Consider the following 450063-nt stretch of genomic DNA (forward strand, 5'->3'; position numbering starts at 1 on the left):
ACCTGGACCTCGATGTGGATCGTGGCCGGGCAGGGCGTGCCGGCCGCGCAGCAGGGCGTGGCCTCGGGCATGGCCGCCACGGCGCAGCAGATCGGTGGCGCGCTGGGCCTGGCGCTGCTGGTGATGCTGGCCAATGCCGGGCGCGGCAGCGCCGGCGCAGGCAGTGAAGCGGCGCTGCAGGGCATGATCCATGCGCAGTACGGCGCGGCGTTGTTCGCGCTGGTAGGTGTGGGCGTGGCGCTGTGGCTGCGGCCGCAGCAGGAGGCCGTGCCTGCCCGACCGTGCCTCGAATGAACCCCGCCTCGATCGTCAGCCGGCTGGCGGCCGGCATCACCCAGGCGGCAATGCCTCCAGCTGCGGCTGCAGGGCGGTGAAGATGCGCGCCAGGCGCTGCGCCCAGGCCTGCTGGCCGGCGGCATCGGCAATCAGGTCCTGGCGGATCTCCAGCTCCACGTGCACCAGCCCGCGGCCTTCGCCATGCACCGGCACGGCGTAGTCGCTGGTGCTGCTGACGGCGTAGGGCTGGTTGTCGCCCACCACCAGGTCGCCTTCATCGCGCAGCGCCTCCAGCAGGCGATGCGCAAACCGCGTGTCGCGGTGGTACAGCACGCCGGCATGCCAAGGCCGCGCAGCGTCGTTCATCACCGGGGTGAAGCTGTGCATCATCACCAGCACCGTCGGCCGGGCCTGCGCCTGGCGGGTATCGAGCTCGGCATCGATGCGTGCATGGTAGGGCGCATGGATCGCGTCGATGCGCTGCTGACGCTGCAGCGCTGACAGGCGCTGATTGCCGGGTACGACGGTGAGGTCGCTGACCTCTGGCATCAACGTGGGCGAGGCCAACGGCCGGTTGCAGTCGATCACCAGCCGCGAATACGTCTGCGTGATCGCCCACGCATCCAGCAGGCGTGCCAGTTCAACGGTGACCCCGGCGATGCCGATGTCCCAGCCGATGTGGCGGTCCAGTTCGTGCTGCGGCAGGCCGAGGCCGGCCAGTGACGCCGGCACCTGCTGGCCGGCATGGTCGGCGATCAGCAGATAGGACGAGCGGCCCTGCGCCTGATGCACGGTGAACGGCGCCGGATCGGCCGGCCCCAGCAGCGATGTACCGGTGTGCGGATGGATCGACGCATCAGCCACGCGGGGTACCGTCCAGATGGTGTTCGATCATCCACAGCCCGGCCCACAACTTGGCGTCCAGTTCGTAGCCCTGGCCCATCTTCTCGACCAGCCACGCGGCGGCGCGGGCACGCGGAATCTCGTGCACGGTGATGTCTTCGCTGGCATCGCCACCGCCCTCACCGACCTTGCGCAGGCCGGTGGCGCGCACGAAGGCGATCTTCTCGCTGCTGGCGCCGGAGGAGGTGGGCCCGATCATCAGCACTTCGGCATGCGCGGCGGTCCAACCGGTTTCTTCTTCGAGTTCGCGCACCGCCGAGACCTCGATCGATTCACCGGCATCGATGTCGCCGACCAGGCCGGCCGGCATCTCGATGGTCTTGGCCTGCAGCGGGACGCGGAACTGCTCGACGAACAGCACCGTGTCGTCGGGCGTGACCGCGATGATGATCGCGGCCAGGCCACCGGCGTGGGTGCGCTCGCTGTACTCCCACGTGCCGCGCACGACCATGCGCTGGTACTTGCCTTCAAAAACGACCTTCGGGGCTTGCGTATTGGGGCTCATGCGAACTCGCTGGCAACGGAAGAGGAATCGGACAGGCCGGCGGCGGTGAACAGGCGGCGCCGGGTCAGCGGCCCGAACCGCAGTGCATCGCACAGGCCCTGCAGCATCTGTGCATCGGCGACGCCACGGCTGAAGTCGGCGGCGGCGCCGTCCAGCGGTGCATCCAGCGCAATGGTGGTCAGCTGGCGCCACAGCAGCGCATGCTCGCGCTGTTCGCGCAGGCGCACCGCCATCTGCGCCGCGCCACGCAGGCGCAGGAACGGCACTTCATCCAGGCGCTCGTAGAGCACATCCAGGCTGCCGAAGTGGGCCAGCAGCACTGCCGCGGATTTGGCCCCCACGCCGGTCACGCCGGGGATGTTGTCCACCGCATCGCCGCACAGCGCCAGGTAGTCGGCGATCTGGTGCGCATGCACGCCGTGGCGGGCTTTGACACCGGCCATGCCCCAGCGCTGGTTGCGGGCGTAATCCCATTGTTCGTCATGCTCGAACAGCAACTGCGACAGATCCTTGTCGGCGGAGATGATCACCCCGCGCATGCCGGCATCGCGGCGTGCATGCAGGGCGCTGCCGATCAGGTCGTCGGCCTCGTATTCGTGGTGGGCCAGCACGGCCAGGCCAAGCGCGGTACACAACGCCTTGCAGTGGGCGAACTGGCGGCGCAGCGCGTCGGGTGCGGGATCGCGGTTGGCCTTGTAGGCAGCGTAGATCCGGTGCCGGAAGCAGCTGTCCAGTGCTTCATCGAAGGCGATGGCGATGTTGGCCGGGCGCTCGCGCTCAAGCAGATCCAGCAGGAAACGCGCGAAGCCGTGCACGGCATTGGTCGGCCAGCCCTGCTGGTCCTGGAATTCGTCGGGCATCGAGTGCCACGCGCGGAACACGTACAGGCTGGCATCGACCAGATACAACGGCGCACGCAGCGGCGGCGGGGCCAGGCCCGGGCCAGCAGAAAGGGCGGACATCTCAGCCCTCCCAGTCCTGCAGCAGGGCGGCCGGGTCCGGGCGCTCGCGTTCGGGCACCTCGGTCTTCGGCGTGCCGATATGGATGAAGCCGGCGATCTGCTCGCCCTCGGCCAGGCCCAGGTGGGCATGCACGGCCGGGTCGAACGCCATCCAGGCGGTCAGCCACTGCGCCCCGAAGCCCAGCGCCTGGGCGGCCTGCAGCAGCGCGAAGCAGACGCAGCCGGCGGTCATCAGCTGCTCGGCCTCGGGCACTTTGGGGCTCGGGCGCGGGCTGGCGATGACAGTGATGATCAGCGGCGCATGGGAAAAGCGCTGGCGGTCCTTGTCCAGCTGGGCCGGCGACACCTGGGGATCACGCTGGAGGGCGCGTTCGGCCAGGAAGGCGCCCAGACTGTGACGCGCATCGCCGGCCAACCGCAGGAAGCGGTAGGGCACCAGCTTGCCGTGGTCCGGCACGCGCACCGCCGAGGTCAGCATCCGCATCAGGGTGGCTGCGTCAGGGCCGGGCTCGCCGAGTTGCTTGGCGGGGACCGAACGGCGGGCGTCCAGGGCGTGCAGAGCGGGGGGGACGGACATGGGCTCTCAATCTGGCTTCACGGTGCCCCGATTATAGTCGCCACCGTTCGTGACACGGCCGTGGGCTATCTCGGTGCAATTTGCGACAAAACGTGATGAACATCACCTAATCAGCGGACTTCCTTCACGTGGCTGTACTCGCTTCCACGGCCTGCTGCGCTTACGATACAAAGCCTGCCGGGTCACCGGTAACGAGGTTTAAAGTGTCGACTGTTTCACTGTCTCTGACCGGTCGGCCGGCCTACCATCCGAGCGTGGGCGCATGGGGTGCGCCGGCGTTCGTTGTATCCATGTTGTACTCAGTGCCTGCGAGGGTGGGGAGCCTTTTCGCATGATCGCCACGCCCAATGTAGGGGGGCACCCGGGCCGTGACCCGGCGTTGTTGAAGATGGCCCGTGAGGCCGTGCTGCCGGGGCTGGTCGAGTCGTTCTCGACGGTGCTGGCGCGCTTTGATGATGTGTTGTTCGACCGTGCCGGGACTGCCGGCGCGTCGCAGTTGCTGTTCCTGGATGGCATGCGCGAGCTGCGCCGCCGCCGGGACGACATCGTGGCCGGCTTCCGCACGCATCTGACCCAGGCCTGGGAGGCGCTGGAGCGGGGTGAACCGCTGTCGGCCGAGGCCACCCTGGCCGGCCAGATCGAGGATGGCCTGAGCCTGGTGCCCGAACACGTGCTGGAATCCCGGCTGGCGGTGCGCAACTTCGCCACCGTGCTGCTGCGTGATTTCAAGCCGGTGCTGTCGCGGCTGGATCGCCGCCTGGGCATGATCGCCGGTGGGCTGGACCTGCAGGCCGACACCAATCCGATCAGCCCCGAGCACCTCGGTGTGGCCATCCACGAGGCCTTCGCCGATTGTGAACTGGCCCCGGAAGTACGGCTGGTGCTGATCAAGCTGTGCGAGCGCGATCTGCAGCAGCCGATCGGCAAGCGCTATGAGTATCTGGATGAACAACTGGCCGCTGCGGGCGTGATGCCGCAGATGGCCGCGCGTCGGCCCCCGCCGCGCGCACCCTCGCCGCCGCCGCGCGAAGACCGCGACACCTTCGATGGGTTCGAGCCCGAGGCCGGCATGGGACCGGCGGGCGACGAGGGCCAGGCACCGGCTTGGGCCCGCCGTTTCGCCGACCGCTGGGCCGAGAGCCGTGGTCGCCTCCAGGGCGGATCGCATGCAGCACACGAAGGCCCGGGCGAGGGCGGTGACAGCCTTGGCGGCAACCAGGGCATGCTGCTCGATGCGCTGCATGAGCTGCTGCAGCAGACCCGCCACGTGCGTGAGGACGCCACCTCGGCGGCCAGCGTCGCGGTGGGCCAGCAGCGCCCCCTGAGCCAGCGCGAAATGATGTCGGTGCTGTCGCTGCTGCAGGCCACGCCGAGTGCGACCCTGCGCGCAGCGATCGGTGAAGACGGCGAATCGCTGGCGCAGCGGTTGAAGAGCGAGGTGCTGTCCGGCGCGACCCGGCTCGGGGTGGATCCCGCGCAGGCGCGGCTGGACCCGCAGGACGAGGACGCGATCGATCTGGTCGGCATGCTGTTCGATGTGATGCTCGATGAGCGCGACCTGGAGGGCCGCTCGCGCGAGCTGATCGGCCGGCTGGTGGTGCCCTTCGTCAAGGTCGCCATGCTTGACCGCCGCATGTTCGTGCAGAAGACCCACCCGGCGCGCAAGCTGCTCAACTCGCTGGCCGAAGCCTGCGAAGGCAACACCGGCGAGAGCCAGGCCGAGCGCGTGCTGATGGGCAAGGTCGAGGAAATCATCGAGCGGCTGGTCGCCGAGTTCAACGAGAACCTGGCGATCTTCCTCACCCTGGAAGAAGAATTCCGCGAGTTCCTGACCCAGCACCGGCGCCGGATCGAGATCGCCGAGCGCCGGGCCGCCGAGACCCAGCGCGGCCAGGAAAAGCTCGAGATGGCGCGCCAGCGCGCCAGTACCGAATTGGACCGCCGCATTGGCGATGCCACGCTGCCACAGGCGATCGGCGAGTTCCTGCGCCAGCCCTGGCAGCACCACCTGACCCTGACCGTGCTGCGCGAAGGCGAAGACGGGGCGTCGGTCGGGGAGGCGCTGAGCCTGGCCGATGGCCTGTTGGATGAAGTTGCCGAGGCGCGCCGGCATATCGTCGGCAAGCCGTGGCTGCAGGCCTGGCATCCCGCGCTGCGCAAGGTGTTCGCCAGCGTCGGTGTGCATGCCGATGCGGCCACCAGCGCCATCGATGCATTGCACGACACCCTGCAGGGCATCGCCGAATCGCGCCCCGAGCTCGAACGCGCGCTGCCCGAACTGCCGCAGGTCGCGCTGCCTTCGCCACCGGCCCAGGAATCGGCGTCGGTGGAGCTGGGCAGCAAGGTGGATGTCAGCGATTTCGACAACGCCGATGCCGACCGCTTCCGCGGTCTGGAGATCGGCAGCTGGCTGGATTTCGTCGACAAGGATGGCAAGGTCCAGGCCGGCAAGCTGTCCTGGGTGAGCCCGATTTCCCAGCGCCTGCTGTTCGTCAACCGGCGCGGGGTGCGCTTCTGCGTCGCCTCGCCGGAAGAACTGGCGGTGATGGTGCGCCTGGGGCGTCTGCGGGCGCATATCGACGATGGTGCCTTCGACAGCGCCATGCAGGGCGTGATTGATCGGCTGGATACCAAGAACGCCACCGTGCATTGACCCCCGGGGGCCACCTTGGCCTGACGATCAGGTTACGATCAGCCCACAATCCGCTGATCGTCGGGGACAGGCATGGCTGTCGAGGTGTTGGTGGTAAAGGAACACGCGCCGGGGGAACGGCGCGTGGCGATGACGCCGGAAACGGCGCGCAAGCTGATCGCGCTCGGCGCGGGCGTGTCATTCGAACCCGGCGCCGGGTTGGCTGCCGGTTTCCCGGATGCGTTGTATCAGGACGTCGGGGCCCAGCCAGCCGATGACACGCGCCTGGCCCAGGCCGACATCGTGCTGTGCGTGCAGCCACTGTCCAATGACCGCCTTGCCCGGTTGAAGTCCGGTGCCAGTCTGATCGGCATGCTGCACCCGCAGGCCGATGCCGAACGCGCGGGCCTGATCCAGTCACGTGGCCTGCAGGCGTTCCCGCTGGAACGCTTGCCGCGCACCACGCGCGCCCAATCGATGGATGTCCTCAGTTCGCAGGCCGGCATGGCCGGTTACAAGGCCACCCTGATCGCCGCCCAGCGCGCGCCGCGCTTCTTCCCGATGCTCACCACCGCCGCCGGCACGATCCGCCCCTCCAAGGTACTGGTGGTCGGCGCCGGCGTGGCCGGCCTGCAGGCCATCGCGACCGCGCGCCGTCTCGGCGCGCAGGTGGAAGGCTTCGATGTACGCCCGGAAACCCGCGAGCAGATCGAATCGCTGGGCGGCAAATTCCTGGATCTGGGGGTCAGCGCCGTGGGCGAGGGCGGTTACGCGCGGCCGTTGACCGATGAGGAACGCGCCGAGCAGCAGCGCCGCCTCGGCGAGCACCTGCGCACGGTGGACGTGGTGATCTGTACCGCCGCGGTGCCGGGTCGGCCAGCGCCTAAGATCGTCAGCACTGCGATGGCACGCGGCATGAAACCGGGCAGCGTGATCGTCGATCTGGCCGCGGAAACCGGCGGCAACTGCGAAGCCACCCAACCGGGCGAGGTGGTGGATCTGGACGGGGTGCTCATCGACGGTCCGCTCAACCTGGCCAGCCAGGGCGCGGTGCATGCCAGTGAGATGTACGCCCGCAACGTCTACAACTTCGTCGCGCTGTTCCTGAAAGACGGCGCCGTCACCTTCGACTGGGACGACGAACTGCTCGCCAAAACCCGCTGGGTCGCCGCCTGAGAAAACGGGGACGGGGGTAGTTAATAACTACCCCCGTCCCCGTTATTGGGGGTAGTTAATAACTACCCCCGTCCCCGTTATTGCGTCAGCGCTTCGGCGGTGGCGCCGTGGGGGCCGGGTTGGCCTTCAGCCACGCCTTGCGTTCGTCCGGGGTCATCCGCGCCCAGCGGTCGCGCAGGTCCTGGCGCTGCTCGGGGCTCATGCTGCGCATCTGACCGAACAGCGCGCGCGCCTGCTCGCGCTGCTCCGGCGTCATGTTCTCGAAACGGTGGCGGCCGCGGTGCGCCTGCGCACGCTGTTCCGGGGTCATGGTCAGCCAGCGCTGGCCGTGCTGCAGCATCCGCTCGCGCTGCGGGGCAGGCGCATCGTTCCAACGATCACGGACGGGCGCGATCAACGCCTCGCGCTGCTGCGGGCTGAGTGCGTCCCAGTCCGGCAGCGGGGCAGTCTGGGCCCAGCCGGTCGCACTCAACGTCAGCAACAGCAGCCCCAGGGACAGTCGCAGTTTCATCATTACTCCATTGCCAGGTCGGTACCGCCCAGCCACAAATACAGATCGGGATTCTCGTCAAGGACATCGCTGCCGTCGTCGGTGGCGCTCGCCGTCACCGGTGCCGGCGGGGCGTTCGATTCGCCGAGGAGGAAACTGTAGCCCAAGGCGAGCCCGACCACCGCCGAACAGGCGGTCGCCATCCACCAGGACGGAGCATGCCGCTTGGCCGGCGAGGCCGCATGGCGCGCGCTGCGCAGCCGCGCCAGCGTCGTCGGCGAGAGCGTATCCAGTGCCTGCGCATGCAGCTGCCGCAGGGCGGCATCGTCAGGCATCGAAGGGGACAGGGGGCGGTTCACAGGGCGATCTCCAGAGACTGCTGCAGCGCCTGGCGGGCGCGCGAAAGATGGGTTTTGACCGCGCCTTCGCTGCAGCCCATGGCCTTGGCCGTGGTGGCGCCGTTCAGGTCCTGCAGCACCCGCAGGGTGAAGGCCTCGCGCTGGCGCGCCGGCAGCTCCCGCAGCGCCTGTACCAGCTGCGCGTACTGATCGCGCTGCTCATGCGCCTGGGCCGGGCCGGGAGCGCTGTCGGCCCAGTCGATGTCATGCTCGCCACCGGCCTCGTCGCTGCTGCGCCAGAACTTCAGGCGGAAGCCGCGGCGGCGCTGCAGATCCACCACGCGGCGGCGCAGGATGCTCCAGAACAACGGCGCCCATTCGGCGGCAGGTTTGTCGCGGTAGCCGAGCATCTTCAACATGCTGTCCTGCACCGCATCCAGCGCGTCCTCGCGCTGACGCAGGCCGGCCTCGGCGAAGCGGAACGCGCGCGGGCCGATCCCGGCCAGGAAGGCATCCAGCGATACCGGCAACGCCGCCGCGGGCGTGGCGGGCAGGTCGGCATCCGTCGACGGTAGGGGAGAGCTCACCAGCACAGGGTAGCGTTCCGGCAGGGGGATACCGTGAGAACGCACCAGGGCAGGCGCGGTTGACCGGCCTGCCCGATTGGTTCAGCGCATGGTTATGATGCAGGGGACGGGATGACCGCCTGGGAGAGTGACTGCAATGAGCGACGGGTTCGTGGCGTTGTATATCTTCATGCTGGCCGCCATTGCCGGCCACGTGATCATTTCGCGGGTGCCGGTGATCCTGCATACCCCTTTGATGTCCGGCTCCAACTTCATCCACGGCATCGTGCTGATCGGCGCGATGGTGGTGCTGGGGCACGCGCAGACCCCGCTGGAGAAGATCATCGGGTTCATCGCGGTGGTCCTTGGCGCGGGCAACGCGGCCGGTGGCTACGTGGTGACCGAACGCATGCTCGACATGTTCAAGCCCAGCGCCAAGCGCGACGCCGGGGAGAAGGCACCTTGAACGTGACCACCGCGCAACTGCTGCAGTGGCTGGTCCAGGTGAGCTACCTGGTCGCCGCGACCCTGTTCCTGCTCGGCCTGCAGCGCATGGCCTCGCCGATGACCGCGCGCAGCGGCATCCGCTGGGCCGGGCTGGGCATGCTGATCGCCACGGTGGCGACGTTCTTCCTGCCCGAGCTGCACAACATTCCGCTGATCCTGGCGGCCGTGGTGATCGGCACGGGCGTGGCGTGGTGGTCGGCCAAGCGGGTGGCGATCACCGACATGCCGCAGATGGTGGCGCTGTACAACGGCATGGGCGGCGGCTCGGCCGCAGCGATCGGTGCGGTGGAACTGCTGCGCTTCTCGTTCCTGGCCAACCGCGATACCACGCACTGGAGCGAGCAGGCGCTGGCCGATCTGGCCGCGCGCCAGCCGTCGGCAACGGTGCTGGCGCTGGCCGTGATCGGCTCGGCGATCGGCGCGGTGTCGCTGTCCGGATCGATCGTCGCCTGGGCCAAGCTGGACGGGCGGCTGGACCGCCGGGTCACCTTCCCGGGGCAGCAGGTGTTCAACCTGCTGGTCGCGCTGGCGATGGTGGTGCTGGGCATCTGGGCCGCGGTCACGCTGAGCCCGGTGGCGATCATCAGCTTCTTCGTGGTGGCGCTCGCGCTGGGCGTGCTGATGACGCTGCCGATCGGCGGCGCCGACATGCCGGTGGTGATCTCGCTGTACAACGCGTTTACCGGCCTGGCCGTGGCCTTCGAAGGCTATGTGCTCGGCAACGAAGCACTGATCATCGCCGGCATGATGGTCGGCGCGGCCGGCATTCTGCTGACGCGGTTGATGGCCAAGGCGATGAACCGCCCGATCAGCGGCGTGCTGTTCTCCAACTTCGGGGGCAGCGGCGTGGCGCAGGAAATCACCGGTGCGCAGAAGCCGATCGAGGCCAGCGATGTCGCCGCGATGCTGGCCTTCGCCGAGCGCGTGGTGATCGTGCCCGGCTACGGCATGGCCGTGGCCCAGGCGCAGCACAAGGTGTGGGAGCTGGCGCAGCGCCTGATCGATCGCGGCATCAAGGTGAAGTTCGCGATCCACCCGGTGGCCGGGCGCATGCCCGGGCACATGAACGTGCTGCTGGCCGAAGCGGGCGTGCCCTACGACCTGATCGCCGACATGGACGACATCAACCTGGAGTTCCCCAACACCGACGTGGTGCTGGTGATCGGCGCCAACGACGTGGTCAACCCGGTCGCGCGCACGGATCCGGCCAGCCCGATCTACGGCATGCCGATCCTGGACGTGGTCAACGCCCGCAACGTGGTGGTGATCAAGCGCGGCAAGGGCACCGGTTTTGCCGGCATCGAGAATGCGCTGTTCTATGCCGACAACGCCCGCATGCTGTACGGCGATGGTGCCGGTGCGGCGAGCGCGCTGGTCAGCGAACTGAAGGCGCTAGACGGAGGACATTGAGGGGTGGATGCAACGGTCACGGCCCACGGTCGTGACCTGCGCAGACACCGGATCTGCGGCGAAACCGGATCTGCGATAGTGCCGGCCGCTGGCCGGCTCAATGCGATACGTGATTGCCAGCGCGTTGCCGTACCGACGTCATGAGGAGCCGGCCAGCGGGCCGCCACTACCGATGGCATTCGGCGGCAGCATGCAGAGACAGTTACTTCGCCACCCACCAACCCACGACCAGCGCCACGCCCATCCACAGCCATTCGACCGCGCCGTTGGCCAGGCCGCTTAGGGTCCAGGCCAGATAGGGCCCCATGCGCAACGCTGATTCCCACGGGGTGAGCCCCATGGAGCCGCCGAGGTACGCCGAGGCGATCCCCCAGTTGGCCGCCAGCGCAACCAGCACGGTGGCCAGCACCGTCAGCACCACCCGGGGGGCACCCGCGCGCAGGGTACCCAGGCGCAGCATGAACGCGATCTCCAGCGCGGCCACAACCGCCATCCAGCTGGCCTGGCGGCCGGTGAGCAGGGCGATGAACAACCAGGCCAGCGTGGCCGTGACGACACCAAGCAGAAACAGCGGGGGCCAGAGCCAGTGGCGGCTCCGGACAGGCACGGACGTGGGCGACATGCAATCTTCCTGTAAGTCCTCACAGGATACCGGCTTGCGGGGTGACCGGCGCGTGGGCGGCCACTGGGCTAAAATGGTCGCCTTGCGGGAATTGGCCGCGACCCCCATATCGATCCACATGTATTCCCGTAGCAGTGAACCTGTCCACTTCGAACGCGACTGCGAGGCCGTCATGGTCCCGCAGGGCGAAACGGTCACGCTGCCCGCTGGCAGCTATGGCTACATCACCCAGGCCCTGGGTGGCAGCTATACCGTCTTTGTCGAAGGCAATCTGTTCCGCATCGCCGGCAAGGATGGCGATGCCATCGGCAAGGAAGCGCCCCCGGCGCTGGAACTGCCCGCCGATGCCTCCGACGAGGAGGTCGAAAAACTGGTGTGGCAGCAGCTGCGCACCTGTTTCGATCCGGAAATCCCCTTCAACATCGTCGATCTGGGGCTGGTCTATGAAGTGGACCTCAAGCACCTGGACGATGGCCAGCGCGAGGTCGACATCAAGATGACCCTGACCGCGCCCGGCTGCGGCATGGGCGAGATCCTCGTCGATGACGTGCGCAGCAAGCTGGAAATGATCCCGACGGTGGCCGAGGCCGACGTCGAGCTGGTGTTCGACCCGCCGTGGGGCCGTCACATGATGTCCGAGGCCGCCCGGCTCGAAACCGGCATGCTGTAACCGCCCATCGCCAGCCGGCGTCACGGCGTTCCCCGTAACCAGAACAGGAAATATCCGGTGTCCCAGTCTTCCGTGAGCTTCAACACCACCCGTTCCGCCCAGCCGCGCAGCAGCGAGGAGCGTGAGCGCATCCTGGCCGCCCCCGGTTTTGGTCTGCACTTCACCGACCACATGGTGGAAGTGCGCTGGGACAAGGACACCGGCTGGCACGATGCCGTGGTACGCCCGTACGGCCCGCTGCAGCTGGACCCGGCCGCCGCGGTGCTGCATTACGGCCAGGAAATCTTCGAAGGCATCAAGGCCTACCGCCACGCCGACGGCTCGATCTGGACCTTCCGTCCGGACGCCAACGGCCGTCGCCTGCAGCGTTCGGCCCAGCGCCTGGCGCTGCCGGAATTGCCGGTGGAGATCTTCGTCGAATCGCTCAAGCAGCTGATCGCCGTGGACGCGTCGTGGGTTCCCTCGGCCGACGAATCCAGCCTGTACTTCCGTCCGTTCATGATCGGCGATGAAGCCTTCCTCGGCGTGCGCGGCGCGCACAAGGCCGGCTACTACGTGATCGCCAGCCCGGCGGGCCCGTATTTCGCCAAGGGCGTGGCGCCGGTGGCGATCTGGCTGTCCACCGAGTACGCGCGCGCAGGCAAGGGCGGTACCGGCGCGGCCAAGTGCGGTGGCAACTACGCCGCCTCGCTGCTGCCACAGCAGAAGGCGCAGGCGCAGGGTTGCTCGCAGGTGCTGTTCCTGGATCCGGTCGAAGGCAAGTACCTGGAAGAACTGGGTGGCATGAATGTGTTCCTGGTCTACAAGGACGGCACCCTGGTGACCCCGGCGCTGTCGGGCAGCATCCTGGAAGGCATCACCCGTGAGAGCATCCTGCAGCTCGCCCGCGACCGCGGCATGAAGGTCGAAGAGCGCAAGGTCACCCTCGAAGAGTGGAAGGACGGCGTGACCTCCGGCGAGATCGTGGAAGCGTTCGCCTGCGGTACCGCGGCGGTGGTCACCCCGATCGGCCAGCTCAAGGGCGAAGGCTTCTCGGTGGGCGACATCAACGCACCGGCCGGCGAAGTGACGATGTCGCTGCGCAAGGAACTGACCGACATCCAGTACGGCCGCCTGCCGGACCGTCATGGCTGGCTGGTCCGCCTCGACGCCTGATGCCCGCGGATCCGCGCTGAAGCATCGAAACCCGCCTGGCGACAGGCGGGTTTTTTGTTGCCTGTTCACTGCCTCCGTCGCCAGGGCCGGCCGCGGGGCACTTCGGCACGTCATGTCCCGCGGTGGCAATGCCGCAAGCCCTTGATGCGCAAGCGTTGTCCTGCTCTGGCGGACATTGACAGCCATTTCGGACATTCGCTGCCGCAAACAGGCCGTTCAAAACCTCCCGAGGGCCTTCACTTTCACAAACCCTCGACCCGCGAAGTCTCAGATCCGACATTTCATGTCATGGAAGCACGGCTGAAACATTGTTCATCCGCCAGCAAGCTATTAGCGTCGACTCACTCACCGGGCCGACCCGCGCCATCGCTTCTGCAGCCCCAGGATCGGACCCGGATTCTCAGCCGCAACGACGGCACTCACTGTCTGAAAGGGAAATCCGATGTCTCATGTCTCGCAACACCGTTTGCGTCAGCGTGCATTGGTGGTACTGGGCGCGTCCGTTCTGTCCACCTTGCTGCTGGCCACCCCGGCGTTCGCCGGTGATGTGCAGTTGAGCGGCCTGTCCTCGGCGCCGACCCACCAGCGCTTCATCGTGAAGTACAAGGATGGCAGCACCGAGGTCGCCACCCCGACCGCGCTGGCCAGCTCGCTCAAGGCCGCCGCGGCGGCGGTGCCGGCCGCCCAGGGCCGCGCGCTGGGGCTGCAGAAGCTGCGCCAGCTGGCGATCGGCCCGACCGTGGTCAAGGCCGACCGGCCGCTGGACCGCGCCGAAGCCGAGCTGCTGATGCGTCGCCTGGCCGCCGACCCCAGCGTGGAATACGTCGAAGTGGACCAGCTGATGCAGGCCACCCTGGTGCCCAACGACACCCGCTTCTCCGAACAGTGGGGCTTTGGCACCAGCAATGCCTCGATCAACGTACGCCCGGCCTGGGACAAGGCCACCGGCACCGGCGTGGTGGTGGCGGTGATCGACACCGGCATCACCAACCACCCCGATCTCAATGCCAATATCCTGCCCGGCTACGATTTCATCAGCGATGCGGCGATGGCGCGCGATGGCGGTGGCCGTGACAACAACCCCAACGACGAAGGCGACTGGTACGCCGCCAACGAGTGTGGCGCCGGCATTCCCGCGTCCAATTCCAGCTGGCACGGCACCCATGTGGCCGGCACCGTCGCGGCGGTCACCAACAACAGCACCGGCGTGGCCGGCACCGCGTTCAATGCCAAGGTCGTGCCGGTGCGCGTGCTGGGCAAGTGCGGCGGGTATACCTCCGATATCGCCGATGCGATCGTCTGGGCGTCCGGCGGTACCGTCAGCGGCGTCCCGGCCAACGCCAACCCGGCCGAAGTGATCAACATGTCGCTCGGTGGCGGTGGCAGCTGCTCCACCACCTACCAGACCGCGATCAACGGCGCCGTCTCGCGCGGGACCACCGTGGTGGTCGCGGCGGGCAACAGCAACACCAACGTGTCCTCATCGGTCCCGGCCAACTGCGCCAACGTGATCGCGGTGGCCGCGACCACCTCGGCCGGCGCCCGCGCCAGCTTCTCCAACTACGGCACCGGCATCGACATCTCCGCGCCGGGGCAGGGGATTCTCTCCACCCTCAACACCGGCACCACAGTCCCGGGCAGCGCCTCGTATGCGTCTTACAACGGTACCTCGATGGCGGCGCCGCATGTGGCCGGCGTGGTCGCGCTGATCCAGTCCGTCGCGCCCACGGCGCTGAGCCCGGCCGCCATCGAAAGCCTGCTCAAGAGCACCGCCCGTCCGTTGCCGGGCGCCTGCTCTGGCGGCTGCGGCGCGGGCATCGTCGATGCCGATGCCGCGGTGACCGCCGCGCTCAACGGCACCGGCCCGGGCCCGGGCACCGGCAACGTGCTGCAGAACAACGTGCCGGTCACCGGGCTTGGCGCCGCCAGTGGTGCTTCGCTGGCCTACACCGTGACCGTGCCATCCGGCCGCAGCCAGCTGAAGGTCAGCATCGCCGGCGGCAGCGGCGATGCCGACCTCTATGTCCGCAATGGCAGCGCGCCGACCGACACCGTCTACACCTGCCGCCCGTACCTCAGCGGCAACAACGAAACCTGCACCATCGCTTCGCCGGCGGCAGGCACCTGGCACGTGCGGGTAAAGGCCTACTCGACCTTCTCCGGGGTGACCCTGACCGCGCAGTACTGATCGCGTTCCAACGCCCCAACGAAGAACGCCCCGGCATGCCGGGGCGTTCGTTCAATCAACACGGCGTCTGCGCGGGAAGCACCCACGCATGGCGTGGACCTACACGCTGCGCCAATGATTACGCCGCTTCGAACCGGTTGGCTGCCACGTTCTTGCGCACCTGCTCCGGATTCCAGATCCGGCCGTTCATCGCGATGTACACACCGCTGGGCAAGGACTGCACCGCACCGATCGCACACCCGATATTGAACTCCGCATCCGAGCCACGGAAGCGTGCCGGGCTCAGCGCACCGGTCATCACGATGGTCTTGTCGGTGATCGACTTTAGCACCTGGCCCGTCTGCACCATCGAGTCGGTGCCGTGCGTGACCAGCACATGCCGGGTCGGCTGCGCGGCGATCGTTGCCCGGATCAACTCGCGATCCTCGTCGGTGATGTGCAGCGAATCCTTGCGCAGGATCGGAATCACGTTGAAACGGAAGGTCACGCCCAGCTCGCGCAGGATCATCCCGATCTGCGGATCACCGATCTGATAGTCCGACTTGTCGTCGAAGTAGATCTTGTCGATCGTGCCACCGGTGGTGATGATCAGTAGTTCTTCCATTGCAAGCATCCTGGGTACCAGACAGAAGGGCACGGAACCGCCGCGCCGACCGGTAGATGATACGGCCGCCGCCCGCTCGGTGCAGGCCCGCGGCACCGCACGGTCAGCCGGCTGTCGTCTTCCGCCCGAAGCGTCGTCGCAGGCCCGGCGTGCTGGCCACGCCGATCACCGCCAGCGCCAGCCCCAGCTCGAGCCAGGCCCACAGTGCCACCTCCGGATGGCTCCAGGCGCTCATCACCCCGTGGCTGAACCAGAACAGCGCCAGCACCCCGGCCCAGAACATCGCCTTGCCCCGCCGCACCAGTACGCCCAGCGCCAGCAGCAGCGGCGGCAGGGTAAAGACCAGCTGGGTGGCCAGCCAATGCTTGTCCTGCGCGAACCAGACCGCGAACAGCACCGCCAGCGCCACCAGCAGCAGGGCCAGCACGATCTCCTGCGCCCGGGTCCTCACGCCAGCCGCCGTGCGATATCGGCCACCCGCCGCCCCAGCGCCCGCGCCAGGATGCTTTCATCCTCGCTCGGCACCGGGTTGTCGTCCGCCCCGGCCACATGGCTGGCGCCATACGGCGTGCCACCGGTGGTGGTGTGGCTCAGCGCCGGCTCGGTGAACGGGATGCCCACGATCAGGCAGCCGTGGTGCAGCAGCGGTACCTGCATGGACAGCAGGGTCGACTCCTGCCCGCCGTGCAGCGAGGCGGTGGAGGTGAACACCCCGGCCGGCTTGCCGGCCAGGGTGCCGTTGACCCATTCCGCGCCCAGCCCATCCAGGAAGTGCTTCACCGGCGCGGCCATGTTGCCGAACCGGGTCGGGCTGCCCAGCAGCAGCCCCGTGCATTCGGCCAGATCGGCCACGCTCACATACGGCGCACCGTCTTCGGGCACCGGGGGCAGGGCCGTCTGTGTCACCGCGGCCACCGGCGGCACCGTGCGCAGCCGCGCGCTCATGCCCGGCACCTCGCCGATGCCGCGCGCAATCTGGCGGGCAAGCCGTGCTACTGAACCGCCACGGCTGTAATACAGCACCAGGATCTCCGCCATTTCGCTTTCATCTCGTTGCGTCCGATGCAGGCAGTATGGCAACGCAGCCCGCTCAGGGCGAGGTCCGTGCCGGGCCGGCCGCCGTGAGCAGGCGTGCATGCCCCATACCCGTCATCGGGTACCCTTGCGCCGATGGAACCTCTCGATACGATCAACCTGTGGATCGAACGCGTCCGGGACCGTGCGCGCACGATCAGCTTCGGCCGCTTCCTGTGGCGCCGTTTCCTCGATGACCGCCTGTTCCAGGCGGCCGCCTCGCTGGCCTACACCACGGTGTTCGCGCTGGTGCCGCTGGCGATCGTCGTGTTCGGGGTGCTCTCCGCGTTCCCGGTGTTCGACCGCTGGAGCGATACCCTCAGCGACTACGTGTTCTCCAACTTCGTGCCCAACGCCGCGCGCGCGGCCGAAGGCTACCTGCGTCAGTTCTCGGCCAGCGCCGGGCAGCTGACCGCCGCCGGCTTCATCGCCCTGGTGGTGTCGTTGCTGATCACCCTCAACAGCGTGGAGGAAACCTTCAACCAGATCTGGCGGGTGAGTTCGACTCGCCCGAAGCTGACCCGTTTCCTGGTCTATTGGACCGTGCTCACCCTCGGCGCGATGCTCGCGGCGGCCTCGCTGGCGGTCTCGGCACGCGTGTTCGCGCTGCCGCTGTTCGGCACCAGCGAAGGCCGCTGGCTGGCCAACGTGTCGCTGACCGTCGCTCCGATCCTGATCGAGTTCGTGTGCATCATGCTGGTCTACCGCGTGGTGCCGCACCACACGGTCAAATGGCGGCATGCCATCCCCGGGGCGATCCTGGCCGCGATCATGCTGGAGCTGGTGAAGTGGGGCATGGGCGCTTACCTGGGCAGCTTCCAGTCTTACCAGAAGCTTTACGGCACGGTGGCCTTCGTGCCGATCCTGCTGCTGTGGATCTACCTGTGCTGGGTGTCGGTGCTGCTGGGTGCCTCGCTCGCGTCCTCGATCGCTGCATTCCGCTACCAGCCGGCCGACCTGCGCCTGCCGGTCGGGTATGAGATCTACGGCCTGCTGCGCCTGATCGGCCGCTTCCACCAGGCGCGTGCCGATGGCCGCAGCCTGGACGACGACGAGATCCTGCGCCTGGAGCCGATGCTGACCGACTCGCTACTGCAGACCCTGCTCTGCGACCTGGAAGCGATCCGCGTGGTCCGCCGTGACGAGCAGGGCGAGTGGCTGCTGGCACGCGACCTGGACAAACTCACCCTGGCCGACCTGTACGAGACCACGCAGATGCGGATCCCGATCAAGGAAGCCTATCTGCCGTATCGCGACGACAGCCTGGGCACGGCCTCGGTGGCCGCGCTGGACACGCTGCGCCTGCCGCTGCGCGAGCTGCTCAAACGCCGCGTCAGCGATATCTATTCGACCCCCGGAGACAAACCATGACCGCCAAGCCCCTGCTGCTGGCCCTGGGCCTGCTGACGCTGGCCGCCTGCAACAAGCCCGTCGCACAAAGCGAGGCCACCGCGCCCGCCGCCCCGGCCCCGATCGATGAACCGGCCGTGCCGCCGACCGAAGCGCTGCCGGCCACCGAGCGCAAGACCGTCGAACAGCCCACGCTCAAGGCCAAGGCGCTGGATGGCACCGACTACGATCTGGCCGCGCACCGCGGCAAGTGGGTGGTGGTGAACTTCTGGGCGACCTGGTGCGCGCCGTGCCGCAAGGAAATGCCCGAGCTCTCGGCGCTGCACGCGATGCGCAATGAGATCGAAGTGGTCGGGCTGGCCTTCGAGGACATCGAGCCGGCCGAGATGAAGGCCTTCCTGGAAAAGCGTCCGGTCACCTACCCGATCGTGATCGTGGACACCTACAACCCGCCGGAAGACTTCGCGATTCCGCGCGGCCTGCCGATGACCTACCTGATCGCGCCGGATGGCAAGGTCGCTAAGGAATTCCTCGGCCCGGTCACCGCGCATGACATCGAGGCGCGGATCAAGGAAGGCTGAGCCTCACGTCGATCCAGGCGCTGCGTGGGCAGGCCATGCAGCACAGCACCCACGCATGGCCTGGACCTAGGGAACAGCGAAAGGTTCGATCGGCTTGAGCACCCCGAAGTGCTCCTTGTGCAGCTTGCCCTTCAACGGCGGCAGCGCCAGCACCGGTTCGTCCACGCGGGTATCGGGCAGGCGATCGAGCAGGTTGCGGATCAGGCCGAGGCGCCCGCGCTTCTGGTCATTGAAGTCCACCAGCGTCCACGGTGCATCGTCGTTGTGCGTCGCGCGCAGCATCGCTTCGCGGCTCTCGGTGTAAGCGCTGTACTTGCTGCGCGATTTCAGGTCCACCGGCGAGAGCTTCCAGCCCTTGAGCGGATCGAGGTGGCGTTCGGCGAAACGCTTTTCCTGCTGCGCCTGGTCCACGCTGAGCCAGTACTTGAACAGCACGATGCCGTCGTCGATCAGCAGCCTCTCGAACACCGGCGCCTGCGCCAGGAAGCTGCGGTACTGCGCTTCGGTGCAGTAGCCCATCACATGCTCGACCCCGGCACGGTTGTACCAGCTGCGGTCCATCAGCACGATCTCACCGGCTGCCGGCAGGTGCGAGACGTAGCGCTGGAAATACCATTGGGTGCTCTCGCGGTCGGTCGGTTTGGGCAGCGCGACCACCTTGCACTGGCGCGGGTTGAGATGCTCGGCGATGGCCTGGATCGCGCCGCCCTTGCCGGCGGTGTCGCGGCCTTCGAACAACACCAGCACGCGTTGACCGGTGTGCTGCACCCAGCGCGCCATCGCCGCCAGTTCCAGTTGCATCGGTTCCAGCAGGGCCTGGTAGTCCTTGCGCTTGAGCTTGCCCATCGGCGTGCCTCGGTCATCCACAGAGAGCCCGAGCCTAGCGCAGCCGATGCTCAGGCGATGTGTGGGCCCTGCCAACCGCGCTCACGTGCGAGCCCTTCGACCACTGCACTGACATCGCGCGCGAAGCCGGCCATGTCGAACAGCCCGCTGTCCTCACGACGCTGGGCCAGCGTGGCGCGCGCGGCCTGCAGCGCGGCCGGGTCGTTGCCCAGGCGCACTGCGGTGGCTACGAACGCGGCGTCATCGGCCACGTTGAAATCGTGCATGCCCAGGTGATGATTCAGGCTGCCGGCCACGCGCGAGGCGAACGTCGTGCCGGGGCAGGTCAGCACCGGGCAGCCGGCCCACAGCGCATCGGAGGCGGTGGTGTGGGCGTTGTAGGGATGCGTGTCCAGGAACAGGTCGGCGTGCTGGTAGCGCGCCAGGTATTGCGGGTGGGGCAGGCGCGGCATGAATACCAGCCGCGCCGGATCCAGCTGCGCCTGGCGTGCCGCGCTGCGCAGGCGCGCGTCGGCATTGCCCGGGCCGGAGAGCAGCCACAGCACGCTGCCGGGCACGCCCTGCAGCACCGCAAACAAGCGCTGCACGCTGCGCGGGTTGAGCTTGTAGCTGTTGTTGAAACAGCACAGCACCACGCCCTGCGCGGGCAGGCCGCAGTCCTCACGCGAGGGCACCGGTTCCAGAACGCGGGTGTTGTCCGAAGGCTGGAACGCACGCGGCAGGCGCCGCACGTTCTCACTGAACGCCGGTTCCAGCGCGCGGGGCAGCACGAAGGCATCGGCCAGCACATGGTCGATCCACGGCGCGCCGGAGGTCCCCGGGTAGGCCAGCCAGTTGACCTGTACCGGCGCCGGCCGCATCGCCAGCACCTGCGGGGTGCCGCCGCCGCCCCAGCCGCGCAGATCGAACAACACGTCGATGCCGGTCTCGCGGATGCGCCGGGCGATGTGCTGATGCGGTTGCGCGCTGACATCGTGCAGCGTGTTGGCCGCCTGCTGCAGGCGTTGGCGGATGGGGCTGCCGTCGTCGCCGGTGAGCGCGAACAGATGCAGCTCCAACGTGGCCTGTGCGCGCAGCTGTTCGAACAGCGCTACGGTCAGCAGGCCGGTCGGATGCGCACCGAAGCCATTGGAAAGGAAGCCGACCCGCAACCTGCCGTGCGGACGCACCGCGGAAGGCGGCAACCGGGGAATGCCTTCGGCCAGCGCCGCCGCGCGCTGACGGGCGCAGGCCAGCTGCTCGGCGGCGCTGCTGTCTTCGCTGAGGAAGGCGAACGGCTCGACCACGGCCTGGCCCTGGGCGACGGCCTGGCGGACCCGCGCCGACAGCCGCTCCAGATCGCGCCAGTCGCACAGGCGGCGTTGCCAGTTGAGCAGCTGCGCGGTGATATAGGGCTCGCTCGGCAGCAGGCGATGCGCGTGGCGATAGGCATCGGCCGCCGCTTCGGGCTGACCGGCGTCTTCCAGGGCGTGACCAAGCCACAGGGTGATGCCGGGATGCTGAGGCGCGCGATCGGCGGCCTGGCGCAGCAGCGTGGCCGCTTCGCCATGGCGACCCTGCATCCAGCGCGCGCGGCCGAGCCGCGCCAGTGCCTCGGGATGGTCGCCGCGCAGCTGCAGCGCGCGCGTTGCAGCCTGTTCGCCGGCAGGCACATCACCGGCCTCCAGCTCGGCATCGGCCAGCATCACCCAGGCAATGAAATCGGCCGGTTGCCGCTGCACGGCCTGGCGCAGCTGCAGGCGCTGCGGATCGGCACTCATCGCGGCCGCGCCGGGGCGGGCATGCTCAGTTGCCTTCCGCGAGCCGGGCCAGCTCGTCGGCCTGGTGTTCGTGGGTCAGGCGGCTGACCAGTGCATCCAGGTCGCCGGTCAGGATGTTGGGCAGGTCGTACAGGGTCAGCCCTTCCACGCGGTGGTCGGTGATCCGGCCCTGCGGGAAACTGTAGGTGCGGATGCGCTGGCTGCGGTCGCCACTGCCGACCTGCAGCCGGCGGCTTTCGGCCTGCGCGGCGGCCTGCTTGCTGCGCTCGGTATCGAGCAGCTGCGCTTTCAGGCGCTTCATCGCCTTGTCGCGGTTGGCGTGCTGGCTGCGCTCGGTCTGGCATTCCACCACCACGCCGGTCGGCAGGTGGGTGATGCGGATCGCCGATTCGGTCTTGTTGACGTGCTGGCCACCGGCGCCGGAGGAGCGGTAGGTGTCCACGCGCAGGTCGGCCGGGTTGATCACCACGTCTTCGACGTCGTCCGCCTCGGGGATGATCGCCACGGTCGCCGCAGAGGTGTGGATGCGCCCCTGCGACTCGGTCGCCGGCACGCGCTGCACGCGGTGCGTGCCCGATTCGAACTTCAGCCGCGAGAACGCGCCACGGCCGACCACGCGCGCCACGACTTCCTTGTAGCCGCCATGTTCGCCGGGGTTGTCCGATTCGATCTCGACCTTCCAGCCCTGACGCTCTGCATAGCGGGCGTACATGCGGAACAGATCGCCGGCGAAGATCGCCGCCTCGTCACCGCCGGTGCCGGCGCGTACTTCCAGGAACAGGTTGCCGTCGTCGCGCGGATCGCGCGGCACCAGCAGCAGGGCGAGTTCTTCGTCCAGCTGCTGCAGGCGCTGCTGCGCGGCCGTGATTTCCTCGTCGGCCAGTTCGCGCAGGTCGGGGTCTTCGCGCATGGCCTCGGCGGCCGCCAGATCGGCCTTGGCACGGGCTTCGTCGGCCAGCGCCGTGGCGACCGGCTCCAGCTGCGAGAACTCACGCGAGAGCGCGCGGAACCGGTCGTTGTCGCCCACCACGGTCGGGTCGGACAACAGGCGTTCAAGTTCTTCGCGGCGCTCGGCCAGCGCTTCCAGCTTACGGCGCAGGGTCGGCGTCATCGTTCCTCGCTACTTCGGTACGCACGGCAGGGTGCTGGTAACCCGGCTTGGCCGGGAACAGGCGCTCGGCGGCGCGGGTAAGTTCAGTATCGCCGCTGAGCGCGGCCGCGCGCAGGGCGGCGGTCGGCGGGTGCAGCAGGCGGTTGGTCAGGCCGTGCGCGAGCAGTTCGAGCACTTCCTCGGGGGATTTACCGTGGGCCAGCTGCTGGCGGGCCTTCTCCAGCATCTCCACGCGGGTCGCTTCGCCATAGGCGCGCAGCTGTCGCAGCGGGGCCTGGTGCACGCTGGCCTGCAGGGTTTCCACGAACCGGGCGACCTGCAGTTCGATGATCGCTTCCGCCTCGGCCGCGGCTTCACGGCGGCTGCGGCGGTTGTCTTCGACCGCCCGCTCCAGATCGTCCACGGTGTACAGGAAGGCATCGGACAGTTCGCCCACGCCAGCCTCGATATCGCGCGGCACGGCCAGATCGAACAGCAGCATCGGCTTGTGCTTGCGCGTCTTCAGCGCGGCAGCGACGTGCGCCCGGGTGATCACTGGCTCGCGCGCGGCGGTGGCCGAGAACACCACGTCGGCTTCGCCGAGATGACGGTCCAGTTCGCTCAGCGGCAGGGCCACGCCGCCATGCCGGCTGGCCAGCTCCTGCGCATGGGCGAGGGTGCGGTTGGCGATCAGCAGCCGGCGCACGCGCCCTTCGCTGAGATGGCGTGCGGCCAGTTCGATGGTCTCGCCGGCGCCGACCAGCAGCACGGTGGAATCTTCCAGCCGTGCGAACGAGTTCTGCGCCAGCCGCACCGCGGTGGAGGCCACCGACACCGGGTTGGCGCCCACGCGGGTATCGGTCCGCGCGCGCTTGGCCACCGAGAAGGTCTGCTGGAACAGCCGGTCCAGGCGCTGGCCGAGCAGGCCGTGGTCGCGGGCCAGAGCCCAGGCATCCTTCACCTGGCCCAGGATCTGCGGTTCGCCCAGCACCATCGAGTCCAGCCCGGTGGCGACCCGGAACAGGTGGCGGACCGCGTCGGCGTCGGCGTGCTGATAGAGGTACCCGTGCAGCGTGCCGGCATGCGACTCCAGCCACTGCGCCAGCGCATCACCGGATTCGGCGACGGCGTACAGCTCGGTGCGGTTGCAGGTGGAGAGCAGGACCGCCTCGGCCACCTGCGGGGTATCGCGCAGCGACGCCAATGCCTGGGGCAGGGCGTCGCCGCCAAAGGACGCGCGTTCGCGCAGTTCCACCGGCGCGGTCTGGTGATTCAGTCCGAGCACCCACAGGGTCATTGTTCAGTTGCTTGCGATAAGCTGCTGGCCATTCAAGTCGTCATTTTAAGGCTCAGATGCCCCCGATGCCCGCATTGATTCGCATCTCCAGCGTTCTGCTGCTGTCTTTGTTCACCGCCAACGCCCTGGCAGCCCCTCCGGCGGCCCCGGCGAAGGCCAAGGACAGCACGGCCGAGGCGATCCCCCTGGCCCCGGTCATGGCGGGCGAATTCGCCCTGCAGGCCGGCAAACTGGGCGATGCCGCACGCTGGTACCTGGAGGCGGCCGAAGCCAGTGAAGGCGACGCCGGCCTGGCCGAGCGCGCCGCCCGGATCGCCATGCTGGCCAACGATGACAAGCGTGCTGCCCGTGCGCTGGCGTTGTGGGAGCAGCGTGCGCCGCGCTCGCTGGCCATGCGCAGCAGCACCGCCGCGCTGGACATGCGCCAGAACAAGGTGAAGGCGGCCCGCACCGAGCTGCAGGCCCTGCTCAAGGATCCCGATCCCACCGCCTGGAAGTTCGCGATCGGTGCCCTGATCGGCGGCGGCAGCGATCCCAAGGTGCCCGCGCAGGTCCTGAACGAGCTGGTCGATGCCAATGCGATCCCCGACCGCCTGGAGGTCTGGCAGGAGTTCGGCCGCCTGGCGATGCGCATGGAACAGCCCGAGCTGGCCCGGCGCATGGTCGATGAAGTGGTCAAGCGCTTCCCCGATGAGCCGCGTGTGGCCCTGTTGCATGCCAGCCAGCTCAACCAGGCTGGCAAGACCGATGAGGCGCTGGCCCTGTTGAAGGGCGTGGAGCCCAGGACCACGCAGGATCCGGAGCTGCGCAACGCGGTGGCCATTTCCTACGACCTGATGGGGCAGCCCGCCGCGGCCGAGCGGGTGCTGGCGGTCGGCCCGCAGGATGTGCAGACCTACGGCATGCGCGCCTCGCTGCTGGCCAAGCAGAAGGACGACCCGGGCCTGCTGGCCCTGTATACCGAGCTCTCCGGCCAGGCGACCAAGCCGGATCCGGCCCAGCGCCTGTTGCTGGGCAAGATCGCCGAGTACCTCAAGCGCTATGACGAGGCGGTCGACTGGTACCACAGCGTGCCGGGCGGCCCGGAGCGCGATGAATCGCGCCTGCGTGCGGCCAATGCGCAGAACGAACTGGGCCGCACCGACAAGGCCCTGGCCGAAGTGCACGCGATCCAGTCCGATGCCACCGTCGACGACGATGCCCGCCGCGATGCCTATCTGCTGGAAGCCGAGCTGCGCCAGCGCGGCAACGACGATGCCGGCGAGCTCGATGCGCTGGCCCGTGGCCTGGCCGCGTATCCCGACGAGAACGCGCTGCTGTATGCCCGCGCCCTGGCCTGGGAGCGCCGCGACGACATTCCGCGTGCCGAGGCCGATCTGCGCAAGGTGCTGGTCACCGATCCGGAGAACATCGCCGCGCTCAACGCGCTGGGCTACACCCTGGCCGACCGCACCCAGCGTTACCAGGAGGCTCTGGAACTGATCGACCGCGCGCGCGTGGCCGAGCCGGACAACGCCGCCATCGTCGACAGCTACGGCTGGGTGCTGTATCGCCTGGGCCGCACGGAAGAAGCGCTGGTGCAGCTGCGCCGCGCCTGGACCCTGGCCAAGGACCCGGAGATCGCCGCGCATGTGGGCGAGGTGCTGTGGGTATTGAACAAGAAGGACGAGGCGCGCCACTTCTTTGAAGAGGCCCGCAAGCTCGACCCGGACAACCGCGCCCTGCAGCGCGTGATCGAGAAATACGGCGTATGAATCTGCTGTCCCTGAAGGCCGCGTTGGCCGTGGCCGTCGCGTTGTCACTCTCGGCCTGTGTCTCGCTGGATGAGCGCAAGGCGCCCTCCGCCCCGACCGTGGTCGCCACCGTCTCGCCCGCAGCGCAGCAGGCCGAGGCCGAGCGCGTCGCCGCCGTGCGTGCGTCGCCGGCCTGGTCGTTCCAGGGCCGGGTCGCGATCAGCAAGGGCAAGAACGGCGGCAACGGCCGCATCGACTGGCAGCAGCAGGCCCAGGGCTACGTGGTCGAGCTCAGTGCCCCGGTCACCCGGCAGAGCTGGAAGCTGACCGGCGACAGCCATCACCAGGGCGGGCGGCTGGAAGGCCTGGAAGGCGGCACGCGCGAAGGTGCCGATGCCCAGCAGGTCCTGCTGGAGGCCACCGGCTGGGATATCCCGGTCAACCAGCTGCCCGACTGGGTGCGCGGCCTGGTGGCCGACGCTGCCCCGGCCGAGCGGATCGAGCGCGACGGCGAAGGTCGTCCGCGCCGTGTGCAGCAGCTGGGCTGGGAGATCCAGTATCTGGACTGGTACCCCGCCGAAGCCGGCCGCCCGGTGCTGCCGCGCAGGATCGAAGCGGTCAACGGCGATGCCAAGGTCCGCCTGGTGGTCGACAGCTGGGTGTTGGCCGGCCCATGAGCATGCTGGAGACGGCCGACGGCTGGTCGACCTGGCCGGCCCCGGCCAAGCTGAACCTGTTCCTGCACATCACCGGGCGGCGCCCGGATGGCTACCACCAGCTCCAGACCGTGTTCCGCCTGCTCGACTGGGGTGACCGGATCGGCCTGCGCCTGCGTGAGGACGGCCGGATCCGTCGTGAAGGCACCTCCGTGGCCGGCGTCGCCGAGGACGATGACCTGGCGGTGCGTGCCGCCCGGTTGTTGAAGCGCGCAGCGAATATCGCTCAAGGTGCTGACATCAGCGTCGAAAAGGTCGTCCCTGCGGGCGGTGGGTTCGGTGGCGGGTCGTCCGATGCCGCCACCGTCCTGCTCGCGCTCAACCGCCTCTGGAACGCCGGCCTGGACGTCGACGCGCTGGCCGCGCTGGGCCTGCAGCTGGGCGCGGACGTGCCGGTATTCGTGCGGGGGCACAACGCCTGGGCCGAAGGCGTGGGGGAACTGCTCACCCCGATCGCGCTCCCGCCGGCCTGGTTCGTGCTGGTCCACCCGGGCGTTCACGTGCCCACGCCCGCACTTTTCGCATCACCGGATTTGACGCGGGATGCCCCAGTGGCGAAAATAGCGGACTTCGCTTCCGGGTCTTTGCTCGGGAATGCGTTCGAGCCGGTCCTGCGCCGCCGCGAACCTGCCGTAGAGGCAGCGCTCGCAGCGTTGAGCAGTATCGGCCGGGCACGACTCACCGGGTCGGGAAGCGGTTGTTTCGTCGAGTTCGCCACGCGCGCTGCTGCAGAGCAGGGCCTGGCGCAATTGCCGAAGGAACTGCGGGCATGGGTGGCTGCGGGCGTGGAGCGCTCGCCACTGCTTGATGTACTCGAGCGTTACTGATTTTGATGCAGGGGCGTCGCCAAGAGGCCCAAGGCACCAGGTTTTGATCCTGGCATTCGGAGGTTCGAATCCTCCCGCCCCTGCCACTAGCGGATATCTGCCGCGACTCCATGCGCATGTCTGCGCGGGCGCGGTGCATACGCCGCGGTGTTGTCACCGCAGACACCTCCGGGTGCCGGCGGCCCAGTTCTCCGCCAATCGCTCCCGCCCGAGACCGTCATGATGCAAGAACACCCCAACCTGCTGGTATTTTCCGGCAACGCCAACAAGCGCCTTGCGCAGAGCATCTGCAAGGAACTGGGGGTGCGGCCTGGCAAGGCATTGGTGTCGCGCTTCTCCGATGGTGAAGTGCAGGTCGAGATCGAGGAGAACGTCCGCAAGCAGGACGTGTTCGTGATCCAGCCGACCTGCGCGCCCAGCGCAGAGAACCTGATGGAACTGCTGGTCCTGATCGATGCGCTCAAGCGCGCTTCGGTCAACAGTGTCACCGCCGTGGTGCCGTATTTCGGCTACTCGCGCCAGGATCGCCGCATGCGCTCCTCGCGCGTGCCGATCACCGCCAAGGTGGCCGCAAAGATGTTCAGCGCTGTCGGGGCTGACCGGGTCCTGACGGTGGATCTGCATGCCGATCAGATCCAGGGCTTCTTCGACATGCCGGTGGACAACGTATACGCCTCGCCGCTGCTGCTCGCCGATATCTGGCGCGCCTACGGCACGGAAAACCTGATCGTGGTGTCCCCGGACGTGGGCGGTGTGGTGCGCGCGCGCGCCGTCGCCAAGCGCCTGGACGATGCCGATCTGGCGATCATCGACAAGCGCCGCCCGCGCGCCAACGTCTCCACCGTGATGAACATCATCGGTGACGTCGAAGGCAAGACCTGCGTGATGGTCGATGACATCGTCGATACCGCCGGCACCCTGTGTGCGGCGGCTGCGGCCCTGAAGGCGCGTGGCGCCCTCAAGGTTGCCGCGTACTGCACCCACGCCGTGCTCTCGGGCCCGGCGGTGGACAACATCAACAACTCCCAGCTCGATGAGCTGGTGGTGACCGACACCATCCCGCTGCGTGAAGAGGCGCGGGTGTGCAGCAAGATCCGTCAGCTCAGCGTGGCGGAAATGCTGGCCGAGACGATGCGCCGCATCGCCTTCGGTGAGTCGGTCAGCTCGCTGTACGTGGATTGATTTTTCCGCCCACCGGCAACGGTGGGTGGTTTCCCGGGGAGATCTGGTCGCGGATCTTCCCTCATCGCTTCGCCATCATGGCGCGGCAAACAACGAAGGTAGTAAATCAGCATGGCCAAGAATCATGAAATCAAGGTCGTCCAGCGCGAACTGCAAGGCAAGGGTGCGAGCCGCCGCCTGCGTGGCGCTGGCCAGATCCCGGCGATCATCTACGGCGGCGACGTCGAGCCGAGCGTCATCCAGCTCAACCACAACGAAATCTGGCTGGCCCAGCAGAACGAGTGGTTCTACTCGTCCATCCTGGACCTGAACCTGGACGGCCAGATCACCAAGGTGCTGCTGCGTGACATGCAGCGCCACCCGTTCAAGCAGCTGATCCTGCACCTGGATTTCCTGCGCGTGAACGAGAACGAAGCGCTGACCGCCAGCGTCCCGCTGCACTTCATCAATGAAGACACCTCGGCCGCCGGCAAGGCTGCCGACGTCGTGGTCACCCACGAACTGAAGGAAGTGACCATCACCTGCCTGCCGAAGGACCTGCCGGAATCGATCGACGTCGATCTGGCCGACCTGAAGGCCGGCGATGTGATCTACCTGTCGGACATCAAGCTGCCGAAGGGCGTCGAGATCCCGGCCCTGGCCCAGGGCAAGGACCATGACGACGCGATCGTCACCGCCAAGCTCGGCAAGGAAGATGCTGCCGACGAAGCGCCGGCCGCAGAGTAAGTGATTGCGGCGCCTGTCCTTCGGGGCAGGCGCCGTTTCTGTATGTACCGGCACAGCGCGGGTACCGACGAAGAAGAGTGATGACAGGATTGCGATTGATCGTCGGTCTGGGCAACCCCGGACCCGAGCACGCCCAGACCCGGCACAATGCCGGGTTTCGTTTCATTGACGCCCTGGTGGAACAGGCCGGCGCGCGCTGGAGCGTGGACAGTAAATTGTTCGGCGAGACCGCCAAGGTCGATATCGCTGGCCAGCCGGTGTGGCTGCTCAAGCCCGCCACCTTCATGAACCTCAGTGGCAAATCGGTCACCGCGGCGCAGCGTTTCTGGAAGATCGAACCGGAAGAAACCCTGCTGGCGCACGACGAGCTCGACCTGCCGCCCGGTGTGGCACGGCTCAAGTTCGACGGTGGCCACGGCGGCCAGAATGGCCTGCGCGACACCATCCGTCTGCTCGGCCATGGCGGGTTCCACCGCCTGCGCATCGGCATCGGCCATCCCGGCCACAAGGACCGCGTGGTCCCGTGGGTGCTGGGGCGCGCCAGCAAGGAGGATGATGTGCTGATCGGTCATGCCGTCAACGATGCGATCGACGTCCTGCCGCTGGCAGTGAAGGGCGATTTCAGCGAAGCGATGAAGCGGCTGCACACCCCCAAGTAGGTACCGACCGTTGGTCGGTACGGAGAATGATTGGTAAAACGGCGAACACACCGCGCCTTTTTTCCAATCACTTTCACCCCAGAGGTTGTCAAAGATGGGTATCAAATGCGGCATCGTCGGTCTGCCCAACGTCGGCAAATCGACCCTGTTCAATGCGCTGACCAAGGCGGGCATCGCGGCGGCCAACTTCCCGTTCTGCACGATCGAACCGAACGTCGGCATCGTGCCGGTGCCGGATCCGCGCCTGAACGAGCTGGCCGCGATCATCAACCCGCAGAAGGTCATCCCGACCGCGGTCGAGTTCGTCGACATCGCCGGCCTCGTTGCCGGCGCGGCCAGTGGTGAAGGCCTGGGCAACAAGTTCCTGGCCCACATCCGCGAAGTGGATGCGATCACCCACGTGGTGCGCTGCTTCGAGAACGCCGACGTCATCCACGTCAACAACAAGGTCGACCCGCTGTCGGATATCGATACCATCGATACCGAGCTGGCCCTGGCCGACCTGGACAGCGTCGAGAAGGCGCTGAACCGCGCCGAGCGCGCTGCCAAGGGCGGTGACAAGGAAGCCGCGGCCCGCAAACCGGTGCTGGCCAAGCTGCAGGCCGCGCTGGCCGACGGCAAGGCGGGGCGTACCGCCGGCCTGGACGAGGAAGAGAAGGCACTGGTCCGCGACCTGTTCCTGCTGACCCTCAAGCCGGTGATGTACATCGCCAACGTGCTGGAAGACGGCTTCGAGAACAACCCGCACCTGGATGCCGTGCGTGCCCGTGCCGCCGAGGAAGGCGCGCAGGTGGTGCCGGTCTCGGCGGCGATCGAGGAAGAGCTGTCCCAGCTCGACGACGAAGACCGCGATACGTTCCTGGCCGACCTCGGCCTGTCCGAGCCGGGCTTGAACCGCGTCATCTACGCCGCGTACCAGCTGCTGGGTCTGCAGACCTACTTCACTGCGGGTGTGAAGGAGGTCCGCGCATGGACCGTGCGCAAGGGCGCCACCGCCCCGCAGGCCGCCGCCGTGATCCACACCGACTTCGAGAAGGGCTTCATCCGCGCCGAAACCATCGCGTATGACGACTTCATCAAGTACAAGGGCGAAGCTGGTGCCAAGGAAGCGGGACGTCTGCGCCTGGAAGGCAAGGAATACCGTGTCCAGGAAGGCGACATCCTGCACTTCCGCTTCAACGTCTGAGTTCTTCGCACGTTGATGCCCGCAACGCCCCGCCTCGCGCGGGGCGTTTGCGTTTCTGGCGCGAGTGATCCGCGCCTTTGGACAGGCTGGACAAAAAATGACCAGGTCTCGAAACGCTTGCCTGGTATGCCTCCGCCTCACTTGTCCACAACAAACTCCCACGCCTCTCCACGCACCATGTGGAAAACCCGCGCACGGTAGTGCAGGCCGCTGGCCGGCACCCTGGCGCACCCGCCGCGCAGCGACGTGGACAATTTATGACCACCGCTGGAAACCGTTGCCGTGCATCGCTCACACAGGGTTGTCCACAGCAAACCCCCATCGCTTTCCACGGAGTGTGTGGAAAACCGCGGTTGCCGCATGGATAAAAAACAGCCATGCCATGAAGGCGTTGTGCTGCATGGCTTGCATGCACTTGTCCACAGAAAGCCCCCATGGCTTTCCACGTGCAGTGTGGAAAACAAGGAGGCACATCCGGAGCGTGTGTGAAGCGTGCCTGCGCCCGGCGCTACCCGTACCTGCGGTGGGTTTTCTGCCGCTGGCGATGAACCGTCAAGAGGTCAGCCGGCACCCTAAAAAAAAAGACGGAGGCACTGCCTCCGTCCTTGATCCCACCTGACCAGCGGAAGCGGCGCTTACAGCGCCGTACCGCCAAACTTGTGCGTGTACTGCAGATTGATCGTCCGGCCCACGGTGTCGAACCAGGACACGTCGTAGTACGGATACGGCGTATACGTCACATCCTTCGGCGGCAGCTTGTTGGCGATGTTGACCACCGACAGCGACAGGCGCGAATGATCGTCGAAGCGGTACTGCAGCGAAACGTTGTAGCGGTAGGTCGCGCCGATCCATGGGCTGTCGCCGCTGTCCGGATCAAAGCTCTGGTCGTAGCTGTCATAGGTCGGCAGCCTGCCCAGGCGCGAGCCATACAGCGTGGCCGACCACGCCGCGTTCTCCCAGGTCACGCTCGCACTGGTCTTGGTGCGGGGAATGTCGAAACCACTGTTGATGGCGAACTGGTCCTCGACCACATCGCCTTCAAACTGCTGGAAATCGTGCGTCTTCACCCAGGTGTGGTTGCCACTGAGGATGAAGTCACCGATCCCGGTGCTCAAGCGGTAGCGCAGGCCCACATCGATGCCGCGGGTGGTTTCGCGGGCGATGTTGATCGGGCTCACGTGCACGCCGTACAGGCGGCCATCGCTGGTGCGGGTCACCCGGCTGATGGCATCCACGCAGGTCGGCGACGCCGCGTCCGCGTCGCCCAAGCGGCACGCTGCCTCATCGCGCAGGATCGTGCTCACGTCCATGTCCTGCACCTGGTCGCGCATGTCGATGTCGAACCAGTCCACCGACAGGTCCAGCCCCACCGCCGGCGACCACACGAAGCCAGCGCTCCACGAGGTGCTGGTTTCCGGATCCAGCTTGCGGTTGCCCTCGCGCGTGCGGATCAGGTTCTCTTCGTAATCCGAGCAGTCATCGCCGCCGTCCACCGCGCAGGTGTAGTAGTCGTTGGCACTGGTTTCATCGTTGCCCGGGCCGGCATACACGTAGTGCAGGTCCGGCGCGCGGAACGCGGTGCCGTAGGAGCCGCGCACCAGCAGCGTGTCGATCGGGCGCCACTCCAGGCCGCCGCTCCAGGTCGCCTTGCCGATGGTGTTGCCGGAATAGCGGTACTGGTCGAAACGACCGGCTACGCTTACGTTGAATGTGTCATGCAGCGGCAGGCGCAGCTCGGCCGCGGTCGCCCAGCGGTTGCGGCTGCCGTGACCGTCCGAATCCTTCCAGCTGTAGTAGTAGTACTGCGTCGCCAGCGGGTCGGGATTGAGCGCGTAGGACTGATTGCCGAACTCGGCCGTCGCCGCGAAGCCGGCCTTGCCGCCCGGCAGCTCGAACAGCTCGCCGTTGGTCAGGGTCAGCGCGGCGGTATCGGTACGCGACTTCGGGGTGTAGGTGGTACGTGCGGCGATCGAATCGTACTCGCTGCGGCTCAGTGGCCGGTACAGGCGCGCCGGGTCGGCGTTGAACACCGGGAACACGTTGTCGTCGTCATCGGTGTACTCGCCCAGCTGCTCGCCCAGGAACAGGGCGTTGGCCTTGGCGGCGATGATCTGCGGCCAGCGGATGCTGGACTGGTACTGTGAATGGCTCAGCGAGGCCTCGTATTCCCAGTCTGCACCGAGGGCGCCCTTGAAGCCGGTGGTCACGCTGAAGGTCTTCTGCGTGCTGCGTACCATGCCGTTGTTCAGCCCGCCCATTTCCTCGGGCGAGAACTGGCGCTGCCAGAACTCCACCTGGTCGGTGGCCTGGTTGTAGAAGTAGCCGTCTTCGTTGCCGTCGGCGGCCATGCGGCCCCACTGGGTGACGTCGCGCATCAGCGCCAGGTCGTGGTAGCCCATCTGCACGTCAGCAAACCATTCCGCGCCATTGTCGAAGGCGTAGCGCAGCGAGGCATAGCCGTTGGCACCGCGGCGCTTGCTCAGGATCGTGCCGTAGCCGATCGAGCGGTCGCTGCCGCAATAGAAGCCATAGCGCGCCCGTTCGGCGTACTGGGTGCTGCCGTTGTTCTGGCCGGCCAGCGCATCGCAGGTGGCCTGGCCCGGATCGAGGTAGTCGTCGTTGTAGTCGGTGCGCAGGTAGGCGCGACGCGCGGCGCGGGCGCTCTCGGTCGGCGCGTCCAGGGTGGAATCCTGCTGGCTGCGCTCATATGCCCACAACGGCGTCTGCGACTGCAGTTCCAGGCTGTAGACCGCGCTGAAACGGCCGGCATCGAAACCGCTGGCGATGCTCATGTCGAAGGACTCACCGCCGCCTTCGCTGGTGGTGCCCATGCGCATGTCGACCGTGGTGCCATCCACCTGCTTCTTCAAGATGAAGTTGACCACGCCGGCGATCGCGTCAGAGCCGTAGATCGCCGAGGCGCTGCCGGTCAGCACTTCGATGCGCTCGATCATCCCGATCGGAATGTTGGAGACATCGGTGAAGTTGCTGCGGCCCTGGAAGGGCATCGGGAAATCGGCGATGCGGCGGCCATTGACCAGCACCAGGGTGTGGTTGGGGCCTAGGCCGCGCAGGTCGACCTGCTGCGCGCCGGGGGAAAAGTCGGCGCCGCTGGAGGACTGCTGGCTCTGGGTCTCACCGCCGTTCTGGGTCATCGAGCGCAGCACGTCCGGCACGCTGGTGAAGCCGCTGGCCTGGATCTGCTCGGCGGTGATGACGGTGACCGGGGCCGGGCCCTCCACCTGCGCGCGCGGAATCCGCGAGCCGGTGACCTGCACCGTATCCAGTTGCTGCACCCCGGGGGCGGGCGTCTGGGCGCCCGCGGCTGCGGCCACACCCATCAACGCCAGCTGGATCGACCACGCCATCGCCTGTTTACGCATGAGAATTCTCGAGAAGAAAGTGTCGGCCTCGAGGGAGGCCTGTCCCCCATTCACATTTCGCGAATGGACGGCGCGCATTTAACGCCTTTTTTACGGGGTTGACCACTGCCAATTTCTCTGGCAAAGAGTGAAAGCGCTTACACGCCCGTTTTATTCAGGGAGGTCAACGTGCACAAGGGTTTCCGGCCGGTCCCATGCCTGCTGTGGCTGCTGCTTGCGGCCCTCTCGCTCCCCCTCCATGCCCAGAATCCGCGCAGTCTGCAGGACCAGGGTTACCGCTATTACGAGGTTGGGGCCCTGGACGCGCCACGGGCCGCCCGCACCGAGCCGGCAATGATGCTGATGGGCGGCGGCGAGTGGGTGCCGGCCGCCTTCCAATGGTGGCTGGCGCGCGCCGGCCATGGCCGGGTGGTGATCCTGCGCGCCTCCGGTGCCGATGAGCTGCAGAACCGCCTGTATCGGGAGATCGGCGGGGCCGCGTCGGTACAGACCCTGGTGTTCAACAGCCGGCGCGCGGCCGACGACCCGGCGGTGCTGGGGGTGATCGCCGCAGCCGATGCCATCTTCATCGCCGGCGGCGACCAGTCACGCTACATCCGTTTCTGGAAGGGCACGGCGGTGAACGAAGCGCTCAATGCGCACGTCCGTGCCGGCCGGCCGATCGCTGGCACCAGTGCCGGGCTGGCCATCCTGGGGGGCTACAGCTATGGCGCCCTGGACGGCGGCAGCGTCACGTCCCGGCGCGCCCTGCGCGATCCGATGGGCAAGGCGGTCACTCTGGACAGCGATTTCCTGGCCATGCCGTACCTGGCCAACGTGGTCACCGATACCCATTTCGGCAAGCGCGACCGGCTCGGCCGCCTGATCGTATTCGTGGCCCGCGCGGCCCAGCGCAGCGGACAGCAGGACATGGTCGGCCTCGGCGTGGACGAAGACACCGCGCTGTGCGTGGAGGCCGACGGCACCGGCCAGGTGTTCAGCCGCGCTGGCGGCTATGCCTGGCTGGTGATGCCCCAGCGCACCGCCGATCGCCTGCGCGGCGGCCAGCCGCTGGATTTCCGCGCCATTCCGGTCACCGGGGTGGGCGAGGGCAGCCGCCTGCATCTGGATGGGTTCCAGGTGGACGACGCGGCGTTCGAGATGACAGCCGACATCCGTAAAGGACGCCTGCAGCTGCGGTAGCGCACGACCCTCTGCCGTGCGCGGCGGACTACCCACGGTGCGCCCGTGTCGCCATGATGGGGGCCTCGTCCGATCAGAGTGCGTTGCCCATGCCCCGTCCCCGCGCGTTGCTGCTGTCGCTGTGTCTGTCCTTCCCGCTGGCGGCATCCGCTGCCGAGCCGGTGCTGGTGATCCACGGCGGTGCCGGGGTGGAGCGCAAGGATCTGTCGCCCGCCGAGGAAAAGGCAGCGCGCGCGGCCCTGCAGCAGGCGCTGCTGAAAGGGCACGCGGCACTGGCCGCCGGCAGGCCGGCGCTGGAGGCGGTCACCGCTGCGATCACCGTGCTGGAAGACGATCCCACCTTCAATGCAGGCAAGGGCGCGGTATTCACCCACGATGGCCGCAACGAACTGGATGCCTCGCTGATGGATGGCGCCACGCTCAAGGCCGGCGCAGTGGCCGGGGTGCAGCGCGTGCGCAATCCGATCCTGCTCGCCGAAGCGGTGATGCAGCATTCCCCGCACGTGATGATGGTCGGGCAGGGCGCCGAAGCCTTCGCCACGAGCCAGGGGATCACTCTGGTGGATCCGTCCTACTTCCGTACCGACAAGCGCTGGCAGCAGCTGCAGAAAGCACTGAAGGAAGAAGCTGGCGGACAGGCCCATGCGGATCTGGAAACGGCGCGCCACTTCGGCACGGTCGGTGCGGTCGCGTTGGACAAGGAGGGCAAGCTCGCCGCGGGCACCTCCACCGGCGGCATGACCAACAAGCGCTATGGCCGCGTCGGCGATTCACCGATCATCGGCGCCGGCACCTATGCCGATGCAGGGTGCGCGGTGTCCGGCACCGGCTGGGGCGAGTACTACATCCGTACCGCGGCCGCGCACGATATCTGCGCGCGCATGCAGTACCTCAAGCAGGGGCCGGTGGAAGCGGGGCGCGCGGTGATCAACGAGCGCATTCCGGCGCTCGGCGGTGATGGCGGGGCGATCGTGCTCTCCGCCGACGGTCGCGCGGCAACGCCGTTCAACACCCAGGGCATGTATCGCGGCTGGATTGGTGCCGATGGCGTACCGCATGTGGCGATCTTCGCCAGCGAAACCCTGCCGCTGCCGGGTCAATAGCCCGTCCCGGCAAGGCAATTCGGGATTCGTGTGAAAAAATTCAAAAAGGTTGTTGACAGAACCCCCGTTTATCCCCAAAATTCACGGCTCTTCCACCCCACACCGAAAACGCTTCGGCGCCACGGGACAGGGTGGTAAGGAGGGATACCCAAGCGGCCAACGGGGGCAGACTGTAAATCTGCTGGCTTACGCCTTCGGTGGTTCGAATCCACCTCCCTCCACCAGTTTCATGTTGTGGCAAGAGCTTCCGATGCGGGAGTAGTTCAATGGTAGAACCTCAGCCTTCCAAGCTGATGGTGCGGGTTCGATCCCCGTCTCCCGCTCCATTGAATGAGTTTGAATATATTCAAATTCGTGCCATAATACAAAACTCGCTCACGTAGCTCAGTCGGTAGAGCACCTCCTTGGTAAGGAGGAGGTCGAAGGTTCGATTCCTTTCGTGAGCACCATCTAAGTGCTACCAATTCAGACGATTTCGAGATAAGCAGCCATGGCCAAGGGTAAGTTCGAGCGCACCAAGCCGCACGTCAATGTCGGCACCATCGGTCACGTTGACCACGGCAAGACCACGCTGACCGCCGCACTGACCAAGATCGGTGCCGAGCGCTTTGGCGGTGAGTTCAAGGACTACTCCGCGATCGACGCCGCGCCGGAAGAAAAGGCACGTGGCATCACGATCTCGACCGCGCACGTCGAATACGAATCCACCGTTCGTCACTACGCCCACGTCGATTGCCCGGGCCATGCTGACTACGTCAAGAACATGATCACCGGCGCTGCCCAGATGGACGGCGCGATCCTGGTCTGTTCGGCTGCTGACGGCCCGATGCCGCAGACCCGCGAGCACATCCTGCTCTCGCGTCAGGTCGGCGTGCCGTACATCGTCGTCTTCCTGAACAAGGCAGACATGGTCGATGACGCCGAGCTGCTGGAACTGGTCGAAATGGAAGTCCGCGAGCTGCTGAGCAAGTACGACTTCCCGGGCGACGACACCCCGATCATCTCGGGTTCGGCCCGCCTGGCGCTGGAAGGCGACCAGAGCGACATCGGCGTGCCGGCCGTGATCAAGCTGGTCGAAGCCCTCGACAGCTGGATCCCGACCCCGGAGCGTGACGTCGACAAGCCCTTCCTGATGCCGGTCGAAGACGTGTTCTCGATCTCGGGCCGCGGCACCGTCGTGACCGGTCGTATCGAGCGCGGCGTGATCAAGGTCGGCGAAGAAATCGAAATCGTCGGTATCCGTCCGGTCCAGAAGACCACCGTCACCGGCGTGGAAATGTTCCGCAAGCTGCTCGACCAGGGTCAGGCAGGCGACAACGCCGGTCTGCTGCTGCGCGGCACCAAGCGTGACGACGTCGAGCGTGGCCAGGTCCTGGCCAAGCCGGGTTCGATCAAGCCGCACACCAAGTTCGACGCCGAAGTGTACGTCCTGTCCAAGGATGAAGGCGGCCGCCACACCCCGTTCTTCAAGGGCTACCGTCCGCAGTTCTACTTCCGTACCACCGACATCACCGGCGCTTGCGAACTGCCGGAAGGTGTGGAAATGGTGATGCCGGGCGACAACGTGAAGATGGTTGTCACCCTGATCAACCCGGTCGCGATGGACGAAGGTCTGCGCTTCGCCATCCGTGAAGGCGGTCGTACCGTCGGCGCCGGCGTGGTCTCCAAGATCCTCGAGTAATAGAGCAATACCGGCGGTTGCATTGCGCTGCTGCCGGTCTCGCGAGTGGCGGGCCGGGAACCTCGGTCCGCCTTCGCCGTCTTAGGGAAGGCAAGTTTTTTCAGTACGCCAGTAGCTCAATTGGCAGAGCAGCGGTCTCCAAAACCGCAGGTTGGGGGTTCGAGTCCCTCCTGGCGTGCCACTTCTCCCTTCCAGCGGCTATGCCGCCACAGCAGCCAGAGCCGGATGAACAGCAAGATCGAGCATTCCAAAGACAACGCCTCCACTGGAGGTGACATCGTCAAGTACGCCGCCGCAGCGATCCTCGTGCTGGCGGGTCTTTTTGCTTGGTATTGGTTCGGTGCTCCTGAGCACGCCTCACAGAGTGCATGGGCCGGTCCGCTTCGCGGTCTGGCCGTTGTCGTTGGCCTGGTGGCCGGCCTCGGCGTGTTCCTGCTGACCGGCAAGGGTCGCGACACGCGGGAATTCCTTTCCGAATCGCGTTTCGAACTGCGCAAGGTGGTCTGGCCGACGCGCCAGGAAGCCATTCGCATGACCTGGGTGGTGATCGTTGTGGTGATCATCCTCAGCCTGCTGCTGGGCGGATTTGACTTCGTGATTCAGAAATTGACCCAGTGGTTCCTGGGTCGATAAGGAGAAACCAGTGAAGCGTTGGTACGTCGTTCACGCCTATTCGGGCTTCGAAAAGTCGGTTGCGCAGGCTCTGCGCGATCGCATCGTGCGTGACGAGATGCAGGAGCGCTTCGGTGACGTCCTGGTCCCGACCGAGGAAGTGGTTGAAATGCGCGCCGGCCAGAAGCGCCGTTCCGAGCGCAAGTTCTTCCCGGGTTACGTGCTGGTCCAGATCGAGACCCACGAAGAAAACGGTATCCCGCGCATCGACAACGAAAGCTGGCATCTGGTCAAGGACACCTCCAAGGTGATGGGCTTCATCGGCGGCACCGCCGATCGTCCGCTGCCGATCCGTGATGAAGAGGCTGCCGCCATCCTGGACCGCGTTCAGGAAGGTGTGGAGAAGCCCCGTCCGAAGGTGCTGTTCGAGCCGGGCCAGATGGTCCGCGTCACCGAAGGTCCGTTCAACGACTTCAACGGTGTGGTCGAGGAAGTCAACTACGAGAAGAGCCGTCTGCGCGTCTCGGTGCTGATCTTCGGTCGCGCCACCCCGGTCGAGCTCGAGTTCGGCCAGGTCGAAAAGGCCGTCTGAGCCTGAAGGCAGCGGGTTCCGGGCGGCCGCCCGGAACCTGAACAGCCTGCGCCCCTCAGCCTTGAGGCAAGGGCGGGAAAAACCTGATATAGTGCGCGGCTTCCTGCCAGGAAGCTGGCAAAAAGCAAGGGCCGCCGCGAGGTGGCCTTCTGCGTGAATTCAAAACGCGATGCCGGGACGCGTGATTCCCGGTCCGATGGGGAGCCTGTTGTCGCAAGGCGCTAGCACCCGGAGAGCATACTCATGGCAAAGAAAGTTGTCGGTTATATCAAGCTGCAGGTGAAGGCCGGTCAGGCCAACCCCTCGCCGCCGGTCGGTCCTGCGCTGGGTCAGCGTGGCCTGAACATCATGGAATTCTGCAAGGCCTTCAATGCCGCCACGCAGAAGCTGGAGCCGGGTCTGCCGGTGCCGGTCATCATCACGGCCTACTCGGACCGTACCTTCACCTTCATCACCAAGAGCACCCCGGCTGCCGTGCTGCTCAAGAAGGCTGCAGGCATCTCGTCGGGCTCCAAGCGCCCGAACACCGAGAAGGTGGGCAAGGTGACCCGCAAGCAGCTCGAAGAGATCGCCAAGACCAAGGAAGCAGACCTGACGGCTGCCGATCTGGATGCCGCGGTGCGCACCATCGCCGGTTCTGCCCGTTCCATGGGCCTCGTGGTAGAGGGTTAAGAAGATGGCACAGACCAAGCGTGAGAAGGCCATCAAGGCCGCCGTCGTCCCGGGCAAGGCATATGCCTTCGAGGACGCCATCAAGATCCTGAAGACCGCTACCAAGGCCAAGTTCGTCGAGTCTTTCGACGTTGCTGTGCGCTTGGGCGTGGACGCCAAGAAGTCCGACCAGCAGGTGCGCGGTTCCACCGTGCTGCCGGCCGGTACCGGCAAGAGCGTGCGCGTTGCCGTCTTCGCACCGGCCGGTGCCAAGGCTGACGAAGCTCTGGCCGCTGGCGCCGAAGCCGTCGGTATGGATGATCTGGCCGAGAAGATGCAGGCCGGCGATCTGAACTACGACGTCGTCATCGCGACCCCGGACGCCATGCGCGTCGTGGGTAAGCTGGGCACCGTGCTCGGCCCGCGCGGCCTGATGCCGAACCCGAAGGTCGGCACCGTCTCGGCCAACCCGGGCGAAGCCGTCAAGAATGCCAAGTCGGGTCAGGTGCGTTACCGCACCGACAAGGCCGGCATCATCCATTGCACCATCGGCAAGGCCGACTTCGCCGAAGACGCGCTGAAGTCGAACCTGCAGGCGCTGCTGATGGACCTGATCAAGGCCAAGCCGGCCACCTCGAAGGGCACCTACCTGCAGAAGGTTTCGGTCAGCTCGACGATGGGCCCGGGCGTCACCGTCGATCAGTCCTCGCTGTCGCTGAAGTAATCGTTTCAAGCGGGTGCCGCGCCTCGGTCCGGCACCCGCGATATTTGAAGGCAATCCGAGTGGGGTCCGCCCTGCAGAGATAGCCGTCAAAGACCGCAGGCGCGGTCAGTACATACCGGCGACGGGCAGGGATGCTCGCATTGGCAGGGAGTCGCCGCCGGCGCAGTACCGAACGCTTAATCGATTCTTTCGGGAATCACCCTGCGTAGATGGTGCCCTTCTGGAGTTTTTCTGGTTTACGCACGTCTGGGTTCTCCCAGGTTGGCCATCCAGGTCTAGAACGGCCCACCCTTGGAACATCACCTGATGTTCCCGGCGTCCAGGACGGATGCCGCCCAGGACCGCACACGGCAGGAGCCGTAAGCGGAGTTCAATTGGAGGAGTGCAATGGCTCTCAATCTGTCCCAGAAGCAAGAAGTAGTCGCCGAGCTGGCAGACGTCGCCGCCAAGGCTCACTCCTTGATCGCAGCCGAATACGCTGGCACCACGGTCTCCCAGATGACCGCGATGCGCAAGCAGGCACGCGAAACCGGCGTTTTCTTGAAAGTTGTCAAGAACACGCTGGCGGCACGTGCAGTGGAAGGTACCGAATACGAATGCGCCAAAGACGCACTCGTCGGTCCGCTGCTGTACGCGTTCTCGCTCGAGGAGCCCGGCGCAGCCGGTCGCCTGATCAAGGATTTTGCCAAGACCAACGACAAGCTGCAGGCAAAAGTCGTGGCCATCGGCGGGGAACTGTTCCCGGCCGGTCATGTCGACGTGCTGGCCTCGCTGCCGACCCGTGATCAGGCCCTGGCCATGCTGGCCCGCGTCCTGTCCGAGCCGGCTGCCATGTTCGCCCGCGCCGTCAAGGCCGTGGCCGACAAGCAGGGTGGCGGTGAAACCGCTGACGCTGCCGAGCCGGTCGCCGAAACCGCCTGAGTCGACGTTTCCGTGGTTCCGAACGGAACCTCAACCCAGAAAATTATCCAAAGGTAATCAAAATGTCCCTTACCAACGAACAGATCGTCGACGCCATCGCCGAGAAGTCCCTGATGGAAGTGATGGAGCTGGTCAAGGCCATCGAAGAGAAGTTCGGCGTCTCCGCCGCTGCTCCGGTCGCCGCAGCTGCTGCTGCTGGCCCGGCTGCCGCTGTTGAAGAGCAGACCGAATTCGACGTCATCCTGAAGTCGGCCGGCGACAAGAAGGTCGAAGTCATCAAGGCTGTCCGCGCCATCACCGGCCTGGGCCTGAAGGAAGCGAAGGATCTGGCAGAAGCCGGCGGCATGATCAAGGAAGCCGCTTCGAAGGACGACGCTGCCAAGTTCAAGAAGGACCTGGAAGCTGCTGGCGCGACTGTCGAAGTCAAGTAAGCAGTTCCTTGCCTCGCCATCGAAACACGGCGATGCAGCCAAGGCTGGGGGCGTAAGCCCCCGGCCTTTGGTCGTTTCACGCAACACCCGAAATACGAGCCCAACACGGGCTGCGGTCATCCTCTGCTACAGCGGCGCCCAGGCGCGCGGGCAGGGGAGTGGATGCAGACGAGTTGGCAGTTGGAAGTAGCGGGAGAAGGCGTGCTGGTGCCGGCAATACCAGCGACTTCCAACTGACAATTTCAGTTTCCCCTCGGGTCGTGGACGCACGATCCGCACAGCCAAGGTGATACCTCATGACGTCTTATTCGTTCACCGAAAAGAAGCGTATCCGCAAGGATTTCGGCAAGCAGCGCTCGATCCTCGAAGTGCCGTTCCTGCTTGCCATCCAGGTCGATTCCTACCGTGAATTCCTGCAGGAAAACGTCGATCCGGCCAAGCGCACGGACCACGGCCTGCATGCGGCCCTGAAGTCGGTGTTCCCGATTTCCAGCTACAGCGGCAATGCTGCCCTGGAATACGTCGGCTACAAGCTCGGCGATCCCGTGTTCGACGAGCGCGAATGCCGTCAGCGCGGCATGAGCTACGGCGCGCCGCTGCGCGTGACCGTGCGCCTGGTGATCTACGACCGTGAGTCGTCGACCAAGGCCATCAAGTACGTGAAGGAGCAGGAGGTCTACCTCGGCGAAATCCCGCTGATGACCGACAACGGCACCTTCATCGTGAACGGTACCGAGCGCGTGATCGTCTCGCAGCTGCACCGTTCGCCGGGTGTGTTCTTCGACCACGACCGTGGCAAGACCCACAGCTCGGGCAAGCTGCTGTACAGCGCCCGCATCATCCCGTACCGCGGCTCCTGGCTGGACTTCGAGTTCGACCCGAAGGACGCCCTGTTCACCCGTATCGATCGTCGCCGCAAGCTACCGGTGTCGATCCTGCTGCGTGCGCTGGGTTACAGCAACGAAGAGATGCTGGCCGAGTTCTTCGAGATCAATACGTTCCACATCAACCCCGATGAAGGCGTGCAGCTGGAGCTGGTCTCCGAGCGCCTGCGTGGCGAGACCCTGAACTTCGACCTGGCCGACGGTGACAAGGTCATCGTGGAAGCCGGCAAGCGCATCACCGCGCGCCACGTCAAGCAGCTGGAAGCCTCGGGCATCGCCGCCCTTGCCGTGCCGGACGAGTACATGGTCGGCCGCATCCTGTCGCACGACGTGGTCGATGCCAACACCGGTGAACTGCTGGCCCAGGCCAACGACGAAATCACCGACGAGCAGCTGCAGGCCTTCCGCAAGGCCGGTGTGGATGCCGTGGGCACCCTGTGGGTGAACGATCTGGATCGTGGCCCGTACCTGTCCAACACCCTGCGCATCGATCCGACCAAGACCCAGCTGGAAGCCCTGGTCGAAATCTACCGCATGATGCGTCCGGGCGAGCCGCCGACCAAGGATGCCGCGCAGAACCTGTTCCACAACCTGTTCTTCACCTTCGAGCGCTACGACCTGTCCACGGTCGGCCGCATGAAGTTCAACCGCCGTGTCGGCCGCAAGGCTGTCACCGGCGAAGCCGTGCTGTACGACCGCAAGTACTTCGGTGAGCGCAACGACGAAGAGTCCAAGCGCCTGGTCGCCGAGCACGCCGACACGTCCGACATCCTGGAAGTGATCAAGGTCCTGACCGAGATCCGCAACGGTCGTGGCGTGGTCGATGACATCGATCACCTGGGCAACCGTCGCGTGCGTTCGGTCGGTGAAATGGCCGAGAACGTGTTCCGCGTGGGCCTGGTCCGCGTCGAGCGCGCGGTCAAGGAACGCCTGTCGATGGCCGAATCCGAAGGCCTGACCCCGCAGGAGCTGATCAACGCCAAGCCGGTCGCCGCGGCCATCAAGGAGTTCTTCGGCTCCTCGCAGCTGTCCCAGTTCATGGATCAGAACAACCCGCTGTCGGAAGTGACGCACAAGCGTCGCGTCTCGGCCCTGGGCCCGGGCGGTCTGACCCGCGAACGCGCCGGCTTCGAAGTGCGCGACGTGCACCCGACCCATTACGGCCGCGTCTGCACCATCGAAACGCCGGAAGGCCCGAACATCGGCCTGATCAACTCGCTGGCCGTGTACGCCCGCACCAACCAGTACGGCTTCCTCGAGACCCCGTACCGCAAGGTTGCCGACGGCAAGGTCTCCGACGAGATCGAATTCCTGTCGGCCATCGAAGAAAACGAGTACGTCATCGCCCAGGCCAACGCCCTGACCGATGCCAAGAGCATGCTCACCGAGCAGTTCGTGCCGTGCCGCTTCCAGGGTGAGTCGCTGCTCAAGCCGCCGGCAGAAGTCCACTTCATGGACGTCTCGCCGATGCAGACCGTGTCGATCGCTGCCGCGCTCGTCCCGTTCCTGGAGCACGATGACGCCAACCGCGCACTGATGGGCGCCAACATGCAGCGCCAGGCCGTGCCGACCCTGCGTGCCCAGAAGCCGCTGGTGGGTACCGGTATCGAACGCGCCGTGGCCCGTGACTCGGGTGTGACCGTGAACGCCCGTCGTGGCGGCGAGATCGTGCAGATCGACGCCGGCCGCATCGTGGTCAAGGTCAACGAAGTGGAGATCACCGACGCGACCGACGCCGGCGTGGATATCTACAACCTGATCAAGTACACCCGCTCCAACCAGAACACCTGCATCAACCAGCGTCCGCTGGTGGAAGTGGGCAACGTGGTGGCGCGTGGCGACGTGCTGGCTGACGGTCCGTCCACCGACATCGGTGAACTGGCCCTGGGCCAGAACATGCTGATCGCCTTCATGCCGTGGAACGGCTACAACTTCGAAGACTCCATCCTGCTCTCCGAGCGTGTGGTGGAAGAGGATCGCTACACCACGATCCACATCGAAGAGCTGACCTGCGTTGCACGCGACACCAAGCTCGGGCCGGAGGAAATCTCCGCCGACATCCCGAACGTCTCCGAGCAGGCCCTGAATCGCCTGGACGAGAGCGGCGTGGTGTACATCGGTGCCGAAGTCCGCGCCGGCGACATCATGGTTGGCAAGGTCACCCCGAAGGGCGAAAGCCAGCTGACCCCGGAAGAGAAGCTGCTGCGCGCGATCTTCGGCGAAAAGGCTTCGGACGTGAAGGACAGCTCGCTGCGCGTGCCGCCGGGCATGGACGGCACCGTCATCGACGTGCAGGTCTTCACCCGCGACGGCATCGAGAAGGACAAGCGCGCCCGTCAGATCGAAGAGTCTGAAATCAAGCGCGTCAAGAAGGACTTCGACGACCAGTTCCGCATCCTGGAAGGCGCCATCTACGCCCGTCTGCGTTCGCAGATCGTGGGCAAGGTGGTCAACGGCGGTGCCAACCTGAAGAAGGGCGACACCGTTACCGACGCCTACCTGGACGGCCTGAAGAAGGCCGACTGGTTCGTGCTGCGCATGAAGGACGAGGACGCCTCCGAAGCCATCGAACGCGCCCAGAAGCAGATCCAGGCGCACGAGAAGGAATTCGAGCGTCGCTTCGCCGACAAGCGCGGCAAGATCACCGCGGGCGACGATCTGGCCCCGGGCGTGCTGAAGATGGTCAAGGTGTTCCTGGCCGTGAAGCGTCGCATCCAGCCGGGTGACAAGATGGCAGGCCGCCACGGCAACAAGGGTGTGGTCTCCAACGTGGTGCCGGTCGAAGACATGCCGTACATGGCCTCGGGCGAAACCGTGGACATCGTGCTGAACCCGCTGGGCGTGCCGTCGCGTATGAACATCGGCCAGATTCTGGAAGTGCATCTGGGCTGGGCCGCCAAGGGCCTGGGTCGCAAGATCCAGGGCATGCTGGAAGCCCAGGCTGCGATCAACGACCTGCGCAAGTTCCTGGACGAGGTGTACAACCACGACAAGACCCAGCACGCCAACCATGTCGACCTGACCCAGTTCAGCGACGAGGAGCTGCTGCGCCTGGCCGCCAACCTGACCGACGGCGTGCCGATGGCGACGCCGGTGTTCGACGGTGCCACCGAAGCCGAGATCAAGCACATGCTTGCCCTGGCCGACCTGCCGCTGAGCGGCCAGACCCAGCTGTATGACGGCCGCACCGGTGAGGCATTCGATCGCCACACCACCGTGGGCTACATGCACTACCTGAAGCTGAACCACCTGGTCGACGACAAGATGCACGCCCGTTCGACCGGCCCGTACTCGCTCGTTACCCAGCAGCCGCTGGGCGGCAAGGCGCAGTTCGGCGGCCAGCGCTTCGGTGAAATGGAAGTCTGGGCGCTGGAAGCCTACGGCGCGGCCTACACCCTGCAGGAAATGCTGACGGTGAAGTCCGATGACGTGCAGGGCCGCAACCAGATGTACAAGAACATCGTCGACGGTGAGCACGAGATGGTCGCGGGCATGCCGGAATCCTTCAACGTGCTCGTGAAGGAAATCCGCTCGCTGGCCATCAACATGGAACTGGACGGCAACTGATCGCGCAGGCGCGGCTGCCCCGGCAGCCGCGCCGCCACATCTGAACCGACAGCCCCATCGACAAGATTTCCTCCTTTCGGAGAAACACCATGAAAGACTTGCTCAACCTCTTCAACCAGCAGCGTCAGACGCTGGACTTCGACGCGATCAAGATCGCGCTGGCCTCGCCGGACCTGATCCGTTCGTGGTCCTTCGGCGAAGTGAAGAAGCCGGAAACCATCAACTACCGTACGTTCAAGCCGGAACGTGACGGCCTGTTCTGCGCCGCCATCTTCGGACCGGTCAAGGACTACGAGTGCCTGTGCGGCAAGTACAAGCGCATGAAGCACCGCGGCGTGGTCTGCGAAAAGTGCGGCACCGAAGTCACCCTGGCCAAGGTGCGCCGCGAGCGCATGGGTCACATCGACCTGGCCTCGCCGGTCGCGCACATCTGGTTCCTCAAGTCGCTGCCGTCGCGCATCGGCCTGATGCTGGACATGACCCTGCGTGACATCGAGCGCGTGCTGTACTTCGAAGCCTACGTGGTGACCGAGCCGGGCCTGACCGCCCTGGAACGCCGCCAGCTGCTGACCGAAGAACAGTACCTGCAGGCCCGCCAGGAACATGGCGACGACTTCGATGCCGCCATGGGCGCCGAGGCCGTTTACGAGCTGCTGCGCACCATCGACCTGCAGTCGGAAATGACCCGCCTGCGCGAAGAAATCGCCAGCACCGGTTCGGAAACCAAGCTCAAGCGACTGACCAAGCGCATCAAGCTGGTCGAGGCCTTCCTCGAGTCGGGCAACCGTCCGGAGTGGATGGTCATGACCGTGCTGCCGGTGCTGCCGCCGGACCTGCGTCCGCTGGTGCCGCTGGACGGTGGCCGCTTCGCGACCTCCGATCTGAACGACCTGTACCGCCGCGTCATCAACCGCAACAACCGCCTGCGCCGCCTGCTCGAGCTGAACGCGCCGGACATCATCGTGCGCAATGAAAAGCGCATGCTGCAGGAATCGGTCGATGCGCTGCTGGACAACGGCCGTCGTGGCCGTGCCATCACCGGTACCAACAAGCGCCCGCTCAAGTCGCTGGCCGACATGATCAAGGGCAAGCAGGGTCGCTTCCGTCAGAACCTGCTGGGCAAGCGCGTGGACTACTCGGGCCGTTCGGTCATCGTGGTCGGTCCGTACCTGCGCCTGCACCAGTGCGGCCTGCCGAAGAAGATGGCGCTGGAACTGTTCAAGCCGTTCGTGTTCGCCAAGCTGCAGCGTCGTGGCCTGGCCACCACCATCAAAGCCGCCAAGAAGCTGGTCGAGCGCGAAGAAGCCGAAGTCTGGGACATCCTGGAAGAGGTCATCCGCGAACATCCGGTGATGCTGAACCGTGCGCCGACCCTGCACCGTCTCGGCATCCAGGCCTTCGAGCCGGTCCTGATCGAAGGCAAGGCCATCCAGCTGCATCCGCTGGTCTGCACCGCGTTCAACGCCGACTTCGACGGTGACCAGATGGCCGTCCACGTGCCGCTCTCGCTGGAAGCCCAGCTGGAAGCGCGTGCGCTGATGATGTCCACCAACAACATCCTGTCGCCGGCCAACGGTGAGCCGATCATCGTGCCGTCGCAGGACGTCGTGCTGGGTCTGTACTACATGACCCGCTCGCTGGTGAACAAGAAGGGCGAGGGCATGGCCTTCGCCAACATCGCCGAAGTCAAGCGCGCCTACGACAACCGCGTGGTGGAACTGCACGCACGCGTCAAGGTCCGCATCACCGAAGTGGTGACCGACGAGGAAGGCAACAAGCGGAACAAGACCTCGATCGTGGACACCACGATCGGTCGCGCCCTGCTGGCTGAAATCCTGCCGGAAGGCCTGCCGTTCGCGCTGGCCAACACCGAGCTGACCAAGAAGAACATCAGCCGCCTGATCAACTCCAGCTACCGTCAGCTGGGCTTGAAGGACACGGTCGTGTTCGCCGACAAGCTGATGTACACCGGCTTCGCCTACGCAACCCGTGCAGGCGTGTCGATCGGCATCGACGACATGCTGATCCCGGACGAAAAGCGCGGCATCCTCACCGAGGCCGAAGCCGAAGTGCTGGAAATCCAGGAGCAGTACCAGTCGGGCCTGGTCACCGCCGGCGAGCGCTACAACAAGGTGGTCGACATCTGGTCGCGCACCAACGAACGCATCGCCAAGGCGATGATGGACACCATCGGTACCGAGAAGGTGGTCAATGCCGAAGGCGAGACCATCGACCAGAAGTCGATGAACTCGCTGTACATCATGGCCGACTCCGGTGCGCGTGGTTCCCAGGCGCAGATCCGTCAGCTGGCCGGTATGCGTGGCCTGATGGCGCGTCCGGATGGCTCGATCATCGAAACGCCCATCAAGGCGAACTTCCGTGAAGGCCTGAACGTGCAGGAGTACTTCAACTCCACCCACGGTGCCCGTAAGGGTCTGGCCGATACCGCGCTGAAGACGGCGAACTCGGGTTACCTGACCCGTCGTCTGGTCGACGTGGCGCAGGACGTGGTCATCACCGAGGTGGATTGCGGTACCACCGAAGGCCTGACCATGACCCCGATCGTGGAAGGTGGCGACGTCGTGGAGCCGTTGAAGGACCGCGTGCTGGGTCGTGTCGTGGCCGAGGACGTGTTCCTGCCGGGCAACGACGAAGATCCGATCGTGACCCGCAACACTCTGCTCGACGAGCAGTGGGTGGCCAAGCTGGAAGATGCGTCGGTGCAGTCGGTCAAGGTCCGTTCGACCATCAGCTGCGCCTCGCCGTTCGGCGTCTGCGCACACTGCTACGGTCGCGATCTGGCCCGTGGCCACATCGTCAACATCGGTGAAGCGGTCGGCGTCATCGCCGCACAGTCGATCGGTGAGCCGGGTACCCAGCTGACCATGCGTACGTTCCACATCGGTGGTGCGGCATCGCGAGCGGCTGCGGTGGACAACATCACCGTCAAGACCACCGGTTCGGTGAAGTTCAACAACCTGAAGTCGGTCGAGCACGCCAGCGGTTCGCTGGTGGCAGTCTCGCGTTCGGGTGAAATGTCGGTGCTCGATGCCCACGGCCGTGAGCGTGAGCGTTACAAGCTGCCGTACGGCGCGACCATCACGTCCAAGGACGGCGATGCGGTCAAGGCTGGCCAGACCGTGGCCAACTGGGACCCGCATAACCACCCGATCGTGTCGGAAGTGGCCGGTTTCATCCGCTTCATCGACTTCATCGACGGCGTCACCGTCATCGAGAAGACCGACGAACTGACCGGCCTGGCGTCGCGTGAAATCACCGATCCGAAGCGTCGTGGTTCGCAGGCGAAGGATCTGCGCCCGATCGTCCGCATCGTGGACAAGAACGGCAACGACCTGACCATTCCGAACACGGATCTGCCGGCACAGTACCTGCTGCCGCCGCGCTCGATCGTCAACCTGCAGGACGGCGCCGCCGTCGGCGTGGGTGACGTGGTCGCCAAGATCCCGCAGGAAGCGTCCAAGACCCGCGACATCACCGGTGGTCTGCCGCGCGTGGCCGATCTGTTCGAAGCACGCAAGCCGAAGGATCCGGCGATCCTGGCCGAGCGTTCGGGCATCATCAGCTTCGGCAAGGACACCAAGGGCAAGCAGCGCCTGATCATCAAGGACACTGATGGTTCCGAGCACGAAGAGCTGATCCCGAAGTACCGTCAGGTGATCGTGTTCGAAGGCGAGCACGTGACCAAGGGCGAAACCATCGTGGACGGCGAGCCGAGCCCGCAGGACATCCTGCGTCTGCTGGGTGTCGAACCGCTGGCGGCCTACCTGGTCAAGGAAATCCAGGACGTGTACCGCCTGCAGGGCGTGAAGATCAACGACAAGCACATCGAGGTGATCACCCGCCAGATGCTGCGCAAGGTCGAGATCACCGACCAGGGCACCAGCAAGTTCCTGAATGGCGAGCAGGCCGAGCGTCAGCGCGTCATCGAGGAAAATGCCCGCCTGGCCACCCGCAACGAGCTGCCGGCCCGTTTCGATCCGGTCCTGCTGGGTATCACCAAGGCATCGCTGGCGACCGAGTCGTTCATCTCGGCGGCATCGTTCCAGGAAACCACCCGCGTGCTGACCGAAGCGGCCGTTCGCGGCACCTCGGACAACCTGCGCGGCCTGAAGGAAAACGTCATCGTCGGCCGTCTGATCCCGGCCGGTACGGGCCTGGCTTACCACGCCAACCGTCGTCGCAACGCCTCCGGGCTGACCGACTCGGAAATGCAGACCCTGTCCGGCAGCGCGCCGGCCGTGGCTGAGGTGGCCCCGGTGGCCGCCGTGGCGGTGGAATCGACCGAAGCTGAACAGGCTCCGGGCAGCGACGAGTAATACGCGGGCCCGGCTCCGGCCGGGCCCGCGGCAGGGCAGGGTGCCGACTCCGGTCGGTGGCCCTCCCGGCAAATCAGCAGGCACCGGCCACTGGTCGTCTGCCTGCCGATGAGGTAGGATGCCCGCCGGTCTTTCAACGGACCGGCTTGACAACCTGAACGGGGGGCATGGAAAAGGCTCCCCTGTAACGGCCCGGGATCAGGGCTGGCTTGGCGCGTGCGCATTTGACTGCGTTTTCGCCGGGTTGCTACAATCGTCTGTCTCAGCAGGCCGGTCTTTCGCCTGCTCGCACATTTCCGCATTCATGGCCAGTCTTTTCATTGGCCTCTCTCAGAAGAACATACTGATGGCGACGATCAATCAGCTTGTCCGCAAGCCGCGGCAGGCAACCACTTATAAGAGTGCCTCCCCGGCGCTCGATAAGTGCCCCCAGCGCCGTGGTGTCTGCACGCGCGTGTACACCACCACTCCGAAGAAGCCGAACTCGGCGCTTCGCAAGGTTGCCAAGGTTCGCCTGACCAACCAGGAAGAAGTGATTAGCTACATCGGCGGCGAAGGCCACAACCTGCAGGAGCACTCCGTGGTCCTCATCCGTGGCGGTCGCGTCAAGGATCTGCCGGGTGTGCGTTACCACACCGTGCGTGGCTCGCTGGACGCCTCCGGCGTTGCCAAGCGTCGCCAGGGCCGTTCCAAGTACGGCGCCAAGCGTCCGAAGAGCTAAGGGAAAGTACACATGTCTCGTAAAGGTAATACGCCGCAGCGCTCTGTCCTGCCGGATCCGAAGCACGGAAGTGAAACCATCGCTCGTTTCATCAATATGGTGATGCTGAGCGGCAAGAAGTCGGTCGCTGAAAAGATCGTCTACGGCGCCATGGACGTGATCGGCGAAAAGAACCCGAATTCCGTCGAGCTGGTTCAGAAGGCTCTGGAAAACGTGGCTCCGTCGGTCGAAGTCAAGTCCCGCCGTGTCGGTGGTGCGACCTACCAGGTGCCGGTCGAAGTGCGTTCGTCGCGCAAGATGGCCCTGGCCATGCGTTGGCTGATCGACTCGGCGCGCAAGCGTGGTGAGAACACCATGCCGAAGAAGCTGGCTGCCGAACTGCTGGACGCCTCGGAAAATCGTGGTGGCGCCATCAAGAAGCGCGAAGAAACCCACCGCATGGCCGAAGCCAACAAGGCCTTCGCGCACTACCGCTGGTGAGTTTGACGGCCTTGCAAAACAGGCACGGCAGCACCATCTAGGTGCTGCCCCGCGGCACCTGGGGTGCCGCGCCAATCCGAAGGCCGCCGAAAGGCGGCGTTCGGCCATCCGAATTCCAAGAAATTGAGAGGCTCCCGTGGCCCGCACCACTCCCATCGAGCGTTACCGCAATTTCGGCATCATGGCCCACATCGATGCCGGCAAGACCACCACGTCCGAGCGCATCCTGTTCTACACCGGCAAGAGCCACAAGATCGGTGAAGTGCATGACGGCGCTGCCACCATGGACTGGATGGAGCAGGAGCAGGAGCGTGGCATCACGATCCAGTCCGCTGCCACCACCGCGTTCTGGAAGGGCATGGACAAGTCCCTGCCGGAGCACCGCTTCAACATCATCGACACCCCCGGACACGTCGACTTCACCATCGAAGTGGAGCGCTCGCTGCGCGTGCTCGACGGTGCCGTCTTCGTGTTGTGCGCCGTCGGTGGCGTGCAGCCGCAGTCGGAAACCGTGTGGCGCCAGGCCAACCGTTACAAGGTGCCGCGCATCGCGTTCGTCAACAAGATGGACCGCACCGGTGCCAACTTCACCAAGGTCGTCGGCCAGCTGAAGGCCAAGCTCGGCGCCACCGCCGTGCCGATGCAGCTGCCGATCGGCGCTGAAGACGGCTTCAAGGGCGTGGTCGACCTGATCAAGATGAAGGCCATCCATTGGGATGAAGCCTCGCAGGGCATGAAGTTCGAGTACCTGGACATCCCGGCGGACATGCAGGCGGAGGCCGAAGAGGCCCGCACCTACATGATCGAAGCCGCGGCTGAAGCCAGCGAAGAGCTGATGGAAAAGTACCTGGGCGGCGAAGAGCTGACCGAGGCCGAAATCGTCGAAGCCCTGCGCGTGCGCACCCTGGCCACCGACATCGTGCCGATGTACTGCGGCTCGGCGTTCAAGAACAAGGGCGTGCAGGCCATGCTGGACGGCGTGGTGCAGCTGCTGCCGTCGCCGATCGACGTGCCGGACGTGACCGGTACCGACGTCGATGACGAAACCATTCCGCTGAGCCGCAAGTCCGACGACAAGGCACCGTTCTCGGCGCTGGCGTTCAAGATCATCACCGATCCGTTCGTGGGCGCGCTGACCTTCTTCCGCGTCTACTCGGGCACCCTGAATGCCGGCGACCAGCTGCTGAACTCGGTCAAGGGCAAGAAGGAGCGCATCGGCCGCATCCTGCAGATGCATTCCAACGATCGCGAAGAGATCAAGGAAGTGCTGGCCGGTGACATCGCGGCGGCTGTGGGCCTGAAGGACACCACCACTGGTGACACCCTGTGCTCGCAGGACCACCCGATCATCCTGGAGCGCATGGTGTTCCCGGAGCCGGTCATCTCGATGGCCGTCGAACCGAAGACCAAGTCCGACCAGGAAAAGATGGGTCTGGCGCTGGGCCGTCTGGCCCAGGAAGATCCGTCGTTCCGCGTCAAGACCGACGAAGAATCCGGCCAGACCATCATCTCGGGCATGGGCGAGCTGCACCTGGACATCATCGTGGATCGCATGAAGCGCGAGTTCAACGTTGAAGCCAACGTGGGCAAGCCGCAGGTTGCGTACCGCGAAACGATCCAGATGGCGGACGTGAAGTCGGACTACAAGCACGCCAAGCAGTCCGGTGGTAAGGGTCAGTACGGTCACGTCGTGATCGAGCTGTCGCCGATCACCGAAGCAGACCGTGCCGACCCGAAGATCGCGCCGATGATCAAGGACGACTTCCTGTTCATCAACGACATCACCGGTGGCGTGATTCCGAAGGAATTCATTCCGTCGATCGAAAAGGGCCTGCGCGAAACCATCACCAGCGGTCCGCTGGCGGGCTTCCCGGTCGTGGACGTCAAGGTGAAGCTGGTCTTCGGCTCCTACCATGACGTCGACTCCTCGGAAATGGCGTTCAAGCTGGCGTCCTCGATGGCCTTCAAGCAGGGCTTCCAGAAGGCCAAGCCGGTTCTGCTGGAGCCGATCATGAAGGTCGAGATCGTGACCCCGGAGGATTACCAGGGTGACGTGATGGGCGACGTCAGCCGTCGTCGCGGCGTGCTGCAGGGTTCGAGCACCACCGGTGACGGTTCGGCCAGCATCATCAACGCGATGATCCCGCTGGGTGAAATGTTCGGTTACGCCACCTCGCTGCGTTCGCAGACCCAGGGTCGCGCAACGTTCACGATGGAGTTCGACCACTACGAGCCGGCGCCGAACAACATCGCCGAAACCGTGATCAAGAAGTCCTGAGCGTAAGCTCAGGACTCCACCTCATTCTTTTCTGATATCCAAGGTATACAACAATGGCAAAGGGTAAGTTCGAGCGCACCAAGCCGCACGTCAACGTCGGCACCATCGGTCACGTCGATCACGGCAAGACCACGCTGACCGCTGCACTGACCAAGATCGGTGCCGAGCGCTTCGGTGGCGAGTTCAAGGATTACTCCGCGATCGACGCCGCGCCGGAAGAAAAGGCACGTGGCATCACGATCTCGACCGCGCACGTCGAATACGAATCCACCGTTCGTCACTACGCCCACGTCGATTGCCCGGGCCATGCTGACTACGTCAAGAACATGATCACCGGTGCTGCCCAGATGGACGGCGCGATCCTGGTCTGTTCGGCTGCTGACGGCCCGATGCCGCAGACCCGTGAGCACATCCTGCTCTCGCGTCAGGTCGGCGTGCCGTACATCGTCGTCTTCCTGAACAAGGCAGACATGGTCGATGACGCCGAGCTGCTGGAACTGGTCGAAATGGAAGTCCGCGAGCTGCTGAGCAAGTACGACTTCCCGGGCGACGACACCCCGATCATCTCGGGTTCGGCCCGCCTGGCGCTGGAAGGCGACCAGAGCGACATCGGCGTGCCGGCCGTGATCAAGCTGGTCGAAGCTCTCGACAGCTGGATCCCGACCCCGGAGCGTGACGTCGACAAGCCCTTCCTGATGCCGGTCGAAGACGTGTTCTCGATCTCGGGCCGCGGCACCGTCGTGACCGGTCGTATCGAGCGCGGCGTGATCAAGGTCGGCGAAGAAATCGAAATCGTCGGTATCCGTCCGGTCCAGAAGACCACCGTCACCGGCGTGGAAATGTTCCGCAAGCTGCTCGACCAGGGTCAGGCAGGCGACAACGCCGGTCTGCTGCTGCGCGGCACCAAGCGTGACGACGTCGAGCGTGGCCAGGTCCTGGCCAAGCCGGGTTCGATCAAGCCGCACACCAAGTTCGACGCCGAAGTGTACGTCCTGTCCAAGGATGAAGGCGGCCGCCACACCCCGTTCTTCAAGGGCTACCGTCCGCAGTTCTACTTCCGTACCACCGACATCACCGGCGCTTGCGAACTGCCGGAAGGTGTGGAAATGGTGATGCCGGGCGACAACGTGAAGATGGTTGTCACCCTGATCAACCCGGTCGCGATGGACGAAGGTCTGCGCTTCGCCATCCGTGAAGGCGGTCGTACCGTCGGCGCCGGCGTGGTCTCCAAGATCCTCGAGTAATCTGCTAGAATCTGCGCCCCGATGTTGCCTGGGTAGGGCATCGGGGCGTAACCAAATGGGAAAAGAGGCGCAGGATGCTCCTCGTGTTCCCCAGACCAGGAAGGGTCGCGCCATTCAGGCTTTGTCAACAGTACCCCTGTTGACTGCCAACTTGTATGCGCGCTATACTTTTTGTCTGGGCAGATCGGGAAACCGGTCTGCCTCGATTTTTGAGGTCTACGGAAAGATCTTGTCGCCGCGCAGGAATGTGCGGCGTCTGCATTCAGGATATTCATGGGACAAGGCAACCCAGAGGCCTTGTCCGTCGCTCTTTTAACGAAGGAACCCACCGTCATGGCGGACCAAAAGATCCGGATTCGGCTGAAGGCGTTCGATCATCGTTTGATCGACCGTTCGGCCAGCGAGATCGTAGAAACGGCAAAGCGGACCGGCGCGCAAGTGCGTGGCCCGATCCCCCTGCCGACCAAGATCGAGCGTTACACCATTCTCGTCTCGCCGCACGTCGACAAAGACGCGCGTGACCAGTACGAGACCCGCACGCATAAGCGCGTGCTCGATATCGTTGACCCGAACGACAAGACCGTGGACGCGCTGATGAAGCTCGAACTGGCTGCCGGCGTCGACGTTCAGATCAAGCTGACCTGAGGACTACGACCATGACGAAGAAATATTCGTTGGGCTTCGTGGGCCGCAAGGCTGGCATGAGCCGCGTGTTCACCGAAGATGGCCAGGCCATCCCGGTAACCCTGATTGAAGCTACCCCGAACCGCATCGCGCAGATCAAGACCGTCGAAGCTGACGGCTACAGCGCCGTGCAGGTGACCGTCGGCGCGCGTCGCGCTGCCCTGGTCAACAAGCCGGAAGCCGGTCACTTCGCCAAGGCGAAGGTCGACGCGGGCCGTGGCCTGTGGGAATTCCGCGTTGAAGACGCGCAGCTCGGCGATTTCGCCGTCGGCGGCGAAGTCAAGGCGGACATCTTTGAAGTTGGCCAGAAGGTCGACGTCCAGGGTGTCACCAAGGGTAAGGGCTTCCAGGGCACCATCAAGCGCTACAACTTCCGTATGGGCGATGCAACCCACGGTAACTCGCTGTCGCATCGCGCGCCGGGTTCCTTGGGCCAGCGCCAGACCCCGGGTCGCGTTTTCCCGGGTAAGAAGATGTCCGGCCACATGGGTTCGGTGCAGCAGAGCACCCAGAACCTTGAAGTGGTGAAGGTCGATGTCGAGCGTGGTCTGATCGCGATCCGTGGTGCCGTTCCGGGCGCAGCGGGTGGTGACGTGATCGTTCGTCCGGCTAGCAAGGCATAAGGAGAGATGACGATGGAACTCGTTATCACGGGTAGCAACAACAAGGTCTCGGTCTCCGATGCCGTGTTCGGTCGCGATTTCAGCGAAGATCTGGTTCACCAGGTCGTCGTTGCTTACCGCAACGCCGGTCGCGCCGGCACCAAGGCACAGAAGACTCGCTCTGAAGTGGCTGGTACCACCAAGAAGTCGAAGAAGCAGAAGGGCGGCGGCGCGCGTCATGGCGCACTGACGGCTCCGATCTTCATCGGCGGCGGTGTCACCTTCGCGGCCAAGCCGCGCAGCTTCGAGCAGAAGGTCAACCGTAAGCAGTACCGTGCAGCCATGTGCGCGATCCTGTCCGAGCTGAACCGCCAGGGCCGTCTGACGATCGTGGAGTCCTTCGATGTCGAAGCGACCAACACCAAGTCGTTGATCGCCAAGCTGGCCGGCCTGGAAGTGGGCAAGCGTCCGCTGATCGTCACCGAAGATGCTTCCGAGCACCTGTACCTGTCGGCGCGCAACATTCCCTACGTGGAAGTGCGTGACGTGCAGGGCCTGGACCCGGTGTCGCTGGTCGGTGCCGACACGGTCGTCATCACCGCTGATGCGGTCAAGAAGGTCGAGGAGTGGCTGGCATGAGCAGCAACGAAAAAGTCTTCAGCGTGCTGCGCGCTCCGCGAGTCTCCGAAAAGACCGCGCGCCTGCAGGAACATTCCAACCAGTATGTCTTCGAAGTTTCGAACGAAGCCACCAAGGCCGATGTAAAGGCCGCGGTTGAGCAGCTGTTCGACGTCAAGGTCGAGTCGGTCAACGTGCTGAACGTGAAGGGCAAGAACAAGTCCTTCCGTAACCGCACCGGCCGCCGCGGCGATTGGCGCAAGGCGTACGTGCGTCTCGCCGATGGCCAGTCCATCGATGTAACGGCCAAGGCCTGAGGTACATCCCATGCCATTGATGAAATTCAAACCCACTTCTCCCGGCCGTCGTTCGGCCGTGCGCGTGGTCACGCCCGATCTGCACAAAGGCGCGCCGCATGCTGCGCTGCTGGAGCCGCAGAGCAAGTCCGGTGGTCGTAACCACCACGGCCGCATCACCACCCGTCACGTGGGTGGTGGTCACAAGCAGCACTACCGTGTCATCGACTTCAAGCGCAACAAGGAAGGCATTCCGGCGCGCGTGGAACGCATCGAATACGATCCGAACCGCACCGCCCATATCGCCCTGCTGTGCTACGTCGACGGCGAGCGCCGCTACATCATCGCACCGAAGGGCCTGAAGGCCGGTGACCAGGTGATCGCGGGTTCGGATGCGCCGATCAAGACCGGCAACACGCTGCCGCTGCGCAACATCCCGGTCGGTACCACTGTCCACGGCATCGAACTGAAGCCGGGCAAGGGTGCTCAGATCGCGCGTGCCGCCGGCGCTGCCGTGCAGCTCGTCGCTCGTGAAGGCATCTACGCCACCCTGCGCCTGCGCTCGGGTGAAATGCGCAAGGTGCCGGTCGAGTGCCGCGCCACCATCGGTGAAGTCGGTAACGACGAACACAACCTGGAAAAGCTGGGCAAGGCTGGCGCCAAGCGCTGGCGTGGTGTCCGCCCGACCGTTCGTGGTGCTGCCATGAACCCGGTTGACCATCCGCACGGTGGTGGTGAGGCGAAGGCCGGCCAGGGCAACCCGCATCCGGTCACCCCGTGGGGTGTCCCGACCAAGGGTTACAAGACGCGCCATAACAAGCGCACCCAGCAATTCATCGTCCGCGATCGTAGGGGCTAATCGACCATGGCACGTTCACTCAAGAAGGGCCCGTTTGTCGATCACCACCTCATCAAGAAGGTGGAAGCCGCTGCGGGTAGCAAGAAGCCGATCAAGACCTGGTCGCGCCGTTCGATGATCCTGCCGGAAATGGTAGGCGTCACCATCGCCGTTCATAACGGTAAGAACCACGTTCCGGTGCTCGTCAACGAGAACATGGTCGGCCACAAGCTCGGCGAATTTGCCATCACCCGGACCTTCAAGGGTCACGGTGGTGACAAGAAGTCGGGCAAGTAAGGAGAGATGACAATGGAAGCGAAAGCAATCCTGCGCTCCGCGCGCATCTCTGCGCAGAAAGCCCGCCTGGTCGCTGACCAGGTGCGTGGCCTGCCGGCCGAGCGTGCGGTCAACCTGCTGAAGTTCTCGGACAAGAAGGCTGCCCACCTGATCAAGAAGGTGGTGGAGTCGGCTATTGCAAACGCCGAGAACAACCAGGGCGCCGACGTCGACGAGCTGAAGGTACAGACCATCATGGTAGATGAAGGTCCGACCCTGAAGCGTTTCATGGCGCGGGCGAAAGGCCGCGGCACCCGCATCCTCAAGCGCACCAGCCACATCACTGTGGTTGTGGGCGCCGGCAAGTAAGCGGAAAGGAAAACACCATGGGTCATAAAGTTCATCCGATTGGTATCCGCCTCGGCATTTCCAAGGACTGGAACTCCAAGTGGTACGCCAACAAGGCCGAGTTCGCTGGTTATCTGGCAGCCGACCTGAAGGTGCGGGACATGCTGCGCAAGAAGCTTGCGCAGGCCGGCATCAGCAAGATCCTGATCGAGCGTCCGGCAAAGACCGCTCGCGTGACGATCCACACCGCCCGTCCGGGCGTGGTGATCGGCAAGCGCGGTGAGGACATCGAGAAGCTGCGCAAGGAAGTGAGCGAAATGATGGGCGTCCCGGCGCACATCAACGTCACCGAAGTGCGTAAACCCGAGCTGGACGCACAGCTGGTTGCCGAGTCGATCGCGCAGCAGCTGGAGCGTCGCATCATGTTCCGCCGCGCGATGAAGCGCTCGGTCGGCAACGCGATGCGCCTCGGTGCCCTGGGCATCAAGGTCAACGTCGGTGGCCGCTTGAACGGCGCAGAAATCGCCCGTTCGGAGTGGTACCGCGAAGGCCGCGTGCCGCTGCATACGCTGCGTGCCGACATCGACTATGGCTTCGCTGAAGCCAAGACGACCTACGGCATCATCGGCATCAAGGTCTGGATCTACAAGGGCGAAGTCTTCGATTTCTCCCAGGTTGGCCAGGAAAAGCAGGACGACTCCCCGCGCAACGATCGTAACGATCGCGGCGACCGCGGTGACCGTCCGTCGCGCCCGGCTCGTGAAGCGAGGTAACGACAATGTTGCAACCCAAGCGAACCAAATACCGCAAGGTACACAAGGGCCGTAACGATGGTCTGAGCTGGAGCGGCAACGCTGTCAGCTTCGGCGAATACGGCCTGAAGGCAACCGCTCATGGTCAGCTGACCGCGCGTCAGATCGAAGCGGCTCGCCGCTCGATCAGCCGCTACGTCAAGCGCGGCGGCAAGATGTGGATCCGAGTGTTCCCCGACAAGCCGATCACCAAGAAGCCCATCGAAGTCCGAATGGGTTCTGGTAAGGGCAACGTGGAGTACTGGGTAGCCCAGATCCAGCCCGGCCGCATGATCTATGAAATCGAAGGCGTCGCGGAAGACGTGGCACGTGAGGCGTTCCGCCTGGCTGCCGCCAAGCTCTCCGTGACCACCACTTTCGTGACCCGGACGGTGCTCTGATGGATATCAAACAACTTCGCGAAAAGTCGGCTGACGACCTGAAGAGCCACCTGATCGACCTGCGTAAGGAGCAGTTCTCGCTCCGTATGCAGCAGGTCACTGGCCAGCTGCCGAAGACCCACGAAACCCGCCGGGTTCGCCGCGAGATCGCTCGCGTCAAGACCCTGCTCGGCAGCACCAAGTAAGGATGGCCGCGATGAGCGATAACAACGACAGCAAGACGCTGCGCACGGTCGAAGGCCGTGTCGTCAGCAACAAGATGGACAAGACGGTCACCGTGTTGGTGGAGCGCCTGGTCAAGCACGCCCTGTACGGCAAGTACATCAAGCGTTCGACCAAGCTGCACGCACACGACGCCGACAACGCCTGCAACGAAGGTGATGTCGTCCGTGTGGCCGAGATTGCTCCGATGTCCAAGACCAAGAACTGGCGCGTGGTGGAAGTCATCACGCGTGCGGCTGAATAAGGAGATCTGAATCATGATCCAGATGCAGAGCTACCTCGACGCCGCGGACAACTCCGGTGCCAAGGAACTGATGTGCATCAAGGTGCTGGGTGGTTCCAAGCGCCGTTATGCCCACATCGGCGACATCATCAAGGTCACCGTGAAGGACGCAATTCCGCGCGGCAAAGTCAAGAAGGGTGAAGTGTATGACGCCGTCGTGGTGCGTACCCGCAAGGGTGTGCGTCGCGCCGATGGCTCGCTGATCCGTTTCGACGGCAACGCCGCGGTCCTGCTCAACAACAAGCAAGAGCCGATCGGCACCCGCATCTTCGGACCGGTGACCCGTGAACTTCGTTCCGAGAAGTTCATGAAGATCGTCTCGCTCGCTCCCGAAGTTCTGTGAGCGCCAGGAGATAATCATGGCTAACCGTATCAAGAAGGGCGACCAGGTCGTCGTCAACACCGGCAAGGACAAGGGCAAGCAGGGCGAAGTCGTCCGCGTCGACGGCGATCGTGTGATCGTCGCCAACGTGAACATCGTCAAGCGCCACACCAAGCCGAACCCGCAGGCAGGCGTTGCCGGCGGCGTGGTCGAGCGTGAAGCTTCGATCCATATCTCCAACGTGAATGTGCTGAACCCGGCTTCGGGCAAGGGCGAGCGCGTTGGCTTCAAGGTGCTGGAGGATGGACGCAAACTGCGTGTGTTCCGCTCCAGCGGTGAGGCGCTCGACGCCTGAGGAATGAGCAGATGAATTCCCGTCTCGAAAAGTTTTACAAGGAAGAAGTGGTGCCGGCGCTGATGAAGCAGTTCGGCTACACCAATCCGATGCAGGTTCCGAAGCTGGTCAAGGTCACCCTGAACATGGGTGTCGGCGAAGCAGCCACGAACAAGAAGATCCTGGAAAATGCCGTCGCCGATATGGCCAAGGTCTCCGGTCAGAAGCCGATCGTGACCAAGTCCCGCGTCTCGGTGGCATCGTTCAAGATCCGCGATGGTTGGCCGATCGGCTGCAAGACCACGCTGCGTCGTGAAAAGATGTACGAGTTCATGGACCGTCTGATCAACATCTCGTTGCCGCGCGTGCGCGACTTCCGTGGTGTCTCGGGTCGTTCCTTCGACGGTCGTGGCAACTTCAACATGGGTGTGAAGGAACAGATCATCTTCCCGGAAATCGACTTCGACGCTGTCGACGCGATCCGCGGCATGGATATCGCCATCACCACCACCGCCAAGACCGATGCGGAAGCGAAGGCGCTGCTCGCAGCGTTCAAGTTCCCGTTCCGTAACTGATACGTCGAGGAATCCGAAATGGCAAAGACCTCCATGGTCAACCGCGACCTCAAGCGTGCGAAGCTGGCCGTCAAGTACGCCGGCAAGCGTGAAGAGCTGAAGAAGATCATCTCCAGCACGACCGCGTCGTACGACGAAAAGGCCGAGGCCGTCATCAAGCTGCAGAAGCTGCCGCGCGATTCGTCGCCGAGCCGTCACCGCAACCGTTGCGAGCTCTCGGGCCGCCCGCGTGGCGTGTACAGCAAGTTCGGCCTGGGCCGTAACAAGCTGCGTGAAGCCACCATGCGTGGCGACGTGCCGGGCCTGCGCAAGGCCAGCTGGTAAGGGATTCGTCCCTTCAACTGCCCGGGGCCTTCACGGCGCGGGGCAGGGGAGAGGGGCCGGTTTTCCGGCTCTGATCCCGGATTAAGGGAGCCCGACGCAAGTCGGGCTCTTTTTGCCGTATACTCCCGCGTCTTGCTCGCCCGCAAGGCGTGAGCAGTGTGTGAAGACGGGCCCTGGCCCATCCCAGGTAGACACAAGATTTTCGCGAAAGCGGATATCGGTGCACTCAAAGGTATCGACTATGAGCATGACTGATCCCATCGCCGACCTGCTGGTACGCATCAAGAATGCGGCCGCGGTTGGCAAGCAGACGGTGAAAGCACCGTCGTCCAAGATCAAGGTGGCAATCGCAGAGGTGTTGAAGGCCGAAGGCTACATCACCGATCTGCGCGTGACCAAGATCGAGAACAACAAGGCCGAGCTTGAAATCGTCCTGAAGTATTTCGAGGGCAAGCCGGTCATCGAGACCCTGAAGCGCTTCTCGCGTTCGGGTCTGCGCCAGTACCGTGGCAAGTCCGAGCTGCCGAAGGTCCTCAACGGCCTGGGTATCTCCATCATCTCCACCTCCAAGGGCATCATGACTGATGCGCAGGCGCGCCAGTTGGGCGTCGGCGGCGAAGTCCTGTGCTTCGTGGCCTAAGGCGAGAAGGAAACAACTATGTCCCGCGTAGCCAAGAAGCCAGTCAACCTGCCCAAGGGCGTTGAACTGAACATCCAGCCGGAATCCGTCAGCGTGAAGGGCCCGAAGGGCACCCTGTCGCTTGCCAAGGTTGCTGGCGTTGAAATCACTGTCGACAACGGCGTTGCCACCCTGGCCGCCAACGATGCCTCGCTGGTCGCCCTCACCGGCACCGTGCGCGCCATCCTGGCCAACATGGTCCACGGCGTGACCGAAGGCTTCGAGCGCAAGCTTGAGCTGGTCGGCGTCGGTTACCGTGCCGCCATGCAGGGCAAGGATCTGAACCTGTCGCTCGGGTTCTCGCATCCGGTCCTGTTCGTGGCGCCGGAAGGCATCACCATCTCGACCCCGACCCAGACCGAAGTGCTGGTCCAGGGCACCGACAAGCAGCGCGTTGGCGAAGTTGCCGCCAAGATCCGTGGCTTCCGTCCGCCGGAGCCCTACAAGGGCAAGGGTGTGAAGTACGCCGGCGAAGTCATCATTCGTAAGGAAGCCAAGAAGGCGTAACTCACGCCCTCAGCTTTCAAGGAAAAAGATCATGAACAAGAACATCGCTCGTCTGCGTCGTGCCAAGTCGACCCGTGCCCACATTCGTGTGCTCGGCGTGCCGCGTCTGTCGGTGCTGCGCACCGGTCAGCACCTGTACGCCCAGGTCTTCACCGCCGACGGCTCCAAGGTGCTGGCGGCTGCCAACACCACCCAGGCCGACGTCAAGGAAGGCCTGAAGAACGGCAAGAACAGCGACGCCGCTGCCAAGGTTGGCAAGCTGGTCGCCGAGCGCGCCAAGGCTGCGGGCATCGAGAAGGTCGCTTTCGACCGCTCGGGCTACCGCTACCACGGCCGCATCAAGGCACTGGCTGATGCAGCCCGCGAAGGCGGCCTGCAGTTCTAAGGGATAAGGAAGCGGGGCTGGTCCCCGCTTCCGCCTGCCTGCCGGCGCGGGTTGCGCCGGGCGACGTCCTTCTTCTGCAGGGGCGCTCGAATCACCGCTTCATCTCACAGCTATAAGCGGCATTGAGCCGTACATACTCAATCAATCAAGGAATCAACATGGCAGAAGAACGTCAGCAGCGGGGTCGCGATCGCGATCGCCGCGAAGAGAAAGTCGACGACGGCATGATCGAAAAGCTGGTCGCGGTCAACCGCGTCAGCAAGACCGTCAAGGGCGGTCGCCAGTTCACCTTCACCGCACTGACCGTGGTCGGTGACGGCGCAGGCAAGGTCGGCTTCGGTTACGGCAAGGCGCGTGAAGTGCCGGTCGCCATCCAGAAGTCGATGGAACAGGCTCGCAAGAACCTGGCCACCGTGGATCTGAACAACGGCACGTTGTGGCACCCGGTGAAGTCCGGCCACGGCGCAGCCCGCGTGTTCATGATGCCGGCCTCCGAAGGTACCGGTGTGATCGCCGGTGGTGCCATGCGCGCCGTCCTGGAAGCCGTTGGCGTCAAGAACGTGCTGGCCAAGGCCGTCGGTTCGCGTAACCCGATCAACCTGGTTCGCGCCACGCTGAAGGGTCTGACCGAAATGCAGTCGCCGGTCCGCATCGCGGCCAAGCGCGGCAAGAAGGTGGAGGATCTCAACCATGGCTAATGAAACCGTCAAGACCGTCAAGGTCCGCCTGGTGGCTGGCCTGCGTGGCACCCAGTCGCGTCACCGCCTGTCGGTGCGTGCCCTGGGCCTGAACAAGCTCAACGATGTGCGTGAACTGAAGGACAGCCCGCAGGTTCGCGGCCTGATCAACAAGGTCCACTACCTCGTCAAGGTTGAGGAATAATCCAATGACCATGCATCTGAATGAATTGAGCCCGGCACCGGGCGCTCGTAAAGAGCGTACCCGCGTCGGTCGTGGTATCGGCTCCGGCCTGGGCAAGACCTGCGGCCGCGGCCACAAGGGTTCGTTCGCCCGTAAGGGTGGCGGCAAGATCAAGGCGGGCTTCGAAGGCGGCCAGACCCCCATGCAGCGTCGTCTGCCGAAGGTCGGTTTCCGTTCCAAGATCGCCAAGGACACTGCTGAAGTGCTGTCCTACCAGCTTGAGCGTCTGGAAGCTGGCGAGATCGACTTTGCCGCGCTGCGCGCTGCCAAGCTGGTCCCGAGCACCGCTAAGCGTGCCAAGATCGTCATGAAGGGTGACCTGACCAAGGCCTTCACCCTGAAGGGCGTCGCTGCAACGGCCAGTGCCAAGGCCGCGATCGAAGCTGCCGGCGGCAGCGTACAGGAGTAAGACATGGCGCAAGCTGGCATTGGTAACCTCGGCGGCGGGCTCGGCAAGTTCACGGAACTCCGCCAGCGACTGCTGTTCGTCATCGGGGCATTGATCGTCTACCGCATCGGCTGTTATGTGCCGGTGCCTGGCGTCAATCCCGATGCCATGCTTGCGCTCATGCAGGCGCAGGGCGGCGGCATCGTGGACATGTTCAACATGTTCTCGGGCGGCGCCCTGCACCGTTTCAGCATTTTCGCGCTGAACGTGATGCCGTACATCTCGGCATCCATCGTGATGCAGCTGGCGGTCCACATCTTCCCGGCATTGAAATCGATGCAGAAGGAAGGTGAATCGGGTCGTCGCAAGATCACTCAATATTCCCGCATCGGCGCCGTGTTGCTGGCGGTGGTGCAGGGCGGCAGCATCGCGCTGGCGCTGCAGAACCAGGTCTCCCCGGGCGGTGCTCCGGTCGTCTACGCACCCGGCATGGGCTTCGTGCTCACTGCCATCGTCGCGCTGACCGCCGGTACCATCTTCCTGATGTGGGTCGGTGAGCAGGTTACCGAGCGTGGCATCGGCAACGGTGTGTCGCTGATCATCTTCGCCGGCATCGTGGCCGGTCTGCCGGGCGCGGTCATCCACACCGTGGAAGCCTACCGCGACGGCAACATGAGCTTCATCGCCCTGCTGCTGATCGTGCTGGTGGTGCTGGCCTTCACCTACTTCGTGGTGTTCGTCGAGCGCGGCCAACGCCGCATCACGGTGAACTACGCACGTCGCCAGGGTGGCCGCAACGCGTACATGAACCAGACCTCGTTCCTGCCGCTGAAGCTGAACATGGCGGGCGTGATCCCGGCCATTTTCGCCTCGAGCATCCTGGCATTCCCGACGACGCTGGCCATGTGGTCCGGCCAGGCCAGTTCGGCCACGTGGCTGCAGAAGGTCGCCAACGCCCTCGGGCCGGGCGAGCCGCTGCACATGATCGTGTTCGCTGCGCTGATCAGTGGTTTCGCGTTCTTCTACACCGCGCTGGTGTTCAACTCGCAGGAAACCGCCGACAACCTGAAGAAGTCGGGCGCGCTGATTCCGGGCATCCGTCCGGGCAAGGCCACCGCCGACTACGTGGATGCCGTGCTGACCCGTCTGACCGCGGCCGGTTCGCTGTACCTGGTGATCGTCTGTCTGCTGCCGGAAATCCTGCGCACCCAGCTCGGCGCCTCGTTCTACTTCGGCGGCACCTCGCTGCTGATCGTGGTGGTGGTGGTGATGGACTTCATTGCCCAGATCCAGGCGCACCTGATGTCGCACCAGTATGAGAGCCTGTTGAAGAAGGCCAACCTGAAGGGCGGCAACCGCGGCGGTTTTGCCCGCGGCTGATTGACCTGTTACACTAGTCTTCTTGTTGCGAAGGCCCTCCGGTTCCCGGACTGGCCTTCCAAATCGAAGGGCGGCCCCTGCAGCGGTTTCGGGTGGGGGTGTGATGTGGTGGTCCCGCGCGGGAGTAGCGCGGGCGGCGGCGAGGGCAACCTCTGCAGTCAACGACATCCGGCGCCGGAGCATGGGCACACTCCCCACGCCGGGTCCATGGAACCTCAAGGTTCCACGGGCTTCCAAGTAAACCGAGACCTTGATAGAATCGCTAGTTCACTTTTTTGATCCATCCTGCCGGATTGGCGCGCCCATGGTGCGCTGTCGGCCATCACTCAGCTGGAGAACCGCGTCATGGCGCGTATTGCAGGCGTCAACCTGCCAGCCCAGAAGCACGTCTGGGTCGGGTTGCAAAGCATTTACGGCATCGGCCGTACCCGTTCGAAGAAGGTCTGCGACGCCGCAGGCGTGACCTCGACCACCAAGATCCGCGATCTGTCGGAGCCGGAAATCGAGCGTCTGCGTCTCGAAGTCGGCAAGTACATCGTGGAAGGCGATCTGCGCCGTGAAATCGGTATCGCGATCAAGCGCCTGATGGACCTGGGCTGCTACCGCGGTCTGCGTCACCGTCGCGGTCTGCCGCTTCGTGGCCAGCGCACCCGTACCAACGCCCGCACCCGCAAGGGCCCGCGCAAGGCGATCAGGAAGTAAGGGACCTAAGAAATGGCTAAGCCCGTCGCTAAGACCAAGAAGAAGATCAAGCGCGTCGTCACTGACGGCGTCGCCCACGTCCATGCTTCTTTCAACAACACCATCGTGACCATCACCGACCGTCAGGGCAACGCTCTGTCGTGGGCGACCTCCGGTGGCGCTGGCTTCCGCGGTTCGCGTAAGTCCACCCCGTTCGCTGCCCAGGTGGCTGCCGAGAAGGCCGGCCGTGCCGCGCTCGACTACGGCGTCAAGTCCCTGGAAGTCCGCATCAAGGGCCCGGGTCCGGGTCGTGAGTCGGCCGTGCGCTCGCTGAACAACGTGGGCTACAAGATCACCAACATCATCGACGTGACGCCAATCCCGCACAACGGGTGCCGTCCGCCGAAGAAGCGTCGCGTCTAAAGGAGCGATAAGAAATGGCTCGTTATATCGGTCCTACCTGTAAGCTCGCCCGCCGCGAAGGCGCCGACCTTTCCCTCAAGAGCCCGGCCCGTGCGCTGGACTCCAAGTGCAAGCTGGAGCAGAAGCCCGGCCAGCACGGCGCCACTGCCCGTAAGGGCAAGCTGTCCGACTACGCTACCCAGCTGCGTGAAAAGCAGAAGGTCAAGCGTATCTACGGTCTGCTGGAGCGTCAGTTCCGCAACTACTACAAGAAGGCCTCGACCAAGAAGGGCAACACCGGCGAGAACCTGCTGCAGTTGCTGGAAACCCGTCTTGACAACGTCGTTTACCGCATGGGCTTCGCAGTGACCCGTCCGGCTGCCCGTCAGCTGGTCTCGCACCGCGGTGTCACCGTGAACGGCAAGTCGGTCAACCTGGCTTCGTACCAGGTCAAGGCTGGCGACGCCGTCGCTCTGTCCGAGAAGGCTGCCAAGCAGCTGCGCGTTCAGGAAGCCCTGACCGTGTCCGCTACGCATGACCTGCGTCCGTCGTGGGTTGAAGTTGATTCCGGCAAGTTCGCCGGCATCTTCAAGGCCGTGCCGGATCGTTCGGACCTGCCTGCGGATATCAACGAAGCGCTGATCGTCGAGTTGTATTCGAAGTAATTCACATTGGAGAACCTCCGGGTCACACCGGAGGTTCGCAGGAGAACCCGCAACATGACGGTTACCGCCAACCAGGTTCTGCGTCCTCGCGGTCCGCAGATCGAACGCCTTACCGATACCCGCGCCAAGGTCGTCATCGAACCCTTGGAGCGTGGTTACGGGCATACGCTGGGCAACGCCCTGCGTCGCGTGCTGCTGTCGTCCATCCCGGGCTTCGCCATCACGGAAGTCGAAATCGATGGCGTACTGCACGAGTACACCACGCTCGAAGGCTTGCAGGAGGACGTGCTGGAAGTCCTGCTCAACCTGAAGGACGTGGCCATCCGCATGCATACCGGTGACAACGCTACGTTGTCGCTGTCCAAGCAGGGTCCGGGTGTCGTGACCGCTGCTGATATCAAGCTGGACCACAACGTCGAAGTCCTGAACAACGACCATATCATTTGCCACCTGACCAAGGACACGGCAATCAATATGCGTTTGAAGATCGAGCGTGGTTTCGGCTACCAGCCGGCCGCTGCTCGTCGTCGTCCGGATGAAGAAACCCGTGCCATCGGCCGTCTGGTTCTGGACGCGTCGTTCTCGCCGGTCCGTCGCGTCGCCTATTCGGTGGAAGCGGCCCGCGTTGAGCAGCGTACCGATCTGGACAAGCTGGTGCTGGACATCGAAACCAACGGCACGATCGATGCCGAGGAAGCCGTGCGCACTGCCGCCGACATCCTCAGCGATCAGCTGTCGGTCTTCGGTGACTTCACCCACCGCGACCGCGGTGCGGCCAAGCCGGCCAACAACGGCGTGGATCCGGTGCTGCTGCGCCCGATCGACGATCTGGAACTGACCGTGCGTTCGGCCAACTGCCTCAAGGCAGAGAGCATCTATTACATCGGCGATCTGATCCAGAAGACCGAAGTGGAGCTGCTCAAGACCCCGAACCTCGGCAAGAAGTCGCTGACCGAGATCAAGGAAGTCCTCGCACAGCGCGGCCTTTCGCTCGGCATGAAGCTGGAGAACTGGCCGCCGGCCGGTGTCGCCCAGCACGGCATGCTCGGCTGATCCAGCGCTACGCAAGATGCTTGACCCCGCACCTTCGGGTGCGGGGGCTTCACCGGCAACACCCCGCACCGACAGGTCGATAGCCTGCGGTGACGGCCAGCCAGGACGGCTGGCACCGGACCATCCGCAGTCCAAGCAGCAACGCCAGGATGGCGACAGCGATACCCAACCGATCCAACATTCACTTCAGGAATCACCGTCATGCGTCATATGAAGTCCGGTCGTAAGTTCAACCGCACCAGCGCCCATCGCGAAGCAATGTTCAAGAACATGGCCGCGTCGCTGTTCAAGCACGAGCTGATCAAGACCACCCTGCCGAAGGCCAAGGAACTGCGCCGCGTTGCCGAGCCGCTGATCACCCTGGCCAAGGTTGATTCGGTTGCCAACCGTCGTCTGGCGTTCGCTCGCCTGCGCGACAACGAAGCCGTCGGCAATCTGTTCACCACCCTGGGCCCGCGTTACGCGAACCGTCCGGGCGGCTACCTGCGTCTGCTGAAGTGCGGTTTCCGCGCTGGCGACAATGCGCCGATGGCCTATGTGGAGCTGGTCGATCGTCCGGCTGCCGTGGCTGAAGCCGTCGAAGAGTAATCTTCGAGCTGTACCTGTTATTCGGTGAAGAACCCGGCCTTGTGCCGGGTTTTTCCGTTTATGGGGGTTGAACGGCCAAGGCCAAGGGCAAGGCCAAGGCAAGAGCATGGCGCTGCGGGTGAGGGTGGGGCGTCGGCGCGGGTAGGTTGGCGGGACACGCCGTAAATCCGTCCACGGAGGCTCATGTCGCGCCATCCATGGCGCTCATGGTCCCGACAACCCACCCGCGCCAACACCTGCACACTGGGTCGGCGCGCTTGGAGGAGAGCGGAGCCTGTGCGCCGCACAGGTAGAGCCGGCCATTGCCCGGCTGCGTGGCGCGTGGTCGCTTCGCTCGGGTGGATTCCTGCGCCGACTGCACGGAACACGCTGTCCTGTCCGCTACGCCGATGGTCGGCAGGTGCGCATGGACGTTGGTGGTCACAGCCCTGTTAATCTTGGCGCCTGGACTTTCACGAGTGTTGGCAATGAATCCATTGCGTTGGAGTTTCCGCGCCCAGTTCCTGTTGGGGTTTCTGGTCTGCGCGGCACTGTTGGGGTACGCGATCTTCCTGCAGTTGAAGATGGGGCTGGAGCCTTGCCCGTTGTGCATCTTCCAGCGGATTGCGTTTGCGGCGCTGGGGCTGCTGTTCCTGATCGGGGCGCTGCATGGTCCGCGTGATCCGGCTGGGCGCAAGACGTATGGGGTGCTGGCCTTCATCGCGGCGGCGGTCGGTATCGGCATTGCCGGCCGGCACGTGTATGTGCAGTTGCTGCCGCAGGACATGGGCTCGAGCTGTGGGCCGCCGTTGAGCTTCCTCAGTGAGACGATGGGGCCGTTCGAGGTGTTCCGCACGGTGCTGACGGGTACCGGCAACTGCGGCAACATCGATTGGCAGTTCCTGGGCCTGACGATGCCGATGTGGAGCCTGGTGTGGTTCGCGGCACTGGCGGTGTGGGCGCTGGTGACGGCGTTCCGCGCGCGTCGGCGCCACTGAGGTCGCATCCGGCAGTCGCCGGCCTGGCACGCGTTGCGCGGCCAGGCCGGATGGTGCGGTCAGGTCTGGCTGTTGCCGGCCTGATCCGGGTCGCAAGGCTTCAGGGCGCCGCTCAGAAGTCCTGCTGCAGGCTCAGATAGGCGCCGCGGCGGGGACCCCATTGCGGGGCGAAGACGCCGATGCCGCCGCCGTCGCGCAGTTGGTAGCTGCGGTCCAGTGCGTTGACCAGGGCGAGCTGTGCATGCAGTGGGTGGCCGCTGTCGGCGTTGAAGTCGTGGGCTGCGCTGAGGTTGAGTTGCAGGTAGGCGGGGAGTTCGCCGCCGTTGGGAATGCCATCGGCGTCCGAGCGCAGGCCGCTGCCGAAGACGTAGTCGGCGCCCAGACGATTGTGGCCGGCGAAGGCGTAGCTGATGCCGCCGGAAGAGGTCAGTTTCTGGTCGTGGTCCAAGTGGATCCAGTGGGTCTGGACGTAGGCGAGTGCCTCGGGATCGAGGTTGTACTGGCCGGTGATGACCTGCTTGCCCATCGCCTTGTTGTAGGCAGCGTTGACGTAAGCGCTGAGCGGCCCGTTGCTGTAGTCGGCGCTGAATTCCACGCCGTGGATGTGGCCTTGGCGGTAGTTGAACGTGGAATAGATGTAGGCAGCGCCGAACTGGCCCTCGTCCTGCAGGCGGTCGACCTTGCGATCGTAGGCGTCCAGGCCGAGGGTGAGGTGGTCGCCCACTTGCTGGGAGACGCCGATGTCGTAATAGTCGCTGCGCTCGGACAGCGGGATGGTGCTGCCACCGGCCGGTTGCTGGTTGGTGGTGCCCTCGTACAGCGCGATGTCGCTGCTGGCCACCAGTTCGCTGGCCGGCGGGGTGAAGTAGCGCGAGTAGCCGGCGTGCACCGTGGTGCTGTCGCTGGCAGTCCAGACCACGCCCAGGCGAGGGCTCAGTTGCCCTTCGGTACCGCCGAAGGCCCTGTAGCGGTCACCGCGCAGGCCGTAATTGACCGTCCAGTCCTCGCCGAGGCGCCATTCGTCCTGCAGATAAACCGCGGTGGTGGTGGCGTTGAAGGCGCTCGCATCGGGAATGCGCAGCGGGGTGGTGCTGGCCTGCTGGCCGTCGCCGTTGACCGGGAACACCCAGGTGTCGCTGCCGGCGCGGGCGCGTTCGGCGTTGACGTACAGGCCATAGCGCAGTGTGTGGTTCTCACCCAGCGGCGTGGAGAAATCGGCCTGCACGCTGTTGGCGCGATTGCTGCGCTCCACCTGCGAGGCCACGCCGTTGAAGATGAGGTCGCCGGCCAGGTCCGGGTTGAAGGACAGGTCGCTGTACCGTTGCCCGGCCGAGACCTGGTAGGCGGTGCTGCCCAGAGAACCCTGCAGCACCAGCATGCCGAAGCGGGTGGTCTCGCGCTGGTTCTCGTCCAGCGCGGCCGAGTCGGCGTTGACCGTATCCAGATAGCCGAACTGCGGGGTCTGGCCGGGGTTGACCGGGATCTGGAAGCGGTTGTTGGAGAAGCCGGCGAACAGGCTCAGGCGGGTGTCTTCGTTGACCAGGTAGGTCAGGTCCGCGAACGCCTTGCCCTGGTGGGTGTCATCGTGGTCCGGCCGGCGCGAGGCGGTGGGGTTTTCCATGCCGACCTGGTTCTGGTCGTAGTTGCCGGTCAGGTACCAGCTCCAGCGGCCCTGGCTGCCCCACCACGAGGCGTTGGGGTTGATCTTGCCGTAGGAGCCGGCGGTGAGGCCGGCGCTGCCGCCATTGCCCAGCTCGGCGCCGCTGCGGGTGGTGATGTCGACCACGGCGGCGGTACGCTCGCCGAACTGTGCTGGCAGGGCGCCATCCATCAGGCGGATGCGCTTGATGGCACGGGCGTCCAGGGTCTGGCCGAAGCCGGAGATCGATTCGGGCAGCAGCACGCCGTTGAGGCGGTACTGGAGGTTGGCGTGGTCGCCCCGCACGTGCACGCCGCCGTAGGAGTCCTGGACCACGCCAGGCGCCTGCAGCAGCACCTGGTTCAACGGGGTGGAGGCGCCCAGTGGCAGGTTCTGGATGTCTTCGGCGGTAATCTGGTACTGGCTGCTGCCGATATCCGGCGACAGCGCGTTGCGCGCCTGGTCGAGCTGGGCGCTGACGGTGACCGCGTCCAGATCGGTGACGGCCGGAGCGCTGGAAGGGGCGGCGGCGAGGGCGGGCAGGCCGGTGACGGCCAGGGAAACAGCAATACCGGTAGCAAGCAGGGAGGGCTTCATGAGGATGGCTTGGCTGGGCAAAGGGGGAAGGGGCCGGCCTGGCGAGTGTTACTCCGTAACAAATCATGCGCCTGTCCACGGACGCTGGACCATGCGTGATCTGGCCGATCACCGCGTCCTTTGCTCGGCGTTCAGCCTGGTAAAGCGGCCCAGCCCTTTGCGCCGGCGGCGCGCTCTGCGACCATGACCGGCCCCACACCCCGGAAGTCCGTGATGAGCCTGTCCGCCCCGCCTGTAGCCGATCCCGCCGCGACCGCCGTCGCCGCTGCCTGGTCGCCGGAGAGCTGGCGTGGCAAGCCGGCGCTGCAGATGCCGACCTACCCGGACCCGCTGGCGCTGGATGCGGCGTTGCATGAGCTCAAGCGGCTGCCGCCGCTGGTGACCTCTTGGGAGATCCTGGCGCTCAAGCAGCAGCTGGCCGATGCCCAGGAAGGCAAGCGCTTCCTGCTGCAGGGCGGTGACTGCGCGGAGAACTTCAGCGACTGCGAATCCACCACCATCTCCAACCGGCTCAAGGTGCTGCTGCAGATGAGCCTGGTGCTGGTGCACGGCATGCGTAAACCGGTGATCCGGGTCGGGCGCTTCGCCGGGCAGTACGCCAAGCCGCGTTCGGCCGATACCGAAACCCGCGACGGCGTGACCCTGCCGAGCTACCGCGGCGACGTGATCAATGCGCCGGAGTTCACCGAAGCTGCCCGCCTGCCGGACCCGCGCCGGATGCTGCAGGCGCATGCGCACTCGGCGATGACGATGAACTTCGTGCGGGCGCTGATCGATGGCGGTTTCGCCGATCTGCACCACCCCGAATACTGGAACCTGGAGTGGGTGCGGCATTCGCCGCTGGCCACCGATTACCAGAAGATGGTGTCTTCGATCGGCGATGCGGTGCGTTTCATGGAAACGCTGTCCGGCACGCAGGTGTACAACCTCAACCGGATCGACTTCTACACCTCGCACGAAGCGCTGCTGCTGCCCTACGAGCAGGCGCTGACCCGCCAGGTGCCGCGCCAGCAGGGCTGGTTGAACCTGAGCACGCACTACCCGTGGATCGGCATGCGCACCGCCGCGCTGGATGGCGCGCATGTGGAGTACCTGCGCGGCGTGCGCAACCCGATCGCGATCAAGGTCGGCCCGTCAGTGCAGCCGGACCAGTTGCTGCGCCTGATCGATGTGCTCAACCCCGAAGACGAGCCGGGCCGGCTGAGCTTCATCCACCGCATGGGGGCTGCACAGATCGCCGAGAAGCTGCCGCCGCTGTTGAATGCGGTCAAGCGCGATGGCCGGCGTGTGCTGTGGGTGTGCGATGCGATGCATGGCAACACCGAGAGCACCAGCAACGGCTACAAGACGCGTCGTTTCGACAACGTACGTGGTGAGGTAGAGATGTCCTTCGATCTGCATGCCGCGGCCGGCACACGGTTGGGGGGCGTGCACCTGGAGCTGACCGGCGAGGACGTGACCGAATGCACCGGCGGTGCGCGCGAGTTGACCGAGCGCGACCTGGAACGCGCCTATCGCTCCTCGGTGGACCCGCGCCTGAACTACGAGCAGTCGCTGGAGATCGCGATGGCGATCGTGCGCAAGCAGGCGCACTACGCCGCCTGACCTGGTGCGTGTCCTCGACACGCACCTTACATCCGCCTGACACGATGGTCATGGCCGCACCGGCATCCTGTGGACTTCCTCGCGAAGAACACAGGAGCGTGCAGTGACCGTGGACTGGCAGCAGGCAGCGTTGTATCTATGGCCGATCTCGATCGCACTGGCGATCGGGATCAGCGGCTGGTGGTTGCTGATGGCGTTGACGCGACGGTTGAAAAACCGCGATTACCGCCGCGCCCGCATCGCCCGCGTGATCAGCCGGCCGCTGGCGTTCGCACTGCCGCTGCTGCTCTTGATTCCTGCGCTGGAAGCCACTCCGCTGCACGGGCGATGGCTGGATCAGTCACTGCGCCTGCTGCACATCGGCCTGACCGGCTGCTTCATCTGGCTGCTGGTGCGCGCGGTGGCCGCCGGCGAGCAGGCGATCCTGCGCGATCACCCGATGGAAGTGGCCGACAACCTCGAGGCGCGCCGGATCCAGACACAGACACGCGTGCTGAGCCGGGTATTGATGGGCGCGATCATCCTGGTCGGGGTTTCGCTGATCCTGCTGACCTTCCCGATGGTGCGCCAGATCGGCACCGCACTGCTGGCCTCGGCCGGCATCATCGGTCTGGTCGCCGGTATCGCGGCCAAGCCGGTATTCGGCAACCTGATCGCGGGCCTGCAGATAGCGCTGACCCAGCCGATCCGGCTGGACGATGTGGTGATCGTTGAAGGCGAGTGGGGCCGGGTGGAGGAGATCAACAGCAGCTACGTGGTGGTGCGGATCTGGGATGCGCGGCGGATGGTGGTGCCCCTGACGTGGTTCATCGAACACCCGTTCCAGAACTGGACGCGCCGCAGCGCCGATCTGCTCGGTACCGCGTTCCTGTGGCTGGACTACACCGCCCCGATCCCGGCGATCCGCGCCGAGCTGGAGCGCATCTGCAAAGGCGAGGCGCTGTGGGACGGCCAGGTCTGCGTGACCCAGGTGACCGAAACCACGGAGCACACCCTGCAGGTGCGCCTGCTGGTGAGTGCGCGCAACTCCGGTGATGCGTTCGATCTACGCTGCATCGTGCGCGAACGCATGCTCGATTTCCTCGCCCGCGAGCATCCGCAGGCATTGCCGCGCACCCGCGCCGAGCTCAATCAGGAAGTCACGCCAACGCGCCGGGCGCGGTCGCAGCCGGCCGAGGATGTGCGCTCGCCTGGTGCCGAGGATGGTGAGCCGGCGATCCTGCCGGACTCGGGTGACGTATCCCGGTAATGCCGCCCGGCGGCCGGCACTACCAACGCGGGGCGTACGTTCCCGGGTAGGTACCGACCGTTGGTCGGTACACGCCCTCAGGGCGCGACGCTGTGCGGCAGCAGACTGTCGGTCTGGAACCGCGGCGGGCGGCGTGCGCGGGTCCGTTGCTCGTAGGCGTAGCCCAGCTCGATCAGGCGCGGCTCGCTCCAGGCGGTGCCCATGAACAGCAGGCCGAGCGGCAGGCCGTCCACGTGCGCCATGGGTACGGTCAGGCTCGGATAGCCGGCCACCGCAGCGGCGCTGTAACTCTCGCCCGGAAAGTCATCGCCGCTGCCGGGTCGGATCGGCCAGGCCGTGCCGGTGGTCGGCGCCACCAGCGCGTCCAGTTTCTGCTCGCGCAGCACCGCATCGATACCTTCCGGACCGGCCAGACGCCGCGCATCACTGCGGGCGCGGATGTACGCCGGGCTGCCGAGGCCACCCATGGTGGCGGCGGTTTCCATCAGGTCCTGGTCGAACATCGCCAGTTCCTTGCCCGCATGTGAGCGATTCCAGGCGATGACGTCCTCCAGGCTGCGCACCGGGGCTTGGTAGGTAGTGAAGTACCGCTGCAGCCCGGCCTTGAACTCGTGCATCAGCACGATGCGCTCGGCCTCCTGCCACTGGCCCTGGGTGGGCAGCTGCACCGGCACTACGGTGGCACCGGCATCGCGCAGCACGGCCACGGCATGCTGCAGGGCCGGGGCGATGCCCGGCTTCTGCATCAGGTCGCCATACAGTACGCCGATCCGCGCGCCGCGCAGGGCATCGGCATTCAGGCGTGAGGTGTAGTCGTAGACCGCGCGCCCGGGCATGGTCGCGGTGGCCGGGTCGGACTCGTCTCGCCCGGCCATGGCGGTCAGCAGGGCAGCCGCGTCAGCCACGCTGCGCGTCATCGGGCCGGCGGTGTCCTGGCTGAACGAAATCGGGACGATGCCTTCGCGGCTGACCAGGCCGACCGTCGGCTTCAGCCCGACCACGCCGTTGACCGCGGCCGGGCAGACAATGCTGCCATCGGTTTCGGTGCCGATGGCTGCCACCGCCAGATTGGCCGAGACCGCCACCGCGCTGCCGCTGCTGGAGCCGCACGGGTTATGGCTGAGCCGGTAGGGATTACGCGTCTGCCCGCCACGCGCACTCCAGCCGGAGATCGATTGGCTGGAGCGGAAATTGGCCCATTCGCTGAGGTTGGTCTTGCCCAGGATCAGCGCACCGGCCGCGCGCAGCCGCTTGACCAGGAATGCATCGTCGGGGCGGAAGCCTTCCAGGGCCAGCGAGCCGGCGGTGGTACTCATGGGGCTGGCGCCGATGTTGTCCTTGAGCAGCAGCGGGATACCGTGCAGCGGACCCCGCAACTGGCCCTGACGGCGCTCGGTGTCCAGCTGGGCGGCCTCGCGCAGTGCATCGGGATTGAGCTCGATCACCGCGCGCAGGCGCGGGCCGGCCCGGTCGAGGCGGGCGATGCGGTCCAGGTAGGCGCGGGCCAGGGTGACGCTGTCCAGCTCGCCGCTGGCCATGCGCGACTGCAGATCGCTGATGTCCGCTTCGGCGTATGCGAAGGGCATGGGCGCGCTGGTGGGCGGGACCGGGGCAGGCGACTCGCGGGCATGCAGGGGCGCCGGGCCCGGGCTGCAGCCGGCCAGTGCGATGAGCATCAGTGATGTCAGTGTCAGGCGCATGCCTGTCCCCCCGAACCGGCCGACAGGCTAACCAGCCCAGGCGGCGCTTGGCAACTCAAGCCGTTCTGGCGGCCTTGCCATGGCGTTTGCGGATATCGCGGGCGAGCACGCCGACCACGATCAGATTGATCACCAGCACCGACCACGAGGCCCAGCCCGGGTGACGGAGGATGGCGTAGATATCGAACGGCAGGTAGATGCCGGCGGTGACGCAGCCCAGCCAGGAGGCCCAGGCCTTGGCGCGCCAGAGGCCCCAGGCCTCGAAAAGGTGCAGGACGCCGTAGGCGACCATCGCAGCAGCCGCCAGATGCACCGCATCGGGGCTGATCATGTTGAGCAGCGAGGGCAGAGTGCCGTGATCCGGGTCCAGGCTGAACCGGCGGATCAGGGCATTGACCGCATCGCGCAGGGGCTGCGGACCGAGCATTTCCAGCCCGGTCGCAGCCAACAGCGCCAGAACCGCCTTGCTGGCTTCCAGCAAGGCGATCAGGTGAAGCCCCGGATGCTTGTGAGGATCCGGGTTGTAGGGCTTGTCGATCACGACAATGAGTCCGATCAGCCGCCGCGCGAGGCCTTCTTGCGGTCGCTTTCGGTCAGGCCCTTCTTGCGCAGGCGGATTTCCTTCGGGGTGATCTCGACCAGCTCATCGTCTTCGATGAAGTCCAGGGCCTGCTCCAGCGAGTACTTGATCGCCGGGGTCAGCTGGATCGCATCGTCCTTGCCCGAAGCGCGCATGTTGGTCAGCGGCTTGGTCTTGATCGCGTTGACGGTCAGGTCGTTGTCCTTGGAGTGGATGCCGACCAGCTGGCCTTCATACACGTTGTCGCCTTCAGCAGCGAACAGCTTGCCGCGTTCCTGCAGCGGCCCCAGGGAGTACGCCGGGGTGGCACCCGGGGCATTGGCGATCATCACGCCGTTCTGGCGCTTGGCGATCGCGCCCTGTTCCTTCGGGCCGTAATGGTCGAACACGTGGAACAGCAGGCCCGAACCCTGGGTCAGGGTCTTGAACTCGTTCTGGAAGCCGATCAGGCCACGGGCCGGGATCTGGTATTCCAGGCGCACACGGCCCTTGCCGTCCGGCTCCATGTTCTTCAGCTGGCCCTTGCGGGTACCCAGCTTTTCCATCACGCCGCCCTGGTGCTGCTCTTCGATGTCCACCACCAGCTGCTCGATCGGCTCCATGGCCTGGCCGTCGATCTGCTTGATGATGACTTCCGGGCGCGACACGGCCAGCTCGTAGCCTTCACGACGCATGTTCTCGATCAGCACCGACAGGTGCAGTTCGCCACGGCCGGAGACCAGGAACTTGTCGGCGTCTTCCAGCTGTTCGACCTTCAGGGCCACGTTGTGGACCTGCTCGCGATCCAGGCGGTCCTTGATCTGGCGGCTGGTCAGGAACTTGCCACCGGACAGGTCCTTGTTGCCGGCGAACGGCGAGTTGTTGACCTGGAAGGTCATCGAGATCGTCGGTTCATCGACGGTCAGCGCCGGCAGCGCTTCCGGGGTATCCGGGTGGCACAGGGTGTCGGAGATGGTCAGTTCCGGAATGCCGGAAATGGCGATGATGTCGCCGGCCTCGGCGGTGTCCTGCTCGATGCGCTCCAGGCCCAGGAAGCCCAGCACCTGCGCGACCTTGCCGTTGCGCTTCTTGCCTTCACGGTCGATCACCGCGACCTGCATGTTCTTCTTCAGGGTGCCGCGCTGCACGCGACCGATGCCGATCACGCCCACGAAGTTGTTGTAGTCCAGCTGGCTGATGCGCATCTGGAACGGGCCGTCCGGGTCCACTTCCGGCTTCGGCGCGTGCTGCATGATCGCTTCGTACAGCGGGGTCATGTCGCCGTCGCGCACGGTGTCTTCCAGGCCGGCGTAGCCGTTCAGGGCCGAGGCGTAGACGATCGGGAAGTCGAGCTGCTCATTGGTGGCGCCGAGCTTGTCGAACAGGTCGAAGACCTGGTCGATCACCCAATCCGGACGCGAGCCCGGACGGTCGACCTTGTTGACCACGACGATCGGCTTGAAGCCCATCGCGAAGGCCTTCTGGGTCACGAAGCGGGTCTGCGGCATCGGGCCGTCCATCGCATCGACGAGGATCAGCACGGTGTCGACCATCGACAGCACGCGCTCCACTTCGCCGCCGAAATCGGCGTGTCCCGGGGTGTCGACGATGTTGATCCGGTTCTTGATACCGGTCTTCTTGTCTTCCCAGGTGATGGCCGTGTTCTTGGCCAGGATGGTGATGCCGCGTTCCTTTTCCTGGTCATTGCTGTCCATCACGCGCTCGGCGAGCACGGTGCGCTCGGAGAGGGTGCCGGACTGCTTGAGCAGCTGGTCGACGAGGGTGGTCTTACCGTGGTCGACGTGGGCGACGATGGCGATGTTGCGAAGATTTTCGATAGACATGCGAAAGGGGGCCAGTCGGCGCCGGATTTGGAAAAAGAAGTCCAACATTATACGGCCAAGATGACCAATCGCGAAAAGTGCCTCGCAAGCCTTGCCGGACAGGCATTCAGCTGTGTGAGGGGCGCCTGTCCGGGCGGCCTGGCGCGCGCTGGGGAGGGGGTGTTCGACCATCGTCAGGCAGGCCGACGCCGGACCACGGGTGTATCCTTATGGGCTGACGATAACCCCGTATATCAAGGATCCGCATGTCCCTCATCGCCACCTTCGACACCACCCAGGGCCCGATCAAGGTCGAGCTGTTCGCCGACAAGGCCCCGCTGACGGTTGCCAACTTCGTCAACCTGGTCAAGCACGGCTTCTATGACGGCCTGGTCTTCCACCGCGTGATCCCGGACTTCATGATCCAGGGCGGCTGCCCCAAGGGCCAGGGCACCGGCGGCCCGGGCTACAAGTTCGAAGATGAAAAGAACGGCGTGAAGCACCAGGTCGGTTCGCTGTCGATGGCCAATGCCGGCCCGAACACGAACGGCAGCCAGTTCTTCATCACCCACATCAAGACCGATTGGCTGGATGGCAAGCACACCGTGTTCGGCCAGGTCCTCGACGGCCAGGCCATCGTCGACTCGGTCAAGCAGGGCGACGTGATCCATTCGATCACCCTGGAAGGCGACACCGACGCCGTGCTGGCCGCCCAGGCCGAGCGCGTGGCGGAGTGGAACAAGCTCATCCCCACCGCCTGATCCGATCCCGACGGCCCCCTGTGAAGGGGGCCGTTTTTACGCTTCTTAGCAGAGGAAATCCCCATGAAAGCACCTGTTCGTGTTGCCGTGACCGGCGCCGCCGGCCAGATCGGCTACGCCCTGCTGTTCCGCATCGCCTCCGGCGACATGCTGGGCAAGGACCAGCCGGTCATCCTGCAGCTGCTCGAGCTGCCGGTCGACAAGGCCCAGGCCGCCCTGCGCGGCGTGATGATGGAACTGGAAGACTGCGCCTTCCCGCTGCTGGCCGGCATGGTCGGTACCGATGACGCCGAAGTGGCCTTCAAGGATGCCGATATCGCCCTGCTGGTCGGCGCGCGTCCGCGCGGCCCGGGCATGGAGCGCAAGGATCTGCTGCTGGAAAACGCCAAGATCTTCACCGCCCAGGGCGCGGCGCTGAACAAGGTCGCCAAGCGTGACGTCAAGGTGCTGGTGGTCGGCAACCCGGCCAACACCAATGCCTACATCGCCATGAAGTCGGCACCGGACCTGAACCCGCGCAACTTCACCGCCATGCTGCGCCTGGACCACAACCGTGCGCTGAGCCAGTTGTCGACCAAGCTCGGCAAGCCGGTCGGTGGCATGGAGAAGCTGATCGTGTGGGGCAACCACAGCCCGACCATGTACCCGGATTACCGTTTCGCCACCGCCGATGGTGCCTCCATCGCCGAGGCGATCAACGACCAGGAATGGAACGCATCGACCTTCATCCCGACCGTGGGCAAGCGCGGCGCGGCGATCATCGAAGCCCGTGGCTCGTCCTCGGCCGCCTCGGCCGCCAATGCCGCCGTCGACCACATCCGTGACTGGGTGCTGGGCAGCAACGGCAAGTGGGTGACCATGGGCGTGCCGTCCGACGGCTCCTACGGCATCCCGGAAGGCGTGATCTTCGGCTTTGCGGTCACCACCGAGAACGGCGAGTACACCCTGGTCAAGGATCTGCCGGTCGACGACTTCAGCCAGAAGTACATCGACAAGACCCTGGCCGAGCTGGAAGAAGAGCGCTCCGGCGTCGCCCACCTGCTGGGTTGATCGCACGCGCTGTCGGGTGCCGGCCGTTGGCCGGTCGCCGAACGAAGAAACGCCGGGCTTGCCCGGCGTTTTTTTTGGTGTCCCTACGACCAAGGTCGTGCGGCCGGCCAACGGCCATCGGACTATGCTCGACCCCATGGCTTTGTCTGGGAGGGCTGTCATGCATTACGAAGATGTCTATCGACGTTCGGTCGATGAACCCGAGGCGTTCTGGGGCGAAGAGGCCCAGCGCATCTACTGGCATACACCGCCGCAGCAGATCCTCGATTACAGCAACCCGCCGTTCCGGCGCTGGTTCGTCGGCGGTGAAACCAACCTCTGCTACAACGCGGTCGACCGCCACCTGGTCGATCGCCCGGACCAGCTCGCGCTGGTCGCCATCTCCAGCGAAACCGGCGTCACCCGCGAGATCACCTACCGCGAGCTGCACCGCGAAGTGAATGCCTTCGCCGCCGTGTTGCAGCGGCTGGACGTACACCGTGGCGACCGTGTGGTGATCTACATGCCGAACATGGCCGAGGCCGTGTTCGCGATGCTGGCCTGCGCGCGCATCGGGGCGATCCATTCGGTGGTGTTCGGCGGCTTCGCCGCGCACAACCTGGCCCTGCGCATCGATGACGCCGAACCGAAGCTGCTGATCGCCGCCGATGCCGGCAAGCGCGGCGGCAAAGTGATTCCGTACAAGGCGATGGTCGATGCCGCCTGCGCCGAAGCCGCTTCGCCGCCACCGCACGTGCTGATCGTCTCGCGCGGTCTGGACCCGGCCGAACCCAAGGTGCCCGGCCGCGACGTCGACTACGCCACGCTGCGTGCCGAAGTGGGCGACCAGGATGTACCGGTGGTGTGGCTGGAATCCAGCGAGCCGAGCTATCTGCTCTACACCTCCGGCACCACCGGCAAGCCCAAGGGCGTGCAGCGCGATGTCGGCGGCTACGCGGTCGCGATGGCGCAGTCGATGGAGACCGTATTCGACTGCAAGCCCGGCCAGGTGATGTTCTCCACCTCGGATGTGGGCTGGGCGGTCGGGCATTCCTACAACGTCTACGGCCCATTGATCGGCGGCTGCACCTCGCTGCTGTACGAAGGGCTGCCGACCAACCCGGACCCGGGCATCTGGTGGGCACTGTGCGAACAGTACGGCGTGCGCACGCTGTTCTCCTCGCCCACGGCGATCCGCGTGCTCAAGAAGCACGACGCGGACTTCATCCGCCGCCACGATCTGGCGTCGCTGAAGTACGTCTTCCTTGCCGGCGAACCGCTCGACGAACCGACTGCACACTGGATCAACGACGCACTCGGCAAGCCGATCATCGATAACTACTGGCAGACCGAAACCGGCTGGCCGGCACTGACCTTGTTGCCGGGCGTGGACATGAAACCGGTGCGCTTCGGCTCGCCCGGTTTCCCGAACCTCGGCTACCGGATGAAGGTCATCGACGAGAACACCGGCGAGACCGTCGCGCCGGGGCAGAAGGGCGTGCTGGTGATGATCCCGCCATTGCCGCCGGGGTGCATGACCACCGTCTGGAAAGACGATGCGCGCTTCATCCAGAGTTATTTCAGCCACTTCAAGGAGCTGCTGTACAGCTCGCTCGACTGGGCGATCCAGGACGAAGACGGCTACACCTTCATCCTGGGCCGCACCGACGATGTCATCAACGTGGCCGGGCACCGCCTGGGCACGCGCGAGATCGAAGAATGCATCGCCGGCCATCCGCTGGTGGCCGAGGCCGCCGTGATCGGGGTCAAGGATGAACTCAAGGGCCAGGTGCCGCTGGTGTTCGTCACCCTCAAGCAGGCCCTGCAGGGAGACGGCAGTGCCGTGGCGGCCGAGATGATGCAGCGGGTGACCAACACCCTCGGCGCGGTCGCGCGGCCGGCCCACATCCATATCGTCAACGCGCTGCCCAAGACGCGTTCGGGCAAGCTGCTGCGGCGCTCGCTGCAGGCGCTGGCCGAGGAGCGTGACCCGGGCGATCTGTCGACCCTGGATGACCCTGCGGCGTTGGACGAGATCCGCCGCGCGCTGGGCAGTTGAGGGAGTGCCAGCCGCCTTCCGGGCGGCTGGCCGACGTGGCCGTTGGTGATGCGTGCCGTCGTCGCGACGGCGTGACATACTCGGCCGGCCGGGAGACCGGTGGCGGATAGCGCACCTGGGAAGTGCGCGGGGATATCCGTAGATGCCGCAGTACGACTATTGAATGTTCTTGATCGCCTGCACCTGTGTAGTTGCGACGGGTCGTGGGTGTGTGTCCATAGGTTCTTGTCCGGTATAGGGAGAAGCGCTGCCTGACAAGGAAGTCCAGGTCTCGAAGGAGTGAGCATGCGCGGTTATCGGTTGATCCTTGTCGCCCTGTTGCTGCCGGGCGTCGTCCAGGCCCAGGGCATGCGTTATCCCTGGGAGGAGTACGACAAGCTGATCCAGCGCAAGACTGACATGACCGCGCTGGAAAGCGGTCTGCTCGGCGACAGCGTGGACATGTACAGCGGCAGCGTCGGTTTCTCGGCCACGGATCTGTCGCTGCCGGGAACCGGAATTCCGATCGACGTGAGCCGCTCGATGACACCGAGCAATCGTGCCGATTACTACTACGACGATCTGCCCATGGCCGACTGGAACCTGGAGCTGCCGCGATTGTCCGGCGTTTTCATGGGCGCGACCGGCTGGGCAAGCGCCTGCACGACCATCAATGGCCTTGGGGCGCCCCCGACGGTCAACGTCAACGGCAACAACTACCGCCCGACTGACTATTGGCAGGGGAACCGCCTGGTCATCCCGGGTCGCGGCAGTCAGGAAATGCTCGTGGCCGAAGCCAACGCTGTGCAACGGCCCACCACTGGCGGTCCGTATCCATGGCTGACGGCGGATTTCACCTGGTTCTCCTGCACGCCGTCGCGCCAGAATGCCGTGGGGGAGGGCTTCGTGGCCCACACACCCGACGGCATGCGCTACACCTTCGACTGGCAGGCTGGCTTCTACGAGCCCCGCGTGGCCGCGGGCAACCTCATCAACCCGGCCAACGCCAACCGCATAAGGTCCGAGCTTTATGCCACGCGCGTGGAGGACCGCTTCGGCAACTGGGTAAGCTACCGCTACAGCAATGCGGCCAACGCGCCGGTGCGGCTGGAGGCGATCACCTCCAGCGACGGCCGGCAGATCAGCTTCAGCTACAACGCCCGCGGCCATGTGCAGCAGATCAGCAACGGGTCGCAAACCTGGACCTATCGCTACACGTATCCCAATGATCTGACCGGCACGCTGGTAGGGGTGGATCTGCCCGATGGCAGCAGCTGGTCCATCGATGCTTACGCGCTGTCGCACATCTATTTCCAGTACGACCGTTCCACCGGTGCCGGCGACATCATCCGCACCTGCGGCTATCCGGGGCTGTTGAACAACGAGCCAGGCGGCGTGGGCCGCTTCGTGCATCCGTCCGGCGCCGTGGGCGAGTTCACCGTGGGCTACAGCATGCGCGGCCGCAGCAACGTGCCCATGGTGTGCAATGGTTACTCGCGCCCCAACAACGATCCCAACGACGACGTAGCCATGTATCCGCTCGCTTACGACGGCGTGGTGCTGCGCACGAAGCGTTTGTCGGGCCCGGGCGTGGATACCGCCGAATGGACCTACAGCTACGGCGCAAATATCTCCTTCGCACCCGGTACGGGCCCGGTCTGCACCAGTGGCGACTGCTCGCTGCCGCGATGCCTGGACGACAGCTGTGCGGGCGTTGCCGTGACCACGATTACGGGGCCGGAAGGCAGCTGGACGCGGCATACCTACGGCAACAGCTACCGCTACAACGAAGGGAAGCTGCTCAAGGTTGAACAGGGAAGCAGCGCGCAGGCGGTGTTGCAGACCACAGTGCAGCGCTATCAGTGGCCTTTGGCGGGCACGCAGTTCGCGGCGCGTCTGGGTAGCACCCAGCAGGTACGCACCGGAGGCTACACCGCCGAGTACCTTCGCCCCGGCATTCAAACAACGACCAGCCGTGATGGTGCAACGTTCAGCAGCACCGTCACCGCGCTGGATGGAATGGGACGCCCGCTATCGACGCTCTCCAACAGCAGCCTGGGCTTCGCGCGCACGGAGAGTCGCCAGTACCACGACAACACCGCGCGCTGGGTGCTGGGCCAGACCGCCCGCACGGTCAATGTTGAAACCGGTGCGGAGACAGCGCGTACGGTATTCGACGCCAACACCGCTTTGCCGATCGAGCAGTACGCCTTCGGCGAGCTGCAGATGCGCCTGTCCTACTACGCCGATGGTCAGGTGGAGAGCGTTACCGATGGAAAAGGCAACATCACCATCGCCTCCGACTGGCGTCGCGGCATTCCCCGGGTTGTCGGCTACGCCGATGGAAACGCTGAATCGGCGGCTGTGGACGATCTTGGCCGGGTGACCCGGACCACCGACGAGAACGGCTTCAGTTCCACCTTCGCCTATGACGCCATGGGTCGCCTTTCCCAGCGAACCTATCCCACTGCCGACACGGTGGCATGGAACGCGATAGGCCGGCAGTTCGAACGGGTGGCCGGTGCCGAACTTGGCTTGGCGGCCGGGCATTGGCGGCTGACGGAGACCGAGGGCAATCGCCAGCGGCGTCTCTACTTTGATGCCTTCTGGCGCCCGGTCGTGGAAGAAAGCCGGGACCTGTCCAACCCGCAGCAGACCTTGACCCAGGTGGTCAGCCGGTATGACAGGTTGGGCCGCAAGACCTTCCAGTCCTACCCGTCGCGCAGCGTGACCGATTTCCGCGCAGCGTTGCCCGGTACGTTCACCAGCTATGACGCACTGGATCGGATCAGCAGCGTGGGCGTGGATTCCGAGCATGGCCGCCTGACCACCACCACCAACTATCTCAACGGGCTGCGCCGGCAGGTGATCAATCCGCGTGGCTTCGCCACGGTGGAGAGCTTCCAGGCGTGGGATGTACCCGGCTACGACCTGCCAGTGCGCATCGACGCGCCGGAGGGTGTTTCCACCCAGATCACCCGCAACGTGTTTGGCAACCCGGTCGAAATCTCCCGTTCGGGTCCGGACCGATGAGCAGGCGCAGACAAGGAGTCGTTGGCATGCACAAGCATCTTCTGAAATACCTGCTGCTGTTCTGGGTCGTGCTGGCGTGGCCGGTCATGGCACAAAAGGCCAACCCGTATGTTTGGGTTCAGATTGACAGTCCGTCGCAGGGCGCGGTCTACACCGCGCCGGCCACTGTCCACGTCAACCTCGTCGCCTTCACCATCGACGACGGGGTCTACGTCAGCCAACTGAGCATCACGTATGCAGGTGCAGTGGTGGCAAGTGGGTCAGGCGAGTCGCTGAGCTATGTGTTCTCCAATTTGCCGGCAGGGTCATATACCGTTTTTGCCAACGCTCGATCCAATCTAGGAGGCACACGCAGCGCCAGCGCCACCTTCACCGTGGTGCCTGCGGGGGACAAACCCCCCACCATCAGCCTCAACGCGCCTACCGGCCAGCCGTTCATCGGGCCGGCAAGCATCGGCCTGAGTGCCAACGCCAGCGATCCTGACGGCCACGTCGTGCGTGTGGATTACTACGCCAACGGTGGGCACATCGGCAGCAGCACCGCGGCGCCCTTTGCCTTCACCTGGGGTGGGGCAGGACCGGGCAGCTACCAGATCACGGGCGTGGCCACCGACAACAACGGCAAGACTGCCACCTCCGGTGCCGTCTCTGCCGTTGTGGCGCAGTCCGTGATACGGGGCTCTGTGGACGGGATGGAGCAGGGGGCGGACGGTATTTACTACCTGCGCGGGTGGGCCTGTTCCAGTGGGCGAGTGGATCCGGTCGATGTCCACATCTATGCCGGGGGTGCGGCAGGTGTGGGCCAGGTGCTCGCGCCCCTGCGTGCGGACGTCCCCAGTGAGCCGGCTCATGCAGCGGCATGCCAGTCGACCGGGACGCGCTACCAGTTCCGCTTTGCGCTGACAGACGCCATCCGCCAGGCACATGCCAACGCACTGCTGTATGTGCACGGAATCTCCCCTGCAGGCGCAGGCAACGATCTGTTGAGCAACTCAGGCGTATTCCGCATCCCGCCGCCACTACAGCTCGCCCGCCGCTACGTCTACGATGCCCAGCAACGTCTGTGCAAAGTGATCGAGCCGGAAACCGGCGCCACCGTGATGGGCTACGACGCGGCAGGCAATCTCACCTGGAGTGCGTCGGGCCTGTCGCTGCCGAATACGCAGAGTTGCGATCGCGCGGCCGCCGAGGCCAGCGGCCGCGTCGTGCGCCGTACCTACGACGCACGCAACCGCCCCAGCACGCTCACCTTCCCGGACGGGCGCGGCAACCAGAGCTGGGCGTATACGCCCGACGGACTGCCAGCGCAGATCACCACCCAGAACGGCGACGGTACGCCGGCGGTGGTCAATACCTATGTCTACAACAAGCGCCGCTTGCTGACGGGCGAAACGCTCACCCAGCAGGGCGTGCTCGACCTGAGCCTGGGGCAGGGTTACAACAGCAATGGCCACCTTGCCGTGCAGACCTTCCCGCAAGGCCTGCAGGTAACGTATGCGCCCAATGCGCTCGGTCAACCGAGCCAGGCCGGCACCTTTGCGACCGGCGTGCAGTACTACCCCAACGGCGCAGTGAAGCAGTTCGTGTATGGCAACGGCATCGTTCACCAGATGCAGCAGAACGCCCGGCTGTTGCCGTCACGCAGTACCGATACCGGCACGTTGGATCTGCAGACCAGCTTCGATACCAACGGAAACGTCACCGCGATCAACGACCTGGTCCGCGGCAGTGGTCACAATCGACAGATGCAGTACGACGCGCAGGACCGTCTTACGGCGGCGTACTCACCGGCCTTCGGCGGTGACGGCTGGTACCGCTTCGGTTACGACGCGCTGGACAACCTGCGCACCTGGACCCAGCCGGGCGAGGGCCAGCGCCGCTATGACTACGACGGCAGCAACCGCCTCACCGTTGTGCGCAACGCCGGCGGTGCGGCCATCATCGGCTTGGGCTACGACGTGCAAGGCAACCTGTCGATCAAGAACGGGCAGGGCTACCAGTTCGACTTCGGCAACCGGCTGCGGCAGGCGACCAGCCTGGAGCGCTATCGATACGACGGCCACGGCCGGCGCAGTTCGGTGATCGATGCGGGCAGCGGCAAGAACCGGCATTACCTGTACAGCCAGGGTGGTGCACTGGCATATCTATGGGATCAGGGGACGGGCGAGCGTACCCAGTACATCCAGCTGGCGGGCAGCCTGGTGGCAGCGCGCAAGGTTGCTGGCAGTGGGGCAGTCAGTGTGCGCTACCAGCACACCGATGCGCTGGGCAGTCCGGTGGCGGAGACCAATGAGCAGGCGGCGGTGGTGCTGCGGACGGCGTACACGCCGTATGGCGCCAGCATTGGTGCCTCACAGGACGGGGTGGGGTATACCGGGCACGTGATGGATGGCAGTACCGGGCTGACGTATATGCAGCAGCGGTATATGGATCCGACGGTGGGGGTGTTCTTGTCGGTGGATCCGGTGACGGCCCATGAGCAGCCTTTGGGGCAATTCCATCGCTATCGCTACGCAACCAGCAATCCATACAAGTTCACCGATCCAGACGGTCGACAGGCAATGGGTAGCCCAAATGATATGGCGCATCCAGTCACCCTGGAGCAGTCAGTGCAGATCATCAGCTGGGTGGCTGATGGCTTAGACGCAGTTGATCAGTTGATGATGGCGGTGCCGCAGGGACAGATGGAACATGCGGTAGTTGGGCCAGTCGTCATCGGCCTGAAGAGCGTCGCTGCCGAAGCGAAGGCAGTGAGCGCGCTGACAAGGGCGAAGGAAATTCAATCAACCCTTAACTCGGTGACACAGACTAAAGTTACGACCGCAGTGACGGAAACCGCTGAAGGTATCCGTGTTGTAAGCTCAAGCGAGGGGGCTTTGCGACCAGCCCAACGAGCAGCTTTGCAGGCTGGAGAAATAGCTGCGAACGGAGCTCCACGCACGCACGCGGAAGTGAACGGCGTCACTGCGGCGAAGAAAATGGGATTGACCCCGACGAGTGTCTCTCCGAGTCGTCCTGCGTGCCCTTCGTGTCAAAAAACAATGAACCAGATGGAAATTCCCATCAAGGATAAGTGAGGTCGGTTAATGGAGGAATTCAACGCTGGCGGTCTTCTGTTGCGCGCTGCCAAGTTGCCAGCTTGGAAGCAGGTGATGTTCATGGTGTATTGCTGTGAGCGGATGATCCCGAACTATCGGTGCTTCTCCCTCGAGTCTCACTTCGGTGACGAACAGACGCTTCGGCAGGCCTTGGATGGAATTTGGGCATGGATAGAGACGGGAGACTTGCCCCCTGACATCGCAGATATAGTAGCTGCATGTGAGTATCAGGCTCCAGATACCGAGATGTTCAGTTCCGACTACACTTCCGCAGCACTTGATGCCGCGGCCGCAATAGCAATTACAGCAAGCGCGACAGCGATTTTTAGAAGTGAAAATCTTCTGGACGTGGCTTCCTTATCTCGAGATACAGTTGATGTCTTCGTCCAACTACGTTCCGGTCTGGATGCAAATGATCCATCTCTTGAAGAAACCATCTTGGGAAGTGGCCTGATGCAGAATGAGCTCTGTTTCCAGCGGGAGAGCCTCGAGCTGCTGAGTGCAGTCACCGGCGAGCGTGCATCGGTTGCGCTGGGATTGCGGCCGATGTGGTCGAATATTGCTATAGGCAGCACAGGATGCAGCACCCGATGATTGGGGTGGGTCAATCAGTACACTGATGGCCGTGGCGTGCATTTAGTTCTTAAGCAGAACAGAACGCAGAGATGCTTCCTTGCGCGAACGAGGCTGAGGAGGTTGAATGAAGTTGATTCGGGGGATGTTTCTGGTCTTCGTGTGCTTGATCATCTTGACTGGTTGTGAGAACTGGGGAGGCGACGCTGTGTCGCCCGCGCTGAAATGTGGGGCTGACCGTCAGTTGCCATGTCGGACTAGCGCTTGCTGAAAAGCCGATTCAGTTTGACGGTAAGCTGGTGCGCGTTGAGGGGTATCTCAGTCTTGCGCGCGAGCTTTTTTTGCTGAGTTCGAGTCGAGAACTTCTCGAGGCTGGAGTGACCGATGAAGTATCTGTTCGGATAAGAGGGCCCATCGACACTCAACGTGACATTTTTGAGAAGCACGCCTATACGTGGGTCTCCGTGGTGGGTACCTTCCGCGTGAAAGGGAAGGGCGGCACAACGGACGACTTGCTGATTGGTGAAATTCACGCTCCGCTTGACGTTCAGTCCTTGCGGCCCATCGGCCCTCTCAAACGGGCGAGCTTTAGTGAAGTGGCGGTTGACTTGGAAGATCTCAACTAGCTGCGCCAAAAGAGGAGTTGAGCAAGGGGTTGCGCTTGTTCATTGTCTTGGTTCCCAAGTGGTCGCGGTAATTTGACCACCCTGCGGTAACGGCGCTCAAGCAATCTGCGAGAAAACTGTGGAGTTACAGTGAATGCTAATGAAAAAATGATGTCGGAGCTGTCGGATTCTACCGGCGTCTACATTGCCCCGGGCACGGATGCGAAATTCTATTTGCAATGCCTGTCGGATGACATCATTAAAAATCAGTGCGAACCGTTCTTGGCTAAAGCTGTAGTTGTGGCGCCTGGTTTTCCTGATCTGGCAGAAGGGAGCTTTATCGAGGGGTGGTGTGTCGCGCGAAAAGATGGGTATTGGCTTGTGTATCACCCCGGGAATGACGTTTTTTACTGTTTCTGGGGAAGTGATGTTGATGATCTCGGTGCTCATGGTGTTTGCGGGGCGCCTTTATATTGCTGGTCTGCCTAGGCAGGAGTTCATATTTAATGATATGTCACTTGCCGTTGACCCGACGGATCTCTCAAGATTTTCAAGCATGCCCTGGCACGGGTGACGTGGTGAGTCCTCAAGGCGGGACAGTCGAAAACCTGGGAGATTAGGCTCTTGAGCGCCGAACGAATGACATGCGATTTGACGTTGTTCTTGAAGGGAGATGCGCTTGACCCCCGCCTTCTGACAGATCTATTGGGCGTGCAGCCAACGAAGGCGCACGCGAAGGGGCGCGTATGGACCACCTCTGCGGGCACTGAAGTAACGGATAGAAATGGTCTTTGGATGCTTTCTTTGACTGGAGGGCTATCAGATGTGTCATCACTCATCCTGCGGCTCCATGCAATCATCGAAAAGTCCTGTCGCCCTGTTCTACAGTTACCTGGAGTCAGTGAAGCTTTTATCGATTTTTTGGTGATGGTGCCGGCGCTGCCCAGTGGAGGGGCTGATTGCCATTTGGCTATCAATCACTCTTCTGTAGTTGCATTAGGGGAGTTGGGGCTCCCTGTTGAGATATCGTTTTCGGCGTTGGCTACAAGCGTCACCCAGCGGAACAAGACCTGAAGGATGCTGGGATAAAAGAGATGAACTCTCGAAGGTCTAGTCCGAATGCATGCATCTCAGCTGAAAGCTACTTCTTTGAGCTGAAGTGTTGAGGTCATACCGTTGTTCTTTGGCAATTTCCTCTGTTTTGCTTGCACTCGGCGGTTGCGGCGACTCTTCAGTTAGCCAGGGGAATGCGTCCATCCCCGCGGCATGCAAGATTCGCGGAAATAGCGCCGTTTCCCTGTCTGTATGACGTCGTTCTCAAGAATTCTGGCGGATCCTCGCCAGTATGAGGGCTGCAGCAAAGGGTGGCCCAAAGACGGCACCGCGAAGTACGCCTACACAGCCAATCGATGGCAGTTGAGGGGATTCTGTGAAAAATGATCAATCTGTGACCGGCGCGGCTGTGGTGAAAATTCTTGGAGGAGTTGCAGCCTCCAATTTCGACGTCTGGATTTTGCGCTCAATTGAGACGTTGTCCCACGCCCCTTCTTTGCCACTGGGTGACTTCTGGCGCAAGGTTGCTGAGGTACCGATTGAAGTTCAAACCGATGAGCTTTGTTCTGCGCTAAAACAGGCATTTCAGGTGGTGACATTGGATGCTGAACTAAAGGGGTGCCCAGAAAAGCGATTGGTTGTTGATGATGGTGAAATAACTGTTTGTCCAAGATAGGGTGTAATGACCTACTGATTTCCTGCTCAGGTGTTGTTTTCCTCCAGGGAGACACCGATGAGCGAAGTGATGGATGGCAGTACCGGGCTGACGTACATGCAGCAGCGGTATATGGATCCGACAGTGGGGGTGTTCTTGTCGGTGGATCCGGTGATGGCAACTGCCGGACACAACTTCAATAGATCTGGCTATGCGGCCCGCAATCCATACAAATTCATAGACCCGGACGGCAGGGACTGCGTCTCTAAGGATGGAATTACAACTTGCACTATCCCCGTAACCGGAAGCAAGATTCTAAGTCGAATTCAGTTCGAGACTCCGCCTGGACTCACTGGAACCTATAGGACGGGTAGTCCAACTAATCATGTTTATGATAGGCGCACTGCCCATCAGAAATCGGATGCTGCAGTACAGCGCTCGATTGTGAACGATCCCACCCCAGGGGAGGATGCTCCTGCGACTCCTGCGACTCCTGCGACTCCTGCGGGGACACTTAATGCGGCAACTCCAAAAGGCGGCCGGGGTCTTTTGGCCCGGGCATCGGCACTCTTGGGAAACGATCCGAAAAGTCCTGTAAAGAGCTATACGACAAATGATCGCATTGGGAATGTGTGGGTAATTAATGTTACTCAGCCGGGTCACGGATTGCATTTTGGCTACGTTCTGAGAGGCTCCGTGAATGGGGAGGTCATCTCAATTGGGGAGGGGTGGGCGGCTCCCCAGGCCGTCCCTGTGCTTTCTGGGTATATTAATGATGTTTGGGTTGGTCACAATCAAAGGAATATTGATGACGCGCACTAGGATCTTCTTGAGAGTGCTCATGGTAGTTGTCGGGGTCGCGCTTCTCCTCCTGCCAGGCGTTCTGATGGCAATTGCATGGAGGAGTTCGCTGAACGTCGAGGTTGCCGCGTTGGCCATATTGGCTGCCATCAGTGCTGCAGTATGGGCTCCCAAGATTAAGTGGATCGTCGCCATCGTCTCATCGCTTCTTATTTCAGTCCCGCCCGTACCTTACTGGATTAGTTTGGCTGGGGGCGTCAGGCACCTTCATTTCTTTCATGGATTCTCCTTTGATGTGTCGCTGCTTGTAAGATTGTTGGTGGTGTTGATTTTCGCACTTCTCCTGTTTAAGGCTATATTTGATTCGATCAATGGACAAACTTCTGAGGGGATGGTTGAAAAATAGTGCCTTCGTGAATGTCGCGCAAAACTTTCTATCAGGAGCCGGCATGGCTACCAGGCCGACTTCGGTAGTCGTCTGCGGGTGGCAACGTCGCTGGAGCGCTACCGGTATGACAGGCACGCCCGCCTAGTGCGGTGATCGATGCCGACAGCGGCAAGAACCAGCACTACCTCTACTGCCAGGGCGGTGCGCTGGCGTACCTGTGGGACCAGGGAACGGGTGAGCGCACCCAGTACATCCAGCTGGCGGGCAGCCTGGTGGCAGCGCGCAAGGTTGCTGGCAGTGGGCCGTCAGTGTGCGCTACCAGCACAACGATGCGCTGGACAGCTCGGTGGCGGAGACCAATGAGCAGGCGGCGGTGGTGCTGCGGATGGCGTACACGCCGTATGGTGTGAGCATGGGCGGGTTCAGTTCATCTGAGCGCGATTACATCAACTCTTGGCGAACGCGATGAGCTCGCTGTAGTGCTGGGAGGACTTCGCACGTGCAGATTCAAGCGAAATGCAACTGCGGATACCTTAATGTGCCCTTCTCGTGGCGAGTGGGGTAAAGATCTTGCCGACTTGGTAGCTCGTCCATCATCCCATCCAATGCCTGACAAATTGGGGGGGGGGCGGGGCAGCGAGGGCACATCCTCCCCGCCGGTTCCACTATTGAGTGCGAAGGCGGGAAGAAAAAGCAGAAGGTCTAAGTAATCAAGGCGGAAACTGCGCCAATTGCGGCAAGCCAACCGACTTGGCTAACTCTGATGCGCATCATGTACAGCGTCATGCCGATGGGGGGGGGGATACCAAGTCGGAGAACATGGCTGTGGTATGTAAGGATTGTCACAAGGAACTGCACGGGGCGGACAAATGAGCAATAGCAGTGAGGCCCTTGAGAAGATCAGGGAGAACATCGCAAGAGATGGTTGTCATGTCTACGTTGTGGCTGCGAACGATACACCGAGATTTGCGTACTCCGTAGGTGCCAGTCCATGTGCGGGCTATGAGGTGATCCTGGCGGGAGCGGCCTATTATTCGGATGCCGAGGCTGGGCGAATCATTGACGCCATGGTGGAGGCGTTACCTATCAAGAGTACGAGTAGCGAAGAGATCGTATTGGAGCGATTAGGCGAATTCCGGCTTGGACCAGTGGATAGCTCTTGGGTTCAGAAGTTGATGCTCGGCGCAGTTGATTTCTATGGCAATGTAAGCGCCAGACAGATATTGCCGGTTGGTGTCTGCTGGACTGCCGACATCCCCGATCTTTCGCGACCGTATGACGAGGAAAGATCTCCTGCCTGGGGTGGTAAGCAGGCAAGTTATACGATGGTGCCAATGACTGCTGTCGCGGTTACTAACTTGGATGCGCTACGCGGGCATCCAGTGACCGAGGCCGCTCGATGGGAAGAGGGATTGTGGGAGATGTTTGCAGGGGCTGGGCCCGATGTCTCTCCAGAAGATGTGCGGAAAGTCCCACTGCGGACATTGGTTGCGATTGACGGGTCGTTAGAGCCAGTTATGCAGCTTAGAGTGGGCGAGGCCCTTTGGCGCGATGCTGACGAGTTAGTATGGAATGAATGGAAACCAACATAAGAGCTCGAACTAGAGACGTCCAGCTAATGGGTGGGGCTCCGGAGTCGACACGACGTCTGCGACAAAAACGACACTGCCGGCGCGTAGCCCCGACACCGGCGCGCTGGACTGAAGACCAGCTGTGATACAAACGGGAACGTGGCCGCGGTCAGCGACCTGATCTGCGGTGGCGGGCACGACCCCCAGACGCGCTACGACGTGCAGGGCGCCCTGTCGATCAAGAACGGGCAGGGCTACCAGTTCGACTTCGGCAACCGGCTGCGCGTGGCAACCTCGCTGGAGCGCTACCGGTACGACGGCCACGGCCGCCGCAGTTCGGTGATCGATGCGGGCAGCGGCAAGAACCGGCACTACCTGTACAGCCAAGGTGGTGCATTGGCATATCTATGGGATCAGGGGACGGGCGAGCGCACCCAGTACATCCAGCTGGCGGGCAGCCCGGTGGCAGAGACCAATGAGCAGGCGGCGGTGGTGCTGCGGACGGCGTACACGCCGTATGGCGCGAGCATCGGTGCCGCACAGGACGGGGTGGGGTATACCGGGCACGTGATGGATGGCAGTACCGGGCTGACGTATATGCAGCAGCGGTATATGGACCCGACGGTGGGGATGTTCTTGTCGGTGGATCCGGTGACTGCAAGGGACGGGAAGCTGTCGCAGTTCAATCGTTACCGTTACGCCAAAAATAGTCCTTACGCCTACATAGACCCGGATGGACGAGTTCCAGTCGTGACTGAAATGAAAGATGGCTCCGTAAAAATCAGCTTTCCGACTAAATTCTCTGGTGATGGTGCAAGCCCGGAGAACATAAACACCTTTAAGGAACAAGTGGCATCGATGTCCGGGACTTACAACGTAGGGGGGAGGGAGACAAAGGTGACGGTTGAGGTCGTCGATGTAACCAGGGATACTCCCCGTGCCGCGAGGAACTCCGTAAAGTTAACAATTGGTCCAACATCACATGCCACTGGTCGGAGCTTTGCTGAACTGGGCGGAAAAAGAAGTGAGATCAACGTGCTAGATAGATTTGATAAAGGTGTCGTTCCTCATGAGGTTTCTCACCTTGGCGGGGTCGAGGATTTATACAATTCAGCAACTGGAATGCCTGTTCCGGAAATGGGGCGTGGAATAATGAATATGGTTCCGGGCATGGTCGACGATCATACTATCGATGGAATTATTGGTGCGAACTCAAGCATAAAGAGACAGGAGCGATAATATGATCATCACGGGTCGATTTATTTTTGCCTTACTTGCTCTGGTCCCGTTAAATGTGAATGCTCAAAGCTCTGAGTTATGGCGCTATGGGTGTGATTACTTCATGTACGGTGCATGTTTGCGCGTCCCAAATGGAATGTCAGTAAGTTATGAGAATCCAGCAGACTATTCTATTCATCGTGTTCGATCGGGTGCTGGTGATGTCCTGACGATTTACGAAGGTGACTCTCCGCAGCGGCCTTCACAAGGCTTGATTCCTAAGCTGGAGTTGACGCGTCTTGGTAGCTCAGTTTCTGTCTACGAGCGGGAATTGGATGGTCGAAATTACTACGATGTTTATATTAATTCGAAAAGTTCAGGGACGGGTTCAGTTCATCTAAGCGCGATTACATCAACTCTTGGAGAACGCGATGAGCTCGCTGTAGTGCTGGGAGGACTTCGCACGTGCAGATTCAAGCGAAATGCAACTGCGGATACCTTGATGTGCCCTTCTCGTGGCGAGTGGGGTAAAGATCTTGCCGACTTGGTAGCTCGTCCATCATCCCATCCAATGCCTGACAAATAGGGGGGCGGACAGCGAGGGCACATCCTCCCCGCCGGTTCCACTATTGAGTGCGAAGGCGGGCAGAAAAAGCAGAAGGTCTAAGTAATCAAGGCGGCAACTGCGCCAATTGCGGCAAGCCTACCGATTTGGCTAACTCTGATGCGCATCATGTACAGCGTCATGCCGATGGAGCGCTACCAAGTCGGAGAACATGGCTGTGGTATGTAAGGATTTTCACAAGGAAGTGCACGGGGCGGACAAATGAGCAGTAGAAGCGGGGCCCTTGAGAAGATCAGGGAGAACATCGAAAGAGATGGTTGCCATGTCTACGTTGTGGCTGCGAGTGATACACCGAGGTTTGCGTATTCCGTAGGTGCCAGTCCATGTGCGGGCTATGAGGTGATCCTGGCGGAAGCAGCCTATTACTCGGATGCCGAGGCTGGGCGAATCACTAGCGCCATAGTGGAGGTGCTACCCATCAAGAGTACGAGTAGCGAAGAGATCGTATTGGAGCGATTAGGCGTATTCCAGTTTGGACCAGTGGACAGCTCTTGGGTTCAGAAGTTGATGCTCGGCGCAGTTGATTTCTATGGCGATGTAAGCGCCAGACAGATATTGCCGGTTGGTGTCTTCTGGACTGCCGACATCCCCGATCTTTCGCGACCGTTTGACGAGGAAAGGTCTCCTGCCTGGGGTGATAGGCAGGCAAGTTACACGGCGGTGCCAATGGCTGCTGTCGCGGTTACAAACTTGGATGCGCTACGCGGGCATCCAGTGACCGGGACCTGTTCTGCAGTGGCGGGCACGACCCCCAGACGCGCTACGACGTGCAGGGCAACCTGTCGACCAAGAACGGGCAGGGCTACCAGTTCGACTTCGGCAACCGGCTGCGCGTGGCAACGTCGCTGGAGCGCTACCGGTACGACGGCCACGGCCGGCGCAGCTCGGTGATCGATGCGGGCAGCGGCAAGAACCGGCACTACCTGTACAGCCAGGGTGGTGCACTGGCATATCTATGGGATCAGGGGACGGGTGAGCGCACCCAGTACATCCAGCTGGCGGGCAGCCTGGTGGCAGCGCGCAAGGTTGCTGGCAGTGGGGGTGTGCGCTACCAGCACACCGATGCACTGGGCAGCCCGGTGGCGGAGACCAATGAGCAGGCGGCGGTGGTGCTGCGGACGGCGTACACGCCGTATGGCGCGAGCATCGGTGCCGCGCAGGACGGGGTGGGGTATACCGGGCACGTGATGGATGGCAGTACCGGGCTGACGTATATGCAGCAGCGGTATATGGACCCGACGGTGGGGATGTTCTTGTCGGTGGATCCGGTGACGGCATATAGCAACCCGATTGCAGCTTTTAATCGGTATTTGTATGCAAACAACAATCCGTACAGGTTCAACGATCCGGATGGGAGATGGGGTAAATTAATTGTTGAGGTAATTCGTCGGATTGTGCCTAAAATTATTCCTCGTGCTGCGCCAAAGGGTGGGCCAAAAGCGGCCCCGCGAAGTCAACCAAATTCTCAGCCGAGGCCTGAGCCGAAACAATCGACTTCGAAACAAGATCAAAATTCGAGCAGTTCTGAACAATCGCGCAGGCTTCCGGATAGAGATTTGCCACGTGACCGGCATGGAAATCCGAAGCCTGATGCTGATGCTAACGGGCCGCATACTCAACTGGGTCAGAAGGATGGGCGTAACGGGCGGTATGATCAAGCAAGGGAGTTTGATGGGGACGGCAAGCCGGTTCGGGATATTGACTTCACAGATCATGGACGCCCTGGTACCCAGCCGAATCCTCATCAACACCGCTATCAGCCGAACTCCACTGGAGGAACTCCCAGTAGAGGACCTACACAACCAATCGATGGCAGTTAAGGGGGTTTTGTGAACAATGATAAATCTGTGACCGGCGCGGCTGTGGTGAGAATTATTGGAGGAGTTGCAGCCTCCAATTGCGACGTCTGGATTTTGCGCTCAATTGAAACGTTGTCGCACGCCCCCTCTTTGCCACTGGGTGATTTCTGGCGCAAGGTTGCTGAGGCGCCGATTGAAGTTCAAACCAATGAGCTTTGTTTTGCGCTAAAACAGGCATTTCAGGTGGTGACATTGGATGCTGAACTAAAGGGGTGCCCAGAAAAGCGATTGGTTGTCGATGATGGTGAAATAATTGTTTGTCCAAGTTAGGGTGTAATGACCTACTGATTTCCTGCTCAGGTGTTGTTTTCCTCCAAGAAGACACCGATGAGCGAAGTGATGGAAGAAGAGATCAAGCGTTGGACGGCCCGGCGCAAGTCAGCCCTGGTCCTTGAGGTCATCCAAGGCAAGACGACGGTGGCCGCTGCGAGCCGCCCGTTCGACCTGACGCCGGCAGAGATCGAGAGCTGGGTGGACGATGGCAAGCGAGGCATGGAGAACGCCCTGCGGGCCAAGCCTGAGGACGTACGCGAGCAGTACGAGCGCCAGCTGAGGGATCTGCAGGAGGCCTACGGCGAGGCGATGCTGGAGATCCGCGCCCGAAAGAAACTGGCCTCCCTGCTGGGCAAGGACGAGCTGATGCTCTCGATCCAGCAGGGACTCAAGGACGAGGGTTTCGTAGTGTCGATGGCCAAGCCGTGCCAGTGGTCCGGCGTGGCCCGACGTAGCGTGTACTACAAGCCGACGAAGGCACCGGCGCGGGTGAACCCCGAGTTGGCCGAGCCGATCAAAACCATAATTGAAGCTGAGCCATCGTTCGGCTACAGGGCCGTGTCCGCCCTGCTGGGCATGAACAAGAACCCGGTGCAGCGGATCTTCCAGCTCAAGGGCTGGCAGGTGCGCAAGCGCCCGCTTGGGCAACGCCCGCGGTTCGAGGCCAAAGTATCCCGGGCAGAGTTGCCTGATCAACGCTAGGCGACGGATCTGTGCCGCGTATGGGGAGGCAAGGATGGCTGGCTGAGCTTGGCGCTGGTGATCGATTGCAGCACGCGTCAATTGCTGGGCTGGCACCTGTCGCGCACTGGCAGGGCGAGCACGGCATCGCGAAAAAGCAGAAGGTCGAAGTAATCAAGGCGGAAACTGCGCCAATTGCGGCAAGCCAACCGACTTGGCTAACTCTGACGCGCATCATGTACAGCGTCATACCGATGGAGGCGCTACCAAGCCGGAGAACATGGCTGTGGTATGTAAGGATTGTCACAAGGAACTGCACGGGGCGGACAAGTGAGCAATAGAAGTGAGGCCCTTGAGAAGATCAGGGAGAACATCGCAAGAGATGGTTGTCATGTCTACGTTGTGGCTGCGAGCGATACACCGAGATTTGCGTATTCCGTAGGTGCCAGTCCATGTGCGGGCTATGAGGTGATCCTGGCGGGAGCAGCCTATTATTCGGATGCCGAGGCTGGGCGAATCATTAACGCCATGGTGGAGGCGCTACCTATCAAGAGTACGAGTAGCGAAGAGATCGTATTGGAGCGATTAGGCGAATTCCGGCTTGGACTAGTGGATAGCTCTTGGGTTCAGAAGTTGATGCTCGGCGCAGTTGATTTCTATGGTGATGTAAGTGCCAGACAGATATTGCCGGTTGGTGTCTGCTGGACTGCCGACATCCCCGATCTTTCGCGGCCGTATGACGAGGAAAGGTCTCCTGCCTGGGGTGATAAGCAGGCAAGGCACGCGGCGGTGCCCATGGCTGCTGTCGCGGTTACCAACTTGGATGCGCTACGCGGGCATCCAGTGACCGAGGCCGCTCGATGGGAAGAGGGATTGTGGGAGATGTTTGCAGGGGCTGGGCCCGATGTCTCTCCAGAAGATGTGCGGAAAATCCCACTGCGGACATTGGTTGCGATTGATAGGTCGTTAGAGCCAGTGATGCAGCTTAGAGTGGGCGAGGCCCTTTGGCGCGATGCTGACGAGTTAGTATGGAATGAATGGAAACCAACATAAGAGCTCGAACTAGAGACGTCCAGCTAATGGGTGGGGCTCCGGAGTCGATGAGCCACAAGGCCCGCATCAGCGGGCTTTGCGTTTGTGAGGGTTGCAATCGCTTTGCTAGCGTCCAGTCTGTTCTAAAAAACGAGTCCAGCACCTCGCTTAACATCTTCTGCTTGGCGTTTCGATCAAGAACGGGCAGGGCTACCAGTTCGACTTCGGCAACCGGCTGCGGCAGGCGACCAGCCTGGAGCGCTATCGATACGACGGCCACGGCCGGCGCAGCTCGGTGATCGATGCGGGCAGCGGCAAGAACCGGCATTACCTGTACAGCCAGGGTGGTGCACTGGCATATCTATGGGATCAGGGGGCGGGCGAGCGCACCCAGTACATCCAGCTGGCGGGCAGTCTGGTGGCAGCGCGCAAGGTTGCTGGCAGTGGGGCAGTCAATGTGCGCTACCAGCACACCGATGCGCTGGGCAGCCCGGTGGCAGAGACCAATGAGCAGGCGGCGGTGGTGCTGCGGACGGCGTACACGCCGTATGGCGCGAGCATCGGTGCCGCACAGGACGGGGTGGGGTATACCGGGCACGTGATGGATGGCAGTACCGGGCTGACGTATATGCAGCAGCGGTACTACGATTCGGGTCTCGGTCAGTTCTTGTCGATTGACCCGGTATCAACACTCCAGAGCCCTATAGGTGCTTTCCATAGATATTGGTACGCGGATCGTAGTCCTCACGGTTATGTAGACCCTGATGGTCGCGAAGCGGTGGATTCAAATATGCCGAAACCAGCACCTCTCCCAAAAACCCTTCCGACGGTGACAGTAAGTGCGCCCAAGCCGGTGCTAGGGCCGCAGCCGAGTTTCTTCAAATTGACGACCGTGGAGGCGCTGCGCCGCGACACTTCAATTGACCAAGCAGTTCGAGCTGGTGAGTTGACCAGAACAGTAACTCTGCCTGCGGTAACAGTCACTGCAGCTCCCTCTGCTGCTGCCCTTTCCGCAAGTGCGACACCTGTCCTCTGGGAGACGGCATTAGGCACGGGGAGCGCGCTGCAGAAGTCCAAGGCGGCCAGGGAAACCCTGTATTATGCCTGCGTTGGCATCGGCCTATACAATGGCGAAAGACCAAGCATGCAGCGCATTCAGCAACAGGAGAGAATACAGCAAGTAAAGGATGGTGCGATGCGGGAAACTAAGGCGAAGATGCGGGAGATTCCGAATCCATGAAGAATGTGCATGCGGATTTTAAACAGGCAGTCCAGCTTTTGGAGCATGGGCAAGCGCACCAGGCGCTGCGCTTGGCTGACTCACTGACCAGTTCGATGGATGAGAGGCATCGATTGGACGGCTACATGTGCCGAGGGATGATATTTGAGGAGGGCGGACCGGATCTCTGCGTTGATCTTGATAAAGCTCTGGATAGCTATAGGCGCGCATCGTTGATCGCACCAAATTCCATCACTTTCACGAGTCTTGCGCGGGTATCTCTCAAGCGGCGCGCGTACGCAGAGTCACTTCGGTTTCTCCAGATCGCTGCGGATCATGAATTGACTCCTGAGGTTCTGTTGGGGTTTGCGCAGTACTTTGAGGAAAGCGTGCCAATGGACGCATCGAAGGCTAAGTCTTACTACCTCAGAGCGGCGCTGAAAGGACGTTTTTCCGGCTTCTTTGGCTATTCGAGGATGTCGCGGAAGATGGGGCAGCCTGTGCGAGCGGCGTTGGTGGATGCGTTGCGGATAATCGCTGGTCCACTGATAGCGCTGGCGATCGGTGCTCGTGCTCGCTACCAGTTCTAGCCTGCTGCCTCCCCATACGTGCTGTCCACTAATGCTGCGCCGCATCCTCATGCGCCGCCGCCCTAGAGTAAGCTCCCGACGTGATTGCCCGCAGAGGGGAAGGTGCCAGCCCGGGGTGTACGGCAGGGACTACCTGTGATGTCTTTCGAGTAATCGCAAGGGGGCGTCCGCGTGTCGGTACTTAGTCGAAGGCGGCACAGTGCGCGGAGCTACATGAAGCGGGGGCACCACAGATCATGGACGCCCTGGCACCCATCCGAATCCTCATCAACACCGCTATCAGCCGAACTCCACTGGAGGAACTCCCGGTAGAGGGCCTACACAACCAATCGATGGCAGTTAAGGGGGTTTTGTGAACAATGATCAATCTGTGACCGGCGCGGCTGTGGTGAAAATTATTGGAGGAGTTGCAGCCTCCAATTGCGACGTCTGGATTTTGCGCTCAATTGAAACGTTGTCGCACGCCCCCTCTTTGCCACTGGGTGATTTCTGGCGCAAGGTTGCTGAGGCACCGATTGAAGTTCAAACCAATGAGCTTTGTTTTGCGCTAAAACAGGCATTTCAGGTGGTGACACTGGATGCTGAACTAAAGGGGTGCCCAGAAAAGCGATTGGTTGTTCCAGTTCGACTTCGGCAACCGGCTGCGCGCGGCAACCTCGCTGGAGCGCTACCGGTACGACGGCCACGGCCGCCGCAGTTCGGTGATCGATGCGGGCAGCGGCAAGCACCGGCACTACCTGTACAGCCAGGGTGGTGCACTGGCATATCTATGGGATCAGGGGACGGGTGAGCGCACCCAGTACATCCAGCTGGCGGGCAGCCTGGTGGCAGCGCGCAAGGTTGCTGGCAGTGGGGCAGTCAGTGTGCGCTACCAGCACACCGATGCACTGGGTAGCCCGGTGGCAGAGACCAATGAGCAGGCGGCGGTGGTGCTGCGGACGGCGTACACGCCGTATGGCGCGAGCATCGGTGCCGCACAGGACGGGGTGGGGTATACCGGGCACGTGATGGATGGCAGTACCGGGCTGACGTACATGCAGCAGCGGTATATGGATCCGACGGTGGGGGTGTTCTTGTCGGTGGATCCGGTAGCCGTGGACTTAAAGGCTGGCGGAAAATTCAACCGATACTCTTATGTATTAGGTAACCCATATAAATTTACCGACCCTGACGGCCGTGATGAAGAGTGGTTCTCGAACGTTGATCAAATGGGGAATCCAGGATTCGGGAATGAGCTCGGAGATGATGCCTTTCACTACAATGGGACGGCTCTTGCAACTGTGGCTTTAGGTGGCTTCACTTTGCCAGGCATCATCAGATCAATCGCGGCGCCCTTCACGAGAGCGATGGGGTCGGAGATTGGAGGTCCTACCGTTGGAGGGGTAAGAGTCGGAAATAGTCCGGCCGACACCAGGTCAGCCCTGGAGGGCGCGGGATACAAGGGTGTGAAGATATCCAACGACTCAGGGACCGAGTCGGGTACTCTTCATAATGTTCCATCCATGAAGATGGATGTGCGAGTTATGGATGGTGGGCCCAAACATGAGCCAAGAGTGTCAGTAACGCGCGAAGGTCATCCCCATCAGCCTGTAAATCCAGAGAATGGTAGGAATTTTGGAAATATCCCAAGGGCTGAGCAGCGTACGGGTAGTCACATTTTCTATAGGAAGAAATAATAATGGGTGGATTGACTGAGGTGGCTTGGGCGGACCCGGATTCGGCAAGTGATGCGCTAAAGAAGATGTTGGCGGAAGCGCAGTTTGATTCGTTCTGGGTAAGTAGTATTGAAGTGGCGCTTAGGTTTATAAGGCGTGTGAATTCTCTGGAATCTTCAGTGTATGTGGATGTAGTCTTTTCGTGTGCCGCTGAGGTTCGCGCAGGCGATAGTTTGACTGGCATATCGGAGCAAGACTTCTTTTATGGTAGGTCGAAGTTTCTGGCGGATATATATTCTTTCATTGGGATGGATGTTGAAGGCGTCTATTTGGGTGCTGGGGGGGCGTTATTGATCTCTATCGGAAAATCAGTTGTTGAATTGCAACTCTCACAAGAAGATTTAGAGCAGGATAGCTCGGTGTGGGAAGTTAAGGTGGATGTTCGAAAACCCCATCCACTCCCGTTTCCAGCGTCTGTTGCCTGTGTGGCAACTGGCGGGGGGGAGTATGTACTCACGATCGCTAGCTAGCGGCGACAGTGATCCCGCAGCTCGATTCGGCTGGCGCCTATCGCATCATTGGCAGGGCAGCCCAGTCTGCGGGGTTCCGACTCTGATTGTCGCCGCCTTCTGCCCCACTCTATTCTGTACCGTATCCTGATTGACCGCTGCGCTGGCGGCTACAAGCATGACCAAGAGGAACAAGCCCTAAAGGATGCTGGGATAAAATGAACGAATTAGAAGTCTCGGTAAGAGCTTTCCTCAAGCTGCTCAACGCTGGTTGGACAGATGTGAGCAGCCTTCAGGTGGGAACAAACCAGCCCAGCCTTCTGGATGATTGGGCGCAGGCATCCTGGGAAGCGATTGTCGAGGGGACGATCCCGTTTTCGGGACAGCCGGTCAGACTTGTTGTCTATGGGAATGGCGCCGATCTGCATGGCGGAAGCAGCCGATTCTCTTTTCCGAGCGATAAGGCTACGCATCAAATAAGATGCCAACCGGTGGGGGACAACGTCGTCGACTGCTTGTCAGGTAAGCTGTTACCTTACCCAGGAGATGGACAGGGCTACGCCTTGGACAGGTTCGTATCCATGTCGGGAGCTTGGTACAAAGAGGGGCCGCCGTTCGATCACGCGCTTCTTGAGAGGCAGGATGGCGAGTATGTGATCGCATTGGACCAGTTGGACTGGCTACTGATTGAAGTGACCTCCGACTGACCGGCCTGCCGCTGGGCTCGGAAGAGACGCCGTCGCCGTTTTATCGCTATCTGCTCTCACGAGAATCCGAAGGGCGTGCGGTTTCTCGGGTTACCTTGATCCGGTCTACATCCGTGCGCGTGGCAAGCATCGTCATCCGACTAGAGACGATGGTCGGGATTCGTGCCTACGTCCGGTGGATCAGAATCCAGTTTCCACCGAAGCTTGGCGAAGAGGAAGGTGGGGTCGCACGACGCGCTGGACAACCTGCGCACTTGGACCCAGCCGGGCAAAGGTCAGCGCCGCTATGACTACGACGGCAGCAACCGCCTCACCGTCGTGCGCAACGCCGGCGGTGCGGCCATCATCGGCCTGGGCTACGACGTGCAGGGCAACCTGTCGCTCAAGAACGGGCAGGGCTACCAGTTTGACTTCGGTAACCGGCTGCGCGTGGCAACCTCGCTGGAGCGCTACCGGTACGACGGCGACGGCCGCCGCAGTTCGGTGATCGATGCGGGCAGCGGCAAGAATCGGCACTACCTGTACAGCCAGGGTGGTGCACTGGCGTATTTATGGGATCAGGGGACGGGCGGGCGCGCGCAGTGGATCCAGTTGACTGTCTGGTGGCGAGCTGCGTATACGCTGTACGGCGCTGGCATGGGGGCCGCAAAGGCCGGAGTGGGGTATACCAGTAAGGTGTGTCAGAAATACTCTGCAGACCATGGCTGGGAGATCAGTGCGGAGATAGTGCATCGTGACGGTGGCGCAATCCATATTTCCGATATCGCTGCATCCTCATCGTCTCGCGCAGATGACTAAGGGAGTACTTCTGCAGGGATCCCGTAGCTTGGAGGAATCGATGTTCATGGAAAAGTTCGTGGGTGTGGGACTCATGCTGTTTGCAGTCGTACTGCTGGGATGTCAGCAGCGAGCCGCCCCCATCGGGGAAAACCAGGATTGCGGTAGTACAGTCGAAACGCCATGTCGCGCGAGTTTTCGATCACTTGCGGCAAGTCCTTCGTCTTACGAAGAAAGGGTGGTTCGATTAGAGGGGTATCTGACGGTAGAGCGAGAGACGTTCGTTCTTTATTCGTCGAAGGAGTTGTTCGAGGCGGGAGTCCAGGAAGAGGTGGCTGTCAAGTTGCGAGGTCCCATTGAAGCTCAAGAGAGGATATTCAATCAGCATGCCTATTCCTGGGTCTCGCTGGTGGGAAAGTTCATGGCTAGGCAAACTGATGGAACAACAGAGGATCTTCTTTTGGGTGAGGTGCACGCGCCGCTGGTAGTTCGGCCCCTGCGATCTCTTGGTCCACCAGCAAAGCGCACGTTCGGAGACGTGATTCTTGACATGGAGGACCTTGGGAAATAATGGTGTTGCTGCTCAAGAGTGATGTCGCGTTGTTCTTGAGTTTTTAGTCTGAGGAGGCAGGCGGAGGTCCATGGCAGCCACCGATCGGCGTCTACGCCTGCCCGCAGAGGGGGGAAGGGCCGGCGCCGTGGGATACGGCCAGGGCGGCCCCCGGGATGTCCGTCGAGTAATCGCAAGGGGGCGTACGCGTATCGGCCGTGGGTCGAAGCGGCGCAGCACGGCACCACGTGAAAGGGGAGGCACATGGCGTACATCCATGCCAAGACGGCGGCTGGCCGTCAGGAAATCGAGGATCGTGCACGGCGCCTGCCGCCGGCGTTGCGGTCCATTCTGCTGATGGTCGATGGTCAGCGCGATGACACCGCGTTGACCGCGCTGTTGCCGGGCCTGCGTGCGCCGGACGATGCGCTGGCGCAGCTCTCGGCGATGGGCCTGATCGAGATCGTCGGCGGCAGTGCCGCACCGGTCGTCGCCGCGGCGCTGACCGCCGGGCGCGAGCAGGATCCGGAGCTCTACAAGCGTCTGTACGACTGGATGAGCGAATCGGTGCGCAGGCACCTCGGTCTCAAGGGCTATTTCATGCAGTTGAAAGTCGAGCGTTGCACCGATGCTGGCAGCCTGGAGAAACTGTGGCCGGACATGGCCGCCGCGATCAGCAAGGCGAAAAGCCCGGCGCTGGCGAATCGCTGGCTGGAAGAGACGCGCGCGCTGCTGCAGAGCGAGCCCGTGATCGCCTGAGACGGTACGTCGACGGCGGCCAGGCAGCACGCTGTTTAGAATGCGTGCTGTTTCGTGTGCGGGAGAGTAGCGATGGTGGATGAGATCGAGGACGACGGCGCACCCGGGTGGGATGCCATCGATGCCGCGTTGAAGGCGGTGTATCCCACGCAGGCGCCGCAGCATTACGGCCCGGTGCTGCGCTCGCTGCTCGGTGGCGAGGATCCGCTGGACGGCATCAGCGCGTACTGGAACGATGCGCCGCTGCCGCACTGGCACTTCGTCAGCTACGGCTTCTCCGAGCTGTATGAAAAGGAGAGCGATGACCCGGCCACCAGTGGCTACGGCTTCGAGCTGAGCTTCCGGGTTGCCGCTGCGGCGGGCAGCGAGCCGCCGGCGTGGGCGATGAACTTCCTGCAGAACCTGGCGCGCTACGTGTTCGCCAACGGCAAGGTGTTCCAGCAGGGTCACTACCTCAACGCAGGCGGGCCGATCGCCGCCGACACCGATACGCTGCTGCGGCACATCGCCTTCATGCGCGACCCGCAGCTGCCGCCGCGCGAGACGCCCAACGGGTCGCTGGAGTTCCTGCAGGTGATCGGGCTGACCGATGACGAGATGGATGCGGTGAAGCGCTGGTCGACCACCGGCGTGCTCGAGGCGCTGCTGCCGAAGATGCCGCTGTGGATCACCGATATCGCGCGTGGCTCGTTGCTGGACGACCCCGCGCTCGCTGCTGCGGTGGCCGAGGGCGCGGCACGCGAAGGCTCGCAGACGGCCTATCTGTTCCTGGAGAAGCTGGGCGGGGCGGTGCAGGGCGAGGGTGCCGACCAGCAGTTGACCCTGACGCTGGGCGCGCGCCAGGTGGAATCGCTGCTCGCGCTGCTGCCGGCGCGGTTGCTGTTCGGGCAGCCGTTGACGCTGGTCAGCAACGATCGGCAGATCACGCTGTCGCCGGCCGCGGTCAATGCGCTGGTGGTCGAGGCAGATGCGCTGGACTGCCAGCTGGCCCCGGCCACGGTGCAGGCGCTGGTCGCCACGGTCCTGCCACGCCGCGGGACATATACGATCCCGGGCTGGCCGGCGCTGCAGGTGGTGGTGGAGCCGAGCGAACTGCGCGATGCCGAGGGCAACGTAGTCGAGGTCGTTGGCTGATCGCCGCGCGCGCTGGAAACGAAAAAGCCCGGCACTGCCGGGCTTCTTCTTATACGTCCAGGTCAGCCGCGCCGGTCAGCTCAGGCCTTCGGCCCTCAGGACCGTCTGCACGCCGGTATCGGCTTCCATGCGCTGCTTGAAGGCGGCGAGGTTGTCCAGGCCGCTCAGGTCGATCTTCGCGCCCGCCGCCCAGCGCAGGGTGATGTAGAAGTACGGATCGGCGAAGCTGCGGAAGCCGGCCAGCCAGGGGCGGTCGGCCAACTGCGCATCGGCGCGCTCGAACAGGGCGCGCAGGCGCTTGCGGGCGGCGGCGCGGAGCGCGTCGTACTGGGTGTCGTCTTCGATGAAGGCACCCGGCGCGAACAGCGGCTTGAACGCCGGGTGCAGATCCGAGTTGACGAAGGACAGCCAACGGGTGGCTTCGGCGCGCTGCTTCGGGCTGCCGTCACCGGTCAGGCCGGCCTGCGGGTGGGTATCGGCGATGTAGCCCATGATGGCCGCGTTCTGGGTCAGCACGAAATCGCCATCGACCACCACCGGCACCGAGCCGGCCGGATTGAGGGCCAGAAACGGCGGCGCCTTCAGGGTGTCCTTGTCGAGCAGTTCCACCTCGAACGGCTGGCCGGTCCACTGCAGGGCGATGTGGTCGGCGGTGGAGCAGGCTCCGGGCTTGCTGTACAGCTTCATGGGAACTCCGTTGCGGATGGGTGGAAGGTGAGCCGCCCACTATTCCAGAGCCGGCCCTTCATCCTCAACGGTATGGCCGTAACAGATCGTTACGACGCGCGCGGCTTGAGTTTCTGCACGCGGTAGAAGGTGTGATCGCCGATCGTGGCCACCTGGTAGGCATTGCGCCAGCTCGGGTTGGCGATTGCCATGGCGGCGAAGTGGCTCGCGCCAGGCACGATCTCCTTGCGCTCACCGGCCGGCAGGGCCCAGTTTCGCTCGGCATCGAAGGCCACCGTCATCGCTTCCTGCCAGGCATCGGCGTTGCCGAGCTGGGTGCCGGGCGCGACGATGGTCGGGGCGAACTGCTTGCGCGCGGTCACCACCTGGCACATCGAGTCGCCCCAGAGGCCGCTGTCCAGGCGGCGCAGGGCCACTTCCGCGACGGCTTGCTGGCCGCGCAGGGTCTGGTCACGCGCTTCGAGGTAGACGGTCGTGCTCAGGCACAACGAATCGGCGGCAGGCTGCGGCAACAACTGTGACAGCCAGAGAATCCAGGCCAGTTTCATAAATCTCCTTGCTCCGTGTGGGCCGCACCTGGCTGTTCCATCCGATCGTGCGGACGGGGCGTGGGTACGACTTGGCGTCATGGGGAGGCGGCCATCGGGGCCGCCCGGGGGCGGACCCGAAGAAGACGTGGGGTCCGCGCGCTCACTCGAACTGGGTGGTGAGCGGGAAAGTTGGCGCACGATAGGGGGGGATTTCCCAATACATCCTGAACCCGAAAGCTTGACATTCAGGTTCGGAGGTGGGGCTGAATCGGCGGTTTAGCCCCGTATTCAGGTCGGTTTCGACCCGGATCAGAGCGCAGCGGCGACCCGGCTGCCCTGATCGATCGCGCGCTTGGCATCGAGTTCGGCGGCGACATCCGCGCCGCCGATCAGTTGTGCCTGGATGCCGGCGGCCTGCAGCGCGGCGTGTAGATCACGGCGCGGTTCCTGGCCAGCGCAGACCACCACATGGCTTACCGGCAGCAGCTGTTCCTGGCCGTCCACGCGGATGCGCAGGCCGGCGTCATCTACGCCCAGGTAGGTCACGCCACCGAGCATGCTCACGCCCTTGGCCTTGAGCGTGGCACGGTGGATCCAGCCGGTGGTCTTGCCCAGGCGGGCGCCGGGCTTGCCCGGGCTGCGCTGCAGCAGCCAGACCTTGCGGGCGGGCGCTTCAGGTGCCGGTTTGGCCAGCGCGCCCCGGCCCTCGAAGCTGGGGTCCACGCCCCACTCGGCCATCCAGCGCGCCGGGTCCAGCGCGCTGGAGGGCCCCTCGTGGACCAGGAACTCGCCGACATCGAAGCCGATGCCGCCGGCGCCGATGATCGCGACCTGCTCGCCCACCTGGACCTTGCCGAGCAGCACATCCAGGTAGGTGACGACCTTGGGGTGGTCGGCGCCGGGGAAATCGACCCGGCGCGGGGTGATGCCGGTGGCGATCACCACCTCGTCGAAACCTGCCAGGGTGGTCACGTCGGCCACGGTGCCCAGCTTCACCTCGACACCGGTCTCGTCCAGCTTGTGGCGGAAATAGCGCAGCGTCTCGTGGAATTCCTCCTTGCCCGGGATCCGCTTGGCGACGTTGAACTGGCCACCGATCTCGCTGCCGGCGTCGAACAGCGTCACCACGTGGCCACGCTCGGCAGCCACGGTCGCGCAGGCCAGTCCGGCCGGACCGGCGCCGACCACGGCGATGCGGCGCGGGGTGGTGATCGGGCGGTAGACCAGCTCGGTCTCGTGCACGGCGCGCGGGTTGACCAGGCAGCTGGCCGTCTTGTTCTCGAAGACGTGGTCCAGGCAGGCCTGGTTGCAGGCGATGCAGGTGTTGATCGCCTCCGGACGGCCGGCGCGCGACTTGTTGGCCCACTGCGGGTCGGCCAGCAGCGGCCGCGCCAGCGATACCATGTCGGCACCGCCCGCGGCGAGGATGCGCTCGGCCACGTCGGGCATGTTGATGCGGTTGGTAGCGATCACCGGCACGCCCACATGCGGCTTGAGCTTGGCGGTGACTCCCGCAAAAGCACCGCGTGGCACCGAGGTGGCGATGGTCGGGATGCGCGCCTCGTGCCAGCCGATGCCGGAGTTGATCAGGGTCGCGCCCGCTGCCTCGATGGCCTGGGCCTGCTGCACGATCTCGGCCCAGTTGCTGCCGTCGGGCACCAGGTCTACCAGGGAAAGCCGGTAGATGATGATGAAGTCCGGCCCACAGGCCTCGCGGATGCGGCGAACGATTTCCACCGCGAAGCGCATGCGCTGCGCCGCGTCGCCGCCCCAACGGTCGGTACGCTGGTTGGTACGTGGGGCGATGAACTCATTGATCAGATAGCCTTCCGAGCCCATCACCTCCACGCCGTCGTAGCCGGCCTCGCGCGCCAGCCGCGCGCTGCGCGCGTAATCGGCGATATGGCGGTCCACGCCGCGCGCCGACAGCGCCCGCGGGGTGAACGGGTTGATCGGCGCCTTCAGCTTGGAGGGCGCTACCGAGAGGGGGTGGTAGGCGTAGCGGCCGGCATGCAGCAGCTGCAGGCAGATCCTGCTGCCGTTGTCGTGCACGGCCCGGGTGACCTGGCGATGCGGGCGGACCTCCCACGGCCAGGACAGCTTGCCGCCGAACGGCTTGAGCCAGCCGACCACGTTGGGCGCGAAGCCGCCGGTGACGATCAGCCCGACGCCGCCGGCCGCCCGCTCGGCGAAATACGCCGCCAGCCGCGGGAAATCGCGCGCGCGGTCTTCCAGGCCGGTGTGCATGGACCCCATCAGGACCCGGTTGCGCAGCTGGGTGAAGCCCAGATCGAGCGGGGCGAACAGGTGCGGATAGGCGGTGGATTCGGCGGCTGGCGACATGTGGATACGCTTGCGTACGGAAGCCCGCAGGGTGCCGCGAAAGGCCCTGAAGAGCAAGCGCATGTGTCCCGCCAGATGCCGACCGCCGGTCGGCACGGACGCCCGTCAGGGTGTGGCGGCGGCCGGGGCGGGCTTGCGGATGCCGAACAGCGGCAGGGTGAGCCCACACAGCGGGCCGATCAGCAGCGCGAAAGCAAGGGTGCCCACCCCGACGTTGCCGCCCAGCCACCAGCCGATCAGCAACACCGTGCCTTCGATCGCGCTGCGCACGATCCAGATCGGCCAGCCGGTGCGAGCGTGCAGGCCGGTCATCAGGCCATCGCGCGGGCCGGGGCCGAAGCGCGCGCCGATATACAGGCCGGTGGCGAGCGCGACCAGCAGCAAACCGCAGGCAAACATCGGGATCTGCCAGGCCAGGCCATGCACCTCCGGCAGCAGCCACAGCCCGAATTGCGCGCTGGGGCCGATCAGCATCACGTTAAGTACCGTGCCCAGGCCCGGCTTCTGCCGGATCGGCCACCACAGCAGCAGCACCAGCGCGCCGATCACATTGGTGGCCACGCCGAAGGACAGCGGCGTCTGCAGCGCGATGCCCTGGGAAAGCACATCCCAGGGCGCCACGCCGATCGCCGCGCGGATCATCACCGCCGCGCCGAAGCCATACAGGAACAGACCGAGCAGAAGTTGCAGCAGGCGCAGGGGCAGGGAGGTGGGCATGACGGGTATCACCGGAAGGGCCACTGACTGTAGGCGGCACTGCGCACCGCCGACAGATACAGATGCGCGCGAAAGTGCGCTGACACGTTGCCGCGCGATTACTCCCAGCCGGACAGCACCAGTTTGCCGATCACGCCGCCGCCTTCCAGTCGCCGGTGTGCCTCGCGCAGATTCGCCGCATTGATGATGCCCAGGTGCGTGTGCGCGGTGGTGCGCAGTTCGCCGGCGTCGATCAGGCTGGCAGCGCGGCTCAGGATGCAGTGCTGCTCGATCATGTCGGCGGTCTGGAAGCGCGAGCGGGCGAACATGAATTCCCAATGGATGCCAATGCACTTGGCCTTGTACGGATCGCCGATGCGCAGCGGTCCGCGCGGCTCGACGATCAGCCCTACATGTCCCTGCGGGGCCAGCAGCTCGCCCAGCGCGTCCCAGTAGTGGTCGGTGTCGGCCAGATTCAGTGCGACCTGCACCTGCGCGACGCCCAATGCCTGCAGTTGCGCGGCCAGCGGTTGGCGATGATCGATCACGTGGTCGGCGCCCATCTGCAGGCACCACGCACGGGTTTGCTCACGCGAGGCGGTGGCGATCACGGTGAAGCCGGCATGCCGTGCCAGCTGGATGGCGATCGAACCGACACCGCCGGCGCCGCCGATGATCAGCAGGTGCTGGCCACGATGACGGCGGTCTTCAAAGTGCAGCGGCATGCGCTGGAACAGCAGTTCCCAAGCGGTCAGCGTGGTCAGCGGCAACGCCGCGGCCTCGGCGAAATCCAGCGTGGTGGGTTTGCGCCCGACCAGGCGCTCGTCCACCCACTGATACTGCGCATTGCAACCGGGGCGGGTCACGTCGCCCGCGTAATACACCTCATCGCCGGGTGCGAAGGCGGTGACTTCCGGGCCCACCGCTTCCACGACACCAGCGGCGTCGTAGCCCAGTATCCGCGGCGGATGCTCCTGCTGCGCGCGCGGCGCACGCTGTTTGGTATCCACGGGATTGACGGAAGCAGCATGGATTCGGACCAGCAGGTCGCGTCCCTGCGGCTCGCCCGGTGTTGCGATACTCACGTCCTGCAGCGCAGAGGGGTCTTCGATCGGCAGATATCGGGTCAGTCCCACGGCTTTCATGTCGGCTCCGGATCGGGGGAATCCTCTCCATCATACGGATCACGACGTGGCTGTTTTTGCGCTGAATCAAGGCGCTTACGCGATTTGAACCCTAACGTGAAAAATGTGTCGCGACGTCGCCTGAATTAGGCAAAACCCTTGTCATTGCTGGGTCTTGCGGAATTTCATCAACCTGTATAGGGTGCCACCAGCTGGACCCGGTAGAGGTCTGGCGGTCGTCTTCACATGTTACGGGACTGTTAACATCACCTTCACTCGCCTGAGCATAATGTTCGCGGCGGTGGCGTGCTGAATCGGCAGTCTGAAAACGACGCAGTAGTGCTGGCCCATGCCTCTACCGGTTTCATACCCCCGAAATAGGAGCTGTACTCAATGAACAAGAAGATCCTCACTGCCGCGCTGCTGGGCGGTCTGGCTTTCGCCCAGGCTGCATCGGCGCAGGATTTTGACGACCGCTGGTACCTGACCGGTTCGGCCGGCTTCAACTTCCAGGATAGCGACCGTCTGACCAACGACGCTCCGTTCGTTACCCTGGGCCTCGGTAAGTTCATCAGCCCCAACTGGTCGCTGGACGGCGAGCTGAACTACCAGAACCCGAACTTCGATGCCAACCAGGATCTGAACTGGAGCCAGTACGGCGCCTCGCTCGACCTGCGTCGCCACTTCATCCAGGAAGGCCGCGGCTGGAACCCGTACCTGCTGTTCGGCCTGGGCTACCAGAAGTCGGAAGAAGAGTACGCAGCGCTGAACACCAACGGTCCGCGTGAGCGCAAGGACGGCAACTTCGCCGCCAAGCTCGGCGTCGGTCTGCAGACCACCTTCGAAAAGCGCGTCGCTGTGCGTGCCGAAGTGGCCTACCGCGCTGACTTCGACGACCAGAGCATTGCTGCTCCGAGCGAAGACTGGTTCGGCGACGTGCTGGCTTCGGTCGGCGTCGTGATCCCGCTGGGTCCGGCCCCGGTTGCTGCCGTGCCGGCTCCGGCTCCGGTTGCGCCGAGCTGCGCCGATCTGGATGACGACGGTGACGGCGTCAACAACTGCGACGACAAGTGCCCGAACTCGCAGCCGGGTCAGACCATCGGTCCGGACGGTTGCCCGGTCCCGGTGTCGATCGATCTGAAGGGCGTGAACTTCGACTTCGATAAGTCGAACCTGCGTCCGGACGCGGTTGCGATCCTGAGCGAAGCTTCGGAAATCCTGAAGCGTTACCCGGATCTGCGCGTTGAAGTGGCCGGTCACACCGATTCCAAGGGTACCGACGCTTACAACCAGAAGCTGTCCGAGCGTCGTGCCACCTCGGTGTACAACTACCTGACCCAGAACGGCGTTGACGCTTCGCGTCTGGTCGGTCCGATCGGTTACGGCGAGAGCCGCCCGATTGCGCCGAACACCAACCCGGATGGTTCGGACAACCCGGAAGGTCGCGCCAAGAACCGTCGTACCGAGCTGAACGTCCAGAACTAATCCTTCTGGCAGTACAGTCTCATAAGCAGGGCCCGGCATTGCCGGGCCCTGTTTTTTTTTGTCCCTGGTTGTCCCGAAACCCGGAAATCAACAATAAATCCAACAAGTTGCCGTATTCATTGAAGGTGGCGCTTGAAAGACGTTGTGGCGCTGTTAAACTCGCCGCGTCGACCCCTTCCTGGATGCATCCCATGCAGCGTTTTGCACTGGCCGCCGCGCTTGGCCTGGCCCTGGTTCCCGCCGCCCACGCTGCCGTGGACTGTTCGGCACCTGTCAGCGCATCGCCGCTGCCGCTGCCGGCCACCGCGATCGCACCGGTTGCCGAAGAGCTGTACATCCGCAACGTGCAGCTGGGCATGCCCGCTGGCGTGCTGACCTCCAACTTCGACCAGGAACAGTCGCTGGACCGCGTGCTGCAGCGCCTGCGCATCGATGGCTGCCAGAACATTGCCAAGGCAATCCCCAGCGCACCGGTGATCAACCCGAATGATCCGGCCGCCTACAAGCCGCAGACCGAGTTCGACAACACGCCGTGGCGCTTTGACATGAGCCAGAACGGCAAGCGCATGACCGCCGAAGAATTCGACGCCTGGATGAAGGCCCGCGGTGTGCGCGTGGTCAAGGCGCGCCCGGCACCGGCGGCCGTGCCCGCCGCCACCACCGAAGCACCGGCTGAAACCAAGCCGGCGGACAAGAAGTAAGCCGCCTGAGCGGAGCACGATGACGACACGCCGGCCACCCGCCGCGACCGCGTCCCGACCACGCCGCCCCGAGCGGCGTGCGAGCCCCGCAACAGGCACCCGCAGCACCGCCCCGAACGCCCCTGCAAGCGCACCGCGCCATGGCCTGGCGCGGGTGCTCTCCAAGGCCGGGCTGTGTTCGCGCACCGAAGCCGCGCGCTGGATCGCCGACGGCCGGGTCACGGTCGATGGCCGTGTCATCAACAACCCCGAATTTCCGATCATCGACGGGCGTCATCACGTGCGCGTCGATGGCCAGCCGCTGGATGCCCCCAAGCGCGTGTATCTGCTGCTCAACAAGCCGCGCGGGCTGGTCACCACCGCGCAGGACGAGCGCGGCCGCGACACGGTCTACCGCTGCTTCGACGACGCCGGGCTGCCGTGGATCGCGCCCGTTGGGCGCCTGGACAAGGCCAGCGAAGGCCTGCTGCTGTTCAGCAATGATCCGCAGTGGGCCGCGCGCCTGACCGACCCGGCCACCGGCCCGGACAAGACCTATCACGTCCAGATCGATGCCATTCCCGACGCCGCGCAGCTTCAGGCGTTGTGCGCAGGGATCGAGGACGAAGGGGAGTGGTTGCGCGCGCGACGCGCCACGCTGCTGCGCAGCGGCGACAAGACCGCCTGGCTGGAAGTGGTGCTGGAGGAAGGCCGCAACCGTCATATCCGCCGCCTGCTGGCCGCATTCGACATCAACGTCCTGCGCCTGGTGCGCGTGGCGATCGGCCAGCTGCCGCTGGGCGACCTGGGCAAGGGCGCCTGGCGCGAGCTCAGTCAACACGATCTGGATCTGCTTCATGCCGCGGCCGACAGCGCCGCGGCCACACCGTGACCTCGTGGCCTGCCGGCATGTGGCAGGCCATTCGACCCGGGCAATGGATGGCCTTCGAAGGGATGTTCCGTTCAATACCGGGAGTAAGACCATGCACGTCAGTACCCTCAACCGTTCCCTCTTCCGTGGCGCCTGCCTGCTGTTGCCGGCCGCGCTGCTGACCGCCTGCGGCGGCCACAAGCAGATCGCCAAGCAGGATCCGCCGGTGACCGACAAGGTCGTGGAGGTCAAGGTTCCCGAGCTGGATGGCCGCGGCAGCTACCGCTTTCTGATGAGCGATGGCGACAAGCGCATGAGCGCCGATGAGTTCGATGCCTGGATGAAGGCCAACGGTATCCGCGTGGCAAAGGGCAACGGCCAGGATGGTCCGGTCGCCGCACCGGTGGTGGTGGCCAGCAAAGAACAGGCCCAGGACAAGAAGAAAAAGAAAAAGTAACCCCGCCGCGCGCGTCGCACCGACGGTAGAGCCGACCGTTGGTCGGCTGGGCACGCAAGGCGTGCCCCCCGTGTCGGATGTTCATGGCCTGCGACGAGAGGCAGCCGACCAACGGTCGGCTCTACCTCCGTGACGCGCGGGTGCGACGGCCATGCCGGACCGTGGGTCGGCTGGGGCACTCAGGCCTTGATCACGCCCAGCTCCAGGCCGATCCGGGTAAAGGCATCGATCGCCCGGTCTAGGTGCGCCCGAGTGTGCGCGGCGCTGATCTGGGTGCGGATGCGGGCCTGCCCCTTGGGCACCACCGGGAAGAAGAAGCCGATCGCGTAGATGCCTTCCTCGAGCAGGCGCTCGGCGAACTTCTGCGCGAGCGGCGCGTCGTACAGCATCACCGGGCTGATCGGGTGCACACCGGGCTTCACATCGAAACCGGCGGCGGTCATCTTCTCGCGGAAGTAGGCGGTGTTCTGTGCCAGCGTATCGCGCAGGTCATCGGCGGCAGCCAGCATCTCGAAGGCCTTGATGCCGGCGGCGACCACGTGCGGCGGCAGCGAGTTGGAGAACAGATACGGGCGCGAGCGCTGGCGCAGCAGTTCGATCACTTCGGCGCTGGCGCAGGTGAAACCGCCCAGTGCACCGCCCATGGCCTTGCCCAGGGTGCCGGTGATGATGTCGATCTTCTCCAGCACGCCCTTGACCTCGGCCGAGCCGCGGCCGGTCGCACCGAGGAAGCCGGTGGCATGGCATTCGTCGATGTGCACCAGCGCGTTGTACTTCTTGGCCAGTGCGGTGATCTCATCGAGCGGGGCGATGAAGCCGTCCATCGAGAACACGCCGTCGGTGGTGATCAGCTTGGTCTTGCAGCCGGCCGCATCGGCCGCCTGCAGCTGGGCTTCCAGATCGGCCATGTCGCAGTTGGCGTAGCGGAAACGCTTGGCCTTGCACAGGCGCACGCCGTCGATGATCGAGGCATGGTTGAGCGCATCGGAAATGATCGCGTCGTGCTCGCCCAGCAGCGGCTCGAACAGGCCGCCGTTGGCATCGAAACAGGCCGCGTACAGGATGGTGTCCTGCTTGCCGAAGAACCCGGCGATCTGCTTTTCCAGCTGCTTGTGCAGGTCCTGGGTACCGCAGATGAAGCGCACCGATGCCATGCCGAAGCCGTGGGTATCCAGCGCGTCCTTGGCGGCCTGGATCAGGTCCGGGTGATCGGCCAGGCCCAAGTAGTTGTTGGCGCAGAAGTTGAGCACGGTGCGCCCGTCGTCCAGGGTGATCTCGGCCGACTGCGGGCTGGTGATGATGCGTTCGGACTTGAACAGGCCCTGGGCGCGGATCGCCTCCAGTTCTTCAACGTAATGCTGGGTCAACGAGGCGGTGGTGGCGTCGGTCATGGCAGGCAGTCTTCGGCACGGGAAACCGGGGATTTTACCTGTCGCAGGCAACGGCCGGGTTGCGCCGCCGGGTGATCCGGGCGGGGCAGGGCGAGGGACGGTTGCAGACGTGATTGTTGCGTCGCAATATCAATCAGGTTAAAAAACTGTAAACCGCGCCGTTCCGCCCACCCCCACGTCTGGAGAGACCCCGCATGAACCACGCCACGCGCTGTACCGCCGCCGTTGTGCTCTGCGCCGCCCTGCTTGCCCCGTTCGCCGCCAGTGCCCAGGACGAGGCCGCCTCTCCCTTCAGCTGGAACGTCACCGGCGTCTCGGACTACGTGTTCCGTGGTGTGTCCCAGACCGACGAGGATCCGACGATCCAGGCCGGTTTCACCTATACCTCGCCGGTCGGCCTGTACGCCGGTGTCTGGGGCTCGGGTGTGGACTTCGGCGATGGCGGCCCGGATGCCGAGGTCGACTACCTGATCGGCTACGCCTTCGACGTGACCGACAACGTCAACCTGGACCTGCTGCTCAATCGCTACACCTACCCGGGCTCCAGCGAGCTGGCCTATAACGAGTTCATCACCAAGACCACGTTCGCCAAGCAGTACAGCCTGACCGTGACCTACACCAACGACGTGTTCAATTCGGGCACCGATGCGTGGTACTACGCCGTGGGCGGCGAGTGGGCACTGCCGCAGGAGTTCACCCTGAGCGCGAACGTCGGCCGCAGCACCTTCGAGGAAGGCATTTCCAAGGATTACACCGACTGGAATGTCGGCGTGAGCCGCCAGCTCGGCCTGTTCAACCTGGGCCTGGGCTACTACGGCACCGACGGCAACGGCCGCGACAACTCCGGCAAGCTGGCCGACAACCGCGTGGTGTTCACCGTGGCAGTGGGCAAGTAGCCGGCCACTGGCCGGCACCGCGCACCGCCGGCCACCTCGCGAACAAAAAAGGCGCCCGGATGGGCGCCTTTTCAATGCTGGCCTCACACCGGCACCCTTGCTGGAGAACCACCCCCTGTTGTTCAAGGGGCGCGCCAACGGCGCGGGGAGAAGGTGGAATGGTCCGTTGATCACCTGTGCCGAAGGCACAGCAGATCAGTTCCAGCTCAACACCACCTTGCCGGCCTTGCCCTGTTCCATCAGGTCGAAGCCCTTCTGGAACTCATCGATCGGCAGCTGGTGGGTCATCACCTTGCCCAGCGGGAAGCCGGACAGCACCAGCTGGGTCATCTTGTACCAGGTCTCGTACATCTTGCGGCCGTAGATGCCCTGCACGGTCAGGCCCTTGAAGATGATCTTGTCCCAGTCGCAGCCAGCGCCCTTGGGCATGATGCCGAGCATGGCGATCTTGCCGCCGTGGTACATGCAGTCGAGCATGTCGTTGAACGCGCGCGGGTTGCCGCTCATTTCCAGGCCCACATCGAAGCCCTCCATGTGCAGTTCCTTCATCACGTCCTTGAGCGAGGTGTTGGACACGTTGACCACGCGGGTGGCGCCCATGTCGGCGGCCAGCTTCAGGCGGAAATCGTTGACGTCGGTGACCACCACGTTGCGCGCACCGATGTGCTTGCAGATGCCCGCGGCGATGATGCCGATCGGGCCGGCGCCGGTGATCAGAACGTCCTCGCCGATCACGTTGAACTCCAGCGCGCAGTGCGCGGCGTTGCCGTATGGATCGAAGAAGGCGGCCAGCTCGGACGGGATCTGGTCAGGGATCGGCCACAGGTTGCTCGCCGGCATCACCATGTATTCGGCGAAGGCGCCGTTGACGTTCACGCCGATGCCCACGGTGTTCGGGCACAGGTGCTGGCGGCCACCGCGGCAATTGCGGCAATGGCCGCAGACGATGTGGCCTTCGGCAGAGACGCGCTGGCCGATCTCATAGCCGGTTACGCCCGGGCCGATCTCGGCGATGCGGCCGACGAACTCGTGGCCGATGGTCAGGCCCGGCTTGATCGTGCGCTGGCTCCACTCGTCCCACAGATAGATGTGCAGGTCGGTACCGCAGATGGCGGTCTTTTCCAGCTTGATCAGGACCTGGTTCGGGCCGGGGGTGGGGACCGGAACCTCTTCCAGCCAGATGCCCTTGGCGGCTTCGCGTTTGACCAGGGCCTTCATTGTTTGCTGCGCCATCGGGGTGGAACTCGTCTGGGGGAAAACGCGGATTATAGAGGGCTGCGCGGAATTCCCATGTTGCGCTGCGGGTGCGCTGGCGGAACGAAAGGCGGGCGTGCAGGGGCGTTTCGAACGGCGCCGCTGCGCTCGCCGGGCCATGCCCGGCGGACGGCGGCATGGCCCGGCCCATGACTTCCGGGGATCGGGCTGGGGCAGGGGCTGGGCTACACTCGGCGGTTCTTTCACCAGGGGCTGCTCAATGCGCTCGAACCTGCTTGCCTTCTCCGTCGTCGCCAGCCTTGGGCTGGTCCAGGTCGCCCATGCCGCTGAAGGCATGTGGGTGCCGCAGCAGCTGCCGGAAATCGCCGGCCCGCTCAAGCAGGCCGGCCTGAAGCTGTCCCCGGAGCAGATCTCCAACCTGACCGGCGACCCGATGGGTGCGGTCGTGGCATTGGGCGGCTGCACCGCCAGCTTCGTCTCCCCGCAAGGCCTGGTGGTCACCAACCACCACTGCGCCTATGGCGCGATCCAGCTGAACTCGACCGCCGAGAAGAACCTGATCAAGGATGGCTTCAACGCCCCGACCCTGAAAGATGAACTGAGCGCCGGCCCGAACGCCCGCGTGTTCGTGCTGGACCAGATCACCGACGTCACCGACCAGGCCAAGGCCGCCATCGCCGCCGCCGGCAAGAACCCGCTGGCCCGGACCCGCGCGCTGGACGCCTTCGACAAGGCCCAGACGGCCGCCTGTGAAGCCGATGCCGGCTTCCGCTGCCGCCTGTACAGCTTCTCCGGTGGCAACACCTACCGCCTGTTCCGCAACATGGAAATCAAGGACGTGCGCCTGGTCTACGCGCCCCCGGGCAGCGTCGGCAAGTTCGGCGGCGACATCGACAACTGGATGTGGCCGCGCCACACCGGCGATTTCTCGTTCTACCGCGCCTACGTGGGCAAGGACGGCAAGCCGGCCGCCTTCTCGGCCGACAACGTGCCTTACCAGCCCAAGCACTTCCTGAAGTTCGCCGACCAGCCGCTGGGCGCCGACGACTTCGTGATGGTGGCCGGCTACCCGGGCCGCACCAACCGCTACGCCTTGGCCGGCGAGTTCAATGAAACCGCCAGCTGGACCTACCCGACCATCGCGCGCCACTACAACGCGGTGCTGAAGATGATCGACGAGGCCGGCAAGGCCGACCCCGACGTCAAGGTGAAGTACGCCGCCACTGCGGCCAGCATGAACAACGTGGCCAAGAACTATGCCGGCCAGCTGGAAGGTTTCAAACGTATCGACGCAGCCGGCCAGAAGCAGGCCGAAGAAGCCGCCGTGCTGGCCTGGCTGAAGAAGCGCGGTGCCGCCGGCAAGCCGGCCCTGGCTGCGCATGCGCAGCTGGTCCAGCACCTGGACACCAGCAAGACCACGCGTGAGCGCGACCTGTTCGTCAGCCAGTTCAACAGTACGTCCGCAGTGGGCTCGGCGATCACTCTGTATCGCCTGTCGATCGAACGCAGCAAGGCCGATGCCGAGCGCGAAGTCGGCTACCAGGAACGCGATCTGCCCTCGATCGAAGGCGGCCTGAAGCAGATGGACCGCCGTTACGTGCCGCGCATGGACCAGCAGCTGCAGACCTACTGGCTGAGCCAGTACGTGGCCCTGCCGGCCGCGCAGCGCAGCAACGAGGTGCTCAACCAGTGGCTGGCGGGCAGCGATGCGGCGGCCGTGCAGGGCCTGGTCGGCAAGCTCTCGGGCACCAAGCTGGGCAGCCTGGATGAGCGCCTGAAGTGGTTCAAGGCCGATCGCGCCGCCTTCGAGGCCAGCACCGATCCGGCGATCCAGTACGCGGTGGCGGTGATGCCTGCGCTGCTGCAGCAGGAAGAGCAGAAGAAGACCCGCGAAGGCGAGTCGCTGGTGTCGCGTCCGCTGTACCTGCAGGCCGTGGCCGACTACAAAAAGAGCAAGGGCGAGTTCGTCTATCCGGACGCCAACCTGTCGCTGCGCATCACCTTCGGCAACGTCATGGGCTACGGCAAGGACGGCGTGAACTACACCCCGTTCACCACCCTGGAAGGGGTGGCGGCGAAGGAAACCGGCGAAGACCCGTTCGATTCGCCCAAGGCACTGCTGGAGGCGGTCAAGGCCAAGCGTTACGGCGGTCTGGAAGACAAGCGCATCGGCTCGGTGCCGGTGAACTTCCTGTCCAACCTGGACATCACCGGCGGCAATTCCGGTTCGCCGGTGCTCGATGCCAACGGCAAGCTGGTCGGCCTGGCCTTCGATGGCAACTGGGAGTCGGTGAGCTCGAACTGGGTGTTCGATCCGGTGATGACCCGCATGATCGCGGTCGACAGCCGTTACATGCAGTGGATCATGCAGGAAGTGGCGCCGGCGCCGCAGTTGCTGAAAGAACTGAACCTCAGCAAGTAAACCGACACGTCGGTTTCGATAACCCCGCAGCGAAATCTGCGGGGTTTTTTTTGGGGTCGGCTTCAAGTCAACCGCGTGGCGTCTTGTTTTCCCCCGTGGGAGCGCGCCGGGCAGGGATGGGTTCACGGCGCGTCCTGCCAGAGGCTGCCGGCCTCAGCCGGCGCTGACCAGTCGGGCGCCAGGCTCTAGGAGCCATCCGTCAGCAAGTCGCCGAGCGAGCAGACCACGAACAGCAAGCAGCCGCACAGCTTCACCGCCGTGACCGGGTATGATCCCTGTTCGGCGTGGTTTCACAGGACGTGAACGAAACGCCGGAACCTCCTCCCCCCAAGGACCCCTTGTCCGCATGCGCATCCTGCTTGCCCGTCACGGCGAAACGCCGTGGAACGCCGAAGGCCGCTACCAAGGCCAGATCGATATCCCGTTGTCGCCGATCGGCGAAGCCCAGGCCAAGGCACTCGGGGAACGTCTGAAGTCCGTCGACATCACCCGCGCCGTCGCCTCACCGCTCGCGCGCGCCCAGCTCACCGCCCAGCTCGCCCTCGGTGCCGAACGCGCCCCGATGCTGCTGACCGAACCGGACCTGCAGGAAATCGCCCACGGCGAGTGGGAAGGCCTGCTGGCCAGCGAAATCCACGAGAAGGATCCCTCCCGCCTGCGCGCCTGGCGCGAAGAGCCGGACACCGTGCTGATGCCCGGCGGCGAATCGCTGCGGCTGGTGCTCGAGCGCAGCTGGCGTGGCCTGGCCCGCGCTGCCGAAGGCCTGGGCGAGCACGACACCCTGCTGGTGGTCGCCCATGACGCCGTCAACCGCGTGATCCTGTGCCGCATCCTCGGGCTGCCGATCTCGCGGCTGTGGACCTTCCGCCAGGCCCCGACCACCCTCAACCTGCTCGAAGGCCCCGACCTGGATCAGCTCGAACTGGTCCGCCTCAACGACTGTGCCCACCACACCCCGTTCTTCGGCGAAGCCAAGCACCGCGCGCTGTAACGCACTGCGTCCCATCCTGCCGTCCGCCCCAATGATTCCGATCCAACGCCCATGACCACCATCGCCCGCCCGCAGACCCTCTCCGATTGGCTCGGCTACATCGAGCAGCAGCACCCCGCCACCATCGACATGGGGCTGGACCGGGTGCGTACCGTGGCGCAGGCGATGGGGCTGGGCGCACCGGCCGAGCGCAGCATCGTGGTGGGGGGCACCAACGGCAAGGGCTCCACGGTGGCCTTCATCGAGGCGATCGCCCGTGCGGCGGGCTGGAAGGTCGGCGCGTATACCTCCCCGCACCTGCTGCGCTACAACGAGCGCGTGCGCATCGACGGCCAGGACGCCAGCGATGAAGCACTCATGGCCGTCTTCAACGCCATCGAAGACGCGCGTGGCGACACCACGCTGACCTATTTCGAATACGGCACCCTGGCCGCGCTGCAGCTGTTCGCGCAGGCCGGTCTGGATCTGGCCGTGCTGGAGGTCGGCCTCGGCGGGCGCCTGGACGCGGTCAACATCGTCGACGGCGACGTTGCGGTGATCACCACGGTGGACATCGATCACAGCGACTGGCTGGGCGAGGATCGCGAAGCGATCGGCACCGAGAAGGCCGGCATCATCCGGGGCTGGAAGCCGGTCATCCTGGGCGAAATCGATCCGCCTTCGAGCGTGCTCGCGCGCGCTTACCTGGTCGGTGCCAATGCCATCCGGGGCGGCAGTGATTTCTTTGCCGAGGCCATCGATGGCGAACGTTGGCGCTGGCGCGACGTCGGCTTCCGCATCGAACTGCCGCAGCCGGCGCTGCGTGGCCCGATCCAACGCGCCAATGCCGCCACCGCGATCGCCGCGCTGCGCGCGCTGGATCGTCCGCTGCCGCGCACCGCCTTCATCGAAGGCGTCGCCGCCGCGCGCATCCGCGGCCGCCTGCAGGCCTTTGACCACGACGGCGTGGAGGTGCTGGTCGACGTTGGTCACAACCCGCAGGCCGCGCGCGAACTGGCCACCGCACTGAAGGCCAGTCGCGTCACGGGCGACACCATCGCGGTGTTCGCCGCGCTGCAGGACAAGGATGCCGCCGGGGTGGTCGACGCCCTGGCCGACCAGGTCCAGCAGTGGCATCTGGCCGGCCTGGAGGGCGCACGCGCCCAGAGCGCCGGGGAACTGCAGGCACGTCTGGCCGGTACGGCTGCCGCCGCCGCTACGCCACACGCCAGCGTCGTGGACGCCCTGCAGCATGCCCTGACGCAGGCCAAGGCCGGTGACCGCGTGCTGGTGTTCGGCTCCTTCCACACCGCCGCGCAGGCGCTGCAGATGCTCGACCCCCGCGTCTGAAGAGGGCTTTGCAGCGCCGTTCAGCCGCATCAGCCGCCGCACACGCGCGCACCCGTATAATCGCCGTGGCATTCCGCCGCGCCGCCTGCCTGCCTTCACGTGGATACTCCTCTGAAACAGCGACTGATTGGTGCCATCGTCCTGGTGGCGTTGGCCGTGATTTTCCTGCCCATGCTGGTCAAGGGTCCCGCACCTGATAGTGGTGTCGCCAACGTGCCGATCAGTGCACCGGCCGCGCCATCGGATGGCCAGTTCGAAACCCGAGAGCTGCCGCTGGTCGCACCGACCGGTGGTGCCACCGGCCTGCAGAGCGGCGCATCGACCACCCAGCCGCTGGCCGACAGCGCTGCCGTCGCCGCCGATCCGGCCCCGGCCGATACCTCGCCGGCTGTCGCCGCCGGCAACTACGCCGTGAGCTTTGGCGCCTACGCCAGCGAAGCCGATGCCGACCGCGTCATCGCCTCGCTGAAGAGCGCCCAGTTGGCGGGCTTCCGCGAGCCGGCCACCATCAACGGCCGCCAGGCCTGGCGCGTGCGTGTCGGCCCTTACGCTGATCGTGCGCTGGCCGAAGCCGGCCGCCTGCAGGCGGTGAAGGTGCGCAACGACGTCAAGGCCGAGGTCATCACCCTGGATGCCCGCGCCGATACCGCGGTTGCCGCCACCCCGGCCGCCACCGCACCGAGCCCCTCGGCTGCACCGGCGGCCTCCAGTGCTGCCGCGGCGCCGTCGGGCAACACGGTGAAAACCGAATCGCTGCCGGCCGAGCCGGTCGCGGCCGCCAAGCCGGAACCGAAGCCGGCCGCGCCCAAGCCGGAGCCCAAGCCGGCGCCGGCCCCAAAGCCCGACACCGCCGCTGCTGCACCCGTGACCGCCCCGGCCGCGCCGGCCGCCAGCAGCGTCGGCTTCGCCGTGCAGCTGGGTGCCTTCGGCCAGGCGGCCGAAGCCAACGCGCTGCGCGACAAGGTCCGCGCCGCAGGCTTCAGTGCCTTCGTGGAGCAGGTCCGTACCGACAAGGGCACCCTCAACCGGGTCCGCGTCGGGCCGGTCGCCAACCGCGCCGATGCCGAGAACCTCAAGGCCCAGGTGGCCGCCAAGGTCGGTGTGGCCGGCATGGTCCGCCCGCATCCCTGATGCCTGAGCTGCGCCGCCCCGCACCCGCTGGACGGCGCCTGCCGCGCGCGCGCGGCCTGCCGGCATGATCGACATCGTCCTGCTGGTCCTGATCGCCGCCTCGGTCCTGCTGGGCCTGATGCGCGGCTTCGTCGGCATCGTGGTCGGCACGCTGTCCTGGCTGCTGGCCGGCTGGGCTGCGTTCCTGTTCGGCAACGATGCGGCGCACTGGTGGGCCGCCCCGTTGGAACCGGGCACCGGTCACTACGTTGCCGGCTACCTGGGCGTGTTCCTGATCGTGATGATCGCGGTGGGCCTGATCGGCATGCTGATCAAGGCGGCCGTGAAGGTCACCTGTCTCACCGGTGCCGACCGCCTGCTGGGCGGCGCGCTCGGCCTGGTCCGCGGGGCTTTCCTGGGCTGCGTGCTGTTGATGCTGGCCGCCTTCACATCGTTGCCGCAGGAGCCGGCCTGGCAGACCTCGCAGGTGCGGCCGCTGCTGCAGCCCGGCGTGCGCTGGATGCAGGCGCAGCTGCCCGAGATGGCGTTGCCGGAGGTGAATCTGCCGCAACTGCCAACGATGGATTTGGGCAAGCCGCTCGCGACAGGCGATAATGGCGTCCTTGGCGAGGTAGTGGCAGGGCGCGGATGGCCGCGTCCCGTTGACGAGGGGAGGGAGAGGGCACCTGCCGACGCTGCGGCGCGCGGGCCGGCTTCCACACTGCCAGTCAATATCGAGCCGGCGCACCCGCGTCCGGACGACACCGCTCCGGCACGGAACGGTACCCCCGGCCAGGCACGGCCACCTTCACTGTAGATGGGCGCAGCCCAGCGGAGAACTCGCACCATGTGTGGCATCGTCGGAATCGTCGGCAACCAGAACGTCGCCGGGCAGTTGTATGACGGCCTGACCGTCCTCCAGCATCGTGGCCAGGACGCGGCCGGCATCGCCACCGCCGATGGCACCCGCCTGCGCGTGCAGAAGGCCAATGGCCTGGTGCGCGATGTGTTCGATGCCAAGCGGATGTCCACGCTGGAAGGCCGCGTCGGCATCGCGCATGTGCGCTATCCCACCGCCGGTTCGGAAGGCATGGACGAGGCGCAGCCGTTCTACGTGAACTCGCCGTACGGCATCGCGCTGGCCCACAACGGCAACCTGATCAATACCGAAGCTCTGCGCCAGCAGGTGTTCGAGCAGGACCGCCGCAACGTCAACACCGATTCGGACAGCGAAGTACTGCTGAACGTGTTCGCCTTCGAACTGGACGCGCAGCGCCAGCTGACCCCGGAAGCGGCGATCCGCGCCGTGGCCGCCGTGCACCGCCGGGTCAAGGGCGGCTACGCGGTGATCAGCGTGGTGCTGGGCCTGGGCCTGGTCGCCTTCCGCGATCCGCACGGCATCCGTCCGCTGGTGCTGGGCAAGCGCGCCCACGCCGAGGGCGACGAATACATCGTGGCCTCCGAATCGGCCGCACTGGACGTGCTCGGTTTCCAGCGCGTGCGCGACGTGCGCCCGGGTGAAGCGCTGGTCATCACCGCGCGCGGCGAGCTGTTCTCCGAAGTCTGCGCCGAGCCGGTCGAGCACAGCCCGTGCATCTTCGAGTACGTGTACTTCGCGCGCCCGGATTCGATGATCGACAACGTCTCGGTGCACAAGGCGCGCATGCGCATGGGCATCAAGCTGGGCGAGAAGATCCTGCGCCTGCGCCCGGACCACGACATCGACACCATCATTCCGATCCCGGATACCTCGCGCGATGCCGCGCTGGAGATCTCCAACACGCTCGGCGTGAAGTACCGCGAAGGCTTCATCAAGAACCGCTACATCGGCCGCACCTTCATCATGCCGGGCCAGGGGGAGCGGGTGAAGTCGGTGCGCCGCAAGCTCAACCCGATCCACCTGGAATTCCGCAACCGCGTGGTGCTGCTGGTGGACGACTCGATCGTGCGCGGCACCACCAGCCAGCAGATCGTGCAGATGGCGCGCGACGCCGGTGCCCGCAAGGTCTACCTGGCCAGCGCCGCGCCGCCGGTACGCTACCCGAACATCTACGGCATCGACATGCCGGCGGCCGAAGAGCTGGTCGCGCACAACCGCAGCATTGAGGAAATCGAGAAGCACCTGGGCTGCGACTGGCTGATCTACCAGGACATCGAGGACATGGAAGCGGCGGTGAGCGAAGGCAACCCGGAGCTGAAGTCGTTCGATTCCTCGTGCTTCAACGGTGTCTACCCGACCGGGATCGAGCCGGGCTATTTCGAGCGCATCCAGCAGCTGCGTTCGGACGATGCCAAGCACAAGCGCCGCGCCTGAGGACAGGGCATGAGTGATGTGTTGGACAGCGCGGCCGGCGATCTGCTGCAGGCCGCGCAGCAGTGCCTGGCCGAACCGGATCCGTTGCGCAAGGTCGCGTTGACCCAGCACTACGCCGTGCAGTTCCGCGCCGGTCGCCTGAAGGCACCGGCCGATGCGCCGGCACCGGAGCCGATCCGGATGCCGGGCCGTCCGGCCAAGCCCACGCTGGTCCACCCGCGCGATCTGCCGCGGCGTGGCCTGGGCAGTGTGGAAGGGCGTGCCGCCTTCGTGCACGCCATCGCGCATATCGAACTCAACGCGATCGACCTGGCCTGGGATGCGGTGTATCGCTTCCGCGGCCTGCCGACCTCGTTCCATGCCGATTGGGTGGCCGTGGCCGATGACGAATCGCGCCACTTCATGCTGCTGCACGATCGGCTGCAGGCCAACGGCTATGCCTACGGCGATTTCGACGCGCACAACGGCCTGTGGGAAATGTGCGAGAAAACCGCGCACGACGGCCTCGCCCGGATGGCACTGGTGCCGCGCGTGCTCGAAGCGCGCGGGCTGGATGTCACCCCGGGCATGATCGTGAAGCTGCGCGCCGGGGGCGATCATGCCACCGCCGATGTGCTGGAGATCATCCTGCGCGAAGAGGTGGCCCACGTGGCCGCCGGCTCGCGCTGGTACCGCTGGTATTGCACGCGCGAGAACGTCGAACCGCGCCCGCGCTTCATGGCACTGCTCAAGGAATACGCCGGTGGCTTCCTCTATGGTCCGTTCAATCTCGAAGCGCGCCTGCTGGCGGGCTTCGATGAGGAAGAACTGGCCGAGCTGATCGAACAGACCGAGCTGCGCGGTCAGGTGTTGGCCAGCACCACGCGCTGACCGCTCTCGGTCGGTCGATTGACGTAGAACAGGCCTGGCCCCGGCCGATACGGCAGCTCCCGCGTGCCTTCATCGGCGGCGTAGAGCAGGGCGGTATCACCCAGTGCATCGAAGTTCCAATGTGCCGACTGCATCAGGTAGTGCTGGCGCAGCAGCAGCTCCTGCGCGGCGTCCAGCGGCAGCCCCGCCAGCAGTCGCGCCGCGATCGGCTGCAGCGCCGCCGGCAACGCCAGTGCAGGCAGCTGGTCGGGCGAAGTTGTCCAGGCTACGCCCGCTGCGGCGGCGTGCTGGTGCAGCACCCGCAAGGCGATGAACTGGTAGCGCGCATCGATCTCCCGGCGCAGCACCACCGCCGCGTAGGCACGCAACGTGAGTTGCGGCAGCACGCTGCGGCTGCCGGCGATGCGCTGCGGCTGCCACTGGTGCCAGACGTCGACCCAGATCGCGTCATCGCCCAGGCCGAGCGCGCGCTGCCAGCGACGGCACGTCGCCTGCGCGGTGCGGTACACCGTGCTCGCGCGCAGCAGCGCCAGCGGCGGTACCTCGCCTGGTGCCAGCCCGGTACCGCGCAGCAGCTGACCCTGGGGCCGGCTGAGCAGCTTGGGCCCTTCGATGCGCTGGTCGTAGCCGCCGCCGATGTTGGCGTGCACGCCTGGCAGGGCGATCTCTTCGTGCTCGGGAGCCACGCTGGTCAGCGCGAAATGCTCGCGGTGCTCATCGCGCGCGACCAGCTGCACCACCGTGTCCGCACAGCCGGCGGGCAGCGCCACGGCGGGCATCTCATCGCGGTGCTGGCGGCCGATCGCCACCACCGTATCGAGCAGCCCGACGAAGCGCACCGGCCGCGCGGCGCCGGGAAATCCCGATGCCAGCGACCACCCCGAGCGCAGCAACTGTTCGCGCAGCCACGCGGCGCCGCCGGGCGCGTTGAGCACGTTCACCGCGTCGCGCGCGCTGGCCGCGCCACGCGAGTAGCCGAACAGATCCACCCGCACGCTGCCGAGCACGCGGCCCGGGTGCGCGCGGGCGAGCTGGCGCAGCGCCTCGGGCAGCAACTGCTCCAGCGCGCGGCGTCGTTTCGCGCGCACGCCGGTACGGCCGATGCCGAACGCCAGCCCCAGCAGGTCGTCTTCCTCGCCGGTGCGCGTGCCCACGCCCTCGATGTAGATCGACACTGCGACCGTGTCGCCGGCGGGCGGCATCTGCCGATGGTCCGGGTACATCGCGTGCAGCCGCGCGATGTTGGTCAGGCCGTTGCTGTAACTGCTGGTCAAGCGGCTCTGGTACGGGGAGGCATCATCGGCGACCACGGCCGGCGGCCGCGGCGCGGGCGTGGTGGCGCCGGGCGGACGTGAGGCACGCTGCAGGTTGTCGGCGTTGTTGCGGGTGCCGTCGAAGAACAGGCCGATATGCAGCGTGCTGTCGAGGCGAGCGCGATCGGGTGGGCTCATCGCTGGCGCCTGTTCTCGGTCCGCATGCACATCCCCCTGTGTCCGGCCATGCTCGCACCCGTGGAATCGGATCCACCGCGTCCGCTCGATCCTCCGGCCGGATGGCCGGGGAGGCGCCTTCGGCATGACGATAATTCAATACGCAGCAATGATCGAGATGTCGTGATCGGCATTTTGTTTTGATAACCAGGCCCGCGTAACGCAAGGTTTGCCTCGCCGTGCCGACCGGTGCCTATTCTGCAGGCCGTTTCCGCTCAAACGGGCTTTCCCATGATGCTTCGCCCACCGGTCTTGAACCGGCGTCGTTTCCTCGGCCTGGCGGCGCTGGGGGGCACCGCGCTTGCCCTTCCCAGGCACGCTTTCTCTCAGCATCTGGATGGCGCACTTGCGGCCACTTTCGATGCTGACTGGTGGTGGGGAGCGTTCAGGGAGCTCACGCTGACCGCCTTGGCGGCCGTCCCTGAAGTCGGCGGGATTCTGTCGTTCTTCGGCGGGCTGTTCATTCCCGCCCACCTGTTCGACAGCGACGACGCGCAATGGCGGCAGTACATCGAGGCGGTCAACCGGATTGTCGATGAAAAGCTGGACGACGCGATCTATCTGCAGGTGCAGGCCTCACTGGCCGGATTCTCGCGTGCGACGCGGTTGTTCCTGTCCGCACTGGAGACAGGGGACGCGCAGCACATCCGCAGCATCATCGATGCACTGAACGTCAGCTTCTCCGCTTCCATCGCCGGCTTCATGCTGAAGGGACACGAAGCACGCCTGCTGCCCCTGTTCGTGCCGGTAGCGAACATGCATCTGGGGCTGCTCCGCCAGGCCGTCCAGCAGGGGCGCCTGCGCCAGTTTCCGCCGGCGGTGATCGTCGATTACCAGAACCAGCTGCAGGCCAGCATCGTCGATTACGGGCAGTACTATGACGATGTGGTGGAACTGCAGCTGCAGGCGGCCGCCAAGGCGCATCCGCATGATGCCTGGGAGCATCGCAACGAGCCCTTGGCGGCGGTCTACACACTGCGCAGCCAATTGCAGGGCAGCTTGGGCGATACACGCGATTGCTGGCCCTCTTTCGATACGGGGCTGTACCCCGGGGAAGTAAAGGTGCACCTGGACCGCGAACTGTTCAGCCTGCTGATCGGCTCGTACTTCGATGACAGCGTGGCCGAGCCCAGCAGGATCGTGCTGCCTGCACCGCCGACCGGGCCCATTCGCCGGATCACCCTGCAGGGCTACGTGTTCGTGGATGGTCTGACGGTGTCGTACGGTCCGGGCCAAGGCCCCGACGGCGTTGACGCGGTGCGCGTGGGCGGGCGTGGCGGGGCAGTCTTCCAGCATGATGACATCGTGCAGCGCGGTCACGTGCGCGCCGTACAGGTCCGAAATGGGTACGCGGTGGATACCGTCGCGCTGGAGTACGGCGATGGCAGCCGTTCGGAACAGGTGGGGGGCGACCGCGGCTATCCGGATCCGCGCCCGGCCACCCGGCTGGCCTTCCCGGGTCACCACTTGTCCAGCGTCATCGGGTTCGGCACGGCCGCCGGCTATGGTGGGGTTCTGTCCGGCTGCATGTTCGGCTTCCAGCTCGACGAGCCGACCGCGCCCGTCGCACTGGACAGGCAGGTACGGGATCGCTTGCAGCGCGTCTGGCCGACCGGGCTGCATCCGGCGCTGCAGGACAGTCCAAAAGGCTGAACCAGGATGCGGTCGAGCGCCGTTCCGGGATCCCGTCCGTGTCTCTGCAGCGGGCGCGGCATGACATCGCCACGCCGCCGCGGGGTCAGTTCGCCAGCGAATCCAGCGTCCAGCCTTCCGGCGTGACGCGCAGTACCGAACCCTGTTCGTACCAGTCGCCGAGCACGATGCGCGTGCAGTCGCGGCCGCTGACCTGCAGGGCGTGGATGGCGGGGCGGTGGGTATGGCCGTGGATCAGGGTGTCCACGCCGTAGCGACCAAACGTGGCGTCCACTTCTGCAGGGGCAACATCGGTGACGGTCTCGAACTGGGCGCGGTCACCCTGCTTCATCTCCGACTGGCGCGCCTGGCTGGCATCGCGCGCCTTCTGCGCGAAGGCGATGCGCGCGGCCAGCGGCTGCGACAGGAACTGCGCCTGGAACACCGGGTCGCGGGTCTGCGCGCGGAACTGCTGGTAGGCGATGTCATCGGTGCACAGCAGGTCGCCGTGCTGCAGCAGCACCGGGCGGCCGTACAGATCGATGACGCTGGGGTCGGGCAGGATCGTGAACCCGGCGCGCCGCGCGTAGTCCTCGCCGACCAGGAAGTCGCGGTTGCCGCGGATGAAATACACCGGCACGCCGGCATCGGCCACGGCATGCAGCGCCATCGCGACCGCATCGGCGGCCGGGGAGGGCGTGTCATCGCCGATCCAGGCTTCGAACAGATCGCCCAGGATGTACAGGGCATCGGCCTGCATCGCTTCATCGCGCAGGAACGCCAGGAACAGGTCGGTGATGGCTGGACGACTCGGGTCCAGGTGCAGATCGGAGATGAACAGCGTGGTCATGCACGCATTGTAAAACGCAGGTGCGCGATGCGCGCGTGCCGGTTTCTCAGACCGGCAACGGCAGCCATTGAAGACTGGCAGCCGCCAGCAGACCGGCGATCCCGGTCGCGGCCAGCACATCGCTGGGGTAGTGCAGGCCCAGCACCACCCGCGACAGCCCGATCAGGACGGTGAAGGGCACCAGCACCGGGGCCAGCCACGGGTAGTAGGCCAGCGCGACGATCGTGAAGGACACCGCGTGCAGGGTGTGCCCGGACGGGAAGCTGAACTCGTCCAGCGGCGCCACCCAGGCCCGGATGCGCAGATCCGCGGCAAATGGCCGCGGGCGTCGCGTCCAGCGCTTGAGGCCCTTGTACAGCAGCAGTGCCATCAAGCCGGTGGCGGCCATGTGCAACGAAGCGCGCAGGCCGTCGAAGCCGTCCAGCAGCACCAGCGCGCCCATCAGCGCGTACCAGAATGCGCCATCCCCCAGGCGGCTGATCACCGCGAAGGCATGGCGGATCCGGCGGTGCCGGCAATAGTGGTTGGCGCGGCGGCACCAGCGGGTTTCGTGGCCGCGCAGTGCGTCAAGCGGCGTGGTCGGCATGCGGCCTCCGGGCCTGGGCCAGTTCGGCAAGCAGGGCATCGAACTCGGCGACCACGTGCTGCGGATGCAGCCGTTTCATCGCGGTGGCGGCATTGCGGCCGAGCCGATGGCGCACTGCATCGTCGCCGGCCAGCTGCACGGCGGCGGTCACAAATTCGCTGTCGTCATTCACGGCGATGCCGTTCTCATCGGTACGCAGGTATTCGCGGGCGGCGCCGTAGTCGAAGGCGACCGTGGCCAGGCCACTGGCCATGGCTTCAAGGGTCACGTTGCCGAAGGTTTCGCTGCGGCTGGGGAAAAGGAACAGATCGCCGCTGGCGAAATGCCGCGCCAGCGCGTCCCCGCGCTGCACACCGCAGAAGATGAAATCCGGGTTGTCGTGGGCCAGCTTGGCGCGCGCTGGGCCATCGCCGACGAAGACGAAGCGCGCCTTCGGCCGTACCTGCTGCAGGCGCCGGAAGGCCTTGACCGCCAGGCCGAGGTTCTTCTCCGGCGCGATGCGGCCGACGTAGATCGCCGCGAAGCCGTTACCGTCGATGCCCCATTCCTCGCGCAGCGCCGGGTCGCGCCGCTCGGGCTCGAACTGGCTGCTGTCCACCGCGCGCGCCAGCAGGCGGACCCGGTCGAAGCCCTGCTCGCCGAGGAATTGCTGCAGCTCCTGGGTCGGCACCAGGGTGGCATCGGCCTGGTTGTGGAAGCGCCGCATCCAGCGCAGTGCGGCTGCCTGCAGCCAGGCCACGCCGTAGTCGGGCAGGTACTCGTCGAAGCGGGTATGGAAGCCGGTCGCGACCGGAATGCCGAGGCGCCGTGCGGTCCGCAGGGCCGACCAGCCCAGTGGACCTTCGGTGGCGATGTAGATCGCGTCCGGACGCTGCTGCTGCCACTGGCGGCTCAGGCGGGACGGCGCGGGCAGACCGAAGCGCAGGCCGGGGTAGCGCGGCAGGCTGGCACCGCTGACCAGCACGGTGCCTTCGGCGGCATCGACATCGCACGGCTGCCGGGGCCGGACCAGATCGACCTGGTGGCCGGCGGCACGCAGGCCCAGTTCCAGGCCCTGCACGGTCAAGGCGACGCCGTTGACTTCCGGGGGATAGGTTTCGGTGACGATGGCATAGCGCATGGCGGGCCTCCGGTATGCCACGCATGCTGGGGCCGGGCGATGTAGCCGACATGACCGCCGTATGACGCCCGGATGACGCGCGCGCCGGCAAAAAAAAGCCACGGCCCCGAAGGGCCGTGGCGATCAGCAGTGTTACCCGGCGGCGATCAGAAGCGCTGCTGGTACTTCATGTACATGAAACGGCCGATGTCATAGCCGCCGTAATACGAGAAGGCCGAGTTCGGCTGGCTGTACATGATCGGCCCGTATTTCTCGAACACGTTGTTGGCGCCGACCGAGACGGTGGCGTCCCACGGCAGGGTGTAACGGAACTGTATGTCGTGGAAGGTGACCGAGCCGCGCCGGTTGTAGTCGCGCGAGCCGGCATACCACGGCGCCTGCACACCCGGGTCGGAGCATTCGTCCGGCCGGGTCTTGGCGTTGATGCAGCGCTCCTTCACGCCGGAGTAGTAGCGGGCGGTCCAGCTCACCCCGAAGTTCTCCAGGTCCCAGCCCAGGGTCAGGTTGGAGCGCACGCGGAAGCCGCTGCCGATGCCATTTTTCGTTTCGGGCACCACATCTAGCTCATTGGTCGTGCGCGACAGGTAGGAGCTCACGTAGGTCGTCGTCCACCCCGTGCTGAACTTGCCATACCCGGTATCCAGGTGGTGGCTGAGCTCCAGGTCGTAGCCTTCGGTTTCCATGAAGCCGGAGTTGCGCTTGCCGTACTTCAGATTGTCCACGATGCCGGTGACTGGATCGCGGGTGAAGTCGTTGCAGCGCGAGGCGATGCCCAGCTCATAGCAGTCGCGCAGCATGTCGTTGGGGTGATCGTTGACGATGGTGTTGTCGATGCGGATCTTCCACCAGTCCAGTGCCACGTTGAGATTGGGCACGAAGGACGGGCTCCAGACCAGGCCCAGGGTGCGGCTGGTCGAGGTTTCCGGCTGCAGGTCGGGGTTGGAGCCGTTGGTGAACGGCACCGGGGTCTGGTCGCTGCTGCTGGTGATCGGGACGCCGCCCTGACGCAGCTGGCGGTAGGTGTCCGCATTGGTGATGACCGCGGCGCAGCGGGCGCGCACCTCGGCACTGCTGGCCGACGCACCGTAGACGGTGTCACAGGGATCACGGTAACCGGTGGTGAAGGTTTCCGAACCGCCACCATACAGATCAGAGATGGTCGGCGCGCGGAAGCCCTGCGCCCAGGTGCCACGCACCAGCAACTGCTCGATCGGCTTCCACTTGAAGCCGAACTTGCTGTTGAGGGTGGCGCCGAAGGTGCTGTAGTCCGAGTGGCGGGTGGCGGCGCTCAGGCTCAGCTCGCGCGCACCCGGCAGGTCGGCCAGGATCGGCACGCTCACCTCCAGGTAGGCCTCGTTGACCTTGTAGTCGCCGCCGGTCGGGCCAGCGGCCAGGTTGGTGGTGGCGCCGCTCTGGGCCAGCGGATCGGGGATGAACTCACCGGCCTCCTTGCGGGTTTCCACGCCAAAGGCGAAGCCCAGGTCGCCGGCCGGCAGCGTCATCACCGTGCCGGCGATGCTGGCGAAGGCGTTGCGGGTGGTGGTTTTGCCGCGGGAAACTTCGGGTGGGAACAGATAGTCGATCAGCGCCGGGTTGCCGGTCAGCCCATTGGGATCGTTGCTACCGTAGGGCGCCAGCGGGTTCCAGGGGATGCAGCCGGCAATCGGCGCACCCGGAACGCCACATTCCACCTTGCCGGTGGCCTCGTTGTAGTACGACGGGCCGACCGCGTTCTTGACGCGTTCCTTGTTGAGGTTGCCGGTGGCGGACTGCACCAGTTCGCTGCGGTTGTACTGGTAGCCCACTTCCCAATCGAAGTAGCGCTCGCCCACCTCGAAGCTGCCTTCCAGCGCCGCTACGGCGCGCCAGGTGGTCAGGTCGCTGGTGCTGACCCGGGGGACTTCCCAGGTGCGACGATTCCAGGCGATGTCGGTGGGTTTCTCATATCCATGGTGATTGCCGAACGGATTGAACCAGCTGTCGGCCGACATCCGCCCGATGCCGGCGGTGGAGGACTGCAGCGGATAGCCGGCGATCTGGCGGGTGGACGTGCGCTTGTTGTAACCCAGCTGAGTGGTCAGGCGGATGTCATCGGTCAACTCCACCCGGCCATCCAGGAACAGCGAATCGCGCTTGAGCGGCGAGATCAGGTGCATCTGTTCCTGCGCGTTGCTGACATCGCCGGTGATCGGGGTCAGGTCGCTGAGATGGTAGTTGGCCGGGTTGGTCGGGTCGGTGCCGCGGTCCAGCGAATAGTTGCAGCCCGCCGCGGCGGTACAGCCGGGCCCTTTCAGGCCGTTGATCTGGCCCCACTGGCTGATCTGGGTCCAGCCATCGCCGGGATGGCGGCTGGTGTTCTGGGACTCGCTGAACCAGCGATCGCGTGCCCAGACGCCCTTCTCTTCGGTGTGCTCGGCCGAGAAGGTCAGCGACGCGCGGTCATTGGACCAGCCGGCCACGACATCCACGCTGTTGCGCGCGCCATCGCCCTGGCTGTACTGGCCGTGGTAGACATTGGCGGTGACGCCGTCGACGTTGCTGCGGGTGATGATGTTGATCACGCCGGCCATGGCGTCGGAGCCGTAGATCGCCGACGCGCCGTCTTTCAGCACTTCCATGCGTTCGATCGCCGAGACCGGCACGCTGGAGATGTCCTGGTAGCCGCCGGTGTTGATGCCCAGGCGCTTGCCGTTGATCAGCACCAGGGTGCGCTGTGCGCCCAGGTTGCGCATGTCGATGTAGGTGCCACCGGCGTTCTCGCCAGCGGCCAGTACGTTGGAGCGGCTGATCGCGGGGCTGCCCACGGCGGTCAGGTTCTGCAGAATGTCGGCCACAGAACTGAAGCCCTGGCGCTCGATGTCGGCGCGGCTGATCGACAGCACCGGCTGGGCCGATTCCACATCGACCTGGCGGATGCGTGACCCGGTGATCTCGATGCGGTCCAGCGTGGTCGGGGTGGCGTCCTGGGCAAGGGCGGCAGTGGAGGCCAGGCCAGCGGTGCCGGCAACCAGGGCAAGGCGGACCGCCTGCCCCAGCGGGGTGATGGATGAAGACATGATCGACTCTCTCTCTAATCGGAACGACGTCCAAGAAGTCGGCGGACCCAAGTACCGCCTTCCTCAAAAATCCAGCCGTGTGAAGGCCGGTGTCCCGAGAGTAGATCGATTCGTTAAGTACTCATGAAGAACATGTGAGGGCGTTCTCACAAATACATCATGCGTCACGCGTTCTGCGAATTCAGCCCATGAATTGCTGCAGGTGCACGTTTGGAAGCGCGCAAAAAGCGTCAGGCAACGAAGGGGCGGAACTGCACACCGAGTCCTGCCATGCCCTCGGTTTCCCCGATCAGATCCGCGCGCAGCAGTGGACGTGCATCGATGTAGGCCTGCGGCAGGATCAGCGACAGGCGCGCGTCATCGGCGGTCAGTTCCAGTGCCGGCATCGGCGTGTCTTCGTGCGCGCGGTTGAGCAGCACCGCCAGGCGCAGCAGCGCAGTCATGCGCCGTGCCGGCTGCAGCAGGCGCTCGGGCAGCGCCTCGAAGGCGGACTTGGAAATGTTGCGGCGATGGCTGCGTACCAGCGCGGCCAGCAACTGCTGTTCCTGCCGTGAGAAGCCGGCGATGTCCGAGTTCTCCAGCACGTAGCTGCCGTGCACGTGGTAACCGCTGTGCGCGATCATCAGGCCAAGCTCATGCAGGCGCGCGGACCAGCCGAGCATGCGGGCATCGTCCGGGTCCAGCTGCCAGCTCTCTTCGACCTGGCCGAGCAGGTTCATCGCCGTGCTTTCCACACGATCGGCCTGCACGGTATCAATGCCGTAACGCTGGGTCAGTGCCGCGACCGACTCATCACGCAGGTCGTTTTCGCTGGCGCGGCCGAGGATGTCGTACAGGATGCCTTCGCGCATCGCCGCCTTGCTGACCAGCAGTTTCTGCAGCCCCAGCGCCTGGAAGGCCGCCTCCAGCACCAGGATCCCGCCGGCGATGATCGGGCGGCGATCGGCGGACAGGCCGGGCAGGTTGATGTCTTCGATGCGCTTGGCCTTGAGCAGTTCATCGCGCAGCTGCGGCAAGGCTTCGGCGGTGATCGCGCCCTTGCTCAGTTTCATGGTGGCGCAGATTTCGCTGATCGCCTTGTGCGTGCCCGACGAGCCCAGTGCTTCATGCCAGCCCAGTGCGCGGTACTTGTTGGCGAACTGCTGGAATTCCGCGCCGATCTCGGTCAGGGCGTCCTTCCAGCGCTTCTTGCTCAGCTTGCCGCCGGGGAAGAAGCGCCGCGTGCTGGCGATGCAGCCGGCCTGCAGGCTCTCGCGCTCTAGCGTCTGCATGCCCTGGCCGATGATGAATTCCGTGGAACCGCCGCCGATGTCGATCACCAGCCGGCGCTGGTCTGCCTTGGGCGGCTGCGCGTGGGCCACGCCCAGGTAGATCAGGCGGGCCTCTTCGCGGCCACTGACCACTTCAATCGCATGCCCCAGCGCGGTTTCGGCCGGCATCAGGAAGGCCTGCGGCGAGCGCAGCTGCCGGACCGTGTTGGTGGCCAGGGCACGGACCCGCACCGAGGGGATCGCACGGATGCGCTGGCCGAACCGGGCCAGGCATTCCAGCGCGCGCTGGCGGGCCTCGGCGGACAGGCCACCTTTGCCATCCAGACCGTCGGCCATGCGCACGGTCTCGCGCAGGCGGTCGACCACCCGCAACTGCCCGAGGGTGTATCGCGCGATGACCATATGGAAACTGTTGGATCCCAGGTCGATGGCGGCGAGCAGGTCGCCATCCTGCAGAGCGGGCGGAGTCGTGGAGGTATGCGGCATGGACGAATGTTAGCCGAAGGCAGGGCCCCCGCGTCACCGCACCGCCTTCACAGCGGATGCGACGCGGGGTCGCAGGCTACAGACCCTGCAGCAGGGCCATCTGCGCCGCGTGCGGCGGCTCGTCGTGGCCCGGCGTGCACTTGATGTAGCTGCCGTCGGCCTGCAGTTCCCAGGCGTTGAGGTTGTCGTCCAGGTAGTTCTGCAGCACGTCGCGGTAGACCTTGCGCGCCAGCTCCGGATCCAGGATGGGGAAGCAGGTCTCGACCCGGCGCAGCAGGTTGCGCTCCAGCCAGTCCGCGCTGGCGCAGAACAGCTCCGAGGCGCCGTCGTTGCCAAACCAGTAGACCCGGCTGTGCTCCAGGAAGCGGCCGACGATCGAGCGCACCCGGATGTTGTCCGAGACGCCGGGCACGCCGGGGCGCAGGGTGCAGGCGCCGCGCACGATCAGGTCGATCTGCACGCCCGCCTGCGAGGCCGCATACAGCGCGCGGATCATCTGCGGTTCGTTGAGGGCGTTCATCTTGGCAATGATCCGCCCGGCGCGGCCACTGGCCGCCAGCCGCGTCTCGCGCTCGATCCGCTGCAGCAGGCCCGGGTGCAGGGTGAAGGGCGACTGCAGCAGGCGCTTGAGCTTCATCCGCGGCGCCAGCCCGGACAGCTGCTGGAACAGCAGATGCACATCGTTGCCGATGTCCGCATCGGCGGTGATCAGGCTCAGGTCGGTGTACGCGCGTGCGGTGCCGCTGTGGTAGTTGCCGGTGCCCAGGTGCACGTAACGGCGCAGTTTGCGGCCTTCGCGACGCACGATCAGCAGCATCTTGGCGTGGGTCTTGAACCCGACCACGCCGTAGACGACCTGCACGCCGGCTTCCTGCAGGCGGTCGGCGAGGCCAAGGTTGGCTTCCTCGTCGAAGCGCGCGCGCAGTTCGACCACCACGGTGACGTCCTTGCCGTTGCGTGCGGCCTGGATCAGCGCATCGACGATCAGCGAATCCTTGCCGGTGCGGTACAGGGTCTGTTTGATCGCCAGCACGTTGGGGTCGACCGCGGCCTGCTTGATCACATCCAGCACGGCGGTGAACGCATCGAAGGGATGGTGCAGCAGCACATCCCGGCGCGCGACGATCTCGAAGATGCCATCGCTGTCGCGCAGGGTGCGCGGGCTCAGCGAGGGGTACTTCAGTTCCGGCCGCTGGATCACGTCGTACAGCTGGATCACGCGGTTGAGGTTGACCGGGCCGTCGATCCGGTAGACCGCATTCTCGGTCAGGCCGAAGTTCTGCAGCAGGGTACGCACGATGTCGCGCGGGCAGTCCTGCGCGATCTCCAGCCGCACCGCCGGGCGGTAGCCGCGGTCGACCAGTTCATCGCGCAGCGCAAGCGCAAGGTTTTCGACTTCTTCCTCGTCCACCACCAGCTCGGAATTGCGGGTCACGCGGAACTGGTAGGCGCCCTGGACTTCCATGCCCGGGAACATTTCATCGACGAAGGTCGACAGCACTGAGGAGAGGAACACGAAGGTCTGCGGGCCGCCGAGTTTCTCCGGCAGCTGGATGATGCGCGGCAGCGAGCGCGGTGCTCGCACGATCGCCAGATGTCCGGCGCGGCCGAAGGCATCGGTGCCCTTGAGCACCACCACGATGTTCAGCGACTTGTTGAGGATCTTGGGGAACGGGTGCGACGGATCCAGGCCGAGCGGCGACAGCACCGGCATGATCTCGTTGCGGAAATACGCGCGCAGCCAGCGCTTCTGCCGGTGATTCCAGGAGTGCCGGCCAAGCACGTCGATGCCGGCGTCATGCAGTGCCGGGCGCAGGGTCTCGTTCCAGCAGCGGTACTGCTGGTCCACCAGTTGTGCGGCGCGGTCGTGGATCGCATTGAGGATCGCCTGCGGCGTCATGCCGTCTGGCGCCGGCGGCAGGCCGAACTCCTGCGCATGGCGCACGGCGGCCGCGCGGATCTCGAAGAATTCGTCCAGGTTGGTGCAGGAAATGCACATGAAGCGCAGGCGCTCCAGCAGCGGCACCTGCGGGTCCATGGCCTGGGCCAGCACGCGGAAATTGAAATCCAGCTGCGACAGTTCACGGTTGATGTACAGCGCCGGGTCGCGCAGCGGATCGCCGTCCACGGGTACGGCGACGGGAACAGGAGTACTCATGCGGAAAAGTCTTCGGCTGAAGGAAGGGAGGCGACCTCGGTGCGCGCACGCACCTGGTCGGCATCGAAATGGCAGGAGAACGTGCTGCCCTTGCCGACCTCGCTCTGGATTTCCAGGCGGGCATGGTGCAGGCCGAGAATGTGCTTGACGATCGACAGGCCCAGCCCGGTGCCGCCGCTCTCGCGCGAGCGGCTGCTGGAGACGCGGTAGAAGCGTTCGGTCAGGCGCGGCAGGTGGTTGGCCGGGATGCCGTAGCCGGTGTCACGCACCGACAGCACTACGCCATCCCCTTCGCAGGCGAACTCCACTTCCACGCGGCCACCGGCCGGCGTGTAGCGCACGGCATTGGTGACCAGGTTGGAGAACGCGCTGTGCAGTTCCTTGTTGGAACCCTGCAGGTCCACCCCGGCGGTATCGATGATGCTGATCTGGTGACGGCCCTGGCTGTGCGCTTCGGCCTCGCGGCGCAGCGTGGCCAGCATCGGGGTCATCGCCACGGCTTCGGCTTCGGTATGTTCCTGCGATTCCAGCCGCGACAGGGTGAGCAGGTCTTCCACCAGCTGCGCCATGCGCTGGGATTGCTTGCGCATCTCCTCCAGCATCGGGCCGGTGCCGGGGAAATCCTCCGGGTCCATCATGTCCAGGTAGCCATGCACCACCGTCAGTGGCGTGCGCAGCTCGTGCGAAACGTTGGCGACGAAGTCGCGGCGGACCTGTTCCAGCCGCAGCAGCTTGCTGACGTCACGCGCGATCAGCAGCCAGTAGTCCGGCGAGTAGGGGATCAGGCGCAGGTTGAGGCGGATCGCCGGATCGACCGGCGAGGGCACATCCAGGATCGGCTCGGCGTTGCGGCCGCCGGCCAGCCAGTGCGCCAGCGGCATCGGCTGCAGGCGCTCGACCAGCGCTTCGCCCAGATCGCCCGGATGGTGCAGGCCCAGCAGCGACGTTGCCGCTTCGTTGAACCACTGCACGCGCTGGCTGTTGCGGTCCACCACCACCACGGCATCGGGCAACGCGGCGGCGGCGGCGCGATAACTGCGCAGCATGTCGAGCAGCCGGCGCTTGCGCGTGCGCATTTCCCATTGATTGCGGTAGAGCAGGCGGTCCAGCTCATTCCATACGCCGGTGCCGTCGCCCATGTCCCAGCGATGACGCGCGGTCAGCCCGCGCAACACCCGGCGCAGCCGCCAGTAGTGCCAGGCGAGTGCGCCGATGGAGGCCAGGGCGATGCACATCCAGACATGTCCGACCGCCAGGCCCAGCAAGCCGGCCGCGATCAGCAGGGCGGCGAGGGTGGCGAGCGTTTTCAACCAGGCAGAACGGATGTGGCGCGGCATTGCGGTCTCGCAGAAAGTGCGGTCCTCGGACTCGATCCAAGGTTATAGCAGGAGTGGCCGGAACCGGGCATGCGCGCCCGGCACCGGCCCGACGAGACTCAGGTCGAGGTCGAGAACCGGTAGCCGGCGCCGCGCACGGTCTGCACCATGTTCTCCGCGCCGAACGGTTCCAGCGTCTTGCGCAGGCGGCGGATGTGCACATCGATGGTGCGCTCCTCCACATACACGCTGCCGCCCCACACGTGATCCAGCAGCTGGGCACGGGTGTACACACGCTCAGGGTGGGTCATGAAGAAATGCAGCAGGCGGTATTCGGTCGGGCCGATCGGCACCGGCTGGTCGCCGGCGAACACGCGGTGCGCGGCCCCGTCGATGCGGATCGTGCCGACCGCCACGCTGCCATCTTCGTCATCGTCGCGGGCGCGGCGCATTACCGCACGGATGCGGGCCAGCAGTTCGCGCGCCGAGAACGGCTTGACCACGTAGTCGTCGACGCCGGCTTCCAGGCCACCGACGCGGTCGTTTTCTTCCCCGCGCGCGGTCAGCATGATGATCGGCACTTCGCGGGTGAGGGCTTCTTTGCGCCAGCGCCGGGCCAGATCCAGGCCGCTGGTGCCCGGAAGCATCCAGTCCAGCAGGATCAGGTCCGGGACGCGATCGGCGATGGCGGTCTGCGCCTCGCGGGCATCGCCGGCATGGATCGGGTCGTAGTCGCCCTTGCGCAGGGCAAAGGCGACCATTTCGCGGATCGCGGGTTCGTCATCGACGATCAGGATGCGTTTCTGCACGTGCCCACCGTATTGCTCATCAGATCGGGATTGAGCTCAGTAGACTACGGTTTCATGACAGGTTTGTGACGGGGTAGCCGTTGCCGTCGTGCGCGGCCATCCCACCGTCATCCGGGAGCGGCTCAGCGGCGGTCCAGCTCCGGGTCGTCGATTCCCTGCCGGCGCATTTCCAGCACCGTGGGCGTGATGCTCTCGATCCGGGCATCGACCCGGGCGCGGCCGACATAATCCAGGTCCGGTTGCCGCTTCAGTGCCTGCAGCTGGATCAGTGCCTGCTCCGGGCGGCCACTCAGGAACGCGGCCTCGGCATAGGCTTCGCTGGCCCGGGTGGTATCCCCGGCCAGTTCGCTGGCACGGGCGAAGCGCTGCTGGAAGACCGGATCATTGCCACTTTGCGACAGCATCGGGCGCAGCATCGCCTGCGCGCGCTGGCCGGCCTCGCGTCCCCCCTGTTCATTGAGGATGGCGGCATAGGTCAATGCGACCGGGCGGCTGCCGGGGTGCTGGCGCATCAGGCTCTCGAACCGGGCGTTGGCCTGCGCCGGCTGCCCACTGCGCGACTCCGCCTCGGCCAGCGCCAGCGCCACCCAGACGTTGTCCGGGTGGTCGCGCAGCAGCTCGCCCAGATCGCGGCTTGCCTGCGCGGCGGCACTGTTGCGCAGCCGGCCCAGGGCCAGCCCGTAGCGCTGCGGCTCGGTCAGCCCGTTCTTCTGCGCGCGCTGCAGGCTTTCGTATTCACGAATCACATCGCCCGGGGTGTCGGCACTGAGCACACGCAGTCGCTCGCGCGCCCATTCGAACTGGCCGGTGCTGCCGCGGCTGAGCGAGGTGACTGAAATCTGCATCGAGGCCGGCAGCAGTGGGTTGCTCCGCCGCACCAGCGGATCGGACAGGGCCGGGTCGGCCGGGTTCACCCGCTCCTGGCGGACGCCGCCGGGCACCTCGGTGGTCAGCAGCACCGTGTCCTTCTTCATCTGCTCGGCGCGCGCCTTGGCCTCGCTGATGCGGGTGGTGGTGACCGGGTGCGTCTGCAGGAAGTCCGGGACGCTGTAGCCCCCCTGGTTGCCCCGCATCGAGGCCGACATCCGCTCGAAGAAGCCGGCCATGGCATCCACGTCGTAGCCGCTGCGGGCCAGGGTGCGGATGCCCAGCCGGTCGGCCTCGGATTCGTTGGAGCGGGTGTAGTTGATCTGGCGCTGCTGCATCAGGCCCATGCCCGAGGTGATCGCGGCCATGGTGGCGTCACCGGAGGAATTGCCGCCGGCCTGCTGCGCGGCCACGATCGCGGCGAGCATGCCGAGCAGGATCGGGATCTGGTCGCGCTGGGCGCGCTCGACACCGCGCAGCACGTGCTGCTGGGTGACGTGGGCGATTTCATGCGACAGCACCGCAGCCACCTCATCTTCGCGCTCGGCGGTCAGCACCAGCCCGGCGTTGACCCCGATGAAGCCGCCCAGGGTGGCGAAGGCGTTGATCTGCCGGTCCTTGAGCATGAAGAAGGTATAGGACTGGCGGGGCTGGGCACTGTTGGAGCCCAACCGCGCGCCCATGGTCTGCAGCCAGTCATCGACCAGCGGGTCGTCCAGCAGATAACCGTAATTGCGCAGTTCGCGCAGCATCATCCCGCCGTACTCGGCCTGCCGGGCTGGAGTCAGCAGCTCGCCGGCCGAGGAGCCGATGTCCGGCAGCTTGCTTTCCTGGGCCCCGGCCAGCGGCACGGCCAAGGCCAGGGTCAACGCGGCAGAGAGCAGCAAGGGGCGCAAACGGAGCTCCTGGGGGGAAGACGGACGACAGCGTGACAGGGCCAGTGCAACCTGCAGTTAAACCACAGTGTTGCGACGGTGACGTGGAAAATCCAGCGGACCGCTACCATATACAGACCAACGTTCCGCTGTGGAGTTTCCCGTGAGCCAAGATGCTGTTTCCACCTCCGGTGGCGCACCCGCCATCACCATCTACTCGACCGCGGTGTGCCCGTACTGCGTGGCCGCCAAGAACTTCCTGAAGAGCAAGGGCCGCGACTGGACCGAGGTCCGGATCGACCTGGACCCGGTCGAGCGCGAGAAGATGATGGCCAAGACCCGCCGCACCAGCGTGCCGCAGATCTTCGTCGGCGAGGTCCATGTGGGCGGCTACGACGACATGATGGCCCTGCACCGCGCCGGCAAGCTGGAGCCGTTGCTGGCCGGGCAGGACCCGGCATGAGCGCGGCCGACGACGGCAGCAAGGACCGCATTGCCGAATTCACCGAGTTCCGCCAGCGCATGAACCAGCGCATCCTGGGCGAGCCCAACCAGGTCGTGCGGCGCTTTTTCGCGCTCGATACCCAGACCTACCAGGCCGGCGCGCTTGATGTGAAGACCAAGGAGCTGCTCGGTCTGGTCGCCTCGATGGTGCTGCGCTGCGATGACTGCATCAGCTACCACGTGGCCCAGTGCAAGGACGCCGGCGTGACCCGCGAGGAGTTCTTCGAGACCTTCTCGGTCGGCCTGGTGGTCGGCGGCTCGATCGTGATCCCGCACCTGCGCCGCGCGGTGGACTTCCTGGACCAGCTCGAAGGTGGCGCCGAAGCGCCGGCCGTCCACGAGCATTGAAGTCGGGGCCGTGATGGCCCCGCCGCGGTAGAGCCGACCGTTGGTCGGCCCCGTTGGCCCCCAACGCTCTCGGTACGCCAACGGCCCAGGGTGGAGGAGGTATGCGCGGGCAATTCTGCCTTTCCCGCCTTAGACCAATGGCCCATTTGGGGTCCATCGGGCGGGTAAGGCATAATTGCCGATGAAACTTCCCTTGCGCCCGCGCTTCGCGCACCTCACGGATGGCGCTCCCCCCTCGGTTCGGAATACACATCAATGACGCAGAAAATCACGGTCATCCGCGGTGACGGCATCGGCCCGGAGATCATGGACGCTACCCTGTTCGTGCTCGGCAAGCTGGACACCGGCTTTGAATACGAAGACGCCGATGCGGGCCTGGTCGCGCTGGAAAAGCACGGCGATCTGATGCCGGCGGCCACGCTGGAATCGATCGCACGCAACAAGATCGCGCTGAAGAGCCCGCTGACCACGCCGGTCGGTGGTGGCTTCACCTCGATCAACGTCAGCCTGCGTCGCCACTTCGACCTGTACGCCAACGTGCGTCCGGCGGTGTCCTTCCCGAATACCAAGTCGCGTTTCGGCGACGGCGTGGACCTGATCACCGTCCGTGAGAACACCGAAGGCGCGTACCTGGCCGAAGGCCAGGAAGTGTCGGCCGACGGCGAAACCGCCTTCTCCGGCACCCGCATCACCCGCAAGGGCTCCGAGCGCATCGTGCGCTATGCCTTCGAGCTGGCCCGCAGCACCGGCCGCAAGAAGGTCACCGCCGTGCACAAGGCCAACATCATCAAGTCGACCTCGGGCCTGTTCCTGGCCGTGGCGCGCGAAGTGGCGGCCAAGTACCCGGACATCGAGTTCCAGGAAATGATCGTCGACAACTGCTGCATGCAGCTGGTGATGCGTCCGGAACAGTTCGACGTGATCGTGACCACCAACCTGTTCGGCGACATCATCTCCGACCTGTGTGCTGGTCTGGTCGGCGGCCTGGGCCTGGCCCCGGGCGCCAACATCGGTGAGAACGCGGCGATCTTCGAAGCCGTTCACGGCACCGCGCCGGACATCGCCGGCCAGGGCAAGGCCAACCCGTGCGCGCTGCTGCTGGCTGCCGCGCAGATGCTGGACCATGTCGGCCAGGTCGAGAACGCCGAGCGCCTGCGCAAGGCCATCGTGGCCACGCTGGAAGCCAAGGATTCGCTGACCGGCGATCTGGGCGGCACCGGCAACACCATGGGCTTCGCCCAGGCCATCGCCAGCCGCCTGTAAGCGCGCGGGGCGGTTGTCCAGAAAGCGGGGCGCTTCGGCGCCCCGCTTTTTTATTGCCGGTTCGATGGCGAATTCTTCGGCGATCAACAGGGGTTTCCGTCGATCTGTGCAAGAAACGCACAGATGGTGTGCGGGTGGCTGGCTGTTGGTGCACGGATCCGGCAAGCACCATGCACGCCATCCCAACCACAGCAGGAGCTTTCCCATGAATTTCGCCTCCCTGATCGGCCTGGCCGGCATCCTCGGCGTCGCCACCGCGTCCGCCCAGCCCGCCGCCGAGCCGGCCCACCCGACCATCCGCCACATGGCTGGCGCGCAGGACGCAAGCGCATTGCCGGCCGGCAAGACCGCGCTGCTGGTGATCGATTTCCAGAATGAGTATTTCGCCGGCGGCCGCATGCCCATTCCCGATGGCGATGCCGCCCTGACCCAGACCCGCCGCCTGGTGGACTTCGCCGATGCCCACAAGATCCCGGTCATCCACGTCCAGCATGTGCTTCCGGCCGGGGCGCCGCTGTTCGCCGAAGGCGGCCGCACGGTCCAGTTCCACCCGCAGATGCAGCCGCGCAAGGGCGAGCGGGTGATCGCCAAGGACAACGTCAGCGTGTTCGCCGGGGCGTCCGGCCCGGTGCTGGAGCAGGCGCTGAAGAACGCCGGGATCGACACGCTGATCATCGCCGGGCTGCAGACCCATGCCTGTGTCGCCGGCGCCGCCCGCGATGCCGCGCCGAAGGGCCTGAGCGTGATCGTGTCCTCCGATGCCACCGCCACCCGTGATCTGGACCTGCACGACGGCAGCCGGGTCGCGCACGCCAGCCTGCACGCCGCCGCGCTGGCCAGCATCGAGGACACCTACGGCACCGTGCTGGCCACCGATCAGATCCTGGCGCTGCCGGTCCGCTGAGCTGCACCGGCCTTGGTATGCTGCCGGCACCGCCACAGGTGCCGGCCGCTGCACGGGAGCGTGATGGACCAGTTCTCCGCCATGAAGGCGTTTCGCAGCATTGTCGACGCCGGCAGTTTTACCGCCGCCGCCGAGCGCCTGGACACCACCCATTCGTCGATGTCGCGGCAGCTGCGCCAGCTGGAAGCGCACCTGGGGGCACGCCTGCTGGATCGCAACAGCCGCCGGCTGACGTTGACCGAAGCCGGGCGAGCCTACTACCAGGACTGTGTGGATATCCTGGACCGGCTGGAGGTGGCCGAGCAGCGCCTGCAGGCCGATCACGACGCACCCAGCGGGCTGCTGCGGGTCAGTGCACCGCTGGTGATCGGCACCCTGGAGCTGTCGCAGTGGCTGCCTGCCTTCCTGGAACAATACCCCGGCATCGAGCTGGATCTGTCCTGCGATGATCGCCTGGTGGATCTGATCGGTGGCGGTTTCGACATGGCCCTGCGTATTGCCGGGCCCTTGGCCGACAGCACCTTGGTGGCGCGCGAACTGGCCGTTACCGACATGGTCTTGGTGGCATCGCCACGCTACATCGCGCAGTGGGGGCTGCCCCGTCAGCCGGCGGATCTGGCCCGGCATGCGCTGATCGGCTTTGCGGGCGCGCGTGCGCTGTCGGCGTGGTCGTTGACCTCGGCGCGCGGCGCGCAGGTGGAGGTCTCCCCCCGCGGGCGGCTGCGTGTGGATGCGATTCCGACACTGCACGCCGCTGTGCTGGCCGGGCAGGGCATTGCCGCGTTCACCCGCCTGACCGTGCAGGAGGATCTGCTGCACGGGCGACTGGTGCGCGTGCTGCCCCAGCACCATGCGGGCCGCCGGCACTATTACGCGGTGTACCCGCACGCTCGCCAGCTGGCGCCCAAAGTCCGCGCGCTGGCCGGGTTCATGGCGCGCCACTACGCGGCACTCCAGCAAGTCCGCCCGGTGATTCCCGAGGCATGAAAAAGGCGCCTTGCGGCGCCTTCGTCATATCACGTCGCAACGTGGCTCAGCGCTGCTGGATCTTGGACAGCAGGCGCAGGAATTCCACGTACAGCCACACCAGCGTGACCATCAGGCCGAAGGCGCCGTACCACTCCATGAACTTCGGCGCGCGCGCCTCGGCACCGGTTTCGATGAAGTCGAAATCCAGCACCAGGTTCAGTGCCGCCACCACGACCACGAACAGGCTGAAAGCGATCCCCATCCAGCCGCCCTCGTGGATCATCGGGATGTTGATGTTGAAGAAGCTCAGCACGAACGAGGCCAGGTACAGCAGCGCGATGCCGCCGGTTGCCGCCACCACGCCCAGCTTGAAGTTCTCGGTGACCTTGATCAGGCCGCTGCGGTACACCGCCAGCATCACGAACATCGTGCCGAAGGTCAGCATCACCGCCTGCATCACGATGCCGGGGAACTTGGCGTTGAACACCGCCGAGATCGCCCCGAGGAACAGGCCTTCGACGAGCGCATACATCGGTGCCGTGACCGGCGACCATTCCTTCTTGAACACGGTCACCAGGGCCAGCACCAGGCCACCGATTGCGCCAACCAGCGTGTACGGCATGGCGCTGGAGGTGGGCAGGCCGCTCGCATCGACCGATTGGCTCCACGCGAACGCGGCCGTCAGCACAGTGAGCAGCAGCAGGATGCCGGTCTTGTTGACGGTGCCGTTGATGGTCATCGCCTGGTCGGGGCGGGCCACGACCGAGCCGCTGGCCAGGTCGAGGAAGGTCGACTCGGAAAGTGCGGGATTGCCGCTGCGCATTGCCAATCTCCTTGATGGGGTAGGGGTCCGGCCATCCGGCCGCTGACCCGAGCATAGCCGAAGCGGCCATCGTCGACGGCGACATGTGAATTGATGTGTGAAAACCGTTGACAGATGCCCTGTCGATTCCCACAATAGGCGGCTCTTTCGGGGGGAACCCCGGAGGGAAACAAACCGCCGGGGTATAGCGCAGTCTGGTAGCGCGCCTGCTTTGGGAGCAGGATGTCGGGGGTTCGAATCCCTCTACCCCGACCAAGCCCGCTGCTCAAATCGGGATTGGAATGCGACAATCCGGATCGAGCGCCCGTAGCTCAACTGGATAGAGCACCGGCCTTCTAAGCCGGCGGTTACAGGTTCGATTCCTGTCGGGCGCGCCATTCGGTGCAAGCGGTAGGAAACAAGGTTTTCAGTGGTGGCTGTAGCTCAGTTGGTTAGAGTTCCGGATTGTGATTCCGGTGGTCGGGGGTTCGAGTCCCCTCAGCCACCCCACTGATTCAACTGGTTCACCGAAAGTGAATCAGGGTTGCAAAAGGCAGCACACACGCTACAATGTGCGCCTGAGTTTTTCAGGGCTGTTAGCTCAGTTGGTAGAGCAGTTGACTCTTAATCAATAGGTCCAAGGTTCGAATCCTTGACAGCCCACCAAGACAGAAGCCATCGGGTCCGCCCGGTGGCTTTTTTCTTTTCCAGGACATCGCCAGGCCACATGTTGAACAGGTGGGTCGTTGACGGTCCGCTGGCGCTATTGGCCATCCATTCAAACAAAATGCTTGCGTCGCGCGCAGAAAACCCTGCATAATTCGCCTCCCGATTTTCGGGCTGTTAGCTCAGTTGGTAGAGCAGTTGACTCTTAATCAATAGGTCCAAGGTTCGAATCCTTGACAGCCCACCAAGACAAAAGCCGCCTGGTCCGCCAGGCGGTTTTTTCTTTTCAGGGAGGGCGTATCTGAAAGCCTCCTGAAACCGGGGTCGAACGCGACACCCTGCGTTTCCAACCTGCGCGACAGCGCACGGATCGCACCCGGCAATCCGGTTTCACTCGATGGACCGCGCCCAAGGCGCTCATCGAGGTACGCCCATCATGACTCTCCGGATCCTTGCCGCCGTGGCATTGACTGCCTGCGCGGCTACTGCTGCCACGGCTGCCGAAACGCCCTCCCACGCGTCGCTCGACACGGTCCTGGCCGGTTATGCCACGACCGTGATCCGCAACAATCTTCCTGTCGGCGATTTCCAGCCGGCCAAGCCACTTGTCCGTGTCTCCGTGCAGGGCACTCCTCAGGGCGAGGAGCGCCATGCGCTGGCGAAAGGGCCATCGCCCTCCGGCGTGGCGCTGCCTGCGCAATAGCCCCTGATCCGCGGGGTGGGGCACGCGCTTCACCCCATTTAGCGACATGACGACCTTCCGCTTTCCCGCCCCGCCTGCAACAATGTGCGCCTGAGCTTGCAGGCTCGCGAAAGTGGCGGAATTGGTAGACGCCCTGGATTTAGGTTCCAGTGCCGCAAGGCGTGGGGGTTCGAGTCCCCCCTTTCGCACCAGTGCAGGGCGTTTTCGCCGGCACCATGACCATGGGCACGTCCCCGATCGGGGAGACGGTCACATGCTGGGCCCTGGCGGCCCCCGAGCGTTCTCGGTCCGCGCTGGCGGCGCTGGCGTTTATCGGCGAAACTACAGGGCTGCGGCGGGCATGCGCGTCCACGACCCCGCGTCCAAAACCCGTTTCATCCATCACATCGTGCCGGGGCCCATGCCGCCGGTGGCAGGAGTCAACATGCAAGCTTCGATCGAATCCACTGGCAATCTGGAACGCCGCCTGACCTTCTCGCTGCCGGAAGACCGTCTGCAGACGCACATCAGCGGCCGTCTGGGCGAAATCGCCCGCACCACGCGCATCAAGGGCTTCCGCCCGGGCAAGGTGCCGGCCAAGGTGATCGAGCAGCGTTTCGGCCAGCAGGTCCGCAGCGAAGCCGTCGACGGCCTGCTGCGTGAGACCTTCGACGCCGCCCTGCGCGAGCACGAACTGCGCATCGCCGGCACGCCGCGCATCGACAAGGGCGAGGGCGAGCTGTCCTTCGTGGCCACCGTCGAGCTGGTGCCGGACTTCGGCGACGTGGACGTCAGCAAGCTGACCGTGGTCCGCCACACCGCTGAAATCAACGATGCCGACATCGATCAGATGATCACCAACCTGCGCGAACAGCGCCGCAGCTGGAGCCCGGTCACCCGCGGCGCCCAGGACGGCGATCTGGTGGCGCTGGAAACCTGGTCGCAGGCCGGCGATGAGCGCCTGCCGGCCGAAGGCACCGAGAAGGGCAGCGTGATCGTGGGCCAGGGCATGATGTTCGAGCAGATCGAACAGGGCCTGGTCGGTCTGACCGCCGGTGAAGAAAAGACCCTGGACGTCGAATTCCCGGCCGATTGGCGCGTCCCCGCGCTGGCCGGCAAGCAGGTCAAGGTCACCGTCAAGGCGGTGGACGTGTCCGCACCGGTGCTGCCGGAGGTGGATGCCGAGTTCATCAAGAGCTTCGGTGTGAAGGGCGGCGACGTGGAGCAGTTCCGCAAGGACATCCGCGCCAACCTGGAGCGTGAGCTCAAGGGTGCCCTGATGAACCGCCTGCGCCGCGAAGTCGGCGAGCAGCTGATCGCTGCCTACGCCTCGGTGGAAATGCCGCCGCGCCTGGTCGAGAACGAAGCCCGCGCCATGCTGGACCAGCAGCTCGAGCAGATCCGCCGCAGCGGCCGCAACCCGGGCGACGTCCCGGCCGACGCCCACGAAGGCTTCAAGGACGCCGCCGCCAAGCGCGTGCTGGTCGGCCTGCTGGTCGGTGAAGTGGCCCGCAGGAACGACCTGCGCCTGGACCCGAAGCGCCTGAATGAAACCATGCGCCTGATCGCCTCCACCTATGAAGAGCCGGAGCAGGTCATTGAGATGTACCGCAACGACCCCCAGCTGATGAGTGGGCTGCAGAATCGTGTGATGGAAGAGCAGGTGATCGACTGGATCGCCGAGCGCGCCCAGCACACCGAAGAGAAGCTGTCGTTCCAGGACGCGATCCGCCAGTAAGCGGCTCGTGTTTTACGCCCCGCGCCCTGGCGCGGGGTCGTTCCCCCTAAAATAGGTGCCTCACTAATGGACAACCGAACCACAGCCCTGAACATGGTTCCGATGGTGGTCGAACAGACCAGCCGCGGCGAGCGCGCCTATGACATCTATTCGCGCCTGTTGAAGGAGCGTCTGATCTTCCTCGTGGGCCCAATCGACGATCACATGGCCAACGTGGTGGTGGCGCAGCTGCTGTTCCTGGAAGCGGACAACCCGGAAAAGGACATCAGCATCTACATCAACTCGCCCGGTGGCGTGGTCACCGCCGGCATGGCGATCTACGACACCATGCAGTACATCAAGCCGGACGTGAGCACCATCTGCGTCGGCCAGGCGGCCTCGATGGGCGCCCTGCTGCTGGCGTCCGGCGCGGCCGGCAAGCGTTATGCGCTGCCGAACTCGCGCGTGATGATCCACCAGCCGCTGGGCGGCTTCCAGGGCCAGGCCACGGACATCGACATCCATGCCCGTGAAATCCTGACCCTGCGTTCGCGCCTGAACGAAGTGCTGGCCAAGCACACCGGCCAGTCGCTGGAGACCATCGCCCGGGACACCGAGCGCGACAACTTCAAGAGCGCGGCCGATGCCGTGGCCTACGGTCTGGTCGACCAGGTCCTGGAGCGTCGTCCGGAAGAGTCGATCCAGCCGGCGTAAGGTTGTGCCAGGCCGGGAAACCGGCTTGTTTCCACCGGGTCGGGCAGGACTGGCGTCCTCCTGACCCTGTGCTATTCTCGAATCGAACCCCCGTTCAGTCGGGTGGGGTAACTGGGTAAGCGAAGCATGAGCGAAGACCGCCAAGGTCGTTCCACGGACACCGGCAAGATCCTCTACTGCTCTTTCTGTGGAAAGAGCCAGCATGAGGTGCGCAAGCTGATTGCGGGTCCGAGCGTGTTCATCTGCGATGAATGCGTCGAGCTGTGCAACGACATCATCCGTGAGGAGCTGGAGGAGAAGGCGCAGTCGGCCCGCAGTTCGCTGCCCAAGCCGCGCGAGATCCTCGAGGTCCTTGACCAGTACGTGATCGGGCAGAACCGCGCCAAGCGGACCCTGGCCGTGGCCGTATACAACCACTACAAGCGCATCGAGAGCCGCCAGAAGAACGACGAAGTCGAACTGGCGAAGTCGAACATCCTGCTGGTCGGTCCGACCGGTTCGGGCAAGACGCTGCTGGCCGAGACCCTGGCCCGCCTGCTCAACGTGCCGTTCACCATGGCCGACGCCACCACGCTGACCGAAGCCGGTTACGTGGGCGAGGACGTGGAGAACATCATCCAGAAGCTGCTGCAGAAGTGCGACTACGATGTCGAGAAGGCACAGCAGGGCATCGTCTACATCGATGAAATCGACAAGATCTCGCGCAAGAGCGAGAACCCGTCGATCACCCGCGATGTGTCCGGCGAAGGCGTCCAGCAGGCCCTGCTGAAGCTGATCGAAGGCACCGTGGCCAGCGTGCCGCCGCAGGGCGGCCGCAAGCACCCGCAGCAGGAATTCCTGCAGGTGGACACCAAGAACATCCTGTTCATCTGTGGCGGCGCGTTTGCCGGCCTGGACAAGGTGATCCAGCAGCGTTCCAACGATTCGGGCGGCATCGGGTTCGGTGCCAAGGTGAAGAGTTCCGAGCGCAAGCAGGAAGTGGGCAAGATCCTGGCCGAAGTCGAGCCGGAAGATCTGATCAAGTTCGGCCTGATTCCGGAGTTCGTCGGCCGCCTGCCGGTCGTGGCGACCCTGGAAGAGCTGGACGAGGCCGCCCTGGTGCGCATCCTGACCGAGCCGAAGAACGCCATCACCAAGCAGTTCAAGAAGCTGTTCGAGATGGAGCACGTCGAGCTGGAGTTCCGTCCGGACGCCCTGGCCGCGATCGCCCGCAAGGCGCTCAAGCGCAAGACCGGTGCCCGTGGCCTGCGTACGATCGTCGAATCGGTCCTGCTGGACACCATGTACGACCTGCCCTCGGCAGAGAACGTGAGCAAGGTGGTGGTGGACGAATCGGTGATCGAACACAAGTCCGAACCGTACCTGATCTACCAGACGCCCCCGGCGCCTGAACAGAAGGCGGCTGGCGCTGAATAATCAGTTCAAGTAATTGAATTGAAAGAAATTTTTCAGAACAGCTTGCATCTAGAAGCCGATGGCCCCATAACGAGGCCATCGGCTTTTTTTGTATCCGGGCGAGGCGCCCGGAGGCCATCCCCACTGTTCCACTGGAGCCCACATGGCCCGTTCCCCAACTGAGACTCTCGACCTGCCGGTACTGCCGCTGCGTGACGTGGTGGTGTTCCCGCACATGGTCATTCCGCTGTTCGTCGGCCGTGACAAGTCCATGCATGCGCTGGAGCAGGCGATGGAAGCGGACAAGCGCATCCTGCTGCTCGCGCAGAAGTCCGCCGAGACGGATGATCCGTCCGCCGCCGATCTGTACCAGGTCGGTACACTCGCCCAGGTCCTGCAGCTGCTGAAGCTGCCCGACGGCACCATCAAGGTGCTGGTCGAAGGCCTGTCGCGCGTCAACGTCACCGAAGTCACCGAGCGCGATGGCTCGCTGCACGGCGTGGGCATGGAAATCGAATCGGACGAATCGCGCGAGCCGCGCGAGATCGAGGCGATCGCCCGCTCGCTGATGTCGCTGTTCGAGCAGTACGTCAAAACCAACCGCAAACTGCCGCCGGAGTTGCTGCAGACCCTGGCCGGCATCGATGAGCCCGCGCGCCTGGCCGACACCATTGCCGCGCACATCAGCGTGCGCCTGGCCGACAAGCAGCGCCTGCTGGAAACGCTGCAGATCGGCGACCGCCTGGAAATGCTGGTCGGCCTGGTCGATGGCGAGATCGATGTGCAGCAGATGGAAAAGCGCATCCGCGGCCGCGTCAAATCGCAGATGGAAAAGAGCCAGCGCGAGTACTACCTCAACGAGCAGATGAAGGCCATTCAGAAAGAACTGGGTGACCTGGACGATGCGCCGGGCGAGATGGACGAGCTGGCGCGCAAGATCGCCGAGGCGGGCATGCCCAAGCCGGTGGAGACCAAGGCCAAGGCCGAGCTCAACAAGCTCAAGCAGATGTCGCCGATGTCGGCCGAAGCCGCCGTGGTGCGCAACTATCTGGATTGGCTGCTGGGCGTGCCGTGGAAGAAGCGCACCAAGGTCCGCAAGGATCTGAAGGCCGCGCAGGACACGCTGGACGCCGATCACTTCGGCCTGGACAAGGTCAAGGACCGCATCCTGGAATACCTGGCGGTGCAGTCGCGCGTGAAGCAGATGAAGGGCCCGATCCTGTGCCTGGTCGGCCCGCCCGGCGTGGGCAAGACCTCGCTGGGCCAGTCCATCGCCAAGGCGACCAACCGCAAGTTCGTGCGCATGAGCCTGGGTGGCGTGCGCGACGAGGCCGAGATCCGTGGGCATCGCCGCACCTATGTCGGCTCGATGCCGGGCCGCATCGTGCAGAACCTCAACAAGGTGGGCAGCAAGAACGCGCTGTTCGTGCTCGATGAAATCGACAAGATGTCGATGGATTTCCGTGGCGATCCGTCCTCGGCGCTGCTGGAAGTGCTCGATCCGGAGCAGAACAACGCGTTCAACGATCACTACCTGGAAGTGGACCTGGACCTGTCCGAAGTGATGTTCGTGGCGACCTCCAACTCGCTCAACATCCCCGGCCCGCTGCTGGACCGCATGGAAGTGATCCGCATCCCCGGCTACACCGAGGATGAGAAGCTCAACATCGCCATGCGTTACCTGGTGCCCAAGCAGATCAAGGCCAACGGCCTGAAGCCGGAAGAGCTGGAGATCGAGGCTGACGCCATCCAGGACATCGTGCGCTACTACACGCGCGAATCCGGCGTGCGCAACCTCGAGCGCGAAGTGGCCAAGATCTGCCGCAAGGTGGTCAAGGAGATCGCGCTTGCTGGGCCGGTCGCCCCCGCCAAGACGGCCAAGCCGGCCAAGGCCGGCAAGAAGGCCAGCGCAAAGAAGAAGGCGCTGGTGGTGGTCAACGGCAAGAACCTGGACAAGTACCTCGGTGTGCGCCGCGTCGACTTCGGTCGTGCCGAAGAGCAGAACGAAGTGGGCCTGGTCACCGGCCTGGCCTGGACGGAAGTCGGCGGCGATCTGCTGCAGATCGAGTCCACCCTGGTACCGGGCAAGGGCCAGCTGATCCTCACCGGGCAGCTGGGCAACGTGATGAAGGAATCCGCCTCCGCGGCCCTGTCGGTGGTGCGTTCGCGCGCCGAGCGGCTGGGCATCGACAACGAGTTCCTGCAGAAGCACGACGTGCACGTTCACGTGCCCGATGGTGCCACCCCCAAGGATGGCCCGAGTGCGGGCATCGCGATGGTCACCTCGCTGGTGTCCACGCTGACCAAGGTGCCGATCCGGGCCGAAGTGGCGATGACCGGTGAGATCACCCTGCGTGGCCGCGTCACGGCCATCGGCGGCCTCAAGGAGAAGCTGTTGGCGGCACTGCGTGGCGGGATCACCACGGTCATCATCCCCGAGGAGAACCGCAAGGATCTGGCCGATATCCCCGCCAATGTCACCCGTGATCTGAAGATCGTGCCGGTGAAGTGGATCGAGGAAGTGCTCGACCTGGCGCTGGAGACGCCACTGACTGCACCGAAGCCCAAGAAAGTTGGGCAGCGTGTCACGGTACGCGGCAAGTCCAAGACAGCTTCCACGACGCGCGTCAAGCACTGACGCGTCCTGTGGAAATGCCCGAAACCCGCGTCGTTATTGGCTTTTCAGCTTGCGCGGGTAGGGGGGCACTGGTATAAAAGCACCACTCGCGAGTCAGCGTAAATCTGAATTCGGCGAACTGAGAACTTCACTGGCATTCGACGGCGTATCGTCGTCGGGTGTCTCAATGTTGAATCCGCGGAATCCCCGCCAAAGGAGCTGTAGAGAATGAACAAGACCGAATTGATCGACGCCGTTGCTGAAGCCGCCGACCTGACCAAGGCCGAGTCCAGCCGCGCCGTTGATGCCGTCATCGCTTCCGTCACCAAGGCCCTGAAGGGCGGTGACGCGGTGACGCTGGTGGGCTTCGGCACGTTCCAGGTCCGCGACCGCGCTGCCCGTACCGGCCGCAACCCGAAGACCGGCGACACCATCAAGATCGCTGCGTCGAAGAATCCGTCGTTCAAGGCTGGCAAAGCCCTGAAGGATGCCGTAAACTAAGCGGCTTGCTGGGGTGCTTAGCTCAGCGGTAGAGCGTCTCCTTTACACGGAGAGGGTCGGGGGTTCGAAACCCTCAGCACCCACCAGGCACTGCCAGTAAAAGTTTTGAAATGTGGAGCGGTAGTTCAGCTGGTTAGAATGCTGGCCTGTCACGCCGGAGGTCGCGGGTTCAAGTCCCGTCCGCTCCGCCAGTTTCAATAGGGCCCCTGAGCGATCGGGGGCCTTGTTTTCTCCAGCGATGTACGTCGCGGTGGAAACAAAAGCGGTTTAGTGCGGAGCGGTAGTTCAGCTGGTTAGAATGCTGGCCTGTCACGCCGGAGGTCGCGGGTTCAAGTCCCGTCCGCTCCGCCAGTTTTAAAAAACCTCGAAAAAAGCAGCATTTCGGGGTGGGCAATCTGAATATCTTCGGATAGAATGAGCGCCTGCAAAGTTCAAGTGCGGAGCGGTAGTTCAGCTGGTTAGAATGCTGGCCTGTCACGCCGGAGGTCGCGGGTTCAAGTCCCGTCCGCTCCGCCAATCTTTGAAAAGTCCTTGGTGAAAACCAAGGGCTTTTTTTTTGTTTCCAATTCAGCCGATCAATCGACAGTGCGGCGCACACCGTTCGCCCGCCACGATCGCCCGGTGCGCCGGCGGGAGGATCGCGCGCAGGGGCGGGGCGCGGGCACTTTTGGAGCCTGCCGCGAAGCGGGTTACACTGCCGGGCTCGCCAATCAGGCCTTGATTTTTCCCATGCTGCAGAAACTTCGCGACAAGACCTCGGGCTGGATCGTTACCGTGATCCTGGGGCTGCTGATGATTCCGTTCCTGTTCGTGATCGACTCCAGCTACCTCGGTGGCGTCGGCTCGCAGAACGTGGCCAAAGTGGCCGCACCGCCGACCTGGTGGAAGTCCGCCCCGTCGTGGTGGCCGGTCTCGTTCCTGTGGCAGCACCATGAGATCAGCTCCAATGATTTCCGCGTGCGCTTCGAGCAGGCGCGCCAGCAGGCACGCCAGGAACAGGGCGAGGATTTCGATCCGCGCCAGTTCGAAAGCACGGAGAGCAAGCTGGCCGTGCTCGATCAGATGATCGATGAGCAGGTCGTGCGCCTGGCCGGCGAACAGTCCGGCATCGTGATCGGTGATGGCGCGGTACGCGAGTACATCGCCTCGATCCCGGCCTTCCTCGGTGCCGATGGCAAGTTCAACCAGGACAACTACCGCATCGCGCTGGCCAGCGGCAATCCGCCGCGCACCCCGACGCAGTTCGAAGCGCTGGTGCGCGAAAGCATCCAGCAGTCGATCATTCCGTCGGCCCTGCAGCGTTCCGGGTTCACCACCCAGAGCGAAGCCGAGCGCCTGATGAAGCTGCTGGGCGAAACCCGTGACGTCGAACTGGCCGCGCTGCCGGAAACCCCGGCCGACACCGCCGAAGTGACCGACGCCCAGATCAAGCAGTGGTATGACAGCCACACCAAGGATTTCCGCCAGCCGGAAACCGTGTCGCTCGAATACGTCGAGATCAACGGCGCGAACCTGCCTGCGCCTGCGGCCGCCGATGAAGCCACCCTGCGCAAGCGCTATGAAGATGAGAAGGCACGCTTTGCCACGCCGGAACAGCGTCTGGCCTCGCACATCCTGATCACCGCCGATGGCAGCGATCCGGCCAAGCTCAAGGCCGCTGAAGAGAAGGCCACGCGCCTGGCCGCGGAAGCCAAGGCACCGGGCGCCGATTTCGCTGCCCTGGCCAAAGCCAACTCCGAAGATCCGGGTTCCAAGGACACCGGCGGCGACCTGGGCTGGGTGGAGCGCGGCGCGATGGTGAAGCCGTTCGAAGACGCCCTGTTCGCCATGAAGGCGGGCGAGGTCACCGGTCCGGTCAAGACCGACTTCGGTTTCCACGTGCTCAAGCTGCGTGAGACCAAGGGCGGCGAAGGCCGTTCGTTTGAAGAGGTGCGTGACCAGCTGGCGGCCGAGCAGCTCAAGGCCGACACCGACCGCGTGTTCACCGAACTCAGTGGCCGCCTGGTCGACCTGGTCTACAAGAACCCGACCTCGCTGGAAGGCCCGGCCAAGGACATGAGCCTGCCGGTGCAGACGATCGGTCCGTTCACCCGCACTACCGCCAGTGGCATCGCCGCCAATCCGGCCGTGCTGCGCGCGGCGTTCTCGGACGTGCTGACCCAGGATGGCACCGTCAGCGACCCGATCGAGCTGGGCCCGAACCACAGCGTGATGATCCGCGTGACCGAGCACAGCCCGGAACAGGCACTGCCGCTGGACAAGGCGCGTGAGCAGGTGATCGCCGCGATCCACGCCGATCGCACCCGCCAGGCCTCGGAGAAGGCCGTGGACGTCGTGCTCGCCAAGCTGAAGGCCGGTCAGACCCTGCAGGCGCTGGCAACCAGCGACAAGCTGCAGATCAGCCCGCTGCCGGGCCTGCCGCGCACCCAGCCGGTGCCGACCCCGGAGATCAACCGCGCCGTGTTCAGCGCGCCGCTGCCGGCCGAAGGCAAGCCCAGCTACGGCAAGGTCGCCGTGCAGGGCCGCTACGTCATCTACGCGGTGACCAAGGTCACCCCGGGCAACGTGGCCGAAGTGGATGCCGCCCAGCAACAGCAGCTCAAGGAGCAGCTGAGCCAGATCGACGGCATGGCTGCCGCCAAGGCCTACGTCGAGGCGATGCGCAAGCACTTCAAGGTGCAGACCGAAGAAGCCAACCTCTAACGGGGGCGGCTTCTGCTGGAAAACAAACAGCCCGGCAATGCCGGGCTTTTTGTTGTGCGCGCCCCGTCCGCCATGCGGGTTTCGCCGGCGCCGGCGAACGATGCCCGGAAACGACAATGCCCGGCAGAACCGGGCATTGTCGTTACCTGCAATGCGGACGCGGAGTCAGTCTTCGACGCGCAACACCGCACCCGGCTTCAGCACGCTGCTGCCGCTGAGCCCATTGAGCGACAGCAGGGCCTTCAACGGCATCCCGTAACGGCGGGCGATGGTCCAGGGCGATTCGCCATCGCGCACGGTGTGGCGGCGGCTGCGCGGGCGATCCGCGCTGGCCACCGTGCGGGTGGCGGCCGGCGCAGGCGCCGTACGGGCCGAGGTGGTATCCACCGGCGCGCTGGGAGCCACGGCAATGGCGGCCACGCTGGCGCTGGCATCCACCGGCGCATGCGCGGTCGGGGCCAGAACCGTCACCTGACCGGCCGGGCGGCCCTTGCCGCTGGCCAGGGCCGGGTTGAGGCGGGCAATCCGGGCCGGATCCAGATCACGCTGCTGGGCCCACTGCTGCACGCTGGTGCCGGCCGGCAGGGTGTGGCCCCTCAGCACAGGCACGGTGCGGTCCAGCGAAGCCATCACCGCCGGCTCGGTTTCCGCGTCTTCCAGCACGCAGGCCAGGGCGTGCAGCTTCTCGACATAGGCGTAGGTGACCGGCGAGAGCCCCGGCAGTTCAGCCGGACGCGCGTTCTGCGCGTTCATCCCGGCCTTGCGCAGCGATTGCAGCACCCGGTACTCGCCGGCGTTGTAGGCCATCGTGGCCAGGCGCCAATCGCCGCCGAACATGCCGTGCAGGGTCTTGAGGTAGCGCACCGCGGCCTGGGTGGAATCCACCGCCGAGAGGCGGCCGTCATAGCCCGGGGTCATCTGCACGCGGTGGTTCTTGGCGGTGGTGGCGATGAACTGCCACAGACCGGCCGGGCCGCCGCCGTTGCGGGCGTTGGGCCGGTAGCCGCTTTCCACGAAGGGAATCAGCGCAAATTCGGTCGGCAGGTCGGATTTGCGCAGCTCTTCAACCACATAGCCGAACAGCACCAAGGCGTCATCGTCCTGGTTGGCCAGCCGCGAGGGCGCATGCGCGAACTGCTTCTGCCAACGCGGGCTGGTCGCCTCGGCGTTGCAGGTGGGTTCGGCCAGACCCTCGCGGAAGCTGGCGAAGATGTCCTGCCCGTTGCGCACCGAGGCCGGCGGCAGCGCCGCAGCGGTCAGGGGGAGGGAGGACAGGCCGGCCACGTTCTGCGACATGCCGGCGGTCAACGACTGGGCGCCCGCGCTGCCGGCCACGGTGATCGCCAGGCCAAGCGCGAGCGGCAACAATCGCCGACTCATGTTCGAAATCCGTCTTTCCAGTGTCGCAGCCCTGCGACAACATCGACTTCATCGGTGACGGGACGCCCGAGATGGGCGCTGACAGCCGCCTGGATGGCGGGGGTGTTGGTACGCAGGAACGGGTTGCATTCCAGCTCGCTTGCCAGTGAAACCGGCAGCGTGGGCAGGTCATCGCGGCGCATGGCCAAGGCCTCCTCATGGCGCTGCGACAGCGCAGCGTTGGTGGGGTCTACATGCCGCGCGAAGACGGCATTGGACAGGGTGTACTCGTGGGCGCAACAGACCATCAGTTGCGCTGGCAGGGACGCCAGCTTCCGCAGGGATGCCAGAAGCTGGGGAGGCGTACCTTCGAACATGCGCCCACAGCCCAGGCTGAACAACGCATCGCCACTGAAAAGGTGTTCAGCGGTGTGAAACGCAATATGGCTCCGGGTGTGCCCGGGCACGGATACTACGTGGAACCCCAGCCCCAGTGCCTGAACGCATTCACCTTCAGTCACCCGGTGGGCGGCGACCTGGATGCGCGTTTCCTCCGGTGCGTACACCTCAACCGCCGGAAAACGGGCCTGCAGCTCGGCCACGCCGCCGATGTGGTCATCGTGGTGATGGGTCAACAGAATGCTGTGCGGGGCCCATCCCTGCTGCGCCGCGGCAGCCAGAACGGGGGCGGCCTGGCCGGGGTCGATGACGACGGCGCGGCCGTCGTCGGCGACCAGCGCCCAGATGTAATTGTCCGCAAACGCGGGTAGGGCGGTCAGTCGCATAGAATTGGACCATGCCCCCCGCGCCGAGCCCCCGTCAAGCGACAGTCGCATCCTGGTTTGATACTGAACCGGCGCAAGCCTTGTGCCGTCTGGAATCCGAGCGGTTGCGCAGCCTGCTCACCGAGCGCCCGGTGAACCCCTGGCTGTGGGTGGCACCGACGCCGGGCTGGCTGGAGCGTATCGAACTGCCCGGTCGCGGCCTGCGCCTGTTCCGGGACGGGGCGGCCTACGCCGGGGACGTGCACTGCGGCCTGCCGTTGCCACTGCCGGACGAGAGCGTCAATGCGATCATCCTGCAGCACGTCACTGCCCGTGATGCGGAGCAGCTGATCGGCGACTGCGCCCGGGTGCTGATGCCGGGCGGCCGCCTGTGGTTGTCCACGCTCAACCCGTTCAGCCCGTACCGCCGCCAGTGGCGCCACCACGGGCTGGTCGTGCGCAGCCCGCAGCGGCTGCGCCACACCCTCACGCAGGCGGGTCTGAGCTGCGAAGACCTGCAGTACCTCGGCCCGATGTGGCGTGACCGCTCGCCGGCCCGGCGCGATCTGGCGCCGCTGCGGGCCGCCTGTCTGTTCACCGCTGAAAAACGCACTCTGGCCTTGCCGGGACCGACGCCCGTGGCCGTACCACGCTGGCATGGGACCGTGGCCACCTGATCTGGAATGGAATGAAGACGATAGAAATCCACACCGACGGTTCCTGCCTCGGCAATCCTGGCCCCGGCGGCTGGGCGGCGCTGCTGCGCTACAACGCGCACGAGCGCGAGCTGAGCGGTGGTGAAGCGCATACCACCAACAACCGAATGGAACTGATGGCCGCCATCTCGGGGCTGGAAGCCCTCACCGAGCCGTGCAACATCGTGCTGTTCACCGATTCGCAGTACGTGCGCCAGGGCCTGACCGAATGGATGCCCGGCTGGATCCGCAAGAACTGGAAGACCGCCGGCGGTACGCCGGTCAAGAACCGGGAGCTGTGGGAGCGCCTGCATGCGGCCACGCTCAAGCACACCATCGACTGGCGCTGGGTCAAGGGTCACTCCGGCGACCCGGACAACGAGCGCGTGGATCAACTGGCGCGCGACGCTGCCATCCGGATCCGCGCCGCCGGCCCGGTACACTGAGCCCATGCGTCAGATCATCCTTGATACCGAAACCACCGGCCTGGAATGGCGGAAGGGCAACCGCATCGTCGAAATCGGCTGTGTGGAACTGCTCGAGCGCCGCCCCAGTGGCAACAACTACCACCAGTACCTCAAGCCGGACTGCGAGTTCGAACAGGGCGCGCAGGAAGTCACCGGCCTGACCCTGGAATTCCTCGCCGACAAGCCGGACTTCGCCCAGGTCGTCGACGAGTTCCTGGCCTACATCGACGGCGCCGAGCTGATCATCCACAACGCGGCGTTCGATCTGGGCTTCCTGGACAACGAGCTGTCGCTGCTCGGCGACCACTACGGCAAGATCACCGACCGCTGCACGGTGATCGATACGCTGAAGATGGCGCGCGAGCGCTTCCCGGGCCAGCGCAATTCGCTGGACGCGCTGTGCCGGCGCCTGGGCGTGGACAACGCGCACCGCCAGCTGCACGGCGGCCTGCTCGATGCCCAGATCCTGGGCGACGTGTACATCGCGCTGACCTCGGGCCAGGAAGAAATCGGCTTCGGCTCGGCTGACGACAACAAGCCCGGCAGCACCCACGCACAGACCTTCGACACCTCGCGCCTGCTGCCACGCCCGCGCGTTGTCGCGACCGCCTCGGAGCTGGAAGCGCACGAAGCGCGCCTGGCCAAGCTGCGCAAGAAGGCCGGCCGCGCGATCTGGGATGGTGAGCCTGAAGCAGTGGAAGCGGTCAGCGCCTGAAGCAACCCTCCCGCCGGCAGGTCCCGACCGTCGGTCGGGAAGCCCGCCTCAGTGGCACCGCACCAGGATCACGGTGATGTTGTCCGAGCCACCGCCGTCCAGCGCGGCGGCGACCAGGGTATCCACGCACTCCTGCGCACTGGCATCGTCGAAGGCGAGGGTACGGGCAATGCCCTTGTCCTCGACCTCCTCGGTCAGCCCGTCACTGCACAGCAGCAACTGCATGCCCGGGCGCAGCTCGCCGGTGGTGGTCGCCACATTCAGGTGCGCCGGATCGGTCACGCCCAGCGCCTGGGTCACCACATTGCGGTGCGGATGCGCGCGCGCCTGTTCGGCGGTCAGATTGCCCTGCGCGACCAGTTCCTGGACCACGCTGTGATCCTGGCTGAGCTGGGCCAGCTTTCCATCGCGCCACAGATACGCGCGGCTGTCGCCGACCCACGCCACCTCGTAGCGATTGCCCTGCACACGGGCGGCGACCACGGTGGTGCCCATCGGCAGGCTGTCATTGCGGCGGCGGGAGGTGCGGATGATCTCTTCATCGGCGATCCGGATCGCATGCGCCAGCGTCGCCCCGCGGCGGATCTCCCGCACGATGGTCTCGCGCGCCAGCGCACTGGCCACCTCGCCGCAGGCGTGCCCGCCCATGCCATCGGCGACCAGCCACAGCGCCAGTTCGCCATCGCCGTAATACGTATCCTCATTGAGGTCACGGCGCAGGCCGGGGTGGGTCAGGTGTCCAAATTCGATCATGAAGGCGCGTGCCGGTGAGGATTGCGAGGGATAACGGCATGATCGCGGCCCGCCGGACATCCGGCAAGGCATCCATACAGAAGAAATTCACTTCTTTGCCCGCAATGACTTGTCGGCAGCGCGTCCTACCCGTATCATTCGCGTCCCGGTTCGCCGGGACCATCTGGAGAGGTGGCAGAGCGGTTGAATGTACCTGACTCGAAATCAGGCAGGCGTTTATAGCGCCTCGGGGGTTCGAATCCCCCCCTCTCCGCCAGATAAAAAGAAAAGGGCTGCCCATCGGGCGGCCCTTTTCTTTTTATCTGGCCTGATGGGCGGACGAGAACCCCCGACGGGGGTTCGACGGATCTGTAGGAGCAGATCCGGACAGCCGAATGGCTGGCCCTGGAGCGCGCAGCGCGGAAGGGCGGGGTGCATGGATGCACCCCGCAATCCCAATGAAGCGGCCACCCTGTTTCCAAAGCCCTCAGCACCACCGCCGACATTCCCGGGCGCGTGGCGACGCGTTTATCCCATCGGCGTTTCCAGCGCCAGCAGGCGCGGCCCTGGAGCGCGCAAGCGCGGAAGGGCGGGGTGCATGGATGCACCCCGCAATCCCTGGACGATGAAGTGACCAAGGTGCCCCCTCGTCCGAATGCGCCTGGCTTGTCCGGTTGCCCGGCCCGAAGAAGGAAACCCGCGCGGAGTTGTGCTACTACTTGGCCCGGGCGTTCCGGCCCATCAAGGAGGATGTAATGAGGAAGCGTTTGTTTGCAGCAGCAGCTGTACTTCTTTCATTCACTGGCGCGGCTGCAGCCGCCACGGTCGAAGTGTTCGACGTTTATGGCGAAGGCATCAATTTCGCAGACGCACGTACAGATGCCGAGAACCAGGCCCGCGCGATCTGCAATGCCATGGGCGGTCGTGTGGTGGTGGAGGTCGTGGAAACCACCAATCCTGGTGGCCGGGTGCTTCTCTACGGCCTGGCACACTGCCATATCCCCTGAGCGATGATCTGAGGCATACCGAGCGGGCCTCCTCGGTGAGGCCCGTTCAACCGAAGACAGCCACCGCGCGCCACCATCACGTGATGGATGAACCTGCGCACGGCTACCTTCAAACCCCGGCAACGCGCCTCCAGTAAACTGAAGCACCCGCCCCGGAATCACTCCACCATGACCGCTGAAATCCTCGTCCCCGTGTCCTTCGGTGAACTGCTCGACAAGATCTCGATCCTGCAGATCAAATCCGAGCGCATCAGCGACGAGGCCAAGCTGGCCAACATCCGTACCGAGCTGAGCGCGCTGGAAAAGACCTGGATGGCGCACCCGGCCGGGGTCAAGGACATCGCCCGCCTGCGTGCCGAGCTCAAGGCGGTCAACGAGCGTCTTTGGGACATCGAAGACAACATCCGCCTGCAGGACAAGGCGCAGGCCTTCGACGACCATTTCGTCGAACTGGCCCGCAGCGTCTACCAGCAGAACGACGAGCGCGCCCGCATCAAGAAGGACATCAACCTGGCGCTGGGCTCGCTCTACGTGGAAGAGAAGTCGTACAAGGATTACGCGCCGCGCGGCGCGTAATCGGCGACGTACCGCTCGAAGGCGGCAATGCCGTCTTCGACCGTGATCAGCTGCATCACGTCGTCGAACTCGACCTTCGCGCCCCACTTCAGGTCGCTGGCCGGTTTGCCCAGGAACTTGCGCGCGGCATCGTCGTAGCGGTCCACGCAGTAGCGGCGGTCGGAGTAGGGGCCGCTGCGGTGCGGGTTGCTCGCCGCATGCAGGCCCAGCACCTTGGTGCCCATCGCGTTGGCGATGTGCATCGGGCCAGAGTCGGGCGTCATCACCAGCGCGGCGCGCGCCAGCAGCGCCGGCAGCTGCTTCAGCGTGTCCTTGCCGACCAGGTCCAGCGCCGGGGTGGTCAGCTGCGCCTGGATGGCATCGGCCATGCCGCGCTCCAGCTCGCTGCGTCCGCCACACAGCACTACCCGCCAGCCGCGTGAGGTGGCGTGGTTGGCCACGGCCGCATAGCGCTCGGCGTACCAGTTGCGGCGCACGTGGCTGGAGCAGGGCGAGATCATCAGCACCGGGCGGCCGTCGTCGGTCCACTGGGCAGCGGCCCACTCGAATGCCGCCGTCGGCACGGCCAGGTCCCAGCTGACCTCGGTCTGCTTCAGGCCCAGCGGTTCGCAGAAGCTGCCGATCGCATCCAGTACGTGGATGCCGGGGCGGTCGGGGATGCGCTCATTGATGAAAAGCCCGTGAAGGTCCTTGGAGCGGGATCTGTCGTAGCCGATGCGGCGCTTGGCCGGTACGAATGCCGAGAGCACATTGGCGCGGAAGGCGACCTGCATCTGCAGCAGCGCATCGAAACGCCCGTCGGGAAGGCTGTCGCGCAGCGCCCGCATGCCGGCCAAGCCGGTCTTCTTGTCGTAGCTGTGGAAGGTCACGCCGGGCAGCCCGTCGAGCAGCTTGTGGCCGGCCTTGTCGATGATCCAGTGCAGGGACACCCCGGGATCGGCCTGCTGCAGGGTGCGCACCAGCGGCACCACATGGGTCACGTCCCCCAGCGCGGACAAACGCAAAAGACACAAGGAAGAGGACGTTGGTGCCATGGTGTTGTTAGACTCGAAGGAATGGTCGCATTCGACGCCACTGAAGCGCTGACGCCCTGCCGCGATGGACGCGGTATCGGTGCCATTCTGTTCGACCGCGAAGCCCTGCGGCAAGCCGAGATGAGCCTGTTCGCGCCGGCCCACTGGGGCGAGCGGGCGCGGCCGGTCGGAGATGGCGGCCGTGGCGGCGCGTGGTTCGTTGATGCGCCCTTCGGTCATGCCGTGCTGCGCCAGTATCTGCGGGGCGGGCTGGCGGCCAAGCTCAGCCGGGATCACTACATCTGGCGGGGCGCCAACCGCACCCGCAGTTTTGCCGAGTTCCGGCTGATGCGTGCCCTGCGCGCGCAGAAGCTGCCGGTGCCGCGGCCGATCGCCGCGTTCTACATGCGCGAGGGGCTGCGCTACAAGGCGGCGATCCTGATGGAGCGGCTGGAAGGCGTGCGCTCGCTGGCCGACCGTGCGCTGGTGGCCGGGCGCGGCGCCCCCTGGGAAGAGACCGGCCGGCTGATCGCACGGTTCCATCGTGCCGGGCTGGATCATGCCGATCTCAACGCCCACAACATTCTGTTCGATGCCAACGGCCATGGCTGGTTGATCGATTTCGATCGCGGCGTGCTGCGCATCCCGGCCACCCGCTGGCGTGAGCGCAACCTCAAGCGGCTGCTGCGCTCGCTGATCAAGCTGCGTGGTGAGCGCAGTCATGACGACGTCGAAAAGGACTATGCGCGGCTGCGCCGCGCCTACGATCTGGCCTGGAACCGGGGTTACTGATGGACTGGGCATTGCGCTTCATGGGGGTCGGCAATGCGTCGGCCGTGCAGCTTGGCTCGCCGATGGCGGTGATCGAGCGCGATGGCCGCCCGTGGCTGACCATTGATTGCGGCGGGGAAGGGCTCACGGCGTTCCAGGCGCACTACGGCCATGTGCCGCAGGCGTTGTTCGTTACCCATGTGCACCTGGACCATGTCGCCGGTTTCGAACGCCTGTTCGTGGATGCGTATTTCTCGCCACAGCGCCGTGGGCGTATTCGCGTGTACGTGCCGGCAACGGTCGTGCCGCTGCTGCACAAGCGCGTGGCCGATTACCCCAACGTGCTGGCCGAGGGCGGTGCGAACTTCTGGGATGCGTTCCAGCTGATCGTGGTCGGCGATGCGTTCTGGCATGACGGCGTGCGCCTGGAGGTGTTCCCGGTGCGCCATCACTGGCCGGAAACCGCCTATGGCCTGCGCCTGAAGGGCGCGGTCACCTGGAGCGGCGATACCCGCCCGATTCCGGAAATGCTGGCGCGCTACGCCGACGACAACGAACTGATCGCCCACGATTGCGGCCTGCACGGCAACCCATCGCATACCGGCGTGGACGACCTGGAGCGTGAGTACACGGCCGAGCTGCAGGCGCGGATGATGCTGTACCACTATGCCAGCGAGAGCGACGGCGAGGCGCTGCGCCAGCGTGGCCATCGTGTGGCCCTGCCCGGCGAACGTGTGTCGCTGGCCACCCCGACCGCGATGCACGTGCTGGCGCAGGATCCTCCCTGAGCATGGACGACGCGCTGGCCGCCCATCTGCAGGCGCTCGAACGCGCGTTGCATGACCCGGTGGTCCGCGGTGATGTCGCGCAGTTGGCTGCCTTGTTGGATGACGACTTCCGCGAGATCGGCAGCTCGGGCGTCTGCTTCGACCGGGCTGCTGCGTTGGCCGAGATTCCGCGCGAACGTGCGCAGGTTGAGATTGTCTCCACCGACTACGACTGCGTACTGCTCGTTCCCACGCTGGCACAGGTGCGCTATCGCAGCTGGTATGTGATCGACGGTGAGCGCCAGCGCGAGGTGTTGCGCAGTTCGTTGTGGCGTCGGCACGGCGAGGCATGGCGGGTGGTGTTCCATCAGGGCACGCCCGCGGCGCCTTGAGCGGCAGCATCGCTGGAGGGAAAACCGGGCGCCCAAAAAGGTGGCGGCCCCGCCGGCTGACCTCGGCGCCCGCGTCGATCGATACCGTTGCTGCCTTCCGGCCCTGGCGGGATTTTCGACCTAGCGTCGCGAGGGGCCGACGGGGCCACCATAGAGACGTTCCGGCTGCAGGGCGATCAGGGATCAGCCGGCCGCAGGCGGAAGGTGCATCGCAGGAGCAGGTCCGGCAGTGCAGTCGCGCATTCTAGCGCATGCGCGGCATGCAGTGCCAGACGCGAAGGCTGAATCCCGTGTAGCCCGATGCCGCCGGAAGCGGCCATCCGGCGGGCGGATTGCTAAAATACGCGGCACAGGAGGAACGGCCTCCCCCATTTCGGGAACTACTGACCAGGACGGCCTGGCCCCCATCAAGGAGGGCCGCATGGCCTGGATCTATCTGTTGGCAGCCGGTGTACTGGAAATCGTCTGGGCGTTCTCGATGAAGCAATCCGAGGGGTTCAGCAAGCTCACCCCCTCGATCATCACCCTCGTCACCATGATCGCCAGCTTCTGGCTGCTGTCCTTGGCGATGCGCACGTTGCCGCTGGGTACCGCGTACACGATCTGGACCGGCATTGGCGCGGTCGGCGCGTTCGTGATCGGCATTACCTTCCTCGGCGAGCAGGTCAGCGCGATGCGGATCGCGGCGGCGGTGCTGATCGTGAGCGGGTTGGTGTTGATGAAGTTGTCGAGCAGCTGAGGCGTTCAAAACGCCGTCTGCGCGCTAGGGGGTAGAGCCACGCCATGCGTGGCTGACGCGCTCGTTGCGCTGGCGCCGCTTAGTGTGGCGCCAGGTCGAGTGCCATCTCGACGGCATGCAGCGGGGTGGGCCGGTGGGTGGCCGCTTCATTGCGATTGCTGGGTGCATCCATGCACCCAGCCCTTCCGCGCTCGCGCGCTCCAGGGCCAGCCGTTCGGCTGTCCGGATTCGCTCCTGGCGAATCCGTCGAACCCGTTGGGGTTCTCGGCCCCCATGCTTTCCGGAAGACAAATAAAAAGGCCGCCCCTGGGGGCGGCCTTTTTATTTGTCTGGCGGAGAGAGGGGGATTCGAACCCCCGAAGCGCGGTTTAGACGCTTACACACTTTCCAGGCGTGCTCCTTCAACCACTCGGACACCTCTCCGGACCTGCCGCACACAACCCGCTGCAGGGGCGCAGATTCTAGCGGGGGAATCGGAATCGCACAAGCGGTTCGTCACGGAGGGCAGGGGGGCTGGACAGGCGTGGCACAATGGTCGTCCCGATGAAGACGGTGGCCTGATGTCCTATCTCGTCCTTGCCCGCAAGTGGCGTCCGAAGCGTTTTGCCGAGCTGGTGGGCCAGGAACACGTGGTCCGTGCGCTCAGCAATGCGCTGGACAGCGGCCGGGTGCACCATGCGTTCCTGTTTACCGGCACCCGCGGGGTCGGCAAGACCACCATTGCCCGTATTTTCGCCAAGTCGCTGAACTGCGAGCAGGGCACCAGCGCCGATCCGTGTGGCCAGTGCCCGGCCTGCCTGGATATCGACTCCGGCCGCTACATTGATCTGCTCGAGATCGATGCCGCGTCCAATACCGGTGTGGATGATGTCCGCGAGGTGATCGAGAACGCCCAGTACATGCCCTCCCGGGGCAAGTACAAGGTCTACCTGATCGACGAAGTGCACATGCTGTCCAAGGCGGCGTTCAATGCGCTGCTCAAGACGCTGGAAGAGCCGCCGGAGCATGTGAAGTTCCTGCTGGCCACCACCGATCCGCAGAAGCTGCCGGTGACGGTGCTCTCGCGCTGCCTGCAGTTCAACCTGAAGCGGTTGGACGAGGAGCAGATCCAGGGCCAGATGACGAAGATCCTGGCCGCCGAGGAGATCGAGTCCGATCCGACCGCTATCGTGCAGTTGGCCAAGGCCGCCGATGGCAGCCTGCGTGATGGTCTGTCGCTGCTGGACCAGGCGATCGCCTATGCCGGCGGTGCGCTGCGCGAGGATGTGGTGCGCGCGATGCTGGGTACGGTCGACCGCACCCAGGTCGCCGCGATGCTGGATGCGCTGGCCGATGGCGATGGTCCGCGCCTGCTGCAGACCGTGGCCCTGCTGGCCGAGTTCTCGCCGGACTGGAGCGGGGTGCTCGACGCCCTGGCCGAGGCCCTGCACCGGATCCAGGTGCAGCAGCTGGTGCCGGGTGCGGCAACGGCGGGCGAGGGGATCGATGCCGAAGCCTTCGCCCAGCGCCTGCGCCCGGAAGTGGTCCAGCTCTGGTACCAGATGGCCCTGGGCGGCCGCCGTGACCTGCACCTGGCCCCTAGCCCGCGTGCCGGGTTCGAGATGGCCGTGCTGCGCATGCTGGCGTTCCGGCCGGCGGCGGCTGTACCGCCGGTGCCCCGCGATCCGGGCACCGGCACCGAAGTGAACAGCGGTGGCCAGGCCAGCGGCCAGGGCACCGGCATGGCTGCTGCTGCCGCGACCGCTGCTCCGGCTCCGCCCGCAGCGCCCGCCAAGGTCAGCGCGCCTGTCGCTCAGGCAGCCCCGGTGGCGTCTGAGGCGCCGGCCGCAGCCCCGGTCGTCGCGCCCTCCCAGGCCGCAGCCTCGCCGCTGAAACAAGCTGCTCCCGCACCCGCCGCCGCCGAACCGGTGAAACCGGCCAAGTCCACCGTCGTGGCCCCCGCCGCGGACGACGATCTGCCGCCGTGGCACCAGGAAAACGACGCAGCCGATCGCGACGAAGCGCTGGCCGCTGAGATGGCCACCCCGGATGCGGCCATGGTTGCGCCGTGGGAAGCGCCGCCCGAGCGGGCCGTGGCCCGCGCTGCCACCCCGGCGCCGGCCGCACCCACTCCGGCGGCTCGCCCGCAGGGCATCGCCATCGCACCCACCCACGCGGGGGATGCGCCGGCGGGCGAGACAGGCGACCTGACCGCCGATGCCTGGCTGGAACTGGTGGCCGGCAGCCAGCTCAATGGCCCGTCCAAGCAGCTGGCCGCGCACTCGGCGTTCATCAGCTACCAGCACGGCGTCTTGAAACTGGCGATTTCGCCCGGATTTGAGTACTTGAGTTCGGACCGCTCGCAGGCGGCGCTGATCGCGGCGTTGACCGGCCCCTTGGGCCAGGCGCCGCGTCTGGTGATCGATACCGGCGCGGCCGGTGCCGAGACCCTGCATCAGCGCGCTGACCGCCAGCGTGGCGAACGCCAAACGGCGGCGGAAGCCGCTTTCATGGCCGACCCCTCGGTGCAGTTGCTGGTCCAGCAACACGGTGCCCGGGTCGTCGCCGATTCCATTCGTCCTTTTGAAGAGTAAAGAACCATGCGCGGCAATATCGCCCAACTGATGCAGCAGGCCCAGAAGATGCAGGAAAACCTGCAGAAGGCCCAGGAAGACCTCGCCAAGCTGGAAGTGACCGGCAGCGCCGGCGGCGGCATGGTCAGCGTGACCCTGACCGGCACCAAGGAATGCCGCAAGGTGCGCATCGATCCGTCGGTGCTGTCCGATGCGGAAATGACCGAAGACCTGGTGGCCGCGGCGTTCAACGATGCCTCCAACAAGATCGATGCCGAGTCGAAGAACCGCATGGGTTCGGCGACCGCCGGCATGCAGCTGCCCCCGGGCATGAAGCTGCCGTTCTGACCCACCGCCTGCGCCGGGTGCCTGCCTGGCGCGACCGTGGTGACCGCGCCGCGAAGCCTTCGGGCTTCGCGCGCTTGTTTCTGAGATGAGCGATCCGCCATGAGCCTGCCCCTGCTCGAACAATTGATCGAGGCCTTCCGCGTGTTGCCCGGCGTGGGCCAGAAGACTGCCCAGCGCATGGCGTATCACGTGCTGGAGCGCGAGCGCGAGGGCGGCCAGAAGCTGGCCGAGGTGTTGGCCAAGGCGATAGAGCGGATCGGGCACTGCGAGCAATGCCGGGATTTCAGCGAGACCGAGATCTGCGCGGTCTGTGCCAACGGCAGCCGCGAGCGCCAGCAGCTGTGCGCGGTGGAATCACCGGCCGATCGCCTGGCGATCGAAATGGCCACCGGCTTCCGCGGGGTGTACTTCGTACTGCAGGGGCGGCTGTCGCCGCTGGATGGCATCGGCCCACGCGAACTCGGGCTGGATCAGCTGGAGGCGCGCCTGAAGCAGGGCGAGGTCAACGAGTTGATCATCGCCACCAGCGCCACCGTGGAAGGCGAAGCGACCGCGCATTACCTGGCGCAGATGGCGCGCAGCCACAAGGTGCGGCCGAGTCGCCTCGCGCAGGGGCTGCCGCTGGGGGGCGAACTGGAATACGTGGATCGCGGCACGCTGTCTCACGCCTTCGGCACGCGTACCGAAGTCCAGGAATGATGCCGCGCGCCGCGCGCGGGTGATCGAAACCCGGGGCGCATCCGCGCTACTCTCCAAGGCCCTGTTCCACGAGGTGCCCTCATGAGCCACGACACCCTGTTCGGCAAGATCATTCGCCGCGAAATTCCGGCCACCATCGTCTACGAAGACGACGAGGTGCTCGGCTTCAAGGACATCGCTCCGCAGGCGCCGGTGCACGTGCTGTTCATTCCCAAGCACGAGGCGATCCCGACCCTGGATGACGTGCGGCCGGACCAGGCGCACCTGATCGGCAAGCTGGCGATGGCGGCGGCCGAGTACGCGCGCCGCGAAGGTTTCGCGCAGGAGGGCTACCGGATCGTCATGAACTGCCGCGAGCATGCCGGGCAGACCGTGTTCCATATCCACCTGCACCTGCTGGCCGGCGCGCAGCTGGGTCACTTCGGTACGCCGAACGGCTGAGCGGACCCGGCGCAAACAAAAACGCCGCCCGAGGGCGGCGTTTCTGCGTCAGCGTGTTACCACCAGCCCCAGCCGCGGTAGCCCCAGCCCGGACCCCAGCCCGGGCCCCACGGGCCGTACGGGTAGGCAGGCACCACCTCCACCTGGCGCTGTTCCGGCCACAGGTAGATGACGTCGGCATCCAGCTTCGGCAGGCGATAGTCGTACTCGCCGATGCGGGTGTTCTCGTAGCCGCCGATCTTGCCGATGAAGGTCACGTCGCGGCCCGGCTCGAACACCGCCGGGTCGTAGAAGCCGGCGCGGCAGGCGATGAAGCGGCCGTCGCTCGCGTCGGCCGAGGTGGTGCTCGGGCGGCCACTGCCGTTGAGCGGGCGCGAAATCATCTGGAAGCAGGTCTGGCCCTGGCCCGGATTGGTTTCGATGATGCGGCCACCCCAGCGTACCGGGGTGCCCACCTGCTGGGTGGGAACCGCGTCGCGTGGGCTGACCATACTGAACTGCCCCTGCAGCGGCTTGGGCGCGGTGGCGCAGGCAGCCAGTGCCAGAGAGGCAGCAAGGGGAAGCAGGATTTGAATCTTCATGGGGATGCTCCGGAGGTCGGGCGATGCCTGCGCAGGTCGCGCAATAATGAAGTGAGGTCGACGTCAGCGCCAGCGTAGCGCGCCTGGACGAAACGCGCGCTGAGCGACAGCAGCGCAGGATCGGGTCGCTGCCGGTCCACCCGGCGTGCCCACTCGCCAGCCGGTTCAGCGCTGGCACGGGCCAGCCCATAGCGTGCGTAGCGGCGTCCCAGCCGGTGCCAGGCCCGTAGCAGCGGGTCGCGCTCGCGTTCGCCGCGGGCCAGCAGCCATGCCATCCACCCTAGCGCGGCCAGTGCGAAGACAATGAAAATGCCGACCAGTTGTGTCGGATCCAGCCGCTCGAAACCAAACGGTTTAAGAAGCTGCTGCTGGCGATTGGCATCGAAGGACAGGATCAGGTCGTTCCAGCCCCGGCGCAGCCAGTCGCCCATCTGCCCGATCTGCAGCCAGCGGCTGTCCAGTGTGGTACCGGCGGCGCCGGTCCCCAGCCGGTCTTCGAGAGTGTCGTAGATGCGTTCCGGCGCCACTGCAGCGGTCGGGTCCACCCGCACCCAGCCGCGCCCGGGCAGCCACACTTCGGCCCACGCATGCGCGTCCATCCGGCGCAGCACCCAATAGTCGCCATACGGGTTGCGGAGGCCACCGGCGAAGCCGGTCACCACCCGCGCCGGGATGCCCGCGTTGCGCATCAGCACCACGAACGCGGAGCTGAAATGCTGGCAGAAGCCGGCCTGCTGATCGAACAGGAACTCGTCCGCGCCATCGCGGCCGGGCTCGGGCGTATCCAGGGTGTAGACGAAACTCGCCCGCACCCAGTCAAGCGCGCGCTGCACGATCGCCGCATCATCGCGGCCCGCCTCCTGCCGCCACTGCCGGGCCAGCGCTGCCGTGCGCGGATTCAGGCCTTCGGGAAGCTGCAGGGCCTGCCGGTGCTCGTAAGGCGTCAATGCGTCGGTATAGGCCACGGCCGGTGCGGAGGTCAGTCGCCAACGGGTCAGCGCGTTCAACGCCGCGCGGCTGCGCAGGCTGTGGTTGGCATCCAGATCGCTGCCGGGCGGTGCCTGCAGCGGAAGGTCCAGGGCGACCAGTTGCCGGCGATCGGTCGGCTCGTAGTCGATCTGGTACTCCCACCGGGTGGTGGCATGGGTGACCGCCGCAGGCGCACGCTCGATCTGTCGTCGGTCCTGCTCCCAGCGCTGGCCATCGAAATGGGTCAGTACCGGCCCGCGCCAATAGCGCTGCTGCGGTTCCGGAACCGAGCCAAAAAACTGCACGCGCAGCGCCGGGGTGTCGTCGGCCATCAGGTCCAGCCACTGCCCGGGCTCCATCGTGTCGGACAGGCCGGGTTTGCCGACCGCGCGGTCCGGGATGCCCCAGAGCGGTTCACTCAGCCGTGGGAACAACCAGAAACCGGCCAGCGCCAGCGGCAGGCCGAGCAGGACCAGCCGCCCGATGCCATGCAGCTGGCGCTTGAGTGGTGCCGGCGGCGCCTGGCCCTCCAGATGTGCCAGGCGTTGCAGGGCGAGCAGGGCGACCAGACCCGCCAGCACCGCCAGCGTCATGGTCAGTGGCCCCTGGTCAAGCAGGAACGCCGCGAACGGGCCGAACAGCCCGAAGCCGACCAGGCTGCGGGCATCGCGCAGGCTGCGCAGTTCGCTGGACTTCAACGCCAGCATCGCGGCCAGCAGCGCGCAGCCGGTATCGCGGCCCGGGCGTGGGCCCATCTGCCAGTAGATGGCGGCGAGCATGCCAAGCACCAGCAGCAGGCGCAGGGCGCCCGGCAACAGACGCTGGCGCGAGGCCAGCGCGGTGAGCACGGCGACCCCGGCGATGACGACGGCCAGCACGGTGGGCAGCTGCAGCAGCAGCGGCAGCAGGCCCAGCGCCGCGCTGGCCAGCGTCCAGTAGCGCGCGCCGGCGTTGAGCAGGCAGACGGGGCGGTCAGTCATGGGGCAACAGCGCCAACGCGCGCTGGCACAGATGGTGATGGGCGCTGCCGTTGCCGGGCCCGAGTACCGGTTGACCGGGCAGCTTGAGCGTATAGCGCCGGCCTTCGCGCTCGGCCAGGTCGACCCAGCGCGCCATGCGCGCGATCCGCGTTTCGGTGCCCAGCGGAGCCAGGCGCCACCAGTCCAGCACGATCTCCACCCCCACCGGCTTCTCGTACTCACGCACCAGCAGGGTGTCCCGCCGCGCCGAGTGTTTCCACGCGATGCTGCGCGTCGGGTCGCCAGGGCGATACGGACGCAGCTGATGCAGCTCGTCGCCACTGGCGTGCACGCGGGTGTGCAACGGATCGCCGCCGCTTTCAGGCAGGGACGGTGCGTGCGCTTCCGGCGCGGCATAGACCAGCAACGGCGTCTCCGGCCACACCCACGACCATGCACGCACCAGGCCGAGTGGCTGGGTGGTGGCGATGCGGATACGGGCCAGATCGAACCAGCCGCGTCGATGTGTGGGCAGATCCAGATCCACTTCGATCTGGTCACTGTCGATCAGATGCCCGAACGCGGCCACGCCATCGTGCTCCACCTGCAGGCCGCGGCGTGCACGGGTGTCGGCGCGCGAGAGGCTGATACGCAGCCGCAACGGCGCGCCTGCGGTGACCGGCTCGGCGGACACGGCATCCACCTGCAATCCGGAAAGCTGCAGATGCGCGCTGATCGCACTGGCGATGCTGACGGTCGCCAGCAGCAGGGCCAGCAGCAGGGCCGGATTGTTGTTGTAGTTCAGTGCGCCGAGCAGCATCGCCGAGAGCAGCGCGGCGACGAACAGCCCGAAGCGCGTCGGCAGCACATAGATGCGGCGCCGGTCGAACCGGCACGGCAGGTGCTCCGGTCGGCGCGGTCGCGCCAGATGTTGCAGTTGCTGCCAGCGGGCTCCCCAGCCGCGGCGCATCTCAGTCGACCTGCACGGTCTGGAGGATCGCGCGGGCCAGTGCAGGCCCGTTGCCGGCTTCGGCCTCTGGCACCAGGCGATGCCCGGCCACCGCGACGAACAGCGTCTGCACGTCTTCCGGCACTACATGCGCGCGGCCCAGCAGCAACGCATGTGCCTTGGCGGCGCGCAGCAAGGCCAGGCCGGCGCGCGGCGACAGGCCGACGCGGACGCCTGCATGCTGGCGGCTGCGGGCCAGCAGCGCCTGCACGTAGGTGATCAACGCCTCGCTGGCATGCACCTGGCCGACCGCCTCGCGCAGTGTGCGTACTTCCACGTCGCTCAAACGCGCGGTGGCCTGCGCGATCAGGTGGCGGCGATCGGTGCCGCGCAGCAGCTCGCGCTCGGATTCGGGATTGGGGTAGCCCAGCGCCAACCGCAGCAGGAAGCGGTCCAGCTGCGAGTCCGGCAACGGGAAGGTACCGGACAGGTCGACCGGGTTCTGGGTGGCGATGACGAAGAACGGATCGGGCAGGGGATGGGTCACGCCATCCAGGGTGACCTGCTGCTCGGCCATCGCTTCCAGCAGTGCGCTCTGGGTGCGCGGCGGCGCGCGGTTGATCTCATCGGCGAGCAGCACGTGGGTGAAGACGGGGCCGGGATGGAACTGGAAGTGCCGACTGCCGGCGTCGTAGACCGAGACGCCGAGCACGTCGGCAGGCAGCAGGTCGGAGGTGAACTGCACCCGCTGGAAGCCCAGCCCGAGGCTGGAGGCCATGGCGTGGGCGAGGGTGGTCTTGCCCAGCCCGGGCAGGTCCTCGATCAGCAGATGGCCGCCGGAGAGCAGCGCCACGAAGGCCAGCCGCACCTCCTGCGCCTTGCCCAGCACCAGCCCGTTGACCTGATCCTGGGCCGCGCGCAGGGACTGTCGCAGTACATCGGTTAGCATGGCTGGCACGGGGGGCGAATGATCCATGTCCGTCTCGATTCGATGATTCCACTGATTCTATAGAGCAATGCAGGGCGAACAACGCGCACGCACCATATTCCTGTTGTTGTGGACGCTGGTCACCGCCGTCAAATTGGTGGTGGCCGCACGTCTGCCCTTGTTCGTGGACGAAGCTTTTTACTGGCAGGAAGGCCAGCATCTGGCCGCGGCCTATTCGGACCTGCCCGGGCTGACTGCATGGCTGGCGCGCCTGGGCGTGGAAGTGGGCGGCAACCATGTACTGGCGCTGCGCCTGCCGTTCCTGGCGATCGGTGCGTGGCTGCCGTGGCTGGTCTCGCGGATCGCCACGCGCTGGTTCGGCGCGGTGGCCGGTTGGCAGGCGGGCAGTCTCACCTTGTTGATGCCGCTGTCGGCCACGCTGGGCATGCTGGCCGTGCCCGATGTGCCGATGGCGTTGGCTGCGGTGCTGTGTCTGGACGCCGGCGCGCGGTTGCTGCGCAGTGTCGATGCCGCCGCGGCGGTGAAGCTGGCGGCCGGCTTGTCGATCGGCGCGCTGAGCCACTATCGCTTCATCGGGGTGATCGTGGTCGGCTTCATTGCGCTGCTGGTGCTGCCGCAGGGCCGGCGCATGCTGCGCGATCCGCGCGTCTGGGTGGCCCTGGCCGTCGGTGTGGTGGCGTGGCTGCCGCTGTTGTCGTGGAATGCCGACAACCATGATGCGGGCCTGAAATTCCAGGTGGTCGAGCGCCACCCGTGGGCGTTCGAGTGGAGCGGGCTGTGGTTCCTGGTGATCCAGCCGATGCTGGTCACCCCGATCCTGTGCATCGCGATGTGGAAGGTGGCCCTGGCCGGCACCCGCTCCGGCGGCGGCGCGCGCGCGCAGTGGCGCTACTTCGGCCTGATCGGCGCGGTGTCGACGCTGTCCATCTTCGGCCTGGGCTTCTTCACCGATGTGGAGCGCATCAGTTTCCATTGGCCGCTGCCCGGCTATCTCGCCCTGCTGATCGCAGTGCCGGTGGTACTCAACGGCTGGCCGCGCTGGCTGCGCCGTACCGGCTGGTGGTTGGCCGGTGCCGGGCTCGCCCTGGCCTTCGGCTATTACCTGACGGTCTCCATCCCGAGCGTGCGCGAGCAGCTGGCCGGCTACAAGTACTACCCGCGCAACTTTGCCGGCTGGGAACCCCTGGCAGGCGCCGTGCGCGACGAGCTGAAAAGCATGCCGCCCGGCACCCGCGTGCTGGCCGGCAACTTCAAGGTGGGCGCGGAGCTGGGCTTCCAGCTGCGCGATCCTTCGATCGAGGTGCTGCGCCACCCGTTGAACGACAAACATGGCCGCAGTGCGCAGCTGGGGCTGTGGGGGCTGCTCCACGATGGCCAGCGCGACGCGCCGATGCTGCTGGTGCTGTCGCCCAGCGACCAGCGCTACCGCGATCTGCTGGCGCGTTACCACGCGGTCTGCGAGCAGGTCGGGCCGCTGCCGCCGCCGCGCGTGGTCAGCAACGATCATGGCTATCAGCGGTTCCTGCTGTTCAAGCTGCCGGCCGAGCGCGTGGCAGGCCCGTGCGTGACCCCGGCGATGGCCTGGCTGGATACGCCGCAGCCGGATGCGAAGGTGGGTGGCACGCTGGACGTGCGCGGCTGGGCCTTCAAGGACGGCGTGGGCATCGAACGTGTCGAGCTGCTCATCGATGGTGCGCCGGTGGGCGATGCGGTCTACGGCCGGCCCTACGACATTACCGGCGCGTGGAAGATCTCCACCGACCCGCAGCACCCGAACGTGGCCTTCGATGCCACGTTGAAGACCCACCACCTCACGCCCGGTCGTCATTGGCTCGGCATGACGCTGTACGGCAAGGACGGCAGCGTGGAGCAGTGGCAGGAACAGGCCTTCACCGTCCCCGCGCGCTGAGCGCATGTGTCTTTATGGATGACCACGTCATGCGCAATGCCTCGCAGGAATCTCCCCCGTTGCCCGTGTCCCAGGCTGCCACGCCGGTGTCGCCTGCGCTGATTCGCCTGCTGTGGTTGGCGGTGGCTGCAATCATCGCGGTGGGCGTTGCAGCGATGGTGTGGCTCTCGCCGCGCGTGCTGTACGCCGATCCGTGGCGCTTCACCCAGAAGCTGCTGGAAATGCCGTGGCCGGCCAATGTGCTGGTGTCAGACAACGGCCACCGCGAAATCCTGCCGAACCTGGTGCGCCATGCCGAGCTGGAGTGGCTGCATGGCAATCAATGGCTGCAGATCGGTACCGGTGTGGCCTTGGCACTGGCGACGGTCTGGCTGCTGGCCCGGATCATCAGGTCCGATGCCTTGGCACCGCCGGTGCGCGCCGCCGCGACCGTGGTCGCAGCGCTGTCGATCTTCTGGCTGGGCAGCCAGCGGGCGCTCACCCATGCCAACGAATCGGTCCACGCGTACCTGATCACCGTGGCGCTGATGGCAGGCGCCGCCCTGCTGCTGCGTGGGGACCGTCGCGGTGCCGTATTGGCCGCCGTGTGCGGCGTGGCAGCGACATTCTCCTTCGGCAGCGGCGTGGCCGTGTTCGTGGGGCTGGCGGCGGTGCTGGTGGCGCGGCGTGCGCCGTTGTCGCATTGGGTGCCATGGATCGCCGGGCTGCTCGTGGCGGTCGGGTTGCACCTGGGCATGGGGCGGACCGGGATGCCTGCGCAGATGGCGGTGGCCCCGCTGCCGCAGCTGGACGTGTTGCTGCGCTGGCTGGCCTCGCCCTTCATCTATCTGGCCTGGCCGGCACTGGATCCGGCCGCGGCGCAGCAATTGCCGTTCGCGCCGGTGCGCGATGTAGTGCATGCCGTGGCGAGCAGTTATCAGGCGCTGTTCGGACCGGTGTTGACCTCGCGCTGGCCGCATCTGCTGATCGGTGCGGCCGGGCTGGCCGCGCTCTGCGGTATGACCTGGCGAACCTGGCAGCGCGGCCGCAGCGCCGGGGCAGGGGAGTCGGTGGCGCTGGCGATGGCGTGGTTTGGCGTGGCAGTGGGCGGGCTGGTCGCGCTCAGTCGCTGGACCTATTTCGCCGACTACCCGACGCAGTTGGCCGCGCCGCGGTATGTGCCCTGGTCGTGGCTGTTCTGGTCCGGCCTGGTGCTGTGGGCGACCATACGGATCGGCCTGCGCCGCCCGCGGTGGGCGGCCTGGGGCGCACTCCTGCTTGCGCTGGTGGCCGTGCCGAGTACAGCGTGGATGGCCTACCTCGGCGCCAGCATGCAGCGGGTGGCGAACATGACCGCCACGGCTGCCGCGGCCGGCGTGGTCGATCCGGACCAGACCCATGGCGAGAGCGTGCCCGGCGAAGTGCAGGCGGCACTACCGAGCCTGCGCGCGCATGGGGTGGCCATGTTCGCTTGGCCTGAGGCCCGGTATCTGCAAGGCGGGGCGACGACAGCAACCAGCGTGGCCGTCCCGATCGGCGATGTGTCCCTCGTGGCGGTGCGCAATACCCTCGGTGGCTCGGCCTGGCGTATCGATTTCAGCGCCCAGAGCAACGCACCGCGGCTGGTTCTTCAATGCAGTGGACGCCCCGTGGGCCTGGCCATGCCGCTGGCAGGGCGCTGGGTCGGCTGGGCCACCGGTCACCTCGATGCCGGCTGCCTGGAAGCACTGCAGCTGCGCTGAGCCTCAAGGCAGGGTGTAGCCGGCCTGCCGCAGCAACTGGCTCACTGCGATCAGCGGCAGCCCGATCAGCGCGGTCGGGTCGCGGTTCTCGATCGCGTCGAACAGGGTGATGCCCAGGCCTTCGCACTTGAAGCTGCCAGCGCAGTCCAGCGGCTGCTCGGCGGCCACATAGCGGGCGATCTCGGCCGGGCTCAGCGCCCGGAAGTGGACCCGGGTCAGATCACAGGTTTCCAGGGCTTCGCCGTCGCGCACAAGGCTCACGGCCGTGTGGAAGGCGACCACCTGCCCGGACATCGCGGCCAGCTGCGCCTGCGCACCCTCCACGGTGCCCGGCTTGCCCAGCGGGGCGCCGTTCAGTTCCGCCACCTGGTCCGAGCCGATCACCCATCGGCCGGGGTGCAGGCGGGCGACGGCCTCGGCCTTCGCCCGCGCCAGGCGAACCGCCACGGCCTGTGGGGCTTCGCCGGGGCCCGGCGTCTCATCCACCTCAGGGCGGGCGGTCTCCAGGGGCAGGCCGAGCCGCTCCAGCAATTCACGGCGGTAGCGGGAGGTGGAAGCAAGCAGCAGCGGGGTCATGCGACAATACCGGGCACGGAAGGGCGGCAGTCTGGCCCCTCGGGGCAAGGATCGGCAACCTGACTGCGCAGGCATTTGACAGCGGGCCGGGCGATCCTTAACATTCAGCGGCTTATGTCCGCAAACGTGCCCGAAATGCTGGATGCTTGGCGGATGGTCGCAGCGCGCAGGTGCTTCGACGGCCAGGTGAATCTAGCGGAATTGACCCGCCTCCAGGGCCTTGTCGCCGATACCGAAGGAACGTGCACCTATGCACTGGAATTCGCGCACGACGACATCCTGCAGGTATCCTATGTTGAACTGTCCATCGACACCGCGCTGCCGCTGATCTGTCAGCGCAGCCTGCAGCGTTTCCTGTTGCCGGTTTCGATGGTGCAGCGGCTCGGCCTGATCCGCAGCGAAGAGGAAGAGTCCTCGTTGCCGGAAGGTTGGGAACCGTGGCTGGTGCCGGAAGACGGCATGCTGCGACCGCTGGAACTGGTCGAGGACGAACTCGTCCTGGCCGTGCCCGTCGTGCCGCTGTCTCCCGATGGTGAGGCCGTGGACAAGGACTGGGCACCGACCGAAGAAGAAATCAGCAAGGCCAATCCGTTCGCGGCGTTGGCGGCACTGAAAAAACAATAGCAGCCGGATTGTCGTCGGCGGCTGCGGCGAAAGCGAAAACTGTGCTGGGCGCTGGCGTCCTGCGCGACGATACGACGAAGCAAAACGAACCGAGTTTGGAGCAATCCCATGGCTGTGCAGAAATCCCGTGTCACCCCGTCCCGCCGCGGTATGCGCCGTGCGCATGACGCCCTGAGCGCCAAGCAGCTGTCCACCGATCCGACCACCGGTGAAGTGCATCTGCGTCACCACATCACCGCTGACGGTTTCTACCGCGGCAAGAAGGTGATCACGACCAAGTCGAACTCGGCCGTCGAAGAAGATTGATTTGTGAAGGCCGCTGCCCGGTCGGGCGGCGGCCTTTACCCCATTCTTCCCGATCGTCACGTTTGGCGATCGAGCTACAGGACATGCAATGAGCAAGCGGATCTACTCGAGGATCGCGGGCACCGGTAGTTATTTGCCCGAAAAAGTGTTGACCAACCAGGATCTGGAGAAAATGGTCGACACCAGCGATGAGTGGATTCAATCGCGCACTGGTATCCGCGAACGGCACATTGCGGCCGAAGGCGAGACCACCAGCGACCTCGGCTACCACGCCGCGGTACGTGCGCTTGAAGCGGCCGGTATCGACGCTTCGCAGCTCGACATGATCGTGGTGGGCACCACCACGCCTGATCTGATTTTCCCGTCCACCGCGTGCCTGATCCAGGCCAAGCTCGGTGCGAGCGGTTGCCCCGCCTTCGACGTCAATGCGGCCTGTTCGGGCTTCGTGTTCGCGTTGAGCGTGGCCGACAAATTCATTCGTTCCGGTGATGCACGCCATGTGCTGGTCATCGGTGCGGAAACCCTGACCCGTATCGTCGACTGGACCGAGCGCACCACCTGCGTGCTGTTCGGCGATGGCGCGGGCGCCGTCGTGCTCAAGGCCGACGAAGAGACCGGCATCCTCAGCACCCACCTGCATTCGGATGGCAGCAAGAAAGAGCTGCTGTGGAACCCGGTGGGCGTCTCGGCCGGTTTCGGCGAGGGCGACAATGCCCGCGGCGCGATCCTGATGAAGGGCAACGACGTGTTCAAGTACGCCGTCAAGGCGCTGGACTCGGTCGTCGACGAAACCCTGGAAGCCAATGCGCTGACCAAGGACGACCTGGACTGGCTGATCCCGCACCAGGCCAACCTGCGCATTATCGAAGCCACCGCCAAGCGCCTGGAGATGTCCATGGACCAGGTAGTGGTGACGGTGGACAAGCACGGCAACACCTCCTCGGCCTCGGTGCCGATGGCGCTGGATCACGCGGTCCGCTCCGGCCGCGTGGAGCGCGGCCAGCTGCTGCTGCTGGAAGCCTTCGGCGGCGGCTTCACGTGGGGTTCTGCTCTGCTGCGCTATTGATAGTGTCAGTTACGACAACGTGACGCTGTCGTTACGGCCCCATTACGGGGCCGTAAGCATTTCAGGAGAACTGTCATGGTTGAGCCCATCGTCATTGAAGGGCAGCGCGCCTGGCTGAAGCAGTACGGCGAAGGAAGCCGCGTGGTCGCGCTGGGCCTGCTGAACTTCATCGCCCGCCGCTTCCAGCTCGATGCCCTGCGCCCACCGCCGCACCGTGGCGGCGACGCCGCCCGCGAAACCGAAGCCCGCCGCCTGTCCGAACTGCAGGCGCAAGGGGTCAACGTCCCCAACGTGATCGGCAGCGGTCACGCTGCCCTGGTGCTGGGCGACAACGGCTCCTCGTTCAATACCTGCCTGCGCGAAGCCGATGATGCCGGCCGTGACCGCCTCGTGTCCGCCGCGATGAATGCCATCGCCCAGGCGCACAGCAAAGGCGCGTATTTCGGCCAGCCGCTCCCGCGCAACCTCACCTGGGATGGCAAGGAGATCGGCTTCATCGATTTCGAAGAAGATCCCCTGGAAGTCATGGACCTCGCCCAGGCCCAGGCCCGCGACTGGCTGATGTTCGGCTACGGTGTCGCCAAGTACTACGAAGACCGCCCGCAACAGCTGCAGACCCTCATGGCGCAGGCGATGGACGGTGCAGAAGCTCCGGTGCTGGCCCATGCCCACGACGTCACCGGCCGCCTGCAGGGGCTCGCCCGCGCCAGCATGAAGATGGGCCGCTCCGCCCGCGCACTGGCCCACTCCATTCTGATCGTCCATGGCGCCACCACCTTGGGCGTGCTGATGCTGGCCGTGATCTGCATCGACTTCTTCAGCGACGGCGACCTGGACATCCTCCAGCTGTTCACCTGACGGGCCACCCCCACATACGCGGCAGTACAGACGAAGGGCGACGTTCCCCTTTATCATTCGCCGTTCGATTTTTGCAGGCGGATGATCGCGTGACCGATACCAATCTCGCATTCGTGTTCCCGGGCCAGGGCTCGCAGTCGCTGGGCATGCTGGCCGAACTGGCCGAGCTGCACCCGCAGATCCGCGAGGCCTTCACCGAAGCCTCCGACGGCGCCGGTGTCGACCTGTGGGCGCTGTCGCAGGGCGGTCCGGAGGAAATGCTCAACCGTACCGAATACACGCAGCCGGCCCTGCTGGCCGCCAGCATCGGCGTCTGGCGTGCCTGGAACGCCGTGGGTGGCGCCCAGCCGGCCGTCCTGGCTGGCCACAGCCTCGGCGAATACACCGCCCTGGTGGCGGCCGGTGCGCTGACCCTGCGTGACGGCGCCCACCTGGTGCGCCTGCGTGGTCAGCTGATGCAGGAAGCCGCCCCGACTGGCGTGGGTGCGATGGCCGCCGTCCTCGGCGCCGAAGACGCCCTGGTCGTGGAGGTCTGCGAGCAGGCCGCCGGCAGCCAGATCGTCGTCCCCGCCAACTACAACTCGCCCGGCCAGATCGTCATCGGTGGCGACGCTGCTGCCGTGGATCGCGCGCTGGCACTGCTGGCCGAGAAGGGCGTCCGCAAGGCCGTCAAGCTGGCTGTCAGCGTGCCTTCGCACACCCCGCTGATGCGCGAAGCCGCCAACCGCCTGGCCGAAACCATGGCCGGCCTGGACTGGCGCGCCCCGGCCCTGCCGGTGGTGCAGAACGTGGATGCCCGCGTGCATGACGGCGTGGATGCGATCCGCCAGGCGCTGGTCCAGCAGCTGTACCTGCCCGTCCAGTGGACCGGCTGCGTGCAGGCGCTGGCCGCCCGCGGCGTTACCCGCGTGGCCGAATGCGGCCCGGGCAAGGTGCTGAGCGGGTTGATCAAGCGCATCGACAAATCGCTGGACGCGCGCACACTGTCCACGCCCGCCGATTTCGAGACGGCCCGCGAGACCTGGGCCGCCTGATGTCTTCCGATCGCGCCCGTGCTGGAATGGCTTCGCGCCAGACCGGCCAGGCCGGTCCCGTTTGAGGAAATGAGATGAGCAAGCCCCTTCAGGGTGAAATCGCACTGGTCACCGGCGCCAGCCGGGGTATCGGTGCCGCGATCGCCGATGCACTGGCCGCGCAGGGCGCGACCGTCATCGGCACCGCCACCACCGATGCCGGTGCCGCCGCCATTGGCGAGCGCCTGGCGGCCGTGGGTGGCCACGGCCGCGCGCTGAACGTCACCGACGCTGCTGCGCTGGAGGCCGTGCTGGACGGTATCGCCAAGGAATTCGGCGCCATCAGCATCCTGGTCAACAACGCCGGCATCACCCGCGACAACCTGTTGCTGCGGATGAAGGAAGAAGACTGGCAGGCGATCCTGGACACCAACCTGACCAGCGTCTTCCGCACCTCCAAGGCCGTCATGCGCGGCATGATGAAGGCGCGCAAGGGCCGCATCATCAACATCGCCTCGGTGATCGGCGTGACCGGCAATGCCGGCCAGGCCAACTACGCCGCGGCCAAGGCCGGCATCATTGCCTTCTCCAAGTCGCTGGCCAAGGAAATCGGCTCGCGCGGGATCACCGTCAACGTGGTCGCGCCGGGCTTCATCGACACCGACATGACCAAGGCCCTGCCGGAAGAGCAGCGCACCGGCCTGGTCAAGTCGATCGCCCTGGAGCGGCTCGGCGAGCCGTCCGATATCGCCAACGCGGTGGCGTTCCTGGCCGGTCCTTCGGCCAGCTACATCACCGGCGAAACCCTCCATGTGAACGGCGGCATGTACATGCCGTAAGCATGTGGCGCATGGATTGCGCCGCAAGTGGTTGATCCGTTTGATGTTTTGCTGCAATGCAAGGTGTCGCTGGTTTCCACTACACTATCCCACGGTCATCCCTCACCGGATGGCGTCATTTTTGAACCACTACTCCATCTGGAGCGATATCCAATGAGCACCATCGAAGAACGCGTCAAGAAAATCGTCGTCGAACAGCTTGGCGTCAAGGAAGAGGAAGTCACCAACAGCGCATCGTTCGTCGATGACCTGGGCGCTGACTCGCTGGACACCGTTGAACTGGTGATGGCGCTGGAAGAAGAGTTCGAGTGCGAAATCCCGGACGAAGAAGCCGAAAAGATCAGCACCGTGCAGGCTGCGATCGACTACATCAACGCCCACGTCAAGGCTTGATGTCAGGCGGCTCGCGCGCGGCCGTGGCGATTGCTGCGACCGCGTGCGGCAAACCCATGGGGCCGCGCTTGCGGCCCTGTGCTTTTGAGCGTTTTACCGCGTGATACCCGCAACACCCGGGTCAGGAGAATCTGCAATGAAGCGTCGCGTCGTCGTTACCGGCATGGGCATGGTCTCGCCATTGGGCAATGATATGGCCAGCAGTTGGAAGGGCATCACCGAAGGCCGTTCCGGCATCGGTCCGCTGACCAACGTTTCGCAGTCCTACCTGGACCGTTTCACCACCAAGATCGCAGGTGAGGTCAGGGACTTCGACATCACCGCCGACAACGAACAGTTCGGCAAATTCCGGGTCACTGGCAAGGATGCCAAGAAGATGGACCCGTTCATTCATTACGGCCTCGGTGCCGCCTTCATGGCCTTGAACGATTCGGGCCTGGAGATCACCGACGGCAACGCCGAGCGCGTCGGCGCCATCGTGGGCGCGGGCATCGGCGGCCTGCTGGGCATCGAAGAGCAGACCATCGATTTCCACGAGGGCAAGAAGATTTCGCCCTTCTACGTGCCCAAGACCATCATCAACATGCTCCCGGGCCAGCTGAGCATCATCACCGGCCTGAAGGGTCCGTCGTTCTCGGCGGTCTCCGCCTGCGCGACCTCGAACCACTCGATCGGCACCGCGATGCGCATGATCCAGTACGGCGATGCGGACGTGATGGTGGTCGGCGGTGCCGAGCGTGGCTCCTCGCCGACCGCCCTGGGCGGCTTCTGCGCGATGAAGGCGATGAGCACCCGCAACGATGCGCCGGCAGAAGCCTCGCGCCCGTGGGACAAGGAACGCGACGGCTTCGTGCTCGGCGACGGTGCCGGCATCCTGATCCTGGAAGAGTACGAACACGCCAAGGCGCGTGGCGCGCGCATCTATGCCGAGCTTGCCGGTTTCGGCGCCAGCTCGGATGCGTACCACATGACCGCCCCGAGCGAGAACGGCGAAGGCGCGGCACGCTGCATGACCATGGCGTTGAAGGATGCCGGCGTGACCCCGGAGCAGGTCGGTTACCTCAACGCGCACGGCACCTCCACGCCGCTGGGCGACCTGGGCGAAACCATGGCCATGAAGACCGCCTTCGGCGACCACGCCTACAAGATGATGGTCAGCTCCACCAAGTCGATGACCGGCCACCTGCTCGGCGCGGCCGGCGGCGTGGAAGCGATCTTCTCGGTGCTGGCGCTGCGCGACAACATCATCCCGCCGACCATCAACCTGCATGAAGCGGGCGAGGGCTGCGACCTGGATTACGTGCCCAACACGGCACGCGAAGCCAAGGTCGATGTGGTGATGTCCAACGGCTTCGGCTTCGGCGGCACCAACGGCACGCTGGTGTTCAAGCGCGTCTGACCGCCCGTTCCGTGTATTCCCACCCGGGCCGCCATCATGGCGGCCTTGGTGTATCTGGCCCCCGCGCACGCTGCGCGCCCTTCCGGTGTCCTGTCATGTTCCAGACGCTTCCGCTGCCCGCCACCACCGACCTGCTGGCCCTGCAGCGCCTGGCCCCGCAGCGCTACCCGCTGCTGATGGAGTCCACCGCCTCGGGCACCGCACAGGGGCGCTGGGACCTGCTGCTGATGGGCAACGGTGAAGCGCTCGCGCTGCACGCCGATGGCGTGGTGCGTGATGCCGATGGCGTGGCGCATGACGGCCGTTTCCTGGAGGTGCTGGACGCGGACTGGGCTGCGCTGCGGCTGCCGCGCGAAGAAACCACACTGCCGTTCCGCGGTGGCTGGGCGCTGATGCTGGATTACGAACTGGCCGGACAGATCGAGGACGTGCTGGCCTTGCCTGCGCGCGCCGATGGGCTGCCGTCGGCGCTGGCGCTGCGCTGCCCCGCGGCCGTGCTGCACGACCGCGTGCTCGGCCAGTTCCATGCCCTATGCGAGACCGGTCAGGCCACGCTGTTGCAGACCCTGCAGGACGACCTTGCCGCGGCCGCCGCGCTGGCCCCGTTGCCGACGTGGCAGCCACCGGTGGCCATCGGCGAAGACGCGCCACCGCGCTTCACCGAGGGCGTCGGCAAGGTGATCGATTACCTGCGCGCAGGCGACGTGTTCCAGGTGAACCTGTCGCGCCGCTGGAACGCGCAGTTCGCCGAGGTGCTTTCGCCACAGGCGCTGTACGCGCAGCTGCGCGTGGCCAACCCCGCACCGTTCGCCGGGCTGTTCATGGCGCAGGGCAGGGCGGTGGTCAGCTCTTCGCCCGAGCGCCTGGTCTCGGTGCATGGCGATGACGTACAGACCCGCCCGATCGCCGGCACCCGCCCGCGCTTTGTCGGCGATGACGATGCCGCGCGGATCCAGGAACTGGTTGGCCATCCCAAGGAACGCGCCGAGCACGTGATGCTGATCGATCTGGAGCGCAACGACCTCGGCCGCATCTGCGCGCCGGGCAGCGTGGAGGTGGATGAGCTGATGACCGTGGAGAGCTACGCCCACGTGCACCACATCGTCAGCAACGTGCGTGGCCGCCTGCGCGAGGACGTGAGCCCGGGCCAGGTGATCGCCGCGACCTTCCCCGGCGGCACCATCACCGGTTGCCCCAAGGTGCGCTGCATGCAGATCATCGCCGAGCTGGAGCAGACCGCGCGCGGCGCCTACACCGGTGCGTTCGGCTGGCTGAACCGCGATGGCGACCTGGACCTGAACATCCTGATCCGCACCGCCGAAGTGGCCGGCGACACCGCCAGCTTCCGCACCGGCGCCGGGATCGTGGTCGATTCGGTGGCCGACAAGGAACTGGATGAGACCCGCGCCAAGGCCCGTGGCCTGCTGCGGGCGCTGGGCAGCGATGCCTGAGCCGTTTGGCGGTGTGCAGTACCCGCGCGGTATGCTGCGCGGCGAAGAATTTGATTCGAGGTGACCATGGCGGGTGCGAAACGGGGATGTCTGGCCGTACTGGCCGTGTTGCTGGTGCTGGCCCTGCTGGTCGCGGCCGCAGGCGCATGGTTCTGGCATCGCCAGGGCGCGTTCGCCGATGCACCGCTCACCCCCAGCGCGGAGAGCGTGGTGATCGCCTCCGGTGACGGCTTCAGCACCGTGCTCGGCAAGCTGCGCCAGGCCGGCGTGGACGAAGGCAGCGACACCCAGTGGCAGCTGCTGGCGCGCCAGCTCGATGCCGCCGGCAAGCTCAAGGTGGGTGAATACGCGCTCGATCCCGCGCTGACCCCGCGCGAGTTGCTGACCCGCATGCGCCAGGGCCGTGTCCTGCAGCACCGCGTCACCATCGTGGAAGGCTGGAACATCCGTCAGCTGCGTGCTGCGCTCAAGCGTGCCGATCCGCTGGTGCACACCACCGACGAACTGGACGATGCCGCCCTGATGAAGGCGGTCGGCTTCCCCGGCGAACACCCGGAAGGCCGCTTCCTGCCCGAGACCTACGTCTACCAGCGTGGCGACAGCGACATCGACGTGCTCAAGCGTGCGCATGCGGCGATGGAAAAAGAACTCACCGCCGCGTGGGACAGCCGCGTGGACGACCTGCCGCTGAACTCGCCGTATGAGCTGCTGATCCTCGCCTCGATCATCGAGAAGGAAACCGCGCTGCCCAGCGAGCGCCCGCAGATCGCCGGGGTGTTCATGCGCCGCCTGAAGATCGGCATGCGGCTGCAGACCGACCCGACCGTGATCTACGGCATCGGCAGCAGCTACGACGGCAACATCCGCAAGCGCGACCTCACCACCGATACGCCGTACAACACGTACACGCGTGCCGGCCTGACCCCGACCCCGATCGCCATGCCCGGGCGCGACGCGCTGCATGCCGCCGCGCAGCCGGCCAAGGGCGACGCGCTGTACTTCGTGGCCGTGGGCGATGGCAGTGGCGCGCACATCTTCTCGGCCAACTACACCGATCACAACGCCGCCGTTGCCCGCTACCTGCAGCAACTGCGCAGCAAACGCACCAACGAGGCCGCACCCCAATGAGTCCCGCGCTGCACCGGCACCCGCATTTCGTCAGCCTGGAAGGGGGCGAGGGCGCCGGCAAGACTACCGCCATCAACGCGATCCGCGAGGCCCTGCAGGCCCGCGGCCATGAGGTGGTGCTGACCCGCGAACCCGGCGGCACCGCACTGGCCGAGCGCATCCGCGCGCTGGTGCTCAAGCCGGACGCGGAGATCGCCGCCGAGCCACTCTCGGCCGAGGCCGAGCTGCTGCTGGTTTTCGCCGCCCGCGCCCAGCACGTGCGCCAGGTGATCGCCCCTGCGCTGCAGCGCGGTGCCTATGTGCTGTGTGACCGCTTCACCGATTCCAGCTACGCCTACCAGGGCGGTGGCCGCGGCCTGGACCCGGCGTGGATCGCCGATCTGGAGCGCCGCGCCGTCGGCCTGCTGCCCGGCCTGACCCTGCTGCTGGATGTGGACGTGGCGGTCGGCCGTGCGCGCGCCAATGGCCGCGACATGTGGCCGGACCGTATTGAAAGCGAGCACGATGATTTCTTCCAGCGGGTGCGCGCGGTGTTCCGCCAGCGTGCCAGCGAAGACCCCGCACGTTACCGCCTGATCGATGCCAGCCAGGACCAGGCCGGCGTCGCCGGCGCGGTGGTGGCGGCCGTGGAGGCATGGTTGGCACAGGAGCCGGAACGTGGCTGAACCCTTTTCCCCCTGGCAGCAGCGCGCCTATGACCAGACCGTGGCCGCGCTCGACGCCGGTCGCCTCGGCCATGGCCTGCTGTTCTGCGGCCCGGCCGGCCTGGGCAAGCTGGGCGTCGCACTGCGACTGGCCGAGCACGTGCTGGGGCAGGGCGAGCCTGCCGCGGCCAAGCGCAGCGCCCAGCTGCTGGCCGCCGGGACCCACCCGGACCTGCAGCGGATCTCGTTCATTCCCAACAAATCCGGCGACAAGCTGCGCACCGAGATCGTGATCGAGCAGATCCGCGAGGTCTCGCAGAAACTCTCGCTGACCCCGCAGTACGGCGTGGCCCAGGTGGTGATCGTCGATCCCGCCGATGCCATCAACCGCGCCGCCTGCAACGCCCTGCTCAAGACCCTGGAAGAGCCGCAGCCCGGCCGCTACCTGTGGCTGATCAGCGCCGACCCCGCGCGCCTGCCGGCCACCATCCGCAGCCGCTGCCAGCGCCTGGAGTTCAAGCTGCCGCCGCGCGAGGAAGCCCTCGCCTGGCTGCAGACCCTCGGTCACAGCGAAGCGAGCGCCCGTGAAGCCCTGGACGCCGCCCGTGGCCACCCCGGCCTGGCCGACCAGTGGCTGCGCGAGGATGGCCTGACCCTGCGCCGTCAGGTCGCCACCGACCTGGAAGCGCTCGTTGCCGGGCGATCCGGCGCGGTGGAACTGGCCCAGCGCTGGACCGCCGACGACAACGCCGCCCTGCGCCTTCGCCACGCCGCCGATCTCGCCCTGGCCCAGGCCACCGGCGGTGGCTTGACCGATCCCGATCGATTGCACAAGCTGGCCGCCTGGTTCGATGCGGCCAACCGCACCCGCGACCTGCTGCGCACCACGGTGCGCGCCGATCTTGCGGTGGTGGAGCTGCTGCTGGCCTGGGGAAAGGTCAACGAACGGCACGCCAAGGGGAATAGAGCATGAGCGCCACCAACGCCCGACAGGGCATCCTGTCCCTTGCCGTCAAGGACAAGGCCGCGCTGTACAGCGCCTACATGCCGTTCGTGAAGAACGGCGGCATCTTCGTGCCTACGCCCAAGCGCTACTTCCTAGGCGATGAGGTGTTCCTGCTGCTCACCCTGCCGGACTCCAGCGAGCGCCTGCCGGTGGCCGGCAAGGTGATCTGGGTGACCCCCGCCGGTGCCCAAGGCAACCGCGCGGCAGGCATCGGTGTACAGCTGGCCGATGGCGCGGAAGGGGAGACCGTCCGCCACCGGATCGAGACCCTGCTGGCCGGCATCCTGACCGCGGACAAGCCCACGCACACGATGTGAAGAAATTTCGGCGAAACCGTTGACGTCAAAATTTGCCGCCCTATAATGAGCGGCTCAGCAGCATCGGGCGGTTAGCTCAGCGGTAGAGCATTGCCTTCACACGGCAAGGGTCACAAGTTCGAACCTTGTACCGCCCACCATGATTCAGTCGAAAAAGCCTCCGGAAACGGGGGCTTTTTTGTTGGGTTGTGCCCTCCACCTACCGCTTACCGCAGAGCCGATCGTCAAAGCGATGGCTGCCAGCTCTCTCTGATGCGAGCGCTATTCCCCCGCACCAGCTGCCAGACTGTCCCAGATACGTCCGTCACGTTGTGCTTCAGTGGTGACGTTGATCACCGCCTGTACGCCGAGACGATCACGCAACTGCTGCAGATACAGGCTGCGAGGTGTCACCACCTGGCCCATGGACTGCACGATCCCCGCAGGCTCCTCAGGCGGGAATTTCCCCGGTGCAGTAGCGCCCACCTGTCCTACGCTCCAGTTCATCGCGAAGGGCGGCGCCTGGACGACGTAGATGTCGTGCTCGGTGTTCCAGAACATCTGCTGCGCGCCCGCCCACCCGTGCCCCGTTCCGCTGTACCGGCGGTTCTGTGCCCGCAGCATGTATCCCTTGGTGTTGTCGTACAGCGTGCCGGTGGACCAACGATGATGGGGGCCGCTGTCGTTGCTGTCGCCCACGGCCAGGCAGTCCAGAAACACGTTGGGGCCGGGTACCCGTGCACCGATGACGAAGGTATGCCGGCCGCCCTGGTTGTAGCAGCGCTGGATCAGATTGAAGGCGGCGTTGCCCTCGTACAGGAACACATAGCGGCGGGCGCCCTGGGTTTCGCCATACCTGGGGTCGAGATAGGCGATGTCCTGGAGGGTATTGAACTGCGCGCCATTACGGGTCACGAAGCCATGCGATACATAACGCACGGTTACATCGCGAACCCATGAGTTGTACGTTGCACCCAGGCGGAGTGCGGTAAAGGGGCCGGAATCGGCGGTGCCGTTGACCGTACCGGTCTGGGGGTCACCTTCAAGGCGGAGGTCTTCGATGCCAACCTGCGAGATACGGACCGGATCCGTGCGATAGACGCTGCCGCCACCAAAGCGCGACCCGATGGCATCCATGATCGGGGCATCGAGAGTGATCGTGTCACGATCTACCGCGGTGACGACGCGTTCGCTGTACGTGGCGTAGTCGCTGGCCGTCCAGCGGTATCGTGCGGTATCGATACCCTCGGGGCCGACCCAGCGGGCATTGGGTTCCCTCGCGATCGACACCGTATCGCCCACGCGATAGCCGGCTGCGGACTGCACCGTGATCCGCGTCGCTCCCACCGGCACGTAGTCCATGGTGATGGCGGTCCGGCGTGGATCCAGAGCGGCGCGGGGAACCGCGGATTCGCTGCTGCCCACTTCAAGAATTCTGCCCTGTCGCTCGCTGACTCCGGAGCGGATTACCGTGCCGTCGGCACCTCGACCTTCACCGCGCAACACCACGCCGTTGGCCTGGATGGTCAGCGTCTTGCTCAACCTATAGCCGCCGCGCCGGAGCAGGACTGCGCCACGTATGCCCCGGCTGTCCTGGGCACGGACGGCGACCGCGTCGATGGCTGCCTGGATGCGGGGATAGTCGTCACCCTCCACGTTTGGCTCAAGGACCTCGATAACAGGAATGCTGGAGCGCGTGGGCAGACTGACGCCGCCGCCTTGATAGCCGGCGCGGGAGAAGTCCGGGACGATGTTGCGGGCGTGATCGCTACCGCGTTCGGAATACAAGGCATAGCGCAGCAGGCCGTTGCTGCCCAGTTCTATCAAGGGGGCGTCTTCGGCATTGTTGATGGGGTGGATGAAGGCGCGGGTCTCGGAAGCAGGCTCCGCCGCTGATAAGGTAGCAAACGGACAGACCGGCAATGCCACGAGTGTCAGCGCTGCGACTCGGCGAAACGCCGGGAGGAAAGGCATGCGGCCACGCCCTTTCAGGGAGGAGTAGCTTGCAATGTTAGCAACTGCTTCCAACGATGCAGAATCGAACTCTTCAAGCAAACTGTGGAGTCAAAAATGTACCAACGTGCTTCCGCCGTTGCTCTATATTGGAATGGACTCTTTGAGTCGGGCATCCGTGTGTCTACTCGGGACAGCTTCAGTCTCGTCATAAACCCCAGCCTCACCGACGAGTGACGGGCAATGATCGTGATGCTTGCCAATGGCAGCACGCGCGCTGCCATTTCCCCAAACACGGCCTCCACATTGGGAGTTGCTTCGGGCAGCCCGCCGGTCTCACTGCAATGGCTACGCGAGGCGCTTCACACTGCTGGCGTCGAACTGCATGCGCCAGATGTCATCTACCACGTGGCAGCTACCGGATTGCCGCCCGCGGGCAGCGTCAACGCGGTTGAGGTTCGCCAGTTGGCCTCTGATGATGCGTCGCTGTTCGATGAATTCATGTCGCAGATCTCGGTAGATGACCAGAATGACGCGTCTGTAGAGCTAGGGCATTGGGCGACATTCGGCGCGTTCGTTGAGTCGCAACTATTGGCGGTGGCCAGCATCTACCCATGGGGCGGCGCAGCCATTGCGGATATGGGCGTACTGACCATGCCTCGCGCGCGAGGTAGGGGCCTGGCAACTTCGTTGGTGCGAGCCATGGTTGGTCATGCTGAGAGCCGTGGATATGGGGCGCAGTACCGCTGCCAGCGTGACAACGTCGCATCGAATGCACTTGCACAATCGCTCGGGCTGACGCCGTACGGCAAGTGGGAAGTGGCTTTCGCGCCGTAGACTTACCGGTCGCCGGAGCGTGAAGTCAAACCAGCGATGCATGGGGAAATTGTGCTCGTGCGCTACATGCCGCGTTGTGGACCTGGATTCAACCGGTCGACCCGATGATCCTACGAATCTCCTCAACAAACGCCCGCCCCACCGGCACCTCAGCCCCGTCATTCAACACCAGCCAATACCGGCTCCCTGAAGCAGCATGCAACGTCCGCACATGCGTCAGATTGACCAGATACGACCGATGGCAGCGCACAAAGTCCGGCGGTAGCACGGCAGTAAGACTCGCCAGCGATTTGTCGTGCAGCTCACTGCGCCCATCGCGCATACGTACTTCGCTGTAGTCCCCATCAGCACGAATCCAGATCACATCGGCCAGCTCAACCATCGCCGTCCCCTGTGCATGCCAGACGCCCAGGTAGCGCGCGGCGCCAGACCGATACCGCCCAACATCCAGCAGCCGTTCCAGCGCCTGCCCCAGTCGTTCGCGTGAGAAGGGCTTCGGCACGAAATCCAGCACCCCATGCTCAAACGCCTGCAGCGCCCGCTTCCGATGCGCGGAGACCACCACGCAGTGGTATCGCCCAGCCACGACGCGCTTCAGCAGGTCGAAGCCATCCTCACCACCCAGGTTCAAATCCAGCAGCAGGCCGTCATACACGCTCCGCTGCAGCCGGTCACCGGCAGCGTCCAGGTCGGCCACGGCATCGAAGCGCGCGCGGCTGCCAGCCAGTTCGGTACACATCCGCAGCAGCCGCTGGCGAACCAGCAGTTCGTCTTCGACGATCAGGATGCGCATGTCAGCTCCATGCGGCCGTACCAGTCGTTGCCATCGGGACCTTGTTCAAAGCGCCAGCTCTCGGGACAGGTGGCCGCCAGGTTTGCCTCAATGTAGCGAGTGCCCGTGCCTTGCCCGCGATGCGGGGCGGTGCCACATGCGCTGCGCAGTTCCAGCATCCAACGGTCGCCCTCGCGTTGGATACGCAGGCGGAAGGGATGCTCGGCACACGCGACGGCTCCTGCATGAGTCAGCGCATTCTCGACCTGGGCATGCAGCACGCCGGGCGGCAGCCACAGGCCGGTGTGCTCGCCCTCGATCTCGAAACCGATGTGGCGATCGAGCGCCAGGCCGACGATATCCAGGTGGTTGCGGCACAGCGCCAGCTCTTCGTCCAGCGGTACGCTGGGGCGGGTGCTGCTCTCGCGCAGGCGGTCGAACTGCTCAGCCAACGATTCGACCAAGCGGCTCGCGCGCATCGGTGCCTGTTCGATCAGCTCCTGCAGGCCGGTGAGGGTGTTCATCAGCCAATGCGGGTGAATCCCTCGCTGCAGCAACTGCAGCGAGAGGCGGGCGCGCTCTTCCCGTAAAAGCGCGTTGTGATGGTCCAAGGCGCGCAGCTGGGCGGCGTGACGGATCAGCAGAAAGCCCATCAGCACGGCCAGGAACAGGAAGTAAGGGCCGTCCAGGAAGATGCCGCCGGCGAAGGGCACGGCCAGCGCGCCTGCCACGACCAACGTCAGGATCGGCCAGCGCTCGTCGGGCTCACCACGGGCGCGCAGCAGCACGTAGGCGGAGGTCAGCAGGCTGAGCAGCAGCAGCGCGGCGCCGCGGGCATCGAAGCTGGGCATGAAGGCCGCCAGCGCCAGCAATGTGGCGAGATAGGCGATGCGGGCTGTCTGCGGCATCGCGACGCCGAAACGACGCGCCAGGTAAGCCGGCAGCAGTATCGCTGCGGCGAGGTGCAGCAGAAGCAGCATGAGCAGTCGCGGGCCGTGCCACGGGTAGGCATACCCGACCAGCGGCCGCCATGCTTCGACCATGGGTAGCGCAAGGCCGACCACACCCAGCGCCAGCAGCAGGCGCGCACCCGGCACCCGTGGGCGGCCACGCTGTGCGGCGAGCAAGTACAGGCACGCCGCACCGAGTGCACCGGTGGCAAGCGCGGCGATCAACCACGGTCCAAAGCCGTGGCCGTAGATCGAGGCGGCCGGCCCCGTGGCAACGAAGGCATCCGCACCGCGCGGCTTGATCCACTGGTGATGGCTGGAGGCGAGCAGCACCACCTCGTCGGTACCGCTGGGTGAGGAGGGTGGCAGCACGCGGATGATGTCCACCTGTCCGGGCTGCTCTTCGTCCGCGTCGCGGCCGACGGTGCCATTGGCAGCCAATGGCTGGCCGTTCCAGAAGGGCTGGCTGGCGGCGCGCACCGAGATGCGCAGTGCACGGTCGGCCGCGTCGTGGGCTGCCGGCGCAGGCACGCGCCAGCGCAGCCAGTAAGGGCCGCGCCACTGCACCAACTCGCGTTGGTTGGCCGGTTGCCACTCCAGTGTCGTCGGTGGTGCGGTGGGCAATGCGCCATCAGCGCCCAGCGTGGCAATCGCCATTTCCTGGGCTTCGTAGTAGCGCACGCCTGGTGCAGGCGCGACCAACAGCAGCCACGCGGCAACCGCGATGAGCAGGACGGCGAGGGCGGTCAGGGTGCGTAGGATCTGCATGGCCCCATCGTATCGGTTGCACGGAGTCACTGGACCCCCGGCTGGAGCTGTTCGGCGGACGGACCGTCCTCGGCTGCCGTGGGGAAGGTGATGCTGGCGGCGTGGTGCATGCGCCGTCCCTCGGCGCCCGGTTCGCCCTCCCTTCTACCCGGAGTCCGTCATGTCCAACGCCCCGCTGTTCCTGTTCCGTTCTTCTCCCTCTGGCCGGAGCCCGCGGTGCATGCGGTTGGCGTTGCTGTGTCTGGCCCTTGTTGGGGCGCCACCCCTCCTGGCAGGCGATGCCTCGGCGCCGCTGGTGTTCACTCCCTATGCGTTCGAGACGCAGAAGCACGGCACCATCGACGCCGAGGCGGGCTATCTGGAGGTGCCGCGTCGGCATGCCGATCCGAACGGGCCGCGCATGCGTCTGCGGGTGGTGCGCCTTCCGGCAACGGGTGGCGATGGCCGTGTGGCACCGGTGGTGTATCTGGCCGGCGGTCCGGGTGGCTCAGGGATCGGTACCGGGCGCGGCCCGCGCTGGCCGGTGTTCGATCAGGTCCGGCGCGAGACGGACGTGCTGCTGCTCGACCAGCGCGGGGCGGGCGAGTCCGAGCCGCCGCCGCCGTGCCCGCACCAGCACACGTTCGACGATGCACAGCCGCTGCAGCGCGATGCCGCGCTCGCGGCGCTGCACGACGTTGCCGCCCGCTGCGTGACGTACTGGCGGAAGGCCGGTGTGGATCTGGGTGCCTACACCACTGCCGAGAGTGCTGGTGACCTGGAGGACCTGCGGCGTGCGCTGAAGGTGCCGAAGATCAGCCTGTGGGGCATGAGCTACGGCACGCATCTGGCGCTGGCCACGGTGCGCCTGCACGGCGCCGGTCTGGACCGCGTGGTGCTGATGGGTACCGAAGGGCCCGATGACACCCTGAAGCTGCCGCTGTCGGCCGATGCGCTGCTGGCGGAGCTGAGCGTGTTGGCCAAGGCGGCCGGATTCGATGATCTGACCGGCTCGGCGACGCGCGTGCTGGCCGACCTGCGCGAGCAGCCGCGCCAGGGCCACAGTGTCATGCATGGCGGCAAGCCCGTGATGATCGGCGAGTACGACGCGCAATTGGCGATCAGTGCCTGTCTCGGGCGCCGCATGACCCAGCAGTGGCTGCCGCTGATCCTGCGCGAGGCCGAGAACGGTGACTATGATCTGCTGGCGGCGATGGTCCTGCTGCTGCGCAGTGAGTACGGCAGCTACCGCGCGATGTCGCTGGCGATGGATGTGGCCTCGGGCCAGACTCCGCAGCGCCGCGCACTGGCCGAGGCGCAGGCACGCGAGAGCCTGTTCGGCGATGCGCTGAACTTCCCGTTCCCGGCGCTTGGGGATGGCTTGGGACTGGTCGATCTTGGCGATGCTTTCCGTGGTCCGCTGCACAGCAACGTCCCGGTGCTGTTCATTAGTGGCACGCTGGATGGGCGCACGCCGCCGGCCAACGCCGAGGCGCTGCGGCCGGGCTTCAGCGACAGCCGCACATTGCGGGTGCGCGGGGCCAGCCACGACAACGAGCTGTGGCTCGGGAACCCTGCCATCGCCGCAGGCATCACGGACTTCCTGACGGGTCGGCCGGTGGGTGATGCGGAGCTGGATGTGGGGGCACCGGTGTTTGCGCGTAGCAAGAGCGATCTGGTGGATCCGCGGGGGCGCTGAGGGCTGCCGGAAGTGCGACTGTGTGCAGGCGCTGTGGACCGACCGGGGTGTATGGTTTCGGCTGGCCCCGGCGCTTGCGCCAACACAGGAGGACGCGATGACCGATTCAACGGTGGCATCCATTCACGGCACACCCGATGACTACGGCGACACCCTGTACCGCGTCTACTTCGAAGTGGGCGAGTGGGAGGGCATTGCGCGCGAGGCGATCACCACGTTCCTCGTCGAACGGGCCCGGGACCACCCTGCCTTTGATTTCGACGCCTCTCTGCTGCACGCGCGTCCACACGGCTACGAAGTGGACCTGCCGATGCAGCTGATTCCCGAGGTGGTGCGGGCGCTGGCCGAGCAGAATATGGCGGTGTACCAGGTGGTCCGGCTCGGCGGTGTCTGATCTGCATGCCGTTGGCCCGGGACAGGGGGCCGTTGGCATAACCTGCGCATGACCGCCTCGGCTAAGATGGCCGTCATCCCGGGCAACCGGCTGCACCCCAAGGACGACCATGTGTAAGTCAGCCCGCGATTCAGTAGCCGCACCAGTCCGATGGGCAGCAACTGCGCTGTTGTTTCTCCCGCTGCCTGCGATGGCATCTGATTTCACCGGGTTTCTGACCCTGTACATTGCCATGCCGATCTTCGCACTCACCGGGCTGCTGCTTGGGGTCCTGCTGATCTTCCGTCGTCATCGCTATATACGTGTCGTGGGGACGGTTGTCGCTGTCCCGATCCTGCTTGCCGGTATCGGTGTCGCGTACGTGGACACTCGGCGGGTCTGGCCGCAGACCACTCACGACGAGCCTCTTCTTCCGGCGGTGGCGGTCATCCTTTCTGCGTTGGTGTGGCTGACGCTGGCAGCCCTGGTCTGGCTGCTGTGGCGTTGGCCGTCCCGACCCCGGCGAACCGGCACGCTCACCGTTGTATCGCAAGCGCCGGATTCCCCATGATCACCGTCGGACGCACTGCGCGTCCGACCCTCCCGTTTTCCAACCTGGCTAGAGGCAGCAATGGCAGATCCTTACAACAGCGGTGGCCGCGCCGGCCCCGCAACCCGGCTCGACGATTCCATGGTGACCACGGCGATGGAGCTGCCCGGCTTCCGCGTGGTGCGCAGCCTGGGCGTGGTACGCGGCATCACCGTGCGTTCGCGTTCCATCGTGGGCAACTTCCTCGGCGGGCTGCAGACCATCTTCGGCGGCAACATCACCATCTACACGCAGCTGTGCGAGCAGGCGCGCGAAGAGACCTACCGGGACATGTCCAACCATGCGCGGCTGCTCGGCGCCAATGCGATCATCGCGATGCGCTATGACGCTACCGATGTGATGACCGGCTTGACTGAAGTGCTTTGCTACGGGACGGCGGTGATCGTCGAGCCCACGCACCTCTGACGTTTCAGGTAATGCTGGCTGTGCTCCTGCAACGCATCGCTTTTTATGCGCTGCACATTCTCCAATGGACGAGGTGGAAAGCATGAGGCTGTTCAGATGGGTGATGTTGAGTGTGCTGTTGGTTTCGATGGCTCTGCACGCCAAAGCGCCGGCGGCGCCGGATCAGGCTGAGCAGGCGTTGCGCGCGTGGATCAACGCGTTCAACGATGCCGACCGCGAAGCGCTCATGGCTTTCCGTGCCGGCTATAAGATGCGCCCGGAAGCGCAGGGGGACCTGGAGTTCCGCGCGGACACCGGCGGCCTGCAGGTGCTGGAGGTCAGGGAGAGTACGCCGGGCAGAGCGCAGCTGCTGGTGCAGCCACGCTCCAATGATCGCACCATGCTGGTGACCACCACGCTGGATCCGGTGGAACACGCGGCCACATTCCAGTTTGAAGGCGCGGAAACGCCGGATCGGTTCAAGCCGAAGCGGATGGAGACCACCGCCCTGCTGGCCGAGGCAAAGCAGCGCCTGGATGCGCTGGTAGCCTCGGATGCCGTCGCTGGTACGTTCCTGGTCGCGAAGGCGGGCGAGGTGCAGATGGCGTGGCACGGCGGGATGGCCGACCGCGAGAGCGTGGTACCTGTCGGCGTCGATACACCCTTCCGCCTGGCCTCGCTCAACAAAATGTTCACTGCGGTGGCGATCCTGCAGTTGCAGGAGAAAGGCAAGCTGTCGCTGGACGATCCCGTGGCCCAACATTTGCCGGACTATCCGGCACCACAGAACCTGCGCGGCGTGACCCTCCGGCAGCTGCTGACCCACACCAGCGGGCTGGGCGACATTTTCGGTGAGAAGGCGGATGCCAATGCCGGTTCGCTCAAGACACTGCAGGATTACTGGGCGGTGTTTTCCGATGCGGCGCCGGTGTTCCCGCCGGGCAGCAAGGATCAGTACTCCAACTACGGCTTCATCCTGCTGGGGACGGTAATCGAGGCCGTCTCCGGGCAGTCGTATTACGACTACGTGGATGCGCACATCTACCGCGTGGCCGGCATGACCGCGACGGGCTCCGCGCCGGAATCCAGCCGCGTGCCGGGCCTGGCCAAGGCGTATACCCGAGTTGATGATCAGTGGCAGCGCGAGACCAGGTCGCTGCCGTGGCGTGGTACGTCGGCCGGTGGCGGCTACAGCACTGTGGGCGATCTGCTGAAGTTCGGCGAGGCGCTGCGCAGTGGCAAGCTGTTGTCCCCGTCATCGCTGGCGGCTGCCACCTCGCCGCAGAACCACAAGGCTTGGTACGGGTATGGCTTCATGGTGCGCGGACAGGGCAAGGAGCGCGTGTACGGCCACGAGGGGGGCGCCCTGGGCGCCAACGCGGTGTTCTACGTGCTTCCCGAACAGGCGGTAGTGCTGGTCGGGTTGGCCAATGTGGATCCGGATGCGATGGGCAACGTAGTGAACTTCGTGGCGAACCGGCTGCCGCTATAGAGATTGGGCGCGCTGCGCGGCCCTCCAATGGTATGGGGCGGCGGCAACGCAGGACCGATGCTGTGGACATGACCTGCGCGCCAGCAAGGGACCGTTCCCTGCCACCCGGCTGACCGAGGCCACGGACGTGCGTTACCCACGTGATCTGCGGGCAGTGTTCGCCCGCAGTACCGAAGATGTCGCTGCGGGTGGCGGCCGAAACCGTATCAACGCGCCAGCACAGCCTCCAGCGCCGCCATCGCCTCACGCGCCACCTCATGCGGATCACGTGCCTTGAGCGCATCGTTGAACACCTCCAACCCGATCGGGCCGGCATAGCCCCTCTTCGCCAGCGCATGGATCAGCGTGTCCAGCGGCCAGATGCCCTCACCCGGCAGGCAGCGGTGATGCCGCGCCTGCGCCGTCACCTGTCCGGGCAACGGCTGGGCCAGTACATCCGAGAGCTGCACCAGCGCGATGCGCTCCACCGGGATATCCCACAGGTCATCGGCCGTACGCCCGGCGGCGAACAAATGGAACGCATCCACCACGATGTCCAGGTTCGGTGCACCGACCTGCTCGATCTGCTGCCACGCCGAGGGCAGGGTGGAGTGCAGGCGACTCCAGGCCATGCCTTCGTAGGCGATCCGCAGGCCGTGCCCGGCGGCACGCGCGCACAACCAGCGCAGATCATCCGTGACACGTTCGGGTGCGTAGTCGGTCGCCGTGCAGGCGGGCACCAGTATGGTGCCTGCGCCCATGGCGTTCGCCAGCGCAAGCAATGACATCGCCTCTGCACGCTTGCCCTCGCGGGTGGCGGCCGAAGCGCCGTCGAAATCCAGCAGTACCTGCACATCGGTGAGCTGAAGGCCGGTGCGCGCGAGCACGGCGCGTACATCGGCGACCGATGAGGACGCCACGTCTTCGCGCCATAGCTCAACCTGCGCGAACCCTGCCGCCGCCGCGGCATCGAGGTTCTCGGGGGTGCTGCCGCCAAGCAGGACGGTGTTGAGGAAGCGCGGGCCAGGCAATGCGGACATCGAGGGGTACACCTTGCAGCGAATTAAACGTCGCGTCCGATGCTAGTGCGTTGCGCATCGCCTCGATGTGCACGGGCCCCGGATGTCAGCGAAGCCCCTCGGCCGCGCAGCGGATGCTCAGCCATGCGCCGCCGCCCGGCGCGTCTCCGGCGCGGACCCGGAACCCGTGCAGGCCGGCGATGGCGGCCACGATCGACAGCCCAAGCCCGAAGCCCTCGGTCGTCTCGCCGCCGCTGCCGCCGCGGAAGAAACGCTGGTAGATCAGGCTGCGGTCCTGCGCGGGAATGCCCGGGCCGTTGTCGATCACATCGATGCGCGGCGCGCCGTGATCCTCCACCGCGCGCAGCACGATCCGGCCTTGGGCCGGGGTGAAATGCAGCGCGTTGGAGAGCAGGTTGGCCAGCGCTTCGAACAGCAGCTCGCGGTCCCCCCACAACGTGCCTGCCTGCGGGTCGATTTCCAGCAGCAGTTGCTGGTCCTTCTCCTCGGCCAGCGGCAGGTAGAACGCATGCAGTTCCTGCAGCAGCTCGCCCGCATCCAGTTCGACGAAGGCGGAGCGGCGCTGGTGGCTTTCCAGTTCGGAGACGCGCAGCAGTGCACCAAAGCGTGCCATCAGCCGGTCGGTTTCGGTCAGCGCCTTGTCCAGCTGCGCCGCGCGCGGGTCATCTTCCTCCAGCCCGACACGGGTGCGGTACAGATGTGCGCGCAGGCGGGTAAGCGGCGTGCGCAGATCGTGGGCGATGCTGTCGCACACGCCTTTGACCTCCGTCATCAACTGCTCGATGCGTTCGAGCATGGCATTGACGATGCTCGACAGGCGGTCGATCTCATCCGGGCGACCGGACACCGGCAGGCGCTGGCCGAGATCGCCGGCGATGATCCGCTTGGTGGCTGCTTCGATCTCCTGGATCCGTTTCAGGGGCCGCCGGCGCAGGATGTGCCAACCGGCCAGGCCGGGGATGATGGTCAGCGAGACGCCCCACAGCAGCGCGTCCAGGATGATGCTGTTGACCGCGGTGAGCTTGCCGCTCTGGCGTACGAACACCAGTAGGCGGCCGTCCTGGGTTTCCACGCCAAGCGCACGCCCGGGGGCGTTGATCGGGCCGCTGCGCAATGACCAGCGGTCCACTGCCTGTGCATGTCCATCCATGCGCAGGTCGCCGGGAATCGCCAGCAACGGACCGGCCAGTGGCTGCCCGCTGCGGCTGAAGATGCCGTAGGCGTAAGCACCGTGCAGGTCGTAGCGCAGGCTGTCGCGCAGCGCATCGTCCAGCGCCTGGCCTTCGAACTTCTCGAACAGGTGCGCGCGCTGCTGCAGGCCGGATTCGGCGAGGTCGTTGAGGTAGTCCGAGACGCGCCAGTACATCACCCCCAGCAGCACGCTGGACCAGGCAACGAACAGCACGCAGTACAGCCCAAGCAGACGGCTGCTGGAGGAACGCCAGTGATCAGACATGCTCGTCCAGGACATAGCCGGTGCCACGCACGGTGCGGATCGGCTGGGCACGGCCAGGCTGGTCGATGCGTTTGCGCAGGCGGCCGATGTGGACGTCGATCAGGTTGGTGCCAGGATCGAAGTGGTAGCCCCATACCTCCTGGAACAACATCGTGCGGGTGACCACCTGGCCGGCGTTGCGCACGAGGAATTCCAGCAGTTTGAACTCGGTCGGCAGCAGGGAGATCTCTTCGCCGGCGCGGCGCGCGGTGCGGGTCATCAGGTCCAGCTCCAGGTCGCCGGCACGCAGTTGGTTCTCCGCCACGGCAGGCTGCCCATGGCGACGGATCAAGACTTCCACGCGGGCGGCCATCTCATCGGAGGCGAAGGGTTTGGTCAGGTAATCATCGCCGCCGGCGCGCAGGCCACGGACCCGCTCATCCACATCGGAAAGGGCACTGATCATCAGCACCGGGGTGGTGATGCCCTGGCGCCGCAGGGCGGTGACCAGGGCCAGCCCATCCATGCCCGGCAGCATGCGGTCCAGGGTGATCACGGCGTAGTCGCCGCGGCAGGCCATGGCCAGGCCGTCCTCGCCGTTGCCCACCCGGTCCACCTCGAAGCCGTGGCTGCGCAGTTCCGTGGCGATTTCCTCGGCGGTGACGAGGTCGTCCTCGATGGTGAGTACGCGCGGCATGGGCCACTTTGACGATTGGGACCGGTGCATCGTCGCAACCCCCTGTGGGGACTGCAAATGAAAAATGTTTCATGCGGTTTTCGCCGGATCCTCCCCCCGCTTCTCCTATATTCCCCCCGAGCAGTGGCCCTGCCGCCCGGGGTCATGTGCCCCGTTCACGCCTGGAATACCGTCCCCCATGACCGATCCGCTCCCGTCCTTCCCGGCCCCCGGCCTGTTGTCCGGCCCTTGGCGCCTGCCGCTGCTGGGGCTGGCCGTGGCGTTGGGGCTGGCTGCCTGCGGCAAGGAAGCGCCAAAGGCAAAGGGACCGGCGCCGGAAGTGACGGTGCTGACCCTGCAGACGCAGTCGCTGGCGCTGGCCCAGGAGTTGCCCGGGCGCACGGTGGCCTCGCAGGAATCCGATGTGCGCCCGCAGGTCTCCGGGGTGCTGCAGGCGCGGTTGTTCGAGCAGGGCGAGATGGTGAAGGCCGGACAGCCACTGTTCCAGATCGAACCGGCGCTGTACCAGGCCTCGGTGAACGAAGCGCAGGCCAACCTGCGCACGGCCGAGGCCAGTGCGGTGGCGGCGGGGTTGCGTGCAAAGCGCATGCAGCAGCTCGGTGCCGGTCAGCTGGCGGCGCAGCAGGACGTGGATGATGCGGTGGCCACCCATCAGCAGGCCGAGGCGGCGGTGCAGGCGGCGCAGGCGGTGCGCGATACCGCACGCACCAACCTGGGCTTTGCGCGGGTGACCGCCCCGATCAGCGGGCGGATCGGCCGCGCGCTGTTCACCCCGGGCGCGCTGGTGACCAACGGCCAGGCCGAACCGCTGGCGCGCATCCAGCAGGTGGATCCGATGAACGTGGATATCACCCAGTCCAGCAACGAGTATCTCGCGCTGCGGCGCGCGATCGCCGACGGCGGCGTGGAAGCGACGACCGCGCCGGTGCAGCTCAAGTTGTCTGATGGCACAGATTACGCCGTGACCGGCACGTTGGAATTCGCCGATATCGACGTGGACCAGGAGACCGGCAGCATCACCCTGCGCGCACAGTTCCCGAATCCTCAGGGCCAATTGTTGCCGGGCATGTACGTGCGCGCCCGGGTCGGGCAGGGTACGCGCCAGCAGGCCCTGCTGGTGCCGCAGGCAGCGGTGGACCGCAGCCCGAAGGGCGAGGCGCTGGCATGGGTGGTGGGCCCGGACGGCCGCGTGCATCAACGGACTTTCACGACCGCGCGCGCGGTCGGCGATCAGTGGCTGGTGCTCGAGGGCCTGCGTGCCGGTGAGCAGGTCGTGCTCAGTGGCCGCCAGGGCCTGAGCGAGGGCGCCACGGTGCGGATCAAACCCGCGGGCGCCGCCGCACCGGCCACGGCGCCCGCCGCCGTGCCGGCCGGCGAAGGCTGAGCCGCCGATGCTGCCGCGCTTTTTCATCCACCGCCCAGTCTTTGCCTGGGTCCTGGCCATCTGCATCATGGCGCTGGGCACGATCGCGGTCACCCAGCTGCCGGTGGAGCAGTACCCGGATATCGCGCCACCGCAGGTCAACATCACCGCCAACTACACCGGCGCCTCGGCGCAGACCGTGGAAGACAGCGTCACCCAGGTGATCGAGCAGCAGATCAAGGGCATCGACCACCTGCTGTATTTCTCTTCCACCAGTTCGTCCTCGGGCCAGGCGCGGATCACGGTCACCTTCGACCAGCGCGCCAACCCGGACATCGCCCAGGTGCAGGTGCAGAACAGCGTCAACCAGGCGATCAACCGGCTGCCGCAGGAAGTGCAGCAGCAGGGCGTGACCGTGGCCAAATCGCAGGGCGATTCGCTGATGGTGGTGTCGCTGTATGACACCCATCGGCGCATGGAGCGGGTGGACGTCTCCGATTTCCTGGTCAGCAATGTGCAGGACCCGATCAGCCGCATTCCCGGCGTGGGCGAAATCAATGTGTTCGGTTCGCCGTATGCGATGCGCATCTGGCTGGACCCGCACAAGCTGCGCGCGTTCGATCTGATGCCCTCGGATGTGCGCACTGCGATCCAGGCGCAGAACACCCAGGTCACCGCCGGTGAGCTGGGGGCCCTCCCGACCGGCCCGGAACAGGCGCTCAACGCCACCGTCACCGCACAGTCGCGACTGCAGACCGCCGAGCAGTTCCGCGCAATCATCCTGCGCACGCTGCCCAGTGGCGCGGCGGTGCACCTGGGCGACGTGGCGCGGGTGGAGATCGGTGCGGAGAACTACCAGACCAGCAGCTTCCTCAACGGCTATCCCGCCGCCGGCTTTTCGGTGACGCTGGCCTCCGGCGCCAACGCACTGGAAACCGCCGATGCGGTGCGCGCGGAGATCGAGCGCCTGCGTCCCAGCTTCCCACCGGGCCTGGAAGTAGCCTATCCACGCGACAGCACGCCGTTCGTGCGGGTCTCCATCGAGGGTGTCATCCACACCCTGATCGAGGCGATCGTGCTGGTCGTGGTGGTAATGTTCCTGTTCCTGCAGAACCTGCGCGCGACACTAATCCCGGCGATCACCGTGCCGGTGGTGCTGCTGGGCACATTCGGCGTGCTGGCGGTGGCCGGCTTCACCATCAACACACTGACCCTGTTTGCGATGGTGCTGGCGATCGGCCTGCTGGTGGACGATGCGATCGTGGTGGTGGAGAACGTGGAGCGCATCATCCACGAGGAGCATCTGCCACCGCGCGAGGCGACCGAGAAATCGATGGGTGAGATCACCGGTGCGCTGGTCGGCATCACCGTGGTGCTCGGCGCGGTGTTCCTGCCGATGGCCTTGTTCGGCGGTTCCACCGGCATCATCTATCGGCAGTTCTCGATCACCATCGCCTCTGCAATGGCGCTGTCGGCGCTGGTCGCACTGACGCTGACTCCGGCGCTGTGCGCGACGCTGCTCAAGCCGTCCAGCGCGCAGAAGCCGCCAGGTCGTTTCTTCGCCTGGTTCAACCGCGGCGTGGAGCGCAGCCAGAACGGCTACCGCGCCAGGCTGGGTGGAATCGTGGCGCACCCGCGGCGCTGGATGGCCTTCTATGTGCTGCTGGTGATCGCTGTGGTCGCGTTGTATGCGCGCATGCCGACCGGCTTCCTGCCGGTGGAAGACCAGGGCCAGGTGACCTTCCAGTTCTCCACCCCGGAAGGCACGCCGATGGCGCGCACCGAGGCGCTGGGCGAGCAGATCAGCCGCTATTTCATGGAGCACGAGAAGGACAGCCTGGACGTCGTGTTCGTGGTGGTCGGCCGCAACAACGCCGGCACCGGCCAGAACGCGGGGCAGGGGTTCATGGCGCTCAAACCGTGGTCCGAACGCGATGCACAGCACAGCGCCGGCGCGATCATCGCCCGCGCCAACGCCTTGTTCCGCAATCTGCCCGATGCGAAGGTCAACGTGCTGGCACCACCGGCGGTGCGCGGGCTGGGGCAGTCCAGCGGGTTCGAGTTGTGGCTGCAGGACAACAGCGCGGCCGGCCGTCCGGCCCTGCAGGCCGCGCAGGAAAAAGTGGTGCAGGCCGCCAGTGATGACGAGCGGCTGACCTCGGTGCGGTTGAACGGTCTTGGCGACAAGGCCGAGCTGCATCTGGACATCGACCAGGCGCAGGCCAGCGCACTGGGCCTGGCCCAGGCCGACATCAATTCAACGCTGTCCTCGGCGTGGGGCGGCACCTACGTCAACGACTTCCTGGACCGCGGCCGGGTCAAGCGTGTGTACGTGCAGGGCGACCAGCCCTACCGCAGCGTGCCCGACGACATCGGCCAGTGGTACGTGCGCGGCAGCAACGGGCAGATGGCCTCGTTCGCCAGCTTCGCCAGCAGCCACTGGTCGCGCGGGCCGCAGCTGCAGCAGCGCTTCAACGGCCTGCCGGCGATGCAGATCCAGGGCAGTGCCGCCGAAGGGCGCAGCTCGGGCGAGGCGATGCAGACCATGCAGTCCCTGGTGGCCGATCAGCCCGGTTTTGAACTGCAGTGGAGCGGGCTCTCCTACCAGGAACAGCTCTCCAGCAATCAGACGCTGTGGCTGTATGCGGCGTCCATTGCCTTCATCTTCCTGTGCCTGGCCGCGCTCTACGAGAGCTGGACGGTGCCGATGGCGGTGATGCTGGTGATCCCGCTGGGCGTGATCGGCACGGTGATCGCCACCACCGCGGCCGGCTTCGTCAACGACATCTACTTCCAGGTGGGGCTGCTGACCACGATCGGCCTATCGGCCAAGAACGCGATCCTGATCGTGGAGTTCGCCGAGGCCGAGTACCGCGCGGGCAGTTCGGCGGTGGAGGCGGCGCTGAAGGGCGCCCGCCTGCGTCTGCGGCCGATCGTGATGACTTCCCTGGCCTTCGTGGCCGGCGTGATCCCGCTGGCGCTGGCGACCGGCGCCGGTGCGGTCAGCCGGCGTGAGATTGGGGTCAGCGTGATCGGCGGCATGCTCTCCGGCACGCTGCTGGCGATCCTGCTGGTGCCGCTGTTCTTCGTGCTGGTGCGGCGCCTGGGCAGGGCCCGACCCGATCCGCAGGCACAATCCTGAACCAAGGGAGGCCCCGCACCCCCGATTTCATCTTTTTGACCCATTCCGTTCACGGTGTCCATGCCGCTGGGCCATTAGCGTAGATCGTCCCCACAGCGCTTGGAGACACGCCATGAATCCCCTGCAGACGGTCGCTCGCACCATGCGAAACGGATTGGAAGAAGTGGCGGCGCTGCTGGTTGGCCAACGCGCCGAGTCGCTCCGCCAGGACGACACCGCCGCGCCCGGCGTGGGCATCCCGATGCCGCGCCGGTTGCCGCTCAAGCGCCCGCTGCTGCATGGGCGCAAGGGCATGGCCCCTTGGCAGAAGATCGGACCGGGCCGCCGCTAAGGGCGCTTGGCATCGGCGGGGTGGTTGACCCCGTCGTTGACCGGCACCTGGCCGATATCAAACGGATTTACCCCGTCCAGACAGCCGACGTTGTAGCCGTATTCGTCCGGTGAAGAGCGGCGCTGATGATGCGTGTAGATGCCGCATACGCCGCAGAAGTGGTGTCGGGCCACATGCGTGTTGAACTGGTACAGGCGCAGTGCGTCGTGGCCCTGCACGATCTCCAGATCGGCCAGCTTCACCGAGGCCGCGATCGCGCCGCGTCGCCGGCACATCGAACAGTCGCAGCGGCGGGGCGAGACCACGCCGTCCGGCAGATGCAGGCGCAGGACTACCGCGCCGCAGTGGCAGCGCAGCAGATGGTGGCGCTGGATGGGCACCCCGCCGATGGTGGTGAGTCCCTGCATGGGAGACGCTTCCGGGTAGCCAATGGTGCGGCAAGTATGCGATCCCGCAGGCGGGCTGAGCCAGATGGTGCCGGGTCCGGGGGTGAACGCCGGCCGAAGCTGAACAGGCTCGACATGCGGCGCACACAGGGGTTATGGCTAACTAGCGCCCCGGATAGACGACGGATCGATGCGTGAAGAAGGCAGGACGATGGGGGCTGGCGTTGCTGATGCTGCTGGCAGCGCTGTGGATCACCGGTTTGCTGGCCTACCAGTTGCCCGGACCGGGCTGGTTGCGGTATCTGCTGGTCGGCCTGTGGGCGGTATTTGCCGTCACCGGTGCGATCGGGGTGGCGCGTGCGCGCGCCGGGCGCTGGCCGGGCGTGCTGTACGGCGTGGCGCTGGTGGTCTCGGGCATCTGGTGGTTGCTGCTCACCCCGCGCCAGGATCGCATCTGGGCCGATGATGTCGCCCAGCGGCTGAAGGTCGTCGAGGTGGACGGCCCGCGGGTGGTGCTCGAGAACGTGCGTGATTTCACCTGGCGCAGCGAGACCGACTACGACGCGCGCTGGGTACGCCGCGAGTACAACCTGGACCAGCTGCGCTCGGCCGATCTGATCCTGTCCTACTGGATGGGTCCGGCGATCGCGCACACGCTGATTTCCTTCGGCTTCGACGACGGCCGCTACTTGGTGTTCTCGCTGGAGATCCGCAAGGAGCGCGGCGAGTCGTTCTCTGCGCTGGGCGGGTTTTTCCGCAAGTTCGAGATGACCCTGGTCGCTTCGGAGGAAACCGACATCGTGCGCACCCGCACCAATGCGCGGGGCGAGGATGTGTATCTGTACCGCCTGCACGGCATGACCCAGGAGCAGCTCAAGGCGCTGTTCGTGTCCTACCTTGGCGAGGCGCGCAAGCTCGACGCTGCGCCGGCGTTCTACAACACGTTGACCAGCAACTGCACCACCATCGTGTACGAACTGGCCAAGCAGATCGCGCCGGGCCTGCCGATGGATTACCGGCTGCTGGCCTCGGGCTACTTCGCCGAATACGCGCGCGATCTGGGCGTGCTCATGCCGGGCGTGCCGTTCGAAACGCTGAAGGCCCGCGGGCGGATCACCGAACGTGCGCGGGCGAGCAATGAAAACGATGATTTTTCACGGGTGATCCGCCGGGACGTCCCGGGGACAGGGCAGGGAAGCGTTCCATGATGTCCATAGTGAAGTTGTTCCCGCACCGCGCGTTGCCGCTGCTGGCCGTGGTGCTTTCGCTGCTGCTCTCCAGCGGCTGCGCGATGGTCACCATGAAGCAGGTGGCCCCGACCGAGTACCTGGCCAACAAGCGCGGCGACGTGCTGACCTCGGGCAAGCTCAGCGCGGCCTCGCAGGAAACGCTGAGCGTGATCGGCATGGACGTGGCCCAGTGCGAAAAGGACGTGGCCACCTGCCAGAAGACGCTGGAAGACACCGATGTCCTGCCCGAGGAGCAGCGGCTGTCGGCGCAGTCCGAGCTGTGGGTGAAAACCGCGCTGGCGCTGACCCCCAAGCCCAAGGACCGCGAGAAAACGCCGATGTCCGACGCGGCGCTGGATGCGTGGCTGGAAGCTGCGCGCTATGCGTACGCCTACCTGTTCTTCAGCGGGCGAACGCCTTCGGACCGTGCCTTCGAGGATCGCCAGACCCAGGTTCGCGATTACTACAACTACGCTGCCGAGCAGACCGCCTCGGTGGTGTTCAAGCGCAGCCGCGAGAGCGCGCTGGAAGGCGAGGACTACAATGCCGCGGTGGCCGGTGAGCGCTGGACGCTGACCTCCGATTTCGATGAGCTGCGCATGCAGAGCATCCCGACCCGGATGGTGTCCGCCTCGGCGGTGAGTTTCGCCGGCCTGCGCAGCACCTATCGCCGCGATGGCTTCGGCGCCGAGCTGGTGGTGATCATGGACCCGCCCAAGCTGGTCGCCCCGGCCGATGGCGAGAAAGCGGAGATTCCGCAGTACAGCGAGATGTCGGCGATCAATGCCACCGCGCTGCTGCGCTTCAAGGGCGACAACCTGCAGCAGGTGCTCGATACCACCCAGGTGCTGTTCGATGTGTACTCGCCCGAGTCCACCGAGAGCGTGGACCTGCACGGTGAGAAGGTGCCGCTGGCCGGCAACTTCACCGCGGCCTACGGCTTGTGGCTGGCGCAGTCCGGCTTTGCCACGCAGTCGCTGCGCACGCTGTTCGGCATGAGCGAAGGCATCGGCGCGCCGCACATGTACCTGATGCAGCCGTGGGACCCGAACCGTCGCATCATCTTCATGCTGCACGGCCTGGGCAGCAGCCCGGAAGCCTGGGTCAACGTGGCCAACGAGATCATGGGCGATCCCGAGCTGCGCCGGCACTTCCAGGTCTGGCAGGTGTATTACCCGACCAATGCCCCGATCGCGCTGAACCGCTACGAGATCAACCAGGCCTTCAACAACACGCTCAAGCACTTCGACCCGACTGGCAGCACGCCAGCGGCCAAGGACATGGTGTTCATCGGGCACAGCATGGGCGGCGTGCTCGCGCGCCTGTTGGTGACCTCTTCCGGCGACGTGCTGTGGAACGACCTGCTGGCCAACTACGACCTCAAGGGCGAACGCCTGAAGCGGGTGGAGGCCAAGCTGGGCCCGCTGCTGCATTTCACCGCCGAACCGAACGTGGAGCGGGTGATCTTCATCGCCGCCCCGCACAAGGGCACCGACATCGCGGGCAACCGGCTGGGGCGGCTGATCGGCCGGCTGGTGCGGTTGCCGATCACGATCCTGGGCAAGTTCGAGGACGTGTTCCTGACCCTGCAGGAATCCGAGTCGGCCAACAGCACCACCAAGCTGCAGATTCCCAACAGCATCGACAACCTCAAGGCCAGCGATCCGTTCGTGAAGGCCGCCGGCGCGCTGCCGATCACGCCGGGCCTGAAGTACCACTCGATCATCGCCCAGCGCAAACCGGAGGTGCCGTTGCAGCAGTCCGATGATGGCCTGGTGCCGTACTGGAGTGCGCACCTGGACGGTGCGGTATCGGAGAAGGTGATCATCTCCGGGCACAGCGTGCAGGAGACCCCGCAGGCCGTGCTGGAGATCCGCCGCATCCTGCGCGAGGACCTCAAAGAGGTTGGCGACACGCATCCGTGAGGATGCGTGGCAGCCCCTGCTTCAGATGCGCCGCGCCACCACCACGCTGAGCATCGCCAGCACCAGCATGATCGCGAAGGTCAGCAGGTAGCCCAGCGCCTCACGGCCCTCCAGGAACAGCGCGAACAGTGAGCCGGAGACGGCCAGCGTGGTCGCCACGCCGAGGGCCTCGCTGAGCTGCAGGGCGGAGGTGTTGGCGCCCTGCTGCGCCGGCGGGGAGAGTGACAGGGTCAGCACCGACAGGCTGGGGTAGATCAGGCCCATGCCGAGGCCGGTCAGCACCCAACCGACCATCGCCGACCACAGCGGGATGCCCGGCTGTATCGCCAGCGAGGTTGCCAGGATGCCCACGCACATCAACAGGGCGCCGGCCTGCAGCAGTTGCCGGCGCGACCAGCCACGCCGCTGGTGGCCCTGCAGCCAGGAGCCGGAGAACCAGCCCAGCGCACCCAGGCTCAGCGCCACGCCGGCCACGACCGGCGTCAGACCCCGCTCGCGCTGCAGCAGCAGCGGCAGGAAGGCTTCGCAACCGAAGAACGCCGAGGCGGCGATACCGCGCAGCGCGATCACGCTGGGCAGGCCGCGGCGCAGGCGCAGCGTGCCGGTCGGCAGCAGCTTCCAGCTGCACAGGGCGAGCAGGGCCAGGGCGGGCGCCAGCAGTGCGATGGCGAGCCAGCCCTGTTGCTGGCCGCCGATGTACAGCGCCAGCGCGCCGAAGGAGGCCCCCACCGCCCAAGGCACCACGTTGCGGCCACGGGTGCCGGCGGTCACCGTGCCGACCTGGCGCAGCGCCGGGCGCAGCAGCAGTGCCGCCGGGATCGCCAGCAGCGGCACGATCAGGAACACCCAGCGCCAGCCCAGGTGCTGCACGATCAGGCCGCTGATGCTGGGGCCGATCAGCGAGGGCACCACCCAGCCGGCAGAGAATGCGGCGAACACGCGCGGCCGCATCGGCTCGGGGAATGAGCGCCCGACCAGCACATACAGCGCCACGGAAATCGCGCCGGCACCCAGGCCCTGCATCAACCGCCCGAGCACCAGCACCGGCATATGCTGGGCGAAGCCGGCCACCAGCAGGCCGGCGATGAAGCAGGCCAGGCCCAGCCACAGCGGCCGCGCCGGGCCCTGCAGGTCGCTCCAGCGCCCGGACAGCGTCATCCCGATCACACTGGTCGCCAGCGTGCCGCCGAAGGCCAGCGCATACAGGCGCAGCCCGTCCAGGTCATGGGCGACGGTCGGCATCGCCGCGGCTACCGCCAGGGCTTCAAAGCCATGCAGGGAGACCAGCGCGACCATGCCGATCGTGGTCGCGCGGTAGGCCGGCGACAGGATCGAGGGGATCGGGGCATCCTCCACCGGAGCGGTGGCGGGTGGTGTGGAGGCGTCAGCGGACATGCGGATTCCAGACATCGGGGGAGGGCCGGGCTTGCAGTGCATTCCGGCGGCGCGCAGGATGCCACCTGAACCATGGTTGAGGTCAAGCAGTGATCGCGCAGGAACTGAGTGTAGGCGAAGTCGCCAAACGGAGCGGCGTGGCCGTATCGGCGTTGCATTTCTACGAGCGCAAGGGCCTGATCCGCAGCCTGCGCACCGCCGGCAACCAGCGCCGCTTTGCCCGCGATGTACTGCGCCGGCTGGCGGTGATCCGGGTGGCGCAGCGAGTCGGCATGCCGCTGGAAGCGGTGGCGAGTGCGTTCGCGGCGCTGCCGGAAAACAAAACGCCGACCAAGGCCGAGTGGGCGAAGATGTCGGCGCTGTGGCGCAGTGAGCTGGACCAGCGCATCGAGCAGTTGCTGCTGCTGCGCGACCAGCTCACCGACTGCATCGGCTGCGGCTGCCTGTCGTTGAAGCGCTGCCGCCTGACCAACCCCGGCGACACGCTGGGCGATCAGGGCGACGGCCCGCGCCGCTGGGAGTAGTGCCGGCCGGCGCCCGCCTCACCAGACGGTGAACACCTGTCCGCTCTGGATGCCTTCCACGCTGCGCTGGTAGGCCAGCGACGCGCGCTGCGCCGTCACCGGTTCAAAGCCCGGGAAGTACGCACCGTAGTCGTCCATCGATTCGGCCAGCACGTTCGGGCTGACCGCATTGATGCGCAGCCCGCGCGGCAGCAGTTCACACGCCGCGGCGCGCACGAAACCCTCCAGCGCGGCGTTGGCCGCCGTGGCGTTGGCGCCATCCCGGATCGGCTGGGCGCTGATGATGCCGCTGGTCAGGGTGATCGAGCCGCCGGTGTTGAGGTGATGCTGGGCGGTCAGGCTCAGCCGCACCTGGCCGAGCAGCTTGTCCTGCAGCCCCAGGTTGAAGTCGGCGGCCCGCATCTGCGCCAGTGGACCGAAGTGAACCTGGCCGGTGGTCGCGATGACCGCATCGACCTTGCCCACCTTGGCGAACAGCGCGTGCACGCTGGCGTCGTCAGTGAGATCGACCTGCACATCGCCGCCGTGGCGACCGGCGCGGATCAGTTCATGGTGGACCCCAAGCGTGCTGGCGACCGCCTGGCCCAGGGTGCCGCTGGCACCGACAAGAAGGATCTTCATGTGCATGTCTCCCGTAAACGTAAGGGGCGGAGCCACGCCATGTGTGGCTGCGCTTGGTCGTCAATCATTCGCCGCCGACAATGCCTGCCCGCGCGTCGTCGCCGCGTCGATCGCGCGCGCGACCATGGCTTCAAAGCCGTCGGCCTGGAAACGCTCGATCGCGGCCTGGGTGGTGCCGTTCGGCGAGGTCACGCGGCGACGCAGCTCGGCCGGGGCTTCGCCGGACTCGTCCAGCATGCGCGAGGCGCCCAGCAGGGTCTGTACGACCAGCGTGCGGGCCGCGTCGGCGGGCAGGCCCTGGGCGATGCCGGCCGCTTCCATTGCTTCTGCCAGCAGGAACACGTAGGCCGGGCCACTGCCAGAGACGGCGGTGACGGCATCCATGCGCGCTTCGTCATCGATCCATACGGTGCGCCCCGCGCTGGCCAGTACGGTGTCGGCCTGCGCGCGCTGTGCGGCGTTGACGGCCGCGGTGGCGAACAGTCCGGTTACACCGGCGCCGAGCAGGGCGGGGGTGTTGGGCATCGCGCGGACCACGGCCTGGCCACCGCCCAACCAGCGATCCAGCTGGCCACTGGTGATGCCGGCGGCGATGGAGACCACCAGCGGCTGCTTGCTCCGGGCGATATCGGTCAGCGAGGCGCAGACATCGCGCAGCACCTGCGGTTTCACTGCCAGCACCCAGACCGTGCCTTGTGCGGCGGCTTCGGTCGCGCTGGCGTAGGTCTTTATGCCGAACTCGGCGGTCAGCGCTTCACGCAGCGCGGTGACCGGCTCGGCGACATGCAGGCTGGCGGGGGCCACGCCCTGGCGGACCAGACCGGCGATCAGGCTGCGGGCCATGTTGCCGCCGCCGATGAAGGTGATGGGGGACGTGCTCATGAACTCTCCTTGGAACGGGCGGGGCGCTCAGGCCGGCCGCGGGCGGGCGCCGAACAGCGCGGTGCCGATGCGGACCAGGGTGGCGCCATGGGCGATGGCTTCAGGGTAATCGCTGCTCATCCCCATCGACAGCGTATCCACATGCGGATACGTTGCCGCCAGCGCGGCAAACAACGCACCCATGCGGGTGAAGGCGGCCTGCCGGCGTTCGGCGTCAGGCCACGGGGCTGGAATCGCCATCAGCCCGCGCAGGCGCAGCTGCGGCGCGGCAGCGATGGCGGCGGCGAGGGGGGGAATGTCCTCCGGCGCGCAGCCGTGCTTGCTGTCCTCGTCATCGATGTTGACCTGGATCAGCACGTTCAATGGCGGCTGGCCGGCCGGGCGATGCGTGGCCAGCGCGGTGACCAGCTTGAGGCGGTCCACGCTCTGCACCCAGTCGAAATGGCGGGCCGCCAGGTCGGCCTTGTTGGACTGCAGATGACCGATCAGGTGCCACTCCAGGCCCAGCGCGGCCAACGCCTCGATCTTGGCCACCGCCTCCTGCACGTAGTTTTCGCCGAAGGCGCGCTGGCCCTGCGCGGCCAGGGCCTGCACGGCCTCGGCCGGCTGCGTCTTGGAGACCGCCAGCAGCACCGGATCTGGCCGCCCGGCGGCAGCGGCCGCGTTGTGCAGGTTCGTCAGGAGGGTGGGCAGGGGCTGGGCGGTCACGGCGGGTCCGGTGGATCAGGGGCTGAAGCGTATTGTGCACATCTCGATCTATACTGCCGCCCGGGGAAAGAACCTTCCAGTCGCAGCAGTCATGGGGAGTAGCAGCGCATGGATATCGCCGAGCTGTTGGCGTTTTCTGTAAAGAACAAAGCGTCGGATCTTCATCTGTCGGCCGGCCTGCCGCCGATGATCCGCGTTGACGGCGATGTCCGTCGCATCAATATTCCGGCCCTGGACCACAAGCAGGTCCACGCGCTGGTGTACGACATCATGTCGGACAAACAGCGTCGCGATTACGAAGAGTTCCTCGAGGTCGATTTCTCGTTCGAGATTCCCTCGCTGGCACGCTTCCGCGTCAACGCCTTCAACCAGAACCGCGGCGCGGGTGCGGTGTTCCGTACCATTCCCTCCGAGGTGCTCACGCTGGAAGACCTGGCCTGCCCGCCGATCTTCCGCGAGCTGATCGATCAGCCGCAGGGCCTGATCCTGGTCACCGGGCCGACCGGTTCGGGCAAGTCGACCACGCTGGCGGCGATGATCGACCACATCAACAAGAACGAATACGGCCATATCCTCACCGTCGAGGATCCGATCGAATTCGTGCACACCTCGCAGAAGTGCCTGATCAACCAGCGCGAAGTGCATCGCGACACGCACGGCTTCAACGAAGCGCTGCGTTCGGCCCTGCGTGAAGATCCGGACATCATCCTGGTCGGCGAACTGCGCGATCTGGAAACGATCCGGCTGGCGCTGACCGCGGCAGAAACCGGTCACCTGGTGTTCGGCACGCTGCACACCAGCTCGGCGGCCAAGACCATCGACCGCATCATCGACGTGTTCCCCGCCGGCGAGAAGCCGATGGTGCGCTCGATGTTGTCCGAGTCGCTGCGCGCGGTGATCTCGCAGGCCCTGCTGAAAAAGGTCGGTGGTGGGCGTACCGCCGCATGGGAAATCATGGTCGGCACCCCGGCCATCCGCAACCTGATCCGCGAGGACAAGGTGGCGCAGATGTACTCGGCGATCCAGACCGGCCAGCAGATGGGCATGATGACCCTGGACCAGCACCTGCAGGACCTGGTCAAGCGCAGCCTGATCACCCGCAACCAGGCGCGCGAGTACGCCAAGGACAAGCGGATCTTCGAATAAGTTTCGAATCAGGGCAGTGCCGGCCGCAGGCCGGCTCCAGGCAACCTTCGGAGTACACCGCGATGAGCACCACCACCATCGACTTCACCTCGTTCCTCAAGCTGATGGCGCACCAGAAGGCGTCGGACCTGTTCATCACCGCGGGCATGCCGCCAGCGATCAAGGTCAACGGCAAGATCTCGCCGATCACCCAGACACCGTTGACGCCGCAGCAGAGCCGCGACCTGGTGTTGAACGTGATGACGCCGGCGCAGCGCGAAGAGTTCGAAAAGACCCACGAATGCAACTTCGCCATCGGCCTGTCCGGTGTCGGCCGCTTCCGCGTGAGCTGCTTCTACCAGCGCAACCAGGTCGGCATGGTGCTGCGCCGGATCGAGACGCGCATTCCCACCGTGGAAGAGCTGAGCCTGCCGCCGATCGTCAAGACGCTGGCGATGACCAAGCGCGGCATCATCCTGTTCGTCGGCGCGACCGGTACCGGTAAATCGACCTCGCTGGCGGCGATGATCGGCTACCGCAACCACAACTCGACCGGCCACATCATCACCATCGAAGACCCGATCGAGTTCGTGCACAAGCACGAAGGCTGCATCATCACCCAGCGCGAAGTCGGCATCGATACCGACAGCTGGGAAGCAGCGCTGAAGAACACCCTGCGCCAGGCCCCGGATGTGATCATGATCGGCGAGGTGCGCACCCGCGAGGGCATGGACCACGCCATCGCCTTCGCTGAAACCGGCCACCTGGTGCTGTGCACGCTGCACGCCAACAACGCCAACCAGGCGATGGACCGCATCATCAACTTCTTCCCGGAAGACCGGCGCAACCAGCTGCTGATGGATCTCTCGCTGAACCTCAAGGGCGTGGTCGCCCAGCAGCTGATTCCCTCGCCGGATGGCAAGACGCGCAAGGTCGCGATGGAAATCATGCTGGGTACGCCGCTGGTGCAGGATTACATCCGCGACGGCGAGATCCACAAGCTCAAGGAAGTGATGAAGGACTCGGTCCAGCTGGGCATGCGGACCTTCGATCAGAGCCTGTTCGAGCTCTATCAGGCCGGCGAGATCAGCTACGAAGACGCACTGCGCTACGCCGATTCGCAGAACGAAGTGCGCCTGCGCATCAAGCTCTCGCAGGGCGGCGATGCACGCACGCTGTCGCAGGGGCTGGATGGGGTGGAGATTTCGGAAGTCCGCTGAGCAACGAGTTCCGCAGTGCGTTCACGGGCCGCAAAAACCTTGCGGCCCGCTTCATTTCAGCAGCGCATTGCGCTGGCTTGTACGTCATTCAAGGAGGAATGTCGGTGACACAGGAAGCGGCATTGAAGGCGCGTTTCGCCGGCACGGAGACGGACACGCTGTTGGAGCTGTGGGCGAATCACGAGCGGCTCGACTGGGCCGAGACGATCCTCGCTGCCGAGTTGGCCGAGCGTGGGATCGCCCCAGCCGAGCTGGCGTCCTTGGCGTCGGCGCGTGGCAGGCTGGCAGCGGAGAAGGCGGTGTCCGCGCGCGACACCTTCGTTGGCTATGGCTTGCTGGGCCGCGCCTGCGCGGTGTTGCTCGCCGTCGCGGCGTCGACAATGGTCGGTGCGCTGTTCGGTAAGCTGATGGGCACGGTCGCGATGCTGTTGGTCTTCTTGGGCTATGTGGCGATCCTGGCACCCCGGTTGGTGCTGCAGTCACGTCAGCGAAACGGCGGTGCGGTGGCCTTCGTGCTCGCGTATCAGTATCTGGAGCTGGGTCTGTTACTGGTGATCGTCATCGGTGGCATGGGCTGGGTGGTGCCGCGCTTGCTGGCGTGATTTCCATGGCCGTACGAACGGCATTGGGACGCCGCATTGATGAGCCACGCTCATCACCGACAGCACCCCGCACTATCCAATCTCCCCAGCCGACAGGGCTATCGTGGCTGTCCCCCATGACGCCGGTCCCACCGGCAGGAGCACCACCATGCAGACACGTGAACTGGGCCGCAGCGGCCTGCGGGTTTCCGCCCTAGGCCTGGGCTGCATGGGGCTGAGCTACGGCTATGGTCCGGCGACCGGCCGCAGCGAGGCGATCGCGCTGCTGCGCGCCGCCGTCGAGCAGGGCGTGACCTTCTTTGATACCGCCGAGGCCTATGGCCCGTTCTTCAACGAGGAACTGCTGGGCGAGGCGCTCGCGCCGTTCCGCGACCAGCTGGTGATCGCCACCAAGTTCGGCTTCAAGGACGGCCATGCCGATGCGGGCCTGGACAGCCGCCCCGAGCGTATCCGCGCGGTGGCCGAGGCCAGCCTGTCGCGCTTGAAGACCGACCGCATCGATCTGTTCTACCAGCACCGGGTCGACCCGAACGTGCCGATCGAGGATGTGGCCGGTACGGTCAAGGACCTGATCGCCGAGGGCAAGGTGAAGCACTTCGGGTTGTCCGAGGCCGGCGTCGATGCCATCCGCCGGGCGCACGCCGTTCAGCCGGTGACGGCGCTGCAGAGCGAATACTCCCTGTGGTGGCGCGAGCCGGAACAGGCGGTGCTGCCAGTGTTGGAAGAACTGGGTATCGGCTTCGTGCCGTTCAGCCCGCTGGGCAAGGGCTTCCTGACCGGTGCCATCAACGTGGACACGCAGTTCGCGGCGGATGACTTCCGCAACAGCGTGCCGCGGTTTGCGGCCGAAGCCCGCCAGGCCAATCAGGCGCTGGTGGATCGCATCAGCGCCATTGCCGCTGACAAGGGCGCGACGCCTGCCCAGATCGCCTTGGCCTGGCTGCTGGCGCGCAAGCCGTGGATCGTGCCGATTCCCGGCACGACCAAGCTGCATCGCCTGACGGAGAACCTGGGCGCGGTGGCCGTGGTGTTGAGCGATGCGGAGCTGCAGCAGATCGGAGCGGCGCTGGACAGCATCGCCATCGTCGGGGATCGCTACAACGCCGAGCGGCAGAAGCTGGTCGCGCGCTGAGCGGGGCGATGGGGCGCACGACCAACGGTCGTGCGCTACCCGTCCCACACATCTCGGGTAGGTGCCGACCGTGGGTCGGTACACACCTCACCCGCGAATGAACGCCAACAGATCCGCGTTGATCACGTCCGCATGGGTGGTGCACATGCCATGTGGATACCCTTTGTAGACCTTCAGCGTGCCGTGCCTGAGCAGCTTGATGGCCAGTTCCGCCGAATCGGCGATCGGCACGATCTGATCGTCGTCGCCGTGCATCACCAGCACCGGCACGTCGATTTTTTTCAGGTCGTCGGTGAAGTCGGTTTCCGAAAACGCCTTGATGCAATCGTAGTGCGCGTTGATCGCGCCCATCATGCCCTGCCGCCACCAGTTATCGACGATGCCCTGTTGCGGGGGCGTGCCCTCGCGGTTGAAGCCGTAGAACGGAATCGGCACCTCGCGGTAGAACGCCGCACGGCCCGCGACCAGTGCCTGGCGGAAGCCATCGAAGACCTCCTTCGGCGTGCCGCCCGGGTTGGTCTCGCTTTTGACCATGATCGGCGGCACCGCGCCGATCAGCACCGCCTTGGCCACGCGCCCGGGTTTGGCCTGCGCCACGTAATGGGCGACCTCACCACCGCCGGTGGAGTGTCCGATGTGGATGGCATCGCGCAGGTCAAGGTGATCGGCCAGCGCGTTGACGTCCGCAGCGTAGGTGTCCATCTCATGCCCGCCGCTGGTCTGCGAGGAGCGACCATGGCCGCGGCGGTCGTGCGCGATCACGCGGTAGCCCTGCAGCAGGAAGAACTGCAGCTGGGTGTCCCAGTCATCGGCGCTGAGCGGCCAGCCGTGATGGAACACGAGGGGCTGTCCCTTGCCCCAGTCCTTGTAGAAGATCTCGGTCTTGTCTGCGGTGGTGACGTAAGGCATGGCACGCAACTCCTGAGGGAGGGGAAGGGCACGGCGGGGTACCCGTGCATGCTGCGGCCGCAGGGTGTTCAGCCGCGATGAACGGCGGATGTCGGTCTGGCGTCGGTGGCCCAGCCCCTGCACCGGCGGTGGCTGAATCAATTTCACCAGCAACTGTCACGCCGATCGTGTCTAATACCGCTCCCCACGTCACACCCCCACCCCCATGTCCCTTGATTCCCATGGCCCCGCGCCGTGCGACGACGCTGACGGCCACCTGGTCACCGCAGGTCCGCTGACCCCGCCACCGGACAGCGCCGGTACCATGGCCGACGAGAAAGCCCTGCGCCATTCCGTGGCCGAGGACGTGCAGGGCATGGTCCTGGCGACGCTGGTCGCCTCGCTCGGCCTGGCGATCTTCGCCAAGGGCGGGCTGATGATCGGCGGCATGGCCGGGCTCGCCTTCCTGGCGCACTACGCCTTCGGCTGGAACTTCGGCGTGGTGTTCGTGCTGGTCAACCTGCCGTTCTACTGGGTGGCCGTGCGGCGCATGGGCTGGGAATTCACCCTGAAGACCTTTGCGGCGGTCACCGCCTGCGGCGTGCTGACCGACCTGCTGCCGCGCTGGGCCGATTTCGCCCACATGAGCTCGCTGTACTCGGCCATCGTGGGCGGGGCGCTGGCCGGCCTGGGCATCCTGTTCTACATCCGCCACCGGGCCAGCCTGGGCGGCATCGGCATCCTGGCGGTGTACCTGCAGCGCACGCGTGGCTGGAGCGCCGGCAAGGTGCAGATGTCGTTCGACACCCTGCTGATGTGCGTGGCCTTCTCGGTCCTGTCCCCCTCCAAGGTGATGTACTCGGCGATCGGCGCGGTGGTGCTCAGCCTGGTGCTGATGTTCAACCACCGCCCGGGCCGCTACATGGGCGTCTGACGCCCGCTACTCACCCTGCGGCGGGACCGGCACGAGCGTCACGCCGGAGACCCAGCGGCGGCTGCGCAGGTCCAGCGTGGCCGCCTGCTCGCCGGGGCCGCGGTACAGCCACAGCTGGCAGCACAGCGCATGGTCGCCGGCATAGCTGCTGCGCAGGGCGATGAGCGTGGCGCTGTAGCACTGCTTGCCTGAGCGGATCACGGTGTCGGCGGCGGTATCGAAGGTGTAGCTGCCCGCGCCGCGCCACGGCCAGATCTCGGCCTCGCCCGGATCGGTGCCGGGTGGCACCGGGCAACGCGCCTGTTCGTCGCCAAAGTGCGCCACGCCGTCGCCATCGAGGGTCAGCGCGGCCAGCAGGTGGTCGATGTGCTTGAGCAGGCGCCGGTCCCCTGCGATCGCGGTGGCCTGGGCATCCAGCGGTTCGCCGTCGAGATGCATCACCGGGTCGGCCAGCCGGTGCTGGCGGCCGTAGCGCACCTGCAACTGCACCGCCGGGCTGCGCTCGCGGGGATCGGCCGACAGCGGCCGGTTCAGCAGCAGGGTATCGCCGTAATAGTCGCCATCGCGGTAGGCGATGTAGCTGACCCCGTCGATGCGCAGCCAGTACAGCCCCTGGTCGCTGCCGCGCCCGCTGATGCCGTACTGGCCCTGCGCCCAGGGGCGCTGCGGGTCCAGGCTGTCGGGCACCACGAAGCCGCGCTGCGGATCGCGCCGCAGCAGGTCCACCTGCGTGTACAGGCCGGTGCCGCCGCTGTACGCGCTCTGCACCAGGTCGCGCTGCCCGTCGCCGTCCAGATCGAGCAGGGAGAGCGACAGCTCGCCCATCTCCACCGGCACGGTGTGCTGGGCATCGGTCTGGTGCAGATAGCGGGTCACCGCGTCCCAATCGGCCGGGGCGACCGTGGCCGGGCGCACCAGTGCCGGTAGCGGGGCATCGCTATCGCCGGCCACCGGAATCTGCAGGTCGATGCCGGTCTCGTCGCGGTAACGGGCCAGGACGGTGTCGATCGGGGCCGGGTCGTCGGCCGGCACCGCGGCGATCTCCGCGCGCAGGCGCTCCAGCACGCCATCCAGGTCGCTTGCGGCAGCCAGCGGGGGCAGGCTCAGGGCAGCGAGCAGCGCAGCCCGCACGACGGGGTGGGTCACCTCTGGCGCCAGGCCGGCTTGAGCGTGTCGATGCGCTTGAACACGGGGCAGTCCGGGCTGTGGGCACCGGGCAGGTAACCCAGGCTCATCAGGAACTCGCCGGTGATCTCTCCGCCAGTGAAGCGGAAGGTCTTCTTGAACAGCTTCACCCACCCGGCCTTGTCCAGCGGATGGTGGGCATCCAGCCACCCTGCGAAGCTGCCATGGCTGGCCCGCAGCTGCTGGATTACCTGGGCGTTGTGGACGGCGGCGTGCACCTTGAGCCGGTTGCGGATGATGCGGGCATCGTTGAGCAGACGCTCGATATCGCGCTCGCCGTAGGCGGCCACGGTGTCCACGTCGAAGCCGTCGTAGGCGACACGGAAGCCCTCGCGTTTCTTCAGGATCGTCTCCCAGCTCAGGCCGGCCTGGTTGATCTCCAGGATCAGGCGCTCGAACAGCTCACGCTCCTCGCGCTGCGGAAAGCCGTATTCGTGGTCATGGTAGTGGCCGTGGACCGGATGGCCGGGGGCGATGAGGCAGTAACCGGACACGTGCAGCTCCTTGCGATGGCGGATCAGGCGCGCGGGCCAGGGCACACGCAGGGCTGCATTATGTCAGCGCGAAAGCGCACATCACGGCCAGCGGCTAGAATGGGCCCATGTCTGAATTGTCCACTTCGCTTGCCCACCACCTGCTGGTCGCGCTGCCGTCGCTGACCGACCCCACCTTTGCCCGTACCGTGGCGCTGATCTGCCAGCACGACGAGAACGGCGCGATGGGCGTGCTGGTCAACCAGCCCTCCGAGTACACCCTCGGCGATGTGCTGGCCCAGATGGAGATCACCACCACCAGCGATACGCTGCCCGGCCAGATCGTGCTCAACGGCGGCCCGGTGCATCCCGAGCGCGGCTTCGTGATCCATGACGATGCGCGCGGCTGGGATTCCAGTCTGGCGGTGGGCGAGGGCGTGTTCCTCACCACCTCGCGCGACATCCTCGAAGCGATGGCCCGCGGCGAAGGCCCGCGCAATGCGCTGGTCACCCTGGGCTGCGCCGGCTGGAGCGAGGGGCAGCTGGAATCCGAACTGGCCGAGAACACCTGGCTGGCCGTGCCCGCGGATGCAGATCTGCTGTTCAGCACGCCGCTGGACGAGCGCTGGCAGGGCGCGGCGGCACGCATCGGCGTGGACCTGTTCCGCCTCACTGATTACAGCGGCCATGTCTGAGCCGGTCACGCCCGCGCCCGCCGCGGCCGCACCGCCGACCATCCGTCGCGACGGCACCGTGCTCGGCTTCGATGTCGGTTCGCGCCGCATCGGCGTGGCCATCGGCAGCTCGTTCGGCACCCATGCGCGTGCGATCGCCGTGGTCGATGTCCACGGCAACGGCCCGGACTGGACCGCCGTGGAGCGCCTGATCAAAGAGTGGCGGCCGGACGGCCTGGTGGTCGGCGATCCGCTGACCCTGGATGGCCAGGACCAGCCCAACCGCAAGCGCGCGCAGGGCTTTGCCCGCCAGCTGCGGGAACGTTTCAAACTGCCGGTGGTGCTGGTCGACGAGCGCTCCAGCTCGGTCGAGGCGGCACGCCGGTTCGCGGTCGAGCGCGCCGAAGGCCGCAAACGCCGCCGTGATGCCGCGGCACTGGATGCCGTGGCCGCGGCGGTGATCATCGAACGCTGGCTCTCCTGCCCGGATGACGCCACCCCCGTTTCCTGACCCTCAGACCCTGCCCATGACCGCCTCGCAACTCGATTCCGATGGACGCCTGCGCCACCTGCTGACCCTGGAAGGTCTGCCCCGCGAAACCCTGCTGCAGCTGCTCGACCGCGCCGGCCAGATCCGCGACGCGGCGGTTGGCCGGGTCGGCAACAAGCGCCACGTGCTCGGCGGCTCGGCGGTCTGCACGCTGTTCTTTGAACCCTCCACGCGCACCCGCAGCTCGTTCCAGCTGGCCGCCCAGCGGCTGGGCGCGGACGTGCTGAACTTCGATGCCTCCACCTCCTCCACGCGCAAGGGCGAGACCGCCTGCGACACGCTGAAGAACCTGGAAGCCATGGGTGTGCGCGGCTTCGTCGTCCGCCATCCCGAGGATGGTGCGGTGGCGGCGCTGGCCGCGGCGGCCGGCGAGGGCACGGCGCTGGTCAACGCCGGTGACGGCCGCAGCGCGCACCCGACCCAGGGCCTGCTGGACATGCTGACCCTGCGCCAGGCCAAGGGCAGCGATTTCTCGAAGATGAAAGTGATCATCGTCGGCGACGTGAAGCACTCGCGCGTGGCCCGCACCGACCTGCATGCGCTGCGCACGCTGGGTGTCGGCGAGATCCGCGTGTGCGGCCCGCAGTCGCTGCTACCGGACGATGACACCCTGAAGGGCTGCATCGTCGGCGACGATTTCGACGCCATGCTGGAAGGCGCCGATGCGCTGATGATGCTGCGCCTGCAGCGCGAGCGCATGGAGGAAGGCCTGGTGCCCTCGCTGGAGCAGTACCACGCGCAGTACGGCCTGGATGCCGCGCGCCTCAAGCGTGCCGGCACCGATGCCGCCGTACTGCACCCGGGCCCGATCAACCGCGGCGTGGAAGTCACCGACGAGGTGGCCGACGGCCCGCAGTCGTGGGTGCTGCGCCAGGTCGCCAATGGCGTGGCCGTGCGCATGGCGGTGCTGGAAACGTTGCTGGGGTAAGCAGCCTTTCAACACGGCAGGTGCCGCCCGTTGGTTGATACGGGCGTGTGGCCCACCCGCGGTGGGTACCTGCCGGTCATCCAATCACCGCTGCTGCGCGAACAGCCATGCCCACATCGCGGCATCGGCATACGTCGCGTCCCACGCGTTGTGGTTGCCATCGGGATACTCGGTGTAACGCACATCCCTCGCGCCGGTCTGCTGGAACGCGGCGTGCAGCTTGCGGTCGTCCTCCGGCGGCACCACGTCGTCCAGCGCGCCATGGAACATCCAGATCGGGACGTGCTTCAGCCGCTGGGCGATGGCTGCGTACGGATCGGCTTCGTGGGCGACGTCCTCCACGAACAGGGTGGGGCGCACCGCACGCGGCGACAGCACCGCGCCGCAGACCGGTACGATCGCGGCGAAGCGGGCCGGTTCGGCCAGCGCGATGTTCCAGCTGCCATAGCCGCCCATCGACATGCCGGTCAGGTACTGGCGTTGCGGGTCGGCGCCGAACTCGGCGATGGCGGCATCCAGCGCCGCCAAGGCGATGCGATTGTTCTCGCCGGACCACTCCTGGTCATCCGGCGTCTGCGGCAACACGACCAGCGCCGGGAAAGTGGAGGGGTGCTGGCGCAGGTACGGGCCGAGCCCGGCCTGGGTCTGGCGGCGGCCGTCGCGGCCCCGTTCGCCGGAGCCGTGCAGGAACAGCACCACCGGCAGTTCGCCGCGCGAGGCCGCTGCGTTGCGAGGCACGAATACCTGGTAATACGCAGTCTGCCCCTCCACCTTGACCGCGCGGCCGACGAACTGGCCCCCGGATGTTTCCGGCGTGCTCGCGCATCCGGCCACCGTCATCATCGCCACCGCCCACAGCAGCCAGCTTCCCCAGCGTCGCGCCATTGTCGTGCCTTGTCTGAAATCGATTTCAGTCTAGGCCCGGTAGCGCGCCGGAGCATCGTGCAGTGCATCAGTCCGGGCGCGGCGCCGCGGCGAGGATGTCCAGCTGTTCGATCGCCTCGGGGTGGCCACCCGCAGCGGCCGCCTGCACCTGGGCCAGGCTGGGGTGGACCACCAGCAGGATCGGGTTCTCGCACTGTGGGCAGTCGAACTGCGCTTCGTCTTCGTGCAGTTCCATCGGCATCTGCCGCGCGCTGCCCTGCCATTCGCAGGCAGCGCAGGTATAGGTCGCGTCGCGCCAACCGGGGACGAAGTAATTGTCGAGGGTCACGGCCATGCGGGGTCCAGGGTCAGTGCAGCAGGATCAGGCTGGCCAGGCCGAGGAAGCTGAAGAAGCCCATGACGTCGGTGACGGCAGTCACCACCACGGTGCCGGCCACGGCCGGGTCCACGTTCATGCGCTTGAGCAGCAACGGCAGCAGGACGCCGGCCAGGGCCGCGGCGCAGAAGTTGATGATCAGCGCCATCGTGATCACCAGCGAGAGCAGGAAACTGTGGAACCAGAGGTAGGCGATGATGCCGACCACGGTGCCGATCAGGGTGCCGTTGATCAGCGCGACCCGCGATTCCTTCCACAGCAGGATGCGCGCATTGCTCTGGCCAACCTGGCCCAGCGCGATGCCGCGCACCATCAGCGTCAGCACCTGCACGGCCGCATTGCCGCCGACGCCGGCCACGATCGGCATCAGCACGGCCAGCGCCACCACTTTCTGCAGGGTCAGCTCGAACTGGCCGATCACGCTGGCCGCCAGGAACGCGGTGCACAGGTTGATGCCCAGCCACACCACGCGGCCGCGCACGGCGCGCTTGATCGGCGAGAACAGATCTTCTTCTTCGTCCAGACCGGCGGCGCCCAGCGCCTGGTGCTCGGCCTGCGACCGGATGATGTCGACCACGTCATCGATGGTGATGCGGCCGAGCAGGATGTTGTTGTCGTCCACTACCGGCGCGGAGACCCAGTCATGATCGGAGAACTGGCGCGCGACTTCATCGGCGCTCTCGCCGACATCGATCGCCGGCTGCTCGTCGTCGATCAGGCGGTTGATCGGGGTGTTGTCCTCATGCGTCACCAGTGCGGCCAGCGAGAGGCGGCCGAGGTACTGATGGCGGCGGCTGACCACGAACAGGTGATCGGTGTGGTCGGGCAGTTCGCCACGCAGGCGCAGGTAACGCAGCACCACATCCACGTTGACGTCGGCGCGCACGGTCACCACGTCCGGGTTCATCAGGCGGCCGGCGCTGTCCTCGGGGTACGACAGCACCTGCTCGAGCCGCTCGCGGTTCTCGCGGTCCATCGACTTGAGCACTTCATCGATGACCGTGTCCGGCAGATCCTCGACCAGGTCGGCAAGGTCATCGATGTCCAGGTCTTCGACCGCGGCGATGATCTCGTCCGGGTCCATGTCGGCCAGCAGGCTTTCGCGCACTTCCTCGCCGACGTGGACCAGCACCTCGCCGTCGTCTTCCGGATCGACCAGGCCCCAGACAATCTCGCGCTTGCCCGGGGGCAGCGATTCGAGCAGGTTGCCGATTTCCGCCGGCGCCAGGGTATTGACCAACCGACGGACCGGACCCAACCGCCCGCTGTCCAGTGCATCGGACAACAGCCGCAGCTGGCGCGCCGTCTTGTCGTGGCGTACGGCTTCGGCCATGCGCAGCTCCTGCGGAAAAAGAAAAAGGCCGCTATCCGGTAGAGGATGCGGCATGGGCGGTGGTCACCGCGTCATTATCGCGCGCTTACATGTCAATCCGGTAGGCCATCACCGCAGGCGATGCCAGCGGTCACGCGGTCGCCAGGCTCGCCTTCTCGATCCAGCGTTCAATGCCGCGGCGGTCGCGCGCCTGCAGCAGCTTGGGGGCCATCGCCTGCAGTACGGACAGGTCACTGTCGCGCACCGCGCGGCGTACTTCCAGCAGCGTGCCCGGGTGCAGGCTGAACTCCGTCAGCCCCAGCGCCAGTAGCAGACGCGTCATCAGCGGATCGCCAGCGATCTCGCCGCACACTGCCACCGGGATGTTGTAGGCCTGCCCGGTTCGCAGGATATGCGCCAGCAGGCGCACTACCGCCGGGTGCAGCGGCGAATACAGCTCGCCAACTGCCTCGTTGTTGCGGTCGGCGGCGAGCAGGTACTGGACCAGATCGTTGGTGCCGATCGAGAGGAAGTCGACCAGATCGATGAAGCTCTCCAGCGCGATCGCCGCCGCCGGGACTTCGATCATCGCGCCGAACGGGATGTGTTCGGCCACCTCGTGGCCTTCGGCGCGCAGCAGCTCGGCCTGCTTGGCCAGGCGCCGGCGGACGGCGAGGATCTCCTCGCGGGTGCTGACCATCGGAATCAGGATGCGCAGCTTGCCGTAGGCCGAGGCGCGCAGGATCGCGCGCAGCTGGGTGTCGGCCACTTTCGGCCGCGCCAGCGACAGGCGCACACCGCGCAGGCCCAGGGCCGGGTTTTCTTCGTTGCTCAGGGTCAGCCCGGTGCGGTCGGCCTTGTCCGCGCCCAGGTCCAGGGTGCGGATGGTGACCGGCCGCCCGCTCATGCCGAGCGCGGCATCGCGGTAGGTCTCGAACTGCTCCTGCTCGTCCGGCAGCTCGTTACGCTGCAGGAACAGGAATTCGGTGCGGTACAGGCCCAGCCCGTGTGCGCCCAGCGCATGCGCCTGGGTGACGTCTTCGCTGGACTCGGCATTGGCGAGCAGGGCGATATCGACGTTGTCGCGGGTGCGGCTGGGTTTGGTGCGCAGGCGGCCGAGTTCGCGCTGTTCGCGCGCGTGCTCGCGCAGCCGCACGCGGTAATCGCGCAGGTCCGGTGCCTGCGGGTTGATCGTGACCGTGCCGTCGCTGCCGTCCATGATCAGCACGTCGCCGTCGGCGACCTTCTGCAGCACGTTCGGCACGTTGACGATCAACGGCAGGTGCAGGCTGCGCGCCAGGATCGCGCTGTGCGAGAGCGCGCTGCCACCGGCGGTGACGATGCCGACCACGCCGTGGGCCTGCAGCTGGGCCAGCTCGGAAGGGGCGATGTTGTCGCAGATCAGGATTTCGCCGGCCATGCCTTTGACGTCCGGCGGGCGCTTCTGCAGGAAGGCATGGATGCGCCCGATCACATGGTCCAGGTCGTCCATGCGGCTCTTCAGGTAGGCATCGTCCATGCCGTCGAAGACCTTGGCCAGGCGGTCGCGCTGCACACGCAAGGCGTAGCCGGCGCTGTATGGGCCACTGCGGATCAGCTCGTCCAGCCCGAACAGCAGCTCGGGGTCATCGAGCAGCAGGGCATGCAGGTCGAGGAACTCGCCGACCTCCTGGTTGAGCGCGCCATGCAGGCGCTGGCGCAGGTCATGCATTTCGCCGCGAGCCGCTTCCACGGCCACGTGCAGGCGCTCCAGCTCGGCCTCGATCTTGGCCGGGGGGATGCGCTGTTCGGCCACTTCCAGGGCATGCGGCAGGCGCACCCGGGCGCGGCCCAGGGCGTTGCCGCGCGAGGCACCGTGGCCGGACAACAGCATCGCCCCGGACGCGGTCCGGGCCGGTGCGGAGGATCCCGGTCGCGGTTGCCCCCCCATCCTCAGTTGTCCTCGTCGAAACGCCGTTCGAACAGGGCCACCACCGCGTCCATCGCGGCGGCTTCGTCTTCGCCCTCGATGCGCACGGTGACCGGGGTGCCCTGGCCAGCGGCCAGCAGCATGACGCCCATGATGCTCTTGGCATTGATTTCACGGCCTTTGGCGGCCATGGTCACGTTGCAGCGGAACGGCGCCAGCTCCTGCACCAGCTTGGCAGTGGCGCGGGCATGCAGGCCCAGGCGGTTGGAAACAGTGAGTTCACGTTCAAGCATCGTCGACAATCGCTCCATTGCGAGTGCCTGCCGCGGCTGTGGCAGGCAGTTGATCCAGTCCCTGTTCCGGATAATTCATCACCCGCATCAACATCGGCAGGCTCAGCGCCGAAACCCGGCGAGCCGGGGTGCCCAGACGAGCCAGTTGCCCGGCCAGATTGCTGGGGCTGGCGCCGTACAGGTCGGTCAGGATCAGCACGCCCTGGCCACTGTCCACCCGGCGCAAGGCGGCCGAGGCGAGCGGGAGCAGGACGTCCATATCTGCGTCGAACGGTACTTCGAAAGCTTCGGTCTTCAGCGGCAGGTGCCGCAGCAGACGGGTCGCCACGTCCAGCAGGGCCGTGCCGACACCGGGATGAGTTACGAGGAGAATGCCACAGGTCATTCCCGAACGTTAACAGGTCAACATGAATTGGCGATAGCACGCGTGAAAGACTGCTGTGTTCCGCGGTTCAGCGTGTCGATGACCTGTCCCGGGTCGGTGCAGGACAAGGCGATGGCGAGACACCGCCGCGGGGGCCGGACAGGCGCGTCGCCAACCCCAACCGCGGTGGGGGCCGGGCACCGCCGGCGGTGCCGTTTTCAGTCCAGTTCGCGATGGAACGTAGCCACTTCCGGCCAGCCCTGGTCACGGGCATGGCGGGCCATGCGCTCGGCCATGTACACCGAGCGGTGCTTGCCACCGGTGCAGCCGAAGGCGACGGTCACGTAGCTGCGGGTGTCATTGCCCAGCCGCGGCAGCCAGGTGTCGAGGAAATCGACCAGCTGGCCGGCATAGCGCTGCACATCCGGCTGCGCATCCAGATGCTCGCGCACCCCGGCATCGCGACCGGACAGCGGGCGCAGTTCCGGGTCCCAATGCGGGTTGGGCAGCACGCGCACGTCGAACACGAAATCCGCTTCTGCGGGCACGCCGCGCTTGTAGGCGAACGATTCGAACAGCAACGAGAGTTTGTTGCCGTGGGCCAGTGCGAATTCGGTCACCACCTTGCGGCGCAGCTGGTGCACGTTGAGGTGGCTGGTGTCGATCACCGCATCGGCGGCGGCGCGCAGCGGCGCGGTGAGTTCGCGTTCGCGGGCGATCGCTTCGGGCAGCGACAGGCCAAGCTGGCTCAGCGGATGGCGGCGACGGGTATCGGCGTAGCGCTTGAGCAGGGTTTCATCGGTGGCATCGAAGAACAGCAACTGCGCATCCAGGCCGGCGGCCTTGGCGTCTTCGCGCCAGTGCGAGAGCTGGGTCAGATCGCTCTGCGCACGCACGTCGATGCCCACTGCGAGCCGGCGCGGTGCTTCACGGCCCGGATCCCCGAGCAGGCTGCGCACGAAATCCGGCAGCAGGTCGATCGGCAGGTTGTCCGAGCAGTAGTAATCCAGGTCTTCGAAGGTCTTCAGCGCGACCGTCTTGCCGGAACCGGACAGGCCACTGACGATGATCAGGGTGGCGGCGGTCGGGGCGGAGGCGGGGGCGGGCGTGGTCATGGCGTGCGGCGTTCCAACATGTTGCTGTGGCGGGCGATGAACATCGCGGCCGGGTCGATGCCCTTGGTCCGCAGGATGTGCAGGCGCGTGGCGGCTTCGGTCAGCACGGCCAGGTTGCGGCCGGGCATCACCGGCAGGGTGATCAGCGGCACATCCAGGTCCAGCACGTGGCGGGTACCCGAGTCGCCGGTCAGGCGTTCATAGCCGTAGGGGGTGGGCTCGGTCATCGGCTTGGTCAGGTGGACGATCAGCCGAAGGTACTTGTTCTTCTTTACAGCCGTGTCACCGAACATCTCGCGCACATTGAGCACGCCCAGGCCGCGCACTTCCAGCAGGTCCTGCAGCAGCTCCGGGCAGGTGCCGTCGAGCACGTCCGGGGCGATCTGGGTGAACTCGGGAGCATCGTCGGCGACCAGGCGGTGGCCGCGGCTGAGCAGTTCCAGCGCCAGCTCGCTCTTGCCCGAGCCTGCTTCGCCGGTGATCAGTACGCCGATGGAGTAGATCTCCATGAACACGCCATGCAGGATCACCCGCGGCGCCAATGTTCGCGCCAGGTGGTAGGACAGGTGGTTGAGCAGTTCGTGGCCGCGCTTGGGCGAGATCCACAGCGGGGTCTGGGATTCGTCCGCGGCCGCGCGCAGGTCTTCCGGGCAGGACTGGTTGCGGGTGATCACCAGCGCCAGCGGATGCGACTGCATGATCCGCTCGATGGTTTCCCAGCGCTGGCGCGAGTCCAGCGAATCCAGCCAGGACAGTTCCTCGGTGCCCAGGATCTGCACCTTGTTGGGGTAGATCGCGTTGAGGTAACCGGCCAGCGAGGGGCGGCGGGACACCTTGTTGCCGGCCTCCAGCTCACGGCGCTCGCCCTGCTGGCCGGCGACCCAACGCAGGCTGAGGCGATCACGCTGCTGTTCGAACAGTTCGCGCGCGGTGATGCTGGTATTCATGCGGCACTCGCCGGCGGGGGGAATTCGATGACCCGACGCAGCGCATCGCCGTCGCGCGCTTCGCGCAGCGCCTGGCGGATGGCCGGCTCGGAGAACAGCTCGGCCAGCTCGGAGAGCAGCATCAGGTGTTGATGGGTGTAGTGCGCGGGCACGGCAATCGCAAAGACCAGATCGACCGGCTCGTCGCCGCCGAATTCCACCGGCGATTCCAGCCGCAGCAGGGCGCCGCGGGGGCGTTCAAGCAATGGGGCGCGGCCGTGCGGAATGGCGATGCCGTGGCCGATGGCGGTGCTGCCGAGCGTCTCGCGCTGGCACAGGTTCTGGTACAGCAGCTCGGCGTTGGCTTCGCGGCAGGCCAGCAGACGGGCTGCGGCCTTCAGCACGCTGTCGCGATCGGCGGCCGGCAGCACTTGCGTGCGGACGGCCGCCAGAAGATCAGTCAGAGGCATGTCGGGGTGGAAACGAGGGCATCAGCCCTCATTGTCGCCCACCGGCAGGGGTTGCGGAGCGTGCTGCTGCTTTTTCTCTTTGTGCTTGATGACCAGGCGGTCGAGCTTGTCGGCCAGGATGTCGATTGCCGCATACATGGTGGGGCCGCTGGCGTCCGCGTGCAGAGTCTGCCCGGGAACATTCACACTCGCATCGGCATGGTGCTCCGGCTTGCGGATCGACAGTTGCACGCGGACTTCGCAGTGCTGGTCGAAATGCTTCCTCAGCCGTTCCAGCTTGGTCTCCACGTACTCGTTCAGAGCCGGGGTGATCTCAAGGTGGTCCTTGCCAAACGTCTCGATGTGCATCGGGTTTCTCCTTTGTTCGGATGTGCCAATGAACCTTCCCGCCGGGCGCGGTGGAGCGTCAGACGATTCTTACCCTTTCGTGCGAGGCGGAAATGTTCATGGCTTCACGATACTTCGCCACGGTGCGTCGCGCCACCGGTATTCCCGACGTTTTGAGCAGGTCAGCCAGCTTGGCGTCAGAAAGCGGCTTGCGCGGGTTCTCGTCATCGATCAGGCGGCGCAGCATCGCCTGGATGGCGGTGCTGGAGGCTTCGCCGCCGCTGTCGGTATCGATGCCGGAGGCGAAGAACGCGCGCAGCGGCAGGGTGCCGCGCGGGGTGCGTACGTACTTGCGGGCGATCGCGCGTGAAATGGTCGATTCGTGCAGGCCGAGCTCGCCGGCCACTTCACGCAGGGTCAGCGGGCGCAGCGCCTGTTCGCCGAACTCCAGGAAGGCGGCCTGCTGGTCGAGCAGGCAACGCATCACCCGCAGCAGGGTCTCGCCGCGCGCCTCCAGGCCCTTGAGCAGCCAGCGCGCCTCCTGCAGGTGGGCGCGCATGTAGCCGGCGTCGGCTTCGCCGCAGCGCCGGATCATCTGTTCGTAGCCGCGGTGGATCACCACCCGGGGCCCGGCATGGCCGGCCAGGGCTGCGCGCCAGACGCCGTTCTGGCGCCAGACCACGCAGTCGGGCACCACGTAGCTGTCGTGGGAGAGCTCGCCGATCTGGGTGCCGGGGCGCGGGTCAAGCGAGCGCAGCAGCTGCACCGCGACCTCGACCTCGGCCAGCGGTTCGCGCAGCTCATGGGCGATCCCGGCCACACCACTGCGTGGCAGGCGCTCCAGCGGGCCATCGGCGATGCGCCGGGCCAGGGCCAGGCCGGGGGTGTCGGCGGGCAGCACCAGCAGCTGCAGGTCCAGGCATTCGCCCAGCGAGCGCGCCCCGACCCCGACCGGGTCGAAGCGCTGGATCTGGTGCAGCACGGTCAGGATTTCGGCCTCGTCGGCCTGGATGGCCGGGCGCAGGGTCTCGGCGATGGTCGCCAGTGGCTCGCGCAGGTAGCCGTCATCTTCGAAGGCATCGATCAGGGCCGCGCCGATGCTGCGGTCGCGGGCCGACAGGTGCGACAGGTGCAGCTGCCAGAGCAGATGGTCGGCCAGCGATTCGGTCTCGGCCACGCGCTCGGCGGCGCTGCCGTTGTCGTCATCGTCGAAGGAGCCGCCACTGCTGCCGCTGGTCCAGTCGCCTTCACCGGGCGACCAGTCATCGCTGGCCGAGACCTGGTGCTCGCCATCGGCGTGGGTATCGGTGGGCGCGGGCGGGGGCGTGTCCTCGCCGGGGCTGGCCTCGAGCGCCGGTTCAGCGTTCTCGGCCCAGTCCAGCAGCGGGTTGGTCTCCACCGCCTCGTTGATTTCCAGCTCCAGCTCGGCGCTGGACATCTGCAACAGCTTGATCGCCTGACGCAGCTGCGGCGTCATGACCAGGTGTTGCCCCATCGATGTCTGCAGCCGTGCTTTCATGCCTGTGCCGAACGGAAGGAAGGCGTTGCGGCGGCCGCTGGATCAGAGCTTGAAGGTGTCCCCAAGGTAGACGCGGCGGACGTCGGCGTTGGCCAGGATCTCGTCCGGCGCGCCCTGTGCCAGCACGCTGCCCTCGTTGAGGATATACGCGCGGTCGCAGATTCCCAAGGTTTCGCGGACATTGTGGTCGGTGATCAGCACCCCGATCCCGCGCTGCTTGAGGTGGGTGACGATGCGCTGGATTTCACCGACCGAGATCGGGTCGACACCGGCGAAGGGTTCATCGAGCAGGATCAGGCGCGGTTTGGCGGCCAGCGCCCGGGCGATTTCACAGCGGCGGCGCTCACCGCCGGAGAGGCTGGCGCCGAGCTGGTCGGCCACGTGGTTGATCTGCAGTTCGTCCAGCAGGCTGGCCAGTTCCTTCTCGCGGCCGGCCTTGTCCAGGTCTTCGCGCAGCTCCAGCACCAAGCGCAGGTTGTCGGCCACGGTCAGCTTGCGGAATACCGAGGGTTCCTGCGGCAGGTAGCCCACGCCCTGCTTGGCGCGGGTGTACATCGGGTCGCTGGTGATGTCCTTGCCGTCCAGCACGATGCTGCCGGCGTCGGTCTCGACCAGGCCGACGATCATGTAGAAGCAGGTGGTCTTGCCGGCGCCGTTGGGGCCGAGCAGGCCGACCACTTCACCGGCCTCCAGGGTCAGCCCGAAATCCTTGACGACTTCACGCTGCTTGTAGCGCTTGCGCAGGCCTTTGGCGACGAGCATTACTTCTTGCTCCCGGCGGCGGGCGCAGTGGTGGGCGTGGCCGGCTTGGCCGCCGGAGCGGCCGGGGCAGCGCCCTTGTTCTTGGGCTGGATCACGGTCCGCACGCGGGTGCCATCGCCACCGCTCTGCATGTTGCCGGTGCGGGTGTTGTAGGTCATTTTCTGACCGCTGTTGGTGCCGCGCGGCGACTCGACCTTGTAGTTGCCGGTGAGGACGATCACTTCGCTGTTGACGTTGTAATCCATGTTGTCGGCCCAGGCGTTCATCTTGGAGCCGTCATCCATTTCCTGCTCCAGCGTGGCCTGCTTGCCGGTCAGCACGACGCGTTCGATATCGCCGTTCTTGCGGAACAGATCGGCGTTGGCCGCGTGGATCACCAGGGTGCCCTGGGTGATCACCACGTTGCCGGTGAACGTGCACTTGCCCGCATCATCGGTCAGGTTGCAGTCGTTGCTGTTGGATTCCAGATTCATCGGCTGGTTGCGGTCGGACGACTTGGCCAGCGCCACGCCGGGCAGCAGCAGGGCGAGCAGCGCGAGCTTAGCGGGCAGCGTTCGGTTCATAGCGGGTCTTGACCTGTGAAAGGAGTTTGTACTGCCGGGTTTTCATGTCGGCTTCAAAGCCGACCCCTGTCTGCGACAGGCCCGGGCGGGTCATGGTGACCCGGGCATCGGTCCTGGCACGGTTCTCTTTCGGGAACACGTCCAGATGATCGGTGCGGAAGGTGGTGGGCACCACGCCGGCGACCTTGGGGCTGTCGCCGCTGACGTTGCCGATGAGCTTGAGCTGGTCGCCCTTGGCGCTGACCCAGCCGCTGTCGCCACGCATTTCCCAGTGGTTGCCGTCCTGGTCGGGCAGCAGGAACACGGGCGTGGTCAGGGTCATGGTTTCATCGCTGCGCGCGCGCTCCAGCAGCGGCGCGCGCAGGGTGGTGGATTCCTTGCCCTGTTCGTCCAGCGCCACGATCTGGAAATCGTGCAGCACGTAATCCTTGGTGGCATCGTCGCCCTCGGCCACGGGGGCCTTGTCGCGATGGTGCAGGGCCAGCCAGCCGGTCAGCAGTGCGGCGACCAGCAGCAGGCCGCCGATGGCGGTACGCACGTTCATGCGCCGAACCTCGCCAGCACGGCGTCCACATGACCCTGTGCGGCCAGCAGGACATCGCACAGCTCACGCGCGGCACCCTGGCCACCGTCGCTGCGGGTCTGCCAGTGCACGCGTTCGGCGATCCACGGGTGGGCATTGGCCGGCGCGACCGCCAGGCCGACCGCGCACAGCGGGCCGAGATCGGGCAGGTCGTCGCCCATGAAGGCCACCTGGTCCAGGCCGATGCCGTGCTGCTCGCACAGCGCCTTGACGCTGGCCAGCTTGTCGCCGACCGCGATCTGGGTATCGATGCCCAGGTCCGCGCCGCGCTTGAGCGCGGATTGGCTGTTGCGCGCGGTGATCAGCACCGGGTGGATACCGTGGTGTTGCAGCAGTTTCAGGCCGAGTCCGTCCTGCACGTAGTACGCCTTGCTCTCGTTGCCGTCCTTGTCGTAGTAAAGCCGACCGTCGGTGAGCGTGCCGTCCACGTCGAAGCAGGCCAGCCGGATACGGCCGGCGACGGCATGCAGATGGGACGGGAAACCGGGCAACGGGGAGTAGGGCATCGTCTGGGGGCAGCTCAGCTGAATGGAGGAAGGCAACTGTGGTTTAAACCACCCGGGCCCGCAACAGGTCATGAATGTTGAGCGCGCCGACCAGATGCCCCTCGCCATCGACCACCATCAAGCCATTGATCTTGTGGGCTTCCATCAGCTGCGCCGCTTCGGCGGCGAGCTGATCGGCACCGATGGTGCGCGGGCCACGGGTCATCACATCGGCGATCCGCGCGCTGCGCACGTCCAGGTCGGTGTCCAGCGCGCGGCGCAGGTCGCCGTCGGTGAACAGGCCGATCAGGCGGTTGTCGGCATCCACCACCGCGGTCATGCCCAAGCGCTTGCGGCTCATCTCCACCAAGGCCTCGCTGAGGCTGGCGCCGACGTCCACGCGCGGCAGTTCGTCGCCACTGTGCATGACGTCGGTGATGTGCAGCAGCAGGCGGCGGCCGAGGCTGCCGGCCGGGTGCGAGCGGGCGAAATCGTCGGCGGTGAAGCCGCGGGCATCGAGCAGGGCCACGGCCAGTGCGTCGCCCATGGCCAGCGAGGCGGTAGTGCTGGAGGTCGGGGCCAGCGCCAGCGGGCAGGCCTCGGCCGGCACGCTGACATCCAGGTGAACGTCGGCGGCGCTGGCCAGGCTGGACTGCGGCCGCCCGGTCATGGCGATCAAACGGTTGCCCTGGCGCTTGAGCACCGGCAGCAGCATCAGCAGTTCGTCGGATTCGCCCGAATAGGACAGCGCCAGCACCACGTCGGCCTCGGTGATCATGCCCAGATCGCCGTGCCCGGCTTCACCGGGGTGGACGTAGAAGGCCGGGGTGCCGGTCGAGGCCAGCGTGGCGGCGATCTTGCGGGCCACATGGCCGGACTTGCCCATCCCGGTGGCGACCACGCGGCCCTTGCTCTGCAGGACCAGCTGGCAGGCCTGGCTGAACGCCTCGCCCAGCCGTTCGGCGACCGCGCCCAGCGCATCGCGCTCGATCTCGAACACGCGGCGGCCGCTGGCGACCAGTGCCGCAGCGTCGGCCGGATGGGGGAGTTGGGGCGAGACAGCCATGCGAGCGCCACGTGGAAGAGTAGAATGAGCGCTCATTTTATTAGGAAAGCCCGTTGGACGCCGAGACCATCCGCAATCTGATCGAAACCGGCCTGCCTGGCGCCCGCGCGGACGTGCAGGGTGACGACGGCGTGCACTTCGAGGCCACCGTGGTCTGCGACGCCTTTGCCGGCAAAATGCCGCTGGCGCGCCACCGCATGGTCTACGCGACCCTGGGCGATCTGATGGGCGGGGCGATCCACGCGCTGGCGCTGAAGACCGTCACCCCGGCCGAAGCGGGTTGATCCCCGCGCCCCCCTCACGGTTATCGTTTCAGCCGACCCACGGTCGGCTCTACCCAGACCATTCAGCCGGCCAACGGTCGGCTCTACCTCACCCCAAGTAGATTCCATGGCCAAGATCGTAGTGACCGGCGGCAAGCCGCTGCACGGTGAAGTGAACATTTCCGGCGCGAAGAACGCTGTCCTCCCCATCCTGTGCGCGACCCTGCTGGCCGATGCGCCGGTGGAGATCACCAACGTGCCGCACCTGCACGACGTGGTCACCACCGTGAAGCTGCTCGGTGAGCTGGGTGCCAAGGTCACCATCGACCAGGGCACGCTCTCGCGCGGCAGCGCGATCGTGGTCGACCCGCGTTCGGTGGACCAGCACGTGGCCCCGTACGAGCTGGTCAAGACCATGCGCGCCTCGATCCTGGTGCTTGGCCCGCTGCTGGCCCGCTTCGGCGCGGCCGAAGTGTCGCTGCCGGGCGGCTGCGCGATCGGCTCGCGTCCGGTCGACCAGCACATCAAGGGCCTGCAGGCTCTCGGTGCGGAGATCACCGTCGAAAACGGCTTCATCAAGGCCCAGGCCAAGCGCCTGAAGGGTGCCCACTTCACCTTCGACATGGTCAGCGTCACCGGCACCGAGAACGTGCTGATGGCCGCCGTGCTGGCCGAGGGCACCACCGTGCTGGACAACGCGGCGATGGAGCCGGAAGTCACCGACCTGGCGCACTGCCTGATCGCACTCGGCGCGAAGATCGAAGGCCTGGGCACCGCCCGCCTGGTGATCGAAGGCGTGGAGAAGCTGTCCGGCGGGCGTCATGAAGTGCTGCCCGACCGCATCGAAACCGGCACCTTCCTGGTCGCCGCGGCGATGACCGGCGGCAAGGTCACGGTCAACCGGGCCCGCCCGAACACCATGGACGCGGTGCTCTCCAAGCTGGTCGAGGCCGGTGCGCATATCGAGACCACCGAAGACAGCATCACCTTGGACATGGGTGGCAAGCGGCCGCGTGCGGTCAACCTGACCACTGCGCCGTACCCGGCGTTCCCGACCGACATGCAGGCGCAGTTCATGGCGCTCAACTGTGTGGCCGACGGCGTCGGCGTGATCAACGAAACGATCTTCGAAAACCGTTTCATGCACGTCAACGAACTGCTGCGCCTGGGCGCGGACATCCAGGTGGAAGGCCACACCGCGATCGTGCGCGGTGCCGAGCAGCTCAGCGGCGCGCCGGTGATGGCGACCGATCTGCGCGCGTCGGCCTCGCTGATCCTGGCCGGCCTGATGGCCGAGGGTGACACCACCATCGACCGCATCTACCACCTGGACCGCGGCTACGAGAACATCGAAGAGAAGCTGTCCTCGCTGGGCGCCACCATCCGGCGCGTCGCGGCATGATCCTGCGCGGCCGGTTCACCCGCCGCCGCAAGGCGCTGCTGGTGCTGGTGCTGATCGTGCTGGCGTGGCTGGGCTATGCCTGGTACGCCGGCATCGCCATCACCCAGGGCATCCAGCAGGAAGACATGGACTGGAACGCCGATGGCACGGTCAGCCGTACCGAAGTGTTCCAGTCGTTCTATGCGGTGGGCGTGGACAAGAGCGTCGACGGCAACCGCCATTGCAGCACCTACTACTGGCGCGACACCCGGCAGCAGATCCGGGTGGACTGCAAGACGGTGTTCGGCGAAGCCAAGCCGGAATGAAAAAACGCCCGCGCAAGCGGGCGTTTTTCTTGTCAGGCAGGCACCCACCGTGGGTGGGTACACCGCTCGTTCGTCAGTTCATCCCTTTGATCGTCAGATCCAGCGCATCCTTGCCGCTCTCACGCTGCAGCAGGCGCGCCGGCACCGGGAACTCGGGCACGATCCAGGCGATCAGTTCCTTGTTGCCGTCCACGCGCGAGACCTTGGTCGCGTCGTAGGACTTGCCCGCCACGGTGATCTTTTCCTTGCCGACCACCTTGTAGGACATCGGCTTGATCCGGCCTTCGTCGACCATGCGGTAGTTCAGCGGCTTGCCGGCGGCCAGATCGCGCGCGATCGCCAGGTTGATCAGCAGGGCGTCCATGTCGCCGGCCTTGAGTGCGACCGGGCCACGGCGGTCCGGCTTCACGTCGCCGGTCCAGGTAGCCTGGTTGCTGGTCCAGTTGTAGTTGGCGTCCACGTTGCGCTTCTTGACCAGCAGCACCGAGCGGTCGTTGCTGGTGAGCGGGCGCAGGCGGCCGTTGGCCTCTTCGAACACGGTGGTCTGGCTGAGATCGGCCAGCTGGTTCTTCACGTTCAGGCTGTAGCGCCATTTGTTGGCGCCTTCGCTGGCCAGGGTCATGGTGCCGTTGGCCTGCATGCCCATGTAGCTGGCCTGGTAATCGGCCTTGAACGGCTGCAGCGCCATGGCCGGCAGGCTCACCACGGCAAGAGCGCCGGCGGCGATCCAGGTCAGCGGACGGTTCAGTGTGGTCATGCTCAGACTCCTTGGTATTCGATCAGGCGCAGATCAATCCGATCTTCGCCATCTTCGCGTTGCAGGATGCGCACCGGCGTGGGGACACCGTTGGCGATCCAGAGGATGGTTTCGTCATTGCCGCCGTTGGTGCGATACACCCGCAGCGCGTTGTAGGACAGATCGCCCACAGCCACGTTCTCAGTGTCCGGCGCGGCCTGGTAGTCGTGCTGGCGGACGCGGCCCACGTCCACATAGCGGTAGTGCATCTGCCCGCCGGGGCGGGCATCGCGCATGATCGCCAGGTTCAGCAGCAGCGCGCTCTGGTCGCCGGGCTGCAGCGGGATCGGCTCGCGGCGTTCCTTCTTCAGATCGCCCAGCCACTGCGCGGTGCCGGCCTGCCAGTTGTAGGTGCCGGTGACCTTCTTGCCGAGGAACAGGCCTTTGCGCACCGTGCTCTGGCTCAACGGCACATAGGTACCGTTGCGGTTCTCGAACACGGTGCTCTGCTCCAGGTTCAGGCCGAGCACGCTGGCAAAGCCACTGCGGCCCACCACCTGCATGTCCACCCGCCACTGGTCGCCACCGGTGTGGGTGACGCGCATGGTCGCATCGCCGGCCTGCTTGCCCTTGTAAAGGGCCTGGTAGGTTGCGGTGAACGGCTGCAGCGGCGGCGCTTCCCAGTCCATCGCAGGCAGGGCGGGCAACGGCGGCGTCGCCGTCTCCTGCGCGTGGGCAAGGGCGGCGGTGCACAGCAGGGATGCCATCAGCAGCACGGGCTTGAACAAAGGCGTTCTCATGCGGGCCGGTCGGTGGAGGAGGGGGAAGAATGCCAGCGCCGGGATCAGCGGCGTGTGTGCGCGACGCTTATCGGTTCAGCTGTCCGGCGCAATCTAGGCGCAGCGGGCTAAACAGGGGGTGACCATCGAGCTGGAGCTGACCTGCCTGTTCAGTTACGCGGCCGCTGACCAGCAATGCCAGGCTGGCGATGAGCAGCGGATGCTCCACGGCCAGCACCCGCAGGGCCAGCGCTTCGGCGGTGTCGCCGGCCAGCACCGGCACGCGGGCCTGGGCCAGCACGGTGCCGGCATCCAGTTCGGGCACCACGAAGTGCACGCTGGCGCCGTGCTCGGCGTCACCGGCCTCCAGCGCGCGCGCATGCGTATGCAGGCCCTTGTACAGCGGCAGCAGCGAGGGATGGATATTGACCAGCCGGCCATCGAAGCGCGCCACGAAGTCGGCGCCGAGGATGCGCATGTAACCGGCGCAGACGATCCAGTCCGGGGCGAACGCGTCCAGTGCATCGGCCATCGCCGTATCGAAGGCGGCGCGGTCCGGGAAATCCTTGGGCGAACGCGCCCAGCGCTGGGCCGGGCCAACCTTGAGCAGGGCCGAGGCCTCGGGTTTGTCCGACAGCACGGCCACGACCTGCGCATCCAGCCGCTGCGCGGCGATGGCGTCGAGGATGGCCTGCAGATTGCTGCCCCGGCCGGAGGCGAGTACGGCGATACGGCTGCTCATGCGGTTTCGAAGGCCGCCTTGACTGCCGGGCGCGACAGCACCACCAGCGTGAACACGCCCAGCGCGGTACCGAATGGCATGAAGATGCAGGCGATACCCGCCACTACCATGCACAGCAGGTAACGCCGGCGCTGCGCCAGGCAGCGCCCGGCATAGGCCATGTAACCGGCCAGCACCAGCCCGGCAGCGCAGCCCAGCCCACCGATCAGCACGAACACCCAGCCGAGCAGGCGGGGATCGAACGGCGGCGGTGCCTCACCGGGCGCCAACGGCGGCGGCGCGGCGAAGATCACCGCCAGGCCCATCAACAGGTAGATCAGCGGGAACAGCGAGAACAGCGCGGTCAGGCCGGCCACGACATAGTGGAAGACCGACAGCAGCTGCAGCTGCGAGGTGTCCCCCGCAGGGGCCGGCACGGCCGGCGCCGTCGCGCCGGGCAGCGACGGCGGGGGAGCAGTGGCATCCATGCGGGGCTCCATGGGCGTGATCAACCGATCTTGACGCGCTCGGCACCGTCGGCGACGGTGACCGCGCCGATGGTCCAGTGCTCCAGGCCCTGTGCGGTGACCGCTGCGGACACCGCCTCGACCTGGTCGGCGGCGACGATCAGCACGAAGCCGATGCCGCAGTTGAAGGTACGCCACATTTCGCTGTCGGCCACGGCGCCTTCCTTCTGCAGCCACTGGAACACCGGCGGCAGGGTCCAGGCATCGGCCTGGATGTCCAGGCCCAGGCCTTCGGGCACCACACGGATGATGTTCTCGGTCAGGCCACCGCCGGTGATGTGGGCCATGCCGTGGATTGCCGCGCCGTGGGTCTTGAGCAGTGCCAGGATCGGCTTGACGTACAGGCGGGTCGGGGCCATCAGTGCGTCGACCAGCTTGACCCCACCCTCCAGCTCCAGCTCGGCCGGCTGACCGGCGCGCTCGTAGATGCGGCGCACCAGCGAGTAGCCGTTGGAATGCGGGCCGGAGGAGGCGATGCCGATCAGCACATCGCCGGCGGCCACGCTGGCGCCGTCCTTCATCTCGCTCTTCTCGACGCCGGCGACGGTGAAGCCGGCCAGGTCGTACTCGCCCGGGGCATACATGTCGGGCATTTCAGCGGTTTCACCGCCGATCAGCGCGCAACCGGCCTCGGTGCAGCCGTTGGCGATGCCGCCCACGACCGCCGCAGCGGTATCGATGTCCAGCTTGCCGGTGGCGAAATAATCCAGGAAGAACAGCGGCTCGGCCCCCTGGACCAGCACGTCGTTCACGCACATGGCGACCAGATCGATGCCGATCGTGTCGTGGCGGCCCAGCTGTTGTGCAAGCTTCAGCTTGGTGCCCACGCCGTCCGTGCCCGAGACCAGGACCGGCTCGCGGTACTTGTTGGAGAGGTCGAACAGGGCGCCGAAGCCCCCCAGGCCGCCCATGACTTCCGGGCGGAAACTGCGCTTCACCAGCGGCTTGATGCGCTCGACCAGCTCATTGCCCGCGTCGATATCGACACCGGCGTCGCGGTAGGTCAGGGGAGAGGGATTGGACGGGGAATTGGTCACGGGCGTCGGCGCTGCGCTGGGGTGAAAGCGCGATTTTAACAGGCCACGTTGGCGCGCAGGCCCTATTCGGGCAACAATTCCCCCCGGATACGCTCAATGGAAGTCCTGATGCGCCGCAGCCTCTTTTTCATGATGTTCCTCGCGCTGTGCCTGCCGGTGGCCTCGATGGCCCAGAGCGGCCTGCGCACCGAAGGCGATGTGGCCAGTGCCAGTGGCGCTTACGAGGCCGAGGTCCCGGTCAACAGCCAGGCCGATTCGGACCGCAACGGTGCCCTGGCCAGGGCGCTGGGCAATGTGCTGGCCAAACTCTCGGGCGACCGCAGCGTGATGAGCCGCCCCGGGGTGATGCAGGCTCTGCGCAACGCCAAGGATTACGTGGCCAGCTATGACTACCGCCAGGACCAGAGCACCTCGGCCGGTGGCGCGCCCAGCTACAGGACGATCCTGGTGGCGCGCTTCCGCGAGGATGACGTTGACGGACTGATCTCGGCCCTGGGCCTGCCGCTGTGGCCGCAGCCCCGCCCCAAGCCGGTGATCTGGCTGGCGATCGACGATGGCTCCGGCCCGCGTCTGGTCACCGTCCAGCAGGCCAATGCGGCCCGCCCGCTGCTCAACCGCGCCATCGAGCGCGGCTACAAGCTGGGCCTGCCCTCCGGCAGCGCCGCCGAGCAGGCGCTGGTCGGCGCGATCTGGCGCCAGGACACTGCTGCCGTGGCCCGCGCCTCGGCGCGCTATGCCCCGCCGATGCAGCTGATCGGCAAGCTGTACCGCCAGGGCAGCGGCTGGGTCGCCGACTGGGTGTTCGTCGATGGCGGCAAGGAACTGAACAAGTGGACCACCAAGGACAGCGACGCCCGCCGCGCGATGGCCAGCGGTGCTGACGGCGCCGCCGATGCGCTGGTGCGCCGTTACGCCAAGGCCGGTGCCGCCACCGGTGCCGCCGGGACCTACACGATCGTGGTGCTGGGCCTGAACAGCGCCGAGGACTACATGCGTCTGTCCGCCGGCCTGCGCGAAACTCCTGTGGTCCGCAATGTCACCCCGGTGCGCGCGTCCGGTGATCGCCTGGAGCTGTCGCTGGAACTGACCACCGGCCTGGCCGGCCTGAACCGCATGCTCGGCGACAACGGCGTGATCGCCCCGACCGCGCCACTGGCACTGCCGGTGCCGATCGATGAGACCAACCCCTCGGCGCCGCCGCCGCCCGCCAGCAACGAGTACCGCCTGCGATGATCCTCACCCCCGAAGCGGAAATCGCGCAGTTCCTCAGGCGGTTGAAATACGTGCTGGTGGCGCTGGCCGCCGGCTGGGTGATCTGGCTGCTGGGCCCGATCCTGACCCCGTTCGTGCTGGCCCTGGCGCTGGCGTGGCTGGGCGACCCGCTGGTCGACCGGATCGAGGCCACCGGCCGCTCGCGCAACACCGGCGTGGTGCTGGTGTTCGTGGCGATGATCCTGCTGATCACCGCCGCGCTGTTGATCCTGGTGCCGATGATCGAACGCCAGATCGCCACCCTGGTCGCGGCAATCCCGCAGGCTCAGCAATGGCTGATGCAGATCGGCATCCCGTGGTTCGAGCAGAAGACCGGGCTGGAGATCATGCAGTGGATGGATCCGGACCGGCTGATCGAGTGGGTGCGCAGCCACTGGCAGCAGGCCGGCGGTTTCGCCAAGACCTTCTTCGGCTACGTGCAGCGCTCGGGCTTCACGATGGTGACCTGGGTGGTCAACATTCTGCTGCTGCCGATCCTGGCGTTCTACTTTCTGCGTGACTGGGACAAGCTGGTCGAGCGCGTGGCCTCGATGATTCCGCGCAACCATGTCGGCACCATCACCAACCTGGCGCGTGAATCGGACGAGGTGCTCGGTGCATTCATCCGTGGCCAGTTCCTGGTGATGATCGCGCTGGGCGTGGTGTACGCCGCCGGCCTGTCGCTGGTCGGTCTGAAGCTGGGCCTGTTGATCGGCCTGGTGGCCGGCCTGATCAGCTTCATCCCGTACCTGGGCGCGACCACCGGCATCGTGATGGCCGTGGTGGCCGCGCTGGTGCAGGCGCAGGGCTTCGATCTGAAGCTGCTGATCCTGGTCGGCGTGGTGTTCACCGTGGGCCAGCTGTTGGAAAGCTACGTGCTGACCCCGCGCATCGTGGGCGACAAGATCGGCCTGCACCCGGTGGCGGTGATCTTCGCGGTGATGGCCGGTGGCCAGCTGTTCGGCTTCCTGGGCATGCTGCTGGCGTTGCCGGTGGCGGCGGTCAGCAACGTGCTGCTGCGCTATGCGCACCAGCGCTATCGCCAGAGCGATCTGTATGCCGGTGACAAGTCGGCGATCGTGCTCGATGCCTACGTCGACAAGACCGAGATCGTGATCGTGGGCAACCCGAAGGGGCCGGACGCGCAGTGAGTGTCGTCCCGCAGTTGCCGCTTGCCCTGCGCTACCCGCAGGACGAGCGGCTGGAGACCTTCATCGGTGCGCCGGATGGCGCGCTGGCGCAGCTGCGCGCCATTGCCGTGGGCGCTGCGCACGACTGGGTGTATCTGGAAGGCGCGCCGGGCACCGGCAAGACCCATCAGGCGCTGGCGATGTGCTCGCTGGCCGAACAGGCCGGCCGCCAGCCGACCTACCTGCCACTGAAGGCGGTGGTCGGGCGCACCCGCGCCGCGCTGGAATCGCTGGAAGGGCGCGACCTGGTCGCGCTGGACGGGCTGGATGCCATCGCCGGGCAGCGTGAGGACGAAGTGGCGCTGTTCGATTTCCACAACCGTGCGCGCGCGGCCGGGATCACCCTGCTGTACACCGCGCAGCACGCGCCGGATCAGCTTGGGCTGGTATTGCCGGACCTGCGCTCACGCCTGCAGCAGTGTGTGCGCGTGGTGCTGCAGCCGCTGGATGACGAAGGCCGTGCGGCGGTGCTGCGCGAGCGTGCGGCGCGCCGTGGCCTGGCGATCGACGAAGCGGCAATCGAATGGTTGCTGACCCGTACCGGTCGCGAGCTGGGCAGCCTGGTCAGCCTGCTGGACTGGCTGGATCGCGAGTCACTGGCAGCGCAGCGCCGCATCACCGTGCCATTCCTGCGCCAGGTCCTGGAAGACGGTCCGCACCTGTTGTAGAGCCGACCGTTGGTCGGCTGCTCTGGCTGGGCCGGGCGAAGCGCAGCCGACCAACGGTCGGCTCTACCATCGCCTCGATCAGGGTTGGCGCCCGCCCTGTTGCCCGTGGCGTCAGCGTAGCTGCGCGTCCAGCTGCGCCAATCGTTCCGGCGTGCCCACATCCGTCCATCGGCCCGCGTGATGCTGGCCGGTCACGCGGCCCTGCGTCATCGCATGCCGCAGCAGCGGGGTGAGGCCGAACTGCGGCGGGGTCGCGTTGGCCCCGGCAGCAGCGCCGATCACCGCGCGCCAACCGTCGAGGATCGCCGGGCGGTACACGCCGATACCGGCATAGGTGAGCCGCGCGCTGTCGCCGTCATCGCTGACGCGGCCATCGGCGTGCAGGAGGAAATCACCGCGCGGGTGCTGCGCCGGATTGTCGACCAGCACCAGATGCGCATCGCCGGCGGGCGTGCGCGGCAGCGTGGCGAGATCCAGGTCGGTCCACACATCGCCGTTGATCACCAAAAACGGTGCCTCACCAAGCATCGGCAGCGCGTTGAGAATGCCACCGCCGGTTTCCAGCGGCACGTCACCTTCGTGGAGGACGTGCAGGCGCAGGCCCCAGCGCGCACCGTCGCCCAGCGCGGGCGCGAACTGATCACCCAGCCACGCAGTGTTGATCACCACCTCATCGATGCCGGCGGCGGCCAGCCGTTCCAGGTGCCACACGATCAGCGGCTTGCCACCGGCCACCAGCAGCGGCTTGGGCGTGTGCAGGGTCAGCGGGCGCATGCGCTCGCCTTTGCCGGCCGCGAAGATCATCGCCTTCATGGGCGTGCCAGCACCGGTTCGGCGATGCGGGCCAACGCCGGTTTGATGCGCAGTTCGAACAGATCATGCAGTGGCGCGAGCTGCGGATGGCGCGGCAGCACTTCATCCAGGTAGCGGATGAAGCGGGGTGCATCGTCGAAATAGTGCCCCTTGCCATCGCGGTCGCGCAGGCGCACGAACAGGCCGAGGATCTTGAGGTGGCGCTGTACGCCCATCCAGTCGGCGTCGCGCAGGAACTGCGGCCACGGCCGCACCGGCAGGCCGGCGGCCAAGGCAAGCGCGTGATACCGCGCCAGCCACGCATCCACGCGTTCGATCGGCCAGCTCAGGAACGCATCCTTGAACAGGCTGACCGGGTCGTAGGCGATCGGCCCGCGCACCAGGTCCTGGAAATCCAGCACCGCCGGGCCACCCTCGATCGGCATCAGGTTGCGCGGCATGAAATCGCGGTGGGTCAGCACCTGCGGCTGCTGCAGTGCGTTGTCCATCAGCAGGCGGTGCATGCGCTGCAGATTCTCGATCTCGCCGCAGTCCAGTTCCAGGCCGAGGTGACGTTGCAGGAACCACTCGTCGAACAGCCCGGCATCCCGCTGCAGCAGCGCCTCGCCGAAGCTGCCCATGCCCTCGGGCACCGGGATCGACTGCAGCCGGATCAGCTGCGCGAAGGCGGCATCGAACCAGGCATCGGCGTTGTCGTTGTCGATATGGCGGGCCAGCGTCGGGCCGCCCAGGTCTTCCAGCAGCAGAAAGCCGTTGTCCTCATCGCGGGCCAGGACCTGCGGCACGCGCACACCATTGGGCTCGAGCAGGTCGTGCATGCGCAGCCACGGCCGCACATCCTCCAGCCCGGGCGGGGAATCCATCACGATGTGGCTGCCGCGCGCGCTGGTGGCGCGCCAGTAGCTGCGGAACCCGGCATCGACCGAGGCACGGTCAAGCGCGGTGGCCGGGTCGCCGAGAGCGGCGCAGGTCCACTGGCGGCGGTGTTCGGCGCGCAGCGGGTCGGAAGCAGGATCGTTCATGGACGGGTACGTCGAAGCGGCGCCGTAGGGCGCGCGGGAAAGAAAAGGGGGGCGATGCTCAGCGCTTGCTGCTGAACAGCCGCAGCACGGCCAGGACCGCGACCGCACCGAGGATGGCGCCGATGAAACCGGCAGGCTCGCCGCGCGCATACCAGCCCATGTACTGGCCGAACCAGCCGGCCAGCAAGGCACCGGCGATGCCGAGCACGATGGTCAGCAGGCAGCCCATGCGGTTGTTGCCGGGCATGAAGAAACGCCCGAGCAGACCGACGACGAAGCCGACCAGGATGATGTAGAGCCAGCTGGTGCTGCCAAACAGTCCGTTCATGCCAAAGACGTCAGTAGTAGGTGGACGCAGCCTAGCAAGGCCAGGCTGCGTCCGCCAACGTCAGCAGCAGCCGTGGCCGCCGTGACGGGTGCCGCTGTCGGCAGCGACCGGCGAACCGCTGGTCTCGCCGCGCAGGCTGGCGGCGTAGTGCTCGCTGATCACCTTGGACACGCACGAGGTCACGCGCTTGCCCATCGGGATGTGCAGGAACTCGTTCGGGCCGTGCGCGTTGGAGTGCGGGCCGAGCACACCGGTGATCATGAACTGCGCGCCCGGGAACTTCTCGCCGAGCATGCCCATGAACGGGATCGAGCCACCTTCGCCCATGTACATCGCCGGCTTGCCGAAGAAGGTCTGGCTGGCATCGTCGATCGCCTGGGTCAGCCACGGCGCCATGGCCGGGGCATTCCAGCCGCTGGAGGCTTTTTCCAGGTCCAGCTTCACTTCCGCGCCGTTCGGCGGATCGCGCAGCAGGGCTTCCTTGAGCAGTTCGCCACAGGCCTTGCCGTCAGCGGTCGGGGGCAGGCGCAGCGACAGCTTCACCGCGGTATGCGGGCGCAGCACGTTGCCGGCCGAGGCCAGCGGCGGCAGGCCGTCCACACCGGTGACCGACAGCGCCGGGCGCCAGGTGCGGTTGAGCACCAGTTCGGCCAGGTCATCGTTCATCGGGCGCAGGCCGTCGACCATCGGGAATTTCTCGAAGATCGCCGTGTCCACCACTTCGGCGGCGCGCTTGGCCTGTTCCTGGCGCTCGGCCGGGATCTCGACGTTCATGCCGTCGATCAGGATGCGGCCGGTGTTCTCGTCCTCGATGCGCGAGATCAGCTGGCGCAGCAGACGGAAGCTGGATGGGATCACGCCGGAGGCATCGCCGGAATGCACGCCTTCGTTGAGCACCTTGACCGAGAAGTTGCCGCCGGTCAGGCCGCGCAGCGAGGTGGTGCACCACAGCTGGTCGTAGTTGGCGCAGCCCGAATCCAGGCAGACCACCAGCGACGGCTTGCCGATGCGCTCGGCCAGATGATCGACATAGGCGGGCAGGTCGTAGCTGCCGGATTCTTCGCAGGCTTCGATCAGGATCACGCAGCGCGCGTGCGGCAGGCCCTGTTCCTGCAGCGCCAGCACGGCGGCCAGCGAACCGAACATCGCGTAGCCGTCATCGGCGCCGCCGCGGCCGTACAGCTTGTCGCCGCGCAGGACCGGGATCCACGGGCCCAGATCGTCGTCCCAGCCGGTCATTTCCGGCTGCTTGTCCAGATGACCGTAGAGCAGGATGGTGTCGTCGCCGGTCTCGGCGCCGGACGCCGGGATTTCCAGCAGCAGCAGCGGGGTGCGGCCTTCCAGGCGCACGACCTCCACGGTCAGGCCGGGCAGGTTCTGCGCCTTGGCCCAGGTTTCCATCAGGGTGACGGCCTGTTCCATGTAGCCGTTGGCGACCCAATCGGCGTCGAACATCGGCGATTTGTTGGGGATACGGATGTAATCGACCAATTGCGGGACGATCTCGTTGTCCCACTTTTCACTGACGAATTGGCCGAGCTTGGCGCTGTCCATCTGAACTCCGGAGTGCTTTTGACAAGTCCGCCCATTCTACGCCTGCGGTGGGGTAGGTATTTCCCTACACCACGTCGGGTGTTAGGCCTGCTGTGTGAAGGCGCTGTGGACGATAGGCTGTGTGTATGTGGCGAGGGACGCTGGAACCTTCGACAGGATTGCCGGCAGGGGCCGGTTCCGAGCCACAAGGAGCTACACAGTGGGACCTTGGTTTTCGTGCAGGGCGCTGGTGCTGGGACTGCTGTTGAGCGGAATGGCCTTCGCGGCCGATCGGATCAACATCAATACGGCGGATGCGTCGACGCTGCAGCAGGGATTGGCGAACGTGGGGCCGATGAAGGCCGAAGCGATCGTCGCGTACCGGCGACAACACGGCCCCTTCGAACACGTCGAGGATCTGGCGCGGGTGAAGGGGATAGGGACAGCTACCGTCGAACGGAATCGACAACGGATGACCACCGGGGCCAGGCAGGCGCCGGTCCAGGCACCGCCCAGGAGGGCAGCGCCGGCCACCGTACCAAGGCGCTGAACAACAGGACACGTCGGGACCGGCAGGAGGCCAGTCACTGGTTGCCACGGCAGGATGCCGCGGCGGCACCGACCGCTGCAGGGAGGCAGCACGCACGGACGCGGCGCGGAAGGAGTGGCGCGGACCCACCAGGACGGTGGCATCCAGACCCCGGGAAGGGCTGAGATGGCGGAAGCATATACGGCCGAGTGCACGGAGCATGGCCGGCACCCAGACTGGGCAGGACGCACAGGGGGAAGGCGGGATGCCGACAAGGATGTATCGATTGCCCGGTCTGCACAGGGAGGTGTGGCCGGGCAATTACTGTTTGGGGCGGACGAAAACCGGCCGGTGGCCGCGCGTGGTTTTCGCGAACGCATGCAGGCACTTCGTGTAGCGTGGCGGCATCTCTTTGAATGGATGCACGACATGGCAGTACGCAGCACGCTGTTGAGTCTGGCGCTCGGGACGCTGCTGGCGACCGGGATGCTCCCCGCCGCCGCCGCCAACAGTGCGCCGACGGCCAACACGACGACCGAGGCCCCGCGTGGCCCGACCGATCTCAAGCCCGGTGAATTCCTCTGGCATCCTGAGATATCGCCGTCCGGCCCGATCGTGCTGGTGGTCAGCCTCGATGAGCAGCGCGCCTACGTGTACCGCAACGGCATCGCGATCGGCATGAGCACGATCAGCTCGGGCAAGACCGGGCATGAAACCCCGACCGGTGTGTTCACCATCCTGCAGAAGGACAAGGACCACAAATCCAACCTCTACAACAGCGCGCCCATGCCTTACATGCAGCGCCTGACGTGGGACGGCATCGCCCTGCACGGCGGCAGCCTGCCCGGGCACCCGGCCTCGCACGGCTGCGTGCGGTTGCCCCAGGCGTTCGCGCAGAAGCTGTTCGGCGAGACCCATCGCGGCGACACCGTGGTGGTGGCCGATGCCAAGAGCGCGCCGATGACCCTGGCCTATCCGGCCGTGCTGGCGCCGGTCAGCAGCACCGGCAAGCCCCTGGTGGAGAGCACCGACGCACCCGCGCACTACTGGAATGATGCGGCCGCACCGGCGGGCCAGGTGGGCATCCTGGTCAGCCTGCACGACCAGCGCCTGTACGTGCTGCGCGATGGCGTGCTGATCGGTGAGTCGCGGCTGGAAGCCAAGGCGCTGCCGGCCTTCGAGGGCACGACCCTGTTCGTGATGGGGCAGGGCTACCAGGACAACCCCAGCCCGCTGGACCCGCACCGTCCGCTGCACCGTTGGACCGCCTACCCGCTGCTCGGCCAGACCGCCGCCAATGCGACCCCGGACCTGCTGGCCACGCCGAGCCTGCCGATGGCGCTGCCGCCGGAATTCGCCGAACAGCTGTACAGCGTGCTGGTGCCCGGCACCACGCTGCTGGTGACCAGCCTGCCGGCAGTACGCCCGGTGGCCGATGAACAGAACCTGCAGCCTGTCTTGGAATCCGATGCCGGTGGGTCCACTTTGTAAGGGTTGCCTGCGCTTGGTGAGGTGCCCGTGCCCGTTCTGAAATTGCTGCCTGCCGCGTTCTGCGGCCTGATTGCATCCGCCACCGCGGGCGCGGCCAGCCCTGCGCCGGCGCCGACCAGCAGCCCGGTGCAGATGGCCGAGATGCTGGCCAAGGCCGCCCCGGCGGCGGACAAGCACGTCCTGCAGCTGGCGGCGCGTGCGATGCGCTGTGCGCTGCGCCGGCCGGAGCTGGGCGTCGATCCGGGCAAGTTGAGCGTGATCGATTACTCGCGGCCGTCGACCGAACCGCGCATGTGGATTTTCGATCTCACGCGGCAGCGGCTGCTGTTCGAAGAGTGGGTCGCGCACGGGCGCAACAGCGGGGACAACCGCACCCAGCATTTCTCCAACAAGGACGGCAGCTTCATGTCCAGCCTTGGCGCGTTCACCGCCAAGGAAACCTATATGGGCGGCAACGGCTATTCGTTGCGCCTGGAGGGACTGGAGCCGGGCTTCAACGATCATGCCCGCGACCGCGCGATCGTCATCCACGGCGCGCCGTACGTGAATCCCGCGATCGCGCGCCTGCAGGGGCGCCTGGGCCGCAGCCTGGGCTGCCCGGCGGTGCGCCTGTCGGTGGCCCGGCCGCTGATCGACAGCCTGCGTGGCGGCACGATGGTGTTCGCGTACTACCCGGACAAGGATTGGCTGGCCCGTTCGCGTCTGCTCGAACCCGACTGCGGTGGCGTGTCCTGACAGGACTGCGGCAGGTCGGCTCAGGCACACTAGAGGCATGTCGACCGATACCGTCCTGAGCGCGGCCAGCCGCGTCATTCCCTCCTTCGAATACCGCCGCGAACGCTGGCGCAACGGCCTGGGCTGGACCCGCGAGATCCTGCGCGTGCCCGACAACGATGACTGGCAGGTGCGCCTGTCCATCGCCGAGATCGAGCAGGACGCCGCGTTCTCCGCGTTTCCCGGCATCGACCGCGAACTGGTGCTGCTGCGTGGCGAGGGCCTGCGGTTGCGTTTCGCCGATGGCACGCTGCATACACTGATGCCGCCGCATGATCGCCTGCGGTTTGCCGGCGAAGCGCAGGTGACCGGCGAACTGGTCGACGGCGTGACCCACGATTTCAATCTGATGTGGCGGCGTGATGCCGTCCAGGCCGAACTGCTGCATCGGCCCTTGGTGGGCAGCATGTTCTTCTTTACCGAACCCCAGGCGGCATGGGCGGTGCATCTGCTTGCCGGCCAGGCCGCGTTCGAAGGGGAACCGTCGCTGGCGCCGCTGGCCGCCGGTGACACCGCCTGGTTGGGCGCCGGTGAGCGCCGCCGGTTCGCCCTGCATGGCGGCGGGGAGTTGCTGGCGATCCGCGTGAGTGTGGGTGGCAGCAAGGCCTGATCGGCCGTAGGTAGCCCTCAGTACACGTCGCGCCGGTAGCGCCCGGCCACGATCAACGCTTCTTTTCCGTCGCGGCCCAGCGCCTGCACGATCACCGCATCCACCGCCGGGGCCATGCCCTGCAGGCTGCCGCAGACCAGGATCGTGGCACCGTCATGCACCCACTGCTGCAGCGTGTGGATCTGCGCCTGCAGCCGGTCCTGCACGTAGTGATGCTCGCCCCCGTCGCGACTGAAGACGGTATCCAGGCGCGCGATCCAGCCGTCGCGCTGCCAGGCGCGCAGGTCGTCGCCGAAGAAGAAATCATGCGCGGCGGTGCGTTCGCCGAACAGCAGCCAGTTGCGGCGCGCGCCGGCGCTGATCCGCTCGCGCAGGTGCGCGCGCAGGCCAGCGATGCCGGTGCCGTTGCCGATCAGGATCAGCGGCGTTGCCGCAGGCACACCGTGGAAATTCGGGTTGCTGCGGAAACGCAGATCGATGCGGCCCTCGATCGCGGCGTGATCGCAGAGCCAACCGCTGCCCAGCCCCGGCGTGCCATCAGGGCGCAGCTGACGGCGCAGCAGCAGCTGCACCTGGCCTTCGGCGGGCAGGCTGGCGATGGAGTACTCGCGATGCGGCAGCGGGCGTAACGCAGTGACCAGCGCGGCGGCGTCGGCAAACGCCGGGCGTTCCTCTTCACTGGGCAGATGCGCACGGGCGAGATGCACCCGCAGCGGCTGCCCATCGATGAGCGTATCGCCGTCCCACGGCGTCGCACCCAGCCAGGCCTCGACATCGGCCGCGGCATGCTGCGGCCCGATCTCCACCACGTCGCCGGCCTGCCACACCGGCAGCACGCCATCGGCAGGCACCAGCGTGACGCGGTAGGTCGGGGCGCCCGGGCTGCCCGGGTTTTCCAGATGCCGCGCCTGCAATTGCCACGGCAGGTACTCGGCCGGCGTCCAGTCCGGCAGTTCGGTGGCTTCACCGCCGAGCTGGCCGAGCAGCTGCTGCCAGTGACGCAGCGCCCCCGGATCGGCGTTGTCCACCTCGACCGTATCGAACAGCGGGTGCGCACCGCGCTGGCGCAGCCACGCATCGAACCGATGGCCGAACGCGCAGAAGTGCCCGTAGCTGCGATCGCCCAGCGCCAGCACGCCGTACTGCAGCTGTGGCAGTGCCAGCGCCTGTGGCATCACCTTGCGCAGGAACGGCAGGGCATGATCCGGCGCGTCGCCTTCGCCGGTGGTACTGACCACGAACAGCACCTGCGCACTGCGCTGCAGAAGCTCAGCCGTCACCGCATGCAGCGCACGGATGCGCACTGGCAGCCCAGCAGCGCGCAATGCCTCCGCGCTGCGTTCGCACAGCTGCTGTGCGAAGCCGGTCTGGCTGGCCCAGACCAGCAGAATTGGTGTGGGTCCGTTGTCGGCCACACGCTCCCGCCGCGGTCGTCCACGCCACCAGATCAGGGTGCAGAGCGCGGCGTAGAGCACCAGGCTGCCCGCTGCCCAGCGCCAGTGCGAGGCCAGCGGCGCGCTTTGCCACCAGGCGTCGCCCAGATGCAGGCGCAGCAGCGCCCAGGCAATGGCGCCCAGCAGCACCATGACCACGACATTGCCCCACCAGGAACGCGAGGGACGCAGACTCATGCCGCGCCCACGCGGTCATCGGCAAGCAACTGCTCGAATGCGGGACTCATGGATTCCTCGATGCCGTGCGCACCACGGCTGACAAAGCGTGCGGCCAGCGCATGGGTGCGTGCAAATGCCATGCCGTCGTCGCGGCCCATCACGGTCAACGCCGTGGCCCAGGCGTCGGCGTGCATGGCGCTGGCGGCGACCACGGTGACCGCCGCCGCCGCGCGCGTGACCGGTGCCCCGATGCGCGGATCCAGCGTGTGGCTGAACTGCTCGCCGCCGTGTTCGAAGTGGTGCCAACGATCGCCGGAAGTGGCCACGGCGCGCTCGCTCAGCGCCAGCACGCGCGGCGGATGGTCTGCCTGTGCATCGTCTTCCGGCGAGGATTCCACCAGCACGCGCCACGGCTGCCCATCGGGCTTGTGGCCAAACCCATGCAGCTCGCCCCCCACGTCCACCAGCGCCGCGTGCACCCCGTTCCGGCGCAGCCACGCGCTGACCTGATCGACACCAAAGCCCTTGGCGATCGCTGAGAGATCCAGTGCCAGTCCGCCGGGTTGGCGCAGGCGACCGGGCTGCCACTGCAGACGGTCCCAGCCACACCGCGCGCGGGTCGCGGCGAGGGTGGCAGCGTCGGGAATGCGCTGTGCCTGTGCCTGCGCACCGAACCCCCACAGCGCCACCAACGGGCCCACGGTGGGATCGAAGGCGCCGCCGCTGCGCTGTGCGATGTCCAGTGCGCACTGCATCACCGTGTCGAACAGCGGTGGCAGCGTCTGCCATTCACCGGCGGCCGCACGGTTGAAGCGTGAGATATCGCTGTCGGCTTCCCACGTACTCATCTGCGCGACCACGGTGTCGAGCTGTGCCTGGATGCCGACGTGCAGCGGGTGCAGGTCGCGGGTGGGCGCCACGGCCAGTTTTACCTGCCAGGTGGTGCCCATGGTGTGGCCACCTAGGCTGGCGATGTCGAGAACCGGGTTGTTCATGGGGGTGGGCACGTCGGGACCAGTAAGCCCGATGGCCGGACTGCGTCAGGTGAAAAGCCCCTGTCGGGTCCGACCGGGGCGGGATGAGGTGGACGTTGCAATGCACGCCGAAGGCGGTTACTCCGGCAGCACTTCCAGCGTGGCCACGTAGCTCAGGCGACGCTTCTTGGCTTCCTTGATCGACGTCTTGCTGTCCTCGGTGCCGGTCTCCAGCCAGTACATGCCCGCTTCGGGCCAGGTGACGGCAAACTCGCCCTTGGCATCGGTGCTGACCTCGATCTCTTCCTGCGCATTGCGGTACCGGGTACCGCCACGGGTGATCTCGAAGTCCAGCCCGGCGGTCGGCTTGCCGTCGACCAGCACGCGGAAGCGCGCGGCTTCACCGGCGACCAGATCGTTCGGGTGGGCCAGCGCGATCATCTCGATGCCCTGGTTGGTCGGCTTGAGCGCGGTGTCGTTCGGGGTGCCATTGGTGACGAAGGTTTCCACGCGGCCGACCGACTGCGAGACCTGCAGGTTCTTCGCGTTCTTCGGTACCTCGGTGGCGAAGGTGGCAGGGGTGCCGCGCCAGCGCTTGGGCTTGCCGTCTTCTTCCCAGCTGGCCGACAGCCCATTGTTGATCGTGGCCAGGCGGTAGGTGCCCTGCTGGGTCAGTTCGACATCGAACACGCTGCGGAACTTGCCGGTCGCCGCGTTCTGCGGCTGCACGGTGCTGCCGTCCGGCGCGGTGATGACCAGGTTGTCCAGGCGCAGCGGCACATGGTTGAAGTAGAACAGGTCGTTGGAAACAGCCGCATCGACGGTGATCCACGGGTTGGTACCCGCGATCACGGTCTGCGAGGGCTGCAGCCAGGCCTTGTGGGCCAGGGCGGAGAACGGAAGTGCGGCGGCCATGGCGGCGGCGAGGACGAGCGTGCGCTTCATCGAAAAACTCCAGGTGGATGAGGGATCAGGGCTTGGCGGTCAGGGTGACCAGACCGAGTTCGGTCGCGCCCTGGGCCTTGCCCGACTGTGCGGACGTGACCGGCCAGGTGAAGGGGATCTTGAGCAGTTCGCGGCCGCCGACTTCGCGCACCGCTTCTACCACGAGGGTGTAATTGCCCGGTGCCAGCGCCTTGAGTGCGGGCTGCTTGTCGTTGAATGACAACGCGTGCTTGCCAACCGGACGGGTCGGGCCGGTCACGCCGTCCACCGGCACCTCCAGCGTGCGGCCGCTCTTGCGCCACCACTGGCGCAGGTCGGGCAGCCACTTGGTGCCATGGCCTTCGGCGTTGCCGGTCTGCTGGTACCAGACCGACAGGTTGGCGGCCACCTTCTGGTCGGCGCCTTCCAGCCACACGGCCACATACGGGCGGTGGTACTCGGCCACGTTGAGCTTGGGTACTTCGACGTTGATGTCCAGGGTGGTGGCATAGGCCGGCGAGGTGGCCAGCAGGCCGCTCAGGGCGATGGTCAGGGTGACGCGCATGGTGCGGCTCCGGAAGGGGACGGTCAGTGAATGAGGATCAGGGCGATCAGCAGCGGGATCAGCAGCCCCAGGCCGACCAGCGGCCAGGTCATGCGGCGCTGGCGGGCATGCAGGTGCAGCAGGAACAGGCCGGTGATGCAGAACACCAGGCAGGCCACGGCGAAGATATCCAGGAACCAACCCCAGGCCGGCCCGGCATTGCGCCCTTTGTGCAGATCGTTGAAATAGGAGACCCAGCCGCGCGCCGTGGATTCGTATTCCACCGCGCCGGATTCCCGGTCGATGCTGAGCCACGCGTCCGCGCCCGGGCTGGGCATGGAGAGATAGATTTCGCCATCGGACCATTCGGCCGGGCGGCGCCCGATCGAGATACCGAGCTGCGTCTCCAGCCAGCGGCTGGCCACGCGCGGGATCGGTGCCTTGCCATCGGTGCGGTCGCTGAGCTTGCCGAGCAGCTCGGCAGGCAGTTCCAGCTGACGGCTGACTACCTCCGGCGTGGCTTCGATCCGGGAGGCATGGTTCAAGGTGATGCCGGTCGCGGCGAACAGCAGCATGCCGATCAGGCACACCGCCGAGCTGATCCAGTGCCACTGGTGCAGCGTGCGCAGCCAGAAGCCGCGGCGTTGTTGTTGCACGCTGGAAGAGGGAGCGCTGGTGGCCACGGTCGCAGGAGAGAGTACTGAGGGGCGAATTACACCATTGATGAGAATGATTCGCAATTTGTAGACAAAAAAGGCAGCGTTCCGTTGCCGGCCCGCTGCCCGAGGTCAAGGCCGGGCGCGACGTCACCTGGGACGCCGCGCCGGTGCGCCTCAGAACTTGGCGTTCAACGAGATCCAGTAGCTGCGGCGCTGGTCCTTGGTGGAATAGTCATCCACGCAGCTGTAGTCGCTGTCGCTGATCAGCACGCAGGACTGCGAGACGAAGTTCTTGTCGAACAGGTTGTTGACCCGTGCGTTGAGGGTCAGCCACGGGTTGATATCCCAGCTGCCGCCGAGGTGGAAGATCGTGTAGTCCTCGTAGTAGCGGGTCTGCGAGCTGCTGACGCCGCCGACATTGCTGACCAGCGTGTCGCGGTAGCGGTCGTAGCGGCCTTCGCCGATCAGCGACAGGCTCACCGCCTCGCTGATCTGCCAGTTCAGGCTGGCATTGGCCATGTGCCTGGCCGGGTTGCCGGTGATCGGCAGGCCCTTGCCGGTGCCGCTGGTCTGCTCGCTCCTGGTCCAGGTGTAGTTGCCGCGCAGCTGCAGGTTGTCCAGCAGATCGACCTGGGCGGCCGCTTCGACGCCACGGGTTTCGGCCTTGTCGATGTTCACGCTCTGGCCAAAGGTGCTGTAGCCCAGCTCGGCCCAGCCCGGGCCGATGTCCACGCAGTAGCTGCCATCGTTCGGGGCGACTTCGCAGTTGGCGAAGGTACCGCCGCTGGCGATCTTGTCGTCGAACTTGTTGAGGAAGCCGGTGAGGTTGAAGCCCCAGCGATCGCCTTCGTAGTACGCAGCGATCTCATAGTTGGTGCTGGTTTCCGGCTTGAGGTTGGGCGAGCCGACCAGCGGGATCACGCCCTGGCCACCGAAGCCGACGATGCCGGGGAACAGCTGGTCCGGACGCGGGGTCTTGTAGCCGGTGCTGACGCCGCCCTTGACGGTCCAGGCATCGTTGGCGTTCCACACCAGGTAGGCGCGCGGGCTGACGTGGCTGCCGAAGATGTTGTGGTCGTCATAGCGCACGCCGACCGTGGCGGTCAGGGTGTCGGTCAGCGACCAGTTGTCCTCGGCGAACAGCGCCCACATGCGGTGCTGCTGCTTCACGTTGTTCTTGTAGCCGGCGCCGTCCATGCCGAACACGCCGTCGATCATGTCGGTGTCGTTGTACTGGCCACCGACGGTCAGCTTGTGCGCGCCGAAGGTCAGGTCGAGCATGGTGTCCAGCACGTTGCCCTTCAGCTCCATCGTACGCAGCGGGCGCGGCAGGAAGGCCTGCAGGCGGGCCATCTCGGCCGGGTTGAGCGCAGCCAGCCCGTTGCGTGCGCTGGCCGCGCAGTTGGCGGCGGCACCAGTGCGGCGGCAGACATCGTTCCACAGCGTCTGCAGGTCGGCACGCTCGTCCAGCGTCAGCGGCAGCGAGCGGCCGAGGTTGTTGCTGGTGATGTGGGTCAGCGTGGTCTGCCAAGTGCCGAATTCATAGCGGCCCTGATGGGTCAGCGCCAGCTGGTCGCGCTCGTAACGCTGGTAGGCGGTGTAGCCCACGCGCGGCTGCACCACGCGGCGGGTGAGGGTGCCGGTGCCGTTCGGGTTGGGGATCGTGGCATTGCCTACGCGCCACAGGCTGGCCAGGCTGTCCAGAGTACCGGTCTGGCCTTCGCTGTTGTCGTACTTCTGGCGCGACACGTCGTAGTCCAGCCACAGCTCGTGGTCGTCGTTGACGTTGAAGTTCAGGCGCAGGCCGGTGTTCCAGTTGGTGTTGGCCACGGCCTTGCCGCCGGCACCGAAACCGATGGTGCGCGACCACAGCGTGCCGTCCGGCAGCGGCAGGTCGTCCCACTCCGGGTTGGAGGCTTTGGCGTCGTAATAGCTGCCGCGCACCGACACGCCCAGGCGGTCCTTGATCAGCGGGCCGCTCAGGTAGACATCGGTGCTGCGTGCATCACCGAACTGGTCGTCCTGCTGCACCGTGAAGCCCTGGGTGACCGCGCCGTGCCACTCGGTCTGGTTGCGGCGGGTGATGATGTTGATGACCCCGCCCATCGCATCCGAGCCGTACAGGGTGGACATCGGGCCGCGGACCACTTCGATGCGTTCGATCGCATCCAGCGGCGGCATGTACGAGAACTGGCCACCGCCGAAGTTGTTCGGGTACAGATTGCCGGCGTTGCTCTGGCGGCGGCCGTCGATAAGTACCAGGGTGTAGTCCGACGGCATGCCGCGCATGGAGATGGTGGCACGGCCGTTCTTGTCGGTCGGCTCCATGCCCACGTCGATGCCTTCCACGTCGCGCAGTGCATCCACCAGGCTGGTGTAGGGGCGCTTGCTCAGCTCTTCGCGGCTGATCACGCTGATGCTGGCTGGCGCATCGGCGATCTTCTGTTCGAAGCCGGCGGCGGTGACGACCACCTTGTCCAGCGTGGTCGGGCCGGCGACCTCGCCGTGGGCGAAGGCCGGGGCGCTCAGCGCGCCGAGCAGGGCGATGGACAGGGTGCAGCGGGACAGGGACGTGCGACGACGATGGCGCTGGGCCATGGGGGTAACCTCGGAAAGGAGAACGCGGACGCGACATGGCTGGCCGCAGGGCGGCAGCACGCGCAGGAATCAGGAAGGCCCGAAGCGGGCAGAACGCGCAGGACCGCAGGCAGGCGCGATGGCGCCGCCGGCGGCCGGACTCAGCCCTGCGGTGGGGCTTGGCCGCGCTGGACGCGCAGGCCGGGTGCAGCAGGCAGCGGCGTGGCCGGTGCCGAATCGATGGCGGGCACGATCCGCGGTGGCTGCGCCACCAGGGTGGCCATCAACGCATCCAGCGATTCCACGACCGGCGGCAGCGAAGGCGGTTGCCGGGGGGGCGGGGCAGGGCGCGCGCTGGCGACCCGGCGCGGCTTGGCCGGGGCTTCTTCCTGGGGAGTGGTCTCACCACCGCTGCCCAGGCCCTCGTCCATCGGCATCTGCAGGACCATCACGGTGCTGCCCGGAGCCGCCCGCTCCAGCACCGGCAGGCCGGCCAGCAGCAGCGAGAACACGCCCAGCCATGCCAGCACGGTCGACAACGCCTGCTGCCGCCCGCGCATGGCGGGAGCAAAGCTGCGGTGGCGGTGTGGATGGCGCAAGGCAGACCCCTGTGAACGGCCGGTCGATGAGCCGACCAGCATCGCGGCGGGATTGTAGGTGAGATGCGTTAGCGGACGCAAATGAGAATGATTAATGATTCGGGGCACTCATAGGCGGCAGCCCTTGCCATCACGCGACCAGCGCCCGGATCGCCGGGTGTGGCGAGGCGGCCAATGCAGGCCGCAGATGGGCCAGAAACGACGGACTGCCGTGCGCCAGTGCGCGACGCAGCCAGTCTGCTGCACCGTCGATGTCCCCGGCAGCGAGCAGCAACGAAGCATGGCTGGCCTGGCCGCGGAAGTCGCCGGCCTCGGCCGAGCGTCGATACCACGCCGGTGCCGCGGCAGGATCGGCGGCTACGCCGATCCCGTCTTCCAGGCAGCGACCGACCAGATTCATCGATTTGGCATGGCCGAGGCGCGCGGCGCGCAGGTACAGGGCGAACGCGGCGCGTTCATCGCGCGGCAGCCCGCGGCCGGTGCCCAGCAGGTTGGCCAAGTTGTACAGGCCCCAGTCCAGCCCGGCATCGGCCGCCTTGCGATACCAGACCGCGGCCAGCGCCAGGTTGACCGGCGTTCCGGTGCCGAGTTCGTGACAGCGCCCGAGCATGTTCATGGCGATGGCCAGGCCACCGTTGGCGGCGCGCTCGAACCAGAGCACGGCCGCGGCGGCATCGGGCGCGATGCCGCGGCCTTCCATGCGGGCCTGGCCGAGCAGGTACTGCGCCTGTGGGTCGCCGCGTTGCGCGGTGGCTTCCAGGGTGGCGAGCGCGGCGGCCGGATCGTGCTGCAGCTGGTCAGCCAGTTGCGCCACGTCGAGCGCGGGCAGGGCTGCCTCAGACATCGGCCCACTGCCGCAACAGGTTGTGATACACGCCGGTGAGGTTCACCAGCGCGGGGTGTTCGGGGTGGTCATGGGTGAGGCGGCGGATCGAGACATCCAGATCCCACATCAGGCGCCGCTGGCCGTCATCGCGCAGCATGCTCTGGATCCAGAAGAACGAGGCCAGCCGCGTGCCGGCGGTGACCGGGGTGACCTGGTGCAGGCTGGTGCCCGGGTACAACACCATGTGGCCGGCCGGCAGTTTGACCCGCTGGTTGCCGTAGGTGTCTTCGATCACCAGCTCGCCGCCCTCGTACTCGTCCGGATCGCTCAGGAACAACGTGGCCGACAGATCGGTGCGCACCGGCTGCGGTTGGCCCGGGGCGGTGTAGTCGTAGCGCACTGCGTTGTCGACATGGAACCCGAAGGTCTGCCCCGGCTGATAGCAGTTGAACAGCGGCGGGAAAATGCGACGCGGCAATGCAGCCGAGAAGAAGGTGCTGTTGCGCCCGAGTGCATCGAGGATGGCCGAGCCGACCGCACGCGCGGCCGGATCGGACTCGGGCAACTGCAGGTTGTGTTTGGCCTGCGCGGACTGGTAGCCCGCGGTCAGGCGACCGTCGGTCCAGCCGGCCGTGGCCAGCTGCTGGCGGGCCTGGGTGACCTGCTCGGCGGTGAGGACGTCGGGAATGTGCAGCAGCATGGCGGGCTCCAGCCCCTCCCGCACGAGCGCGCGGGAGGGGGCGTATCGCTTAGAACTTGAAGTTGAAGGCCAGCGTGGCCGAACGACCCGGCGCGATGGCGGCGTAGTGCGAAGCGTACGCCTTGGTGAAGTAGGTTTTGTTGGTCAGGTTCTGTACGTTCAACTGCAGGCTGTAGCGCTGGCTGAAGGCGTAGCCGACCATCGCGTCCCAACGGGTGTAGGACGGCACCCACTTGGTGTTGTTGACGTTGCCGTAGACCTTGTCCACATAGTTCGCACCAGCACCCAGGCTCAGGCCCGGCACGAACGACGGCGCCCAGGTGGTCCACAGGCTGGCACTGTGCTTGGCGGTGTTGGGGAACGCGTTGCCGTTGAACGGCGATGGCACGTAGACCCCGTTGACCAGCGCAAAACCGTTGTCCTCGACCACGGCATCCAGGTAGGTGTAACCACCGAAGACCTGCCAGCCCTCCACGATCGTGCCGCTGAAGCCCAGCTCGGCGCCCTTGACCTTTTTGGTACCGGCGTTCTGCGTGGTGCCTGCATCGCTGGTCACGCGCGCGTTGCTCATCTCGGTCTGGAAGATCGCACCGGTCAGCGACAGGCGGGCATCGAACAGATCCCACTTCGTGCCCAGCTCGATGTTGCGGCTGCGCTGCGGCTTGAGATCCTGGATGGTCGCGCTGATGCCGTCGGCGCCGTCGCCGCCGTCCACGCCGACCGGGGTGGAGGAGGTGCCCCAGGACAGGTAGATGCTGCCGTTGGCGACCGGCTTGAACACCAGGCCGGCCTGGCCGTTCCAGAACGAGGTGTCATTGCGCAGGTGCTGCAGGTTGGCCGCCGCCGTCGGGTTGAACTGATGCGTGTTGTAGTCGTCGAAGCGCGCACCCAGGTTCAGCATCCACTGCTCGCTGAAGCTGATCGTGTCGAACACATAGGCCGACTTGGTGCGGGTGGTCTGGCGCACATCGCGGGCCGGATCGCTGCGGGTGACGGTATGCGTGGCCGACCACGGATCGTTCGGGTTGGGGTTGGTCAGGTCGGTGCAGTTGTAGCCCGTGGCCGCGCCGGTGGTCGGGCAGCTCTGGTTGCCGGTCAGCGGGTTGTTGGTGCCTGCGGTGGTCTGGCCATTGGGACGGCGCACGTCGGCGATCGCGTAGGTGCCGCGTACGGTCTTTTCGCTGCTGTACTCCACGCCGGCGTTGAAGCTGTGGCGCAGCGGGCCGGTTTCCAGCTCACCGGTCACGCTGGTCTGGTTGACGACGCTGTCGGTCTGCGTGGCGCGCGCGTTGGTGCGGCGCCAGACGGTGCCGAACAGGTTCGGGTTGCCCTTGCTGTCGTCCGGCTGGGTCCACAGGTAATCGTTGCGGGTATCGCCGTAGCGGGTGATGTTGCGCAGCACGATGCCGCCGAAATCATGCGACAGGTTCAAGGTGGTGATGTCCGCCTTGGTCTTCTGGAAGTCGCGGTCGACCAGGCCGTAGAACGCGTCGCGGTTGGTCACGATCGGACTGCCGTCGCCATTGAGCGACAGGTTGGGGCCGCTGGTGAACGGGTTGTTGTACGGGAAGCCGCCGGCATCGAGCAGGTCGTCGGTTTCCATGTGGTAGTGGCTGATCACCACCTGCGTCGGGCCGTTGAGGCCGAACGCCAGTGATGGTGCGATGCCCCAGCGGCTGCTGTTGACCTCATCGCGGCCGGCCACGTCGGCATCGTGCTTCATGAGGTTGATGCGCGCGGCGATGCCGTCGCCGATCACCTCGTTGGCATCCAGGGTGCCGCGGCGGTAGCTGTCGGTGCCGGCGGCCAGGCTGCCGGACACGAAGTTCTCCAGCTTGGGCGTCTTGCTGACCAGGCTGATGGTGCCGCCGGCCGAACCGCGGCCGGAGTAGGCCGAGCTGGGGCCTTTGACCACGTCGATCTGCTCGATGGCGAACACTTCACGGGTCTGGCTGCCGGCGTCGCGGATGCCATCCACATAGATGTCCGAGGCCGAATCGAAGCCGCGGATGAAGGGGCGGTCACCGGTCGGGTTGCCGCCTTCGCCGGCGCCGAAGGTGATGCCCGGCACGGTGCGCAGCGCATCGAGCAGGGTGGTGGCGGCGGTCTGCTCGATCACCTGCTGGGAGATCACGCTGACCGACTTGGGCGTATCCAGCAGCGGTGCGGTGAATTTTGAGGACTGCGCACGCACGCGCTCGCCGTGGACATCCACGCCATCCAGTTCGGTGGCGCGCTGCGGATCGGCGGCAGCGTCGGTCTCGGCATGGGCGATGGCGGGGGCGGCGATGGCCAGCAGCAGGGCGGACGACAACGGAGTCGGGCGGACGGTCATGGTGATTCCTGGAGGACGGACGAAGGCCGGACAGCGTGTGGCGGTCACGGCGGAGCGGAGGCAGGTGGGGAAACGGGCAGATGCCGACGGCGCCGCGATGGCACGGGCGTGGGCGGGCAGCGACGCGCAGCGTCGCCGCTGGAATCAGGCGTGGGGAGGGGCGTGGCCGGGGTTGAGCCGCAGCGAAGGTTCCAGCCGCTGCCAGCGCAGCGCGTCGGAGCGCCACAGCGGGACGACGGCGACCCAGGGCGCGCGATGCGCGCGAGCCGGCAGGGCCGGAGCGCTTGGCTCGGGGTCTGGGCCGGTTTCGGCGCTCAGGCTGGGCTCGGCGGCCGGACGCTCCGGTGCGGGCGCGGTGGGCGCGCAGGACTCGGCGCTGCCGGTATTCAACAAGGCCGGGGCTGTGCCCGCTGCCGGCAATGACCCGGCGTTACCGCTACCCGCGCCCAGCCAGCCGCAGCCCAGCAGCACCACGCAGAACGTGGCCCACAGGGCGGCGATACCAAGGGCGGAGCGGTTGGCGGACACGGCTTACCGGGCAGAGGCGGCAAAGTGACCGCAATGCCTATGGTAATAGGAACAATTCGCGTTTTCAAAACGCCGACGTTCAGCCCGGCTCAGTCGCGGTCGTCGCGGGCCCAGACGGCGTCGTGTTCGCGCTTGACCGGAAATTTCGCCACCGGCGAGTAGGCCGGGGCGCACAGCGCGGCACCATCGCGGATGTCGAAGCGGGCCCCGTGCAGGACGCACTCGATACTGGCCTCGCCGGTGTCGAAGGTGCCCGAAGACAGTTCGAACTCATCGTGGGTGCACTGGTCTTCCAGCGCGTACAGTTCGCCGTCCAGGTTGAACACCACGATCGGCGTGCCGGTCACCTCGTCGAAGGTGCTCTTCATCTCGCCGGGCAGCAGCTCGGCGCTGGCGCAGACGAAGGTCCAGGTCTCGCTCACGCCGGCACCGCCAGCGGCTTTTCCAGGATTTCAAAGCGCAGATCGTCGCGCTTGGGGATGCCGAAGCGCTCATCACCGTACGGAAAGGGCTTCTTGATGCCGGTGCGCTGGTAGCCGCGGCGCTCGTAGAAGGCGATCAGCTCATCGCGGACGTCGATCACCGTCATCTGCATGACCGGCACGCCCCACTCGCGTGCGGCGTGGGCCTCGGCCGCCAGCATCAGCTGCTTGCCGATGCCGCCGCCCTGCTGGGCCGGGTCTACTGAGAACATGCCGAAGTAGCCCTTGCCGTGGTCATCGGCCACGTGCGCGCAGGCCAGCAGTTGACCATCGCGCTCGGCGAGCAGGATGGTGGAGCGTGGCTTGGCGAGATCGGCCTGCAGGCCGTCGGCGTCGATGCGGGCGCCGTCCAGCAGGTCGGCCTCGGTGGTCCAGCCGGCCCGGCTGGCATCGCCACGGTAGGCGGAGGTGACCAGGGCGATCAGGGCGGGGATGTCGGCGGCAGTGGCCGCGCGGAAGGTCAGGGTGCTCATGGCGCCATTTTAGGCCGCCAGGGGCCACGACGGAAATGAGCGGGGCGGGCCATGAAAAAAACGCCGTGGCAAGCCACGGCGTTCCGGTGGGGCGCAGGTTGGCGCGGGCTCAGCCCAGCAGCTTGCGCACTTTGTTCAGCGCCACGATGAAGCGCTCGATTTCCTCATGCGTGTTGTAGAACGCCAGCGAGGCGCGGCAGGTCGCGGCGACGCCGTAGTACTGCAGCAGCGGGTGCGCACAGTGCTGGCCCGAGCGCACGGCGACACCTTCCAGATCCAGCAGGGTGGCCAGATCGTGCGAATGCGCGCCGTCCACCAGGAAGGAGACCACCGCCGCCTTGTCCGGCGTGGTGCCGAAGATGCGCAGGCCGTCGATCTTGTTCAGTTCTTCGGTGAAGTGCGCCAGCAACTCGCCTTCGCGGGCTTCCACGTGCTCCAGGCCCAGTGACTCCAGGTAGTCCACCGCCACGCCCAGGCCGATGAAGCCGGCGATGTTCGGGGTACCGGCTTCGAACTTGTGTGGCGCGTCGTTGAACACCGTGCCTTCGAAGCTGACTTCCTTGATCATCTCGCCACCGCCGAGGAAGGGCGGCATGGCCTCGAGGTGTTCGCGCCTGGCCCACAGGGCGCCCGTGCCGGTCGGGCCGCACATCTTGTGGCCGGTGATGGCATAGAAGTCGCAGCCGATCGCGGGGATGTCGACCTTGCGGTGCGGGACGGCCTGCGAGCCGTCGACCACGGTGATGATGCCGCGCTTGCGGGCCTCACGGCAGATCTCGCGGACCGGATTGACCGTGCCCAGCACGTTGGAGACGTGGGCAACCGCGAGCAGCTTGACCTCGGGGGTCATCGCCGCGCGCAGCGCATCCAGATCCAATGCACCCTCCGGGGTGATCTCGGCCACGCGGATCGTGGCGCCGGTGCGCTGGGCGACCAGCTGCCACGGCACGATGTTGGCATGGTGTTCCATGCGCGAGACCAGGATGACATCACCGGCCTTGAGCCGTGGCAACGCCCACGAATACGCGACCAGATTGATCGCGAAGGTGGTGCCACTGCACAGCACCAGCTCGCTGGCGCGCACGTTGAGGAAGCGCGCCAGCTTGTTGCGCGCGCCTTCGTAGGCATCGGTCGCTTCGGTGCCGAGCGCATGCACCGCACGGCTGACGTTGGCGTTGTAGCGGCGGTAGAACTCGTCCACCGCGCCGATCACCTGCACCGGCTTCTGGCCGGTGTTGGCGTTGTCGAAATACACCAGCGGCTTGCCGTGCACTTCGCGCATCAACAGCGGGAAGTCCAGGCGCACGCGGTCCCAATCGGGCGCGGCGCCGGTATCGGCGACCGGGCGCGGCGTGGACAGGTTCATGCCACGCCCGCCACGGCCAGCGCACGGCTGAGCTGGGCGGTGAGCTGCTCGGTCAGGCGTGCGTCGAGGACGTTCAGCGGTTCATGGCAGAACGCGGCGCTCAGCAGCTGCTGCGCGCGATCGGCCGGCAGGCCACGCGAACGCAGGTAGAACAGCGCGTTCGCGTCGAGCTGGCCGACCGTAGCACCGTGCGCGGCCTTCACTTCGTCGGCGTCGATCACCAGCGTGGGCTGGGTATCGATCTCGGCATCGGCCGAAAGCAGCAGGTTCTTGTTGGAGAGGTTGGCGTCGGTGCCATCGGCGCCTTCGCGGATGTGGATGCCACCGTGGAAGACCACGCGGCTGCGGTTGGCCGCCACGCCTCGCCAGACCATCTCCGAGGCGGTATCGCGCGCGATGTGCTCGATGCCCAGGCGGGTATCGACATGGCGGCGGCCATTGCCGAGCAGCACGCCGTTGGCGGTCAGCTGGGCGTTGTCGCCTTCCAGGCGGACGTTGAGCTCATGGCGGCTCAGCGCGGCACCCAGTTCCAGATCCACGCGGCGGTACTGCGCGTTGCGGGCCAGCACCGCGTCGGTGCGCAGCAGCGAGGTGGCGCGGGTGGCGTCGGCCTGCACGCGGGCGTGCGAGAGCTCGGCATCCTGCGCGAGGTGGACGTGCACCAGGGTGTTGTGCAGGTGCGCGGCATCACCGACATGCAGGTGATGTTCGACCACGCCCAGCGCGGCACCGCCGCGCAGTTCGATCAGGTGGCGATGGTGCCAGGACAGATCGGTCTCGCCGGCCACGCTGATGAAGACCAGCTGCAGCGGCGCCTCGACCTGCACGCCTTCTTCCACGCGCAGCAGCACGCCTTCATCGGCGAGTGCAGCGTTGAGGCGGGCAAACACTTCCTCGCTGCGCTCGAAGCGACGACCGAGGAAACGGGCGGCTTCATCGCCGGCGGCCAGCGCTGAGGACAGCGTGGCCAGCTGCACACCGGCCGGCACCGCCGCGACATCGCTCAGCGCACCGGACGGGCGGCCATTGACGAACACCAGCCGCGGCGACGGAATGTCGGCCAGCAGGGCGGCATCGACCACGGCCGGGGCGAGCGGGGCGGGCTGGAAGCTGCGACGCTCCAACTGGCGCAGCGAGGTGTATTTCCAGGCTTCGGTACGCGGGCCGGGCAGGCCGGCCTGCAGGGCGGCATCCAGCTCGGCGCGACGTGCATCGCTGCCGCAGAAGCCGCTGGCGAGGGAATCGAGCAGGGCGCTCATCAGACCGCTGCCTCCGGCACCACGCGGTCCTTCAGGAAGTGGTAGCCGTGGGCTTCCAGTTCCAGGGCCAGTTCCGGGCCGCCGCTCTGCACGATCTTGCCATCGGCCAGCACGTGCACCACGTCCGGCTTGATGTAGTCGAGCAGGCGCTGGTAATGAGTGATCACGATGAAGGAACGGTCCGGCGAACGCAGCGCGTTGACGCCGTCGGCCACGCTCTTGAGCGCGTCGATATCCAGGCCCGAGTCGGTTTCATCCAGGATCGCCAGCTTCGGCTCGAGCACGGCCAGCTGGAAGATCTCGTTGCGCTTCTTCTCGCCACCGGAGAAGCCTTCGTTGACGCCGCGGTGCAGCAGTTCGTCCTTCAGGTGCAGTACGGCCAGCTTCTGGCGCACGAGCTTGAGGAACTGCATCGAATCCAGTTCTTCCTCGCCGCGCGCCTTGCGCTGGGCGTTGAGCGCGGCGCGCAGGAAGTAGGTGTTGTTCACGCCCGGGATCTCCACCGGGTACTGGAAGGCCAGGAACAGGCCGGCGGCGGCGCGTTCTTCCGGCGCCAGCTCGAGCAGATCACGGCCTTCGAACTGCACGCTGCCTTCGCTCACGTCATAGCCGTCGCGGCCGGCCAGGACATTGCCCAGGGTGGACTTGCCGGCGCCGTTGGGGCCCATGATGGCGTGCACCTGGCCGGGCTTCACGTCGAGCGAGAGGCCCTTGAGAATCTCTTTTTCGCCGATGCGTGCGTGGAGGTTGTCGATCTTCAACATGTCGATAATCGTCTTGTCAGATAGGGGAACTGGAGGCAGCGCGACTCAGAGGTCGTATTCGCTGCGCTCGAGGAATTCGTTGCGCAGGTAGGCGGTACGCGCGGTGGTCAATGCCGCCTTGGCGCTGGAATACAGCATCGGGTACATCGAGCCGTACAGGAAACGCGGATTCTCATCCTCGCCCACCGGGTAGCGCGCTTCCAGGTCGGCGTCACGCAGCTGGATCCACAGCCGCTGTGCCGCTTTCATCTTCGCCAACGCCACGGGCTCGCCGGCCAGCTTGGTCACGATCTGGCGGTAGACGGTATTCAATTCGGCATCGGCCTTCTTGAAATCCTGATCGGCGCAAGCATTGAGTTCGAGCTGATTGCCGTCGGGGTTGCACGCCACCTCCTGCGCGAACGCCGGGGCCGCCGCGGACAGCACCAGGGCCAGGGTCAGCACGGTCTTCATCCGACTGAGCCTTCCAGGCTGACGTCCAGCAGCTTCTTGGCTTCCACCGCGAACTCCATCGGCAGCTCGCGGAAGACCTGCTTGCAGAAGCCATCGACGATCATCGACACCGCATTTTCCTGGTCGATGCCGCGGGCGCGGCAATAGAACAGCTGGTCGTCGGAGATCTTGGAGGTGGTCGCTTCGTGCTCGACCGTCGCGGTGGGATTCTTCACCTCGATATAGGGGAAAGTGTGCGCGCCGGATTTCTTGCCGATCAGCAGCGAGTCGCACTGGGTGTAGTTGCGCGCACCCTCGGCGCCACGGTCCATCTTCACCAGGCCGCGGTAGGTGTTCTGCCCATGGCCGGCACTGATGCCCTTGCTGACGATCTTGCTCTTGGTGCGCTTGCCGATGTGGATCATCTTGGTGCCGGTGTCGGCCTGCTGACGATGGTGGGTCAGCGCGACCGAATGGAATTCGCCGACCGAATCGTCGCCGAGCAGCACGCAGGACGGGTACTTCCAGGTGATCGCCGAGCCGGTCTCGACCTGGGTCCAGGTGACCTTGCTGCGCGCGCCACGGCATTCGGCACGCTTGGTGACGAAGTTGTAGATGCCGCCCACGCCGTTTTCATCGCCCGGGTACCAGTTCTGCACCGTGGAGTACTTGATCTCGGCTTCTTCCAGCGCGACCAGCTCGACCACCGCGGCATGCAGCTGGTTCTCATCGCGCATCGGCGCGGTGCAGCCTTCCAGGTAGGACACGTACGCCTTGTCTTCGCAGATGATCAGCGTGCGCTCGAACTGGCCGGTGTGGCCGGCGTTGATGCGGAAGTAGGTGCTCAGTTCCATCGGGCAACGCACGCCCTTGGGGATGAACACGAAGCTGCCATCGGAGAACACCGCCGAGTTGAGCGCGGCGAAGTAGTTGTCGCCGACCGGGACCACGGTGCCCAGGTACTGTTTGACCAGCTCCGGGTGCTCCTTGATCGCTTCGGACATCGAGCAGAAGATCACGCCCTTCTCGGCCAGTTCCTTGCGGAACGTGGTGCCGACGGAAACCGAATCGAACACCGCATCCACGGCGACGCCGGCCAGCTTGGCACGCTCATGCAGCGGCACGCCGAGCTTGTCGTAGGTGTCCAGCAGTTCCTTGGGCACCTCGTCCAGCGAGGCGTACTTCGGGCCCTTCGGCGCGGAGTAATAGCTCAGTGCCTGCAGGTCGATCTGTGCGATCTGCAGCTTGGCCCAGTCCGGCATCGGCATGGTCAGGAAGTGGCGGTAGGCGTCCAGGCGCCACTGCGTCATCCACTCCGGCTCGTCCTTCTTGGCCGACAGGGCACGGATGGTGTCTTCGTCCAGGCCGGGCGGCAACGAGTCCGATTCGATATCCGTGATGAAGCCTGCCGAGTATTTGCGGCCGAGCTGCTCGTGGATCTCGCGGTTGGGGGTATCGCCGGTGGCGACGGTGTCGAGGGTATCGGTGGCCATGGGGGCTGCCTGATCAGGAGACGACATCCGCCGCGATCGCGCGGCGGTGGGCGTCAACAAGGGGAAGAGGGGGCAGGATCTGCGCCAGGGTGACCGCGCGCAGCGCTTCGGACACCACGTCGTTGATCATCCGCCAGCTGCTGCGCGCGCCACACTGCAGCTCGCGGCCGCACTGGCTGTGGTCGTGGGCGCATTCGGTCAGGCCCAGCGGCCCTTCCATGGCTTCCACGATCTCGAACAGCGTGATCTGGTCCGCCGCGCGGGTCAGGCGGTAGCCGCCGCGGACGCCGCGCAGGCCTTCCACCAGCCCGGCCTGGGCCAGCGGCTTGAGCAGTTTGCTGACGGTCGGCGGTTCCAGACGGGCGAACTCGGCCAGTTCAGTCGCACTGAGCACCTCGCCCGGGCGGGCGGCGAGCACGGTCAACACGACGGTGGCGTAATCGGTGAGTTTGGTGACGCGGAGCATGTGGGGTGCAGAACCATAAAGCGGACTGAAATTGTACGCTTTTCTCCGGCGGCATCCAACCCGCCCGTTCAGGCACCCGCAGGGCGGCCCTCGGCGCGTATTGAACCGCATCGCTTTGGCAATCACAAAGATTAAGCGAGAATCGGGGCTTCCCACCGCAACGGTCAGCCAGATGCCCAAGAAGATCCAGGCCCGCAAGTCCACCATCCATGGCAATGGCGTGTTCGCGCTGGCGCCGATCAAGAAAGGTGAGCGGGTCATCCAGTACAAGGGTCTGCTGCGCAGCCACGCCGACGTGGACGCCGACGACACCGGGGATGTGGAGAGCGGCCATACCTTCCTGTTCACCCTCAATGACGACTACGTCATCGACGCGAACTACAAGGGCAATGACGCGCGCTGGCTCAACCACAGCTGCGATCCCAACTGCGAAGCGGTGATCGAGGAAGCCGAGGGCGACAACCGCCGCGAGGACAAAGTGTTCATTGAGGCGATCAAGGACATCCAGCCGGGCGACGAGCTGACCTACAACTACGGCATCACCCTGGCCGAGCGTCACACCGCGCGCCTGAAGAAGATCTGGGAATGCCGCTGCGGCTCGAAGAAGTGCACCGGTACCATGCTGCAGCCCAAGCGCTGATCGCGCCGGAAGTCACCGGCCGCGCGTGCCGGTGACCGCGCCGACACGCTGTGCACATCCTGGTCACCGTCGCCCAATGCGCCCGTGGCCACACTGAGCGCTCCTACTTATTGGAGCCGCTCATGGCACATGCACTCAACGGCAAGCACATCGCCATCCTCGCGACCGATGGCTTCGAACAGTCCGAGCTGCAGGATCCCAAGCGACTGCTGGAATCCTGGGGCGCCTCGGTCAAGGTGATCGCACCCGGTGACGCCAGCCAGATCCGTGGCTGGAAAGACAAGGATTGGGGCGAGAACGTGAAGGTCGATACGCCGCTGAAAGGCGCCAAGGCCGAAGATTACGACGCGCTGGTACTGCCCGGCGGCGTGATCAATCCGGACAAACTGCGCATCGACACGGATGCGATCGCGCTGATCAAGGCGTTCGGCGCGGCCGGCAAGCCGGTCGCCGCCATCTGCCACGGCCCGTGGCTGCTGGTGGAGTCCGGGCTGGCCAAGGGCCGCAAGGTGACCTCCTGGCCGTCGCTGAAAAGCGATCTCGGCAATGCCGGGGCCGAATGGACCGATGCCGAGGTGGTGGTCGATGGCGGCCTGATCACCAGCCGCAAGCCGGGCGATATTCCCGCCTTCGCCGATGCGGTGGCCAAGGCATTGGCCGGCTGATCGGGTGGGGGCACCGACCGTCGGTCGGTGCCCACCGTGTTATTTGCTCAGCAACCCGGCCGGCACCAGCGCGCCGAGATCCTGGTTGAAGGTGACCACCAGCTTGCCGTTCTCCACCTGCGCCGACTGCACCTGCAGCGTGCCAAGTACTGCGGCCACACTCGGGTCGATCTTGTAGATCGGCTCGCGCTGGGCGTAATCAGTGAGCCAGGCATTGAGCAGCCCGCGCGTGCGTGAATCCAGCTTGCCGCCGTTGTTGGCCGGGGTGAAATCATCGACCGTCGGTTCCTGCAGGTGGAAGCCCTGGGTCTGCGCGTCATAACGCAGGCCGCTGCTCAGTTTCACCTTGCCCAGTGGCGCCGGGTTGCCGCCGGCGGTCGCCATGGCGACATCGAAGCCAAGGTCCAGCCGGCTGCCCTGCGGAAGGGTCAGCTGAGGATGGCTCATCGTCATTGCGATCAGGCCGCCCAGCGCATTCTGGGTGCGCGGGAAGCTGCCATCCAGATACTGCTGCACATCGGTGGCGCCGACCGACAACTGGCGGCCGGACACACTGGGCGCAGCCTGCGCACCGATGGCGGCGGCCAGCAGCACGGTGCAGGCGGCGAGGCGGGACAACAGCGGGCGAACGTTCATGGCGACAGGCCGTGGGGAATGAGATGCCAACAATAGCGCGCGCGGCTGAATCCAGCTTTGACGTGCGATGGCCAGCGCCACCGCGTGACGCCACCGGTGGAATCAGTTCAGCACCGGCTGGATGGAGGCCCCATGGATTTCCCAGCCGCTGCCATCCACGCGCGGCTGCAGCCGATACCAGCCCTCGAAACGCAGCGTGTTGGTCCCGGTGCTGACCCGGATCTGGACCGGCACTTCGCGCAGCCTGGAGGGCTCGGCGGTGTCCCGGGCGATGGGCGCGCCGGTCTGGATGCGCAGGCCGCGGAAGTCGGGCAGGGCGCGCAGGGCGGCATCATCCGGGTGACCGCCCGGGCTCTCGCTGGTCCACTGGGCGTCAGCGGTGGCGAGATCACCCTGTGCCAGGGCACTGAGATACGCATGTACCACCGAGGGCTCATCCAGTGCGTCGGCGGCCACTGCACTGAGCGCGGTCGACGCCGCGGCGGTGGGTGGGGGCGTCGGTGGGCTGTCACCAGGCTGCACGGCATCGGCGTCCGCCGCGACATCGGGGCGCGTGGTGGGCCCGGCCACGGGCGGGTGCTGCTGGCAGGAGCACCCGTGCAGGAACAGCAGCGGAAGCAACAGGATGGCGCGGCGCATGCAGGACTCTCCCCGGAGAGCGCCGAGTGTAGCGCTACACCCGGTGCACGGTCAGGGCGCGCCCTGGATGGACTCCAGCGCGGCGAGCACCTCGTCCAGCTGCGGCTGCAGCACGGTCAGCGGGTGGCTGGGTTCGTCGGCGTGGCGCTGCGCAAGATCGCGCAGCAGCTGGGTGGCGACGATCGCCGCGGCACGTTCGTCGCCGCTCAACCCGGTGTTGCGCCGGGCGATTTCCAGCAGGCGCATCCAGTCCTGCTGCGCGCGATGCTCCAGCTCGATGGTGCAGCGCCCGCTGCACTGCAGGCCGTCCTTTTCGATCGGGGTGACGGTAATGCGGTAACGCTGGGAAGAAGAGCTGGCCATGGCTGCCTGCGCGGTGGGGGACAGGGCCACCATAGGGCGCGATGCGTGCCGCGACGACAGGCGCGGTCGCACGCAGTGTTCCACCCTGTGCGTTCCGGTCGGGGCGGCTCGGCCGTGGATCGCGGCAGGACAGGCATCCGCGCGCTTCTCGGCTATCCGCCGCGCGTTGGGCAACGCTGTGTTTCGCTGCGCACGGCGCGCCCCCGCAGCGGCCGGCAGGCCCCTCGGCAAACGTCCCCGGCCGGCGCCTGGTGGTGAACAAAAAAAACGGGACGGCGTGAGCCGTCCCGTTCGGTGCTGCAGGAAGCGCGCAGATTAGAGCGCGGCGTCCTTGAGCTTCTTGAGCGGACGCACCTTCAGCTTGGTGGACGCCGGCTTGGCGGCGAACCACTGCTCTTCCTTGGTGAACGGGTTGATGCCCTTGCGCTTCGGCTTGGCCGGCACGCTGACGGTGGAGATCTTCAGCAGGCCCGGCAGGGTGAAGCTGCCAGCGCCCTTCTTGTGCACCGAAGCGGCGACGGCGCCTTCCAGCGAGGCGAGCACGGCGCGCACGTCCTTGGCGACAACGCCGGACGCTTCAACGATGTGTGCAACCAGACCAGACTTGCTCAGCACTTCCTTGATCGGCTTGGGAGCGGCCGGCTTCGCGGCTGCCTTCGTAGCGACTTTCTTTACTGCCTTCTTCGGGGCAGCCTTCTTAGCGGTCTTTGCCATGGTTTCCTGTTCCGTGAACGGTTGGTTGTTTGGTCGCGCCGAACCCCGTCGGCAAGCGAAATGTAGGGCAACTATGGGGCGCCGCCAATAGGCAAACGCATAAAAATTCGTGATTTCCACGCCCTTCGTTACCGCAGTGCATCAGGTCATAGCCAAAAAACAGGGTCCGCCCTCGCGGCGGAGGCCATCGGTCATGGACCGTCGCACCCCGACTGTCGCACGAAAACCACTTGAAAACAGCATCGGTCCTGATGGCCGATTCAGCTGGGCGCGTCACCTGCCGCTGCGCTGACGGCAGCCAGACACGGCGCTAACGCGAACCGGTCTAGGCTGGCCTGGCCATTCATCCCGCAGGAGATCAACGATGGGTATTTCGCGTCATGCCACCGCGCATTGGGAAGGTGACCTCAAGACAGGCAAGGGACAATTGAGCACGCCCCAGAGCGGCTTGATGGACAAAACCCGCTATGCCTTCAGCAGCCGCTTCGGCGATGAGAAGGGCACCAACCCGGAAGAACTGATCGCCGCCGCCCACGCAGGCTGCTTCACGATGGCACTGTCGGCCAAGCTCACCGAGGCCGGTTTCGTGCCGACCTCGCTGGATACCGAAGCCAAGGTCGACCTCTCGATGGAAGGTGGCCCGCAGCTGTCGCAGATCACGTTGAAGGTGAAGGCCGTGGTGCCGAAGATCGAGGCGACCCAGTTCCGTGCCATCGCCGATGACGCCAAGCAGAACTGCCCGGTCTCCAAGGCGCTCAGCGCCGTGCCGATCACGCTGGAGGCCGAACTGGCCAGCTGATCGGCGCCACGATTGGTGCACAGCAGATTGTGATGGGAAAGCGGCGGCCGCATAGTCGCCGCTTTCCTTTTGTGGGGTGTGTGCATGCGTCCGACTGCTCTCGCTGCCCTGGTCGCCTGCCTGCTGGCCGGGACCGCGCAGGCCGATGTCCGCCTGTTGACCGCCGCTACCATCCATACGGGCAATCCGGACGCGCCGACAGCCACAGCGCTGGCCTGGGACACCGACACCGGGCGCGTGCTCGCCGTCGGCGACCGGCAGGCGATGCTCGAGCTGTATCCACTGGCGGCGCTGACCGACGTCGGCGAGGCCACGGTGATCCCGGGCCTGATCGACGCACATGCCCATCTGATGTTCCTCGGCGGCACGCTGATGCAGGCCGATCTGACCGGCGCCACCAGCACCGCGGACATCGTGGCGCGCCTGCAGCGCTTTGCGGCGGACAACCCCGAGGGCTGGCTGCTGGGCAGCGGCTGGGACCAGAACCGCTGGCCGGACAAGCAGTTCCCGACCGTGGCCGACCTCGACAGCGCCTTCCCGGACCGGCCGGTCTGGTTGGGCCGTATCGATGGTCACGCCGGCTGGGCCAACAGCGCGGCATTGCGCGCGGTCGCCGGGCAACCGGGGCAGCGCGCGCTGAAGGGCAACTGGCAGCCGGCAGGCGGACGCATCGTGCGCGATGCCAAGGGCCAGCCGAGCGGGGTGTTCGTCGATGAAGCGATGACGCTGGTGCAGGCCGCGATCCCGGCGCCGGGCGAGGCCGCCCGCGAGCAGATGCTGACCCGCGCGCTGGATAAAGCGGTCAGCCAGGGCCTGACCGGCGTGCACGACATGGGCGTATCGCGCGCCGATCTGGCCCTGATGCGGCGCTTCGCCGATGCCGGGCGGCTGCCACTGCGCATCGACGCCTATGCCGATGGCAACGGCGAGGCGCTGGCCGATCTGTGCGCGAACGGGGCCTACCAGCACGCCGGTGGCCGGCTGGAAATGCGCGGCGTCAAACTGTTCATGGATGGCGCGCTGGGTAGTCGTGGTGCGGCGCTGCTGGCCGATTACAGCGATGACCCGCACAACCGCGGGCTGCTGGTCACCTCACCGGCTGATTTTGAAACGGCGGTGCGCAAGGCCGATGCCTGTCATGTCCAGGTCGCCACCCATGCGATCGGGGATCGCGGCAACCGGATCGCACTGGAGACCTATGCCAAGGTACTGGGCGAGCGCCGCAGCAGCGACCACCGCTGGCGGATCGAACATGCGCAGGTGGTCGCGCTGGAGGACATTCCGCGTTTTGCCCAGCTCGGGGTGATCGCCTCGATGCAACCCACCCACGCCACCTCGGACATGGGCTGGGCACAGGACCGGGTCGGCCCCGAGCGCATTCTCGGCGCCTATGCGTGGCGGCGGATGCTGGCCTCCGGTGCCCGGCTCGCACTCGGCTCGGACTTCCCGGTGGAACAGGTGGATCCACGCCTGGGCCTGTATGCCGCGGTCACCCGCCAGGACCGTGCCGGCCAACCGCCGGGTGGCTGGCAGCCGGATCAGCGGTTGACGGCCGCCGAAGCGCTGCGCGGTTTCAGCGCCGATGCGGCGTGGGCAGGCCATGACGAGGCCCAGGTCGGCCGGTTGCAGCCCGGCCTGCGCGCAGACTTCGTGGTGCTCGACCGCGACCCGCTCAGCGTTGCACCTTCGGCGCTGGCCGATCTGCAGGTGCGCTCGACCTGGGTCGACGGCGCACCGGTGTTCGACGCGGCGCGCTGAGGCGCCGCGTCAGGGTTACCAGTCCAGCGTGCCGCGGATGACGGTCTGCACCTGGCCGCCGGACCAGACATCGCCGTGGTCATCGATGCGCAGGGTCAGGCGCGCATCGTGGCCGACTTCGCGACCCTGACTGACGACATAGCCGTGCGCGGTGCCGGGCAGTGCATCGCGGCTGTCCAGCCATGCGGCCAACACCGCATTGGCCGCACCGGAGGCGGCATCTTCAAAGCGCCGGCCGTTGCCGACGAAGGCGCGTACCGCCAGGTCCCAGTCCTGGCCCTGGCTGCGCGCATAGGCGAATACCCCCATGCTGTCGGTCGCCTCGGCCAGGGTGGCCACGGCGTCCCAATCCGGGGTGAGCGCACGCAGGGCGGCTTCGTCAGCCAGTTCGACCACCCACCAGCTGCGGCCACCGGCCATGCGCGCCGGCGGCAGGCGGCCCAGCGGCCAGCCGGCCAGCGCGGCCTGCAGGCGCGGATCGTTGGCGGTGGTCACTTCGGCCACCGCGGCGCGCGGCGTGCGGATCGCGATGGTGCGGGCATCCCCGCTGCCGTCCACGCGCAGGGGCAGCGCCCCGGCGATGCCGTCCTGGATCAGCACGCCCTCCACCGGCGCAGCCACGCCCAACTCCAGCACAGCATGGGCGGTGCCCACGCTGGGATGCCCGGCGAAGGGGACTTCCTTCTGCGGGCTGAACATGCGGATGCCATAGCTGGCGCCCGGGGCCTGCGGCGGAAAGACGAAGGTGGTCTCCGGCAGCCGGGTCCAGCGGGCGATGGCCTGCATCGCCGCCTCGTCCAGGCCCTGTGCATCGAGCACGACGGCAAGCGGGTTGCCGGCGCCGGGGTAGGGCGAGAACACATCCAGCTGCAGGAAACGACGGGAGGTCATGGCGGGTCGCTCAACGAAAAACGGGCGGGCAGCTTATCAATCGGCGCCGGGTTCCGGGCCCTGATCCGCGCCCCGCGCACCGGCGTCGAACCAAATCTGCCCAGCCTGGGCCGCCCGGGCCCTGCAACGGGCAGGCTTGGCATAGAATCGGGGGTTCGGCCCGGCGTGCCGGGCGATTCCCCTCACTACCCAAACCTCCACCTCCATGTCAGCTTCCCCCCTTGTCGATCGCTGGATCGTACTGAAGTTCGGCGGCACCTCCGTGTCGCGTCGTCACCGCTGGGACACCATCGGCAAACTGGCGAAAAAACGGGCGGAAGAAACGGGCTCGCGCGTGCTGGTGGTGGTATCGGCGCTGTCCGGGGTGACCAATGAACTCACCGCGATCGCCGATGGCGCCGCCGACAGCCGCGACCGTGTCGCTGCGCTGGTCGCGCGCCACCGTGAGTTCCTGACCGAACTGGAGCTGGATGCCACCGCGCTGGACGTCCGCCTGGACGCGCTGGCCGGGCTGCTGGACGATCCACGCGCCGCCGGGCGGCCGCTGGAGTGGCAGGCCGAGGTGCTGGGCCAGGGCGAACTGCTCTCCTCGACCGTCGGTGCGGCCTACCTGCGCGCCAGCGGTCTGGATTTCGGCTGGATGGATGCACGCGAGTGGCTCGATGCGCTGCCGCCGCAGCCCAGCCAGAGCGAGTGGTCGCAGCGCCTCTCGGTGAACTGCCAGTGGCGTGCCGAGTCGGATTGGGCCACGCGTTTCCGCGCCCAGCCGACCCGCATGCTGATCACTCAGGGTTTCATCTCCCGCCACGCCGATGGCGGCACCGCCATCCTCGGTCGCGGCGGTTCGGATACTTCGGCGGCGTACTTCGGTGCGCTGCTCGGTGCCAGCCGCGTGGAGATCTGGACGGACGTGCCGGGCATGTTCAGTGCCAACCCGAAGGACGTGCCGGACGCGCGCCTGCTGACCCGCCTGGATTATTACGAAGCGCAGGAAATCGCGACGACCGGCGCCAAGGTGCTGCACCCGCGTTCGATCAAGCCGTGCCGCGATGCCGGTGTGCCGATGGCGATCCTGGACACCGAGCGCCCCGAGCTGCCGGGCACCAGCATCGACGGCAATGCCGCGGCGGTGCCGGGCGTAAAGGCGATCAGCCGCCGCAACGGCATCGTGCTGGTCTCGATGGAAGGCATCGGCATGTGGCAGCAGGTCGGCTTCCTGGCCGACGTGTTCGGACTGTTCAAGAAGCATGGCCTGTCCGTGGACCTCATCGGTTCGGCCGAAACCAACGTGACCGTCTCGCTGGATCCTTCCGAAAACCTGGTCAGCACCGATGTGCTGGCCGCGCTGTCGGCGGACCTGTCGCAGATCTGCAAGGTCAAGATCATCGTGCCGTGCGCGGCGATCACCCTGGTCGGGCGCGGCATGCGCTCGATGCTGCACAAGCTCTCGGACGTGTGGGCCACCTTCGGCCGCGAGCGCGTGCACATGATTTCGCAGTCGTCCAACGACTTGAACCTGACCTTCGTCATCGACGAGGCGGACGCCGACGGCCTGCTGCCGATTTTGCACGCCGAGCTGATCGACAGCGGCGCGATGCCAGTGGAGGAAGGCGAAGTATTCGGCCCGCGCTGGCGCGAAATCGCCGGCACCATCCGCCCGCGTGAAACCGCCTGGTGGCGGGGCCAGCGCGAGCACCTGCTGACGCTCGCCCAGGCCGGTACGCCGCGTTACGTCTACAACCTGCCGACGGTGCGGGCGCGTGCGCGCGCGTTGAACGCCATCAAGGCGATCGACCAGCGCTACTACGCGATCAAGGCCAACTCGCACCCGGCCATCCTGGAAGTGCTGGAGCAGGAAGGCTTCGGCCTGGAGTGCGTCTCGCACGGCGAGCTCAAGCATGTGTTCAACACCCTGCCGACGCTGTCGCCCAAGCGCGTGCTGTTCACCCCCAGCTTCGCGCCGCATGCCGAATACGATGCCGCGTTCGCGCTGGGTGTCACCGTCACCCTGGACAACGTGGAAGCCCTGCAGCGCTGGCCGGAACTGTTCAGCAACCGCGAGCTGTGGCTGCGCGTGGACCTGGGCCGTGGCGAAGGCCACCATGCCAAGGTCCGCACCGGCGGCAAGGACTCCAAGTTCGGCCTGCCGATCGCGCGCGTGGATGAATTCGTGCGCATCGCCGGCGAGCTCGGCACCCGCGTGGTCGGCCTGCATGCGCACCTGGGCAGCGGCGTGGAAACCGCGCAGCACTGGCGCCTGATGTGCGATGAACTGGCCGGGTTCGCCCGCCGCATCGGCAGCATCCAGACCATCGATATCGGCGGTGGCCTGCCGATTCCGTACAGTGCCGATGACGAGCCGTTCGATCTGGAGGCCTGGGCTGCCGGCCTGGCCGAAGTGAAGGCGGTGCATCCGGCGTTCCGCCTGGCGATCGAGCCGGGTCGCTATCTCGTGGCCGAGTCCGGTGTGCTGCTGGCGCGTGCCACCCAGGTGGTGGAGAAGGACGGCATCCGGCGCGTCGGTCTGGATGCGGGCATGAACACGCTGATGCGCCCGGCTTTGTACGATGCCTGGCATGACATCGAGAACCTCAGCCGCCTGAGTGGCTACTCCGAGGCGATGTTCGATGTGGTCGGCCCGATCTGCGAATCCAGCGATGTGTTCGGCAAGCGCCGCCGCCTGCCGGCCTCGACCGCGCCGGACGATGTGATGCTGATCGCCGACGCCGGCGCGTATGGCTACGTCATGGCCAACACTTACAACCAGCGCGAGCTGCCGCGCGAGGACGTCATCGATGATGGTCCTTGATCGCTGCCTGCCGCCTTCCAAACCGGATACACCATGACTGCTTTTGATAAACACCAGGTTGCCGTTTTCCGCTTCGTCCGCTGCGCGTTCGCCGCGGATACCGGCGTGGCGCAGCTGGTCTACGCCTTCGATGACGGCCCGGAACTGATCGAGACGGTGACCATCCCGGGGGCGCCGTTCGTGCTTGAGGGTGATCGTGCCGAGGCGGTGCAGCGCGCCCTGCGCCTGCTGCACCTGATCGCCGGCGTGAGCTACTACAAGGCCGGCGTGCCCGAGCAGGTGCGCATCGACAGCTACACGATCGATGCGGCCACCGCCGCGCTGGTCGAGACGGTGTACCTCAACGGCCTGGGCGAGTTCGCCTACCGCAATGGCCTGAACCTGCGTGGCCGCTTCCGCCTGCCGGTCGAGGGCGAGGCCTTCGCCGCGCCGGCGCTGGGCCTGCGCGAACACGCGCTGGTCGCCATCGGCGGCGGCAAGGATTCGCTGGTCAGCATCGAAGCGCTGCGCAGCCTGGGCATCGAAGAGACGGTCACCTGGATCGGTGGCTCGCAGCTGATCCGCGCCTGCGCCGAGCGCACCGGCCTGCCGATCCTCAACATCGGCCGCACCCTGGCCCCGGAGCTGTTCGAGCTCAACCGCCAGGGCGCGTGGAACGGCCATATCCCGGTCACCGCGGTGAACTCGGCGATCATGGTGCTGGCCGCGCTGCTGCAGGGTGTGGACCAGGTGGTGTTCTCCAACGAACGCTCGGCCAGCTATGGCAGCCAGATTCCCGGCACCGGCGAGGTCAACCACCAGTGGTCGAAGGGCTGGGCGTTCGAGCAGGCCTTCGGCGAGCACCTGGAGCAGCACGTTGCGGCGGACCTGCACTACTACTCGCTGCTGCGCCCGCTCTCGGAGCTGGCGGTGGCGCGTCAGTTCGCCAAGAGCGATTTCTACGACGCGCATTTCTCCAGCTGCAACCGCAACTTCCACATCCTGGGCGAGCGCCCGGTGAACCGCTGGTGCGGCGTCTGCCCGAAGTGCCACTTCGTGTTCCTGGCGCTGGCCCCGTTCATGCCGAAGATGCGCCTGGTCGGGATCTTCGGCCGCAACCTGCTCGACGATATCGAGCAGGCCCCGGGCTTTGATGCGCTGCTGGAATTCCAGGACCACAAGCCGTTCGAGTGTGTCGGCGAAGGCCGCGAATCGCGTGCGGCGATGGCGACCCTGGCCACGCGCCCGGAGTGGAATGAAGATGCGCTGGTGAAGCGCTTCGTCCACGAGATCCGCCCGCAACTGGAGGCCACCGAACTGCAGATCGAACCGCTGCTGGTACTGGAAGGCGAACACCGCATTCCGCCGGCAATCTGGGAGCGCCTGCGTGCGAATTTCGCAGCTTGAGGGCAAGCGCGTTGCGTTATGGGGATGGGGACGCGAGGGACGCGCGGCGTTCGGCGTCCTGCAGCAGCGGCTACCGTCGCTGCCGCTGACCCTGTTCTGCCCGGAGGCCGAAACTGCCGCGGCCCGTGAGGAAACCCAGGGGGCGCTGACGGTCCGTTCGGATGTCACCGGCGCGGCGCTCGCGGCGTTCGAGGTGGTGATCAAATCGCCGGGCATCAGCCCGTATGGCGAGGCGGCGCTGCAGGCCTCCGCGCAGGGCACGCAGTTCATCGGCGGTACCTCGTTGTGGTTCGCCGAGCAGGCTGCCGCCGATGGCATCGTGCACGACACCGTGTGCGTGACCGGCACCAAGGGCAAGAGCACCACCACCGCGCTGCTGGCGCACCTGCTGCGTGCCTCCGGCGAGCGCACCGGGCTGATCGGCAACATCGGCCTGCCGCTGCTGGAAGTGCTGGACCCGCAGCCGGTGCCGAAGTACTGGGCGGTGGAACTGTCCAGCTACCAGACCGGTGAGGTCGCGCGCAGTGGCGCGCACCCGCAGGTCGCGATCGTGCTGAACCTGTTCCCCGAACACCTGGACTGGCACGGCAGCCAGGCGCGTTACATCCAGGACAAGCTTCGGCTGGTCACCGAGGCCGCGCCGCGGATCGCCGTGCTCAACGCGGCCGACCCGTATCTGGCCGGGTTGTCGCTGCCGAAGAGCGAGATCGTGTGGTTCAACCAGCCGCTGGGCTGGCACATGCGCGGCGATGTCGTGCATCGCGGCGAGCAGCCAGTGTTCGACACCGCCCATACCCCGCTGCCGGGCCGGCACAACCGCGGCAACCTGTGCGCGGTGCTGGCGGCGATCGAGGCGCTGGGCCTGGACGCGGTGGCGCTGGCCCCGGCGGTGCAGGACTTCCGCCCGCTGCCCAATCGCCTCCAGACCCTCGGGACGCGCGAGGGGATCACCTTCGTCAACGATTCCATCAGCACCACGCCGCACGCGAGTCTGGCGGCGCTGGAGTGCTTCGCCGGGCGCCGCATCGCGCTGCTGGTGGGCGGGCATGACCGTGGGCTGGACTGGCACGACTTCGTCGCGCACATGGCACATGACGTGCCGCCGGTGGAGATCGTCACCATGGGTGCCAACGGCCCGCGCATCCACGCGCTGCTGCAGCCGTTGGCGGACGCCGGCCGTTTCGGTCTGCACGCGGCCGCTGATCTGTCCGAGGCCATGCAACTGGCGCAGGCTGCGCTCGGCGGGCAGGGCGGGGTGGTGCTGCTGTCGCCGGGTGCCCCCAGCTATGGCGTGTACCGCGACTACGTCGCACGCGGCCGTCATTTCGCCGAACTGGCGGGGTTCGATCCCGATGCGATCACGGCGATCCCGGGCATCGGGATCGCATGACGTGCCACGGTAGAGCCGACCGTTGGTCGGCTGCCTGGGATCCTGCGATCAGGCGTCTTCTTCATCGATGAACGCGTAGTCCCCATCGATAAGCTGCTGCAGGTATGCGTCGAAGCTCGGCGCAATCACGCGGTAGCTGTCCGGGTCGTGCAGGTAGCGCACCACCTGGCCGACCGTGCCGCCCGGCGCGGGATCGAAATCCAGGTACAGCATCGAGCTGCCGCCATTGTTCATGCAATGCGAGAAGCACAGGCGCTTGCCCATCGGCAGATCCGCATCGATGCCCTCGCCGAGAATCTCGGGGTCTTCCTCCAGCCATTCCTCGTAGATCGAGCGGATGCTGTCATCCCACTGCGCGCTGTCTTCGAAGGCCTGTTCCACCGAACGCAGGTAGTAGGGGTAATGCCCCTCCTCGACATCCGAACCCAGCATCAGCACCACGACCTCGCCACCGGGGTAGGCGCGGAAATGCGTGCCATCCACCCGCGCCAGCAACGCGACCAGGCTCTCGGGCACCTGCGGCCAGCGCTCGCGCAGGCGCTGCAGATCGGCCGTGCTGGCACCCTCGACCCACGCCCGCATCCGCGCATCCTCTTCGGGCAGGCGCGGCACCAGGCCGGACAGGAAGCGGTCGACAAGGGTCATGAGGTGTTCCAAGCACGGGGGCGGCCAGCCTGCCATAACAGGGACGGAGGTGGTTAATTCAATAACAGGGACGGGGGTGGTTAATTCAGATGAGGTCGGGCGCGGCCGGTCTGCCGGATCACGGGGGCACGTCGACCGGCGCTTCTACACGGTCCCGTCAACCGGCCGTCATACACTCGGGGCTCTTTCTGTCGGGAGCAGACGCATGAACAAGCAATGGCGGTGGGGTGCGGCGGTGCTGTTGGGCATGACGGCATTGCCCGCGCTGGCGGCAATGCAGGCCAAGCCGGTGGAGTGGACCCAGGATGGCACCACCTTCAGCGGGGTGCTGGTCTACGACGACAGTGACAATGACAAACGCCCGGGCCTGGTGATGGTGCCCAACTGGAAGGGCGTCAACGACTCGGCCATCGCCAAGGCCAAGCAGCTGGCCGGCGATGACTACGTGGTGCTGGTGGCCGATGTGTATGGCAAGGGCGTGCGTCCGAAGACCGATGCCGAGGCCGGACCGGTGGCGACCAAGCTGCGCAATGACCGCCCGGTACTGCGGGCGCGGGCGCTCAAGGCAATCGAGGTACTCAAGGCCCAGGCTGGCAAGGCGCCGCTGGATGCCAGCCGGATCGGCGCGGTCGGGTTCTGCTTCGGCGGCACCACGGTGCTGGAGATGGCGCGTGCGGGCGCACCGCTGGCCGGCGTGGTCAGCCTGCATGGCGGCCTGGGTTCGCCGCTGCCGGCCAAGGCCGGTGGAACGCATCCGTCCGTGCTGGTGCTCAATGGCGCCGACGACAAGAGCGTGAGCAAGGACGACATCGCCAGCTTCGAGCAGGAGATGGACGCGGCCCAGGTCGACTGGGAGTTCACCAACTACAGCGGCGCGGTGCACTGCTTCGCCGAAGCCGATGCGAACAGCCCGCCGGGATGCCAGTACAACGAGCGCGCGGCCAAGCGCGCGTGGAAGGCGCTGGATGAGTTCTTCGAGGAGCGGTTCGAGACCAAGGGCCGGTAGAGCCGACCGTTGGTCGGCTGCACCGCGCATGGCGTGGTGCGTTCATCGGGATCGCGGCGCCGGAAGGACGAGCAGCCGACCAACGGTCGGCTCTACCGGTGAGGGATTCACATTAAGCGCGGGCGGCGGCCATCAGCCGTCCCGCCTTCCCCTCAATGCGAGCGCTGCACCGCGTAACGGGCCAGCCCGCGCAGGGCCGCCACGGCATCGTTGTCGGCCAGGCTGTCGAGCGCACGCTCGGCGGCCTCGGCGTATTCCTCGGCACGGGCGCGGCTGTATTCCAGGCCCCCGGTGGCGTGGATGGCAGCCAGCACTTCGGGCATCGCCCCGGCATCGCCGTTCTGCACGATCTCGCGCAGGCGCTCGCGGGTGGTGGCATCGGAATGCGCCATCGCGTGGATCAGCGGCAGGGTGGCTTTGCCCTCGGCGAGGTCATCGCCCAGGTTCTTGCCGAGCTCCTCGGCATTGGCCGAGTAGTCCAGCACGTCATCCGCGATCTGGAAGGCGTAACCCAGGGCCATGCCGTAGTCGTACAGCGCCTGTTGGGTGGCCTCATCGACGCCGCTGGCCAGCGCGCCCAGGCGGGTGCCGGCGGCGAACAGCACCGCGGTCTTGCGCTCGATCACGCGCAGGTAAGCAGCTTCGTCCGTATCCGGGTTATGCACGTGCAGCAGCTGCAGCACCTCACCCTCGGCAATCCGGTTGGTGGTGTCGGCCAGGATCCGCATGACCGGCATGCGGTCCAGTTCGACCATCAGCTGGAAGCTGCGCGAGTACAGGAAATCGCCGACCAGCACGCTCGGGGCGTTGCCCCACAGCGCATTGGCGGTGCTGCGGCCGCGCCGCAGGCTGGATTCGTCCACCACATCGTCATGCAGCAGGGTCGAGGTGTGGATGAACTCGATGATCGCCGCCAGCTGATGGTGTTCCGGGCCGGCCTGGCCGACCGCGCGGCCGGCCAGCATCACCAGCATCGGGCGCAGCCGCTTGCCACCGGCCGAGATGATGTGGTCGGCGATCTGGTTGATCAGCACGACATCCGAGGACAGTCGGCGACGAATCAGCGCATCGACGGCGTCCATGTCGGGCGCGGCGAGCGTCTGGATCTGGGGCAAGCCCAGCGCGGGGCGGGTGTCTTCGGTGATGGTCATGCGGTCTGACTTTCAGGCTTGGGCGGAATTATAGGCGGTGCCGTCGTATTCCGCCCGCGAAGACGCGGCTGTGGCTCGGTCGAGGCGCGCCGCAGAGGTGCGCCAGGGGCGGTATCCGGCCGACGTTGGCCGGCGGTGCCGCCCTCCGGCCGGGCGAGCCGCCGCCTGACCGGGTGCCGGGCCGGGGGTATGGAACGCCGCGATCCGAGGTGAATACGTATGCATGCAACCCCACCGCTGGAAGCGCGCAGCTAAGCTTGTCGGGTTCGTTTCTGGCCCCCTCGCGGGTGCCGTGGAAGCCCGAAGGGGGGCCTCAATGTCGCAGTCTCCATGGTGGCGCGGTGCCGTCATCTATCAGATCTACCCGCGCAGTTTCCTGGATGCCAACGGCGATGGCGTGGGCGACCTGCCCGGCATCATCGAGCGCCTGGATTACGTGGCCGCGCTCGGCGTCGACGCGATCTGGGTCTCGCCGTTCTTCAAATCGCCGATGGCCGACTTCGGGTATGACATTGCCGACCACCGCGATGTCGACCCCATGTTCGGCACGCTGGCCGACTTCGACCGGCTGCTGGCCAAGGCGCATGCGCTGGGCCTGAAGGTGATGATCGACCAGGTCTTCAGCCATACCTCGATCGACCATGCCTGGTTCCAGCAGAGCCGGCAGGATCGCACCAATCCCAAAGCGGACTGGTACGTGTGGGCCGACCCGCGCGAGGACGGCACCCCGCCCAACAACTGGATGTCGATCTTCGGGGGCGTGGCCTGGCAGTGGGAGCCACGGCGCGAGCAGTACTTCCTGCACAACTTCCTGGCCGACCAGCCCGATCTGAACTTCCACCATCCGGCGGTGCAGCAGGCCACGCTGGACTACGTGCGGTTCTGGCTGGACCGTGGCGTGGATGGCTTCCGCCTGGATTCGATCAACTTCTGCTTCCACGATGCACAGTTGCGCGACAACCCGGCCAAGCCGCTGGAGAAGCGCCTCGGCCGTGGCTTCAGCGCGGACAACCCGTACGCCTACCAGTACCACTACTACAACAACACCCAGCCGGAGAACATCGGCTTCATCGAGCAACTGCGCGTGCTGCTGGACGCGTACCCGGGCTCGGTCAGCCTCGGCGAGATCTCCGCGGAAGATTCGCTGGCGACCACGGCCGAGTACACCGCGCCGGGCCGCCTGCACATGGGCTACAGCTTCGAGCTGCTGGTGAAGGATTTCAGCGCCGGCTACATCCGCGACACCGTGTCGCGGCTGGAAGCGACGATGACCGAAGGCTGGCCGTGCTGGGCGATCTCCAACCACGATGTGGAGCGTGCGGTGACGCGCTGGGGTGGCCATCCGGCGCAACCCCGGTTGGCGCGGATGCTGGTGGCGATGCTGTGCTCGCTGCGTGGCTCGATCTGCCTGTACCAGGGCGAGGAGCTGGGGCTGGGCGAGGCGGAGGTGCCGTTCGAGGCGCTGCAGGATCCGTACGGCATTACCTTCTGGCCGAACTTCAAGGGCCGCGACGGCTGCCGCACGCCGATGCCGTGGCTGGACGCGCCGAAGGCGGGCTTCACGACGGGTGAGCCGTGGTTGCCGATTCCGGCGGAGCATCAGGCGGCATCGGTGGCGACGCAGGAGCATGATCCGCATTCGGTGCTCACTGCGTTCCGTCAGTTCCTGGCATGGCGGCGGACGATGCCGACGTTGTTGGTGGGCGATATCCGTTTTCTTGAATCCGCTGAGCCGGTGTTGATGTTCGAGCGGGTGCACGGGGAGGAGACGCTACTGTTGGCGTTCAATCTGTCGGCTGAGACTGTTCGTGTTGCGCTGCCGGTGGGTGATTGGCAGGCGATGCAGGTGCCGGGTCCGGATGTGGGGCACGTTGTGGGAGGTGAGCTGGTGTTGCCGGCGCAGTCGGTGTATTGCGCGCGACGCGGCTGATCGGGTTTTCCGGTGGTATTGAGAGGGCGGGGCCGGGTGCCTCGCCCTTTTTTTGTCTTGCGTTCGTGCGTTGGGGCATATCAACAGCAACAGCAACAGCCACGGCAACTGCGCGTTGGGCTGCACTTGTGCTGGTTTGGGCGGGCACGGGTGGGTTGGCGGGACCCGCCGCAAGTACGTCCGTGTAGGCTCATGTCGCGCCATCCATGGCGCTCATGGTCCCGCCAACCCACCCGTGCCCGCCCTTCGACAATGGGCTGGTGCGCAAGGGAAAAGCGACGCTGGGCCGGCGCGTCATGGCAACCGCAATGCTGATGTCGACCGTAAATCGAAAGGCTTGAGCTGTCGCGCTGGTCTCAGGTGTTGAAACAGTTGAAGCAGCTGAAGCAGCTGAAGCAGCTGAAGCAGCTGAAGCATGCGCAATGGTCGGATCGGCCAGCACGGTCGAGATGATCGGGTTGATCGGTGTGGTCGGTGGGAGCGGAACAGTCCGGGCGGTCAGGGCAATCGGGGCGTTCGACGTGGTCGGCACGGTCAAAAGTATCGAGGCGGCGGAACTGCTCGAGCTGGTTCGAACCCTAGATACCTCGTTCGATCTCCCTTTGCTTTGCCCTGCTCTGGTTTGCTCTGGTTTGCTCTGGTTTGCGTTGCGTTGCGTTGCGTTGCACTGCCATGGTCACCGACCCACTGTCGAAGGGCGGGGGTGTGTGGGTTGGCGGGACCGTTGTGCCGCATGGATGCGGCTCACGAGCCCCCATGGATGGGTTTACGGCGCGTCCCGCGAACCCACACACACCCGACCAGCCCACGGACAGTCGGCACTGACGCTTTTGAGAGGGCGGGGTAAACCAACAAAAACCCGCTGCACAGGCAGCGGGTTTTCGATGTTGCAAATATCTTTACTGACAGCTCAATCAGAACTTGTAGTTCACGCCCAGCATGTACGTCCGGCCCCACTCCACATATTCCAGCGGACGATCCTTCGTGCCAGCGTAGGTGCGGTACGGCTCGTTGGTCAGATTGCTTCCCTGCAACAACAGCGTCAGCCCATGCAGACTGCTGCTGTCGGCGAAGGTGTAGCTGACCTGCGCATCCGTCACGTTCTCACCGACCACATAACGCAGGGTGCGGTTGCCGTTGAAATTGCCGATCTCACCGATGAAATCCGAACGACGGCGTTGGCTCACGCGGGCCTCGAACCCACTGCGCTCGTAGTACGCAGTGAAGTTGTACACGCGCTCGGACAGGCCGGGCAGGCTGATCGGGTCACTGCCGACGCTGGATGCGCTTTCCGGATCCAGGATCTTGATGTCGCTGTCATTGAACGTGGCACTGGCCTGCACGCCGAAGCCACGCAGGGTCTCCGTCAGCATCTCCAGCGGGAACGAGGCGGTCAGCTCCAGGCCTTTCAGCTTGCCACCCTGACCATTCTGCGGGGCCGAGAAGGTGCCGGTCGGCAGGGCCGGGACGATCATGCCCGGCGGCGGCACGTAGCTGGCCAGCAGGTCGCTGAAGTCGTAGTCATCGCGCGACTGCGTGTAGACGTAGGACTTGAGGTCCTTGAAGAACACCGCGGCGGCCACGTAGGCCTTTTCGCCGAAGTACTTTTCGTACGAGAGGTCGATCGCGTTGGCGCGCCACGGATCCAGCAGCGGGTTGCCACCGCTGCCGCCCGGCTTGCCGGTGGCGGTGTCCACGCCGAACTCCAGGCCGGCCCGCATCTGGTCCACGCGCGGGCGTGCCACCTGCTTGGCCACGGCGAAGCGCAGCGTCTGCTGGTGCGGGAACATGAAGGCCAGGTTCAAACTCGGCAGCCAATCGGTGTACGTCTTGCCGTCATCGATCGGCAGGATGTTCTGGCCGTCCGGACGCGAGCGGTCGAAGTAGTTGGACTGCGAGCTCTGGTCGGTGCGCACCATCTGTACGCCGATGTTGCCGCGCAGGCCGACCTCGCCCAGATCGGTGTTGATGTTGGCGCGGATCCACGCGGTGCTGGTCTTTTCCTGCACCGTCCAGGCCTTGGGAATCAGGTAGTCCAGGTTGGTGACCGGGTTGAAGACCATGTAGCGGTCCACCGCGGCCGGTACGTTCCAGGCGGGAATGTAGCCGATACCGGCGAAGCCCAGGTTGACCGGTGCGTACTGCAGGTCACCGGCGATGTTGGCATCGCCTTGGTCGCCGAGCAGGATGTTGCCCTCGGCCTGGGTCTTGTCCTTGCGGCGGTCGGCGTAGTTCACGCCCACGTCCACGTCGGAGAACCATGGCAGCGAATCCGGCATGGCGAAGGTGGCCTGCAGGCGGGCGCCCTTCAGGCGGTCTTCGACCATCGGCACCTTGCCGTAGCCGGAGCCGTAGATGGTATTGGTCAGGAACAGCGCGTCCGGGTTGGAATAGTCCAGCCCCGGGCTGATCTGCGAGAACCCGTCCGGCTTGACCACCACGCCGACCGAATCCAGCTGCGGCATCGGGGTGAGCTGCAGGTTGTTCTCCAGATTCAGCTCGTCGCGCGTGGCCTTGGAGTAGTTCACGTCGGCAACGACCTTGACGCGCTCGAAGTTGAACTCGTTGTTCCAGCCGAACGCGTCGATCTTGTCCTTGCGCTTGTTGTACATGCCCCGCACCAGCGGGTACACGCCGGTCGCCACGCCGCCGGCAAAGGTGCCGTCGGGGTTGATCTGCGGGTTGGTGATCAGCAGGCCCGGCGTGTAGCCGCCGTTGTAGTTGCTGAGGTTGACCTCGAACTGGTTGGCCGTATCGATCTGCTCGGCTTCGGTATGGAAGGCATCCAGGGTGCTGGTCCACACGTTGGACGGGCGGAACTGCACGGTCGCCATCACGCCGTCGCGCTCGTTGTTGCCGGTGCGGCGCAGCGCCTTGATGCCATCGGAGAACACGGTGCCCGGGGCCAAGCCGGGGCGGTTGCCCTGGTCGGTCTGCTCGGTGGTCCACGGTTCGTACAGGCCGACCTGGTTTTCCTGGATGGGCATGTCGCTGTGCGCATAGCCGATCGAGATACCCAGGGTGTTGTCCAGGAACTGGTCGATGTAGCTGGCGCTGAAACGGTTGCCGTACGGATCGACGTTGGCGGCCTTGCCCAGCGAGCTCTTCTGGTAGCGGCCGCTGATGGCGATCACGCGCTCGGCGAAGCTCAGCGGACGCACGGTCTGCATGTCGATGGTGCCCGACAGGCCCTGGCCGACCAGCGCCGCATCCGGGGTCTTGTAGACGGTCACGCCGTTGACCAGTTCCGAGGGGTACTGGTCGAACTCGACGCTGCGGTTGTCGCCGGTGCTCACCACCTCACGCCCATTGAGCAGGGTAGTGGCGAAATCCGGCGACAGGCCGCGCACGCTGATCACCTGCGCGCGGCCGGCCACGCGCTGGGCGGCCAGGCCGGGCAGGCGGCCCAGCGATTCTGCGATGCTCACATCGGGCAGCTTGCCGATGTCCTCGGCCGAGATCGCCTCGACCACCGAGGTGGCGTCCTGCTTGATCGCGATCGCGTTCTCGATACCGCGGCGGATACCGGTGACCTGTACGGTGTCCAGGTTGGTTGCCGTATTACCGGCCGGTGGGGTGGTGGTACTGGATTCGGCGGTCTGCGCCGACGCCATCAACGGCGTCAGGGCGACGGCCAGCGCGAGACTCAGCGCGCTGCGCTTGCGGTTCAACATTTTCCCCTCCCAGGCAATGTTGCCAATCGATTTTGTGGTTGCCCGGAGGACCCGGGAGCGTCACGGCGCGGTGGCCGTTGACTGCGTGGCTATGGTAGGCAGCGCGCCTGCTGCGGGAATCACCCTGCATACGTATTCAATGACGTTTGCAGCATTGGAAGCGATTACAGGTGCGGTATCGCATTCGCGCTCCCGCTCCACGGTCTGCATCGCAAACCGCGGGCCCCTGTCTCACCAACACCCATGCCCCCGTGCCTTCGGTACCGCCGCCTGACTCAGGGGGCACTCCTCCAGACGCGCCGACGGTTGGTATTCCGCAGTGCGCCGGGACAATTACAACGGGGTAAAGCGAATCGCCTGCCCCCCGCCCGGTGCCAGCTTGAGCACCAACGCATCAACGCGGGTGACCTCGCGCGTTTCGCGCACGAAGGCGAAGGGGTTGCTGCGGAAATCGGCGCCGTCGCCATCGCGATAGATCTCCGCGCGGTAACGCACCCCCGCCTCAAGGAAGCCCAACGAGAGGGGCAGCACGCGGCCGTGTTCGTCGGTGATGCTGCCCAGGAACCAGTCGCGGCTGTGGCGGTCCTTGCGTACGATGGTCACGAAGTCGCCCACCTCGCCGTTGAGCACGCGGGTGTCGTCCCAGTCCACCGCGACGTCTTCAATGAAGCGGAAGGCCTCACGGTGCTGCTCATAGTGCTCGGGCAGGTCGGCCGCCATCTGGATCGGGCTGTAGATCGTCACGTACAGGGCGAGCTGGCGCGCCAGCGTGCTGGGAATGGCCTGGCCGCCGCGGCCCTTCAGGCTGAGGATGCCGGGGGTGTAATCCATCGGCCCGGACAGCATCCGGGTGAACACCAGGTTGACCTCGTGCTCGGGCGGATTCGGCGGCTGGCCCCAGGCGTTGTACTCCATGCCACGCGCGCCTTCGCGGGTGATCCAGTTCGGGTAGGTGCGGCGCAGGCCGGTGTCCTTGATCGGCTCATGCGGGTTCACCGCGATATGCCGCTTGGCCGCCTCCTGCACCACCTTGAGATGATGGCGGGCCATGAACTGGCCGTCGTGCCACTCGCGCCACAGCGGCCCGCCGGCCGGGTTGCGGCGGTCGACCTGGCCGTCATCGCACACGTAGCCGCTCTTGAACGAATCCACGCCCAGCCGCGCGTAGAGATCCAGCGCCGCGCCGAGCTGATCCTCGTAGTGTTCGATCGCGCAGCCGGTTTCATGGTGGCCGATCAGGTGCACGCCCTGCTTGGCGCCGTAGGCCGACAGTGCCTCGATGTCGAAGTCCGCGGTGGGCCGGGTGAAATCGAAGGCATATCCATTGCCGACCCAGTCACCGTTCCAGCCGGGATTCCAGCCTTCCACCAGCACGCCACGGAAGCCACGCCGGGCGGCGAAGTCGATCACGCGCTTGGTCTTGGCGGTGGTCGCGGCATGCCGTGGGCCGGTAGCCCAGCTCTCCTCGTCCAGATGCATCGACCACCACACGCCCAGGTACTTGGACGGCTTCACCCAGCTCACGTCGCCCAGCACATTGGGCTCGTTGAGGTTGAGGATCAGGCTCGATTCGACCAGCCCGCCGGCGGTGTCGCTGATCTGCAGCGTGCGCCATGGGGTATCGAAAGGCAGGCTGCGCCGCACCTTCCAGCCTTCCGCCGACGGCGACAACTGCGCGCGCAGGCGCTGACCCTCGGTGCGGCGGAGCCACATGCCGGCATAGTCCACCAGCGCGGCTTCGTGAATGGAGACATGCAACCCATCGCGGCTGCGCAGCGTCATCGGCGTGTGTGCCAGCGGCACCTGATCCAACGGCGTGCGCTGGTACAGGTATTCGTAGTGGATCGGCTCGCCGGCCGGAATCCACCACGCGGTGGAGGTCGGGGCGATCGCGAACTCGGTCAGCTCATCATCGATGATGGCCTCGCGCATGCCGGGCTGCTGCGGGAAGTGATAGCGGAAGCCCAGGCCGTCGTCGTAGACCCGGAACACCACATCGATACGACGTTTGGCGCCACTGCGCTCGGCCAGCTGCACCACCACTTCGTTGAAGTGATTGCGGGTGAGGCGACGCTCGCCCCAGGGTTGCTCCCAGGTTTCATCGACGCTGCGCGACTGCTGACCGACCAGGGCAAGATCACGGTCCAGTCGGCCATCGCGCAGTTGGAAGCCGAGCCTGGAGTTGTCCACCACGGTCTCGCCAAAACGGTCCACCCGGTAGCTGGGATTCCCGCCATCCAGTTGCAGCGACACGCGCAGCACCTTGCCGGGCGAGTCGACGCTGGCCACGGTGACCGGCTCGGCGAAGGCGGTGGCGCTGAATGCGCAGAAAATCCAGCCCAGCACAGGTAGGCGACGACGAACGGAAGACCCGTCAGTTGAATGCGACAGTGACGGCATTTCCCCTCCCAAGGCGGCCGAAAACACCCCCGGACTATAGCGACGCCGTCACGATTGCCGGCCGCATCGGCCATGAATACGTATGCAGCTCGATGCAGGCTGCGGCGTGCCGTCTACCATGGGCCCAAGGCACCCTGGGAGGGGGCCGCGAGCGCATTGCCGCGAGGCGGTGCGGACCTACAACGCGAGCAAAGGGGAGGGAGGCAACGGGCGTGAGCCGGTTCGCCACTTCGATGCTGAAGATGATCTGCCTGACCGTTGCCCTCGGGGCAGCGATGGGGTCCACCGCACGCGCGGCCGACCTGGATTTCGACGGCCGCCATGCGCGCGCCGAGCCCGCCGCCGCAGGTGGCTACCTTCTGCATGCGCCGCAGGGCGAGGTGCGCGTCGGCGCGCAGCCGATGCGCAGCGAGACCGGCAGCGTGCTGTTCGATGCGCTGTTCGGGCTGGCCCAGCAGGAGATGGAGGCCGACCGCGTGGAGGCGATCCGTGACCCGGCCTTCAATCACGGCAAGCCGGTTCCCTGCGCATGCTTCCAGACCGGTGAGCGCTGGCCGTATGTGTGGACGCGTGATGTCAGCTTCGCCGCCGATCTGGCGCTGTCGCGTCTGGATCCGGTACGCACACGCCAGTCGCTGCAGTTCAAGCTTTCCACCGCGCGCGATGGGCATACGCCAGGCCTGTTCGTCGCCCAGGACACCGGCTCCGGTGGCAGCTGGCCGATCAGCAGCGACCGCGTGGTGTGGTTCCTGGCCGCACGCGGGCTGCTGGATGACGCGGCCTTCGCCGACCAGGTCTGGCAGGCACTGCAGGCGACCCTGGCGCAGGATCGCGAGGCGGTGTTCGATGCACGGATCGGCCTGTATCGCGGCGAAACCTCGTTCCTGGATTGGCGTGAGCAAACCTATCCGGACTGGACGCGCGAGGACGTGCGCTTCATCGGCGAGTCCTTCGCGCTGTCCACCAACGTGCTGCATTACCAGGCGCTGCGGCTGGCCGAGCAACTGGCCCGCCAGCACGGCGATGCGCGTGCTGCCACCTACGGCCAGTGGGCGGATGCACTGGCTGGCCAGATCGACGTACGCTTCTGGCGCGAGGAGGCCGGTCAGTACATGAGCTACATCGGCGAGGCGGCGCATCCGGTGCCGTACGCCAAGTACGACCTGCTCGCGCTCTCGCTGGGCGTGCTGGCCGATGTGTTCCCGGCCGACCGCGCACGGCGCGCGCTGGCGAACTACCCCGCCGTAGCCGGTGGCAGCCCGGTGGTGTGGCCGCAGGAAGCGCAGCAGCCGATCTATCACAACCGCGGCATCTGGCCTTTCGTCAGCGCGTATTCGCTGCGCGCCGCGCGTCGGCTGGACGATGCCCCGCGCATCGCCCTGGAGATCGAATCGCTGATGCGCGGCACCGCGCTGGCCGGTTCGAACATGGAAAACTACGAGATGCGCAGCCTGGCGGTGCATGTCGACGAAGGTGCCCTCAGCGGCCCGGTGGTCAATTCGCCACGCCAGCTGTGGTCGGTGGCCGGGTACCTCTCGATGGTGCTGGAAGGTGTGTTCGGCGTGGAGGACGACGGACGCGTCGCGCCGAAGCTGCCCGTGTCCCTGGTGCCGACCCTGTTCGGTGCGCATGACCGCATCCGCCTGGACGATGGCAGACAGCGTTACGTGCTGGTGCGGCCGAAACAGCTCAGCGGCGAACTGCTGGTGGCCGGCGAGGTCCATCGCGATGGCAGCACCACCACCGTCCAGCTCGTACCAATGCAGGACAGTGGCGCCACGCCGTCACCGGCCATCCTTCGTCCGTCAGCCGTATTCGCCCCGGCAACCCCGGCCGCACCGGTGCCACGCGAAACGACTGCTGGCTGGCAGATCCCGGTGCCCGCCGACCATGTGCTGTGGCGTGATGGCCAGCCGCTGTTGCCCGTAAAGGGTGTCGCTACGCTGCCCAAGGAGGGTGCCAGCCACTGCCTGAGCCTGACCCGCCGCGCGGGTGCGCTGGAATCGCTGCACAGCCCGATGACCTGCGTCGGGCCGCAACAGCGACTGGCCGGTGCGCAGCATTGGCAATGGACGGCACCCACCGCCGGCCGCTGGCGTGCGCGCCTGCGCTACGACAACCCGAACGGCCCGATCAACACCGGCGTGACCGCGGCGGTGAAAACGCTGGTGGTGCAGTGCGCGGGCCAGCCAGACCAGCGCCGCCCCGTGGTCATGCCACACAGCGTGGGCGAACAGGATTCCACGGCGGTTGAATTCGAGGCGACGGCAGGGGCCTGCCGCATCACGTTGGACGAGGGCTTCAACATGAGCGCGCTGACCCACTTCGCGCAGTACAACGGCGGCAAGGGCGGCAGTGAGGGCGTGCTCAACCAGGCCCAGGTGTCCGCACTGACCCTGATGCCGGTGGCGGCCTCGCCGGAGCCGCGCCCATGAGCCGTCCGCCCAAACCGACGCTGTCGTTCTGGCAGATCTGGAACATGTGCTTCGGCTTCCTCGGCATCCAGTTCGGCTTTGCCCTGCAGAACGCCAACGCCAGCCGCATCTTCGAAACGCTCGGCGCGCCAATGGATGCGGTGCCCGGGCTGTGGATTGCCGCGCCGCTGACCGGCCTGTTGGTGCAGCCAGTGATCGGCTACCTGTCCGACCGCACCTGGACACGCTGGGGCCGCCGCCGCCCGTTCTTCATGATCGGTGCGGTGCTGACCACGCTCGCCCTGCTGGTGATGCCGAACTCGCCAACGCTGTGGATCGCCGCTGGCACGCTATGGGTGCTGGATGCCTCGATCAACGTATCGATGGAGCCATTCCGCGCGTTCGTCGGCGATCAGCTGGCGCCACGGCAACGGCCGACCGGCTTTGCGATGCAGAGCTTCTTCATCGGCATCGGCGCGATCGTCGCCAGCTTCCTGCCGTTCATCCTGGCCCACTTCGGCGTCGCCAACACCGCGGCAGCCGGGCAGGTGCCCGATACCGTGCGTTACGCGTTCTACTTCGGCGCGGCGGTGCTGCTGGCGGCGATCACCTGGACCGTGGTCAGCACCCGGGAGTACGCGCCGGCCGAGCTGGCCAGCTTCGAGGATGCCGAACCGGCCGCCGTGCACCAGCATGTGCGCGTGGCCGGGCCGCCCCCGTGGGCGCAGATCGGCGGTTGGGTGGCGGTCGGTATCGTGCTCGCTGCCGCCATCGCGTCGCAGCAGGGCGACCGCATGCTGTATGTGCTGGCTGGCCTGTGCATCTCCTATGGCGTGCTGCTGGGTGTGGCGCGCTGCGTGCCGGGCGCGAACATGCTGGCCACCATCGTCGGCGACCTGCGTGCGATGCCGCGCACCATGCGTCGGCTGGCTTGGGTACAGTTCTTCTCGTGGTTCGCGCTGTTCGCGATGTGGATCTACACCACCGCCGCCGTCGCCGGCACCCACTTCGGCTCGACCGATACCGCCTCGGCCGCCTACAACGAGGGCGCCAACTGGGTAGGTGTGCTGTTCGGTGCCTACAACGGCTTCGCCGCACTGGCGGCGTTGCTGATCCCGTTGATGGTGCGCGCGCTCGGCCTGCGCTGGAGTCACCTGGTCAACCTGTGGCTGGGCGGACTGGGGTTGATCTCGATGCTGTTCATCCGCGACCCACACTGGCTGCTGCTGTCGATGGTCGGCGTCGGCTTCGCCTGGGCCTCGATCCTGTCGCTGCCGTATGCGCTGCTGTCCGACAGCGTGCCGGCGGCCAAGATGGGTATCTATATGGGCCTGTTCAATTTCTTCATCGTGATTCCGCAGCTGGTCGCGGCCAGTGCACTCGGCTTCCTGCTGCGCACGTGGCTGGGCGGCGACCCGATGCACGTGCTTGCGCTCGGTGGCGGCAGCCTGCTGCTGGCCGGCCTGTGCGTGCTGTATGTGCCATCCCAACAGGAGGTTGTCTGATGTCCCGGTATTCGTCGTTGTCGCTGGCCCTGTCATTCGCGCTGTCCGCCACTCCCGCCCTGGCCGTCGAGCGCCCGGACTATGTCGGCACGCGTGAGCCGTTCGCCAGCCAGGCGGTCTACTTCGTGGTCACCGACCGCTTCGTCAACGGTGATCCGTCCAACGATCACCGCGACCAGGGCGGCGCGCATCCCACCTTCGACATCCCGGTGCCATGCCCGGACAAAGTGGACGGCAACATCGGCTACCTCGGCGGTGACTTCAAGGGCGTGCTCGACAATGCCGCGTACATCCGCAACCTGGGTTTCGGCGCGGTGTGGATCACCCCGATCATCGACAACCCGGACCAGGCCTTCACCGGCAGCAAGCCGATCAGCTGCACCAGCACGCTGACCGACCGCGGCAAGACCGGCTACCACGGCTACTGGGGCGTCAACTTCTACACGCTGGACGAGCATCTGCCGAGCAAGGGCCTGGACTTTGCTGCCTTCACCCGCGGCCTGCACGCCGCCGATCTGAAAGTGGTGCTGGATATCGTGGGCAACCATGGCTCGCCCGCGTGGACGATGCCGGTGGCGCAGCCGCAGTTCGGCCAGATCTTCGACAAAGACGGCCGCCTGATCGCCGACCATCAGAACCTGCCGCCGCAGCAGCTGGACCCGGCCCACAACCCGTTGCACGCCTTCTACAACAACATCGGCCCGGTCGACGGCAAGAACGGCTCGATCTTCGATGGCAACCTGGCCGAGCTCTCCGATTTCAACGAGCACAACCCGGCGGTGATGGACTACCTGGTGGGCGCGTACCTGCAGTGGACCGCGCAGGGCGTGGATGCGTTGCGGATCGACACCATCGGCTGGCTGCCACACCCGTGGTGGCATGCCTTCGTCAACCGCATCCGTGCCGAGCATCCGGGCATGTTCATGTTCGGCGAAGCGTTCGACTACGACGCCAGCAAGATCGCCGAGCACACCTGGCCGGCCAACGCGAACGTCAGCGTGCTCGACTTCCCGCTGCGTAGTACGTTGTCGTCCGTATTCGGCAAGGAGCAGAAAGGCTTTGAAACCCTAGCCGAGCCGCTGCATCTGCTGGATGGGCCGTACGCGAATCCGTATGAGCTGATGAGTTTCTACGACAACCACGACATGGCCCGGCTGGATGCGAACGATGTCGGGTTCATCGACGCCCACAACTGGCTGTTCACCGCGCGCGGCATCCCGGTGATCTACTACGGTTCGGAGACCGGCTTCATGCGCAGCCGGGCCGAGCATGCCGGCAACCGTGCCTACTTCGGCCAGGAGCGCGTCAATGACGCGCCGAAGAGCCCGATCTTTGCGCCGCTGCAGCGCATCGCCAAGCTGCGCGAGGCGACGCCGGCCCTGCAGCGCGGCCTGCAGGTCAATGAACGCCTGCAGGGTGATGAAGCCGTGTTCTTCCGCGTGCTGCAGCAGGGCGATACCGCCCAGACCGCCCTGGTCCTGCTCAACAAGGGCGACACCGCGCGTACCTTTGAGGTTCGCCGCTACCTGCAGGCCGGCACCTGGCGCGACGCGCTGGGTGGCGACAGCCAGACCGTTACCGGCTCACTCAAGGCCGTGGTGCCTGCACACGGCGTGCGCGTGTTCGTGCTGGACGCGCAGATCGACCAGGCCGCGCTGCAGGACCGGCTGAAGGCGGCGGTCGACGACCAGCGTGCACGCACCAAGCGCCTGGCGAAGTAAGCGGTGATGCCCGGTCTGCCGCGCCGCGGTGGGCCGGGCAGTACAATCGGGCTCGCGACTGCCCATTGCAGTCCTCCCGAGTACGGTGTCCATGTCACGCCTGTCCCTGCGCCCCGCAACGCCCGACGACGCCGAGCGCCTGTTTCATCTGATGCAGTTCTACTACTTCGAGGCCTCGGCCTGGAGTGGGGAAGCGGTACGGCCCGACGGCCTGTTCGACTGTGAGCGGTGCGATGTCGAGGCCTCGCTGCGCGACGACCCTCAGTGGGCGCGATTGTTGTTCGTCGACGACGCACTCGCCGGCTTCGTGCTGGTGGACCAGGTGGAACGGGGCGGGCGCCACTATCCCGAACTGGCCGACCTCTTCGTGCTGCCCAGGTACCGGCGGCAAGGCCTGGCCGCTCATGTGGTCGACGAACTGGTGCGTCCCGGCGAGGGGCAGTGGCTGCTCGCGGTGTTCCGCGGCGATGTGACGGCGCATGCCTACTGGCGGCGGACCCTGCCGCGCCTCGGCCTGCCGCATGTCGCGCTGGCCGAGGATGACCCGACCTTCCACCTGTTCCTGATCGGTGGTCCGCCCGCTGCATAGGGCCGCCCGCCGGCCGGCTCACGGTCACCCCGGCGGTACAATGACGGACCCCACCCGTCCCTCTGTATCCGATGAACGACGCTGCCCCCCAGACCCCGATCGAAACCCTGCTCAAGACCGCGATGGACGGTCAGCTGCCGATCGGCCTGTTCATGAAGGCCTTCGTGGCGTCCGAAGTGGTGCTGCTCACCGGGAGCCTGGTGACCCCGGACGGCAGCGGTTTCGACCCGCTGCTGTTCGACAAGCAGGGCATCCTGCACGTGTCCGTGTTCACCGATATGAGCCGGGTCGGTTTCCACAGCCAGCAGGCCCCGCACACCCTCCGCATGCTGATGCTGGACGTGCTCAAGCGCGTCCCCGGCGGCTACGGCGTGGTGATCAATCCGGGGACGTCGCTGGGCTTTGAGATCTCGCCGTCCGGCGTCGGCGAAATCCTGAAGGACTTCGCCGACGGCCCGCGCTGACGCTGCGTTTTACGGCAGCGTCACTTTCCGCCGGTTGTCCGACGACACCCGGTCGATCAGCTTGTTGTACGGATCGAATCCGGCCTCGTCCGGCTTGCCGTCCACCGTCACGGTGATCGACGGGTTGGCCTCGGTGACGTGGTGGCGCTGCAGGTACAGCACCTTCTGGTCGCGCTCCTTGCCCGACGGGGCGTTGGCGAACACGCCGATCTCGATCCAGTCGTCCATCGTGCCGGCGGTCTCCTTGCCGTCACCGTCGGCATAGCGCTTTTCCGCATGCAGCTTCAGCGTGACGTCGTACTTGCCGTCCGCCCGCTTGCGCGCGGTCGCGGCCAGCACGCGGTTGTCGTAGAAGCTGATTTTCTCGAACAGATCGGTCACCAGTTGCTGGCGGTCGGCCGGCGTTTCCGCCCGGAGGTAGGTCAGCAGTTCGGTCGAGGTGGTGTAGGGCGGTTGCTGGAAGCCCTTGTCCTGCAGGAAGCGTTTGAGCGCACGGTTGAGCGCTTCTTCGCCGATCTCCTCACGCAGGCGGTAGAACGCCAGTGAGCCCTTTTCGTAGTGGATGTACTGCTGGTTCTCCACCCGCGCCAGCGACAGCTCCTCGATGCCCTCGCTGCCACGGCCGGCCAGATAGCCATCCAGTTCCGTCTTCAGGAACTGACGCATCTGCTGCCGCCCGTACTCCTTCTCCATCACCATCAGCGCCGAGTACTGCGACAGCGATTCGGACAGCATCGTGGCCCCCTGCACGTTGGCACCGATCACCTGGTGCGCCCACCACTGATGTGCGACCTCGTGGGCGGTCACGTAGAACACGTAGTCCACCTTGTCGCGGTTGCGCAGGTCGGCGATGAAGCCGATCGATTCGGAGTAGGGGATGGTGTTGGCGAACGACTGGGCAAAACGCGAGTAACCCGGGAACTCGATGATGCGCACCTGGCGATGCTGGTATGGGGTGAAGTTGGCTTCGTAATACGCCAGCGACTTCTGCACGGCTTCGATCATGCGGTCTACGTTGTAGCCGTGGCGGGCATCGTAGTACACCTCGATCGGCACGCCCTGGTACGTGGCCCGCTTCACCTGCCAGCGGGCCGACAGGTAGGCATAGAAGTTCAGCATCGGCCGGTCCATGGCGTAGCTGAAGCAGCGCCGGCCGTTGACGGTCGCTTCGTGCTGCAGGTAGCCCGGCGCGAGCGCGATCTGGTCCGGCGCGGTGCAGATCGTGCTGCGGAAGGCCAGCCAGTCCGCATCGTCGGTCACATAGTTGTTCGCGCGGGCGGCCTGGTCTTCCAGCTTGGGCATGCGGCTGGGCTCGCCGAGGCCGCGCTTGCGGCGCTCGTTGCGGTCGGTGATCTGCACGCCCTGGTCGTAGCCGAACGAGGGCAGCAGGCGGCTGTTGAAGAAGGTTCCGTTCTCCACCAGGTTGGTGGGCGCCTGATCGGCGGTGATGCCGGTCGGGTGCTGGTTGACGCGGAAGTGGATGCGGCGTTCCTCGCCCGGCTGCAGCGGGGCGGTCAGCTGGTAGATGCGATAGCCCAGGTCGGCGTCATGCATCGCCAGGGTCTGGCCACCCAGGTCGACCGCGGTCAGCTGCTTGTCGTCGTTCATCGCCACGTGCAGCTGCGCGATGGGGGCGGTGTGGGTGTTGCGCACGGTCCAGTACGCATCGATGACCACCGACTGGGTCTCCGGATGCAGGTCGATCCGGTTGTCCACCGCGACAATGCGCGGCTGCGGCAGGTCGCGGTAGCGCGACAGCTCGCGCTCGTAGCGGGCTTGCAGGTCCAGCTGCTGGTCTGGTGAAAGGAATTCGTTGCGGATGTTGGTGCTCCAGTACAACCAGCCGCCCAGCCCGATGAAGGCCAGTGTTGCAGCGGCGGCGCCGAGCCCGGCCGGACCGCGCAGGCGACGGCCCGCCAGCACCAGGCGCTGGCGCAGACTGGTGCCGACACCCCGCACCCAGAACGCCGAGGCGACGCACAGCAGCGCCAGCAGGAACAGCGCCCAGTAGCCTTGGAAAGCCAGTTGCCCCGGCAGGAAGTGGCCGTAGCCGTTCATGTCCGAGTACGGCGCGATCGGCCAGCTGCCGAAGTTGTACAGGTTCTGCGTGTAGTCGAGCATGCCGAGCACGGCCTGCCCGATCATCACCACGATCAGCAGTGCATAGCCCACGAACTTGTTGTTGGTCAGCACCTGCAGGACCAGCGCCAGACCGCCCATCAACAGGTAGACGACCGAATCCAGTGCCAGCGTCTTGAGGTATACCAGCGGCTCGATCTGGGTGTAGCCCTTGCTCAGCTGAACCCCGATCGCGGCCAGCGCACCGATTGCCTGGAAGCAGGCGATCACCGCCACCAGCGTGGCGAACTTGGCCAGCAGCGGGACCCAGTTGGGAACGGGCATCGCATCGGTGACTTCATGGATCCGTGCCGCACGTTCCTTCCAGACCAGCTCTCCGGCGAAGAACAGCACGATGATGATCAGCAGCCAGCTGTAGGCGCCCTGCAGGGCGGTCAGCATCTCCGAGGTGACCGGCCAGATCGGCGTGCCGTACAGCGTCTGGCGGAACAGCGCACCGGGCAGGAAGTTGCACAGCCCCAGCACCAGCAGCACCAGGAACGGCACACTGCGCAGCACGCCGCGGGTGTCGAAGCGGACCTGGTGCAGGAACTGGCGCCAGGCGGTGCCGGCGCCATGGCCCGGCACCACGCGGGGCACCACGACCTGGGCCGGCCGCAGCGCTGCCGTGCTTGCAGTGACCGCGGTTCTGCGGCCCCAGCGACGGCCGGCGCTGCCGCTGCGTTCGGTACGGAACAGGGCGAAGGTGGCGGCATACAGCACGGCTGCCACGCCCAGCCACAGCGCGCGGTTGGCCAGCAGCTGACCGGCCAGGGCAGGCAGGCCGCTGTTGCGCTCGGCCACCGACCAGTAGCGGATGGTCCGTGACAGCGCGCGCAGGCCCAGCGGCTCGCTGAGCACGGCCACCCAGGTGTTGTCGATGTCACTGAGCAGGGCGGCGCTGACGCCGTACAGCACGAAGTAACCGATCACGCCGATGTACACCCACAGGATCGAGCGCGTGGTGGCCGCCAGCAACGCCAGCAGCGCGGTGGTGAACACCAGGTTCGGGATCACGATCACCCCGAATGCCCAGACATAGCTGTAGAGCGAGACCGGCCCCATGCGGGCCGGATCCACCCAGGGCATGAACGGCCCGAGCGCCAGGCCCAGGGCGATGATCACATAGACCAGCAGCCCGCTGACCAAGGCCGCACCGATGCGCCCGGCCAGATAGTCGCGGCGTTTGATCGGGCTGGCGAAGATCAGTTCGGCGGTGCCCAGATCGAAGTCGCGCAACAGCGCGTTGCTGACGAACAGCGTGGAGACCAGCATGCCGAGCAGGGTGAAGATGCCCAGCATCGAGGCGATCACGGTGGGCGCATTGCTGTGCACGTTGCCGGCGCCGCCGCCGATCTGCACCGCATCGGAGGAGGCCGCACCGAAGGCCATCAGTGCGAACAGGCCCGCCAGCAGCCACAGCAGCGGGGAACGGAGCTGCTCGCGCAGCTCGAAGCGGAAGAAGGCAGCGATCATGGGCGGCTCCGGTCAGGCGGCCCGCGACTGCAGGCGCAGTCGCTGGAAATAGACGTCTTCCAGATCGGGCGCGACGGCAACGAAACCGTCGCCGGGGTCGGTGGCGCTGTGCACGTGGATCACCGGCCGGCCACCCACCAGGCGGGTGGACAGCACCACATGGTTGGCTTCGTAGGCGGGCAACGCGGCGGCGTCCACCTGCTTGCGCCAGACCTGGTGCTGCAGCGCATCGATCGCATCGCTGGGTTTGCCGGTCAGCAGCACCTGCCCCTTGTTCATGATGGCCATGCTCGGGCACAGGTCGGTGACATCCTCGACGATGTGCGTGGACAGGATCACCGCCACGTTCTCGCCGATCGCCGCAAGCAGGTTGAGGAAGCGGTTGCGCTCTTCCGGATCCAGACCGGCGGTGGGTTCATCGACGATCACCAGGCGCGGGTCGCCCAGCAGCGCCTGTGCGATGCCGAAGCGCTGGCGCATGCCGCCGGAGTACGTGCCCAGTTTGCGCTTGCGCGCATCCCACAGATTGACCTGCTGCAGCAGGGCGTCCACCACTTCGCGGCGCTGGGCCTTGTCGGTGAGGCCCTTGAGCACTGCGAAATGCTCAAGCAGATCCAGTGCGCTGACCTTCGGGTACACGCCGAAGTCCTGTGGCAGGTAGCCCAGCCGTCGGCGCACGGCGTCCTTGTCGCGCAGTACATCGATGCTCGCCTCGCCCGGAATCGACAACGTGGCGGTGCCGCTGTCCGCTTCCTGCAGCGTGGACAGGGTGCGCATCAGCGAGGACTTGCCGGCGCCATTCGGGCCGAGCAGCCCGAACATGCCGCGGGGAATATCGAGGGTGACACCGGCAAGGGCGTGGACCCCATTGGCGTACGTCTTGGACAGCGCGCGGATCTCAAGCATGCGGACAGCTTCCCCTGGGCGATAGATCGGTTATCCGCCCTATTCAGATAGCCTGCATCCGCCGTAAGTCATGGGTGCTTCCGGCGGGACGCCCGCCAGCGGGCCGCCAGCCACGACAGCGCCACGCATGCTGCGCCAGCCAGCAGCCACCCGGTCGCCGCGCTGCCCGCGGTCCGCTCGATCGTGCTCCACCACGCGGGGCCGAACAGGGCACCCAAACCCAGCACCGCGACCGCCAGCACCGCCAGCAGGACGCGGGAGACCCAGCGTTCGATCCCGGCGTCATGCCGGGCGATGCGCGCGGCGACATCGCGGGCAAAGCGCATCGGCGGCCCGCTCTGCGGGGCAGAGGCGATCGCCTGGGCAATGCGCAGGTAATCGGGGGCGTCCGGTCCAGCGCGTTGGCCGCTCAGCGCCGCACGCAGGCCGCGTTCCTGGGCCTGCCATTCGTCCGGGTCGATACGGGGATCGTCTGCGCTGCTCATGCGGGCACTCCAATGCGGGATTCGAGCAGCTCACGCAGCCGCTTCCGGCTGCGGAACAGATGGCTCTTGATGGTGCCTTCGGCCAGCTCGGTGAGGATGGCGATCTCGGCGATGGAGATCTCTTCCAGATGATAGAGGCTGAGCAGGGTGCGCTGCAGCGGGGGCAGGGCATCGATCGCAGCGTGCAGGTGGGCGTTGATGTCCTGCTCGCTGGTCAGGGCTTCCAGATCGATGCCATCGCCGACCCGATCGATCAACGCGGTGCCGTCGTCGCTGACGGTGTTCTCCACCAGCGGGATGCGTCGCCGTTCCAGGTGCCGCTTGGCGATCGGATAGGCGACCTGCGCCACCCAGGATTTCAGTGCGCTCTCGCCGCGGTACTGATGCAACGTCTGATGGATGCGCAGGAAGGCTTCCTGGCACAGCTCGCGGGTGTCCTCGGGGTGGCGGACCATGCGATCGACCACGCGCCAGCACAGGCCTTGATACTCGCGCACCAGCTGCTCGAACGCGCCGGGCTGCCGCGACAGAATGGCGGCGACCAGTAGCCGGTCGGCATCGAGACAGTCGGCAGGAGGGGGTGGCGACGTGCGCATGTTCCATAGAGATACGGCGAGTGCCTCATCGGTTGCAACCGTGTGCCGTGCAACCGATCCCGCCGTGGCCGTATCTCAGTGGACAAGCCCCTCCTCAACGGAACGAACGCACCATGGATTACAACCTGATTCTGCCCGTCGTCCTGATCCTCGGCATCGTGTATGCCATCAAGAGCGTGGTCGATGGCCACACCCGCCGTCGGATCGTTGAAGCCCGCGGCTCGGAAGAGCTGGTGCGCTCGCTGCTGGCCGGCGACACCACCAAGCGGCGGCTGGCCGCGCTGCATTGGGGCTGCGTGATGTTGACCCTGGCCCTGGCCTTCGGCCTGGTCGATCTGCTCGGCATCGACCGGGTCACGCCGGGCGCGATCGCACTGCTGCTCGGGGCGACCGGGCTGGGCAACGTGATGTACTTCGTGCTGGATCGCCGTTTGAAGTAAGCCAACAGCGGTGGACGGTCAGCGGCGCAGCGAGGAGTCCCGCAGCACCTGCTTCACCGCGATGCTCTGGCCTTCCACCGGTTGGCCGTCGATCAGTGCCAGCAGCTTCTCCACCAGCAGATGCCCGGCCTGCTTGGTGTCCTGCTGCACCGTGGACAGCGGTGGGGAGACCGAGGCGGCCAGCGGGATGTCGTCGAAGCCGGTGACCGCCACGTCCTCGGGTACGCGCAGGCCGTGCTCGCGCAGGGCGCGCATCGCACCGATCGCGATCAGGTCGCTGGCCGCGCACAGCCCATCGATGCGCTCGCCACGCGCCAACAACGCCTGGCAGGCATCGAAGCCGGACTGCTCGGTGGTGATCGCATCGTGCTGCAGCGAGGGCTCGGCGGTGAGGCCGCGCGCCTGCATCGCCTCGACATGGCCGCGGTAGCGCTGCTCGAACTCGGGATAGTGGCTGGAGGCGTGGCCGACGAAGGCGATCCGGCGGCAGCCCTGGTCGAGCAGGTGGGCGGTGATATCGAACCCGCCCTGGAAGTTGTCGCTGCCGATCGAGACACCGGGCTGGTCGGGCAGGGAAGCGCCCCAGCGCACGAAATGGGTGCCTTGCTCGACCAGCCGCTGCAGGCGCTCGCGCGACTCGTGGTAGTCGCCATAGCCGAGCAGGATGATGCCGTCGGCCTTGTTGCTGTCCTCGTAATCGGCCTGCCAGTCGGTGGACAACTGCTGGAAGGAGACCAGCAGGTCGTAACCGCGCAGCGCGCAGGCCCGGGTGATCGAGCCGAGCATCGCGTGGAAGAACGGGTTGATCAGCGAGTCGTCGTTGGTCGGGTCTTCGAAGAACAGCAGGGCCAGCGTGCCGGCATTGCGCAGGCGCAGGCTGGAGGCGTTCTTGTCGACCTTGTAGTTCAGCTCCCGGGCGATGGCCAGGATCCGCTGCCGGGTTTCGGCATTGACCATCGGGCTGCCGCGCAGCGCCCGCGAGACCGTGGGCTGGGAGACCCCGGCCAGGTGGGCGATATCGAGGGAGGTGGCTTTACCGCGGATGGTCATTTCAGCAGGGGATGAGGCAGTGAAGCGACATCATGCCATGCGCCGGGAGGGTGGGGCCGGGCGCCGGGAGGGCCCGAACGGCCGGGGCGAGGCGGCGTCCGGCGTAACCGCCGTCACCCTTGTGGGATATGGCTCGAGCAGGTTTCCGGTCGCTTCCGGGCGGAATTCCGACAGGGTCGGGGACGGCGGCAATGATAAGATGGTGCAATCTGGATCCCCCCCAATTCTCCCAAGGGCGGCCCGGCAGATCTGCACCCCGCCCGGGGCTGTGATATGACTGCGGCCTGCCCTCGGACAACGGAAGAGCAACCCTATGGCGCGCGGCATCAATAAAGTCATCCTGGTCGGCAACCTCGGCAACGACCCGGACGTGAAGTACACCCAGGGCGGTATGGCGATCACCCGCATCAGCCTGGCCACCACCAGCGTCCGCAAGGACAAGGATGGCAACCAGCAGGAGCGTACCGAATGGCACCGCGTGGTGTTCTTCGGCAAGCTCGGCGAGATCGCTGGTGAATACCTGCGCAAGGGCAGCTCGGTGTACGTCGAAGGCAGCCTGCGTTACGACAAGTACACCGGCCAGGACGGCGTGGAGAAGTACTCCACCGACATCATTGCCGATGAAATGCAGATGCTCGGCGGCCGTGAAGGCGGCGGTGGCGGTGGTGCCGGCGGCGAACGCCCGCAGCGCCAGCAGGCCCCGCGCCAGGAGTACGGCGGTGGTGGCGGCGGTGGTGGTGGCGGTCAGCGCGGCGGCGGTGGTGGTGGCTACGGCCAGCAGCGCCCGCAGCAGCAGGCCCCGCAGCAGTCAGCGCCGCCGATGGACGACTTCGCTGATGACGACATTCCGTTCTAGGTTGTACCACGGTCTTAAACGTTAGTTTTAGAGGAAAAGCCCGCTTCGCGCGGGCTTTTCTGTACCTGGGCGCCGTTGCGTATAGGCCATTCCGGAGTAGAGTTCTCGCTACCACCTGCCGCTTTGGTACATAGCCGTGAGCATAAGGACTGGCCCCGTTGTTTCGACCATCGTTTTCAGGGATGGGGAGCGGTTCCCGATACTGATGGACGAGCAGGGAACTCCTCTGTGGAATCCAACGCTGTATATGACTACCCAGCTCAGAAACGCGAGCTTGGCGCCCTCGACGACGAAAGCAGCTCTGGAGGCAATCAAGCTCTTGAATGCGTGGGCCGACTCAGAACGCATCAACCTTGAAGCAAGGCTAGCTCACCGTCAGTTTCTTTCAGACATTGAGATACAGCTGCTTGCTACGTTCCTCAGAACGCGGGCAGCCAAGGCAGCGCTCAGTAGTCGGCCTTTATCGTTGGTGAGATATGCCAGTCGCGTCCGCGCCGCGCCCGGTGCGGCGCGTAGGCAGGTAGACCCGCACACGGCCTATAACCGAATCACGGCGGTTGCATCCTATCTGGACTGGCTCGCTAAGTACCTCTTAGAGCGTGAAGCAAAAGGCATGGATCAGGCTGCAGCGCTGACTATCGCGCTGATGGGAGAACGCCTGAAATGCAAGCGAGGCCGGAAGCGTAAGTCCAGCATCAATGCGCGAATGGGTCTGGATGAACCGCAGAAATCGTTGCTCGATGAAATGATGGGCACCGGCAGCGCCCTCAACCCGTTTCCACTTGAAGTCCAGATCCGGAACGCTGTCATCCTCGACCTACTGGATCTGGGGCTCCGGGCGGGTGAACTGCTTTCCCTGAAGGTCTCGGACTTCGACTTTCAGGCCAACACCTTCACGGTCGCGCGGCGGCACGGTGATAGCTCCGACCCGCGCAGGAGCCAGCCGGTCGTAAAGACAAGGGACAGGGTCCTGCCGATCACGGACGAACTCGCGCGGCGGATTTTAGGCTACGTATCGAGTGAACGAAAAAGCTGCGCCGCGTCGCGACGGCATTCATTCCTGCTGGTGACGCACAAGTTGGGCCCGCATCACGGACAGCCCATGTCCTACCAGGCGCTGTCCAAGGCATTCGCCAAGCTACGCGAAGCTGCGCATGGAAGACTCGACGGATTATCGCCGCACGTGATTCGGCACACCGCGAACGATCGTTTCTCCCGGCAGATGGATTCGCTGGGTACACCGCCTGCCCAGGAGGAGAAGATGCGGTCTTACATCATGGGCTGGCGGGAAGGTTCGGGCTCGGCAGCCACCTACACGCGACGTCACACCCAGCGCAAAGCCATGGAAGCGACCTTGATGCTTCAAAAGTCCAGGCGCGACAAGGGACGGGCATGAAGATCCTGAGCCGAGAGGGATACGAGCTGGATGTAGAAGAAGCCGTATGGGTTTTGTCCCGGGATGTGACCATCCATTTGGAGTGGGTTCGGGAGTCACTTGATGGAGAACTGCGCGACGGATTCCTAAGTGTTGCATCTTGGTATGCATCAAAATTCGCTCCTGGCACGGTGATGGCGGCCCTTGGTGGGTTCAGGAAATTCATCACGTTCCTGACGCATCGTGCCGATCGTGTGTTGTGCGTGGACTCTATAGACCTGATCAACTATCGAAACACCCTAAGTGAGCGGGAACGGTGTCACCTGCCAGGGTTTGTGACGTTGCTCCGGCACTGGGTCCGGCTTAAAGCGCCGGGAATCGACAGAGATGTGTTGAACACGATTTGCGCATGGAAGGACAAGAGCTCGCCAAAAGGCGTGGCGGTCAGGACGCGATGCTCGAAGAAGGGTCCGCTCTCGCAGTTGGAGTACGAGGGTTTGACAGATCGCTTGGTACAGGCTTTCTCCGATCGATCTGTAAGTCTGGGAAGTTATGTCCTGGCGGATTTCTTGGTCAGCACGGGCCGAAGGCCGAGTCAGCTGGGAGACCTCAAGTTGGCCGACATAAAACGCCCAGACGGGAGCGTTCAAGAGGAGTGTGGCCTGGTCGTGCTGGTTCCGCGGAGAAAGCAGGCCTGCACTTGGAGATCGGAGTTCAAGCCCGCCTACCTCACCCATGAGAAGGCGGCGCCGATGTTGGAGCTGGTGGAACACACCACCCGGCGCATGAGGCGCTTCTGGCCGGCACTGTCAAAAGACGATATCGACCAGGCGCCGCTGTTCCCCTCTTGGCGCACAGTGCGGCGTGCGCGTGGTCTCCCTCTCGCCGAGGTGAGGCAAAGGCTAAGGTCGGAGGCGTTCCATATACGGACTGCAACCATCACCGCTCGTCTAGAGCGGACGGTGGCGCGTCTAGAGGTCCCGTCCGAGCGCACACGCAAGAGTCTGCATGTCTTTCCGCTAAGGTTGAGGAGGACGGTTGCCACCCGCGCCGCTAGGGAGGGGCTCGGGACGGTCGTGATAGCAGAGCTACTTGATCATACCGACGATCAAAACGCACGTGTGTACACCGAGAATGTGCCGGAACACGTGGCGGCCATTGATGCGGCGGTTGCTGCGCAGCTGGCGCCCATCGTTCAGGCATTTTCCGGCATGTTGGTGGACAAGGAAGCCGAGGCGCTGCGCGGGAATGACATCGCCAGCCGGATTCGGTGTGACAGCGGGTCCAATGTGGGCACTTGCGGCTCGTTTGGCTTTTGCGGCGCCATTGCACCTCTGGCTTGCTACACCTGCAAGGCCTTCCAGCCTTGGCTTGACGCGCCGCACCGCGAAGTCATGGATCGACTCGTCCAGGAGCGTGGGCGCATCCGCACCATCACGATGGACGACTCGATTGCGGCGATCAATGACCGGACCATCATTGCGGTTTCGCAGGTCATTTGCCTGTGTGAGCAACGTAAGACGGAGTTGCGCGACCATGACTAGGCCGCTGCCGTTTAGTTCGAGAAGACAGCAGAGTGCCGCGCAGAATCGTGCATCGTTCATTGAGACATGCAGACACAAGCTCACGGTATTCGGCATGGACCTGAGCTGGGATGAGAACCAATGGCCAAATCCTGGCGTCTCGTTTGGAAACCTGGATCAGACGAGCCGCGTGCTGAAACCTGAGAATGTCCTGCAAGAGCCTTTCTTGACTTTTGCCAAGGCCTACTTTCGCTACATGCAGCGCGCCGGCAAGCGCAAGGCCTTCACGGAGATGCGGGCATTGCGAGTGCTGGAACGGGCGCTCGTTAATCGAACCGGCGGCGCCAGCATCGCCGACGTCGATGGGTGCATCCTGGATGCGGCGGCGATGCTGGCACGCGAAGCATACTCTGCGGGGGTGGCGTATCAGGCGGGAAGGGAGTTGGCCAAGCTCGCCACGTTCCTTTCGGACGAGCGTCTGGTGCCTAGGTGCCTGCAATGGGCGAGCCCGATAGCACGTCCAGCGGATACAGTCAGAACCGGACGGCAGGCGAGGGAGGAACGGGTGCGCAAGTTGCCTGATGCGGCCGCCGTGGAAGCGATGGCGGAGCTATTCGCCTCCCATCCTTCCGAGCCACGTGACGTCTTTACAACCTCGTTGTCGGCGATGCTGCTTTGCGCGCCTTCACGCATCGCCGAAGTGCTCGCATTGGAAAGTGAGTGTGAGGTGCGAGAGACCTGCAAAGACGGATCGATCTCATATGGCTGGCGACTCTGGCCCGGAAAAGGCGCAGCGCCTTATGTAAAGTGGATTCCCGGCGTCATGGCCCCGCTCGCGGAGGAGGCCATCGGTCGCGTAAGGCACATGACGCAGGATGCACGCTGGTTGGCTTCCTGGCTTGAGCGCAATCCCGACCAGTTTCCCAGACACGCGCAATGCCCTAGGGTCGCAGAAGATGATGCGCTGAGCCTAGATCAGATCGGGGCGGCGCTGGGATGCCTGGATGTGGATTCCAACTACATCAGGGGCGAAATCAACCGTCTAGGGTTTTTTCTGAGGCAGGGGCCCATCACACTGAGAATGCTCAACGAATGGGTCCGGTCAAAGTTGCCCAAGGAGTTCCCTTGGTATGACAAGGATCGTGGCCTGCGTTTCGCCGACGCCCTGTTTAGTTGCCTGTCAAACTTGCTCGATACAGAGCGACGGGTCATGCCCCTTGTCTTGAAGAAGCCAACGTCCAACACCTTCAATGACGACGTGGGAAGCCGGGAGAACTCCGCGTCGATCTTCGAAAGGCATGGGATGTCGGTCGACAAGAGCTCAAAGAAGTTGACGTCTCACCAATTCCGTCACCTGCTCAACACCATGGCGCAGCGAGGGGGGATGAGCCAAGCAGACATCGCACACTGGTCCGGCCGAACCAGTATTGAGCAGAACCGGGTCTATGATCACCTGTCGGAGTTTGAGGTCGTGGAGATGATCAAACGCCACGACCCTGTACTAAAGACAGATTCGGTCGTGGATAGCAACCTGAAGCTGCTGGCGGACAAGGTTCCAATGACCCGGCAGGAATTTGACCTCTTGCTGGTCCCGACTGCGCACGTCACCGAATACGGCTATTGCGTCCACGATTTCGTCATGGCGCCGTGCCAGCGCTTCCGGGACTGCCTGAACTGCAGTGAGCAGATGTGCGTGAAGGGCGATCGGCGGTTGGCGAGAATGCAAGAGCGGCTGATGCAGGTGAACGCGCTGGTGGAGCGCGCTTCGTCCGAGATCGCCAATGGCACCGCGGGAGCGGATCGCTGGTTCGAGACGCACCAAATGACGCAGCAAAGGCTCGCGCAACTGATCGAGGTTATGCAGTCCGCGCAGGTTCCAGATGGCACCTTGATCAGGCTCAGGGCCAACCAGGAGTTCAGTCCTGTGCGCAGGGCGCTTCGAAAGCGCTCCCTCGCACTGCCTCCTGCAGACGGACAGACCGGGATGCTTGACAATGGGTAGACATCTGCGAGATCGCGATGTCCAGCGCGTTGTCGAGATTCTCGATGGGTGGAAATCGGGCCTGACCTGGGAGGCGTTGGTCGAGGCCTGCCAAAAGCGCCTAGGCCTTCAGCCGGTGCGCCAGACACTCTATCGTTCGATGAGAATCCGGGAAGCGTTTGAACTGGCCAAGGCGCGGGTGCGGTCAGATGCGTTGCCAGTGCCTTTGCCATCCTCGTTGCGCGCAGCAGGCGAACGGATTGTTCGCTTGGAGGCGGAAAACGGCCGCCTAAGGCGAGAGAATGAAGGACTGATGGGTCAGTTCGTCATCTGGCAGTACAACGCGCATCTGAAAGGAATGTCCGAGGCCGAACTGAATTGTCCGCTCCCGGAGGTTGACTTGGGGCTGACGCAGAAAAAGAAGAGTCCACACAAGGGCATCTAGAGTGGCCGGTGCAACCGCCGGAACTAGTGCGGGGCACGCTTCTAGATGACTGGCAACTGCCGGCACAGCAATCAGGATGATCCGACTGGCGGGCAGCCTTCACAGGCTGAAGCCCAAATCCTCGACTGAATGGCCGGAGAACCAATGCTGCAGCGTGGCGACTGCCGCCGGATCGAGCTTATGAGTGAAGAGAAGCGCAAGGCGCTTCCGCGGCCTTGAAACCGCCACGTAGAACAGATTCCTATAGCGCTCGTAGGCGACTTGGCGCGATGCGATCAAGCTCTCGTTGGTCGCCATCTGCAGATAGAGATTGAAGTCGTAGTCGTTCCATCCGCGCCCAAAGACCACCAGAACATTCTCGAACTGATCGCCCTTGACACCGTGCTTAGTCTCAAACGGGGAATGAATCGCCCAGGGTTCCGTAGACACCTCGCAGCCATAAACTATGGCTTAGGCGGAGGTGGTTATGAGCACGAAGCGGTACACCGATGAGTTCAAGATCGAGGCGGTCCGGCAGATCGTTGAGTACGGCCGTCCGGTAGCGGAGGTTGCCGAGCGATTGGGCGTCTCGATCCACAGCCTTTACGGCTGGAAGCGGCAACAAGGCAAAGGCGAGGTTGGCCGGCGCGTGGAGCAGGACCAGAACGCGGAAGTGCGCCGCCTCAAGGCTGAGCTACGCAGGGTCACTGAAGAGCGAGACATCCTAAAAAAAGCCGCCGCGTACTTTGCAAAGGGGTAAGAGCAAAGTACGCCTTCATGAAGCAACACGCAGATGAGTTCGGCCTCGCGGCGATGTGTCGGATGCTTGGCGTCCATCGCAGTGGCTACTACGCCTGGCTAAAAGAGCCGGCAAGCGCTCGCGACAAGGACGATCAGCGGTTGCTCGGCCTAATCAAGCACAGCTGGCTGGAAAGCGGCTCTGTGTATGGCCACCGCAAAGTGACCACAGATCTGCGCGAGCTTGGCGAGACGTGTAGTCGTCATCGCGTGGCACGCTTGATGAAGAGCGAGGGGCTGCGGGCAATGGTCGGCTACGGTCGGCGACCACGCCCATTGAGCGGCCCTGTTGGATCAGTCGCCAAGAACGTTCTGGCTCGCGGCTTCAAAGTCAGTGAGCCAAATCGCGCGTGGGTCACGGACATCACCTACATCCGCACGTACGACGGCTTCCTGTACTTGGCGGTAGTGTTTGATCTGTTTTCGCGTCAGGTCGTTGGATGGGCAACCCGACCAACTCAACATACGGACCTGGTTTTGCAGGCGCTATTGGCCGCAGTGTGGCGGCGCAAGCCAAGCCCCGGGCTTCTGCTTCACTCCGACCAGGGAACCCAGTTCACCAGCGAAGACTGGCAGAGCTTCCTGCGCGAGCACGACATCGTGTGCAGCATGAGTCGACGAGGCAATTGCCATGACAACGCAGCGATGGAGAGCTTCTTCCAGCTACTGAAGCGGGAGCGTATTAAGCGGAGGATCTACAGCAATCACGACGAGGCACGGGCCGACGTCTTCCAGTACATCGAGATGTTCTACAACCCAAAACGGCGGCACAGTTCCAACGACGGGCTGTCCCCGGTAGAGTTCGAGAAGCAGTACGCACTAAACGGCTGACGACTGTCTAGAAAACCCTGGGCGATTCAAACATTGCCAGGCAGTTGCAATAGCCGCCCTGAGAAATAAGCCTCCAGTGCCCGGGTCGGAGGAAGTGGGCTCTTACGAATGTGGACTTGCCTGTCGATATGACGTCGACGTGGACATGTACGTGTGCGATCAAACTCGCAAGTAAGCAGCGCGCCCGTGCTGTCCGCCTGCCGGCGCCCTGGTCAGCCTGGCCAGCGCGTGTGAAGCTGATCGATGACAAACCGGTGGCGGTGCATGCCATCCGTGTCGCGGTGTGCCAACAGGTGCGGGTCGTCCTCAGCAAGATGCTCGTGCTGATGCGCTATCTCCTCAGGATCGTGCGCCGGCCACCTGCGCCACGCGGCGACCAAACCGAGTGCGGCCAGAGTCACCAGGGCGGCCAAGGCAACATGCAGGCCGTAGCGGGCACCGACCCAGCCGGCCAGCGGATAGGCAATCAGCCAGCAAACGTGCGATAGGGAAAACTGGGCGGCGAAGAGGAATGGCAGATCGGCGGACTCAGCCGAACGTCGCAGCAGCCGTCCGCCGGGGGTAACCAGACCGGCATATGCCATGCCCAACAGCGTCCAGGTCGGGATGACCGCCGCCCATCCAAGATTTCCCTTCAGGAAAAACCAAATGCCGAGGAAGGTGACCAGGACAGCTGCCATGAACAGTCCTGCAGTCAGCATCACTGTGCGGTCCGAAATGCGGTCAAGAACCTTTGGAAGAACAAGCGCTACCAGCATGGAGCCGCCGCCGAAAGCCGCCAACGCCCACGCAACCTGTTCCTCAGCCCCGCCCAGAACGGTGCGGACCATGACCACCGTATTGACGAACACCATCGCGCCGCCGGCTGCGGCACAGAGGTTCAATGCAAGCAGGCCCTGCAATCGCGGGGTGCGAAGGTAAATTCGCATTCCACGGATGGCTCGCGCATAGGGACCATCCTTGGAAGCGACCGCAGCGAGGGCGGGGAACGTGGTGGACGCGACTAGCACCGCCGAGAGGATGAAACCTACCGAGGTACCAGCGAACAGCCCGTGGAAGCTGATGATCGCCAGCAGCGCGGCAGCAAGCGCCGGGCTCAGCAGGCTCTCAAGGTCATATGCCAATCGGGAAAGCGAGAGCGCGCGTGTGTAATCGCGCTCTTCCTTAAGAATTTCGGGGATTGTGGACTGAAACAGCGGCATGAAGCATGCCGACGCCGACTGCAGCACAGCGATAAGGACATACACCTGCCAGATCTCGGTGACGAAGGGCAGACAGATCGCCACAGCGGCGCGAATCAGGTCGAGTGCGATCAGCACCCGCTTGCGCAGCCGTGCTGGGACCAACGCTCCTGAAACGGGAGCCAAGGTTACGTACACGACCATCTTGATGGCCAGTGCGGTGCCCAGCACCGCGCCCGCTTGGGCGCCCGCCAGGTCGTAGGCCAGGAGGGCAAGGGCGACAGTTGCCAAGCCGGTTCCGACCAGGGCGACTATCTGTGCACCAAATAGGCGGCGAAACGTCGGGTGACTCAGTACTTCGAGCATGGAATTGTCCTGGTAGCAACGTTTTGACGGCCCCAACTCGTGGACACCATCTGCCTGGCTTCAGGGCAGAGGCGGCAGACGGGCGGAGTGTACGCCCACCACTGTTTGGGTCGGGGTGACGACCCCGCCGGCATGGCGGGGTCGTTCGCTAAACGCGAGTGGATTTACTTCTTCTTCGGCGCTGCCTTCGCTTCGCAACGTTCCTTTAGCACCTTGGTCTGGGCATCATTTAGGTCCACCTTGAACTTCGAACGGTCCGCAAGCTGCTCGCAGGTTGTCGGCTTGGCCTTGGGGGCAGCCGAGGGGGCTGGATCGGCATGAAGGGCCGGATCATGGGCGGACGCCGTGGTGAAAAGGGACATGCTGAGAAGCAGGCCGGCAACTACCGCGCTATGAGCTTTCATGTTGTTTCTCCTCGGTTTGGATCGGCAAAGTGCCGGGGTGTTACGGCTGATAGATGTCGGCTTGGTAGCCAATAAGTTCGATGCTCACGGTCACCGGCTTGTCGCTTCGGTTCTGCCAGTACCACCCATGAGTTCCCTCAAATGGCGCGATGAAGGTGCCGTGAGACTCCCGCTGCGCACCTTCGACGGCGTAGCTGGTCCATGCGCCCTTCACGTCGGGGCGCTCGCCGTGCATATCGACTGCCACTTCACCAGTTGCCTTCCAGCGGAACAGCATTCCCGCGCCAGCAACCATGTGGGACTTGACCTCTTTTCCCTTGCCCGGCTCCAGCGTGATCGTCATCGCGTCCTGGCGAAGCTCACCGTTGGTGAGCGATATCGCGCCTGGATCAAGCGATTGCCCTTTGTTCGCCCCGAATGCGGCCGCGGCCTTCTCCGCCAAGGCGGCCTCTGCCCCCGATGCTGTTGAGGACGTCGGCGTGGACGGGTCGATGACGGTGCTTCCGCCGTCCGCCAGGGCGGTCAAGCCCAGCGCCCGGCCGATCCCTGTGGGATCAAGGCCGTACTCCGCCGGCAGAACGGCCGTGACGAGAAGCGCGCCGGCAATGGCAGCGGCAAGAAGGGTCGACTTCAGCAGGCGGCCAGTGGTGGGAAGTGGTTGATTGGTGGTGATCGACATAATGGGTCTCGGTCAGAAATCAGGAAACGAAGTAGCCGGTGAGCTGCATGCCGATGAGCACGAAGCCGGCCATCATCAAGATGGTGTTAACGCCGTAGGCCTGACGGTTGAAGGACGGCAGTCGACGCCAGAAGCCCATCACAATCAGGATGCCGGCAAGCGCTAGCAGTTGGCCGAGCTCAACGCCCACGTTGAACGCAAGCATGTTGGGGACCAGCCCGTCCGGCGATATCGAGAAGTCCTGAAGCTTCGTGGCCAGGCCGAAGCCGTGGAAGAAGCCGAAGACAAGGACCGCAATCTTGGTGTTGGGTTGCACGCCGAACCAGCGCTTGAACGCGCCCATGTTGTCCAAGGCCTTGTAGACCACCGACAGGCCGATGATCGCGTCGACCAGATAGGCGTTGACGTGAAAGCCGCCGAGCACACCGAGCAGCAGCGTCGTGCTGTGACCAATGGCGAACAAAGTGACGTAGATGCTCACGTCCCGCATGCGGTAAAGGAAGAAAATCACCCCGAACAGGAACAGAAGGTGGTCGTATCCAGTCACCATGTGCTTGGCGCCGAGGTAGGTGAACGCGATCAGTTGCCTACCGGTGCTTTCTTCAAGGAAGGCCTGGTCGCCCTCGCTGACACCGTGCGCGAACGCCGCAAACGGCAGGAGGACTGCGGCAAGCATCGAAAGCCATGCAAAGAGCTTGGTGGGGGAAGTCAAAGACGAGTTCCTTGTGCGGAAAGGAGATGGATGATTCATGGGGAGCGACTTTCCAGATCAGGTTTTTCGCGGTGGATCAGTCGATACAGCGCCGGCAGCACGAGCAGTGTCAGCAGCGTTGAAGAGATGATTCCGCCGATCACCACGGTTGCGAGCGGGCGCTGAACTTCCGCGCCAGCACCGACGTTCAGGGCCATGGGAAGGAAGCCCAGGCTCGCCACAAGTGCCGTCATCAGGACTGGCCGGAGGCGAGTAAGAGCACCTTCGGTGACTGCCCTATGCAGGGGCATGCCTTCTTCCCGCAGGTTCTTGATGAAGCTGATCATTACCAAGCCGTTGAGCACGGCAACGCCCGAAAGCGCGATGAACCCCACGCCTGCGGAGATGGACAAGGGAATGTCGCGCAGCCATAGCGCCACCACGCCCCCGGTCAGTGCGAGCGGCACGCCACTGAACACGATCGCAGCATCCTTTCCTGAGCCGAATGCCATGAACAGCAATCCGAAGATCATTACCAGAACCACTGGCACGACGATGGACAGGCGCTTGCTTGCCGAGATCAACTGCTCAAATGTGCCGCCGTACTCGATCCAGTAGCCTTCGGGCAGCTGGACTTCTTTTCCGACTTTGCTGCGCAGCTCCTCGACAAAGGACCCCAGATCGCGTCCGCGCACATTGCTGGTGATTACCACCCTGCGTTTGCCATTCTCGCGGCTGATCTGGTTAGGACCGGGCGCAATCTCGACCTTGGCCAACTGACCCAAAGGCACGAAGCTACGCTCTTGGCCTGTGCTCGCCCCTGGCGCGACGGCTACAGGTAGTGACGCCAGTGTTCCGATGTCCTGGCGCAGGTTCTCCGGCAGACGAACCACGATGTCGAAGCGGCGATCGCCTTCGAACACCTGGCCGACCGATTCACCTCCCAGCGCCACCGAGATGGTCTTTTGCACGTCGTCGATGGCTACACCGTATCGTGCAAGTGCATCCAGGTCCGGCGTGATCGTCATCAAGGGCAGACCGGTGATCTGCTCAATTTTCACGTCGGCCGCTCCCTGGATTCCGCTGGCAACGTCCTCCACCTGAGCGCCGATGGCTGCTAGCTGCTCCAGGTCGTCGCCGTACAGCTTGACGGCAACCTCAGCCCGAACGCCTGCAATGAGCTCGTTCATCCGCATCTGCACCGGCTGCGTAAACTCGTAGTTGTTGCCGGGAATGGCGCGAACCACTTTCTCAAGCTCGGCAACAAGCTGCGCCTTCGGCTTGCGCGGATCGGGCCATTGGTCCCGATCTTTGAGCATGATGAAGGTGTCGGCTACGGAGGGGGGCATGGGATCGTTAGCCACCTCGGCAGTGCCGATTTTGGCGACGACTTCATCCACCTCGGGGAACTGCTTGATCGCCGCTTCCAGCTGACGTTGCATGCCGATGGCCTGAGTCAAGCTGGTCCCAGGAATTCGGAGCGCATGCAGTGCGATATCGCCCTCATCCAGGTTCGGAATGAACTCAGTGCCGAGGCGGCTTGCAAGCAGACCCGCCAGGACGGTGAGCACTGCGGCCGAGGCGACCACCACCTTGCGTGCGTTGACAGCTCGCTCAAGCATCGGGCCATACAGCTTGGTGACACCGCGCATGGCCTTGGTTTCCTTCTCCGAAACCTTCCCCGTTACGAACTGAGCCACAGCGGCCGGCACGAATGTCAGAGACAGCGCCATGGCACCGGTAAGCGCGATCACCACGGTAAGCGCCATCGGGTGGAACATCTTCCCTTCCACGCCGGAGAGGGCAAAGATCGGGATGTAGACCGCCGCGATGATGAAAAGGCCGAACAGGCTTGGCTTGATCACTTCTGCACTGGCGCTTGCCGCCAAGGAGAATCGTTCTTCGCGGGTTAACAGACGGCCCAGAAGGTGTTGCCGTTCGCCAAAGCGGCGCAGGCAGTTCTCCACGATGATGACCGCCCCATCCACGATCAGGCCAAAATCCAGTGCGCCCAGGCTCATCAGATTCGCGGAGACACGATTCTGGACCATGCCTGTGATCGTCAGCAGCATCGTCAATGGAATGACCGCCGCAGTGATCAGCGCCGCGCGAAGATTGCCCAGAAGCAGGAAGAGGACCGCGATGACGAGCAAGGCGCCTTCGAGAAGGTTCTTCTTCACCGTCTCGATGGTCCGGTCCACCAGTTCGGTTCTGTCGTAGACGGGATGCGCCCGCACGCCGTCAGGCAAGGTGGCATCGATGTCCTTGAGCTTGGCGGCGGTTCGCTGAGCCACGTCCCGGCTGTTTTCACCGATGAGCATGAAGGCCGTACCAAGGACTACTTCCTTGCCATCCTTGGTTGCCGCGCCTGTGCGAAGTTCGGTGCCTTCAACAACGTCCGCCAGATCGCCAACGCGCAATGGCATGCCATCACGGTTGGCCACAACGATCTTGCGCAAACCCGCCATGTCGGCCACCTGCCCCGGCACGCGGACCAGGTACTGCTCACCGCTCTTCTCGATGTAGCCGGCGCCCACGTTGGTGTTGCTGCGTGCCACGGCTTCCAGCACGTCCTGCAACGTCAGTCCGTAGGCTTGGAGCTTCTTCGGGTCCGGCGTGATGTGGAACTGGCGGACATAGCCCCCGACGGTGTTGACCTCCGTTACGCCCTTCAAGTGGCGCATCTGCGGTCGGACCACCCAGTCCTGCAGCGTACGAAGCGCCATCGGCGTCCACGTCTCCTCAGCACCCGGCTCAGCTTCCACGGTGTACATGAAGATCTCGCCCAGGCCGGTCGCTACCGGTCCAAGGCTGGGCTTGAGTCCCTCGGGCAATTGGGATGCCGCTTGCTGAAGCCGCTCTGCGACCTGCTGACGGGCGAAGTAGATGTCCGTGCCATCTTCAAACACCACCGTGACCTGAGACAGTCCGTAGCGTGAGATGGAACGGGTGTATTCCAGCTTTGCCAACCCGGCTAACGCTGTTTCGACGGGGAATGTGACCCGTTGCTCGGCCTCCAGCGGTGAGTAGCCGGGAGCTTCGGTGTTGATCTGAACCTGGACATTGGTGATGTCAGGAACGGCGTCGATGGGAAGCTTGCTGTAGTTCCAGATCCCAAGGCCTGAGAAGGCCAGGACCAGAAGGAGCACAAGCCATCTGTGCGCGATGGACGCGCGAATGATTCGCTCTAGCATGGGGCGTCCTTAGTGGTCGTGGCTTGCGCCGGACTTTTCGATGTCGGCACGAATCAGATAGCTCTGCTCGGAGACGTACCGGGTTCCCGGCTTGAGCCCATTCAGAACCTCCACGCGCTCGCCATCGCGCCTACCCAGTTCAAGCATCCGCACCTCATAGCTGTCGCCCACTTGGGCGAACACCACGGTGAAGTCCCGGAAACGCTGAAGGCCCGATTCTTTTACCGTTAAAGGAACCTCCGTTTCCGCGATGACGACCTCGGCGGATACGGCCATTCCCGGTCGCCACTTGCCTTCGCTGTTGGCAAGGGCCACGCGTGCCACCACGGTCTGGCTCGCGCTGGCCAGCGGCAGGAGGCCCTGCAGCTTTCCCGTTGCTTCCAAACCACCTGTTGCCGAACGGATGGTTACCGCTTGGCCCGGGGACAGGCGCTCGGCGTCGCTTCCCAGCGCACGCAGATCCACCCAGACCTCAGAAAGGTCAGCAATCTCGAACAACGTGTTGTCGGCAGCGACATCTCCTACCGCCGTGTTGCGTGCGAGCACGACACCACTGAAAGGCGCCGTGACGGAGTAGGTCCGCATGCTGTCATTGCCCTCCACCGTGGCCAGCGTCTGACCGGCCGAGACGCGTTGTCCCATCTCGACCGCCACACTGCGGACCACGCCCGGGAAGCGTCCCTTCACCGCAGCGAATCGACCGGTGTCGACTGCGACGTTCCCCATAAGGGCGACAGTGTCCCGGATGACCCCTGGTTCAGCGGACTCAACCACGACACCTGCGTCGGCAGCCGCTTTCGGATCTATGGTGGTGCGCCCTTCGTACGAGGCGTATGCCCAGGTGTAGTTCTTCCCACCCACCACCGCGTCGGCTTTGACGTCAAAGGAGTGCGGTTCAACCACCTCCCCGTTGCCCATCAGGTAATCATTCTCTGGAACAAAGCTGAAGTTGTTGATTTCGCCGTCTAGTCGCTTGAGTTGCATCGTCGCTTTGACTTCGCCAGGTGCCAGCGGCTTGTCGTTGCGATAGGCATACAGCCGGAACTGCGGCGGGGTATTGGTTTCGTAAACAGTTACTTCAAGGGCGAAGTCGCCGTCGCGAAGCATGCGCCCGCGATGCGGCCCTCGTTCGTAATCGCCTGCGGCCGCAGCAGTGGCTTCAGGCTTGTCTCCCTGCGACGGTTCGTTGCCGCCACATGCAGCCAAGGCGAAGGGGAGCAGGATCAAGAATACGTATCGGTTCATGGGCGGATGTCCAGGGCAGAAGCAGTGAGGCGGTCGGCCTCGACCAGGAGACGGAGATAGCGGGCGGCGGATTCGACTTCCCGTTCGCGAAGGTCGAAGAGCCTCTGCTGCGCCTGGCTTAGTACCAGGAAGGAGAAGCGTCCTTCCTCAAAGCCTCTGCGGCTCTGATCAAAGGCCTGCTTGGCCTTTGGCAACTGGCGCTGGCGCACTGACTCCACTTCGGACTGCGCTTGCTTGAGCTGCTGGTAGATGCCAAACAGCTCCTGACGCACCTCCAGCATTTGCGCCTCGCGCCTGTATTTGAGCGAGGTCAGCTCGTAGTCTGCTTCGGCGACGGAGAAGTCCGATCGCCGCCGGCTCCCCAACGGGACAGCGATGGACATCACCAGGCCGCTGTCTTTGGTGGCTTCCAGTCGGCGAATGCCGAGGCCAACGCTGACATCCGGCTTGGCGCTGGCCCGGGCGATCTCCCTTCTTGCACCCAGAACCCCGGCCTGGGCCTCCATGGCCCGCTGCTGTGGTGTCGTGGCGAGGCGTAGGCTCAGATCATCAAAATCGTCCAGAGGGGGAAGGACCCCGGTATCCCCTGCAACCGAGCCGAAATCCGGGCTGGGCGCCCTCCACATGGCCGCCAGCGACATCCGCGCGCCTTCCAGGGCCTGCAACGCCTGCTCCCGCTTCAACTCGGCATCAAGCAGGGCGATCTCGGCGGATCTCAGGTCCGAGTCCGGATTGCGGGCGGCCGCTACCCAGCGGGCCACTTCACGACGCATGGCTTGGGCCATTTTGATGCGCTCTTCGGCGTGCTCGACATGCTCCTGAGCGGCCAGCACGTCGACGAAGCGCCCCGCGGCCAAGGTGGCGATAGCGATACGGGTGACGTCCGCTTCGCTTCGGGCGGCGTCCACCTCGGCGCCGCCGAGCGCTTGGCGCGCTGCCCGCTTCCCACCTAGTTCCAGAACCTTGGAGACGCGAAAGGTGGATTCCGCGGCGTCCAAGCCGCTCAGGCCACCTGAGCCAGCCACGTTCTCAAGCTCGCCGCCAAGGACGAGCGGCGTAGGCAATGCCTCCCGGCCCGCACGGCTTCTGACAGCTTCCAGTTGAGCGGCGTCTGCCTGGACGCGGGGATGAGTGCCCAGGGCACGGGCAACCGCATCCTCCAGGCGCAGCACTTCAGCGGCGTGGCCAGGCACGGCCACACCGCAGGCGCCGGCTAAGGCCAGCGCCCACAAACTACGTAATTTCACGGAAAATCTCCGACAAATGGTCATGACGACGCGCTGCCGGCCACCATTTGGTGGACAGCGCTCTCAGGCCGCTACAGCGCGGCAGGAGTCGTTAGACGATCGGAGGTCTGAAAGGTGAGCCGCGATGGCCGGAGGGCTCATCAACGGAGTGCAGGCCGGGCAACAAAGATGCCGGCGGAACCGTAGCCAGGTTCAGATTCGAGGACACCAGCATGCCGGCAAAGCTCACATCAGCCTGGTGAAGGACGCTGTGGACGCCTGATGCATGCTTCGGATCTACGTTGTCGCCATGTCCAGGGGCGTGTGAGTGCCCATGCTCCGCCGTTGCAGCGATGTCGTGCTCGGCAGTGTGGAGCTCGCCCTGCTGGATCACAATCGGCCGAACAACAACGCTCAACAGCATCAGCACAAAAATGCTGAACCGGATGAGTCGACGGTGGCGGGCCGAGAAGGCGGACATGAAATGAAGAATAGTCGTACCGAACCTGGGTTGTCGAGAGCGTTGAGTTGGGGGGGAGCGCGGCCTGCTCCAATATAGACTCGCCTCTCGAGGAACGCGTCGCTCAAGCCCGCTCCGATCGACCCTGCCTCAGGCGTGGTCGCCCAAGGTGTCCGGTTCTGGCCGATAGCCGGCCCCGAGGGTGGGCGGTGTCTACCCTCGGCCCCTTGGGCGATTCAGTCACGCTCGCCTAAACTAAGTGCGCTATTTCCCTCTAACAAGTCCAGCTACTTCTAGTGCCTTAACCCTCTCGCGATAGGACGCACGGAACTCTGTGAAGGAATGGCTCATTGTATGTCCTGCTCTAGACCACCTCTCGACATCCCAGCCGCATTCTACTAGCTCAGATACAGAGAATGTAAATTCCAGTGTCTCAGTGAAGAAAGGGAGGAAGGGATAAACTTTTTCATAGTCGAGATCGCCGGAAGGGCCGTGCACGAAGTAGTTCCTGCACTTCACTGCCAGTCTCAGAACTTGCAGAAGTTCCGGAAACCACGGTTCCAGACTGTTTAGTAAGATCTCGCCCCGATGTTTAACTTTTGATGTAAGTGTCGAGCTGCCGAGCCTTGAGAGGGCCTGGAGCATTGAGTCGCGTTGTGGTGAGACGGGGAGATCCCGGAATAGCAGCCTTGTCTGACTGGCAGCCGCCAGTAGACGGTCAGGCAACTCTGGCGGTTGTGGGCAGTCTTCTTTGGGAAGAAGATCGAACATGTTGGCCGCTGCTACGAGGCGATTGGTGGTGTAACGGTTTCCGTACTCTATGCCGTTAGCGTGCTGTACCCGTGCGGCGAGCCTCTTGGGATCCCTTGCGATCCAGGATGACATGACGTTGCAGAACTCTACTGTTCGCGTTGCCGCGTCTAGTGGAAGGTCAAATCGAAGCGATGTGGGAAGCTTCTCGACGGAAGACGCGCGTGCCATGCATACGTGAACCGTGTCCGGCAAAGAAAGCTCGTCCTGCGAGAACCTTCGTGCAGTGAACTGGTGTGCTGTCTGGTGTCGACCACTTAGCATTGTTAGGAATCTTAGGATCACGAGTATGCGGGTAGCTGCTTCGTTGAGCGTAATTGGTTCGCTCATATCCACGCTGATGCGTACAACGTTCGTGATTCCTACACCGTGAGCTGTACCAGATTCTCCACTGGGACTGTTAAAAATGCTGATACGGCCTAGATTGGTTTAAATCGCCCAGGGTTTTGTAGACAGTCGTCAGCCGTTTAGTGCGTACTGCTTCTCGAACTCTACCGGGGACAGCCCGTCGTTGGAACTGTGCCGCCGTTTTGGGTTGTAGAACATCTCGATGTACTGGAAGACGTCGGCCCGTGCCTCGTCGTGATTGCTGTAGATCCTCCGCTTAATACGCTCCCGCTTCAGTAGCTGGAAGAAGCTCTCCATCGCTGCGTTGTCATGGCAGTTTCCTCGTCGACTCATGCTGCACACGATGTCGTGCTCGCGCAGGAAGCTCTGCCAGTCTTCGCTGGTGAACTGGGTTCCCTGGTCGGAGTGAAGCAGAAGCCCGGGGCTTGGCTTGCGCCGCCACACTGCGGCCAATAGCGCCTGCAAAACCAGGTCCGTATGTTGAGTTGGTCGGGTTGCCCATCCAACGACCTGACGCGAAAACAGATCAAGCACTACCGCCAAGTACAGGAAGCCGTCGTACGTGCGGATGTAGGTGATGTCCGTGACCCACGCGCGATTTGGCTCATTGACTTTGAAGCCGCGAGCCAGAACGTTCTTGGCGACTGATCCAACAGGGCCGCTCAATGGGCGTGGTCGCCGACCGTAGCCGACCATTGCCCGCAGCCCCTCGCTCTTCATCAAGCGTGCCACGCGATGACGACTACACGTCTCGCCAAGCTCGCGCAGATCTGTGGTCACTTTGCGGTGGCCATACACAGAGCCGCTTTCCAGCCAGCTGTGCTTGATTAGGCCGAGCAATCGCTGATCGTCCTTGTCGCGAGCGCTTGCCGGCTCTTTTAGCCAGGCGTAGTAGCCACTGCGATGGACGCCAAGCATCCGACACATCGCCGCGAGGCCGAACTCATCTGCGTGTTGCTTCATGAAGGCGTACTTTGCTCTTACCCCTTTGCAAAGTACGCGGCGGCTTTTTTTAGGATGTCTCGCTCTTCAGTGACCCTGCGTAGCTCAGCCTTGAGGCGGCGCACTTCCGCGTTCTGGTCCTGCTCGACACGCCGGCCAACATCGCCTTTGCCTTGTTGCCGCTTCCAGCCGTAAAGACTGTGGATCGACACGCCCAGTCGCTCGGCAACCTCCGCTACCGGACGGCCGTACTCAACAATCTGCCGTACCGCCTCGATCTTGAACTCATCGGTGTACCGCTTCGTGCTCATAACCACCTCCGCCTAAGCCATAGTTTATGGCTGCGAGGTGTCTACGGAACCCTGGGCGATTCAAGTAGCACATTCTTCCAAGCGTTTTAAAACAGGTGCCCTGCTCATGTCTACGCACGCTGACTCCTGGGATTTGGCAACTGCATTACGAGATATGTCCGCCGATCTTGCGAAACACGTACACGCTTCAACTCTCCCGGCGTCCAAGGAGCTGGACAGCTGGCTGGACTACATCAACAAGGCGGCCCGCGTGTATTGGGCGCTTGAGAGCGCCTGCGAAGATCTGATTGAAGACGGCGCTACGGAGGCTAGAGTTCAGGCGCTCAAAGAGGCCTTGACCCGCGCTCAGGGGCAAAGTGAGTATTGGCCTAGAAAGGATCGATGGTAGATCGCGCTGGGCTGTGGATGTCTCTAGACAGCATCTGAGAGTTGATCAGGTAGCGGGTGCTCGGAGTTTTTCCAGCTGCCGCGGCAGCGGAAAGCGCACTGCATGGCTCCTCCGTCTGCCGCACTCCGTTTAGTAGCAGGCCCTCATACACAAATGGACCTGCACCGGCATAGTGTCAGCGTTGTAATTGGAACTAGGCCAATCGTTGCCGGCCAGTGGGTGGTCTACGAGTCGAGCAAGCACGGGGGGTGCCCGGTCACCAATTTTTCGAACCGCGCTAGCGAAGGTTCGAAGCATTGTCGTAACCCTGGGACCTGGTCAATTCGATCGCTTTCGGTGTACATGACCACATGCATAGCCTCCACCAGCCGGGCGATCCGAGCGAGCGGGTCGACAACCTTGCAGCTATTCTTCCCAAAATCTTCCAAATCCACCCTTGCTGCCAACAGACCCTTCTGGTGATTCAAGGTCAGCGCTAACACATCACTGGGAAGGTAGCAGGTGGTACAGACGATATCGTAGGCCGGCGACATTTTCACGGTGTCCTGTGCAGGATTCTCGTAGGTCACGCCGAAGTTCTTCAGGTGCGCATCACCGTTACCGACCAATACTGACAGTGCGACTTGGTCGAATAGCTGCGCCAACGCCGCCCGCCGATGCTCCACCGAGCAGTAGGCATTGAGTATCTGGGCAACCTGCTCATAGCTGAGGCTGTACTTCCAGCTTGCGTTGAGTCCCGCAAGGACCGCAATGTCCTCAAAGCCTATTGGTGCCCCTGCCTGCGTGCGATCAAATCGCCGCATGACAAATCGTTTATTGTCTGCTGAAAGGAAAAAATCCGGTACCGGAATACCAGCTTCCTTGGCGATGGACATGCATAGGTATTCGTTGATGGCCAAACCGGGGAAGTGGGCGCCTTCGGTCTTGACGATGAGTTCTCGTGTGGGCAGAAGTGCCTTTCCGAATACTGCCCCTGATTGCTCTGGGACCAGAAGCTTCGGCTGCATGCCAGAGACGCCTGACCGCATCAGGTAGGCGTCGGTCAGTTCTTGGAACAAATCGCCTGTTCCTTGGTCTGCCAGCAACTGAGAAAGTTCAATGCCCATCGCCGCACCGGGGGTGAACTCAGGGCTTGTGACAAAGACACGGCCAATGCCAGCTTCACCACCCGCCATCGCCAAAAGGAGCATGGGATCAAGCGTGGATGTCTTCCCAAACCGACGCTGAAGCATCTCCAGCATATGGCCCTCCGGAAGGTTCATTTGGAAGATGGACATGAGTTCGTTGTCTTCATACGGCTCCATGCGTACGGGCATACCCAACGAGACAGCGGAGGGGGGTAGGGCACTTGGCGCGTAGTTGAAGGCGTAGTAGCCCACGTAGTCCAACTGCCCCGATAGACCCTGGGGCGTGGACACCGTCATGCTTGTGCGCTTGACCATCATTTGCTCCCTATCGGCTGGCCCGGCTCGGTCTTGCCACTAGCGGTCACGCGCCGCCGACGGGGACCTTGCACGGCACTGTCTGCGGCCACCTTCTTCCCAGGCGCGTGATGTCCGTACATGGCATGAGGTGGCGCCAGCCCGAGCAGCGACCGCAGTTCTACCGTGGTGGGCTTGGAGGCAGGCACTACGCTTAGTTCGCCGCCCATGCTTTCCAACACCGCCACCACGGTACCGAGCGCGATCCCGGCTGCACCCTTCTCCAGCTCGATGATCGTTTTTCGGTTCACGCTGGCGGCGGCAGCTAAGGCCGATTGGCTTAGGCCACGCTGGACGCGCATGCTCCGGATCTGGTGAGCAAGGCGGAGGAGGATGACATCTTTCATGTCCGTTATTATACACATGATTGACCAGGTGTCCGTAAAAACGGTCAGGTCAAGGTCCGTAATACGTCACAACGAATACGAAATGTCCAATATAATGGACATTTCGTATCTTTGTGTGACAAGACGGGCTCAATGATGCCACGGCGGCAAGGTTCACCTCGCGCGATCTGAGCTCCCTGGAGCTCTAGCCCCAATTTGGCGCCGCGGGACGCCTCCTGCGTGTGCCTCTTCGGATCCAGTCAGCGATCCAGGGCGAGCTCCTCCAGTGTTCTGACATGAGTCTAGTTACATTCAACGCGCGGACGTGCGGAGTCTGTTCCGGTAGCGACTGGCAGTCGAGGCACCAGCCCAACCTGCCGGACTATCGCGCGGGTGGTTGAGCGTTCAACAGCTCTGAGCGGCTCATACGCTTTGTATAGGTGGCTCCTAATGATTGGAGCAATTTTGTTGCGTTTGAAGCCGCGGTGGGGCCGCCAAGGGATGATTCGTGACAAAAGGGTATAGCCAGTTGTGGTGTTTATTTATCTAAGCCAATGATTTCAAAGGGGTAAATGGTGTCTTTCCGGAGCATTGGTGGATAGACCCCTTTTGATTTCTGATTTTTACGGATGCAAACAGAAACCCCGGTAAGCCGCTGTGCTTGCTGGGGTTTTTCTTTTTTGCACGGGAAGCTCTGCTTCCTGCCGGTTTGAGGCCTGTCTTCTGCCCGTAGCCATGGCACGATGGGTCACAACTCAAGGGAGGAGTGACGGCATGCGGCTGACGGACCAGGAACTCAAGCACGTGGTCAATGTCGACTGGGGAATGCGGTTCTGGCGATGGTTCCGCTGGGTGCTGCTGGTCATCCTGGCAGTGGCCGCGACCGGTGATTACACCGGCCTGATGAAGCAGGCACCGAATGCGTGGCTGATCGCCGGCGCGGTCTATCTGCTGGTCGCCTGGCCGGGGCTCTGCCGCGCGTATGTCTATCGCTCGCTGCGACGCATGATCGAGGCCGACCCGGAGGCGCGCGAGCAGCTGCGCCAGGCGATGCATCGCTGGCGATGAGAAGGTGCCTGCCGCGCGGCGGCAGCTGTCCTCCCGCAGCCCGGTGAGCGTGATTGCGTGGCACGCCGCCCTCGCATCGCACGAACACGACGACAGCCATCACGCGCGTTGTGCCCCGCAGCATGCGTTTTCGTGCACCGCGTCTTGCAAAAAAAACCGTTCCTCCTCTATGGTGCAATCGATTGCATCGCGGCAGTTCGTCAGCGTTTGATACCAGGAGGCAGGAAGGCGGATGTCCATCCATTCCATCAGACCGCCATCGGCGCCGGGGCTCACGCGGCGTGATGCGCTTCGCATGGCAGTCGCCGGGAGCCTTGGCTTGGGCGCTGTGTCCATGCTGCCGGCATTTGCAGCCACCGCGCCGCTCAAGGGCAATCTGAAGCACTCGGTCGCCCGCTGGACCTTCCCGCAGCTGTCGGTCGCGCAGCTCTGCACGACGGTGAAGACGATTGGTTTTGCCGCCATTGACCTGGTCGGCCCGGAGGATTGGCCCACACTGAAGGCCAACGGCGTATACAGCTCGATGTGCAACGGCGCGGAGCTGGGCCTCACCAAGGGCTTTGCCGGCCGTGAGTTCCACGACCAACTGGTGCAGCGCTACACGCGGCACATCGATCTGGTGGCCGATGCGGGCTACCGCAACCTCATCTGTTTTTCCGGCAACCGCAACGGCATGGATCCCCAGGAGGGCATGGCCCATGCAGAAGCGGGCCTCAAGCGCATCCTGGGGCACGCCGAGAAACGCGGCGTGGTGCTGGTGATGGAGTTGCTGAACTCCAAGGTCGATCATCCCGACTACCTGTGCGACACCTCCGCATGGGGCGTGGCGCTGTGCCAGCGGCTCGGCTCGGACCACTTTGGCCTGCTCTACGACATCTATCACATGCAGATCATGGAGGGCGACATCATCGCCACCATCGGCAGGGATCACGCCTGTTTCAAGCATTACCACACGGCGGGCGTGCCTGGCCGGCACGAGATCGGGGACCAGCAGGAACTCAACTACCCCGCCATCTGTCGCGCGATCCGCGACACCGGTTTCGATGGGTATCTGGCGCAGGAATTCATGCCTGCCGCACCGGATCCCGTCGGCTCGCTGCGCGAGGCGATCCGCCTCTGCGACGTCTGAAACGATATCCACCAGGTGAGAGATCCATGGCAGACAATCATTACGACGCCATCGTTGTTGGCTCGGGAATCAGTGGCGGTTGGGCGGCGAAGGAACTGACCGAGAAGGGCCTCAAGGTCCTGATGCTGGAACGTGGCCGCAACATCGAGCACGTGAAGGACTACGTCAATGCGATGAAGGAGCCGTGGGACTTCCCGCACCGCAACCGGCCAACCCAGGCGATGAAGGCCGCCTTCCCGGTGCTGATGCGCGACTACGCGCTGGCTGAGAACCTCCAGGGCATGTGGGCCGACGAGCAGGAATCGCCCTACATCGAGACCAAGCGCTTCGACTGGTTCCGCGGCTACCACGTCGGCGGGCGGTCGCTGATGTGGGGCCGGCAGAGCTATCGCTTCTCCGATCTGGATTTCGAAGCGAACCTCAAGGACGGCATCGCCACCGACTGGCCGATCCGCTACGCCGACATCGCGCCGTGGTATGACCATGTGGAGAAGTTTGCCGGGATCGCCGGCACCCGCGAAGGGCTGGACGTCCTGCCGGACGGCCAGTTCCTGCCACCGATCCCGCTGAACATCGTCGAGAAGGACGTGGCCGCGCGGATCAGGAAAGCCTTCGGCGGCACCCGGCACATGATCCACTCGCGCACGGCCAACATCACCCAGCCGATGCCCGAGCAGGGCCGGGTCAACTGCCAGTACCGCAACAAGTGCATCCTCGGCTGTCCCTTCGGCGCGTATTTCTCGACACAGGCGGCGACGCTGCCGGCGGCCATGAAGACGGGCAACCTGACCTTGCGGCCGTTCTCGATCGTCAAGGAAGTGCTCTACGACAAGGACCGCAAGCGTGCGCGCGGGGTGGAGGTCATCGATGCCGAGACGGGGCAGACCTATGAGTACACGGCCAAGGTCATCTTCCTCAACGCCTCCTCCTTCAACTCGACCTGGCTGCTGATGAACTCGGCCACCGATGTATGGGAGGGCGGGCTGGGCGCATCGTCGGGCGAGTTGGGCCACAACGTGATGGACCATCATTTCGGTGCGGGCGCCTCGGGCCGGGTCGAGGGTTATGAGGACAAGTATTACTTCGGCCGTCGTCCCTGCGGCTTCTACATTCCCCGCTTCCGCAACGTGGCGGCGGACAAACGCGGCTACCTGCGCGGCTTCGGCTACCAGGGCGGTGCCAGCCGTACGGGATGGTCGCGCGAGATCGCCGAGCTGAACATCGGTGCCGACCTGAAGGAGGCGCTGACCGTGCCGGGCGACTGGCGCATCGGCATGACCGGCTTCGGCGAAGTGCTGCCGCACCACGACAACACGATCCGCCTGGACAGGGACCGCAAGGACAAGTGGGGACTGCCTGTGCTGGCGATGGATGTCTCCCTGCGCGCCAACGAACTGGCCATGCGCAAGGACATGGCCGCCGATGCCGCCGAGATGCTCGAGGCCGCCGGCGTCAAGGACGTGGAGATGCACGACAACGACTACGCCCCCGGCAAGGGCATCCACGAAATGGGGACCGCGCGCATGGGACGTGACCGCAGGACGTCCGTGCTGAACCAGCACAACCAGGTCTGGGATGCGCCCAACGTCTATGTGACCGACGGTGCCTGCATGACCTCCAGCGCCTGTGTGAATCCGTCGCTGACCTACATGGCGCTGACGGCGCGGGCCGCCGACCATGCCGTACGCGAACTGAAAGCGGGGAATCTCTGATGGACCGCCGCGAACTGCTGAAGATGATCGTCGCCGCCACCGGCGCGGCGATGATTGGCCTGCCCGCACTCGGCCAGGCACAGCCCCCGGCCGCGACGGCGAAAGGCCTGTTCTCCGATGCCGATGTCGGCACACTGGATGAGATTGCTGAGACCATCCTGCCGCGGACGAAAACGCCCGGAGCGAAAGACGCAGGCGCCGGTGCGTTCATGGCGACGTTCGTCAGCGACTGCTACACCGCCCGGCAGCAGGCGACGTTCCGCGCGGGATTGGCCGACATCAGCAAACGCGCCGGCGGGCGCTTTGATTCGCTCGCGCCGCAGGCACGCACCGAGCTGCTGCGCGCGCTGGATGCAGAGGCCCGCAAGCACGCGGTCGAGGTGAGCGAAACCGGCACCGCCGAGGAAGGAGAACCGATGCCGCACTACTTCACGATGTTCAAGCAGCTGGCCATCTTCGGTTTCTTCACCTCGAAGGTGGGCGCGACCGAGGTGCTGCAGTACGTCGCCGTGCCGGGGTGCTATGACGGCGACCTGGCGTATGTTCCCGGTACGCCGGCGTGGGGGACCAGCTGATGGAGCGCAACAGAATGATCCAGCCTGTGCTGATCGCCGCCGCCGTGCTGGTTGCCGCACCGGCGCTCGCGCAGGCCGCTGCCGACCCGGCGCGCGATCCGAAGCAGACCGAGGTCTGGACGCCGGTGCCCGCGAGCGTGGCCACGCCCCCGGGAAAGGCCCCTTCCGATGCGATCGTGCTGTTTGATGGCAAGGATGTCTCCGCCTGGGAGTCGGAACAGGGCGGACGCGTGCCCTGGCGCCTGGCCGATGGCGCACTGACGGTGGTTCCGGGCAGCAAGGGCATCCGCACCCGGCAGCGCTTCTGCGACGTGCAGCTGCATGTCGAATGGCGCACGCCTGTCGAGATTACGGGCTTTGAGGGCCAGGACCGGGGCAACAGCGGCATCTTCCTGCAGGAGCTCTACGAGCTGCAGGTGCTCGACAGTTACAACAACCCGACCTATGCCAATGGCCAGGCCGGCTCCATCTACAAGCAGGCCATGCCATTGGTGAACGCCTCGCGCGCACCGGGGCAGTGGCAGGCCTACGACATCCTCTGGAAGGCACCTCGGTTCTCACCCGGCGGTGGGCTGGTGTCGCCCGCGCGCATCACGGTCCTGCACAACGGCGTGCTGGTACAGGACGACACCGTGCTGGCGGGCAAGACCGAGTACATCGGCGCGCCTTCATACGCACCCCATGGGTGTGCGCCGATCTACCTGCAGGAACACGACTCCAACGTCAGCTACCGCAACATCTGGGTGCGGGAGCTGTAGTGGACGCCTATTTCGCCAGGTAACTGGCGAGATTGTCGATTTCCTGTGCCGACAGCTGGGAAAAGGGCGGCATCAAGCCGCCGCCCTTGCTGATCTTTTCCTTGATCTGCGCCGGCTGCAGCCGCTTGGCGACATCGGTGAGTGCGGGGAACGTCGGCGGAATGCCGGCCCGATTCGCGCCGTGGCAGGCCGTGCAGTGCACGGCATAGACTTGTGCACCAGCGGCCGGGTCATCCTTGGACCACGCTGCGGGGGCCAGCACCGCGCCGCATAGCGCCAGGGCCAGTGTCAGGATCTTGTTCACGAGAGGCTCCTTGGTGGGCTAGCGGGGTGAGCTGGCGGGCAACGTAGCGGTGAGGTGCTGGCGCAGGTAGTCGGCGCCCGTCTTGATGACCTTGGCCGGATCACGAGGTTGGTCGTGCTCGACGATGTACCACTGCACGCCCGCCGCCGCGGCGGCAGGCAGGATCGCGTTCCAGTCCAGCACGCCCTGGCCAACAGCGGCGAAGCCGCCTTCGTCTTCGGCCTGGCCGGTGGGTGCGTTGTCCTTGGCGTGTACCGCGAACACGTGGCCACGGAATCTGCCCAGCATCACCACCGGGTCGTGGCCCGCACGGGCTACCCAGGCCAGGTCCAGTTCGGTCTTCAGGTCGGGCCCGGCGGCAGCGAACAGCAGTTCCAGGCCGGTTTTGCCGTTGAAATCGACCAGCTCGAAATCATGGTTGTGGTAAGCCAGGCGCATCCCCTGGGCGTTTGCCTGCGCCGCGATCCGGCCCAGTTCCTGGCCCAGTGCAGTCCAGCCTGCGGCATCGGTCGGCCGATCCTTCTTGTCCAGGTACGGCACCACCAGGGTGGTGTTTCCGATCGAGCGGTTGAAGGCCACTACCCCGCCCAGGTCGCTGCGCAGATCGGCCAGTTGCACGTGCGAGGAAATTGCCTTGATCGAGTAGCGGTCCAGCAGTTGCTTGAGTTCGGCAGCGCTGACGTTCTGGGTACCCACTGTCTCCACCGCGCCGACGCCCGCGTCATGCACGATCTTCAATTGCTGGTCGAGCGTGCCGGCGTCGCGCAGCGTGTACATCTGCACAGCGATGGGCTGCGGTGGACCGGCCGGGGCGCCTGCGAAGGCGGGCAGGGCAGCGAGCAGCAGCAGTGCGAGGGTGGTGGTCCTGCGCGTAGCGATTTTCATCAACACATCCTCCCGGGATTCAACCGATGGTGGTCCAGGCACGGGACCTGGCCGATGCAATCACGCGGTCGACGATCAACGCCGAACGCAGGCCGTCCTCGAAGGTGGGCAGGCCCTGTGGCCGCTCGCCGTCGATGGCGTGATAGGTGTCGGCGACGAACGCCTCGAAGCAGTAGCCGTAGCCCTGCGCATGGCCAGGCGGCAACACCGAGAGGCGCCGCTGTTCGGCACTGCCGCCACCCGGCCCACGCACGAAGGTTTCCTCGCGCTGGTCGGGCCGGCCGATCCACAGCCGCTCGGCATCTTCTTGGTTGAATGCCACGCTGGCCCTGGCGCCATCGATCTCGAACCAGAGCCGGTTGTGGCGTCCGGCCGACACCTGGCTGACGGTCAATGACGCCAGCGTACCGGCGCCGGTACGGAACATCGCCGCCGCCACGTCCTCGCTGCGGACCGGCTGCATCGCGCTGCCGGCCACCGCGGTGGTGAAGCTCTGCCCGGTGCCGGTGCTGCGTTCGGCGATCACCGTGTCGAATGCTGCGCTGACCTCGGCGAAGCGCTCGCCGCTGACCCACTCCACCAGGTCGCACCAGTGTGAGCCGATGTCGGCGAACACGCGCGACGCGCCACCCAGCGCAGGATCGACGCGCCAGTTGTTGCTGGCCGGGTCCAGCAGCCAGTCCTGCAGGTAGCTGCCGTGGATCAGGTGCAACGGCCCGAGTTCGCCGTCGGCGATGCGTGCACGCGCCTCGCGCACCACCGGGTGGTAGCGGTAGACGAAGGGCACCGTGGCGACCAGTCCGCCCGCCGCGGCCAGCGACGCCAGCGCCCTGGCATCTTCCAGCGTGGTGGCCAGCGGCTTCTCGCAGACCACATGCTTGCCGGCTTCCAGTGCGGCCTGTGCCATGGGACGGTGCAGATGGTTGGGCGTGCAGACATGCACGACCTGTACCTGTGGATCGGCGACCACCTCCTCGATGTCCCGATAGGCGCGCGGGACATTCCATGCCTGCGCCACGTCGCGTGCGCGTTGCGGTGACGAGGCGGCCACGCCGCGGATCTCGGCACCGGCCAGCAGCGCCGCGCGACGATGCACCGCGCCGATCATGCCGGTGCCGATGATGGCGATTCCAGGTTTTGGCATCAGCTGCGGTCCTCAGGGCGTGGACGATGTGGCCGCGACCACTGGCCGGTCGCGGAACAGCAACAGGAAGGCGATCAGTACGACCAGCGCGACGCCTGCCGGGAACAGCCAGATCTGCTGCCAGTCGGGCCCTGCGTCGGTGGTGAAGTGCTCCACCACCGCCCCGGACAGGAACGTGCCGATCAACATGCCCACGCCATACGTGGCCAGCGTGATGAACCCCTGCGCGCTGCTGCGCGCGGCCGGTCCGGCATGCGCATCGGTATAGATCTGGCCGGTGACGAAGAAGAAGTCGTAGCAGATGCCGTGCAGCACAATGCCGATCACCAGCAGGGTGAAGCCGCCGCCCGCATCGCCAAAAGCGAACATGACGTAACGCACCACCCACGCGGCCATGCCCACCGCCAGCATGGTCTTCACCCCGAGCCGCACGAACAGCAGCGGCATCGCCAGCATCAGCAGCACTTCGGACACCTGGCCCAGCGACTGCAGGCCCGCTGCGCCGCGCACGCCCAGGTCATTGAGATACGGGTTGGTGAAGTTGTAGTAGAACGCCAGTGGGATGCAGATCGCGATGGATGCCAGGAAGAACACCAGATAGGATCGCGACTTCAGCAGCCGCAGCGAATCCAGCCCCAGGATCTGCCCGAGCCCGGCATCACGCTGTTGCGCCAGGGGTGGCGTGTGCGGCAGGGTGAACGCATACAGGCCAAGGGCCAGCGACGCCATCGCCGCCATCCGGAAGGTCAGCTCGAGCCCGTGCGCCTGTTCCCAGCCCAGCCAGCCGATCAGCACGCCGGCCACGATCCAGCCGACGCTGCCGGCCACCCGCACCAGCGGGAACTGTTTCTCGGGCGATTGCATGTGCCGCATCGCCACGCTGTTGGCCAGTGCCAGTGTCGGCATGAACAGCAGCATGTAGCCCATCACGCAGGCGGAGAACATGCTGAAGGTGGTTGCCGTTGACGCCAGCCACATCAGCACCGCGCCGGCCAGGTGCAGGACCGCGAGGATGCGCTGCGCCGCGAAGTAGCGATCGGCGATCAGCCCGACCAGAAAGGGCGCCACGATGGCACCGATGGACTGGCTGAGGAAAGCTGTCGCCACCTGGCTGGCGCTGGCTTGAAGCGGGCCCTGGACGAGATAGGTTCCCAGGGTGACGAACCATGCTCCCCAGATGAAGAACTGCAGAAACATCATCGCGCCCAAGCGCGACATGGTGTGCGTCATGGTTTGCCCTCCCAGGCAGTGAAGGCTCAGATCCCCAGCATGCGGCGTAGTGATTCCGGATCGGTCCCGCTGTCGGCAAAGTCGTCGAAAGCGCGCCCGGTCACGTGGATGATGTGGTCGCGGATGAAGGCGGCGCCCTCGCGCGCGCCGTCCTCCGGGTGCTTCAGGCAGCACTCCCACTCCAGCACTGCCCAGCCGGGAAAGTCGTACTGCGCGAACTTCGAGAAGATCGCCTTGAAGTCGATCTGGCCGTCCCCGAGCGAGCGGAACCGCCCAGGACGATCGATCCACTCCTGGTAACCGCCATACACGCCACTGCGCGCGCTGGGGTGGTACTCCGCGTCCTTGACGTGGAAGATGCCGATGCGATCGTGGTAGCGGTCGATGAAGCCCAGGTAGTCCATCTGCTGCAGCAGCAGGTGGCTGGGGTCGTACAGGATCTTCGCGCGGGGATGGTGATCCACCACCTCGAGGAAGCGCTCGAACGTCGCGCCGTCATGCAGGTCCTCGCCCGGGTGGATCTCGAAGCACAGGTCCACGCCGCAGGTGTCGAACGCATCCAGAATCGGGCGCCAGCGGCGGCCGAGTTCGGCGAAGGCTTCGTCCACCAACCCCGGCGGTCGTTGCGGCCAGGGATAGAAGTAGGGCCATGCCAGCGCGCCAGAGAACGTGGCGTGCGCGGTCAGGCCCAAGCGCTGGCTGGCCTTGGCGGCCAGCAGCAGTTGCTCCACCGCCCAGGCCTGGCGGGCCGCGGGATCACCGCGTTTGTCCGGTGGCGCGAATCCGTCGAACAGGCTGTCATAGGCCGGATGGACGGCGACCAGCTGCCCCTGCAGGTGGGTGGACAGCTCGGTGATCCGCAGCCCATGTCCTTCCAGCATGCCGGTGACATCGTCACAGTACGTCTGGCTGCGCGCAGCTTCGGCCAGATCGAACAGCGCCGGAGCGCTGGTAGGCACTTGTACGCCAGAATAGCCGAGCCCCGCGGCCCATCCGGCCAGCGTGTCCAGCCGATCGAAGGGAGGTGTGTCGCCGATGAACTGCGCCAGGAACAGTGCTGGACCCTTGAGCGTTTTCAAGATGATTCGCCCTCAATGCAATCGATTGCATTATCCTAGCAGGGGCATTCGAAAGACCTGTTGTGCACTGCACAGCGGAAGGAAGAGGTAACGCCATGGCCACCATCTACGACATTGCAAAGCACGTCGGTGTTTCCGCCGGCACGGTGTCGCGGGCGCTGTCCCGGCCGGAAAAAGTCCTGCCGGCCACGCGCGCGCGCATCGAACAGGCGGCGGCCGCGCTGGGCTATGTTCCCAACACGGTTGCCAGGACACTCAAGACCCAGCGCAGCGGCAAGATCCTGGTCACCGTGCCGGACATCGCCAATCCGTTCTTCGCCCAGATCCTGCAGGGCGCGGAGGAGGCGGCGCAGGCGGTTGGCTATGCCGTCCTGCTGGGCGATACCCAGAACCTGCCCGAGCGCGAGGAACGCTACGCGCAGATGCTCCGGCGCAACGAGGCCGACGGTCTGATCGTGCTGGGCCATCGCCTGCCGCCCACGGCACGCGCGATCGTCCAGCAGCAGGGGGCTGCCGCGCCGGTGGTCAATGGCTGCGAGTTCGATCCCGCACTTGGCATCCCCAGCGTCCATATCGACAACGCGGCCGCCGCACGCGCCGTGATGGAGCACCTGTACGGGCTGGGGCACGAGCGGATTGCCGTGGTCGGTGGGCCGCCGGACAATCCCCTGCACCAGCAACGGCTGGAAGGCGTCCGGGCCGCCGCCAAGGCGCGCGGCCGCCTGCGCCAGCTCAGCGTCGTGCCCGGCGACTTTTCCGTCGAATCCGGTCACGCGGCCGGGATGGCGCTGTTGGCGCGCGCGCCCGTGCCGACCGCGATGTTCTGTTTCAGCGACCAGATGGCGCTGGGCGTGCTGGCGGCCTGCCGGGATCTGGGCCTCCAGGTGCCGGGTGAGCTGTCTGTCGTCGGCTTCGACGACCTGGCATCGTCGCGGTATCTCACGCCTCCGCTGACGACCATCAGGCAACCGATGCGGGAGATCGGTGCCCGCGCGGTCAACCTGCTGCTCGCCATCATCGAGCGTGTCGATGTGCCGCTTCAGCAGACGCTGGATTTCAGCCTGATGCTGCGGGGCTCGACGGCTTCGCCCGGACGGAGCTGAGGCAGAGCGGCATGCGGCATGCGGCTGCCGCGGCACGGTGGCGCCGGTGGTGTCACGCACGGTTGGATGAGAGGCAGGGGTAGCGATGCGCCCGGATGGATTCGGCTCAGGCCAGGGTGACCTGCACCGCCTCGCCGCTCGTGCAGGACGGCGCGATCCACACATCGAATACACCCGCTTCGGCACGGCGGATGCCATCCACGCCGGTGAACTCGAGCATCGATTCGTTCAACAGAAAAGCGACGTCCAGCGACGCTCCACCAGCCAGGGTGACCTTGTCGAAGCCCTTGAGCTCACGGACCGGCCGGACCCGGCTGGCGACCCGGTCGTGGATATACAACTGCACGACCTCCTCGATGGTCCGCTGCCCGAGGTTGCGCACGCGCGCGCTGACCCGGACCGACTCGCCCCGCCGAAGCACCGCGGCGTCCACCCGGGTGGGGCCGTACTTAACCTTGCCGTAGGTCAGGCCATGCCCGAACGGGTACAGCGCTTCATGCGGGATCTCGCGCCAGCGTGTCTTGAATTCCTTCATCTCCGGCAGTTCGGGACGGCCGGTGCGCGGATGGTTGTAATAGTAAGGTTGCTGCCCCGACGCGAGCGGGAAGGACACCGGCAGGCGACCTGACGGGCTGTAATCGCCAAAGAGCACGTCAGCGATGGCATGGCCGGTCTGCGAGCCCAGGAACCAGGTGATCAGCACGGCATCGGCATCCCGCACGCCGCCCTGCAGGGCCAGCGCGCGGCCATTGCGGACCAAGGCCACCACGGGGGTGCCAGCGGCGGCGACCGCATCGGCCAGCTGTTGCTGGACGGCAGGCAACACGATCTCGATGCGCGATTGCGCCTCGCCGGAGTAGCGCTGCGGCTCGCCCACGGCCAGGATCACCACGTCCGCGCGCTGGGCGGCCTGGACGGCGAGTGCCAGACCGCCGTCGATCGCGTCCTCCATGCCACACCCGTCGACAATCTCCAGCTGCGTGATGTCGCCAAGCGCGTCGCGCAGGCCCTCTTCAAGCGAAACGTACCGATCGGCATCGCCGAACAGCGTCCAGCAGCCTTCGATGTTGTCGCGGTCACGGGCGAACGGTCCGATCAGCGCGATGCGCTGCCCGGTCCTGGCCAGTGGCAGCACGTCACCGGCATTCTTGAGCATCACGATCGAGCGCCGCGCCGACTCGCGCGCGAGCTCCTCATGCCGCGCAAGGCATGCGTCGGAGACATCGTCCATCTCCAGCGAGCGATACGGGTTGTCCAGCAGGCCGGTGCGCTCCTTCAGTTCCAGCATGCGCCGGACCGCCTGGTCCAGGCGCCACATCGGCACGCGGCCATCGCGGACGAGCGAAGGGAGATGCTGCAGGTACAGGCCGCTCTGCAGGCTGAGGTCGAGGCCGGCCATGAAGGCTTTGAGCACCGCGTCCTGCATGTCCTCGGCATAGCCGTGTGCGACCAGCTCCATTTCCGAGGTGTAATCGGAAATGGTGACGCCATCGAACCGCCACGCGCCGCGCAGAAGGTCGGTCAACAACGGCTTGTTGGCACTGACTGGTACGCCGTTGATATCGTTGAACGCGGTCATGATGCTGCCGACGCCGGCATCCACTGCCGCCTTGAACGGGGGCAGATGTACATCCTGCAAGGTCTGCGGGGCGATATCGACCGTGTTGTAATCCAGGCCCGCCAGACAGGCGCCGTAGGCAACGTAGTGCTTGGCCGTGGCGAGCAGCGCATCCTCGCGGCGCAGGTCGTCGCCCTGGAACCCCTGCACGCGTGCGGCACCAAACCGGCACGCAAGCAGCGTGTCTTCGCCGGTGCCTTCGGCGCCGCGGCTCCAGCGCTGGTCGCGGGTCACGTCAATGGCCGGTGCGAACGTCCAGTGAATCGCTGCGGCGGTCGCTTCCACGGCGGTGGCGCGGGCAGTCCGGCGCGCCAAGTCCGGTTCGAAGGTCGCGGTCTCGCCCAGCGGGATCGGAAACACCGTGCCCATGCCATGGATCACGTCGGCGGCCAGGATCAGGGGAATGCCCAAGCGGCTCTCTTCCACCGCCACCCGCTGCAGCGCCACCGCACCCTGCCGGCCCCTGCCGTTGAACAGGGCGCCGACCTTGCCCTGGCGGATGAGCTCGAGCACCTGTCCGGCGTTCTGCTCATTGGCGACCGGATTGATATCCGGAACGAAGGGGCGAACCATGTCGGCCGTGACGTTGAGCTGGCCGACCTTTTCTTCGATGGTCATCTGCGCCATCAGCGCATCGATACGGGATGTCATTGGAGCCTCATGAAATCGGTTACATGAGGCTATGAAAAGAGGTTGATCGGTAAACCGCCAGCGCGGCGATCAGTCGCAGGCGATGGGGGCCGACTGCGAGGAGGTCCGGATGAGCAGCTGGTGGGGCAGGATCTGCTCGCCGCAGGGCAGGCCAGCATTTCCGGTGAGGCAGTCGAGCAGTGCCCGGGTTGCCGCGGCCGCCATCCCGGCCATCGGCTGGCTGGCCACGGTCAGCGGTGGCCAGGCGCGCCGCGCAGCGGCAGTGTCATCGAAAGCGGCCAGTGACAGATCCTGCGGAACCCGCAGGCCCGCGCGATGCGCTATCCACAGCACGCCCAGCGCCATGTCGTCATTGCTGGCCAGCACGGCCGTCGGTGCTGAGGACATGCCGAGCAGCGCTTCGCCGATGTCGCAGCCCGACTGGAACGAAAAGCGGCCATGGCGGATCAGCTCCGGCGGGATCGGCAGTCCGGCCCGCGCCATCGCCTCCTCGAAACCGGCAAGGCGCTCCCGGCTGTCGCCATGCTCCATGGGCCCGGCCAGGAACGCGATCCGTTGGTGGCCGCTGTCGATCAGGTGCAAGGTGAGCTGATCGGCCGCCAGGCGGTTGTCGATGCGGATCGTCCGCATGCCCGGCAGTACCTGTGCACCGGCCAGGGCAACGGTGGGAATGCCGAGCCGCATGAAGGCGTCCGAGCCGGACAACAGCTCGGCGTACGGTGGGATGAGGATCAAGCCTTCGGCGCCGGACTTGATCGCATCCATGACCCGCTGTTCGGCATGCTCAAGCGTCGGCGAGGTGCCTTCGCAGACGATCAGTCCGGCGCCTGCCGCGTTGGTGCTGGCCAGCACCGCGAGCAGTGCATCGGTCAGGAAGGGCGAGCGGTCACCGGAATGGATCAGTGCGAGACGGGTTCCCGCCGCACCGGCGAGACGCCGCGCCTCAAGATTGGGGACGTAGCCGGTCGCACGGATCGCTTCCCTGACCCGCGCGCGCGTTTCCGCGCCCACCTTGCCCGTGCCGTTGATCACGTTGGATACGGTCATCGTCGAGACGCCGGTGCGATCGGCAACCGTCTTCAGCGTTGCAGGGCGATGCGGAGGTTGGCCTGGGCCTGGACGGTGCGCCATCGAAACGCCTGCTGGAGAACAGCGGGTATTGGAACGGGTTTAACGTTAAACCCGGCTGAGCCGGATGAACCGTTCGTGCCGGCGGTCCACGTTCCTCCGAGCGTGATCCACTACCATGGGCCACCCGTCAGGATGCGCCCGCATGTCCCTCGTGATCCCCGTGTTGCCCAAGCCGCCCACCGCCCGCATCGCGGCCTGGCTGCTGATGCTGCTGGGGATGTGGCTGACCTTGAAGCTGGGCCTGGTGGTGACGCTGCTGTCGGGCCTGCTGGTGTTCCACCTGACCCATCTGTTGGCCTCCACCGTCGAAGGCAGGCTGCCGCCCGGTCGCGCCCGCGCCTATTCGGTGATCGTGCTGTCGGCGTTGATCATCGGCGCGCTGACCCTGGCCGCAATCGGCATCGCCTCGTTCTTCCGCAACGAGACCGGTGGCCCGGATGCGCTGTTGATGCGCCTGATGGACATCCTCAATACCTCCCGCCACCAGGTCCCGGACCTGCTGCAGCCGTACATCCCGGAAGACCTGCAGGCGCTGCGCACGGCGATGAACGACTGGGCGGCGACGCACCGCCAGCAGCTCGGCATTGCCGGCACCTCTGCGGTGCAGATCAGCGTGCGGATCCTGATCGGCATGGTGCTGGGCGCGATGATCGCCCTGTACGACGAACTGCCGCTGCCGAAGCTGGGGCCGCTGGCGCAGGAACTGATCGGCCGCACCAGCCGCATGGCCACCGCCTTCCGGCAGGTGGTGTTCGCGCAGGTGAAGATCTCGCTGCTCAATACGCTGTTCACCGCCATCTTCCTGCTCGGCGTGCTGCCGCTGTTCGGCGTGCACGTGCCGCTGTCCAAGACGCTGGTGCTGATCACCTTCCTGGCCGGCCTGCTGCCGGTGGTGGGCAACATCATCTCCAACACCGTCATCACCATCGTCGCACTGTCGGTCTCGTTCTACGTGGCCGTGGTCGCGCTGCTGTACCTGGTGGTCATCCACAAGCTGGAGTACTTCCTCAACGCCCGCATCGTCGGGGGTGAGATCCAGGCACGTGCCTGGGAGCTGCTGCTGGCGATGCTGGTGATGGAAGCGGCGTTCGGTCTGCCCGGATTGGTGGCGGCGCCGGTGTTCTACGCCTACATCAAGCGCGAACTGCTGGATCAGCGCTGGATCTGAGTCGAGCAACGTCCCATGCCCTCGTACGACATCATCACGCTCACCACCGCACGCCTGACCCTGCGCCCGCAGGTCATGGCCGATTTCCCCGCCTATGCGGCCTTCCTGTCCTCACCCCGTGCGGTCGGCGTGGGTGGGCCCATGGACGAGCGCGCGGCCTGGGGCCTGTTCTGTCATGACCTGGCGCAGTGGCCGCTGCTGGGACACGGCGCGCTGATGATCGAGCTGACCGCGACCGGCGCGTGCATCGGACAGGTGGGAATCAACCATGGGCCGCTGTTCCCGGAGAAGGAACTGGGCTGGTTGCTGTATGACGGCCATGAGGGCCGGGGATATGCCACCGAGGCCGCTGCAGCGCTGCGTGATTGGGCCTTCGCCGCACTGGCATTGCCGACCCTGGTCAGCTACATGACGCCGACCAATACCGCGTCGGCGCAGGTCGCGCGACGCCTTGGCGGCGTGCCGGATGCGGCGGCCGCACGGGCCGACCCGGCGGATCTGGTCTACCGCTACGGCGGCCCCGCGCAGGTCTGACCGGCCGCACGTGATGCTGCATGCTGGCCGGGATTCCGTAGCAGGCGGACCACCGCCCGAACGAGGCCATGGAAGAATATTCAACGGTCCGCGACCGTGCATTGCTGCCGGGCCCGGCGCGGTCTATGACGCAGGCAGGTCTCACACAGGAACGGCACCATGGCCGCGTCCGTGCGTGGGTGACGCAGGCCAGCCGGCTGCCCGGCGAACAGATGTGAGCGCCAGCTTGAAGCCCCGGCCGATCGGGTCTATAACGCGCACGAAGGGCGCAGCCGTCCGGGCCGCCCATGGTGATCGGTGCTCCCATGATCCAGCCCAACGCCCGTTCAACGCCGCGCGCTGCGGCGGCCAGCGAGCCGTCCGCATCACAGCAGATCGATGCGCGCATCCAGTCGCTGGATGATTGGCGGGGCGAGGCGTTATCGAACGTCCGCGCCTTGATCCGCAAAGCTGCTCCGGACGTGGTGGAGACCTGGAAGTGGCGGGGGGTACCGGTGTGGGAGGATCACGGCATCCTGTGTACCGGCGAGACCTACAAGGCGGCCGTGAAGTTGACCTTCGCCAGGGGCGCGTCGCTTCCCGATCCCAAGGGGCTGTTCAACGCCAGTCTGGAAGGCAACACCCGCCGCGCCATCGATCTGCATGAAGGCGACACGCTCAACGCGACGGCATTCAAGGCACTGATCCGCGCAGCGATCGCGCGCAACCGGGCAGCGAAGCCTCCCGCCGCTGCAGCGCGTGCGAAGGCGAGCCAGCGCTCTGCCTGAATCATCACGACCTCCTGCACTGGAACACGCCGCGCGATTCGGCAACGATGAAGGGCTGGGCGAGGCGGCAGCGATGCGGCCGGCCCACTCCCCCTCAACGTTTCCAGGATGTGCCTGTGCTGAGTGTGATCGGCGGTTTGCTTGCGTTGTATCTGGTGTGGCGGCTGATCTGGCCACTGCGATTGTCGCGTCCGGTCCGGATCGTGCTCGGCCTGCTGGTGGTGGCGCTGGCGCTGCACCACCGCATCGTGGCGCAGTTTGCCGGGACCATGGCGTCGCCGGAAATTCCCAAGGCGATGATCGCGGTGCTCGCGACCGGCTTCACCACGCTGCTGTTGAGCGCGGTCTTCGTGCTCCTGCTGGACGCGCTGCTGCTGATCGCACGCCTGGTCCGGGCGCGGCCCGTGCTGCCTGTGCTGCGCGCGCCGTGGCTGCGCCCTGCGGCGGGCACGTTGGCGCTGCTGCTGTCCACGTATGGCATCTGGCAGGGCATGGCCGTGCCCAAGCCCCGCCAGATCGAGGTGGCCATCAAGGGGCTGCCGGCCGCGTTCGAGGGCTACCGCGTGCTGCAGCTCACCGACATCCACGCCAACCGCCTGCTCACCGGGGCCTGGGTGGAGAAGGTGGTCGCCGAAAGCAATGCCCTTGATCCGGACCTGGTAGTGATCACCGGGGATCTGATCGACGGCACTGTCAGCGCCCGTGCCAACGACTTCGCGCCGCTGGCCAGGCTGCACGCGCCCGATGGCGTCATCGCGATCACCGGCAACCACGAGTACTACGCGCAGTACGCCGACTGGATGCAGGCCTTCCGCGGGCAGGGCATGCAGGTGCTGGAGAACACCCACACCCGGGTGCAGCGCGGCGGCGCGACGTTGACCATTGCCGGTGTCACCGATCCAGTGGCGGCGCGCTATGGTCTGCCCATGCCGGATCTGAGCAAAGCCTTGGCAGGCGCGGACCCACAGGCGCCGGTGATCCTGCTCGACCATCGCCCGGTGGAGGCACGCGCCAATGCCGCACAGGGCGTGGCGCTGCAGCTGTCCGGTCACACCCATGGCGGGCACATCCTCGGCATGAACCAGCTGGTCAAGCGGGCCAACGGCGGTTTTGTCTCCGGGCGCTACGAGGTGGACGGCATGACGCTGTATGTCAGCAACGGCGCCGGGCTGTGGCCGGGCTTCGCCGCGCGCATCGGTGTGCCCTCGGAGATCACCCTGATCACGTTGCGGAGGGGATGAGGGTGACTGGAAACGACATGCCCGGGGTGGTGCTGCCGGATACCGAGGCCTGGACCGTTCGCGATCCGCTGGGCCGGGAGTACCCGATCTGGGTGGCCCTGCCGGCCGGCTACGAGCGCGACACGCACCTGCGCTACCCGGTGCTGTATGTCACCGATGCGCTGTACAGCTTTCCGCTCGCACGCAGCGTGCGCAACATGGTGGGGCAGGGTGGTGCGCACCTGGCGCCCTTCATCCTGGTCGGGCTGCCGCCGCAGGAGGGGCTGAGCTCGCAGCAGAGCCGCTCGCGTGATTACACGCCGACCCAGCCGGTGCGCCGTACAGGCGACGATTACACCGATGGCATCACCTACGGTGGCGCTGCGCACTACCGCGATTTCCTGGCGGACCATGTGCTGCCACAGGTCGAGGCGCGCTATCGCACCGATCCCGCGCAGCGTGCGTTTGCCGGCCATTCCTACGGTGGGCTGTTCGGTGCGTACGCGCTGCTGACCCGCCCGGCAATGTTCCAGCGTTACATCCTCTCCAGCCCATCGCTCTGGTTCGACCAGCACGTGATCAACCGGATCGAGGCGGACTACGCCGATGCCCATGCCGATCTGAACGCGCGCGTGCTGCTGTCCATCGGCGCACACGAAACCCCGGCGTCCGACGCGCCGTTCGCGGCGCGCAACGACATGGTCGCGCATACGCGATCGTTTGCCGAGCGTCTGCGCGGGCGCGGTTATCCAGGGCTTTGGCTGGAGACACGCGTGGTTGCCGATGAGGATCATCTGACGGTCTACCCGGCGATGCTCACCCGCGCGCTGCTGGCCCTGTTCCCCAGCCGGAGCACCGCCCTGGCCGTGTGAAATTTTCGCCAGTGGGCGTGCACGCCTCGGTCACCGCGCAGCGCGGAGGCTGAGCGCACACGCTACGCCCACCCGGAGACCCCATGACCACGCTGACCCTGCCCGAACTGGCCAAGAAGATGGCCGGCATCGATTTTGCGATGCTGCAGACCCACACCGCCAGCGGCGAGATCGCCGGCCGGCCGATGAGCAACAACGGTGATGTGGATTACGACGGCGACAGTTATTTCTTCGCCTTCGACAGTGCCGACATGGTGGCCGAGATCGAACGCGACCCCAAGGTCGCGTTGTCCTTCACCGGCAGCAAGTCGCTGCTGGGCAAGCCGCCGCTGTTCGTGGCCGTGGAAGGCCACGCGACGTCGAGCCGCGACCGCGCGACCCTGCAGGCGCATTGGGTCCCGGATCTGGAACGCTGGTTCACGCAGGGCGTGGATACGCCCGGAATCGTGCTGATCCAGGTGAAGGCAACCCGCATCCATTACTGGGCGGGTGAGGACGAGGGCGAAATCCGGCCGTAAGCCATGCCCGCATCATCAGTCAGGATCGGATGCGCAGGCTGGTCCATTCCCGGCCGGTACGCGGCGTTGACCGGTGAGGGCGAGAGCATGCTGGCGCGTTATGCCACACGCTTTTCGGTGGTGGAGATCAACTCCTCCTTCTATCGTCCGCACCAGCAGCGCACCTATGAACGCTGGGCGGCGAGCGTGCCGGCCGCGTTCCGCTTTTCAGTGAAGCTGCCCAAAGCCATCTCGCACGAGGCCGCCCTGCGCGGCTGCGGTCCGGCGTTGGACCGCTTCCTCGAGGAGACGGCCGGGCTGGGCCGCAAGCTCGGCGGGGTGTTGCTGCAGCTGCCGCCGAGCCATGCATTCGATGCGCGGGTGGCGGCCGGCTTCTTCGGCATGCTGCGCCGTCGCACCGCTGTACCGGTGGTCTGCGAGCCACGCCATGCCAGCTGGTTCACACCGCAGGCCGATGCGATGCTGCAGCGGCATGCGGTCGGGCGTGTCGGCGCGGACCCTGCGCGGGTTCCGCAGGCCGCCCAGCCGGGCGGTGATGCCGGATGGCGCTACTGGCGATGGCATGGCGCGCCCCGCATGTACTACAGCGACTATGACGACGCAGCACTGCGTGATCTGGCCCAGGCGCTCGCGCAGCGGACAGCCGGTGCGCGCTGGGTGATCTTCGACAACACCGCCCATGGGTTCGCCACCGCCAACGCGGCGCGGCTGCAGGACCTGCTGGGCGGCGCCACCCCCCGGGAGCCCGCACATGCCTGAAGGTCCTTCCATCGTCATCCTGCGCGAAGCCGCCGCCAAGTTCCGCGGCAAGACCGTGCGCCTGGCCACCGGCAACAGCTCACTCGATCTGACCCGCATGGAGGGCCGTCGCGTGGTCGCCCTGCGCAGCTGGGGCAAGCACTTCCTGATCGAGTTCCGTGGCTTCAGCCTGCGCGTGCACATGCTGATGTTCGGCAGCTACCGCATCGATGAGCGCAAGCCTTCCCCGCCGCGGGTATCGCTGCAGTTCGACAACGGCGAGCTCAACATCTATGCCTCGTCGGTGAAGTACATCGAAGGCGCGCTGGAGGACACCTACGACTGGCGGGGCGATGTGATGGACCCGTCGTGGGATCCCAGGCTGGCGCGCAGGAAACTCAAGGAAATGCCCGACACCTTGATCTGCGACGCGCTGCTGGACCAGGACATCTTTGCCGGCGTCGGCAACATCATCAAAAACGAGGTGCTGTTCCGTACGCGCGTGCACCCTGAATCCACGGTGGGCGCGCTGCCACCGCGCAAGCTGGGCGAGGTCATCAAACAGGCGCGGCAGTACAGTTTTGATTTCCTGGCGTGGAAGCAGGCATTCGTGCTTCGCCAGCACTGGCTGGTCCACACCAAGCGCACCTGCCCCCAGTGTGGTGGCCCGCTCAGCAAGACCTACCCGGGAACAACCCGGCGAAGGACGTTCTTCTGCCCGGTCTGCCAGGTGCGTTACGGTGCGGCCCCGACGGCACGCAAGGCTGTGCGCAAGGCCGCGCCAGGGCGTTCAGCCAGGACCACGCGCATGGCGTAGGATGGGGTGTCACACGCACCTACGCGCGTCCTGCGCGATCGACGTCCGATCGCCCTCGCTCCTTTTTCAGAGTCCTTCATGCCGCCCGCGGGATGAAGGCTCCCGTGTCCCACGGAGCGCTCATGCCGGGCTATACCACCCGCATCCTTACCATCCCGGTCGGCGGTCACGACTTTCGTATCCGCGCGCTCAGCGACCTGCAGCAGTTCTCCGATCCGACGGGTCGCGCCGAACGTGCCGGCATCCACTCCTCACTGTGGAGCCTGTTCGGCCAGATATGGCCGGCCGGCCGCGCGCTGGCCGACACCATGAGTCACTTCGACATTGCCGGCAAGCGCATCCTCGAACTGGGCTGCGGGCTGGGCCTGTCCAGCCTGGTGCTGGCGCATCGGGGCGCGGATGTGGTCGCGACGGATCACCATCCACTGGCCGAGTCCTTCCTGGCCTACAACGCAGGACTCAACGATCTGCCGGCGGTGACCTACCGCGACCTGCCCTGGGAGGTGCCCGATGGCTCGCTGGGCCGCTTCGACCTGATCATCGGCAGCGACATCCTGTACGAGCGTGGCCATGCCCACCAGATTGCCGCGATGATGCTGCGGCATGCCAAGCCCGATGCCGAACTGCTGATCACCGATCCCGGGCGCGGCAACGTCGGCGCTTTTTCGCGCGGCATGGCCCTGCAGGGCTTCGATGTGACCGAGCAGCTGGGTCTGTTCGAGGATGAGGGCGATGCCCCCGGCAATGGCCGGCTGCTGAGCTATCGGCGCGGCACCGTGCGGGCAGTGGCCGTCGCCTGAGCGCGCGCCGGGCGCGTTGCGACATCCAGCCATCCCTCCGTGACGCGGCGTGCAGATCGGCTGTCGTAGGCTGTCGCCGTCCAGATGCGGCCCAGGCGGCCGGGAGAACCCTGATGCGATGTGCTCCACGGCCGAGTCACCATGGCCTGTGTGTTGGCAGGACGCACGCTTGAGCGCGGCCACCACCGCGCACGCCGCGCGACCGCAGACGCGCTCGATGATCATCGCCGGCCTGTCCACGGTGGTGGAGTGGTACGACTTCACGCTCTATCTGTACCTGGCCACGGTGCTGTCGCGGGTGTTCTTCGGCGGCGGCGAAAATGCGCTGCTGGCCACACTGGCCGGGTTTGCGGTGTCGTACCTGATGCGGCCGCTTGGCGCACTGGTGTTCGGCCATCTGGGGGACCGCTTCGGGCGGCGCTACATGCTGCTGGCCTCGATGCTGCTGATGACCGTGGCGATGCTCGCCACCGCGCTGTTGCCCACCTTCGAAAGCATTGGCGCTACTGCCGGCGTGCTGCTGTTGCTGCTGCGCTGCCTGATGGCTTTCTCGGTCGGCGGCGAATACACCGGCGTGGTGGCCTACCTGCTGGAAACCGCACCGGTGCGCAGGCGCGGGCTGGTGACCTCGCTGGCCTCGGCCGCGAGCGAAGTGGGGGCCCTGTTGGCGGTGGCGCTGTCGGCGCTGACGGTCGTGTTGCTGAGTACGGCGCAGCTGGATGGCTGGGGCTGGCGGATTCCGTTCTTCGTCGGTGCCGTCTTGGCCGGTGCGATCCTGCTGGCCCGCTCGACGATGCACGAATCGCCCGAGTTCGAGCGGCAGCAGGCCGAAGGCACCGTGCCGGAGTCGCCGATCCGCGACACCTGGCGGCACCACAAGGCCGCGATTGCACGCACCTTCGCGATCTCCGCACTCGGCTCGATCACCTATTACGTTGGCATTACCTATGTGCCTGCCTTCCTCGGTTCGGTGGAGCAGGTGAGTGAATCCGAAGCGCTGTGGCTGTCCACGGTCGCAGCGGTGGCGGTGATCGTGGTGACGCCGCTGGCCGGCGCGTTGTCGGACCGGGTCGGTCGCCGGCCGGTGCTGATCGCGTTGGCTGCGCTGTCGGCATTGCTGCCGTTGACGATGTTCTCGGTAATGGCCGGCGGCAGCACCGTGGCGATCGGGCTGGCGGCGGTGGTGCTCGCGTGTCTGGCCGGTGGAGTAAGTGCGGTGGCAGCGCCCGCCACGGCGGAGCAGTTCCCCGGCGAAGGGCGGCTCAGTGGCCTGGCGCTGGGCGTCACCATGGCAACGGCCTTCTTTGGCGGCGCCACGCCGTTGCTGGCCGAGGTCCTGGTGCGGCATACCGGCTGGTCGTCTGCGCCCGGCGCGATGATCGCGGTGGTGGCGGTGCTGGTGCTGCCGGTGATGTGGACGCTGCGCGAGACGCGGCCCCGGTAGCGCCGGCCGCAAACAGAACGGGCCGCCCGAAGGCGACCCGTCTGCTCAAACGCGATGGAGCTCTTCGCGCCTCAGTACTTCCAGCGCAGGCTCACCGAGACGAAGCGCGGCTCGCCGTAGTTGTTGTAGTCCAGGTTGGCCCAGTAGGTCTTGTCCAGCGCGTTGCGCACGCTCAACGTGGCCAGCCAGTTATCGCTGATGCGGTAGTTGGCGTTGAGGTTGACCAGCATGTACGCCGGCTGGTTCACGGTCACGCCCACGCCCGACGGGTGCGGCACGTTGAAGGCCTGCACCTTGCTCTGCCAGGAGAAGCCGCCGCCGATGCTCAGCCGATCCCAGCTGCCCGGCAGCTGCACCGTGGTGTTCAACTGCAGGAAGTCTTCGGGCAGGTTGGCGTAGATCAGGTCGGTGGCGGCGCGGGTGACCTTGACGTGGGTGTAGCCGGCATTGACCGTCCAGCCCGGCCGGATCTCGCCGTTGACGTCCAGTTCCCACCCACGCGACTTGGTGCCGTTGACCCCCACGTACGCCGAGGTGCCGTCGCTGAGCGATCCGTCAGGCTGGCTCATGTCACGCACAGCGTAGTTGTCCTGCTTGGCTTCGAAGATCGCCGCGTTGGCGGTCAGGCGACCGTCGAACCACTGCGACTTGATGCCTGCTTCCAGGTTGGAACCTTCCACCGGGGCGAGCAGGTTCTCGTTCTTGTCCTTGTAATTCTGCGGATTGAAGATTTCGGTATAGCTGGCATACACCGAGAAATCCGGCACGATGTCGTACACCACGCCGACGTAGGGGGTGACTTCATCGGTCACCTTGTACTGGCCGCTCGTGGCGGTGTACGCGCCAGCCGTGTTGTAGGAACGGGTCATCGTTTCCCAGCGGCTCAGGCGGGCACCGGCGATCAGCGAGAGCGGATCGGCCAGGCGCAGACGCGTGGAGGCATACACACCGCTCTGCTTGGTGCGCGCGATGCGGCTGGCGCCGGTGCGCGAGGCGGTCAGCTCGGGGATGTCGCCGTTCCAGGTGTGGATGTTGGGAATGTCATAGCGCCAGCGTGCGACGGAGGTCAGCGTCCAGGTGGTCGATTCCAGGTCCGACCAGCTGCCACCGACGACAACGTCGTGTTCCTGGCCGAACAATGGGAACTTGCCCGACAGGAACACGTCCACGCCATTGCGGGTGTCTTCGGCATCGCCGGCACCGGCCAGCAGGTAGGTGCCGCTGCCGGTCACCGGGTCGGGGTAGCCGCTGCCGTAGACGCGCACGTTCTGCACATTGCCTTCGGTGTGCGCGGCATTGACCTTCAGCAGCCAGGTCTCACCGAAGCGCTGTTCCAGGTTGGCGAACGCGGTGCTGGTTTCGCGCTGCCAGCGCGTCCACTTCGGGGCCATGTTGGTCGAGCGCGGCAGGTGGGCGAAGCTGCCGTCGCTGTTGAAGAACGGCACGGTGCCCCAGGTCGAGCCGACCGGGTTGTTGTCCTGGCGCTGGTAGCCCACGGTGACGGTGGTGCTGTCGGTCAGATCGCCTTCGACCACGGCCATGCCGGACATTTTGTCTTCGGTGTAGCGGTCGTAGTAGTAGTCGCGGTCCTGGTAGGCGGCGACCACCCGGCTGCGGAAGCGGCCATCGCGGGTCAGCGGCGCGTTGACGTCGGCCTCCATGCGGCGGAAATCCCAGCTGCCGGCACTGATGGCGAAGGACGCATCGAAATCACGGCCCGGGCGCTTGCGCAGCAGATTGACCGTGGCCGAAGGAATACCCGCGCCGCTGAGCAGGCCGTTGGCGCCGCGGATCACTTCCACGCGGTCGTAGAAGGCGGTGTCGTACTCCTGGTTGGTCGAACCGCTATAGGTTGGCAGGCCGTCCACCTGGAAATCGGTGATGGTGAAACCGCGCGCGTAGTACAGCGGGCGCTGGGTGTCGTAGAAAGACACATTGACGCCGGTGATGTTGCGCATCACATCGTTGATGCTGAACAGCGATTCGGTCTGCAGCCGCTCCAGCCCCAGCACACTGGTCGACTGCGGGGTTTCCTGCAGGGTGATCGGCAAGCGGGTGGTGCTCGAGGGTGCGGCGCGGTCACCCACCACGCTGACCTTGTCCAGGGTCTTGGCATCGGCGGCGCTGCCGGCCTCGGCCAATGCATCGGCAAAGGCCTGCGGGGCGGTCAACGAGAGGGCGGAAAGCAGGGCCAGGGCCAGCGGGGCACGGCGGGAGCGGAGCGGGTGGGCGCGGAGGGACATGGGGGTCTCTGGACGGGCAAGGAGGAAATGAGGGCAACAGGCAGGCAACGCCGGCGCACGGGCGCCAGGCACGGGGTGTTCCATCCTGGGAAAGCAGGGGGCGGGGCAGCTGCGGGGCGACGGCAGTCCATTGAGACCGTCAAGCGCCCGAAGCGACCACCCTGCGGTGTGCAAATGTAAATCGTTCTCAGTCGCTTTACAATTCTTGAACAATTGGCGGCGTCGGCGTAGAGGGCTGAGCACCGGCGGGGAGCCCAAAACGCAACCGGCCACCGCAAGGGTGGCCGGAGGGAAACCGAGGCGGAGACCGAAGGCCCCGCCTGCGTAGGCTTACAGCGCCTGCAGTTCTTCGTTGGCGTTGCGCTTGGCCTCGGCCGGCTTGGCGGCCGGCGGCGGCGGAGTGAGCATCACCGCCGGGCTGGTTTCGACGGGAACGTCCATGTACGGCAGCTTCAAGGTTTCGCTGGTCAGGCGGCGGATCTCATTGGTCAGCGCCGGGCTGTCGTTGAGCTTGCGCCCATAGGACGGCACGATTTCCTTCAGGCGCGCTTCCCAGCCGGCGGCCATCTGCTGGGGGAAGGCCTTCTTGAGCAGGTCCAGCATGATCGGCGGCGAGGTCGAGGCACCTGGCGAAGCGCCGAGCAGGGCGGCCAGCGTGTGGTCCTGGTCGGTCACGATCTCGGTACCGAACTGCAGGATCGAGCCCTTCTCCGGGTCCTTCTTGATGATCTGCACGCGCTGCCCGGCGGTGACCAGTTTCCAGTCCTCGCGCTTGGCATTGGGGAAGTATTTGACCAGTTCAGCCTGGCGGTCGTCATCGTTCAGACGTGCCTGGCCCATCAGGTACTTCACCAGGTCCAGATTCTCCAGGCCCACGCCCATCATCCCGGCTACGTTGTTGTGGTTCACCGAGGAATACAGGTCGAACCACGAGCCGTGCTTGAGGAACTTGGTGCTGTACAGCGCGAACGGCCCGAACAGCACCACCGGCTTGCCATCGAGCTTGCGCGCATCCAGATGCGGCACCGACATCGGCGGGGAACCGGTTTCGGCCATGCCGTAGGCCTTCACCGAATGCCGGCTGGCGATCGCCGGGTCCTGGAACGCCAGGAACTGGCCACCGACCGGGAAGCCGGCGTAGTTCTTCGATTCGGGAATGCCCGACAGCTGCAGCAGCTTGAGCGCGGCGCCACCGGCACCGATGAACACGAAGCGCGACTTGATGGTGGATTCGTTGTCGGACTTCAGGTCCTTGACGGTCACGTTCCAGCTCTTGTCGTCGTTCTGGCGCAGGGCACGCACTTCATGGTTGAGGTGCAGCGCGAAGTTCGGGCTGCGCTGCAGGCCAGCGGTCAGCTGGCGGGTGATCACGCCGAAGTTCACGTCGGTGCCCAGCGGCATCCAGGTCGCGGCGACTTTCTGCTTCGGGTCGCGGCCTTCCATCAGCAGCGGCGCCCACTGCTTGATCTGCGCGGCATCCTCGGAGTACTGCATGCCGTAGAACAGCGGGTTCTTGACCAGCGCCTGCTGGCGCTTGTGCAGGTAGGCGATGTTCTCGTCACCCCATACGAAGCTCATGTGCGGGGTCGGGTTGATGAAATCACTCGGTTGGCTCAGGCGGCCTTCGCGCACCTGGTGGGACCAGAACTGGCGCGAGATCTCGAACTGCTCGGCAATGCCGACCGCACGCTTGGTCTCGATGCTGCCGTCGGGCAGTTCCGGGGTGTAATTCAACTCGGCGAACGCGGAATGGCCGGTGCCGGCGTTGTTCCAGCCGTCCGAGCTTTCCAGCGCAACCCCGTCCAGGCGCTCATAGACCTGGATGTTCCAGTCCGGTTGCAGCTCCTGCAGGAAGGTGGCGAGCGTGATGCTCATGATGCCGCCGCCGACCAGGACGACGTCGACCGGCTTGTCGTTGCCGGCCGCCGGGACCGAGCGCTGATGCAGCGGCCAGTACAGGAACAGTGCCGCTGCCAACAGCAACACCACGAGCAGGCCGAGGACGACCTTCGCTAGTTTTTTCATGGGGATCTCAGGTAGGGAGACATGGGAAGGATGCCGCCGCTGCCGGGAACGCCCGTGAAGACGGGCGTCACAGCGGTACCTTGAGCGCAATTTTAGCCCTTTCCGGTACGGATTTGGTGCAACGCAGCATCCGGTGGGTGTGCCGGACCGGCTCAATCGCTGGCGAGGGTGAAGTATTCCAGGAGGAAATAGCTGGCTTGATAGGCCAGCGCTATCAGGGCCAGCACCAGGTGGGCGCGTCGCTGGCGCAGCGCGATGCCCATCCCGGCGACCGCCAGCATCACCGCGGTATGGACCCAGTAGGCCTCGCCGAGCATCTGCCAGCGGCTGTGGCCCTTGATGGCGGTATCGCCCAGATCCAGCAGGGTGACCAGGGCCAGCATCCCGAAGAAGCCGGCGCGCCGCTGCAGCAGGTAATTCTCATAGCTGCCGAACTCGCGCACATCGTCGGGGAACAGCAGCACGCAGAGCAGGTACCACGCTGCGCAGTAGGCGATCACGAACAGGTACAGCTCGAAGGTCCACTGCCGCACCTCGCCCAGGCGGAATTCCCACCACCAGAAGGTCACCACCGAAATCAGCGCCCAGACCACCCAGCACAGGTGGATCCACGACCAGCCGCGGCGCCGGGGGTGCTCGATGATGCCCGCCAGGCCCCGCAGCAGGGTGGTAATGCTCAGGCCGAGGATGATGCTGAGCACCACGCGGATGTGCAGGTAGACCGGATCGGTGTCCATCGACGTGCCCGCGGCTGGAATGCGCCGATGCTGCATCGGGGCGGGTCGTCGGGTCGTGTAGGGCTGCATGCGGCCCCGGTACGACAGCCGACCAACGGTCGGCTCTACCGGTCGGGGTTATCGCTTTTTGCGCACCAGCGTCGCCGAGGCCGCCAGCACTGCCCGGGTCAGCAGCGCCATGGTCTGCACATCGCCCTTCCAGTGCTGCCAGTACAGCGGCACGTCTTCCCACGCGCGCTGCTTCATGTGCACCAGCCGGCCGGCATCGAGGTGGCGTTTGACCAGCGGCAGCGGGTTCATGGTCCAGCCCAGCCCGCCGAGATTGGCCTGCACGAACGCACGGGTGGAGGGAATCCACCAGGTCGGTGCGGTCAGCGGCAGGTCGTTGCCGGCCAGGCGCCGGGCGAAACGGGCCTGCATATCGTCCTTGCGGTTGAACACCAGTACCGGCGCCTGGGCCAGCGACTGCGCATTGACGCCCTTGGCGAAGTGCTGCTCATGGAAAGCGGGGGTGCAGGTGGCGGCGTAGCGGATACTGCCCAGCGCATGGATCTGGCAGCCCTGCACCGGCTCATCCAGGGTGGTCACCGCGCCCAGCACGGCCCCTTGGCGCAGCAGGGCCACGGTGTGGTCCTGGTCTTCCGAGCGCAGGTCCAGGGTGGTGCCGGTCTGCCGGGCGAACTGCAGGGCGGCCTCGGGGAACCAGGTTTCCAGACTGTCGTGGTTGACCGCGACCGGGATGCTGGCATGGGGCAGGTCCTCATCGGCGATGCCCATCCGGTGCAGCGCGTCGTGCTCGAGCAGGGCGGTCTGCTCGGCCAGCTGCACCAGTACCTGGCCCTCGGTGGTGGCCACCGCCGGCGAGGAGCGCTTGACCAGCAGGCGGCCCACCCGGTCCTCCAGCGCCTTGACCCGCTGGGAGACTGCCGAGGCGGTGACATTGAGCGACTGAGCGGCACGTTCGAAGCTGCCTTCGCGGATCACCGCCGCCAAGGCGCGGAGCTGGGCATGGTCGATGCGCATGATCTTAAGTTCCGCTAAAGATGGTTAAGTAAGTTTAGCTCTACTTTTTCATGTTGCGGCGCGACAATACGCGCCATCCGGTGCTGTACGCCTTGGCGAGGCACCGCCCCCCAGCAAGACACAGGTGGTATCCCATGTTTTCGATCCTTTCCGGCGGCGCCGGGCTGAGCGCGTGGCTCAGTGGTGCCGCAACCGGCATCGGCCTGTTCGCGGTGGTCGGCGCGCAGAGCGCGTTCATCCTGCGCCAGGGCATCCTGCGCAAGCACATCATTCCCGTGGTGGCGACCTGTGCTGCCATCGATGGCATCTTCATCTTCGCCAGCGTGGCCGGCCTGCGTACGCTGACCCAGGCGCTGCCATGGCTCACCACCGTGGTGCTGTGGGGCGGCGTCGCTTTCCTGGCCTGGTACGCCTGGCAGTCGGCGCGGCGCGCGCTGGCCGGTGGCGGCGGCATGCACGTGGACGAGGGCGACAGCACCTCGCGCCGCGCGGTGCTGATCTCCGCGGTCGGCTTTTCGCTGATCAACCCGCACTTCTGGCTGGACATGATGGTCATCGGTGGTATCGCTGAGAACTTCGGCAATGCGCGTATGGCCTTCGCCGCCGGCGTGTTCACCGCCAGCTGCCTGTGGCTGACCGCCCAAGGCCTGGGGGCGCGCCTGCTGGCCCCGCTGTTCACCAAGCCCAAGACCTGGCGCATCCTCGACGGCACGATTGCCGTGATCCTGTCGATCCTGGCGCTCAGCCTCGCGTTCCGCGGCATGCATTGAACTCTCTCCTCAATGCAGGTCCTGGAAATGGCACCGTTCGCGGTGCCATTTTTTTTGCCTAGAATCGCGTTTCCGGACACGATGTCCAACGGAGCAGGGGGGAAGGATGAAGCGCGTACGCGTGTGGGGAATGACCGTGCTGCTGGCCATGACAGGCCATGCCGGGGCGGTGGACCTGGAGCACTATCTGCGCCGGGATGCTTTCACTGATATCAAGATTTCGCCGACCGGTGAGTTCTACGCGGCCACCATACCGATGGAGGACCGCACCGGGCTGGCGATCATGCGTCGCAATGACGGCAAGCTGGTCGGCTCGTTCGTTCCGCCCAGGAACAACCATGCCAATGACTTCGACTGGGTCAACGATCAGCGGGTGCTGATCGGGCTGGCGGAGAAGTTCGGATCGCTCGACGAGCCGCAGCCGACCGGCGAACTGTTCGGCATCAACGCCGATGGGGGGCGAGGCGAACTGCTGATCGGCTATCGGGTGCAGGGCAACGGCCCGGGTACCCGCATCCAACCGAAGAAGGTCGAAGCCGTTGCTGCGTTCGTGATCGATGCGCTGCCGGACCAGGACCGCCGGGTGCTGGTCAAGGTGATGCCGTTCTCGGCCGATCCGTTCACTTCGGCCGAGCGCCTGGACGTCAACAGCGGCAAACGGACGCCGGTGGCGCGATCGCCAGTGCAGCGTGCCGACTTCGTCGCCGATGGCAAGGGAGAGGTGCGCTTCGCCGATGGGGCGGGGGCCGACAACGTCAACAAGCTGTACTACCGCGAGGGTGCGGGTGCCGCCTGGAAGATGATCAACGACCAGGGGGTCAGTCAGCGGATCGAGCGGGCATTGGGTTTCTCCGAGGATGGTGCACTGGCGTATCTGCTCGTCGAGCAACCCAGTGGCCCGGACGCGATCGTGTCCTGGAACCCGGCAACCGACGAGCGCCGCGAGCTGCTGCGCGATGCGGTGGTCGATCCGGCCAAGGTGATCTACAAGCGAGGCACCTCGATCCCGATCGGGGCGTTGTACCTGGGGGACAGACCCCGCACTCGCTTCTTCGACGAAACCTCGGCCGACGCGCGCCTGCAGCGCAGTCTGGAGCAGGCCTTCGGCGGCCAGGCGGTGTTCATCACCTCGTCCTCGCGCGATGGTCGACTGGCGATGGTGCAGGTCTGGTCCGGCAGCAATCCGGGTGATTTCTACGTATTCGATACGCAGGCCAAGAAGGCCGATCTGGTAGTCAGCCGCAGCCAATGGGTGGACCCGGAGAGCGCCGCCGTGGTTCAGCCGATCGCCCTGAAGGCCCGCGACGGATTGCCGCTGCACGGGTTTGTCACTCGGGCCAAAGGCAGTGAAGGCAAGCGCCTGCCGATGGTGGTGATGCCGCATGGTGGGCCCTTCTTCGTTTACGACGATGGTGCCTACGACAGGGAGAGCCAACTGCTGGCGGCTGCCGGATATGCCGTGCTGCAGGTCAACTTCCGTGGCTCATCCAACTACGGCCGCATGCATGCCCACGCCGGTGGCCGGGAGTGGGGCGGGAAGATGCAGGATGACCTGACCGACGCCACGCGCTGGGCGGTGGCCGAGGGCATCGCCGATAGCGCGAAGATCTGCATGTACGGGGCGAGCTACGGTGGCTATGCCGCCCTGATGGGCGTGGCCAAGGAGCCGTCGCTGTACCAGTGCGCCGCTGGTTACGTGGGCGTCTACGATCTGCCGATCATGTTCACCACCGGTGACATCCAGCGCCGCGGCTCGGGCGAAACCTACCTGAAGGAGTGGATCGGCGACCGCACCCAGGTAGGCGCCGTTTCACCGGTCAATCTTGCCGACCGCATCAAGGTGCCGGTGTTCCTCGCTGCGGGCGGCGAAGACGAACGCGCGCCGATCCTGCATACCAAGCGGATGGAAGCTGCGCTGAAGAAGGCAGGCGTACCGGTGGAAGCGCTGTACTACCCCACCGAAGGCCATGGCTTCTACACCGATGCGCATCGCCGTGAGTACTACACCAGGCTGCTGGCGTTTTTGTCCAACAGCCTGGGCGGGCAGACCGCCTCGGCGCCGACGCCAGCCCAACCCTGAGCACGGCGCGGATCCACCCGGCCTCAATGACAACGGCACCGCACGGTGCCGCTGTCCTCTGGGCAAGGCACCCGGCTTATTTCACCCCGTGCATCATCCGCTTCAGCAGCGGCGAGCAGATCAGCGCGACTGCCGCGCAGCCCAGGCCGATCCACATCAGCAGCCAGAACAGGTGTTCGTAACTGGCGGCGGCGCTGGCGATATCCATGGTCTGGCCTTCCGGCACCTCGATCGCGGCGAGCTTGCCGAACAGCGCCGCCAGCGTTTCCGAAAACGCGGTGGCCAGGAACCAGGTGCCCATCATCAGGCTGACCACGCGCGGCGCGGCCAGCTGGGTGACCGCCGACAGGCCCACCGGTGACAGGCACATTTCGCCGATCTCCAGGATCAGATACGCCAGTACCAGCCACCACACGCTGGCCATCTGCCCGGTCGCACCCACGTGTTGGGCAGCCAGGGCCAACGGCACGAACGACAGCGCGGCGAAGATCAGCCCGATCGAGGATTTCACCGGCTTGGAGGGATCCATGCGGCGTCGGTCCAGCCACGCCCACAGCATCGCGAACAACGGCGCCAATACGACCAGGAACAGGCCGCCCAGGTAAGTCAGCGAGCCGGCGGTCTGCGGAATCACCAGGCAGTCGCGGATCAGCATCACCAGCATCAGCGCGACGATGGCGATGAAAAGAGTGCGCGGCGCGGTCGAGCCGGGGCGGCGCTCGGACAGGCGCGCGGCCACTACGAAGCCCAGTGGCGCCAACAGCAGCGAGGCGATCGACCACGGCAGCGGGGTGCCGCCCTGGATCACCAGCGAGGGCACCAGGTCCTTGGTCAGCAGGCGATCGGTAAAGGTCACCCAGGAGCCGTAGGTCTGCTCGTACAGGGTGAAGAACACCAGCGCCATGAAGATCAGCGCCATCAGCGCGATCATCTGTTGGCGCTGCACCGGCGTGCAGCGGCTTCCGGTGAACCAGGCGAACCAGACCAGCACGCCGCCGAGGACGACGATCATCAACATCAGCGCCAGGCTGATTTCACCGCCAAGCGCAAAGGCGCCATTGGCGGCGGCCCACATCAGCGCGGCCACCGGAATCACGCCGAGCACGGCCACGGCATAGATCAGCCATTCGCGGCGGAGGCCCAGGACGCGCTGGCGCAGCGCCGGCAGATCGGACGGTTCGGCATGGCCCTGCAGATACTTCTGGCCCCACAGGAACATGCCCAGGCCGATCACCATGCCGATGCCGGCCGCGCCGAAGCCATACTTCCAGCCGTAGGCTTCGCCGAGGAAGCCGCACACCAGCGAAGCGAACAGCGCGCCCAGGTTGATGCCGGCGTAGAACAGCGAAAAACCCGAGTCGCGGCGCGGATCGTTTTCCGGGTACAGCTTGCCGACGATGGTGGAGATGTTCGGCTTGAGAAAGCCCACGCCCATGATGATCAGGGCAAGCGACAGGTAAGTGATGCCCAGCGCGGCGTCATCACGCACCACCGCGCCATCCACGCGGACCGCGGCGTGACCTTCGAAGGCCATGCCCAGATGGCCGAGCACCAGCAGCACGCCGCCGAACACCACCGCCTTGCGCATGCCCAGCCAGCGGTCGGCGAGCAGGCCACCAAAGACCGGGATGCAGTAGACCAGACCCCCGTAGGCGCCGAGCAGGTCCAGCCCGGCCTTGTCGCCGAACAGGTGGTACTTGGTGAGGTACAGCAGCAGCAGCGCCTTCATCCCGTAGAACGAGAACCGCTCCCACATCTCGGTGAAGAAGCAGATGTAGACGCCCTTGGGGTGGCCGAGGAAGTCGTCGGTGGCAGTGGTTGCCGGGGAGGCGGGCAGGGCGGCTGCGGTCATCGAGAGGTAGGGCAGGGCGGACAAGGGGGCGAGTATAGGCCCGGGAGAACGGTGCATCCGTGCCGGGTCTGGCTGCTCCGCCTACAGATAGCGGAGCCAGGCCAGATCCCGCCGCCGCGCCTTGAACCGGGCGAACGCCCGGGTCGGCCAGTACAGCGCCAGTGCCAGCACCGCGGTGATCACCCACAGGGTCGCCACGTGGTCCACGGCGAAATACGCGCCGTGCGTATGCCCCCAGCGTGCTTCGGCCAGCACGTACAGCAGCTTCAGCACGTACAGGTGCAGCAGGTAGAAGAACATCGGCGCCGCGCCGATGTCGGCCAGCGGGGCCAGCGCCCGTGCCACGCGCGGCTGCTCGTACAGGCGCAGCACCAGCAGGCCGATGCCCAGGGTCAGCAGCAGGAACAGCAGCGAAGGCGGGTACTTGGTCACGTTGAAGAAGCTCATCGCCGTGCTGCCCGTCGTGGCGAACGACTGCCACGGGCTGTCGCCGTAAACGTTGGCCGCACGCAACAGCACGAATGCCAGCAGCGCCCCGGCGCCGGCCCACCACAGGCGACGCTGGCGCAGCCGGGTGTTGCCGCCGCGCGCGAACCACGGCCCGATCACCCAGCCCAGCGCAATCACGCCGATCCACGGCAGCACCGGATAGGAAGTGCGCAGGCGCAGCCCCTCCGTCACCGTGATCCAGTCACGCTGGTGCAGCACCTTCCACAGCACGGCCAGGGGACCGTCGCCCGCCACGCGCACGCCATCGAGCAGGTTGTGCCCGGCGATCACGGCCACCGCCAGCATCGCCAGCACACCGCGTGGCAGCCATAGCAGACCGGCCAGCGCGATCATGCTGATGCCGATCGCCCAGATCACCTGCAGGTAGACCACGCTGGGGGGGAACTGCAGCGTCCAGGCCACATTGACCACCAGCAGTTCCAGCACCACCAGGAACAGGCCGCGCTTGAGCAGGAAGGCCGATGCGGCCCGGCGCCCGTCCAGCTTGCCGCTGGCGTACAACCACGCCGACAGGCCGGTCAGCAGCACGAACACCGGCGCACACAGGTGGGCCAGCAGCCGGCTGATGAACAACGCCGGTTCGACCTGGTCGACCGCCATCGGGTCGGCTACCTGGGCATGCAGATAGAAGGTTTCGCGCACATGGTCGAGCAGCATCAGCACGATGACGGTGCCGCGCAGCTGGTCGATGGAGGTCAGGCGGGGGGCGGGGGAATGCGTCACAGCAGCGCCGGGTGTTCGGTGCGATAGGATATAACATAACTAAAAGGATGGCCGTGCTGCACGACCTTGCCGAGTCCGGCGGGTCGCGGCCGCAGCGATGACCTATCGCGATGACGGGCGTGCGTCATCGCGGTTGCAGCACGTTTCACACTGGACTTGCCCGTACATGAACGCTAGCGTGGCAGGGATTTTTTGCCAGCAGGGGCTTCCATGAACAACGACGCTGCGCCACGCCAGCTCACTTTCCGCGCGGTGGTGCTTGCCATCGTGCTGGCGGTGATTCTGTCGGCCGCCAACGCCTACCTCGGTCTGTTCGCAGGCCTGACCATCGCCACCGCCATTCCCGCCGCGGTCATTTCCATGGGGGTGCTGCGCCTGCTCGGCGGTGGCACGATCCTGGAAAACAACATCGTCCAGACCGGTGCGTCAGCCGGTTCGTCGATCGCCGCCGGCGTGATCTTCACCATCCCGGCGCTGGTGATCATGGGCTACTGGCCGGACTTCAAATACTGGTGGGTGCTGGGCATCGCCGGTCTGGGTGGCCTGCTGGGCGTGCTGTTCTCGGTGCCGCTGCGCCGTTCGATGATCGTCGAAGATCCGCTTCCGTTCCCGGAAGGCAAGGCCGCCGCCGAAGTGCTCAAGGCCGGTGAAAACCCGGGCCCGGGCCTGAAGATCCTGGCCGTCTCGGCGGTGATCGGCGCCTTCGTGAAGCTGGCGGCCGAAAGCGGCCTGCGCCTGATTCCCGATGCGTGGGCCACCTCGGCCTATGTCGGCAGCTCGAAGATCACCGCCTTCATCGGCACCAACCTGTCCCCGGCGCTGCTGGGCGTGGGCTACATCGTCGGCCTGAACGTCGGCATCGTGGTGGTATCCGGTTCGATCCTGACCTGGCACATCGCCATTCCGCTGTACCAGTCGTTCTTCATGAACACCGACCCGGCGCTGGCCGCCTCGATCGCCACGGCCAGCTCCACCGAGGCCGCGTTCGCCATCTGGGGCGCGAAGATGCGTTACCTGGGCGTGGGCGCGATGCTGATCGGCGGCGTCTGGACCCTGATCTCGCTGCGCAAGTCGCTGCTCAATGGCGTCAAGAGTGGTTTTGCCGCGGCCCGCAAGAGCGGCGGCCCGGCGCTGGCGCACACCGAGCGCGACCTGCCGATGAAGTGGATGCTGGTCGCGCTGGTGGTGTTCACCCTGCCGCTGCTGGCGCTGTACCAGGCCATCGTGGGCCAGTGGCATGTCTCGATCCCGATGACCCTCATCATGATCGTGGCCGGTTTCCTGTTCGTCTCGGTGTCGGCCTATCTGGCCGGCCTGATCGGTTCGTCCAACAACCCGGTGTCGGGCATCACCATCTCCACCATCCTGTTCGCCTCGGCGGTGCTGGTACTGCTGCTCGGCAAGGACGGCCTGACCCCGGTCGGCGTCGGTGGTGCACCGCTGGGTGCGGTGGCCGCGATCATGATCGGCGCGGTGGTGTGCTGCGCCGCTGCGGTCGGCGGTGACAACCTGCAGGATCTCAAGGCCGGCTACATCGTGGGCGCCACCCCGTGGAAGCAGCAGCTGATGCTGGGCATCGGTGCGTTCTCGTGCGCGCTGATCATGGCCCCGGTGCTGAACCTGCTGGCGACCGCATATGGCATCGGCGTGAAGTCCGAGCTGCATCCCAATGCGCTGGCCGCACCGCAGGCCAACCTCATGGCCTCGGTGGCCAAGGGCCTGTTCGGCGGCGAGCTGCCGTGGACCTTCATCGGCATCGGCGCCGTGGTGGGCGCGGCGATCATCGCCTTCGACAGCTGGCTGAAGTCGCGCAATGCCCGCTTCCGCGTGCCGGTGCTGGCCGCCGCGATCGGTATCTACCTGCCGCTGGAACTGATGGTGCCGATCTTCCTGGGTGGCCTGATCGCCTACCTGGTGGAGCGCTTCCACAAGATCCGTGGCGATGATGAAGAAGGCCGCGACCGCGTGCACAAGCCGGGCGTGCTGTTCGCCGCCGGCCTGATCACCGGTGAGGCCCTGATGGGTATCGCCATCGCGATCCCGATCGTGGTCAGCAGCCGCGCCGATGTGCTGGCGCTGCCGTTCCACCTGCCGGGCGCGCAGTGGATCGGCCTGGCCGTGCTGTTCCTGGTCGGCTGGCTGATCTACCGCACCGGCAAGCGCGCGGTGGGTTCGGTCTAAGCAACGAGCGACCCGATCGGCGTCACGACACACCCCGCCCCGGCGGGGTGTGTCGTTTCTGGGCTGCGCCGATGCGCCGGCATGACCGATGGCCTTTGCATGTGCGGGCCCTGCGGCCCTAACATCGGCGTTTTGCCGTTCCGCGGAGACCCCGATGAAACTTCGTTACGCCCTGCTGCCGTTGTGCCTGCTGACGGCGATGCCCTCGCTGGCGGCCACGCGTGGCCTGGATGTGCGCGACATGATCGCGCTGGATCGGGTCTCCAGCCCGCTGCTCACCGCCGATGGCGGCAACGTGATCTTCGCCAAACGCGTGGTCGGCAGCGACAGCAAGGCCAGCACCGGCCTGTTCATCCGCAACCTGCGCACGCGCGACCTGGCGCCGCCCAAGCCGCTGACTCCGGCCGGCTGGAACGTCAATTCCGCCGCGCTGTCGGGCGATGGCCAGACCGTATATTTCCTGAGCGCCAAGAACGGCAGCCAGCAGCTCTACGCGCAGCCGACCACCGGCGGCACCCCGCGCCAGCTGACCGATTTCCCGGTCGATGTAGACAGCTTCCACGTTTCGCCGCAGGGCGACCGCGTGGCCTTCAGCAGCGGCGTGTTCCAGGACTGCGGTTCGGACCTGGCCTGCACCAGCAAGAAGCTGGACGCCCACAAGGCGCGCAAGAACACCGGCGAAGTATTCGACACTCTGTTCGTGCGTCATTGGGACACCTGGGCCGATGGGCGCCGCAATACGCTGTTCGTGGCGCCGCTGCCGACCGCCAAGGCAGCTGCGGTGAAGGGGGCCTCGGCGATCAGCGCGACGCTGGCCGGCGATGCGCCGTCCAAGCCGTTCGGTGGCAATGACGACTTCACCTGGTCGCCCGATGGCAAGACCGTGGTTGCCGCGATCCGCGTGGCCGGCAAGCAGGAGCCGTGGTCGACCAACTTCGACCTGTACCGCCTGGATGCCGAGGGCAAGCAGGCACCGGTCAACCTGACCGCGGCCAACCCGGCCTGGGATGCCGGCCCGGTGTTCAGCGCCGACGGCAAGACCCTGTACTACCGCGCCATGAAGCGCCCGGGCTTCGAAGCCGACCGTTTCGGCCTGATGGCGATGGACGTGGCCACCGGCAAGACCCGTGAGATCGCGCCGAAGTGGGATCGTTCGGCCGGCGAGATCGTGCTGTCCGGTGACGGCACCCTGATCTACACCAGCGCCGATGACATGGGTGAGCACCGCCTGTTCGCCGTCGACATCGCCACCGGTGAGGCCGAGGTCGTGGTCGACGGCGGCAGCATCGGCTCGCCGGTGATCGCTGGCACCACGCTGGCCTATACGAAGAACAGCCTGAAGAGCGGCGACCAGATCGTCGTGGCCGCCTTCGATGGTGCCAACCCGCGCGAAATCACGCCGAGCGCCGGCGAGATGCTGCCCGATGTGGCCTTCGGCGATTACGAGCAGTTCCAGTTCAAGGGCTGGAACAACGAGACCGTGCACGGTTACGTGGTCAAGCCGTACAACTACCAGGAAGGCAAGCGATACCCGGTGGCATTCCTGATCCACGGCGGCCCGCAGGGCAGCTTCGGCAATGGCTGGAGCTACCGCTGGAACCCGCAGACCTACGCCGGTCAGGGCTACGCGGTGGTCATGATCGACTTCCACGGCTCCACGGGTTACGGCCAGGCCTTCACCGACGCGATCAGCCAGCACTGGGGCGACCGCCCGCTGGAAGACCTGCAGAAGGGCTGGGCGGCGGCGCAGAAGCAGTACCCGTTCCTCAACGGTGACAAGGCCTGCGCCCTGGGCGCCAGCTATGGCGGCTTCATGGTCAACTGGATCGCCGGCAACTGGAACGAGCCGTGGAAGTGCCTGGTCAACCATGACGGCGTGTTCGATCAGCGCATGATGGGTTACGCCACCGAAGAGCTGTGGTTCACCGAGTGGGAGCAGGGCGGCACGCCGTACGAGAAGGCCGCCAATTACGAGAAGTTCAATCCGGTCAACCACGTGTCGGACTGGAAGAAGCCGATCCTGATCGTGCATGGCCAGCTCGACTACCGCATTCCGGTGGAGCAGGGCCTGGCCGCGTTCACCGCTGCGCAGCGCCAGGGCATCGAATCGAAGTTCCTGTACTTCCCGGACGAGAACCACTGGGTGCTCAAGCCGCAGAACAGCGTGCAGTGGCATGACACCGTCAACGGCTGGTTGAAGCAGCACATCGGCGAATAAGCCGGTTTGAAGCGCCGCCCCCAGGGGCGGCGCTTGTTCATGGCACCGGGTCTCGTTGGGCGTGGCGTAACCGGCCATCGTCGGCGGTGTGACCGGTAGAGCCGACCGTTGGTCGGCTGCTCTTTTACGGCAGCCGACCAACGGTCGGCTCTACCGGTGATTGTTTCCCGAAACGTGCCGAATCGCACGCCCATCGTCCAGGCACTCCACACCCGTGAAAGCACCCGCCCTGATCCAGAACGACATCGTCGTCTTCGGCCTGATCGCCGCCACACTCGGCGCCGTGTTCTGGACCGCCTCGCGCGAGCAGGGACTGTGGAAGCGCTTCTATACCTACGTGCCAGCGTTGCTGCTGTGCTACCTGATTCCCGGGGTGTACAACACCGTCGGCCTGATCGATGGCCAGAACACCCATCTCTACAACCCGGTCGCCCGCGACATCCTGTTGCCCGCCGCGCTGGTACTGCTCACCCTGGCCGTGGACATCAAGGGCATCCTGCGCCTGGGGCCCAAACTGATCGTGATGTACCTGGGCGCCTCGCTCAGCATCATGGTCGGGGCGGTGGTCGCGTTCCAGTTGATGAAGTGGCTGCACCCGGCCACCGTCGCCGGTGACACCTGGGCCGGCATGGCTGCGCTGGCAGGAAGCTGGATCGGCGGCGGTGCCAACATGCTGGCGATGCGCGAAGTGTTCGACGTCAACGCGACCACCTTCGGGCAGTTCGCGGTGGTCGATGTGGGTGTCGGTTACGTCTGGATGGCGGTATTGATCTTCATGGCCGGGCGTTCGGCGAAGATCGATGCGCGCAGCGGTGCCGATACCTCGGGCATCGATGCGCTCAAGCTGCGCATCCAGGCCTTCCAGGCGCAGCACGAGCGCGTGGCCAGCCTGACCGACCTGATGCTGATCGTCGCCGTTGCCTTCGGCGTGGTGGGGCTGTCGCACGCGATCGCCGGGCCTGTCTCGGCGTGGTTCAAGGGCCACGTCGCCTGGGCCTCGCAGTTCAGCCTGGACGCGCCGTTCGTGTGGGTGGTGGTGATCTCCACCACCTGCGGGCTGGCGCTGAGCTTCACCCGTGCGCGCAACCTGGAAGGCGCCGGTGCCTCCAAGCTGGGTTCGCTGCTGCTGTACTTCCTGATCGCCTGCATCGGCATGCAGATGGACCTGCTGGCGCTGCTGGACCGCCCGTGGCTGTTCCTGCTCGGCCTGATCTGGATCGCGGTGCACATCGTGCTGCTGTGGGCGCTGGCGCGCGCGCTGAAGGTGCCGTTCTTCTACTTCGCGATCGGCTCCCAATCCAACATCGGTGGGCCGGCCTCGGCGCCGGTGGTCGCGGCCGCCTTCCATCCCTCGTTGGCGCCGGTCGGCGTGCTGCTGGGCACGATGGGCTACGCGACGGGCACGTATCTGGCGTACATCGTGGGCATCACGCTGCGCGCGATGGCGGGGTAGCGCCGACCGTTGGTCGGCAGCTGTAACGTCGCGTCACAGCGCACGACAGCCGACCAACGGTCGGCTCTACGGCAGAAGCAACCTGCGCTGAATCAACCAGGCAAGTGCATCTTCACCGTCCTGCTCGAACCGGGCCGTGTGAACCCCCAGGCGCCGATGTGATTGGCGCGTCGCCACGCGCCCTGGACTGGCCGCACATGCGGATTTACGCAGGAAGAAGGCCGCGTTCGACCAACCACGCCTTTGCGTCTTCCGCATCCTGCTCGAACCACGCCTGCGTCGACCCCAACCGATACGTATACCCCCACGCGTCCATGTCGGCCATCAATCGCGCGCTGCCTACACCCGGCAGTTGCCCGGCCAGCACGATCTGCAGGTAACAGGTCGCGTCTTCTTCGGGCACTGAATCGGTGGCATCGGTGTGCACCAGCGCACGCCGCTCCGGCGGCAGCACGATCAGGTGGCAGGCTTCGTGCAGCATCGAGTGCACAGGGGTGTCATCGCGGACGTAGACGTCGCTGCCGATGATGCCGGCCTCGGGTTCGCCCCAATAGCTGCCCGGAATCGGCGCGCCATCGGTCACACGATGCAGGTGCAGATCGTGGGCGGCGAGCAGGGCATGGGCATCGTCGAAACGGATATCGCCGAGTCGGGTGACCTGCGGTTCGGCGGTCGGGGCAGCGTCGTTCATGGGGTGCCGCTCAAGCGCCCCTTCCAATGCGGAAGGGGCGATGTCGATCAGGGCTGCTGCGGGCCTTCCGGCAAGGCGACGGAGATATCGAGCACATCGTGCTCCCCATCCTTGACCAGATCGACCTTGACCGCATCAGCGTCGATGTTGACGTACTTCTTGATCACTTCCAGCAGCTCGCGCTGCAGCAGGGGCAGGTAGTCCGGGCCGCCGCGGTGGCTGCGTTCCTGCGCGATGATGATCTGCAGGCGGTTCTTGGCCGTTTCGGCAGTGGTCTTCTTTCGGTTCAGGAAATCGAACAGTCCCATGCTTACCCTCCGAACAGCTTGCTGAAGAAGCCTTTCTTCTCCACGGTGGTGAAGCGCATCGGACGCTCTTCGCCAAGGATGCGGCCAACCGCATCTTCGTATGCCTGGCCCGCCGCCGATTCGGGGTCCAGAATGACCGGCTCACCCTTGTTGGAGGCATTGAGCACGTCGCCCGATTCGGGCACCACGCCAATGGCCTTCAGGCCGAGCACTTCTTCCACGTCGGTGATGCTGAGCATCTCGCCGCTTTCCACCCGTACCGGGCTGTAGCGCGTGAGCAGCAGGAAGGCCGGTACGTTCTTGCCGGATTCGGCCTTGTGGGTCTTCGAATCGAGCAGGCCGATGATGCGGTCCGAGTCGCGCACCGAAGACACTTCCGGGTTCACCACCACGACCGCACGGTCGGCGTAGTACATCGCCAGGAACGCGCCCTTCTCGATGCCGGCCGGGGAGTCGCAGATGACGTATTCGAAGCCGTCGGCGATCAGGTCGTCGAGCACCTTGCGCACGCCTTCCTGGGTCAGCGCGTCCTTGTCGCGGGTCTGCGAGGCAGCCAGCACGTACAGGTTGTCGAAGCGCTTGTCCTTGATCAGGGCCTGCTTGAGGGTCGCTTCGCCGTGCACGACATTGACGAAGTCGTACACCACGCGGCGCTCGCAGCCCATGATCAGGTCCAGGTTGCGCAGGCCGACGTCGAAGTCGATCACCGCCACCTTTTTGCCACGACGTGCCAACCCGCAGGCCAGGCTGGCGCTGCTGGTGGTCTTGCCGACGCCGCCCTTGCCGGAGGTGACTACGATGATTTCAGCCAAAGGATTTCTCCTGATTCTTCTGTTTGGGGGCTGCGTCAGTCCAGCGCAGCGATCTTGATCTGGTCCTGTTCCAGCCACACCTGCACGGCCTTGCCGCGCAGGGTGTCCGGGACATCGTCCAGTACCTTGTAATGGCCGGCAATGGCGACCAGTTCAGCGTGGAATTCACGGCAGAAAATGCGCGCCGTGGTGTTGCCTTGGGCACCTGCCAGGGCGCGGCCCCGCAGCGTACCGTAGATGTGGATGCTGCCGTCGGCGATCACTTCGGCGCCCGCGCCGACGGTGGCCATGACCGTCAGGTCGCAGTTTTCCGCGTACAGCTGCTGGCCCGAGCGGACGTTGACCGTCTGCATGCGGCCCGGCTTGGGCGCGCCACCGGTGGCGACGGCGCTGGGCGCGGGCGCCGCCGGTACGGCGGCGGCTGCCCGAGTGCGGCGCGGCGGCTCAGCCACCGGCGCAGGGGCGGCGGCAACCGGCTCGGCCTCGGCACGCTCGTACTGGGCGCGGAACTTGGCCAGCAGCGGCAGGCCAAGCTGCTGGGAGAGCAGATCGGTTTCCGTGGTGCCGTAGGCCAGCGCGACCGGCAGCACGCCAGCGCGGCGCAGGCCGTCCAACAATGCTTTGGCGGTGGCCACGTCCGGCATCCTGCTGAGCCCGCCGAAATCCAGGATCACTGCGGCACGCCCGAACAGCTTCGGGGCGCGGGCCACACGTTCCTGCATTTCACGGGTCAGGCGGTCGACGTCCAGGGTGCGGATGCGCAGATTGGCGATGCCGACCTGGCCGATCTTCAGTTCGCCGGCCTGTTCAAAATCCATGTTCGCTGCCACCGATCAGGTCCCCGTCTGCTGCTGGACGCGCAGCGGCTCACGGCGATGGCCCACCCAGGGCACATCCGGCAGCTGATCGCCGTAGGTGTCGTGCACCCACTGGTAACTGCACAGGTCCTTGAGCAGCATGCTGGCACGCACATCGACGTGGGCCATGTTGTTCTGCCCGACCTCGCGGAAGCCGAAGCTGCCGTGGAAGAGCAGGGCGGCATCGGCACCGTGGTCCAGGAACACTTCGCAGGTCAGCTGCGGGTAGCGCAGCTCGGCGTAGCTCTGGGCATCGGCATAGAACGCACGGCCGACGCCACCGCCGCGGCGGCGGCTGGCGACCACGATGCGGTCGATATAGAAGAATTTGCTGTCCAGTTGCTGCTTGAACCAGGCGAAGTTGCTGCTGTCGTGCTGGCTGTCGCTGCCGAAGCCGATCAGGAAACCGGCCAGGTTGCCGTCGCGCTCGGCGACGCGGAAATACTCAGCGCTTTCATAGAACAGACGCAGGCGGGCGGCATCCAACGGCAGGATGGCCAGGCCGGCATTGTTGTTCAGGGCCAGGACGGAATCGAGCTCGTGCTCGCGCACGTCGCGGATGACAATCGACATTGTGACTCCGTGGGGTAACGCGGTTGGCCCATCAAGGGGCCCTCGGTCCGATTATTGCATGGGTGGCTTCCCCCCGCGAGCCGACAGGCATGACTTCTGTGGGAGTGCAGGGGAACAGGTTCAGCCTACTATGCGTCCATGTTGGGATACCTCAGCCACACCCGAGTACTGCGACTGGCCGGCCTGTTCACCTGGGTCATGGTCGGACTTCCTCTGGTTTATTCGCAGTACGAAGCACTGCTGCGCCGCGGCGGTGGCGTCGATGCCTGGGCGCTGTGGCTGTTCGCTGCGTACCTGGCCTTCGGCGCCGGCTACTTCTGGCTGACCCGCGGGCTGCGCAACGGCGGGCACTCGCGCTGGTACGACCGGGTCATGCTGGTGCTGCTTACCGCCTCGGCACTGGGTGTGAGCTACCTGAGCGGCTCCGGGCTGGGCAGCATCCTGATGATGGTCGCCGCCGGCGTCATCCCGTGGATGCTGCCGGTGCGCGGTGGCGTGATCTGGCTGCTGCTGAGCCAGCTGGCGGTGCTGCCGGTCTACTACCTGATCCTTAATTTCTCGCTGTTCGAGGCGGTGATGCAGTCGCTGCTGTATGGCGGCTTCTCCATGTTCATCTTCGTGACCAGCCTGGTCGCGCGGCAGCAGACCGATGCCCGAGAGGAGCAGCGCCGGCTCAATACCGAGCTGCGCGCCACCCGCGTGCTGCTGGCCGAGAGCGCCCGGGTCAACGAGCGCACCCGCATTTCCCGCGAGCTGCACGATCTGCTCGGCCATCACCTGACCGCGCTCAGCCTCAATCTGGAAGTGGCCGGCCACATCACCGAAGGTCAGGCCCAGGAGCATGTGCACCAGGCCCATACGCTGGCCAAGCTGTTGCTGACCGACGTGCGCGAGGCGGTCAGCCAGCTGCGCGACAGTGGCGCGATCGACCTGGCTGCCGCCCTGCGGCCGCTGACCGAGCAGGTGCCCTCGCTGGAGATCCACCTGGACATCGACGAGCCGCTGAGCGTGGAAGACCCCGAGCGGGCCCACGTGCTGCTGCGCTGCACCCAGGAGATCATCACCAATGCGGTGCGCCACGCCGGCGCGCGCAACCTGTGGATCAAGGTCCGGCGCGAGGCCCCGGGCATCGTGGTGCTGGAAGCGCATGATGACGGGGTGGGCGCCGACGGGATCGTGGTCGGCAACGGGTTGCGCGGGATGCGCGAGCGCCTGCAACAATGCGGTGGTGAGCTGCAGATCGAAACCCGCCGGGGACAGGGCTTCCGCCTTCGTGCCTCGGTACCCGGCGTGCCAGTATTGATGCTGACCGCTGTCATTGAAGGAGTGCGTTGATGATTCGCGTCTGCCTGGTCGACGACCAAACCCTGGTGCGGCAGGGGATCCGCTCACTGCTGGCGCTCGATGACGGCATCGAGGTGGTCGCCGAGGCCGCCGATGGCCGCCAGGCAGTGGAGGTGGTTCCCCAGGTCCGCCCGGACGTGGTCCTGATGGACATGCGCATGCCGGTGATGTCCGGCCTGGAGGCGCTGCAGATGCTGTCGCGGCTGAACCAGCTGCCGCCGACCATCATCCTGACCACCTTCGACGACGACCAGCTGGTGCTGGCCGGGCTCAAGGCCGGCGCCAAGGGCTACCTGCTCAAGGACGTGACCCTGGATCAGCTGGTGGGCGCGATCCGGACCGTGGCCGAGGGTGGCTCGCTGGTGCAGCCGGCGGTCACCCAGCGCCTGCTGTCGGGCCTGGAGCACATGCGCAACGAGTTCGTGAGCCTGGACCGGCCGGACCCACTGACCGACCGTGAAACCGAGATCCTGCGGCTGATGGCCAGCGGCTTCTCCAACAAGGAGATCGCCAATTCATTGGGCGTGGCCGAGGGCACGATCAAGAACCACGTGTCCAACATCCTGTCCAAGCTGGGCGTGCGCGACCGCACCCGGGCGGTGCTCAAGGCCTTCGAGCTGCAGCTGGTCTGAGCCGGTGGAGCCGGCGGCGGCCCTTGGGCGGCCACGGGTTCGCAGGTAATTTCTGAATCCCGTGAAACCCTTGCAGCGCAAGCGATGCGAGGGTGTTTTCGGGTTCGGCGGCCGAATCCGGCAAAGAAATATTGTCCATCCGCTACGTGCTGACACGCGCGATGCGTTATCTTTCCGCTCCTTGTCTATGCAAAACCGCTGCCGACATGGAAACCGGTGTGCCAACCCTGATCAACAACACCGGCGAAGCCTGCTAGGATTGGCGCTTCGCTTCAATCAACCCGGCCGTGGGATCGGCCCCGGAGACTCCTGAATGACCCGTATTATCGAGTTCCTGATCGCCTTGGGGATCGTGGCTGGCCTGTTCGTCATCATTGGCGTATGTCTGCCGGGCGAGCGCCATATTTCCGAAAGCATCGAGACCAACCGCAAGATGACGATCGTGTACGACACGGTCAACAGCCTGCGCCGCTTCAAGGACTGGAACCCGCTCTTGCTGCGCGATCCCGCCGTTGAACTGAAGTACTCCGGCCCGGCTGCCGGCGTCGGCGCACGCCTGGACTACGCCTCCAAGGAAAGCTCCTTGGGCGAGGGTAGCTGGGTGATCACCGAGTCCGAGCAGAACAAGCACGTGGCGATCGCCATCGAGGACCAGAGCAAGGGTCACGACAAGGTGACCAAGTTCACCCTGGAGCCGACCGGCAAGGGTGGCCGCAACGTCAAGATCACGCAGGACTACAGCGTCAAGTACGGTTTCAACCTGTTCGGTCGCTACGCGGGCCTGTACGTCAGCCGTCACGCCGGTGACGACCTGAAGCTGGGTCTGTCGCGCATGGCCAACATGCTGGCCACCGTGCCGAACGTGGACTACCGCACCGCCGAAGCCCCGCTGACCGATCTGGCCATCGTGGACGTCCCGGCCGAGGACCTGCTGGTCGTCACCGCCGGCAACGTGGACCGCGGCCAGGAGACCATCACCAAGTCCATCAAGGACAACCAGGAGTGGATCAAGCGCGTCATGGAGGCCAACAACCTCGAAGCCGCCGGTCCGTTCCGCATCATCACCACCGATTTCGGCGCCGAGAAGTACGCCTTCGACGTGGCCCAGCCGGTCAAGAAGAAGGGTGCTGAAGGCGCGACTGCCGAAGCCCTGACGGTGAAGATCGACGGTGGTGCACCGGTCAAGTACGTGCATGTTGCTCCGCACCGTTCGGCCCACGCGGCCTACACCGGCCACATGGCCGGCCTGGACATCGCCCGCAACGCTCTGCGTGCGTGGTCGGTGACCGGCGGCAACGAAGTGATCGACCGTCCGTACGAGTCCTGGAAGGACGGCGTGGAAAAGTCGTTCACTCCGGAAGGCACGTACGACATCTACTGGGCCGTCAAGTAATCCGACGGTTGCCGTGATGTAACGCACGACCTGAAACGCGCCGCTTCCTGCGGCGCGTTTTTTTTTGGCTCCGGCAGCGGGGCACTGTCTGAAGGACGCAAGCATGCTCAACCTGGAACGACGCACGCGCAAACCCTCCCTGCTGGCCGGCCTGGGCGGCCTGCTGGCGGCCACCGCGGTCGGGCTGTCGGCCTACGCCTCGCATGGCATCGCCGACCCACAGGCGCAGTCGCATGTGACCACCGCGGCGCTGTACGCGTTCGGGCATGGCGTGGCGCTGGCGGTGCTTGGCCCGACCCAGCAGAACACCCTCGGCCGACTGGCCCTGTATGTCCTGCTGATCGGCACGCTGCTGTTCTCCGGCAGCCTGGTGGCTGGCGCGCTGTGGAAGCTCAGCACGCAGTTGGCTCCGGTCGGGGGCACCGCGCTGATGGTCGGCTGGCTGGCCTACGGCCTGAATGCCCTGAGGCGCTGACATGCCCCGCTACCGCCGCGGTTTCGATGTCGATGAGGCGCACGACTGGCTCAGCCGGCGCGACCGGCGGCTGGGCACTTGGATGAAGCGGCTTGGCCCGATCCAGGCGCCGCCCGGCTGGGCGAAAACCTTTGATCCGGTCGACGCGCTCGCCAGGGCGATCCTGTTTCAGCAACTCAGCGGCAAGGCCGCCTCGACCATCGTCGGGCGGGTGGAGACCGCCATCGGCAGCACCCGCCTGCACGCCGATACCCTGTCGCGGATCGATGATCCCGGGCTGCGGGTCTGCGGGGTGTCGGGCAACAAGGCGCTGGCCCTGCGTGACCTGGCCAGGCGCGAGGCAGCGGGCGAGATTCCCGACCTGCGCCGGATGTCGCTGATGGACCACGACGCCATCATCGAGGCCCTGGTGCCGATCCGCGGCATCGGCCGCTGGACGGTGGAGATGATGCTGATGTTCCGGCTGGGCCGCCCGGACATCCTGCCGGTAGATGACCTCGGCGTGCGCAAGGGCGCCCAGCGCGTGGACAAGGCCGAGCTGATGCCGACCCCGAGGCAGCTGCTCGCCCGCGGCGAGAAGTGGGGGCCGTTCCGGACCTATGCGAGCCTGTACCTGTGGCGGATCGCCGATTTCACGGTGGATCCGAAAGCGACGACCAACCGTTCGCAGGGGTGAGGCGGTTCGCGCCGGTCAGGGCGTGGGCTGTCGCCAGCACCAGTGCCACGGCTCGTAGACGATGCCATGCGGGTTGTCGCGCGGGTAGCTCAGCTGGAAGCCGAAGCGACCGGCGTGCTCGCCCAGCCACGCGAACGCGGCCGTCGACTCGAACGATTCCTCCGCCGGCGGTTCGCCCGGGGTACCGATATCCAGCGCGTAGCCGCTGTGGTGCTCGCTGTACCCGGGCGCGGCGTTGACCTTGAGGATCTCCTCCATGCTCAGCCCGCGGTGGCGTTTGCGGGCGAAGATCCCGAGCTGGTAATCGTGGCTGCGGTAACCGGAGATCGCATCCAGGGCGATGCCATCGGCAGCGGCCCGCGCGCGCAGGCGTTGCCAGCCGCGGGCGGCGTCACGCTGCAGCCACAGTGGCCGCCGGTAGCGGTCGACGCCGGCCAGGTGCAGCTGGGCCGGTTCGGCTTCCAGCGCCAGCCCGGTGGCGGCCTGGTAGGCATCGGCATCGATCCCGAGGGATTCCAAGCGGTGCTGCAGCCCGCTCAGGGGCAGCATCGTATCGGGCGCGCGGCCGCGGCGGCGCTCCAGCAGCTGACGGTCCAGCGCGTCCAGCGCCTCCTCGATGCCCGGCTCGCGCATCAGGCGCGGCACCAGGGGAAGCACGCCATCAGCGGTGGCTACGGCGAGGTAACGTCCATCGCGCTTGCGCCGCAGTACCCACTGCGCACGGGCCAGGGCGCGCGCATCGGCGGAGCTGCGCGCGCGCAGCAGCCCGCCGGGCCACAGTTCGATCTCGGCGGTGTTGATCAGCAGGGCAGGGGATCGGCGCATGCTGCCAGCTTAGTGCGCGCGCGGCGGTCCGGCCAGCGCCTGCAGGGCATCAAGCAGTGCACGTGGGCGTTCCGGGCTGATCACCAGGGCGCTGCCATCGCGCAGCGGCAAGTGCAGGATGCGGCTGCTGTCGGTGATCAGGCAGAACGCCTTGCTGCGGTCGGCCATCCGGTAATGCCCGGACTGGAAGCCCGGTACCCCGTAGCCGTTGGTCTTGATCGAAGGCTTGTAACGGCCATGCTCGGCGAAATCGACGATGCGCGCCTCGTCCAGGCGCATGTCGCTCACCGGCACGCGCTTGCGGTAGAAGGTCGACTGCACGTCCAGCGTGTCCTCGTGCAGCACGATGCGGCGGCGGGTGTACGCCCAGGTCAGCGCGGCCGCCAGCACCGCCAGGAACGGCAGGGTGATGAACAGTTCGGTGTGTGAACGCTCCGGCGCGTCCAGCGCGGTGCCCACCATCAGCCCGGCCACGAGCAGCAGTGGAACCCACAGCCACAGCAGTCGCCAGACCGGGGATGGGGCAACCTCGAAGGGGTGGGCTGCACCCATCTCACGCCTCCTTCTTGAAGATCAGCACCGAGGCCGTGAAGGGAGGGGCCGATACCAGGCTGATCGCGTTGACCAGCTCCCAGCCCATCTGGCCGTGCTTGGTCAGTTCCTCTTGGATCTGCTCGGCTTTGACGATCCCCATCAGGTTGGGCTTCACTTCAACGGTCAGATAGCTCCAGCGCTTGCTCATGTCCTGCTCTCCTTGTCGGTGGTGGGTCTGGGAAGGCGCCCGGCCTTGCGCAGTGCATCGCGCAGCACGTATTCGATCTGTGCATTGAGGCTGCGCAGCTCGTCGTCGGCCCAGCGCTGCGCCGCCGCCAGAACGTCGGCATTGATACGCAGCGGGTACGCTTTCTTTTCGGTCATGCGGGGGTCCTTTATCTACAGCGCGTGCCGTCCCCTCGGCGCCGCGTTGCGTTGGTAGGTGCCGGCCTCGGGTCGGCACGCTGTTGCATCAATACAGCGAACCGGCGTTGACCACCGGCTGGGTGCCACGGTCCGAACACAGTACGGTCAGCAGGTTGCTGACCATGTGCGCCTTGCGTTCTTCATCGAGCTGGACCACGCCGTTCTTCTGCAGTTCGGCCAGGGCCATTTCGACCATGCCGACCGCGCCAGCGACGATCCGCGTACGTGCGGCGATGACCGCGTTGGCCTGCTGGCGCTGCAGCATCGCCTGGGCAATTTCCGGCGCATAGGCGAGGTGGCTGATGCGCGCATCGATCACCTGCACGCCGGCATCGGCCAGGCGCTCGGCCAGCTCGTCCTTGAGGTGCTGGGAAATCTCGGCGGCATGGCTGCGCAGCGACAGCTGGCCTTCTTCGTGCTGGTCGTACGGATAGCTGGTGGCCATCGCGCGCAGCGCCGATTCAGACTGGATGTGAACGAAGCTCTCGTAGTCATCCACGTTGTAGACGGCCTCGGACGCGTCCACCACCTGCCACACGATCACCGCGGCAATCTCGATCGGGCTGCCGTCCAGCTCGTTGACCTTCAGCTTGCCGCTTTCGAAGTTGCGTACGCGCTGGCTGACCTTGACCTTGGTGAAGAACGGGTTGTTCCAGCGCAGGCCGTTCTCCTTCACGGTGCCGACGTACTTGCCGAACAGGCTGACGACGGCGGCCTGGTTGGGCTGCACGGTGTAAAGCCCGACCAGGCTGAGCAGGGCGGTGGTGGCCAGCACCAGGCTGCCGACGATCAGCGCCGGGTTGCGGTTTCCCTTGTCCACCCCGACCACGAACATCCACACGGCCACGGCGGTCAGGGCCAGCACCAGCAGCAGGAAGGGCAGGCCGGACAGCGAACGGATCGACTTCTCTTTCATGGCGGGGCGTCCCTGGGTAGTTGATTGGAAGATATCAAATTGATATCAGTCTGCAAGTGCCGGGCCGGCCGGCCACCGGGCGGCCGCAGCGGCTAAAATGCCCTCCCGCCCCTGTTGCCCGGAACGCCGCCATGTCCACGCTCGGTACGCCGCTGTCTCCCTCCGCCACCCGTGTGCTGCTGCTGGGGTCCGGCGAGCTTGGCAAGGAGGTCGCCATCGAACTGCAGCGGCTGGGGGTGGAAGTGATTGCCGCCGACCGCTATGCCGATGCACCGGCAATGCAGGTGGCGCACCGTTCGCACGTGATCGACATGCTCGACGCGATGGCGCTGCGTGCGCTGATCGCGCTGGAGAAGCCGCATCTGGTGGTGCCGGAGATCGAGGCGATCCATACCGAGACGCTGGTCCAGCTGGAACAGGAGCAGGGCCTGCGGGTCGTGCCGACGGCGCGTGCCGCGCGCCTGACCATGGACCGCGAGGGCATCCGCCGTCTCGCCGCCGAGACCCTGGGCCTGCCGACCTCGCCGTACCGGTTCGTCGACACCGAGGCCGAGTACCGTGCGGCAGTTGCCGCGATCGGGCTGCCGTGCGTGGTCAAGCCGGTGATGTCCTCCTCGGGCAAGGGCCAGAGCACGCTGCGCCAGGACGCGGACATCGCGCCGGCCTGGGAATACGCGCAGACCGGCGGCCGTGCCGGTGCCGGGCGCTGCATCGTGGAAGGCTTCATCGACTTCGAGTACGAGATCACGCTGCTGACCGTGCGTCATGCCGGTGGGACGTCGTTCTGTGCGCCGATCGGGCATTGGCAGAAAGACGGTGACTACCGCGAGAGCTGGCAGCCGCAGCCGATGTCGCCGCGCGCGCTGGCACGGGCGGAGGAAATTTCGCAGGCGATCACCGACGAGCTGGGGGGCTGGGGCCTGTTCGGGGTCGAGTTGTTCGTGAAGGGCGACGAGGTGTGGTTCAGCGAAGTGTCGCCGCGGCCGCATGACACGGGCCTGGTGACGTTGGCCTCGCAGGAGTTGAGCGAGTTCGCGCTGCATGCGCGCGCGATTCTGGGGCTGCCGATTCCGGTGATCCGCCAGAGCGGTCCGTCGGCATCGTGTGCGCTTTTGGCGCATGGCGAGGGCGTGCCGTTCTTCAGCAATGTGGCCGCAGCGTTGGTGCAGCCGGATTCGGCGCTGCGCCTGTTCGGCAAGCCGAGCGTGCACGGGCACCGCCGGGTGGGGGTGACCCTGGCGCGTGGTGCGGATATCGATGCAGCGCGGAAGATTGCGCGTGAGGCTGCTGAGGCTATCGGGATCGAGCTGCGCTCGTAAGCGTGCGGTGGGTCGCCCGGCAAGCGGAGGATCGCCTCAACGCTGTGCCCAGGGCAGGATGGTGACGTGGATGAGCGCGACTGGGGCAAGGACCGAACCGTACAGCCACCAGGTTCCGAACTTGTCCCCGTAGCCTTTGTACCAGGCCACGCATGCAGGGAGCACGCCGATCATGGGAAATGGAATGACATTCATCGCAATGCCCGGCCAACCGATCATGAACGCCACAAGCAGCGCGCCTACCGTGAGAATGATGATGAAGTTTCGATGCATCTGAGCGCTTCCTGCGACGGTGATGGTGTCCGTATTCTGGCATCCGTGGCGGATTGAACGCGACGTCGGTGGTGGGTCGATCCGGAATGTTCGCTTCGGCAGCACGAGGCGGTAACAAAAAACGGCGAGCCTTGGCTCGCCGTTTTCGTTGCTGTTGAGCGGAGTGACTTACTTCACGTCCACCCACACCAGATGGTGGTCGCTGCCGTCGGCAATCCTGGCTTCCGGGCTGTCATTGGACGGCCAGAACACGCCGCTGCCGATGTAGCTGAAGCCGACCGAGGGCAGGACGTAGTCCAGGCGCATGGTGCCGGATTTCGGGCCGAAGTCGCCGGTGGCATGGAACGGGGCGCCCTTGCGGACGATGCCCTTCTCGGCGTACGCCAGGCTGGTCTGTTCAGCGCCGACGCTGCGCGGGGTCGGGTAGCGCAGCACGCGGGGGTTTTCGATCAGTTCCAAGATGGCTTCGTGGCGGCCGTCGCCGTCGACCGGGTCGTTGTTCAGATCGCCCAGGATCACGAAGCGCGCATCCTGCGCGAGGCCGCCACAGTGGCCACGGTCATCGCACAGCCACGAGGTGTCGCGGTCCTTGAGGTAGTCCTGCCACAGGCGCAGTTCGTCGTGGTTGCGGGCGGCGTTGCGCTTCTCCGGGCCGTCGAAGACCGGCGGGGTCGGGTGCGAAACCAGCGCGTGCACGGTGCCGTTCGGGGTGGTCACCGGCACATCCCAATGGGATTTGGAGGACAGGCGCAGCTGCGACCAGACGTGATCGTTGTAGAAGGATTTACCGGTACGCGGATCGATCGGGCGCAGGGCGCCGGGCATCGTGCTCCACTTCAGCAGCTGGAAGCTGCGGACCTTGGCCTCGTCGATCGGGTAGCGCGACAGCACCAGCATGCCGTACTGGCCCGGGTGCAGGCCGTAGCCCCAGGCATCGTTGCCACGCGCGCGGCCTTCGCCGCCGATCTCGCCGTTGTTGTCCAGGTCCAGGCCGCTCTGCACACCGGTATTGACCGGGGCGAGGTAGCGGTAGGCGTAGTGCAGCGGCTCGCCGCCACCGGGCTGGGCCGCTTCCAGGTAGCGCTTCTGGAACAGGTCGGCGGCGCGGTGGGCGTCGTCGTAATCGAATTCGTTGAGCAGCACCAGATCCGGGCGGACCTGCTGCAGGACGGCGGCGATCTTGCGCGCGTGTTCGCTGTCGCCTTCAAGCTCGGCGATCAGGCCGCCGGTCTCATCGCTGTACAGCGAGGTGTTGTAAGTGGCGATCCGCAGCGGTGCGGAAGCGGAATCCGGCATGGTGGCGGTCTTGGCGGGGGACTGGGCACAGGCGCCGCAGAGCAGGGCCAGGGCAAGGATCAGGGGATAGGCTTTCATCCGCCTATTTTGCACCCGGCACGGTGTCAGTGTTGCGTCAGCGGCCGTCCAGTTCATCATCGAAGGCGTGCCAGCGGCGGCCGTCGTAGGCCTCCAGCGGACGGAACCGGCGCTTGTAGTCCATCTTGCGGTGGTCGCGGATCCAGTAGCCCAGGTACAGGTGCGGCAACTGCTCGCGCCGCGCCCAGGCGATCTGCTGCAGGATCGCGAAGGTGCCCAGGCCGCGATGGGCCTGGTCCGGGTCGAAGAAGGTATAGACCGCCGAGAGCCCTTGTGGGGTGACATCGGTCACGGCGACCGCGAGCAGCAGGCCGCGATGGCCGTCCACGGCCGGGCCGCGGATCTCGATGAAACGGCCCTGCGACCAGCGCCCGATCAGGAACTGGTCGAACTCGTGCGGACCGTGCTCGTCCATCCCGCCCTGCGCGTGGCGATGGGTCAGGTAACGGTGGTACAGCGCGAACTGCTCGTCGGTCTGCTCGGCCGCGACGATCCGCACTTCCAGATCCGCATTGCGGGCCAGGCAGCGGCGCTGGCTGCGGTCCGGTGCGAAGCGGGCCACGGGGATGCGCACCGCCACGCAGGCGTGGCAGTCGGCGCAGTGCGGGCGGTAGACCAGATCGCCGGAGCGGCGGAAGCCCCAGCCCAGCGCCATCGGGTACAGCGTGCCCAGCCGCGGATCGTTGGGGTCGAGCACCAGATCGCGTGCGGCCCGTTCCGGCCAGTAGCCACAGGGGTGGTCGCCGGTCTGGAACAGTCGCAGCTCGTCGTCGCGGTCGCCGTGTATTGCCATGCCTACAGCATAGCCCCGCGCCGTCGCAGCCGCCGCGACTGTCTGCCAAATGAACACGGCCGGCCGGGCTGTCAACGGTGCTGGCGCCCGCGCGTTGTTACCGGTGTGGGTGCCACGCACCGCACGCAGTTTCCCTCACGAACCGGAGTTACCCATGCGCAACCGCAAATCCCTCCTGCTGCTGGCCCTGCTGCTGTCCACTGGTGCTGCCGGCCTGGCGGTCGCTGCCGATACGCCCGCCGCCGGCGACAAGCCCGCCCGCGCCAAGCTGGACACCAATGGCGATGGCTTCATCGACCGCGCCGAAGCGGCGAAGGCCCCGCGTCTGGCCGCGCAGTTCGATACCCTGGATACCAACAAGGACGGCAAGCTCTCCCGCGAGGAACTGCCGCGCTGGCACGGCAAGCGCCACGGACGTGGCCCGGGTGGCCGCGGCGACTGGATGGCCAAGCTGGACACCAACAAGGATGGCCGCATCAGCCGTGAGGAGGCCAAGGCCGATCCGCGCCTGGCCGCGCGCTTCGATGAGATGGACGTCAACAAGGATGGCTACCTGGACAAGGCCGACCGCGAGCTGCGCATGAAGCAGCATCGTGATGCCTGGTTCGCCGCGGCCGACACCAACAAGGACGGCCAGCTGAGCAAGGCCGAGTTCGATGCGGCCAAGGGCCCGTTCGGTGGCCCGCGTGGCGATCATCGCGATGGCAAGCACCGCGACGGCAAGCCGCCGATGGCGCCGAAGGCACCGGCGGCGAAGTAAGCCGTCCGCTGTAGCTGCAGGACGAAAGCGCCGGTCATCGACCGGCGTTTTTCTGTTTCAGATGCGGCCGTTCCGGTACATCGCCCAGACGATGGTGCCGACCACGAACAGGTTCATCACCCACAGCGCCTTGCGGCCGTACAGCGACTCGTATTTCCAGTTCGGGCCAGTGCGTCCATGGCGGGCCGCATCGCGCGCGATCATCGGGGCCATGATCCGCTGCAGTGGAACGAGACACTGATAGTTGACCATGGACAGCCCGATCGCCAACGCCACCACGGGCCAGTACCAGGCCAGCGGCAGGAAGCTCAAGGCGAACACGGCGACACACGTCACCATTGCAGTGAACGTGCTGTAGTGCACGAACCCGCGGATGGCGGTTCGCTCACTCTCGTTCTCGGCGTACGAGAGCAGGTAACGGCCCCCCAGGTAGCTGCCCAGCACGCCCCCGACCACGCTGCCAGCGATCGCGCCCCAGGCGAAATCCGGCGGCAGCACGTGACTCTGGCTGGCCGCTGCACTCAGTGAACCCAAGGCGGCACCGCCGGAAACACTGGCACCGCCCAGCCCGAGCTTGCTGGTACCCAGCCCGGTGCCGAGCAGGATCGCGGCACTGGCCGTGCCGGGCGCGGCGACCAGCACCATCGAGACCACCGTCGTGGCGAACGCCGCACTCGGCGCGCTGCTGCGCGCGAACTCGCTGAAGCGGCGCATCATTTCCTCGCGGACAGTGGCACGTGCGCGCGAGAGGCGCTTGCGCACGGCGGCATCACTGAGGCCGAGCAGATCGGCGACCTGCTGCGAGCTCTGGCCTTCGCGGTAATACAGCAGCAGGGTCTCGCGGCTGTCTTCGGGCAGCGCCGAGATGATCTCTTCGGCCGCCACTTCCTCTTCCACCCGCTGCAGGTGCTCCGGCGCGCTTGGGCTGGGGTCGGCAGCCATGTTGATGGCGATCTCGGCCGCTTCTCCGGAAAGCGGACGGCCGCGGTTGGCCCGCAGCCAGTCGCGGGCGAGATTGCGGGTGATCTGGCGCAGCCAGGGCAGGAAGCTGGCATGGCTGTGCAGCTGGTTGAGCTGCTGCCAGGCCTTGATGAACGCCTCCTGCGCGATGTCTTCGCTGGCGTGCACGTCGCGGGTGATCGCCAGTGCGATCGCGGTGACCGTGTTCTGGCAGGCCAGCACAATGCGTCCATAGGACTGCTGGCAGCCGCCGGCCGCGGCCGGCAATTCGCGTTCGAGCGTGGTGGTCAGCGGATGCGGCGTCATGGTGTCCTCCCCCGGGGATGGTTCCATCATGACGCGTGCCGGGCCGGGATGTGACCGGAGAGTGCCGGCAGCGGCCGGCACCCCCGGTTACTCGGTGGGCTGGATCCGGACCCGCACTTCCTCTTCTTCCGGCGGCGTGGCAGCCGGCGCCGTCGGCGAGGCGGCTGGCTGTACCGCCGGGGCCGGGGCGGGCGCCACGACCGGCGCGCCGCGGTGGCGCATGACCACCACCATCGCCACGGCAGCGATCACCAGCAGCAGGCCGATGCGGATGCGCCAGGCCCAGTTGCGCGGTGCGTCGGCCTGGGCGACCTCGTCGCGGAACGCGAACTGCGCGGTCGGGTGATCGCGGCGGGTGGTTTCCAGCAGGCGTGCATCGCGCAGGATCTCGCGCGCGCGCGGCTGATCGTCGGCATGCACCACCCACAGCGTCGGGTGAGTGGTGGCCTTTTCCTTGTCCAGATAGCTGAACTGGCTGCCGCGCTTGCTGTGGTACGAGCGCCCGTTGGTGATGCGCACTTCGATGCCGGCGTCGCGCAGCAGCTGGGCCACGCCTTCGACGGTTTCCACGCGCTGGCTGTTGAAGATCTGTCTCATGTCAGTCCTTGGCCGGTACGGCGGCGGCCGCGGCACTGTCATCGACCACGCGGATCAGGCCTTCCTGGGCCGTACTGGCGACCAGGATGCCGTTGCGGGTGAAGAACTGGCCACGCGCCAGCCCGCGCGAATCCTGCGCGCTGGGGCTGTCCAGCGAATACAGCAGCCAATCGTCGGCGCGGAACGGGCGGTGGAACCAGATCGCATGGTCCAGCGAGGCCATCTGCACATGCGGCTGGTAGTAGCTGATGCCGTGCGGGAAGGTCGCCGTGCCGAGCAGGTGGAAATCCGAGGCGTAGGCGAGCAGCGCCTGGTGCAGCTCGGGCGCATCGCCAACGGTCTCGTTCAGGCGCAGCCAGACCTGGTGGTACGGCGGACGTTTGGGCGGATGGAGTTCATCGCGTGGGTAGACATGGCGGAACTCGAACGGGCCGCCGCGCGAGAGCCAGCGCTGCACCTTGATCGGCAGGCGATCCAGGACCGCCTGCGGCAGCGGCTGGTTCGGCTCGATGTCTTCCGGCTGCGGCACTTCCGGCATCTTGTGCTGGTGCTCGGCGCCGGTCTCGGCCTGCTGGAACGAGGCCGCGCAGAAGAAGATCACCTTGCCGTGCTGGATCGCAGTGACCCGGCGCACGGAGAAGCTGCCGCCGTCGCGGGTGCGGTCCACGTCATAGACGATGGGGTGGTCGATGTTGCCGGCGCGCAGGAAGTAAGCGTGCAGCGAATGCACGTGGCGGCCGTTCTCGACCGTCTTCTGGGCGGCCGACAGCGCCTGGCCCAGCACCTGGCCGCCGAAGACGTACTTGGTGCCGATGTCGCGGCTCTGGCCGCGGAACAGATTGTCTTCCAGCCGTTCAAGCGAGAGCAGGTCGATCAGCTCGGAAACGACGGGTTCGTGCGTGGCGGACAAAGGCGGCAACCTGGGTTGGACTGGCGCCGATTATACGGGGTCCGGTAGTGCCGGCCGCTGGCCGGCTCCTTGTCATGTCCACGCGCACGCGGCGCCGGCCAGCGGCCGGCATTACCGGTGTTTGCGGGGGTGTCCGCGTTCGCGGGTCAGCCCTTTCCGAGCCTCGCGACCAGCCCATGCAGCGCCTGCTGGGCGTCGGGGGCGTACCAGGCCTCGACGAAGCGGTCGAGCTGGATCAGGTCGGCGTGCAGAGCCTCATGCAGGTCGGCGCGGGCAATGGTGCGGGTCAACAGCATCGGCTGCCGCGGCAGCTTGAGCAGGCTCTGCAGCCAGGCCACGGCGCGGGCCACGACCAGGTCGGCATCAACCACCTCATCGACCAGCCCGATCTGCAGCGCACGCTCGGCCGGCACCATCTCGCCGCCGACCAGCAGGGTGGTGGCCCGGTGGTGGCCGACCACGCGGCGCATCAGGCGCTGGATGCCTTCCGGCGCGACCAGCCCGACCTGCACTTCGTTCAGGCCGATCACCGTGGGATGGGCGGCGTCCGGGCTGCGCGCGATGATCCGGTAGTCGCAGCAAAGGGCCAGCACGCAGCCGCCGGCCGGGGCATGCCCGGTCAGGGCGGCGACCACAGGCACGCGGCATTCGGCCAGGGTGCGCACGGCGCCGAAGAACGCCTGCCAGCTGTCGAGGAGCTTGTGCTTGTCCTCGCCGTGGCTGAGCAGGTGCGGCACGTCCATGCCGGCGCTGAAGATGCGCTCGCTGCCGGACAGCACGATGCCGTGCACATCCTCGGCCATGGCCTGGTTGATCGCCTGGATCAGGTGCCGGCACAGCTCGGTGTCCAACGCATTGACCGGGGGGCGCGCCAGCCGCAGTTCGCGGATGGGGCCATGGTTGATCACCTCGATGAGCGTCGTCATGCTGCAGTCTCGTTGCGGACAGGGAACGAGGCCGATGATAACCAAACCATTCGTGTGCGTATTGTTGGGGCTGTGTGCGTTCGCAGCATCGGCGGCTGCCGCCGAGCCGGCCTGCGTGTCGGTGCGTGAGGGCTGGGTGCGCCTGCCACCGGGGCCGATGCCGATGGCGGCCGGTTACGGGCAGATCCGCAATGACTGCCGCCGCGCGGTGGTGGTGGTCGGTGCCGGCAGCAAGGCGTTCGGCGATGTGTCGCTGCACGAAACCACGCTGGTCGACGGCGTCAGCCGCATGCGCGCGGTGGAACGCCTGCCGATCGCGGCCGGGGCGACGGTCGAACTCAAACCCGGTGGCCTGCACCTGATGCTGATGCAGCCGGAGGTGGCGCTGAAAGCAGGGGCCCAGCTGCCGTTGCGGCTCAGTCTGGAAGACGGGCGCAAGGTGGATGGCATGCTGCAGGTGCGCAACGCGGTGAAGTAGCGGTGCGCGTTCGCCCACCCGAAAAAAAGGCCGCCCCATGGGCGGCCTTTTCGTTCCATCGGTTCTGCAGTCGCTCAGCTCGATGCCGTACGGATCGCCTCGGGCAACGGTGCGCTCTTGCCGGTCTGCGTGTCCATCCAGACCACCACCACGTTGCCATCCGAATACAGCGTGCTCTCGTTCTTCTCATCTACGATGCGGTGGCCGATGGTCACGCTGCTGTTGCCGAGGCGCTCGACGAACAGCTCCACCACGATGTCGTTGGGCCACACGATCGGCAGGCGGTAGTTGACGTTCGTCGCGGCCACCACCGGTGCGATGCGGTCGGTCATCGAAACGCCCTCCACGCCCAGCATCCAGCGCACGCGCGCCTCTTCCAGGTAGGAGATGTACTTGGCGTTGTTCACGTGGCCCATGCTGTCCATGTCGCGCCAGCGGACGCTGATCGGCACGCGGGCGAGGATCTTGTGCTCGTTGCTCATGCGGTCTTCTTCTTGCTCTTGCTGGGGGCTTTGGTCGCGGCGGTTTTGCGCACGGCCTTCTTCGGTTCCGGCTTGGCCTTGCGTGGCGGGCGGGCGTCGGGCTTGTTGGCCACGGCGGCCGGCTGTTCCGGGCGCGCGCTGGTGGAGGGCAGCATCTTGGCCAGGAACTGGCCGGTGTACGAGGTCGGGCAGGCCGCCACGTCTTCCGGTGTGCCCGTGACCAGGATGGTGCCGCCGCGGTGGCCGCCTTCCGGCCCCAGATCGACGATCCAGTCGGCGGTCTTGATCACATCCAGGTTGTGCTCGATCACCACCACCGTGTTGCCTTCGTCGCGCAGCTTGTGCAGCACGCCGAGCAGCGCTTCGATGTCGTGGAAATGCAGGCCGGTGGTCGGCTCATCGAGGATGTACAGCGTGCGCCCGGTATCGCGGCGCGACAGTTCCTTGGAAAGCTTCACGCGCTGCGCTTCACCGCCGGACAGCGTGGTCGCGCTCTGGCCCAGCTTGATGTAGCTCAGGCCCACATCGACCAGCGTTTCCAGCTTGCGCGCGATGCTCGGCACCGGCTCGAACAGCTTCAACGCATCTTCGACGGTCATCTGCAGCACGTCGTTGATGTTGTAGCCCTTGTAGAGGATCTCCAGCGTTTCGCGGTTGTAGCGCTTGCCGTGGCAGACATCGCAGGGCACGTACACGTCCGGCAGGAAGTGCATTTCCACCTTGATCAGGCCATCGCCCTGGCACGCTTCGCAGCGGCCACCGCGCACGTTGAAGCTGAAACGGCCCGGCGAATAGCCGCGTGCGCGCGCTTCGGGCACCTGCGCGTACAGCTCGCGCAGCGGCGTGAACAGGCCGGTGTACGTGGCCGGGTTCGAGCGCGGGGTCCGGCCGATCGGCGACTGGTCGATGTCCACCACCTTGTCGAAAAGATCCAGGCCATCGACCTCCTTGTAGGGAGCGATCGGGTGCGAGGAGCCGTTGATCTCGTTGGCGGCCAGCGAGAACAGGGTGTCGTTGATCAGGGTCGACTTGCCCGAGCCGGACACGCCGGTGATGCAGGTCAGCAGGCCCGAGGGAATGTCCAGGTCCACACCCTTGAGGTTGTTGCCGCTGGCACCGCGCAGGTGCAGGGTCATCTTCGGGTTGGGCTTGTGCCGGCGCGCCGGGATCTCGATGGCGCGCTTGCCCGACAGGTACTGGCCGGTCAGCGAACGCGGGGCATCCAGGATGTCCTGCAGCGTGCCCTGGCCGACGATCTCGCCGCCGTGCACGCCCGCGCCCGGACCGATATCCAGCACGTAGTCGGCCAGGCGGATCGCGTCTTCGTCATGCTCGACCACGATGACCGTGTTGCCGAGGTCGCGCAGGCGGGTCAGGGTGCCGAGCAGGCGCTCGTTGTCGCGCTGGTGCAGGCCGATCGACGGTTCATCCAGCACGTACATCACGCCGACCAGGCCGGCGCCGATCTGCGAGGCCAGCCGGATGCGCTGGGCTTCGCCGCCGGAGAGGGTGTCGGCCTTGCGCTCCAGGGTGAGGTAATCCAGGCCGACATCGACCAGGAAGCCCAGGCGTTCGCCGATCTCCTTGACGATCTTGCCGGCGATCTCGCCGCGCCAGCCGGGCAGGGTCATACCGCTGAAGAATTTCAGCGCATCGTCGATCGGCATCACCACCAGTTCGGGCAGTGCGCGGTCGGCCACGAACACGTTGCGCGCGGCCTTGTTCAGGCGCTGGCCGTTGCATTCGGGGCAGTTGCGCTCGCTGATGTACTTGGCCAGCTCTTCGCGCACCGCCGCCGATTCGGTCTCTTTGTAGCGGCGCTCGAGGTTGGGAATGATGCCCTCGAAGCGATGCTTGCGCTGGGTGCGGCCACCGGCTTCGGTGAAGTAGGTGAAGGTGATGGTTTCATCGCCGCTGCCGTACAGCACGGCCTGGCGCACGTCTTCGGACAGGCTCTGCCACGGGGCGTCGGTGTCGAACTTGTAGTGCTTGGCCAGCGAGGCGATCAGCTGGAAATAATAGGCGTTGCGGCGATCCCAGCCGCGCACGGCACCGGCCGAGAGCGACAGCTCCGGGTGCACCACCACGCGCGAGGGATCGAAGAACTCGGCCATGCCCAGGCCATCGCAGCCCGGGCAGGCGCCGACCGGCGAGTTGAACGAGAACAGGCGCGGTTCCAGCTCCGGCAGCGAGTAATCGCAGACCGGGCAGCTGTACTTGGACGAGAACAGATGCGCAGGCGCATCCTCCACATCCAGCGACTGCACCGAGACCATGCCGTCGCCCAGCTTCAGCGCGGTTTCAAAGCTTTCGGCCAGGCGCTGCTTGATATCTTCGCGCGGACGGAAGCGATCGATCACCGCTTCGATGGTGTGCTTCTGGCGCAGCGCCAGTGGCGGCACCGCATCGATTTCATGCAGTTGGCCGTCCACGCGCACGCGCACATAGCCCTGCGCGCGCAGCTGGTCGAAGACCTGGGCGTGCTCGCCCTTGCGCTCGCGGATCACCGGGGCCAGCAGCATGTAGCGCTGCTCGGCGTCCAGAGTGAGCACGTGGTCGACCATCTGGCTGACGGTCTGCGCTTCCAGCGGGTAGCCGTGGTCCGGGCAGCGCGGGCTGCCGACGCGGGCGTACAGCAGGCGCAGATAGTCGTAGATCTCGGTGATCGTGCCGACGGTCGAACGCGGGTTGTGCGAGGTCGACTTCTGCTCGATCGAGATCGCCGGGGACAGGCCCTCGATGTGGTCCAGGTCCGGCTTTTCCATCACGCTGAGGAACTGGCGGGCATAGGCCGACAGCGACTCCACGTAACGACGCTGGCCTTCCGCGTAAATGGTGTCGAACGCCAACGAGGACTTGCCCGAGCCGGACAGGCCGGTGATGACAATGAGCTTGTCGCGGGGCAGGTCGAGATCGATGTTCTTGAGATTGTGCGTCCGCGCGCCGCGGATGCGGATGAAATCCATCGCCATGGGGGATCCGTTGTGGGGCTTCGGCTCAGGGAGCCGGCAAGCGGGTGGGGCAATCGGAAACGGCAATCGGTCAGCCTACCGAGCTTGGGATTTGGGGGCAATCGCGGACTTTGCCACCCCCATGTCTCATTCCCTGAGACCCCGCCAGCCGGTTTCCTGAACCGTATTCAGCCAAATCCGGGTCAGAGCAGGGGGTGGGTTGACCCGAAGTGGTTGAAGTCATTAAAATTCCGCTTCTGTCCGCCCCAGATGGCGGCAGTCCATAGACCACAATAACTACAGAGGAAGTCTGGTCATGTACGCAGTACTGGTAACCGGCGGTAAGCAATACCGCGTGGCGCAGGGCGAAACGCTCCGCGTTGAAAAGCTCGAAGTCGAAGTCGGCAACGAGATCAAGTTCGACAACATCCTGATGCTGGGCGACAGCGATGGCATCAAGCTGGGCGACGCGCTGAGCGGCGCTTCGGTCACTGCCAAGGTCGTGTCCCAGGGTCGTGCCGACAAGGTCCGGATCATCAAGTTCCGTCGCCGTAAGCACCACATGAAGCGCCAGGGTCACCGTCAGTACTACACCGAAATCGAGATCACCGGCATTGCCGGTGGCAGCAAGTAATAAGGAGAAGCAGTCATGGCACATAAGAAGGGCGTAGGCTCATCGCGCAACGGTCGCGACTCCAACCCGAAGTACCTCGGCGTCAAGATCTTCGGTGGCCAGGCCATCGATGCCGGCAACATCATCGTGCGTCAGCGCGGCACCCAGTTCCATCCGGGTACCGGCGTTGGCCTCGGCCGTGACCACACCCTGTTCGCGCTCGTCGACGGCAAGGTGGAGTTCTCGGTCAAGGGCCCGAAGAAGCGTCGTACCGTCAGCGTTGTCGCCGAAGCCTGATCTTCAGCGGTACGCAGGCGCCCACGCCACGGCGTGGGGTCGCTGACGAAAGCCCCGCTTCGGCGGGGTTTTTCGTTGGTATCAACGATCGGGCGGGACATTTCCCGCCACCGGCCCTGATCGCACCGGGGCCGTTAGACTCTGCGGTGGGGTGCACCTCGCGCCCGCCGCCTCCAGATTGGCATCCAGAATCATGAAACTTGTAGACGAAGCAGAAATCCAGGTGATCGCCGGCAATGGCGGCAACGGCTGCATCGGTTTCCGTCGCGAGAAGTTCATTCCGCTGGGCGGGCCGGACGGTGGCGACGGCGGTAATGGCGGCAGCGTGTGGATCCGCGCCGACGAGAACCTCAATACCCTGGTCGATTTCCGCCATGACCGCATCTTCAAGGCGCAGCGCGGCGAGAATGGTATGGGCCGCCAGGCCTACGGCAAGGGCGGCGAAGACCTGGTCATCACCGTGCCGATCGGCACCGTGATCATGAACGTCAGCACCGATGAAGTGATCGGCGATCTGACCAGTCATGGTGACCGCCTGCTGGTGGCCAAGGGTGGCCGCGGCGGCCTGGGCAACATGCATTTCAAGAGCTCCACCAACCGCTCGCCGCGCCAGGCGCTGCCGGGCGAAGAGGGCGAAGAGCGCCTGCTCAAGCTCGAGCTGAAGCTGCTGGCGGACGTGGGCCTGCTGGGCTTCCCGAACGCCGGCAAGAGCACGCTGATCCGCGCGGTGTCCGCCGCGACCCCGAAGGTCGCTGATTACCCGTTCACCACGCTGTACCCCAATCTGGGCGTCGTGCGCGTGGAGAACTACCGCAGCTTCGTGATCGCCGATATTCCCGGCCTGATCGAAGGCGCGGCCGATGGTGCCGGCCTGGGCGCGCAGTTCCTGCGCCACCTGCAGCGCACCCGCCTGCTGCTGCACCTCGTGGATATCTCCCCGATGGAGGGCGGCGTGGAAGGTGTCTCACCGATCGAGCAGGTCCGTGCAATCGAGCGCGAGCTGGAAAAGCACGATCCGGAGCTGCTGGACAAGCCGCGCTGGCTGGTGCTGAACAAGGCCGACCTGATGTTCGAGGACGAGGCCAAGGCCGCCGCCGAGAAGATCGTCGCCGAGCTGGGCTGGACCCAGCCGTGGTACCTGGTCTCGGCCCTGGGTCGTGAGGGCACCTGGCCGATCATGAACAACGTGATGGCCTTCTTCGACCGCCAGAAGGAAGATGAGGCGCAAGCGCGCGATGCGTACTGAGCGCGCCCGCGCGCCCTTGAGAAACCCGGCTTCGGCCGGGTTTTTCTGTGGTGCCGTCGTCACCGCCGACCGGGCTGGCCGCCCCGGATCGCAGGCAACAAAAAACCCGGCCGGGGCCGGGCTTTTCTCTGCGGCTGGATCGAAGCCACGCGGGGCGTGGCTCTACGACACCCGCAGCGCCGTATCAGGCGGCCTTGATGGCCTTGATGCGCGCGGTCAGGCGGCTCTTGTGGCGAGCAGCCTTGTTCTTGTGGATCAGACCACGCGAGCTGAAACGGTCGAGGATCGGCTGGGCAACAGCGAAGGCTGCCTCGGCGCCGGCGGCGTCATTGGCATCCAGAGCCTTGATCACCTTCTTGACAGCGGTGCGCAGCATCGAACGCTGAGCCGTATTGCGCGCGTTGCGCACGACGGTCTGCTTGGCGCGCTTCTTGGCGGACTTGATATTGGCCACAGTGGTGGTTTCCTGAAAAATCGGTGTAATGGGAACAGCAAGCTGGAAAGTATGATGGCTCGAAAAATGTACGTCAAGTCAATTGTCAAGAGGGAACACGGGTGAGTTCACCAAGGATGTTGCGGGGCCTGCTGTCTTTCAGCAGCATGACCATGATTTCGCGGGTGTTGGGGCTGGTTCGCGACCTGGTCATCACCACCACGTTCGGCACCAATGCGGTGACCGACGCCTTCTGGGTCGCCTTCCGGGTGCCCAATTTCCTGCGCCGGCTGTTCGCCGAAGGCTCGTTCGCCACCGCGTTCGTCCCGGTGTTCACGGAGGTGAAGGAAACCCGCTCGCATGCCGAACTGCGCGAGCTGATGTCGCGCGTGGCCGGCACCCTGGGCGGCGTGCTGCTGCTGGTCACCGCGCTGGCGCTGATCTTCGCGCCGCAGCTGGCGACCCTCTTCTCCAGTGGGGTGGATACCGACCCGGCCAAGCATGGCCTGCTGGTGGACCTGTTCCGGCTGACCTTCCCGTTCCTGCTGTTCGTCTCGTTGACCGCCTTGGCGGGCGGGGCGCTCAACAGTTTCCAGAAGTTCGCGATGCCGGCGCTGACCCCGGTCATCCTCAACCTGTGCATGATCGCCGGTGCGCTGTGGCTGGCCCCGCGGCTGGGCGGCACCCCGGAGAAGCAGATCCTGGCCCTGGGCTGGGCGGTCCTGGCGGCCGGCCTGCTGCAGCTGCTGTTCCAGCTGCCCTCGCTGAAGGGGATCAACCTGCTGACCCTGCCGCGCTGGGGCTGGGGGCATCCGGGCGTACGCAAGGTGCTGACCCTGATGGTGCCGACCCTGTTCGGCTCCTCCATCGCGCAGATCAACCTGCTGCTGGATACCATCATCGCCGCCAAGCTGACCGACGGCTCGCAGTCCTGGCTGTCGCTGGCCGACCGCTTCCTTGAGCTGCCGCTGGGCGTGTTCGGGGTGGCGCTGGGCACGGTGATCCTGCCGGCGCTGGCCCGCCACCATGTCAGTACTGACAAGGCCGGCTTCTCCAGCGCGCTGGACTGGGGCCTGCGCACGACGCTGCTGATCGCCATCCCGGCCATGCTGGGCCTGCTGCTGCTGGCCGAGCCGCTGATCGCCACGGTCTTCCAGTACGGGCGCTTTACCGCGTTCGATACCCGGATGACGGCGCTGTCGGTGTACGGCCTGAGCTTCGCGCTGCCGGCGTTCGCACTGCTCAAGGTGGTGCTGCCGGCCTTCTACGCGCGTCAGGACACCCGTACCCCGGTCCGCGCCGGCGTGGCGGCGCTGGTGGCCAACATGGTGTTCAACTTCATCCTGCTGGCCGTGCTGTACCAGGTGATGGTGCCCGAAGCGCTCAAGGCGCAGGGCGTGTGGGTCGCGCTGGGCAAGCAGCCCGGCCTGCATCTGGCGCTGGGTATCGCCAGCGCACTGTCCAGTTATCTGAACCTGGGCCTGCTCTGGTATTGGCTGGGCAAGACCGATGTCTACCAGCCCAAGCCGGGCTGGGGCGGCTATGTCACCAAGCTGGGGCTGGCCTGCCTGGCCATGGTCGCGGTGCTGCTGGGCCTGCGCTACGGGATGGCGGACTTCACCGGCATGGACAAATGGCACCGGATCGGCAACCTCGCGCTGCTGGTCGGTGGCGGCGGCCTGACCTACCTGGTGGCCCTGATCGCGATGGGCTTCCGCCCGCGCCACCTGCGGGAGCATTGATCCGGGGGCAGCCCGGCTATACTTCATGGCTATCTCTTGCAAAGCATCGGCCCTGGTGGGCCGCATTCCACGTAGATGAGCAGGCTGTTTAGAAGCGTCGAAGGCGGGCAGTTGTTCCCGCACGGAAGCGTGGTCTGCATCGGCGCATTCGACGGCCTGCACCTGGGTCATCGTGCGTTGGTGCGCCACGCCGTTTCGCGCGCGCGCGCGCTGGGCGTGGCCGCCGTGGCGGTGGCCTTCGAGCCGCTGCCGCGCGAGTACTTCGCCCAGGGCGAGCCGCCGCCGCGGTTGACCCTGGCCCGTGACAAGGTCGCGATGCTGCGCGAACTCGGCGTGGATGCGATCGGCCTGCTGCGCTTCGATGCGCGCATGGCCGCGATGCAGGCCGAGGAATTCGTCGAGCAGTTGCTGGTGCAGCGCCTGAGCGCGCGTGAAGTGTGGATCGGGCCGGAGTTCTGCTTCGGCAACCGGCGCAAGGGCGATCTGGCCCTGCTGCAGGCGATGGGCCGCGAGCGTGGCTTCAGTGCGGGCGAGATCGAGCCGGTGGATCTGCACGGTGAGCGCATCTCCAGCACCCGCATCCGCCAGCTGCTGCGCGCCGGTGATTTCCGTCATGCCGGCGATCTGCTGGGCAGGCCGTATACGATTGGGGGCAGGGTAGTGCGCGGCCGCCAGTTGGGCCGTACGCTGGGCTTCCCGACGGCCAACCTGCGCTTCCCGAAGACGCCGGCGCTGTCGGGGATCTACGCCACCTGGGTCCACGGTGTGTTCGACCAGCCGTGGCCGTCGGTCTCCAGCTTCGGTACGCGCCCCACCGTGGATGGCGTGGAGCCGCTGCTGGAAGCGCACCTGTTTGATTTCCAGGGCGACCTGTACGGTCGCCACATCGATGTCGAATTCGTCGCCAAGTTGCGCGACGAAGAAAAGTTCCACGATCTGGCCGCGTTGACCGACCAGATGCACCGTGACGCCGAACAGGCCCGTCACATCCTTTCCGAACACAGATTGCGAGCCACTGCGTGAGCCAGGACTACAAAGCCACCCTTCATCTGCCGGCAACCGAATTCCCCATGCGCGGCGACCTGCCCAAGCGCGAACCGGGCATTCTGTCGCGCTGGGAGGACGAGGGCCTTTACGCCCGCCTGCGCGACAACGCGCACGGCCGCCCGCTGTTCGTGCTGCACGACGGCCCGCCTTACGCCAATGGCCAGATCCACCTGGGCCACGCGGTCAACAAGATCCTCAAGGACATCATCGTCAAGTCGCGCTACCTGGCCGGCTTCGATGCGCCCTACGTGCCGGGCTGGGATTGCCATGGCCTGCCGATCGAGATCGCGGTCGAAAAGAAGTGGGGCAAGGTCGGCGTCAAGCTTGATGCGGTCGCGTTCCGCCAGAAGTGCCGCGAGTTCGCCGAAGAGCAGATCGAGCTGCAGCGCCGCGACTTCAAGCGCCTGGGCGTGATCGGCGATTGGGACAACCCGTACAAGACGCTGAGCTTCGATTTCGAAGCCAACGAGATCCGCGCGCTCTCCAAGGTGTTCGCCAACGGTCACATCGTGCGCGGCGCCAAGCCGGTGCACTGGTGCTTCGACTGTGGCTCGGCGCTGGCCGAGGCCGAGATCGAATACCAGGACAAGACCTCGCCGGCGATCGACGTGGCGTACGTGTCGCGCGATTCGCAGCAGCTGGCCGCGCGCTTCGGCGCAACGCTGCCGGCCGATGCAGACGTTGCCGTGCCGATCTGGACCACCACCCCGTGGACGCTGCCGGCCTCGCTGGCGGTGTCGCTCGGCGCGGAGATCGAGTACGTGCTGGCCGAAGGCCCGGCCCACCACGGCAAGCGCCGTTGGCTGGTGCTGGCCGCCGCGCTGGCCGAGCGTTCGCTGCAGCGCTACGGCGTTGAAGGTCTGGTCGTGCACGGCCGTGCCACCGGCGCCGCGCTGGAAAACCTGCTGCTGGCCCATCCGTTCTACCCGCAGCGCGACATCCCGCTGCTAAACGGCGAGCACGTCTCCGACGAAGACGGTACCGGTGCGGTGCATACCGCCCCGGGCCACGGCCAGGAGGACTTCGTGGTCAGCCAGCAGTACGGGCTGATGGAGAAGTACAACGCCGGCCAGATCAACCCGGTCGACGGCCGTGGCGTGTACCTGTCCTCGACCCCGCCGGCCGGCGATGTCGAGCTGGCGGGCGTGCACCTGTGGAAGGCGCAGCCGCTGATCGTCGATGTGCTGCGTGCGTCCGGTGCGCTGCTGGCCTTCGTTGAGATCGTGCACAGCTACCCGCATTGCTGGCGCCACAAGACCCCGGTGGTGTTCCGTGCCACTCCGCAGTGGTTCATCTCGATGGACAAGGCCAACCTGCGCCGCGATGCGATGGCCGCGATCGACAACGTCGGCTGGTTCCCGAGCTGGGGCAAGGCGCGCATCGGCTCGATGGTCGATGGCCGTCCGGACTGGTGCATCAGCCGCCAGCGCACCTGGGGCGTCCCGATCGCGCTGTTCACCCATCGCGAAACCGGTGAGCCGCACCCGCGCACCGTCGAGCTGATGCAGCAGGTCGCCGACCGCGTGCAGGCCGAAGGCATCGACGTGTGGTACTCGCTGGACAGCGCCGAGCTGCTGGGCGATGAAGCGCCGCAGTACGAGAAGGTCACCGACATCCTCGATGTCTGGTTCGACTCGGGTGTGACCCATGAAGGCGTGCTGCTGGCGCGTGGCTTCGGCAAGCCGGCCGATCTGTACCTGGAAGGCTCGGACCAGCACCGCGGCTGGTTCCAGTCCTCGCTGCTGACTGGCGTGGCCATCGACAAGCAGGCCCCGTACAAGCAGTGCCTCACCCACGGCTTCACCGTGGATGAGAAGGGCCGCAAGATGTCCAAGTCGCTGGGCAACGGCATCGAGCCGCAGGACATCATGAAGACCCTGGGCGCGGACATCCTGCGCCTGTGGATCGCCTCGGCCGACTACAGCAATGAAATGTCGCTGTCGCAGGAAATCCTCAAGCGCAACGCGGATGCCTACCGGCGCCTGCGCAATACCGCGCGCTTCCTGCTCGGCAACCTGGACGGCTTCGACCCGGCCCAGCATCGGGTGGCCCCGGCCGACATGGTCGCGCTGGACCGCTGGATCGTGCATCGCGCCTTCGAGGTGCAGGAGAAGATCAAGGCGGCGTACACCGGCTACAACATGGCCGAGATCGTGCAGCTGCTGCTGAACTTCTGCAGCGTGGATCTGGGCTCGGTGTATCTGGATGTCACCAAGGACCGCCTGTACACCATGCCGGTGGACTCGCGCGGCCGCCGCTCGGCGCAGACCGCGATGTACCACATCGCCGAGGCGTTCACGCGCTGGATCGCCCCGATCCTGAGCTTCACCGCCGACGAGCTGTGGGGCTACCTGCCGGGCGAGCGCAAGGAGAACGTGCTGTTCGCCACGTGGTACGAGGGTCTGGCGCCGTTGCCGGCCGACGCACCACTCAACGCGGCCGATTTCGACCAGCTGCTGGCCCTGCGCGAGCAGGTCGCCAAGGTGCTCGAGCCGATGCGCGCCAACGGTGCGATCGGTGCGGCGCTGGAAGCGGAGATCACCGTCGCCGCCAACGAGGAGACCGCCTCGCGCTGGCAGCCGCTGGCCGAGGAGCTGCGCTTCCTGCTGATCAGCGGTGACGTGCAGGTGCGCCCGGCGACCACCGACGAGGTGTTCGTCAGCGCCCAGCGGACCGGAAAACAGAAGTGCGTGCGCTGCTGGCATTACCGCGCCGATGTCGGCTCGGTCGCTGCGCATCCGGAACTGTGCGGCCGCTGCGTGACCAACATCGACGGGGCCGGCGAAGACCGGCGGTGGTTCTGATGGCCGCCGCCCGTCCGCGTCCGAACGCGCTGATCTGGCTGCTGCTGTCGGCGGCGATCATCATCGCCGACCAGTGGAGCAAGGCCTGGGTGCTGTCCAGCCTGCCCGAGTACGAGCCGGTGGTGGTCATCGAGGGCTTCTGGAACTGGTACCGCACCTACAACACCGGTGCCGCATTCAGCTTCCTGAGCGATGCCGGTGGCTGGCAGCTGTGGTTCTTCACCGCACTGGCGGTGGGCATCAGCGGCCTGATGGCCTACTGGATGTGGGGCACCGCGCGCGGTGCCTGGCGCAGCGCCGTGCCTTACGCGCTGGTGATCGGCGGGGCGATCGGCAACGTGATCGACCGCCTCATGCACGGTCATGTGGTCGACTTCATCCAGTGGCATATCGGGGACCATTACTGGCCCTCGTTCAACATCGCCGATTCGGCGATCGTGCTGGGCGCGGTGGGTATCGCCCTGTTCGGCCTGTTCGACGGCAAGGCTGCCAAAAAAGCGGGATAATTCCCTCCTGTATCCGTAACAACCCGGCTCACGCCGGCCGGAGTATCTGACCGATGGATGTGTTGCTCGCCAATCCGCGTGGTTTCTGTGCCGGTGTCGATCGTGCGATCGAGATCGTCAAGCGCGCGATCGAGACCCTGGGTGCGCCGATCTACGTGCGCCACGAGGTAGTGCACAACCGGTTCGTGGTCGATGACCTCAAGGCCCGCGGCGCGATCTTCGTCGAAGAACTCGACGAAGTGCCGGACGACAACACGGTGATCTTCAGCGCCCACGGCGTGTCCCAGGCCGTGCGCCAGGAAGCCGACCGCCGCGGCCTGAAGGTGTTCGACGCGACCTGCCCGCTGGTCACCAAGGTGCACCTGGAAGTGGCCCGGCACTGCCGCGCCGGCCGCGACGTGGTGCTGATCGGCCACGCAGGCCACCCGGAAGTGGAAGGCACGATGGGCCAGTGGAGCCGCGAGCGCGGTACTGGCCAGATCTACCTGGTGGAGGATGTGGACGACGTCGCTACGCTGGTCATCGACCAGCCGGAGAACTTCGCCTACACCACCCAGACTACGCTCTCGGTGGATGACACCCGCGGCATCATCGAAGCGCTGCGCACCCGCTTCCCGGCGATGCAGGGCCCGAAGAACGATGACATCTGCTACGCCACGCAGAACCGCCAGGACGCTGTGCGCGACCTGGCCAAGCGTTGCGATCTGGTGCTGGTGGTCGGCTCGCCGAACAGCTCCAACTCCAACCGCCTGAGTGAACTGGCGCGCCGTGATGGCGTGGAGTCCTACCTGATCGACGGTGCCGACGAGATCGATCCGGCATGGGTCGCCGGCAAGAAGCACATCGGCCTGACCGCCGGTGCCTCGGCCCCGCAGGTGCTGGTGGATGGCGTGATCGCGCGGCTGAAGGAACTCGGTGCCACCGGGGTCGGCGAACTGGAGGGCGAGCCGGAATCGATGGTGTTCGCGCTGCCGAAGGAACTGCGGCTGCGGTTGGTCGACTGACGCTGCACCGCGGCTGCTTGCTGCACGATCCTTGCTGCCAGCCTATGGCGGCATCTCTGGCCGCTTGGCATCCTGAAGAACGGCACTTGACGGTGTTGCTCGCTCCCCTTGAGCATCCTCTGCGACGCAGCGTGTACCGCATGGCGTTGCAAGGAGCGGCTGTGCCGCGATGGATCGAGCCACACAAGGAGTGAAGGATGAGCAAGCAAGCCGTACCGGCGAATGGGCCGATGGCAATGAACGGTGCCCTCCATGAGGGCATCGCCCAGGACGATGCCGCGGCCCGTCTGGTGGATCAACTGCATGCCCAGAATCGCCTGTTGAAACTGGTGTTGGGCGGCGTGCTGACCGTAGGTGGGGCGCTGGTATTGATGGGCGCACGCACGCCACCGTCGCGCGTCGCGTTCGACGAGATCGATGTGGCGAAAATCAACATTGTCGGCGCCGATGGTGCCAGATCCATGGTCATCGCAGCACGCGGACTGCTGCCCGAGCCGATCATTGATGGGAAAAAAGTCCACAGCAGCCGTAGTGCCATGCCAGGCATGTTGTTCTACAACGGTGTAGGCGATGAAGTGGGCGGATTGATCTACGACGGCAAGCTGGATGACAAGGGCAAGCCCAGCGGTGGCGTCCACCTGTCAATGGACCGCTTCGGCGGCGACCAGCAGCTGGCCGTGCATCATTACGAGTCCAACGGGCACATGGAGACCGGGCTGTCGGTCTACGATCGCGGATTGCACAAGGCGTATGACGCGCTCTACCAGCAGTACAAGGATGCACCGGCCGGGCCGGAGAAGCAGGCCCTTCGCCAGAAGTGGAAAGAGGCCGGCGGCGAGCAGACGCAGCGCCTGTTCGTTGGACGCACCCGCGGGGATTCCTCGGCGCTGATCCTGGCCGATGCCGCGGGTCGGCCACGCATCATGATGACGGTCAGCCCCAGCGGTGAACCGTCGCTTGCGTTCATGGATGACAAGGGCAACGTCACCCAACAGCTCCCGCAGGTGGCAGGCACCACGCCGTAAAACGAGGCAGAGCGCAGGCCAAGTGGCGCACGGCCTGCGCTTTGCCTGTTGTGGCTGCTTTCCCCTGCATTACCTTTGGCCATGGGGCAGGGCGGTAACAGAGGACTAGGATCGAGGCTTCCCCTGCTGGAGCCTGCCTGATGAAGATGCGTGCCATTGCCCTGTCCGTGTTGCTGGCCGTGTCCGCCACCGGCGTGCAGGCGCAGACACCGCCGCCGCAGGACGTGGCGTTCCCGGGCCTGCTGCGCATCGACGTGGACGCGCGCGACATCGGCCGACGCATCTTCAAGGTCAAGGCCACGGTGCCGGCCAAACCCGGCCCGCTGACCCTGCTGTACCCGCAGTGGCTGCCCGGGGCGCACTCGCCGAGTGGCCCGATCGACAAGCTCGCCGGCCTGGTTGTCACCGCCAATGGCAAGCCACTGCAGTGGACGCGCGATCAGTACGACGTCTATGCCTTCACCGTGGACGTGCCGCAGGGCGCCAGCGAAGTGGTGGCCGAGTTCAAGTTCCTGTCCTCGCAGGGCAACCAGGGCCGCGTGGTGATGACCCCGGACATGCTCAACCTGCAGTGGAATGCCAATTCGCTGTACCCGGCCGGGGTGATCACGCGCAACATCCAGGCGCAGGCCACCGTCACGCTTCCGCCGGGCTGGTCGTACGCCACCGCGCTGGATACCGAGCGCCGCGAAGGCGACACCGTGGTGTTCAAGCCGATCAGCTACGACCATCTGGTCGACTCGCCGCTGTTCGCCGGCCGCCACTTCCAGCGCTTCGATCTGGACCCCGGTGCGAAGGTACCGGTGCATCTGAATGTCTTCGCCGATGAGGCCACATCGCTGGCGGCCAAGCCCGAGCAGATCCAGGCGCATCGCGCGCTGGTACAGCAGATGTACAAGCTCTACGGCGCACGCCACTTCGACCGCTACGAGTTCCTGCTTGCGCTGACCGACAAGCTTGGCGGTATCGGCCTGGAGCACCAGCGCTCCAGCGAGAACAGCGGCGACACCGGCTACTTCACCGAGTGGGACAAGACCTGGCTGGGCCGCGATCTGCTGCCACACGAGTTCAATCACTCCTGGAACGGCAAGTACCGTCGTGGCGCCGATCTGACCACGGCCAACTTCAACGTGCCGATGGGCGACAGCCTGCTGTGGCTGTACGAAGGCCAGACCCAGTTCTGGGGCCAGGTGCTGGCCGCGCGCTCCGGCCTGTGGAGCCCGCAACAGACGCGCGATGTACTGGCCAATGTGGCGGGTACCTATGATCGCGGTCGCCCCGGCCTGGCCTGGCGCAACCTGCAGGACACCACCAACGACCCGACCATCGCCCAGCGCCGCGCCCTGGCGTTCCGCAACTATCAGATGAGCGAGGACTACTACTCCGGCGGCCAGATGGTGTGGCTGGAGGTGGACGGCAAGCTGCGCGCGCTGACCGGCAACAAGCGCGGCCTGGACGACTTCGCCAAAGCGTTCTTCGGCATGAACGACGGTGACTGGAACGTCCATCCGTACACCTTCGAGGAGGTGGTGAGCACGCTCAACGGTGTGGCGCCCTTCGACTGGGCCCGCTTCCTGCGCGAGCGCCTGGACGGGCACGGGCCGCTGACCGGCGGCCTGGAAGCGGCGGGCTGGAAACTGGTCTACACCGATACGCCGAACGCGGCCTTCAAGGCGCAGGAAACCCGCGCCAAGAACAGCAACCTGCTGTACTCCATCGGCCTGTCGGTCAGCGAGACCGGCTACATCGGCGATGTGCTGTGGGACAGCCCGGCCTTCAATGCCGGCCTGATTCCCGGCATGAGCGTGGTGGCGCTCAATGGCCGCGTGTTCAAGGCAGAGCAGTTGAAGGAGGCGATCACCGCGGCCAAGACCGACAAGGCGCCGCTGACGCTGCTGGTGAAGAGCTTTGATCGCATCGATACGGTGACGCTGGAGTACCACGACGGGCTGAAGTACCCGTCGCTGGAGCGCATCGCAGGCAAGCCCGATCGCTTGGCGGAGCTGTGGAAAGCGCGGTGAGTGCGCTGGACCGTGATCGCTCGACACACGATGGGTCACGCCTCTGCAGCCAGTCCGGAGTGGACAGGGGGGCGTCTTCACCGTCGGGCGCGTTTATCCAGCAATGGACTTCAGTACAGGCTGAGACGTGCGCGGTTCTGGCAGATCGTCAAGCTACCGTCGCCCACCTGGCTCACCGAATCGAAGGACATGGCAATGCTGGAGCGGACGGGGAGGGCAGCAAGTCTGTCCTCCCTCCGTTACCATCATTCGTCGTCACCGTCTCCCAGCTCTGCTGCACCACTATCTTCCAGCTGCGCTGCAGTGGCGACCAATTGCCAGCGGGTATCCTTGACATTCCAAGGAAGGGCCTCCTGCTTTCTCAACAATCTGAATTCGCCGCCGCGGAATGCATAGGTGCGCAACTGCGTGAAGTGTCGAGTCCGGCCTCTGATCTCGAACTGGATGACGAATGCGATGAGTTGCCCATCGGACGTCCACTGGCGCTGGATGCTCTCCAGATTCGCATCATGGTGTCGAATGTCGCTATAGCCGACGTAGACGGACAGCGCCTCCGGATCGAGCTTCGAGGCATTGCTCAACTTCTGTATCTCATTGACGCGCGCTTCAAAGCGCGGTTGGATCCATTCCCACTCAACCTTGGCCCAGCTCCGACGTTTTGCGGTCTGGATGACTGCATCCGTTCGATTGCCCGTTTCAAAACAAGTGAAGTAGCCCAGCAGATCAGCAGCCTGCTTTATCACTGATGCAATGTGCGTCGTCCACACCGCCCGCCGCCCAAAATCGGTGTGCACGGGAGTGATTGGAAAGTCGCGGAACCACAGGGTATTGAAGAGACTGACGAGATCCCTCTCTCGACGATTCATTTGATGCTTCCTTTCATGGTTTGGGGATAAACAGAACTGGTAACGGCTCGGGCGCGAAAAACCTTAGCCTGCAGTAGTTTCTCTGTATCGAAGTGTGTGACGTCGGCGAAACGGCGCCAGATGTCCACGCAAGGATCCCATGTAGGTATCGCACACGTTGAGATGCGCTCAAGCAAGGAGCACCCGTGGATGCGGATGGGAATGTGCATCTGCTACAGCGCTCTCCAGCAGTGGGGCAGAGAGTGAACGTCGAAAAACGTACGCAGAACATAGGTGGCTAGCTCAGTCCTCGGCTGCCACATCCTGCGCGCTCTCGCAATTACGCTTCGGCGCACACAGCCGATCCAGCAGCGCCAACGTGACGCCGTTGCTCCAGCCGAACCCATCCTGCAGCGGGTATTCGCCGCCACCGCCGCCCGTGGCCGCGCCGTCGACCACATATTTCTCCACCAGCTTGCCCTCGCGCTCATACACGACCTGCACGGTGCGCAGGAAACGCACGCCGATCCGGCGGGCGAGGGTGTCCTGCCCATGGCGCTGCAGCCCGTCCACCGCGACCCACTGCAGCGGCGCCCAGCCATTGGGAGCATCCCATTGCTGGCCGGTTACCACGGTGGTGGTCAGCAGGCCGCCGTCGCGCAGCAACTGTGTCTCCACCGCCTGGGCGGTACGGCGCGCCTGCGCGCGATCCGCCACGTCCAGCCACAAGGGGAACAGCGCCGCCGCGGTCAGGGCAGGGCGGGTCTGGCCTCGCTCCAGATCGCGGTCGACGTACCAGCCGTGCTCGTCATCCCAGAGCTGCTGGTTGATGGCGTGCTGGCGCGCCTTCGCCACTCCGGTGAAGCTGCGTGAGGCGGTACGATCACCGGCCGCCCTGCTGGCGCGGGCCAAGGTCATCTCCAGATGGAACAGCAGGCTGTTCAGATCCACCGGCACGACCGCCGTGGTGTGGATGCTCGCCAATGCAGTCGGCTCTGCCAGCCAGCGCGAACTGAAATCCCAGCCCGACTCCGCGCCGGCGCGCAGGTCGCGATACACCTGCGAGGGCGCGCGCTGGGGCGCCTGCGCGGCGGTGGCCAGATCATCCATCCAGGACTCTGTGCGCGGCACGGCGCGGTCGTCCCAGTAGCGGTTGAGCAGCTGGCCATCCGCCAGCCGGACCACCCGCTCGCGCGCCTCGCCCGGTGCCAGCGTTTCCGCACCGCGCATCCAGAACGCATGCTCGATGCGCAGCTGTGGCAGGTAGCGGCGGTAGGCTGCATCGCCTTCATGCGTGGCGAGCAGGTCCACCATCAGACTGAAGAAGGGCGGCTGCGAGCGGCTCAGGTAGTAGCTGCGGTTGCCGTTGGGAATGTGGCCGTAGCTGTCGAGCTGGAACGCGAAGTTGTCGACCATGTCGCGCACCTGCTGCCAACGGCCACTGGAGGCCAGCCCAAGCAGGGTGAAGTAGCTGTCCCAGTAGTACACCTCGCGGAAGCGGCCGCCGGGCACCACGTAGGGCCTGGGCAGCGGCAGCAGCGAGCCGTTCGGATCCACGGCGCCGGTGGTGCGGGTCAGCACCGGCCACAGCCCCTCGATGTGCGCACGCAGCGTTTCCCCGGTTGGTGGCACATACGGTGGGGCGTCATTGGGTACCGCGAAGTGCTCGGTGACGAAACCGGCGAGGTCGAACCCGGGCTGCGTCCTGGCGCGCTGCCACTCGGTCAGGACGGTCGCCGCCGCCTGGCGGGGCACCGCATCGGCGAAGGTCTTCTGATCTTTGAACAGGTGCGCGCCCTGGACTTGCTGGAACAGGGGCTGCCACTGCTGGTCCGGCGGCGTCGGCACCGTGCCTTGTGCCTGCGCAGCGGCGCTCAACAACAGGGATGACAGCAGCAGGCCGGCCAGGCGGGGACAGGGGCGCATGGGATGCCTCCGGAAGTGGGGAACCCACTGTAGGGGCCGGCGCGTCAAGGGCTGGTGCGGCTGCAGCGGAGCGGACCGGGGCATTGGGGGGCGTGCCGTTCGACGGTGCGACGCGTCCCTGATTGACCAAAGCGGCCCGCACCCCCTAGAATTCACGACCTCGCCGGAATAGCTCAGTTGGTAGAGCGGCGCATTCGTAATGCGTAGGTCGTAGGTTCGATTCCTATTTCCGGCACCAGATACAGCAAAAAGCCCCGGCCTTGGCCGGGGCTTTTTGTTTGTGGCGGCGCTTTCTCTCACCTCACTCCGCACCACTCCCCACCGGGTGCGAAGCGCGGCGATGGAACTTGCGCGACATCCAGTTGCCGACGTCGTCCACCACGGTAAAGGCCGCCGGAATCACAATCAGGCTCAGCAGCGTGGAGGTGATCAAGCCACCGATGACGGCAATCGCCATCGGGGCCCGGAAACTGGAATCACCCGCAAAGCCCAGCGCGATCGGCATCATGCCTGCGCCCATCGCCAGGGTGGTCATGATGATCGGCTGTGCACGCTTGCGGCAGGCATCGATCAGCGCGTCGTGCTGGCTCATGCCGTGTTCGTCTTCGGCCATCACCGCGTAGTCCACCAGCAGGATGGAGTTCTTGGTGGCGATGCCGATCAGCATCAGCAGCCCGATCAGCGCCGGCAGCGAGAGCATGTTCTGGGTGATCAGCAGCGCACCGAACGCACCGCCGGCGCACAGCGGCACCGCGGCGAGGATGGTGATCGGCATCAGGGCATGGTTGAACAGTAGCAACAGCACCACGTAGATGCAGATCAACCCCGCCGCCATGGCCAGCATGAAACCGATGAACAGCTCGACGAACACTTCCGCATCGCCGGTGTTGAGGAAGGTCACGCCCGGCGGCAGCTGCTTGACGCCCGGCAGGGCCTGCACTTCGGTCATCACATCGCCCAGCGGGCGACCGTTGAGTTCGGCGGTGAGGGTCACGTTGCGCTGGCGCTGGTAGCGCGAGATCTGCGACGGGCCACTGCCTTGCTGGATGTCGGCGACGGCGGCCAGCGGCACCGGGCCATTGCGACCGGGCACGCGCAACTGGCTGATCAAGCCCGGGTTGGCCAGCGTGGCTTCGGCGAAGCCGACCCGGATCGGCACCTGGCGGTCGGGCAGGTTGAGCTTGGCCAGGCGCTGTTCGTAATCGCCAGCCGTGGCGATGCGGGCGGCTTCGGCGATATCGGCCGTTGCCACGCCGAGGTCAGCGGCGCGGGCGGCGTTGGGGATGATCTGGAGTTCCGGGCGCAGCAGCGAAGCCGTGGAGGTGACGCTGCCCAGGCCCTGGATGCCGCGCAGGTCGCGTTCCAGTGCGGTGGCGGCATCCTGCAGGCGCTGCGGGTCGTCACCGGAGAGCACCAGCTGCAGCAGGTTGCCCGGCTCGGAGCTGACGTAGCTGACGCGCACGCCGGGCAGGTCGGCCAGGCGCTCGCGCGCCTCCCGCTCCAGCACGCGCTGGTCGCGTTCGCGTTTGTCCGCACTGCCCCAGTCGAGCACCAGGGTGGCCTTGCGCGGTTCGCCGATGCCGGTCGCACCGGGGTCGCCCAGGTCCAACACGCTGCCGACGGCGGTGTAGACCTGCTTGAGTTCGGGCATGTCCCTGAGCAGGCCGCGCGCGCGTTCGGCGACGGCCACGGTCTCCTGCAGGCGGGTGCCCGGCGGCAGTTCGAGGTTGAGGTTGCTGCGGCCCAGATCGGACTGTGGAATGAAGGTAGCCGGGATGAACGGCACCAGCGCCAGTGAGGCCACGAACAGGCCGGTGGCGATCCACAGGGTGCGGCCGCGATGGCGCAGTGCGGCGTCCACCCAGCCCAGGTACCAGGTCATCAGCCGGGATTCCGGTTTCTCCTCGCCATGTGGTTTGAGCAGGTAGGCAGCCATCATGGGGGTGAGCAGGCGCGCCACCAGCAGCGAGAACAGCACGGCAGTGGCGGCGGTCCAGCCGAACTCGCGGAAGAACTTGCCGGCGATGCCGGGCATGAAGGCCACCGGCACGAACACCGCAGCCAGGGTCAGCGAGGTGGCGATCACCGCGTTGCCGATTTCACCCGCAGCTTCGCGCGCAGCTTCCAAGGGCGGCTTGCCCATGCGCAGGTGGCGCACGATGTTCTCGATCTCCACGATCGCATCGTCCACCAGGATGCCGACCACCACCGACAGCGCCAGCAGCGTGATGATGTTGAGGGTGAAACCGAAGAAGTACATCACCGCGAACGTCGGAATGATCGACAGCGGCAGCGCCAATGCGGACACCCAGGTCGCGCGCCAGTCGCGCAGGAACAACCACACCACCAGCAAGGCCAGCAGCGCGCCCTCCCAGAGCATGGTCATCGAGGAATCGTAGGAGCGGTGGGTCTCGTCGATCGCTGTGGTGACCAGGCGGAAGTCGATGCCGGGATGCTCGGCCTTGATCTTGTCCAGCGCGTCATGCACGCCGGCTTCCACCTTGACCTCGCTGGAGCCGCGCGTGCGCGACATCGAGAACGCCACCACACCCTTGCCGTCCAGCAGGGCGGCCTCGGTGGGGTCAGCGGCGGCATCGGTGATGGTGGCCAGCGTGGAGAGCCGCACCGCGCGCCCGTCTGGCAGGGCGATGGAGTAGTCGCGCAACGCCTGCGCGTCACCGACGGTGCCCAGCGTGCGGATGGTCTGCTGCGCGCCCTCGACCTCGGTCTTGCCGCCGGCACGCTCGACCTGGATGCGGGCCAGCTGTTGGGAAACATCGCCGGCGGTGATGCCCATCGCGATCAGGGCATTGGGATCCAGGTCCACCCGCACCTGGCGCTGCACGCCGCCCACGCGGGTGACGCGCGCGACACCGGGTACGCCATACATCGCACGCGAGATGTCGCGGTCGACGAACCAGCTGGCCTCATCGGTGGTCATGTGCGGGGCGACCAGCGCATAGGTCATCAGCGAACCGCCGATATCGACCTTGGAGATGACCGGCTCCTGGATGTCCTGCGGCAGGTCGGTGCGGATGCGGGTGACCGCGTCGCGCGTGTCGTCCAGCGCGGTGGCCAGATCGGCCTCCAGCTGGAACTCGATGGTGGTGGTGCTGACGCCTTCGCTGACCGAGGACATCACGCGCTTGACGTTGTTGACGGTCGCCACCGAGTCCTCGACCTTGCGGGTCACCTCGGCTTCCAGCTGGCTGGGCGATGCGCCCGGCTGGGTGACGGTGACCGTGGTCATCGGGAAGGCGATATCGGGGAAGCGCGCCACCGGCAGCTGATGGAAGCCCCACAGGCCCGCCACGCACAGCACGAAGAAGATCAGCAGGGCAGGCAGGGGGCGCTTGATCGCCCAGGCAGAGATGTTCATCGTGCGGCGGCCTTGGTCGCGGCCACTACGCGCACGCGGTCGCCCTCACCGAGGAAGCCGGCGCCATCCACCACCACCTGGTCGCCCGCCTTCAGCCCGTCAAGGATCGCGGTGCGGCCCGTGACGGCCTGCCCGGTGCTGACGCGGTGGCGGGTGGCCTGCTGCTTGTCGTTCACGGTGAACACGTAGTTGTGGCCGTCGCGCTGCACGATCGCCGCGGTCGGGATGGTCAGCACCGGGCCGTCGCCGGTGACGATGCGGCCATCCACATAGATGCCCTGCTTGAGCGGGCCGGGCGCGGGCAGGTCGGCGTAGATCGTGCCGGTGCGGGTCTGCCCATCGACACCCGGGGTGACCGCGCGGATGCGGCCGCTGACCACCTGGCCGGCGTATGGCAGCTCCACGGTATTGCCGACGGCCACGTCGGCCAGCTGGTTTTCCGGCAGCTCCGCGCGCCATTCCAGGCGGCCATCGCGGATCAAGCGCAGCAGCTCGGTACCAGCGGACACCACTTGGCCCGGCTGCACCAGGCGCTTGGAAATCAGGCCATCGGCAGGCGCGCGCAGGTCGGCGAAGTCGCGGCGCAGTTTGGCGGCGTCGCGCGCGGCCCGTGCGGTGGAGGTCTGCGCTTCGGCATTGATGCGTGAGGCGCGCAGTTCATCCAGGCTGCTTTCGCTGATCAGTTGCTGGGCGGCCAGCTTGGCGCTGCGCTCGTAGTTCATGCGGGCCAGTTCCTGCGAGGCCTGCGCCTGCCGCAGCGAGGCATCGGCCTGCGCCAGTTCGCTGTCCAGGGTGCGATGGTCTACCTGCAGCAGCACCTGGCCCTGCTTGACCCATTGCCCCACGTCCACCAGCAACGCGGTCACGCGCTGGCCGCTGATTTCCACGCCAAGCTGCATCTCCTCGTAGGCGGTCACCGGCCCGGAGACCAGCACCGTGCGCGCCATGGTCTGCTGCTGCGCCGGCGCCAGTGAGACCGGCAGCGCCGAGCTGGCGGCCGCGGCGTCGGCCGTGGCCTTGTCGTCCTTGCCGCTACACGCGGACAGCAGCGCGACAGCCAGGATCAGGGAGAAACTGCGGAGGTAGGGTGCGCGCATCGAGGGGCTTTCCGGTCGGAACAGCGGGAAAAAGAAAGGCATCGGGATATCAGGATTCGCGGGACAGGCGGAGTTCGATGCCATCGAGCATCAGGCCCAGCCCCTGCTCGAAGCGGGCGTCGAAATCGACCTCGCTCCATACATCACGGGCCTGCCAGCAATGGGGAAAACGTGACTCGGCCAGCGCCATGAACGCCTCACCCAGCGCCTCCATGCTGCCGTCGCCGGGCCAGGACTGCTCCTCGATGACGAAGCCCATCGTGTAATACACCAGGTCCATCGCGGCGGTCGCGGCAAAGCGTGCTGGCGCGCCGGCGCCCATCAGCGCGGCGATGCTGGCTTCACCCACCCGCAGCACGTTCTCGGTGGCCAGGAAGGTGCCGGCATAGACCCGCGCGCCGTCGCGGCGGGCCTTGAAGGCCAGGCGGAATTCGCGCCCGATCTGCAGCAGCGTTTGCCGCCACGGCTGCCCGTCGGGAATCACCCGGGCGACATCGCCGATCATGGCGTCGGCCATGGCATCGATCAGCGCCTGCTTGCTCTTGAAGTGCCAATACAGCGACGGCGCCCGGATACCCAGCGAGCAGGCCACCTTGCGCAGGGTAATGCCCTCCAGACCGTCCTCGTCGAGGATCCGGAAAGCCGCCTCGACGATGTTTTCCCGCGCAATGGGTTGGCGCACTGTGCTCTGGCCTAACGTTGTTAGGGGGCGAATCTAACAGTGTTAGGCTGGCGCGGACAAGTGCCCGTGTGCGGGGCCGGATGGCCCCACGGGACGTGGCTGCCGGGTTCGGAGGCGCCGAAGGGCACCGGCCCCCCGGTTGGCTCAGAGGTCGATCAGGTCCGGCTGCAGGGCCGCCATCCGGACCCGGTTCCGCCCGCTGGTCTTGGCGTCATACAGCGCCTCGTCCGCACGGGAGATCAGCTCCTCCAGCAGCTTCTGGTCGCCGCCCGGCAGCGCCTCGCCGATCGCGCCGCCGACGCTCACGGAGACGGCAATGCGCTCACCATCCACGAGGATGGGTTCAGCCGCCACCGCGCTGCGCAGTCGCTCGGCGGCGGCGGGAATCTCATCCACGGCGGACGCCGCCAGCAGGGCGATGAACTCTTCGCCGCCGAAGCGGGCGAACAGATCGCGCTCCCGCAGCGCGTCGCGGCAGCGCTTGGCGACCACTTTGAGGACCTCATCGCCGACCGGATGGCCGTAGGTATCGTTGATCTTCTTGAAGTGATCCACGTCCACCATCAGCACCGCCACCGCGCGGCCGTTGGCTTCGCGCGCGGCGATGATCTGCGCCGAGCATTCTTCGAAGTGACGGCGATTGGGGACACCGGTCAAAGGATCGGAGGAGGCGAGGCGGCGCAGCTCGGCGGCCATCAGCAGATCGGCGGTGACATCGGTGAACAGCCAGATGCGCCCATGTGCCCCGTTGCCGCGCACCGGGTGGGTATCCACTTCGAAGGTGCGTTCGCCCAGGGTCCAGTGCTGCTTGGCGGCGAACTGGTCGTTGTTCATCTGGGCGCTGTAGGCCAGCTCAAGTTCGGCGTGGTTGTCGCAGCGTTGGCGCAGGGCGCGCATCGGGCCGGCCAGGTCCGCTGCCCGATGATTGCCCGCTGTGCAGCCCAGCAGTTCCGCAGCATGCTCGTTGACGGCGGCGCCAACGCCATCGCCGTCGATCAGGACGATACCCGCCGGCACGCTTTCAAACAGATCCAGAAACTGATTGCGGACGATCGCGCCGCGCGTGGCCTCCCGACGTGCGGATAGCAGCCGCGCCACGCTCGTGGCCAGCAGCGGCACCTGCGCCGTCAACGCAGCGGGGGCAGGTGCGCTTCGCCAGAGCAGCAGCAGGCCGCTCAGCGGCGCACCATGCGAGGGGGCCGGAACGTACAGCAGGTGGGTGGGGAGGCCTTCCAGGGCATGGATGATCGCCGTGGGCAGGAACCCGGCCGCGTCCATGGCCACACCGTTCCAGTGGCATTCGAGGAGGCCGCTGCGGGCCAGGTTGAAACTCGACGAGGGCAGCGCCGGGGCCGCAGCAGCCCAGGTCGCCCTGCCACCGGCGTCCACTTCCACCGCCATGACCAGGTCGGCGTGGGCGGCGAGGCGGGCGAACTGGCACAGCGCGGCGAGCGCTTCACTGTCGGAGGTCGTCACCGCGCGCTGCCTGCCAGTCGCTGTTGGAGGATGCGCATGACGTCATCCGGCGCGGTCATGTGCGGCAAGTGGCCGGAGGCATCGATCACATCCAGGGTCGCGCCGTCGATCGCGTTGGCCAGCCAGTGGCCGACCGCCACCGGTACCGCCACGTCGTGGGCGGTCTGGATGAGGTGGGCCGGCGTGGAAACCCGCGCGGCCAGGCTGCGCAGATCGGAGGTGAATATCGTGCGCGAGGTATTGAGTGCGATATCCGGGCGCATCTGGAACAGGGTATTGGAGAAATCGGCGACCACCGCGCTGTCGTCCACGCCGACGACCATCGGGGCGAAGCCGGCGATCCAGGCTTGGTAGTTCGCCCGCATGCTCTCGAACAGCTGCTCCAGGTCCTGCGGTTTGAAGCCGCCGGTGTAGCCGTCATCGTCGAGATAGCGCGGCGACGCACCGATGATGACCAGGCGCTGGAACACCTCCGGCCGTGCAACAGCGGCGGCCGCGCCGATCATGCCGCTCATCGAATGGCCGATGTAGGTGCAGTCGCGAACGTCCAGCTCGTCGAGGAGGTCGAGCAGATCGTCGGCATACCCGAACAGCGAGCCATGTCGCTCGAAATCGTACGTCTGCGCACCGTGCGGGCCGCAGCCGGCCAGATCGAAGGAGATCACGTCATACCGTGATTCAAACCAGGGGCGCAGGGCATTCCATGCGCTCTGATCGGTACCAAAGCCGTGTGACAGGATCGCGACCGCCTTGCCCTCACCGCTGCGGCGACCGTTGAACCGTTCAAAACTTTCCACGCACATCCACCCATGGGGTCCTGCAAGGACCGAATACTAGGTGAGCCAAGCCATGCGGTCCAATTCTGTTGCAATGGCGATTGATTGGGTGGTGGATGGCATGCGGCAGATGGCGAGTTTCGCGAAGGCGCTGCCCTTCATGCATTCAGAAATTTCTATTTTCAGTTGGACAAAACTGTTCACTGAGGAAGGCCGCGATGTGCAATGAAGCTTGCTGAGGTGCCTATAGATAATTATTCATTCAATGCGCTGGATGGGGGAATGCACCCGTCCGGGTTGTTTGGTACATTCTATCCCGCCTCTAGGATCTGAGGTGCATAGGGAGAGTTGCGATGAGTATATGGATGTTTTTGATTCGTTGTTCTGTGTCTTTGGGGGCGGTGTTGATTGGGCTTGCAGTCTCGCCATGGGCGAGCGCGCAATCAACGACGCTTGATGTATGTGACAGCTGTAGTGCGTCGCAAATGCAGGATCGGGCTTGGCTCGACGCAAATGATGAAGCTGCTCCTTACTGGGGCGAGAAGTACTATGTCAATCGACATACCGGCGAAGTTCGGAAGTTTGAAGTGATGAAGGAGCCGCCTGCACCAGATGCGACGTGCACACCTTGGGTGACATGGGGTTGCAATAGCGCGGTGTTTGTATTTCCCATGCCGTTGGAGCAGGATTTCATTCAAGGTGGAATCGTAATCCAGCAGGCTTGGAATAGTGTCATCTACATAGATCCTGGTCCGGGTATCCCGCAGGGTGCTTACGAGTACGTTTCCCATCCGCAAGGTCGGGAGGCTGTTATGGCTCAGGCTCACTTCAAGGGCGCCGTAGCGCAGACAACTGCGCAAGTTCTACGCGGGTTGCTGGACAAGTACTTTCTTTCCATGCCGCCAAAGGTGGTCTCTATCACGCTGGTGCTGCCTGATGGATCGCGCGTTCGAGCGAACTACGATGTTGCGCTGGAGCGGTTAGTGCATGAAAAGGGGAGTGTTCGTGACCGCATCGGAAACTGGGTGCCAGAGACACCTGTCGACATCAGTGGGGGCGTAGGCCAGACGGTTCTTTACGACTTTACGGGCTATCCTTCGGACCTTGCAAAGTGGCAGCACTGGGTTCAGTCGTTGGGGGCAACGTTGAGCTCAAGTGGTTGGAGCTATCGTTGCACCCAAAGTGTTGAGAATAGTGAGGGGGAGCCAAATGTGAAGGTGGTCTGCACAGCGTACTGATGCAGATTGGCCTCGCGCACCATTCCTGATAATGCCGGGCTTGGTCCTAAGCCAAGCCCGGTTTTTCCAAAGTCAACTACTGCGCAAAGCACCTTACTCATCTCGCTCGGGTATGCCACACCGATTTAAGGATTTTTTCGGGTTCCGTGCATCAATTTAGGCTGTGCCGCGCACTCCCGAGAAGAGTAGTGCGCGCATATACGAGCCAACAGCACCGGCGATGAGGCCGCTCAAAATCTTCAGGAAGACGCGGGCGACACGGCCGGCATGCAGCCGCACCCACGGCAACCACGCCATCGCCTGCGCGCCCATCAACAGGACCAGTACATCCAGCCCCAGCGCGTCCACCACCGGCAGCAGCGGCGCCAGCAATGGATTGCAGGCCATCAGGATCACGATGGCGGCAGTGAGCGCCAATAGGACGCGTCGGCCCATCGGCGTGGCGGTCCAGCGGAAAAGGCGGGCAGGCAGGGACACGGCGGGCTCCGGGCAGTTGGCCGGAGTGTACTGCGGTATCGTCATGGTCGAACTCCCGCGGATCGCCCCCATGAAGATCGCCGTATTCAGTGCCCGCCCGTATGACCAGCGGTTTCTCGATGAAGCCAATCAACGCCGCGGGGCAGGGCCGTCGTTTGAGTTCGTGTATTTCGATGCCGCACTGGAGGTGAATACCGCGGCACTGGCGCAGGCGTGCGAAGCGGTCTGCGTGTTCGTCAATGATCGGCTCGATGCGCCGGTCCTGCAGGCGTTGCAGGCACTGGGGGTGCGCGCGATCCTGCTGCGCTGTGCGGGCTTCAACAATGTCGACCTGGCCGCAGCGGAGGGGTTGGGGCTGTTCGTGGCACGCGTGCCGGCTTACTCCCCCGAAGCCGTGGCAGAGCATGCCCTGGCCATGGTGATGACCCTCAACCGGCAGACCCACCGCGCCTACAACCGGGTGCGCGAGGGCAACTTCATGCTCGATGGCCTGCTGGGTCGCACGCTGCATGGCAAGACGGTCGGCATCGTGGGGACCGGCCAGATCGGCCTGGCCACCGCGCGCATCTTCAAGGGCATGGGCTGCACGGTGCTGGGCCACGATCCGTATCCATCGCCCGGCTTCGCCGCCATCGGCGCATCGGTCACGCTGGAGGATCTGCTGGCCCGTTCGGATGTCGTTTCGCTGCACTGCCCGCTGACGCCGGAAACCCATCACCTGATCGACGATGCCTCACTTGCCGCGATGAAGCCCGGCGCGATGCTGGTCAACACCTCGCGCGGTGGGCTGGTGGATACCCATGCGGTGATCCGCGCGCTGAAATCGCGGCGCCTCGGCCACCTGGCCATCGATGTCTACGAGCAGGAGAGCGGGCTGTTCTTCCAGGACCGGTCCGGCGAGATCATCGACGATGACGCGTTCCAGCGCCTGATGACCTTCCCCAACGTGCTGGTGACCGGGCACCAGGGCTTCTTCACGGTCGAGGCACTGCAGGAGATCTCCGCGATCACGCTGCGCAACATCGCCGACTTCGCCGCTGGGGCGGACTGCCCGAATCGGGTACGGGCTGCCTGAGCGTCGCCGCGGGTGAGACGGTCGCTGCCGGTGCGTGTACCGTGGCCGCCCGCAGGATGCTCGGCGAGATGCCCGTGACGAGGCGGCGGCGTCCGCGCTGACCGGGCCCCGGAACTGACCCGTTCATGTCTATACAAGGGCCGGAATGTTGCCGAATCGGGTCATTGCCCGGCACTGCGACAACGTGTCGCAGCCCAAAACAGGCCTTTCCTGCGCTGGATCATTGTCAATGCCTTTCTTAAATGATGCGTGACGGCCTAAAATTAGAAGGCTGACATGATCGTCCTCCGTGCCTGTCCCCTTGGACCGGCACCACCGGCTTTGGCTGGGACGGAGGCGGGCTTGAACTGGCATTCCCTACGCAATTGGATCGACCGATGATTCCGTTGAAACCCCTTGGACGCTTCCTGCGTCCGGGCCTGCTGTTTGCGTTGTCCGTGTTCCTGACGGGCTGCAACTCGGCCATCCTCAACCCCAAGGGCCAGATCGGCCACGACGAGAAGACCCTGCTCATCACGGCGACCGTGCTGATGCTGCTGGTTGTCGTGCCGGTCATCATCATGACCCTCACCTTCGCGTGGAAGTACCGTGCGACCAACACCAAGGCCCGTTACGAGCCGAAGTGGTCGCACTCCACGGCCATCGAAGTGGTGGTCTGGTCGATCCCGTGCATGATCGTGCTGGTGCTGGCCGTGCTGACCTGGCGTTCCTCGCACGCGCTGGATCCGTACCGTCCGCTGGACTCGGACAAGAAGCCGGTGGTGATCGAAGCCATCTCGCTGGACTGGAAGTGGCTCTTCATCTATCCCGAAGAGAACATCGCCACCGTCAACGAGATCACCTTCCCGGTCGATACCCCGCTGAACTTCAAGATCACGTCCGATACGGTGATGAATGCGTTCTTCATTCCGCACCTGGGCAGCATGATCTACTCGATGACGGCCATGGAGACCAAACTCCACCTGATCGCCAACGAGACCGGTGAGTTCCCGGGCATGTCCTCGCACTACAGCGGCGCGGGCTTCAGCAAGATGCATTTCTCCGCGCACTCGGTGACCGAGGCGGAGTACCAGCAGTGGCTGACCAAGGTGCGTGGCGAAAGCGCGACCCTGGACAAGACCGCCTTCGCTGCGCTGACCGCCGAGAAGAACCATGACTGGCACCCGGTGACCTATTTCGGTACCACCGAGGCCGGCCTGTTCGACTGGGTCATCGCCAAGCACATGGGCGACAACCAGCACTACGGCATGAAGCACGACCACAAGGCCATGAAGCATGACGGCGCCGAGGGCGAAAGCCACGAAGGCCACACCATGCCGGCCGCCGGTGAGTCGCACGACGGCCACGCGATGGCCGAAGGCGATGCTGCTGCACACGCCGAACACACTGCAGACGAGCACGCCGCAGCCGGTCACACCGGTCACGGCGGCTCGGGAGAATGAGCATGAATATGTTGGGTAAATTGACCTTTGCCGACATCCCGCACGACCCGATCATCATCACCACGTTGATCGGTGCGGGTATCGGCGGCCTGCTGGTGTTGGCCCTGATCACCAAGTTCAAGCTGTGGGGCTATCTCTGGAAAGAGTGGTTCACCTCGGTCGACCACAAGAAGATCGGCGTGATGTACCTCATCGTCGCCTTCGTCATGCTGCTGCGCGGCTTCGCCGACGCGATCATGATGCGTGTCCAGCAGGCCATGGCCGCTGGCGGCAACGAGGGCGTCCTGCCCCCCCATCACTACGACCAGATCTTCACCGCCCACGGCGTGATCATGATCTTCTTCGTGGCGATGCCGCTGATCACCGGCCTGATGAACGTGGTCGTGCCGCTGCAGATCGGCGCCCGCGACGTGGCCTTCCCGTTCGTCAACTCGCTCAGCTTCTGGCTGTTCGTGGCGGGCGCGGGCCTGGTGATGATCTCGCTGGGTGTCGGTGAATTCGCGCAGACCGGCTGGCTGGCCTTCCCGCCGTTGTCAGGCAAGGAATACAGTCCAGGGGTAGGTGTCGATTACTACATCTGGGGCCTGCAGGTAGCAGGCCTGGGTACCACACTGAGCGGCATCAACTTCTTCATCACCATCTTGAAGATGCGTACCCCCGGCATGAAGCTGATGCAGATGCCGGTGTTCACCTGGACCGCGCTGGTCACCAACGTGCTGATCATCGCTGCCTTCCCGGTGCTGACCATCACCCTGGTGCTGCTGACCCTGGACCGTTACCTGGGCACGCACTTCTTCACCAATGACGGTGGCGGCAACGCCATGCTGTACATCAACCTGATCTGGATCTGGGGTCACCCGGAAGTCTACATCCTGGTCCTGCCGGCCTTCGGCGTGTTCTCCGAGGTCATCGCCACGTTCTCGCGCAAGGCGCTGTTCGGCTACAAGGGCATGGTCTACGCCACCGCCTGCATCGGCGTGCTGTCGTTCATCGTGTGGCTGCACCACTTCTTCACCATGGGCTCGGGTGCCAACGTCAATGCCTTCTTCGGCATCACGACGATGATCATCTCGATCCCGACCGGCGTGAAGATCTTCAACTGGCTATTCACCATGTTCCGCGGTCGCGTGCAGTTCACGACCCCAGTGCTGTGGACGATCGGCTTCATGGTCACCTTCACCATCGGCGGCATGACCGGCGTGATGCTGGCGATCCCGGCCATCGACTTCGTGCTGCACAACAGCCTGTTCCTGATCGCCCACTTCCACAACGTCATCATCGGCGGCGTGGTGTTCGGCATGTTCGCCGGCATCACCTACTGGTGGCCGAAGATGTTCGGCTTCCGTCTCAATGAAACCTGGGGCAAGCGCGCGTTCTGGTGCTGGTTCATCGGCTTCTATGTGGCCTTCATGCCGCTGTACATCCTGGGCTTCATGGGCATGACCCGCCGCATGCAGAGCTACCCGAACATGGAATACCAGCCGCTGCTGATCATCGCCATGTGCGGTGCCTTCATCATCGGTGCCGGCATCCTGTGCCAGGTCATCCAGATCGCCGTGTCGATCCGCGACCGCAAGAAGACCGCCGACCTGACCGGCGATCCGTGGGACGCCCGTACGCTGGAGTGGGAAACCTCTTCGCCGCCGTCGTTCTACAACTTCGGCTCGCTGCCGCGCGTCAACGAACTGGACGAGTTCTGGGAGCGCAAGCAGCGTGGTGAGGCGTGGGAACGCCCGGCCAAGTACACCGACATCCACATGCCGCGCAACACCGGCACCGGTGTGGTGATCGGCGCCTTCAGCCTGGTGTTCGGCTTTGCGATGATCTGGCACATCTGGTGGCTGGCCATCGTGGGTCTGGTCGGCATGATCGGCACCTTCATCTGGCGCACCTTCGACAAGGACGTGGATTACTACGTGCCGGCCGCGGAAGTGGAGCGGATCGAAAATGAGCACCGTCGCCACCTGGTGGCGCAGGGCCTGGTGAAATCGGAGCTGAAGGCATGAGCACCACTATCCCCAACACCATGAACCATGGGCACGCCGCGCACGCGGCGGCCCACGGCCATGACGACCACGAGCACCACGACACCGGCGGCAATACCGTCTTCGGTTTCTGGGTGTACCTGATGAGCGATTGCCTCATCTTCGCCACCCTGTTCGCGACCTACATCGTGCTGTCCGGCGGCACCGACGGTGGCCCCGGCCCGAAGGATCTGTTCGAACTGTCCTTCGTCGCCTGGGAAACCACGCTGCTGCTGGTCTCCTCGCTGACCTTCGGCCTGGGCATGATCGCCATGCACAAGCAGAAGGTGGGCCAGATGTACGCATGGCTCGCACTGACCTGGCTGCTGGGCTTCGGCTTCATGTGCATGGAAGTGTGGGAGTTCAACCACCTGATCCATCAGGGCTACGGTCCGGACCACAGTGCCTTCCTGTCGGCGTTCTTCGCGCTGGTCGGTACCCACGGTCTGCACGTGACCGCGGGTCTGCTGTGGCTGCTGATCATGTTCATCCAGATCAAGCAGAACGGCCTGACCCAGACCAACAAGACCCGCATGGCGTGCCTGAGCCTGTTCTGGCACTTCCTGGATCTGATCTGGATCGGCGTGTTCTCCGTCGTCTATCTGAATGGAGCGCTGTAATGTCCGCACATGACAATCACGCACACGATCAGGGCCACGGCGCCGCCGGCGAAAGCCATGGCAGCGTCAAGTCCTACCTGATCGGCTTCCTGCTGGCCGCGGTGCTGACCATCATCCCGTTCTGGGCGGTCATGCATGGCGACCTGCCGCGCTTCACCACCGGCGTCGTCATCGTGGTGGCTGCGGTGCTGCAGATCCTGGTGCACCTGGTGTTCTTCCTGCACCTGGACCGCTCTTCGGAACAGCGCTGGAACGTCAGCGCGGCGGCCTTCACCGTCGTGGTGATCGGCATCATCGTCGCCGGTTCGCTGTGGGTCATGCACAACATGAACGTGCACATGATGCACTGACGTCTTCGCGACGTTGCCACACGCAGAAAGGCCGCCCTCGGGCGGCCTTTTTGTTGGGTGCTTCTTCCATTGGCATGGCACACATGACGACGCGGCGGGCGGTGTGGGGCGGTGAGCTGTTCCAGATACGCCCCGAGCGGCCCTTCTTTCCTGCGATGCGGCAGCGCTGCTGCCGCGCGCTACGCTGCTTTCGCCAACCGCATGAACTCCGCCGCATCCACCGGCCGGCCCAGGTGGTACCCCTGCAGCTGATCGCAGCCCATGTCGCTCAGGTATTGGCGTTGCCCTGCGGTTTCCACGCCCTCGGCGACGATCTGCAGCTGCAGCGAACGGCCCAGCGCGATGATCGAGGAGACGATGGCGGCGTCTTCGGCGTTGTCTTCCAGATCGTGCACGAAGGCGCGGTCGATCTTCAGCTCGGTGGCCGGCATCCGCTTGAGGTAGAGCAGGCTGGAGTAACCGGTACCGAAGTCGTCGATGGAGATGTTCACGCCCATCGCGGTCAGCCCGTGCAGGATCAGCAGGCTGGCTTCCACATCGCGCATCGCGGTGGTCTCGGTGACCTCCAGGGTCAGCCGCTTCGGGTCCAGCCCGTGTTTGTCCAGCGTGCGCCGCACGGTCTCTAGCAGCGTGCTGGACCCGAACTGCAGTGGTGAGAGGTTCACCGCCATCGTCCAGTCCGGGTGGCCGGCGTCGTGCCAGTGACGCAGCTGCGCACAGGCGTGGTCGAGCACCCAGTCACCGATGGCGAGGATCAGCCCGCTGCGTTCGGCGATCGGAATGAACGCATCCGGCGACAGCAGCCCAAGTTCGGGATGCTGCCAGCGCACCAGCGCCTCGGCCCCGTTCAGCGATTGTCCGTTGGCCTGGAACTTGGGCTGGTAGTGCAGCACCAGCTCGCTGCGGCTGACCGCCTTGCGCAGTTCCTGCAGCAGCTTCAGCTGACGGTTGGCGCTGACGTTGAGCGACTGGGTGAAGAAGGTATAGCCGTTCCGGCCCGAATCCTTGGTGTGGTACATCGCCGCATCGGCGTGGGCCATCAGGTCGCGCTCGGTGGTGGCATCGGCCGGGTACAGGGCGATGCCCAGACTGGCGCTGACCTGCAGTTCCAGCGCATCGATCTCGAACGGCTCGGCCACGCTGGCGATGATCCGTTCGGCCACGACGGCCGCGTCTTCCGGATCTTCCACCTGGAACACGATGACGAACTCGTCCCCGCCCAGCCGTGCGAAGGTGTCCTGCGCACGCAGCAGGGCGGTGATCCGCTCGCTGACCTGGATCAGCAGTTTGTCGCCGAGCTGGTGGCCGTAGGCATCGTTGATCGCCTTGAAACCATCCAGGTCACAGAACATCACCGCGAAGCTGAACTGACGGCGTTGCGCTTTCTCGATGGCCTGTTCGATCCGGTCCTGCAGCAGCATGCGGTTGGGCAGCTGGGGCAGCGGATCATGCAGGGCGGCCTGCATCAGTTTCTCGTTGGCCTGCGCCAGCGAATCGGCGAGCAGGCCGGTGCGGGTGCGCATCTGGCGGTCGAACACCGAGGCGATCAGCGCGATGCCCAGCGTGGCCAGCGTGGTTACGATCACCAGCACCGCCAGCCATTTGGTGTCGATGCCCTGGCCGTAGGCCGCGCCGCATAGCGCGCCCTCGGGGAAGTTGGCCGCGGCCATGCCGGTGTAGTGCATGCCGACGATGGCCAGGCCCATCACCAGCGAGGCCAGCCCGCGCAGCAGGAACGGCCGGCGCTGCTCCAGGCGCAGCCGGAAGGCGATCCACAGCGCAGCACCGGCCGCGCCGATCGCGATCAGGATCGAGGCCGCAAACCACAGCGGGTCGTAGTCGATGCCCGGCTGCATCTCCAGTGCGGCCATGCCCAGGTAGTGCATGGCCGCGATACCCAGCCCCATCAGCACCGCGCCGGCGCACAGCCGCGACCAGGGCAGTTCCGCGCGCGAGACCAGCCACAGCGCATACGCCGAGGCACTGACCGAGACCGCCAGCGAGTACAGGGTGATCGCCAGGTCGTAGCCGACCGGTATCGGCAGGTGGAAGGCGAGCATGCCGATGAAGTGCATCGACCAGATGCCCAGGCCCATCGCGCCGGCACCACCGGCCAGCCACCAGCGTGCGACCCGGCCGCGGGTGCTGGCCAGGCGACCGGCCATGTCCAGCGCGGTATACGAGGCGAGGATGGCGACCAGCAGCGAGAACACGACAAGACTCTGGCTGTAGGTGCCGGTCATGGAGAAGCCTGGAATGAATTGAAGGAGGGGCAGTGGCCCGCCGGAGTATCGGCCTCGGGGCCGGATTCTTGAGCGGGCGCGCTCGGCGTCTCGGTTGCTGCGACGCGGCTCGGCTATCCTGCCCCATCGATTCTGAAGCGGAAGTTGACATGGCCAAGCGACTCACGGCTTACGTCTGCAGTGAATGTGGCGCCGAATACAGCAAGTGGCAGGGCCAGTGCACCGAGTGCGGGGTGTGGAACACGCTCAGCGAAATCACGCTGGAAAGCGCCACGCCCGCCAAGTCCTCACCGGCGTCGCGCCGTTCCGGCTGGGCCGGCAAGGTCGATGCGCCGAAGATCATGGCGCTCAAGGACGTACAGCAGACCGAGCACCTGCGGGTGAGCACGGGCATCGGCGAGTTCGACCGCGTGCTCGGCGGTGGCCTAGTTGAAGGTGCGGTGGTGCTGGTCGGTGGTGATCCGGGCATCGGCAAGTCCACCCTGCTGCTGCAGGCGGTGGCGAAGATGGCCGCGTCGCTGCCGGTGCTGTACATCACCGGTGAGGAGTCGCTGTCGCAGGTCGCCGGCCGCGCGGTGCGCCTGGATCTTCCGCTGGACAACGTCAACGCGCTGGCTGAAACCCAGGTCGAGGCGATCCTGCAGCACGCCAGCGTGGCCAAGCCGCGGCTGATCGTGGCCGACTCCGTGCAGACGCTGTGGACCGAATCGCTGACCGCCGCGCCCGGCTCGGTCAGCCAGGTGCGCGAAAGCGCCGCACGGCTGGTGCGCTTTGCCAAGGAAACCGGTACTGCCGTGTTCCTGGTGGGTCACGTCACCAAGGAAGGCGGCATTGCCGGCCCGCGTGTGCTCGAGCATATGGTCGACGCGGTGCTCTACTTCGAAGGCGAGAGCGGCAGTCGTTTCCGCCTGCTGCGTGCGTTCAAGAATCGCTTCGGCGCGGTCAACGAGCTGGGCGTGTTCGCCATGGGCGAGAAGGGCCTGAAAGAGGTCTCCAATCCTTCGGCGATCTTCCTCTCCGGCGGCAGCACCCAGCAGCCGGGCAGCTGCGTGATGGTCACCCGCGAGGGTACCCGTCCGCTGCTGGTGGAAGTGCAGGCACTGGTGGACGCCTCACCGCTGTCCAACCCGCGCCGCGTGGCGGTGGGTCTGGAGCAGAACCGCCTGGCGATGCTGCTGGCGGTGCTGCACCGTCATGGCGGCGTGTTGGTGGGCGACCAGGACGTGTTCGTCAATGTGGTCGGTGGCATCCGCGTGCAGGAAACCGCCGCCGATCTGCCGGTCCTTCTGGCGGTGCTGTCCTCGCTGCAGGACCGGCCCCTGGCCGAGAAGACGATCGCCTTCGGCGAGGTGGGCCTGTCCGGGGAGATCCGCCCGGTGCCCAACGGTGAGGACCGCCTGCGCGAAGCGGCCACGCATGGCTTCAAGCGCGCCATCGTGCCCAAGGCGAACGCGCCGAAGACCGGCAGCGTGAAGGGGATGGAAGTGATCGCGGTGGAGCGGCTGTCCGAGGCGATCGACGCGCTGTAAGCGGGGCCGGGCCGGCGTGGGTTGCCACGGGAAAGTGAGTCAGCGCTCAGCCGGCCTGTGCTAGTTTTCCCTGCTCGACGAAGGCGCCCTCCGGCGCTTTTCCGTGGCTAGGAGTAACCGATTACATGCAGGACCCGATGTTCAGCGCCCCCGCCGCCGAAATCCGCCGCGCCGGGGTCGATCTCAATGGATTGATGACGGTGCTGGGCAAGCACCTGTATTCCACCCCGATGGTGGCGCTGCGCGAACTGGTGCAGAACGCGCACGATTCGATCATCCGTCGCCGTATCGAGCAGCCCGGCATCCCGGGTCTGTCGCGCATCGACGTGCAGATCGATGCCGCCGCCGGCGTGCTGCGCATCACCGATACCGGTGCTGGCCTGACCCGGCAGGAAATCCACGATTACCTGGCCACGGTTGGTGTGGGTTACACCCGAGGGCTGCGCCAGGATGGGGAGGACAATGACGGACTGATCGGCATGTTCGGCCTGGGGTTCCTGTCGGCCTTCGTGCTGGCACGGCGCGTCAGCGTGCGCACCACCTCCTACCAGACACCAGAGCTGGGCCACCTGTACGTGTCCAGCAACGCCGAGCAGTACACCGTCAGCGACGTGCCGGCGCGCGCGATCGGCACCGAGGTCGAGCTGGAGCTGCATCCGGACTTCCTGTCGCTGGCCAACGAAGCGCGCCTGCACGAGGTGCTGGGCCGCTACTGCGCGTTGCTGTCCGAGCCGATCTTCATCGGTGCGGCGGCCGCCGCGATCAATCCCGAACCGCCGCCGTGGCGCGGGCAGGGTGACGTCGCGCTGCATCCGGTGCAGGCGCGCCGCCAGGCGCTGCAGTTCGCTGCCCGTTTCGAACACGATTTCGAGCCCATCGTGACGATGCCGCTGCAGTCCGATGGCAGCAGCGACGCCGTCGGCATGCTCTGGGTGCAGGACGGCGCCACCTATGGCACCAGCGACAACCGTAACCTGTCGGTGTTCGTGCGCGGGATGCTGCTGGACGACGACGCACGCGACCTGCTGCCGCCGTGGGCCGGCTTCATCGGCGGGGTGATCGAATCGTCGAAGCTGACTCCAACCGCCAGCCGCGAGGACCTGCAGCGCGATGACCACTATCGCGCCGTGCAGCACGCCCTGCTGGAAGCGCTGATCGATGGCCTGGCCGACGTCGCACGACAGCAGCCCGAGGCCTGGCGCCGCGTGCTCAGCCGCCACAATGAAGCCCTGCTGGGCGCGGCGCTTTGCGATGAGCGCCTGTTCGACCTGCTGCTGGAACACGTGCGCGTGCCGACCTCGCAGGGTGACCTGCCGGCCAGCGCGTTGCCGGCGCGCGGTGCGGTGCATGTGATCCTCGACAACGGTGGTGGCTTCGAGGAAATGCTGTTCCGCGCGATGGGCGTGCCGGTCGCGCATGGGCATCGCTATGCCGTAGTGCCGTTCCTGCGGCGCTGGGCCCAGGCCAAGGGCCTGCGCCTGGTCGAACTGGGCACCGAACAGGGCAATCGCGCACTGTTCCGTATCGACGACAGCCTCGACGATGCGCAGCTGGGTTGGCTGCGCGAGCACCTGGGCGATGGCGAGCAGCTGCTGCCGGCGCGGTTCAGCCCCGAGGCACTCCCGGTGGTGGTGGTGCCCGACCGCGAAGCCGAACTGAAGCAGCGCCTGGAAGACGACGAGAACGACAAGCGCGTATCGATGGCCGCATTGCGACTGGCCCGCCAGTTCACCGCGCGCATCGAGGCACGTGCGCCGTCGCGGCTGTACCTCAACCTGGACAATCCAGCGGTGCAGGCGTTGCTGCAGGCCCAGCGCGAGGGCCACCCGCAGGCCGGGGCGGCCGCGCGCCTGCTGCGCTCGCTGAAGATCATCGTGTCCGCGCAGGGCCGGCCGTTGCAGCGGAGCACCGCGACACCGGGCCCCGATCTCAATGGTGCATTTACCGATATTGCCGGTGCCCTGCAGCAGATGCTGCGCTGAGTACCGCCCCCTCTCTCATCAAGCCTTCGCTAGACAGGAGCCTCAACCCCCATGGATATCTGGAACTGGGTCGAAAAACTGCAGGATGACCTGCGCCAGGCAGGCCAGGCACAGAACGCCCACCTGCTGACCCGCCTTGCCGATGACGTCAGTGAACTGCAGGTCGACCGCGTCGATGCACTGCTGCCCGAAGCGCGCGCGCTGGGCAAGGCATTGGACAACCCCTGGGTCGACGTCTATGTCGGCCACTGGGCCCTGCGCAACCGCGTCGGCAACCGCATGGAAGGCGAAAGCGCGCTGGGCGAGTCGGTGGCGCTGTTCGAGCGCGCGCACCGCGCCGATACCCTGGACTGCCCGCAGTCGATCTGCGTCACCCAGGATCTTGCCGCCTGCTACGGCAACATCGATGGTCCGGGCTGGGTGCCCGAACGCATCGAGGTCTGCGACGAGACGCTGGGCCGCATCGACCCGAGCTGGGCCTGCTTCCAGTGCCTGAGCTGCGAGAAGGCCGACGCGCTGCTGGACGACGGCCGCGGCCAGGACGCGCTGGATTACCTGCAGGTGCAGGCGGCGGCGATCCAGGCGCGCGGCAAGGAAGTGTTCGACAGCTTCCCTGAAATGCAGATCAAGATCCTGCTGGCCAGCGGCCGTGCGCAGGAAGCGCTGGTGCTGATCGAGAAGCGAGAAGCCGAAGTGGCCGCTGCGGGCGACTACGAGCCTGCCAACTGCACGGTGCCGCGCCGGCTGTCCAAGGCCTGGGCACTGGCCCAGCTGGGCCGCGATGAAGAGGCGCTGCAGCAGCTGGTGCCATGGAGCGAGCTGACGCCGAATCACTGGCGGCTGTGGGCCAATGCCGCTTCGACGCTGTGCAGCCGTGATGGCGCACGCAATACATGGGATCTGGGGACGCGCTTCAACACGATCATCGAGCACTTCGCCGCTGTCGGCGCGCATCGCCTGGTGATCGAGATCGCCGCGTTGAGCCTTGAATTGGCCCTGCAGCGTGGTGCGCGCTGGGTGGCGCAGCGCCAGCTTGGTCTGGCCCGTACCCACCTGGCGCAGCTGCGGCAGGATCGTGGCGCTGCCGCGCTGGTGGGTGGATTGGCGGCACGGATCGAAGCGCTGCCGGAGATGGCACTGTTGCCGGTGCCGGCCGATGAACTGCTGGCGTGGCTGCAGGCCCAGGGCGAACAGCACCAGTCGCGCGATCCCGAGCGTGAAGCGCAGTGGCTGCTGCAGGCGCACGCCGAGCGGCCGGACGACGGCGCGCTGGCCGACGTTGCCGCCTCGGCGCTGCATGCCTGTGGCGCGAAGACCGAAGCGCAGGCGCTGCTGTGGGACTTCGTGCGCGGCCACGCGCAGGAAGATGGCGCAGCGGCCTACACGCTGATGCGGTGGCTGGCCGAGCAGGGCGATGACGATGGCCTGCGCCGGCTGGCCGCGACCTACCGCGACAGCGTGCCGGTGTTCGCGCACTGGTGCGAGGTGCAGCGTGCCCGGCGCGCGTCCGACTGGCCGGCGCTGGAACAGGCCGCGCAGGCGTTGCTGGCCCTGTCGCCAGGCTCGAACGGCGCACGCGGGACGCTTGCCCGCATGTACATGGAGACCGGCCGCTTCAGCGACGCGCAGGCCTGCTACGCGCAGCTGGTGGAGACGCTGGATGAGCCCAACGCCGCGCACTGGGACCACATGAGTGCGGCCAGCGCGGCGCGCGATTGGGAGGCGGTGCGCCGCTCGGCGGCGGCGATCGGCATGGAACTGTCCAGCCAGCAGGGCGTGGTCGAAGAGTCCTGGGGCTGGGTGATCATCCGCAGCGAAGAAGGCGGCGAGCCGATGGAGTACTACGGCCGCCGCACCGGACCGGTGACCGCGCGCATCGTCGAGAACGCACCGGCCAACCGCGCGCAGCAGGTGGGGGACTGGGTGGTGTTCGACGCCGGGCTGGTGCATCCCGCCCCAGAGGACGAAGCGGAGCGCGAGCACTTCATTCCGACCTATGCGCAGGTGCACGTGCTGGAGCGGGGCGGTTTCGCACGGAGCTGGCTGGTCGACGGCGCGCACCCGGGCGAGGAGGCGTGGAACGCTCTGGTAGCAGCAGCAGAGGCACAGGGCTGGAAGGTGTGGGCGCACAGCCGGCCGGACTACACCGTGACCGATCCGGACGCGGAAGGCGGGACGCTTCCGGGCCTGCTGTTCACTGTCGCCCAGCCGCAGGATCACGCGCCGCTGGCACTGCATCGCTTTCTGCAGCAGGTGACGGCGGATTGGGCACACCCGCACTGCTGGCTGCGCCTGGCTGAGGCCTGCGACCAGGACCGCCAGCCGCATCTGGACGCGATCGAACGGTACGGGTTGTGATCAGCCGATAGCGGGTTGGTGCCCGCCAGCGGCCTGCCGGCCAACAGTCGGCAGCTCCCCTGCGAGGTTCGGGCAGGTGCCGACCGTTGGTCGGCACGCCTCTATCGCGTGCGGCCGAACACCAGTTCGATCACGAACTGGCTGCCGAAGAACGCCAGCAGAAGCAGCGCCATCGCGGTGAGGGTCCAGTGCACCGCCTTCGCGCCGCGCCAGCCATAGCGGCGGCGGCCGATCAGCAGGGTGCCGAAGACGATCCAGGACAGGATGCTGAGCACGGTCTTGTGCACCAGCTTCTGCGCCAGCAGGTCATCGACGAACAGCACGCCGGTGACCAGGGTCAGGGTGAGCAGCGCAAAGCCGACCGCGATCACCCGGAACAGCAGGGCTTCCAGGTCGGCCAGCGGGGGCAGGGCACGCAGCCACGGGCGGAAATCCCGGCGGCGCAGGGCGCGTTCCTGCAGCCACAGCATGATCGCCAGCAGCGCGGCCACGCTCAGGGTGGCGTAGGCGAGCAGGGCCATCCACGCGTGCGTGGCCAGCTGCCAGCCCAGGGGCCTGCTCGGCTCGTGGCCGTAGGCGTGATAGATCCAGAGCACCGCAGCGGCCATCGGGAACACCAGCACGCCAAGCGCCGCCATGCGCCCGCGCGCGGCCACCAGCGAGGTCAGCCACGCCATGCCCAGGCCGACCAGCGACAGGGCCGCGAAGAAGTGCATGTCCGGGCCGCCACTGGTGCGCATCGCCACCAGCACGTGATAGCCGCCGTGCAGCAGCATCGCCGGAAGCGCCGGCCACAGCCAGGCCGGGGAGGTCACTGCATCATCGCGGACGACCGCGCGCACCAGCAGGCCGGTCGCGGTCAGGTACAGCAGCGTCGCGATGAGAACGATTGTCATCGTGTCAGTTTCGCATACCCCCGGGGTGCTGGCGATGCCCGCAGCGCCGCCGTCAGGGCCGGTCCGGGAGCCGGGGCGGAACCGTTATACTGGCGGTCTCATTGTCTTTTGTTCTGAACAGGTCGCTTCCATGTTCGAGTCCCTGACCCAGCGCCTCTCCGGCACCATCGAGCGGCTGCGCGGCCGCGGTCGCCTGACCGAGGAAAACATCCGCGAGGCCACCCGCGAAGTCCGCATCGCGCTGCTCGAGGCCGACGTCGCGCTGCCGGTGGTGCAGGCGCTGGTCGAACGCATCAAGGTGCGTGCGGTCGGCCAGGAAGTGCTCAAGTCGCTGACCCCCGGCCAGGCGCTGATCAAGGTCGTGCGCGACGAGCTGACCGCGGTGATGGGTTCGGCCGCCTCGGACCTGAACCTCAACGTCCCGGCGCCGGCGATCATCCTGATGGCCGGCCTGCAGGGTGCGGGCAAGACCACCACGGTGGGCAAGCTGGCCAAGCACCTGAAGGAAAAGCGCAAGAAGAAGGTGATGGTGGTCTCGGCCGACGTCTACCGTCCGGCCGCGATCGAGCAGCTCAAGACCCTGGCCGACCAGGTGGGCGTGCTGTTCTTCCCGTCCACCGCCGACCAGAAGCCGGAAGCCATCGTCCGCGCCGCGATCGATGACGCGCGCAAGTCGTTCGTGGACGTGCTGATCGTCGATACCGCCGGTCGCCTGGCCATCGATGAAGCGATGATGGCCGAGATCAAGGCGCTGCACGCCGCGGTCAACCCGGCTGAAACGCTGTTCGTGGTCGATGCCATGACCGGCCAGGATGCGGCCAACACCGCCAAGGCCTTCGGCGACGCGCTGCCGCTGACCGGCGTGGTGCTGACCAAGACCGACGGTGACGCCCGCGGCGGCGCCGCGCTGAGCGTACGCTACATCACCGGCAAGCCGATCAAGTTCGTCGGTGTCAGCGAAAAGCCGGACGGCCTGGATGTGTTCCACCCCGACCGTATCGCCAGCCGCATCCTGGACATGGGCGACGTGCTGTCGCTGGTGGAACAGGTCGAGCAGCAGGTCGACAAGGACAAGGCGCAGAAGCTGGCCGAGAAGGTCGCCAAGGGCAAGAAGTTCGATCTGAACGACATGCGCGACCAGCTCGAGCAGATGCAGAACATGGGCGGCATCGGCGGCCTGATGGACAAGCTGCCGGGCCTGGGCCAGATCCCCGAGCACCTCAAGGCGCAGGTCAGCCAGGGCAAGGAAGTGCCGCGGATGATCGCGATCATCAACTCGATGACCAAGAAAGAGCGCCGCAACCCGGGCCTGCTCAACGGCTCGCGCCGCGCCCGTATCGCGCGCGGTTCCGGGCTGACCCCGGCCGACGTCAACAAGCTCATGAAGCAGTTCCAGCAGATGGAAAAGATGATGAGCAAGATGGCCGGCGGCGGCATGAAGGGCATGATGCGCAGCATGAAGGGGATGATGGGCGCCATGGGCGGCCGCGGCGGCATGCCGTTCCGCTGAGTCCTGCGCGCGTGCATTCCGGGCAGGGGCGGTGCGGCGTATGCTGGCACCGTCTCCTTCCACAGGTGCGCCGCGCGTGAATGGTTCTCCGCTTCTCGAACGCGCCGACAGCTTCTGTCGGCGTTTTGCATTGCAGGCCCCGATCCTGCTCGCGCCGATGGCCGGCGCCTGCCCCGTGCCACTGTCAGCCGCGCTGGCCAACGCCGGCAGCATGGGCGCGATGGGCGCGGTGCTCTCCCAGCCGCAGGACATCGTGGCGTGGATGACTGACTTCCGTGCGCAGTCCACCGGGCCGGCGCAGGTCAATGTCTGGATTCCGGATCCGCTGCCCCGGCGCGATGCAGATGCGGAAGCCGCGACACGTCGTTTCCTGGCCCAGTGGGGGCCTGAGGTAGCGGCCAGTGCGGCCGATGCAGGACCGGCCGATTTCGATGCACAGTTCGAGGCCCTGATCGAGGCGCGCCCTGCGGTGGCCTCGACCATCATGGGCGTGTTCTCCGCGGCACAGGTGCAGCGCCTGAAAGACGTGGGCATCGCCTGGATCGCGTGTGCGACCACCTTGGCCGAAGCGCGTGCCGCACAGGCCGCCGGCGCCGACGCGGTGGTCGCGCAGGGTTTCGAGGCCGGCGGGCATCGTGGCGCGTTCGATCCCGACGCAGCCGAGCGCCAGCTGGTCGGGTTGTTCGCGCTGCTGCCGCGGCTGGCCGATCATCTGGATATTCCGGTGATCGCGGCCGGTGGCATCGCCGATGGGCGCGGCATCGCCGCGGCACTGACGCTGGGCGCGAGTGCAGTGCAGGTGGGCACCGCGTTCCTGCGTACCCCGGAGTGCCACTTGAATCCGGCGTGGTCGCAGGCATTGGCCGAGGCTGAGCCCGAAGACACCTGGCCGACGCGCGCTTTCAGCGGTCGCCTCGGCCGTGGCCTGGCCACCGCCTATGTGCGCGCCGCGGCGTCTGCTGACGCACCACCGCCGCGGCCGTATCCGGTGCAGCGCGGGCTGACCGCGCCGATGCGCGCGCAGGCGGGCCGGGACAACACTCTTGACGCAATGCAGGCCTGGGCGGGGCAGTCCGCGTGGATGGCACCGGCACGCCCTGCGGCCGACGTGCTGCAGCAGATGTGGTCCGATGCGAAGGCGTTGCTGTGATGACGCTGTACTGCAATGGCTGGCCGGCCACGGTCGATGATCTTGCCGGGGCGCTGACCAACTACGGCCACTTCACCTCGTTGCAGGTGCGCGGCGGTGCGGTGCAGGGCCTGGACCTGCATCTTCAGCGCTTGCAGGAGGGCACGGCCGAGCTGTTCGGCACCGCGCTGGATCCGCTGCAGGTGCGGGCCTGGATGCACGACGCGCTGCAGGCCGAAGGTGTGGCCGATGCGTCGCTGCGGGTGACCGTGTTTTCGCGGCAGTTCGATTTCCGCCGGCCACTGCAGCCCGTCGGGGTCGACGTACTTGTCGCCGTCGCGGCCCCGGGCGAGCTACCGGCGATAGCGCGGCGGCTGCGCACGGTGCGTTACCAGCGCGAGTTGCCGCACGTGAAGCACGTCGGCACGTTCGCGCTGTTCCAGCATCGCCGCGAGGCGTTGCAGGCTGGCGTGGACGACGCGCTGTTCGTCGGTGACGATGGGCATATCAGTGAAGGTACGACCTGGAACATCGCCTTCGCCTCGGGCAGCACGCTGGTCTGGCCGCAGGCGCCCGCGCTGCGCGGTACCCATGAGCGTCTGCTGCAGGCGGGGTGGGGTGACGATCAGCAGATGCGCCCGGTCGCGCTGGCGGAGGTGGAAGGATTCGACGCCGCCATCGCCTGCAACGCCGCCGGGATCTGGCCGATCGCAGTGATCGATGGGGTCGCACTGGGGAACTCGGAAGCGCTGTGCGCCAAGGCCCGGCAGATGCTGGCCGAGGCCCCGTGGCAGCCACTCCTGGCCTGAACCGATTGGTGCGCAACCCCTGTTCAGCTTTCCCGCCCTTCACAGGCTTGGAATGAACGGAGGCCGCCGCTATAATCGCCGGCTTACCGCGCCATCCTGGCGACTGGGCAATTGAGGAAACAACACCATGGTCAAGATTCGACTGACCCGCGGCGGCGCCAAGAAGCGTCCGTTCTACCACATCATCGTGACCGACTCGCGCAGCGCCCGTGATGGCCGCAACATCGAGCGCGTCGGTTACTACAACCCGGTTGCCCAGGGTGCCGAGTCCCGCATCGTGCTGGACCTGCCGCTGGTCGACAAGTGGGTCGCCAACGGCGCCCAGATGACCGACAAGGTCCGCAACCTGTACAAGGAAGCGACCAAGGCCCAGGCCTCCGCGGCCTGATCCTGAAGGGCCGCGCCTGCCGCGGCCCATCGGTCTATACAGATGAAAGATACCGAGCGCCGCATCCTGCTGGGCAGGATTGTCGGCGCTTTTGGTGTGCGAGGCGAGATCAAGCTCGAGTCCTGGACCGAGCCGCGTACCGCCATTTTCCACTATCAGCCCTGGATCCTGCGGACCCCCGCCGGCCAGGAGAGCACGCTCACCGGTGCACGCGGACGTCAGTCCGGCAAGCATCTGGTCGCCGTGTTTCCCGACATCACCGACCGCGATGTGGTCGAGGCGATGTACGGGACCGAAGTCTATGTCGCGCGCAGCGCGCTGCCGCCCCCGAAGCCCGATGAGTATTACTGGGTCGATCTGGAGGGCTTGCAGGTGCGTACCGTCGATGGTGTCGAACTGGGGCGGGCATCCCACCTGTTCTCGACCGGTTCCAACGACGTACTCGTGGTGCAGGGCGACCGTGAGCGGATGATTCCGTTCGTGCAGCCCGACTTCGTCGTCTCGGTGGATTTCGAGGCCAACCTGATCGTGGTCGACTGGGATCCGGAGTTCTAAGCCGGATGCGTATCGACGTCGTCACGTTGTTCCCCGAGTTCATGGCGCAGTCGGCCGCGCTGGGCGTGGTCGGCCGTGCTGCCGAGCGCGGTCTGCTGGACCTGCACGGCTGGAATCCGCGTGACTATGCCGAAGGCAACTACCGCCGGGTGGACGACCGTCCGTTCGGGGGTGGCCCGGGCATGGTCATGCTGATCGAGCCGTTGCGGGCCTGTCTGGCGGCCGCCAAAGCCGCCGATCCGGCGCCCGCACCGGTGATCTACCTCAGCCCGCAGGGCACGCCGCTGACCCAGGCCAAGGTCCGGGAGCTGGCGGCACTGCCGCGCATGATCCTGCTCTGCGGCCGCTATGAGGGCATCGACGAGCGCTTCCTCGAGGCCGAGGTCACCGAGGAGATCTCCCTCGGCGATTACGTCCTGTCCGGCGGTGAGCTGGGCGCGGCGGTGATCGTGGATGCGGTGACCCGCCTGCAGGAGGGCGCTCTCGGCGATGCCGACTCGGCCGCCCAGGACAGTTTCGAAGGCCCGCAGGGGCTGCTGGACTGCCCGCATTACAGCCATCCGGCCCAGCATGAATGGGGCACTGTCCCGGACGTGCTGCGCTCGGGCAACCATGCCGCCATCGCCCGTTGGCGCCGGCAGCAGTCGCTGCTGCGCACCGCGCTGCGGCGGCCGGACCTGCTCGATGAAAGCCAGTTGTCCAAGGCCGACCGCGTCCTGCTGGAGCAGGCCCGGCAGGCCGTTGCCAAGGATCCGACCCCCTAGCGCGGGGGCGGGATCTTGTTTACAATTCGGGATTGCCATCGGCCTTTTGGGGCCCGTTGGTAGGAATCCCTACAAAAAACGTGCAGCACAGTCCGGTGACTGCATGAGCCCACGTTGTCGAACGACACGACCACCCGAACACTATCGGTGCACCCATGAGCAAGCTGAACAAATCCATCCTCTCGGACTTCGAATCCGCCCAGATCACCCGCGAGCTGCCGAAGTTCAGCCAGGGTGACACCGTCGTCGTCAACGTGAAGGTGAAGGAAGGCAACCGTGAGCGCGTGCAGGCTTACGAAGGCGTCGTCATCGGCACCAAGAACGCCGGCCTGAACTCCGCGTTCACCGTCCGCAAGATCTCGCACGGCTACGGCGTCGAGCGCGTCTTCCAGACCCACAGCGCCATCATCGACTCGGTCGAAGTGAAGCGTCGTGGCAAGGTCCGCGCCGGCAAGCTGTACTACCTGCGTGGCCTGGAAGGCAAGGCTGCCCGCATCAAGGAAGATCTGGCTGCTGCTGCGCAGGCCAAGGCCGCGCGCCTGGCTGCCAAGGCTGCCCAGTAATTCCCGGCCGACAACTCCGGTTGTCGCCTCAAACGGCCACCTTCGGGTGGCCGTTTGCGTTTGTGGCCTCGTGATGGAGAAGCACATGGACCGTTATCCCGCTGATGTTCGTCACGCGCTGCAGGCCATGGCCGACGCCAACGTGCCTGCCGGCATGCGCGCACCGCCGATGCATCGGCTGCTGTGGCGCCTGGGGCTGCGCGTGCCGCCCCCGCTGCTCGCCAGCTTCGGTGCCAACCTGTTCGTGATGGGCGGGTTGTTCGGGGTGCTGTGGGGCGTGTTGTGGCGCGCCTTGATGGGGCTGGTTCTTGACCTTGGCTCGCTCACGCTGGGCATCACCCTCGGCAGTGCGGTCATGGCCGGGCTGTTGTTCGGCGTGATGATGGCGCTGCTGATGCGCTACCAGCGCCGGCGCTACAAACTGCCCGCCTGGAAAACCCTGATGCAGGGGCGCCCGGCTTAATCCGGCTTGGCGCTGCCCGCAGTGGCAGGCTGCAGCGGCGTGGTCGGGTTCGGGTCCGCCACCGGCGACGGCGGCGAGGCCGGGACCTCGGCCGGCGCGGCCAGTTCCTCGCGGTGGCTGGGCAGCATGCGCGCCTTGCGCCAGCCACCCCAGCGGTAATATGCCAGCGACATCAGCATCGCGCAGAACGAACTGACCGGGAAGCTCCACCACACCGCGTCGGCGCCCCAGCGGTCCTGCAGCAGTTCGGCGAACGGCACGCGGATGCCCCACAGCGAGGCGGCCAGGATCAGCAGCGGCGGAATCACCGCGCCGGTCGAGCGCACCACGCCGGAGATCACGAAGTTCACGCCGAAGAACAGGAACGACCACACCGCGATGTGGTTGAGGTGGCGCGCCACTTCCAGCGCCTGGCTGCCCTCGGGCAGGAACAGGGCGAGCGTGTAGCGGTCGAGCAGGATCAGCGGCAGGATCAGCACGCCGGTCAGCAGGAAGTTGTAGAGCACGCCGCTGCGTGCGGTGCCACGCACGCGGTCCCAGCGCTGCGCGCCGACGTTCTGCGCGGCCATGGTCGAGCAGGCCGCACCAATCGCCATCGCCGGCATCTGCACATAGGTCCACAGCTGCAGCGAGGCTCCATAGGCGGCGGCGGTGTCGGTGCCGTAGCTGTTGACCATCGTCATCATCAGGATCATCGACAGCGAGATCAGCACCATCTGCAGCCCCATCGGCACGCCCTTGACCACGAGCGCGCGCAGGATCTCGCCATCGATCTTGAACAGCGCCATGTCCTTGCGCCCCAGCCACAGAACATGGCGCTTGTTGCGCATGTACCAGAGCAGGCCGAGCAGCGAGAGGGTCTGTGCGATCAACGTGGCCCAGGCCGCGCCGGCGATGCCCAGCTGCGGGAACGGGCCGATGCCGAAGATCAGCAGCGGGTTGAAGCCGATGTCCAGCACCACCGAGAGCAGCAGGAAGCGGAACGGCGTGCGGGAATCACCGACGCCGCGCAGTGCCGAACTCAGGAACGCGAAGGCGTACAGCGTCGGCATCGCCAGGAAGATGATGCGCAGGTACGCCTCGGCCAGCGGCAGGGATTCGGCCGGTGTGCCCATCGCGGCCAGCAGCGGATGCGACAGCCACCAGCCGGCAACCGCGATCACTACCGACAGGCCGATGAAGAACGTCGCGCTGGTACCCATGACGCGTCGCGCCTGCGGCAGGTCGCGTGCGCCCATCGACTGGCCGATCAGGATCGAGGCCGCCATGCCGATGCCGAACACCGAGCCGATCAGGAAGAACATGATGTTGTTGGCGTTCGCGGTGGCGGTGAGCGCTGCTTCACCGAGGAAGCGGCCGACCCAGATCGCATTCACCGAGCCGTTCATCGACTGGGCGATGTTGCCGGCCAGGATGGGCAGGGCGAACAGGAACAGATTGCGCCCGATCGGGCCCGTGGTCAGGTCAAGCGGCGCTTTGGCCATGTGCGCTGGAGATCATGCTCAGAGAGCGGCACACTAGCACCAAGCCCGTGTGCAGGATATGGCGATGCAAGGTCATTGGCAGGCTCTGGCGCGTACGCTGCGCCATCGTTCCGCAACCGCTGCCCAACGGCCGTGGTGGCGCAGGGGCGTGCTGGTCTTGATTGCCGCCGGCCTGGCCGCATGTTCCACTTCGGAGCGCCTGGGAGATGCCCAGGTGCGGCCGATGGACCGACCGGAATGCCAGGTCGGCAGCCAGCGCCGCGATCTGGATGCCGGGGTGCCGGCGCTGATCGGCGGCACAGGGTGCCGCGGGAATCCGGACGCGACGCAACCGCTTAACCGACAACCGGCCAACGCCGTGGAGCTGGGTAGGAAGCATGACTGACACAACACCGGTGGCCGCCGTGCGGCTGGACGTGTGGCTGTGGGCCGCACGGTTTTTCCGCACCCGCAGCCTGGCCAAACAGGCGGTGGAGACGGGCAAAGTGGATGTGGCCGGGCAACGGCCGAAATCCTCGCGCGCGGTGCGCGTAGGCGAAGCGCTGCAGATCAGCCGTGGCGATGAAGTATTCGAGATCGAGGTGCGCGGCCTGAGCGAGATGCGCGGCCCCGCACCCGTGGCGCAGCAGTTGTATGCCGAGAGTGAGGCGTC

Annotated in this window: 431 protein-coding genes, 19 tRNA genes, 1 other RNA gene and 1 pseudogene (2 of these 452 running past the window's edge); 273 read left to right on the forward strand and 179 right to left on the reverse strand. The window is 65.7% G+C overall.

The genetic code is table 11. The features are described from left to right. Positions 1-294, forward strand: the 3' end of a protein-coding gene (locus ACTT2I_RS01765) for an MFS transporter (protein ID WP_421100670.1). The gene continues 1143 nt to the left of window position 1, outside the view; only the last 294 of its 1437 coding nucleotides appear in the window; the start codon falls outside the window, past its left edge; the stop codon is at positions 292-294. Positions 295-330: 36 nt separating this feature from the next. On the opposite strand, the gene ACTT2I_RS01770 is transcribed toward ACTT2I_RS01765, so the two are convergent. Genes ACTT2I_RS01770 through ACTT2I_RS01785 form a run of 4 tightly spaced genes read right to left on the reverse strand, consistent with a single transcriptional unit; the run spans position 331 to position 3223 of the window. Beyond that, positions 331-1140, reverse strand: coding sequence for an N-formylglutamate amidohydrolase (locus tag ACTT2I_RS01770; RefSeq protein WP_421100669.1), 810 nt, complete (start codon positions 1138-1140; stop codon positions 331-333). Further along, on the reverse strand, positions 1133-1684 hold the full coding sequence (locus tag ACTT2I_RS01775; RefSeq protein ID WP_088434913.1) for an NUDIX hydrolase: 552 nt from the start codon (positions 1682-1684) through the stop codon (positions 1133-1135). The genes ACTT2I_RS01770 and ACTT2I_RS01775 overlap by 8 nt, the downstream gene beginning before the upstream one ends. After that, positions 1681-2646 (reverse strand): 5'-3' exonuclease, encoded by a 966-nt coding sequence (locus ACTT2I_RS01780; RefSeq protein WP_088434914.1) that lies wholly within the window; start codon positions 2644-2646, stop codon positions 1681-1683. Before ACTT2I_RS01780 ends, ACTT2I_RS01775 begins: the two co-directional genes overlap by 4 nt. A 1-nt stretch (position 2647) precedes the next feature. Further along, complete coding sequence (locus ACTT2I_RS01785) at positions 2648-3223, reverse strand: nitroreductase family protein (protein ID WP_088434915.1); 576 nt, start codon at positions 3221-3223, stop codon at positions 2648-2650. Between the two features lie 331 nt (positions 3224-3554). On the opposite strand from ACTT2I_RS01785, the gene ACTT2I_RS01790 reads away from it, so the two are divergent. Next, on the forward strand, positions 3555-5876 hold the full coding sequence (locus ACTT2I_RS01790; RefSeq protein ID WP_421100668.1) for a DUF1631 domain-containing protein: 2322 nt from the start codon (positions 3555-3557) through the stop codon (positions 5874-5876). Between the two features lie 72 nt (positions 5877-5948). Further along, the gene (locus ACTT2I_RS01795; RefSeq protein WP_421100667.1) at positions 5949-7031 is read left to right on the forward strand and encodes an NAD(P) transhydrogenase subunit alpha; all 1083 of its coding nucleotides are present in this window, start codon (positions 5949-5951) and stop codon (positions 7029-7031) included. A gap of 85 nt (positions 7032-7116) precedes the next feature. On the opposite strand, the gene ACTT2I_RS01800 is transcribed toward ACTT2I_RS01795, so the two are convergent. From ACTT2I_RS01800 to ACTT2I_RS01810, 3 genes are read right to left on the reverse strand one after another with little or no spacing between them, the layout of a single operon-like run. Continuing rightward, complete coding sequence (locus tag ACTT2I_RS01800; RefSeq protein WP_088434918.1) at positions 7117-7545, reverse strand: DUF3106 domain-containing protein; 429 nt, start codon at positions 7543-7545, stop codon at positions 7117-7119. Further along, positions 7545-7880, reverse strand: a complete 336-nt coding sequence (locus tag ACTT2I_RS01805) for a hypothetical protein (RefSeq protein ID WP_421100666.1) — start codon at positions 7878-7880, stop codon at positions 7545-7547. The genes ACTT2I_RS01800 and ACTT2I_RS01805 overlap by 1 nt, the downstream gene beginning before the upstream one ends. Continuing rightward, the gene (locus ACTT2I_RS01810) at positions 7877-8452 is read right to left on the reverse strand and encodes an RNA polymerase sigma factor (RefSeq protein ID WP_421100665.1); all 576 of its coding nucleotides are present in this window, start codon (positions 8450-8452) and stop codon (positions 7877-7879) included. Before ACTT2I_RS01810 ends, ACTT2I_RS01805 begins: the two co-directional genes overlap by 4 nt. Before the next feature lie 130 nt (positions 8453-8582). Here ACTT2I_RS01810 and ACTT2I_RS01815 point away from each other — a divergent pair, with 130 nt between their 5' ends. Further along, on the forward strand, positions 8583-8891 hold the full coding sequence (locus ACTT2I_RS01815; RefSeq protein WP_019182396.1) for an NAD(P) transhydrogenase subunit alpha: 309 nt from the start codon (positions 8583-8585) through the stop codon (positions 8889-8891). After that, a complete protein-coding gene (locus ACTT2I_RS01820) occupies positions 8888-10342 on the forward strand; it encodes an NAD(P)(+) transhydrogenase (Re/Si-specific) subunit beta (RefSeq protein ID WP_443096768.1) in 1455 nt (484 codons plus the stop codon). The genes ACTT2I_RS01815 and ACTT2I_RS01820 overlap by 4 nt, the downstream gene beginning before the upstream one ends. A gap of 202 nt (positions 10343-10544) precedes the next feature. Here the strand turns inward: ACTT2I_RS01820 and ACTT2I_RS01825 are convergent, their stop codons facing one another. Beyond that, on the reverse strand, positions 10545-10964 hold the full coding sequence (locus ACTT2I_RS01825) for a hypothetical protein (protein WP_421100663.1): 420 nt from the start codon (positions 10962-10964) through the stop codon (positions 10545-10547). 118 nt (positions 10965-11082) lie between these two features. Here ACTT2I_RS01825 and sufT point away from each other — a divergent pair, with 118 nt between their 5' ends. From sufT to ACTT2I_RS01840, 3 genes are all read left to right on the forward strand, one after another. Then, positions 11083-11634, forward strand: coding sequence for a putative Fe-S cluster assembly protein SufT (gene sufT / locus ACTT2I_RS01830; protein WP_019182393.1), 552 nt, complete (start codon positions 11083-11085; stop codon positions 11632-11634). Positions 11635-11691: 57 nt separating this feature from the next. Then, a complete protein-coding gene (locus tag ACTT2I_RS01835) occupies positions 11692-12789 on the forward strand; it encodes a branched-chain amino acid aminotransferase (RefSeq protein ID WP_088434923.1) in 1098 nt (365 codons plus the stop codon). A 442-nt stretch (positions 12790-13231) separates the two neighbouring features. Further along, positions 13232-14977, forward strand: coding sequence for a S8 family peptidase (locus ACTT2I_RS01840; RefSeq protein WP_293984518.1), 1746 nt, complete (start codon positions 13232-13234; stop codon positions 14975-14977). A 118-nt stretch (positions 14978-15095) separates the two neighbouring features. Here the strand turns inward: ACTT2I_RS01840 and ACTT2I_RS01845 are convergent, their stop codons facing one another. The 3 genes from ACTT2I_RS01845 to wrbA all read right to left on the reverse strand — a co-directional run bounded on the left by ACTT2I_RS01845 (position 15096) and on the right by wrbA (position 16619). Then, positions 15096-15581 carry an asparaginase domain-containing protein gene (locus tag ACTT2I_RS01845; protein ID WP_026070231.1) on the reverse strand — a complete coding sequence of 162 codons (486 nt, stop codon included), beginning with the start codon at positions 15579-15581 and terminating at the stop codon, positions 15096-15098. A 103-nt stretch (positions 15582-15684) separates the two neighbouring features. Continuing rightward, positions 15685-16032, reverse strand: a complete 348-nt coding sequence (locus ACTT2I_RS01850; RefSeq protein WP_088434925.1) for a DUF2069 domain-containing protein — start codon at positions 16030-16032, stop codon at positions 15685-15687. After that, positions 16029-16619, reverse strand: a complete 591-nt coding sequence (gene wrbA / locus ACTT2I_RS01855; protein WP_019186096.1) for an NAD(P)H:quinone oxidoreductase — start codon at positions 16617-16619, stop codon at positions 16029-16031. Before wrbA ends, ACTT2I_RS01850 begins: the two co-directional genes overlap by 4 nt. Positions 16620-16751: 132 nt before the next feature. Between wrbA and ACTT2I_RS01860 the strand changes: the two genes are divergently transcribed. After that, positions 16752-18026 carry a YihY family inner membrane protein gene (locus tag ACTT2I_RS01860; protein WP_088434926.1) on the forward strand — a complete coding sequence of 425 codons (1275 nt, stop codon included), beginning with the start codon at positions 16752-16754 and terminating at the stop codon, positions 18024-18026. After that, entirely contained in the window at positions 18023-18586 is a 564-nt protein-coding gene (locus ACTT2I_RS01865) for a TlpA family protein disulfide reductase (protein WP_421100662.1), read from the forward strand. Before ACTT2I_RS01860 ends, ACTT2I_RS01865 begins: the two co-directional genes overlap by 4 nt. Before the next feature lie 66 nt (positions 18587-18652). Here the strand turns inward: ACTT2I_RS01865 and ppk2 are convergent, their stop codons facing one another. Genes ppk2 through hemA form a run of 4 tightly spaced genes read right to left on the reverse strand, consistent with a single transcriptional unit; the run spans position 18653 to position 23579 of the window. Beyond that, entirely contained in the window at positions 18653-19432 is a 780-nt protein-coding gene (gene ppk2, locus ACTT2I_RS01870) for a polyphosphate kinase 2 (protein WP_421100661.1), read from the reverse strand. A gap of 50 nt (positions 19433-19482) precedes the next feature. After that, positions 19483-21192, reverse strand: coding sequence for an O-linked N-acetylglucosamine transferase, SPINDLY family protein (locus ACTT2I_RS01875; protein WP_421100660.1), 1710 nt, complete (start codon positions 21190-21192; stop codon positions 19483-19485). Between the two features lie 25 nt (positions 21193-21217). After that, complete coding sequence (gene prfA, locus ACTT2I_RS01880; protein WP_088434930.1) at positions 21218-22303, reverse strand: peptide chain release factor 1; 1086 nt, start codon at positions 22301-22303, stop codon at positions 21218-21220. After that, entirely contained in the window at positions 22281-23579 is a 1299-nt protein-coding gene (hemA, locus tag ACTT2I_RS01885) for a glutamyl-tRNA reductase (RefSeq protein ID WP_088434931.1), read from the reverse strand. Before hemA ends, prfA begins: the two co-directional genes overlap by 23 nt. Positions 23580-23644: 65 nt before the next feature. On the opposite strand from hemA, the gene ACTT2I_RS01890 reads away from it, so the two are divergent. The 8 genes from ACTT2I_RS01890 (at position 23645) to ychF (ending at position 30608) form a co-directional block, all read left to right on the forward strand. Then, entirely contained in the window at positions 23645-25333 is a 1689-nt protein-coding gene (locus ACTT2I_RS01890; protein WP_293984509.1) for a tetratricopeptide repeat protein, read from the forward strand. Next, on the forward strand, positions 25330-25989 hold the full coding sequence (gene lolB, locus ACTT2I_RS01895; RefSeq protein ID WP_293984507.1) for a lipoprotein insertase outer membrane protein LolB: 660 nt from the start codon (positions 25330-25332) through the stop codon (positions 25987-25989). The genes ACTT2I_RS01890 and lolB overlap by 4 nt, the downstream gene beginning before the upstream one ends. Before the next feature lie 2 nt (positions 25990-25991). Further along, entirely contained in the window at positions 25992-26855 is an 864-nt protein-coding gene (ispE, locus tag ACTT2I_RS01900) for a 4-(cytidine 5'-diphospho)-2-C-methyl-D-erythritol kinase (RefSeq protein WP_421100674.1), read from the forward strand. A gap of 9 nt (positions 26856-26864) precedes the next feature. Then, positions 26865-26941, forward strand: a tRNA-Gln gene (locus ACTT2I_RS01905). A gap of 136 nt (positions 26942-27077) precedes the next feature. Next, positions 27078-28037 carry a ribose-phosphate diphosphokinase gene (locus ACTT2I_RS01910; protein WP_026070235.1) on the forward strand — a complete coding sequence of 320 codons (960 nt, stop codon included), beginning with the start codon at positions 27078-27080 and terminating at the stop codon, positions 28035-28037. 111 nt (positions 28038-28148) lie between these two features. After that, on the forward strand, positions 28149-28763 hold the full coding sequence (locus tag ACTT2I_RS01915) for a 50S ribosomal protein L25/general stress protein Ctc (protein WP_088434935.1): 615 nt from the start codon (positions 28149-28151) through the stop codon (positions 28761-28763). A gap of 80 nt (positions 28764-28843) precedes the next feature. Continuing rightward, the gene (gene pth / locus ACTT2I_RS01920; protein WP_443096769.1) at positions 28844-29422 is read left to right on the forward strand and encodes an aminoacyl-tRNA hydrolase; all 579 of its coding nucleotides are present in this window, start codon (positions 28844-28846) and stop codon (positions 29420-29422) included. 94 nt (positions 29423-29516) lie between these two features. Then, positions 29517-30608, forward strand: coding sequence for a redox-regulated ATPase YchF (gene ychF, locus ACTT2I_RS01925; protein ID WP_088434937.1), 1092 nt, complete (start codon positions 29517-29519; stop codon positions 30606-30608). A 635-nt stretch (positions 30609-31243) separates the two neighbouring features. Here the strand turns inward: ychF and ACTT2I_RS01930 are convergent. After that, positions 31244-33991: a TonB-dependent receptor plug domain-containing protein gene (locus ACTT2I_RS01930; RefSeq protein WP_421100658.1), complete on the reverse strand. Its 2748-nt coding sequence runs from the start codon at positions 33989-33991 to the stop codon at positions 31244-31246. 168 nt (positions 33992-34159) lie between these two features. Between ACTT2I_RS01930 and ACTT2I_RS01935 the strand changes: the two genes are divergently transcribed. The 47 genes from ACTT2I_RS01935 to ACTT2I_RS02165 all read left to right on the forward strand — a co-directional run bounded on the left by ACTT2I_RS01935 (position 34160) and on the right by ACTT2I_RS02165 (position 70939). Then, entirely contained in the window at positions 34160-35173 is a 1014-nt protein-coding gene (locus tag ACTT2I_RS01935; RefSeq protein ID WP_421100657.1) for a cyanophycinase, read from the forward strand. Between the two features lie 89 nt (positions 35174-35262). After that, positions 35263-36276, forward strand: coding sequence for an isoaspartyl peptidase/L-asparaginase family protein (locus tag ACTT2I_RS01940; RefSeq protein WP_421100656.1), 1014 nt, complete (start codon positions 35263-35265; stop codon positions 36274-36276). A 138-nt stretch (positions 36277-36414) separates the two neighbouring features. Next, a tRNA-Tyr gene (locus ACTT2I_RS01945) sits at positions 36415-36500 on the forward strand. 28 nt (positions 36501-36528) lie between these two features. Then, positions 36529-36602 (forward strand) — tRNA-Gly (locus ACTT2I_RS01950). 47 nt (positions 36603-36649) lie between these two features. After that, positions 36650-36725, forward strand: a tRNA-Thr gene (locus ACTT2I_RS01955). Between the two features lie 41 nt (positions 36726-36766). Next, positions 36767-37957, forward strand: coding sequence for an elongation factor Tu (tuf, locus tag ACTT2I_RS01960; protein WP_421100654.1), 1191 nt, complete (start codon positions 36767-36769; stop codon positions 37955-37957). 105 nt (positions 37958-38062) lie between these two features. Continuing rightward, positions 38063-38138, forward strand: a tRNA-Trp gene (locus ACTT2I_RS01965). A 44-nt stretch (positions 38139-38182) separates the two neighbouring features. Beyond that, positions 38183-38590, forward strand: a complete 408-nt coding sequence (secE, locus tag ACTT2I_RS01970; protein WP_019186114.1) for a preprotein translocase subunit SecE — start codon at positions 38183-38185, stop codon at positions 38588-38590. 10 nt (positions 38591-38600) lie between these two features. Then, on the forward strand, positions 38601-39161 hold the full coding sequence (gene nusG, locus ACTT2I_RS01975) for a transcription termination/antitermination protein NusG (RefSeq protein WP_019186115.1): 561 nt from the start codon (positions 38601-38603) through the stop codon (positions 39159-39161). A 243-nt stretch (positions 39162-39404) separates the two neighbouring features. Next, the gene (gene rplK, locus ACTT2I_RS01980) at positions 39405-39833 is read left to right on the forward strand and encodes a 50S ribosomal protein L11 (RefSeq protein WP_019186116.1); all 429 of its coding nucleotides are present in this window, start codon (positions 39405-39407) and stop codon (positions 39831-39833) included. A gap of 4 nt (positions 39834-39837) precedes the next feature. After that, complete coding sequence (gene rplA / locus ACTT2I_RS01985; protein ID WP_019186117.1) at positions 39838-40536, forward strand: 50S ribosomal protein L1; 699 nt, start codon at positions 39838-39840, stop codon at positions 40534-40536. Positions 40537-40923: 387 nt separating this feature from the next. Then, a complete protein-coding gene (rplJ, locus tag ACTT2I_RS01990) occupies positions 40924-41457 on the forward strand; it encodes a 50S ribosomal protein L10 (RefSeq protein WP_088434028.1) in 534 nt (177 codons plus the stop codon). Between the two features lie 62 nt (positions 41458-41519). Beyond that, positions 41520-41888: a 50S ribosomal protein L7/L12 gene (rplL, locus tag ACTT2I_RS01995; protein ID WP_019186119.1), complete on the forward strand. Its 369-nt coding sequence runs from the start codon at positions 41520-41522 to the stop codon at positions 41886-41888. Between the two features lie 296 nt (positions 41889-42184). After that, positions 42185-46339 carry a DNA-directed RNA polymerase subunit beta gene (gene rpoB / locus ACTT2I_RS02000; protein WP_088434027.1) on the forward strand — a complete coding sequence of 1385 codons (4155 nt, stop codon included), beginning with the start codon at positions 42185-42187 and terminating at the stop codon, positions 46337-46339. Positions 46340-46428: 89 nt separating this feature from the next. After that, positions 46429-50676, forward strand: coding sequence for a DNA-directed RNA polymerase subunit beta' (rpoC, locus tag ACTT2I_RS02005; RefSeq protein ID WP_421100655.1), 4248 nt, complete (start codon positions 46429-46431; stop codon positions 50674-50676). A 346-nt stretch (positions 50677-51022) separates the two neighbouring features. Then, positions 51023-51397, forward strand: a complete 375-nt coding sequence (gene rpsL / locus ACTT2I_RS02010; protein ID WP_017356008.1) for a 30S ribosomal protein S12 — start codon at positions 51023-51025, stop codon at positions 51395-51397. 12 nt (positions 51398-51409) lie between these two features. Then, the gene (rpsG, locus tag ACTT2I_RS02015; RefSeq protein WP_019186122.1) at positions 51410-51877 is read left to right on the forward strand and encodes a 30S ribosomal protein S7; all 468 of its coding nucleotides are present in this window, start codon (positions 51410-51412) and stop codon (positions 51875-51877) included. Between the two features lie 136 nt (positions 51878-52013). Then, positions 52014-54155, forward strand: a complete 2142-nt coding sequence (fusA, locus tag ACTT2I_RS02020) for an elongation factor G (RefSeq protein WP_088434182.1) — start codon at positions 52014-52016, stop codon at positions 54153-54155. Between the two features lie 53 nt (positions 54156-54208). After that, positions 54209-55399, forward strand: a complete 1191-nt coding sequence (gene tuf, locus ACTT2I_RS02025; protein ID WP_421100654.1) for an elongation factor Tu — start codon at positions 54209-54211, stop codon at positions 55397-55399. Positions 55400-55732: 333 nt separating this feature from the next. Next, a complete protein-coding gene (rpsJ, locus tag ACTT2I_RS02030; RefSeq protein WP_010341589.1) occupies positions 55733-56044 on the forward strand; it encodes a 30S ribosomal protein S10 in 312 nt (103 codons plus the stop codon). An 11-nt stretch (positions 56045-56055) separates the two neighbouring features. Further along, the gene (gene rplC, locus ACTT2I_RS02035) at positions 56056-56706 is read left to right on the forward strand and encodes a 50S ribosomal protein L3 (protein WP_019186145.1); all 651 of its coding nucleotides are present in this window, start codon (positions 56056-56058) and stop codon (positions 56704-56706) included. A 12-nt stretch (positions 56707-56718) separates the two neighbouring features. Beyond that, positions 56719-57324: a 50S ribosomal protein L4 gene (gene rplD, locus ACTT2I_RS02040; RefSeq protein WP_019186146.1), complete on the forward strand. Its 606-nt coding sequence runs from the start codon at positions 56719-56721 to the stop codon at positions 57322-57324. Beyond that, positions 57321-57620, forward strand: a complete 300-nt coding sequence (gene rplW, locus ACTT2I_RS02045) for a 50S ribosomal protein L23 (RefSeq protein ID WP_019186147.1) — start codon at positions 57321-57323, stop codon at positions 57618-57620. Before rplD ends, rplW begins: the two co-directional genes overlap by 4 nt. Before the next feature lie 10 nt (positions 57621-57630). After that, complete coding sequence (gene rplB, locus ACTT2I_RS02050; RefSeq protein WP_017355408.1) at positions 57631-58458, forward strand: 50S ribosomal protein L2; 828 nt, start codon at positions 57631-57633, stop codon at positions 58456-58458. A 6-nt stretch (positions 58459-58464) separates the two neighbouring features. Continuing rightward, positions 58465-58734 carry a 30S ribosomal protein S19 gene (gene rpsS / locus ACTT2I_RS02055; RefSeq protein WP_019186148.1) on the forward strand — a complete coding sequence of 90 codons (270 nt, stop codon included), beginning with the start codon at positions 58465-58467 and terminating at the stop codon, positions 58732-58734. A 12-nt stretch (positions 58735-58746) separates the two neighbouring features. Beyond that, on the forward strand, positions 58747-59082 hold the full coding sequence (gene rplV / locus ACTT2I_RS02060) for a 50S ribosomal protein L22 (RefSeq protein ID WP_017355410.1): 336 nt from the start codon (positions 58747-58749) through the stop codon (positions 59080-59082). Positions 59083-59099: 17 nt separating this feature from the next. Beyond that, a complete protein-coding gene (gene rpsC / locus ACTT2I_RS02065; RefSeq protein WP_019186149.1) occupies positions 59100-59834 on the forward strand; it encodes a 30S ribosomal protein S3 in 735 nt (244 codons plus the stop codon). Between the two features lie 5 nt (positions 59835-59839). Further along, a complete protein-coding gene (rplP, locus tag ACTT2I_RS02070; RefSeq protein ID WP_019186150.1) occupies positions 59840-60253 on the forward strand; it encodes a 50S ribosomal protein L16 in 414 nt (137 codons plus the stop codon). Further along, a complete protein-coding gene (gene rpmC / locus ACTT2I_RS02075) occupies positions 60253-60438 on the forward strand; it encodes a 50S ribosomal protein L29 (protein WP_019186151.1) in 186 nt (61 codons plus the stop codon). The genes rplP and rpmC overlap by 1 nt, the downstream gene beginning before the upstream one ends. Before the next feature lie 11 nt (positions 60439-60449). Further along, a complete protein-coding gene (gene rpsQ, locus ACTT2I_RS02080; RefSeq protein WP_088435221.1) occupies positions 60450-60719 on the forward strand; it encodes a 30S ribosomal protein S17 in 270 nt (89 codons plus the stop codon). Positions 60720-60732: 13 nt separating this feature from the next. Next, positions 60733-61101 (forward strand): 50S ribosomal protein L14, encoded by a 369-nt coding sequence (gene rplN, locus ACTT2I_RS02085; protein WP_019186153.1) that lies wholly within the window; start codon positions 60733-60735, stop codon positions 61099-61101. Positions 61102-61117: 16 nt separating this feature from the next. Continuing rightward, on the forward strand, positions 61118-61435 hold the full coding sequence (gene rplX / locus ACTT2I_RS02090) for a 50S ribosomal protein L24 (RefSeq protein WP_017355416.1): 318 nt from the start codon (positions 61118-61120) through the stop codon (positions 61433-61435). An 11-nt stretch (positions 61436-61446) separates the two neighbouring features. After that, positions 61447-61989: a 50S ribosomal protein L5 gene (gene rplE, locus ACTT2I_RS02095; protein ID WP_019186154.1), complete on the forward strand. Its 543-nt coding sequence runs from the start codon at positions 61447-61449 to the stop codon at positions 61987-61989. 18 nt (positions 61990-62007) lie between these two features. Next, complete coding sequence (rpsN, locus tag ACTT2I_RS02100; protein ID WP_019186155.1) at positions 62008-62313, forward strand: 30S ribosomal protein S14; 306 nt, start codon at positions 62008-62010, stop codon at positions 62311-62313. A 241-nt stretch (positions 62314-62554) separates the two neighbouring features. Then, complete coding sequence (gene rpsH, locus ACTT2I_RS02105; protein ID WP_019186156.1) at positions 62555-62953, forward strand: 30S ribosomal protein S8; 399 nt, start codon at positions 62555-62557, stop codon at positions 62951-62953. 18 nt (positions 62954-62971) lie between these two features. Next, on the forward strand, positions 62972-63499 hold the full coding sequence (gene rplF / locus ACTT2I_RS02110; RefSeq protein WP_019186157.1) for a 50S ribosomal protein L6: 528 nt from the start codon (positions 62972-62974) through the stop codon (positions 63497-63499). Positions 63500-63530: 31 nt separating this feature from the next. Next, positions 63531-63884: a 50S ribosomal protein L18 gene (gene rplR / locus ACTT2I_RS02115; RefSeq protein ID WP_019186158.1), complete on the forward strand. Its 354-nt coding sequence runs from the start codon at positions 63531-63533 to the stop codon at positions 63882-63884. A gap of 158 nt (positions 63885-64042) precedes the next feature. Then, the gene (gene rpsE, locus ACTT2I_RS02120) at positions 64043-64582 is read left to right on the forward strand and encodes a 30S ribosomal protein S5 (protein ID WP_019186159.1); all 540 of its coding nucleotides are present in this window, start codon (positions 64043-64045) and stop codon (positions 64580-64582) included. Beyond that, entirely contained in the window at positions 64575-64766 is a 192-nt protein-coding gene (gene rpmD, locus ACTT2I_RS02125; RefSeq protein ID WP_019186160.1) for a 50S ribosomal protein L30, read from the forward strand. The genes rpsE and rpmD overlap by 8 nt, the downstream gene beginning before the upstream one ends. A 4-nt stretch (positions 64767-64770) precedes the next feature. After that, complete coding sequence (gene rplO / locus ACTT2I_RS02130; RefSeq protein WP_019186161.1) at positions 64771-65214, forward strand: 50S ribosomal protein L15; 444 nt, start codon at positions 64771-64773, stop codon at positions 65212-65214. Between the two features lie 3 nt (positions 65215-65217). Next, positions 65218-66573 carry a preprotein translocase subunit SecY gene (gene secY, locus ACTT2I_RS02135; RefSeq protein WP_019186162.1) on the forward strand — a complete coding sequence of 452 codons (1356 nt, stop codon included), beginning with the start codon at positions 65218-65220 and terminating at the stop codon, positions 66571-66573. Between the two features lie 345 nt (positions 66574-66918). Then, entirely contained in the window at positions 66919-67275 is a 357-nt protein-coding gene (gene rpsM, locus ACTT2I_RS02140; RefSeq protein ID WP_019186163.1) for a 30S ribosomal protein S13, read from the forward strand. Between the two features lie 12 nt (positions 67276-67287). Then, entirely contained in the window at positions 67288-67677 is a 390-nt protein-coding gene (rpsK, locus tag ACTT2I_RS02145) for a 30S ribosomal protein S11 (RefSeq protein WP_017355427.1), read from the forward strand. A gap of 14 nt (positions 67678-67691) precedes the next feature. Continuing rightward, complete coding sequence (rpsD, locus tag ACTT2I_RS02150) at positions 67692-68321, forward strand: 30S ribosomal protein S4 (protein ID WP_019186164.1); 630 nt, start codon at positions 67692-67694, stop codon at positions 68319-68321. A 54-nt stretch (positions 68322-68375) separates the two neighbouring features. Next, a complete protein-coding gene (locus ACTT2I_RS02155; RefSeq protein WP_019186165.1) occupies positions 68376-69374 on the forward strand; it encodes a DNA-directed RNA polymerase subunit alpha in 999 nt (332 codons plus the stop codon). 201 nt (positions 69375-69575) lie between these two features. Beyond that, positions 69576-69962: a 50S ribosomal protein L17 gene (rplQ, locus tag ACTT2I_RS02160; protein WP_019186166.1), complete on the forward strand. Its 387-nt coding sequence runs from the start codon at positions 69576-69578 to the stop codon at positions 69960-69962. Positions 69963-70429: 467 nt separating this feature from the next. Then, entirely contained in the window at positions 70430-70939 is a 510-nt protein-coding gene (locus ACTT2I_RS02165) for a disulfide bond formation protein B (protein ID WP_070426690.1), read from the forward strand. Between the two features lie 112 nt (positions 70940-71051). Here the strand turns inward: ACTT2I_RS02165 and ACTT2I_RS02170 are convergent, their stop codons facing one another. Continuing rightward, complete coding sequence (locus ACTT2I_RS02170; RefSeq protein ID WP_421100653.1) at positions 71052-73175, reverse strand: TonB-dependent receptor; 2124 nt, start codon at positions 73173-73175, stop codon at positions 71052-71054. 213 nt (positions 73176-73388) lie between these two features. Between ACTT2I_RS02170 and ACTT2I_RS02175 the strand changes: the two genes are divergently transcribed. Both ACTT2I_RS02175 and ACTT2I_RS02180 read left to right on the forward strand, forming a co-directional pair. Next, complete coding sequence (locus ACTT2I_RS02175) at positions 73389-74780, forward strand: class II 3-deoxy-7-phosphoheptulonate synthase (protein ID WP_088435218.1); 1392 nt, start codon at positions 73389-73391, stop codon at positions 74778-74780. A gap of 109 nt (positions 74781-74889) precedes the next feature. Beyond that, the gene (locus ACTT2I_RS02180; protein WP_343238145.1) at positions 74890-76029 is read left to right on the forward strand and encodes a mechanosensitive ion channel family protein; all 1140 of its coding nucleotides are present in this window, start codon (positions 74890-74892) and stop codon (positions 76027-76029) included. A 77-nt stretch (positions 76030-76106) separates the two neighbouring features. On the opposite strand, the gene ACTT2I_RS02185 is transcribed toward ACTT2I_RS02180, so the two are convergent. From ACTT2I_RS02185 to typA, 3 genes are read right to left on the reverse strand one after another with little or no spacing between them, the layout of a single operon-like run. Then, positions 76107-77729, reverse strand: coding sequence for an amidase (locus tag ACTT2I_RS02185; RefSeq protein WP_088435217.1), 1623 nt, complete (start codon positions 77727-77729; stop codon positions 76107-76109). A 55-nt stretch (positions 77730-77784) separates the two neighbouring features. Further along, positions 77785-78270, reverse strand: coding sequence for a DUF2127 domain-containing protein (locus ACTT2I_RS02190; RefSeq protein ID WP_088435216.1), 486 nt, complete (start codon positions 78268-78270; stop codon positions 77785-77787). A 14-nt stretch (positions 78271-78284) separates the two neighbouring features. Further along, the gene (typA, locus tag ACTT2I_RS02195; protein ID WP_088435215.1) at positions 78285-80132 is read right to left on the reverse strand and encodes a translational GTPase TypA; all 1848 of its coding nucleotides are present in this window, start codon (positions 80130-80132) and stop codon (positions 78285-78287) included. A 245-nt stretch (positions 80133-80377) separates the two neighbouring features. On the opposite strand from typA, the gene ACTT2I_RS02200 reads away from it, so the two are divergent. The 30 genes and pseudogenes from ACTT2I_RS02200 to ACTT2I_RS02345 all read left to right on the forward strand — a co-directional run bounded on the left by ACTT2I_RS02200 (position 80378) and on the right by ACTT2I_RS02345 (position 109304). Then, complete coding sequence (locus ACTT2I_RS02200) at positions 80378-80872, forward strand: peptidylprolyl isomerase (protein WP_088435214.1); 495 nt, start codon at positions 80378-80380, stop codon at positions 80870-80872. A gap of 63 nt (positions 80873-80935) precedes the next feature. Further along, complete coding sequence (locus ACTT2I_RS02205) at positions 80936-81922, forward strand: malate dehydrogenase (RefSeq protein ID WP_088435213.1); 987 nt, start codon at positions 80936-80938, stop codon at positions 81920-81922. 160 nt (positions 81923-82082) lie between these two features. Beyond that, positions 82083-83960 (forward strand): propionate--CoA ligase, encoded by a 1878-nt coding sequence (gene prpE, locus ACTT2I_RS02210; protein WP_421100652.1) that lies wholly within the window; start codon positions 82083-82085, stop codon positions 83958-83960. Positions 83961-84245: 285 nt separating this feature from the next. Next, a complete protein-coding gene (locus tag ACTT2I_RS02215) occupies positions 84246-86972 on the forward strand; it encodes a wall associated protein (RefSeq protein WP_421100651.1) in 2727 nt (908 codons plus the stop codon). 26 nt (positions 86973-86998) lie between these two features. Next, the gene (locus ACTT2I_RS02220; protein ID WP_421100650.1) at positions 86999-90049 is read left to right on the forward strand and encodes an RHS repeat domain-containing protein; all 3051 of its coding nucleotides are present in this window, start codon (positions 86999-87001) and stop codon (positions 90047-90049) included. A gap of 9 nt (positions 90050-90058) precedes the next feature. Beyond that, the gene (locus ACTT2I_RS02225; RefSeq protein WP_421100649.1) at positions 90059-90664 is read left to right on the forward strand and encodes a DUF416 family protein; all 606 of its coding nucleotides are present in this window, start codon (positions 90059-90061) and stop codon (positions 90662-90664) included. A gap of 206 nt (positions 90665-90870) precedes the next feature. Further along, a complete protein-coding gene (locus ACTT2I_RS02230; protein ID WP_421100648.1) occupies positions 90871-91269 on the forward strand; it encodes a hypothetical protein in 399 nt (132 codons plus the stop codon). A gap of 129 nt (positions 91270-91398) precedes the next feature. Next, complete coding sequence (locus ACTT2I_RS02235) at positions 91399-91737, forward strand: hypothetical protein (RefSeq protein WP_421100647.1); 339 nt, start codon at positions 91399-91401, stop codon at positions 91735-91737. Positions 91738-91872: 135 nt separating this feature from the next. Next, positions 91873-92322, forward strand: a complete 450-nt coding sequence (locus ACTT2I_RS02240) for a hypothetical protein (RefSeq protein WP_421100646.1) — start codon at positions 91873-91875, stop codon at positions 92320-92322. A 355-nt stretch (positions 92323-92677) separates the two neighbouring features. Further along, positions 92678-92977, forward strand: coding sequence for a hypothetical protein (locus ACTT2I_RS02245; protein ID WP_421100645.1), 300 nt, complete (start codon positions 92678-92680; stop codon positions 92975-92977). A 69-nt stretch (positions 92978-93046) separates the two neighbouring features. After that, positions 93047-93778, forward strand: coding sequence for an RHS repeat-associated core domain-containing protein (locus ACTT2I_RS02250; protein WP_443096848.1), 732 nt, complete (start codon positions 93047-93049; stop codon positions 93776-93778). Between the two features lie 64 nt (positions 93779-93842). Continuing rightward, entirely contained in the window at positions 93843-94163 is a 321-nt protein-coding gene (locus ACTT2I_RS02255; RefSeq protein ID WP_421588925.1) for a hypothetical protein, read from the forward strand. Between the two features lie 654 nt (positions 94164-94817). Continuing rightward, entirely contained in the window at positions 94818-95018 is a 201-nt protein-coding gene (locus ACTT2I_RS02260; RefSeq protein ID WP_421100642.1) for an HNH endonuclease, read from the forward strand. Beyond that, positions 95015-95737, forward strand: a complete 723-nt coding sequence (locus ACTT2I_RS02265; protein WP_443096770.1) for a DUF4262 domain-containing protein — start codon at positions 95015-95017, stop codon at positions 95735-95737. Before ACTT2I_RS02260 ends, ACTT2I_RS02265 begins: the two co-directional genes overlap by 4 nt. A 138-nt stretch (positions 95738-95875) precedes the next feature. Continuing rightward, a complete protein-coding gene (locus ACTT2I_RS02270; RefSeq protein WP_421100640.1) occupies positions 95876-96955 on the forward strand; it encodes an RHS repeat-associated core domain-containing protein in 1080 nt (359 codons plus the stop codon). Position 96956: 1 nt separating this feature from the next. After that, positions 96957-97520: a hypothetical protein gene (locus ACTT2I_RS02275; RefSeq protein WP_143592210.1), complete on the forward strand. Its 564-nt coding sequence runs from the start codon at positions 96957-96959 to the stop codon at positions 97518-97520. A gap of 806 nt (positions 97521-98326) precedes the next feature. Beyond that, the gene (locus ACTT2I_RS02280; protein WP_443096771.1) at positions 98327-99379 is read left to right on the forward strand and encodes an RHS repeat-associated core domain-containing protein; all 1053 of its coding nucleotides are present in this window, start codon (positions 98327-98329) and stop codon (positions 99377-99379) included. A gap of 9 nt (positions 99380-99388) precedes the next feature. Next, the gene (locus tag ACTT2I_RS02285) at positions 99389-99688 is read left to right on the forward strand and encodes a hypothetical protein (protein ID WP_443096772.1); all 300 of its coding nucleotides are present in this window, start codon (positions 99389-99391) and stop codon (positions 99686-99688) included. Between the two features lie 57 nt (positions 99689-99745). After that, positions 99746-100054: pseudogene (locus tag ACTT2I_RS02290) on the forward strand (DUF1153 domain-containing protein); the annotation flags it as partial. Positions 100055-100499: 445 nt separating this feature from the next. Beyond that, positions 100500-100706, forward strand: a complete 207-nt coding sequence (locus ACTT2I_RS02295) for an HNH endonuclease (protein ID WP_443096849.1) — start codon at positions 100500-100502, stop codon at positions 100704-100706. Continuing rightward, a complete protein-coding gene (locus tag ACTT2I_RS02300) occupies positions 100703-101425 on the forward strand; it encodes a DUF4262 domain-containing protein (protein WP_443096773.1) in 723 nt (240 codons plus the stop codon). Before ACTT2I_RS02295 ends, ACTT2I_RS02300 begins: the two co-directional genes overlap by 4 nt. 274 nt (positions 101426-101699) lie before the next feature. Beyond that, a complete protein-coding gene (locus ACTT2I_RS02305; protein ID WP_443096774.1) occupies positions 101700-102644 on the forward strand; it encodes an RHS repeat-associated core domain-containing protein in 945 nt (314 codons plus the stop codon). Continuing rightward, positions 102641-103213 carry a hypothetical protein gene (locus ACTT2I_RS02310; RefSeq protein WP_088435205.1) on the forward strand — a complete coding sequence of 191 codons (573 nt, stop codon included), beginning with the start codon at positions 102641-102643 and terminating at the stop codon, positions 103211-103213. Before ACTT2I_RS02305 ends, ACTT2I_RS02310 begins: the two co-directional genes overlap by 4 nt. A 614-nt stretch (positions 103214-103827) precedes the next feature. After that, the gene (locus ACTT2I_RS02315; RefSeq protein ID WP_421100437.1) at positions 103828-104889 is read left to right on the forward strand and encodes an RHS repeat-associated core domain-containing protein; all 1062 of its coding nucleotides are present in this window, start codon (positions 103828-103830) and stop codon (positions 104887-104889) included. 2 nt (positions 104890-104891) lie between these two features. Beyond that, the gene (locus tag ACTT2I_RS02320) at positions 104892-105398 is read left to right on the forward strand and encodes a hypothetical protein (protein WP_143592208.1); all 507 of its coding nucleotides are present in this window, start codon (positions 104892-104894) and stop codon (positions 105396-105398) included. A 197-nt stretch (positions 105399-105595) separates the two neighbouring features. Further along, entirely contained in the window at positions 105596-106084 is a 489-nt protein-coding gene (locus ACTT2I_RS02325) for a hypothetical protein (protein ID WP_421100438.1), read from the forward strand. Between the two features lie 219 nt (positions 106085-106303). Further along, positions 106304-106882, forward strand: coding sequence for an RHS repeat domain-containing protein (locus ACTT2I_RS02330; RefSeq protein ID WP_088435204.1), 579 nt, complete (start codon positions 106304-106306; stop codon positions 106880-106882). A 40-nt stretch (positions 106883-106922) separates the two neighbouring features. After that, a complete protein-coding gene (locus tag ACTT2I_RS02335; protein WP_172407608.1) occupies positions 106923-107432 on the forward strand; it encodes a hypothetical protein in 510 nt (169 codons plus the stop codon). Between the two features lie 243 nt (positions 107433-107675). After that, on the forward strand, positions 107676-108170 hold the full coding sequence (locus ACTT2I_RS02340; RefSeq protein ID WP_346491280.1) for a hypothetical protein: 495 nt from the start codon (positions 107676-107678) through the stop codon (positions 108168-108170). Positions 108171-108242: 72 nt separating this feature from the next. Continuing rightward, on the forward strand, positions 108243-109304 hold the full coding sequence (locus ACTT2I_RS02345; RefSeq protein WP_421100439.1) for a suppressor of fused domain protein: 1062 nt from the start codon (positions 108243-108245) through the stop codon (positions 109302-109304). Positions 109305-109379: 75 nt separating this feature from the next. Here ACTT2I_RS02345 and ACTT2I_RS02350 read toward each other — a convergent pair whose 3' ends face one another. The 5 genes from ACTT2I_RS02350 to ACTT2I_RS02370 all read right to left on the reverse strand — a co-directional run bounded on the left by ACTT2I_RS02350 (position 109380) and on the right by ACTT2I_RS02370 (position 114705). Continuing rightward, positions 109380-109991: a glutathione S-transferase family protein gene (locus tag ACTT2I_RS02350; RefSeq protein WP_421100440.1), complete on the reverse strand. Its 612-nt coding sequence runs from the start codon at positions 109989-109991 to the stop codon at positions 109380-109382. An 89-nt stretch (positions 109992-110080) separates the two neighbouring features. Then, entirely contained in the window at positions 110081-110539 is a 459-nt protein-coding gene (locus tag ACTT2I_RS02355) for a cell wall hydrolase (RefSeq protein ID WP_019185842.1), read from the reverse strand. A 291-nt stretch (positions 110540-110830) separates the two neighbouring features. Next, positions 110831-112864, reverse strand: a complete 2034-nt coding sequence (locus ACTT2I_RS02360) for an NADPH-dependent 2,4-dienoyl-CoA reductase (protein WP_088435222.1) — start codon at positions 112862-112864, stop codon at positions 110831-110833. Between the two features lie 105 nt (positions 112865-112969). Beyond that, positions 112970-113581, reverse strand: a complete 612-nt coding sequence (gene yczE / locus ACTT2I_RS02365) for a membrane protein YczE (protein WP_088435199.1) — start codon at positions 113579-113581, stop codon at positions 112970-112972. A 98-nt stretch (positions 113582-113679) separates the two neighbouring features. Then, positions 113680-114705: a zinc-binding alcohol dehydrogenase family protein gene (locus tag ACTT2I_RS02370; RefSeq protein ID WP_421100441.1), complete on the reverse strand. Its 1026-nt coding sequence runs from the start codon at positions 114703-114705 to the stop codon at positions 113680-113682. Positions 114706-115077: 372 nt separating this feature from the next. Between ACTT2I_RS02370 and ACTT2I_RS02375 the strand changes: the two genes are divergently transcribed. The 4 genes from ACTT2I_RS02375 (at position 115078) to ACTT2I_RS02390 (ending at position 118177) form a co-directional block, all read left to right on the forward strand. Then, the gene (locus ACTT2I_RS02375) at positions 115078-116169 is read left to right on the forward strand and encodes an OmpA family protein (RefSeq protein ID WP_088435197.1); all 1092 of its coding nucleotides are present in this window, start codon (positions 115078-115080) and stop codon (positions 116167-116169) included. 191 nt (positions 116170-116360) lie between these two features. Further along, positions 116361-116870: a hypothetical protein gene (locus ACTT2I_RS02380; RefSeq protein ID WP_088435196.1), complete on the forward strand. Its 510-nt coding sequence runs from the start codon at positions 116361-116363 to the stop codon at positions 116868-116870. Positions 116871-116889: 19 nt separating this feature from the next. After that, positions 116890-117741, forward strand: a complete 852-nt coding sequence (locus ACTT2I_RS02385; protein ID WP_293979746.1) for a pseudouridine synthase — start codon at positions 116890-116892, stop codon at positions 117739-117741. A gap of 91 nt (positions 117742-117832) precedes the next feature. Continuing rightward, positions 117833-118177 (forward strand): hypothetical protein, encoded by a 345-nt coding sequence (locus tag ACTT2I_RS02390; protein ID WP_088435194.1) that lies wholly within the window; start codon positions 117833-117835, stop codon positions 118175-118177. 179 nt (positions 118178-118356) lie between these two features. On the opposite strand, the gene kbl is transcribed toward ACTT2I_RS02390, so the two are convergent. Beyond that, positions 118357-119568: a glycine C-acetyltransferase gene (kbl, locus tag ACTT2I_RS02395; RefSeq protein ID WP_088435193.1), complete on the reverse strand. Its 1212-nt coding sequence runs from the start codon at positions 119566-119568 to the stop codon at positions 118357-118359. 194 nt (positions 119569-119762) lie between these two features. Between kbl and ACTT2I_RS02400 the strand changes: the two genes are divergently transcribed. Further along, a complete protein-coding gene (locus ACTT2I_RS02400; RefSeq protein WP_421100442.1) occupies positions 119763-120464 on the forward strand; it encodes a TorF family putative porin in 702 nt (233 codons plus the stop codon). 195 nt (positions 120465-120659) lie between these two features. Here ACTT2I_RS02400 and tdh read toward each other — a convergent pair whose 3' ends face one another. Further along, positions 120660-121682, reverse strand: coding sequence for an L-threonine 3-dehydrogenase (gene tdh, locus ACTT2I_RS02405; RefSeq protein ID WP_026070190.1), 1023 nt, complete (start codon positions 121680-121682; stop codon positions 120660-120662). A 256-nt stretch (positions 121683-121938) separates the two neighbouring features. Between tdh and ACTT2I_RS02410 the strand changes: the two genes are divergently transcribed. The 7 genes from ACTT2I_RS02410 to ACTT2I_RS02440 all read left to right on the forward strand — a co-directional run bounded on the left by ACTT2I_RS02410 (position 121939) and on the right by ACTT2I_RS02440 (position 130715). Then, positions 121939-124101, forward strand: a complete 2163-nt coding sequence (locus ACTT2I_RS02410; RefSeq protein WP_088435191.1) for a S46 family peptidase — start codon at positions 121939-121941, stop codon at positions 124099-124101. Between the two features lie 346 nt (positions 124102-124447). Continuing rightward, complete coding sequence (locus ACTT2I_RS02415; RefSeq protein WP_088435190.1) at positions 124448-125092, forward strand: histidine phosphatase family protein; 645 nt, start codon at positions 124448-124450, stop codon at positions 125090-125092. Positions 125093-125143: 51 nt separating this feature from the next. After that, entirely contained in the window at positions 125144-126421 is a 1278-nt protein-coding gene (folC, locus tag ACTT2I_RS02420; protein ID WP_421100443.1) for a bifunctional tetrahydrofolate synthase/dihydrofolate synthase, read from the forward strand. A gap of 99 nt (positions 126422-126520) precedes the next feature. Further along, a complete protein-coding gene (locus ACTT2I_RS02425; RefSeq protein ID WP_293980581.1) occupies positions 126521-127552 on the forward strand; it encodes an SPOR domain-containing protein in 1032 nt (343 codons plus the stop codon). A 64-nt stretch (positions 127553-127616) separates the two neighbouring features. Continuing rightward, complete coding sequence (locus ACTT2I_RS02430) at positions 127617-128348, forward strand: CvpA family protein (protein ID WP_421100444.1); 732 nt, start codon at positions 127617-127619, stop codon at positions 128346-128348. A 30-nt stretch (positions 128349-128378) separates the two neighbouring features. Continuing rightward, positions 128379-129845 carry an amidophosphoribosyltransferase gene (purF, locus tag ACTT2I_RS02435; protein WP_019185825.1) on the forward strand — a complete coding sequence of 489 codons (1467 nt, stop codon included), beginning with the start codon at positions 128379-128381 and terminating at the stop codon, positions 129843-129845. Between the two features lie 9 nt (positions 129846-129854). Beyond that, complete coding sequence (locus ACTT2I_RS02440; protein ID WP_421100445.1) at positions 129855-130715, forward strand: ferritin-like domain-containing protein; 861 nt, start codon at positions 129855-129857, stop codon at positions 130713-130715. Here ACTT2I_RS02440 and ACTT2I_RS02445 read toward each other — a convergent pair. Next, positions 130688-132166 carry a phospholipase effector Tle1 domain-containing protein gene (locus ACTT2I_RS02445; protein WP_421100446.1) on the reverse strand — a complete coding sequence of 493 codons (1479 nt, stop codon included), beginning with the start codon at positions 132164-132166 and terminating at the stop codon, positions 130688-130690. The genes ACTT2I_RS02440 and ACTT2I_RS02445 overlap by 28 nt on opposite strands. 447 nt (positions 132167-132613) lie before the next feature. Between ACTT2I_RS02445 and ACTT2I_RS02450 the strand changes: the two genes are divergently transcribed. Beyond that, positions 132614-133858 carry an insecticidal delta-endotoxin Cry8Ea1 family protein gene (locus ACTT2I_RS02450; protein ID WP_443096775.1) on the forward strand — a complete coding sequence of 415 codons (1245 nt, stop codon included), beginning with the start codon at positions 132614-132616 and terminating at the stop codon, positions 133856-133858. An 85-nt stretch (positions 133859-133943) separates the two neighbouring features. Here ACTT2I_RS02450 and lpxH read toward each other — a convergent pair whose 3' ends face one another. The 9 genes from lpxH to ACTT2I_RS02495 all read right to left on the reverse strand — a co-directional run bounded on the left by lpxH (position 133944) and on the right by ACTT2I_RS02495 (position 147252). Then, the gene (gene lpxH / locus ACTT2I_RS02455) at positions 133944-134687 is read right to left on the reverse strand and encodes a UDP-2,3-diacylglucosamine diphosphatase (RefSeq protein WP_088435183.1); all 744 of its coding nucleotides are present in this window, start codon (positions 134685-134687) and stop codon (positions 133944-133946) included. 46 nt (positions 134688-134733) lie between these two features. Then, a complete protein-coding gene (locus ACTT2I_RS02460) occupies positions 134734-135273 on the reverse strand; it encodes a phosphatase PAP2 family protein (RefSeq protein WP_088435182.1) in 540 nt (179 codons plus the stop codon). Next, entirely contained in the window at positions 135254-136393 is a 1140-nt protein-coding gene (locus tag ACTT2I_RS02465; RefSeq protein WP_088435181.1) for a glycosyltransferase family 4 protein, read from the reverse strand. Before ACTT2I_RS02465 ends, ACTT2I_RS02460 begins: the two co-directional genes overlap by 20 nt. A 146-nt stretch (positions 136394-136539) precedes the next feature. Further along, complete coding sequence (locus ACTT2I_RS02470) at positions 136540-139449, reverse strand: TonB-dependent receptor plug domain-containing protein (RefSeq protein WP_421100448.1); 2910 nt, start codon at positions 139447-139449, stop codon at positions 136540-136542. Between the two features lie 230 nt (positions 139450-139679). Continuing rightward, entirely contained in the window at positions 139680-141206 is a 1527-nt protein-coding gene (ppx, locus tag ACTT2I_RS02475; protein ID WP_088435179.1) for an exopolyphosphatase, read from the reverse strand. A 76-nt stretch (positions 141207-141282) separates the two neighbouring features. Further along, positions 141283-143364, reverse strand: a complete 2082-nt coding sequence (ppk1, locus tag ACTT2I_RS02480) for a polyphosphate kinase 1 (RefSeq protein ID WP_088435178.1) — start codon at positions 143362-143364, stop codon at positions 141283-141285. After that, positions 143361-144701 carry a phosphate regulon sensor histidine kinase PhoR gene (gene phoR / locus ACTT2I_RS02485; protein ID WP_421100449.1) on the reverse strand — a complete coding sequence of 447 codons (1341 nt, stop codon included), beginning with the start codon at positions 144699-144701 and terminating at the stop codon, positions 143361-143363. The genes ppk1 and phoR overlap by 4 nt, the downstream gene beginning before the upstream one ends. A 98-nt stretch (positions 144702-144799) precedes the next feature. Next, on the reverse strand, positions 144800-145489 hold the full coding sequence (gene phoB / locus ACTT2I_RS02490) for a phosphate regulon transcriptional regulator PhoB (protein WP_019185815.1): 690 nt from the start codon (positions 145487-145489) through the stop codon (positions 144800-144802). Positions 145490-145611: 122 nt separating this feature from the next. Continuing rightward, entirely contained in the window at positions 145612-147252 is a 1641-nt protein-coding gene (locus tag ACTT2I_RS02495) for a M48 family metalloprotease (RefSeq protein WP_421100450.1), read from the reverse strand. Between the two features lie 142 nt (positions 147253-147394). Here ACTT2I_RS02495 and grxC point away from each other — a divergent pair, with 142 nt between their 5' ends. From grxC to ACTT2I_RS02520, 5 genes are all read left to right on the forward strand, one after another. Further along, the gene (gene grxC / locus ACTT2I_RS02500; RefSeq protein WP_088435175.1) at positions 147395-147694 is read left to right on the forward strand and encodes a glutaredoxin 3; all 300 of its coding nucleotides are present in this window, start codon (positions 147395-147397) and stop codon (positions 147692-147694) included. Beyond that, positions 147691-148083: a carboxymuconolactone decarboxylase family protein gene (locus tag ACTT2I_RS02505; RefSeq protein ID WP_019185812.1), complete on the forward strand. Its 393-nt coding sequence runs from the start codon at positions 147691-147693 to the stop codon at positions 148081-148083. Before grxC ends, ACTT2I_RS02505 begins: the two co-directional genes overlap by 4 nt. A 255-nt stretch (positions 148084-148338) precedes the next feature. Further along, positions 148339-149346, forward strand: a complete 1008-nt coding sequence (locus ACTT2I_RS02510) for an isocitrate dehydrogenase (RefSeq protein WP_019185811.1) — start codon at positions 148339-148341, stop codon at positions 149344-149346. Between the two features lie 205 nt (positions 149347-149551). Next, complete coding sequence (locus tag ACTT2I_RS02515) at positions 149552-150250, forward strand: cysteine hydrolase family protein (protein ID WP_421100451.1); 699 nt, start codon at positions 149552-149554, stop codon at positions 150248-150250. Between the two features lie 63 nt (positions 150251-150313). Further along, positions 150314-151237 (forward strand): LysR family transcriptional regulator, encoded by a 924-nt coding sequence (locus tag ACTT2I_RS02520; protein ID WP_421100452.1) that lies wholly within the window; start codon positions 150314-150316, stop codon positions 151235-151237. Positions 151238-151283: 46 nt separating this feature from the next. Here the strand turns inward: ACTT2I_RS02520 and ACTT2I_RS02525 are convergent, their stop codons facing one another. After that, positions 151284-152042: a Bax inhibitor-1/YccA family protein gene (locus tag ACTT2I_RS02525; RefSeq protein WP_293980389.1), complete on the reverse strand. Its 759-nt coding sequence runs from the start codon at positions 152040-152042 to the stop codon at positions 151284-151286. 178 nt (positions 152043-152220) lie between these two features. Here ACTT2I_RS02525 and ACTT2I_RS02530 point away from each other — a divergent pair. From ACTT2I_RS02530 to ACTT2I_RS02610, 17 genes are all read left to right on the forward strand, one after another. Further along, positions 152221-152297, forward strand: a tRNA-Pro gene (locus ACTT2I_RS02530). 45 nt (positions 152298-152342) lie between these two features. After that, positions 152343-152419, forward strand: a tRNA-Arg gene (locus ACTT2I_RS02535). A 35-nt stretch (positions 152420-152454) separates the two neighbouring features. Beyond that, positions 152455-152531: transfer RNA gene (locus ACTT2I_RS02540), tRNA-His, on the forward strand. Positions 152532-152611: 80 nt separating this feature from the next. Continuing rightward, positions 152612-152687, forward strand: a tRNA-Lys gene (locus ACTT2I_RS02545). 171 nt (positions 152688-152858) lie between these two features. Continuing rightward, positions 152859-152934: transfer RNA gene (locus ACTT2I_RS02550), tRNA-Lys, on the forward strand. 189 nt (positions 152935-153123) lie between these two features. After that, on the forward strand, positions 153124-153390 hold the full coding sequence (locus tag ACTT2I_RS02555) for a hypothetical protein (RefSeq protein ID WP_421100453.1): 267 nt from the start codon (positions 153124-153126) through the stop codon (positions 153388-153390). A 106-nt stretch (positions 153391-153496) separates the two neighbouring features. Beyond that, positions 153497-153581 (forward strand) — tRNA-Leu (locus ACTT2I_RS02560). 233 nt (positions 153582-153814) lie between these two features. Then, positions 153815-155107: a trigger factor gene (gene tig, locus ACTT2I_RS02565; RefSeq protein WP_088435170.1), complete on the forward strand. Its 1293-nt coding sequence runs from the start codon at positions 153815-153817 to the stop codon at positions 155105-155107. Between the two features lie 66 nt (positions 155108-155173). Further along, positions 155174-155800 (forward strand): ATP-dependent Clp endopeptidase proteolytic subunit ClpP, encoded by a 627-nt coding sequence (gene clpP, locus ACTT2I_RS02570; protein WP_019185804.1) that lies wholly within the window; start codon positions 155174-155176, stop codon positions 155798-155800. Between the two features lie 126 nt (positions 155801-155926). Then, the gene (gene clpX, locus ACTT2I_RS02575; protein ID WP_019185803.1) at positions 155927-157216 is read left to right on the forward strand and encodes an ATP-dependent Clp protease ATP-binding subunit ClpX; all 1290 of its coding nucleotides are present in this window, start codon (positions 155927-155929) and stop codon (positions 157214-157216) included. Positions 157217-157358: 142 nt separating this feature from the next. Then, complete coding sequence (gene lon / locus ACTT2I_RS02580; protein ID WP_421100454.1) at positions 157359-159833, forward strand: endopeptidase La; 2475 nt, start codon at positions 157359-157361, stop codon at positions 159831-159833. Between the two features lie 207 nt (positions 159834-160040). Further along, positions 160041-160313, forward strand: a complete 273-nt coding sequence (locus ACTT2I_RS02585) for an HU family DNA-binding protein (RefSeq protein WP_019185801.1) — start codon at positions 160041-160043, stop codon at positions 160311-160313. An 11-nt stretch (positions 160314-160324) separates the two neighbouring features. After that, positions 160325-160399, forward strand: a tRNA-Val gene (locus ACTT2I_RS02590). A 28-nt stretch (positions 160400-160427) separates the two neighbouring features. Next, positions 160428-160504: transfer RNA gene (locus ACTT2I_RS02595), tRNA-Asp, on the forward strand. 83 nt (positions 160505-160587) lie between these two features. Continuing rightward, positions 160588-160664 (forward strand) — tRNA-Asp (locus ACTT2I_RS02600). A gap of 88 nt (positions 160665-160752) precedes the next feature. After that, positions 160753-160829: transfer RNA gene (locus ACTT2I_RS02605), tRNA-Asp, on the forward strand. A gap of 213 nt (positions 160830-161042) precedes the next feature. Further along, a complete protein-coding gene (locus ACTT2I_RS02610; RefSeq protein ID WP_443096776.1) occupies positions 161043-163016 on the forward strand; it encodes a peptidyl-prolyl cis-trans isomerase in 1974 nt (657 codons plus the stop codon). 165 nt (positions 163017-163181) lie between these two features. Here ACTT2I_RS02610 and ACTT2I_RS02615 read toward each other — a convergent pair whose 3' ends face one another. After that, positions 163182-164396 carry a lytic transglycosylase domain-containing protein gene (locus ACTT2I_RS02615; RefSeq protein ID WP_421100455.1) on the reverse strand — a complete coding sequence of 405 codons (1215 nt, stop codon included), beginning with the start codon at positions 164394-164396 and terminating at the stop codon, positions 163182-163184. Beyond that, positions 164393-165160 (reverse strand): hydroxyacylglutathione hydrolase, encoded by a 768-nt coding sequence (gloB, locus tag ACTT2I_RS02620; protein ID WP_421100456.1) that lies wholly within the window; start codon positions 165158-165160, stop codon positions 164393-164395. The genes ACTT2I_RS02615 and gloB overlap by 4 nt, the downstream gene beginning before the upstream one ends. Positions 165161-165171: 11 nt before the next feature. Between gloB and ACTT2I_RS02625 the strand changes: the two genes are divergently transcribed. The 3 genes from ACTT2I_RS02625 to dnaQ are packed head-to-tail and all read left to right on the forward strand — an operon-like array spanning position 165172 to position 167016. Next, positions 165172-165816, forward strand: a complete 645-nt coding sequence (locus tag ACTT2I_RS02625; RefSeq protein WP_421100457.1) for a hypothetical protein — start codon at positions 165172-165174, stop codon at positions 165814-165816. A gap of 11 nt (positions 165817-165827) precedes the next feature. Next, positions 165828-166280 (forward strand): ribonuclease HI, encoded by a 453-nt coding sequence (gene rnhA, locus ACTT2I_RS02630; RefSeq protein WP_421100458.1) that lies wholly within the window; start codon positions 165828-165830, stop codon positions 166278-166280. 4 nt (positions 166281-166284) lie between these two features. Continuing rightward, the gene (dnaQ, locus tag ACTT2I_RS02635) at positions 166285-167016 is read left to right on the forward strand and encodes a DNA polymerase III subunit epsilon (protein WP_293980369.1); all 732 of its coding nucleotides are present in this window, start codon (positions 166285-166287) and stop codon (positions 167014-167016) included. Between the two features lie 48 nt (positions 167017-167064). Here the strand turns inward: dnaQ and ACTT2I_RS02640 are convergent, their stop codons facing one another. Next, positions 167065-167769 carry a PP2C family protein-serine/threonine phosphatase gene (locus ACTT2I_RS02640; RefSeq protein ID WP_019185793.1) on the reverse strand — a complete coding sequence of 235 codons (705 nt, stop codon included), beginning with the start codon at positions 167767-167769 and terminating at the stop codon, positions 167065-167067. A 165-nt stretch (positions 167770-167934) separates the two neighbouring features. Between ACTT2I_RS02640 and ACTT2I_RS02645 the strand changes: the two genes are divergently transcribed. From ACTT2I_RS02645 to ACTT2I_RS02655, 3 genes are all read left to right on the forward strand, one after another. After that, positions 167935-168025, forward strand: a tRNA-Ser gene (locus tag ACTT2I_RS02645). A gap of 478 nt (positions 168026-168503) precedes the next feature. After that, a complete protein-coding gene (locus ACTT2I_RS02650) occupies positions 168504-168755 on the forward strand; it encodes a hypothetical protein (protein ID WP_421100459.1) in 252 nt (83 codons plus the stop codon). A 168-nt stretch (positions 168756-168923) separates the two neighbouring features. Next, entirely contained in the window at positions 168924-169331 is a 408-nt protein-coding gene (locus tag ACTT2I_RS02655; RefSeq protein ID WP_019185792.1) for a DUF6165 family protein, read from the forward strand. On the opposite strand, the gene ACTT2I_RS02660 is transcribed toward ACTT2I_RS02655, so the two are convergent. After that, positions 169310-170365, reverse strand: a complete 1056-nt coding sequence (locus tag ACTT2I_RS02660) for a glycosyltransferase family 9 protein (protein WP_421100460.1) — start codon at positions 170363-170365, stop codon at positions 169310-169312. The genes ACTT2I_RS02655 and ACTT2I_RS02660 overlap by 22 nt on opposite strands. Before the next feature lie 21 nt (positions 170366-170386). Here ACTT2I_RS02660 and ACTT2I_RS02665 point away from each other — a divergent pair, with 21 nt between their 5' ends. From ACTT2I_RS02665 to ACTT2I_RS02675, 3 genes are read left to right on the forward strand one after another with little or no spacing between them, the layout of a single operon-like run. After that, complete coding sequence (locus tag ACTT2I_RS02665) at positions 170387-171136, forward strand: 3-deoxy-D-manno-octulosonic acid kinase (protein WP_088432881.1); 750 nt, start codon at positions 170387-170389, stop codon at positions 171134-171136. Then, positions 171136-171903, forward strand: coding sequence for an MBL fold metallo-hydrolase (locus ACTT2I_RS02670; protein WP_293980826.1), 768 nt, complete (start codon positions 171136-171138; stop codon positions 171901-171903). The genes ACTT2I_RS02665 and ACTT2I_RS02670 overlap by 1 nt, the downstream gene beginning before the upstream one ends. A gap of 2 nt (positions 171904-171905) precedes the next feature. After that, a complete protein-coding gene (locus ACTT2I_RS02675; protein ID WP_088432879.1) occupies positions 171906-172274 on the forward strand; it encodes a nuclear transport factor 2 family protein in 369 nt (122 codons plus the stop codon). A 46-nt stretch (positions 172275-172320) separates the two neighbouring features. Here ACTT2I_RS02675 and ffs read toward each other — a convergent pair. Further along, positions 172321-172417: signal recognition particle sRNA small type (ffs, locus tag ACTT2I_RS02680), an RNA gene on the reverse strand. A 278-nt stretch (positions 172418-172695) separates the two neighbouring features. Between ffs and ACTT2I_RS02685 the strand changes: the two genes are divergently transcribed. Next, entirely contained in the window at positions 172696-173013 is a 318-nt protein-coding gene (locus tag ACTT2I_RS02685) for a DMT family transporter (RefSeq protein WP_123728503.1), read from the forward strand. Between the two features lie 330 nt (positions 173014-173343). On the opposite strand, the gene ACTT2I_RS02690 is transcribed toward ACTT2I_RS02685, so the two are convergent. After that, positions 173344-173436 (reverse strand) — tRNA-Ser (locus ACTT2I_RS02690). A 137-nt stretch (positions 173437-173573) separates the two neighbouring features. Between ACTT2I_RS02690 and dnaX the strand changes: the two genes are divergently transcribed. The 4 genes from dnaX to ACTT2I_RS02710 all read left to right on the forward strand — a co-directional run bounded on the left by dnaX (position 173574) and on the right by ACTT2I_RS02710 (position 177053). Then, positions 173574-175586, forward strand: a complete 2013-nt coding sequence (gene dnaX / locus ACTT2I_RS02695; protein ID WP_421100461.1) for a DNA polymerase III subunit gamma/tau — start codon at positions 173574-173576, stop codon at positions 175584-175586. 6 nt (positions 175587-175592) lie between these two features. Then, positions 175593-175913 (forward strand): YbaB/EbfC family nucleoid-associated protein, encoded by a 321-nt coding sequence (locus tag ACTT2I_RS02700; RefSeq protein ID WP_019185335.1) that lies wholly within the window; start codon positions 175593-175595, stop codon positions 175911-175913. 99 nt (positions 175914-176012) lie between these two features. Then, the gene (gene recR / locus ACTT2I_RS02705) at positions 176013-176612 is read left to right on the forward strand and encodes a recombination mediator RecR (RefSeq protein ID WP_088432876.1); all 600 of its coding nucleotides are present in this window, start codon (positions 176013-176015) and stop codon (positions 176610-176612) included. Positions 176613-176693: 81 nt separating this feature from the next. Then, positions 176694-177053, forward strand: a complete 360-nt coding sequence (locus ACTT2I_RS02710) for a histidine triad nucleotide-binding protein (RefSeq protein ID WP_088432875.1) — start codon at positions 176694-176696, stop codon at positions 177051-177053. Between the two features lie 56 nt (positions 177054-177109). Here the strand turns inward: ACTT2I_RS02710 and ACTT2I_RS02715 are convergent, their stop codons facing one another. From ACTT2I_RS02715 to ACTT2I_RS02730, 4 genes are read right to left on the reverse strand one after another with little or no spacing between them, the layout of a single operon-like run. Next, on the reverse strand, positions 177110-177634 hold the full coding sequence (locus ACTT2I_RS02715) for a Slp family lipoprotein (protein WP_088432874.1): 525 nt from the start codon (positions 177632-177634) through the stop codon (positions 177110-177112). Continuing rightward, entirely contained in the window at positions 177631-179583 is a 1953-nt protein-coding gene (locus tag ACTT2I_RS02720) for a transglutaminase TgpA family protein (RefSeq protein WP_421100462.1), read from the reverse strand. The genes ACTT2I_RS02715 and ACTT2I_RS02720 overlap by 4 nt, the downstream gene beginning before the upstream one ends. Continuing rightward, complete coding sequence (locus ACTT2I_RS02725; RefSeq protein WP_421100463.1) at positions 179576-180532, reverse strand: DUF58 domain-containing protein; 957 nt, start codon at positions 180530-180532, stop codon at positions 179576-179578. Before ACTT2I_RS02725 ends, ACTT2I_RS02720 begins: the two co-directional genes overlap by 8 nt. A gap of 1 nt (position 180533) precedes the next feature. Beyond that, a complete protein-coding gene (locus tag ACTT2I_RS02730; RefSeq protein WP_421100464.1) occupies positions 180534-181487 on the reverse strand; it encodes an AAA family ATPase in 954 nt (317 codons plus the stop codon). A gap of 40 nt (positions 181488-181527) precedes the next feature. On the opposite strand from ACTT2I_RS02730, the gene ACTT2I_RS02735 reads away from it, so the two are divergent. Then, complete coding sequence (locus ACTT2I_RS02735; protein WP_421100465.1) at positions 181528-183369, forward strand: glycosyltransferase family 39 protein; 1842 nt, start codon at positions 181528-181530, stop codon at positions 183367-183369. Positions 183370-183398: 29 nt separating this feature from the next. Next, a complete protein-coding gene (locus ACTT2I_RS02740) occupies positions 183399-185090 on the forward strand; it encodes a hypothetical protein (RefSeq protein ID WP_421100466.1) in 1692 nt (563 codons plus the stop codon). A 3-nt stretch (positions 185091-185093) separates the two neighbouring features. On the opposite strand, the gene ACTT2I_RS02745 is transcribed toward ACTT2I_RS02740, so the two are convergent. Beyond that, positions 185094-185666 (reverse strand): Maf family protein, encoded by a 573-nt coding sequence (locus ACTT2I_RS02745; protein WP_421100467.1) that lies wholly within the window; start codon positions 185664-185666, stop codon positions 185094-185096. 114 nt (positions 185667-185780) lie between these two features. On the opposite strand from ACTT2I_RS02745, the gene ACTT2I_RS02750 reads away from it, so the two are divergent. From ACTT2I_RS02750 to ACTT2I_RS02815, 14 genes are all read left to right on the forward strand, one after another. After that, positions 185781-186290 carry a YceD family protein gene (locus tag ACTT2I_RS02750; protein WP_088432868.1) on the forward strand — a complete coding sequence of 170 codons (510 nt, stop codon included), beginning with the start codon at positions 185781-185783 and terminating at the stop codon, positions 186288-186290. Between the two features lie 108 nt (positions 186291-186398). Continuing rightward, complete coding sequence (rpmF, locus tag ACTT2I_RS02755) at positions 186399-186596, forward strand: 50S ribosomal protein L32 (protein WP_017357626.1); 198 nt, start codon at positions 186399-186401, stop codon at positions 186594-186596. 88 nt (positions 186597-186684) lie between these two features. Then, entirely contained in the window at positions 186685-187662 is a 978-nt protein-coding gene (locus ACTT2I_RS02760; RefSeq protein WP_088432867.1) for a beta-ketoacyl-ACP synthase III, read from the forward strand. 75 nt (positions 187663-187737) lie between these two features. Then, complete coding sequence (locus ACTT2I_RS02765; protein ID WP_421100468.1) at positions 187738-188520, forward strand: serine/threonine protein phosphatase; 783 nt, start codon at positions 187738-187740, stop codon at positions 188518-188520. A gap of 89 nt (positions 188521-188609) precedes the next feature. Next, positions 188610-189554, forward strand: coding sequence for an ACP S-malonyltransferase (gene fabD / locus ACTT2I_RS02770; protein ID WP_088432895.1), 945 nt, complete (start codon positions 188610-188612; stop codon positions 189552-189554). Between the two features lie 74 nt (positions 189555-189628). Then, positions 189629-190372: a 3-oxoacyl-ACP reductase FabG gene (fabG, locus tag ACTT2I_RS02775; RefSeq protein ID WP_070426748.1), complete on the forward strand. Its 744-nt coding sequence runs from the start codon at positions 189629-189631 to the stop codon at positions 190370-190372. 153 nt (positions 190373-190525) lie between these two features. Then, positions 190526-190765 carry an acyl carrier protein gene (gene acpP / locus ACTT2I_RS02780; protein ID WP_017357544.1) on the forward strand — a complete coding sequence of 80 codons (240 nt, stop codon included), beginning with the start codon at positions 190526-190528 and terminating at the stop codon, positions 190763-190765. A 136-nt stretch (positions 190766-190901) separates the two neighbouring features. Next, positions 190902-192164, forward strand: a complete 1263-nt coding sequence (fabF, locus tag ACTT2I_RS02785; protein ID WP_070426749.1) for a beta-ketoacyl-ACP synthase II — start codon at positions 190902-190904, stop codon at positions 192162-192164. Between the two features lie 95 nt (positions 192165-192259). Beyond that, positions 192260-193615: an aminodeoxychorismate synthase component I gene (locus ACTT2I_RS02790; protein ID WP_421100470.1), complete on the forward strand. Its 1356-nt coding sequence runs from the start codon at positions 192260-192262 to the stop codon at positions 193613-193615. 66 nt (positions 193616-193681) lie between these two features. Continuing rightward, on the forward strand, positions 193682-194743 hold the full coding sequence (gene mltG / locus ACTT2I_RS02795; protein ID WP_421100471.1) for an endolytic transglycosylase MltG: 1062 nt from the start codon (positions 193682-193684) through the stop codon (positions 194741-194743). Then, positions 194740-195408 (forward strand): dTMP kinase, encoded by a 669-nt coding sequence (gene tmk / locus ACTT2I_RS02800; RefSeq protein WP_293982119.1) that lies wholly within the window; start codon positions 194740-194742, stop codon positions 195406-195408. The genes mltG and tmk overlap by 4 nt, the downstream gene beginning before the upstream one ends. Beyond that, positions 195401-196360, forward strand: a complete 960-nt coding sequence (locus ACTT2I_RS02805; RefSeq protein ID WP_088432862.1) for a DNA polymerase III subunit delta' — start codon at positions 195401-195403, stop codon at positions 196358-196360. The genes tmk and ACTT2I_RS02805 overlap by 8 nt, the downstream gene beginning before the upstream one ends. After that, the gene (locus tag ACTT2I_RS02810; RefSeq protein ID WP_088432861.1) at positions 196357-196710 is read left to right on the forward strand and encodes a PilZ domain-containing protein; all 354 of its coding nucleotides are present in this window, start codon (positions 196357-196359) and stop codon (positions 196708-196710) included. Before ACTT2I_RS02805 ends, ACTT2I_RS02810 begins: the two co-directional genes overlap by 4 nt. 65 nt (positions 196711-196775) lie before the next feature. After that, positions 196776-196850 (forward strand) — tRNA-Val (locus tag ACTT2I_RS02815). Between the two features lie 121 nt (positions 196851-196971). Here ACTT2I_RS02815 and ACTT2I_RS02820 read toward each other — a convergent pair. Then, positions 196972-198663: a hypothetical protein gene (locus ACTT2I_RS02820; protein WP_443096777.1), complete on the reverse strand. Its 1692-nt coding sequence runs from the start codon at positions 198661-198663 to the stop codon at positions 196972-196974. A 222-nt stretch (positions 198664-198885) separates the two neighbouring features. Here ACTT2I_RS02820 and ACTT2I_RS02825 point away from each other — a divergent pair, with 222 nt between their 5' ends. Further along, positions 198886-199479, forward strand: a complete 594-nt coding sequence (locus ACTT2I_RS02825; protein WP_421100473.1) for a GNAT family N-acetyltransferase — start codon at positions 198886-198888, stop codon at positions 199477-199479. 88 nt (positions 199480-199567) lie between these two features. On the opposite strand, the gene ACTT2I_RS02830 is transcribed toward ACTT2I_RS02825, so the two are convergent. Both ACTT2I_RS02830 and ACTT2I_RS02835 read right to left on the reverse strand, forming a co-directional pair. Further along, positions 199568-200272 carry a LytR/AlgR family response regulator transcription factor gene (locus tag ACTT2I_RS02830; RefSeq protein WP_088432858.1) on the reverse strand — a complete coding sequence of 235 codons (705 nt, stop codon included), beginning with the start codon at positions 200270-200272 and terminating at the stop codon, positions 199568-199570. Next, positions 200260-201969, reverse strand: a complete 1710-nt coding sequence (locus ACTT2I_RS02835) for a histidine kinase (RefSeq protein WP_421100475.1) — start codon at positions 201967-201969, stop codon at positions 200260-200262. The genes ACTT2I_RS02830 and ACTT2I_RS02835 overlap by 13 nt, the downstream gene beginning before the upstream one ends. Before the next feature lie 160 nt (positions 201970-202129). Here ACTT2I_RS02835 and ACTT2I_RS02840 point away from each other — a divergent pair, with 160 nt between their 5' ends. The 5 genes from ACTT2I_RS02840 to ACTT2I_RS02860 all read left to right on the forward strand — a co-directional run bounded on the left by ACTT2I_RS02840 (position 202130) and on the right by ACTT2I_RS02860 (position 206506). After that, a complete protein-coding gene (locus ACTT2I_RS02840; protein ID WP_421100476.1) occupies positions 202130-203647 on the forward strand; it encodes an alpha/beta fold hydrolase in 1518 nt (505 codons plus the stop codon). 97 nt (positions 203648-203744) lie between these two features. Beyond that, positions 203745-204041 carry a hypothetical protein gene (locus ACTT2I_RS02845; protein WP_293982141.1) on the forward strand — a complete coding sequence of 99 codons (297 nt, stop codon included), beginning with the start codon at positions 203745-203747 and terminating at the stop codon, positions 204039-204041. A gap of 190 nt (positions 204042-204231) precedes the next feature. Beyond that, a complete protein-coding gene (locus ACTT2I_RS02850; RefSeq protein WP_421100477.1) occupies positions 204232-204591 on the forward strand; it encodes a hypothetical protein in 360 nt (119 codons plus the stop codon). Positions 204592-204651: 60 nt separating this feature from the next. Then, positions 204652-205035, forward strand: coding sequence for a YbjQ family protein (locus tag ACTT2I_RS02855; protein ID WP_088432854.1), 384 nt, complete (start codon positions 204652-204654; stop codon positions 205033-205035). Positions 205036-205117: 82 nt separating this feature from the next. Next, positions 205118-206506: a serine hydrolase domain-containing protein gene (locus tag ACTT2I_RS02860; protein ID WP_421100478.1), complete on the forward strand. Its 1389-nt coding sequence runs from the start codon at positions 205118-205120 to the stop codon at positions 206504-206506. A 206-nt stretch (positions 206507-206712) separates the two neighbouring features. On the opposite strand, the gene ACTT2I_RS02865 is transcribed toward ACTT2I_RS02860, so the two are convergent. From ACTT2I_RS02865 to ACTT2I_RS02875, 3 genes are all read right to left on the reverse strand, one after another. Next, positions 206713-207525: a sugar phosphate isomerase/epimerase family protein gene (locus tag ACTT2I_RS02865; RefSeq protein WP_421100479.1), complete on the reverse strand. Its 813-nt coding sequence runs from the start codon at positions 207523-207525 to the stop codon at positions 206713-206715. A gap of 85 nt (positions 207526-207610) precedes the next feature. Next, on the reverse strand, positions 207611-208981 hold the full coding sequence (locus ACTT2I_RS02870; RefSeq protein ID WP_421100480.1) for a sensor histidine kinase: 1371 nt from the start codon (positions 208979-208981) through the stop codon (positions 207611-207613). Continuing rightward, positions 208974-209657 (reverse strand): response regulator transcription factor, encoded by a 684-nt coding sequence (locus tag ACTT2I_RS02875; RefSeq protein WP_421100481.1) that lies wholly within the window; start codon positions 209655-209657, stop codon positions 208974-208976. Before ACTT2I_RS02875 ends, ACTT2I_RS02870 begins: the two co-directional genes overlap by 8 nt. 178 nt (positions 209658-209835) lie before the next feature. On the opposite strand from ACTT2I_RS02875, the gene ACTT2I_RS02880 reads away from it, so the two are divergent. The 3 genes from ACTT2I_RS02880 to ACTT2I_RS02890 all read left to right on the forward strand — a co-directional run bounded on the left by ACTT2I_RS02880 (position 209836) and on the right by ACTT2I_RS02890 (position 214493). Further along, a complete protein-coding gene (locus ACTT2I_RS02880) occupies positions 209836-211041 on the forward strand; it encodes an efflux RND transporter periplasmic adaptor subunit (RefSeq protein WP_421100482.1) in 1206 nt (401 codons plus the stop codon). Between the two features lie 7 nt (positions 211042-211048). After that, positions 211049-214162 carry an efflux RND transporter permease subunit gene (locus tag ACTT2I_RS02885; protein WP_443096778.1) on the forward strand — a complete coding sequence of 1038 codons (3114 nt, stop codon included), beginning with the start codon at positions 211049-211051 and terminating at the stop codon, positions 214160-214162. Positions 214163-214274: 112 nt separating this feature from the next. Next, positions 214275-214493, forward strand: coding sequence for a hypothetical protein (locus tag ACTT2I_RS02890; RefSeq protein WP_143592064.1), 219 nt, complete (start codon positions 214275-214277; stop codon positions 214491-214493). Here ACTT2I_RS02890 and ACTT2I_RS02895 read toward each other — a convergent pair. Continuing rightward, positions 214490-214900 carry a GFA family protein gene (locus ACTT2I_RS02895; protein ID WP_421100484.1) on the reverse strand — a complete coding sequence of 137 codons (411 nt, stop codon included), beginning with the start codon at positions 214898-214900 and terminating at the stop codon, positions 214490-214492. The two genes, ACTT2I_RS02890 and ACTT2I_RS02895, sit on opposite strands and share 4 nt — an antisense overlap. A gap of 209 nt (positions 214901-215109) precedes the next feature. On the opposite strand from ACTT2I_RS02895, the gene ACTT2I_RS02900 reads away from it, so the two are divergent. After that, positions 215110-216087: an Lnb N-terminal periplasmic domain-containing protein gene (locus ACTT2I_RS02900; RefSeq protein WP_088432845.1), complete on the forward strand. Its 978-nt coding sequence runs from the start codon at positions 215110-215112 to the stop codon at positions 216085-216087. Further along, complete coding sequence (locus ACTT2I_RS02905; RefSeq protein ID WP_088432844.1) at positions 216084-218033, forward strand: esterase/lipase family protein; 1950 nt, start codon at positions 216084-216086, stop codon at positions 218031-218033. Before ACTT2I_RS02900 ends, ACTT2I_RS02905 begins: the two co-directional genes overlap by 4 nt. 21 nt (positions 218034-218054) lie before the next feature. Here ACTT2I_RS02905 and ACTT2I_RS02910 read toward each other — a convergent pair whose 3' ends face one another. Next, a complete protein-coding gene (locus ACTT2I_RS02910; RefSeq protein ID WP_088432843.1) occupies positions 218055-219428 on the reverse strand; it encodes an MFS transporter in 1374 nt (457 codons plus the stop codon). Between the two features lie 89 nt (positions 219429-219517). On the opposite strand from ACTT2I_RS02910, the gene soxR reads away from it, so the two are divergent. After that, positions 219518-219952, forward strand: coding sequence for a redox-sensitive transcriptional activator SoxR (gene soxR / locus ACTT2I_RS02915; RefSeq protein WP_172407490.1), 435 nt, complete (start codon positions 219518-219520; stop codon positions 219950-219952). Between the two features lie 18 nt (positions 219953-219970). Here the strand turns inward: soxR and ACTT2I_RS02920 are convergent, their stop codons facing one another. Genes ACTT2I_RS02920 through ACTT2I_RS02930 form a run of 3 tightly spaced genes read right to left on the reverse strand, consistent with a single transcriptional unit; the run spans position 219971 to position 222163 of the window. Continuing rightward, on the reverse strand, positions 219971-220573 hold the full coding sequence (locus ACTT2I_RS02920) for a short chain dehydrogenase (RefSeq protein ID WP_088432842.1): 603 nt from the start codon (positions 220571-220573) through the stop codon (positions 219971-219973). Positions 220574-220633: 60 nt separating this feature from the next. Further along, on the reverse strand, positions 220634-221455 hold the full coding sequence (gene proC, locus ACTT2I_RS02925; RefSeq protein ID WP_088432841.1) for a pyrroline-5-carboxylate reductase: 822 nt from the start codon (positions 221453-221455) through the stop codon (positions 220634-220636). A gap of 27 nt (positions 221456-221482) precedes the next feature. After that, a complete protein-coding gene (locus ACTT2I_RS02930) occupies positions 221483-222163 on the reverse strand; it encodes a YggS family pyridoxal phosphate-dependent enzyme (protein ID WP_421100486.1) in 681 nt (226 codons plus the stop codon). Positions 222164-222271: 108 nt separating this feature from the next. Between ACTT2I_RS02930 and ACTT2I_RS02935 the strand changes: the two genes are divergently transcribed. From ACTT2I_RS02935 to ACTT2I_RS02950, 4 genes are all read left to right on the forward strand, one after another. Beyond that, positions 222272-223309: a type IV pilus twitching motility protein PilT gene (locus ACTT2I_RS02935; RefSeq protein WP_019185385.1), complete on the forward strand. Its 1038-nt coding sequence runs from the start codon at positions 222272-222274 to the stop codon at positions 223307-223309. Positions 223310-223371: 62 nt separating this feature from the next. Next, positions 223372-224508, forward strand: a complete 1137-nt coding sequence (locus tag ACTT2I_RS02940) for a PilT/PilU family type 4a pilus ATPase (RefSeq protein ID WP_088432839.1) — start codon at positions 223372-223374, stop codon at positions 224506-224508. Between the two features lie 122 nt (positions 224509-224630). Continuing rightward, entirely contained in the window at positions 224631-225110 is a 480-nt protein-coding gene (locus tag ACTT2I_RS02945; RefSeq protein ID WP_421588923.1) for a hypothetical protein, read from the forward strand. Positions 225111-225258: 148 nt separating this feature from the next. Then, positions 225259-226242, forward strand: coding sequence for an aldo/keto reductase (locus tag ACTT2I_RS02950; RefSeq protein ID WP_421100488.1), 984 nt, complete (start codon positions 225259-225261; stop codon positions 226240-226242). A gap of 87 nt (positions 226243-226329) precedes the next feature. Here ACTT2I_RS02950 and ACTT2I_RS02955 read toward each other — a convergent pair whose 3' ends face one another. Continuing rightward, positions 226330-227151, reverse strand: a complete 822-nt coding sequence (locus ACTT2I_RS02955; RefSeq protein ID WP_421100489.1) for an alpha/beta fold hydrolase — start codon at positions 227149-227151, stop codon at positions 226330-226332. Positions 227152-227356: 205 nt separating this feature from the next. Here ACTT2I_RS02955 and ACTT2I_RS02960 point away from each other — a divergent pair, with 205 nt between their 5' ends. Further along, positions 227357-228064, forward strand: a complete 708-nt coding sequence (locus tag ACTT2I_RS02960) for a YitT family protein (protein WP_421100490.1) — start codon at positions 227357-227359, stop codon at positions 228062-228064. Positions 228065-228070: 6 nt separating this feature from the next. Here ACTT2I_RS02960 and ACTT2I_RS02965 read toward each other — a convergent pair whose 3' ends face one another. Both ACTT2I_RS02965 and ACTT2I_RS02970 read right to left on the reverse strand, forming a co-directional pair. Beyond that, on the reverse strand, positions 228071-229210 hold the full coding sequence (locus tag ACTT2I_RS02965; RefSeq protein WP_421100491.1) for a hypothetical protein: 1140 nt from the start codon (positions 229208-229210) through the stop codon (positions 228071-228073). Then, positions 229207-229743, reverse strand: coding sequence for a DNA-3-methyladenine glycosylase I (locus ACTT2I_RS02970; protein WP_421100492.1), 537 nt, complete (start codon positions 229741-229743; stop codon positions 229207-229209). The genes ACTT2I_RS02965 and ACTT2I_RS02970 overlap by 4 nt, the downstream gene beginning before the upstream one ends. 107 nt (positions 229744-229850) lie before the next feature. On the opposite strand from ACTT2I_RS02970, the gene ACTT2I_RS02975 reads away from it, so the two are divergent. Genes ACTT2I_RS02975 through ACTT2I_RS02985 form a run of 3 tightly spaced genes read left to right on the forward strand, consistent with a single transcriptional unit; the run spans position 229851 to position 231874 of the window. Continuing rightward, a complete protein-coding gene (locus tag ACTT2I_RS02975) occupies positions 229851-230417 on the forward strand; it encodes a YqgE/AlgH family protein (protein WP_088432833.1) in 567 nt (188 codons plus the stop codon). Beyond that, the gene (gene ruvX / locus ACTT2I_RS02980) at positions 230410-230907 is read left to right on the forward strand and encodes a Holliday junction resolvase RuvX (protein WP_088432832.1); all 498 of its coding nucleotides are present in this window, start codon (positions 230410-230412) and stop codon (positions 230905-230907) included. The genes ACTT2I_RS02975 and ruvX overlap by 8 nt, the downstream gene beginning before the upstream one ends. Positions 230908-230923: 16 nt before the next feature. Beyond that, complete coding sequence (locus tag ACTT2I_RS02985) at positions 230924-231874, forward strand: aspartate carbamoyltransferase catalytic subunit (RefSeq protein ID WP_088432831.1); 951 nt, start codon at positions 230924-230926, stop codon at positions 231872-231874. 84 nt (positions 231875-231958) lie between these two features. Here ACTT2I_RS02985 and ACTT2I_RS02990 read toward each other — a convergent pair whose 3' ends face one another. From ACTT2I_RS02990 to ACTT2I_RS03065, 16 genes are all read right to left on the reverse strand, one after another. Continuing rightward, complete coding sequence (locus ACTT2I_RS02990; RefSeq protein WP_421100493.1) at positions 231959-232759, reverse strand: prolyl oligopeptidase family serine peptidase; 801 nt, start codon at positions 232757-232759, stop codon at positions 231959-231961. 67 nt (positions 232760-232826) lie between these two features. Beyond that, positions 232827-233093 carry a hypothetical protein gene (locus ACTT2I_RS02995; RefSeq protein ID WP_088432829.1) on the reverse strand — a complete coding sequence of 89 codons (267 nt, stop codon included), beginning with the start codon at positions 233091-233093 and terminating at the stop codon, positions 232827-232829. 13 nt (positions 233094-233106) lie between these two features. Continuing rightward, positions 233107-234468: a magnesium transporter gene (gene mgtE, locus ACTT2I_RS03000; RefSeq protein WP_088432828.1), complete on the reverse strand. Its 1362-nt coding sequence runs from the start codon at positions 234466-234468 to the stop codon at positions 233107-233109. A gap of 130 nt (positions 234469-234598) precedes the next feature. Next, on the reverse strand, positions 234599-236320 hold the full coding sequence (gene ptsP / locus ACTT2I_RS03005; RefSeq protein WP_293984334.1) for a phosphoenolpyruvate--protein phosphotransferase: 1722 nt from the start codon (positions 236318-236320) through the stop codon (positions 234599-234601). 59 nt (positions 236321-236379) lie between these two features. Next, positions 236380-236649, reverse strand: a complete 270-nt coding sequence (locus ACTT2I_RS03010) for an HPr family phosphocarrier protein (RefSeq protein ID WP_088432826.1) — start codon at positions 236647-236649, stop codon at positions 236380-236382. Beyond that, on the reverse strand, positions 236642-237034 hold the full coding sequence (locus ACTT2I_RS03015; RefSeq protein ID WP_019185401.1) for a PTS sugar transporter subunit IIA: 393 nt from the start codon (positions 237032-237034) through the stop codon (positions 236642-236644). The genes ACTT2I_RS03010 and ACTT2I_RS03015 overlap by 8 nt, the downstream gene beginning before the upstream one ends. 197 nt (positions 237035-237231) lie before the next feature. Then, a complete protein-coding gene (gene rapZ / locus ACTT2I_RS03020; protein WP_421100494.1) occupies positions 237232-238128 on the reverse strand; it encodes an RNase adapter RapZ in 897 nt (298 codons plus the stop codon). After that, a complete protein-coding gene (gene hprK / locus ACTT2I_RS03025) occupies positions 238125-239075 on the reverse strand; it encodes an HPr(Ser) kinase/phosphatase (protein ID WP_019185403.1) in 951 nt (316 codons plus the stop codon). The genes rapZ and hprK overlap by 4 nt, the downstream gene beginning before the upstream one ends. Beyond that, a complete protein-coding gene (locus ACTT2I_RS03030) occupies positions 239072-239524 on the reverse strand; it encodes a PTS sugar transporter subunit IIA (protein ID WP_088432825.1) in 453 nt (150 codons plus the stop codon). The genes hprK and ACTT2I_RS03030 overlap by 4 nt, the downstream gene beginning before the upstream one ends. Before the next feature lie 21 nt (positions 239525-239545). Beyond that, complete coding sequence (hpf, locus tag ACTT2I_RS03035; RefSeq protein WP_046274055.1) at positions 239546-239872, reverse strand: ribosome hibernation-promoting factor, HPF/YfiA family; 327 nt, start codon at positions 239870-239872, stop codon at positions 239546-239548. A 58-nt stretch (positions 239873-239930) separates the two neighbouring features. Further along, entirely contained in the window at positions 239931-241370 is a 1440-nt protein-coding gene (locus tag ACTT2I_RS03040; RefSeq protein WP_088432824.1) for an RNA polymerase factor sigma-54, read from the reverse strand. Between the two features lie 42 nt (positions 241371-241412). After that, on the reverse strand, positions 241413-242132 hold the full coding sequence (gene lptB / locus ACTT2I_RS03045) for an LPS export ABC transporter ATP-binding protein (protein WP_019185407.1): 720 nt from the start codon (positions 242130-242132) through the stop codon (positions 241413-241415). Then, entirely contained in the window at positions 242132-242695 is a 564-nt protein-coding gene (gene lptA, locus ACTT2I_RS03050; protein ID WP_421100495.1) for a lipopolysaccharide transport periplasmic protein LptA, read from the reverse strand. The genes lptB and lptA overlap by 1 nt, the downstream gene beginning before the upstream one ends. Then, positions 242673-243239, reverse strand: a complete 567-nt coding sequence (gene lptC, locus ACTT2I_RS03055) for an LPS export ABC transporter periplasmic protein LptC (protein WP_421100496.1) — start codon at positions 243237-243239, stop codon at positions 242673-242675. The genes lptA and lptC overlap by 23 nt, the downstream gene beginning before the upstream one ends. Beyond that, positions 243236-243784: a KdsC family phosphatase gene (locus tag ACTT2I_RS03060; protein WP_088432820.1), complete on the reverse strand. Its 549-nt coding sequence runs from the start codon at positions 243782-243784 to the stop codon at positions 243236-243238. Before ACTT2I_RS03060 ends, lptC begins: the two co-directional genes overlap by 4 nt. 43 nt (positions 243785-243827) lie before the next feature. Continuing rightward, entirely contained in the window at positions 243828-244829 is a 1002-nt protein-coding gene (locus tag ACTT2I_RS03065) for a KpsF/GutQ family sugar-phosphate isomerase (protein WP_293984348.1), read from the reverse strand. 53 nt (positions 244830-244882) lie between these two features. Here ACTT2I_RS03065 and ACTT2I_RS03070 point away from each other — a divergent pair, with 53 nt between their 5' ends. The 3 genes from ACTT2I_RS03070 to ACTT2I_RS03080 all read left to right on the forward strand — a co-directional run bounded on the left by ACTT2I_RS03070 (position 244883) and on the right by ACTT2I_RS03080 (position 246799). Beyond that, positions 244883-245113, forward strand: a complete 231-nt coding sequence (locus ACTT2I_RS03070; RefSeq protein WP_088432818.1) for a BolA family protein — start codon at positions 244883-244885, stop codon at positions 245111-245113. Positions 245114-245219: 106 nt separating this feature from the next. Then, on the forward strand, positions 245220-246494 hold the full coding sequence (gene murA, locus ACTT2I_RS03075) for a UDP-N-acetylglucosamine 1-carboxyvinyltransferase (RefSeq protein WP_088432817.1): 1275 nt from the start codon (positions 245220-245222) through the stop codon (positions 246492-246494). Beyond that, positions 246491-246799 (forward strand): EF-hand domain-containing protein, encoded by a 309-nt coding sequence (locus tag ACTT2I_RS03080; protein WP_261997787.1) that lies wholly within the window; start codon positions 246491-246493, stop codon positions 246797-246799. Before murA ends, ACTT2I_RS03080 begins: the two co-directional genes overlap by 4 nt. A 73-nt stretch (positions 246800-246872) precedes the next feature. Here ACTT2I_RS03080 and ACTT2I_RS03085 read toward each other — a convergent pair whose 3' ends face one another. The 5 genes from ACTT2I_RS03085 to purM form a co-directional block, all read right to left on the reverse strand. Next, positions 246873-247556, reverse strand: a complete 684-nt coding sequence (locus ACTT2I_RS03085; protein ID WP_088432816.1) for a DUF3108 domain-containing protein — start codon at positions 247554-247556, stop codon at positions 246873-246875. A gap of 2 nt (positions 247557-247558) precedes the next feature. Then, complete coding sequence (locus ACTT2I_RS03090; protein WP_172407488.1) at positions 247559-248335, reverse strand: DUF3108 domain-containing protein; 777 nt, start codon at positions 248333-248335, stop codon at positions 247559-247561. A gap of 67 nt (positions 248336-248402) precedes the next feature. Continuing rightward, positions 248403-249056, reverse strand: a complete 654-nt coding sequence (purN, locus tag ACTT2I_RS03095) for a phosphoribosylglycinamide formyltransferase (RefSeq protein WP_421100497.1) — start codon at positions 249054-249056, stop codon at positions 248403-248405. Further along, entirely contained in the window at positions 249053-249523 is a 471-nt protein-coding gene (locus ACTT2I_RS03100; RefSeq protein WP_421100498.1) for a hypothetical protein, read from the reverse strand. Before ACTT2I_RS03100 ends, purN begins: the two co-directional genes overlap by 4 nt. Positions 249524-249543: 20 nt before the next feature. Beyond that, positions 249544-250599 carry a phosphoribosylformylglycinamidine cyclo-ligase gene (gene purM / locus ACTT2I_RS03105; protein WP_421100499.1) on the reverse strand — a complete coding sequence of 352 codons (1056 nt, stop codon included), beginning with the start codon at positions 250597-250599 and terminating at the stop codon, positions 249544-249546. Positions 250600-250707: 108 nt separating this feature from the next. Here purM and ACTT2I_RS03110 point away from each other — a divergent pair, with 108 nt between their 5' ends. From ACTT2I_RS03110 to hda, 3 genes are read left to right on the forward strand one after another with little or no spacing between them, the layout of a single operon-like run. Next, on the forward strand, positions 250708-251832 hold the full coding sequence (locus tag ACTT2I_RS03110) for a DUF2066 domain-containing protein (protein WP_293984364.1): 1125 nt from the start codon (positions 250708-250710) through the stop codon (positions 251830-251832). Next, complete coding sequence (locus tag ACTT2I_RS03115; RefSeq protein ID WP_421100500.1) at positions 251829-253001, forward strand: AI-2E family transporter; 1173 nt, start codon at positions 251829-251831, stop codon at positions 252999-253001. Before ACTT2I_RS03110 ends, ACTT2I_RS03115 begins: the two co-directional genes overlap by 4 nt. Next, complete coding sequence (hda, locus tag ACTT2I_RS03120; protein WP_088432809.1) at positions 252998-253708, forward strand: DnaA regulatory inactivator Hda; 711 nt, start codon at positions 252998-253000, stop codon at positions 253706-253708. The genes ACTT2I_RS03115 and hda overlap by 4 nt, the downstream gene beginning before the upstream one ends. A gap of 111 nt (positions 253709-253819) precedes the next feature. Here hda and murU read toward each other — a convergent pair whose 3' ends face one another. Genes murU through ACTT2I_RS03140 form a run of 4 tightly spaced genes read right to left on the reverse strand, consistent with a single transcriptional unit; the run spans position 253820 to position 257425 of the window. Further along, on the reverse strand, positions 253820-254521 hold the full coding sequence (gene murU, locus ACTT2I_RS03125) for an N-acetylmuramate alpha-1-phosphate uridylyltransferase MurU (RefSeq protein WP_293984370.1): 702 nt from the start codon (positions 254519-254521) through the stop codon (positions 253820-253822). Next, on the reverse strand, positions 254518-255543 hold the full coding sequence (locus ACTT2I_RS03130) for an aminoglycoside phosphotransferase family protein (protein WP_088432807.1): 1026 nt from the start codon (positions 255541-255543) through the stop codon (positions 254518-254520). Before ACTT2I_RS03130 ends, murU begins: the two co-directional genes overlap by 4 nt. A 58-nt stretch (positions 255544-255601) precedes the next feature. Then, complete coding sequence (locus ACTT2I_RS03135) at positions 255602-255871, reverse strand: GlsB/YeaQ/YmgE family stress response membrane protein (RefSeq protein WP_088432806.1); 270 nt, start codon at positions 255869-255871, stop codon at positions 255602-255604. A gap of 60 nt (positions 255872-255931) precedes the next feature. Next, complete coding sequence (locus ACTT2I_RS03140; RefSeq protein ID WP_019185649.1) at positions 255932-257425, reverse strand: M20 family metallopeptidase; 1494 nt, start codon at positions 257423-257425, stop codon at positions 255932-255934. A gap of 253 nt (positions 257426-257678) precedes the next feature. Here ACTT2I_RS03140 and ACTT2I_RS03145 point away from each other — a divergent pair, with 253 nt between their 5' ends. From ACTT2I_RS03145 to ACTT2I_RS03160, 4 genes are all read left to right on the forward strand, one after another. Next, on the forward strand, positions 257679-257954 hold the full coding sequence (locus ACTT2I_RS03145; protein ID WP_019185650.1) for a ComEA family DNA-binding protein: 276 nt from the start codon (positions 257679-257681) through the stop codon (positions 257952-257954). Positions 257955-258362: 408 nt separating this feature from the next. Further along, a complete protein-coding gene (locus ACTT2I_RS03150) occupies positions 258363-259424 on the forward strand; it encodes a L,D-transpeptidase (RefSeq protein ID WP_421100501.1) in 1062 nt (353 codons plus the stop codon). Between the two features lie 132 nt (positions 259425-259556). After that, positions 259557-260159: a murein L,D-transpeptidase catalytic domain family protein gene (locus ACTT2I_RS03155; RefSeq protein ID WP_253247658.1), complete on the forward strand. Its 603-nt coding sequence runs from the start codon at positions 259557-259559 to the stop codon at positions 260157-260159. Between the two features lie 37 nt (positions 260160-260196). Then, on the forward strand, positions 260197-260808 hold the full coding sequence (locus ACTT2I_RS03160) for a HutD/Ves family protein (protein ID WP_421100502.1): 612 nt from the start codon (positions 260197-260199) through the stop codon (positions 260806-260808). A gap of 17 nt (positions 260809-260825) precedes the next feature. Here ACTT2I_RS03160 and ACTT2I_RS03165 read toward each other — a convergent pair whose 3' ends face one another. The 19 genes from ACTT2I_RS03165 to ACTT2I_RS03255 all read right to left on the reverse strand — a co-directional run bounded on the left by ACTT2I_RS03165 (position 260826) and on the right by ACTT2I_RS03255 (position 279822). After that, complete coding sequence (locus tag ACTT2I_RS03165; protein ID WP_421100503.1) at positions 260826-262439, reverse strand: sulfite reductase subunit alpha; 1614 nt, start codon at positions 262437-262439, stop codon at positions 260826-260828. Then, complete coding sequence (locus ACTT2I_RS03170) at positions 262436-263416, reverse strand: FAD:protein FMN transferase (RefSeq protein WP_421100504.1); 981 nt, start codon at positions 263414-263416, stop codon at positions 262436-262438. The genes ACTT2I_RS03165 and ACTT2I_RS03170 overlap by 4 nt, the downstream gene beginning before the upstream one ends. A gap of 117 nt (positions 263417-263533) precedes the next feature. After that, positions 263534-264340: a DUF4198 domain-containing protein gene (locus ACTT2I_RS03175; RefSeq protein WP_421100505.1), complete on the reverse strand. Its 807-nt coding sequence runs from the start codon at positions 264338-264340 to the stop codon at positions 263534-263536. Positions 264341-264365: 25 nt separating this feature from the next. After that, positions 264366-264884, reverse strand: coding sequence for a DUF2271 domain-containing protein (locus tag ACTT2I_RS03180; protein WP_070426792.1), 519 nt, complete (start codon positions 264882-264884; stop codon positions 264366-264368). Positions 264885-264907: 23 nt separating this feature from the next. Next, entirely contained in the window at positions 264908-265546 is a 639-nt protein-coding gene (locus ACTT2I_RS03185; protein WP_088432799.1) for a PepSY-associated TM helix domain-containing protein, read from the reverse strand. 150 nt (positions 265547-265696) lie between these two features. Beyond that, the gene (locus ACTT2I_RS03190; protein WP_421100506.1) at positions 265697-268120 is read right to left on the reverse strand and encodes a TonB-dependent receptor domain-containing protein; all 2424 of its coding nucleotides are present in this window, start codon (positions 268118-268120) and stop codon (positions 265697-265699) included. Between the two features lie 140 nt (positions 268121-268260). Then, positions 268261-268698: a hypothetical protein gene (locus tag ACTT2I_RS03195; protein WP_421100507.1), complete on the reverse strand. Its 438-nt coding sequence runs from the start codon at positions 268696-268698 to the stop codon at positions 268261-268263. A 130-nt stretch (positions 268699-268828) separates the two neighbouring features. After that, positions 268829-269542, reverse strand: coding sequence for a tetratricopeptide repeat protein (locus tag ACTT2I_RS03200; protein ID WP_421100508.1), 714 nt, complete (start codon positions 269540-269542; stop codon positions 268829-268831). Further along, positions 269535-270224: a Fe2+-dependent dioxygenase gene (locus tag ACTT2I_RS03205; protein WP_019185662.1), complete on the reverse strand. Its 690-nt coding sequence runs from the start codon at positions 270222-270224 to the stop codon at positions 269535-269537. The genes ACTT2I_RS03200 and ACTT2I_RS03205 overlap by 8 nt, the downstream gene beginning before the upstream one ends. A gap of 49 nt (positions 270225-270273) precedes the next feature. After that, positions 270274-272559, reverse strand: a complete 2286-nt coding sequence (locus ACTT2I_RS03210) for a TonB-dependent receptor (RefSeq protein WP_443096779.1) — start codon at positions 272557-272559, stop codon at positions 270274-270276. A 144-nt stretch (positions 272560-272703) separates the two neighbouring features. Next, positions 272704-273087, reverse strand: a complete 384-nt coding sequence (locus ACTT2I_RS03215) for a hypothetical protein (RefSeq protein ID WP_088432793.1) — start codon at positions 273085-273087, stop codon at positions 272704-272706. An 89-nt stretch (positions 273088-273176) separates the two neighbouring features. Then, entirely contained in the window at positions 273177-273509 is a 333-nt protein-coding gene (locus tag ACTT2I_RS03220) for a non-heme iron oxygenase ferredoxin subunit (RefSeq protein WP_176990811.1), read from the reverse strand. Beyond that, on the reverse strand, positions 273506-274042 hold the full coding sequence (locus ACTT2I_RS03225) for a GNAT family N-acetyltransferase (RefSeq protein WP_088432791.1): 537 nt from the start codon (positions 274040-274042) through the stop codon (positions 273506-273508). Before ACTT2I_RS03225 ends, ACTT2I_RS03220 begins: the two co-directional genes overlap by 4 nt. A 109-nt stretch (positions 274043-274151) precedes the next feature. Continuing rightward, a complete protein-coding gene (locus ACTT2I_RS03230) occupies positions 274152-275408 on the reverse strand; it encodes a cysteine desulfurase (RefSeq protein WP_088432790.1) in 1257 nt (418 codons plus the stop codon). Continuing rightward, positions 275405-276667, reverse strand: coding sequence for a Fe-S cluster assembly protein SufD (gene sufD / locus ACTT2I_RS03235; RefSeq protein WP_421100510.1), 1263 nt, complete (start codon positions 276665-276667; stop codon positions 275405-275407). The genes ACTT2I_RS03230 and sufD overlap by 4 nt, the downstream gene beginning before the upstream one ends. Then, positions 276667-277431 (reverse strand): Fe-S cluster assembly ATPase SufC, encoded by a 765-nt coding sequence (gene sufC, locus ACTT2I_RS03240; protein ID WP_088432788.1) that lies wholly within the window; start codon positions 277429-277431, stop codon positions 276667-276669. The genes sufD and sufC overlap by 1 nt, the downstream gene beginning before the upstream one ends. A 45-nt stretch (positions 277432-277476) precedes the next feature. After that, a complete protein-coding gene (locus ACTT2I_RS03245) occupies positions 277477-277884 on the reverse strand; it encodes a lysozyme inhibitor LprI family protein (protein ID WP_421100511.1) in 408 nt (135 codons plus the stop codon). Continuing rightward, the gene (sufB, locus tag ACTT2I_RS03250; RefSeq protein ID WP_421100512.1) at positions 277881-279356 is read right to left on the reverse strand and encodes a Fe-S cluster assembly protein SufB; all 1476 of its coding nucleotides are present in this window, start codon (positions 279354-279356) and stop codon (positions 277881-277883) included. The genes ACTT2I_RS03245 and sufB overlap by 4 nt, the downstream gene beginning before the upstream one ends. Before the next feature lie 13 nt (positions 279357-279369). Then, positions 279370-279822, reverse strand: a complete 453-nt coding sequence (locus ACTT2I_RS03255) for an SUF system Fe-S cluster assembly regulator (protein WP_026070170.1) — start codon at positions 279820-279822, stop codon at positions 279370-279372. Between the two features lie 172 nt (positions 279823-279994). Here ACTT2I_RS03255 and ACTT2I_RS03260 point away from each other — a divergent pair, with 172 nt between their 5' ends. After that, entirely contained in the window at positions 279995-280462 is a 468-nt protein-coding gene (locus ACTT2I_RS03260; RefSeq protein WP_088432785.1) for an SET domain-containing protein, read from the forward strand. A 122-nt stretch (positions 280463-280584) separates the two neighbouring features. Then, on the forward strand, positions 280585-281127 hold the full coding sequence (locus tag ACTT2I_RS03265; RefSeq protein WP_421100513.1) for a type 1 glutamine amidotransferase domain-containing protein: 543 nt from the start codon (positions 280585-280587) through the stop codon (positions 281125-281127). A gap of 39 nt (positions 281128-281166) precedes the next feature. On the opposite strand, the gene ACTT2I_RS03270 is transcribed toward ACTT2I_RS03265, so the two are convergent. The 4 genes from ACTT2I_RS03270 to ACTT2I_RS03285 form a co-directional block, all read right to left on the reverse strand. Beyond that, positions 281167-281763: a DUF1439 domain-containing protein gene (locus ACTT2I_RS03270; RefSeq protein ID WP_088432783.1), complete on the reverse strand. Its 597-nt coding sequence runs from the start codon at positions 281761-281763 to the stop codon at positions 281167-281169. A 102-nt stretch (positions 281764-281865) separates the two neighbouring features. Next, positions 281866-282402: a hypothetical protein gene (locus ACTT2I_RS03275; RefSeq protein WP_421100514.1), complete on the reverse strand. Its 537-nt coding sequence runs from the start codon at positions 282400-282402 to the stop codon at positions 281866-281868. A 51-nt stretch (positions 282403-282453) separates the two neighbouring features. Next, positions 282454-282798 (reverse strand): DUF3861 family protein, encoded by a 345-nt coding sequence (locus tag ACTT2I_RS03280; protein ID WP_019185676.1) that lies wholly within the window; start codon positions 282796-282798, stop codon positions 282454-282456. Positions 282799-283080: 282 nt separating this feature from the next. Further along, on the reverse strand, positions 283081-283479 hold the full coding sequence (locus ACTT2I_RS03285) for an HU family DNA-binding protein (RefSeq protein WP_019185677.1): 399 nt from the start codon (positions 283477-283479) through the stop codon (positions 283081-283083). A 364-nt stretch (positions 283480-283843) separates the two neighbouring features. Between ACTT2I_RS03285 and ACTT2I_RS03290 the strand changes: the two genes are divergently transcribed. Together ACTT2I_RS03290 and ACTT2I_RS03295 are read left to right on the forward strand one after the other, a co-directional pair. Next, positions 283844-284278, forward strand: coding sequence for an OsmC family protein (locus ACTT2I_RS03290; RefSeq protein WP_088432781.1), 435 nt, complete (start codon positions 283844-283846; stop codon positions 284276-284278). 84 nt (positions 284279-284362) lie between these two features. Further along, positions 284363-286036 carry an amidohydrolase gene (locus ACTT2I_RS03295; RefSeq protein WP_421100515.1) on the forward strand — a complete coding sequence of 558 codons (1674 nt, stop codon included), beginning with the start codon at positions 284363-284365 and terminating at the stop codon, positions 286034-286036. 15 nt (positions 286037-286051) lie between these two features. Here ACTT2I_RS03295 and ACTT2I_RS03300 read toward each other — a convergent pair whose 3' ends face one another. Then, positions 286052-286927: a PhzF family phenazine biosynthesis protein gene (locus tag ACTT2I_RS03300; RefSeq protein ID WP_088432779.1), complete on the reverse strand. Its 876-nt coding sequence runs from the start codon at positions 286925-286927 to the stop codon at positions 286052-286054. A gap of 205 nt (positions 286928-287132) precedes the next feature. Here ACTT2I_RS03300 and ACTT2I_RS03305 point away from each other — a divergent pair, with 205 nt between their 5' ends. The 3 genes from ACTT2I_RS03305 to murD are packed head-to-tail and all read left to right on the forward strand — an operon-like array spanning position 287133 to position 292512. After that, on the forward strand, positions 287133-289736 hold the full coding sequence (locus tag ACTT2I_RS03305) for a bifunctional aspartate kinase/diaminopimelate decarboxylase (RefSeq protein WP_088432778.1): 2604 nt from the start codon (positions 287133-287135) through the stop codon (positions 289734-289736). 33 nt (positions 289737-289769) lie between these two features. Continuing rightward, positions 289770-291122, forward strand: a complete 1353-nt coding sequence (gene murL / locus ACTT2I_RS03310; protein WP_088432777.1) for a UDP-N-acetyl-alpha-D-muramoyl-L-alanyl-L-glutamate epimerase — start codon at positions 289770-289772, stop codon at positions 291120-291122. After that, entirely contained in the window at positions 291103-292512 is a 1410-nt protein-coding gene (gene murD / locus ACTT2I_RS03315; protein ID WP_421100516.1) for a UDP-N-acetylmuramoyl-L-alanine--D-glutamate ligase, read from the forward strand. The genes murL and murD overlap by 20 nt, the downstream gene beginning before the upstream one ends. Positions 292513-292560: 48 nt before the next feature. Here murD and ACTT2I_RS03320 read toward each other — a convergent pair whose 3' ends face one another. Next, positions 292561-293157 (reverse strand): SMI1/KNR4 family protein, encoded by a 597-nt coding sequence (locus ACTT2I_RS03320; RefSeq protein ID WP_421100517.1) that lies wholly within the window; start codon positions 293155-293157, stop codon positions 292561-292563. Positions 293158-293362: 205 nt separating this feature from the next. Here ACTT2I_RS03320 and ACTT2I_RS03325 point away from each other — a divergent pair, with 205 nt between their 5' ends. Then, positions 293363-294163, forward strand: coding sequence for a dienelactone hydrolase family protein (locus ACTT2I_RS03325; protein ID WP_421100518.1), 801 nt, complete (start codon positions 293363-293365; stop codon positions 294161-294163). 152 nt (positions 294164-294315) lie between these two features. Here the strand turns inward: ACTT2I_RS03325 and ACTT2I_RS03330 are convergent, their stop codons facing one another. Beyond that, entirely contained in the window at positions 294316-295314 is a 999-nt protein-coding gene (locus ACTT2I_RS03330; protein ID WP_088432773.1) for a polyprenyl synthetase family protein, read from the reverse strand. Positions 295315-295630: 316 nt separating this feature from the next. Here ACTT2I_RS03330 and ACTT2I_RS03335 point away from each other — a divergent pair, with 316 nt between their 5' ends. Next, complete coding sequence (locus tag ACTT2I_RS03335; RefSeq protein ID WP_421100519.1) at positions 295631-297244, forward strand: alpha-glucosidase family protein; 1614 nt, start codon at positions 295631-295633, stop codon at positions 297242-297244. 190 nt (positions 297245-297434) lie between these two features. Here the strand turns inward: ACTT2I_RS03335 and ACTT2I_RS03340 are convergent, their stop codons facing one another. The 3 genes from ACTT2I_RS03340 to ACTT2I_RS03350 all read right to left on the reverse strand — a co-directional run bounded on the left by ACTT2I_RS03340 (position 297435) and on the right by ACTT2I_RS03350 (position 303318). Beyond that, positions 297435-297782 carry a hypothetical protein gene (locus ACTT2I_RS03340; RefSeq protein ID WP_443096780.1) on the reverse strand — a complete coding sequence of 116 codons (348 nt, stop codon included), beginning with the start codon at positions 297780-297782 and terminating at the stop codon, positions 297435-297437. A 376-nt stretch (positions 297783-298158) separates the two neighbouring features. After that, positions 298159-300918, reverse strand: a complete 2760-nt coding sequence (locus ACTT2I_RS03345; RefSeq protein WP_421100521.1) for a TonB-dependent receptor — start codon at positions 300916-300918, stop codon at positions 298159-298161. A gap of 333 nt (positions 300919-301251) precedes the next feature. Continuing rightward, positions 301252-303318: a glycoside hydrolase family 97 protein gene (locus tag ACTT2I_RS03350; RefSeq protein WP_421100522.1), complete on the reverse strand. Its 2067-nt coding sequence runs from the start codon at positions 303316-303318 to the stop codon at positions 301252-301254. A gap of 233 nt (positions 303319-303551) precedes the next feature. Between ACTT2I_RS03350 and ACTT2I_RS03355 the strand changes: the two genes are divergently transcribed. The 5 genes from ACTT2I_RS03355 (at position 303552) to ACTT2I_RS03375 (ending at position 310011) form a co-directional block, all read left to right on the forward strand. Further along, entirely contained in the window at positions 303552-305753 is a 2202-nt protein-coding gene (locus tag ACTT2I_RS03355; RefSeq protein WP_421100528.1) for a Six-hairpin glycosidase-like protein, read from the forward strand. Further along, positions 305750-307237 carry an MFS transporter gene (locus ACTT2I_RS03360; protein ID WP_088434348.1) on the forward strand — a complete coding sequence of 496 codons (1488 nt, stop codon included), beginning with the start codon at positions 305750-305752 and terminating at the stop codon, positions 307235-307237. The genes ACTT2I_RS03355 and ACTT2I_RS03360 overlap by 4 nt, the downstream gene beginning before the upstream one ends. Continuing rightward, positions 307237-308958: an alpha-amylase family glycosyl hydrolase gene (locus tag ACTT2I_RS03365; protein ID WP_421100523.1), complete on the forward strand. Its 1722-nt coding sequence runs from the start codon at positions 307237-307239 to the stop codon at positions 308956-308958. The genes ACTT2I_RS03360 and ACTT2I_RS03365 overlap by 1 nt, the downstream gene beginning before the upstream one ends. Positions 308959-309049: 91 nt before the next feature. After that, a complete protein-coding gene (locus ACTT2I_RS03370; RefSeq protein WP_421100524.1) occupies positions 309050-309547 on the forward strand; it encodes a GNAT family N-acetyltransferase in 498 nt (165 codons plus the stop codon). 71 nt (positions 309548-309618) lie between these two features. Then, entirely contained in the window at positions 309619-310011 is a 393-nt protein-coding gene (locus tag ACTT2I_RS03375; protein WP_088434351.1) for an SseB family protein, read from the forward strand. 9 nt (positions 310012-310020) lie between these two features. Here the strand turns inward: ACTT2I_RS03375 and ACTT2I_RS03380 are convergent, their stop codons facing one another. From ACTT2I_RS03380 to ACTT2I_RS03395, 4 genes are all read right to left on the reverse strand, one after another. After that, positions 310021-313605 carry an ABC transporter permease/M1 family aminopeptidase gene (locus ACTT2I_RS03380; protein WP_421100525.1) on the reverse strand — a complete coding sequence of 1195 codons (3585 nt, stop codon included), beginning with the start codon at positions 313603-313605 and terminating at the stop codon, positions 310021-310023. 12 nt (positions 313606-313617) lie between these two features. Then, on the reverse strand, positions 313618-314511 hold the full coding sequence (locus ACTT2I_RS03385) for an ABC transporter ATP-binding protein (protein ID WP_088434353.1): 894 nt from the start codon (positions 314509-314511) through the stop codon (positions 313618-313620). 68 nt (positions 314512-314579) lie between these two features. Further along, on the reverse strand, positions 314580-314996 hold the full coding sequence (locus tag ACTT2I_RS03390; RefSeq protein ID WP_088434354.1) for a hypothetical protein: 417 nt from the start codon (positions 314994-314996) through the stop codon (positions 314580-314582). Next, on the reverse strand, positions 314993-315592 hold the full coding sequence (locus ACTT2I_RS03395; protein ID WP_443096781.1) for an RNA polymerase sigma factor: 600 nt from the start codon (positions 315590-315592) through the stop codon (positions 314993-314995). Before ACTT2I_RS03395 ends, ACTT2I_RS03390 begins: the two co-directional genes overlap by 4 nt. A gap of 113 nt (positions 315593-315705) precedes the next feature. Here ACTT2I_RS03395 and ACTT2I_RS03400 point away from each other — a divergent pair, with 113 nt between their 5' ends. Then, a complete protein-coding gene (locus tag ACTT2I_RS03400; protein WP_293984227.1) occupies positions 315706-316032 on the forward strand; it encodes a hypothetical protein in 327 nt (108 codons plus the stop codon). Between the two features lie 18 nt (positions 316033-316050). Here ACTT2I_RS03400 and ACTT2I_RS03405 read toward each other — a convergent pair whose 3' ends face one another. Further along, the gene (locus ACTT2I_RS03405) at positions 316051-317082 is read right to left on the reverse strand and encodes a LacI family DNA-binding transcriptional regulator (RefSeq protein ID WP_088434356.1); all 1032 of its coding nucleotides are present in this window, start codon (positions 317080-317082) and stop codon (positions 316051-316053) included. A gap of 313 nt (positions 317083-317395) precedes the next feature. On the opposite strand from ACTT2I_RS03405, the gene ACTT2I_RS03410 reads away from it, so the two are divergent. The 5 genes from ACTT2I_RS03410 (at position 317396) to ACTT2I_RS03430 (ending at position 323262) form a co-directional block, all read left to right on the forward strand. Then, positions 317396-317938 (forward strand): single-stranded DNA-binding protein, encoded by a 543-nt coding sequence (locus ACTT2I_RS03410; RefSeq protein WP_088435225.1) that lies wholly within the window; start codon positions 317396-317398, stop codon positions 317936-317938. A gap of 205 nt (positions 317939-318143) precedes the next feature. Beyond that, complete coding sequence (locus ACTT2I_RS03415; protein WP_088435226.1) at positions 318144-319334, forward strand: site-specific integrase; 1191 nt, start codon at positions 318144-318146, stop codon at positions 319332-319334. Further along, on the forward strand, positions 319331-320857 hold the full coding sequence (locus ACTT2I_RS03420) for a site-specific integrase (protein ID WP_088435227.1): 1527 nt from the start codon (positions 319331-319333) through the stop codon (positions 320855-320857). Before ACTT2I_RS03415 ends, ACTT2I_RS03420 begins: the two co-directional genes overlap by 4 nt. Before the next feature lie 94 nt (positions 320858-320951). Then, positions 320952-322838, forward strand: a complete 1887-nt coding sequence (locus ACTT2I_RS03425; protein ID WP_443096782.1) for a hypothetical protein — start codon at positions 320952-320954, stop codon at positions 322836-322838. After that, positions 322831-323262, forward strand: coding sequence for a hypothetical protein (locus tag ACTT2I_RS03430; protein ID WP_088435229.1), 432 nt, complete (start codon positions 322831-322833; stop codon positions 323260-323262). The genes ACTT2I_RS03425 and ACTT2I_RS03430 overlap by 8 nt, the downstream gene beginning before the upstream one ends. 99 nt (positions 323263-323361) lie before the next feature. On the opposite strand, the gene ACTT2I_RS03435 is transcribed toward ACTT2I_RS03430, so the two are convergent. Continuing rightward, entirely contained in the window at positions 323362-323691 is a 330-nt protein-coding gene (locus ACTT2I_RS03435; protein ID WP_216359492.1) for a hypothetical protein, read from the reverse strand. A gap of 37 nt (positions 323692-323728) precedes the next feature. On the opposite strand from ACTT2I_RS03435, the gene ACTT2I_RS03440 reads away from it, so the two are divergent. Next, a protein-coding gene (locus ACTT2I_RS03440) for an IS3-like element ISStma9 family transposase (RefSeq protein ID WP_319623689.1) occupies positions 323729-324870 on the forward strand; the annotation gives its coding sequence in 2 pieces (ribosomal slippage) (positions 323729-323966 and positions 323966-324870; 1143 coding nt in all). 212 nt (positions 324871-325082) lie between these two features. Here ACTT2I_RS03440 and ACTT2I_RS03445 read toward each other — a convergent pair. The 12 genes from ACTT2I_RS03445 to ACTT2I_RS03500 form a co-directional block, all read right to left on the reverse strand. Further along, positions 325083-326417, reverse strand: a complete 1335-nt coding sequence (locus ACTT2I_RS03445) for an MFS transporter (protein WP_443096783.1) — start codon at positions 326415-326417, stop codon at positions 325083-325085. 164 nt (positions 326418-326581) lie between these two features. Then, on the reverse strand, positions 326582-326821 hold the full coding sequence (locus ACTT2I_RS03450) for a hypothetical protein (protein ID WP_319623687.1): 240 nt from the start codon (positions 326819-326821) through the stop codon (positions 326582-326584). 40 nt (positions 326822-326861) lie between these two features. Further along, positions 326862-327500 carry a hypothetical protein gene (locus tag ACTT2I_RS03455; protein ID WP_319623686.1) on the reverse strand — a complete coding sequence of 213 codons (639 nt, stop codon included), beginning with the start codon at positions 327498-327500 and terminating at the stop codon, positions 326862-326864. Positions 327501-327519: 19 nt separating this feature from the next. Beyond that, entirely contained in the window at positions 327520-328251 is a 732-nt protein-coding gene (locus tag ACTT2I_RS03460) for a HupE/UreJ family protein (protein ID WP_345785049.1), read from the reverse strand. Then, entirely contained in the window at positions 328248-331385 is a 3138-nt protein-coding gene (locus ACTT2I_RS03465) for an efflux RND transporter permease subunit (protein ID WP_443096784.1), read from the reverse strand. Before ACTT2I_RS03465 ends, ACTT2I_RS03460 begins: the two co-directional genes overlap by 4 nt. Before the next feature lie 9 nt (positions 331386-331394). Beyond that, on the reverse strand, positions 331395-332630 hold the full coding sequence (locus ACTT2I_RS03470) for an efflux RND transporter periplasmic adaptor subunit (protein WP_443096785.1): 1236 nt from the start codon (positions 332628-332630) through the stop codon (positions 331395-331397). Beyond that, the gene (locus ACTT2I_RS03475) at positions 332627-333877 is read right to left on the reverse strand and encodes a TolC family protein (RefSeq protein ID WP_319623683.1); all 1251 of its coding nucleotides are present in this window, start codon (positions 333875-333877) and stop codon (positions 332627-332629) included. The genes ACTT2I_RS03470 and ACTT2I_RS03475 overlap by 4 nt, the downstream gene beginning before the upstream one ends. 91 nt (positions 333878-333968) lie before the next feature. Beyond that, on the reverse strand, positions 333969-334337 hold the full coding sequence (locus tag ACTT2I_RS03480) for a hypothetical protein (RefSeq protein ID WP_319623682.1): 369 nt from the start codon (positions 334335-334337) through the stop codon (positions 333969-333971). A 243-nt stretch (positions 334338-334580) separates the two neighbouring features. Further along, on the reverse strand, positions 334581-335456 hold the full coding sequence (locus tag ACTT2I_RS03485; protein WP_443096786.1) for a hypothetical protein: 876 nt from the start codon (positions 335454-335456) through the stop codon (positions 334581-334583). 129 nt (positions 335457-335585) lie between these two features. After that, positions 335586-336727 (reverse strand): IS3-like element ISStma9 family transposase gene (locus tag ACTT2I_RS03490; protein ID WP_087986239.1). Its coding sequence is split into 2 segments (ribosomal slippage): positions 335586-336490 and positions 336490-336727, totalling 1143 coding nucleotides; the frame shifts between segments, so codons are not numbered across the junction. Between the two features lie 612 nt (positions 336728-337339). After that, positions 337340-338557 (reverse strand): type II toxin-antitoxin system HipA family toxin, encoded by a 1218-nt coding sequence (locus tag ACTT2I_RS03495; RefSeq protein WP_172407554.1) that lies wholly within the window; start codon positions 338555-338557, stop codon positions 337340-337342. Then, complete coding sequence (locus tag ACTT2I_RS03500; RefSeq protein ID WP_172407555.1) at positions 338557-338943, reverse strand: helix-turn-helix domain-containing protein; 387 nt, start codon at positions 338941-338943, stop codon at positions 338557-338559. Before ACTT2I_RS03500 ends, ACTT2I_RS03495 begins: the two co-directional genes overlap by 1 nt. Before the next feature lie 753 nt (positions 338944-339696). On the opposite strand from ACTT2I_RS03500, the gene ACTT2I_RS03505 reads away from it, so the two are divergent. The 5 genes from ACTT2I_RS03505 to ACTT2I_RS03525 all read left to right on the forward strand — a co-directional run bounded on the left by ACTT2I_RS03505 (position 339697) and on the right by ACTT2I_RS03525 (position 344164). Beyond that, on the forward strand, positions 339697-339990 hold the full coding sequence (locus ACTT2I_RS03505) for a hypothetical protein (protein ID WP_421100637.1): 294 nt from the start codon (positions 339697-339699) through the stop codon (positions 339988-339990). Between the two features lie 232 nt (positions 339991-340222). After that, positions 340223-341119, forward strand: coding sequence for a hydroxypyruvate isomerase family protein (locus ACTT2I_RS03510; RefSeq protein WP_421100636.1), 897 nt, complete (start codon positions 340223-340225; stop codon positions 341117-341119). Positions 341120-341145: 26 nt separating this feature from the next. Beyond that, entirely contained in the window at positions 341146-342831 is a 1686-nt protein-coding gene (locus tag ACTT2I_RS03515; protein WP_421100635.1) for a GMC oxidoreductase, read from the forward strand. Further along, positions 342831-343406 carry a gluconate 2-dehydrogenase subunit 3 family protein gene (locus ACTT2I_RS03520; protein WP_421100634.1) on the forward strand — a complete coding sequence of 192 codons (576 nt, stop codon included), beginning with the start codon at positions 342831-342833 and terminating at the stop codon, positions 343404-343406. Before ACTT2I_RS03515 ends, ACTT2I_RS03520 begins: the two co-directional genes overlap by 1 nt. Positions 343407-343420: 14 nt before the next feature. Then, positions 343421-344164: a 3-keto-disaccharide hydrolase gene (locus ACTT2I_RS03525; protein ID WP_421100633.1), complete on the forward strand. Its 744-nt coding sequence runs from the start codon at positions 343421-343423 to the stop codon at positions 344162-344164. A 7-nt stretch (positions 344165-344171) separates the two neighbouring features. Here ACTT2I_RS03525 and ACTT2I_RS03530 read toward each other — a convergent pair whose 3' ends face one another. Genes ACTT2I_RS03530 through ACTT2I_RS03550 form a run of 5 tightly spaced genes read right to left on the reverse strand, consistent with a single transcriptional unit; the run spans position 344172 to position 348806 of the window. Then, positions 344172-344468, reverse strand: coding sequence for a c-type cytochrome (locus ACTT2I_RS03530; protein ID WP_421100632.1), 297 nt, complete (start codon positions 344466-344468; stop codon positions 344172-344174). Between the two features lie 18 nt (positions 344469-344486). Then, complete coding sequence (locus ACTT2I_RS03535; RefSeq protein ID WP_421100631.1) at positions 344487-345353, reverse strand: sugar phosphate isomerase/epimerase family protein; 867 nt, start codon at positions 345351-345353, stop codon at positions 344487-344489. A gap of 19 nt (positions 345354-345372) precedes the next feature. Then, positions 345373-346497 carry a Gfo/Idh/MocA family protein gene (locus tag ACTT2I_RS03540; protein ID WP_421100630.1) on the reverse strand — a complete coding sequence of 375 codons (1125 nt, stop codon included), beginning with the start codon at positions 346495-346497 and terminating at the stop codon, positions 345373-345375. Positions 346498-346509: 12 nt separating this feature from the next. Further along, complete coding sequence (locus tag ACTT2I_RS03545; protein ID WP_421100629.1) at positions 346510-347727, reverse strand: nucleoside permease; 1218 nt, start codon at positions 347725-347727, stop codon at positions 346510-346512. A 26-nt stretch (positions 347728-347753) separates the two neighbouring features. Next, the gene (locus ACTT2I_RS03550; protein ID WP_421100628.1) at positions 347754-348806 is read right to left on the reverse strand and encodes a sugar phosphate isomerase/epimerase family protein; all 1053 of its coding nucleotides are present in this window, start codon (positions 348804-348806) and stop codon (positions 347754-347756) included. Between the two features lie 95 nt (positions 348807-348901). On the opposite strand from ACTT2I_RS03550, the gene ACTT2I_RS03555 reads away from it, so the two are divergent. Then, on the forward strand, positions 348902-349909 hold the full coding sequence (locus tag ACTT2I_RS03555; protein WP_293984176.1) for a LacI family DNA-binding transcriptional regulator: 1008 nt from the start codon (positions 348902-348904) through the stop codon (positions 349907-349909). 106 nt (positions 349910-350015) lie between these two features. On the opposite strand, the gene ACTT2I_RS03560 is transcribed toward ACTT2I_RS03555, so the two are convergent. Both ACTT2I_RS03560 and ACTT2I_RS03565 read right to left on the reverse strand, forming a co-directional pair. Continuing rightward, complete coding sequence (locus tag ACTT2I_RS03560; RefSeq protein ID WP_421100627.1) at positions 350016-352178, reverse strand: glycoside hydrolase family 3 N-terminal domain-containing protein; 2163 nt, start codon at positions 352176-352178, stop codon at positions 350016-350018. 69 nt (positions 352179-352247) lie between these two features. Then, positions 352248-353309 (reverse strand): LacI family DNA-binding transcriptional regulator, encoded by a 1062-nt coding sequence (locus ACTT2I_RS03565; RefSeq protein ID WP_421100626.1) that lies wholly within the window; start codon positions 353307-353309, stop codon positions 352248-352250. Positions 353310-353451: 142 nt separating this feature from the next. Between ACTT2I_RS03565 and ACTT2I_RS03570 the strand changes: the two genes are divergently transcribed. From ACTT2I_RS03570 to ACTT2I_RS03615, 10 genes are all read left to right on the forward strand, one after another. Further along, on the forward strand, positions 353452-354477 hold the full coding sequence (locus ACTT2I_RS03570) for an AI-2E family transporter (protein WP_088432094.1): 1026 nt from the start codon (positions 353452-353454) through the stop codon (positions 354475-354477). 15 nt (positions 354478-354492) lie between these two features. Further along, positions 354493-355011, forward strand: a complete 519-nt coding sequence (locus ACTT2I_RS03575; RefSeq protein ID WP_293984170.1) for a GNAT family N-acetyltransferase — start codon at positions 354493-354495, stop codon at positions 355009-355011. 305 nt (positions 355012-355316) lie between these two features. Then, positions 355317-355778 carry a DUF1801 domain-containing protein gene (locus tag ACTT2I_RS03580; protein WP_253247618.1) on the forward strand — a complete coding sequence of 154 codons (462 nt, stop codon included), beginning with the start codon at positions 355317-355319 and terminating at the stop codon, positions 355776-355778. Between the two features lie 116 nt (positions 355779-355894). Beyond that, positions 355895-357019 carry a metallophosphoesterase gene (locus ACTT2I_RS03585; protein ID WP_421100625.1) on the forward strand — a complete coding sequence of 375 codons (1125 nt, stop codon included), beginning with the start codon at positions 355895-355897 and terminating at the stop codon, positions 357017-357019. Beyond that, positions 357016-357870 carry an alpha/beta hydrolase gene (locus ACTT2I_RS03590; RefSeq protein ID WP_421100624.1) on the forward strand — a complete coding sequence of 285 codons (855 nt, stop codon included), beginning with the start codon at positions 357016-357018 and terminating at the stop codon, positions 357868-357870. Before ACTT2I_RS03585 ends, ACTT2I_RS03590 begins: the two co-directional genes overlap by 4 nt. Positions 357871-357953: 83 nt before the next feature. Further along, entirely contained in the window at positions 357954-358388 is a 435-nt protein-coding gene (locus ACTT2I_RS03595) for a pyridoxamine 5'-phosphate oxidase family protein (RefSeq protein ID WP_421100623.1), read from the forward strand. A 3-nt stretch (positions 358389-358391) separates the two neighbouring features. Beyond that, the gene (locus ACTT2I_RS03600; RefSeq protein ID WP_421100622.1) at positions 358392-359147 is read left to right on the forward strand and encodes a DUF72 domain-containing protein; all 756 of its coding nucleotides are present in this window, start codon (positions 358392-358394) and stop codon (positions 359145-359147) included. Next, positions 359140-359943, forward strand: a complete 804-nt coding sequence (locus tag ACTT2I_RS03605) for a DNA-formamidopyrimidine glycosylase family protein (protein ID WP_088432101.1) — start codon at positions 359140-359142, stop codon at positions 359941-359943. The genes ACTT2I_RS03600 and ACTT2I_RS03605 overlap by 8 nt, the downstream gene beginning before the upstream one ends. Before the next feature lie 122 nt (positions 359944-360065). Further along, positions 360066-360743 carry a class I SAM-dependent methyltransferase gene (locus ACTT2I_RS03610; RefSeq protein ID WP_293984160.1) on the forward strand — a complete coding sequence of 226 codons (678 nt, stop codon included), beginning with the start codon at positions 360066-360068 and terminating at the stop codon, positions 360741-360743. Between the two features lie 217 nt (positions 360744-360960). Further along, entirely contained in the window at positions 360961-362187 is a 1227-nt protein-coding gene (locus tag ACTT2I_RS03615; protein ID WP_421100638.1) for an MFS transporter, read from the forward strand. 71 nt (positions 362188-362258) lie between these two features. On the opposite strand, the gene ACTT2I_RS03620 is transcribed toward ACTT2I_RS03615, so the two are convergent. The 4 genes from ACTT2I_RS03620 to ACTT2I_RS03635 form a co-directional block, all read right to left on the reverse strand. After that, complete coding sequence (locus tag ACTT2I_RS03620) at positions 362259-364430, reverse strand: TonB-dependent siderophore receptor (RefSeq protein WP_421100621.1); 2172 nt, start codon at positions 364428-364430, stop codon at positions 362259-362261. Between the two features lie 330 nt (positions 364431-364760). Further along, positions 364761-366455 carry a malate dehydrogenase (quinone) gene (mqo, locus tag ACTT2I_RS03625; RefSeq protein WP_421100620.1) on the reverse strand — a complete coding sequence of 565 codons (1695 nt, stop codon included), beginning with the start codon at positions 366453-366455 and terminating at the stop codon, positions 364761-364763. Positions 366456-366607: 152 nt separating this feature from the next. After that, the gene (locus ACTT2I_RS03630; RefSeq protein WP_172407451.1) at positions 366608-367192 is read right to left on the reverse strand and encodes a hypothetical protein; all 585 of its coding nucleotides are present in this window, start codon (positions 367190-367192) and stop codon (positions 366608-366610) included. Positions 367193-367309: 117 nt separating this feature from the next. After that, the gene (locus ACTT2I_RS03635; RefSeq protein ID WP_019184555.1) at positions 367310-368215 is read right to left on the reverse strand and encodes a LysR family transcriptional regulator ArgP; all 906 of its coding nucleotides are present in this window, start codon (positions 368213-368215) and stop codon (positions 367310-367312) included. Positions 368216-368349: 134 nt separating this feature from the next. Here ACTT2I_RS03635 and ACTT2I_RS03640 point away from each other — a divergent pair, with 134 nt between their 5' ends. Next, positions 368350-368985, forward strand: a complete 636-nt coding sequence (locus ACTT2I_RS03640; protein WP_088432106.1) for a LysE/ArgO family amino acid transporter — start codon at positions 368350-368352, stop codon at positions 368983-368985. 106 nt (positions 368986-369091) lie between these two features. Further along, positions 369092-371065 (forward strand): alpha/beta hydrolase family protein, encoded by a 1974-nt coding sequence (locus ACTT2I_RS03645; protein ID WP_421100619.1) that lies wholly within the window; start codon positions 369092-369094, stop codon positions 371063-371065. Positions 371066-371141: 76 nt separating this feature from the next. Here ACTT2I_RS03645 and ACTT2I_RS03650 read toward each other — a convergent pair whose 3' ends face one another. Beyond that, complete coding sequence (locus tag ACTT2I_RS03650; RefSeq protein WP_088432171.1) at positions 371142-372917, reverse strand: peptide MFS transporter; 1776 nt, start codon at positions 372915-372917, stop codon at positions 371142-371144. A gap of 81 nt (positions 372918-372998) precedes the next feature. Continuing rightward, positions 372999-374150 (reverse strand): DUF1624 domain-containing protein, encoded by a 1152-nt coding sequence (locus tag ACTT2I_RS03655; protein ID WP_421100618.1) that lies wholly within the window; start codon positions 374148-374150, stop codon positions 372999-373001. A gap of 210 nt (positions 374151-374360) precedes the next feature. Here ACTT2I_RS03655 and ACTT2I_RS03660 point away from each other — a divergent pair, with 210 nt between their 5' ends. From ACTT2I_RS03660 to ACTT2I_RS03670, 3 genes are all read left to right on the forward strand, one after another. Next, positions 374361-376331, forward strand: a complete 1971-nt coding sequence (locus tag ACTT2I_RS03660) for an OPT family oligopeptide transporter (protein ID WP_088432109.1) — start codon at positions 374361-374363, stop codon at positions 376329-376331. Between the two features lie 154 nt (positions 376332-376485). Then, the gene (locus ACTT2I_RS03665; protein WP_088432110.1) at positions 376486-378549 is read left to right on the forward strand and encodes a S9 family peptidase; all 2064 of its coding nucleotides are present in this window, start codon (positions 376486-376488) and stop codon (positions 378547-378549) included. 214 nt (positions 378550-378763) lie between these two features. Continuing rightward, on the forward strand, positions 378764-380002 hold the full coding sequence (locus ACTT2I_RS03670) for a DUF819 family protein (protein WP_172407452.1): 1239 nt from the start codon (positions 378764-378766) through the stop codon (positions 380000-380002). A gap of 205 nt (positions 380003-380207) precedes the next feature. Here ACTT2I_RS03670 and ACTT2I_RS03675 read toward each other — a convergent pair whose 3' ends face one another. Genes ACTT2I_RS03675 through ACTT2I_RS03695 form a run of 5 tightly spaced genes read right to left on the reverse strand, consistent with a single transcriptional unit; the run spans position 380208 to position 383243 of the window. Next, entirely contained in the window at positions 380208-380693 is a 486-nt protein-coding gene (locus ACTT2I_RS03675) for a hypothetical protein (protein ID WP_088432111.1), read from the reverse strand. A gap of 47 nt (positions 380694-380740) precedes the next feature. After that, complete coding sequence (gene minE / locus ACTT2I_RS03680; RefSeq protein ID WP_017355894.1) at positions 380741-381001, reverse strand: cell division topological specificity factor MinE; 261 nt, start codon at positions 380999-381001, stop codon at positions 380741-380743. A 2-nt stretch (positions 381002-381003) separates the two neighbouring features. Further along, positions 381004-381813 carry a septum site-determining protein MinD gene (gene minD / locus ACTT2I_RS03685; protein WP_088432112.1) on the reverse strand — a complete coding sequence of 270 codons (810 nt, stop codon included), beginning with the start codon at positions 381811-381813 and terminating at the stop codon, positions 381004-381006. Between the two features lie 35 nt (positions 381814-381848). Next, positions 381849-382631, reverse strand: a complete 783-nt coding sequence (gene minC, locus ACTT2I_RS03690) for a septum site-determining protein MinC (protein WP_088432113.1) — start codon at positions 382629-382631, stop codon at positions 381849-381851. Between the two features lie 15 nt (positions 382632-382646). After that, positions 382647-383243, reverse strand: a complete 597-nt coding sequence (locus ACTT2I_RS03695; protein WP_088432114.1) for a GNAT family N-acetyltransferase — start codon at positions 383241-383243, stop codon at positions 382647-382649. 138 nt (positions 383244-383381) lie between these two features. Between ACTT2I_RS03695 and ACTT2I_RS03700 the strand changes: the two genes are divergently transcribed. From ACTT2I_RS03700 to ACTT2I_RS03720, 5 genes are all read left to right on the forward strand, one after another. After that, complete coding sequence (locus tag ACTT2I_RS03700) at positions 383382-384578, forward strand: sensor histidine kinase (RefSeq protein ID WP_088432115.1); 1197 nt, start codon at positions 383382-383384, stop codon at positions 384576-384578. After that, positions 384578-385219 carry a response regulator gene (locus ACTT2I_RS03705; protein WP_088432116.1) on the forward strand — a complete coding sequence of 214 codons (642 nt, stop codon included), beginning with the start codon at positions 384578-384580 and terminating at the stop codon, positions 385217-385219. The genes ACTT2I_RS03700 and ACTT2I_RS03705 overlap by 1 nt, the downstream gene beginning before the upstream one ends. 313 nt (positions 385220-385532) lie before the next feature. Next, entirely contained in the window at positions 385533-386612 is a 1080-nt protein-coding gene (locus ACTT2I_RS03710; RefSeq protein ID WP_088432117.1) for an SRPBCC family protein, read from the forward strand. Positions 386613-386715: 103 nt separating this feature from the next. Continuing rightward, positions 386716-387087, forward strand: coding sequence for a DUF423 domain-containing protein (locus ACTT2I_RS03715; protein ID WP_088432118.1), 372 nt, complete (start codon positions 386716-386718; stop codon positions 387085-387087). 1 nt (position 387088) lies between these two features. Further along, entirely contained in the window at positions 387089-387763 is a 675-nt protein-coding gene (locus ACTT2I_RS03720; RefSeq protein ID WP_088432119.1) for a DNA-3-methyladenine glycosylase family protein, read from the forward strand. Between the two features lie 15 nt (positions 387764-387778). Here ACTT2I_RS03720 and ACTT2I_RS03725 read toward each other — a convergent pair whose 3' ends face one another. The 5 genes from ACTT2I_RS03725 to ACTT2I_RS03745 all read right to left on the reverse strand — a co-directional run bounded on the left by ACTT2I_RS03725 (position 387779) and on the right by ACTT2I_RS03745 (position 390464). Further along, positions 387779-388588 (reverse strand): M15 family metallopeptidase, encoded by an 810-nt coding sequence (locus ACTT2I_RS03725; protein ID WP_088432120.1) that lies wholly within the window; start codon positions 388586-388588, stop codon positions 387779-387781. 9 nt (positions 388589-388597) lie between these two features. After that, positions 388598-389140, reverse strand: a complete 543-nt coding sequence (locus tag ACTT2I_RS03730; protein WP_088432121.1) for a PH domain-containing protein — start codon at positions 389138-389140, stop codon at positions 388598-388600. Position 389141: 1 nt separating this feature from the next. After that, entirely contained in the window at positions 389142-389330 is a 189-nt protein-coding gene (locus ACTT2I_RS03735; RefSeq protein WP_088432122.1) for a DUF4177 domain-containing protein, read from the reverse strand. Beyond that, positions 389327-389506, reverse strand: coding sequence for an Arc family DNA binding domain-containing protein (locus ACTT2I_RS03740; protein WP_088432123.1), 180 nt, complete (start codon positions 389504-389506; stop codon positions 389327-389329). Before ACTT2I_RS03740 ends, ACTT2I_RS03735 begins: the two co-directional genes overlap by 4 nt. An 88-nt stretch (positions 389507-389594) precedes the next feature. Further along, entirely contained in the window at positions 389595-390464 is an 870-nt protein-coding gene (locus ACTT2I_RS03745) for an SPFH domain-containing protein (protein WP_421100616.1), read from the reverse strand. Between the two features lie 131 nt (positions 390465-390595). On the opposite strand from ACTT2I_RS03745, the gene purT reads away from it, so the two are divergent. Further along, positions 390596-391783 carry a formate-dependent phosphoribosylglycinamide formyltransferase gene (purT, locus tag ACTT2I_RS03750; RefSeq protein WP_088432125.1) on the forward strand — a complete coding sequence of 396 codons (1188 nt, stop codon included), beginning with the start codon at positions 390596-390598 and terminating at the stop codon, positions 391781-391783. Positions 391784-391819: 36 nt separating this feature from the next. On the opposite strand, the gene ACTT2I_RS03755 is transcribed toward purT, so the two are convergent. The 3 genes from ACTT2I_RS03755 to ACTT2I_RS03765 form a co-directional block, all read right to left on the reverse strand. Beyond that, positions 391820-392056 carry a hypothetical protein gene (locus tag ACTT2I_RS03755; protein WP_088432126.1) on the reverse strand — a complete coding sequence of 79 codons (237 nt, stop codon included), beginning with the start codon at positions 392054-392056 and terminating at the stop codon, positions 391820-391822. 168 nt (positions 392057-392224) lie between these two features. Then, complete coding sequence (locus ACTT2I_RS03760; protein ID WP_088432127.1) at positions 392225-393430, reverse strand: endonuclease/exonuclease/phosphatase family protein; 1206 nt, start codon at positions 393428-393430, stop codon at positions 392225-392227. Between the two features lie 37 nt (positions 393431-393467). Beyond that, positions 393468-394223: an arginyltransferase gene (locus ACTT2I_RS03765; RefSeq protein WP_088432128.1), complete on the reverse strand. Its 756-nt coding sequence runs from the start codon at positions 394221-394223 to the stop codon at positions 393468-393470. A 154-nt stretch (positions 394224-394377) separates the two neighbouring features. Between ACTT2I_RS03765 and ACTT2I_RS03770 the strand changes: the two genes are divergently transcribed. Beyond that, positions 394378-394983: an EF-hand domain-containing protein gene (locus ACTT2I_RS03770; RefSeq protein ID WP_421100615.1), complete on the forward strand. Its 606-nt coding sequence runs from the start codon at positions 394378-394380 to the stop codon at positions 394981-394983. 57 nt (positions 394984-395040) lie between these two features. Here the strand turns inward: ACTT2I_RS03770 and ACTT2I_RS03775 are convergent, their stop codons facing one another. The 4 genes from ACTT2I_RS03775 to ACTT2I_RS03790 all read right to left on the reverse strand — a co-directional run bounded on the left by ACTT2I_RS03775 (position 395041) and on the right by ACTT2I_RS03790 (position 398682). Next, positions 395041-396249, reverse strand: a complete 1209-nt coding sequence (locus ACTT2I_RS03775; RefSeq protein ID WP_421100614.1) for an RNA polymerase sigma factor — start codon at positions 396247-396249, stop codon at positions 395041-395043. Between the two features lie 87 nt (positions 396250-396336). After that, the gene (locus ACTT2I_RS03780) at positions 396337-396846 is read right to left on the reverse strand and encodes a putative signal transducing protein (protein WP_421100613.1); all 510 of its coding nucleotides are present in this window, start codon (positions 396844-396846) and stop codon (positions 396337-396339) included. A gap of 1 nt (position 396847) precedes the next feature. Further along, positions 396848-397756 (reverse strand): acyl-CoA thioesterase II, encoded by a 909-nt coding sequence (gene tesB / locus ACTT2I_RS03785; protein WP_176990062.1) that lies wholly within the window; start codon positions 397754-397756, stop codon positions 396848-396850. Positions 397757-397902: 146 nt separating this feature from the next. Then, positions 397903-398682 (reverse strand): enoyl-CoA hydratase/isomerase family protein, encoded by a 780-nt coding sequence (locus ACTT2I_RS03790; RefSeq protein WP_293980015.1) that lies wholly within the window; start codon positions 398680-398682, stop codon positions 397903-397905. A 34-nt stretch (positions 398683-398716) separates the two neighbouring features. Between ACTT2I_RS03790 and ACTT2I_RS03795 the strand changes: the two genes are divergently transcribed. Next, a complete protein-coding gene (locus ACTT2I_RS03795) occupies positions 398717-399160 on the forward strand; it encodes a copper chaperone PCu(A)C (RefSeq protein WP_293980016.1) in 444 nt (147 codons plus the stop codon). A gap of 74 nt (positions 399161-399234) precedes the next feature. On the opposite strand, the gene ACTT2I_RS03800 is transcribed toward ACTT2I_RS03795, so the two are convergent. Further along, the gene (locus tag ACTT2I_RS03800) at positions 399235-399642 is read right to left on the reverse strand and encodes an acyl-CoA thioesterase (protein WP_421100612.1); all 408 of its coding nucleotides are present in this window, start codon (positions 399640-399642) and stop codon (positions 399235-399237) included. Further along, the gene (uvrA, locus tag ACTT2I_RS03805; RefSeq protein WP_088432135.1) at positions 399639-402614 is read right to left on the reverse strand and encodes an excinuclease ABC subunit UvrA; all 2976 of its coding nucleotides are present in this window, start codon (positions 402612-402614) and stop codon (positions 399639-399641) included. Before uvrA ends, ACTT2I_RS03800 begins: the two co-directional genes overlap by 4 nt. Positions 402615-402909: 295 nt before the next feature. On the opposite strand from uvrA, the gene rplU reads away from it, so the two are divergent. From rplU to obgE, 3 genes are all read left to right on the forward strand, one after another. Continuing rightward, the gene (gene rplU / locus ACTT2I_RS03810; RefSeq protein WP_019184518.1) at positions 402910-403227 is read left to right on the forward strand and encodes a 50S ribosomal protein L21; all 318 of its coding nucleotides are present in this window, start codon (positions 402910-402912) and stop codon (positions 403225-403227) included. Between the two features lie 15 nt (positions 403228-403242). Continuing rightward, positions 403243-403503 carry a 50S ribosomal protein L27 gene (rpmA, locus tag ACTT2I_RS03815; RefSeq protein ID WP_019184517.1) on the forward strand — a complete coding sequence of 87 codons (261 nt, stop codon included), beginning with the start codon at positions 403243-403245 and terminating at the stop codon, positions 403501-403503. Positions 403504-403696: 193 nt separating this feature from the next. Further along, a complete protein-coding gene (gene obgE / locus ACTT2I_RS03820) occupies positions 403697-404749 on the forward strand; it encodes a GTPase ObgE (protein WP_088432136.1) in 1053 nt (350 codons plus the stop codon). Positions 404750-404933: 184 nt separating this feature from the next. On the opposite strand, the gene rpsT is transcribed toward obgE, so the two are convergent. Next, complete coding sequence (gene rpsT / locus ACTT2I_RS03825) at positions 404934-405203, reverse strand: 30S ribosomal protein S20 (protein WP_019184515.1); 270 nt, start codon at positions 405201-405203, stop codon at positions 404934-404936. 116 nt (positions 405204-405319) lie between these two features. On the opposite strand from rpsT, the gene murJ reads away from it, so the two are divergent. The 7 genes from murJ (at position 405320) to ACTT2I_RS03860 (ending at position 415331) form a co-directional block, all read left to right on the forward strand. Then, positions 405320-406924: a murein biosynthesis integral membrane protein MurJ gene (murJ, locus tag ACTT2I_RS03830; protein WP_421100611.1), complete on the forward strand. Its 1605-nt coding sequence runs from the start codon at positions 405320-405322 to the stop codon at positions 406922-406924. A 75-nt stretch (positions 406925-406999) separates the two neighbouring features. Continuing rightward, positions 407000-407947 carry a bifunctional riboflavin kinase/FAD synthetase gene (locus ACTT2I_RS03835; RefSeq protein ID WP_088432138.1) on the forward strand — a complete coding sequence of 316 codons (948 nt, stop codon included), beginning with the start codon at positions 407000-407002 and terminating at the stop codon, positions 407945-407947. Then, the gene (gene ileS / locus ACTT2I_RS03840; RefSeq protein WP_421100610.1) at positions 407944-410775 is read left to right on the forward strand and encodes an isoleucine--tRNA ligase; all 2832 of its coding nucleotides are present in this window, start codon (positions 407944-407946) and stop codon (positions 410773-410775) included. Before ACTT2I_RS03835 ends, ileS begins: the two co-directional genes overlap by 4 nt. Then, positions 410775-411281, forward strand: a complete 507-nt coding sequence (gene lspA / locus ACTT2I_RS03845; RefSeq protein WP_088432140.1) for a signal peptidase II — start codon at positions 410775-410777, stop codon at positions 411279-411281. Before ileS ends, lspA begins: the two co-directional genes overlap by 1 nt. A gap of 53 nt (positions 411282-411334) precedes the next feature. Next, the gene (gene ispH, locus ACTT2I_RS03850; RefSeq protein WP_293984817.1) at positions 411335-412285 is read left to right on the forward strand and encodes a 4-hydroxy-3-methylbut-2-enyl diphosphate reductase; all 951 of its coding nucleotides are present in this window, start codon (positions 411335-411337) and stop codon (positions 412283-412285) included. Positions 412286-412482: 197 nt separating this feature from the next. Further along, complete coding sequence (locus ACTT2I_RS03855) at positions 412483-413310, forward strand: hypothetical protein (RefSeq protein ID WP_088432142.1); 828 nt, start codon at positions 412483-412485, stop codon at positions 413308-413310. Positions 413311-413450: 140 nt separating this feature from the next. Continuing rightward, positions 413451-415331: a M61 family metallopeptidase gene (locus ACTT2I_RS03860; RefSeq protein WP_421100609.1), complete on the forward strand. Its 1881-nt coding sequence runs from the start codon at positions 413451-413453 to the stop codon at positions 415329-415331. Positions 415332-415576: 245 nt separating this feature from the next. Here the strand turns inward: ACTT2I_RS03860 and ACTT2I_RS03865 are convergent, their stop codons facing one another. Both ACTT2I_RS03865 and treA read right to left on the reverse strand, forming a co-directional pair. After that, the gene (locus tag ACTT2I_RS03865; protein ID WP_088432144.1) at positions 415577-416197 is read right to left on the reverse strand and encodes a hypothetical protein; all 621 of its coding nucleotides are present in this window, start codon (positions 416195-416197) and stop codon (positions 415577-415579) included. Positions 416198-416479: 282 nt separating this feature from the next. Further along, positions 416480-418102, reverse strand: coding sequence for an alpha,alpha-trehalase TreA (treA, locus tag ACTT2I_RS03870; RefSeq protein WP_421100608.1), 1623 nt, complete (start codon positions 418100-418102; stop codon positions 416480-416482). Positions 418103-418264: 162 nt separating this feature from the next. Here treA and ACTT2I_RS03875 point away from each other — a divergent pair. Then, positions 418265-418340, forward strand: a tRNA-Thr gene (locus tag ACTT2I_RS03875). Positions 418341-418403: 63 nt separating this feature from the next. On the opposite strand, the gene ACTT2I_RS03880 is transcribed toward ACTT2I_RS03875, so the two are convergent. From ACTT2I_RS03880 to ACTT2I_RS03900, 5 genes are all read right to left on the reverse strand, one after another. Beyond that, positions 418404-421481 (reverse strand): efflux RND transporter permease subunit, encoded by a 3078-nt coding sequence (locus ACTT2I_RS03880; RefSeq protein WP_421100547.1) that lies wholly within the window; start codon positions 421479-421481, stop codon positions 418404-418406. After that, positions 421478-422578: an efflux RND transporter periplasmic adaptor subunit gene (locus ACTT2I_RS03885; protein WP_421100546.1), complete on the reverse strand. Its 1101-nt coding sequence runs from the start codon at positions 422576-422578 to the stop codon at positions 421478-421480. The genes ACTT2I_RS03880 and ACTT2I_RS03885 overlap by 4 nt, the downstream gene beginning before the upstream one ends. Positions 422579-422627: 49 nt before the next feature. After that, positions 422628-423260: a TetR/AcrR family transcriptional regulator C-terminal domain-containing protein gene (locus ACTT2I_RS03890; protein ID WP_421100545.1), complete on the reverse strand. Its 633-nt coding sequence runs from the start codon at positions 423258-423260 to the stop codon at positions 422628-422630. Positions 423261-423404: 144 nt separating this feature from the next. Continuing rightward, positions 423405-424736, reverse strand: coding sequence for a GGDEF domain-containing protein (locus ACTT2I_RS03895; protein ID WP_421100544.1), 1332 nt, complete (start codon positions 424734-424736; stop codon positions 423405-423407). Then, positions 424733-425539, reverse strand: a complete 807-nt coding sequence (locus ACTT2I_RS03900; protein ID WP_088432150.1) for an alpha/beta fold hydrolase — start codon at positions 425537-425539, stop codon at positions 424733-424735. The genes ACTT2I_RS03895 and ACTT2I_RS03900 overlap by 4 nt, the downstream gene beginning before the upstream one ends. A gap of 34 nt (positions 425540-425573) precedes the next feature. Between ACTT2I_RS03900 and ACTT2I_RS03905 the strand changes: the two genes are divergently transcribed. Together ACTT2I_RS03905 and ACTT2I_RS03910 are read left to right on the forward strand one after the other, a co-directional pair. After that, a complete protein-coding gene (locus ACTT2I_RS03905) occupies positions 425574-425741 on the forward strand; it encodes a hypothetical protein (protein WP_172407454.1) in 168 nt (55 codons plus the stop codon). A 124-nt stretch (positions 425742-425865) separates the two neighbouring features. Then, entirely contained in the window at positions 425866-426750 is an 885-nt protein-coding gene (locus ACTT2I_RS03910; protein WP_143592015.1) for a hypothetical protein, read from the forward strand. Positions 426751-426906: 156 nt separating this feature from the next. Here ACTT2I_RS03910 and ACTT2I_RS03915 read toward each other — a convergent pair whose 3' ends face one another. Then, positions 426907-427227, reverse strand: a complete 321-nt coding sequence (locus tag ACTT2I_RS03915) for a hypothetical protein (protein WP_421100543.1) — start codon at positions 427225-427227, stop codon at positions 426907-426909. Between the two features lie 70 nt (positions 427228-427297). Between ACTT2I_RS03915 and ACTT2I_RS03920 the strand changes: the two genes are divergently transcribed. The 5 genes from ACTT2I_RS03920 to cyoD all read left to right on the forward strand — a co-directional run bounded on the left by ACTT2I_RS03920 (position 427298) and on the right by cyoD (position 432738). Then, positions 427298-428302, forward strand: a complete 1005-nt coding sequence (locus tag ACTT2I_RS03920) for a 2-hydroxyacid dehydrogenase (protein ID WP_421100542.1) — start codon at positions 427298-427300, stop codon at positions 428300-428302. A gap of 377 nt (positions 428303-428679) precedes the next feature. Beyond that, complete coding sequence (cyoA, locus tag ACTT2I_RS03925) at positions 428680-429744, forward strand: ubiquinol oxidase subunit II (RefSeq protein ID WP_088432151.1); 1065 nt, start codon at positions 428680-428682, stop codon at positions 429742-429744. 8 nt (positions 429745-429752) lie between these two features. Continuing rightward, positions 429753-431750: a cytochrome o ubiquinol oxidase subunit I gene (gene cyoB, locus ACTT2I_RS03930; RefSeq protein ID WP_088432175.1), complete on the forward strand. Its 1998-nt coding sequence runs from the start codon at positions 429753-429755 to the stop codon at positions 431748-431750. Further along, complete coding sequence (cyoC, locus tag ACTT2I_RS03935; RefSeq protein WP_070426876.1) at positions 431747-432388, forward strand: cytochrome o ubiquinol oxidase subunit III; 642 nt, start codon at positions 431747-431749, stop codon at positions 432386-432388. The genes cyoB and cyoC overlap by 4 nt, the downstream gene beginning before the upstream one ends. Continuing rightward, positions 432388-432738 (forward strand): cytochrome o ubiquinol oxidase subunit IV, encoded by a 351-nt coding sequence (gene cyoD / locus ACTT2I_RS03940; RefSeq protein ID WP_421100541.1) that lies wholly within the window; start codon positions 432388-432390, stop codon positions 432736-432738. The genes cyoC and cyoD overlap by 1 nt, the downstream gene beginning before the upstream one ends. A gap of 179 nt (positions 432739-432917) precedes the next feature. Here the strand turns inward: cyoD and ACTT2I_RS03945 are convergent, their stop codons facing one another. Continuing rightward, complete coding sequence (locus ACTT2I_RS03945) at positions 432918-434981, reverse strand: putative bifunctional diguanylate cyclase/phosphodiesterase (RefSeq protein ID WP_421100540.1); 2064 nt, start codon at positions 434979-434981, stop codon at positions 432918-432920. Positions 434982-435130: 149 nt separating this feature from the next. Between ACTT2I_RS03945 and radA the strand changes: the two genes are divergently transcribed. The 3 genes from radA (at position 435131) to ACTT2I_RS03960 (ending at position 440850) form a co-directional block, all read left to right on the forward strand. Further along, positions 435131-436510: a DNA repair protein RadA gene (gene radA, locus ACTT2I_RS03950; protein WP_088432155.1), complete on the forward strand. Its 1380-nt coding sequence runs from the start codon at positions 435131-435133 to the stop codon at positions 436508-436510. Positions 436511-436635: 125 nt separating this feature from the next. Beyond that, a complete protein-coding gene (locus ACTT2I_RS03955; RefSeq protein ID WP_421100539.1) occupies positions 436636-438492 on the forward strand; it encodes an ATP-binding protein in 1857 nt (618 codons plus the stop codon). A 51-nt stretch (positions 438493-438543) separates the two neighbouring features. After that, positions 438544-440850 carry a tetratricopeptide repeat protein gene (locus ACTT2I_RS03960; protein WP_421100538.1) on the forward strand — a complete coding sequence of 769 codons (2307 nt, stop codon included), beginning with the start codon at positions 438544-438546 and terminating at the stop codon, positions 440848-440850. Between the two features lie 101 nt (positions 440851-440951). Here the strand turns inward: ACTT2I_RS03960 and ACTT2I_RS03965 are convergent, their stop codons facing one another. Next, entirely contained in the window at positions 440952-441746 is a 795-nt protein-coding gene (locus ACTT2I_RS03965; RefSeq protein ID WP_019184492.1) for a cytochrome C assembly family protein, read from the reverse strand. 130 nt (positions 441747-441876) lie between these two features. On the opposite strand from ACTT2I_RS03965, the gene ffh reads away from it, so the two are divergent. From ffh to ACTT2I_RS04005, 8 genes are all read left to right on the forward strand, one after another. Beyond that, complete coding sequence (gene ffh, locus ACTT2I_RS03970) at positions 441877-443256, forward strand: signal recognition particle protein (protein ID WP_088432158.1); 1380 nt, start codon at positions 441877-441879, stop codon at positions 443254-443256. 76 nt (positions 443257-443332) lie between these two features. Then, positions 443333-444406 carry an NAD(P)H-dependent flavin oxidoreductase gene (locus ACTT2I_RS03975; RefSeq protein ID WP_088432159.1) on the forward strand — a complete coding sequence of 358 codons (1074 nt, stop codon included), beginning with the start codon at positions 443333-443335 and terminating at the stop codon, positions 444404-444406. Continuing rightward, the gene (locus ACTT2I_RS03980; RefSeq protein ID WP_088432160.1) at positions 444406-445194 is read left to right on the forward strand and encodes an aminotransferase class IV family protein; all 789 of its coding nucleotides are present in this window, start codon (positions 444406-444408) and stop codon (positions 445192-445194) included. Before ACTT2I_RS03975 ends, ACTT2I_RS03980 begins: the two co-directional genes overlap by 1 nt. Positions 445195-445321: 127 nt before the next feature. Next, on the forward strand, positions 445322-445582 hold the full coding sequence (gene rpsP / locus ACTT2I_RS03985; RefSeq protein ID WP_017356068.1) for a 30S ribosomal protein S16: 261 nt from the start codon (positions 445322-445324) through the stop codon (positions 445580-445582). A gap of 42 nt (positions 445583-445624) precedes the next feature. Beyond that, complete coding sequence (rimM, locus tag ACTT2I_RS03990; protein ID WP_088432161.1) at positions 445625-446137, forward strand: ribosome maturation factor RimM; 513 nt, start codon at positions 445625-445627, stop codon at positions 446135-446137. A gap of 5 nt (positions 446138-446142) precedes the next feature. Beyond that, on the forward strand, positions 446143-446901 hold the full coding sequence (gene trmD, locus ACTT2I_RS03995; protein WP_088432162.1) for a tRNA (guanosine(37)-N1)-methyltransferase TrmD: 759 nt from the start codon (positions 446143-446145) through the stop codon (positions 446899-446901). A gap of 155 nt (positions 446902-447056) precedes the next feature. Continuing rightward, positions 447057-447464 (forward strand): 50S ribosomal protein L19, encoded by a 408-nt coding sequence (gene rplS, locus ACTT2I_RS04000; protein ID WP_019184486.1) that lies wholly within the window; start codon positions 447057-447059, stop codon positions 447462-447464. Positions 447465-447549: 85 nt separating this feature from the next. Then, positions 447550-447927: a DUF6404 family protein gene (locus ACTT2I_RS04005; RefSeq protein ID WP_421100537.1), complete on the forward strand. Its 378-nt coding sequence runs from the start codon at positions 447550-447552 to the stop codon at positions 447925-447927. On the opposite strand, the gene ACTT2I_RS04010 is transcribed toward ACTT2I_RS04005, so the two are convergent. Beyond that, positions 447924-449411: an MATE family efflux transporter gene (locus ACTT2I_RS04010; protein WP_088432164.1), complete on the reverse strand. Its 1488-nt coding sequence runs from the start codon at positions 449409-449411 to the stop codon at positions 447924-447926. The two genes, ACTT2I_RS04005 and ACTT2I_RS04010, sit on opposite strands and share 4 nt — an antisense overlap. A 223-nt stretch (positions 449412-449634) precedes the next feature. Between ACTT2I_RS04010 and ACTT2I_RS04015 the strand changes: the two genes are divergently transcribed. Together ACTT2I_RS04015 and ACTT2I_RS04020 are read left to right on the forward strand one after the other, a co-directional pair. Then, complete coding sequence (locus tag ACTT2I_RS04015; RefSeq protein ID WP_253247620.1) at positions 449635-449796, forward strand: hypothetical protein; 162 nt, start codon at positions 449635-449637, stop codon at positions 449794-449796. After that, positions 449789-450063, forward strand: partial view of an RNA-binding S4 domain-containing protein gene (locus tag ACTT2I_RS04020; protein WP_088432165.1) — the 5' portion only. It continues 130 nt past the right edge of the window; only the first 275 of its 405 coding nucleotides appear in the window; it begins with the start codon at positions 449789-449791; its stop codon lies off the right edge, out of view. The genes ACTT2I_RS04015 and ACTT2I_RS04020 overlap by 8 nt, the downstream gene beginning before the upstream one ends.

Origin of the sequence: Stenotrophomonas sp. PUT21 (assembly GCF_052232875.1) — a bacterium.
GTDB classification, from domain to species: Bacteria; Pseudomonadota; Gammaproteobacteria; order Xanthomonadales; family Xanthomonadaceae; genus Stenotrophomonas; species Stenotrophomonas maltophilia_N.

Excerpts from the sequence above, each read along its gene's own strand:
- uvrA (WP_088432135.1), bottom strand. The coding sequence starts at position 402,614 with ATGGCGATGGATTTCATCCGCATCCGCGGCGCGCGGACGCACAATCTC.
- hpf (WP_046274055.1), bottom strand. The coding sequence starts at position 239,872 with ATGCACATCGAGACGTTTGGCAAGGACCACCTTGAGATCACCCCGGCT.
- rplP (WP_019186150.1), top strand. The coding sequence starts at position 59,840 with ATGTTGCAACCCAAGCGAACCAAATACCGCAAGGTACACAAGGGCCGT.
- ACTT2I_RS02650 (WP_421100459.1), top strand. The coding sequence starts at position 168,504 with ATGAGGAAGCGTTTGTTTGCAGCAGCAGCTGTACTTCTTTCATTCACT.
- ACTT2I_RS02730 (WP_421100464.1), bottom strand. The coding sequence starts at position 181,487 with ATGGATCATTCGCCCCCCGTGCCAGCCATGCTAACCGATGTACTGCGA.
- lspA (WP_088432140.1), top strand. The coding sequence starts at position 410,775 with ATGGCCGCCGCCCGTCCGCGTCCGAACGCGCTGATCTGGCTGCTGCTG.
- dnaX (WP_421100461.1), top strand. The coding sequence starts at position 173,574 with ATGTCCTATCTCGTCCTTGCCCGCAAGTGGCGTCCGAAGCGTTTTGCC.
- rplS (WP_019184486.1), top strand. The coding sequence starts at position 447,057 with ATGAGCAAGCTGAACAAATCCATCCTCTCGGACTTCGAATCCGCCCAG.
- clpP (WP_019185804.1), top strand. The coding sequence starts at position 155,174 with ATGGACAACCGAACCACAGCCCTGAACATGGTTCCGATGGTGGTCGAA.
- ffh (WP_088432158.1), top strand. The coding sequence starts at position 441,877 with ATGTTCGAGTCCCTGACCCAGCGCCTCTCCGGCACCATCGAGCGGCTG.
- rplX (WP_017355416.1), top strand. The coding sequence starts at position 61,118 with ATGGCTAACCGTATCAAGAAGGGCGACCAGGTCGTCGTCAACACCGGC.
- rplJ (WP_088434028.1), top strand. The coding sequence starts at position 40,924 with ATGGCTCTCAATCTGTCCCAGAAGCAAGAAGTAGTCGCCGAGCTGGCA.
- ACTT2I_RS02625 (WP_421100457.1), top strand. The coding sequence starts at position 165,172 with ATGCCCCCCGCGCCGAGCCCCCGTCAAGCGACAGTCGCATCCTGGTTT.
- ACTT2I_RS03270 (WP_088432783.1), bottom strand. The coding sequence starts at position 281,763 with ATGAACGTTCGCCCGCTGTTGTCCCGCCTCGCCGCCTGCACCGTGCTG.
- ACTT2I_RS03725 (WP_088432120.1), bottom strand. The coding sequence starts at position 388,588 with ATGCGCCGATCCCCTGCCCTGCTGATCAACACCGCCGAGATCGAACTG.
- ACTT2I_RS02360 (WP_088435222.1), bottom strand. The coding sequence starts at position 112,864 with ATGTCGCCAGCCGCCGAATCCACCGCCTATCCGCACCTGTTCGCCCCG.
- ACTT2I_RS03730 (WP_088432121.1), bottom strand. The coding sequence starts at position 389,140 with ATGGGTGCAGCCCACCCCTTCGAGGTTGCCCCATCCCCGGTCTGGCGA.
- rpmA (WP_019184517.1), top strand. The coding sequence starts at position 403,243 with ATGGCACATAAGAAGGGCGTAGGCTCATCGCGCAACGGTCGCGACTCC.
- murA (WP_088432817.1), top strand. The coding sequence starts at position 245,220 with ATGGCCAAGATCGTAGTGACCGGCGGCAAGCCGCTGCACGGTGAAGTG.
- tuf (WP_421100654.1), top strand. The coding sequence starts at position 54,209 with ATGGCAAAGGGTAAGTTCGAGCGCACCAAGCCGCACGTCAACGTCGGC.
- radA (WP_088432155.1), top strand. The coding sequence starts at position 435,131 with ATGGCCAAGCGACTCACGGCTTACGTCTGCAGTGAATGTGGCGCCGAA.
- ACTT2I_RS03790 (WP_293980015.1), bottom strand. The coding sequence starts at position 398,682 with ATGACGACGCTCATCGAGGTGATCAACCATGGCCCCATCCGCGAACTG.
- lon (WP_421100454.1), top strand. The coding sequence starts at position 157,359 with ATGGCCCGTTCCCCAACTGAGACTCTCGACCTGCCGGTACTGCCGCTG.
- ACTT2I_RS03200 (WP_421100508.1), bottom strand. The coding sequence starts at position 269,542 with ATGTCTGAGGCAGCCCTGCCCGCGCTCGACGTGGCGCAACTGGCTGAC.
- ACTT2I_RS02750 (WP_088432868.1), top strand. The coding sequence starts at position 185,781 with ATGTCCGCAAACGTGCCCGAAATGCTGGATGCTTGGCGGATGGTCGCA.
- ACTT2I_RS02220 (WP_421100650.1), top strand. The coding sequence starts at position 86,999 with ATGCACAAGCATCTTCTGAAATACCTGCTGCTGTTCTGGGTCGTGCTG.
- ptsP (WP_293984334.1), bottom strand. The coding sequence starts at position 236,320 with ATGCTGTTGTCCGGCCACGGTGCCTCGCGCGGCAACGCCCTGGGCCGC.
- ACTT2I_RS03170 (WP_421100504.1), bottom strand. The coding sequence starts at position 263,416 with ATGAACAACCCGGTTCTCGACATCGCCAGCCTAGGTGGCCACACCATG.
- ACTT2I_RS03715 (WP_088432118.1), top strand. The coding sequence starts at position 386,716 with ATGCTCAACCTGGAACGACGCACGCGCAAACCCTCCCTGCTGGCCGGC.
- ACTT2I_RS03485 (WP_443096786.1), bottom strand. The coding sequence starts at position 335,456 with ATGAGCGAACCAATTACGCTCAACGAAGCAGCTACCCGCATACTCGTG.
- ACTT2I_RS01860 (WP_088434926.1), top strand. The coding sequence starts at position 16,752 with ATGGAACCTCTCGATACGATCAACCTGTGGATCGAACGCGTCCGGGAC.
- ACTT2I_RS03745 (WP_421100616.1), bottom strand. The coding sequence starts at position 390,464 with ATGAAAGAGAAGTCGATCCGTTCGCTGTCCGGCCTGCCCTTCCTGCTG.
- ACTT2I_RS02515 (WP_421100451.1), top strand. The coding sequence starts at position 149,552 with ATGAATTTCGCCTCCCTGATCGGCCTGGCCGGCATCCTCGGCGTCGCC.
- ACTT2I_RS02460 (WP_088435182.1), bottom strand. The coding sequence starts at position 135,273 with ATGCCGACCACGCCGCTTGACGCACTGCGCGGCCACGAAACCCGCTGG.
- ACTT2I_RS03835 (WP_088432138.1), top strand. The coding sequence starts at position 407,000 with ATGAGCAGGCTGTTTAGAAGCGTCGAAGGCGGGCAGTTGTTCCCGCAC.
- ACTT2I_RS02720 (WP_421100462.1), bottom strand. The coding sequence starts at position 179,583 with ATGACTGACCGCCCCGTCTGCCTGCTCAACGCCGGCGCGCGCTACTGG.
- lptC (WP_421100496.1), bottom strand. The coding sequence starts at position 243,239 with ATGAACGTGCGTACCGCCATCGGCGGCCTGCTGCTGGTCGCCGCACTG.
- ACTT2I_RS03640 (WP_088432106.1), top strand. The coding sequence starts at position 368,350 with ATGTTTTCGATCCTTTCCGGCGGCGCCGGGCTGAGCGCGTGGCTCAGT.
- ACTT2I_RS02215 (WP_421100651.1), top strand. The coding sequence starts at position 84,246 with ATGCGCGGTTATCGGTTGATCCTTGTCGCCCTGTTGCTGCCGGGCGTC.
- ACTT2I_RS03610 (WP_293984160.1), top strand. The coding sequence starts at position 360,066 with ATGCCGGGCTATACCACCCGCATCCTTACCATCCCGGTCGGCGGTCAC.
- purT (WP_088432125.1), top strand. The coding sequence starts at position 390,596 with ATGTCCACGCTCGGTACGCCGCTGTCTCCCTCCGCCACCCGTGTGCTG.
- ACTT2I_RS03495 (WP_172407554.1), bottom strand. The coding sequence starts at position 338,557 with ATGGTCAAGCGCACAAGCATGACGGTGTCCACGCCCCAGGGTCTATCG.
- ACTT2I_RS02960 (WP_421100490.1), top strand. The coding sequence starts at position 227,357 with ATGTCCCTTGATTCCCATGGCCCCGCGCCGTGCGACGACGCTGACGGC.
- ACTT2I_RS02675 (WP_088432879.1), top strand. The coding sequence starts at position 171,906 with ATGGACGACGCGCTGGCCGCCCATCTGCAGGCGCTCGAACGCGCGTTG.
- ACTT2I_RS03865 (WP_088432144.1), bottom strand. The coding sequence starts at position 416,197 with ATGAATCGTCGAGAGAGGGATCTCGTCAGTCTCTTCAATACCCTGTGG.
- ACTT2I_RS02875 (WP_421100481.1), bottom strand. The coding sequence starts at position 209,657 with ATGCCGCGCGTACTCACCATCGAGGACGACCTCGTCACCGCCGAGGAA.
- ACTT2I_RS03920 (WP_421100542.1), top strand. The coding sequence starts at position 427,298 with ATGAAGATCGCCGTATTCAGTGCCCGCCCGTATGACCAGCGGTTTCTC.
- ACTT2I_RS03305 (WP_088432778.1), top strand. The coding sequence starts at position 287,133 with ATGTCAGCTTCCCCCCTTGTCGATCGCTGGATCGTACTGAAGTTCGGC.
- ACTT2I_RS02910 (WP_088432843.1), bottom strand. The coding sequence starts at position 219,428 with ATGTCCGCTGACGCCTCCACACCACCCGCCACCGCTCCGGTGGAGGAT.
- ACTT2I_RS01890 (WP_293984509.1), top strand. The coding sequence starts at position 23,645 with ATGCCCGCATTGATTCGCATCTCCAGCGTTCTGCTGCTGTCTTTGTTC.
- ACTT2I_RS03370 (WP_421100524.1), top strand. The coding sequence starts at position 309,050 with ATGTCACGCCTGTCCCTGCGCCCCGCAACGCCCGACGACGCCGAGCGC.
- ACTT2I_RS03555 (WP_293984176.1), top strand. The coding sequence starts at position 348,902 with ATGGCCACCATCTACGACATTGCAAAGCACGTCGGTGTTTCCGCCGGC.
- ACTT2I_RS03320 (WP_421100517.1), bottom strand. The coding sequence starts at position 293,157 with ATGACCCTTGTCGACCGCTTCCTGTCCGGCCTGGTGCCGCGCCTGCCC.
- ACTT2I_RS03390 (WP_088434354.1), bottom strand. The coding sequence starts at position 314,996 with ATGAGCAGCGCAGACGATCCCCGTATCGACCCGGACGAATGGCAGGCC.
- ACTT2I_RS02975 (WP_088432833.1), top strand. The coding sequence starts at position 229,851 with ATGTCTGAATTGTCCACTTCGCTTGCCCACCACCTGCTGGTCGCGCTG.
- cyoB (WP_088432175.1), top strand. The coding sequence starts at position 429,753 with ATGTTGGGTAAATTGACCTTTGCCGACATCCCGCACGACCCGATCATC.
- ACTT2I_RS02810 (WP_088432861.1), top strand. The coding sequence starts at position 196,357 with ATGAGCGCCACCAACGCCCGACAGGGCATCCTGTCCCTTGCCGTCAAG.
- ACTT2I_RS03740 (WP_088432123.1), bottom strand. The coding sequence starts at position 389,506 with ATGACCGAAAAGAAAGCGTACCCGCTGCGTATCAATGCCGACGTTCTG.
- ACTT2I_RS03780 (WP_421100613.1), bottom strand. The coding sequence starts at position 396,846 with ATGAGACAGATCTTCAACAGCCAGCGCGTGGAAACCGTCGAAGGCGTG.
- dnaQ (WP_293980369.1), top strand. The coding sequence starts at position 166,285 with ATGCGTCAGATCATCCTTGATACCGAAACCACCGGCCTGGAATGGCGG.
- ACTT2I_RS03190 (WP_421100506.1), bottom strand. The coding sequence starts at position 268,120 with ATGGCCCAGCGCCATCGTCGTCGCACGTCCCTGTCCCGCTGCACCCTG.
- ACTT2I_RS03510 (WP_421100636.1), top strand. The coding sequence starts at position 340,223 with ATGTCCATCCATTCCATCAGACCGCCATCGGCGCCGGGGCTCACGCGG.
- ACTT2I_RS02995 (WP_088432829.1), bottom strand. The coding sequence starts at position 233,093 with ATGGCCGTGACCCTCGACAATTACTTCGTCCCCGGTTGGCGCGACGCG.
- ACTT2I_RS02185 (WP_088435217.1), bottom strand. The coding sequence starts at position 77,729 with ATGCGCCTGACACTGACATCACTGATGCTCATCGCACTGGCCGGCTGC.
- ACTT2I_RS02830 (WP_088432858.1), bottom strand. The coding sequence starts at position 200,272 with ATGCGCATCCTGATCGTCGAAGACGAACTGCTGGTTCGCCAGCGGCTG.
- ACTT2I_RS03635 (WP_019184555.1), bottom strand. The coding sequence starts at position 368,215 with ATGCGCATCGACCATGCCCAGCTCCGCGCCTTGGCGGCGGTGATCCGC.
- ACTT2I_RS02430 (WP_421100444.1), top strand. The coding sequence starts at position 127,617 with ATGATCGACATCGTCCTGCTGGTCCTGATCGCCGCCTCGGTCCTGCTG.
- ACTT2I_RS03445 (WP_443096783.1), bottom strand. The coding sequence starts at position 326,417 with ATGCTCGAAGTACTGAGTCACCCGACGTTTCGCCGCCTATTTGGTGCA.
- ACTT2I_RS03695 (WP_088432114.1), bottom strand. The coding sequence starts at position 383,243 with ATGTCGATTGTCATCCGCGACGTGCGCGAGCACGAGCTCGATTCCGTC.
- ACTT2I_RS02615 (WP_421100455.1), bottom strand. The coding sequence starts at position 164,396 with ATGAGTCGGCGATTGTTGCCGCTCGCGCTTGGCCTGGCGATCACCGTG.
- lpxH (WP_088435183.1), bottom strand. The coding sequence starts at position 134,687 with ATGACCACGCTGTTCATCTCCGATCTGCACCTGGACCCGAGTCGTCCA.
- ACTT2I_RS03800 (WP_421100612.1), bottom strand. The coding sequence starts at position 399,642 with ATGAGCAACGAGCACAAGATCCTCGCCCGCGTGCCGATCAGCGTCCGC.
- ACTT2I_RS02505 (WP_019185812.1), top strand. The coding sequence starts at position 147,691 with ATGAGCGCGGCCGACGACGGCAGCAAGGACCGCATTGCCGAATTCACC.
- ACTT2I_RS03515 (WP_421100635.1), top strand. The coding sequence starts at position 341,146 with ATGGCAGACAATCATTACGACGCCATCGTTGTTGGCTCGGGAATCAGT.
- ACTT2I_RS03345 (WP_421100521.1), bottom strand. The coding sequence starts at position 300,918 with ATGTTGAACCGCAAGCGCAGCGCGCTGAGTCTCGCGCTGGCCGTCGCC.
- ACTT2I_RS03480 (WP_319623682.1), bottom strand. The coding sequence starts at position 334,337 with ATGTCCGCCTTCTCGGCCCGCCACCGTCGACTCATCCGGTTCAGCATT.
- ACTT2I_RS03560 (WP_421100627.1), bottom strand. The coding sequence starts at position 352,178 with ATGACATCCCGTATCGATGCGCTGATGGCGCAGATGACCATCGAAGAA.
- rplV (WP_017355410.1), top strand. The coding sequence starts at position 58,747 with ATGGAAGCGAAAGCAATCCTGCGCTCCGCGCGCATCTCTGCGCAGAAA.
- ACTT2I_RS02205 (WP_088435213.1), top strand. The coding sequence starts at position 80,936 with ATGAAAGCACCTGTTCGTGTTGCCGTGACCGGCGCCGCCGGCCAGATC.
- ACTT2I_RS02735 (WP_421100465.1), top strand. The coding sequence starts at position 181,528 with ATGCAGGGCGAACAACGCGCACGCACCATATTCCTGTTGTTGTGGACG.
- murL (WP_088432777.1), top strand. The coding sequence starts at position 289,770 with ATGACTGCTTTTGATAAACACCAGGTTGCCGTTTTCCGCTTCGTCCGC.
- ACTT2I_RS03165 (WP_421100503.1), bottom strand. The coding sequence starts at position 262,439 with ATGAGTCTGCGTCCCTCGCGTTCCTGGTGGGGCAATGTCGTGGTCATG.
- purF (WP_019185825.1), top strand. The coding sequence starts at position 128,379 with ATGTGTGGCATCGTCGGAATCGTCGGCAACCAGAACGTCGCCGGGCAG.
- ACTT2I_RS01930 (WP_421100658.1), bottom strand. The coding sequence starts at position 33,991 with ATGCGTAAACAGGCGATGGCGTGGTCGATCCAGCTGGCGTTGATGGGT.
- ACTT2I_RS04010 (WP_088432164.1), bottom strand. The coding sequence starts at position 449,411 with ATGGCCAAAGCGCCGCTTGACCTGACCACGGGCCCGATCGGGCGCAAT.
- ACTT2I_RS03760 (WP_088432127.1), bottom strand. The coding sequence starts at position 393,430 with ATGAAAGCCTATCCCCTGATCCTTGCCCTGGCCCTGCTCTGCGGCGCC.
- hemA (WP_088434931.1), bottom strand. The coding sequence starts at position 23,579 with ATGACCCTGTGGGTGCTCGGACTGAATCACCAGACCGCGCCGGTGGAA.
- ACTT2I_RS03065 (WP_293984348.1), bottom strand. The coding sequence starts at position 244,829 with ATGGCTGTCTCGCCCCAACTCCCCCATCCGGCCGACGCTGCGGCACTG.
- rpmC (WP_019186151.1), top strand. The coding sequence starts at position 60,253 with ATGGATATCAAACAACTTCGCGAAAAGTCGGCTGACGACCTGAAGAGC.
- ACTT2I_RS03500 (WP_172407555.1), bottom strand. The coding sequence starts at position 338,943 with ATGAAAGATGTCATCCTCCTCCGCCTTGCTCACCAGATCCGGAGCATG.
- sufC (WP_088432788.1), bottom strand. The coding sequence starts at position 277,431 with ATGTTGAAGATCGACAACCTCCACGCACGCATCGGCGAAAAAGAGATT.
- ACTT2I_RS02905 (WP_088432844.1), top strand. The coding sequence starts at position 216,084 with ATGATGTCCATAGTGAAGTTGTTCCCGCACCGCGCGTTGCCGCTGCTG.
- ACTT2I_RS03545 (WP_421100629.1), bottom strand. The coding sequence starts at position 347,727 with ATGACGCACACCATGTCGCGCTTGGGCGCGATGATGTTTCTGCAGTTC.
- ACTT2I_RS02890 (WP_143592064.1), top strand. The coding sequence starts at position 214,275 with ATGAATCCCCTGCAGACGGTCGCTCGCACCATGCGAAACGGATTGGAA.
- ACTT2I_RS02555 (WP_421100453.1), top strand. The coding sequence starts at position 153,124 with ATGACTCTCCGGATCCTTGCCGCCGTGGCATTGACTGCCTGCGCGGCT.
- ACTT2I_RS02380 (WP_088435196.1), top strand. The coding sequence starts at position 116,361 with ATGCAGCGTTTTGCACTGGCCGCCGCGCTTGGCCTGGCCCTGGTTCCC.
- ACTT2I_RS03255 (WP_026070170.1), bottom strand. The coding sequence starts at position 279,822 with ATGCTCCGCGTCACCAAACTCACCGATTACGCCACCGTCGTGTTGACC.
- ACTT2I_RS03280 (WP_019185676.1), bottom strand. The coding sequence starts at position 282,798 with ATGGTGGCCCTGTCCCCCACCGCGCAGGCAGCCATGGCCAGCTCTTCT.
- ACTT2I_RS01795 (WP_421100667.1), top strand. The coding sequence starts at position 5,949 with ATGGCTGTCGAGGTGTTGGTGGTAAAGGAACACGCGCCGGGGGAACGG.
- ACTT2I_RS01815 (WP_019182396.1), top strand. The coding sequence starts at position 8,583 with ATGAGCGACGGGTTCGTGGCGTTGTATATCTTCATGCTGGCCGCCATT.
- ACTT2I_RS02385 (WP_293979746.1), top strand. The coding sequence starts at position 116,890 with ATGACGACACGCCGGCCACCCGCCGCGACCGCGTCCCGACCACGCCGC.
- ACTT2I_RS03700 (WP_088432115.1), top strand. The coding sequence starts at position 383,382 with ATGTTGGGATACCTCAGCCACACCCGAGTACTGCGACTGGCCGGCCTG.
- ACTT2I_RS03705 (WP_088432116.1), top strand. The coding sequence starts at position 384,578 with ATGATTCGCGTCTGCCTGGTCGACGACCAAACCCTGGTGCGGCAGGGG.
- secY (WP_019186162.1), top strand. The coding sequence starts at position 65,218 with ATGGCGCAAGCTGGCATTGGTAACCTCGGCGGCGGGCTCGGCAAGTTC.
- ACTT2I_RS01940 (WP_421100656.1), top strand. The coding sequence starts at position 35,263 with ATGCCCCGTCCCCGCGCGTTGCTGCTGTCGCTGTGTCTGTCCTTCCCG.
- phoR (WP_421100449.1), bottom strand. The coding sequence starts at position 144,701 with ATGCCGCGCCACATCCGTTCTGCCTGGTTGAAAACGCTCGCCACCCTC.
- trmD (WP_088432162.1), top strand. The coding sequence starts at position 446,143 with ATGCGTATCGACGTCGTCACGTTGTTCCCCGAGTTCATGGCGCAGTCG.
- ACTT2I_RS03795 (WP_293980016.1), top strand. The coding sequence starts at position 398,717 with ATGATAACCAAACCATTCGTGTGCGTATTGTTGGGGCTGTGTGCGTTC.
- ACTT2I_RS03650 (WP_088432171.1), bottom strand. The coding sequence starts at position 372,917 with ATGACCGCAGCCGCCCTGCCCGCCTCCCCGGCAACCACTGCCACCGAC.
- purN (WP_421100497.1), bottom strand. The coding sequence starts at position 249,056 with ATGAGCAGCCGTATCGCCGTACTCGCCTCCGGCCGGGGCAGCAATCTG.
- ACTT2I_RS02900 (WP_088432845.1), top strand. The coding sequence starts at position 215,110 with ATGCTGCTGGCAGCGCTGTGGATCACCGGTTTGCTGGCCTACCAGTTG.
- ACTT2I_RS02410 (WP_088435191.1), top strand. The coding sequence starts at position 121,939 with ATGCGCTCGAACCTGCTTGCCTTCTCCGTCGTCGCCAGCCTTGGGCTG.
- ACTT2I_RS03775 (WP_421100614.1), bottom strand. The coding sequence starts at position 396,249 with ATGACGCCGCATCCGCTGACCACCACGCTCGAACGCGAATTGCCGGCC.
- tuf (WP_421100654.1), top strand. The coding sequence starts at position 36,767 with ATGGCCAAGGGTAAGTTCGAGCGCACCAAGCCGCACGTCAATGTCGGC.
- ACTT2I_RS03330 (WP_088432773.1), bottom strand. The coding sequence starts at position 295,314 with ATGACCATCACCGAAGACACCCGCCCCGCGCTGGGCTTGCCCCAGATC.
- ACTT2I_RS02850 (WP_421100477.1), top strand. The coding sequence starts at position 204,232 with ATGGCATCTGATTTCACCGGGTTTCTGACCCTGTACATTGCCATGCCG.
- ACTT2I_RS03885 (WP_421100546.1), bottom strand. The coding sequence starts at position 422,578 with ATGCGCGCACCCTACCTCCGCAGTTTCTCCCTGATCCTGGCTGTCGCG.
- rplN (WP_019186153.1), top strand. The coding sequence starts at position 60,733 with ATGATCCAGATGCAGAGCTACCTCGACGCCGCGGACAACTCCGGTGCC.
- ACTT2I_RS02585 (WP_019185801.1), top strand. The coding sequence starts at position 160,041 with ATGAACAAGACCGAATTGATCGACGCCGTTGCTGAAGCCGCCGACCTG.
- ACTT2I_RS02790 (WP_421100470.1), top strand. The coding sequence starts at position 192,260 with ATGTTCCAGACGCTTCCGCTGCCCGCCACCACCGACCTGCTGGCCCTG.
- ACTT2I_RS03385 (WP_088434353.1), bottom strand. The coding sequence starts at position 314,511 with ATGCTTGAGATCCGCGCGCTGTCCAAGACGTACGCCAATGGGGTCCAC.
- ACTT2I_RS03455 (WP_319623686.1), bottom strand. The coding sequence starts at position 327,500 with ATGTCGATCACCACCAATCAACCACTTCCCACCACTGGCCGCCTGCTG.
- ACTT2I_RS02390 (WP_088435194.1), top strand. The coding sequence starts at position 117,833 with ATGCACGTCAGTACCCTCAACCGTTCCCTCTTCCGTGGCGCCTGCCTG.
- treA (WP_421100608.1), bottom strand. The coding sequence starts at position 418,102 with ATGCGCCCCTGTCCCCGCCTGGCCGGCCTGCTGCTGTCATCCCTGTTG.
- ACTT2I_RS03755 (WP_088432126.1), bottom strand. The coding sequence starts at position 392,056 with ATGCATCGAAACTTCATCATCATTCTCACGGTAGGCGCGCTGCTTGTG.
- ispH (WP_293984817.1), top strand. The coding sequence starts at position 411,335 with ATGGATGTGTTGCTCGCCAATCCGCGTGGTTTCTGTGCCGGTGTCGAT.
- fabF (WP_070426749.1), top strand. The coding sequence starts at position 190,902 with ATGAAGCGTCGCGTCGTCGTTACCGGCATGGGCATGGTCTCGCCATTG.
- ACTT2I_RS03945 (WP_421100540.1), bottom strand. The coding sequence starts at position 434,981 with ATGACCGGCACCTACAGCCAGAGTCTTGTCGTGTTCTCGCTGCTGGTC.
- rpsJ (WP_010341589.1), top strand. The coding sequence starts at position 55,733 with ATGGCGGACCAAAAGATCCGGATTCGGCTGAAGGCGTTCGATCATCGT.
- ACTT2I_RS03325 (WP_421100518.1), top strand. The coding sequence starts at position 293,363 with ATGAACAAGCAATGGCGGTGGGGTGCGGCGGTGCTGTTGGGCATGACG.
- ACTT2I_RS02950 (WP_421100488.1), top strand. The coding sequence starts at position 225,259 with ATGCAGACACGTGAACTGGGCCGCAGCGGCCTGCGGGTTTCCGCCCTA.
- ACTT2I_RS02665 (WP_088432881.1), top strand. The coding sequence starts at position 170,387 with ATGGTCGCATTCGACGCCACTGAAGCGCTGACGCCCTGCCGCGATGGA.
- ACTT2I_RS02640 (WP_019185793.1), bottom strand. The coding sequence starts at position 167,769 with ATGATCGAATTTGGACACCTGACCCACCCCGGCCTGCGCCGTGACCTC.
- ACTT2I_RS02200 (WP_088435214.1), top strand. The coding sequence starts at position 80,378 with ATGTCCCTCATCGCCACCTTCGACACCACCCAGGGCCCGATCAAGGTC.
- ACTT2I_RS03470 (WP_443096785.1), bottom strand. The coding sequence starts at position 332,630 with ATGAACCGATACGTATTCTTGATCCTGCTCCCCTTCGCCTTGGCTGCA.
- ACTT2I_RS02835 (WP_421100475.1), bottom strand. The coding sequence starts at position 201,969 with ATGCAGATCCTACGCACCCTGACCGCCCTCGCCGTCCTGCTCATCGCG.
- ACTT2I_RS02350 (WP_421100440.1), bottom strand. The coding sequence starts at position 109,991 with ATGAAGCTGTACAGCAAGCCCGGAGCCTGCTCCACCGCCGACCACATC.
- ACTT2I_RS03160 (WP_421100502.1), top strand. The coding sequence starts at position 260,197 with ATGTCGACCGATACCGTCCTGAGCGCGGCCAGCCGCGTCATTCCCTCC.
- minE (WP_017355894.1), bottom strand. The coding sequence starts at position 381,001 with ATGGGACTGTTCGATTTCCTGAACCGAAAGAAGACCACTGCCGAAACG.
- ACTT2I_RS03260 (WP_088432785.1), top strand. The coding sequence starts at position 279,995 with ATGCCCAAGAAGATCCAGGCCCGCAAGTCCACCATCCATGGCAATGGC.
- ACTT2I_RS02155 (WP_019186165.1), top strand. The coding sequence starts at position 68,376 with ATGACGGTTACCGCCAACCAGGTTCTGCGTCCTCGCGGTCCGCAGATC.
- cyoC (WP_070426876.1), top strand. The coding sequence starts at position 431,747 with ATGAGCACCACTATCCCCAACACCATGAACCATGGGCACGCCGCGCAC.
- minC (WP_088432113.1), bottom strand. The coding sequence starts at position 382,631 with ATGGATTTTGAACAGGCCGGCGAACTGAAGATCGGCCAGGTCGGCATC.
- ACTT2I_RS02170 (WP_421100653.1), bottom strand. The coding sequence starts at position 73,175 with ATGAAGCCCTCCCTGCTTGCTACCGGTATTGCTGTTTCCCTGGCCGTC.
- ACTT2I_RS02700 (WP_019185335.1), top strand. The coding sequence starts at position 175,593 with ATGCGCGGCAATATCGCCCAACTGATGCAGCAGGCCCAGAAGATGCAG.
- ACTT2I_RS02335 (WP_172407608.1), top strand. The coding sequence starts at position 106,923 with ATGTTCATGGAAAAGTTCGTGGGTGTGGGACTCATGCTGTTTGCAGTC.
- ACTT2I_RS03910 (WP_143592015.1), top strand. The coding sequence starts at position 425,866 with ATGAGTATATGGATGTTTTTGATTCGTTGTTCTGTGTCTTTGGGGGCG.
- ispE (WP_421100674.1), top strand. The coding sequence starts at position 25,992 with ATGCTGGAGACGGCCGACGGCTGGTCGACCTGGCCGGCCCCGGCCAAG.
- cyoA (WP_088432151.1), top strand. The coding sequence starts at position 428,680 with ATGATTCCGTTGAAACCCCTTGGACGCTTCCTGCGTCCGGGCCTGCTG.
- ACTT2I_RS03295 (WP_421100515.1), top strand. The coding sequence starts at position 284,363 with ATGCGTCCGACTGCTCTCGCTGCCCTGGTCGCCTGCCTGCTGGCCGGG.
- ACTT2I_RS02510 (WP_019185811.1), top strand. The coding sequence starts at position 148,339 with ATGACGCAGAAAATCACGGTCATCCGCGGTGACGGCATCGGCCCGGAG.
- ACTT2I_RS01825 (WP_421100663.1), bottom strand. The coding sequence starts at position 10,964 with ATGTCGCCCACGTCCGTGCCTGTCCGGAGCCGCCACTGGCTCTGGCCC.
- ACTT2I_RS03040 (WP_088432824.1), bottom strand. The coding sequence starts at position 241,370 with ATGAAAGCACGGCTGCAGACATCGATGGGGCAACACCTGGTCATGACG.
- tig (WP_088435170.1), top strand. The coding sequence starts at position 153,815 with ATGCAAGCTTCGATCGAATCCACTGGCAATCTGGAACGCCGCCTGACC.
- ACTT2I_RS03180 (WP_070426792.1), bottom strand. The coding sequence starts at position 264,884 with ATGCGCGTCACCCTGACCATCGCCCTGAGCGGCCTGCTGGCCACCTCG.
- ACTT2I_RS03030 (WP_088432825.1), bottom strand. The coding sequence starts at position 239,524 with ATGCCTCTGACTGATCTTCTGGCGGCCGTCCGCACGCAAGTGCTGCCG.
- ACTT2I_RS03290 (WP_088432781.1), top strand. The coding sequence starts at position 283,844 with ATGGGTATTTCGCGTCATGCCACCGCGCATTGGGAAGGTGACCTCAAG.
- ACTT2I_RS03110 (WP_293984364.1), top strand. The coding sequence starts at position 250,708 with ATGCGCCGCAGCCTCTTTTTCATGATGTTCCTCGCGCTGTGCCTGCCG.
- mgtE (WP_088432828.1), bottom strand. The coding sequence starts at position 234,468 with ATGGCCGAAGCCGTACGCCACGACAAGACGGCGCGCCAGCTGCGGCTG.
- ACTT2I_RS03735 (WP_088432122.1), bottom strand. The coding sequence starts at position 389,330 with ATGAGCAAGCGCTGGAGCTATCTGACCGTTGAAGTGAAGCCCAACCTG.
- ACTT2I_RS03615 (WP_421100638.1), top strand. The coding sequence starts at position 360,961 with ATGATCATCGCCGGCCTGTCCACGGTGGTGGAGTGGTACGACTTCACG.
- ACTT2I_RS03965 (WP_019184492.1), bottom strand. The coding sequence starts at position 441,746 with ATGACAATCGTTCTCATCGCGACGCTGCTGTACCTGACCGCGACCGGC.
- ACTT2I_RS02920 (WP_088432842.1), bottom strand. The coding sequence starts at position 220,573 with ATGAAGATCCTTCTTGTCGGTGCCAGCGGCACCCTGGGCCAGGCGGTC.
- ACTT2I_RS03135 (WP_088432806.1), bottom strand. The coding sequence starts at position 255,871 with ATGAACGGACTGTTTGGCAGCACCAGCTGGCTCTACATCATCCTGGTC.
- ACTT2I_RS01780 (WP_088434914.1), bottom strand. The coding sequence starts at position 2,646 with ATGTCCGCCCTTTCTGCTGGCCCGGGCCTGGCCCCGCCGCCGCTGCGT.
- ACTT2I_RS03765 (WP_088432128.1), bottom strand. The coding sequence starts at position 394,223 with ATGGCAATACACGGCGACCGCGACGACGAGCTGCGACTGTTCCAGACC.
- ppk1 (WP_088435178.1), bottom strand. The coding sequence starts at position 143,364 with ATGAGTACTCCTGTTCCCGTCGCCGTACCCGTGGACGGCGATCCGCTG.
- ACTT2I_RS01845 (WP_026070231.1), bottom strand. The coding sequence starts at position 15,581 with ATGGAAGAACTACTGATCATCACCACCGGTGGCACGATCGACAAGATC.
- ACTT2I_RS02670 (WP_293980826.1), top strand. The coding sequence starts at position 171,136 with ATGGACTGGGCATTGCGCTTCATGGGGGTCGGCAATGCGTCGGCCGTG.
- ACTT2I_RS02935 (WP_019185385.1), top strand. The coding sequence starts at position 222,272 with ATGGATATCGCCGAGCTGTTGGCGTTTTCTGTAAAGAACAAAGCGTCG.
- prfA (WP_088434930.1), bottom strand. The coding sequence starts at position 22,303 with ATGACGCCGACCCTGCGCCGTAAGCTGGAAGCGCTGGCCGAGCGCCGC.
- ACTT2I_RS03665 (WP_088432110.1), top strand. The coding sequence starts at position 376,486 with ATGAAACTTCGTTACGCCCTGCTGCCGTTGTGCCTGCTGACGGCGATG.
- rplF (WP_019186157.1), top strand. The coding sequence starts at position 62,972 with ATGTCCCGCGTAGCCAAGAAGCCAGTCAACCTGCCCAAGGGCGTTGAA.
- rpsH (WP_019186156.1), top strand. The coding sequence starts at position 62,555 with ATGAGCATGACTGATCCCATCGCCGACCTGCTGGTACGCATCAAGAAT.
- ACTT2I_RS03300 (WP_088432779.1), bottom strand. The coding sequence starts at position 286,927 with ATGACCTCCCGTCGTTTCCTGCAGCTGGATGTGTTCTCGCCCTACCCC.
- ACTT2I_RS02275 (WP_143592210.1), top strand. The coding sequence starts at position 96,957 with ATGATCATCACGGGTCGATTTATTTTTGCCTTACTTGCTCTGGTCCCG.
- ACTT2I_RS03955 (WP_421100539.1), top strand. The coding sequence starts at position 436,636 with ATGCAGGACCCGATGTTCAGCGCCCCCGCCGCCGAAATCCGCCGCGCC.
- ppk2 (WP_421100661.1), bottom strand. The coding sequence starts at position 19,432 with ATGGGCAAGCTCAAGCGCAAGGACTACCAGGCCCTGCTGGAACCGATG.
- ACTT2I_RS03605 (WP_088432101.1), top strand. The coding sequence starts at position 359,140 with ATGCCTGAAGGTCCTTCCATCGTCATCCTGCGCGAAGCCGCCGCCAAG.
- ACTT2I_RS03380 (WP_421100525.1), bottom strand. The coding sequence starts at position 313,605 with ATGATCGCTGCCTTCTTCCGCTTCGAGCTGCGCGAGCAGCTCCGTTCC.
- ACTT2I_RS02310 (WP_088435205.1), top strand. The coding sequence starts at position 102,641 with ATGAAGAATGTGCATGCGGATTTTAAACAGGCAGTCCAGCTTTTGGAG.
- rpmF (WP_017357626.1), top strand. The coding sequence starts at position 186,399 with ATGGCTGTGCAGAAATCCCGTGTCACCCCGTCCCGCCGCGGTATGCGC.
- ACTT2I_RS03565 (WP_421100626.1), bottom strand. The coding sequence starts at position 353,309 with ATGGCGCACCGTCCAGGCCCAGGCCAACCTCCGCATCGCCCTGCAACG.
- ACTT2I_RS02745 (WP_421100467.1), bottom strand. The coding sequence starts at position 185,666 with ATGACCCCGCTGCTGCTTGCTTCCACCTCCCGCTACCGCCGTGAATTG.
- ACTT2I_RS03415 (WP_088435226.1), top strand. The coding sequence starts at position 318,144 with ATGGACGAGCAGGGAACTCCTCTGTGGAATCCAACGCTGTATATGACT.
- ACTT2I_RS03960 (WP_421100538.1), top strand. The coding sequence starts at position 438,544 with ATGGATATCTGGAACTGGGTCGAAAAACTGCAGGATGACCTGCGCCAG.
- ACTT2I_RS03575 (WP_293984170.1), top strand. The coding sequence starts at position 354,493 with ATGCCCTCGTACGACATCATCACGCTCACCACCGCACGCCTGACCCTG.
- proC (WP_088432841.1), bottom strand. The coding sequence starts at position 221,455 with ATGAGCACGTCCCCCATCACCTTCATCGGCGGCGGCAACATGGCCCGC.
- ACTT2I_RS03360 (WP_088434348.1), top strand. The coding sequence starts at position 305,750 with ATGAGCCGTCCGCCCAAACCGACGCTGTCGTTCTGGCAGATCTGGAAC.
- ACTT2I_RS02760 (WP_088432867.1), top strand. The coding sequence starts at position 186,685 with ATGAGCAAGCGGATCTACTCGAGGATCGCGGGCACCGGTAGTTATTTG.
- ACTT2I_RS02445 (WP_421100446.1), bottom strand. The coding sequence starts at position 132,166 with ATGAGCCCACCCGATCGCGCTCGCCTCGACAGCACGCTGCATATCGGC.
- ACTT2I_RS03660 (WP_088432109.1), top strand. The coding sequence starts at position 374,361 with ATGAACAACGACGCTGCGCCACGCCAGCTCACTTTCCGCGCGGTGGTG.
- ACTT2I_RS03090 (WP_172407488.1), bottom strand. The coding sequence starts at position 248,335 with ATGAGAACGCCTTTGTTCAAGCCCGTGCTGCTGATGGCATCCCTGCTG.
- sufB (WP_421100512.1), bottom strand. The coding sequence starts at position 279,356 with ATGGCCACCGATACCCTCGACACCGTCGCCACCGGCGATACCCCCAAC.
- ACTT2I_RS02840 (WP_421100476.1), top strand. The coding sequence starts at position 202,130 with ATGTCCAACGCCCCGCTGTTCCTGTTCCGTTCTTCTCCCTCTGGCCGG.
- ACTT2I_RS02855 (WP_088432854.1), top strand. The coding sequence starts at position 204,652 with ATGGCAGATCCTTACAACAGCGGTGGCCGCGCCGGCCCCGCAACCCGG.
- ACTT2I_RS03450 (WP_319623687.1), bottom strand. The coding sequence starts at position 326,821 with ATGAAAGCTCATAGCGCGGTAGTTGCCGGCCTGCTTCTCAGCATGTCC.
- tmk (WP_293982119.1), top strand. The coding sequence starts at position 194,740 with ATGAGTCCCGCGCTGCACCGGCACCCGCATTTCGTCAGCCTGGAAGGG.
- ACTT2I_RS02955 (WP_421100489.1), bottom strand. The coding sequence starts at position 227,151 with ATGCCTTACGTCACCACCGCAGACAAGACCGAGATCTTCTACAAGGAC.
- lptA (WP_421100495.1), bottom strand. The coding sequence starts at position 242,695 with ATGAACCGAACGCTGCCCGCTAAGCTCGCGCTGCTCGCCCTGCTGCTG.
- ACTT2I_RS03400 (WP_293984227.1), top strand. The coding sequence starts at position 315,706 with ATGGATTACAACCTGATTCTGCCCGTCGTCCTGATCCTCGGCATCGTG.
- ACTT2I_RS02345 (WP_421100439.1), top strand. The coding sequence starts at position 108,243 with ATGGTGGATGAGATCGAGGACGACGGCGCACCCGGGTGGGATGCCATC.
- rpsS (WP_019186148.1), top strand. The coding sequence starts at position 58,465 with ATGGCACGTTCACTCAAGAAGGGCCCGTTTGTCGATCACCACCTCATC.
- ACTT2I_RS02845 (WP_293982141.1), top strand. The coding sequence starts at position 203,745 with ATGACCGATTCAACGGTGGCATCCATTCACGGCACACCCGATGACTAC.
- ACTT2I_RS02265 (WP_443096770.1), top strand. The coding sequence starts at position 95,015 with ATGAGCAATAGCAGTGAGGCCCTTGAGAAGATCAGGGAGAACATCGCA.
- ACTT2I_RS02320 (WP_143592208.1), top strand. The coding sequence starts at position 104,892 with ATGGGTGGATTGACTGAGGTGGCTTGGGCGGACCCGGATTCGGCAAGT.
- rpsG (WP_019186122.1), top strand. The coding sequence starts at position 51,410 with ATGTCTCGTAAAGGTAATACGCCGCAGCGCTCTGTCCTGCCGGATCCG.
- clpX (WP_019185803.1), top strand. The coding sequence starts at position 155,927 with ATGAGCGAAGACCGCCAAGGTCGTTCCACGGACACCGGCAAGATCCTC.
- ACTT2I_RS03365 (WP_421100523.1), top strand. The coding sequence starts at position 307,237 with ATGTCCCGGTATTCGTCGTTGTCGCTGGCCCTGTCATTCGCGCTGTCC.
- rpoC (WP_421100655.1), top strand. The coding sequence starts at position 46,429 with ATGAAAGACTTGCTCAACCTCTTCAACCAGCAGCGTCAGACGCTGGAC.
- ACTT2I_RS02610 (WP_443096776.1), top strand. The coding sequence starts at position 161,043 with ATGCTGCAGAAACTTCGCGACAAGACCTCGGGCTGGATCGTTACCGTG.
- ACTT2I_RS03175 (WP_421100505.1), bottom strand. The coding sequence starts at position 264,340 with ATGAAGCGCACGCTCGTCCTCGCCGCCGCCATGGCCGCCGCACTTCCG.
- ACTT2I_RS02895 (WP_421100484.1), bottom strand. The coding sequence starts at position 214,900 with ATGCAGGGACTCACCACCATCGGCGGGGTGCCCATCCAGCGCCACCAT.
- ACTT2I_RS02400 (WP_421100442.1), top strand. The coding sequence starts at position 119,763 with ATGAACCACGCCACGCGCTGTACCGCCGCCGTTGTGCTCTGCGCCGCC.
- ACTT2I_RS03100 (WP_421100498.1), bottom strand. The coding sequence starts at position 249,523 with ATGGATGCCACTGCTCCCCCGCCGTCGCTGCCCGGCGCGACGGCGCCG.
- rpsQ (WP_088435221.1), top strand. The coding sequence starts at position 60,450 with ATGAGCGATAACAACGACAGCAAGACGCTGCGCACGGTCGAAGGCCGT.
- ACTT2I_RS02885 (WP_443096778.1), top strand. The coding sequence starts at position 211,049 with ATGCTGCCGCGCTTTTTCATCCACCGCCCAGTCTTTGCCTGGGTCCTG.
- ACTT2I_RS03980 (WP_088432160.1), top strand. The coding sequence starts at position 444,406 with ATGACGCTGTACTGCAATGGCTGGCCGGCCACGGTCGATGATCTTGCC.
- ACTT2I_RS02865 (WP_421100479.1), bottom strand. The coding sequence starts at position 207,525 with ATGTCCGCATTGCCTGGCCCGCGCTTCCTCAACACCGTCCTGCTTGGC.
- ppx (WP_088435179.1), bottom strand. The coding sequence starts at position 141,206 with ATGCCGCATACCTCCACGACTCCGCCCGCTCTGCAGGATGGCGACCTG.
- ACTT2I_RS01875 (WP_421100660.1), bottom strand. The coding sequence starts at position 21,192 with ATGAGTGCCGATCCGCAGCGCCTGCAGCTGCGCCAGGCCGTGCAGCGG.
- ACTT2I_RS01800 (WP_088434918.1), bottom strand. The coding sequence starts at position 7,545 with ATGATGAAACTGCGACTGTCCCTGGGGCTGCTGTTGCTGACGTTGAGT.
- ACTT2I_RS03595 (WP_421100623.1), top strand. The coding sequence starts at position 357,954 with ATGACCACGCTGACCCTGCCCGAACTGGCCAAGAAGATGGCCGGCATC.
- ACTT2I_RS03590 (WP_421100624.1), top strand. The coding sequence starts at position 357,016 with ATGAGGGTGACTGGAAACGACATGCCCGGGGTGGTGCTGCCGGATACC.
- ACTT2I_RS03570 (WP_088432094.1), top strand. The coding sequence starts at position 353,452 with ATGTCCCTCGTGATCCCCGTGTTGCCCAAGCCGCCCACCGCCCGCATC.
- ACTT2I_RS03275 (WP_421100514.1), bottom strand. The coding sequence starts at position 282,402 with ATGCGCCGCGCCATCCTGTTGCTTCCGCTGCTGTTCCTGCACGGGTGC.
- ACTT2I_RS03205 (WP_019185662.1), bottom strand. The coding sequence starts at position 270,224 with ATGCTGCTGCACATTCCCGACGTCCTCACCGCCGAGCAGGTCACCCAG.
- ACTT2I_RS03720 (WP_088432119.1), top strand. The coding sequence starts at position 387,089 with ATGCCCCGCTACCGCCGCGGTTTCGATGTCGATGAGGCGCACGACTGG.
- ACTT2I_RS02465 (WP_088435181.1), bottom strand. The coding sequence starts at position 136,393 with ATGCGCTATGCCATCGTCACCGAAACCTATCCCCCGGAAGTCAACGGC.
- ACTT2I_RS02520 (WP_421100452.1), top strand. The coding sequence starts at position 150,314 with ATGGACCAGTTCTCCGCCATGAAGGCGTTTCGCAGCATTGTCGACGCC.
- lptB (WP_019185407.1), bottom strand. The coding sequence starts at position 242,132 with ATGCTCGTCGCCAAAGGCCTGCGCAAGCGCTACAAGCAGCGTGAAGTC.
- ACTT2I_RS02710 (WP_088432875.1), top strand. The coding sequence starts at position 176,694 with ATGAGCCACGACACCCTGTTCGGCAAGATCATTCGCCGCGAAATTCCG.
- ACTT2I_RS02880 (WP_421100482.1), top strand. The coding sequence starts at position 209,836 with ATGACCGATCCGCTCCCGTCCTTCCCGGCCCCCGGCCTGTTGTCCGGC.
- rimM (WP_088432161.1), top strand. The coding sequence starts at position 445,625 with ATGAAAGATACCGAGCGCCGCATCCTGCTGGGCAGGATTGTCGGCGCT.
- ACTT2I_RS02165 (WP_070426690.1), top strand. The coding sequence starts at position 70,430 with ATGAATCCATTGCGTTGGAGTTTCCGCGCCCAGTTCCTGTTGGGGTTT.
- ACTT2I_RS03405 (WP_088434356.1), bottom strand. The coding sequence starts at position 317,082 with ATGACCATCCGCGGTAAAGCCACCTCCCTCGATATCGCCCACCTGGCC.
- rpsE (WP_019186159.1), top strand. The coding sequence starts at position 64,043 with ATGGCAGAAGAACGTCAGCAGCGGGGTCGCGATCGCGATCGCCGCGAA.
- rplE (WP_019186154.1), top strand. The coding sequence starts at position 61,447 with ATGAATTCCCGTCTCGAAAAGTTTTACAAGGAAGAAGTGGTGCCGGCG.
- ACTT2I_RS02370 (WP_421100441.1), bottom strand. The coding sequence starts at position 114,705 with ATGAAAGCCGTGGGACTGACCCGATATCTGCCGATCGAAGACCCCTCT.
- ACTT2I_RS01785 (WP_088434915.1), bottom strand. The coding sequence starts at position 3,223 with ATGTCCGTCCCCCCCGCTCTGCACGCCCTGGACGCCCGCCGTTCGGTC.
- ruvX (WP_088432832.1), top strand. The coding sequence starts at position 230,410 with ATGTCTGAGCCGGTCACGCCCGCGCCCGCCGCGGCCGCACCGCCGACC.
- ACTT2I_RS02685 (WP_123728503.1), top strand. The coding sequence starts at position 172,696 with ATGGCCTGGATCTATCTGTTGGCAGCCGGTGTACTGGAAATCGTCTGG.
- ACTT2I_RS03140 (WP_019185649.1), bottom strand. The coding sequence starts at position 257,425 with ATGGACAGCGCCAAGCTCGGCCAATTCGTCAGTGAAAAGTGGGACAAC.
- rapZ (WP_421100494.1), bottom strand. The coding sequence starts at position 238,128 with ATGACCACGCCCGCCCCCGCCTCCGCCCCGACCGCCGCCACCCTGATC.
- rplD (WP_019186146.1), top strand. The coding sequence starts at position 56,719 with ATGGAACTCGTTATCACGGGTAGCAACAACAAGGTCTCGGTCTCCGAT.
- ACTT2I_RS03010 (WP_088432826.1), bottom strand. The coding sequence starts at position 236,649 with ATGCTTGAACGTGAACTCACTGTTTCCAACCGCCTGGGCCTGCATGCC.
- ACTT2I_RS02355 (WP_019185842.1), bottom strand. The coding sequence starts at position 110,539 with ATGAAACTGGCCTGGATTCTCTGGCTGTCACAGTTGTTGCCGCAGCCT.
- ACTT2I_RS02660 (WP_421100460.1), bottom strand. The coding sequence starts at position 170,365 with ATGGCACCAACGTCCTCTTCCTTGTGTCTTTTGCGTTTGTCCGCGCTG.
- ACTT2I_RS03080 (WP_261997787.1), top strand. The coding sequence starts at position 246,491 with ATGATCCTGCGCGGCCGGTTCACCCGCCGCCGCAAGGCGCTGCTGGTG.
- prpE (WP_421100652.1), top strand. The coding sequence starts at position 82,083 with ATGCATTACGAAGATGTCTATCGACGTTCGGTCGATGAACCCGAGGCG.
- rpsK (WP_017355427.1), top strand. The coding sequence starts at position 67,288 with ATGGCTAAGCCCGTCGCTAAGACCAAGAAGAAGATCAAGCGCGTCGTC.
- rplC (WP_019186145.1), top strand. The coding sequence starts at position 56,056 with ATGACGAAGAAATATTCGTTGGGCTTCGTGGGCCGCAAGGCTGGCATG.
- rpsN (WP_019186155.1), top strand. The coding sequence starts at position 62,008 with ATGGCAAAGACCTCCATGGTCAACCGCGACCTCAAGCGTGCGAAGCTG.
- ACTT2I_RS03410 (WP_088435225.1), top strand. The coding sequence starts at position 317,396 with ATGGCGCGCGGCATCAATAAAGTCATCCTGGTCGGCAACCTCGGCAAC.
- ACTT2I_RS02765 (WP_421100468.1), top strand. The coding sequence starts at position 187,738 with ATGGTTGAGCCCATCGTCATTGAAGGGCAGCGCGCCTGGCTGAAGCAG.
- ACTT2I_RS03145 (WP_019185650.1), top strand. The coding sequence starts at position 257,679 with ATGGCCTTCGCGGCCGATCGGATCAACATCAATACGGCGGATGCGTCG.
- ACTT2I_RS02255 (WP_421588925.1), top strand. The coding sequence starts at position 93,843 with ATGGCAATTGCATGGAGGAGTTCGCTGAACGTCGAGGTTGCCGCGTTG.
- ACTT2I_RS02725 (WP_421100463.1), bottom strand. The coding sequence starts at position 180,532 with ATGCGCCGCGGCTGGGGAGCCCGCTGGCAGCAACTGCAACATCTGGCG.
- wrbA (WP_019186096.1), bottom strand. The coding sequence starts at position 16,619 with ATGGCGGAGATCCTGGTGCTGTATTACAGCCGTGGCGGTTCAGTAGCA.
- ACTT2I_RS03620 (WP_421100621.1), bottom strand. The coding sequence starts at position 364,430 with ATGTCCCTCCGCGCCCACCCGCTCCGCTCCCGCCGTGCCCCGCTGGCC.
- ACTT2I_RS02655 (WP_019185792.1), top strand. The coding sequence starts at position 168,924 with ATGACCGCTGAAATCCTCGTCCCCGTGTCCTTCGGTGAACTGCTCGAC.
- ACTT2I_RS03580 (WP_253247618.1), top strand. The coding sequence starts at position 355,317 with ATGATCCAGCCCAACGCCCGTTCAACGCCGCGCGCTGCGGCGGCCAGC.
- ACTT2I_RS03675 (WP_088432111.1), bottom strand. The coding sequence starts at position 380,693 with ATGAACGACGCTGCCCCGACCGCCGAACCGCAGGTCACCCGACTCGGC.
- ACTT2I_RS03350 (WP_421100522.1), bottom strand. The coding sequence starts at position 303,318 with ATGCCGTCACTGTCGCATTCAACTGACGGGTCTTCCGTTCGTCGTCGC.
- ACTT2I_RS02940 (WP_088432839.1), top strand. The coding sequence starts at position 223,372 with ATGAGCACCACCACCATCGACTTCACCTCGTTCCTCAAGCTGATGGCG.
- ACTT2I_RS02990 (WP_421100493.1), bottom strand. The coding sequence starts at position 232,759 with ATGGCGCGACGCTGGGGAAGCTGGCTGCTGTGGGCGGTGGCGATGATG.
- mqo (WP_421100620.1), bottom strand. The coding sequence starts at position 366,455 with ATGAAAAAACTAGCGAAGGTCGTCCTCGGCCTGCTCGTGGTGTTGCTG.
- rpsM (WP_019186163.1), top strand. The coding sequence starts at position 66,919 with ATGGCGCGTATTGCAGGCGTCAACCTGCCAGCCCAGAAGCACGTCTGG.
- ACTT2I_RS02440 (WP_421100445.1), top strand. The coding sequence starts at position 129,855 with ATGAGTGATGTGTTGGACAGCGCGGCCGGCGATCTGCTGCAGGCCGCG.
- tdh (WP_026070190.1), bottom strand. The coding sequence starts at position 121,682 with ATGAAGGCCCTGGTCAAACGCGAAGCCGCCAAGGGCATCTGGCTGGAA.
- ACTT2I_RS03600 (WP_421100622.1), top strand. The coding sequence starts at position 358,392 with ATGCCCGCATCATCAGTCAGGATCGGATGCGCAGGCTGGTCCATTCCC.
- ACTT2I_RS01915 (WP_088434935.1), top strand. The coding sequence starts at position 28,149 with ATGGCCAAGAATCATGAAATCAAGGTCGTCCAGCGCGAACTGCAAGGC.
- ACTT2I_RS02860 (WP_421100478.1), top strand. The coding sequence starts at position 205,118 with ATGAGGCTGTTCAGATGGGTGATGTTGAGTGTGCTGTTGGTTTCGATG.
- recR (WP_088432876.1), top strand. The coding sequence starts at position 176,013 with ATGAGCCTGCCCCTGCTCGAACAATTGATCGAGGCCTTCCGCGTGTTG.
- ACTT2I_RS03525 (WP_421100633.1), top strand. The coding sequence starts at position 343,421 with ATGATCCAGCCTGTGCTGATCGCCGCCGCCGTGCTGGTTGCCGCACCG.
- ACTT2I_RS03015 (WP_019185401.1), bottom strand. The coding sequence starts at position 237,034 with ATGACCTGTGGCATTCTCCTCGTAACTCATCCCGGTGTCGGCACGGCC.
- ychF (WP_088434937.1), top strand. The coding sequence starts at position 29,517 with ATGGGTATCAAATGCGGCATCGTCGGTCTGCCCAACGTCGGCAAATCG.
- ACTT2I_RS02415 (WP_088435190.1), top strand. The coding sequence starts at position 124,448 with ATGCGCATCCTGCTTGCCCGTCACGGCGAAACGCCGTGGAACGCCGAA.
- ACTT2I_RS03155 (WP_253247658.1), top strand. The coding sequence starts at position 259,557 with ATGGCCGAGATGCTGGCCAAGGCCGCCCCGGCGGCGGACAAGCACGTC.
- gloB (WP_421100456.1), bottom strand. The coding sequence starts at position 165,160 with ATGCGACTGACCGCCCTACCCGCGTTTGCGGACAATTACATCTGGGCG.
- ACTT2I_RS02985 (WP_088432831.1), top strand. The coding sequence starts at position 230,924 with ATGACCGCCTCGCAACTCGATTCCGATGGACGCCTGCGCCACCTGCTG.
- rplL (WP_019186119.1), top strand. The coding sequence starts at position 41,520 with ATGTCCCTTACCAACGAACAGATCGTCGACGCCATCGCCGAGAAGTCC.
- ACTT2I_RS02740 (WP_421100466.1), top strand. The coding sequence starts at position 183,399 with ATGCGCAATGCCTCGCAGGAATCTCCCCCGTTGCCCGTGTCCCAGGCT.
- fabG (WP_070426748.1), top strand. The coding sequence starts at position 189,629 with ATGAGCAAGCCCCTTCAGGGTGAAATCGCACTGGTCACCGGCGCCAGC.
- ACTT2I_RS03420 (WP_088435227.1), top strand. The coding sequence starts at position 319,331 with ATGAAGATCCTGAGCCGAGAGGGATACGAGCTGGATGTAGAAGAAGCC.
- rplK (WP_019186116.1), top strand. The coding sequence starts at position 39,405 with ATGGCAAAGAAAGTTGTCGGTTATATCAAGCTGCAGGTGAAGGCCGGT.
- ACTT2I_RS03265 (WP_421100513.1), top strand. The coding sequence starts at position 280,585 with ATGGCACATGCACTCAACGGCAAGCACATCGCCATCCTCGCGACCGAT.
- rplA (WP_019186117.1), top strand. The coding sequence starts at position 39,838 with ATGGCACAGACCAAGCGTGAGAAGGCCATCAAGGCCGCCGTCGTCCCG.
- pth (WP_443096769.1), top strand. The coding sequence starts at position 28,844 with ATGACAGGATTGCGATTGATCGTCGGTCTGGGCAACCCCGGACCCGAG.
- secE (WP_019186114.1), top strand. The coding sequence starts at position 38,183 with ATGAACAGCAAGATCGAGCATTCCAAAGACAACGCCTCCACTGGAGGT.
- ACTT2I_RS03880 (WP_421100547.1), bottom strand. The coding sequence starts at position 421,481 with ATGAACATCTCTGCCTGGGCGATCAAGCGCCCCCTGCCTGCCCTGCTG.
- ACTT2I_RS01865 (WP_421100662.1), top strand. The coding sequence starts at position 18,023 with ATGACCGCCAAGCCCCTGCTGCTGGCCCTGGGCCTGCTGACGCTGGCC.
- sufD (WP_421100510.1), bottom strand. The coding sequence starts at position 276,667 with ATGAGCGCCCTGCTCGATTCCCTCGCCAGCGGCTTCTGCGGCAGCGAT.
- ACTT2I_RS03460 (WP_345785049.1), bottom strand. The coding sequence starts at position 328,251 with ATGAATCATCCATCTCCTTTCCGCACAAGGAACTCGTCTTTGACTTCC.
- ACTT2I_RS03520 (WP_421100634.1), top strand. The coding sequence starts at position 342,831 with ATGGACCGCCGCGAACTGCTGAAGATGATCGTCGCCGCCACCGGCGCG.
- hprK (WP_019185403.1), bottom strand. The coding sequence starts at position 239,075 with ATGAATACCAGCATCACCGCGCGCGAACTGTTCGAACAGCAGCGTGAT.
- ACTT2I_RS03900 (WP_088432150.1), bottom strand. The coding sequence starts at position 425,539 with ATGTGCGTGGAAAGTTTTGAACGGTTCAACGGTCGCCGCAGCGGTGAG.
- yczE (WP_088435199.1), bottom strand. The coding sequence starts at position 113,581 with ATGCCCACCTCCCTGCCCCTGCGCCTGCTGCAACTTCTGCTCGGTCTG.
- ACTT2I_RS03210 (WP_443096779.1), bottom strand. The coding sequence starts at position 272,559 with ATGACCGTCCGCCCGACTCCGTTGTCGTCCGCCCTGCTGCTGGCCATC.
- ACTT2I_RS02820 (WP_443096777.1), bottom strand. The coding sequence starts at position 198,663 with ATGCCTTTCCTCCCGGCGTTTCGCCGAGTCGCAGCGCTGACACTCGTG.
- ACTT2I_RS03710 (WP_088432117.1), top strand. The coding sequence starts at position 385,533 with ATGACCCGTATTATCGAGTTCCTGATCGCCTTGGGGATCGTGGCTGGC.
- cyoD (WP_421100541.1), top strand. The coding sequence starts at position 432,388 with ATGTCCGCACATGACAATCACGCACACGATCAGGGCCACGGCGCCGCC.
- rplW (WP_019186147.1), top strand. The coding sequence starts at position 57,321 with ATGAGCAGCAACGAAAAAGTCTTCAGCGTGCTGCGCGCTCCGCGAGTC.
- ACTT2I_RS03630 (WP_172407451.1), bottom strand. The coding sequence starts at position 367,192 with ATGGACACCGATCCGGTCTACCTGCACATCCGCGTGGTGCTCAGCATC.
- rplR (WP_019186158.1), top strand. The coding sequence starts at position 63,531 with ATGAACAAGAACATCGCTCGTCTGCGTCGTGCCAAGTCGACCCGTGCC.
- rpsP (WP_017356068.1), top strand. The coding sequence starts at position 445,322 with ATGGTCAAGATTCGACTGACCCGCGGCGGCGCCAAGAAGCGTCCGTTC.
- ACTT2I_RS03430 (WP_088435229.1), top strand. The coding sequence starts at position 322,831 with ATGGGTAGACATCTGCGAGATCGCGATGTCCAGCGCGTTGTCGAGATT.
- ACTT2I_RS01775 (WP_088434913.1), bottom strand. The coding sequence starts at position 1,684 with ATGAGCCCCAATACGCAAGCCCCGAAGGTCGTTTTTGAAGGCAAGTAC.
- rpsL (WP_017356008.1), top strand. The coding sequence starts at position 51,023 with ATGGCGACGATCAATCAGCTTGTCCGCAAGCCGCGGCAGGCAACCACT.
- ACTT2I_RS03855 (WP_088432142.1), top strand. The coding sequence starts at position 412,483 with ATGAGCAAGCAAGCCGTACCGGCGAATGGGCCGATGGCAATGAACGGT.
- ACTT2I_RS03505 (WP_421100637.1), top strand. The coding sequence starts at position 339,697 with ATGCGGCTGACGGACCAGGAACTCAAGCACGTGGTCAATGTCGACTGG.
- ACTT2I_RS03230 (WP_088432790.1), bottom strand. The coding sequence starts at position 275,408 with ATGAACCTGTCCACGCCGCGCCCGGTCGCCGATACCGGCGCCGCGCCC.
- rpoB (WP_088434027.1), top strand. The coding sequence starts at position 42,185 with ATGACGTCTTATTCGTTCACCGAAAAGAAGCGTATCCGCAAGGATTTC.
- ACTT2I_RS02175 (WP_088435218.1), top strand. The coding sequence starts at position 73,389 with ATGAGCCTGTCCGCCCCGCCTGTAGCCGATCCCGCCGCGACCGCCGTC.
- ACTT2I_RS03225 (WP_088432791.1), bottom strand. The coding sequence starts at position 274,042 with ATGAGCACCCTGACCTTCCGCGCGGCCACTGCCGCCGACATCCCCGCC.
- ACTT2I_RS04015 (WP_253247620.1), top strand. The coding sequence starts at position 449,635 with ATGGACCGACCGGAATGCCAGGTCGGCAGCCAGCGCCGCGATCTGGAT.
- rplQ (WP_019186166.1), top strand. The coding sequence starts at position 69,576 with ATGCGTCATATGAAGTCCGGTCGTAAGTTCAACCGCACCAGCGCCCAT.
- ACTT2I_RS02225 (WP_421100649.1), top strand. The coding sequence starts at position 90,059 with ATGGAGGAATTCAACGCTGGCGGTCTTCTGTTGCGCGCTGCCAAGTTG.
- ACTT2I_RS01840 (WP_293984518.1), top strand. The coding sequence starts at position 13,232 with ATGTCTCATGTCTCGCAACACCGTTTGCGTCAGCGTGCATTGGTGGTA.
- ACTT2I_RS02375 (WP_088435197.1), top strand. The coding sequence starts at position 115,078 with ATGAACAAGAAGATCCTCACTGCCGCGCTGCTGGGCGGTCTGGCTTTC.
- rplO (WP_019186161.1), top strand. The coding sequence starts at position 64,771 with ATGACCATGCATCTGAATGAATTGAGCCCGGCACCGGGCGCTCGTAAA.
- ACTT2I_RS01790 (WP_421100668.1), top strand. The coding sequence starts at position 3,555 with ATGATCGCCACGCCCAATGTAGGGGGGCACCCGGGCCGTGACCCGGCG.
- ACTT2I_RS03535 (WP_421100631.1), bottom strand. The coding sequence starts at position 345,353 with ATGAAAATCGCTACGCGCAGGACCACCACCCTCGCACTGCTGCTGCTC.
- ACTT2I_RS02250 (WP_443096848.1), top strand. The coding sequence starts at position 93,047 with ATGGATGGCAGTACCGGGCTGACGTACATGCAGCAGCGGTATATGGAT.
- ACTT2I_RS03085 (WP_088432816.1), bottom strand. The coding sequence starts at position 247,556 with ATGACCACACTGAACCGTCCGCTGACCTGGATCGCCGCCGGCGCTCTT.
- ACTT2I_RS02715 (WP_088432874.1), bottom strand. The coding sequence starts at position 177,634 with ATGAAGATTCAAATCCTGCTTCCCCTTGCTGCCTCTCTGGCACTGGCT.
- ACTT2I_RS03060 (WP_088432820.1), bottom strand. The coding sequence starts at position 243,784 with ATGCCCTACTCCCCGTTGCCCGGTTTCCCGTCCCATCTGCATGCCGTC.
- sufT (WP_019182393.1), top strand. The coding sequence starts at position 11,083 with ATGTATTCCCGTAGCAGTGAACCTGTCCACTTCGAACGCGACTGCGAG.
- ACTT2I_RS02325 (WP_421100438.1), top strand. The coding sequence starts at position 105,596 with ATGAACGAATTAGAAGTCTCGGTAAGAGCTTTCCTCAAGCTGCTCAAC.
- ACTT2I_RS02340 (WP_346491280.1), top strand. The coding sequence starts at position 107,676 with ATGGCGTACATCCATGCCAAGACGGCGGCTGGCCGTCAGGAAATCGAG.
- rnhA (WP_421100458.1), top strand. The coding sequence starts at position 165,828 with ATGAAGACGATAGAAATCCACACCGACGGTTCCTGCCTCGGCAATCCT.
- ACTT2I_RS03540 (WP_421100630.1), bottom strand. The coding sequence starts at position 346,497 with ATGCCAAAACCTGGAATCGCCATCATCGGCACCGGCATGATCGGCGCG.
- ACTT2I_RS04005 (WP_421100537.1), top strand. The coding sequence starts at position 447,550 with ATGGACCGTTATCCCGCTGATGTTCGTCACGCGCTGCAGGCCATGGCC.
- rplB (WP_017355408.1), top strand. The coding sequence starts at position 57,631 with ATGCCATTGATGAAATTCAAACCCACTTCTCCCGGCCGTCGTTCGGCC.
- ACTT2I_RS03150 (WP_421100501.1), top strand. The coding sequence starts at position 258,363 with ATGGCAGTACGCAGCACGCTGTTGAGTCTGGCGCTCGGGACGCTGCTG.
- typA (WP_088435215.1), bottom strand. The coding sequence starts at position 80,132 with ATGTCTATCGAAAATCTTCGCAACATCGCCATCGTCGCCCACGTCGAC.
- ACTT2I_RS02525 (WP_293980389.1), bottom strand. The coding sequence starts at position 152,042 with ATGCGCAGCGGCAATCCCGCACTTTCCGAGTCGACCTTCCTCGACCTG.
- ACTT2I_RS01910 (WP_026070235.1), top strand. The coding sequence starts at position 27,078 with ATGCAAGAACACCCCAACCTGCTGGTATTTTCCGGCAACGCCAACAAG.
- ACTT2I_RS03355 (WP_421100528.1), top strand. The coding sequence starts at position 303,552 with ATGCTGAAGATGATCTGCCTGACCGTTGCCCTCGGGGCAGCGATGGGG.
- rpsC (WP_019186149.1), top strand. The coding sequence starts at position 59,100 with ATGGGTCATAAAGTTCATCCGATTGGTATCCGCCTCGGCATTTCCAAG.
- murJ (WP_421100611.1), top strand. The coding sequence starts at position 405,320 with ATGTTGCGGGGCCTGCTGTCTTTCAGCAGCATGACCATGATTTCGCGG.
- ACTT2I_RS03130 (WP_088432807.1), bottom strand. The coding sequence starts at position 255,543 with ATGAACGATCCTGCTTCCGACCCGCTGCGCGCCGAACACCGCCGCCAG.
- ACTT2I_RS03395 (WP_443096781.1), bottom strand. The coding sequence starts at position 315,592 with ATGCGCACGTCGCCACCCCCTCCTGCCGACTGTCTCGATGCCGACCGG.
- obgE (WP_088432136.1), top strand. The coding sequence starts at position 403,697 with ATGAAACTTGTAGACGAAGCAGAAATCCAGGTGATCGCCGGCAATGGC.
- ACTT2I_RS03245 (WP_421100511.1), bottom strand. The coding sequence starts at position 277,884 with ATGAAGACCGTGCTGACCCTGGCCCTGGTGCTGTCCGCGGCGGCCCCG.
- ACTT2I_RS03465 (WP_443096784.1), bottom strand. The coding sequence starts at position 331,385 with ATGCTAGAGCGAATCATTCGCGCGTCCATCGCGCACAGATGGCTTGTG.
- ACTT2I_RS03335 (WP_421100519.1), top strand. The coding sequence starts at position 295,631 with ATGTCGCAGTCTCCATGGTGGCGCGGTGCCGTCATCTATCAGATCTAC.
- ACTT2I_RS02470 (WP_421100448.1), bottom strand. The coding sequence starts at position 139,449 with ATGTCTTCATCCATCACCCCGCTGGGGCAGGCGGTCCGCCTTGCCCTG.
- rpsD (WP_019186164.1), top strand. The coding sequence starts at position 67,692 with ATGGCTCGTTATATCGGTCCTACCTGTAAGCTCGCCCGCCGCGAAGGC.
- kbl (WP_088435193.1), bottom strand. The coding sequence starts at position 119,568 with ATGACCGACGCCACCACCGCCTCGTTGACCCAGCATTACGTTGAAGAA.
- ACTT2I_RS03645 (WP_421100619.1), top strand. The coding sequence starts at position 369,092 with ATGAAGCGCGTACGCGTGTGGGGAATGACCGTGCTGCTGGCCATGACA.
- ACTT2I_RS03770 (WP_421100615.1), top strand. The coding sequence starts at position 394,378 with ATGCGCAACCGCAAATCCCTCCTGCTGCTGGCCCTGCTGCTGTCCACT.
- lolB (WP_293984507.1), top strand. The coding sequence starts at position 25,330 with ATGAATCTGCTGTCCCTGAAGGCCGCGTTGGCCGTGGCCGTCGCGTTG.
- ACTT2I_RS03285 (WP_019185677.1), bottom strand. The coding sequence starts at position 283,479 with ATGGCAAAGACCGCTAAGAAGGCTGCCCCGAAGAAGGCAGTAAAGAAA.
- rplU (WP_019184518.1), top strand. The coding sequence starts at position 402,910 with ATGTACGCAGTACTGGTAACCGGCGGTAAGCAATACCGCGTGGCGCAG.
- mltG (WP_421100471.1), top strand. The coding sequence starts at position 193,682 with ATGGCGGGTGCGAAACGGGGATGTCTGGCCGTACTGGCCGTGTTGCTG.
- rpmD (WP_019186160.1), top strand. The coding sequence starts at position 64,575 with ATGGCTAATGAAACCGTCAAGACCGTCAAGGTCCGCCTGGTGGCTGGC.
- murU (WP_293984370.1), bottom strand. The coding sequence starts at position 254,521 with ATGAAGGCGATGATCTTCGCGGCCGGCAAAGGCGAGCGCATGCGCCCG.
- ACTT2I_RS03860 (WP_421100609.1), top strand. The coding sequence starts at position 413,451 with ATGAAGATGCGTGCCATTGCCCTGTCCGTGTTGCTGGCCGTGTCCGCC.
- ACTT2I_RS02870 (WP_421100480.1), bottom strand. The coding sequence starts at position 208,981 with ATGTCTGATCACTGGCGTTCCTCCAGCAGCCGTCTGCTTGGGCTGTAC.
- ACTT2I_RS03375 (WP_088434351.1), top strand. The coding sequence starts at position 309,619 with ATGAACGACGCTGCCCCCCAGACCCCGATCGAAACCCTGCTCAAGACC.
- ACTT2I_RS03425 (WP_443096782.1), top strand. The coding sequence starts at position 320,952 with ATGGACCTGAGCTGGGATGAGAACCAATGGCCAAATCCTGGCGTCTCG.
- ACTT2I_RS03115 (WP_421100500.1), top strand. The coding sequence starts at position 251,829 with ATGATCCTCACCCCCGAAGCGGAAATCGCGCAGTTCCTCAGGCGGTTG.
- acpP (WP_017357544.1), top strand. The coding sequence starts at position 190,526 with ATGAGCACCATCGAAGAACGCGTCAAGAAAATCGTCGTCGAACAGCTT.
- folC (WP_421100443.1), top strand. The coding sequence starts at position 125,144 with ATGACCACCATCGCCCGCCCGCAGACCCTCTCCGATTGGCTCGGCTAC.
- ACTT2I_RS02825 (WP_421100473.1), top strand. The coding sequence starts at position 198,886 with ATGATCGTGATGCTTGCCAATGGCAGCACGCGCGCTGCCATTTCCCCA.